414 protein-coding genes, 12 tRNA genes, 6 rRNA genes, 14 pseudogenes and 1 riboswitch (2 of these 447 running past the window's edge) are annotated in these 461,373 nt (G+C 39.4%); of the genes and pseudogenes, 207 read left to right on the top strand and 239 right to left on the bottom strand.

Going from position 1 to position 461,373, the window contains the following annotated elements; genetic code table 11:
- The 4 genes from ftsI to EGS71_RS11180 all read right to left on the bottom strand — a co-directional run.
- Positions 1-856, bottom strand: the 5' portion of a protein-coding gene (gene ftsI / locus EGS71_RS11165) for a penicillin-binding protein PBP3 (protein ID WP_000227936.1). The gene continues 977 nt to the left of window position 1, outside the view; the window shows 856 of its 1,833 coding nt (coding positions 1-856); it begins with the start codon at positions 854-856; its stop codon lies beyond the left edge, outside the window.
- Between the two features lie 11 nt (positions 857-867).
- Positions 868-1,200 (bottom strand): cell division protein FtsL, encoded by a 333-nt coding sequence (ftsL, locus tag EGS71_RS11170; RefSeq protein WP_000842465.1) that lies wholly within the window; start codon positions 1,198-1,200, stop codon positions 868-870.
- Complete coding sequence (rsmH, locus tag EGS71_RS11175) at positions 1,200-2,123, bottom strand: 16S rRNA (cytosine(1402)-N(4))-methyltransferase RsmH (RefSeq protein ID WP_000018346.1); 924 nt, start codon at positions 2,121-2,123, stop codon at positions 1,200-1,202. The genes ftsL and rsmH overlap by 1 nt, the downstream gene beginning before the upstream one ends.
- Before the next feature lie 222 nt (positions 2,124-2,345).
- Positions 2,346-3,347, bottom strand: coding sequence for a sulfate ABC transporter substrate-binding protein (locus tag EGS71_RS11180; protein WP_001981590.1), 1,002 nt, complete (start codon positions 3,345-3,347; stop codon positions 2,346-2,348).
- Positions 3,348-3,743: 396 nt separating this feature from the next.
- Here EGS71_RS11180 and EGS71_RS11185 point away from each other — a divergent pair, with 396 nt between their 5' ends.
- The 8 genes from EGS71_RS11185 to EGS71_RS11220 all read left to right on the top strand — a co-directional run bounded on the left by EGS71_RS11185 (position 3,744) and on the right by EGS71_RS11220 (position 8,770).
- Positions 3,744-4,043: a hypothetical protein gene (locus tag EGS71_RS11185; RefSeq protein WP_000690905.1), complete on the top strand. Its 300-nt coding sequence runs from the start codon at positions 3,744-3,746 to the stop codon at positions 4,041-4,043.
- A gap of 116 nt (positions 4,044-4,159) precedes the next feature.
- Entirely contained in the window at positions 4,160-5,668 is a 1,509-nt protein-coding gene (gene gltX / locus EGS71_RS11190) for a glutamate--tRNA ligase (protein WP_000868422.1), read from the top strand.
- 57 nt (positions 5,669-5,725) lie between these two features.
- Positions 5,726-5,801, top strand: a tRNA-Ala gene (locus tag EGS71_RS11195).
- A gap of 25 nt (positions 5,802-5,826) precedes the next feature.
- Positions 5,827-5,902, top strand: a tRNA-Glu gene (locus EGS71_RS11200).
- Positions 5,903-6,033: 131 nt separating this feature from the next.
- Positions 6,034-7,452, top strand: coding sequence for an amino acid permease (locus EGS71_RS11205; RefSeq protein WP_062937436.1), 1,419 nt, complete (start codon positions 6,034-6,036; stop codon positions 7,450-7,452).
- A 119-nt stretch (positions 7,453-7,571) separates the two neighbouring features.
- Positions 7,572-8,456: a hypothetical protein gene (locus tag EGS71_RS11210; RefSeq protein ID WP_004644145.1), complete on the top strand. Its 885-nt coding sequence runs from the start codon at positions 7,572-7,574 to the stop codon at positions 8,454-8,456.
- A 134-nt stretch (positions 8,457-8,590) separates the two neighbouring features.
- Positions 8,591-8,666: transfer RNA gene (locus EGS71_RS11215), tRNA-Glu, on the top strand.
- Between the two features lie 28 nt (positions 8,667-8,694).
- Positions 8,695-8,770, top strand: a tRNA-Glu gene (locus EGS71_RS11220).
- A 92-nt stretch (positions 8,771-8,862) separates the two neighbouring features.
- Here the strand turns inward: EGS71_RS11220 and EGS71_RS11225 are convergent.
- Complete coding sequence (locus EGS71_RS11225; RefSeq protein ID WP_000529525.1) at positions 8,863-9,810, bottom strand: hypothetical protein; 948 nt, start codon at positions 9,808-9,810, stop codon at positions 8,863-8,865.
- Positions 9,811-10,083: 273 nt separating this feature from the next.
- Between EGS71_RS11225 and EGS71_RS11230 the strand changes: the two genes are divergently transcribed.
- On the top strand, positions 10,084-10,422 hold the full coding sequence (locus EGS71_RS11230) for a hypothetical protein (protein ID WP_001200011.1): 339 nt from the start codon (positions 10,084-10,086) through the stop codon (positions 10,420-10,422).
- 18 nt (positions 10,423-10,440) lie between these two features.
- Here EGS71_RS11230 and EGS71_RS11235 read toward each other — a convergent pair whose 3' ends face one another.
- From EGS71_RS11235 to EGS71_RS11255, 5 genes are all read right to left on the bottom strand, one after another.
- On the bottom strand, positions 10,441-11,397 hold the full coding sequence (locus EGS71_RS11235) for a cation diffusion facilitator family transporter (RefSeq protein WP_000508761.1): 957 nt from the start codon (positions 11,395-11,397) through the stop codon (positions 10,441-10,443).
- Positions 11,398-11,529: 132 nt separating this feature from the next.
- Positions 11,530-14,688 carry an efflux RND transporter permease subunit gene (locus tag EGS71_RS11240; RefSeq protein ID WP_000353996.1) on the bottom strand — a complete coding sequence of 1,053 codons (3,159 nt, stop codon included), beginning with the start codon at positions 14,686-14,688 and terminating at the stop codon, positions 11,530-11,532.
- Positions 14,678-15,895: an efflux RND transporter periplasmic adaptor subunit gene (locus EGS71_RS11245; protein ID WP_001275651.1), complete on the bottom strand. Its 1,218-nt coding sequence runs from the start codon at positions 15,893-15,895 to the stop codon at positions 14,678-14,680. Before EGS71_RS11245 ends, EGS71_RS11240 begins: the two co-directional genes overlap by 11 nt.
- A 2-nt stretch (positions 15,896-15,897) precedes the next feature.
- Complete coding sequence (locus EGS71_RS11250) at positions 15,898-17,313, bottom strand: TolC family protein (RefSeq protein ID WP_005134585.1); 1,416 nt, start codon at positions 17,311-17,313, stop codon at positions 15,898-15,900.
- Between the two features lie 54 nt (positions 17,314-17,367).
- A complete protein-coding gene (locus EGS71_RS11255) occupies positions 17,368-17,766 on the bottom strand; it encodes a cation efflux protein, CzcI-like (RefSeq protein ID WP_001138087.1) in 399 nt (132 codons plus the stop codon).
- Positions 17,767-17,915: 149 nt separating this feature from the next.
- On the opposite strand from EGS71_RS11255, the gene EGS71_RS11260 reads away from it, so the two are divergent.
- The gene (locus EGS71_RS11260; RefSeq protein WP_000278576.1) at positions 17,916-18,608 is read left to right on the top strand and encodes a hypothetical protein; all 693 of its coding nucleotides are present in this window, start codon (positions 17,916-17,918) and stop codon (positions 18,606-18,608) included.
- A gap of 342 nt (positions 18,609-18,950) precedes the next feature.
- Positions 18,951-19,331: a tetratricopeptide repeat protein gene (locus EGS71_RS11265; protein ID WP_001056509.1), complete on the top strand. Its 381-nt coding sequence runs from the start codon at positions 18,951-18,953 to the stop codon at positions 19,329-19,331.
- A gap of 42 nt (positions 19,332-19,373) precedes the next feature.
- On the opposite strand, the gene ettA is transcribed toward EGS71_RS11265, so the two are convergent.
- The gene (gene ettA, locus EGS71_RS11270) at positions 19,374-21,035 is read right to left on the bottom strand and encodes an energy-dependent translational throttle protein EttA (RefSeq protein ID WP_000090021.1); all 1,662 of its coding nucleotides are present in this window, start codon (positions 21,033-21,035) and stop codon (positions 19,374-19,376) included.
- A gap of 297 nt (positions 21,036-21,332) precedes the next feature.
- Between ettA and EGS71_RS11275 the strand changes: the two genes are divergently transcribed.
- Both EGS71_RS11275 and EGS71_RS11280 read left to right on the top strand, forming a co-directional pair.
- On the top strand, positions 21,333-22,610 hold the full coding sequence (locus EGS71_RS11275; protein WP_000221150.1) for an O-acetylhomoserine aminocarboxypropyltransferase/cysteine synthase family protein: 1,278 nt from the start codon (positions 21,333-21,335) through the stop codon (positions 22,608-22,610).
- 273 nt (positions 22,611-22,883) lie between these two features.
- A complete protein-coding gene (locus EGS71_RS11280; protein WP_001035486.1) occupies positions 22,884-23,774 on the top strand; it encodes an SDR family NAD(P)-dependent oxidoreductase in 891 nt (296 codons plus the stop codon).
- Between the two features lie 67 nt (positions 23,775-23,841).
- On the opposite strand, the gene EGS71_RS11285 is transcribed toward EGS71_RS11280, so the two are convergent.
- Together EGS71_RS11285 and EGS71_RS11290 are read right to left on the bottom strand one after the other, a co-directional pair.
- Complete coding sequence (locus EGS71_RS11285; protein ID WP_001111074.1) at positions 23,842-26,031, bottom strand: bifunctional SulP family inorganic anion transporter/carbonic anhydrase; 2,190 nt, start codon at positions 26,029-26,031, stop codon at positions 23,842-23,844.
- Positions 26,032-26,334: 303 nt separating this feature from the next.
- Positions 26,335-28,683, bottom strand: a complete 2,349-nt coding sequence (locus EGS71_RS11290) for a Tex family protein (protein WP_000131190.1) — start codon at positions 28,681-28,683, stop codon at positions 26,335-26,337.
- Positions 28,684-29,338: 655 nt separating this feature from the next.
- Between EGS71_RS11290 and ompR the strand changes: the two genes are divergently transcribed.
- From ompR to EGS71_RS11315, 5 genes are all read left to right on the top strand, one after another.
- Entirely contained in the window at positions 29,339-30,103 is a 765-nt protein-coding gene (gene ompR / locus EGS71_RS11295) for a two-component system response regulator OmpR (protein WP_000060753.1), read from the top strand.
- 17 nt (positions 30,104-30,120) lie between these two features.
- Positions 30,121-31,578 (top strand): ATP-binding protein, encoded by a 1,458-nt coding sequence (locus tag EGS71_RS11300; RefSeq protein ID WP_000051217.1) that lies wholly within the window; start codon positions 30,121-30,123, stop codon positions 31,576-31,578.
- A gap of 27 nt (positions 31,579-31,605) precedes the next feature.
- A complete protein-coding gene (locus tag EGS71_RS11305) occupies positions 31,606-31,734 on the top strand; it encodes a hypothetical protein (RefSeq protein ID WP_085916955.1) in 129 nt (42 codons plus the stop codon).
- Between the two features lie 35 nt (positions 31,735-31,769).
- Positions 31,770-33,284: an acetyl-CoA hydrolase/transferase family protein gene (locus EGS71_RS11310; protein ID WP_000059344.1), complete on the top strand. Its 1,515-nt coding sequence runs from the start codon at positions 31,770-31,772 to the stop codon at positions 33,282-33,284.
- Positions 33,285-33,414: 130 nt separating this feature from the next.
- Positions 33,415-33,846: a GNAT family acetyltransferase gene (locus tag EGS71_RS11315; RefSeq protein ID WP_000469968.1), complete on the top strand. Its 432-nt coding sequence runs from the start codon at positions 33,415-33,417 to the stop codon at positions 33,844-33,846.
- Between the two features lie 171 nt (positions 33,847-34,017).
- Here the strand turns inward: EGS71_RS11315 and EGS71_RS11320 are convergent.
- The 3 genes from EGS71_RS11320 to EGS71_RS11330 form a co-directional block, all read right to left on the bottom strand.
- A tRNA-Phe gene (locus tag EGS71_RS11320) sits at positions 34,018-34,093 on the bottom strand.
- 127 nt (positions 34,094-34,220) lie between these two features.
- Positions 34,221-34,296, bottom strand: a tRNA-Phe gene (locus EGS71_RS11325).
- Positions 34,297-34,401: 105 nt separating this feature from the next.
- Positions 34,402-34,785, bottom strand: coding sequence for a GNAT family N-acetyltransferase (locus EGS71_RS11330; RefSeq protein ID WP_001123235.1), 384 nt, complete (start codon positions 34,783-34,785; stop codon positions 34,402-34,404).
- Between the two features lie 102 nt (positions 34,786-34,887).
- Here EGS71_RS11330 and hisB point away from each other — a divergent pair, with 102 nt between their 5' ends.
- From hisB to hisA, 5 genes are all read left to right on the top strand, one after another.
- Positions 34,888-35,481, top strand: coding sequence for an imidazoleglycerol-phosphate dehydratase HisB (hisB, locus tag EGS71_RS11335; RefSeq protein ID WP_000194096.1), 594 nt, complete (start codon positions 34,888-34,890; stop codon positions 35,479-35,481).
- Positions 35,481-36,098, top strand: a complete 618-nt coding sequence (gene hisH / locus EGS71_RS11340) for an imidazole glycerol phosphate synthase subunit HisH (protein WP_000196732.1) — start codon at positions 35,481-35,483, stop codon at positions 36,096-36,098. Before hisB ends, hisH begins: the two co-directional genes overlap by 1 nt.
- Before the next feature lie 153 nt (positions 36,099-36,251).
- A complete protein-coding gene (locus EGS71_RS11345; protein WP_001087821.1) occupies positions 36,252-36,800 on the top strand; it encodes a DUF805 domain-containing protein in 549 nt (182 codons plus the stop codon).
- An 86-nt stretch (positions 36,801-36,886) separates the two neighbouring features.
- Complete coding sequence (locus EGS71_RS11350) at positions 36,887-37,528, top strand: 3'-5' exonuclease (RefSeq protein ID WP_001287556.1); 642 nt, start codon at positions 36,887-36,889, stop codon at positions 37,526-37,528.
- A 94-nt stretch (positions 37,529-37,622) separates the two neighbouring features.
- Complete coding sequence (gene hisA, locus EGS71_RS11355) at positions 37,623-38,354, top strand: 1-(5-phosphoribosyl)-5-[(5-phosphoribosylamino)methylideneamino]imidazole-4-carboxamide isomerase (protein WP_000905538.1); 732 nt, start codon at positions 37,623-37,625, stop codon at positions 38,352-38,354.
- A gap of 57 nt (positions 38,355-38,411) precedes the next feature.
- Here the strand turns inward: hisA and EGS71_RS11360 are convergent, their stop codons facing one another.
- Both EGS71_RS11360 and EGS71_RS11365 read right to left on the bottom strand, forming a co-directional pair.
- A complete protein-coding gene (locus EGS71_RS11360; RefSeq protein WP_000670483.1) occupies positions 38,412-40,103 on the bottom strand; it encodes an ATP-binding cassette domain-containing protein in 1,692 nt (563 codons plus the stop codon).
- Between the two features lie 204 nt (positions 40,104-40,307).
- Positions 40,308-40,859 (bottom strand): helix-turn-helix domain-containing protein, encoded by a 552-nt coding sequence (locus EGS71_RS11365; RefSeq protein WP_000083600.1) that lies wholly within the window; start codon positions 40,857-40,859, stop codon positions 40,308-40,310.
- 98 nt (positions 40,860-40,957) lie between these two features.
- Between EGS71_RS11365 and EGS71_RS11370 the strand changes: the two genes are divergently transcribed.
- Entirely contained in the window at positions 40,958-41,860 is a 903-nt protein-coding gene (locus EGS71_RS11370; protein WP_000075491.1) for a DMT family transporter, read from the top strand.
- Positions 41,861-41,885: 25 nt separating this feature from the next.
- Here EGS71_RS11370 and EGS71_RS11375 read toward each other — a convergent pair whose 3' ends face one another.
- Genes EGS71_RS11375 through EGS71_RS11390 form a run of 4 tightly spaced genes read right to left on the bottom strand, consistent with a single transcriptional unit; the run spans position 41,886 to position 44,222 of the window.
- Positions 41,886-42,197 (bottom strand): antibiotic biosynthesis monooxygenase family protein, encoded by a 312-nt coding sequence (locus EGS71_RS11375; protein WP_000582727.1) that lies wholly within the window; start codon positions 42,195-42,197, stop codon positions 41,886-41,888.
- Between the two features lie 3 nt (positions 42,198-42,200).
- Positions 42,201-42,593: a DUF4870 family protein gene (locus EGS71_RS11380; RefSeq protein WP_001088854.1), complete on the bottom strand. Its 393-nt coding sequence runs from the start codon at positions 42,591-42,593 to the stop codon at positions 42,201-42,203.
- A gap of 36 nt (positions 42,594-42,629) precedes the next feature.
- Positions 42,630-43,259, bottom strand: a complete 630-nt coding sequence (locus tag EGS71_RS11385) for a DUF1294 domain-containing protein (RefSeq protein WP_001205591.1) — start codon at positions 43,257-43,259, stop codon at positions 42,630-42,632.
- A gap of 12 nt (positions 43,260-43,271) precedes the next feature.
- Positions 43,272-44,222: a homoserine kinase gene (locus EGS71_RS11390; RefSeq protein ID WP_000118175.1), complete on the bottom strand. Its 951-nt coding sequence runs from the start codon at positions 44,220-44,222 to the stop codon at positions 43,272-43,274.
- A gap of 112 nt (positions 44,223-44,334) precedes the next feature.
- Between EGS71_RS11390 and hisF the strand changes: the two genes are divergently transcribed.
- On the top strand, positions 44,335-45,093 hold the full coding sequence (hisF, locus tag EGS71_RS11395) for an imidazole glycerol phosphate synthase subunit HisF (RefSeq protein WP_000880078.1): 759 nt from the start codon (positions 44,335-44,337) through the stop codon (positions 45,091-45,093).
- Positions 45,094-45,134: 41 nt separating this feature from the next.
- Here the strand turns inward: hisF and EGS71_RS11400 are convergent, their stop codons facing one another.
- Positions 45,135-45,773 carry a hypothetical protein gene (locus EGS71_RS11400; protein ID WP_000911635.1) on the bottom strand — a complete coding sequence of 213 codons (639 nt, stop codon included), beginning with the start codon at positions 45,771-45,773 and terminating at the stop codon, positions 45,135-45,137.
- A gap of 109 nt (positions 45,774-45,882) precedes the next feature.
- Here EGS71_RS11400 and EGS71_RS11405 point away from each other — a divergent pair, with 109 nt between their 5' ends.
- Together EGS71_RS11405 and aqpZ are read left to right on the top strand one after the other, a co-directional pair.
- The gene (locus tag EGS71_RS11405) at positions 45,883-46,887 is read left to right on the top strand and encodes an AraC family transcriptional regulator (RefSeq protein WP_001135876.1); all 1,005 of its coding nucleotides are present in this window, start codon (positions 45,883-45,885) and stop codon (positions 46,885-46,887) included.
- A 132-nt stretch (positions 46,888-47,019) separates the two neighbouring features.
- A complete protein-coding gene (aqpZ, locus tag EGS71_RS11410; protein WP_002010915.1) occupies positions 47,020-47,709 on the top strand; it encodes an aquaporin Z in 690 nt (229 codons plus the stop codon).
- Positions 47,710-47,887: 178 nt separating this feature from the next.
- Here the strand turns inward: aqpZ and EGS71_RS11415 are convergent, their stop codons facing one another.
- The 3 genes from EGS71_RS11415 to EGS71_RS11425 all read right to left on the bottom strand — a co-directional run bounded on the left by EGS71_RS11415 (position 47,888) and on the right by EGS71_RS11425 (position 49,948).
- Entirely contained in the window at positions 47,888-48,130 is a 243-nt protein-coding gene (locus tag EGS71_RS11415) for a hypothetical protein (protein ID WP_000476049.1), read from the bottom strand.
- Between the two features lie 45 nt (positions 48,131-48,175).
- Positions 48,176-48,775, bottom strand: coding sequence for a LysE family translocator (locus EGS71_RS11420; RefSeq protein ID WP_000458283.1), 600 nt, complete (start codon positions 48,773-48,775; stop codon positions 48,176-48,178).
- Positions 48,776-48,868: 93 nt separating this feature from the next.
- Entirely contained in the window at positions 48,869-49,948 is a 1,080-nt protein-coding gene (locus EGS71_RS11425) for a DNA/RNA non-specific endonuclease (protein WP_000157127.1), read from the bottom strand.
- A gap of 255 nt (positions 49,949-50,203) precedes the next feature.
- On the opposite strand from EGS71_RS11425, the gene EGS71_RS11430 reads away from it, so the two are divergent.
- A complete protein-coding gene (locus EGS71_RS11430) occupies positions 50,204-50,647 on the top strand; it encodes a hypothetical protein (RefSeq protein ID WP_000581865.1) in 444 nt (147 codons plus the stop codon).
- A gap of 55 nt (positions 50,648-50,702) precedes the next feature.
- On the opposite strand, the gene EGS71_RS11435 is transcribed toward EGS71_RS11430, so the two are convergent.
- Positions 50,703-52,580 carry a potassium transporter Kup gene (locus EGS71_RS11435; protein ID WP_001181667.1) on the bottom strand — a complete coding sequence of 626 codons (1,878 nt, stop codon included), beginning with the start codon at positions 52,578-52,580 and terminating at the stop codon, positions 50,703-50,705.
- A 118-nt stretch (positions 52,581-52,698) separates the two neighbouring features.
- Between EGS71_RS11435 and EGS71_RS11440 the strand changes: the two genes are divergently transcribed.
- A tRNA-Ser gene (locus EGS71_RS11440) sits at positions 52,699-52,788 on the top strand.
- Positions 52,789-52,852: 64 nt separating this feature from the next.
- Here the strand turns inward: EGS71_RS11440 and EGS71_RS11445 are convergent.
- From EGS71_RS11445 to EGS71_RS11460, 4 genes are all read right to left on the bottom strand, one after another.
- Entirely contained in the window at positions 52,853-53,194 is a 342-nt protein-coding gene (locus EGS71_RS11445) for a DHCW motif cupin fold protein (RefSeq protein ID WP_001017481.1), read from the bottom strand.
- Between the two features lie 81 nt (positions 53,195-53,275).
- On the bottom strand, positions 53,276-53,734 hold the full coding sequence (locus EGS71_RS11450) for a hypothetical protein (RefSeq protein ID WP_000917508.1): 459 nt from the start codon (positions 53,732-53,734) through the stop codon (positions 53,276-53,278).
- Complete coding sequence (locus EGS71_RS11455; RefSeq protein ID WP_000492974.1) at positions 53,728-54,684, bottom strand: AbaSI family restriction endonuclease; 957 nt, start codon at positions 54,682-54,684, stop codon at positions 53,728-53,730. Before EGS71_RS11455 ends, EGS71_RS11450 begins: the two co-directional genes overlap by 7 nt.
- Before the next feature lie 175 nt (positions 54,685-54,859).
- Positions 54,860-55,417, bottom strand: a complete 558-nt coding sequence (locus EGS71_RS11460; RefSeq protein WP_000753359.1) for an NAD(P)H-dependent oxidoreductase — start codon at positions 55,415-55,417, stop codon at positions 54,860-54,862.
- A 116-nt stretch (positions 55,418-55,533) separates the two neighbouring features.
- Between EGS71_RS11460 and EGS71_RS11470 the strand changes: the two genes are divergently transcribed.
- Positions 55,534-55,869, top strand: coding sequence for a winged helix-turn-helix transcriptional regulator (locus EGS71_RS11470; protein ID WP_000128772.1), 336 nt, complete (start codon positions 55,534-55,536; stop codon positions 55,867-55,869).
- Between the two features lie 27 nt (positions 55,870-55,896).
- Positions 55,897-56,115: pseudogene (locus EGS71_RS11475) on the top strand (DUF6500 family protein).
- Positions 56,116-56,179: 64 nt separating this feature from the next.
- On the opposite strand, the gene EGS71_RS11480 reads toward EGS71_RS11475, so the two are convergent.
- The 3 genes from EGS71_RS11480 to EGS71_RS11490 are packed head-to-tail and all read right to left on the bottom strand — an operon-like array spanning position 56,180 to position 58,555.
- Positions 56,180-57,061, bottom strand: coding sequence for a hypothetical protein (locus tag EGS71_RS11480; protein WP_000968049.1), 882 nt, complete (start codon positions 57,059-57,061; stop codon positions 56,180-56,182).
- Positions 57,045-58,196 carry a DUF2515 family protein gene (locus EGS71_RS11485; RefSeq protein ID WP_000016867.1) on the bottom strand — a complete coding sequence of 384 codons (1,152 nt, stop codon included), beginning with the start codon at positions 58,194-58,196 and terminating at the stop codon, positions 57,045-57,047. Before EGS71_RS11485 ends, EGS71_RS11480 begins: the two co-directional genes overlap by 17 nt.
- Positions 58,193-58,555, bottom strand: a complete 363-nt coding sequence (locus EGS71_RS11490) for a hypothetical protein (RefSeq protein ID WP_000897078.1) — start codon at positions 58,553-58,555, stop codon at positions 58,193-58,195. The genes EGS71_RS11485 and EGS71_RS11490 overlap by 4 nt, the downstream gene beginning before the upstream one ends.
- 79 nt (positions 58,556-58,634) lie before the next feature.
- Here EGS71_RS11490 and EGS71_RS11495 point away from each other — a divergent pair, with 79 nt between their 5' ends.
- Positions 58,635-59,297, top strand: a complete 663-nt coding sequence (locus EGS71_RS11495; protein ID WP_000142810.1) for a hypothetical protein — start codon at positions 58,635-58,637, stop codon at positions 59,295-59,297.
- A 79-nt stretch (positions 59,298-59,376) separates the two neighbouring features.
- On the opposite strand, the gene EGS71_RS11500 is transcribed toward EGS71_RS11495, so the two are convergent.
- Positions 59,377-59,691 carry a winged helix-turn-helix transcriptional regulator gene (locus EGS71_RS11500; RefSeq protein WP_000654308.1) on the bottom strand — a complete coding sequence of 105 codons (315 nt, stop codon included), beginning with the start codon at positions 59,689-59,691 and terminating at the stop codon, positions 59,377-59,379.
- A 111-nt stretch (positions 59,692-59,802) separates the two neighbouring features.
- On the opposite strand from EGS71_RS11500, the gene EGS71_RS11505 reads away from it, so the two are divergent.
- Complete coding sequence (locus EGS71_RS11505) at positions 59,803-60,219, top strand: carboxymuconolactone decarboxylase family protein (RefSeq protein WP_000455803.1); 417 nt, start codon at positions 59,803-59,805, stop codon at positions 60,217-60,219.
- A 53-nt stretch (positions 60,220-60,272) separates the two neighbouring features.
- Here EGS71_RS11505 and EGS71_RS11510 read toward each other — a convergent pair whose 3' ends face one another.
- Positions 60,273-60,824 (bottom strand): TetR/AcrR family transcriptional regulator, encoded by a 552-nt coding sequence (locus EGS71_RS11510; protein ID WP_000792713.1) that lies wholly within the window; start codon positions 60,822-60,824, stop codon positions 60,273-60,275.
- Positions 60,825-61,952: 1,128 nt separating this feature from the next.
- Here EGS71_RS11510 and EGS71_RS11520 point away from each other — a divergent pair.
- Together EGS71_RS11520 and EGS71_RS11525 are read left to right on the top strand one after the other, a co-directional pair.
- Positions 61,953-62,855, top strand: a complete 903-nt coding sequence (locus EGS71_RS11520; protein ID WP_000447716.1) for a helix-turn-helix domain-containing protein — start codon at positions 61,953-61,955, stop codon at positions 62,853-62,855.
- A 111-nt stretch (positions 62,856-62,966) separates the two neighbouring features.
- The gene (locus EGS71_RS11525) at positions 62,967-63,968 is read left to right on the top strand and encodes an aldo/keto reductase (RefSeq protein WP_000877469.1); all 1,002 of its coding nucleotides are present in this window, start codon (positions 62,967-62,969) and stop codon (positions 63,966-63,968) included.
- Positions 63,969-64,013: 45 nt separating this feature from the next.
- Here EGS71_RS11525 and EGS71_RS11530 read toward each other — a convergent pair whose 3' ends face one another.
- Positions 64,014-64,406: a hypothetical protein gene (locus EGS71_RS11530; protein WP_000789145.1), complete on the bottom strand. Its 393-nt coding sequence runs from the start codon at positions 64,404-64,406 to the stop codon at positions 64,014-64,016.
- Positions 64,407-64,430: 24 nt separating this feature from the next.
- Complete coding sequence (locus EGS71_RS11535) at positions 64,431-65,174, bottom strand: hypothetical protein (protein WP_000597370.1); 744 nt, start codon at positions 65,172-65,174, stop codon at positions 64,431-64,433.
- A gap of 227 nt (positions 65,175-65,401) precedes the next feature.
- On the opposite strand from EGS71_RS11535, the gene EGS71_RS11540 reads away from it, so the two are divergent.
- The gene (locus EGS71_RS11540; protein WP_001061062.1) at positions 65,402-66,289 is read left to right on the top strand and encodes a DMT family transporter; all 888 of its coding nucleotides are present in this window, start codon (positions 65,402-65,404) and stop codon (positions 66,287-66,289) included.
- Here the strand turns inward: EGS71_RS11540 and sxtR are convergent.
- Positions 66,286-67,206, bottom strand: a complete 921-nt coding sequence (gene sxtR, locus EGS71_RS11545; RefSeq protein WP_000423163.1) for a multidrug efflux pump transcriptional activator SxtR — start codon at positions 67,204-67,206, stop codon at positions 66,286-66,288. The genes EGS71_RS11540 and sxtR overlap by 4 nt on opposite strands.
- Before the next feature lie 138 nt (positions 67,207-67,344).
- On the opposite strand from sxtR, the gene sxtP reads away from it, so the two are divergent.
- Both sxtP and EGS71_RS11555 read left to right on the top strand, forming a co-directional pair.
- Complete coding sequence (gene sxtP, locus EGS71_RS11550; protein WP_001089019.1) at positions 67,345-68,589, top strand: multidrug efflux MFS transporter SxtP; 1,245 nt, start codon at positions 67,345-67,347, stop codon at positions 68,587-68,589.
- A 124-nt stretch (positions 68,590-68,713) separates the two neighbouring features.
- A tRNA-Thr gene (locus EGS71_RS11555) sits at positions 68,714-68,789 on the top strand.
- A 640-nt stretch (positions 68,790-69,429) separates the two neighbouring features.
- Here the strand turns inward: EGS71_RS11555 and EGS71_RS11560 are convergent.
- The 4 genes from EGS71_RS11560 to EGS71_RS11575 all read right to left on the bottom strand — a co-directional run bounded on the left by EGS71_RS11560 (position 69,430) and on the right by EGS71_RS11575 (position 73,303).
- Positions 69,430-69,852: a GFA family protein gene (locus tag EGS71_RS11560; RefSeq protein WP_001144531.1), complete on the bottom strand. Its 423-nt coding sequence runs from the start codon at positions 69,850-69,852 to the stop codon at positions 69,430-69,432.
- A gap of 8 nt (positions 69,853-69,860) precedes the next feature.
- Positions 69,861-70,688 (bottom strand): SAM-dependent methyltransferase, encoded by an 828-nt coding sequence (locus EGS71_RS11565; protein WP_000645061.1) that lies wholly within the window; start codon positions 70,686-70,688, stop codon positions 69,861-69,863.
- Positions 70,689-70,692: 4 nt separating this feature from the next.
- Complete coding sequence (locus EGS71_RS11570; RefSeq protein ID WP_000350212.1) at positions 70,693-71,991, bottom strand: NAD(P)/FAD-dependent oxidoreductase; 1,299 nt, start codon at positions 71,989-71,991, stop codon at positions 70,693-70,695.
- Between the two features lie 439 nt (positions 71,992-72,430).
- Positions 72,431-73,303 (bottom strand): pirin family protein, encoded by an 873-nt coding sequence (locus tag EGS71_RS11575; RefSeq protein WP_000713961.1) that lies wholly within the window; start codon positions 73,301-73,303, stop codon positions 72,431-72,433.
- Between the two features lie 277 nt (positions 73,304-73,580).
- Here EGS71_RS11575 and ycaC point away from each other — a divergent pair, with 277 nt between their 5' ends.
- Together ycaC and EGS71_RS11585 are read left to right on the top strand one after the other, a co-directional pair.
- Positions 73,581-74,207, top strand: coding sequence for an isochorismate family cysteine hydrolase YcaC (gene ycaC / locus EGS71_RS11580; RefSeq protein ID WP_000046156.1), 627 nt, complete (start codon positions 73,581-73,583; stop codon positions 74,205-74,207).
- Between the two features lie 20 nt (positions 74,208-74,227).
- On the top strand, positions 74,228-75,202 hold the full coding sequence (locus EGS71_RS11585) for a LysR substrate-binding domain-containing protein (RefSeq protein ID WP_000912184.1): 975 nt from the start codon (positions 74,228-74,230) through the stop codon (positions 75,200-75,202).
- Between the two features lie 103 nt (positions 75,203-75,305).
- Here the strand turns inward: EGS71_RS11585 and EGS71_RS11590 are convergent, their stop codons facing one another.
- On the bottom strand, positions 75,306-76,754 hold the full coding sequence (locus EGS71_RS11590; protein ID WP_000615681.1) for an NAD-dependent succinate-semialdehyde dehydrogenase: 1,449 nt from the start codon (positions 76,752-76,754) through the stop codon (positions 75,306-75,308).
- The gene (gene gabT / locus EGS71_RS11595; RefSeq protein ID WP_000380899.1) at positions 76,751-78,043 is read right to left on the bottom strand and encodes a 4-aminobutyrate--2-oxoglutarate transaminase; all 1,293 of its coding nucleotides are present in this window, start codon (positions 78,041-78,043) and stop codon (positions 76,751-76,753) included. The genes EGS71_RS11590 and gabT overlap by 4 nt, the downstream gene beginning before the upstream one ends.
- Positions 78,044-78,199: 156 nt before the next feature.
- Here gabT and EGS71_RS11600 point away from each other — a divergent pair, with 156 nt between their 5' ends.
- The gene (locus EGS71_RS11600) at positions 78,200-79,699 is read left to right on the top strand and encodes a PLP-dependent aminotransferase family protein (RefSeq protein ID WP_001257162.1); all 1,500 of its coding nucleotides are present in this window, start codon (positions 78,200-78,202) and stop codon (positions 79,697-79,699) included.
- Positions 79,700-79,759: 60 nt separating this feature from the next.
- Here the strand turns inward: EGS71_RS11600 and EGS71_RS11605 are convergent, their stop codons facing one another.
- Complete coding sequence (locus EGS71_RS11605) at positions 79,760-81,202, bottom strand: amino acid permease (RefSeq protein WP_000718864.1); 1,443 nt, start codon at positions 81,200-81,202, stop codon at positions 79,760-79,762.
- 305 nt (positions 81,203-81,507) lie between these two features.
- A complete protein-coding gene (locus EGS71_RS11610) occupies positions 81,508-82,056 on the bottom strand; it encodes a helix-turn-helix domain-containing protein (RefSeq protein ID WP_000081859.1) in 549 nt (182 codons plus the stop codon).
- Positions 82,057-82,124: 68 nt separating this feature from the next.
- Between EGS71_RS11610 and EGS71_RS11615 the strand changes: the two genes are divergently transcribed.
- Both EGS71_RS11615 and EGS71_RS11620 read left to right on the top strand, forming a co-directional pair.
- On the top strand, positions 82,125-82,820 hold the full coding sequence (locus EGS71_RS11615) for an AzlC family ABC transporter permease (RefSeq protein WP_002010728.1): 696 nt from the start codon (positions 82,125-82,127) through the stop codon (positions 82,818-82,820).
- On the top strand, positions 82,817-83,140 hold the full coding sequence (locus EGS71_RS11620) for an AzlD domain-containing protein (RefSeq protein ID WP_000082712.1): 324 nt from the start codon (positions 82,817-82,819) through the stop codon (positions 83,138-83,140). The genes EGS71_RS11615 and EGS71_RS11620 overlap by 4 nt, the downstream gene beginning before the upstream one ends.
- Before the next feature lie 39 nt (positions 83,141-83,179).
- Here EGS71_RS11620 and ssb read toward each other — a convergent pair whose 3' ends face one another.
- The 3 genes from ssb to EGS71_RS11635 form a co-directional block, all read right to left on the bottom strand.
- Positions 83,180-83,761 carry a single-stranded DNA-binding protein gene (ssb, locus tag EGS71_RS11625; RefSeq protein WP_001215080.1) on the bottom strand — a complete coding sequence of 194 codons (582 nt, stop codon included), beginning with the start codon at positions 83,759-83,761 and terminating at the stop codon, positions 83,180-83,182.
- A 51-nt stretch (positions 83,762-83,812) separates the two neighbouring features.
- A complete protein-coding gene (locus tag EGS71_RS11630) occupies positions 83,813-85,177 on the bottom strand; it encodes an MFS transporter (RefSeq protein ID WP_000980460.1) in 1,365 nt (454 codons plus the stop codon).
- Between the two features lie 146 nt (positions 85,178-85,323).
- The gene (locus EGS71_RS11635) at positions 85,324-86,406 is read right to left on the bottom strand and encodes a DUF475 domain-containing protein (RefSeq protein WP_000680214.1); all 1,083 of its coding nucleotides are present in this window, start codon (positions 86,404-86,406) and stop codon (positions 85,324-85,326) included.
- A gap of 262 nt (positions 86,407-86,668) precedes the next feature.
- Between EGS71_RS11635 and tenA the strand changes: the two genes are divergently transcribed.
- The gene (tenA, locus tag EGS71_RS11640) at positions 86,669-87,343 is read left to right on the top strand and encodes a thiaminase II (RefSeq protein WP_000899418.1); all 675 of its coding nucleotides are present in this window, start codon (positions 86,669-86,671) and stop codon (positions 87,341-87,343) included.
- Between the two features lie 49 nt (positions 87,344-87,392).
- Here tenA and EGS71_RS11645 read toward each other — a convergent pair whose 3' ends face one another.
- From EGS71_RS11645 to EGS71_RS11660, 4 genes are all read right to left on the bottom strand, one after another.
- Complete coding sequence (locus tag EGS71_RS11645; RefSeq protein WP_000263331.1) at positions 87,393-87,734, bottom strand: GlpM family protein; 342 nt, start codon at positions 87,732-87,734, stop codon at positions 87,393-87,395.
- A 52-nt stretch (positions 87,735-87,786) separates the two neighbouring features.
- Positions 87,787-88,140, bottom strand: coding sequence for a DUF1304 domain-containing protein (locus tag EGS71_RS11650; protein ID WP_000580165.1), 354 nt, complete (start codon positions 88,138-88,140; stop codon positions 87,787-87,789).
- Between the two features lie 65 nt (positions 88,141-88,205).
- Positions 88,206-89,183 (bottom strand): zinc-binding dehydrogenase, encoded by a 978-nt coding sequence (locus tag EGS71_RS11655; protein ID WP_001256576.1) that lies wholly within the window; start codon positions 89,181-89,183, stop codon positions 88,206-88,208.
- 3 nt (positions 89,184-89,186) lie between these two features.
- Positions 89,187-89,789 carry a TetR/AcrR family transcriptional regulator gene (locus EGS71_RS11660; protein ID WP_000826323.1) on the bottom strand — a complete coding sequence of 201 codons (603 nt, stop codon included), beginning with the start codon at positions 89,787-89,789 and terminating at the stop codon, positions 89,187-89,189.
- A 296-nt stretch (positions 89,790-90,085) separates the two neighbouring features.
- Here EGS71_RS11660 and uvrA point away from each other — a divergent pair, with 296 nt between their 5' ends.
- Positions 90,086-92,920 (top strand): excinuclease ABC subunit UvrA, encoded by a 2,835-nt coding sequence (uvrA, locus tag EGS71_RS11665; protein WP_000083354.1) that lies wholly within the window; start codon positions 90,086-90,088, stop codon positions 92,918-92,920.
- A 33-nt stretch (positions 92,921-92,953) separates the two neighbouring features.
- Here the strand turns inward: uvrA and EGS71_RS11670 are convergent, their stop codons facing one another.
- Positions 92,954-94,660 carry a GGDEF domain-containing protein gene (locus EGS71_RS11670; protein ID WP_000016120.1) on the bottom strand — a complete coding sequence of 569 codons (1,707 nt, stop codon included), beginning with the start codon at positions 94,658-94,660 and terminating at the stop codon, positions 92,954-92,956.
- A 992-nt stretch (positions 94,661-95,652) separates the two neighbouring features.
- Here EGS71_RS11670 and omp33-36 point away from each other — a divergent pair.
- The gene (gene omp33-36, locus EGS71_RS11675; RefSeq protein ID WP_000733005.1) at positions 95,653-96,552 is read left to right on the top strand and encodes a porin Omp33-36; all 900 of its coding nucleotides are present in this window, start codon (positions 95,653-95,655) and stop codon (positions 96,550-96,552) included.
- A 58-nt stretch (positions 96,553-96,610) separates the two neighbouring features.
- Here omp33-36 and EGS71_RS11680 read toward each other — a convergent pair whose 3' ends face one another.
- The 4 genes from EGS71_RS11680 to EGS71_RS11695 form a co-directional block, all read right to left on the bottom strand.
- Positions 96,611-98,578, bottom strand: a complete 1,968-nt coding sequence (locus EGS71_RS11680; protein WP_001139474.1) for a BCCT family transporter — start codon at positions 98,576-98,578, stop codon at positions 96,611-96,613.
- Positions 98,579-98,743: 165 nt separating this feature from the next.
- Positions 98,744-99,436 (bottom strand): ion channel, encoded by a 693-nt coding sequence (locus EGS71_RS11685; RefSeq protein WP_001256565.1) that lies wholly within the window; start codon positions 99,434-99,436, stop codon positions 98,744-98,746.
- Between the two features lie 169 nt (positions 99,437-99,605).
- Positions 99,606-101,321 carry a cation acetate symporter gene (locus EGS71_RS11690; RefSeq protein WP_000871881.1) on the bottom strand — a complete coding sequence of 572 codons (1,716 nt, stop codon included), beginning with the start codon at positions 101,319-101,321 and terminating at the stop codon, positions 99,606-99,608.
- A 1-nt stretch (position 101,322) separates the two neighbouring features.
- Positions 101,323-101,655, bottom strand: a complete 333-nt coding sequence (locus tag EGS71_RS11695; RefSeq protein WP_000372818.1) for a DUF485 domain-containing protein — start codon at positions 101,653-101,655, stop codon at positions 101,323-101,325.
- Positions 101,656-101,838: 183 nt separating this feature from the next.
- On the opposite strand from EGS71_RS11695, the gene EGS71_RS11700 reads away from it, so the two are divergent.
- Complete coding sequence (locus tag EGS71_RS11700; RefSeq protein ID WP_001089744.1) at positions 101,839-105,336, top strand: PAS domain-containing hybrid sensor histidine kinase/response regulator; 3,498 nt, start codon at positions 101,839-101,841, stop codon at positions 105,334-105,336.
- A gap of 393 nt (positions 105,337-105,729) precedes the next feature.
- A complete protein-coding gene (locus EGS71_RS11705) occupies positions 105,730-106,497 on the top strand; it encodes a hypothetical protein (RefSeq protein WP_001026735.1) in 768 nt (255 codons plus the stop codon).
- Positions 106,498-106,539: 42 nt separating this feature from the next.
- On the opposite strand, the gene EGS71_RS11710 is transcribed toward EGS71_RS11705, so the two are convergent.
- On the bottom strand, positions 106,540-107,190 hold the full coding sequence (locus tag EGS71_RS11710; RefSeq protein WP_001023261.1) for a response regulator: 651 nt from the start codon (positions 107,188-107,190) through the stop codon (positions 106,540-106,542).
- 376 nt (positions 107,191-107,566) lie between these two features.
- Here EGS71_RS11710 and msuE point away from each other — a divergent pair, with 376 nt between their 5' ends.
- Together msuE and sfnG are read left to right on the top strand one after the other, a co-directional pair.
- A complete protein-coding gene (gene msuE / locus EGS71_RS11715; protein ID WP_000145860.1) occupies positions 107,567-108,304 on the top strand; it encodes an FMN reductase in 738 nt (245 codons plus the stop codon).
- A 44-nt stretch (positions 108,305-108,348) separates the two neighbouring features.
- On the top strand, positions 108,349-109,461 hold the full coding sequence (gene sfnG / locus EGS71_RS11720) for a dimethylsulfone monooxygenase SfnG (RefSeq protein WP_000192764.1): 1,113 nt from the start codon (positions 108,349-108,351) through the stop codon (positions 109,459-109,461).
- 92 nt (positions 109,462-109,553) lie between these two features.
- Here the strand turns inward: sfnG and EGS71_RS11725 are convergent, their stop codons facing one another.
- A complete protein-coding gene (locus EGS71_RS11725; RefSeq protein WP_001019411.1) occupies positions 109,554-109,967 on the bottom strand; it encodes an Lrp/AsnC family transcriptional regulator in 414 nt (137 codons plus the stop codon).
- A gap of 105 nt (positions 109,968-110,072) precedes the next feature.
- On the opposite strand from EGS71_RS11725, the gene EGS71_RS11730 reads away from it, so the two are divergent.
- Positions 110,073-110,615 (top strand): cysteine hydrolase family protein, encoded by a 543-nt coding sequence (locus tag EGS71_RS11730; protein ID WP_000806367.1) that lies wholly within the window; start codon positions 110,073-110,075, stop codon positions 110,613-110,615.
- A gap of 46 nt (positions 110,616-110,661) precedes the next feature.
- Here the strand turns inward: EGS71_RS11730 and acs are convergent, their stop codons facing one another.
- A complete protein-coding gene (gene acs, locus EGS71_RS11735) occupies positions 110,662-112,611 on the bottom strand; it encodes an acetate--CoA ligase (RefSeq protein ID WP_001002965.1) in 1,950 nt (649 codons plus the stop codon).
- Between the two features lie 294 nt (positions 112,612-112,905).
- Here acs and EGS71_RS11740 point away from each other — a divergent pair, with 294 nt between their 5' ends.
- Together EGS71_RS11740 and EGS71_RS11745 are read left to right on the top strand one after the other, a co-directional pair.
- The gene (locus EGS71_RS11740) at positions 112,906-113,481 is read left to right on the top strand and encodes a DUF805 domain-containing protein (protein ID WP_000457180.1); all 576 of its coding nucleotides are present in this window, start codon (positions 112,906-112,908) and stop codon (positions 113,479-113,481) included.
- Positions 113,482-113,593: 112 nt separating this feature from the next.
- Positions 113,594-114,574 (top strand): mechanosensitive ion channel family protein, encoded by a 981-nt coding sequence (locus tag EGS71_RS11745; RefSeq protein WP_000752853.1) that lies wholly within the window; start codon positions 113,594-113,596, stop codon positions 114,572-114,574.
- On the opposite strand, the gene EGS71_RS11750 is transcribed toward EGS71_RS11745, so the two are convergent.
- The 5 genes from EGS71_RS11750 to prfB all read right to left on the bottom strand — a co-directional run bounded on the left by EGS71_RS11750 (position 114,554) and on the right by prfB (position 119,403).
- Complete coding sequence (locus EGS71_RS11750) at positions 114,554-115,261, bottom strand: 16S rRNA (uracil(1498)-N(3))-methyltransferase (protein ID WP_001028405.1); 708 nt, start codon at positions 115,259-115,261, stop codon at positions 114,554-114,556. The two genes, EGS71_RS11745 and EGS71_RS11750, sit on opposite strands and share 21 nt — an antisense overlap.
- Positions 115,258-116,550: a 3-deoxy-D-manno-octulosonic acid transferase gene (locus tag EGS71_RS11755; protein ID WP_000224842.1), complete on the bottom strand. Its 1,293-nt coding sequence runs from the start codon at positions 116,548-116,550 to the stop codon at positions 115,258-115,260. The genes EGS71_RS11750 and EGS71_RS11755 overlap by 4 nt, the downstream gene beginning before the upstream one ends.
- Before the next feature lie 168 nt (positions 116,551-116,718).
- Complete coding sequence (locus EGS71_RS11760; RefSeq protein WP_000819048.1) at positions 116,719-117,777, bottom strand: alkene reductase; 1,059 nt, start codon at positions 117,775-117,777, stop codon at positions 116,719-116,721.
- A 28-nt stretch (positions 117,778-117,805) separates the two neighbouring features.
- Positions 117,806-118,108: an ArsR/SmtB family transcription factor gene (locus EGS71_RS11765; RefSeq protein WP_000350419.1), complete on the bottom strand. Its 303-nt coding sequence runs from the start codon at positions 118,106-118,108 to the stop codon at positions 117,806-117,808.
- Between the two features lie 199 nt (positions 118,109-118,307).
- Positions 118,308-119,403, bottom strand: a protein-coding gene (gene prfB / locus EGS71_RS11770) for a peptide chain release factor 2 (RefSeq protein ID WP_096640204.1) whose coding sequence is annotated in 2 segments (ribosomal slippage) — positions 118,308-119,330 and positions 119,332-119,403 — 1,095 coding nt in all. Because the reading frame shifts where the segments join, the coding sequence is not laid out codon by codon here.
- A gap of 209 nt (positions 119,404-119,612) precedes the next feature.
- Here prfB and EGS71_RS11775 point away from each other — a divergent pair.
- Positions 119,613-120,470, top strand: coding sequence for a putative porin (locus tag EGS71_RS11775; RefSeq protein ID WP_000748568.1), 858 nt, complete (start codon positions 119,613-119,615; stop codon positions 120,468-120,470).
- A 333-nt stretch (positions 120,471-120,803) separates the two neighbouring features.
- Complete coding sequence (locus tag EGS71_RS11780; RefSeq protein WP_000731727.1) at positions 120,804-121,571, top strand: putative porin; 768 nt, start codon at positions 120,804-120,806, stop codon at positions 121,569-121,571.
- A gap of 42 nt (positions 121,572-121,613) precedes the next feature.
- Here EGS71_RS11780 and recJ read toward each other — a convergent pair whose 3' ends face one another.
- From recJ to EGS71_RS11810, 6 genes are all read right to left on the bottom strand, one after another.
- Positions 121,614-123,314, bottom strand: coding sequence for a single-stranded-DNA-specific exonuclease RecJ (recJ, locus tag EGS71_RS11785; protein ID WP_000161621.1), 1,701 nt, complete (start codon positions 123,312-123,314; stop codon positions 121,614-121,616).
- Positions 123,315-123,971, bottom strand: a complete 657-nt coding sequence (gene pdxH / locus EGS71_RS11790; protein WP_001286113.1) for a pyridoxamine 5'-phosphate oxidase — start codon at positions 123,969-123,971, stop codon at positions 123,315-123,317.
- Between the two features lie 10 nt (positions 123,972-123,981).
- Positions 123,982-125,319 carry a phosphoglucosamine mutase gene (gene glmM, locus EGS71_RS11795; protein WP_000119867.1) on the bottom strand — a complete coding sequence of 446 codons (1,338 nt, stop codon included), beginning with the start codon at positions 125,317-125,319 and terminating at the stop codon, positions 123,982-123,984.
- 149 nt (positions 125,320-125,468) lie between these two features.
- Entirely contained in the window at positions 125,469-126,935 is a 1,467-nt protein-coding gene (guaB, locus tag EGS71_RS11800) for an IMP dehydrogenase (protein ID WP_002010791.1), read from the bottom strand.
- Positions 126,936-127,070: 135 nt separating this feature from the next.
- On the bottom strand, positions 127,071-127,436 hold the full coding sequence (locus EGS71_RS11805) for a YkgJ family cysteine cluster protein (RefSeq protein WP_000952249.1): 366 nt from the start codon (positions 127,434-127,436) through the stop codon (positions 127,071-127,073).
- A gap of 90 nt (positions 127,437-127,526) precedes the next feature.
- Complete coding sequence (locus tag EGS71_RS11810; protein ID WP_000505326.1) at positions 127,527-128,324, bottom strand: MBL fold metallo-hydrolase; 798 nt, start codon at positions 128,322-128,324, stop codon at positions 127,527-127,529.
- A gap of 227 nt (positions 128,325-128,551) precedes the next feature.
- On the opposite strand from EGS71_RS11810, the pseudogene EGS71_RS11815 reads away from it, so the two are divergent.
- Positions 128,552-130,708: pseudogene (locus EGS71_RS11815) on the top strand (TonB-dependent siderophore receptor).
- A 59-nt stretch (positions 130,709-130,767) separates the two neighbouring features.
- Here EGS71_RS11815 and EGS71_RS11820 read toward each other — a convergent pair.
- The 5 genes from EGS71_RS11820 to EGS71_RS11840 all read right to left on the bottom strand — a co-directional run bounded on the left by EGS71_RS11820 (position 130,768) and on the right by EGS71_RS11840 (position 137,658).
- A complete protein-coding gene (locus tag EGS71_RS11820) occupies positions 130,768-131,343 on the bottom strand; it encodes a TMEM165/GDT1 family protein (RefSeq protein ID WP_001154984.1) in 576 nt (191 codons plus the stop codon).
- A gap of 15 nt (positions 131,344-131,358) precedes the next feature.
- A riboswitch (yybP-ykoY riboswitch) is annotated at positions 131,359-131,555 on the bottom strand.
- 36 nt (positions 131,556-131,591) lie between these two features.
- Positions 131,592-131,864 (bottom strand): hypothetical protein, encoded by a 273-nt coding sequence (locus EGS71_RS11825; RefSeq protein WP_000900286.1) that lies wholly within the window; start codon positions 131,862-131,864, stop codon positions 131,592-131,594.
- 148 nt (positions 131,865-132,012) lie between these two features.
- Complete coding sequence (locus tag EGS71_RS11830) at positions 132,013-133,995, bottom strand: 2-oxo acid dehydrogenase subunit E2 (RefSeq protein ID WP_001166115.1); 1,983 nt, start codon at positions 133,993-133,995, stop codon at positions 132,013-132,015.
- A 2-nt stretch (positions 133,996-133,997) separates the two neighbouring features.
- Positions 133,998-136,715, bottom strand: a complete 2,718-nt coding sequence (gene aceE, locus EGS71_RS11835; RefSeq protein WP_000896428.1) for a pyruvate dehydrogenase (acetyl-transferring), homodimeric type — start codon at positions 136,713-136,715, stop codon at positions 133,998-134,000.
- Between the two features lie 250 nt (positions 136,716-136,965).
- On the bottom strand, positions 136,966-137,658 hold the full coding sequence (locus tag EGS71_RS11840; RefSeq protein ID WP_000557460.1) for a M23 family metallopeptidase: 693 nt from the start codon (positions 137,656-137,658) through the stop codon (positions 136,966-136,968).
- Between the two features lie 107 nt (positions 137,659-137,765).
- Between EGS71_RS11840 and EGS71_RS11845 the strand changes: the two genes are divergently transcribed.
- Complete coding sequence (locus tag EGS71_RS11845) at positions 137,766-138,206, top strand: DciA family protein (protein ID WP_000042455.1); 441 nt, start codon at positions 137,766-137,768, stop codon at positions 138,204-138,206.
- Between the two features lie 97 nt (positions 138,207-138,303).
- Here the strand turns inward: EGS71_RS11845 and lpxC are convergent, their stop codons facing one another.
- From lpxC to gshB, 8 genes are all read right to left on the bottom strand, one after another.
- Complete coding sequence (gene lpxC / locus EGS71_RS11850; protein ID WP_000240700.1) at positions 138,304-139,206, bottom strand: UDP-3-O-acyl-N-acetylglucosamine deacetylase; 903 nt, start codon at positions 139,204-139,206, stop codon at positions 138,304-138,306.
- A gap of 110 nt (positions 139,207-139,316) precedes the next feature.
- Positions 139,317-140,492: a cell division protein FtsZ gene (ftsZ, locus tag EGS71_RS11855; RefSeq protein ID WP_000135734.1), complete on the bottom strand. Its 1,176-nt coding sequence runs from the start codon at positions 140,490-140,492 to the stop codon at positions 139,317-139,319.
- A gap of 164 nt (positions 140,493-140,656) precedes the next feature.
- Entirely contained in the window at positions 140,657-141,919 is a 1,263-nt protein-coding gene (gene ftsA / locus EGS71_RS11860) for a cell division protein FtsA (protein WP_001287630.1), read from the bottom strand.
- 60 nt (positions 141,920-141,979) lie between these two features.
- Positions 141,980-142,834, bottom strand: coding sequence for a cell division protein FtsQ/DivIB (locus tag EGS71_RS11865; protein ID WP_000057904.1), 855 nt, complete (start codon positions 142,832-142,834; stop codon positions 141,980-141,982).
- Between the two features lie 2 nt (positions 142,835-142,836).
- A complete protein-coding gene (locus EGS71_RS11870; protein ID WP_000063661.1) occupies positions 142,837-143,763 on the bottom strand; it encodes a D-alanine--D-alanine ligase in 927 nt (308 codons plus the stop codon).
- A 37-nt stretch (positions 143,764-143,800) separates the two neighbouring features.
- Entirely contained in the window at positions 143,801-145,249 is a 1,449-nt protein-coding gene (gene murC, locus EGS71_RS11875) for a UDP-N-acetylmuramate--L-alanine ligase (RefSeq protein ID WP_000075472.1), read from the bottom strand.
- Between the two features lie 11 nt (positions 145,250-145,260).
- Positions 145,261-146,358, bottom strand: coding sequence for an undecaprenyldiphospho-muramoylpentapeptide beta-N-acetylglucosaminyltransferase (gene murG / locus EGS71_RS11880; RefSeq protein ID WP_000132438.1), 1,098 nt, complete (start codon positions 146,356-146,358; stop codon positions 145,261-145,263).
- Positions 146,359-146,595: 237 nt separating this feature from the next.
- On the bottom strand, positions 146,596-147,540 hold the full coding sequence (gene gshB / locus EGS71_RS11885; RefSeq protein WP_001265491.1) for a glutathione synthase: 945 nt from the start codon (positions 147,538-147,540) through the stop codon (positions 146,596-146,598).
- A gap of 160 nt (positions 147,541-147,700) precedes the next feature.
- On the opposite strand from gshB, the gene EGS71_RS11890 reads away from it, so the two are divergent.
- Both EGS71_RS11890 and EGS71_RS11895 read left to right on the top strand, forming a co-directional pair.
- Complete coding sequence (locus tag EGS71_RS11890) at positions 147,701-147,913, top strand: DUF1737 domain-containing protein (RefSeq protein WP_000781166.1); 213 nt, start codon at positions 147,701-147,703, stop codon at positions 147,911-147,913.
- 227 nt (positions 147,914-148,140) lie between these two features.
- A complete protein-coding gene (locus tag EGS71_RS11895; protein WP_031946345.1) occupies positions 148,141-150,330 on the top strand; it encodes a TonB-dependent receptor in 2,190 nt (729 codons plus the stop codon).
- A gap of 69 nt (positions 150,331-150,399) precedes the next feature.
- Here the strand turns inward: EGS71_RS11895 and EGS71_RS11900 are convergent, their stop codons facing one another.
- Positions 150,400-152,244 carry a N,N-dimethylformamidase beta subunit family domain-containing protein gene (locus EGS71_RS11900; protein WP_000257880.1) on the bottom strand — a complete coding sequence of 615 codons (1,845 nt, stop codon included), beginning with the start codon at positions 152,242-152,244 and terminating at the stop codon, positions 150,400-150,402.
- A 443-nt stretch (positions 152,245-152,687) separates the two neighbouring features.
- Positions 152,688-153,338 carry an orotate phosphoribosyltransferase gene (gene pyrE, locus EGS71_RS11905; protein ID WP_000211302.1) on the bottom strand — a complete coding sequence of 217 codons (651 nt, stop codon included), beginning with the start codon at positions 153,336-153,338 and terminating at the stop codon, positions 152,688-152,690.
- Between the two features lie 38 nt (positions 153,339-153,376).
- On the opposite strand from pyrE, the gene EGS71_RS11910 reads away from it, so the two are divergent.
- Together EGS71_RS11910 and EGS71_RS11915 are read left to right on the top strand one after the other, a co-directional pair.
- On the top strand, positions 153,377-154,201 hold the full coding sequence (locus tag EGS71_RS11910; protein WP_000612365.1) for an exodeoxyribonuclease III: 825 nt from the start codon (positions 153,377-153,379) through the stop codon (positions 154,199-154,201).
- A gap of 455 nt (positions 154,202-154,656) precedes the next feature.
- Complete coding sequence (locus EGS71_RS11915) at positions 154,657-155,007, top strand: arsenate reductase (RefSeq protein ID WP_000913164.1); 351 nt, start codon at positions 154,657-154,659, stop codon at positions 155,005-155,007.
- A 38-nt stretch (positions 155,008-155,045) separates the two neighbouring features.
- Here the strand turns inward: EGS71_RS11915 and EGS71_RS11920 are convergent, their stop codons facing one another.
- Positions 155,046-155,483 (bottom strand): DUF2147 domain-containing protein, encoded by a 438-nt coding sequence (locus EGS71_RS11920; RefSeq protein WP_000717017.1) that lies wholly within the window; start codon positions 155,481-155,483, stop codon positions 155,046-155,048.
- A gap of 149 nt (positions 155,484-155,632) precedes the next feature.
- On the opposite strand from EGS71_RS11920, the gene EGS71_RS11925 reads away from it, so the two are divergent.
- Together EGS71_RS11925 and EGS71_RS11930 are read left to right on the top strand one after the other, a co-directional pair.
- Positions 155,633-156,544 (top strand): alpha/beta hydrolase, encoded by a 912-nt coding sequence (locus EGS71_RS11925; RefSeq protein WP_001025103.1) that lies wholly within the window; start codon positions 155,633-155,635, stop codon positions 156,542-156,544.
- A gap of 175 nt (positions 156,545-156,719) precedes the next feature.
- Positions 156,720-157,913, top strand: a complete 1,194-nt coding sequence (locus EGS71_RS11930; RefSeq protein ID WP_000702281.1) for a GGDEF domain-containing protein — start codon at positions 156,720-156,722, stop codon at positions 157,911-157,913.
- On the opposite strand, the gene dsbD is transcribed toward EGS71_RS11930, so the two are convergent.
- The 4 genes from dsbD to EGS71_RS11950 all read right to left on the bottom strand — a co-directional run bounded on the left by dsbD (position 157,905) and on the right by EGS71_RS11950 (position 161,582).
- A complete protein-coding gene (gene dsbD, locus EGS71_RS11935) occupies positions 157,905-159,719 on the bottom strand; it encodes a protein-disulfide reductase DsbD (RefSeq protein ID WP_000733806.1) in 1,815 nt (604 codons plus the stop codon). The two genes, EGS71_RS11930 and dsbD, sit on opposite strands and share 9 nt — an antisense overlap.
- A 28-nt stretch (positions 159,720-159,747) precedes the next feature.
- Complete coding sequence (locus EGS71_RS11940; protein WP_001258753.1) at positions 159,748-160,515, bottom strand: transporter; 768 nt, start codon at positions 160,513-160,515, stop codon at positions 159,748-159,750.
- 12 nt (positions 160,516-160,527) lie between these two features.
- Positions 160,528-161,073, bottom strand: a complete 546-nt coding sequence (locus EGS71_RS11945) for an ankyrin repeat domain-containing protein (protein WP_000958427.1) — start codon at positions 161,071-161,073, stop codon at positions 160,528-160,530.
- A gap of 158 nt (positions 161,074-161,231) precedes the next feature.
- A complete protein-coding gene (locus tag EGS71_RS11950; protein WP_001019316.1) occupies positions 161,232-161,582 on the bottom strand; it encodes an HPF/RaiA family ribosome-associated protein in 351 nt (116 codons plus the stop codon).
- 252 nt (positions 161,583-161,834) lie between these two features.
- Between EGS71_RS11950 and puuE the strand changes: the two genes are divergently transcribed.
- The 4 genes from puuE to EGS71_RS11970 all read left to right on the top strand — a co-directional run bounded on the left by puuE (position 161,835) and on the right by EGS71_RS11970 (position 165,115).
- The gene (puuE, locus tag EGS71_RS11955; RefSeq protein ID WP_000004707.1) at positions 161,835-162,800 is read left to right on the top strand and encodes an allantoinase PuuE; all 966 of its coding nucleotides are present in this window, start codon (positions 161,835-161,837) and stop codon (positions 162,798-162,800) included.
- A 99-nt stretch (positions 162,801-162,899) separates the two neighbouring features.
- Entirely contained in the window at positions 162,900-163,403 is a 504-nt protein-coding gene (gene uraD, locus EGS71_RS11960) for a 2-oxo-4-hydroxy-4-carboxy-5-ureidoimidazoline decarboxylase (RefSeq protein ID WP_000477672.1), read from the top strand.
- The gene (uraH, locus tag EGS71_RS11965) at positions 163,400-163,723 is read left to right on the top strand and encodes a hydroxyisourate hydrolase (RefSeq protein WP_000626021.1); all 324 of its coding nucleotides are present in this window, start codon (positions 163,400-163,402) and stop codon (positions 163,721-163,723) included. The genes uraD and uraH overlap by 4 nt, the downstream gene beginning before the upstream one ends.
- Before the next feature lie 24 nt (positions 163,724-163,747).
- Positions 163,748-165,115, top strand: a complete 1,368-nt coding sequence (locus EGS71_RS11970; protein ID WP_001109259.1) for a nucleobase:cation symporter-2 family protein — start codon at positions 163,748-163,750, stop codon at positions 165,113-165,115.
- 46 nt (positions 165,116-165,161) lie between these two features.
- On the opposite strand, the gene EGS71_RS11975 is transcribed toward EGS71_RS11970, so the two are convergent.
- From EGS71_RS11975 to EGS71_RS11985, 3 genes are all read right to left on the bottom strand, one after another.
- On the bottom strand, positions 165,162-166,745 hold the full coding sequence (locus EGS71_RS11975) for an IS66-like element ISAba25 family transposase (RefSeq protein WP_001094424.1): 1,584 nt from the start codon (positions 166,743-166,745) through the stop codon (positions 165,162-165,164).
- A gap of 74 nt (positions 166,746-166,819) precedes the next feature.
- Positions 166,820-167,155: an IS66 family insertion sequence element accessory protein TnpB gene (gene tnpB, locus EGS71_RS11980; RefSeq protein ID WP_000619347.1), complete on the bottom strand. Its 336-nt coding sequence runs from the start codon at positions 167,153-167,155 to the stop codon at positions 166,820-166,822.
- Positions 167,152-167,535 (bottom strand): transposase, encoded by a 384-nt coding sequence (locus tag EGS71_RS11985; protein ID WP_001055589.1) that lies wholly within the window; start codon positions 167,533-167,535, stop codon positions 167,152-167,154. Before EGS71_RS11985 ends, tnpB (EGS71_RS11980) begins: the two co-directional genes overlap by 4 nt.
- A gap of 201 nt (positions 167,536-167,736) precedes the next feature.
- On the opposite strand from EGS71_RS11985, the gene EGS71_RS11990 reads away from it, so the two are divergent.
- Positions 167,737-168,462 carry an outer membrane protein OmpK gene (locus EGS71_RS11990; protein WP_001176267.1) on the top strand — a complete coding sequence of 242 codons (726 nt, stop codon included), beginning with the start codon at positions 167,737-167,739 and terminating at the stop codon, positions 168,460-168,462.
- A gap of 53 nt (positions 168,463-168,515) precedes the next feature.
- Here the strand turns inward: EGS71_RS11990 and hpxO are convergent, their stop codons facing one another.
- Positions 168,516-169,673: an FAD-dependent urate hydroxylase HpxO gene (hpxO, locus tag EGS71_RS11995; RefSeq protein WP_001103531.1), complete on the bottom strand. Its 1,158-nt coding sequence runs from the start codon at positions 169,671-169,673 to the stop codon at positions 168,516-168,518.
- A gap of 199 nt (positions 169,674-169,872) precedes the next feature.
- Here hpxO and alc point away from each other — a divergent pair, with 199 nt between their 5' ends.
- Positions 169,873-170,883 carry an allantoicase gene (gene alc / locus EGS71_RS12000; RefSeq protein WP_000212414.1) on the top strand — a complete coding sequence of 337 codons (1,011 nt, stop codon included), beginning with the start codon at positions 169,873-169,875 and terminating at the stop codon, positions 170,881-170,883.
- Positions 170,880-171,383: an ureidoglycolate lyase gene (locus EGS71_RS12005; protein ID WP_000605497.1), complete on the top strand. Its 504-nt coding sequence runs from the start codon at positions 170,880-170,882 to the stop codon at positions 171,381-171,383. The genes alc and EGS71_RS12005 overlap by 4 nt, the downstream gene beginning before the upstream one ends.
- A 103-nt stretch (positions 171,384-171,486) precedes the next feature.
- Here EGS71_RS12005 and EGS71_RS12010 read toward each other — a convergent pair whose 3' ends face one another.
- The 3 genes from EGS71_RS12010 to EGS71_RS12020 form a co-directional block, all read right to left on the bottom strand.
- Positions 171,487-172,281, bottom strand: coding sequence for an SDR family NAD(P)-dependent oxidoreductase (locus EGS71_RS12010; RefSeq protein WP_000365666.1), 795 nt, complete (start codon positions 172,279-172,281; stop codon positions 171,487-171,489).
- A 458-nt stretch (positions 172,282-172,739) separates the two neighbouring features.
- Positions 172,740-174,623 carry a DNA topoisomerase IV subunit B gene (gene parE / locus EGS71_RS12015; protein ID WP_000195974.1) on the bottom strand — a complete coding sequence of 628 codons (1,884 nt, stop codon included), beginning with the start codon at positions 174,621-174,623 and terminating at the stop codon, positions 172,740-172,742.
- A gap of 14 nt (positions 174,624-174,637) precedes the next feature.
- Positions 174,638-175,219 (bottom strand): YqiA/YcfP family alpha/beta fold hydrolase, encoded by a 582-nt coding sequence (locus EGS71_RS12020; RefSeq protein ID WP_001021720.1) that lies wholly within the window; start codon positions 175,217-175,219, stop codon positions 174,638-174,640.
- Between the two features lie 212 nt (positions 175,220-175,431).
- On the opposite strand from EGS71_RS12020, the gene EGS71_RS12025 reads away from it, so the two are divergent.
- Positions 175,432-176,775 (top strand): alpha/beta fold hydrolase, encoded by a 1,344-nt coding sequence (locus EGS71_RS12025; protein WP_001139641.1) that lies wholly within the window; start codon positions 175,432-175,434, stop codon positions 176,773-176,775.
- Between the two features lie 60 nt (positions 176,776-176,835).
- Here the strand turns inward: EGS71_RS12025 and EGS71_RS22555 are convergent, their stop codons facing one another.
- On the bottom strand, positions 176,836-177,366 hold the full coding sequence (locus EGS71_RS22555; RefSeq protein ID WP_000759830.1) for a hypothetical protein: 531 nt from the start codon (positions 177,364-177,366) through the stop codon (positions 176,836-176,838).
- A 138-nt stretch (positions 177,367-177,504) separates the two neighbouring features.
- Between EGS71_RS22555 and EGS71_RS22770 the strand changes: the two are divergent.
- Positions 177,505-178,163: pseudogene (locus EGS71_RS22770) on the top strand (haloacid dehalogenase-like hydrolase).
- 164 nt (positions 178,164-178,327) lie between these two features.
- On the opposite strand, the gene EGS71_RS12045 reads toward EGS71_RS22770, so the two are convergent.
- The 9 genes from EGS71_RS12045 to gshA form a co-directional block, all read right to left on the bottom strand.
- On the bottom strand, positions 178,328-179,056 hold the full coding sequence (locus EGS71_RS12045; protein ID WP_000285694.1) for a hypothetical protein: 729 nt from the start codon (positions 179,054-179,056) through the stop codon (positions 178,328-178,330).
- Positions 179,057-179,375: 319 nt separating this feature from the next.
- Positions 179,376-180,101, bottom strand: coding sequence for an SH3 domain-containing protein (locus tag EGS71_RS12050; protein WP_001046164.1), 726 nt, complete (start codon positions 180,099-180,101; stop codon positions 179,376-179,378).
- A gap of 104 nt (positions 180,102-180,205) precedes the next feature.
- Complete coding sequence (locus EGS71_RS12055; protein WP_001246097.1) at positions 180,206-180,946, bottom strand: lysozyme inhibitor LprI family protein; 741 nt, start codon at positions 180,944-180,946, stop codon at positions 180,206-180,208.
- 147 nt (positions 180,947-181,093) lie between these two features.
- Entirely contained in the window at positions 181,094-181,555 is a 462-nt protein-coding gene (locus tag EGS71_RS12060; protein ID WP_000875657.1) for a hypothetical protein, read from the bottom strand.
- A 260-nt stretch (positions 181,556-181,815) separates the two neighbouring features.
- Positions 181,816-182,709 carry a hypothetical protein gene (locus EGS71_RS12065; RefSeq protein WP_031946346.1) on the bottom strand — a complete coding sequence of 298 codons (894 nt, stop codon included), beginning with the start codon at positions 182,707-182,709 and terminating at the stop codon, positions 181,816-181,818.
- Between the two features lie 16 nt (positions 182,710-182,725).
- The gene (locus EGS71_RS12070; protein ID WP_001036456.1) at positions 182,726-184,966 is read right to left on the bottom strand and encodes a LysM peptidoglycan-binding domain-containing protein; all 2,241 of its coding nucleotides are present in this window, start codon (positions 184,964-184,966) and stop codon (positions 182,726-182,728) included.
- Between the two features lie 3 nt (positions 184,967-184,969).
- Positions 184,970-188,296, bottom strand: a complete 3,327-nt coding sequence (locus tag EGS71_RS12075; protein ID WP_000898354.1) for a type VI secretion system Vgr family protein — start codon at positions 188,294-188,296, stop codon at positions 184,970-184,972.
- 164 nt (positions 188,297-188,460) lie between these two features.
- On the bottom strand, positions 188,461-188,976 hold the full coding sequence (locus tag EGS71_RS12080) for a disulfide bond formation protein B (RefSeq protein WP_001240042.1): 516 nt from the start codon (positions 188,974-188,976) through the stop codon (positions 188,461-188,463).
- A 14-nt stretch (positions 188,977-188,990) separates the two neighbouring features.
- Positions 188,991-190,568 carry a glutamate--cysteine ligase gene (gene gshA, locus EGS71_RS12085; protein WP_000082281.1) on the bottom strand — a complete coding sequence of 526 codons (1,578 nt, stop codon included), beginning with the start codon at positions 190,566-190,568 and terminating at the stop codon, positions 188,991-188,993.
- A gap of 168 nt (positions 190,569-190,736) precedes the next feature.
- Between gshA and EGS71_RS12090 the strand changes: the two genes are divergently transcribed.
- The 5 genes from EGS71_RS12090 to EGS71_RS12110 all read left to right on the top strand — a co-directional run bounded on the left by EGS71_RS12090 (position 190,737) and on the right by EGS71_RS12110 (position 195,879).
- A complete protein-coding gene (locus EGS71_RS12090; RefSeq protein WP_000999587.1) occupies positions 190,737-191,276 on the top strand; it encodes a DUF924 family protein in 540 nt (179 codons plus the stop codon).
- 59 nt (positions 191,277-191,335) lie between these two features.
- The gene (locus EGS71_RS12095; protein ID WP_000876371.1) at positions 191,336-191,899 is read left to right on the top strand and encodes a CC0125/CC1285 family lipoprotein; all 564 of its coding nucleotides are present in this window, start codon (positions 191,336-191,338) and stop codon (positions 191,897-191,899) included.
- A gap of 13 nt (positions 191,900-191,912) precedes the next feature.
- Positions 191,913-193,223 carry a DUF445 domain-containing protein gene (locus tag EGS71_RS12100; protein ID WP_001055481.1) on the top strand — a complete coding sequence of 437 codons (1,311 nt, stop codon included), beginning with the start codon at positions 191,913-191,915 and terminating at the stop codon, positions 193,221-193,223.
- Between the two features lie 27 nt (positions 193,224-193,250).
- Positions 193,251-194,405, top strand: coding sequence for a pyridoxal phosphate-dependent aminotransferase (locus EGS71_RS12105; protein ID WP_002010529.1), 1,155 nt, complete (start codon positions 193,251-193,253; stop codon positions 194,403-194,405).
- A gap of 106 nt (positions 194,406-194,511) precedes the next feature.
- Entirely contained in the window at positions 194,512-195,879 is a 1,368-nt protein-coding gene (locus tag EGS71_RS12110) for an MATE family efflux transporter (protein ID WP_001135114.1), read from the top strand.
- A 55-nt stretch (positions 195,880-195,934) separates the two neighbouring features.
- Here the strand turns inward: EGS71_RS12110 and EGS71_RS12115 are convergent, their stop codons facing one another.
- Positions 195,935-196,768: an SDR family NAD(P)-dependent oxidoreductase gene (locus EGS71_RS12115; protein ID WP_000787753.1), complete on the bottom strand. Its 834-nt coding sequence runs from the start codon at positions 196,766-196,768 to the stop codon at positions 195,935-195,937.
- A 196-nt stretch (positions 196,769-196,964) separates the two neighbouring features.
- On the opposite strand from EGS71_RS12115, the gene EGS71_RS12120 reads away from it, so the two are divergent.
- The 3 genes from EGS71_RS12120 (at position 196,965) to phoR (ending at position 199,970) form a co-directional block, all read left to right on the top strand.
- Positions 196,965-197,636, top strand: coding sequence for a TetR/AcrR family transcriptional regulator (locus EGS71_RS12120; RefSeq protein WP_000224581.1), 672 nt, complete (start codon positions 196,965-196,967; stop codon positions 197,634-197,636).
- A gap of 255 nt (positions 197,637-197,891) precedes the next feature.
- The gene (gene phoB, locus EGS71_RS12125; RefSeq protein WP_000650776.1) at positions 197,892-198,602 is read left to right on the top strand and encodes a phosphate regulon transcriptional regulator PhoB; all 711 of its coding nucleotides are present in this window, start codon (positions 197,892-197,894) and stop codon (positions 198,600-198,602) included.
- A 9-nt stretch (positions 198,603-198,611) separates the two neighbouring features.
- On the top strand, positions 198,612-199,970 hold the full coding sequence (phoR, locus tag EGS71_RS12130; RefSeq protein ID WP_000273188.1) for a phosphate regulon sensor histidine kinase PhoR: 1,359 nt from the start codon (positions 198,612-198,614) through the stop codon (positions 199,968-199,970).
- 69 nt (positions 199,971-200,039) lie between these two features.
- Here the strand turns inward: phoR and EGS71_RS12135 are convergent, their stop codons facing one another.
- The 4 genes from EGS71_RS12135 to pncB form a co-directional block, all read right to left on the bottom strand.
- Positions 200,040-201,236, bottom strand: coding sequence for an alpha/beta fold hydrolase (locus EGS71_RS12135; RefSeq protein WP_000619887.1), 1,197 nt, complete (start codon positions 201,234-201,236; stop codon positions 200,040-200,042).
- 218 nt (positions 201,237-201,454) lie between these two features.
- Complete coding sequence (asd, locus tag EGS71_RS12140) at positions 201,455-202,306, bottom strand: archaetidylserine decarboxylase (protein ID WP_000011219.1); 852 nt, start codon at positions 202,304-202,306, stop codon at positions 201,455-201,457.
- Positions 202,303-203,151, bottom strand: coding sequence for a sulfurtransferase (locus EGS71_RS12145; protein WP_000174475.1), 849 nt, complete (start codon positions 203,149-203,151; stop codon positions 202,303-202,305). The genes asd and EGS71_RS12145 overlap by 4 nt, the downstream gene beginning before the upstream one ends.
- Before the next feature lie 150 nt (positions 203,152-203,301).
- Positions 203,302-204,516, bottom strand: a complete 1,215-nt coding sequence (gene pncB / locus EGS71_RS12150; protein ID WP_000074562.1) for a nicotinate phosphoribosyltransferase — start codon at positions 204,514-204,516, stop codon at positions 203,302-203,304.
- Positions 204,517-204,684: 168 nt separating this feature from the next.
- Between pncB and dtd the strand changes: the two genes are divergently transcribed.
- Entirely contained in the window at positions 204,685-205,128 is a 444-nt protein-coding gene (dtd, locus tag EGS71_RS12155; RefSeq protein WP_001202028.1) for a D-aminoacyl-tRNA deacylase, read from the top strand.
- Between the two features lie 39 nt (positions 205,129-205,167).
- Here dtd and EGS71_RS12160 read toward each other — a convergent pair whose 3' ends face one another.
- From EGS71_RS12160 to serB, 3 genes are all read right to left on the bottom strand, one after another.
- Positions 205,168-205,647 (bottom strand): hypothetical protein, encoded by a 480-nt coding sequence (locus tag EGS71_RS12160; protein ID WP_000778126.1) that lies wholly within the window; start codon positions 205,645-205,647, stop codon positions 205,168-205,170.
- Between the two features lie 253 nt (positions 205,648-205,900).
- Positions 205,901-206,236, bottom strand: coding sequence for a ciprofloxacin tolerance protein AciT (gene aciT, locus EGS71_RS12165; protein WP_000255593.1), 336 nt, complete (start codon positions 206,234-206,236; stop codon positions 205,901-205,903).
- 409 nt (positions 206,237-206,645) lie between these two features.
- Positions 206,646-207,869: a phosphoserine phosphatase SerB gene (serB, locus tag EGS71_RS12175; RefSeq protein WP_001206799.1), complete on the bottom strand. Its 1,224-nt coding sequence runs from the start codon at positions 207,867-207,869 to the stop codon at positions 206,646-206,648.
- A gap of 59 nt (positions 207,870-207,928) precedes the next feature.
- Here serB and EGS71_RS12180 point away from each other — a divergent pair, with 59 nt between their 5' ends.
- From EGS71_RS12180 to EGS71_RS12240, 13 genes are all read left to right on the top strand, one after another.
- Positions 207,929-209,236, top strand: a complete 1,308-nt coding sequence (locus tag EGS71_RS12180; RefSeq protein WP_002000748.1) for a hypothetical protein — start codon at positions 207,929-207,931, stop codon at positions 209,234-209,236.
- Between the two features lie 239 nt (positions 209,237-209,475).
- Positions 209,476-210,597: a bifunctional 3,4-dihydroxy-2-butanone-4-phosphate synthase/GTP cyclohydrolase II gene (gene ribBA, locus EGS71_RS12185; RefSeq protein WP_001131392.1), complete on the top strand. Its 1,122-nt coding sequence runs from the start codon at positions 209,476-209,478 to the stop codon at positions 210,595-210,597.
- An 11-nt stretch (positions 210,598-210,608) separates the two neighbouring features.
- Complete coding sequence (ribE, locus tag EGS71_RS12190; protein ID WP_001007829.1) at positions 210,609-211,079, top strand: 6,7-dimethyl-8-ribityllumazine synthase; 471 nt, start codon at positions 210,609-210,611, stop codon at positions 211,077-211,079.
- Between the two features lie 3 nt (positions 211,080-211,082).
- Complete coding sequence (gene nusB / locus EGS71_RS12195; protein WP_000084188.1) at positions 211,083-211,532, top strand: transcription antitermination factor NusB; 450 nt, start codon at positions 211,083-211,085, stop codon at positions 211,530-211,532.
- Between the two features lie 15 nt (positions 211,533-211,547).
- Positions 211,548-212,465, top strand: a complete 918-nt coding sequence (thiL, locus tag EGS71_RS12200) for a thiamine-phosphate kinase (RefSeq protein ID WP_000807407.1) — start codon at positions 211,548-211,550, stop codon at positions 212,463-212,465.
- Positions 212,443-212,976 carry a phosphatidylglycerophosphatase A gene (locus tag EGS71_RS12205; RefSeq protein WP_000380674.1) on the top strand — a complete coding sequence of 178 codons (534 nt, stop codon included), beginning with the start codon at positions 212,443-212,445 and terminating at the stop codon, positions 212,974-212,976. Before thiL ends, EGS71_RS12205 begins: the two co-directional genes overlap by 23 nt.
- A gap of 8 nt (positions 212,977-212,984) precedes the next feature.
- A complete protein-coding gene (gene glmU, locus EGS71_RS12210; protein ID WP_000108581.1) occupies positions 212,985-214,349 on the top strand; it encodes a bifunctional UDP-N-acetylglucosamine diphosphorylase/glucosamine-1-phosphate N-acetyltransferase GlmU in 1,365 nt (454 codons plus the stop codon).
- 12 nt (positions 214,350-214,361) lie between these two features.
- Positions 214,362-216,200, top strand: coding sequence for a glutamine--fructose-6-phosphate transaminase (isomerizing) (gene glmS / locus EGS71_RS12215; RefSeq protein ID WP_000334189.1), 1,839 nt, complete (start codon positions 214,362-214,364; stop codon positions 216,198-216,200).
- A 156-nt stretch (positions 216,201-216,356) separates the two neighbouring features.
- Entirely contained in the window at positions 216,357-217,166 is an 810-nt protein-coding gene (locus EGS71_RS12220) for a heteromeric transposase endonuclease subunit TnsA (RefSeq protein WP_000085286.1), read from the top strand.
- Positions 217,150-219,240, top strand: coding sequence for an integrase catalytic domain-containing protein (locus EGS71_RS12225; RefSeq protein WP_000269330.1), 2,091 nt, complete (start codon positions 217,150-217,152; stop codon positions 219,238-219,240). The genes EGS71_RS12220 and EGS71_RS12225 overlap by 17 nt, the downstream gene beginning before the upstream one ends.
- Positions 219,237-220,886, top strand: coding sequence for an AAA family ATPase (locus tag EGS71_RS12230; RefSeq protein WP_001061231.1), 1,650 nt, complete (start codon positions 219,237-219,239; stop codon positions 220,884-220,886). Before EGS71_RS12225 ends, EGS71_RS12230 begins: the two co-directional genes overlap by 4 nt.
- 15 nt (positions 220,887-220,901) lie before the next feature.
- Positions 220,902-222,431, top strand: a complete 1,530-nt coding sequence (locus EGS71_RS12235; protein WP_000267039.1) for a TnsD family Tn7-like transposition protein — start codon at positions 220,902-220,904, stop codon at positions 222,429-222,431.
- On the top strand, positions 222,421-224,007 hold the full coding sequence (locus EGS71_RS12240; RefSeq protein WP_000547726.1) for a Tn7-like element transposition protein TnsE: 1,587 nt from the start codon (positions 222,421-222,423) through the stop codon (positions 224,005-224,007). The genes EGS71_RS12235 and EGS71_RS12240 overlap by 11 nt, the downstream gene beginning before the upstream one ends.
- A gap of 10 nt (positions 224,008-224,017) precedes the next feature.
- Here EGS71_RS12240 and EGS71_RS22775 read toward each other — a convergent pair.
- Positions 224,018-224,261, bottom strand: a pseudogene (locus EGS71_RS22775) (transposase); the annotation flags it as partial.
- 70 nt (positions 224,262-224,331) lie between these two features.
- Here EGS71_RS22775 and EGS71_RS12245 point away from each other — a divergent pair.
- From EGS71_RS12245 to EGS71_RS12255, 3 genes are all read left to right on the top strand, one after another.
- Positions 224,332-224,715, top strand: coding sequence for a transposase (locus tag EGS71_RS12245; RefSeq protein WP_001055589.1), 384 nt, complete (start codon positions 224,332-224,334; stop codon positions 224,713-224,715).
- Complete coding sequence (gene tnpB, locus EGS71_RS12250) at positions 224,712-225,047, top strand: IS66 family insertion sequence element accessory protein TnpB (protein WP_000619347.1); 336 nt, start codon at positions 224,712-224,714, stop codon at positions 225,045-225,047. The genes EGS71_RS12245 and tnpB (EGS71_RS12250) overlap by 4 nt, the downstream gene beginning before the upstream one ends.
- Positions 225,048-225,121: 74 nt before the next feature.
- Positions 225,122-226,705 (top strand): IS66-like element ISAba25 family transposase, encoded by a 1,584-nt coding sequence (locus tag EGS71_RS12255; RefSeq protein WP_001094424.1) that lies wholly within the window; start codon positions 225,122-225,124, stop codon positions 226,703-226,705.
- A gap of 228 nt (positions 226,706-226,933) precedes the next feature.
- Here EGS71_RS12255 and EGS71_RS12260 read toward each other — a convergent pair.
- The 7 genes and pseudogenes from EGS71_RS12260 to EGS71_RS22780 form a co-directional block, all read right to left on the bottom strand.
- Positions 226,934-227,908: pseudogene (locus tag EGS71_RS12260) on the bottom strand (IS66-like element ISAba25 family transposase); the annotation flags it as partial.
- Between the two features lie 74 nt (positions 227,909-227,982).
- Positions 227,983-228,318 carry an IS66 family insertion sequence element accessory protein TnpB gene (gene tnpB, locus EGS71_RS12265; RefSeq protein WP_000619347.1) on the bottom strand — a complete coding sequence of 112 codons (336 nt, stop codon included), beginning with the start codon at positions 228,316-228,318 and terminating at the stop codon, positions 227,983-227,985.
- Positions 228,315-228,656 (bottom strand): transposase, encoded by a 342-nt coding sequence (locus EGS71_RS12270; RefSeq protein WP_079262745.1) that lies wholly within the window; start codon positions 228,654-228,656, stop codon positions 228,315-228,317. The genes tnpB (EGS71_RS12265) and EGS71_RS12270 overlap by 4 nt, the downstream gene beginning before the upstream one ends.
- A gap of 14 nt (positions 228,657-228,670) precedes the next feature.
- On the bottom strand, positions 228,671-230,254 hold the full coding sequence (locus tag EGS71_RS12275; protein WP_001094424.1) for an IS66-like element ISAba25 family transposase: 1,584 nt from the start codon (positions 230,252-230,254) through the stop codon (positions 228,671-228,673).
- 74 nt (positions 230,255-230,328) lie between these two features.
- Positions 230,329-230,664, bottom strand: a complete 336-nt coding sequence (gene tnpB / locus EGS71_RS12280; protein ID WP_000619347.1) for an IS66 family insertion sequence element accessory protein TnpB — start codon at positions 230,662-230,664, stop codon at positions 230,329-230,331.
- Positions 230,661-231,044, bottom strand: a complete 384-nt coding sequence (locus EGS71_RS12285; RefSeq protein ID WP_001055589.1) for a transposase — start codon at positions 231,042-231,044, stop codon at positions 230,661-230,663. The genes tnpB (EGS71_RS12280) and EGS71_RS12285 overlap by 4 nt, the downstream gene beginning before the upstream one ends.
- A gap of 104 nt (positions 231,045-231,148) precedes the next feature.
- Positions 231,149-231,310, bottom strand: a pseudogene (locus EGS71_RS22780) (IS982 family transposase); the annotation flags it as partial.
- A 1,004-nt stretch (positions 231,311-232,314) separates the two neighbouring features.
- Between EGS71_RS22780 and EGS71_RS12295 the strand changes: the two are divergent.
- The 5 genes and pseudogenes from EGS71_RS12295 to EGS71_RS12315 all read left to right on the top strand — a co-directional run bounded on the left by EGS71_RS12295 (position 232,315) and on the right by EGS71_RS12315 (position 238,397).
- Positions 232,315-232,590 carry a hypothetical protein gene (locus EGS71_RS12295; protein ID WP_001208741.1) on the top strand — a complete coding sequence of 92 codons (276 nt, stop codon included), beginning with the start codon at positions 232,315-232,317 and terminating at the stop codon, positions 232,588-232,590.
- A 78-nt stretch (positions 232,591-232,668) separates the two neighbouring features.
- Positions 232,669-233,817 (top strand): JmjC domain-containing protein, encoded by a 1,149-nt coding sequence (locus EGS71_RS12300; protein ID WP_000925823.1) that lies wholly within the window; start codon positions 232,669-232,671, stop codon positions 233,815-233,817.
- An 8-nt stretch (positions 233,818-233,825) separates the two neighbouring features.
- Positions 233,826-235,091, top strand: coding sequence for an HlyD family secretion protein (locus EGS71_RS12305; protein ID WP_000097730.1), 1,266 nt, complete (start codon positions 233,826-233,828; stop codon positions 235,089-235,091).
- Positions 235,092-235,094: 3 nt separating this feature from the next.
- Positions 235,095-237,212, top strand: a complete 2,118-nt coding sequence (locus EGS71_RS12310) for a peptidase domain-containing ABC transporter (protein WP_001269709.1) — start codon at positions 235,095-235,097, stop codon at positions 237,210-237,212.
- Positions 237,213-237,426: 214 nt separating this feature from the next.
- A pseudogene (locus EGS71_RS12315) lies at positions 237,427-238,397 on the top strand (IS481 family transposase).
- Between the two features lie 43 nt (positions 238,398-238,440).
- Here the strand turns inward: EGS71_RS12315 and EGS71_RS12320 are convergent.
- The 5 genes and pseudogenes from EGS71_RS12320 to EGS71_RS12340 all read right to left on the bottom strand — a co-directional run.
- Entirely contained in the window at positions 238,441-239,796 is a 1,356-nt protein-coding gene (locus tag EGS71_RS12320; protein ID WP_001056737.1) for an MATE family efflux transporter, read from the bottom strand.
- An 18-nt stretch (positions 239,797-239,814) separates the two neighbouring features.
- Positions 239,815-240,939 (bottom strand): siderophore-interacting protein, encoded by a 1,125-nt coding sequence (locus EGS71_RS12325; protein ID WP_000929986.1) that lies wholly within the window; start codon positions 240,937-240,939, stop codon positions 239,815-239,817.
- Between the two features lie 51 nt (positions 240,940-240,990).
- Positions 240,991-242,214 carry an MFS transporter gene (locus tag EGS71_RS12330; RefSeq protein ID WP_000799431.1) on the bottom strand — a complete coding sequence of 408 codons (1,224 nt, stop codon included), beginning with the start codon at positions 242,212-242,214 and terminating at the stop codon, positions 240,991-240,993.
- A gap of 45 nt (positions 242,215-242,259) precedes the next feature.
- Positions 242,260-244,485 carry a TonB-dependent receptor gene (locus tag EGS71_RS12335; RefSeq protein ID WP_001090564.1) on the bottom strand — a complete coding sequence of 742 codons (2,226 nt, stop codon included), beginning with the start codon at positions 244,483-244,485 and terminating at the stop codon, positions 242,260-242,262.
- A 154-nt stretch (positions 244,486-244,639) separates the two neighbouring features.
- A pseudogene (locus EGS71_RS12340) lies at positions 244,640-244,951 on the bottom strand (IS1 family transposase); the annotation flags it as partial.
- A 112-nt stretch (positions 244,952-245,063) separates the two neighbouring features.
- On the opposite strand from EGS71_RS12340, the gene EGS71_RS12345 reads away from it, so the two are divergent.
- Positions 245,064-245,990 carry a helix-turn-helix transcriptional regulator gene (locus tag EGS71_RS12345; protein ID WP_000029752.1) on the top strand — a complete coding sequence of 309 codons (927 nt, stop codon included), beginning with the start codon at positions 245,064-245,066 and terminating at the stop codon, positions 245,988-245,990.
- Between the two features lie 385 nt (positions 245,991-246,375).
- Here EGS71_RS12345 and EGS71_RS12350 read toward each other — a convergent pair.
- Positions 246,376-246,655: pseudogene (locus tag EGS71_RS12350) on the bottom strand (helix-turn-helix domain-containing protein); the annotation flags it as partial.
- Positions 246,656-246,706: 51 nt separating this feature from the next.
- Here EGS71_RS12350 and EGS71_RS12355 point away from each other — a divergent pair.
- The 6 genes from EGS71_RS12355 to EGS71_RS12380 all read left to right on the top strand — a co-directional run bounded on the left by EGS71_RS12355 (position 246,707) and on the right by EGS71_RS12380 (position 252,230).
- The gene (locus tag EGS71_RS12355; RefSeq protein WP_001128124.1) at positions 246,707-247,957 is read left to right on the top strand and encodes an AAA family ATPase; all 1,251 of its coding nucleotides are present in this window, start codon (positions 246,707-246,709) and stop codon (positions 247,955-247,957) included.
- Between the two features lie 403 nt (positions 247,958-248,360).
- Positions 248,361-248,828: a DUF2946 domain-containing protein gene (locus tag EGS71_RS12360; protein ID WP_002009562.1), complete on the top strand. Its 468-nt coding sequence runs from the start codon at positions 248,361-248,363 to the stop codon at positions 248,826-248,828.
- A 152-nt stretch (positions 248,829-248,980) separates the two neighbouring features.
- A complete protein-coding gene (locus tag EGS71_RS12365) occupies positions 248,981-250,414 on the top strand; it encodes a cytochrome ubiquinol oxidase subunit I (RefSeq protein WP_000172113.1) in 1,434 nt (477 codons plus the stop codon).
- Positions 250,411-251,415, top strand: coding sequence for a cytochrome d ubiquinol oxidase subunit II (gene cydB / locus EGS71_RS12370; RefSeq protein WP_000566427.1), 1,005 nt, complete (start codon positions 250,411-250,413; stop codon positions 251,413-251,415). Before EGS71_RS12365 ends, cydB begins: the two co-directional genes overlap by 4 nt.
- Before the next feature lie 143 nt (positions 251,416-251,558).
- Entirely contained in the window at positions 251,559-251,816 is a 258-nt protein-coding gene (locus EGS71_RS12375) for a helix-turn-helix domain-containing protein (RefSeq protein ID WP_000550447.1), read from the top strand.
- A 105-nt stretch (positions 251,817-251,921) separates the two neighbouring features.
- Positions 251,922-252,230 carry a NifB/NifX family molybdenum-iron cluster-binding protein gene (locus EGS71_RS12380; RefSeq protein WP_002009598.1) on the top strand — a complete coding sequence of 103 codons (309 nt, stop codon included), beginning with the start codon at positions 251,922-251,924 and terminating at the stop codon, positions 252,228-252,230.
- A 78-nt stretch (positions 252,231-252,308) separates the two neighbouring features.
- On the opposite strand, the gene EGS71_RS12385 is transcribed toward EGS71_RS12380, so the two are convergent.
- The 8 genes from EGS71_RS12385 to EGS71_RS12420 all read right to left on the bottom strand — a co-directional run bounded on the left by EGS71_RS12385 (position 252,309) and on the right by EGS71_RS12420 (position 257,206).
- Positions 252,309-253,052: an SDR family NAD(P)-dependent oxidoreductase gene (locus tag EGS71_RS12385; RefSeq protein WP_000107465.1), complete on the bottom strand. Its 744-nt coding sequence runs from the start codon at positions 253,050-253,052 to the stop codon at positions 252,309-252,311.
- Between the two features lie 65 nt (positions 253,053-253,117).
- Positions 253,118-253,738: a methyltransferase domain-containing protein gene (locus EGS71_RS12390; RefSeq protein WP_000077925.1), complete on the bottom strand. Its 621-nt coding sequence runs from the start codon at positions 253,736-253,738 to the stop codon at positions 253,118-253,120.
- A gap of 23 nt (positions 253,739-253,761) precedes the next feature.
- A complete protein-coding gene (locus EGS71_RS12395) occupies positions 253,762-254,097 on the bottom strand; it encodes a carboxymuconolactone decarboxylase family protein (protein ID WP_000875385.1) in 336 nt (111 codons plus the stop codon).
- 51 nt (positions 254,098-254,148) lie between these two features.
- Complete coding sequence (locus tag EGS71_RS12400; protein WP_000844633.1) at positions 254,149-254,544, bottom strand: rhodanese-like domain-containing protein; 396 nt, start codon at positions 254,542-254,544, stop codon at positions 254,149-254,151.
- A gap of 100 nt (positions 254,545-254,644) precedes the next feature.
- On the bottom strand, positions 254,645-255,430 hold the full coding sequence (locus EGS71_RS12405; protein WP_000269848.1) for a sulfite exporter TauE/SafE family protein: 786 nt from the start codon (positions 255,428-255,430) through the stop codon (positions 254,645-254,647).
- A 67-nt stretch (positions 255,431-255,497) separates the two neighbouring features.
- Positions 255,498-256,370, bottom strand: coding sequence for an MBL fold metallo-hydrolase (locus tag EGS71_RS12410; RefSeq protein WP_000071898.1), 873 nt, complete (start codon positions 256,368-256,370; stop codon positions 255,498-255,500).
- A gap of 2 nt (positions 256,371-256,372) precedes the next feature.
- Positions 256,373-256,789, bottom strand: coding sequence for a DUF6691 family protein (locus EGS71_RS12415; protein WP_000787781.1), 417 nt, complete (start codon positions 256,787-256,789; stop codon positions 256,373-256,375).
- Entirely contained in the window at positions 256,790-257,206 is a 417-nt protein-coding gene (locus EGS71_RS12420) for a YeeE/YedE family protein (RefSeq protein ID WP_002009552.1), read from the bottom strand.
- A 111-nt stretch (positions 257,207-257,317) separates the two neighbouring features.
- On the opposite strand from EGS71_RS12420, the gene EGS71_RS12425 reads away from it, so the two are divergent.
- Positions 257,318-257,644, top strand: coding sequence for an ArsR/SmtB family transcription factor (locus EGS71_RS12425; RefSeq protein WP_000855862.1), 327 nt, complete (start codon positions 257,318-257,320; stop codon positions 257,642-257,644).
- A 91-nt stretch (positions 257,645-257,735) separates the two neighbouring features.
- Here the strand turns inward: EGS71_RS12425 and zigA (EGS71_RS12430) are convergent, their stop codons facing one another.
- The 3 genes from zigA (EGS71_RS12430) to EGS71_RS12440 are packed head-to-tail and all read right to left on the bottom strand — an operon-like array spanning position 257,736 to position 260,131.
- A complete protein-coding gene (gene zigA, locus EGS71_RS12430; protein WP_000370506.1) occupies positions 257,736-258,968 on the bottom strand; it encodes a zinc metallochaperone GTPase ZigA in 1,233 nt (410 codons plus the stop codon).
- Positions 258,961-259,392 carry a Fur family transcriptional regulator gene (locus tag EGS71_RS12435; protein ID WP_001292492.1) on the bottom strand — a complete coding sequence of 144 codons (432 nt, stop codon included), beginning with the start codon at positions 259,390-259,392 and terminating at the stop codon, positions 258,961-258,963. The genes zigA (EGS71_RS12430) and EGS71_RS12435 overlap by 8 nt, the downstream gene beginning before the upstream one ends.
- On the bottom strand, positions 259,385-260,131 hold the full coding sequence (locus EGS71_RS12440) for a D-Ala-D-Ala carboxypeptidase family metallohydrolase (RefSeq protein WP_000680180.1): 747 nt from the start codon (positions 260,129-260,131) through the stop codon (positions 259,385-259,387). Before EGS71_RS12440 ends, EGS71_RS12435 begins: the two co-directional genes overlap by 8 nt.
- 175 nt (positions 260,132-260,306) lie before the next feature.
- Here EGS71_RS12440 and cysS point away from each other — a divergent pair, with 175 nt between their 5' ends.
- The 9 genes and pseudogenes from cysS (at position 260,307) to EGS71_RS22785 (ending at position 268,942) form a co-directional block, all read left to right on the top strand.
- Positions 260,307-261,740: a cysteine--tRNA ligase gene (cysS, locus tag EGS71_RS12445; RefSeq protein ID WP_001281837.1), complete on the top strand. Its 1,434-nt coding sequence runs from the start codon at positions 260,307-260,309 to the stop codon at positions 261,738-261,740.
- A 61-nt stretch (positions 261,741-261,801) separates the two neighbouring features.
- Entirely contained in the window at positions 261,802-262,218 is a 417-nt protein-coding gene (fur, locus tag EGS71_RS12450; protein ID WP_001018319.1) for a ferric iron uptake transcriptional regulator, read from the top strand.
- Positions 262,219-262,319: 101 nt separating this feature from the next.
- Complete coding sequence (gene folE2 / locus EGS71_RS12455) at positions 262,320-263,225, top strand: GTP cyclohydrolase FolE2 (protein ID WP_000993031.1); 906 nt, start codon at positions 262,320-262,322, stop codon at positions 263,223-263,225.
- Entirely contained in the window at positions 263,219-263,638 is a 420-nt protein-coding gene (hisI, locus tag EGS71_RS12460) for a phosphoribosyl-AMP cyclohydrolase (RefSeq protein WP_000233115.1), read from the top strand. Before folE2 ends, hisI begins: the two co-directional genes overlap by 7 nt.
- Positions 263,639-263,667: 29 nt before the next feature.
- Positions 263,668-264,228, top strand: coding sequence for a carbonate dehydratase (locus tag EGS71_RS12465; RefSeq protein WP_000619803.1), 561 nt, complete (start codon positions 263,668-263,670; stop codon positions 264,226-264,228).
- On the top strand, positions 264,218-265,573 hold the full coding sequence (locus EGS71_RS12470; protein WP_001011435.1) for a dihydroorotase: 1,356 nt from the start codon (positions 264,218-264,220) through the stop codon (positions 265,571-265,573). Before EGS71_RS12465 ends, EGS71_RS12470 begins: the two co-directional genes overlap by 11 nt.
- Before the next feature lie 36 nt (positions 265,574-265,609).
- A complete protein-coding gene (thrS, locus tag EGS71_RS12475) occupies positions 265,610-267,526 on the top strand; it encodes a threonine--tRNA ligase (protein ID WP_001025617.1) in 1,917 nt (638 codons plus the stop codon).
- Between the two features lie 6 nt (positions 267,527-267,532).
- Positions 267,533-268,477, top strand: a pseudogene (locus EGS71_RS12480) (penicillin-binding transpeptidase domain-containing protein); the annotation flags it as partial.
- A 252-nt stretch (positions 268,478-268,729) separates the two neighbouring features.
- On the top strand, positions 268,730-268,942 hold the full coding sequence (locus EGS71_RS22785) for a hypothetical protein (protein ID WP_002009568.1): 213 nt from the start codon (positions 268,730-268,732) through the stop codon (positions 268,940-268,942).
- Between the two features lie 572 nt (positions 268,943-269,514).
- On the opposite strand, the gene murI is transcribed toward EGS71_RS22785, so the two are convergent.
- From murI to hutC, 10 genes are all read right to left on the bottom strand, one after another.
- The gene (murI, locus tag EGS71_RS12490) at positions 269,515-270,315 is read right to left on the bottom strand and encodes a glutamate racemase (protein ID WP_001063716.1); all 801 of its coding nucleotides are present in this window, start codon (positions 270,313-270,315) and stop codon (positions 269,515-269,517) included.
- A gap of 23 nt (positions 270,316-270,338) precedes the next feature.
- Complete coding sequence (locus tag EGS71_RS12495; RefSeq protein WP_000414395.1) at positions 270,339-270,977, bottom strand: HAD family hydrolase; 639 nt, start codon at positions 270,975-270,977, stop codon at positions 270,339-270,341.
- 99 nt (positions 270,978-271,076) lie between these two features.
- Positions 271,077-272,903: a DUF885 domain-containing protein gene (locus EGS71_RS12500; protein WP_000797596.1), complete on the bottom strand. Its 1,827-nt coding sequence runs from the start codon at positions 272,901-272,903 to the stop codon at positions 271,077-271,079.
- Positions 272,904-273,156: 253 nt separating this feature from the next.
- Positions 273,157-274,077, bottom strand: coding sequence for a formimidoylglutamase (gene hutG / locus EGS71_RS12505; RefSeq protein WP_001016891.1), 921 nt, complete (start codon positions 274,075-274,077; stop codon positions 273,157-273,159).
- Between the two features lie 10 nt (positions 274,078-274,087).
- Complete coding sequence (gene hutI, locus EGS71_RS12510) at positions 274,088-275,293, bottom strand: imidazolonepropionase (RefSeq protein ID WP_000737794.1); 1,206 nt, start codon at positions 275,291-275,293, stop codon at positions 274,088-274,090.
- 51 nt (positions 275,294-275,344) lie between these two features.
- The gene (locus tag EGS71_RS12515; RefSeq protein WP_000081464.1) at positions 275,345-276,757 is read right to left on the bottom strand and encodes an amino acid permease; all 1,413 of its coding nucleotides are present in this window, start codon (positions 276,755-276,757) and stop codon (positions 275,345-275,347) included.
- Between the two features lie 64 nt (positions 276,758-276,821).
- Positions 276,822-278,360: a histidine ammonia-lyase gene (gene hutH, locus EGS71_RS12520; protein WP_000421600.1), complete on the bottom strand. Its 1,539-nt coding sequence runs from the start codon at positions 278,358-278,360 to the stop codon at positions 276,822-276,824.
- Between the two features lie 87 nt (positions 278,361-278,447).
- On the bottom strand, positions 278,448-280,124 hold the full coding sequence (gene hutU / locus EGS71_RS12525; protein WP_000214181.1) for a urocanate hydratase: 1,677 nt from the start codon (positions 280,122-280,124) through the stop codon (positions 278,448-278,450).
- Between the two features lie 251 nt (positions 280,125-280,375).
- Positions 280,376-280,951 (bottom strand): HutD family protein, encoded by a 576-nt coding sequence (locus EGS71_RS12530; protein WP_000593444.1) that lies wholly within the window; start codon positions 280,949-280,951, stop codon positions 280,376-280,378.
- Entirely contained in the window at positions 280,948-281,700 is a 753-nt protein-coding gene (gene hutC / locus EGS71_RS12535; protein ID WP_001138319.1) for a histidine utilization repressor, read from the bottom strand. Before hutC ends, EGS71_RS12530 begins: the two co-directional genes overlap by 4 nt.
- Positions 281,701-282,051: 351 nt before the next feature.
- On the opposite strand from hutC, the gene EGS71_RS12540 reads away from it, so the two are divergent.
- Positions 282,052-283,164: an acyltransferase family protein gene (locus EGS71_RS12540; protein WP_001246970.1), complete on the top strand. Its 1,113-nt coding sequence runs from the start codon at positions 282,052-282,054 to the stop codon at positions 283,162-283,164.
- A gap of 33 nt (positions 283,165-283,197) precedes the next feature.
- On the opposite strand, the gene zigA (EGS71_RS12545) is transcribed toward EGS71_RS12540, so the two are convergent.
- The 3 genes from zigA (EGS71_RS12545) to EGS71_RS12555 form a co-directional block, all read right to left on the bottom strand.
- The gene (gene zigA / locus EGS71_RS12545) at positions 283,198-284,463 is read right to left on the bottom strand and encodes a zinc metallochaperone GTPase ZigA (protein ID WP_000624557.1); all 1,266 of its coding nucleotides are present in this window, start codon (positions 284,461-284,463) and stop codon (positions 283,198-283,200) included.
- Between the two features lie 142 nt (positions 284,464-284,605).
- Entirely contained in the window at positions 284,606-285,289 is a 684-nt protein-coding gene (locus tag EGS71_RS12550; RefSeq protein ID WP_000833238.1) for a YcbK family protein, read from the bottom strand.
- A gap of 162 nt (positions 285,290-285,451) precedes the next feature.
- Complete coding sequence (locus EGS71_RS12555) at positions 285,452-286,840, bottom strand: amino acid permease (protein ID WP_000107090.1); 1,389 nt, start codon at positions 286,838-286,840, stop codon at positions 285,452-285,454.
- Positions 286,841-287,198: 358 nt separating this feature from the next.
- On the opposite strand from EGS71_RS12555, the gene fahA reads away from it, so the two are divergent.
- From fahA to EGS71_RS12575, 4 genes are all read left to right on the top strand, one after another.
- Positions 287,199-288,506, top strand: a complete 1,308-nt coding sequence (fahA, locus tag EGS71_RS12560; RefSeq protein WP_000435858.1) for a fumarylacetoacetase — start codon at positions 287,199-287,201, stop codon at positions 288,504-288,506.
- Positions 288,493-289,125 carry a maleylacetoacetate isomerase gene (gene maiA / locus EGS71_RS12565; RefSeq protein WP_000781243.1) on the top strand — a complete coding sequence of 211 codons (633 nt, stop codon included), beginning with the start codon at positions 288,493-288,495 and terminating at the stop codon, positions 289,123-289,125. Before fahA ends, maiA begins: the two co-directional genes overlap by 14 nt.
- Positions 289,126-289,142: 17 nt before the next feature.
- On the top strand, positions 289,143-289,691 hold the full coding sequence (locus EGS71_RS12570; RefSeq protein ID WP_000141645.1) for a VOC family protein: 549 nt from the start codon (positions 289,143-289,145) through the stop codon (positions 289,689-289,691).
- Between the two features lie 299 nt (positions 289,692-289,990).
- A complete protein-coding gene (locus tag EGS71_RS12575; protein WP_000568800.1) occupies positions 289,991-290,770 on the top strand; it encodes an IclR family transcriptional regulator in 780 nt (259 codons plus the stop codon).
- Between the two features lie 65 nt (positions 290,771-290,835).
- Here the strand turns inward: EGS71_RS12575 and hppD are convergent, their stop codons facing one another.
- Positions 290,836-291,891 (bottom strand): 4-hydroxyphenylpyruvate dioxygenase, encoded by a 1,056-nt coding sequence (gene hppD / locus EGS71_RS12580; protein WP_000353163.1) that lies wholly within the window; start codon positions 291,889-291,891, stop codon positions 290,836-290,838.
- 521 nt (positions 291,892-292,412) lie between these two features.
- On the opposite strand from hppD, the gene EGS71_RS12585 reads away from it, so the two are divergent.
- Positions 292,413-292,883 carry a DUF523 domain-containing protein gene (locus tag EGS71_RS12585; RefSeq protein WP_000924626.1) on the top strand — a complete coding sequence of 157 codons (471 nt, stop codon included), beginning with the start codon at positions 292,413-292,415 and terminating at the stop codon, positions 292,881-292,883.
- A 20-nt stretch (positions 292,884-292,903) separates the two neighbouring features.
- Here EGS71_RS12585 and EGS71_RS12590 read toward each other — a convergent pair whose 3' ends face one another.
- The 3 genes from EGS71_RS12590 to pncA all read right to left on the bottom strand — a co-directional run bounded on the left by EGS71_RS12590 (position 292,904) and on the right by pncA (position 296,063).
- Complete coding sequence (locus tag EGS71_RS12590) at positions 292,904-294,247, bottom strand: MATE family efflux transporter (protein WP_001071755.1); 1,344 nt, start codon at positions 294,245-294,247, stop codon at positions 292,904-292,906.
- A gap of 178 nt (positions 294,248-294,425) precedes the next feature.
- Positions 294,426-295,364 (bottom strand): bile acid:sodium symporter family protein, encoded by a 939-nt coding sequence (locus tag EGS71_RS12595; protein ID WP_001275071.1) that lies wholly within the window; start codon positions 295,362-295,364, stop codon positions 294,426-294,428.
- A gap of 54 nt (positions 295,365-295,418) precedes the next feature.
- The gene (gene pncA / locus EGS71_RS12600; protein ID WP_000783437.1) at positions 295,419-296,063 is read right to left on the bottom strand and encodes a bifunctional nicotinamidase/pyrazinamidase; all 645 of its coding nucleotides are present in this window, start codon (positions 296,061-296,063) and stop codon (positions 295,419-295,421) included.
- A gap of 329 nt (positions 296,064-296,392) precedes the next feature.
- Between pncA and dapA the strand changes: the two genes are divergently transcribed.
- The 5 genes from dapA (at position 296,393) to EGS71_RS12625 (ending at position 300,182) form a co-directional block, all read left to right on the top strand.
- On the top strand, positions 296,393-297,286 hold the full coding sequence (gene dapA / locus EGS71_RS12605) for a 4-hydroxy-tetrahydrodipicolinate synthase (protein WP_000193600.1): 894 nt from the start codon (positions 296,393-296,395) through the stop codon (positions 297,284-297,286).
- Positions 297,287-297,301: 15 nt separating this feature from the next.
- Positions 297,302-297,904: a hypothetical protein gene (locus tag EGS71_RS12610; protein ID WP_001177091.1), complete on the top strand. Its 603-nt coding sequence runs from the start codon at positions 297,302-297,304 to the stop codon at positions 297,902-297,904.
- Positions 297,905-297,941: 37 nt separating this feature from the next.
- Positions 297,942-298,661 carry a phosphoribosylaminoimidazolesuccinocarboxamide synthase gene (gene purC, locus EGS71_RS12615; protein WP_000917863.1) on the top strand — a complete coding sequence of 240 codons (720 nt, stop codon included), beginning with the start codon at positions 297,942-297,944 and terminating at the stop codon, positions 298,659-298,661.
- Positions 298,662-298,853: 192 nt separating this feature from the next.
- Positions 298,854-299,057 (top strand): hypothetical protein, encoded by a 204-nt coding sequence (locus EGS71_RS12620; RefSeq protein ID WP_000418559.1) that lies wholly within the window; start codon positions 298,854-298,856, stop codon positions 299,055-299,057.
- 285 nt (positions 299,058-299,342) lie between these two features.
- Entirely contained in the window at positions 299,343-300,182 is an 840-nt protein-coding gene (locus EGS71_RS12625; RefSeq protein WP_000349494.1) for a formate/nitrite transporter family protein, read from the top strand.
- A gap of 15 nt (positions 300,183-300,197) precedes the next feature.
- On the opposite strand, the gene EGS71_RS12630 is transcribed toward EGS71_RS12625, so the two are convergent.
- The 3 genes from EGS71_RS12630 to EGS71_RS12640 form a co-directional block, all read right to left on the bottom strand.
- Positions 300,198-301,463: a replication-associated recombination protein A gene (locus EGS71_RS12630; protein ID WP_001285406.1), complete on the bottom strand. Its 1,266-nt coding sequence runs from the start codon at positions 301,461-301,463 to the stop codon at positions 300,198-300,200.
- A 105-nt stretch (positions 301,464-301,568) separates the two neighbouring features.
- Entirely contained in the window at positions 301,569-302,738 is a 1,170-nt protein-coding gene (locus EGS71_RS12635; RefSeq protein WP_002009408.1) for a PQQ-dependent sugar dehydrogenase, read from the bottom strand.
- Between the two features lie 112 nt (positions 302,739-302,850).
- Positions 302,851-303,309, bottom strand: coding sequence for a YcgN family cysteine cluster protein (locus EGS71_RS12640; protein WP_000102817.1), 459 nt, complete (start codon positions 303,307-303,309; stop codon positions 302,851-302,853).
- A 194-nt stretch (positions 303,310-303,503) separates the two neighbouring features.
- Between EGS71_RS12640 and EGS71_RS12645 the strand changes: the two genes are divergently transcribed.
- The 8 genes from EGS71_RS12645 (at position 303,504) to ahr (ending at position 308,791) form a co-directional block, all read left to right on the top strand.
- The gene (locus EGS71_RS12645) at positions 303,504-303,662 is read left to right on the top strand and encodes a DUF1328 domain-containing protein (RefSeq protein WP_000490267.1); all 159 of its coding nucleotides are present in this window, start codon (positions 303,504-303,506) and stop codon (positions 303,660-303,662) included.
- Positions 303,663-303,833: 171 nt separating this feature from the next.
- Positions 303,834-304,571, top strand: a complete 738-nt coding sequence (locus EGS71_RS12650) for a dienelactone hydrolase family protein (RefSeq protein ID WP_000100767.1) — start codon at positions 303,834-303,836, stop codon at positions 304,569-304,571.
- A 185-nt stretch (positions 304,572-304,756) separates the two neighbouring features.
- The gene (locus EGS71_RS12655; protein WP_000130110.1) at positions 304,757-305,119 is read left to right on the top strand and encodes an HIT family protein; all 363 of its coding nucleotides are present in this window, start codon (positions 304,757-304,759) and stop codon (positions 305,117-305,119) included.
- Between the two features lie 140 nt (positions 305,120-305,259).
- The gene (gene mutY / locus EGS71_RS12660; protein WP_001288810.1) at positions 305,260-306,294 is read left to right on the top strand and encodes an A/G-specific adenine glycosylase; all 1,035 of its coding nucleotides are present in this window, start codon (positions 305,260-305,262) and stop codon (positions 306,292-306,294) included.
- 47 nt (positions 306,295-306,341) lie between these two features.
- Positions 306,342-306,878 (top strand): M23 family metallopeptidase, encoded by a 537-nt coding sequence (locus tag EGS71_RS12665; RefSeq protein WP_001253744.1) that lies wholly within the window; start codon positions 306,342-306,344, stop codon positions 306,876-306,878.
- A 9-nt stretch (positions 306,879-306,887) separates the two neighbouring features.
- Positions 306,888-307,133, top strand: coding sequence for a hypothetical protein (locus EGS71_RS12670; protein WP_001287365.1), 246 nt, complete (start codon positions 306,888-306,890; stop codon positions 307,131-307,133).
- A 30-nt stretch (positions 307,134-307,163) separates the two neighbouring features.
- Complete coding sequence (locus EGS71_RS12675) at positions 307,164-307,724, top strand: DNA-3-methyladenine glycosylase I (protein WP_000857029.1); 561 nt, start codon at positions 307,164-307,166, stop codon at positions 307,722-307,724.
- A 38-nt stretch (positions 307,725-307,762) separates the two neighbouring features.
- Positions 307,763-308,791 (top strand): NADPH-dependent aldehyde reductase Ahr, encoded by a 1,029-nt coding sequence (gene ahr / locus EGS71_RS12680; RefSeq protein ID WP_000069848.1) that lies wholly within the window; start codon positions 307,763-307,765, stop codon positions 308,789-308,791.
- A gap of 2 nt (positions 308,792-308,793) precedes the next feature.
- Here the strand turns inward: ahr and EGS71_RS12685 are convergent, their stop codons facing one another.
- A complete protein-coding gene (locus EGS71_RS12685; RefSeq protein WP_000143937.1) occupies positions 308,794-310,218 on the bottom strand; it encodes a PLP-dependent aminotransferase family protein in 1,425 nt (474 codons plus the stop codon).
- Positions 310,219-310,308: 90 nt separating this feature from the next.
- Between EGS71_RS12685 and EGS71_RS12695 the strand changes: the two genes are divergently transcribed.
- Complete coding sequence (locus tag EGS71_RS12695) at positions 310,309-310,683, top strand: hypothetical protein (RefSeq protein ID WP_000770098.1); 375 nt, start codon at positions 310,309-310,311, stop codon at positions 310,681-310,683.
- Here EGS71_RS12695 and EGS71_RS12700 read toward each other — a convergent pair.
- Positions 310,667-311,569, bottom strand: a complete 903-nt coding sequence (locus tag EGS71_RS12700) for a LysR family transcriptional regulator (protein WP_000843074.1) — start codon at positions 311,567-311,569, stop codon at positions 310,667-310,669. The genes EGS71_RS12695 and EGS71_RS12700 overlap by 17 nt on opposite strands.
- A gap of 120 nt (positions 311,570-311,689) precedes the next feature.
- Here EGS71_RS12700 and dkgB point away from each other — a divergent pair, with 120 nt between their 5' ends.
- Both dkgB and EGS71_RS12710 read left to right on the top strand, forming a co-directional pair.
- Positions 311,690-312,493 (top strand): 2,5-didehydrogluconate reductase DkgB, encoded by an 804-nt coding sequence (gene dkgB / locus EGS71_RS12705; protein WP_001025227.1) that lies wholly within the window; start codon positions 311,690-311,692, stop codon positions 312,491-312,493.
- Between the two features lie 4 nt (positions 312,494-312,497).
- A complete protein-coding gene (locus tag EGS71_RS12710) occupies positions 312,498-313,688 on the top strand; it encodes an MFS transporter (RefSeq protein WP_001097146.1) in 1,191 nt (396 codons plus the stop codon).
- A 40-nt stretch (positions 313,689-313,728) separates the two neighbouring features.
- Here the strand turns inward: EGS71_RS12710 and EGS71_RS12715 are convergent, their stop codons facing one another.
- Together EGS71_RS12715 and dapB are read right to left on the bottom strand one after the other, a co-directional pair.
- Positions 313,729-314,382 carry an START domain-containing protein gene (locus EGS71_RS12715; RefSeq protein ID WP_001036017.1) on the bottom strand — a complete coding sequence of 218 codons (654 nt, stop codon included), beginning with the start codon at positions 314,380-314,382 and terminating at the stop codon, positions 313,729-313,731.
- 51 nt (positions 314,383-314,433) lie between these two features.
- Positions 314,434-315,255, bottom strand: coding sequence for a 4-hydroxy-tetrahydrodipicolinate reductase (gene dapB, locus EGS71_RS12720; protein ID WP_001271389.1), 822 nt, complete (start codon positions 315,253-315,255; stop codon positions 314,434-314,436).
- Between the two features lie 184 nt (positions 315,256-315,439).
- Here dapB and EGS71_RS12725 point away from each other — a divergent pair, with 184 nt between their 5' ends.
- Positions 315,440-315,787: a hypothetical protein gene (locus EGS71_RS12725; protein WP_000555782.1), complete on the top strand. Its 348-nt coding sequence runs from the start codon at positions 315,440-315,442 to the stop codon at positions 315,785-315,787.
- 114 nt (positions 315,788-315,901) lie between these two features.
- Here the strand turns inward: EGS71_RS12725 and dnaJ are convergent, their stop codons facing one another.
- The 4 genes from dnaJ to EGS71_RS12745 all read right to left on the bottom strand — a co-directional run bounded on the left by dnaJ (position 315,902) and on the right by EGS71_RS12745 (position 321,864).
- The gene (gene dnaJ, locus EGS71_RS12730) at positions 315,902-317,014 is read right to left on the bottom strand and encodes a molecular chaperone DnaJ (RefSeq protein ID WP_001119029.1); all 1,113 of its coding nucleotides are present in this window, start codon (positions 317,012-317,014) and stop codon (positions 315,902-315,904) included.
- A 104-nt stretch (positions 317,015-317,118) separates the two neighbouring features.
- Positions 317,119-317,496, bottom strand: a complete 378-nt coding sequence (locus EGS71_RS12735; RefSeq protein ID WP_000529425.1) for a hypothetical protein — start codon at positions 317,494-317,496, stop codon at positions 317,119-317,121.
- A gap of 139 nt (positions 317,497-317,635) precedes the next feature.
- Positions 317,636-320,761, bottom strand: coding sequence for an efflux RND transporter permease subunit (locus tag EGS71_RS12740; protein ID WP_000671303.1), 3,126 nt, complete (start codon positions 320,759-320,761; stop codon positions 317,636-317,638).
- A gap of 2 nt (positions 320,762-320,763) precedes the next feature.
- Positions 320,764-321,864, bottom strand: a complete 1,101-nt coding sequence (locus EGS71_RS12745) for an efflux RND transporter periplasmic adaptor subunit (protein WP_001050646.1) — start codon at positions 321,862-321,864, stop codon at positions 320,764-320,766.
- Positions 321,865-322,013: 149 nt separating this feature from the next.
- Here EGS71_RS12745 and EGS71_RS12750 point away from each other — a divergent pair, with 149 nt between their 5' ends.
- The 4 genes from EGS71_RS12750 to EGS71_RS12765 all read left to right on the top strand — a co-directional run bounded on the left by EGS71_RS12750 (position 322,014) and on the right by EGS71_RS12765 (position 328,057).
- Positions 322,014-322,637: a TetR/AcrR family transcriptional regulator gene (locus tag EGS71_RS12750; protein WP_001195319.1), complete on the top strand. Its 624-nt coding sequence runs from the start codon at positions 322,014-322,016 to the stop codon at positions 322,635-322,637.
- Between the two features lie 170 nt (positions 322,638-322,807).
- Positions 322,808-325,492, top strand: a complete 2,685-nt coding sequence (gene ppc, locus EGS71_RS12755) for a phosphoenolpyruvate carboxylase (RefSeq protein WP_000250587.1) — start codon at positions 322,808-322,810, stop codon at positions 325,490-325,492.
- Positions 325,493-325,791: 299 nt separating this feature from the next.
- Positions 325,792-327,087, top strand: a complete 1,296-nt coding sequence (locus tag EGS71_RS12760; protein ID WP_000073451.1) for a solute carrier family 23 protein — start codon at positions 325,792-325,794, stop codon at positions 327,085-327,087.
- A gap of 79 nt (positions 327,088-327,166) precedes the next feature.
- Positions 327,167-328,057, top strand: coding sequence for a LysR family transcriptional regulator (locus EGS71_RS12765; protein ID WP_001209838.1), 891 nt, complete (start codon positions 327,167-327,169; stop codon positions 328,055-328,057).
- Positions 328,058-328,065: 8 nt separating this feature from the next.
- Here EGS71_RS12765 and EGS71_RS12770 read toward each other — a convergent pair whose 3' ends face one another.
- The 3 genes from EGS71_RS12770 to ilvD form a co-directional block, all read right to left on the bottom strand.
- Positions 328,066-328,797, bottom strand: coding sequence for a sulfite exporter TauE/SafE family protein (locus tag EGS71_RS12770; protein ID WP_000143321.1), 732 nt, complete (start codon positions 328,795-328,797; stop codon positions 328,066-328,068).
- 78 nt (positions 328,798-328,875) lie between these two features.
- Positions 328,876-330,165 carry a hypothetical protein gene (locus tag EGS71_RS12775; RefSeq protein ID WP_000055250.1) on the bottom strand — a complete coding sequence of 430 codons (1,290 nt, stop codon included), beginning with the start codon at positions 330,163-330,165 and terminating at the stop codon, positions 328,876-328,878.
- A 313-nt stretch (positions 330,166-330,478) separates the two neighbouring features.
- Positions 330,479-332,308: a dihydroxy-acid dehydratase gene (gene ilvD / locus EGS71_RS12780; protein WP_001113593.1), complete on the bottom strand. Its 1,830-nt coding sequence runs from the start codon at positions 332,306-332,308 to the stop codon at positions 330,479-330,481.
- 348 nt (positions 332,309-332,656) lie between these two features.
- Between ilvD and fmt the strand changes: the two genes are divergently transcribed.
- Both fmt and rsmB read left to right on the top strand, forming a co-directional pair.
- The gene (fmt, locus tag EGS71_RS12785; protein WP_000691199.1) at positions 332,657-333,619 is read left to right on the top strand and encodes a methionyl-tRNA formyltransferase; all 963 of its coding nucleotides are present in this window, start codon (positions 332,657-332,659) and stop codon (positions 333,617-333,619) included.
- On the top strand, positions 333,616-334,920 hold the full coding sequence (gene rsmB / locus EGS71_RS12790; RefSeq protein ID WP_000084727.1) for a 16S rRNA (cytosine(967)-C(5))-methyltransferase RsmB: 1,305 nt from the start codon (positions 333,616-333,618) through the stop codon (positions 334,918-334,920). The genes fmt and rsmB overlap by 4 nt, the downstream gene beginning before the upstream one ends.
- Before the next feature lie 42 nt (positions 334,921-334,962).
- Here rsmB and EGS71_RS12795 read toward each other — a convergent pair whose 3' ends face one another.
- The gene (locus EGS71_RS12795; RefSeq protein WP_001097630.1) at positions 334,963-335,106 is read right to left on the bottom strand and encodes a methionine/alanine import family NSS transporter small subunit; all 144 of its coding nucleotides are present in this window, start codon (positions 335,104-335,106) and stop codon (positions 334,963-334,965) included.
- Between the two features lie 12 nt (positions 335,107-335,118).
- Entirely contained in the window at positions 335,119-336,597 is a 1,479-nt protein-coding gene (locus EGS71_RS12800) for a sodium-dependent transporter (protein WP_000132725.1), read from the bottom strand.
- A gap of 628 nt (positions 336,598-337,225) precedes the next feature.
- Here EGS71_RS12800 and EGS71_RS12805 point away from each other — a divergent pair.
- The gene (locus tag EGS71_RS12805) at positions 337,226-337,918 is read left to right on the top strand and encodes a TIGR04219 family outer membrane beta-barrel protein (RefSeq protein ID WP_000698062.1); all 693 of its coding nucleotides are present in this window, start codon (positions 337,226-337,228) and stop codon (positions 337,916-337,918) included.
- Positions 337,919-337,975: 57 nt separating this feature from the next.
- On the opposite strand, the gene EGS71_RS12810 is transcribed toward EGS71_RS12805, so the two are convergent.
- The 7 genes from EGS71_RS12810 to tyrS all read right to left on the bottom strand — a co-directional run bounded on the left by EGS71_RS12810 (position 337,976) and on the right by tyrS (position 346,232).
- Complete coding sequence (locus EGS71_RS12810; RefSeq protein WP_000587887.1) at positions 337,976-338,575, bottom strand: glutathione S-transferase family protein; 600 nt, start codon at positions 338,573-338,575, stop codon at positions 337,976-337,978.
- Positions 338,576-338,715: 140 nt separating this feature from the next.
- A 5S ribosomal RNA gene (rrf, locus tag EGS71_RS12815) occupies positions 338,716-338,830 on the bottom strand.
- A gap of 184 nt (positions 338,831-339,014) precedes the next feature.
- A 23S ribosomal RNA gene (locus EGS71_RS12820) occupies positions 339,015-341,907 on the bottom strand.
- Between the two features lie 340 nt (positions 341,908-342,247).
- Positions 342,248-342,323 (bottom strand) — tRNA-Ala (locus EGS71_RS12825).
- 55 nt (positions 342,324-342,378) lie between these two features.
- Positions 342,379-342,455, bottom strand: a tRNA-Ile gene (locus EGS71_RS12830).
- A 59-nt stretch (positions 342,456-342,514) separates the two neighbouring features.
- Positions 342,515-344,051 (bottom strand): 16S ribosomal RNA (locus EGS71_RS12835).
- A 948-nt stretch (positions 344,052-344,999) separates the two neighbouring features.
- Positions 345,000-346,232: a tyrosine--tRNA ligase gene (gene tyrS / locus EGS71_RS12845; RefSeq protein ID WP_000335558.1), complete on the bottom strand. Its 1,233-nt coding sequence runs from the start codon at positions 346,230-346,232 to the stop codon at positions 345,000-345,002.
- A 61-nt stretch (positions 346,233-346,293) separates the two neighbouring features.
- Between tyrS and EGS71_RS12850 the strand changes: the two genes are divergently transcribed.
- Together EGS71_RS12850 and EGS71_RS12855 are read left to right on the top strand one after the other, a co-directional pair.
- The gene (locus tag EGS71_RS12850; protein ID WP_001274588.1) at positions 346,294-347,421 is read left to right on the top strand and encodes an anhydro-N-acetylmuramic acid kinase; all 1,128 of its coding nucleotides are present in this window, start codon (positions 346,294-346,296) and stop codon (positions 347,419-347,421) included.
- Between the two features lie 127 nt (positions 347,422-347,548).
- Positions 347,549-348,394 (top strand): alpha/beta fold hydrolase, encoded by an 846-nt coding sequence (locus tag EGS71_RS12855; RefSeq protein ID WP_000366381.1) that lies wholly within the window; start codon positions 347,549-347,551, stop codon positions 348,392-348,394.
- 54 nt (positions 348,395-348,448) lie between these two features.
- Here the strand turns inward: EGS71_RS12855 and erpA are convergent, their stop codons facing one another.
- The 4 genes from erpA to EGS71_RS12875 form a co-directional block, all read right to left on the bottom strand.
- Positions 348,449-348,784: an iron-sulfur cluster insertion protein ErpA gene (gene erpA / locus EGS71_RS12860; protein WP_000993572.1), complete on the bottom strand. Its 336-nt coding sequence runs from the start codon at positions 348,782-348,784 to the stop codon at positions 348,449-348,451.
- A 124-nt stretch (positions 348,785-348,908) separates the two neighbouring features.
- Positions 348,909-349,913 (bottom strand): putative solute-binding protein, encoded by a 1,005-nt coding sequence (locus EGS71_RS12865; RefSeq protein ID WP_001212535.1) that lies wholly within the window; start codon positions 349,911-349,913, stop codon positions 348,909-348,911.
- A gap of 342 nt (positions 349,914-350,255) precedes the next feature.
- Positions 350,256-351,263 (bottom strand): putative solute-binding protein, encoded by a 1,008-nt coding sequence (locus EGS71_RS12870; RefSeq protein WP_000724999.1) that lies wholly within the window; start codon positions 351,261-351,263, stop codon positions 350,256-350,258.
- 255 nt (positions 351,264-351,518) lie between these two features.
- Positions 351,519-352,523, bottom strand: coding sequence for a putative solute-binding protein (locus EGS71_RS12875; protein ID WP_000746543.1), 1,005 nt, complete (start codon positions 352,521-352,523; stop codon positions 351,519-351,521).
- A 252-nt stretch (positions 352,524-352,775) separates the two neighbouring features.
- Here EGS71_RS12875 and abc-f point away from each other — a divergent pair, with 252 nt between their 5' ends.
- Positions 352,776-354,707 (top strand): ribosomal protection-like ABC-F family protein, encoded by a 1,932-nt coding sequence (gene abc-f, locus EGS71_RS12880; RefSeq protein WP_000613985.1) that lies wholly within the window; start codon positions 352,776-352,778, stop codon positions 354,705-354,707.
- Between the two features lie 250 nt (positions 354,708-354,957).
- On the top strand, positions 354,958-355,515 hold the full coding sequence (locus EGS71_RS12885) for a VTT domain-containing protein (RefSeq protein WP_001009202.1): 558 nt from the start codon (positions 354,958-354,960) through the stop codon (positions 355,513-355,515).
- 85 nt (positions 355,516-355,600) lie between these two features.
- Here EGS71_RS12885 and cybC read toward each other — a convergent pair whose 3' ends face one another.
- The 5 genes from cybC to dnaA all read right to left on the bottom strand — a co-directional run bounded on the left by cybC (position 355,601) and on the right by dnaA (position 362,292).
- Positions 355,601-355,993 (bottom strand): cytochrome b562, encoded by a 393-nt coding sequence (gene cybC / locus EGS71_RS12890; protein ID WP_000987631.1) that lies wholly within the window; start codon positions 355,991-355,993, stop codon positions 355,601-355,603.
- Between the two features lie 37 nt (positions 355,994-356,030).
- Entirely contained in the window at positions 356,031-358,499 is a 2,469-nt protein-coding gene (gyrB, locus tag EGS71_RS12895) for a DNA topoisomerase (ATP-hydrolyzing) subunit B (RefSeq protein ID WP_000093726.1), read from the bottom strand.
- A gap of 52 nt (positions 358,500-358,551) precedes the next feature.
- On the bottom strand, positions 358,552-359,634 hold the full coding sequence (gene recF, locus EGS71_RS12900; RefSeq protein WP_000550807.1) for a DNA replication/repair protein RecF: 1,083 nt from the start codon (positions 359,632-359,634) through the stop codon (positions 358,552-358,554).
- Positions 359,635-359,648: 14 nt separating this feature from the next.
- Positions 359,649-360,797, bottom strand: coding sequence for a DNA polymerase III subunit beta (gene dnaN, locus EGS71_RS12905; RefSeq protein WP_001237350.1), 1,149 nt, complete (start codon positions 360,795-360,797; stop codon positions 359,649-359,651).
- A gap of 97 nt (positions 360,798-360,894) precedes the next feature.
- The gene (gene dnaA / locus EGS71_RS12910; protein WP_000964768.1) at positions 360,895-362,292 is read right to left on the bottom strand and encodes a chromosomal replication initiator protein DnaA; all 1,398 of its coding nucleotides are present in this window, start codon (positions 362,290-362,292) and stop codon (positions 360,895-360,897) included.
- A gap of 670 nt (positions 362,293-362,962) precedes the next feature.
- Here dnaA and rpmH point away from each other — a divergent pair.
- The 5 genes from rpmH to mnmE all read left to right on the top strand — a co-directional run bounded on the left by rpmH (position 362,963) and on the right by mnmE (position 367,062).
- Positions 362,963-363,097 (top strand): 50S ribosomal protein L34, encoded by a 135-nt coding sequence (gene rpmH, locus EGS71_RS12915; RefSeq protein WP_000831329.1) that lies wholly within the window; start codon positions 362,963-362,965, stop codon positions 363,095-363,097.
- A gap of 29 nt (positions 363,098-363,126) precedes the next feature.
- Entirely contained in the window at positions 363,127-363,519 is a 393-nt protein-coding gene (rnpA, locus tag EGS71_RS12920; protein ID WP_001240377.1) for a ribonuclease P protein component, read from the top strand.
- A gap of 10 nt (positions 363,520-363,529) precedes the next feature.
- A complete protein-coding gene (yidD, locus tag EGS71_RS12925; RefSeq protein WP_000251652.1) occupies positions 363,530-363,850 on the top strand; it encodes a membrane protein insertion efficiency factor YidD in 321 nt (106 codons plus the stop codon).
- Positions 363,851-363,855: 5 nt separating this feature from the next.
- Positions 363,856-365,616 carry a membrane protein insertase YidC gene (gene yidC, locus EGS71_RS12930; RefSeq protein WP_002009563.1) on the top strand — a complete coding sequence of 587 codons (1,761 nt, stop codon included), beginning with the start codon at positions 363,856-363,858 and terminating at the stop codon, positions 365,614-365,616.
- Positions 365,617-365,706: 90 nt separating this feature from the next.
- Positions 365,707-367,062, top strand: coding sequence for a tRNA uridine-5-carboxymethylaminomethyl(34) synthesis GTPase MnmE (gene mnmE, locus EGS71_RS12935; protein ID WP_000556119.1), 1,356 nt, complete (start codon positions 365,707-365,709; stop codon positions 367,060-367,062).
- Positions 367,063-367,107: 45 nt separating this feature from the next.
- Here the strand turns inward: mnmE and EGS71_RS12940 are convergent, their stop codons facing one another.
- Positions 367,108-367,371 carry a metal/formaldehyde-sensitive transcriptional repressor gene (locus EGS71_RS12940; RefSeq protein ID WP_000018128.1) on the bottom strand — a complete coding sequence of 88 codons (264 nt, stop codon included), beginning with the start codon at positions 367,369-367,371 and terminating at the stop codon, positions 367,108-367,110.
- 57 nt (positions 367,372-367,428) lie between these two features.
- On the opposite strand from EGS71_RS12940, the gene dmeF reads away from it, so the two are divergent.
- Both dmeF and EGS71_RS12950 read left to right on the top strand, forming a co-directional pair.
- The gene (gene dmeF / locus EGS71_RS12945) at positions 367,429-368,415 is read left to right on the top strand and encodes a CDF family Co(II)/Ni(II) efflux transporter DmeF (protein WP_001154510.1); all 987 of its coding nucleotides are present in this window, start codon (positions 367,429-367,431) and stop codon (positions 368,413-368,415) included.
- A gap of 95 nt (positions 368,416-368,510) precedes the next feature.
- Positions 368,511-369,209 carry a DsbC family protein gene (locus EGS71_RS12950; RefSeq protein ID WP_000592161.1) on the top strand — a complete coding sequence of 233 codons (699 nt, stop codon included), beginning with the start codon at positions 368,511-368,513 and terminating at the stop codon, positions 369,207-369,209.
- A 52-nt stretch (positions 369,210-369,261) separates the two neighbouring features.
- Here the strand turns inward: EGS71_RS12950 and EGS71_RS12955 are convergent, their stop codons facing one another.
- The 12 genes and pseudogenes from EGS71_RS12955 to EGS71_RS13005 all read right to left on the bottom strand — a co-directional run.
- Complete coding sequence (locus EGS71_RS12955; RefSeq protein ID WP_000269732.1) at positions 369,262-369,513, bottom strand: GlsB/YeaQ/YmgE family stress response membrane protein; 252 nt, start codon at positions 369,511-369,513, stop codon at positions 369,262-369,264.
- A gap of 172 nt (positions 369,514-369,685) precedes the next feature.
- Positions 369,686-370,213 (bottom strand): hypoxanthine phosphoribosyltransferase, encoded by a 528-nt coding sequence (gene hpt, locus EGS71_RS12960; protein WP_000214980.1) that lies wholly within the window; start codon positions 370,211-370,213, stop codon positions 369,686-369,688.
- A 214-nt stretch (positions 370,214-370,427) separates the two neighbouring features.
- Positions 370,428-371,753, bottom strand: a complete 1,326-nt coding sequence (gene guaD / locus EGS71_RS12965; RefSeq protein WP_000052265.1) for a guanine deaminase — start codon at positions 371,751-371,753, stop codon at positions 370,428-370,430.
- A 56-nt stretch (positions 371,754-371,809) separates the two neighbouring features.
- Positions 371,810-372,769, bottom strand: a pseudogene (locus EGS71_RS12970) (Rieske 2Fe-2S domain-containing protein); the annotation flags it as partial.
- A 31-nt stretch (positions 372,770-372,800) separates the two neighbouring features.
- Entirely contained in the window at positions 372,801-374,384 is a 1,584-nt protein-coding gene (locus tag EGS71_RS12975; RefSeq protein WP_001094424.1) for an IS66-like element ISAba25 family transposase, read from the bottom strand.
- Between the two features lie 74 nt (positions 374,385-374,458).
- Complete coding sequence (tnpB, locus tag EGS71_RS12980) at positions 374,459-374,794, bottom strand: IS66 family insertion sequence element accessory protein TnpB (RefSeq protein ID WP_000619347.1); 336 nt, start codon at positions 374,792-374,794, stop codon at positions 374,459-374,461.
- Positions 374,791-375,174, bottom strand: a complete 384-nt coding sequence (locus EGS71_RS12985) for a transposase (RefSeq protein WP_001055589.1) — start codon at positions 375,172-375,174, stop codon at positions 374,791-374,793. Before EGS71_RS12985 ends, tnpB (EGS71_RS12980) begins: the two co-directional genes overlap by 4 nt.
- 88 nt (positions 375,175-375,262) lie before the next feature.
- Positions 375,263-375,364 (bottom strand): annotated as a pseudogene (locus EGS71_RS22935) (hypothetical protein); the annotation flags it as partial.
- Between the two features lie 290 nt (positions 375,365-375,654).
- A complete protein-coding gene (locus EGS71_RS12990; protein WP_000823186.1) occupies positions 375,655-376,815 on the bottom strand; it encodes a glutathionylspermidine synthase family protein in 1,161 nt (386 codons plus the stop codon).
- A gap of 21 nt (positions 376,816-376,836) precedes the next feature.
- On the bottom strand, positions 376,837-377,202 hold the full coding sequence (locus tag EGS71_RS12995) for a hypothetical protein (protein WP_001256727.1): 366 nt from the start codon (positions 377,200-377,202) through the stop codon (positions 376,837-376,839).
- 188 nt (positions 377,203-377,390) lie between these two features.
- Positions 377,391-378,347 (bottom strand): TerC family protein, encoded by a 957-nt coding sequence (locus EGS71_RS13000; RefSeq protein ID WP_000447695.1) that lies wholly within the window; start codon positions 378,345-378,347, stop codon positions 377,391-377,393.
- Positions 378,348-378,665: 318 nt separating this feature from the next.
- Positions 378,666-378,731, bottom strand: a pseudogene (locus EGS71_RS13005) (undecaprenyl-diphosphatase); the annotation flags it as partial.
- Positions 378,732-378,844: 113 nt separating this feature from the next.
- Between EGS71_RS13005 and EGS71_RS13010 the strand changes: the two are divergent.
- On the top strand, positions 378,845-379,813 hold the full coding sequence (locus EGS71_RS13010; RefSeq protein ID WP_012308653.1) for an IS30 family transposase: 969 nt from the start codon (positions 378,845-378,847) through the stop codon (positions 379,811-379,813).
- Here the strand turns inward: EGS71_RS13010 and EGS71_RS13015 are convergent.
- On the bottom strand, positions 379,804-380,352 hold the full coding sequence (locus tag EGS71_RS13015) for an undecaprenyl-diphosphatase (protein ID WP_125275254.1): 549 nt from the start codon (positions 380,350-380,352) through the stop codon (positions 379,804-379,806). The genes EGS71_RS13010 and EGS71_RS13015 overlap by 10 nt on opposite strands.
- 135 nt (positions 380,353-380,487) lie before the next feature.
- On the opposite strand from EGS71_RS13015, the gene EGS71_RS13020 reads away from it, so the two are divergent.
- Positions 380,488-381,738 (top strand): low temperature requirement protein A, encoded by a 1,251-nt coding sequence (locus EGS71_RS13020; protein ID WP_031946329.1) that lies wholly within the window; start codon positions 380,488-380,490, stop codon positions 381,736-381,738.
- A gap of 69 nt (positions 381,739-381,807) precedes the next feature.
- Here the strand turns inward: EGS71_RS13020 and mpl are convergent, their stop codons facing one another.
- Positions 381,808-383,181, bottom strand: coding sequence for a UDP-N-acetylmuramate:L-alanyl-gamma-D-glutamyl-meso-diaminopimelate ligase (mpl, locus tag EGS71_RS13025; protein WP_000550105.1), 1,374 nt, complete (start codon positions 383,179-383,181; stop codon positions 381,808-381,810).
- Between the two features lie 241 nt (positions 383,182-383,422).
- On the opposite strand from mpl, the gene EGS71_RS13030 reads away from it, so the two are divergent.
- The 4 genes from EGS71_RS13030 to EGS71_RS13050 all read left to right on the top strand — a co-directional run bounded on the left by EGS71_RS13030 (position 383,423) and on the right by EGS71_RS13050 (position 387,590).
- The gene (locus tag EGS71_RS13030; protein WP_085943970.1) at positions 383,423-383,785 is read left to right on the top strand and encodes a DMT family protein; all 363 of its coding nucleotides are present in this window, start codon (positions 383,423-383,425) and stop codon (positions 383,783-383,785) included.
- Between the two features lie 183 nt (positions 383,786-383,968).
- Positions 383,969-384,481: a 5-(carboxyamino)imidazole ribonucleotide mutase gene (gene purE, locus EGS71_RS13040; protein WP_000994663.1), complete on the top strand. Its 513-nt coding sequence runs from the start codon at positions 383,969-383,971 to the stop codon at positions 384,479-384,481.
- A gap of 9 nt (positions 384,482-384,490) precedes the next feature.
- Positions 384,491-385,612 (top strand): 5-(carboxyamino)imidazole ribonucleotide synthase, encoded by a 1,122-nt coding sequence (locus EGS71_RS13045; protein WP_000361793.1) that lies wholly within the window; start codon positions 384,491-384,493, stop codon positions 385,610-385,612.
- A gap of 685 nt (positions 385,613-386,297) precedes the next feature.
- Positions 386,298-387,590, top strand: coding sequence for a lytic murein transglycosylase (locus tag EGS71_RS13050; protein WP_001252438.1), 1,293 nt, complete (start codon positions 386,298-386,300; stop codon positions 387,588-387,590).
- A 49-nt stretch (positions 387,591-387,639) separates the two neighbouring features.
- Here EGS71_RS13050 and EGS71_RS13055 read toward each other — a convergent pair whose 3' ends face one another.
- From EGS71_RS13055 to EGS71_RS13080, 6 genes and pseudogenes are all read right to left on the bottom strand, one after another.
- Positions 387,640-388,026, bottom strand: coding sequence for a hypothetical protein (locus tag EGS71_RS13055; protein WP_001985173.1), 387 nt, complete (start codon positions 388,024-388,026; stop codon positions 387,640-387,642).
- Between the two features lie 101 nt (positions 388,027-388,127).
- A complete protein-coding gene (locus EGS71_RS13060; protein WP_002028223.1) occupies positions 388,128-389,138 on the bottom strand; it encodes a M57 family metalloprotease in 1,011 nt (336 codons plus the stop codon).
- An 81-nt stretch (positions 389,139-389,219) separates the two neighbouring features.
- The gene (locus EGS71_RS13065; RefSeq protein ID WP_000714220.1) at positions 389,220-390,137 is read right to left on the bottom strand and encodes a matrixin family metalloprotease; all 918 of its coding nucleotides are present in this window, start codon (positions 390,135-390,137) and stop codon (positions 389,220-389,222) included.
- A gap of 331 nt (positions 390,138-390,468) precedes the next feature.
- A complete protein-coding gene (dnaK, locus tag EGS71_RS13070) occupies positions 390,469-392,409 on the bottom strand; it encodes a molecular chaperone DnaK (protein WP_001062605.1) in 1,941 nt (646 codons plus the stop codon).
- Between the two features lie 153 nt (positions 392,410-392,562).
- Positions 392,563-393,117 carry a nucleotide exchange factor GrpE gene (grpE, locus tag EGS71_RS13075; protein ID WP_001262789.1) on the bottom strand — a complete coding sequence of 185 codons (555 nt, stop codon included), beginning with the start codon at positions 393,115-393,117 and terminating at the stop codon, positions 392,563-392,565.
- Positions 393,118-393,245: 128 nt separating this feature from the next.
- Positions 393,246-394,174: pseudogene (locus EGS71_RS13080) on the bottom strand (LysR family transcriptional regulator).
- 107 nt (positions 394,175-394,281) lie between these two features.
- On the opposite strand from EGS71_RS13080, the gene EGS71_RS13085 reads away from it, so the two are divergent.
- Both EGS71_RS13085 and EGS71_RS13090 read left to right on the top strand, forming a co-directional pair.
- The gene (locus EGS71_RS13085) at positions 394,282-395,148 is read left to right on the top strand and encodes an MBL fold metallo-hydrolase (RefSeq protein ID WP_002009576.1); all 867 of its coding nucleotides are present in this window, start codon (positions 394,282-394,284) and stop codon (positions 395,146-395,148) included.
- Between the two features lie 391 nt (positions 395,149-395,539).
- Positions 395,540-395,770 (top strand): hypothetical protein, encoded by a 231-nt coding sequence (locus EGS71_RS13090; RefSeq protein WP_000733015.1) that lies wholly within the window; start codon positions 395,540-395,542, stop codon positions 395,768-395,770.
- Positions 395,771-395,943: 173 nt separating this feature from the next.
- Here EGS71_RS13090 and EGS71_RS13095 read toward each other — a convergent pair whose 3' ends face one another.
- The gene (locus EGS71_RS13095) at positions 395,944-396,270 is read right to left on the bottom strand and encodes a hypothetical protein (protein ID WP_001274775.1); all 327 of its coding nucleotides are present in this window, start codon (positions 396,268-396,270) and stop codon (positions 395,944-395,946) included.
- A gap of 210 nt (positions 396,271-396,480) precedes the next feature.
- Between EGS71_RS13095 and EGS71_RS13100 the strand changes: the two genes are divergently transcribed.
- The 8 genes from EGS71_RS13100 to EGS71_RS13135 all read left to right on the top strand — a co-directional run bounded on the left by EGS71_RS13100 (position 396,481) and on the right by EGS71_RS13135 (position 404,451).
- Complete coding sequence (locus tag EGS71_RS13100; protein WP_000123589.1) at positions 396,481-397,551, top strand: alpha/beta hydrolase; 1,071 nt, start codon at positions 396,481-396,483, stop codon at positions 397,549-397,551.
- A 143-nt stretch (positions 397,552-397,694) separates the two neighbouring features.
- Complete coding sequence (locus EGS71_RS13105; RefSeq protein WP_002009385.1) at positions 397,695-398,252, top strand: peptidylprolyl isomerase; 558 nt, start codon at positions 397,695-397,697, stop codon at positions 398,250-398,252.
- Between the two features lie 391 nt (positions 398,253-398,643).
- A 16S ribosomal RNA gene (locus EGS71_RS13110) occupies positions 398,644-400,180 on the top strand.
- Between the two features lie 59 nt (positions 400,181-400,239).
- A tRNA-Ile gene (locus EGS71_RS13115) sits at positions 400,240-400,316 on the top strand.
- 55 nt (positions 400,317-400,371) lie between these two features.
- Positions 400,372-400,447, top strand: a tRNA-Ala gene (locus EGS71_RS13120).
- 340 nt (positions 400,448-400,787) lie between these two features.
- Positions 400,788-403,679, top strand: a 23S ribosomal RNA gene (locus EGS71_RS13125).
- Between the two features lie 184 nt (positions 403,680-403,863).
- Positions 403,864-403,978, top strand: a 5S ribosomal RNA gene (gene rrf / locus EGS71_RS13130).
- Between the two features lie 122 nt (positions 403,979-404,100).
- Positions 404,101-404,451: an ankyrin repeat domain-containing protein gene (locus EGS71_RS13135; RefSeq protein WP_000353868.1), complete on the top strand. Its 351-nt coding sequence runs from the start codon at positions 404,101-404,103 to the stop codon at positions 404,449-404,451.
- 45 nt (positions 404,452-404,496) lie between these two features.
- On the opposite strand, the gene EGS71_RS13140 is transcribed toward EGS71_RS13135, so the two are convergent.
- The 5 genes from EGS71_RS13140 to ribF form a co-directional block, all read right to left on the bottom strand.
- Entirely contained in the window at positions 404,497-405,039 is a 543-nt protein-coding gene (locus EGS71_RS13140; protein WP_000964178.1) for an NADPH-dependent FMN reductase, read from the bottom strand.
- 133 nt (positions 405,040-405,172) lie between these two features.
- Positions 405,173-405,655 (bottom strand): FKBP-type peptidyl-prolyl cis-trans isomerase, encoded by a 483-nt coding sequence (locus tag EGS71_RS13145; protein WP_000136002.1) that lies wholly within the window; start codon positions 405,653-405,655, stop codon positions 405,173-405,175.
- Position 405,656: 1 nt separating this feature from the next.
- Positions 405,657-406,187 (bottom strand): signal peptidase II, encoded by a 531-nt coding sequence (gene lspA, locus EGS71_RS13150; protein ID WP_001133879.1) that lies wholly within the window; start codon positions 406,185-406,187, stop codon positions 405,657-405,659.
- Positions 406,180-409,017 (bottom strand): isoleucine--tRNA ligase, encoded by a 2,838-nt coding sequence (gene ileS / locus EGS71_RS13155; RefSeq protein ID WP_001281047.1) that lies wholly within the window; start codon positions 409,015-409,017, stop codon positions 406,180-406,182. Before ileS ends, lspA begins: the two co-directional genes overlap by 8 nt.
- A gap of 61 nt (positions 409,018-409,078) precedes the next feature.
- Positions 409,079-410,080: a bifunctional riboflavin kinase/FAD synthetase gene (gene ribF, locus EGS71_RS13160; protein ID WP_000771825.1), complete on the bottom strand. Its 1,002-nt coding sequence runs from the start codon at positions 410,078-410,080 to the stop codon at positions 409,079-409,081.
- A 208-nt stretch (positions 410,081-410,288) separates the two neighbouring features.
- Between ribF and EGS71_RS13165 the strand changes: the two genes are divergently transcribed.
- Together EGS71_RS13165 and EGS71_RS13170 are read left to right on the top strand one after the other, a co-directional pair.
- A complete protein-coding gene (locus EGS71_RS13165) occupies positions 410,289-411,422 on the top strand; it encodes a TDT family transporter (protein WP_000828377.1) in 1,134 nt (377 codons plus the stop codon).
- 80 nt (positions 411,423-411,502) lie between these two features.
- A complete protein-coding gene (locus EGS71_RS13170; protein WP_001090741.1) occupies positions 411,503-412,069 on the top strand; it encodes a 5'-nucleosidase in 567 nt (188 codons plus the stop codon).
- A gap of 34 nt (positions 412,070-412,103) precedes the next feature.
- Here EGS71_RS13170 and EGS71_RS13175 read toward each other — a convergent pair whose 3' ends face one another.
- The 12 genes from EGS71_RS13175 to ubiG form a co-directional block, all read right to left on the bottom strand.
- Positions 412,104-412,724, bottom strand: a complete 621-nt coding sequence (locus EGS71_RS13175) for a TetR/AcrR family transcriptional regulator (protein WP_001186827.1) — start codon at positions 412,722-412,724, stop codon at positions 412,104-412,106.
- 260 nt (positions 412,725-412,984) lie between these two features.
- The gene (locus EGS71_RS13180) at positions 412,985-413,785 is read right to left on the bottom strand and encodes an ABC transporter ATP-binding protein (RefSeq protein WP_000183291.1); all 801 of its coding nucleotides are present in this window, start codon (positions 413,783-413,785) and stop codon (positions 412,985-412,987) included.
- 13 nt (positions 413,786-413,798) lie between these two features.
- Positions 413,799-414,596: an aliphatic sulfonate ABC transporter permease SsuC gene (gene ssuC, locus EGS71_RS13185; protein ID WP_000031024.1), complete on the bottom strand. Its 798-nt coding sequence runs from the start codon at positions 414,594-414,596 to the stop codon at positions 413,799-413,801.
- On the bottom strand, positions 414,593-415,768 hold the full coding sequence (gene ssuD, locus EGS71_RS13190) for an FMNH2-dependent alkanesulfonate monooxygenase (RefSeq protein ID WP_000689552.1): 1,176 nt from the start codon (positions 415,766-415,768) through the stop codon (positions 414,593-414,595). Before ssuD ends, ssuC begins: the two co-directional genes overlap by 4 nt.
- 26 nt (positions 415,769-415,794) lie before the next feature.
- Entirely contained in the window at positions 415,795-416,778 is a 984-nt protein-coding gene (locus EGS71_RS13195; protein WP_001164668.1) for a sulfonate ABC transporter substrate-binding protein, read from the bottom strand.
- Positions 416,779-416,849: 71 nt separating this feature from the next.
- Positions 416,850-417,818 (bottom strand): sulfonate ABC transporter substrate-binding protein, encoded by a 969-nt coding sequence (locus EGS71_RS13200; protein WP_001173276.1) that lies wholly within the window; start codon positions 417,816-417,818, stop codon positions 416,850-416,852.
- Between the two features lie 333 nt (positions 417,819-418,151).
- On the bottom strand, positions 418,152-419,507 hold the full coding sequence (gene argA / locus EGS71_RS13205) for an amino-acid N-acetyltransferase (RefSeq protein ID WP_001142457.1): 1,356 nt from the start codon (positions 419,505-419,507) through the stop codon (positions 418,152-418,154).
- A gap of 120 nt (positions 419,508-419,627) precedes the next feature.
- Positions 419,628-419,948, bottom strand: coding sequence for an RcnB family protein (locus EGS71_RS13210; protein WP_000724539.1), 321 nt, complete (start codon positions 419,946-419,948; stop codon positions 419,628-419,630).
- Positions 419,949-420,170: 222 nt separating this feature from the next.
- Positions 420,171-420,581: an RcnB family protein gene (locus tag EGS71_RS13215; RefSeq protein WP_000732887.1), complete on the bottom strand. Its 411-nt coding sequence runs from the start codon at positions 420,579-420,581 to the stop codon at positions 420,171-420,173.
- Positions 420,582-420,798: 217 nt separating this feature from the next.
- Entirely contained in the window at positions 420,799-421,545 is a 747-nt protein-coding gene (locus EGS71_RS13220; RefSeq protein ID WP_000877608.1) for a YciK family oxidoreductase, read from the bottom strand.
- A gap of 65 nt (positions 421,546-421,610) precedes the next feature.
- Positions 421,611-422,312, bottom strand: a complete 702-nt coding sequence (locus tag EGS71_RS13225; RefSeq protein ID WP_000973871.1) for an HAD family hydrolase — start codon at positions 422,310-422,312, stop codon at positions 421,611-421,613.
- A complete protein-coding gene (gene ubiG / locus EGS71_RS13230) occupies positions 422,309-423,022 on the bottom strand; it encodes a bifunctional 2-polyprenyl-6-hydroxyphenol methylase/3-demethylubiquinol 3-O-methyltransferase UbiG (RefSeq protein WP_000080757.1) in 714 nt (237 codons plus the stop codon). Before ubiG ends, EGS71_RS13225 begins: the two co-directional genes overlap by 4 nt.
- A gap of 179 nt (positions 423,023-423,201) precedes the next feature.
- Between ubiG and EGS71_RS13235 the strand changes: the two genes are divergently transcribed.
- The gene (locus EGS71_RS13235) at positions 423,202-423,819 is read left to right on the top strand and encodes a thiol:disulfide interchange protein DsbA/DsbL (RefSeq protein ID WP_000737567.1); all 618 of its coding nucleotides are present in this window, start codon (positions 423,202-423,204) and stop codon (positions 423,817-423,819) included.
- A gap of 77 nt (positions 423,820-423,896) precedes the next feature.
- Here the strand turns inward: EGS71_RS13235 and EGS71_RS13240 are convergent, their stop codons facing one another.
- Both EGS71_RS13240 and EGS71_RS13245 read right to left on the bottom strand, forming a co-directional pair.
- Positions 423,897-424,544 (bottom strand): TetR/AcrR family transcriptional regulator, encoded by a 648-nt coding sequence (locus tag EGS71_RS13240; protein WP_001047027.1) that lies wholly within the window; start codon positions 424,542-424,544, stop codon positions 423,897-423,899.
- A 136-nt stretch (positions 424,545-424,680) separates the two neighbouring features.
- A complete protein-coding gene (locus EGS71_RS13245) occupies positions 424,681-425,319 on the bottom strand; it encodes a TetR family transcriptional regulator (protein ID WP_000027529.1) in 639 nt (212 codons plus the stop codon).
- A gap of 173 nt (positions 425,320-425,492) precedes the next feature.
- On the opposite strand from EGS71_RS13245, the gene EGS71_RS13250 reads away from it, so the two are divergent.
- From EGS71_RS13250 to EGS71_RS13270, 6 genes are all read left to right on the top strand, one after another.
- Entirely contained in the window at positions 425,493-426,518 is a 1,026-nt protein-coding gene (locus EGS71_RS13250) for a ferredoxin reductase (RefSeq protein WP_002009520.1), read from the top strand.
- A 30-nt stretch (positions 426,519-426,548) separates the two neighbouring features.
- Entirely contained in the window at positions 426,549-427,691 is a 1,143-nt protein-coding gene (locus tag EGS71_RS13255) for a fatty acid desaturase family protein (RefSeq protein ID WP_085946135.1), read from the top strand.
- A 158-nt stretch (positions 427,692-427,849) separates the two neighbouring features.
- On the top strand, positions 427,850-428,566 hold the full coding sequence (gene rph / locus EGS71_RS13260) for a ribonuclease PH (protein WP_001217232.1): 717 nt from the start codon (positions 427,850-427,852) through the stop codon (positions 428,564-428,566).
- A 133-nt stretch (positions 428,567-428,699) separates the two neighbouring features.
- Entirely contained in the window at positions 428,700-428,834 is a 135-nt protein-coding gene (locus EGS71_RS22890) for a hypothetical protein (RefSeq protein WP_254998469.1), read from the top strand.
- A 21-nt stretch (positions 428,835-428,855) separates the two neighbouring features.
- Complete coding sequence (locus EGS71_RS13265) at positions 428,856-431,024, top strand: phosphocholine-specific phospholipase C (protein WP_025464947.1); 2,169 nt, start codon at positions 428,856-428,858, stop codon at positions 431,022-431,024.
- Between the two features lie 404 nt (positions 431,025-431,428).
- Positions 431,429-431,596, top strand: coding sequence for a hypothetical protein (locus EGS71_RS13270; protein ID WP_000938939.1), 168 nt, complete (start codon positions 431,429-431,431; stop codon positions 431,594-431,596).
- On the opposite strand, the gene nadC is transcribed toward EGS71_RS13270, so the two are convergent.
- On the bottom strand, positions 431,593-432,438 hold the full coding sequence (nadC, locus tag EGS71_RS13275) for a carboxylating nicotinate-nucleotide diphosphorylase (RefSeq protein WP_000026920.1): 846 nt from the start codon (positions 432,436-432,438) through the stop codon (positions 431,593-431,595). The two genes, EGS71_RS13270 and nadC, sit on opposite strands and share 4 nt — an antisense overlap.
- A 171-nt stretch (positions 432,439-432,609) precedes the next feature.
- Between nadC and ampD the strand changes: the two genes are divergently transcribed.
- Positions 432,610-433,179, top strand: coding sequence for a 1,6-anhydro-N-acetylmuramyl-L-alanine amidase AmpD (gene ampD / locus EGS71_RS13280; RefSeq protein ID WP_000810015.1), 570 nt, complete (start codon positions 432,610-432,612; stop codon positions 433,177-433,179).
- A gap of 72 nt (positions 433,180-433,251) precedes the next feature.
- A complete protein-coding gene (gene murJ / locus EGS71_RS13285; protein ID WP_171252301.1) occupies positions 433,252-434,802 on the top strand; it encodes a murein biosynthesis integral membrane protein MurJ in 1,551 nt (516 codons plus the stop codon).
- A gap of 45 nt (positions 434,803-434,847) precedes the next feature.
- Here the strand turns inward: murJ and EGS71_RS13290 are convergent, their stop codons facing one another.
- From EGS71_RS13290 to EGS71_RS13310, 5 genes are all read right to left on the bottom strand, one after another.
- On the bottom strand, positions 434,848-435,543 hold the full coding sequence (locus EGS71_RS13290; protein ID WP_000724220.1) for an FKBP-type peptidyl-prolyl cis-trans isomerase: 696 nt from the start codon (positions 435,541-435,543) through the stop codon (positions 434,848-434,850).
- Positions 435,544-435,594: 51 nt separating this feature from the next.
- Positions 435,595-436,317, bottom strand: coding sequence for an FKBP-type peptidyl-prolyl cis-trans isomerase (locus tag EGS71_RS13295; RefSeq protein ID WP_000030395.1), 723 nt, complete (start codon positions 436,315-436,317; stop codon positions 435,595-435,597).
- A 192-nt stretch (positions 436,318-436,509) separates the two neighbouring features.
- Positions 436,510-438,690: a polysaccharide biosynthesis tyrosine autokinase gene (locus tag EGS71_RS13300; protein WP_031946073.1), complete on the bottom strand. Its 2,181-nt coding sequence runs from the start codon at positions 438,688-438,690 to the stop codon at positions 436,510-436,512.
- Between the two features lie 19 nt (positions 438,691-438,709).
- Entirely contained in the window at positions 438,710-439,138 is a 429-nt protein-coding gene (locus EGS71_RS13305) for a low molecular weight protein-tyrosine-phosphatase (RefSeq protein ID WP_002009509.1), read from the bottom strand.
- Positions 439,139-439,143: 5 nt separating this feature from the next.
- Positions 439,144-440,244 carry a polysaccharide biosynthesis/export family protein gene (locus tag EGS71_RS13310; RefSeq protein ID WP_000872582.1) on the bottom strand — a complete coding sequence of 367 codons (1,101 nt, stop codon included), beginning with the start codon at positions 440,242-440,244 and terminating at the stop codon, positions 439,144-439,146.
- A gap of 355 nt (positions 440,245-440,599) precedes the next feature.
- Here EGS71_RS13310 and tviB point away from each other — a divergent pair, with 355 nt between their 5' ends.
- The 20 genes from tviB to EGS71_RS13410 form a co-directional block, all read left to right on the top strand.
- On the top strand, positions 440,600-441,874 hold the full coding sequence (gene tviB / locus EGS71_RS13315; RefSeq protein ID WP_001165096.1) for a Vi polysaccharide biosynthesis UDP-N-acetylglucosamine C-6 dehydrogenase TviB: 1,275 nt from the start codon (positions 440,600-440,602) through the stop codon (positions 441,872-441,874).
- 13 nt (positions 441,875-441,887) lie between these two features.
- Complete coding sequence (locus EGS71_RS13320) at positions 441,888-443,084, top strand: UDP-N-acetylglucosamine 4,6-dehydratase (protein WP_002009393.1); 1,197 nt, start codon at positions 441,888-441,890, stop codon at positions 443,082-443,084.
- Entirely contained in the window at positions 443,084-444,232 is a 1,149-nt protein-coding gene (locus EGS71_RS13325; protein WP_031946074.1) for a LegC family aminotransferase, read from the top strand. Before EGS71_RS13320 ends, EGS71_RS13325 begins: the two co-directional genes overlap by 1 nt.
- Positions 444,233-444,237: 5 nt before the next feature.
- Positions 444,238-445,374: a UDP-N-acetylglucosamine 2-epimerase gene (neuC, locus tag EGS71_RS13330; protein ID WP_000717543.1), complete on the top strand. Its 1,137-nt coding sequence runs from the start codon at positions 444,238-444,240 to the stop codon at positions 445,372-445,374.
- A complete protein-coding gene (locus EGS71_RS13335; protein WP_002009517.1) occupies positions 445,364-446,458 on the top strand; it encodes an N-acetylneuraminate synthase family protein in 1,095 nt (364 codons plus the stop codon). Before neuC ends, EGS71_RS13335 begins: the two co-directional genes overlap by 11 nt.
- Positions 446,459-447,100: a sugar O-acyltransferase gene (locus EGS71_RS13340; RefSeq protein ID WP_000731732.1), complete on the top strand. Its 642-nt coding sequence runs from the start codon at positions 446,459-446,461 to the stop codon at positions 447,098-447,100.
- Positions 447,093-448,148, top strand: a complete 1,056-nt coding sequence (locus tag EGS71_RS13345) for a nucleotidyltransferase family protein (protein WP_002009447.1) — start codon at positions 447,093-447,095, stop codon at positions 448,146-448,148. The genes EGS71_RS13340 and EGS71_RS13345 overlap by 8 nt, the downstream gene beginning before the upstream one ends.
- The gene (locus EGS71_RS13350; protein WP_000566731.1) at positions 448,148-448,837 is read left to right on the top strand and encodes a cytidylyltransferase domain-containing protein; all 690 of its coding nucleotides are present in this window, start codon (positions 448,148-448,150) and stop codon (positions 448,835-448,837) included. The genes EGS71_RS13345 and EGS71_RS13350 overlap by 1 nt, the downstream gene beginning before the upstream one ends.
- An 11-nt stretch (positions 448,838-448,848) precedes the next feature.
- Complete coding sequence (locus EGS71_RS13355) at positions 448,849-449,589, top strand: SDR family oxidoreductase (protein WP_000724429.1); 741 nt, start codon at positions 448,849-448,851, stop codon at positions 449,587-449,589.
- Positions 449,590-449,591: 2 nt separating this feature from the next.
- Entirely contained in the window at positions 449,592-450,509 is a 918-nt protein-coding gene (locus EGS71_RS13360) for a Gfo/Idh/MocA family oxidoreductase (protein WP_000944970.1), read from the top strand.
- Complete coding sequence (locus EGS71_RS13365; protein ID WP_001058736.1) at positions 450,502-451,272, top strand: oxidoreductase; 771 nt, start codon at positions 450,502-450,504, stop codon at positions 451,270-451,272. The genes EGS71_RS13360 and EGS71_RS13365 overlap by 8 nt, the downstream gene beginning before the upstream one ends.
- 18 nt (positions 451,273-451,290) lie before the next feature.
- Positions 451,291-452,871 (top strand): hypothetical protein, encoded by a 1,581-nt coding sequence (locus tag EGS71_RS13370; protein ID WP_000608242.1) that lies wholly within the window; start codon positions 451,291-451,293, stop codon positions 452,869-452,871.
- Positions 452,864-454,069, top strand: coding sequence for an oligosaccharide flippase family protein (locus EGS71_RS13375; protein WP_000473103.1), 1,206 nt, complete (start codon positions 452,864-452,866; stop codon positions 454,067-454,069). Before EGS71_RS13370 ends, EGS71_RS13375 begins: the two co-directional genes overlap by 8 nt.
- Before the next feature lie 65 nt (positions 454,070-454,134).
- The gene (locus EGS71_RS13380) at positions 454,135-455,163 is read left to right on the top strand and encodes a hypothetical protein (RefSeq protein ID WP_001989427.1); all 1,029 of its coding nucleotides are present in this window, start codon (positions 454,135-454,137) and stop codon (positions 455,161-455,163) included.
- Positions 455,164-455,210: 47 nt separating this feature from the next.
- Positions 455,211-456,338, top strand: a complete 1,128-nt coding sequence (locus EGS71_RS13385) for a glycosyltransferase (RefSeq protein WP_000866090.1) — start codon at positions 455,211-455,213, stop codon at positions 456,336-456,338.
- Positions 456,331-457,365: a polysaccharide biosynthesis protein gene (locus tag EGS71_RS13390; protein WP_000471741.1), complete on the top strand. Its 1,035-nt coding sequence runs from the start codon at positions 456,331-456,333 to the stop codon at positions 457,363-457,365. Before EGS71_RS13385 ends, EGS71_RS13390 begins: the two co-directional genes overlap by 8 nt.
- A gap of 2 nt (positions 457,366-457,367) precedes the next feature.
- A complete protein-coding gene (gene wbjC, locus EGS71_RS13395) occupies positions 457,368-458,477 on the top strand; it encodes a UDP-2-acetamido-2,6-beta-L-arabino-hexul-4-ose reductase (protein ID WP_000697855.1) in 1,110 nt (369 codons plus the stop codon).
- A gap of 12 nt (positions 458,478-458,489) precedes the next feature.
- A complete protein-coding gene (gene wecB, locus EGS71_RS13400; protein ID WP_000734324.1) occupies positions 458,490-459,620 on the top strand; it encodes a non-hydrolyzing UDP-N-acetylglucosamine 2-epimerase in 1,131 nt (376 codons plus the stop codon).
- Positions 459,621-459,631: 11 nt separating this feature from the next.
- Entirely contained in the window at positions 459,632-460,825 is a 1,194-nt protein-coding gene (locus EGS71_RS13405) for a glycosyltransferase family 4 protein (protein ID WP_002009455.1), read from the top strand.
- A gap of 1 nt (position 460,826) precedes the next feature.
- Positions 460,827-461,373 carry the 5' portion of an NAD-dependent epimerase/dehydratase family protein gene (locus EGS71_RS13410; protein ID WP_002009338.1) on the top strand. It continues 410 nt past the right edge of the window, so 547 of the gene's 957 nt are visible here — the first part of the coding sequence; its start codon is at positions 460,827-460,829; its stop codon lies beyond the right edge, outside the window.

A 461,373-nucleotide genomic window follows, 5' to 3' on the forward strand; every position in this document is an offset into this window, starting at 1 on the left:
GCGCATTGTTAGCCACACCTGCAGCCGTTAATTCACGGTACATAATGTACTGCAAACGTGAGTCGATACTTAAAGTGATATTTTCACCAGGTTCACCCTCACGAATTACCTCAGAAACTTTTAAACGGTTACCACGCTTATCGCGAATAATTTTTTGCTCACCGTCTACACCTGACAGTTGCTTATTCAACTGCATTTCCAAGCCTTCGATACCTTGACCTTCACTATTGGTCAAACCAATAATTTGGGCATTTGGCTGAGGTTGCGGGTAATAACGTTTATAAGTTTTTTCTGCATACACCCCTTGGAAATTACCTTTCATAATGAGGTCAGCTTGCTGAGGAGGTACTTCTTTTTTCAAAACCAGATAGCGAGAACGCGGACGCGCATTCATCTGTTTTTTAAGATCAGCACGATCAACACCCACCACGTCGGCAAGTTCATCAAGATTTAAATTTTTATCTGGCAATTGGCGTTTTAATTTACGGTTGTTTGGATCTTGTTTTAGTTCAGCCGTAATTTGATCATATAAATGCTTGGTCTCAAAATAATCACGCGGATCAATCACAATTTTCATGATTGGACTACTAATCGCTAAAGGTACACCGTGGCGATCACTAATCACTCCACGCATAGCCTCTATACGTTCAGTACGCAAAATATTGGCATTGGCCTTATTTTGCAAAAAGTCTTTATTAATGACTTGAACATAAAATGCACGTGCAATTAATACCACAAAACACAGTAGCACTACCGCCCAGAGCAGATAAAACCGCCACATATCAAAGGCAAGACTTGGTTTTTCCGAAATAGACTGCTGTTTTTTTCGTGTTTGCTTTGTTCGCTTATCTACCATACAGCAAGGCCTTACTTATTTTGCTCTGAGGTCATCGGTAAAGAAATTACCACCGTTTCTGCAGCAGGTGGCGAAAACATTCGTAATTGTGTCACAGCACGTGTACCAATTTGAGCAGTCGCACCAAATGTTTGTTGCTCAATCAATAAACGCCCCCATTCAGCATTGAGGTCATCACGTTCACGCATATAAGAGCTTAACTCTCTATAATCATGACGGTATTCAAATACTTGAAATACCACCATCATGGCACTGATAAAAACCAATGCCACCATGACTGCATATACCACAACTTTTTTGACCACTTTATTTTCTGTGGTTTCGATTTCATCACTGCTTTTCATTACGCGCCTTTTTGTTCCAAGCGTTCAGCAACCCGAAGCCATGCACTACGTGAACGTGGATTCGCTTTTACTTCTTCTTCACTCGCACGAACCCGTGAAATTTTCTTTAATCTTCTCGTATCAACCTGCTGTTGAGGCATCCCCCAACCAGAATCTTCTGCTAGAGTTGATTCTTTTTGAATAAACTGTTTGATCAACCGATCTTCAAGCGAATGGAAGCTGATCACAGACAAACGCCCTTTTGGTTTAAGTAAGTCTACAGCTTGCGGTAAAAATACTTCAATATCATCTAGTTCTTTGTTAATAGCAATACGGATTGCCTGAAACGTACGTGTCGCCGGATGTTTATGCTTTTCCCATTTTGGATGGGCTGTTTTTACTATTTCAGCCAATTGCGCCGTAGTATCCAATTTTCCGGCCTGTTTAATTGCTCTAGCAATACGGCGACTATATCGTTCTTCACCATATTGATAAATGATATTTGCCAAATCTTCCTCTTCTACCTCAAGTAACCATTCGGCAGCAGTCAATCCTTTAGAGTTATCCATGCGCATATCTAACGGGCCATCTTGCATAAAGCTAAAGCCGCGTTCAGCCTGGTCGAGTTGAGGAGAGGACACACCTAAGTCTGCCATAATTCCATCGACACTTTGCACCCCAATTTCCTGCATTTTTTCCTTAATATCAGCAAAACTTGCATGAATAATCGTAAATCTTGGATCTTCTTGTGCTAAAGCAGCCGCAACTTCCAGAGCTTGAGGGTCTTTATCAAAAGCATATACTCGGGCGTTTTCATCGAGTTTCGACAATAACAAGCGCGTATGCCCACCTCGTCCAAAGGTTGCATCGATATACACCCCAGTTGTGCGATCTGCCAATAAGCTTTCAACGGTCTCAAAAAGTAAGACAGAAATATGCGACATAGGAGTTAAATCATAGCGTAAAAATGTAACTGCACATTATCACCTTGTTTATGGCTAACACCAAACGGCTTTTTGTAGGAAAATATTAATTTTTCATAGAGAAAACCGTTTTCTTTTCATTTTTTAAGCAAAACAAAAAAGCAAGCTCACCTTTTCAGGCTCACTTGCTTCACTATAAAAAAGTAAACTAATTTTTAAACTTCTACTCTACCAAAATTTTATCTACTGCTTTCCATCATAAATCTGATCAAAGATGGCTCCATTGGCAAAATGGGTTTTCTGAGCTTTTGCCCAACCGCCAAAAACATCATTGATCGTAAATAATTTAATTTTTGGGAATTGTGCTGCATATTTAGCAGCAACTTGAGGATTGCGAGGACGGAAATAGTGTTTAGCAGCCAACTCTTGACCTAAAGGTGAGTATAAAAAGTTGAGATAACCTTTTGCCAAAGTACGGTTACCGTCTTTGTCGACTGTTTTGTCAACAATGGCAACAGATGGTTCTGCCAAAATTGAAATTGATGGGTAAACAATTTCATATTTATCTTTATCGAGACCTTTCGTTGCCAATAGTGCTTCATTCTCCCAAGAAAGTAGAACATCTCCAATTCCACGCTCAGCAAATGTAGTAAGCGAGCCTCGCGCTCCCGAATCTAACACCTTAACGTTGTGATAAAGTTTTTTAACCAGCTCTTTGGCTTTAGCATCATTTCCACCCGGCTGCTTTAAAGCATATCCCCATGCAGAAAGATAAATCCAACGCGGCGCCCCACCCGTTTTTGGATTAGGCGTAATAATTTCGACACCAGGTTTAGTTAAATCATTCCAGTCACGAATATTTTTCGGATTGCCTTTTCTTACTAAAAACACCACTGTAGAGGTATACGGTGCAGAATTATTAGGGAATTCTTTTTGCCAGTTTGGCTGGATAAAGCCTGCTTTTACAATTTCATCAATATCATTGGCTAAGGCTAAGGTCACCACATCTGCCTCAAGACCAGTTGCTACAGCGCGAGCCTGTTTACCTGAGCCTCCATGGGATTGTTTAAAATCCACGTCCTGTCCGGTACGTTGTTTCCAGAACTTTCCAAATGCCTGATTATATTCCTGATAAAACTCTCGAGTTGGGTCATAAGAAACATTTAAAAATGTAGTCGCCGCCTGCACAGCACTTACTGCCAACCCCATATATGTAGCGACTGCAATTATTGCTATTCTTTTCATTTATAAAAACCACTTTTACTTTTAACGTCTACTATATTTTTATTTTTTTAGTTTTCAATCAAATAGTTATATAAATAAATGTTTTACTAATCACTTTAAAAGATATAGTTAACTCTAATTTTTCCTTCTCCTTTTTGAAAAGTTTTGTAATTATTCTTATAGTTTATTTATAGTCTTCACTTTATCTACACATTAATTTGTTAAATAATGAGACGTAATGGATACACATAGGCTACATTTAAAGGTACCAGCGTAAAATAAAGGTATTTTTTGTAAAAAGTGTGACATAGTTCTACTTTTTTATTAAAATTTATGTTTGAATCGTAGCGTTACCGTAATTTTACATTTGGTTAAACTCAAAAAATAGACGAAATGTACTGAGGGGATGAACAGAAAATGAAAATTCATTATGGAAAAGCTTTAAGCTTGGGTTTGGTGCTTAGTTTTGCATCGCAACTGTCTACAGCAGCTGTACTGAAAGATACACCAAGTAAAAGTCTTTCAGATAAACAGTCTTCACTTATTGAAAAAGCTTTAGATCAGCAAAAACGTAACACTATTGTACTTCCATCAACAGATGATGAGTTAAAAGTACTTAATACTATCCGTGTTACACCAACTCAAAACTTTCTTGCAGCACAGCATGAACGTTTTTCACGTTTTGTTCAGGCAATCTTCCAGCCACACACTTCTTAATATTTGAAACGACCCCTCATCGTTTCAATTTCAGCCCAGACTGTCGTTAAATAAAACGTCAGAATACTGGGCTTTTTCGTTATAATAGTTTCAATTTTTATTTTGACCCATTAACTATGAAAGTTCGTACTCGTATTGCACCTTCTCCTACCGGTTTCCCACATGTTGGTACTGCCTACATCGCCCTATTCAATATGTGTTTTGCGAAACAGCATGGCGGGGAATTCATTTTAAGAATTGAAGATACAGACCAGCTTCGCTCTACGCCAGAATCTGAAAAAATGATTTTAGACTCTCTACGCTGGTTAGGCTTAAATTGGTCTGAAGGTCCGGATGTAGGTGGTCCTCACGCTCCTTACCGCCAATCAGAGCGCATGGGAATTTATAAGCAATACGCGTTAGAACTTGTTGAAAAAGGTCATGCTTTTTATTGTTTTGCTACAGCAGAAGAACTTGACCAAATGCGTGCCGAGCAGCAAGCTCGTGGCGAAACACCAAAATACGATGGTCGTGGTTTAAAGCTGTCTCAAGAAGAAGTAGCTCGACGTCTTGAAGCGGGTGAACCTCATGTTATCCGTATGAAAGTGCCTGAAGAAGGCGTGTGTAAATTTAACGACTTACTCCGTGGGGAAGTTGAAATTCCTTGGGCACAAGTCGACATGCAAGTACTTCTTAAAACAGATGGTTTACCAACCTACCATTTAGCTAACGTTGTTGATGACCATTTAATGGAAATCACCCATGTATTACGTGGTGAAGAATGGCTTCCATCTGCGCCGAAGCATCAGTTGCTTTACCAATACTTTGGTTGGGAAATGCCAACGCTTTGCCATATGCCGTTGCTTCGTAATCCGGATAAATCGAAGTTATCTAAACGCAAAAACCCGACCTCAATTAACTACTACCGTGATATCGGCGTTCTACCAGAAGCCTTACTCAACTATTTAGGCCGTATGGGTTGGTCAATGCCGGATGAAAGAGAAGTTTTCACATTACAAGACATGATGGATAACTTTGATATTCAACGCGTATCACTAGGTGGACCAATTTTTGACGTTGAAAAACTCAATTGGTTAAATGGTCAATGGATTAAAGGGTTAACCCCAGGACAACTATTAGACCGTTTATTGACATGGAAAAGTGATCGCAGCACCTTAGAAGACATTGCTGCCGCTATTCAACCACGTATTAATTTACTTTCTGAAGCTGTAAATTGGGCTGGTTTCTACTTTAACCATATGCCACAAATTACGGCTGAAATGTTTGAAAGTAAAAAATTGACTCAAGAGCAAGTTCGTCAAAGTTTACAATTCGCAATTTGGCGTCTTGAAAGTCAGTTTACTTGGAATAACGACACAGTTAGTCAAACTTTAATGGATTTGGCAAATCAGATGGGCATTAAATTACGTGACTTCATGCCAACGTTCTTTATTGCAATTGCTGGCTCAACCAGTTCAACACCAGTTATGCAGTCGATGGTTACACTTGGCCCTGACTTAACTTTTGCTCGCTTACGTCATGCGCTAGAAATTGTGGGTGCACCGAGTAAAAAAGAGGTAAAAAACTGGGAAAAGCTTAATGAAAGTTTAAAATTGCCGAAAAATGAAGCAACTAGCGAAGCTTAATTCATTTTTTTATTGACGTGTGAGCGCATTCACCCTAATATTGCGCTCACACAAACTGGGGTCATAGCTCAGTTGGTAGAGCGCTACAATGGCATTGTAGAGGTCAGCGGTTCGATCCCGCTTGGCTCCACCAAGCTCCTTTGTGTTTGCCTCATCAAGTCCCTATCGTCTAGAGGCCTAGGACATCGCCCTTTCACGGCGGTAACCGGGGTTCGAATCCCCGTAGGGACGCCATTTTCTATTTTAAAAATTCCTTTTAAAGACTCTATCGTCACCTTCCTGTCTATTCTTTGACTGCTTCTTGATTGCACATTTGTCTATTTTATCTAAAATAGCGTCTTTCTCAAATTCTCTCAATGTGTAATATGCAGCCATCTGACAAACAACTAGATGCTCAGCATCAGAACAGTACTGCACCTTTAAAAAGAGCCATGAGTACCCGCCACCTTGTCATGTTATCGCTAGGTGGAGCAATCGGTACTGGTTTATTTTTGGGTTCAGGGGAAGTCATTTCACAAACTGGACCTATTGGCGCAATTATTGCCTATATTCTTGGGGGTGCAATTGCTTACATGGTCATGCTCTGTTTAGGCGAGCTGGCTGTACATATGCCTGTTTCGGGTTCTTTCGGCGCATACGCTCGAAAGTACATTAGTCCAAGTACAGGTTACATGATTTCATGGATGTACTGGCTAACATGGACAGCAACGCTAGGAACCGAGTTTACCGCCGCTGCTCTACTTATGCAGGAATGGTTTCCACAAATTTCAATGTGGATCTGGACACTTATTTTTGCAGTAACTATTTTCGGGTTAAATATCAGTTCAACCCGAGTATTTGCCGAGTCAGAGTTCTGGCTAGCGCTAGTTAAGGTCATTACCGTTATTGCTTTTATTGTGCTTGGATTATTAGCAATTTTTGGTTTAATTCCTTTCCACGGCGCTCAAACTGCTCCATTGTTTAGTAATTTAACCGCCCAAGGTTGGTTCCCACACGGTTTTCTTCCTATTTTCACCACTATGCTCATTGTTAATTTTGCTTTCTCTGGAACAGAGTTAATTGGTGTAGCTGCTGGCGAAACTAAAGATCCTGCTCAGAATGTCCCTAAAGCGATTAATGCTGCAATCTGGCGTCTTCTGATTTTCTTTGTGGGCACTATTATTGTAATTAGTGCATTACTTCCTTTCCAACTTGCTGGTTTAGGTGGTGACAACGTAAGTAATAGTCCTTTCGTTACCGTATTTAATTACATCGGTATTCCATATGCAGATGACATCATCCGTTTTGTTATTATTACTGCACTACTCTCAGCCGCAAACTCGGGACTATATGCAGCTTCACGTAAGATGTGGTCTTTATCGGAGCAAAAACTCCTTCCGGGTGTATTTGCAACACTTTCAAAAAGCGGGACACCTATTGTTGCTTTAGTTGTAACGATGTTCGGTGCAATTCCAGGCTTATTATCAGAGCAATTTGCTCCTGAAACCATCTTTAAAAACTTGCTAGGTGTTGCAGCTTTTACTATGGTTATTGTCTGGATGAGCATTTGTTTAAGCCAGTTCAATTTCCGTCGACAATGGTACCGTTCTGGACATTCGGTTAGCGATTTAAAATATGCAGCACCGTTATTCCCTATCGTTCCAATTTTAGGTTTTCTTTTCTGCTTTATTACATGTTTAAGTATGGCAGCAGATCCTGAAATGCGTGCTGGCTTTATAGGTTGTTTAATTTTTACTGCCTTGTGCTATCTCAGCTACTTTATTTTCTATCGAAATAAAGCTTAAGTATTTGTAATTTAAAAAGTGTAGCAAAAAGCTACACTTTTTTTTTGCTTAGAGACTGGCTTTATATAATCTACCGTTGTAGATTTAAATTTATATTAAAAAACAATTCCTTGTATACAATGAAAATTATATTTATCCATGGGATGAATCAGCAGAATTACACAGCACATCGTTTAAAAGAGCACTGGCTAAAAGTATTTAAACTGGGCTTAAAACAATTGCACTGTAGAGTTAATTTAAGAGATCTACATATACATATGCCATTTTATGGCGATTTAATGACGAAGTATCAATTATCCAATCAACTTGACCTTAATACTTTACTTCCAAAAACTTTTAATTTTCATTTACCCATCCATTTACATCATCAACCATCAACACCTAAGGAACATACTCCTTTTATACCCCATCTCCCTCTTTCACCCGATCAACCAGCGCAAAGCTTATCAGAGCGTTTATATTTAACTTCACAGTTGGTGAAAGATCGCGTTCTTAAGGAAATGGTGGTTCTTTTAAATAATTTTCCAAAATTACATGAAAGCTTAATTCAGCAATTCTTGATTGAAACTTATATGTACTTATCTAATCCTGATTTTATGTATGAGGTTCATCAAAGAATTTTAAAACAAATGCATGATGATGAAGATTGTATTGTAGTCGCCCACTCTTTGGGTTCTGTGATTGCCTATCATTTATTATCAGATCCTTCTTATCAGTTTTCAGTACAGCGCTTTATTACCTTAGCATCCCCTCTTTCTTTTCGCGTCATACAAAGCAAACTCCCCACTCCCATTGAACGTCCTAAATGTTTAAAGGGCGACTGGTATAACTTTTATTCTAAAGATGACTTTTTAACCGCCTTTCCATTAAGTGAGGCACCTTTTAATTTTAATCCTCCCATTATTAATCAAGAGATTTTTACTTTTGCCAACCAACCTCATGAAATTGTCGGCTACTTACAACATCATGCTGTGGTAAAAACAATTATTGAGCCTTTCCAATAAAAAATATCTATAAACGTATATATTTTCTACAATTTGAGTTATTTTTAAGCGCTTAACTGATTTTTTTAATATTTCTTCAGAAAACTATTTGACACTTTTATTAAATCGACCTAATATACGCCCACCTCTGAAACGTCCCTATCGTCTAGAGGCCTAGGACATCGCCCTTTCACGGCGGTAACCGGGGTTCGAATCCCCGTAGGGACGCCAATATTTTTCAGATGTATGCCTCATATAAGTCCCTATCGTCTAGAGGCCTAGGACATCGCCCTTTCACGGCGGTAACCGGGGTTCGAATCCCCGTAGGGACGCCAAATTCTAAAAAGCCACTGCATGACGACAGTGGCTTTTTTCTTATCTAGACAATAAAAAAGCTGATCATAAACCAGCTTCCCGTCACACTTATTTAATTTGCGATTCCAACTTGAACTTCCAAACGGCCTGATTGAACACGTAGCCCTTTTATTTCGAACTGATCTACCAGTTGCTGCACAAGCTCACGACTTTCTCTTAAAATATTAAGTCCCGGTAGAATACTAAAGTCGGTTAAATTTAAAAGTTTTTCTACCATCCATGAGCGGTTATTAATGAAATCAATAAAACCTGCTTGCTCAAGGTCAATGAACCACATGCGATGACCATCACGCTGAATACCCGGAATATCACGAATCAAATGATTAATCAGCGATGGAATAGGCAACATATTAATCACTTCAAAACCTACTCGACCAATACGGCGAACAGCCCAATTCGATAATGTTCCACCATGACGTATTTGCACATCCAGACTTTCATCCATTTGGCGTAAGCGCAAGAACTTTTCTTGTCCAATGCGGCATTCCAATACTCGAAAATCTAAACTTAGGCGATATAGGAAACGGTGATAGTGCCCATCGATTTCAACTTGAAACCGATCATTGCCACATTGAACTTTAATATCATCAATTTCTGAACGATCTATACGTTTACGAATTTGACTGTTTAATAGCATTTCAGGCAAATACAAATTCAAGGTACTTTTACCTAGAAAAGTACGCGCCATGATTAAGGCAACCTGTCTTGCAGTTTCACTTGTTTCAGACACCATATCTCTGACAGTCCCTGCTGCCAAATTAGTCATGCCCACCACTCCACGCTTTGTATGAGATGTCACTTGATCTAAAGCGTCTAGTGCTGCATCAGCAACTTCAGCAAGATTACGTGTAGTATCACTAGCAAACCCGACGGCGTCTTGCGCATGCTGTAATGTTTTATGCAGCAAACGGCGTGAGAATGACAGTTTTATAGGGTCAGGATTCCCTGAAACTGTTGATGTCGTTGTAGGCTTCGACTTATTGTCATCTTCTTGACCCAAGTCCCTCTCCTTTTTATATTTCTTTCACATCCTATTAATGAGCATTTCAGCTCATTTCCAGTGTTGGACACACTTGGTTTTTATCTAGATTAGCATGCTCTACAGCATTATTTTAATTTTTATGTGTACGCATAAATCATCGTTTTTTTATATACCATTGTTTCAAAAAAGTATTTTATATCGGATATTCACCTCAACTTTTTTATCAGCTACAAATTTTTTTCTTTCTTTGCATTTCCGTTAGAATAGATTCAAATTTAATGTGGAGCTGTCATGCAATATCGTTGCCCTCAATGTCAAAGTGTTAAAATTATGCCGGTGAGCCAAGGTGTTAATAGTGCTAAACCTGTTGTGCCTAAAAGCTTAGTGATTTTAGTTCCTGCCATTTTTGTACTTTTACTCTTGGTTGTTATTAGTATTTTTATGTGGATTTTTGGCAATGGTGCAGGCAGCTCTCTTCAAATTGCAACAGTAGTTGCATTTGTGGTTACTGTAGGTGCAGGTTTCATGTTCTGGCGCGATTTGCCTGATTTTAAATTGTCTATGCAAGCATTTATGCAGTCACAAAAACATTGGAAATGTCGTGACTGCAATCATGAGTGGGAAATTTAAAACTATATTCACATCAGCTTAATGCTGATGTGAATGCATCTTGTCATTATCGTTATGCTCGTGTGAAGCATGTTGAGCAATATGCTGACAGTTGATCTCAGCATCATCTTCAATTTGCAATGTCACTTCACCAATACCATGCTCATGAGAAAGCATTTCAACTGCATCTTGATAGAGCTTATTACGGTCAGCTTCAGGCGCAAATAAGTGCACGGTTAAATGGATATTTTTAGACGTAATTGCCCATACTTTGAGTTGGTGAATACTCTCCACACCATTTAATGAAAGTAAATCTGCACGTAGCTTTTCAATATCGACTTCTTCGGGTACACCTTCGAGCAAAATATTAATACTTTGTTTAAGTAAAACCCATGTTCTTGGCAACACCCAAAATCCAATCAGTACCGCAATAAGCGTGTCAATCCAGTACCAATTAGTGAAGTAAATAATAATTGCACCAATAATAACGCCAACTGAGCCTAGTGCATCACTCAATACTTCTAGATAAGCACCTTTCACATTTAAGCTGTTATTGGCACTCGACATAAGAATTTTCATTGAGATGAGGTTTATTACCAAACCAATGGTCGCCACAATGAGCATACCTACACTTTGAATTTCAGGTGGCTGCGAAAAGCGGATATAGGCTTCATATAAAATATAAATTGCCACCACAAAAAGCATAAGTGCATTAAATAAAGCGGCCAGAATTTCAAAGCGCTGATAACCGAAAGTACGTTTATTATCGGCAGGACGTTTAGAAATCTGTATGGCAACCAAAGCAATTGCTAAAGCAGCTGCATCTGTAAACATATGTGCAGCGTCAGAGAGCAATGCCAAACTTTGTGTGATTAAACCTGCAATCACCTCAACAATTAAGAATGTCGTGGTAAGCGCCAAGGCAATCGTTAATTTTTTAGCATTACCTTCAGTCACTACAGCATGACTATGATCATGACCATGATGTCCACCCATTTTGCGGACTCCTTTTTATTTATCTTTATGGTGAGTTAAAAGTAACGATGAAGACACCTTTACCTTTAACTCTTACAAACACTTTTTCGACTTAAATTTTGTAATCAAAAAAGATATCTCAAATCGATGACATTATGAATGCTCAACACTTTTCGTCTTGTCTTCATTCATCCATCGATAAATGACCGGTAATAAAACCAAAGTTAATATCGTAGATGAAATAATGCCACCAATAACCACTGTTGCCAAAGGCCGCTGAACTTCTGCACCAGTTCCCGTAGCCAAAGCCATCGGAATAAAACCAAGTGAAGCAACACAAGCCGTCATGAGTACCGGTCTTAAACGTAAGATCGCCCCATTCCAAGTGGCTGTTTGAATATCAAATTTTTCTCTAAGCTCTTTAATAAAGCTCAGCATCACCAAACCATTCAAAACAGCGACACCAGATAATGCAATAAACCCAACGCCAGCCGACATGGACAGTGGAATATCTCTTAGCCAAAGCGCAATCAGACCACCTGACAAAGCAAACGGCACGCCGCTAAAGACCAACAGACTTTCTTTAACATTATGGAATACAGCCATGAGCAGAATAAAAATCATAGCAAGCGCCAATGGAACAACAATTTTCATTCGCGCAGCAGCTGAAGCGAGATTTTCAAACTGACCTCCATATTCCAACCAATAGCCCGCTGGCAGTTGTTCTTTTGCGAGTGTTGCTCTTAACTCTTGAACAAATGACCCTAAGTCACGGCCTTCTACGTTCGCAGTAATAATGACACGGCGCTTCCCATTTTCACGTCCCACCTGATTTAGGCCTGAGGTACGTTCAACTTTAGCTACATCTTGAAGTTGGATAAGTCCACCATTTGGCAACTGAATCGGAAGTTGAGCTAAGTTTTGGATGGTACGCTGCTGGTCTTCTAGGCGAATTTCAAAATCAAATCGTCTATCGCCTTGTAAAATCTGTCCAACATTTTGTCCACCAACACTTGCAGCAACAATATCTTGAATAGCTTTGGCAGATAATCCGTATTGCGCGGCCAGAGGACGATTAATTTCTACACTCAGCACCGGTAAACCGCTAGTTTGTTCTACCTTAACCGCGGTAGCGCCTGAAATTTTTTGCACTTTCTGAGCGAGTGCCTGTGCCTGCTCATTGAGTACTTGCATATCGTCGCCAAAAATCTTGACGCCAATATCACTACGAATCCCTGAAATTAGCTCATTAAAGCGTAGCTCAATCGGTTGAGAGAACTCACTGTTATTACCCGGTAATGTCGCTAAGAAAGCTTCCATACGTGAACGTAGCTCAGCTAGCGTCTCTTTCGGGTTTGGCCATTGATCATGGGGTTTAAGTAAAATGACCGCATCAGAGATATTCGGCGGCATCACATCAGTTGCAACCTCAGCTGTTCCTGTTCGGGCAAAAACAGCTTTCACCTCTGGAAAGTTTTTCAAAATGAGCTTTTCAGTATTTTCCTGCATTCGCAGTGATTGCTCGAGACCAGTACTTGGTGAACGCATTTGCTGCAAGGCAAAGTCACCTTCACTAAGTTGCGGTGCAAATTCACTGCCCATTTGGGTAGCTAACACGCCTGTAAGCACTAAAATACTTAATGCAAAACTAACAACCACAATCTTAAGTTGATAAGCTTGATCGAGGATATCTCGGTATTTCTGCTTTAAAAGGAACATCCAACGTGTTTCTTTTTCTTTCACTTCACCCGTAACAAAAAGAGCAACTGCCGCAGGTACAAATGTCACAGAAAGAATCATGGCACCCAATAATGCCATCACCACTGTCATCGCCATTGGATGGAACATTTTGGCTTCAACACCAGATAGGGCAAAAATAGGTAAATAGACCACTAAAATAATCATTTGCCCAAAAATCAGCGGGCGACGGGCCTGTTTTGCTGCAAGGAAAACTTCTTTGAATCGTTCAGACCGTGTAAGAGGCCGATGTAGAGCATGCTGTGCTTCTGCCAGACGTCGAATACAGTTCTCTACAATAACTACCGCGCCATCCACAATAATCCCGAAATCAAGCGCTCCTAAGCTCATGAGGTTGGCACTAATGTTTTGCTCAGCCATTCCCGTCAGAGTAAACAACATCGATAATGGAATAACACAAGCCGTAATTAAAGCTGCGCGGAAATTTCCTAGAAAAATAAACAAAATCACAATAACCAGAATCGCGCCTTCTACAAGGTTCTTCTGCACCGTTGCAATTGCTTTGTTTACTAAGCTCGTCCGGTCATAAACCGTTTCGATTTCCACTCCTTTAGGTAAGGTAGATTGTATTTCCTTAATTTTGGCATCAACCGCCTGAGCAACTGTACGACTGTTTTCTCCCATCATCATCATGGCAATGCCAAGAACGGTTTCCTCACCGTTGTAAGTTGCAGCCCCTGTTCTTAAATCGTGTCCAATAGAGACATTCGCAACATCGGCCACGCGAATGGGTAACCCATTTTTGGTGCTTACAGTAATGTTTTGAATATCTTCAACACTACTTAACATGCCCGGCACACGAACGGTGAGTTGCTCTCCGTTTTCTTCGATAAAACCTGCACCGCGATTTTCATTATTTTCTTGCAGAGCAGTTTGAAATTCATTGATTGAAATCTGAAGCTGCTGCAAACGTTTTAAATCAGGTGACACAATATAGGTTTTATTGTAGCCACCAATACTGTTAATTTCGGCCACACCTTTCACACGCTGCAATTGAGGACGCACAATCCAGTCCTGAATTTCACGTAAATCCATGGCTGTATAGGCCGTGCCATCTGCTTTCTTAGCGCTTGATTTTGCTTTTATCACCCATTGGTAAATTTCACCTAAACCTGTAGAAACAGGAGACATGACTGGATCAACTGATTCAGGCAATTGCCCGTCCGCCTCTTGTAAACGCTGGTTAATCAGTTGTCTTGCCCAATAAATATCGGTTCCATCTTTAAAAATGATGGTGACTTGGGAAAGCCCATAACGTGAAATAGAGCGGGTTTGTTCCAGATTAGGAATTCCAGCCATCGCATTTTCAATAGGATAGGTAATCCGCTGTTCAACTTCTAAAGCGGTATACCCATTGGCTTGAGTATTAATCTGGACTTGGGTATTGGTAATATCTGGAACGGCATCAATAGGGAGTTTTTGATAACTCCAAATGCCAACACCAATCCACGCCAGAACAAATAGCATGACCCAAATAGCATTTTGAATAGCAAACTGAATAACTCTGTCAAACAGTCCTTCTGGCTTGGGCAGCTCAGGCTTATTAATGTCCATGCTCAGCCTCTCCTTTTTCCAATTCGGACTTCAGTAAGAAGCTGCCTTCTGCAATATAGCGTTGGCTTGGATTAATTCCTTTTACAACTTCAACCCATTGACCATCTTTAGAACGTTGGCCTAGCTGTACAGTCACAGGTTCAAACTCAAAACCTGTTTTGACTATTTTTGGTGTAAAGATAACGTCTTTACCTTCAACTTGTTGAACTGCTTGCGCTTTTACACGAGTCACTTTTTGTGTTGATCCTGCATTTAGCTCAACGTTAACCATCAAGTTTGGACGCAGCTCACTGCTATTTGCCAAAACCTTGGCACGCACTTGTAAGCGTCCAGTCTGAGCATCTGCCTCTGTTGTTAAACTTTGAACCTGAGCAGAAAATGTATTCCCAGTTTGTAAAGATTTAAATTCAATCTGTTGATTTGGCTGTACATTGATATTTGCATTGCTTGGTAAAATGAATTCCAGCCATAACTGATCAAGCTGATTAATAATAAAAAGCTGATCTGCTAACTGTACGTTTTCACCCACTACAATATCTTTATTACTCACGATACCCGCAATTGGCGCTGTTAAGGTATAACGCCCCGCTGAACCAGAACCTGCCCCGAATGCACTTAAGCGCGAGCGAGCTGCTTTAACCTGAATTTGTGCTTGCTGATAAGCGTTATAAGCTCGTTGATAATCTTGTTTCGCGGAAATTCCTTGAGACCATAAGCTACGTTCACGCTCATAGTCCTGACGTGCTAACTCAAGATTAGACTGGGCTATTTGCAAATTGGCTTGCTGATCGACTAAATCTGGCACTAATAAGCTTGCAAGTGCCTGGCCTTTTTTAACTTGTTGTCCTAGTTCAACATATACCGCTTCGACACGACCACTAAAACTTGGCGAAACATGGGCTTGGCGGTCAGTATTGACTACTAGTTTGGCTGGATAAGTCTGAAGTTGAGGAACTTCACCTAGTTCAGCTTGTTCAATTTTTAAATTTTGTTCCTGCATTTGCTGAGCAGTGAGTAGTAGTGGTTTTTCTCCCTCATCATGGTGTTCTTCACCCTCTTCTTCAGCATGCCCGTGGCCTTCCGATGGTTCCGAAGAATTAGATTTATTTTTTGAATTTAAAACGAGTAAACCAATTAATATTGCAGTAATGGCAGCAATTACTCCAACCCAAAGCCATTGAGAATTTTTCTTTAAATTTGCCGACATTATTATTCTCCTGCCTGAGTTGGGAATGTTTGAGCTTGTTGCCAAGCACGTTGATTAAGTTGCATTAAGGCATCTTTCGCCATGATCTGTTCTGGCTCTAGCCCAAGACGTAAACTTTGAATTTCAATTGAATTTTGCCAAGCCTGTTTTAATAGCTCGACTTTACGTAAGCGCACATCTTGCAACTGCATTGTGGCTTGCTGCACATCGGTAACGGCAAACTTACCCAAACGGAAACCTTGCAATGTTTTTTGTTGAACCTGGACGGCAAGAGGAACTTGCTGATCATTTAATTGCTTGAACTGAATATGTAAGCCTTTTAACTCTGACATCAGAGTTTCAATATCCACTTGATTCTGCTGTCGATAAAAGCTCTGTTGTCGTTGAGACAGCTCTTGTTTGGCCTGAGCAATCTTGATTCCGTATTGTTGACGATTAAAAAGATTTAAAGGAATTTCCACCCCTAAGCGGATTTGATTTTCCGTACGCTGCTCTGGGGAACGAGTGTTATTCACCCCCAAAGTTACCGTAGGTTGTGGTCTTGCTTTTGCCTTCAGCTGTTGAATAGTGGCTTGCTGCGCAAGAGCATCTAGTTGAAAAGAGCGCTCTAGCAAATTGTTTTGTCGATCTTGACCAGACTCTACATCCGCTGCCAATACCCACAGCTGATTAGAACTTTGAGATAGTTGGAACTGATTTGAATCACCACCCCATAAGTTGGCCAGTTGCTGTTTAGCAACTTGTAGTTTCAAATCGACCTGCTGATATAAACGCTGGTTTTCCAAGTGAGACATACGTACTCGATCTACATCAACCTGAGCAATACTCCCTGCCTGATAACGCTTTTCCGATGCAGACAAGTTCTCTTGGCTAACTGCTAACTGTTCTCCAATGAGAGACTTTTCAAGTTCAAGCAAGGCCACTTGTGACCAGAAATATTTAACTATTAACTCAAGCTCAGCCTTATAACGTTGTTCGGCCAAGTCAACCTTTGACATTTCTACTTTAGCTAAATGCTGTGCGGCCTTACGCTGCCCAAAAATATCTAAAGGCTGAGAGATGCCGATCGCGAGTTCTTTTTCTTGGTCACTCTGCAAACCTGTTTGCTCAATAGAAAGACTTGGATTTGCCCATAAGCGACTTTGTTTTAATTGCGCCTCAGCCATTTGCTGCTGTGCCTGCCAGATACCTTGTTGAGTTTGATAGCTTTGTGCTCGCGCTAATGCCTGTTCAAAACTAAAAGCTGCTTTTTGGGTATAAGAGCCCTGTTGAATATCAGAAGCAGCATTTGCCATTTGTCCCGCCAATAACATGACAATAGACAGGCTTGAGATAGTTACAACCTTTTTCAACGTTATCTTAACGTTACAACTCAATAAGTCGGGATGGCTCACCCGATTTAAAAAAATAGAAGACATGTTTTAGCCCCGCAATAAATAAAAGATGCGGTGGGCTTTTTTTGGCTACCCCACCTATAGCGGGGTTAAAACAGGAGGCGGTTTTAAGGCACTAAGATGTGGAGACTGGTAAGAATTGGACCAATGATAAATTTGTGAAAGTTCATGCACATGCAAAACAGGGGTTTGAGCTTGTTTTGCAACTTCTGTCATGACGACATGAAAACATGTCGGTAAATGATCATGATGGTCTTGTAAGTTTAAAGGTGCTTTATGAGCAGCATCTAAAGTCTCAGTATGTTCAACATGGGTATGAGAAGACGTTTGATATACATTTAAAGCTGCATGATGACCAAAATGATGTAGTGCTTTTTCTTGATTTTCATGCGCGCAAAAAACCGCTGCTATATTCCATAAACTCTGGAATATAAGCAAACAGAATAAGACGGACATGAAAATTGCAGAACGTGGCAACAGTACACCATGGCTGTTAGAAATTGCACGAAGCAACTATAGCAGGCGAGCTACATGTAATAAAATTACAAAACGTTGATTTATGGGTTCCATTCTTAACCCAGATGTTTCCTAAGTTTTTTTAAAATTAATTTTTAAGAGTAATGTTCATGTATAAAACATTGAGCACTAGCCTACTAGTAACTTGTCTTGGCTTAAGTGGATGTGCAACTTCTATTTTATCGACTGCCCTTCCGAATGAGACGATTGAGGTCCAAACAACTATTTTAAAGACAGATCAAATTATTGCACTGGGGCAAGCCATTAAAAACCAGCAAGAACAAGGCGTTGTATTTATAGGACAAGACTTTAATTATTTAATGACGGAAGGAAGTTCGGAATTTTTAAATATCATTAAAAATATTCCTGTAAATCAAAGAACTTTAATTATTCCATCTCCTCTGCTACTTGAAATGGATGACCCTACGCATTTTCATGGTGAACTCAAGTTTCAATACAATATTCCCGCTTCAAAACTTTCTGATCAACAGAAAGAAAATTTAAAAAATTTAGGGTTTAAAAATCATTTTATGGTTATGGAGAACCAAACACAGCTTTTATATCCCTACGCTATTATTCGTTTTAAAGGCCAAATTTATCAAACCAGTCCTACTTTAAAAGTTCAACAAACGATTCCAACTCCATATCCAATCGCCTTACAACAAAAAGATGAAATAACCAAGAAACATCCGTTTAAACGTGTAACGCGTATGGCGCTTTATCCTTTAGCGATGGCATTTGATATAGTGACGGTAGCTCCTTCTCTCATCTTGTCAGATTTACGAGGTGACTTTACTAAATAAGCACCCTTACTAATCTAAAAACAAAACCAGCCCTTAGACTGGTTTTGTTTAAGAAAATTTCTTTTGTTTGATATTTATAAATTTTCTCAATTTTTTTATTTTGAATAATCATTTGTTCTTAAACTTTTTAAATTCTATTTTCACGTTTGTATACCAATACTTTTATAGAAGTTTCGCTAAGCGTAAAAACACGTGTAACTTTTATGTAAGCTAAAACTTCATCATTTTTCATCCAAATGCGCTATATCAGATTTACAAAAAATAACATAAGATTTTCATATAAGGGACTAGCTTAAAAGTGTGAGTCAATTCAATCAAATTGAGGAACAAGGGGAGACTGTCATGAATATGAAAACAATCAAGCATGGGCTTAATCACTTGTTTGCCTTTGAAAACTTACCAGCCGATATGCATTCACAAGCTGAGGATGAAATTGAACAAGGCTTACGCTTTGAAGAGTTAGCCATACAAGATCATGAACGTATGCAGAATTGGTTAGATATTACCCCAAATGACCGCAATGCGATGTGGTGCTACCTCCGTGCAGCTTTAAGAGGTAATGCTGACGCTTCCTTTAAACTTGGTATTGGCTATTTAAATGGTCAATTTGGTTTAGATAAAAACTACACTGAAGCTGAAAAGTGGTTAAACAAAGCAGCAAGTCAGGGACATCCTGATGCTGAACGTTGCTTACAAGAAGCTTTTAGTAAACTTGCCTTCTAACAAAAAACCAGCCCTTAGGCTGGTTTTTAAATTTAGCAGTAATTAACCGCTAATTTTTTTGTATTTCTTGCGATGAGGCTGAGCGTCATCACCTAGCTTAGCACGGCGATAAGCTTCAAACTCGGTATAGTTACCTGTATAGAACTCTGGTTGTTCATCTTCAAATGACAAGATATGAGTCGCAATACGGTCAAGGAACCAACGGTCATGCGATACAACCATTACTGTACCCGGGAATACCAAAATTGCATCTTCAAGTGCACGTAAAGTTTCTACGTCCAAGTCGTTTGATGGTTCATCCAGTAAGATAACGTTTGCACCTTGCTGTAAAATTTTCGCAAGTTGTAAACGGTTACGCTCACCACCTGACAATTCACCTACGCGTTTTTGCTGATCTTGGCCTTTAAAGTTAAAACGACCAATATAAGCACGTGATGCAATTTCATAATCGCCCACTTTCAAGATGTCTAAACCGCCAGAAACTTCTTCCCAAACCGTTTTGTTATCATCTAAAGTGTCACGAATCTGACCAACATATGCAACTTTAACCGAATCACCAAGTGTTACAGTACCGGTGTCAGGTTTTTGCTCACCTGTCATCATACGGAATAAAGTCGTTTTACCGGCACCGTTAGGACCAACAATACCTACAATCGCTGCTGGTGGTACGGTAAATGACAAGTTTTCGTAAAGTAAACGATCACCAAATGACTTGCTGATATTTTCTACTTCAACAACCTTGTTACCTAAACGTGGACCAGGTGGAATATAGATTTCAGAGGTCTCATTACGCTGTTGGAATTCGCGTGAGTTAAGCTCTTCAAAACGCTCCATACGCGCTTTGTTTTTCTTTTGCTGACCTTTCGCATTTTGACGAACCCATTCAAGTTCTTTTTTCAATGCTTTAGCAAAAGATTCTTCTTGTTTCTGCTCTTGTTCTAAACGAGCATTTTTTTGCTCCAACCAAGAAGTATAGTTACCTTGATAAGGAATACCGTGTCCACGGTCAAGCTCCAAGATCCACTCGGCAACGTTATCTAAGAAATAACGGTCGTGCGTAATCGCCACGATTGTGCCAGGGAAATCTTTTAAGAAACGCTCTAACCAAGATACAGACTCGGCATCCAAATGGTTTGTTGGTTCGTCAAGAAGCAACATATCTGGTTTAGAGAGCAATAAACGGCAAAGTGCTACACGACGGCGTTCACCACCAGAAAGCTTAGTTACATCTGCATCCCAAGCTGGAAGGTTCAAGGCATCTGCCGCGATTTCAAGCTGGTTATTTAGGTTATGTGCATCCCAAGCATGGATAATTGATTCTAATTTTTCCTGCTCTTTCGCAAGCGCATCAAAATCAGCATCTGGGTCTGCATATTCTGCAAATACCTGATCAAGACGCTCTAAAGCATCTAAAGCTTCACGCACACCATCTTCAACGTTACCACGAACGTCTTTAGTCGGATCAAGTGGCGGTTCTTGCTCTAAATAGCCGATTTTAATTCCAGGTTGTGCACGAGCTTCACCAGAGAAATCTTTATCTACGCCAGCCATAATACGAAGCAAGGTAGACTTACCCGCACCGTTCAAACCGAGAACACCAATTTTGGCACCCGGGAAAAATGATAAAGAGATGTCTTTTAAGATTTCGCGCTTTGGCGGAACCATCTTAGACACTCGGTTCATCGTATAAATATATTGGGCCACGCAGGACTCCTCAATTGAAAAACCAATACATCGCAAGACGCGACAAAATAATCGCGCGTATTATACGATGAAAACACTAATGACTTGAAGTTATGATTTCCATCGTACGGATTTATCAAACAATTTTCTTTTTCAATAAGTTGCAAAATGTTTATGTATAAGATTTATACAACGTTTCAGCGTATATTTTTCTATCTATATTCCTAAAATTGGATAACAAACCAGAATTTCTGCAATTTTCTATATAAATTTTAAGCTAGACTCGCTCAATATTTAACTCACGAAGATGAAGTAATCATGACTTATAAAGATGAAACCTTAGCCATTCACGCAGGCTACACTCCAGAAGCAACCACTAAAGCTGTTGCAGTCCCTATCTATCAAACAACTTCGTATGCATTTGATAACACACAACACGGTGCCGACCTTTTCGATTTAAAAGTTCAAGGCAATATCTATACCCGTATTATGAATCCAACCACAGCCGTACTTGAGCAGCGCCTTGCTGCGTTAGAAGGCGGTATTGGGGCATTAGCTTTGGCATCGGGAATGGCAGCTATTACTTACGCAATTCAGACCATTACTGAAGCTGGAGATAATATTGCCTCAGTCTCAACTTTATATGGTGGAACGTACAACTTATTTGCTCATACCCTGCCAAAACAAGGCATTGAAGTTCGCTTTTTTGATTATCAAAAGCCTGAAAGCTTACGTAACTTAATTGATGATAAAACTAAACTTGTTTTTGTTGAGTCAATCGGCAATCCGCTTGGAAATATCATCGATCTAGAAGAAATTTCGAAAATCGCCCATGAATATGGCATACCTGTCGTTGTTGATAATACAGTCGCTACCCCTGCTTTATTAAAACCATTCCAATATGGCGCCGATATCGTCATACATTCTTTGACTAAATATATTGGTGGTCATGGCAATAGTATTGGTGGTGCGATTATCGATAGCGGTAAGTTTCCTTGGGGTAAATATCCGGAGCGTTTTAAAGTATTGAACACGCCAGACCCAAGCTATCATGGTGTGAACTATGTAGAGGCATTAGGTGAAGCTGCCTATATAGCAAGGGCTCGCGTTGTACCATTACGTAATACAGGCGCAGCTATTAGTCCGCTCAGTGTTTTCTTAATTTTACAGGGTCTAGAAACGCTTAATTTACGGATGGAACGCCATACTGAAAATGCACAAAGAATTGCAGAATATTTGCAAAATCATCCGAAAGTAAAATGGGTCAATTACGCAGGCTTAAAAGATCATCCACAACACCAACTTGCGCAAAAATATGTAAAAGGTAAACCTTCTGCAATTTTATCTTTTGGGGTTCAAGATGGCCGTGAAGGCGGTACTCGCTTCATTGATGCCCTCCAGCTATTTACCCGCCTTGTGAACATTGGTGATGCGAAAAGTCTGGCGTGTCACCCTGCAACCACAACTCACCGCCAACTCAACGAACAAGAACTAAAAGCTGCTGGTGTAAGTGAAGATATGGTACGTCTTTCAATTGGTATCGAGCATGTTGATGACCTCATTGCCGATTTAGAACAAGCACTTTCATCCGTATAAATTTTAAACCCATCTAACAAGCCTCTGGAATATAGAGGCTTTTTTATTTTTAAGTGATTTAACTATTAAGAATAATTAATGGATTAGGGTAATAATTTAGAGTTTTTACTCTAAATAAATTGTTAAATTTCATATATTTACACACTAGACAATTTTTAAACATCTATTAAGATAAGGCAATATTTAGGAGTTCATCAGGATGAACCAACGGTTGTAAAAATAAAAATTACATACCGGAATAAATAGCCCCTGCCCCTACTTAGGTAAAATGCTGTGAATAAAAAATTAGAAGCTCTGTTCCAGGAAAAGGTACAAGGTAAAGTCATCTTAGTGACAGGCGCCTCAAGTGGAATCGGTTTAACGATTTCCAATAAACTTGCTGATGCTGGTGCGCATGTTTTACTGGTTGCCCGTACTCAAGAAACATTAGAAGAAGTCAAAGCAGATATTGAAAGCCGTGGCGGTCAGGCATCAATTTTCCCATGTGATCTGAATGACATGGAAATGATTGATCAGGTTTCTAAAGAGATTTTAGCTTCTGTTGACCATATTGATATTTTAATTAATAACGCAGGTCGCTCTATTCGTCGTGCTGTTCATGAGTCTTATGATCGTTTCCATGACTTTGAACGTACTATGCAATTAAACTACTTTGGCGCTGTACGTTTAGTGCTCAATATTTTGCCTCACATGATTCAACGCAAAGATGGGCAAATTATCAATATTAGTTCGATTGGTGTATTAGCAAATGCAACCCGCTTCTCGGCTTATGTTGCTTCTAAAGCTGCGCTTGATGCATTTAGCCGTTGTCTATCGGCAGAAGTTCATGCACATAAAATTGCAATTACTTCAATTTACATGCCTTTAGTGCGTACACCAATGATTGCGCCAACCAAGATTTATAAATATGTACCGACTCTCTCACCTGAGCAAGCAGCCGATTTAATTGCTTATGCAATTGTGAAACGTCCAAAACGTATTGCAACTAACTTAGGCCGTTTGGCTTCTATGACCTATTCAGTGGCCCCTGGCATTAACAATATGTTTATGTCGATTGGTTTCCGTCTGTTTCCAAGTTCAGACGCCGCAAAAGGCAAAAAAGCTGAAAAACTTAACTGGGTGCAAAAAGCATATGCACGCATTTTCCCAGGTGAGCATTGGTAATTTAAAATATTCAGCGAACTTAAATAAAAAAGCGCCTCATGAAAGGCGCTTTTTTATTTGATTCTATTTACGCATCTAAAAACTCGACATGCCCTGTTTTAACATCGTAAATCGCGCCAACAATCGCTATTTCACCACGATCCAATAAGTCTTTAAGTACCGTACTGTTATTAATAATATATTGGATATTGTAGTGAACATTCATAGCTGTTACCTGATTTACGAAGGTCTTGTTTAATTCACGGGGTTGCATAATGTCATATACGCTTTCTACCGAATGCATGAGCGGACCAAGCACATATTGAATATGCGGCATCTCTTTGACATCAGAGATTTGCTTTTGCTGTAAGCGTAACTGACATGCACTAGTCACTGCACCACAGTCAGTATGGCCTAAAACTAAAATGACTTTTGAGCCTTTGGCCTGACAAGCAAACTCAAGCGAGCCTAATACCTTTTGACCTGCAATATTACCTGCAATCCTTAAACTAAATAGATCACCAATACCCACATCAAAAATCATTTCAGTTGGAGCACGTGAGTCCATACAGCCCAAAACGGCAGCAATTGGGTGCTGGCCTTCATCTGCAGTAACACGAATTTGGCGATAAATATCACGTTGCAAGCGCTCATTTTTTACGAAACGTTCATTTCCCTCTTTAAGTAAAGTAATGACTTGCTGTGGACTTAATTTACGTTGTAGATCTCTCGTACTAATGTAGATATCCAGTACTGCATCATCTACCTCTTCATAGTGCTGCTTAAATCCAATAAGCTTAAGGTCGACTTGGCGTTTAACTGCCGTCTCATTTTGATAGTCTTGAATGACTTGATAAATATCCGGATCAATCGAATCACATTGAGTGGCATCAATAATCAACTGTTGATCTTTATGAACATGTTCCAAGGCAGAAATGAGTGCGGAACGATTCAGAAAAGTCACTTGTGAAGGAAGCTCAATACGCGTCACGATTCCATGTAAATGCTTTTCTTTATAAACACGAACACCTTTATTGAAGTTGCCATATAAAATAAATGCACTACTGGTAAATAGCCCCACCAAGATTCCGGTTAATAAATCTGTCAGCAAGATTGCAACCAAGGTAATAATGAATGGTAAAAACTGTCTCCAACCTTTTTGGTAAAGCTGCTTGAATAACTTTGGATGAGTCAGTTTAAAACCAGTCACGATCAAAATTGCTGCAAGTGCAGACAAAGGAATCATGTTCATGAGTGGGACAAAAAATAGAATGGCAAGCAGTAACAACACACCGTGAATAATGGTTGAGCATTTACTACGTGCACCTGTATTGGCATTTACAGAACTACGGACAATCACTGAGGTCACTGGCATTCCGCCAATTAAACCCGACACAATATTACCTGCTCCTTGCGCCCATAACTCACGATTAGGTGGAGATGAACGCTTTTGAGGATCAAGCTTATCGGCCGCTTCTAAATTTAGTAATGTTTCTAAAGATGCCACGATCGCAAGTGTAATGGCTCCGGTATAAATTAATGGTTCAGCCAAATAGCTAAAGTCAGGAAAAACCAATACCTCTTCTGGTGCTTGTAATATATTTGGTAGTTGAATCAAATTATTACTTTGCACAGCCCATGAAGAACCGATACTTATTAAAACAAAGTTAAAAACTGCTGCGAGTACCACGGCAATTAAGGCAGAAGGCAACGCTAACTTTTTAAGTGGGCTACTGTCCCAAGCTAAAATTAAAAATAAGCTCAGCAGTCCAATCAACGCTGCCCCAACATCAAATTTTTGGATAAACGTATCCGGTGTAGCAGTCCAAACTTCTTTCCATGAAAAATCAGTCAACCCAAATAAATAAGGTAACTGTGTCACAATCAGAATGGCACCAATGGCTGCCAATAATCCTAAAATGACATTGTTTGGAATAAAGTTGGCAAAGAAACCCAACTTAAATACACCAAACAGAATTTGTAAAATTCCTGCAAATACAATACACAATAAAAAGGCGGCATAATTGCCGCCTAATTGATCGAGTTGTACAAGGATGACTGCAGTCAACCCTGCTGCTGGACCAGAAACGCTGATGTGAGAGCCACTCAGCAGGCCAACAATAATTCCACCCACTATTCCAGCAATAATGCCAGAAATAATTGGAGCACCTGAGGCTAAGGCAATACCCAAACATAAGGGTAAGGCCACGAGAAATACGACCACTCCCGAAAGGAGGTCGTTTACGTGAAATCTATTTTTCAGTTCTAAAGCCGGCATAAAAACAACCATTTATAATATAAAAAAACAATCAATTTTTAATGTAACTGCCTGAAAGTGAGGAACTTACTTCAAGGCTTTATCGATATTGTCTGACAACTGAATCGGGTTAAAGTTGAGTTATGCTATAACGTTGTATAGTTGATTGTAGATTTCACGACGTTTTTGTTGATCTTAAGATTCACCTCATCTTTATGAGCGTGATGTTTTAATAAAACATGGCACTAGCCATTTAGAAGACGATTTAAAAACAATAAAAAAAGCCTCCCGTTTAGGAGGCTTTTTTAGGTTCTCTAAAGGCTCTTATTTAGAACCCTTAATTCCTGCTTGCAATAATAATGCACCAAAACCACCAATTTTTTGCTCTTGTGGTTTTTCTTGCTTACTACGCTGCGAACGTTCAACTTGATCTTTACGCGGTTGTGGACGTTTACCTTGTGGTTTACGCTCAGACCGCTGTTCGTTATTTTGCTCACGACGCGGTGGACGCTGTGCTTTCACAGGTGCCGCACCTTCTGCACGCATACTCAAGTTCACACGGTTACGTTCAACATCAACCTGCATAACACGCACTTGTACGATTTGACCAGGTTTTACCACTTTATGCGGGTCAGAAACGAACTCATTGGCTAATTCAGAGATATGAACCAAACCATCTTGATGCACACCAATATCAACAAAGGCACCAAAATTCGTCACATTCGTCACCACACCTTCAAGCTGCATACCTTCAGTCAACTGAGCAACTTCAGTAATATCTTCACGGAATTTAGCTGTGCGGAATTCTGGACGAGGGTCACGGCCCGGTTTTTCAAGTTCTGCTAAAACGTCTTGAATGGTTGGCAAACCGAATTTGTCATCAACAAACTCTTCTGCTTTAACCTGACGAATAATTTCGGTATTACCAATAATGTCTTTTACCGTTGTCGCTTTTGCTGCAACAATTTTCTCAACAAGACCATAACTTTCAGGGTGAACAGCAGATGCATCTAATGGCTCTGAACCATTTTGGATACGTAAGAAACCAGCTGCCTGTTCAAAAGTACGTTCGCCAAGACGCGGTACATTTTTAAGTGCCTGACGTGTGTCAAAACGGCCATGCTCTTTACGGTATTCAACAATTTGCTGTGCAATTGCTTTATTTAAACCTGCAATATAAGCCAAGATTGCTGGTGAAGCAGTATTTACATCTACCCCAACAGCGTTCACACAGTCTTCTACAACTGCATCAAGTGTTTTTGCTAAACCAGTTTGATTCACATCGTGTTGATATTGACCTACGCCAATCGACTTCGGATCAATTTTAACAAGCTCAGCCAGTGGGTCTTGTAAACGGCGCGCAATAGAAACTGCCCCACGGATTGAAACATCAAGCTCTGGCAGTTCCGCCGCAGCAAGTTCACTTGCAGAGTAAACAGAGGCGCCTGCTTCACTTACGGTTACGCGAGTTAATTTAAGATCTGTATTTGCAGCCATCATTTCAGCTACAACAGCTTCTGTTTCACGGCTTGCAGTACCATTGCCAATAGCAATAAGCTCGACATTGTATTCACGACATAGACGTGCAAGTTCAGCAATTGAGCCTTCTTTATCTTCTTTAGGCGCAAATGGATAAATCGTGCTATGTGCAAGTACATCACCAGCTTCGCTTACCACAGCTAGTTTCACACCAGTACGAATACCAGGGTCAACACCCAAAGTCGTACGGCTACCAGCTGGTGCTGATAACAATAAGTGACGAAGATTTTCAGCAAACACCTGCATTGCTTCTGCTTCAGCAGCAAGACGTTTTTCTGTAAGTAATGAATGCTCGATTTGAGGACGAACTTTACCTAACCAGAATAATTTTGCAGTTTGTTTTAAGAAATCTTGACGTGTTTGTGGCTGAATCTGATCAAGGTTGTATTCAGTTTCAATACGAGCCAATGGTGCATCATCTTCGCCATCAACTTTTAAACCAAGTACGTTTTCTTGGCGGCCACGTAACATCGCCAATAAACGATGTGATGGTAATTTGTTTAGGCCTTCAGAGAATTCAAAGTAATCGCGGAACTTTTTGCCCACTTCTTTCTTCTCTTCAGATGCAACAGTACTTTTTAATACTGCTGTTTTTGCAAAAGTTGCTTTTAATTCTGTAGTAAGAGGAATGTTTTGTGCCCAGTCATCAATCAGAATATGCTGGATTGCGTCTAATTGACTTTCAACGTCCGGATAGTCTTCATGACTAAAACCAGCCAATGCTTCTGTCGGATCAATTTGTTCTGAAATAATTTTTTCGGCAATTGGTCCAAGGCCCGCTTCTTTCGCCTTGAAAGATTTGCTCGTACGTTTAGGACGGTACGGCGCATAAATTTCTTCTAAAGCATTTTTTGTTTCGGCTGCATTCACCCGCGCCAACAAGTCATCATTCAATTTATTCTGTTCTTGCAATGACTGAATGACCTTTTCACGGCGCTCATATAAATCACGTAAATACGCTAAACGAGTATCTAATTGGCGTAACTGCGTATCATCTAAACCTTGTGTTACTTCTTTACGGTAACGGGCAATGAATGGAACACTGGCACCTTCATCAATTAAGCGGATGGCAGCTTCTACTTGGTTTGGACGTACGGCAAGCTCACTTGCCAACTGCTGAACTAAGTCAGTCATCGTGTTTGATCCCACAAGGATAAAGTTTAAAAGCACTGATTATAAAGACCAAGACCATAAAATCCACACTTGTTTGCGTATTCAAAACGTTTTTTTGTATTGACTATGAATTTTTCACATTCTTATGGCCGTAAAAAAGTTTTTTCTGTGACTCATTTGGGCCTTTAAGCTAGCCTTTTACCTTTTAAAAAATATGAAATTTATAGATACTTCTTTAATTAAAGAAAATTTTTAATATAAATTATGAGAAAAAGAACATATTGATACATTGCCAGAACGATCAAAATATAGTTTTTCTTATCTTTCTAAATAAATTATTAAGTCCTCATACTTAAACTGTGAATCTATAAATTAAAAGTTAGAACTTAAAAACCGAAACTCATTTTTAAAATAATTTATTTGAAACAAATATTTATTAGAATTTAATCGATGAGAAAGAGGTAAATAGCCAAATATTTGAGTTTTTCTTTAAGGCTTTGCTAAATTATGGGCATAAGATGTTGTTTTTTGGTTTCAAGCCCCTACGAAAATTGTAATTTTGAGCAAATTGATACATAGTCTTAACAAGAACATCGGCATTATACTGAGGGCTTGTTGGCAATAAGCCTAACCGATCCAATAATATATAAATTATGACTTTAAAAGGGAGTACATCATGAGTTTAGTTGTACCTGCTGAACATCCTGAAACCGTACATAACGAAACGGATCGTGTCGAGCGCATTTTAGTGGTCGATGACGATGTGCGTTTACGTACCCTCTTGCAACGTTTTTTGGAAGATAAAGGCTTTGTTGTAAAAACTGCCCATGATGCCTCACAAATGGATCGTTTATTACAACGTGAGTTATTTTCACTTATCGTGCTCGACTTTATGTTGCCCGTTGAAGATGGTTTAAGTATTTGTCGTCGTTTACGTCAGTCAAATATTGATACTCCAATTATCATGTTAACTGCACGTGGTAGTGACTCTGACCGTATTGCTGGTCTTGAAGCCGGAGCAGATGACTATTTACCAAAACCATTTAACCCAAATGAACTTTTAGCGCGTATTCGCGCAGTATTGCGTCGTCAGGTACGTGAAGTTCCGGGTGCGCCAAGCCAACAAGTTGAAGTGGTTAGCTTCGGTCCATGGTCTCTAGATTTATCTACACGTACACTGACTCGTGAGGGTCAAATCGTTACATTGACTACAGGTGAATTTGCCGTATTAAAAGCTTTGGTACAGCATCCACGTGAACCTTTAACACGCGACAAGCTCATGAACTTGGCTCGTGGCCGTGAATGGGGTGCAATGGAACGTTCTATTGATGTTCAAGTGTCTCGTTTACGCCGCTTAATTGAAGATAACCCGGCACGTGCACGTTACATTCAAACTGTATGGGGCGTAGGCTATGTGTTTGTTCCGGATGGTGCTGAATAAGCTTGAGATAAAATAGAGTGAGTTTAGAGCCAATACCACCGCAAACCTTTACCGACTACGTTGCGTACTCAGAGCGTAAACGGACCCGATGGGAACGTTTTCTCGACAAGATTAAGCCACGTTCTGCGGCCATGCGTACCACAATTTTGGTACTGCTGGTGGTACTCTTTAGCTTATTTATGTCATTGTGGTTTTTTTGGCGAACCCTCTATTTACCTGAAATTCAGCAACATGCGCGCTATCTAGCAGTTGAACTAGAACTGGTAAATAACCCTAATATTCGTATTTTTCATCGCGATAGCGAAGTTGACGTCGACACATGGTTACGCAATCGGGTTGGCATTGAATATGTCACGAACCCCAAAGAATATCCAAGTGTCCGCGATAAAATTATTGCCGAGTTTTTTACCAACCAAGTTGAGCAAAAACTGGCAAATGAAATTGGCGCAAAAGACGTTACTGTCTATTTCCAATTTAAACCTAGCCCACGTATCTGGATTCAAACGCCAGAAATGCATGGTAACTGGGTTCGTGAACCTTTAAAAACCTATGCCAACTATAGCCCCGAGCTACTGGTAGGCTGGGTTGTGGGTGTCCCATTAGTTTCGGCCATCATTATTTTAATTTTGGTTCGACAAATGAACCGACCATTACGTCGTTTGCAAAATGCTGCCAACGAATACAGTAAGTCTGGAACTGCACCTTATTTAGATACTAACCATGGCCCTTTAGAAATTCGCCAAGTAAACCAAGCATTTAACCGTATGGTATATACGCTTGAACAAACTGAGCGTGAAAGACGAATCATGCTAGCGGGAATTTCACATGATTTAAGGACTCCCCTCACACGTATTCGTTTAACTGCAGAGATGCTACCTGATGAATTTCTACGTGAAGGTCTAGTTTATGACGTAGATGATATGGATGCGATTCTAAATCAGTTCATCTCATATATGCGCGATGGTTCAGATGAGGAATTAAAAGACACTAATATTAATATTCTTTTACAAGAATTGGTCGTTCAGTTTAAACCCCTTGATATTCGCTTTAACATGCAGGATGTTCCCATTATTCCTGCACGCAGCCTCTCTTTAAAACGACTTATTGCCAACCTCATTAATAACGCCAAGCGTTATGGTGCTGAACCGATCGAACTCAGTGCAAAGGTTGAAAATGAACATATTTTAATTACGGTTGCTGACCATGGTGAAGGCATTCCAGAAGATCAAATTGAAGAATTAATGCAGCCTTTTGTAAGAGGCAACTCGGCTAGAACGATTCAGGGAAGCGGTTTGGGTCTTGCCATTGTTAAACGTATTGTCGATATTCACCAAGGTGAAATCCAGATTCACAATCGTGAACAAGGCGGTTTAGAAGTAATTATTTCTTTACCAATTCCAAAACCCGCCCCTGAAGAAAATACAACGCACAATCCTTTAGAAAAAATCAAACAAACTTTAAGTGAGCGCTTTTAATTTGAGCAATTGAACATTTAAAGCGCTATTTTAAACCTCAAAAAAGACAATAATAATCAATATATTAAAAATCATAAAAATAAGTTATACCCGCATTTATTTAAAAAATTAGACCTTAGCCTAACACCTATGCACTTTTCATTTTTTCATAGCTAAAATCCGTTATGTTTTGACAATATTGAGGATGTCCAATGTCTTTAAGTCGTATTCGCCTAGCTTCTCTTCATGACAAGGTCATCAGTGCTGAACAAGCTGCGCAATTCATCGAAAATGGAATGACCGTTGGTATGAGTGGTTTTACTCGTGCTGGCGAAGCTAAAGCTGTTCCACAAGCACTTGTAGAGCTTGCAAAAAAGAATCCGTTAAAAATCACGTTAATTACGGGTGCTAGCTTAGGTAATGACTTAGACAAACAACTCACGGAAGCAGGTGTTTTATCTCGTCGCATGCCATTCCAAGTGGATAACACTTTACGCCGCGCAATTAATAACGGCGAAGTCATGTTTATTGACCAACACTTGTCAGAAACTGTTGAGCAAATGCGTAACCAGCAACTTAAACGTCCAGATGTTGCGGTCATTGAAGCAATTGCGATTACTGAAGATGGTGGCATTATTCCAACAACTTCTGTTGGTAACTCTGCAAGTTTTGCGATTTTTGCCGAAAAAGTAATTGTTGAAATCAACACTTCTTTAAGCGAAAGCTTTGAAGGTTTGCACGATATCTATATTCCAACTTACCGTCCAACACGTACGCCAATTCCATTAACAAAAGTGGATGAACGTATTGGTACAACAGCTATCCAAATCGATCCTTCGAAAATTGTTGGTATTGTCTTTAACGATACACATGACTCTCCATCGACAGTAACTCCACCGGATGATGAGACTCAAGGCATTGCCAATCACCTTATCGCATTCTTTGAAAAAGAAGTGGCTGAAGGTCGTTTACCGAAGAACCTTGGTCCACTCCAAGCAGGGATCGGTTCAATTGCAAACGCTGTACTAACAGGTTTAAAAGATTCTAATTTTGAAGACCTCATCATGTACTCAGAAGTACTACAAGACTGTACTTTTGAACTAATTGATGCAGGCAAAATGAAATTTGCTTCTGGTAGTTCAATTACGCTTTCAGCAAAATGTGGTGAAAAAGTTTTTGGCAATATCGAAGCTTACAAAGACAAATTAGTGCTTCGTCCACAAGAAATTTCTAATCACCCTGAGCTTGTACGTCGTTTAGGTATTATCGGTATTAATACTGCGCTTGAGTTTGATATTTACGGTAACGTGAACTCAACTCACGTGTGTGGTACTAAAATGATGAACGGTATTGGTGGTTCAGGTGATTTTGCTCGTAATGCACACTTGGCAATCTTTGTAACCAAATCAATCGCTAAAGGCGGCGATATTTCTTCTATCGTGCCAATGGTGAGCCACGTTGACCACAGTGAACACGACGTTGATATTTTAGTGACAGAGCAAGGTTTAGCAGACTTACGTGGTTTAGCACCTCGTGAACGCGCTCGCGCTATTATCGACAACTGCGTACACCCGCTTTACCGTGATGCATTAAATGACTACTTTGATCGTGCATGTGCTAAAGGCGGACATACACCTCACTTACTTCGTGAAGCATTGTCTTGGCATGCAAACTTCGAAGAAACAGGCCAAATGCTTCAACCAACACCAGTTGCAAAATCAGCTTAAGTCATACTTTTAATTCAAGCACTCCTACGGGGGTGCTTTTTTATTTGTGTAAATTATTCACAAACTACTGCTCAAGTTCGAATTTTTATTTTATCTTTTCAATACATCAAAACAAAAAGTAGAAATCCATATGTTCATTATTCGCCAATTTACAAATGCAGATCTGGATGATGTAGTCAATCTATGGGAAAGCTGTGGCCTAACTCGCCCCTGGAATAACCCTGAAACGGATATTTTCAGGAAAGTTTCGCAGCAGGATGATTTATTCCTCGTTGCTATTAAGGATGAGCAACTAATTGGTACGCTTATGGGCGGCTACGACGGCCATAGAGGCTGGATTAATTATCTGGCTGTTCATCCCCACCAACAACGCTTAGGAATAGCCACAGCGCTTGTTCAACAGCTTGAGAAGCGGCTTATGGCGCGTGGCTGTCCCAAATTACAATTATTAGTACGTAAAGATAATCTGAATGTGTTGAATTTTTACGAGCAGCTCGGCTATGACGAAGTAGAAGCGGTATGTTTAGGAAAACGTCTTATTAGTGACAACTCTCATGACTAAAGGCGCCTCTTCAAATGAAGAACCTTTAGGAAATAAAGCTAGACCTTGGGATAACTCACTTTACTTGTGGATAAAATGAGAGTTATACACAGGTGAAGTCATTCTAATCACGAATCAAATAAATAGGCATGAAAAAAGCCCCATACTTTAAGTATGGGGCTTTTTCGAATATGGTGGCGAGACCCAGGATCGAACTGGGGACACACGGATTTTCAATCCGTTGCTCTACCAACTGAGCTATCACGCCGATGGCCTGTATTAAGCCGTATCTCAGAACAATAGTCAACAATTATCCTGAGTTTTTGATTTAAATGAGTATTTTTTATACTCAAAAAAAAATCCCTGATGGGATCAGGGATTGAAAACACAAATAATGGTGGCGAGACCCAGGATCGAACTGGGGACACACGGATTTTCAATCCGTTGCTCTACCAACTGAGCTATCACGCCGAAGTGGGCGTATTAAACAATGTTTACAGGAGGACGTCAAGCAACTTCCGCATTTTTTGTAACAAGTGTTTAATTTTAAATCACAAGTGCCGTAAAAATAGGATTTTAGCTATGCAATTTACCAATATGAGCTAAGCAGCGATGAATTGCACCACAACCTGGCTCAAAAATTTTAACGCCTTTTGCTTCTTCTATACGACAAGCTTCTTCAACTAGACGCTCTGCTACTCCGCGTCCACGATTTGCAGGGTGTACAACTATATATTCAAGCACCTTGCTTTCACCTTGTCCTGAACACCAGATTGCACCTATAATTTTGGTGTTAAATTCGGCAGTGTATAGCGTGGTATACTGTTGTAAATCTTGTTCAAGTTGTTCAATCGCATCGTGCCCGTCACCAAACTCCGGACTTGTGTCATACAGTCGCTCAAGCTGATCGCGGATCTCTGAATTATCTAGAGAACTATAAGCATGTACGGTAATAGGCATTGATTAACCCTCCTGAGCAAACTATGATGCTGTCACGAATTCGTCACAGCGAAATTGTCGTTAACATCCAATCATTTTTGACGTTTTTTGAGGAACGTGTCCATGACGCAACGTATCAGTGAAGTGGTTAGAAATACCAATGAAACCAAAATTCGAGTTCGTTTAAATCTCGATGGTACTGGTCAAGGCACACTAAACACCGGAGTTCCATTTTTAGACCATATGATTGATCAAATCAAGCGACATGGCTTATTTGATATCGATATTCATTGTGATGGAGACTTAGAGATTGATGATCACCATACCGTAGAAGACTGCGGTATCACGCTTGGACAAGCTTTTGCTCAAGCTTTAGGTGATAAAAAAGGTTTACGTCGTTATGGGCATTTTTACGCGCCATTAGACGAAGCTTTATCTCGTGTGGTTGTAGATTTGTCTGGTCGTCCGGGTTTATTTATGGATATTCCATTTACTCGCGCGCGCATCGGTACCTTTGACGTAGATTTATTTTCCGAGTTTTTCCAAGGTTTCGTAAACCATGCGCTTATGACCTTACACATCGATAACTTGAAAGGTAAAAATAGCCACCATCAAATCGAGAGTGTATTTAAAGCACTAGCTCGTGCTTTACGTATGGCATGTGAAATTGATCCACGTGCTGAAAACACGATTGCATCGACAAAAGGTAGCCTCTAATGACACGTATCGCATTGCTTGATTATGGTATGGGTAATCTGCACTCAGCCGCTAAAGCACTTGAATATGTAGGTGCAACCGTCGATGTGACAAATGATCCAAAATTAATTGCACAAGCCGATAAAATTGTTTTCCCGGGTGTTGGGGCAATGCGTGACTGTATGCAAGGCATGCGTGAAGCAGGGATTGATGAAGTTGTACGTAAAGCAGCTTTTAATAAGCCTGTTCTTGCAATTTGCGTAGGAATGCAGGCACTACTACAAAGCTCAGAAGAAAACGGCGGTGTAGATGCCTTAGGTATTTTTGACGGCGTAGTAAAACACTTTCCTCAAATGGAAGGTTTAAAAGTCCCACACATGGGCTGGAATCAGGTTCACCAAATGGACCCAAGCCATCCAATGTGGAACAACATTGAACAAGATGCTCGCTTTTACTTTGTACACAGCTACTATGTTGAACCTAAAGATGAAAATCTTGTGGCTGCTACATGTGAGTATGGCGTGAACTTCTGCACAGCAATTCACAAAGATAATTTATTCGCGACTCAATTCCACCCAGAGAAAAGTCACACTGCTGGTTTGCAGTTACTGAAAAACTTTGTGGAATGGAATATTTAATTCGATTCAAAAACTAAAACAGATCAGGTCAAGATAGCCTGATCTGTTTTTTTATTTATAATAATAACCAATCATTTATAGAATGATATTTTATTCAACAAAATATCGAATATTCATACTTTTAAATAAAATCAAATGATTAGGATAAACACAATGAATTCACCTTTTGAAAATCAACCACTTCAACAAGATTCACCGTTTAAGGCAAATGGTCGTTTTGGACGACTCTCTTATGCAGCTTGGACATTCTTATTTACGCTAGTCCTTGTTACCGCCATTCTACTTATTATGTTTACTTTTGGTTTTACAAACCCTGAAGGTGCCCCAGACTTTTCTACGCCTGGCTTAATCTGTATAGCAATTCTTTATATAGTCGGTATTTATATTAACTTCGTATTTACCATCCGCCGTTTGCATGACCGCAATAATACAGGGTGGCTCTCTTTACTGATGCTAGTACCGGTCGTGAATATTGGCCTTGCCATTTATTTATTCTGTGCAAAAGGAACTGAAGGTCCTAATGATTATGGACCTAAGCGTCCAACGCCAAGCTGGGAGCGTGTTTTAGGCTGGATTTATATTGTGCTTATTCCGCTTGCATTAATTTTTGGTGTTATTGCCGTAATTATGGCTCCGACCTATGAAGGTTATGTCGAGAAAAGCGAAAGTATTGTAATTGGTAGCCCATCTCAGTCTGAATAATTTTTAAAGATGTACATAAAGCCTAGTTCTCTAGGCTTTATTCATATATAAAGTGAATAGCCCTATTCATTTGTACGCTGTTAAATATGTCTGAAGCCTCTGCCCTTCTTGATAAAACTTCTATTCAGCAGCTCCCTCCTTTTGAAAATCTTAACCATCAAAATATTGTGGTGATTGAAAATGGCGAGCAATGCAAAACTATTGAAGAAGAATTAAGGGTAGCGACCTTTTTAGGATTTGATTCTGAATCTAAACCTACTTTTCAGGTAGGCGAAGTATCAACTGGCCCACATTTGATTCAGCTGGCTACAGAACACAAAGCCTATTTATTTCATGTCAATTCATCGACTTTAAAATTTTTACAGCCCATTTTGTCTAATCCAAAACAAATTAAAGTCGGCTTTGGCCTTAAAAATGATAAGCATATTTTTCATAAAAAAGGCATAGAGCTTGAAAGCTGCGTTGACCTTGCTAAAGGTTTTAGCCACTTTGGTTTTAAACAACAAATGGGTGTACAAAAAGCCGTAGCACTATTACTTGGTCAGTATCTTGCCAAGTCGAAGAAAGTTGGAACTTCAAATTGGGCACGAAAACCGCTTACTTCACAACAAATCAGTTATGCAGCTGCTGACGCCTATGCTGCCCTATTGGTATTTCTCGAGCTTAAAAAACGAAAAGTATTACCGATACATATTTCTGAAAAAATTCAAACCGCACTTCAAGGGTAAAGTTATAAAAGTCTTTTCTAAGACTTAGCGATTGATCAATACTTTGCTAAGATGTGCACAATTTCATAAACATGATGAAGCAAGGAGCGAAAGCATGCTAATCATTCCAGCAATTGACCTGAAAGATGGTAAATGTGTGCGTTTAAAACAAGGGCGTATGGAAGACGATACCGTTTTCTCTGACGATCCGGTTGCAACTGCCCAGCATTGGGTAAATGAAGGCGCACGACGTTTGCATTTGGTCGATTTGAATGGTGCTTTCGCAGGTACGCCTATTCATAAACCTGTTGTTGAAGCAATTGCAAAAGCTCAGCCAGAATTACCAATTCAAATTGGTGGCGGTATCCGCTCATTAGAAACCATTGAACACTATTTAGAAGCTGGTGTGACGTTTGTCATTATCGGTACTAAAGCCGTTCAAGAGCCTGAATTTGTAGAAGAAGCTTGTAAACGTTTTGCAGGCCACATCATTGTTGGTATTGATGCCATGAATGGTATGGTTGCAACTGACGGTTGGGCAAACGTTACCGACGTGAAAGCAACTGATTTAGCAAAACGCTTTGCAGATGCAGGCGTGTCTAGCATTGTTTACACGGACATTGCGCGTGACGGCATGATGCAAGGTGTAAATGTTGAGCAGACTGTAAACTTGGCTCAATACTCAGGCTTACCAGTCATTGCTTCAGGTGGTGTAACCAACCTTGATGACGTTCGTAACTTAAAAGGCCAACCGGGCATTTTAGGTGCAATCACAGGCCGTGCAATTTATGAAGGTACTTTAAACCTTCGTGAAGCTCAGCTTTTGTTAGATGAAAACCGTCTTTAATTTTTTAAGATGTAAAAAAAGAGCCTGATTAGGCTCTTTTTTATTTTTTGATGATCTTTAGTTTAATAATTTTTCTAAATCAATCACCTCATCTGCAAGCTCCATTGCATAAGGTGAATGTGTAATCATAATTATGGATGGAACAACTTGCTGAATATATTCAAGTATATTTTTGGCAGTATCTACATCTAAAGCTGCTGTCGGTTCATCTAATATGATGAGTTGTGGACGAGCTAAAAGACCTCGAAGAATACAAATTCTTTGTTTTTCTCCTCCTGAAAAATTCTTATAAATTTCAGTTAGATCATCATCGAGTGTTAACTGATGCTTTTTCAAAATATGCGATAAGTTAAACTGCTCAAGCATCTGTAGTAAATAAGAGTCTTCGTAAATATATTGAGAGTTATAGACTAGATTCTCTCTTAAAGAATAAGGGAAAATTATAGGTTGCTGGGCAACATAGACCACTTCATTAAAAATATGTTTAGAAAAATTATGACTAATATCAATATTTTTATACAAAAGCTGGCCTGACTGAATCTGATATACCCCCATTAAATAATTCATCAGAGAAGTTTTACCTAGCCCTGTTTGACCAATCACGACATACGTTTTATTGGTTGATATTGTTAAATTAAAATGATCTACGTTTCTTTTTCCTAATGAAAATTTAGCATTTATAAATTGGTAGAGAATTTCCGTATCTTTAACAGTGGAGTGTGTATATTGCTCTTTATTCAAATTAAAGTACTGCCGATATTTTGCTAGAGCAACAAAATTTCCATTTAAGCGCATCAAACTTTGGGAAACCGCCAGAAACGGATTGGTGAGTTGAATAATATAGGTACTTATCAATACAAAAGAACCAGGGGTCAATTGCTTTTCAGTGGAAAGAAATACTGTAAACAACATAAACATGAGTAAGAATAAGAAGATCATGAATAATTGAGAAATCATCAATAGTCCTATTTTCTTATTCCTATCTTTGGCTGTAGTGATATACAAATTTAATGTTTCATTAAACTTTGATAATTGAAACGGTACTGCATTTTTTACTTTAATTTCATAGGAATTCGAGATCTGATGTATCAAATGGCTATTTACCTGATTATTTTTTTGATACATAGCATCAAATAGTGAACTACTTTTTTTATTTATATGAAATGAAACTAGAAAAATAATAATAGCTACCACTAAAAAGCTAATACTAAAAAGTAAACTAATGGTCGTGAATAAAACTGCGAGAATCATAACCAATTGAAAAATAATTGGCCCTACATGAAGAAGCAATGTGAGGTTAACCTCACCAAAAGCAGAACTCCCTCTTGTAAGATCACTAATTACTGCTCCTGCCTCAATTTGATCTTGTTCTTCTTTTTTAAGATTTAAATAATTTTTTAAGCCCGCAAAAATTAATGCTCCTTTGAAATCGACCATCAAATAAGCGCTAAAAATATTTTTGGTCCAGTTACACAACTCATTCGCTAACCATGCTATAGCGTAGGCAAGTACGATGAAGTATAAGAAATTAAATGGAAACTGAATATCGAGCAGAAAGTCATATTCATGTGCAGAATAATCGATAATAATTTTCAGCAAGTAAGGTAATAATGTTGTAAAAAATGCAGAAAACAGCACTAATAAAAACATAAGAAACATACTACTCTTTTGTTTCACATAGTTTTCTTTAGAAATATTCCATATAAATTTATAGTTCTGAATATCTTGCGAACTTAATAAAAACTTCATTTCTGTATCTTTTTTCTATAAATACGAGTTAAAAATAATTCCTTTACACAAGAAATATCATAACTTCCTTATTTATTTTTATTCGTGTTTTTTATTTAAAATTAGATTTACAGATTTCTAAAGCCGAACATATTTGTCATATAAGCTTCTATAAACTGTATTATTTTTAAATATCTGGTGTTTATTTAAAAATTAAATTTTTAATCAATACACCACATTACGAATAAATTTAAGTACTTGGCTACCGCTATTGATATAGGTATAAGTCACTGAACTGGCAAAAATAAAAGATGAACCAGCCGCTATGGTTTTTGAGCTGTCTGTAAATTGTATGGTCAATTCGCCTTCTAACACATAAATCAGTTCTTGCCATCCTTCAGCATCGGCTTCAGCAACATAAGACTCCCCAACAGCCAAAGACCATGTCCAAAGTTCAACTTGAGAACGGGAAGGAACTGAAGCAAGAAAAGTTGCCTTACTTTCTTCCTTTTCACCTTGCCAAGCGAGTGCATTTACTAGGGCATGTTCTTTTAGCTCAGGCGCACTCACAATTGTTCTAAAATCTACTCCCAACACTGCCGCAATCGCATCGAGTTTAGCTAAGCTAATATTGACTTGGCCTGTTTCCAGAGCAGCAATGGTACGTCTACTTACACCTGCCCGATCAGCCAAGTCCTGTTGGCTTAAACTACGCTCATCTCTTAATGAACGAATATTTGTGCCTACATGTTGTAAAACGCTACTCGACTGGCTCATAAAATAGATGAATAAAGAAAATTTGAGCAATATATTGCACAAAACAGAAGAATAGCGCAATATGTGCAGTATATTGCACAATTCCCTTTAGTTTGAGTATGTCACCAACTTATCTGAGTTCAAGCAAAGTTCCTCAACTAGCTCTCATTTTGATTACGGTCATTTGGGGTGGAACATTTCTTACTGTGCAGTACGCACTGAATTTTTCATCACCTATGTTTTTTGTCGGCTGCCGTTTTGCCGTAGCTGCCTTAACGCTATTACTTATTTCATTAAAGAGCATGAAAGGCGTTACATTAAAAGACTTGGGCGCTGGCAGTGTAATTGGCCTTGTCATTGCAGCTGGCTATGGCACGCAGACAATCGGCCTGCAAACTATTCCAAGTAGTGAGTCGGCTTTTTTAACGGCGCTTTATGTTCCGCTTGTTCCTATTTTAATGTGGCTCATATTTAGAAAAACTCCACATATCATGACTTGGGTGGGAGCAGCTCTTGCTTTTACTGGCCTTGTTTTATTGACGGGTAATGGTTTTAAGCAAATTTCTTTGAGTTTTGGACAGCTTTTAACAGTGCTCGGCGCCTTTGCGATTGCCTTAGAAATTATTTTTATTAGCTACTTTGCTGGAAAGGTAAATTTGCGTCGCGTCACCATTATTCAACTTGGTGTCGCCTCTCTACTTTCTTTTACCATTATGCCTATAGTAGGTGAACATACAATTCCAGCATTTTCATGGCCCCTAGTACTCATTGCCGTCGCATTAGGCTTAGCAAGTGCACTCATTCAATTTGTAATGAACTGGGCTCAACGTGTGGTTGACCCTTCGCGTGCTGCAATTATCTATGCAGGAGAACCTGTTTGGGCAGGCATTATTGGTCGAATTGCAGGTGAGCGTTTACCAGTTATTGCCCTTTTTGGGGGTGCTTTAGTGGTGTTAGGTGTTTTAGTCAGTGAGTTAAAAATTAAGCTGCCTATTAAGAAAAACAAAAGAGTCCGAGAATAAAAAAGAGAGCTTAACGCTCTCTTTTTTATATATCATTTTTCTTTAATAAAATAGAGGGTTCGTAGTACTCAACTGTCGGCATTGGATCATAAAATGGATGAAGCAATTTTTTCCATTCTTGATAAGCCTCCGACTTTCTAAACCCTTCTGTATGATTTTCAATTTCATCCCAGAAAATCATTAAAATATAATGATGGGGATCGGTTGTATGCTTAATCAGTTGGACCGCATTGAAACCTTCCATTAGAGAAACAATATGTTTAGCCTGCTCGAATGCCTTAAGGAATGCTTCACTTTGCCCAGACTTTATACTCAAATGCACATGTTCAATAATCATGATTTATTGATACATCGGACGGTTATCATTTAACGCAATCAAACCGCGAATGGCACGATATACAATCCAGATCCATGCTGCTGCGATCACACCCACACAGAACACAGTCGATGAGATAGCAACGCCTGCAAATAGATCGGTATTTTCACCCGTAAAGAACAAGAAAATAAACGGCAAAAAGGCAATAATATTCCAAGCCAAGTACCACCAGAATGTTCTGATTTGCCATGTAAAGTGGCTCGCAAAAATTGAACCTTGCACATCAGAGCGTTTTACATAGTTAATAATTAAAGCAATAATCGCAAGTAAGCCGCCTGTAAAAATGGCAACAATATAAAGTACATATAAAATAAGTGTTAAAGTACGATTTGGATCTTGGTCGATAGAACTATTCATTTTTATACCTCTCAAGTTTAATAAAACAATTTACTTTTATGATCCCCGCAAAACGTTTAAAGGAGAAATTAGCCACAAAATCAAAAGTAAATGAAAGAATATGGTACAAAAATAAATCTTACGAAATGGTTGTTTTTGTGTTTTATGTCTCAGTTTTTGTTGTGCCCACCACGCAGCTGGCCATCCCCCTAAGAAACTGACAATGTGCAAAGTCTGCTCAGGAACACGGCGATTGCCCAATTGCGCTGCTTCTTTATCTTGTGAATATAGCCAGTAACTCAACACATTCATCATTAAGACAAACAATAAGGTATAAGCCGGCAAAATATGAATAAAACTCATAATGCCCATTAAAACGAAATAAAACACAATCCCCATTTGCATAGCAGACCATGGGCTGGCCTGAAAAGAAGATTGTGTTTTTGCAGGTTTTAAAGCCTTACGAGTTTGAGATGCCTTTAAATAAGTGACCTGCTGAGCACGAAAACGGCCTCTTTCATCAAGGATTACCAGATATTCCAGTGCACAGCCAATAATTGGCCGAGGTCCAGGGCGTGCAAAATCTTTGATATGCAAAAAGACTCGCTCTTTTTCAGCATCATCCGGCTGAATAAAGCCATAACCCTTTTCGTCGAACCATTCGACTAAACGCCCCTGATCTCGCATCTTTATTCCCTTTTATGCTTTTACATGGCTTAAACGGTCTTGCATCATTGCTCGCATTTCTTGCGGGTCTTTTTGCAAGATGTCATCGCCGGTACGTCCTTCTTCTTTATTTTTTTGAGCAACTTGTAAACGCATTGACCAAAAACGGCAAGCCGCCATTGCCAAGAATACATCTAAACATTCAAGTTCATCTGAAGTCAGCGCACGAATTTTTTGGTATGCCTCTAAATAAGCGTCTACTTTGTCTGAGTTTAAATACGCTGCTGGATATTCGGTACAAAAATCATTAATGGTAATCGCAATATCAAACAGCAACTCATCTTGATTTAACTCATAAAAATCTAGAATACCTTGTAGTTGCTCGCCTTCAAACAAAGTATTGTCACGGAACAAATCTGAGTGAATAAAACCTGTCGGTCGATTTGAATACTTCGCTGTTTTCGCATTAAAGGCTTGATAAACCTGCTCAAGTAACGTTTGGTCATCTTGAGTCATATTTGGTTTAAGCTGCTCTGCAACACCTGTCCAGTATTGATGATCACGGCGATATTCGCGTTCAAGCGGAAAATCTTGTAAAGCTACATGTAGCTTCGCCTGTGCATCTGCAATTGCAGCAACTTGGGCTACTGTAGTTTGCATGGGATGGTGACCCATAAGACGTGGTGCAATTTGTGCAGGTTTACCCGCAATAAAGTGAACCGCTTGGCCACTGTGCTTTAATGGAACGGCAACGGGTACATCATGAGTACCTAGTTGCTCAAGCACAGGAATCAGTTCACCTGCACCTTGTGCATCTAACTCTTCAAACACGGTAAGTACATATTGTTTGCGGTTTACATCAACCAGAAAATAATTGGTGTTTTGAATACCTCCCTGAATTGGGTTCAGCTCCAACACCTCTAATCCATAAGGTGCAGCAAAGGTGCGAACTTCATCTAAACTCAACGGGGTATAAACCGACATGGAAAACCTGCAAAAAACATCTGTGAAGTTTGATAGAATACCTCTTCCCTCCATGAAGGTGTAGCGCCTGTGTAGGAACTTTCACCAACGGCGATTATTTTTGGAAAAAGCTATGCTTGCTAAACGTATTATTCCTTGCCTAGACGTTGATAACGGACGCGTAGTTAAAGGCGTTCAATTCCTCGATATTCGTGATGCGGGCGACCCTGTTGAAGTGGCACGTCGCTATAACGAACAAGGTGCAGACGAAATTACTTTCTTAGACATTACCGCTACACATCATGGACGCGATACCACTTACCGTACTGTTGAACGTATGGCCGAGACTGTATTTGTGCCTTTAACTGTCGGTGGTGGTGTACGTAAGGTTGAAGATATTCGCGCGTTATTAAATGCAGGTGCAGACAAAGTGAGTATTAACTCGGCTGCTGTGTTTAACCCTGAATTTGTTCAAGAAGCTTCTCAGCACTTTGGCGCACAATGTATTGTGGTTGCGATTGATGCCAAAAAAACTGGCGACAACAAATGGGAAATCTTTACTCATGGTGGCCGTAAACCAACTGGTATTGATGCCATTGAATGGGCTGTAAAAATGGCTGACTACGGTGCCGGTGAGCTACTCATTACCAGTATGGACGCCGACGGTACTAAAGCGGGTTACGATATTGCATTAATGCGTGCCATTAATGACCGCGTTACCATTCCAACCATTGCTTCAGGTGGTGTAGGTAACTTACAACACCTTGCAGATGGTATTTTACAAGGTGGTGCCGATGCAGTATTGGCAGCGAGTATTTTCCACTTTGGCCAATATACAATTCCAGAAGCTAAACAATATTTGGCTGAACAAGGCATCGAAATGCGCTTGTAAGTTTATTTATATTTAAAGGGGCAAGATGCCCCTTTAATTTTTTATGCAGCACCTTCTATCGCATTTACATCACTAACGAGTTTAGGCTGTTCTTTTTTCTCGACCCATTTTGCTGGAAAGATTTTTTCTACAACTTGAGAGAGTGGCCTAGCAAGCACAGTAGGTAACCGTATCCCCAAAGGGTTTTGTTCTTTTAAGTCTGCTGAAGACACCACACGTGTTCCCATCACATAGTCAAACCAAGGTTTGGTCACACACCAATTGGCATCTTGGTTAGAGTTCATATGGTGGTCGTAATGCCACGGAATTTTACGCTTTGCCCAGTTAGGCTCTAAATGTGCACGGCGATGAATATAATAATAGTTTCCTGCACTGTACCAAGCTGCAAGTGCCATACCTTTTGAAAAGGGGTAGAAAATTGCACTTGAAACGGTTGCCACCACGGCAAGTGAAATTAACTCATTTTTGGTTCGCCAGTTTCCAACGCCCTCAACATAACAATCATCATGAAACTGTTGTTTACGGACTTCACGATGGTGTGCCCAATGCGACTCCATACTTTTCGGCACTGGGCTATAGCGCGGTTGTCCGGCACGGTGTACACCATGCAAAATATATTTGTGTGCTACCCATTCAAATGCATTCGCAACTGCAATTCCGGCAATAAACCCTTTTAACATCACCTAACTCCTTTTTCTTTTTATTCAGCATATAAAATTCGTTATGCTAGGTATTGACCAGAATTTATGGTTTCATTGACAAATCACGACAAGAAAGAGGTGGTTAGGGATGCCACAACTAAAAAATTATACAGGCTCGGTATATGGAGGACTGGGGCATCTTTTAAAGGCTTATTGCGAAGCCAATGGGTTAGCTATTCCTGAACAATTAGAACAAATCCAAAATCTGGAACGCTTTGACTATGTGGTTTGGCGCGACCTATTAGAAGTTATTTATAAACTAGACCCGAAGCCGGGATTAGGGCTAGAAATTGCCAAATATGTACAACCCAAACATTTAGGCATTATTGCCTACCTTGCTCTCTCTTGCGATAACTTAGGTGAAGCCTTAATTCGTTACCATGACTTTCACCGTCTAATTTATGACGGGAGCCCATTAGTGGTTGAGCTACAAGGGAGATATGGTTCTATTCGCTGGGAAGCGACTGAGCTACACCCTACCCAGCTTACCGATGAAATCGCAATTGCCTTGGTGATTCAATTCTTACGTCTTTTTATGTCTCATGAAGATGTGCAGTTACATGAAGTACGTTTCTTAAATGCTGCCCCTAAAAATATCAGAGTTTACGAGCAGTACTTTCAATGTCCCGTTCGTTTTAGCCAGCCCCGTACAGAGTTACTTATACCCATTACCGAAATTCACAAGCCGCTTAGTAGTGCAGACCACACCTTACAGCAGCTATTAGTTCAGCAGGCTCAAGCACTTTTAGAACAGTTACCCAATTCAACCCAACTCGATCAGCGTTTACAGCATTCAATTTTGACTGGTCTGCAAAAGAATCAGTATCAAATTGAATATATTGCAGCTCAATTAGGCCTATCGGTTCGTCAACTCCAAAGGCACTTACAACAGCAGAACACCACCTTTCAGGAACGTGTTCAGCAAGTACGCTTTATGCTGGCAACCGAATATTTAAAAGACCCACATTTAAGCCTGCAAGAGATTGCGCTTTTACTTTGTTATTCAGAACAAAGTGCCTTTCAAAGAGCATTTAAGCATTGGACCAAGCAAACCCCACAACGGTGGAGAGATCAATTTTTAAACAAAGAATAACCAACCAAAACTTACAAATCTTTTCTTGATTAAAACAACACTGAAAACAAAAATTTCATATAGTCACATGCTTAATTTTTTGTGACGTATTTCACATTAATTAAAAAATAGATCAATAGATGAGTAATCACAATGAATAAATATTTTGCTGAATTCCTAGGTACGTTTTGGCTAGTCTTTGGTGGTTGCGGTAGCGCAGTTTTAGCCGCAGCTTTCCCTGAACTTGGTATTGGCTTTGCAGGTGTAGCCCTTGCCTTTGGTTTAACCGTACTCACAGGTGCTTATGCTCTAGGGCATATCTCAGGTGGACATTTCAATCCCGCGGTAAGTGTTGGCCTTTGGGTCGGTGGCCGCTTCGATGTTAAAGATTTAATTCCGTATATTGTTGCGCAAGTGGTTGGTGCGACTGCTGCTGCATTTGTTCTTTATATTATTGCTCAAGGCCAAGCAGGCTTTAGTGGTGTTGGCGGGTTTGCAACCAATGGTTTTGGTGACTTATCACAAAATAAATTTGGTTTAGGTTCTGCTTTCATTATTGAAGTGGTTCTTACTGCTTTCTTCTTAATCATTATTTTAGGGGCAACTGACCGCCGTGCACCTGCTGGCTTCGCTCCTATCGCGATTGGTTTAGGCTTAACACTCATTCACTTAATCAGTATTCCGGTTACGAACACTTCGGTAAACCCTGCACGTAGTACAGGTGTTGCGTTCTTTGCTGAAACGGCTGCGTTAAGTCAGTTGTGGTTGTTCTGGGTAGCACCGATTTTAGGGGCTGTGATTGGGGCAATTATTTATAAGGTAGTTGCTGGGGACAAAGATTAACTGCACGACCGCAAATACCGCGTTCACTCAAGTTGTAGTTGTATAGGTAATGCCTCACTTTTGAGTGAGCAAAAGTGACAAAACTCATTCGTTTCACTGACGTTACTTCCATGTAACGCAGTGAAACAGGCGGCATCCGTGCCGCCGTCGCGATAGCAAATTGAGTAAAATATATTTATTACAAAAACGGATTATTAATTTCTTGTTCAGCTAGACGTTCAATTTTCTCAGGCAATTCTTCTTTTTCCAAAGCTGCAACTACATCATTAAAAAAACTCTGCAATGCCTTTGCCTGCTCTAACCCGACTTTGTCTTTAGTGATTTGCAAATTGCCATAAATACTCACGCAATCGACATCATTTTCTAATGTTAAATCTTCAATTGAAGAAGACTCAGTACCCTTTTCAAATGGCTTAAACATAGCTGTTGTCTCGTTGTTATATCTTCACAGTGTAATACGACCAATTTAAAAAAAATCAATCAAAATTAAAAGTGCCGACAAAATTAAGAAAGCGCCCATTAGGATATTAAAATATTTCAAACGGTTGCCCTTATTCAGTACCACTGAAAATTTATCACCACAGAACCCCCAAAAGAACAAACACACGTAGCAAGTGAAAAAATAAATAACGATAAAGATCGGCAATGACTGCGGGTTTTCAATGCTAGTAAACATGGTAATGCCCGACACACAAGCCAACCATGCTTTGGGATTCAGCCATTGTAATAAGAACCCATCTTTAAAATTAGGAATAATCATTTGCTCTACAGGAACACTGGAAATAGAAATATTTGCAGCAGAAAGAATAATTTTAATCCCGATATAACAAACAAATAGCGTTCCACAAACTGCAAGAATCTTTAATACAACAGGAAACTGAGTTAATAAACTCTGAAGACCAAATGCCATAAAAATCAAAAGTAAGGTAAAGCCAATGGTGGCACCTGAAATATAGGGAAGTGATCTTTTTAAACCATGATTTAAGCTGGTCGATAAAATAACTGTATTGACCGGACCGGGTGTAATCGACATTGCAAAAGAAAAAAGAAACATCGAGGCAAACATTATTATCCTTATTCGAATAAATAGTTGAACAGACAGATCTGTCTATTCATCTTATTGTAACGATTCAGGCTTCACAACAGTGCTAGAAGCTTCTTATTTCATTATTTGCAAGAAATAGTTCACCAAGGCTTCAACCAATTGTTTCACAATGGCATCTCTAGTTTCTTCATCAATACTTGGAACTTTTGCTTCCATCGGTTCAGAAGAACCTGTTTTTTGCTTTTTAAACTGATCTTGTAACGCTTGAATTTGTTCTGCGCTTAGGTCTTGTTCGCACTGGCTTTCACCATCCCAATGCAAATAGTCGAGCTTTTGGTTAGGTTTAACTTGGCTAGCAGTTAACGGTAAGCGATAAACGTTACGTTTTTGCTGTTCTGTAAGCTGTGGAAATAAGTTAATACCAAGCTTTTCTTCTATATAACAAACACTCACTACCTTCACTTGCTGCGAGTTATTGTTAGGTGCGTAGTAAGCCCCAATAGCGCCAGTTTTTGGCATATACACCGCTTTATAAACTGCGGTAGGTACAATCACGCCCTGCCCAATCGTTTTGAGACGTTTACCCTCAAAAACAGGTCCTGTCACGACATATACATCTTGTTTTTGCTTGGTGACAATGGCACGGGTTGCTTCTTCAAGTTTACGCCAGACTTCTTGGTTATTTTTAGGCGCTTGCGGCACCATATTGCTGAGCGAGAAACTATCAGACTGTGATTCTTTATTTGGCATATCGCCATTTGGTGCCATGTGCCCACGGTCATATCCTGAACCACGGTAGTCACTTAAAAGTGCCCGATGCTTTTGAGGAACACGCGTTTCTTCATGGAAGTTATCTTCACGTTTAATTTTGACACTTAAACGTTCTGCATCTAAATGCTCGGCCGACCATAATGGTGTTTTAGAAATGCCTGAATAGAGGACATTAAAACCGTTAAAGCACAGCGGATAGCTGTCTTTTTTTAAGCTTTCTTTATTTAAAGCAGGCGGAACTTCACGATAAAACTGGTTAAGACAAGTCGAGTTAGTACTTAAAGGCGAAAACCACTGCGAAATCTTTTCACTGCCGAAAGCAATTGCAAAGCTTCCAGCTGCAATACAAGCAAGAATAATCTTGCCAAAATGCTCACTTAGAGAAAATGAATTTGTACCTTTACTACGTTTTTTACTTGCCATGTTTCTATCAATACCACTGTCCACACGCAGCTTAACAATCCTGCTTTTTTAAGTATATCGCTTATCTTTCAAATGGTTAAAACGTGGTCATCTTTTTTGTAACTCTAATCGGTTTTACGTAACAGTCTGTTGGCATTATGAGAGCCTTTGGCTATTGAATTACGCCAATTGCGTATCTTTCGTTGAAATGCACTTAGGGCTTATGACATGGTTAGCTCCACAAATTTGGATAAAAATATAATCGGAGTCCATTTAATGATCCATTCAAAGATTATTGGTATTGGCGTAATCACAGGATTGTGTAGTATGGCTGCTTTGGCTGAACCAGCAGTCCAGCCAGGTGATACTTTAGAAAGCTTATCTAAAGTAAAAGTGACTACAACCGTTAACGGCCAACCAGGTTCTATTAGCGATTTGGTCAATAGCGGACAAGTACAGCAAGTTTCTGCTGCACCAACAAGCGCAGCGCCTACCGGTGCTCCTATTCCGGCAGATGTTCCACCAGCACCTCCAGCGGGCGGTGAAATGGCTCCTCCAGCTGCACCAACTGATGCAGTGCCACCTGCACCGAATCAAGCGGCTCCAGCGCCACAAGATCCGAACACTCCACCGCCAACTGCTAACCCGAACCAATCAGCAGACCCAATGGCAAAAGATGGGGCGTTACCAGCAGATGCACCTATGACACAAGCTCAATAATCCGAGCCATAAAAAAACCAAGACATATGTCTTGGTTTTTTTATTACATCAAATTTTATATTTCGATTTGACTACCTAATTCAACAACGCGGTTAGTTGGAATTTGATAGAAATCACTGACCGGACTGGTATTACGCTGCATTGAAATAAACAGCTTTTCTCTCCACGGCGACATGCCGTCACCCACAGAGTGAACAATACGATCACGCGAAATAAAGAAGCTGATATGCATCAAGTCATATTCAAGGCCTAATTGTTCATAGGCTTGCATCAATGCTTTCGGCACATTCATTTCATCTTTAAAGCCGTAGAAAATTTTAATACGGAAGAAATGTTCAGCTAAGGTTTCTGTTGTAATACGCTCTTCAGGTGCAACAAACGGTACATCTTCAATCACTACAGTGACCAAGATATTACGCTGATGCAGTACCTTGTTGTGCTTAATATTATGCAGCATGGCATGTGGCACAACATTCGGTGTACCTGTCATAAATACAGCATCGCCCGGCACCCAGTGCACACTATTACCAATACTTTTTACAAACAAATCGAGTGACAAAGTATCGTGTTCAAGCTTAGCAAAAGTAAGCTCACGGCCACGTTTCCATGTCATTAAAATGGTCACTGCAATTGCACCAATCAGTAATGGCACCCAACCGCCCGACAAGATTTTAAGTGAAGTTGCACCGACCAATACCGACTCTAAAATAAAGAACGGAATAATCAGGAGAAGCACTTTTGGCAGGCTCCACTTCCACGCCGAGTAGATAAACACGGCAACCAAAATCGTGTCACAGAGCATGGTCAAAGTTACGGCCAAACCATATGCACTTGCCAAGTTCGAGCTGGTTTTGAAGATTAAAATTAAGATAATAATTGCGATTAAAAGTAACCAGTTTAAGAAAGGTACATAAATCTGACCTTCTTCAGACTCAGACGTATGTTTAATACTTAAACGCGGTAAATATCCCAATTGAATCGCTTGGCGCGCAAGAGAAAACACCCCAGAAATTACGGCTTGAGAAGCAATGACAGTTGCCATGGTTGCCATAATAATCATTGGGTACAAGGCCCACTGCGGCACCAGTAAATAGAACGGGTTTTCAATTGCCGCTGGGTCTCTGAGTAATAACGCGCCCTGTCCTGCGTAGTTTAAAACCAAGCATGGCAATACCACAAAGAACCACGCCAGACGAATCGGAACTGGTCCGAAATGTCCCATATCGGCATATAGCGCTTCACCACCAGTCACTGTTAACACCACAGCACCCATCACAAAAAATGTCATGATCGGATGGTGATAGATAAACTGGATCGCCCAATGCGGACTAAACATGCCTAGTACCACAGGGGTTTGGATGACACTGTGAATACCCAAGATTCCTAAAGATAAGAACCACACAAGCGTAATTGGACCAAAAAACTTACCTACAAACGCCGTACCGTGCTTTTGCACCAAAAACAGCGTGACGATAATGGCAATTGCAATAGGCATAATGAACGGGTCAAATACATCGGTTGCAATAGACAACCCTTCGACCGCAGACAATACCGAAATGGCTGGGGTAATAATACCGTCACCAAAGAACAGTGATGCCCCAATAAAGCCTATCGCAATCATGTAGATTTTTTTGTTGTCGGCAATTTTCGCTTTACGCAAATTCAACGCGAGTAAGGCCATGATGCCGCCTTCGCCATTGTTGTCTGCACGCATCACGATTGCGACATACTTGATGCTAATAATCAGCATTAAGCACCAAAAAATAATGGATAAAATTCCTAATACGTTTTCAGGCTGAATTCCCAACCCATGCGCTGCATGGAAGGACTCTTTCAAGGCATAGAGCGGACTTGTTCCGATGTCTCCAAAGACCACTCCAAGAGCTGCCAAAGCCGTGGCAGGCAAGGTCGCTTTTTTGGCCGTATTTTGCATTGTGTAATTAAACCAATATGATTTTTAGCGCAATCTTATCACCTCTATTATTTTTTTTCTGTAAAGCTCGTCTTAAATCTTGGCAGGACTCGTTTTTTTAGTTACTATCGCACGCCTTGGTGAGGTGTCCGAGTGGCTGAAGGAGCACGCCTGGAAAGTGTGTATACGTTTACGCGTATCGAGGGTTCGAATCCCTCTCTCACCGCCAGAATTCAAAAAAGACCTAATCGTTTTGATTTAGATCTTTTTTATTTAACTTAAATAAAATTAATTTAATCAACGATAAGTAACTTCGCACCATTCAGGCTAAAAGACTGGTGTGGCTCTGAATTGTCTCCGACTTGATAACTCATGCCTGAAGTTAAAGTAAATGTTCTTCCATCTTTTAATCTACTTTCTAGCTCGCCTTCTAGGCAAAATAATATATGCCCTTTTTCGCACCAATGGTCAGCTAAGTAATTTGCTGAGTACTCGACAAGTCTCACTCTAATCTTATTTGTTTCTTCACCAAAAAATTGAGTTTTCCAATAAGCTTTACCTGTTTCACCACTATATTCAGTGACTTCTATTTCTTCCCAATTTGTAATTTGAAATGGAAAAGGTGCGATATTCATAGTTTTTCCAAAGACGTATTATTGTGTTTTCAACTTATAGACAAAATTGGTTTTTGCAAACGATTTAAAAATAATTATTTATTAGCCCCCACTGCCCAGCTCAGTAACGAGCCAATTAGATTTTGGATCTTTTTTTACAACAGTTACAAACACGATATAGGTTCCCGCAGGGTTACCAGCAAGATCTGCATGTACTTTTTTTATCTTTATGGTAAGTGAAATCATTTTATAAAATTGTTGATAGTAATCAGGTCTATTTTTTGCCGAGTCGTAACGAACTTTTAGCACTTCTAGAACTTTTGAGTCTTTATAAATTTGGGGTATTTCAGCATTTCGAATATTTAAGTTCTCGCCTGACCAAACATATTTGTATGCTGTAGCTGAGTCTCCATTAGAAAGTGAATTAAAAAAGGAAATAGCAACTCGACTTGCCTGTTCTTTTTCAATGTTAGTCTTTTTCTCGTATGTCTCAAGGACTGCAAATAAACTTAATCCAGCAAGAAGTAATCCGATAGTTATAAAGATTCTAGGCTTTAGCATTTGGTTTCCTTGGGAGAATACGTTTGGACTTCACATTTCACCCGTTTCCATACCGCTCCATCTTTTAAATCCGCTTTTTGAAATTCATATAAGCCCATAAAACGGTACATAGCCCGACTACTCAAATTATCTTTAACTCTTGCAAAGACAATTCTTTTCTGTGGGCCATTTTTCCACTCTTCTAATTTTTTAAGTGTAATAGTTTCATCTGTCGACTTTTCAGTAATTGTTAAGCCATCAGGCGATATAGTATTTATCCAATCCTTATTTTCATAAAGTCTAGGAAACCAGATTAAGGTATCTTTTTCATATGGATGAAGTGCTCCACCTCTCTGATAATTTTTATAGTTATAACCAAAGCAATTACAGACATCTTTTGTTGTTTTTAATACTACATTGTCAGCTAGGCTGATGCGTCCTAAATCAATATAAGTTTGAGGGTTATATTCTGTTTCTATATTCCATTCTTTAAACTTAAACTCTTCTACCAGCTTATTCTTTGCAGTCTTTATTTCTTCTATAATTTTATCAATTTGTTGATGAATACTCTCTAAATTTTGAGGTTGACCTTCCTGATTTTTATAAACATTTACCCGAAAAATTTTATGTTCAGTAATACTAATAATATCTTCTTCTCTCATAGCGTCACTTTCTGTTTGAGAGATACTATAAAGAGGCTCATCTATTTGGTTGAGTGAATACTCCATTTTACTATTTCTTAAAAAGTGATGCCCTTCATCAACTTCAATATGAATACCAAGTTGAGGAAAATATAAATCAGTTAAAGCAATTTTCTTATTTGATAATCTAACAAACTGTTGAGTGACAAATTTTAAAGTAATGTCGTTAAGTAAATGAATAATTCGACTAACTACATATGCTTCATAACGTTTATTTTTAGTCCGACCTAATTGTCGAATGACATAATCTGTTAAATCTGAACTGAACATAACTGAATTTTTAGTAATCTATAAGTAAAGCTGTAATTTTACTCCTCTAAATTTCCATTGTCGCTTAATTGAAAAAAATAATAATTATTTAAATCATAAAGATATCTTACACTGAAACTATTTATTTGTAAGGAAAGACCCAAACCCTCACGCTTAGGCCTTTCTATCTTTAAATTTACTCAGACAAAGCTAATAACTTCTGAACATACTGAACGGCACTGTTATCTATTTCTTGGTGAGTTGGAATAGCATCATCTGGTGAAGGGTTTGTGTCTAAACCATAAAATGCATAAAGCGGTTGATAGACCGCCCCAACATATAAAGCAGTAAGTTCAAAAGAACTAAAAATCTGCTCTAACGAAAGCTTATATTCACCTTGCTCTGAATAAACTTTTTCTTGAGCACCTGCAGACACCGCCAACATAAATTTTTTATTTTTAAGCTTGTCACCTGTTGAACCATAAGCCCAACCATACGCCAAAACTTCATCAAGCCATTGTTTCAACAGTGGCGGACAGTTAAACCAATACACTGGAAATTGAAAGACTAAATTTTCGTATTCTTCTACAAGCGCTTGTTCTTTGGCAACATCAATTACGCCATCTGGGTAGGCTTGATAAATCTGGTGAACTGTAAATTGGTCGGGATATTTTTCTAACTCCTCTACCCATCTTTTATTAATTACAGACTGGTCTATGTGAGGATGTGCAACGATCACTAATGTCTTTTTCATTATAAAAACACTCTTATCGAAAAGTAGATAAATCGATTATAGAAGTGTGCTTTCCTAAATATAAGTACGGTAATTTTTGTTATATACTATACTAAAAGATAGTGTAGATTTTAAAAATGACTGACTGCCTTCCATCAAATACGCCATTAGAAGAAACAGGTTTTGGCTATACCCTTTCTTTAATTAATGGCAAATATAAGATGATCATCATGTATTGGCTGTATGGAAAAACCGTTATGCGTTTTAATGAGTTGCAGCGCTGTATTGGCAATATTTCATTTAGAACGCTGAGCAATACACTCAAAGAGTTAGAAAGAGACGAACTGATTATTCGTAAGGAATATCCTCAAATTCCACCAAAGGTTGAGTATCGTCTTTCTGAAAGAGGACAGTCTTTAATTCCTTTGCTAGATATGATGTGCCAATGGGGCGAGCGGAATATGAATTCTTAGTTTTATAGACTGAAAGTGATACTCAATATGAGACATGAATTAAGAGAAATTTTTATTAAGGGATGCGACGATAAAATTGAGAAGAAGGGAGATAATGTCGGTCTGTCTTTTTATGCTTTTTTTAAAAATAAAAATGATAACCCTGAACTACTTATGGAAGCAGCGCATTGATGGATTATGGAGCATAAGCTAGATCACTTCGAGAAGGCTGTGAAGATTAAACAATTGGTTTTGAGTGAAAGCTAAAAATAGAATTATTTAAAAGGCTTAAATTTAAGTAAATTAAGCCTTTTTTTTATTTTAAAAACTTCTATTTAACATATGACCAAACATCAGGATCTGTATATTCTTCATCGATATGATAGCCCTCAGCCTTAGCTTTTCTCTCCTCCTTTTCCCGATATTTTTTATTTTCAATTAATCTCTTTTTAAACGCTTGCTCGAATTCACTAGGTGTCATTTTATCAGAGTCAGGAATTGAGTCTCTTTCATTGTATCGAACACTCTGAAAGCTAAATCTAAGCATATATTGCTCTTCATTACGCTCATTCTTAGCTGTTCTTTTTAAACTGATATCTAAAATAATCCCATTAGCGTACAATCTATAACCCAATGATTTTGTTGGGCTGTTGTTTATTATATTTTTCCACTCCTCAAAGCTAAAAATATAACTAGGATCAATGACATCACGACTTTTCGATAGATGCTTAATATTATCTCCTTTAGCAATACGCGGAGCATCTGTAAAGAAATAGTTTTTCCAGCCAGCCTGATTAATACGTTTCATTAAAGCTACATAGCTTTGATAAACCTGCTCTGGGGTAGCAAATTCTTCTTTTGTGAGGCCAGCATCAATATCTAAAACTTGGATCCCTTCATTTTTGTCATATTGAGTTCCTAATACAGAGAAAACATGGTCAATCGATAAACTGTTAGGACCATTATCTATAGTTAATTTTCCTAAGTTAGGAGGAGAAAATTGAAGCTCTCTAAAGCTAACGCCAGCCGGATGATTATCGACATTACCATTACTATACTTTGAAAAATCTTGAATACCTTGTTCACCCATATGCAAAGTGTAGGCTTGCTGATTCATAGTCAAATTCTCATTATGTTCTGATGTTGGCTGACAAGCGGAAAGTAATAATCCAAAAATAAAGATTAGGAAATATTGTTTAAATTTTGCCATCATTACTATCTTTCCCTACTTTAAACTCTGCTTTGCTATTTCCCCATCCTGCAATAGTTTCTAATTCTTTTTCTAAAAAGTCTCTTCCTTTATCACTTTGCATTAATCGATGATACTTAGCTGCTGCAACTTTAATCCATTTCATACGACTATCATAAACTTCAACTTGTGTACCCTCTAATGGTTCGCTATAAACCGTTTCAGGCAATTGGGATAGAACCCCTGCATGACGCCCTTTATACTGTCCTTGTTTATTAGGTTTAACTGCATCGACCCCATAATCGCTAGTTAAAACAAGAGTACTATCTGGTAAACCAGTAAATCGTTGTAAAGAAGCCTGTTTCTGGACTTTCCACTCCTTCCAAACAAGTTCTTGTAAAATATTATATTGTTCTTGAACTGCAATCGCCATTAGATGATCAAAAAGATTTTTAGAGGCTGTTTTAAAATTATCATTTCGAGTTTTCCCTACTCGCTTAAAAGTGTTCTCAATATCAGGTAAATACCCAAAACCTTCTTCTATTTGGTCAGTCCATCCTAATTGTTTAATAACTGATAAGGAGTTAGACCAAGGTAAATTCTCGACTTGTTTTTTAATATGTTTAAAACCAGATACTTTTCGGGCTTTCATACAAGTTTTAAAGGAGGTTGATGAAGCACTCCATGCATAATGCCATGGGGCAATATCCATAAATAACCATAAATTGCCCTTAGCAAAAGAGTGTACAGGATCCCGAATCATAGAATTAATAACAGGAGCTGTTAAAACACCGCCTAGGGCACCAGAAATCACAGGTGCCCACTTGTATCCCCATGCAGTCAATCCATGTTTAAAAATAGCAGCTACTGTTTTAGAGGCAAATGCCCCAAGCCCCATCCAATAGTAACGCCCCTTAAATAGTTTAGTACCTGAGATTTCTTGTTCTAAATAAATTCTGGCATAAACAGAAGCAATACGCCTTGCTCTGGCCTCATACCCAGGTTCAAGTTTGTAATGATTCGCACTTTTAAGGTTAGAAACTCTTTTTATGGCCTCTTGCTGATAAATTTCCCAGAAAGTTAAGCAATCACATTGAACGGTTTTACAGCTATTTTCCGTAGTATTGGTATTACTGTCCCAATCAAGACTTCCACTCATTTAGCATCACCATTATTGTCAGCAGAATCAGCCTCGAAACTTATCCAATTTAAATCCAACTTTAAATTTTCTTCCTTTGAAGTATGAATACGCTTAGATCTACCCTTGTCATCTGCTTGAGAGATGTACTCATTTCCATCGGTAGAAATTTTATAATCTACTTTTTTCATGGGTTCACCCGAAGGTAATAACATTTGGAATTTCTCGTTATATGCCTCATAAGCGGGTAATCCTTGAATATTTACCCCGACTTCAGCCCCACCTTTAAATAGGTGCTGTCCAGCCTTTACCTCAAACTTTGCTGGAGTAATTAATGTAATACCATTTTTATTGATAATAATCTGAGAACCGCCGGCCATATACAAAACCTTATCTGGTAAAAATTTATTTGTCTTCCTATAATAGATTTCATGAAATTAACTAAATTATCTTAATATTATGACCTTTATTCTTGCTATTCAACTTGAGGATAGTATTGCGATTGCAGCAGACACACGTAGTACTATATCGTATCAGGATAATGGCTCATATTTATATCAAGACGGTGTTCAAAAGTTCTTTCCATGGGAAAACGGTATTATTACAGGAACTGGCGAATTAAACCTTATCCAAAATGTTATGCTTTCTTTCAATAATTTTACGAAACAGAATATTCATGAGCTACCAAATTTATTGAAGACATCTAAATTAATACGTGAACAAGAAATTTCACATTCACAGTTAGAAATCACAAAATTATTATATTCGACTTATAGTAAAAATGGGGCACAAATTTACTCAATTCAACCTAATAAACTAGAAGAATATGAAGTAATTAGATGTGAGAAAAATGAAATTTTGCTATGGACATTTAATCCAGATATTCGGCCTATTATTAATGCACTGACAGAATTATATTCCAGCTTAAAACCATTAAAAGTATTTAATAATATGGCTGACTGTATTTATTATTATTTAAACCAAATATCTCCTATTTTTCGTAAGCAAGCTCAACATGACTCTATGATGAGCAAAGAATTTAACTTCTTTTTTCAAACCAAAGATGAATATTTTTTTGGAGAATTTTTAAATAATAGCTCTAATACACTGAATAGAAAATAATCTTTTAAGGTAGCCTCTATTAGCCTTTCCCCATCCCACCTTTAAAATAATCAAACAACTCCTCTTACAATAAACAAAACTATCTCGATTTAAGCCATCCTCCGATTTCTTTTAATACATCAACTAGCTTTTCTAATTTTCGGCCTTCCGCAGTTAAAGAATATTCAACCTTAACAGGAACTTGTGCATAGACTTCTCTTAAAATAAAGCCTTCTTCTTCTAAGAAACGTAGCTCTAAAGTCAGCATTCTTTGAGAAATATTAGGAATTGCTCTGCGTAACTCATTAAAACGCATTGTTCTTTCTAATAAAAAAGAAATAATGAGCATGCGCCAACGACCACCTAACACCGTCATGGCTTCTTCGACTGTACAGCCTGAAATGTTATCTTTCATAGATGATTACTAAGTATAATAAATATACCTACATAACAAAAAAATGCCTAATTTACAACCTATACCTAATTATAAATAATGCTTCTATCTAACCCATCACGGATATTTACTGTGGAATATAAAGAAATTTCAAAGAAAACCATCGGGCATTTATATTCAGCTCATTCATCTATTAGATCTTCAGATTTAGACCCAAAACTGATTGCTTTAGCCGAGTTGTATGTATCTCAAATCAATGGTTGCGCGTATTGTTGTGCTTTTCATTCCAAGGAATTAAGAGACTTTGGCATAGCTCAAGAAGTTATCGACCAAATACCGGGTTATAAACATTCAAAAGCCTTTTCTGAAAAACAAAAAGTCGTTTTGGAGTTTGCATCCGCAATTACTTCTTTAAATGACCCGAAACAAATTGAAGCGACCAGAGAAAGTTTGGCTCAGCATTTTAGTGAAAAAGAGATTGTAGATTTAACGGCGAGTATTTCTTTAATGGGGGCATTAAACAGATTAAGAATTACCTTAGGCGATTAAGCCCCATACAAATTTTTAAGTTTAAAAAAGGCCTAAATCTAGGCCTTTCCCCATCAAACCCGACTTAAAAAATAATCAATCAGATGCTCCCTTTCATCAGTTTGATTTGAACTTAAAAGCTGCACCATTGCTCCATCGACCACAAACAAAAACATATGCGCATCTTCAACTGTAGCGGCAGATTTTACAGTTAAAAGTAGTTTATGAATTTCCTGAATAAGCCAGTTTCGGTAATCAATAACCACTTTATAAGCCGACGGATAATGTTTTTCTATTTCAAAAATTGCTTTAAAAGGCAAACGATAAAGCCCGTCTGAGTCAGCATGTAAAAAGAAAATTCTCTTAAGTTTATCGAACACCATCAGTTCACGATACGAATAGATCGTGGAAAATACCTCTTCTTTTAAAGCGTCTGTTTGAAAAGTTAAGCTCATCTGGATGAGCCTTTCTTTTGAATGGAAGTAGTTGTAAAAGGTTGCTTTGGGAATTTGGGAGTCGGCAATAATTCGGTCTACCCCTACCTTATGAAACCCGTATTGGTTAAATAAATCTTTTGCCGTGTGGAGCACTCGCAATGCTCTAAATGAAGCTTCTAAATTTTTCATGTATATCGCTTAAAATAATTTTTTGTTGTAAATAAAAGAGATAGAAATGCCGTCGCTCTTAAATTGAGCGTTAAATACAGGCATGCAAAAACCGCACAAAAATGGTGTGCTCGCCTATCTCGGGTTTTATTGTTGCTATGATTTTTTAGTCGTAATGACCTATGGCTTAAAACCTAAAGTCGGTTAAACCGTTTTAAAGACCAGTTGGGTATAGAGTCAAAGATTTTGGCGAAGGTTGCCAATGAAAGAGTTGAAATAGTACGCATGTGCGGACTCCTTGTGTGTAAAGGAGTTCTACCTGATCACTGTCAAATGATGGTGGTAGAACGAGAGAAGGTTGACAGACTGACACACAAGAATCAGCACGCACAAGGCGTCCCTCCCTCGCCCTACCGCTACGAAGGGGGACGAACGAGTTCGCCACCAAAAAGAGAACTTTTTGATGTCTTGTGTGTTATATCGATCTGTCAAAATCGACTGGCAATGTGGCCAGCAGGCAAAGGATAATCCGCGTGTTTTTGGGTGTCAATGTAAGGTTGAATAGAAATTGGTTAAATAATTATTTTTGTTTATTCAATTAGATATTTAAGCTAAAAAGACCTTTAATTTAAATTTAACGATATCATCATAATAGTAAAATTGGTGGCAGAACGAAAAGAGGTTAGCAGACTGGCCATACAGAACCAGCACACTCGAAAGTGTCCTCTTATCACTCTACCGTAGAATGGTGACAGAACGAAAAGGGGTTAGCAGATGGTACACAAAGGAAAACCCAATACACCCGAAGGTGTCACCCTTTTCGCTCTATCGTAAAATGATGGCAAAACGAAAAGGGGTTAGCAGGCTGGGTACAGTACCAGCACACCCGAAAGTGTCCCCTTTTCGTTCTACCGCAGAATCGGTTGCAGACAAAGAATAATTATCAAATTTTTAAGTGTCAATATTCATATATTATTAATTTATAAAATATTTTTATTTCTATTGGCTCATTTTTCTCATTGTTAATTTATTATTCATTTTCAAACCTGTTTAAATGAACAGATTGATCACGCTATAAATAAAAGCTACAGTAAATAAAGTTTGAATTTTATAACTTTAAATAAATTGATAATGCATGCAGGCAAAGACATGGAAACCATACATGATTTTTATCGCCGCTTTTCTTTAACCAGAGATAGCGATTACTCGGTTCCATCGACGTCGTTTGGACATTTTAACGTGTTCCAACGCGATGCTTGCTCGTTCCTCACACCTTATAGCCGCCGCGATTATTATAAAATTTCACTGGTTTTAGGCACAGGTGAACTTCACTATGCTAACCGCTGGATACGAGTCGACCGCCCTGCTTTGCTGTTTTCAAACCCGATGGTGCCCTACGCATGGGAAATTAATTCGCCTGAACAGGCAGGCTGGTTTTGTCTATTTACCGAAGAGTTTGTAAACCAAGAATCGCGACAAAGCTTTTTAAAAGACTCTCCGCTGTTTAAAGTCGACGGCGACCCGCTGTATTTTTTAAACGACCAACAAGTTGAAGAAATTTCATTTATTTTCAAAAAGATGATGAATGAAATAAACTCAGACTACATTCATAAATACAACGTTTTAAGAAATTATTTGCACCTGATTGTGCATGAAGCCATGAAAATGCAACCGACCCAACAGTTTGAAAAACATAGTAATGCTTCGGTACGCATTTGCCATTTGTTCTTTGAATTATTAGAGCGCCAGTTCCCCATCGACTCGCCACATTTTCAGCTTAAACTCAAAACTGCAAATGACTTTGCCTATGGCTTGTCAGTGCATGTGAACCATTTAAACCGAGCTGTAAAAGAAGCCACAGGTAAAACTACGTCTGAACATATTAGCTCGCGCATTACGCAAGAAGCCAAAGCGCTGCTACAACACACCAGTTGGAATATTTCCGAAATTGCCTATAGCTTAGGCTTTGAATATTCAGCGTATTTCACCAATTTCTTTAAGAAAAATACGGGCTTTTCGCCTAAAAAATTCCGCGAAGACTGTGTGGCCTAAAAACAGATTGTTTGAATTTTATAATTATTGGTTTGAATGTTATACGTCAGTTTGAGCCAAAGCATTTTATATTTTTTCTACTCAAGTGATTTTGCAAAAAGAGTGTGAAAAATGAAATATAGAACTTTAGGACAAACGGGCGAAAAAGTATCAGCACTTGGTTTAGGTTGCATGGGAATGAGCTTTGCCTATGGTGCCTCAGACGACACACAAAGCATTGCAACTTTAGAAAAAGCCTTGGACCTCGGCATTAACTTTTGGGACACTGCCGACATGTACGGCAACGGCGCAAACGAAGTGTTGCTCTCAAAAGTTTTAGAAAAACACCGTGACAAAGTGTTCTTGGCGACCAAATTTGGCTTCCGCTATAAAGAAGATAACCTCAACCCGAAAAATTCTTTAGAGTCTTATATCGACGGCTCACCTGAGTGGATTAAAGTCGCGGTCGAAAACAGCTTAAGACGCTTAAATACAGACGTGATTGATTTGTATTATGCACACCGCATAGACCCAAATGTTCCGGTTGAAGATACCATTGGCGCAATGGCGGACTTGGTCAAACAAGGTAAAGTTCGTTATTTAGGACTCAGTGAAGCTTCGGCTGAAACCATTCGTAAAGCACATGCGATTCACCCGATTGCAGCGGTTCAACATGAATATTCGCTACTTACCCGTGAGTTTGAGCAAACCCATTTGCAAACCATTCGTGAGTTAGGTATTAGCCTTGTGCCATATTCTCCGTTATCGCGTGGTTTAATCACCAATACGCTTGATGTAAATAACTTAGACGAAAATGATTTCCGTCACCAGTTACCACGTTATCAGGGCGATAACTGGAAAAATAACCAAAGCTTGGCACAAGCATTTAGCGAGTTTGCTCAAAGCAAAAATGCGACAGCGGCTCAACTGGCTTTGGCTTGGATTTTGGCGCAAGGTGACGACATTATTCCAATTCCGGGTACGCGTAAAATCGAGCGACTTGTGGAAAATGCGGGTGCTGTAGACCTTCATTTAACACCAGCAGATTTGGCAGAAATTGAAGCGATTATTGCGAGATACCCAAACATGGGCGCACGCTATAACGCTCAGCAACTTGCTGCGGTCAACCACTAAAATATGAGTTATTAAAAAGTCCGACTCAGTGTCGGACTTTTTAGTTTAGTCTTTGCTATATGTGCCTTGCTGGCGTCCACCTTCCCAGATCGCATCTAAGGATTTATCCGAAATCGTTAGGCTTTCAGGGAAAATACTTAAATCCTTTTTAAATTTAGCCTCTGGTTTTAAGCCAATACAGTCTCCATTTTTCCACCATGTGCCTTCGGCATATTGGTCTAAAGCACCCACAGCAAGCATCCATTGAAACTTGCCATCTGGCTGAAGTAAAAGTTCTGAACCGACTTCCATTACACCATGTAAATAATAGTGCCCACTCCACGCCTCATCGGCCTTTTGGAATTTCACTTCCTTACAGGTACTAGTCGGCTCTGCATAAATGTGAGCAGAAAAAATAACCGTTGAAACAAGCAGTAAAGGTGCAAATATATTTTTCATTATTGTGTTCCTATATGTTTAATCTTATTTTCCAGACTCAACTTTTAAATACGTTCCATCGGCATAAACGTTATGTCCAAAGCCACACCCCGACTCACCTTCGCTTTGTTTAACCTGAATATAATTTCCTAATTTCGCATTGGTTCTAAAATCGAGCTGAATACGGCAGTCTTGATCTTTATAAATGGTTTGCTTGGCATTGGCCGGCATTTTGGTGTCAAACTCACCCATATTTGGGCCATAAATTAAGCTTCGTAAGCCCATATATAAACCAGCATAGCTAATTGCATATTGGCCCTGTTTACGACTTACCGTGATGTGATCCCACTCACCAAAACCTGAGTAACGGACGTACTCACCCGACAAATCATTTGATGCTTTAGGTTGAGGCAACTGCTTAAGGTTAAATTGACTAGACTTTGATTTTTCATCAAGCATAAACCATGCTCTTGCCCAAAGTGGCTGACCCAATTTGGCATAGGCTAAGCCCACGTTATTGTTGGCAACTTCAATATCACGGTCGGTAAATTTAACTGTGGTTTCATCTGCATTAGCCTTACAAAAAGCAGTCCAAGAGGCTTGGTTCTGGAAATTTTCGAGCGCTTTTTTATATTGTTTTTGATCGTAGAATTTCTTACCTAAGCTCGCGTATTGCTTCACTTTATTACAGCCTTGTTGTAATTCTTGTTCATAAGAAAACTCTGCATGGGTCACCGCCAAAGCCGAAAGTGTAAGAACCGCGCAACCTGAAATAATCGATTTAATCATTTTTAAAATTCTTTAATAATTAACTAATTATATAATATGAGCTGGCGCTATAAATCACAATTATTTGAAACAAAAGTCTATTAGAAGAGTTTAGGTTTTTATAAAAATAGTTAAATCCATACAGAATAATTTTTGAAAATATTCAACCTTAACTGATTATTTTAATTGAATATTCAACCAAAAAATAATGTAGACTGCATGCGTAAAAATTAGGAAGAATTATAAGAGTGAATAATTTAATTATTGGAACCCTATTTGCACTGTGTGCAGCGGCTTTAAATGCATCTATTGGTGTAATTAGTAAATTACTCATGCACAGTGGTTTAAACCCGCAAGACATTGCCTTTTTAAAAACCATTATCGCCTTTTTCTTTTTAAGTATGTTTTTATTTAAAGTGCCTGTTAGCCAAAAGATTGCATTTATTAGCAGCACACCAAGTAAACTCAGCGTTTTTGCTCAAATTGCTATATGTGCTTTTTTAGGAATTTTCTCGCTATTCTTTTTCGAGACTATTGCCTATAACCACGGTGCTGCGGCCAATGTCGTGGTGGTACTCATGGCTTCGGCTGCCATCTCTGCCCTATTTTTTGGGAGGTTCATTTTAAAAGAAAGCATCTACATTCATTCGCTTATTGGAACATTATTGGCGGTTGCTGGGATTAGCATTATTTCGTGGAAAGGTGAAAATAGTCTTTTAATGCTGATTAATGCTTCTATTGCCGGTACGGGTTATGGCCTATTTTCGGTTTTAGTGAAAAAGTTCAAATTAAACGGCGGCCTGTTTTTGACTAAATACTTACTGCTGTTTGGTAGTGTTTATCTTGCAGTTCCGTTTTTAGTAAATTTACATGCTATACACTTTAATATCGACATTGTCTTAGGTTTGATTGGTTTAGCCGTTCTACCAACCATACTCGGCTTTTTCTGTACCACTAAAGCGTTGTCTTATATGAGTGCCGCAAAGGTACAAGTGACCGAGCTTTCAGAACCTATTTTTGCAGCGCTCATGGCTTGGGTTTTCATTCATGAACAGCCGACTTTATCGTTTTTATATGGTGCAATCTTCATTATTTCAGGCATCTTTTTAATGAACAGAGCGCCGAAATCAAACTAGCTGATTTCATTTATTTCGTTGGCGTGGTGACAAGCCACTTGCACCACACTGGCAAAGTTAATCGCCATCTGTGAAGGGGCATGTTTCTTATAAGCAAGCCCTAAACCCACCGTAGGTACAGGCGCTTTCAAAGAGCGATAAGCCACACCTTGTATTTGCAATTGTTTGGTCGACTCGGGAACCAAAGACACCCCTAAGTTTGCAGATACCAACGATAAAATTGACACAATTTGCGGGGCATTTTGTCCAATTTTCGGTTCAAAGCCACGCTCATGGCAGGCTTGTTTAATCGCATCAAAAAGCCCTGCACTCACTGAAGGTGGCGAGACAATAAAATCAAGTTCTCGCAGCGCAGTTAAATCAATTTCCTGTGATACATCGTCGAGTTGAAAAGACTCTGAAGGTAAAGCAGCAATGAGCGGCTCAGCCAATAATTCTTGAAGAATGAGGCTATCCGGCATATTGCGTGGCGAGCGAATAATTGCGACATCTAAACGGTCTTCAAGCAATAAATCGATGAGCAGTAAGGTATTGGCTTCTTCAAGCTTTAAATTTACTTTCGGGTATTGCTGCTGGAAATAGCGAACACATTTAGGAATTAAAGGATTCAACATTGAAGTACCTGTAAAGCCTAACCTTAATTGACCCACTTCGCCATTTGCCACTTGCTTAACAAGGTTTGCTGCATCTTCTACACGCTGCTGCACTGGCTGAATGGCATTTAAAAAGGCAAGCCCCGCTTCGGTCAGCTCCACCCCATGAGGCGAACGAATAAATAAATCTGCACCGAGCTCTTCTTCTAAGTCTCGTATTTGCATACTTAAGGGCGGCTGGCTCATGTTTAAGCGCTGCGCAGCTTTGGTAAAGTTTTTTTCTTCTGCTACTGCCAAAAAGTAGCGTATATGCCTGAGTTCCATTGTTATATATAAAACATATCGTGTCCCATTATTAAATATATTAGAAAAATAGCTTCTAAATTGCTAATTTTAATTTATCGAATTTTCTCGATGCAGCATGCCTTTAGGCACTGCTCTTTTTTCTGTCATGGTCATGATATGAACTCTTCATCTACACCCAGTACCTTAAACACTGAGGCAACGTCTGTTCTTTCCCGTGAGTGGATTCACAAAGGGACTAAAGCTTATAAACATGCAGGATTTGCTTTATTCCTCGTAGGTTTTGCCAGCTTCTCTCTAATTTATTGTGTACAGCCACTCTTACCTGCATTTAGCCAAAGCTTTCAGATTAGTCCTGCGAGTAGCTCTTTGGCACTGTCATTAACGACTGCCTTTTTAGCCATTTCGATTGTGCTATCGAGTGCCTTTTCACAAGCGATTGGCCGTCGCGGTGTGATTTTTACATCAATGCTGTGTGCAGCAATTTTAAATATTGTCTCGATGTTTACACCGAACTGGCACAGTTTACTGATGGCGCGTGCGTTAGAAGGTTTATTACTCGGTGGCGTACCCGCAGTGACTATGGCTTGGATTGCCGAAGAAATTGCACCTGAACACCTCGGTAAAACTATGGGTTTATATATTGCAGGTACAGCCTTTGGTGGCATGATGGGCCGTGTCGGTATGGGTATTTTGGTTGAATATTTTTCATGGCGCGCCGCCTTAGGCCTACTTGGAGCAATCTGTTTTATTTGCTCAATTGCATTTTTAAAATTACTTCCCGCATCGCGTAATTTTGTGCAGAAAAAAGGGCTGAATTTAGGCTTTCACATGCAAATGTGGCGTGCTCATTTAAGCAATACTAAATTATTACGCCTATTTGCCATTGGTTTCTTGCTCACCAGTGTTTTTGTCACCCTGTTTAACTATGCGACCTTCCGCTTAAGCGGCGCACCTTATTCACTCAGCCAGACACAAATTAGCCTTATTTTCTTGTCGTATAGCTTTGGTATGGTGTCTTCATCGTTGGCAGGTAGCTTAGCCGATCGCTTCGGTAAAAAAACCATGATGATGAGTGGCTTTGCCTTGATGATCGTGGGTAGTCTCATGACCCTGCTCAGCTCTCTTTTCGGCATTATCATTGGCATCGCATTTATTACCACAGGCTTCTTTATTACCCACTCACTTACGAGTAGTTCTGTGGGTGCTGAAAGCAAACAAGCTAAAGCTCATGCCAGTTCGCTTTACTTGCTGTTTTACTATATGGGTTCAAGTATTGTCGGCTCGGCGGGCGGTTGGTTCTGGTTACACGGTGGCTGGAGTGCGATTGTCGGCTTAACCGTGTTCTTGTCTTTAATTGGAATATTTTTAGCGATTTATACATCACATGCCAAAGCGCATTAATGTAGTAAAACCTTAACTTTTTTAGGCTAAACCCGATGAGCATTTAAAAATCATATGAAAAAATTTAAATGCTCATTTTTTGGCTTGTATTTTTTTTAAGAAACTGTAAAATTCACTCCACATCGCCGGCATAGCTCAGTTGGTAGAGCAACTGACTTGTAATCAGTAGGTCCACAGTTCGAATCCGTGTGCCGGCACCATCATTAAACCTCATGAATATTTGATTTATGGGGTTTTTTGTTGTCTGTAGGTTTTGGAATAGACCTTTTGACTGTGCCGCCTTAGGTGGTAAAGAAATTCGTTAATAAGAAATGAAAAAAGCCCAACATCCTGTTGGGCTTTTTTCGTATTTCGTTACTAGGCATACATCCTGTAATACCTCACGTCCTGGTGCTTAAACTTATTATTGTTGTTTTACGTTTTGGAACTTCCTGTTCCTGATGAGTTCATCATAGGCAATTCATGAGGTCATAGAAAGACGACAATTTCCTGAATGGATGTAGGAAAAAGCGTACATGGTTCTTTTAAATTTAAAACTTGATTTATCTATCATGGAAATAAAAATATGAATTTATAAGAAGTTATGTTCTTCAATTAAATAAGAAAACGATATAATGAGTTTATTACTTTATTTCTAAAATAAATTTAAAAACAACAAGGAACGAGATGTCTAATCTACCTTTAAACCTTTTTCAATCTTTAGTGATCATCCTTGCATGCCTTATTATCCTTGTAAGTAAAATGCCTCAGCTAAAATTTAGAAAAACCATATTATTTTTAGCTCTTGGCAGTCTTACTTTAATCTGTGCTTTGGCAATATTTGGCTTCTTTAATTAAGCCTTATTTCTTGCTCTTCTCTATCATTTTTTCAAAGTGTTTAAGGTTTGGATTCAGCATGTCCCAAGCATAGGTCTGACTCACAAAAACCTCCGCTTTAGGATGATAGAGACTTGGGTCATCCAAAGTGCCTGCGCGTATTGAAATCATTTCAGGAACAAGTTCAGGTAAGCCAAAAAGTTGAGAACCACAAGTCGGGCAAAAGGCTCTTTTAATGGGACGACCAGAAGAACCTAATGTCTCAAAATATTTTAGTTCGCCACTTATTTTCAATTCAGATTGATGAAAAAAAGCGATTGGAGCATAGGCCGAACCTGTTGCCTTTTGGCAATCTCGACAATGGCAATTAAAACTATAACGTGGCTCTGCATCGCTTTGATAGCTCACAGCTCCACATAAACATGATCCTTGATATTTAACTGGCATGGCTCACCCTATTTTTTTATTGCTGTTATTTGAATATAACGTACATACCCATTTTGATAGAGTTGTTGGCATAACTTTGCAGTCATTAGGATTTTAAAATTTGCCAACCCTCTGTTATGGCTTTGTGCTTGTTGATTTTGAATATACTGTGAAAAACCTAATAATACCTGTTCTGATAAATCTTCGATTTTAATATCTGTAAAACCTTGTTGTTCCAAGGTAGTTCTCAGTATCTCTTCCGTGAGTAAGGCATCCCAAGTGACATCGGCTGCTTTAAGTAAGTAACGATGCTTTTGTTCTTGTAGCATGGTCATGTTGTGACATGAGTCGGCACGCATCAAGTAATGAAAACCTAATCGTCCTTTTGAATTTAAAATGGGAGTAACCGAATCCAGCAATGAATTTAAATGACTGTGATAAGCCGCATCGATACAGAGCACCACATCGAAGCGTTGTTTAAATTCAAATTGTTTTAAATTTAAAAATGAACCACAGAAAATCTGACTTATTTCAGGAATAAATTTTTGAATTTTATTAACACATGAGGCTTGTAGTTCAACAGCACTGAGGCTTTTGGGGTGATAGTGCTGTAACCAGTGCAATAAACTTGCACCCTGCCCACAACCTAAATCTAAGAGATGATCTTTTGAATTTAAATTGACAGCTTGTGCCAAATGATCAGCCAATTGGCGACAAGCTTCACGGTAGGTTTGGGTATTTTTCCAAAAACCCAAGTTTGTCCAAGCAAGCTCTTCACTATCCCCCAAACTTGATGCATCAATTGCATATTTATGAGGGATAAATCGAGAAAGAGCTGCTCGAACTTTTGCTTTCACAATTTTAGTAACCGAGTTCAGGGGCAACTTCGACCTTAGGCTTTAATCCCACGAATGGTAAAGGTGCACCTAAAATTTCAGCAATATGCATCGCAGAAGTCACTGCTGACTCTAAAATTGGCAAACCATCACATGACCATGAACCACAGTAGAATACTTTACGGTTTGGTTCTAAGTGACGTTGTTGTAGCTCTTTGTTTAAAGCAATGGTTTGAGAGTCTACAACTGCACGCGTTAAGGTCACTTTTGAAATGACTTTTTTAGGGTCAATATCAACTACTGGACGCCAAGTTTGGAATACAGGATTTTTACCTACCAGTGATGGCTCAACGGCATTCATCCAAACTGTAAACTGCTGACGAGTAAACTTACGGTCCATCATATAGCTCAGCACTGACCAGTCTTTACGGCGTGGTGGCATTACTGTTGCATCTGTATGAATAACCAAGTCGCCTTGTTCAAAGCGGAACTGTTTAAGCAGATTCATATCTTCTGCAAACTGTTCAGGGTTTAAGAACTCTTCAAGTTTAGAAGTTGGTGTCGCCACAATAACGCGGTCAAATGTACCTTGGTCACCTTTTTCATTTTCGACCAGTACTTTTTCACCTTGTAGCTCAACTTTTTTAATTGCCGAACCGCTATGGATATCAATGCCTTTAATTAAGCTGTCTACAAATGCAGGTGTACCGCCTTTCATACGCAACAACATGTCACCATCAGTTAAATGACGCAAAAACTCAAGAAGGTTTTTCGCAGGCCAATCACCAATTGTTTTTGGGTTACATGTACAAATCGTATAAAGCACCGGCATAACTACACCATGCCAGAATACTTCTTCAATATCGTTCTGATTAATAAATTCAGCGAGAGTAATATCTTGATTTTTAGATTTAAAGAACTGGTGAATCGCAGTTTTTAATTGCAGCATCCCTTTTACCAGACGCCAGCCATATTGCTGGATACCTTTACGGTTATTGATAATTGGGAAATTACCAATACGGCTACGAGATGTGGTTAACCATGTTTCAGTACGATCTTCAAATAACCAGCTACAAGACATATAGGTACGAACCGGAAAGGTTTTAATGCCTAAGTGTGCAGCAAGGCTGAGTGTATTTTTCCATAGATGCGGGTTCATAACACGCAATGGTGCATCAATAATCCCACCATCGAACTCAATGCTATGACTGTCCATTCCCCGGCCAGGAAGTGCTTCAAATATCGTGATTGTATGTCCTGCATCTTTCAGAATTCTTGCTGCTGCAAGTCCTGCCATTCCACTGCCAATAATTGCGATATCCAAAATGATGTCCCATTTTTCGAGAATTTTTTTGATTATCACTCATACCCTAAAAAAACACCGTATTAAAAACTACCAGATTTTTATTTTTTGCATCAATTTATATAGAAAAATTTTAAAAGATAAGCCCAAAAGTTTTTCATAAAATTTTACAAAAGAGGATGACTGTATAAAAATCTATATTTTTTAAAAATTTAAAAAAATTCTTTTAAATAAAATAAGATAATTTAACTGTATTTATATCATTCGTTTTACAAGTATCTTTTTTTGCGGTATCATGGTGGCATAATAATGAGAACTAAATCACACAAAACAATGCCGACACAATAATGATATCCATCATAAAAACAGAAACTTTACAGCGAAAAAGCCCGCTATTCACACTTGATAGCGGGCTTTTTATTACTTTGCTTTTAAAGATCATTAAGCACAGCTTAGCAATTTATCCTTCTTGCATGATTGAACCGAATTTTCCACGATTAAAATCGTTAATCGCTTCCATAATCTCGGCTTTGGTATTCATGACAAATGGACCATAACCTTCGATTGGCTCATTCAGTGGTTGGCCAGTCAACACCAAGAATTTAGTGTCTTCTTCAGCATTTAAGCTAAACTCAACGCCCTCACGAGATAAAATCGCAACAGTTTTGCCTTCAAGACGGTTTGTATCATTAACCACAACCGCACCCTCTAGCACAACAACAAGGGTAGTATGCCCTTCAGGTACATACAGGGTATGTTTTTGGCCTTTTACCAATTTACCGTCCCATACATTTAATGGACTAAATGTACTTGCTGCACCTTTTGCATCTGCATATTCACCTGCGATCACACGCAAATGACTACCGTGCTCGTCTAGTGCGATGTCCGGAATATCTTTAGCTTCAATGGCTTGATATTTTCCAGGGGTCATTTTTGAATGCGAAGGTAAATTTACCCACAATTGCACCATTTCAAAAAGACCGCCATGCTCTGCAAATTCAGGAGAATGGAACTCTTCATGTAACACCCCTGCACCCGCAGTCATCCATTGCACGTCACCGGTTTTAATGGTTCCGCCACCACCACTTGAGTCTTTATGAGTCACTTCACCTTGATAGGCAATAGTAACTGTTTCAAAGCCACGGTGAGGATGTGAACCTACACCTTGTTGTTCGGTGGTTGGTGAGAAGTTATAAGGCGCTGCATAATCCAGTAACAAAAATGGGCTTAGGGTTTGGCCTAAACGGTCATAAGAGAACAGGTTATATACAGGGAAACCATCACCAACCCAATGCATGTGGTTATTTTGATATGCACCAAGAAATTTCTTCATCTGATCTCTCCTATATATGTAGGATTTTCTTGAACTGAGATTGATTTTACGCCTCAATAATTGCAGTTTATAGATCAGGATTAGCAACACATTATTGCATTTATGAGACAATCATAAATTTTGATGTTTTGTTTAAGAGATCGTCCTATTTTTAAAATTCTTAATCCTATTTTTTAGACTTAATTACGACAACAAACTCATCTAGCATGATTTTAGGCACTGATGACCTACTCAATAATTTTTGATTATTCAATTTGATAACATGAGGACATAAAAAATGGCTCAAGATTATGTACGCTTAGACAAGGATAATGCTGCGGTTCTTTTAGTTGACCATCAAGCAGGTTTACTTTCTTTAGTTCGAGATATCGATCCGGATAAATTTAAAAACAACGTACTTGCTGTTGCAAATGCAGCAAAATACTTCAATCTTCCAACAATTTTAACAACCAGTTTTGAAACTGGTCCAAACGGTCCTTTAGTTCCTGAGTTAAAAGAAATTCACCCAGATGCACCTTTTATTCCACGTCCAGGCCAAATCAATGCGTGGGACAATGAAGATTTCGTAAAAGCGGTTAAAGCAACTGGTAAAAAACAACTGATTATTGCAGGTGTTGTAACTGAAGTTTGTGTGGCTTTCCCTGCACTATCTGCTTTGGCAGAAGGCTTTGAAGTTTTCGTAATTACTGATGCTTCTGGTACTTTCAACGAATTAACACGTGATGCAGCTTGGGACCGTATGTCTAAAGCAGGTGCTCAGCTGATGACTTGGTTCGGTATGGCGTGTGAGTTACACCGTGACTGGCGTAATGATATTGAAGGTTTGGGTACATTGTTCTCAAATCATATCCCTGACTACCGTAACCTGATTTCAAGTTACAATCACAACACTAGCCAAAAATAAGTTCTATTGCCAAGATTAGGGTGCTTAAGCATTCTAATCTTGAATTTAAATGGGTTGAACGGACATTGATAAGTTCTTTTGATGATTTTTATTATTTCTATTTGGTCGTAAAACACGGCGGCTTTAGTGCGGCCAGTGAAGCCGAAAATATTAGTAAATCCAAGCTCAGCCGACGTATTATTGACCTTGAAAATAAATTTAATGTCAGCCTGATTCAAAGAACAACCCGCCATTTTAAAGTGACCGAGTTAGGTCAAGAGTTTTACGAGGAATGCTGCAAAGTCATTGCTCAAGTTGAATGTGCAGAGAACGTGTTATTAAAGCAAAAAAGTGAGCCTCAAGGTTTGGTAAAAGTAAGCTGCCCACCTTTAATGATGCATTTTCAAATTAGAAAAATTTTAAATCAGTTTTTAAAAACCTACCCTAAAGTTGAAATATCTCTTGAGCTAACGAGCCGTCGAGTAGATATCTTGCATGATGACATCGATCTTGCAATTCGAACCAATTTTGAACCGAATGAAGATTCAAATTTAATTGTTCGTGATGTGATTAAAACCGATCACTGTCTGGTGGCTTCGCCTGAATTACTGCAAGGTCGCACCATTAAGCATTATTCCGAATTACAGGACTTTCCAAGTATTAGCTTAGGCACACAAAAGCAAAATTATATTTGGCATTTATGCAATATACGTAATGGTGAATCGGTTGATGTTCCTTATCAACCACGAATTAAAAGTAATGACTTAGCTGGCGTTTACTATGCCGTGATGGACGGTTTAGGTATTGCAGATCTTCCTTTTTTAACCGTTGAATCGGAAATTCGTAAAGGAACACTGGTCCATATACTTCCTGACTGGAAGTCGAATATTGGCATGCTACAACTGGTTTATGTGTCTAGAAAAGGTCAACGTCTGGTGGTCGAAAAACTCATTGAAACCCTCATTGATGAGCTTCGTCGTTTACCCGAAAGCCATGAAGGATATTTGCCGACTTAAATAAAAAACCGGTCATGAATGGGCATGACCGGTTTTTTGTGAAACATCACATGCAGTATAACTGCATGTTTTCGTTCAGAACAAAGCGAACTCGCTTTATCCCTTACTCAGATAAGTCTACGCAGAGGTATTTCATTTCGACATATTCTTCGATGCCGAATTTTGAACCTTCACGACCTAGACCTGATTGTTTTACGCCACCAAACGGAGCAACTTCGTTTGAAATCGCGCCTGTGTTAATGCCGACCATACCGTACTCAAGTGCCTCACCTACTCGCCATTGACGAGCTGTGCTTTGAGTAAACAAATAAGCAGCTAAACCGAACTCGGTATCGTTCGCCATTGCCACTGCTTCATCTTCAGTTTTAAAGCGGAACAATGGGGCAAGCGGACCAAAAGTTTCTTCTTTAGACACTTTCATGTCTTGCGTTACGCCAGTTAACACAGTCGGTTCAAAGAATGTACCGCCAAGTGCTGAACGCTGACCACCAATACGAACAGTTGCACCTTTCTCAGTAGCATCAGCAATATGAGACTGCACTTTAGCAATCGCATCTTCATCAATTAAAGGCCCTTGAGTTGAACCTTCTTGACGGCCATCGCCAACTTTAAGCTTAGACACAGCTTCAACCAAACGCTCTGCCAATGCATCATAAATGCCATCTTGAACATAAATACGGTTAGCGCAGACACAGGTTTGACCGCTGTTACGATATTTACTTGCCATGATGCCCTGAACCGCTTGTTCAAGGTTGGCATCATCAAATACCAATACAGGCGCGTTACCACCCAGCTCAAGCGAAAGCTTTTTAATGGTTGGCGCACATTGTTGCATCAAGATACGACCAACTTGGGTTGAACCTGTGAAGCTTAACTTACGAACAATATCGCTTTCGCATAGGGTTTTACCGACTTCAACCGCATCACCACTAATGTTAATTAAAACATCGGCTGGTAAGCCTGCCTGTAAAGCCAATACTTCAAGTGCATAAGCAGTTAACGGTGTTTGTTCTGCCGGTTTAACCAACATTGAACAACCTGCAGCAATGGCTGGACCTGCTTTACGCGTGATCATGGCAGCCGGGAAGTTCCACGGCGTAATTGCAGCTGTAACACCAATCGCTTGTTTAATCACGAGCAGACGTTGGTTTGGCAACGTAGGTGTTAAGACTTCACCATCAATACGACGCGCTTGCTCGGCAAACCAGCGAATGAATGATGCTGCATAACCAATTTCACCACGTGCTTCTGCCAATGGTTTACCTTGTTCAGCCGTTAAAATCTGTGCCAGATTTTCTTTGTGCTCTAGCATGAGGTTGTACCATGCCAATAACACATCAGCACGCGCCAAGGCAGTTTGCTTTTTCCAAGCAGCTTGCGCTTTTGCCGAACGGTTAATTGCGGCTTCAACCCCTGCACGGTCATAGGTTTTCACCCATGCCAAAGTTTCACCCGTAGCAGCATCATTCACCTCGATATAGTCATTTGATGCAGGTGCTTCTAATGAAATATCAGGATGTTTTAATAAATACTGCAAATTATTTTGAATCATGCAGATTGCTCCATTGCTTTTGCACTACCTGCTTTTAGTGTCGCAAAACCTTGTTTCAAGATATCAAGACCTTGACGGAACTGCTCAGCAGGAATGGTTAATGGATATAAGAAACGAATTACATTACCGTATTTACCACAAGTAAGAAGTAACAACCCGTTTTCCATTGCATAGTTTTGTACAACTTTTGCTTGTTCAGCAGTCTCAAGTTCTACTGCAACCATTGAACCCAATGCACGAATATCAGTGACCACGTCACCTGTTGCTTGCTGAATATCTTTAAGCGTAGCAACTAACTCAGCGCCTAATTCATTTGCACGGTCGCATAGGTTTTCTTCTTCAATCGCGTCAATCACGGCATGCGCAGCTGCAACTGCAATCGGGCTACCTGCATAAGTACCGCCTAGACCACCCGGGTTTGGTGCATCCATCACTTCTGCACGGCCCACAACACCCGAAATAGGGAAACCGCCGCCCAAGCTTTTCGCCATCGTGATGAGGTCTGCTTTAGTTTCATAATGGTTCATCGCAAATAACTTACCAGTACGAGCAAAACCAGATTGCACTTCATCAGCGACAAGTAAAATACCGTGCTTATCACAAATTGCACGTAAACGTTTTAAGAACTCGGCTGGCACCACATTGAAACCGCCTTCACCTTGTACTGGCTCAAGTACAATTGCTGCTACGTCATGTGGCGCAATATCTTCACTGAAAATATCTTCAACGCTTTCAATTGCCGCATCTACTGAAATACCTTTTGCAGGTACAGGGTAACGTGCGTGGAACACACCCGCTGGCATTACACCGAAATCACGTTTGTAAGGCGCAGTTTTACCTGTCATTGCCATGGTCATAAATGAACGGCCGTGGAAACCGTTACCAAACGTGATAATGCCGTGACGACCTGTGTAACAACGAGCAATCTTCACTGCATTTTCAACTGCTTCTGCACCTGTTGTGAAAAAAGCTGCCTTCGCAGGACCAGCAATTGGCGCGCGTTCATTAATACGTTCAGCTAAAGCCACATAGCTTTCATATGGCGTAACTTGATAAGCAGTGTGAGTAAATTTAGTAAGTTGTTCAGTCACCGCTGCAATGACTTTAGGGTGGCGATGGCCTGTATTTAAAACCGCAATACCACCAGCGAAATCGATAAATTGGTTGCCTTCCTTGTCCCAAATCGTGGCATTTTCAGCTTTTTCCGCATACCACTGACACATCACGCCTACACCACGTGGAGTTGCTTGCTGTTTACGTGCGTTAAGTGCAGAATGTTGAGTATCCATTTGATTCCCTCATATTTTCATCATCAGTTGCAGCTTAGTTTTTTTGCATCCTGTGCTTAATTTTCAGGGTGCTTTACAACGACTGCCTATGCATGTAATTTCGCTCGTCTGATGGCAACTGACGAGAGCCACTTTTTAACTGTAGGAGAGAGCCAATTGCGTAGTTTACTTGGAGATCATTTGCTGCAACGACTCCAACAGGACACTGAAGGGAAACTACATCAACGCCTTTTCCGTTGCCTGCGTGGTGCCATTATTGATGGAGTCATCCAGCCCAAGACTCGTCTACCTGCATCACGCGATTTAGCCAGTGAAATTCATGTTTCGAGAAATACCGTTCTTAGTGCCTACGAACAACTACAGGCCGAAGGCTATTTAGAAGCACGGACAGGACATGGCACATGGGTTGCCGAAAAGTTACCAGAGAGTTTTTTAAATACACAAAACAAGAAAAAAGTAGTTTCTAGCCCAAATATTCAAAGTTCTTACGCCCTCTCACAGCGTGGCTCAAACTTATTGGGCTATGCCGCAGCCTCGCCACATCAATGGGGAGCCTTTGTTCCGGGAGCACCCGATGTTACCGAGTTTCCACATCATATTTTTAGTCGTATTCAAGCACGCTTAAGCCGCGAACCGGACATTAACCGTCTAATTTATAGCAATGCAGGTGGATGCATAGAGCTTCGAAGTGCGTTGGCAGATTACTTACGTGTTGCGCGTTCAGTCCAGTGCGATGCGGACCAGATTATTATTACCGAAGGCATTCATCAAGCCATTGATTTAGTCTCACGTGCACTGAGTGATATGGGAGATAAAGTCTGGATTGAAGATCCCGCTTATTGGGGAATGCGTAATACGTTACGGATTAATGGCCTCGATATTCAGCCCATGCCTGTCGATGCTGAAGGCATTATTCCCGAAGAAAATCCGGCAGTACCGCCTAAACTCATTTTTGTCACACCATCACATCAATATCCGCTTGGCTCACATTTAAGCCTTGATCGTCGCAGACAATTGATTCAGATTGCACGTCAGCACAATAGCTGGATTGTAGAAGATGACTATGACAGTGAGTTCCGTTTCTCGGGCCAGCCTTATCCATCTTTGCAAGGCTTAGAAAATAACGCACCTGTTTTATATATGGGCACGTTTAGTAAAACTATTTATCCATCTTTAAGAATTGGCTATTTGGTCGTCCCTAAGCCGTTATTTTCACCGCTACGTATTGTTGCGGCCGAACTTTATCGTGGTGGGCACTTGCTTGAGCAAAAAGCCCTCGCTGAATTTATTCGTGAAGGCCATTATGAAGCGCATATTCGCCGTATGCGTCTGCTCTATGGTAAACGCCGTGATTACTTGGTGAGCTTAATTCAACGCTATCTTGGCCCCGAATTTATTCATGAATATGACGAAGCGGCAGGGTTACATCTGGTTTTAAAACTACCGAACTCTTGCGATGATGTCGCGATTGCAGCCACAGCGCTTGAACGTGGCGTCAAGGTTCGTCCACTGTCTCAGTACTACATGCAGTCGCATGCACATGCAGAGCGCGGACTGCTGATGGGCTTTGCCTGTGTAAATGAAAAAGATATGGTGATGGCTTTTGGCGTCTTGCTTCAATGCTTACGTGAAGCAGGTGTACCCACACTGAATTGATCTTTTTATCTGAGCAAAATAAAAAAGAGCCTCATTGTGAGGCTCTTTTGGTTTAAAAATTTAAACTAACTTTTCTTCATGGCTATGAGTTAAATGGGTTGCGCGACGATCTTTACCCCAACCTAGCTTTTCAGACAACAATCCGAAGAACACAATAATGCCGAACAATGCTGTGGTGTAAATCACTTCTTTAAAATAAGTACCTTCAATCAACATGGTAAGAATTGCACCAATAATTGCAAAGATCACCACATAGGTTAGGTAAGGGAACATCCACATTTTAAAGTCAATCTTCACGCCTTCAGCTTCTAATTTTTTACGCATACGAAGCTGAGAATAAGCAATGGTCAGGTACACATATAGTGTTGCTGCACCTGTTGTTAGCATGAAGAAGTCATAAACATTCATACTCTCTGTTGCAGTTAAAATTACCGCAATTACAGAGAAGAAGCATGACACAATTACACCCACCCAAGGACTGCTTTTACTGTTTACAGAACCAAAACTTTTTGGTGCATCACCACGTTTAGACAACGAGAATAACATCCGTGAACACGTGTAAAGCGCTGAGTTAAAGCAACTACATACCGATGTTAGAACTACAAAATTTACGATATGGCGCGCGCCCGGAATACCAAGTGCAGACAGAGTTACACTATAAGTACCCCAAGTCGAATCTTTTAAAAGTTCATTGTTGTGAGGAATAAGACATACCGCAACGAACATTGAACCAACGTAGAATAAAATAATACGCCAAACCACCGAGTTTGATGCCTTACGAATTTCTTTAGATGGATTTGCAGACTCTGCCGCTGCTACAGTAACAATTTCAGCGCCAATATAGGCGAACATCACCCCAAGCAAGGCGGTAATCACTGATGAACCACCATTTGGCATAAAGCCTTGAGAGGTTAAGTTACTTATACCAGATGCAGCTGGATTGCCCCAAGGCCATAAATGCATGATGGCTAAACTACCAATCACAAGGAAAACAACAATCGCGATGACTTTGATGAGCGCAAACCAGAACTCGAATTCACCATAGTTTTTGACGTTTTGTAAATTGACAACAACCAGTGCGACAATGACGACGGTCATATAAACCCAGATCGGAATAAACGGGAACCAGTTGTTTAAAATTTTTCCTGCTACATAAGCTTCCCAGCCCATGAGCATCGCCAGCGTACACCAGTACAACCAACCAATTGAAAACCCTGCCCAACGGCCAATCGCACGGTCTGCATAAGTTGAAAAAGAGCCACTGTCGGGATTTAAAACGGCCATCTCACCTAACATACGCATGATGAACCAAACGAGTAGACCACCTAAAGCATAAGTTAGAAAAACTACAGGGCCGGTGTTGTAGATAATACTGCCTGAGCCAACAAAGAGAGAGCCACCAATAACCCCTGCAATCGAGATCATGGTTAAGTGGCGTGATTTAAGTCCATGTTTTAAACTTTGGGAGTGATTGGCTTCAGAACCATTTTGATGAGCTGCCATATCATTTTCCTTAATATATGGAGGATATCGGCTAGTCTCGGAAATCCTCCGAAGCCAAAAAATATCCCCTAAAAATTTAGCCGTTCTGCCCAATTCCTAAAACAGAAAATTCACTGAGCTTATCCGGCGCTTCCGTATGCATACTTCCAATGGCTTTAATTTGTCGTTTCGGCACTCAAGAAACGAGAGCCATTTTTGTAATAAAAGAGAGAGCCAATTGCAAAATTTATACGCAAAATTGGCCCTTTTTATAGAAGATGCTGGTAAATGGCTCTTTGTTTTTATTTTAATCAGATTGAAATTCTTTAGTTTTGTTCAGAGATTAACAACGCTTTTGTGCCTGTTTCCAAAGCTCTAAATATATGTTTTTGATCGGCGGGATAACAAATATAGTCTCCAACACCCAGCTCAACCGCTTCATCAATTAAACCCACCAAAGCTCGCCCTTCAACCACAATAATATGTTCTACCGAACCAACTGGATGTGGTTCTGAAAGCCGATCTTCGCCCGGTTCAACAATCAATAAATAAACATCTCGGCGCGCATGGGGTGGACAGGTCGCCAACAAAATTGCTTTGTAATTAGCAATCTCCGAACTCACCGTTGGCCCATCGCCACAGCGAATGACTTGCACTTGATTGCTCGGTTCTTCCATCAAACGCGCAAATGGAATATTGAGTGCAACACAAAGTGCCCACAAGGTTTCAATACTTGGATTACCTTGCCCTGCCTCTAATTGAGAAAGTGTAGATTTGGCAACACCTGCACGGCGCGCAACCTCTGCCAATGAAAGCCCTGCTCTTTGGCGTTCACGCGTTAAACCTTTGGCAATAATTTCGATTGGCTGAGACATTCATTCTATCCGTTCTATAAAAAAAACGATCGTTCGTTTTGACAAAACAATCAGACTTATTCATTATAATGGAAAATCGTTCGTTATATCATGACATGACTACATACGCTCTTATTAGAAAACTTAGTAAAGATACTACTCGCTCGATTTTCTTTGTGTGTCTAGCAACCAGTGTTGTTGGTATGTCCTTAGGTTCACTCGCCGCAAGTTATGGCTTAGCACTCTGGATCCCACTTTGTCTGTCCATATTTGTGCTCGCGGGAACTGCCGAATTTATTTTTATTGGATTCTTGGCGGTAGGTGGTAGCCCGATTGCAGCTGCAATTGCAGGACTACTCGTCAATTTAAGACATCTGCCTTTTGGCATAGCGGTCAATGAACTGATTCGAGGCAAATTCTCTCAATATTTTGGGTCTCATATCATGAACGATGAAAGCGTTTTGTTTGGTATGGCACAGCCTGATTTCGAAACCAAAAAGGCTGCTTACTGGCTATGTGGTATAGGCATCATGCTCAGTTGGCCGCTCGGTGTCACTGCAGGTTATTTTATTGGGAGTGCTATTCCAGACCCTAAAACATTTGGCTTAGATGCGATTTTCCCAGCTATTTTAATTGCTCTTACTTTTTCTGCTTTAAAGAATAAGGTGACTCGAAAAGCTGCATTTGCCGGATCAACTTTAGCGTTGATAACCACACCCTTTTTAGCCGCAGGACTTCCAATCCTGATTTCACTTTTTGGCTTGATATGGGGTAGAAAAAAATGAGTCAACAGTTATTGATTATTGTAGGGATAGCTCTACTCGCACTGGGTACGTACAGTATCCGTTTTGCTGGTTTCCACTTAGGTGCCAAGTTTTCATTTTCTGAAAAATACCAAGTTTTACTCTCAAACGGCGCCACCGTTTTGCTCTGTGCCATTGCTGTGACCACTACATTTTTTGAAGGTCACCATTTCGCAGGTTTCGCACGTATATTTGGGGTGGGTTTGGCACTTTTCTTAGTTTGGAAAAAAGCACCGCTTTTATTGGTGATTTGTCTGGCAGCGGCTGGCACAGCACTGGTACGTTTACTTGGAATTGAATAATAAAAAAGGCGAGATAAACTCGCCTTTTTGAAACTTTAATTAGAACGGTAAGTCGTCGTCTAAATCAGCTGGTGCAGATGCTGGTTGTTGTGGTGCTTTAGGGGCAAAACCACCACCTTGTGGGCTATTGCCACCATTACCGAAACCGCCTTGGCCACCATAACCACCATTGTTTTGGCCGTAGCCACCACCTTGGTTGTTATTTTGATAGCCGCCACCTTGTTGAGGCGCGTTAAAACGTGGTTGGTTAAAATCATTACCGCCAGCAAAACCTTGTTCACCTTGTTGACGAGCATCTAACATTTGCATCTGGTCGCCACGAATTTCTGTAGTGTAACGTTCTTGACCGTTTTGGTCTGTCCACTGACGTGTACGTAATGAACCTTCGATATAAACCTTAGAACCTTTACGTAAAAACTGCTGAGCAATTTCCCCTAAACGGTTATGCAAAACAATACGGTGCCATTCTGTTTGTTCTTTACGTTCACCTGTATTTTTATCGGTCCAAACTTCACTTGTTGCGATAGAAAACTGGGTCAACGAGCCCCCATTTGGAAAAGTTTTTGTTTCAGGATCACGACCCAAAGTACCAACCAAAATAACCTTATTTACACCACGCATTAGCTGTCTTCATCCTATACATTTCTATGTTTTACTTTATAAGAGTTATGCTTAAATGGCTACCTCTTTACCGAACAACTGCGTTAAATCACGTCGCGAAGCGTCATCAAGAGACTGTTTATCGACTTTAATATAAGCAACTTGCTGGTCAGGCATCACCACAACTTCTTCGATACCACGAATTGCCAATAGTTGTGTGGTCCACTCATTCACCTGTTGCACTTGCGGCAATGGCAGCACAATAGATGACAAATACCGCGGCTGAGCTAAACCAAAACTAATTAGCAGCCATATTATAGCAATCCCTGCTAAGACACTCCATCCAATCGCAGTATTATGTAACATCAATAATTGACCACCTAGTGTGCCACCAAAAAAAGCACCTAAGAACTGGCTACTGGCATTTACCCCCATAGCGGTGGCTTTCGACTGGATTGGAGCGGATTTTGACAGCCAAGAAGGTAATAAAGCTTCCATCACATTAAATGCAATAAAGAAAATACCTAAGCCAGCGAGTAATACATATTTTGATTGATAACCAAATATAAGAAGAAGCAAACCTGCAATAATGCCTGTAATGGCTGTTAAGAAAATGCCGCGCATTTTGCGATATTTTTCAGCGATGATAATGCTAGGAAATGCAAAAAACAGACTAATAACCAAGAGTGGCAAATACACCAAACCGTGGCTCGCCAAAGGAATATGCGCAAACTCAATAAGCTGTGACGGCACATAAATAAACATGGCAGTCAGCAATAAATGCAATGCAAAAACCGAAACGTGTAAACGGTTTAAATCACCCATTTGAATGACTTGCTTAAGCTGTGCCATGTAGCCTTGCTGATAATTACGATGGTGACGAGTAACTTTAGGCACCAGCAATAACATCGCAATCGCAATCAAACCCATGATGGTTGTCACAAAGAACAAACCAGAAATACCTACAAGGCTTGTGAGCCAAGGTCCAAGACTAAAAGCGACTACAAAAGATAGACCAATACTCATGCCCATGGCAGCCATGGCTTTAGTACGCTGCTCTTCACGCGTCACATCGGCTAAAAGCGCCATGACTACTGCCGAAACTGCACCCGCCCCAGCGATAGCACGGCCAATAATCACGCCATAAATAGTGTCAGATAGTCCGGCAATTGCACCGCCAATAGCAAAAAGCAATAGACCAAAGACCACAAGCGGTTTACGGCTAAAACGATCAGCAAGTAAGCTAAATGGAATTTGTAAAATGGCCTGACTTAAACCATAAATACCTACAGCCAAACCAATGAGTGCTGGAGTCGCATATTGATATGACTGCCCAACTACAGAAAAGACAGGAATAATCATGAACAAGCCCAACATGCGTAGCGCAAAAATACTACTTAAGGCAAAAGTTGAGCGACGTTCTAAAGCATTCATCATATCAATACACGTTATAAAACTAAGTAAATTATAAGCCGATTCGTTTCTAAAAATACGGGACACCTTATTTAAAATAACGATTTGGGCTTAAAAAAATAAAGAGGCGTTTAGCCTCTTTAGTTTATCGAAGTTTGCTGAAAATTAGCTTAAGGCGACTGTTGCTCGCGCTTCGAATATTGAATTGAAGCGATAACCGCCCAAACAATGAACGCTACACCAATTAAACCTGTAACAACTTCCGGTACATGCACACCTGTACCACTTGCAATCATAATGAATGCTAAAGCACCGATCGCATAATGCGCACCATGTTCCAAGAACACATAGGCATCTAACGTACCTTTTTCTACAAGATAAACTGTCATTGAACGGACGAAAATAGCACCAATTGCAAGACCGAGCATAATCACGACAACGTCGCTAGTAATGGCAAATGCACCAATTACACCATCAAAACTAAATGATGCATCTAACACTTCAAGATATAAGAAACCACCTAAACCGGCTTTTACAACACCAGAAGCGGCGCCTGTTCCATCTTGTAATACAGCATTACCATTTTCATCAATTTCAGGCTCACCACCTAACAAATGACTGAGCACTTCAACGCCAATGTAAACCACAATGCCCCAAATACCGGCCATAGTTACAGCTAAACGTTGATGGTCATCGACATAACCTGCCATCACAATTAAGGCAATCAAAGCAAGAAATACAGACATTGCCGGTACGCTTGCCAAGCTTGCAAGTTTAGATTCAAGCCATCTAAACCAATGCGTTTCTTTTTCGTCATCAAAGAAGAAGTTTAAGAAAACCAATAATAGGAATGTTCCACCAAAAGCCGAAATTTCAGCGTGATGTGCCATTAAACGTTCAGAATAGGTTTTCGGATCATTAAGTGCCATTTTGGCTACTTCAACCACCCCCATATCAGCAGTCACTGCAACAATCACGACTGGGAAAATCAGACGCATACCAAAAACGGCGATTAAAATACCTACCGTTAAAAAGATCATTTTCCAGAACGGGTCCCAATTACGGAGAACCGATGCATTCACAACCGCATTGTCAAAAGATAAAGAAACTTCCATCACAGCTAAAATCGCGGTAATGGTTAAAGCTTTAAGCATGGTTGACACGCCCGCTTCAGGTCCATGGGTAAAGCCCCAGTAAGCGGATAGTGCTAAACACACCACCGTAAAAAATATCGAAAATCGGAAATGCTTCATGGATCAGACCTATACCAAGAACTAAATTTAATCTTTCTTAAAACCGCGGCTATTATATCGATAATTAACCACAAAACGATGTTGTTTTGTGCCGTTATTCACTTTACTTTATCTCTCTGTTTAATAAAGAAATTTATAATATTTCATTAACTTATTAATCGTATTAAATATTTTCTTGCGATATATCTATCATTATTATTTTTGTATTTTAAAATTGATTTAAAATCGGGTTTAGCTATCTTATTTTAAATGGAATGTTTTTATGCTTTTTTCTCAAGAACTCTGGCAACGTAATTTAAATTTATATCAAAAAATTCTCGACCTGCCTTTTAATCAGGAACTTGCTAACGGTACTTTAGATAAAGAAGCTTTTTGTCATTATGTTATTCAAGATGCTCAATATTTAGTGGCCTATGGCCGTGTGTTGGCTGTTGCAGCAGCTAAAGCTTTTGATGCTGACGATATTATGCAGTTTTCAGATGCAGCGAAAATCGCAATTGTGGTCGAGCGCAGTTTGCATGACGACTTTATGAAAAATTTTGGGGTAACTAAAGAAGAATTTAAAAATACCCCATTGACCTTGGCAGGCCATCATTACACTTCATTTTTGACGGCAACTGCTTGGTCTGAAAGCTACCCTGTTGTACTTGCGGCTCTATTACCTTGCTTCTGGATTTATGCCGAAGTCGGTAAAGACATTGTGAGTAAGTCTGTCCCGAACAATCCTTATCAGGCATGGATTGATACCTACGCAGGTGAAGAATTCCATACCGCCGTTCGTAATGTGATTGCCACAGTAGACAAGGTTGCCGCACGTTGTGATGCAGATACTTTGGAGAAAATGCATGCAGCCTATACCATGGGTGCAAAACTTGAATGGTTATTTTGGGATAGTGCCTACCATCAAAGACAATGGTTAGGTTTAGATCAGATCTAAATTAAGATGAGCTCTGACCATTTACTTCGTTAAATGGTCAGTCTTTAATTTAACTTTGAAACAATTGCCAGCCGTAAATCAAACCTGCCGCAGCCACAACCCAGCATAGTGTTGCGGCTCCAAGACAAGACCACATCGACATACGCGTTGCCAGCACATAAACAACAACTAAATAAATGGCATAAGGAATAAGTGACCATAGACCAAACAAAGCAGTTTTTTGTAATGCTTCGGCTCCTTTTTGCTGATAGACAATCACATGAGCAATTAAAGCGAAGGTTGGAAAAAGCGGGACTAAACCTGCAATATAAAATGCCTTACTTTTCGATAAAATCGAAATAATGAGGACAACCCCAGCCCCCAACATACACTTTAAAAATAACGCCCACATGCGCTGATCCTATCTGGTCATTTCCATTTCAAAACGCTGTATTTTGCGCTTTTTAAAGAAAATTAACAGCGACTAAAGCAATCAATGCCGGAACCGCCTGAATATAAATAATCTTTTTACTGGCAGTTAGACCACCATAAATACCAGCAATCAGTACACAGCCTAAAAAGAAGTTGGCAATTGATGTTGCAAATGGCGCATCAGCCAATAAAGACCAAAATAAACCTGCTGCTAAAAAGCCATTATAAAGACCTTGGTTCTGTGCCATGACTTTGGTGAGTTTTGCTTTTTCTGCATTATTTCCAAAGGCTTTCATGCCATAAGGTTTGTCCCACAAAAACATCTCTAACACTAAAATATAGACATGTAATATTGCGATAAGCGCAATCAATATTTGTCCGATCATACAATTTTCCTTTTTATTTTAAAGATATGAAAAAAGATCAGTCTCTCGACTGATCTTTTAGTGTTTTACGGCTTTAATAATACTTTGCCTTGACGAGCGCCTTGCGTTGCTCTTTGAGCGGCAGTTTTAATCTCATCAAAACTAAATACACCTTCTACAGGCAAGATTAATTTTTTCTGAGTCGCTAATGTTAGCAGCTCAACGATCAGTTCCTTTTTACGAGCTGCTGGCATTTCTTTATTAACCACACTCGCCCAGAAACCTTTTACTGTCGCTTGTTTGAAAATTAGATCACCCGATGAAATCTGCATGGTTTCGCCAGTCATACTACCGAACGAAACGAGCAGGCTATTTTCACTGAGTAAATTCAGCATTTCACCACTTGCACTTCCACCAATCGAGTCCACACCGGCAATTAGAGGTTGGTCACCGTGAATCTGTTTAACTTGCTCTTTCCAGTTCGGCTGATCAGTTGCCACAACATGTTGAATGCCTAATGCTTGCATCTCGGCAATTGCATCACTACGGCGAACCAGATTAATCACAGGTAAACCACGTGCCTGCGCAATCATGGCAACTGTTTTACCGACTGCACCATTCGCCGTGTTTTGAATGAGCCATTGACCCGGTTGAACGTTAACAAAGTCGAGTAGCATGAGTGCACTAATTGGCATACCAATCAGCTGCGCTGCTGTTTCATCATCAATTTCATTATTGAGTGGAATAATACCTTGAGCAGGCGCAATAAAGTATTCAGCCCAACTGCCATGCACAGCCGCAACGGCAATACGTTGCCCTACCTGTACATGTTCAACACCTTCACCTAACGCATCTACAATACCAACTGCCTCACTGCCACCAATCGCAGGTAAGGTTGGTTTATAGCCATAACTACCGCGTACTGTCCATACATCATGATTATGGATCGGAGACATGATGGTTTTAATACGCACTTCGCCTGCTTTTGGTTCAGGCTTTGGCATATCCGCCTGCTCTAAAACGTCTACAGGTTCGCCAAAATTACGATGGATAATACTTCGCATGCTTTATTCCTCTATCGGTTTTAAGAGTTGTTGGGTGGTTTCTAAGGCTAGATGTAGATGTGCTTTGTCTTGCGACAATTTTGTGAGTAAAGCAGCGCCTAACCATAACTGATACATGACTTGCGCAGTTTTCAAAGGTTCAATATGTTTTGGAATTGATCCTTCTTGTTGCCCTTCTTTGAGTAGTAAAGCCAAACGTTGGGTTAGTTTGTGCACACCGTCATTGAGAATTTGGCGCATATCTTCTGACAAGTCCGAAACTTCGGCTGCCAATTTCACAATCAAGCAGTTTTCAGCCCAACTACCGTTTACCGGATCATCAATCCACGCCTGCCATAAAGCCATTAAACGGGCATGGGCACTTTGCTCACTGTGCTGCCAAAGCTGTTCCATACGGACTTTATAATTGGCCATGTATTGCTCGAGCAACGCACAGCCAAACGCCTCTTTTGAAGCAAAGTAGTGATAGAACGAACCTTTAGGTACGTCACAAGCCTTTAAAATTTCTTGCAAACCAACACCGACAAAACCTTTATGTAGCACCAGTTCAAAACTGGTATCTAAAATGTGTTGTCGTGTGGTTTCGCTTTTATTTAATCGTTTCATGCATTCATCATAAACAACTATTAGACCAGTCGTCTATTAAAATTATGTTGCTGGTTAAAATTTGCTTAGAGTAGAAATGTAGAATGAGGAATGTTAAAAATACAACCTGCTTAATTAAACAAATTTTGTCGTTTGTCGTTTAACCGTCACAATTTGTCGCTTTAAATCATTTTATACCACTTGAACAATTTTAAATCGTTATCATATATAGGGTCTGTTGTTTATAACCAGTCACACCTCCCTGCGGCTGATCACTCAACACCTAAATTTTCATCAATACACAATTGAGATGTTTTATGAGCCAAAGTCATATCCGTATTCGAGGCGCACGCACCCATAACTTAAAAAATGTGTCACTCGATATTCCACGCGACAAATTTGTGGTAATTACGGGGCTATCAGGTTCAGGAAAATCTTCTCTTGCCTTTGATACCTTGTATGCCGAAGGGCAGCGCCGTTATGTCGAATCACTTTCGGCATATGCCCGCCAGTTCTTATCGCAAATGGAAAAACCTGAAGTTGACTCGATTGAAGGTTTATCACCAGCGATTGCCATTGAGCAAAAGTCTACTAGCCATAACCCACGTTCAACGGTTGGTACGATTACCGAAATTTACGACTATTTGCGTCTGCTTTATGCACGTGTCGGTACGCCTTATTGCCCTGAACACGACTTACCTATGGTTGCGCAAACTGTTTCTGAAATGGTCGATGCGGTAAAGAACCTTGAGGAAGGCACTGCACTCATGTTGCTTGCCCCTGTTGTTCGTGAGCGTAAAGGTGAATACAGCAACTTGTTCGAACAACTACAAGGTCAAGGTTTTGTTCGTGCGCGTGTTGATGGCGAAATCATTGATATTGATACACCACCAGAACTCGACAAAAAGAAAAAACATACCATTGAAGTCGTTGTTGACCGCTTTAAAGTACGTGATGACTTAGGCAACCGTATTGCTGAATCATTTGAAACTGCACTGCGTTTAGGTGGTGATATTGCCGTTTTATCATGGATGAATGGCGAACACCCAGATCGCGTTTTTTCTGCAAAACACTCATGCCCTGAATGTGATCGCGCAGTCGCAGAGCTTGAGCCACGTTTATTTTCATTTAACAACCCGTTCGGTGCGTGCCCTGTCTGTGATGGCTTAGGTACACGTAGCCATTTTAGCCCTGAAAAACTCATTCCTAATCCTGAGTTGGCAATTAGTGAAGGTGCTATTCGTGGTTGGGATCGTCAACGTCCTTATTACTATTCAATGCTGCAAAAAGTTGCCGACCATTTCGGTTTTCAACTTGATACACCTTGGAATCAGTTAGATAAAGACACGCAAAAGAAATTCTTACAAGGTACTGGCAAAGAAAAAATCGATTTAAGTTATATCGATGAACGCGGCCGTAAACATACTCGCGTACAACCGTTTGAGGGAATCTTGCCTCACCTTGAGCGCCGTTATCGTGAAACTGAAAGTAACTATGTACGAGACGATTTAGCACAATATTTGTCTAATGCAGCTTGTGATGCATGTGGTGGTTCACGTCTCAATGAAATTTCACGTCATGTTCGTGTAAAAGATAAAACCATTGCCGACATTACCCGCATGTCGATTGGAGATGCTGAAAGTTACTATCAAGGTATAAACCTTGAAGGTGCCAAAGGTGAAATTGCAGATAAAATCTTTAAAGAGATTCGTGAGCGTTTACATTTCTTGGTGAGTGTTGGCCTGAACTATTTAAGTCTGGCTCGTTCTGCCGAAACACTATCGGGTGGTGAAGCCCAGCGTATCCGTCTAGCTTCGCAAATTGGTGCAGGTTTGATGGGTGTCATGTACGTCCTTGATGAACCATCAATTGGTCTCCATCAACGTGATAATGACCGTTTATTACAAACGCTAATTCGCTTACGTGACTTAGGTAATACGGTATTAGTCGTTGAACATGATGAAGATGCAATCCGTGCAGCTGACCATATTATTGATATCGGCCCTGGTGCTGGCGTGCATGGTGGCGTTGTCATTGCTGAAGGTACGTATGATGATCTGGCTAAACATGCTGATTCTCTTACAGGACAATACCTTTCTGGCAAACTCAAAATTGAAGTGCCAAAAAAACGTACTCAATCACCAAGACCAGATGAATTTATCAAACTTTCAGGTGCAGCGGGTCATAACTTAAAAAATGTCGATTTAACCATCCCACTTGGCATTATGACTTGTGTCACGGGTGTTTCAGGTTCAGGTAAATCAACACTGATTAACCGTACGTTACTCCCATTGGCTGCAACACAGCTCAACGGTGCAACGACTTTAACAGCTGAAAAATTTGACTCGATTGATGGTCTACAACATCTGGATAAAGTCGTTGATATTGACCAAAGCCCAATTGGCCGTACACCGCGCTCTAATCCAGCGACTTATACGGGTCTATTTACGCCAATTCGTGAATTATTTGCTCAAACACCAGAAGCGAAAGCGCGTGGTTATAGTGCGGGTCGTTTCTCGTTTAACGTAAAAGGCGGACGCTGCGAAGCGTGTGAAGGCGACGGTATGATTAAAGTCGCAATGCACTTCTTACCAGACATGTATGTACCTTGCGATGCATGTCATGGCAAACGTTATAACCGTGAAACACTTGAAGTCGGTTATAAAGGCAAAAATATTTCTGATGTTTTAGAAATGACGGTTGAAGATGCTGCTGAGTTCTTTAGTGCTATTCCAGTTATTCACCGTCGTTTAGAAACCTTAACTCAGGTAGGTCTAGGCTATATTCGTTTAGGTCAGGCGGCTACTACTTTATCTGGTGGTGAAGCACAGCGTGTCAAACTGGCTCGTGAGTTAGCGAAACGTGATACGGGTAAAACGCTTTATATCTTGGATGAACCAACAACAGGTCTGCATTTCCATGATATTGCCAAGTTACTCGATATTTTGCATGAGCTACGCAACAAAGGTAATACCATTGTGGTAATTGAACATAACCTTGATGTCATTAAAACAGCAGACTGGGTGGTCGACTTAGGCCCTGAAGGTGGTTCGGGCGGTGGTATGATCATTGCCGAAGGAACACCTGAACAAGTAGCCGAGGTTGAGATTTCCCATACTGGTCGCTTCTTGAAACCGATGTTGAAACAATAAAACAAAAAGCCGGAATTTATTTTCCGGCTTTTTTTATCCCTCTACTACATTCCGTCCCCGAGCTTTAGCTCTTAAGAGTGAACGATCAGCGTTCTCTAATAACTCCATCCAGCTTGTCGCTCCAATCGCAAACCCAATACTAACCGATACATGCAATTTTTCTTGTGTACCAGATAGATTAATTTCCTCTAAAGAAATCGCAATACGAATTTTTTCGGCCAAGAGACGTGCATCTAAAAACTGCACCTGTTCTAACAAAATTAAAAACTCATCACCACCATAACGAACAATTAAATCAGAAGCCCTTACATTTGCTTTTAATTGATCTGCGATACGCCGAATCACTTGGTCACCCACAATATGACCATATTGATCATTCACGTGTTTAAAGCGATCAATATCAATAATCATCAAACATGTTTGAGAAAATTTTTGAGGGTAACTCTCAACAATTTTTAAATACTCAGATAAAGCCAAACGATTGGATACACCCGTTAATGGATCTGTATTGGCAATATTTTTAAGCTGGAATTCAAAAGCATCTCGCTGCTTGAGCATCCTTTGTAAACGATCAATAGCTTCGAACAACGAAATAAATTCGCCTTTTTTAGGTTTCAACTCATCTATTGGATAATCTGTGCTATGAGATAAATCAAGAATTAAGGTACGGGCCTGAATAAGAGGCTCAAATACCCTTCTCTTTGCATAAATTAGTGTAAGTAAAGCAGCTGCTAAGGATATGCTTGAAATGAGCAAAGTAAGGAAAAACTTCTTTTTTGCCAAATAGTTTTCTTGAGATGCAATTAAGAGGCTTTTATTAAGTAAAAACTTTTGCAAATCAATAACCGTGGTAAATTTATCAACGATTTGGTCTGTCAGTTCTGTTCCATTTAAATGATAGGCTTGGTGCTTTTGGCTTTCATCTAAAAGCTGACCCACAATAGGTACGCCTTTATCTAAAAATTCAGTTTTAACCCTTGAGTAAAGGCGATGATATTCCGGAGTTTTAGCTTGCTCTGACTGTAGTGTGTCTACAAGTGCCCATAAGTAGCGTGCTTGCTGCTGAGTCTGCAAAGACCGCGCCCGATTATCATTAGGTATGGTTTCTTTAAAAGTCACAGGCGCAATAACATTAGATGCGGTACGACCAGCTTGATCTCGCATATCGGTCAACACCACAATCAAAGTAAAGTAATTGTTAATTTGGCTATCTTTACTTTTTAACTGTAGCATCAAATTTTGTAAAACTTCTCGGCAGCTATCCCAAGCTCCAAACATAGCCAAAATTGCATTATCGAATTGTATAGAGCTTCTCGCTTGTTCAGGAGTTACAACATAATAGTCAACTACAGCACGCGCCTGTTTTAAATCATCTCTAAATTTAGTATCTAAAGTATTTGCTAAATCGGTATAACCTTCTTCTTTTAAAATATGAATAGTTTCATTAAGTTGGCGATCAACAGAAAGGCGATATTCTTTTAAGTTTTTTTGATTTTTTGAAAAATCGGCAGCGTTACTCGACATTAATTTATTTGCGGGCGCACGTTCTTTAGAGACTTTATTTGCAACTTCAGCAATTGATCTTAAGCTTTTAATTTCAACCAAAGCTTGTTTAGTTTTTAAATATTCTTGATAACTGCTCACAATAAGCGGAACCGCCATAAACAGTAAGGACAAAATAATGACCAACATGAAGAAAAACAGTCGATTACTGATATGTTCTGAACGTAATCCTGACATTTCTAGCTGGTACTCCGTAAATGTCCTACCATGATCACTACTATAGAATGAAGTAATTAATCCGCATCCTAGCACTTTACTGAACAGAAGTTCAGCAACAAAGTTCGATTAACGCAATATACGCTTTCATCTTTTCTATTTCTTAAAAATTTGATCGAAAGAGCAAATGATGGCTATAGCAAAACTCCATTTTACAGATGATGTAAATTTCGCAATCCTATAATTAGCTTCTTTTTCCTCTTGGATGTTTCTCCCAGCATCCTAAACCCAGCCCTCAGCTGGGTTCTTTTTTATACACACTCAATAGAAGAAATTTCATGTATTTTTTTTAATAAATATTAATGTTTTCTTATAGATAAAAAAAAGCTCAACCTTGGGGAAAGCTGAGCTCGTAAAGTCTGATGTGATAACACATCGTATCTTGGAAAGCACTTCCAACTCTAAAAATGTTAGATAGTGAACTTTGCAATTGAATTGTGTGACTTATCTCTAATTTTGTAAAGTTGATTAAATTGATCAGAATTAATTTTTTAATCGTTTTTTTAGTTTAAAAACATATTTTCTTTGCTTTATTCAATTATATAATAATTCAAAATAGATAGATTATTTAGATGAACTTATCAAAATAGTGTTAACTATTACTCAAAATACAGCAAAATTGAAAAAAGAATAATGTTTGAGTGGCTATTTATTAAACAATTCGACAAATAAATTAACGTTAAAACCGATTAATAAAATCGCTTTTTTCAATTGTAAATGTAATTATTTTTAAACTATTTAGTGTCAATTCCCTATGAAACTTAAGGTTTAGACTCTTGTTAATGTTCATTTTTTTAGCAGGTTGACATAATACACTTCAATTGTTGTTTTTTTAACCATTTTTAACATAAGTGTCAAATTTCCTTAACATTACGTTTCATCTATTATTGACTTCATAAATTGTTACAATACAATGACCCCAGCTTTATCTCTTGTTAATGCTGGAAATGATTATGAAAAAACTTGGTTTAGCCACTGCTGTATTATTAGCCATGACCGGTGCTCATGCTTATCAATTTGAAGTTCAAGGTCAATCTGAATATGTTGACACAACTGCAAATGATAAAAACTTCACTGGTGACGTTGCTGGTACATTCTATTTGAAAAATGTTGATACAGCTAAGGGTCCTTTAGCTGAAGCAGCTTTCTTAAACCAAGCTTCTAGCGTGTCTTTAGGTTATAGCTATCAACAATATGACCAAAACAACGTAAACTACCACATTGGTACATACGGTGTTAAAGGTGAGGCATACGTTCCAACTCCTTACCTTCCTGTATATGCTAGCGCAACTTACAACCACACTGATGTTGATGGTAAAAACAACTTCTCTAAAGATGACAACGGTGACCGTTATGCATTAGAAGTTGGTGCTATGTTGTTACCTAACTTCTTAATGACTGTTGGTTATACAAGTGTTGCTAACCAATTCGCTTTAGATAACTTCGGTATCATCGGTAACGGTATCTACTCTGCTGTTAACCAAACTGCTGCTATCCAAAACGACCAAGATGCTGTTACAGCACGTGCTAAATATGTTGGTCCAATCGATGGAACTAACATGGCAATCGGTTTTGAAGCTGCTGGTGCATTCGGTCAAGAAAACCAATACGGTTTAAAAACTGACCTTTACTTGACTCCTAAGTTAAGTGTTGGCGCTACTTTCGTGGGTAACGATGGCGAAGCTGACATCAAAGGTAATGACCTTGGTGAATTCCGCCAAGCTTGGGGTGGTAACGTAAACTACTTCATCACTCCTGCTTTAGCAGTTGGTGCATCTTACATGAAAGCTGACGTTAAAAAGTCTAGCTACGATACACAAACTATCGGCTTAAATGCTAAATTCCGTTTCTAATTTAATTTAGAAATTGAATTAAAAAAAAGGACTCAATTGAGTCCTTTTTTTATGGCTATTAACTGCGTACGATATTTAAGAAATGTAAATGACGTTCGTACTGATCAATAATATCCTGAATCAAATCTTCCTGAGTCCAGTCCATTACATCATAGTTTTGTCCGCCTTCTCTCAAAAATACCTCAGCTTGAAAATATTGACCGTCTTCTGCTTCTGTACGACCAATTAAAAAACTTGGAGGTACTGTTTCACGTGAAACAACTTTATAAATAAAATTAATTTCATGATGATGATCGACTCGAAGCTGCATACCATCTTCCACTTCACTAATCGAAACCTCAAGATGACGGCGTCTAAACTCATGCTGAATATTTTCAAAAGCACGTGAAACCTGCTTTTCAATATATTGCTTCACCTCTTCTTCACTATGAGGATAATGCATGATTAAACCAAGGCGCTGCTGCCAGCTTCTAGGGTTATGAATGGCGCGTGGTGTAATGCGAGCCTCTTGAATTGCTATCATTTTAGTGACGTCAAGATGCAAGGCTTTTATTAGGCCCCAACTCATTAACAGCATGACTACGGTAAAAGGCAACGCACTCATAATGATTGAAGACTGAAGCGCCGCAAGACCGCCCACCAAGAGTAAAATAATAGCCAGCACCGCCATAAGCACTGTCCAGAACATACGCTGCCAAGTAGGTGAATTTTCTGTTTTTGCTGTTAAGTAGTCAGTAACCAATGCCCCTGAGTCAGCAGAAGTTACAAAGAATAAAACCACCAAAATAGTCGCCAGAATATTCATGACACCTGACCATGGCAAGTGTCCTAAAAACTCAAATAGAGCAACTGACGAGTCTTGCTGAACAGCCTGAATCAAAGTGGTTTGATGTTCATGGATAATGCTAAATAATGCAGCATTTCCTAAAAAGCCCATCCAGATAATGGTAAAGCCTGTTGGAATGAGGAGTACCCCGACAATAAATTCTCGAATGGTACGACCACGTGAAACCCTTGCGATAAACATACCTACAAATGGCGACCAAGAAATCCACCAAGCCCAATATAAAATCGTCCATCCCCCAATCCATCCATTCGGCTGATAAGCATATAAATTGAATGTCATGGTAAAAAGGTTAGAGATATACTGCCCAGTGTTTTGAATAGTGGTCTGAAGTAAATAAATACTAGGGCCAGCGATAAAAACGAATACTAATAATATTAAAGCTAATACTAAGTTTAGCTCTGATAAACGTTTGACCCCTTTATCTAGTCCTAAGAACACAGATAATGAAGCGAGAATACTCACAAAAATAATGAGTAAAACCTGAGTAGTGGTGCTTTGCTCAATACCAAATAAATAATGTAAACCAGAGTTAATTTGGGTAACACCAAATCCGAGAGAAGTCGCTACACCAAAGACTGTACCAATGGTCGCAAATATATCGATGCTGTCGCCCCACGGTCCATAAATCTTTTTACCAATCAGTGGATACAGTGCTGAACGGGTTTTTAGCGGTAAATTATGCCGATAAGCAAAATAAGCTAATGCTAAACCGACCACGGCGTAAATTGCCCATGCATGTAAGCCCCAGTGGAAAAAGGTTACACGTAAAGCTTGTTGTGCTGCCTCAATTGTCTGTGGCTCACCACTTGGTGGGTTGACATAGTGCATGACAGGTTCAGCCACACCAAAGAACATTAAGCCAATACCCATACCCGCAGTAAACAACATGGCAAACCATGATCCGTTACTATATTCGGGCTGGCTATGGTCAGGGCCTAATTTAATACGTCCAATCGCAGAACAGGCAATATAAATGAGTAGGATAAGAAAGAAGGCAACCGATAAGACATAGAACCAACTAAAAGAATCAGTGATCCACTGCTTTAACTGTTGCGTGAGAAGTTCAAAAGAACTCGGAGCGATCACAACAACTGCTAAGAACAAAGCAATAATAATGACCGTACCCAAAAAGACATTGGGATTAACATTTGCGAACCAACTCGCTTGTTTGGAAGGCATAAATCCTCCATGTTATTTTAATGAAAATGACAGGCTTAAAGCCAATAAAGACATTCAGGAATGAACAAAGTTATATCTTTCAATAGAGAAAGCCGATAATACTTTAAATAAACTTAAATAATATTGCAGTTACAAAGGTGTAAATAAATTAAAACACCTCCTTCTTTATTTATCAGAATTCTTTTTAGGCGTGTGCTTGATATATTGTAAAGCGATTAAACGCGTAACTATTAGGGCCAAATACATCACACCACAAAACATCTGTAACATCGCTAAAACACGTGCTGGTGGACTAAGGGGCATTAAGTCAGACAGTCCCGTAGCGGACTGCAAACTAAAGCTTAAAAACAGTAAATCTAACCAAGTTTGTAAGTGATGGATGTGGTTTGGATTTTGAAAGCTATTAGGAATGAGTAACTGACAAATGTTATATAAAAATGCAAATCCCCAAGCCAGCAAGGTAAAAACTGCGGCAGCTGCAAACAACTCATCGCGGGTTAAATATCGGTCGGCAAACATATAGCGAAATAAACCATAAGCAGCCGAAAAGTAAGCTAAGGCTTCACAGCTATGGGCAAAAATCTGGATGGTTAAATTACTATAGCCTAATAAAATAAAGACCGAAGCTATAATTGCCCCACTGACAAATGCGAGACCGAGAAAAGTGAACATGGGTGTTTGGCGAATAACTTTAGCAATAATGAGTAATGCAAGTACCCCTAGCGCCCAAGTTAAGGTCCTGTAAGCCTCATTATCAAAAGTCAGCATAGCCAGAATAAGTAAAATGAATTGCACCAACAGCAGCCATGCAGAAGGCAACAATCGAAAGCTCGACCAGAATTCAATGATAGATCGCATTTAATTATTTTCCATTTTTTCATTATGTTTTGGATTATAGAAAATCATACTGTACAAAAAATAGGATAAACAAGTTGTTCTTTATTAAGGAGCTTCTTTCAATACACTTTATGAGATAAATAAAAAAAGCCCCGTAGGGCTTTTTTGAGATGTTCAAGTGGTTGTGATTTTAGTGGTCTGATGCACCAGAAGCACCAATACCTGTCATTGAACGAACATATTGAGCATCGAAAGAAGCGCGTTCTTTTTTCGCACGTGCTGAGCTGTCAGTTACCGAGAAGAACCAGCAGCAAAGGAACGACAAAGGCATTGCAAATAATGCAGGACCATTGAACGGGTTAATTGGGGTGTCAGAGATTTTTAAAGTATCTACCCATACTGCTTTAGACAGAATAATGAGTACAACCGCTGTTACAAGACCAACTACACCACCAATGACCGCACCACGAGTTGTTAAACCTTTCCAGAACATTGAAAGAACAAGAATTGGGAAGTTTGCACAACACGCTACAGAGAATGCTAAACCTACCATGAATGCTACGTTTTGCTTTTCAAACAAAATACCTAAAATCATGGCAAAGATTGCTAAACCAAGCGTCGCGATTTTTGACATGCGAAGCTCAGAAGCTGGCGTGGTTTGACCTTTTTTAAATACGTTAGCGTATAAATCGTGTGAGATCGCAGATGCACCTGAAAGCGTTAAACCAGCAACAACAGCAAGAATCGTTGCGAACGCTACTGCTGAAATGAAGCCCATGAATAAGTCACCGCCTAAAGCGTCACTTAAATGCACGGCTGCCATATTGTTACCACCAACAAGCTCAAGTTTGCCGGTCATTGCCATTTTCGCAACATCAAGGAATTGCGGGTTGTTTGATACGAAAAGGATCGCACCGAAACCAATAATAAAAGTTAAAAGATAGAAGTAACCAATAAAACCTGTTGCAACGACAACCGATTTACGCGCTTCTTTTGCGTCTTTTACCGTGAAGAAACGCATAAGAATGTGTGGAAGACCTGCTGTACCAAACATGAGTGCCAAGCCAAGAGATAAGGCATCAATCGGGTTTGCGGCAAGTTTACCTGGTCCCATAATTTTTGCAGCATCTTCAAAGCTTACATCATGAACTTTACTGAACACTTCAATTGATTGGGTGAACATGTTACTAAAGCTGAAACCAACCGCTTTCATCACCATAAAGGCCATGAACGTTGCACCACTTAATAACATCACTGCTTTAATGATTTGTACCCATGTGGTTGCTAGCATGCCGCCGAAAATAACGTATGCCATCATGAGCAAGCCGACAATCACAACTGCAATGTTATAGTTCAAACCAAATAATAGTTTGATGAGCTGACCTGCCCCTACCATTTGTGCAATCAAATAGAATGCGACTACAACAAGCGAGCTGAAAGCAGCTAAAGTACGAACTGGTTTTTCTTCAAGACGGAATGACACTACGTCTGAAAGGTTATATTTACCAAGGTTACGTAAGCGTTCTGCCACCAAGAATAAAACGATTGGCCAACCGACCATGAACCCGAGTGAATAGAGCAAGCCGTCAAAACCTGAGCTAAACACCATTGCAGAAATACCAAGAAATGACGCTGCTGACATATAGTCACCCGCAATCGCCAAACCGTTTTGGAAACCACTGATCCCACCACCAGCAGTATAGAAGTCTTGCGCCGATTGAGTTTGTTTAGCCGCCCATTTGGTAATAAACAAGGTAAAGCCAACAAAGATGATAAACATGATAATGGCATGCCAGTTGGTGGCTTGCTGTTCTGCTTCACCTAAGTCCGGGCTTGCCATAGCAACAGTTGAATATAGCGATGCTGCTGCCAATAAGACTTTCGCTTTGAATGAATTCCATTTCATATTAGTGTAGTCCTTTCTCATGCGTGATGGCTTCAACTTCCTTCAACGCTTCTTCACTCAATTGGTCAAGGGTATTATTTGCGATATAGGAATACACACCACAAAGTAGGAAAGATAAAACAATAATTCCTAAACCTAGCGGGATCCCCCATGTCGTTACACCACCACTAAAGGAACTCATCAAAAATTCTTTGTTGTAGCCCACAAGTAGCATAAAGCCCACATAAAGCACTAACATGATGATTGTGAGCGTCCAGCTTAATGCACTTTTTTTCTTGACCATTTTTTGAAACTTTGGATTACGTAGAATCTGTTCTACTTGGCTTTGATCCATAACCAAACTCCTTACATAGTGCCCAACCTTGGTCACTTTTTTTTAATGTATTTTTTCATTATTAAAGTTAGCAAGATTCCAGCTCAGTCGTAACTTAGACTTTGGTCGTTAAAATTTAATCAATTTATAGCTTTGTTTCGGCTTGGGTTATGATAGGCATAAGGTTTCACTTATGTAGGTCATATGAACAGCTGGCTGATTATTGGGGTGCTCACTCTTTATATTGCGCTTTTATTTGTCTGTGCTTTTTTTGGTGAGAAGCATGCCAGTCGTCTTAGCACGCGTGGCCGTATGTTTTTATTTAGCTTAACTTTAGGTGTCTATTGTTCCTCTTGGACATTCTATGGGGCAACTGGGGCTGCCGTACGTGAAGGCGTTATCTTCTTACCTATTTATTTAGGTCCACTGTTATTTGTCTGGTTTGGTTATGACATCTGGCGGCGTCTAGGTCGAGTTCGTCAGCATCATGCGATTTCGTCAATCGCTGACTTTGTCGCGGCACGCTATGGTAAAAGTGGTGTACTCGCATCGTTGGTCACTATTCTTGCCGTTATTGCGATTATCCCCTACCTCGCGTTACAGCTGCGTGCGATTGCTTTAAGTACCTCGGTCATTATGGAGCAAAGCTCGCATATTCATACGACGACTAACAGCGTGTTATTGCTCACCAGTGTGCTTGCAATTTTAGCCATGATTTTTGGTACAAGGCAGATTGCAAACACGGAGCAACACGGCGGCCTCATGCTTGCGGTTGCATTTGAATCATTTGTGAAGTTATTTGCCTTACTTTGTGTCGCTTTATTTTTTATTTTTGAATCACCGGCCAACCTGAGCCAAATGACCTCTGATGTAAACCAGACTTTTCAGGAAGTTCAGCTTTTTGGTGTACCCGAAACTTTCTGGATTCAAACATTATTGGCGGGCTTAGCCATTATTTGCTTACCACGTCAGTTCCACGTGGCGGTGGTCGAGCTACGCGATGAGAAGCATATTCGCGGTGCTCGTAAATGGTTCGCGGTTTATCTCATTTTAACTATTCTTGCCATTATTCCGATTGCAAGCTGGGCTTTACATGCCGCACCGAAGTTTCTGACCGTGCCTGATGTAGCTGTGTTGTCATTGCCTTTAAGTTATAACCAAGAGTGGCTGGCATTACTGGCCTTTTTAGGCGGATTCTCTGCCTCAACAGGCATGTTACTGGTGTCATCAGTAGCATTGTCTATTATGCTCAGTAACGACTTGATTATGCCTGCTCTATGGCGATTTAAATTGCTGTCACGTCACGATAAGCATTTACCTAAAGTTCTTAAATTTAGCCGCCGTATCAGTATTGTTGCGGTGATGCTACTTGGCTTTTTATTCTTCCATTTCTTTAATGACATTAACCAACTTTCAGTTTTCGGCTTATTGGCCTTTAGTGCTGTAGCACAGTTTGCACCTGCACTGATTGGTGGTTTGTATTGGCGTGGCGGAAGCCGTCAAGGCGTCTATGCAGGACTTATTATTGGATTTTTAATGTGGAGTTATACATTACTATTTCCAACTATTTTGCGTAGCTTGCCTGAAGCCTATCAGGAAACTGCTCAAAGTATTTTACTTTTCGGTCCTTTCGGCATTAATGCCCTACGCCCGGAATCTTTATTTGGTTTTGAGTCATTTGCACCTTTAACTCATGGTGTTATTTGGTCACTCGGTTTAAATATTGTTTTATATATCTGGATTTCAAAAATTTATCGGCCAAGCGTCGCTGAGCAAATTCAGGCAGAAAGCTTCTTTTATTATGAAACAAAGCCTTTACCATCACCGCACACCTCTACTGATTTAACCTATCTTCCTCATGATGCGGCCCGCTTAAAAGTGGGTGATTTATTTGCCCTAGCCAAAAGAATTACGGGTGAGCAACCCACTACGCAAGCGTTCGAAAATTTTTGTGAGCAAAATCACCTCACCCTCAACCCAAATAGTATTGCCAATGGCATGTGGTGGCGTTTTACCGAGCAATATCTGGCCGGTATTATCGGTGCCGCTTCTGCACGTACGTTGCTCACAACAGCAATGATTAATAACGGTCTCGCTTTAGGGCAAGTGGCTAATATTTTAGACCAAGCATCGCAGTGGCAACGTTTTAATCAGAACCTTCTTATGACCATGATTGACCACATGACCCAAGGGGTAAGCGTGGTTGATAAAAATATGTGTTTGGTCGCATGGAACAATCAATATTTAAAACTGTTTGGTTACCCAAAAGACCTCGTTTATGTGGGCTGCCCAATTGCCGACCTCATTCGTTATAACGCCGAACGCGGTGAATGTGGTCCCGGTTCAGTTGAAGAACATGTGCGTAAACGCCTTCACTGGATGAAAGTGGGAAGTGCTCACGAATTTGAACGTATTCGTAAAGATGGCCGTGTAATTCAAATGCGAGGAAATCCGATTGCAGGTGGAGGCTTTGTAACGACATTTGCCGATATTACGGCCTTCCGTGCGAACGAAGCCGTGCTTGAAGCCCGCGTAAAAGATAGAACACAACAGCTTGCCGATGCCTTAACTGAACAACAGCTTGCACGTGAACAAGCTGATATGGCCAATATGTCAAAAAGTCGATTTATTGCCGCGGCAAGTCACGATCTATTACAGCCTATGCATGCTGCTCGTCTGTTTAGTACCGTTCTTGAGCAAAGTATTTCGACCGAAGAAGACCGCCAGACCCTACAACAGCTTGACCGAGCACTCTATGGAGCAGAAAGTATGCTCTCTGCCCTACTCGATATTGCACGTTTGGAAGGCGGCACCATACAACCAAAGAGACAACCTTATCCGTTGCATGATTTGCTCAGTGATCTTGAGTTGCAGTTTAAATCGATCGCTGCTCAGCGAAATATCTCACTGAAAGTCCACGATGTGTCTTTCTGGATCGATACCGACCCGCAGTGGATTCGTCGTATTATTCAGAACTTTGTCAGTAATGCTTTGCGTTATACCGCTAAAGGTCGAGTGGTGGTGGGTGTACTCCGCTCTGCGCAGCAGTCTGGACATATTCGAATTGGGGTTTGGGATACTGGACCAGGTATTGCCGAAGAACAACGAATTAAGCTATTCCAAGAGTTTGAGCGCTGCGGGCATTTATCACCTTGGGGTGAACAAGGTTTAGGGCTAGGACTTGCCATCGTACAACGTATGACAGGTTTGCTAAATTACCCTGTTCATGTTTACTCAGAGTTGGGCAAAGGCTCATGCTTTATGATTGAAGTACCTATTGTCGAGCCACCAAAAGTTGCAACACCAGCTGTACAAGCCGTACCTTTAAAAACTAAAGCTTACCGTATTTTGTGCCTAGACAATGATGAAACTATTCTTGAAGGAATGAGTAGTTTATTAGGAAGATGGGGTTATCAAGTTTTCAAAGCGACTGAACCTGAACAGGCGCTAGAAATTATTCAAAAAGAGAATATTCAGGTTTGGCTCATTGACCAGCACTTAAACCACAATCAACTTGGCGTTGATTTTATTACTCAAAATCGTCAAGAAGATGTTCCTGTTGCCTTAATTACAGCGGACTCGCACCCAGAGTTACCGCAGCAATTAAAAGAACTGAATATTGTTTTACTCAAAAAGCCATTAAAACCTGCTTCATTAAGAGCATGGTTATCTGGGCTTAAAATTGCCAGCACGACAGACTAATCATTTATCGCTCCCCAACCTTTGATAAGTTTGGGGAGCGGTTCTTGGCAAAAATGTTTGACTGAATTTAAGCCAATAGGCAGAACTGCTCAAAAAGTCTACTTTTACCCGGTAAATCATTGACCAAAATTTCCAATACCTTTTTTTCTATGGCAAAGCCCACCTTTTTTGTAAGTGAACACTTGTATACTTAGTTACAATTTAGTAAATCATTGTTTTTATATAAAATTATTTACAAAAAATCACCTTATACGACTTTAGTCGTATTCTACTTGCATTCTTCATGACACATAAATATTTAAAACGAATTTTTAAATTGTATAACGAATTATCAAATCGATTTCCAATCTATATAGCTTCACTGCTCTAGAATGAATGCAAAGGATAACTGCCATGAATATTTCTGATAACACCCCCCAAGGGCAACTCTCGTCTCAACAATTTTATCGTCAATACAGTGCCAATGCCTTACTTCCTGAGTTAGATTGGCAAAGTATTTTTCCGCATAGCAAGCTTAGCGAAGCACATATCAAAGCACTCAATACTATTTATCAGTGTGCTGTACCTCTCGCCCTTAATGTATTTCATGATCTAAATTTTGATGTATTTGCGCCTGCTGCTTATCATCCGCAAGGCTTGGGTTTATTCGACAAGTTAGCGCAACAAGAAGAGAACTTCTTAAAAGTTCTTACTGCTGAAAGTGAAAACCTTGACCATGAAACACGCCATCAAATCTGGAGTATGCTTCTACGCGGTGGTGCTGTTCTGGTTTTCAAGGCTTGGCTTGGTCATGTCAAACTTGGAGAAAACCAGTTAGATATGACTCAATTCGATGAGCTTTCTGACTTGCTGTTTATTAAGACACCTCCACATCAACTTGCTGAACGTTTGCATGTAGATGAAAAAGCAAAACTTGACCATATCTTCTTAATGTATGGCAATGATATTTTCCTTGATCGGTTCAATAGCCTAGAAACCGCAGCTCTCTTTGTTGATTTAGGTGTTTATGATGCGGCTTTCTTAAGCTTGCGTGATGACCGCGTGGCTGAATATTTAAAAAGCAAAGGCTATGTGACCCAAGAACAAATTGATGATTTGCAATGTGCGCTTAACCCACTGTACTGCGACAGCCTAACACCTAAGCAAGATTGCCTTGCCTAAGTGGAACATATAAAAAAGACCTCAATTGAGGTCTTTTTTATTTTAGATTTTTTTATCTTCAATATTTAATGCACTAATTGCCAATACAGCCTGTGTACGATTTTGTACGCCTAGTTTTCTAAAAATAGCCGTTACATGCGCTTTAATGGTAGCCTCTGAAACATCGAGTTCATAAGCAATTTGTTTATTTAATAAACCTTCTGCAACCATCATCAAAACTCGGAATTGCTGAGGCGTTAACGACTGAATACGTTCAGCCAAAGCAGTTTCATCTGCCGCTCTCGGGTCAAGATTAATATTCGATGGCAAGTTTGGCGGCAACCAGATTTCCCCATCTAACACTTGACGGATTGCTTCGCCAATATGACTTGGATGAGCCGATTTAGGAATATAACCCATTGCACCATGCGCAATTGCACGTTGAATAATTGACGCTTCTTCGTGTGCAGAAACCACAATAATAGGAATAGATGGATATTGTGCTCTTACATAGACCAGAGCCGAAAAGCCTGAAGCACCCGGTAAGTTTAAATCGAGTAATACCAGATCAGGTTCTGCCCCATTTTCCAAACGCTCATAAAACTCATCAACCGAAGCTGTTTCATGAATTTGTGCCTGCGGCAGGCTATAACGTACTGCTTGAATCAAAGCATGACGAAACAAAGGATGATCATCAACGATTAAAATATTCATAAGCGATTAAAGTAATCTTGAGCATAAGTATGGCCTATTGTAACCCTACTATTTAGATGAAAGATATGCTCATCTTATCCATTTTTATGCAAAATGTTGTTAAATACAGACCTTTGCTTCGATTTTCAGATGTTTTTTACCTTTTAATCAAAATTAATCTGTTTTTTATATAAGCTTTATTTTTATTCTAAAAAATATATCATCAATAATTATATAAAGTAAAAACAGTTATTTAACTCGCTATTAAATAATAAAAATCAACTATTCGGGTTTTATATTTAAAACTGATAAGGTTGACCAATTTCGTTATTTTACAGTTCGCCAGCATTGTTGATTAATAAGTCCAATCTTCTTTTTTAGGCTTAGGAACCAAATCATGACTGGTATCACATCATCAAAACCCTTAAATATTGTTGCTGTTTCTGGTGGTTTGAATACGCCATCTAAAACCGAAAGTCTGGTTCAGGCCATTCTTGATGAGTTATCTGAAGCAATTGATATTAAAGTTCACTTTATTAAATTGAGTGAAATCGGGCCCTTATTAGGCGGCGCATTTTATCGCAACCAGCTTCCACAGCGCGTACAAGATGACCTTGCAGCGGTTGAAGCAGCAGATGCCTTAATTGTTGGTACGCCTGTTTACCGTGCTTCTTTTACAGGCCTTTTCAAACACTTTTTTGACTTCGTTGAACAAACTGCATTAGTAGATGTACCTGTACTTTTAGCTGCATCAGGTGGTAGTGATCGTCATGCATTAGTACTAGAGCATCAGCTTCGCCCATTGTTTAGCTTCTTTCAGGCACAAACTTTACCAATTGGCGTATACGCAACAGATCGCGACTTTACTCCTGAATATACGGTGAAAAGTGAACAGTTATCTGACCGTATTACGCTAGCCGTAGCGCGTGCATTGCCAATTTTAGAATGGGCACCAGCGAAAGGTAAACGTGCTGAAGTGGTTAAACCTAAATCTCAGCAAGCGAATCAAGAGCTCGGTATTAACAAGCAAATTGAGCAAGAAGAAGTATTGCCTTCAGCAGCTGTACCAAATCTCGATGCAGCAGAATCTCGTTTGCATCATAAGTCCGGTAAATCATTAACGCATGTTGCCTAAGCGCAATATAGCTAAATAAAAATAACGAATGGGGAGAGAGCACCATGACGCAATTACAACAACCAATTAAATTTGCTTATTGGGTACCAAATGTAAGCGGTGGCCTTGTCGTAAGTAACATCGAACAGCGTACAGACTGGAGTTATGACTACAATGTTCGACTTGCACAGGCAGCCGAAAACAATGGTTTTGAATATGCGCTCACCCAAATTCGTTTTACGGCAGGGTACGGGGCAGAAAACCAGCATGAATCCGTGAGTTTCAGTCATGCATTACTTGCAAAAACTGAGAAACTTAAAGTGATTGCGGCTATTCTGCCCGGCCCTTGGAAACCGGCACTTGCAGCTAAACAGTTGGCTACGATTGATTATCTAACTCAAGGTCGTATTGCCATTAATGTGGTAAGTGGCTGGTTCAGAGGTGAGTTTGATGCTATTGGCGAAGAATGGCCTGAGCATGATGAGCGTTATGTTCGCTCTGAAGAGTTTATTCGCACGCTAAAAGGAATCTGGACCACAGATAACTATAGTTTCGATGGTAAGTATTACCAATTCCAGAACTACACACTTAAGCCAAAACCTCTGCAAAAACCACATATTGAAGTCTTTCAAGGTGGGAGTTCACGTGCCGCACGTGACATGGCCTCTCGTGTGTCTGACTGGTATTTTACCAACGGTAATACTGTCGAAGAAATTCAAAAACAGGTCGAAGATATCCGAGCCAAAGCAAAAGCCAATAACCATCAAGTTAAAATTGGAGTGAACGCTTTCATTATTGCTCGAGATACCGAAGAAGAAGCAAAAGCGGTACTTCAAGAAATTATTGATAAAGCCAACACTGAAGCAGTAAATGCGTTTGGCGATGCAACTCGCGAAGCGGGTGCTGCTTCACCAGAACAAGAAGGCAACTGGGCAAAATCAACTTTTGAAGATTTAGTTCAATATAACGATGGCTTTAAAACCAATTTAATTGGTACACCTCAGCAAATTGCGGAGCGGATTGTGGCGCTTAAAAATGTAGGTGTCGATTTGGTTCTTTCCGGTTTCTTACACTTTATTGAAGAGGTGGAATATTTCGGAGAAAAAGTTCTGCCGCTCGTTCGTCAGTTAGAACTTCAACAGGAAAAGGAGGTAGAAATCCAAGCTAAATCAGCCTAAAAAACTCCAGTTAAACAGCGCAAGATAATAAAAACAACAAATTAAAATAAAGTTTTATTGGCTCCAAGACTCGGCTTGGAGCTTTTATTTTTTTAAGATTTCTCAACTTCTCGAACAACAGTTTCAACTGAATAGCGGCACCATTTTGAAAGAACCTCAATAAATTCATTTAATGCTGCAGGTTCAAAATGACTAACAATCATATAACAGGCATTCCCCATAACCTTAAAGCATTCATCAATCTGTTCGTATTGCTTGACCAAATTTTCAATTTCTTCAAAAGCGCGTTGTTCATTTAAATGCAAATGAATAAATTGTTTATGTAGGTATTGCACAGCAATGGTGTAGTTTTTGATAACACCTGCATCCATCAACTGGGCTATTCGAGCACCTACAGCCTGCCCCGTCCGATGGACACGCTGACCAATTTCTTTATTTGTTAAACGGGAATCTTGCTTGAGTAATGCAATAATTTTTAGATCAATCGGGTCTAATTCAATATTCATTTTTCATGGCGAAAGAAAACTGGCGATAATGCTTTCATAGGACTATAGCCGATTTTGCGAGCAGAGAATAACCTTGTTTTATCTTATACCAACAAGAGTATTCTCATGAAACAAGCACTATTAGTTATCGATGTACAAAATGATTATTTTAAAAATGGCAAAATGGAATTGGTTGGACCAGATCAAGCGCTCGATAAAATAAAACAGCTCGAGCAATATTTTAATGAAAAAGATTTACCAATTATTTATGTGCAACATATTAACCCGCCACAAGCCAGCTTCTTTCAAGAAAATACTGAAGGTGTGTTACTTCATCCAGAACTCAGTGCTGGCAGTGATTCATTAATCGTGACAAAGTATTATCCAAACAGTTTTTTAGAAACCAATTTAGAAGAACTTTTAAAAGCACATCAAATTGAACAACTCGTGATCACAGGCATGATGACACATATTTGTATTGATTCTGGCACACGTGCAGCCAAAGAGTTAGGTTATCAACCCATCTTAATTGGAGATGCCACTGCGACCCGTGATTTAAACCATAACGGAAAAACTGTTAAAGCCGAAGATGTACAAACTGCTTTTTTAGCTGCTCTTGGTATGTTTGCAAGCGTACAAAATACTGCTGACTTTCTAGCAAAATCTTAAACAGGCTTAATAAAAAAGCCCCTATCGGGGCTTTTTTATTAAAACGTTATTTTTGTCTATCGGGATAAACTGTTGCAATCAGTTGATCCACCACTGCCGGTTCAGCTAGGGTTGAGGTATCGCCCAAACTATCCAGTTCATTCGCTGCAATTTTTCTTAAAATACGGCGCATGATTTTACCCGAACGGGTTTTAGGTAATGCAGGTGCCCAGTGCAGTGCATCTGGTGAAGCCACTGGTCCAAGTACTTTACGTACCCAGCTAATTAACTCTTTTCGCAGTTCTTCCGACTCTGGAACCCCCGCCTGCAAGGTCACAAAAGTACAAATACCCTGCCCTTTAATATCATGCGGCATACCTACAACAGCAGCCTCTGCCACCGATTCATGCGATACAAGAGCACTTTCAATTTCAGCCGTACCTAGACGGTGACCTGAAACGTTTAAGACATCGTCAACACGTCCCGTGATCCAGTAATAGCCATCTTCATCACGGCGGGCGCCATCACCTGTAAAATAAGTATTTTTAAAGGTCGAGAAGTAAGCTTCAATAAAGCGATCTGGGTCACCCCAAATGGTACGCATCTGGCCCGGCCATGAATCTTTAATCACAAGGTTACCTTCGGCAGCGCCTTCTAGCTCATTACCTTCACCATCGACAATCGCTGGTTGAATACCAAATAAAGGACGCGTTGCCGAACCGGGTTTTAAAGCTGTTGCCCCCGGTAATGGAGCAATCAAAATACCACCTGTTTCGGTTTGCCACCATGTATCAACAATTGGACAGCGGCCTTCACCAACAACGTTGTAATACCAGTTCCAAGCCTCTGGGTTAATAGGTTCACCCACTGAACCTAACAAACGCAAGCTACTGCGGTTACTTTCACGTACATACGAATCACCCTCTCGCATCATGGCACGAATCGCGGTTGGCGCTGTATATAAAATAGAGACTTTATGTTTATCGACCACATGACCAAGACGTGCCCATGTTGGATACTGAGGCACACCTTCGAACATTAAGGTCGTCGTACCATTTGCTAGTGGTCCATAGATTAGATAACTATGGCCTGTAATCCAGCCGACATCAGCGGTACACCAGTACACATCATCTTGTTTTAAATCAAAAACTTCTTTAAAGGTACTCGCCACATACACCAGATAACCACCTGTCGTATGCAACACTCCTTTAGGTTTACCCGTCGAGCCAGAGGTATAAAGAATAAATAAAGGGTCTTCGGCCTTCATTGGTTCTGGAGGACAGTTTGCATCCACCTCCATAATAATAAGGTGATACCACAAATCACGACCCGGCTTCATCTCGATTGGGTTTGCATTACGGTAAACCACAATCACATTTTCAACGCATTCTGTGCCCGGCAATGCTAGAGCCAAATCAACATTTTCTTTAAGTGGTAACAACTTACCGGCACGTAGGCTTGAGTCAGCCGTAATCACAAGTTTAGCTTGGCTATCTTCAATACGACTTGCCAACGAGTCTGGTGAGAAACCACCAAATACCACGCAGTGCACCGCACCAATACGGGCACAGGCTAACATGGCAATTGCAGCCTCCGTCACCATTGGCATATACAGCACAACGCGGTCACCTTTACCAATTCCATATTTCTTTAAAACGTTGGCGAAACGGCAGACTTCGTCGTGTAATTCTTTATAAGAAACGATTTTATGACGAGAAGGATGGTCACCTTCCCAAATAATTGCAGGTTTGTGAGGGTGTTCTTTAAGATGCCTGTCCAAGCAGTTTGCTGATACGTTCAACTCACCATCAGCAAACCATTCAATCTTGAAATTGTCTTTGTCAAAACTGGTATTTTTAACTTGGGTAAATGGCTTTATCCAATCGACAATTTTAGCTTGCTCTGCCCAGAATTCATCTGGGTTCTCGATAGAGTGTTGATAACGTTTAAAGTAGTCTGCTTCAACAGTACGAGCTGTTTTTTTAAATTCCTCTGGTACTGGATAGATCTCATTCATACGCAACTTCCTTGATCTTGTGCATCCCATCTCGAGACTGTGGCTATTATTTTACTGGATCTTATTTGTTTGCCTTTTCAGTATGATGACTCTTTCAAAGCCTAGACAATGCGACTTTGGTCATATATTAATCACTTACTCAAGCATACGAAATTATGAACATTTTTATAAAATTAAGTTGATTTAAAACATTTGTCTATAGCTTTTACTTTTATAATTTTTTTAAGTTTTGATGGTTTTGACCATCAACAAAGTTTATTTTAGCTTTTAGAAGCAGTGCAGGAATAAAATAAGATGTTTGCCGAAACTCCCTCTTCACGTCCACCTCAACTCCCGTTTAAAGACAGCCCTTTTTCAATTCATGGCCGCTTTAACCGAATGAGTTATTTAGGTGGATATAGCCTGATTTATTTAGTCACAATCGTGGGCTATTTTATTCTGGCTTCGTTTCTTGGAAGTTTTCAGCTTTCAAGTGATCTATTTAATTTTGAATTTTACAGCTCTCTCTCCGGTATAAGTGCTTTAATGGTCTGGGCTTTCTGGCTATTTCTGGTCTATCTCAACATTATTCTAGTCGTTCGACGCCTACATGATTTAAATAAAAGTGGCTGGATGGGACTACTGTTATTTATTCCAGTCGTTCAGTTCTTTTTTATGCTTTATTTACTGCTTGCTTCTGGTACAGCGGGCACTAATCAATATGGTCCTGTTCGGCCTTCAACGTTTATAGAAAAACTGATGGCTTGGCTTATTTTAATCGCTATTTTAATTAGCCTTATTTCTACAGCAGGCTTTTTTTACTACTTCTCTGGTACCGATACTATTCAAACCCCGACACAAATCTTACAAAAAGGAACGGAATACTTTTAATTAAAAAACACTTTATTATTTAGATGAACTCATTATAGTAGGCGCACATTTTATCTCCTACTATGATGGAAGCTGAAAAGGCTTTCTGAATTTATTCAATTAGAGACTTGTCGTGGCTGATGAACAAAAATCCTTAACGGATGTTGCAAAAAATACAGGCGAACTTTTGCAAGAAGCAGGTACTAAAACCACTCAAACAGTTTTAGCGCATACCGAGAAATACCATGATGCCTATACCACTATCGACAAAATCGTAGATAGTTTTTGGGAACGTGTACCTTATATCTGCATTGCAATTGTTGTTTTTCTTATTTTTTGGCTACTGACCAAATTATTTAAGTTCTTTGTTCGTAAGACTTTAGAAAATCGCTCTTATACTCGTCAAAATCTAGTTTTAGTTTTAAACCGTGTCGGTAGTACAGCGATTTTATTCTTCGGTTTCTTAATAGCTCTCGTCATTATGATTCCGGGGTTCACACCAGGCCAGCTTATGAGTGCGCTAGGTATTGGTTCGGTCGCCATTGGTTTTGCATTTAAAGATATATTCCAAAACCTGCTTTCAGGTATTTTGATTTTATTGAGCGAGCCATTCCGTATTGGCGATTCAATTGTGGTGAATTCACTTGAAGGAACTGTAGAAGACATCCAGATCCGTGCAACCTTCCTACGCTCACCGGATGGTCGCCGTATTGTTATTCCAAATGCAACGGTTTATACAAGTGCCTTAACTGTCAATACTGCTTATCAACAGCGACGCTGTGAGTTCGTAGTCGGAATTGGGTATGATGATGATGAGCAAAAAGCAAAACAGATTATTTTAGATATTCTCAACAATGACCGAAATGTACTGAGTCAGCCTGCATTTTCGGTTAATGTCACAGCTTTAGCAGATTTCTCGGTTAACCTGACTGTACGCTGGTGGGTTGATACCACTGAAACTGATATTTCTTCATCTATTAGTAATATTCAAGCTCAAGTAAAACAAGCTTTCAATGAAAATGATATTGATATTCCTTACCCAATTCAGGAATTAAAAATGGTATCTAATCCACCAGCTTTAAACCCTGAAACATCAGCTAAACAAACGACCTAAAATATAAGAAATAGACGTTTCGGTTCTTAAAATACGGTTGCCTAAGCTCATAGCTTGGCAGCCGTTTTTTATGAGCAAATCTACTTCGTAAGGAATAAATCCCCCTTCCGGCCCGACCACTACACTACAAGCATGGCTAATATTAATTGGCATACGCTGCTCAGCATAAGGATGAGCCACATAGGCAGGTGTTTCCTGCGTAATTAAGCTTGGCAAGACGTCTTCAACAAAAGGTTTAAAACGTTTATAAAGTTGAATTTCAGGAACAATTGTATCGCCTGCTTGCTCAAGTCCCAGCGTAACGTAGTTGTCTATTTGCTGTAAAAAAGGAGTTTGCCAATAGCTTTTATCAACACGATAACTATGAATCAGGCTTATCTTCTCAACACCTAAAGTCACACTGTCCATAATTAGACGGCGTAAAACTTTAGGTCTTGGTAAAGCTACAATTAAATGAACCGGAAGTTTTGCTGGTAGTAGTTCTTCACGAATAGGCTGTATACGGACTTCGTACTCATTCATCGAAACAATTTCAGTGATATAACGGGCGCCGTTGCGAATACCAACTTTTAGGTTCTGGCCGACTGTAATATCAAGATGTTCACGCAAATGCTGTAATTGACGTTTTGAATGGATAGACCATGTATCCGATTGAACATCTTCAGGCTCTAGTAAAACAATATTCATGATTTTTCGGCCAGATAGCGATTAATCACCCCGATATGTTTTTGTAAGGAACCTTGATTACGTTGCAACACTTTATGCGCCTGTACCACTAACTGTTCAGTCGCCTCAGGTTCTGCCAGACATGCTAACCAGATATCAATGACCTGCTGCGCATCTTGAGCGATAAGCACAGCATTTTCATCAATGAACTCATCGACAATCGTTTGAAAGTTAAAATAACGCGGTCCAACCACAGTAGGTACATTTAAAACCATAGGTTCTAAAATATTATGCCCCCCACCTGGCTCATTTAAAGAACCGCCTACAAAACACACCTGACTTAAGGCATACCATAACCAGAGCTCACCCATACTGTCAGCGAGATAAACTTGCGTGCTGGCATGAATACTTTGGCCCATACTTCTACGATGCGTAATTAAATTTAAATTTTGGCAAATTTCAAATACTTCATCGAAACGCTCAGGATGACGAGGCACCACAATACACACCAACTCACGATCTGAATTTAAATAAGGGGCGAGCGCTTCCAAAATTTGTTGTTCTTCGGGTGCATGTGTACTGGCAATCGTCACAACCTGCCGATTTTCCAGATACCACTGCTGATGCAATTGGGCTGCTTGTTTAATAAAAGCCTCTGGTGCATGAATATCAAATTTAATATTACCAACGACCTGACTTTTGTGTTCGTCTAAACCAAGCTCAACATAACGCTGACGAGTTGCACTATCTTGCGCTAACACCCAGTCCAGCTGTTTTAACATACCTGCGGTTAAACCCGAGACTTTGCCATACCCCTTTGCAGATTTCTCTGACAACCGAGCATTAAGCAGCAAACAAGGTACATGCTGTAACTTGGCTTGATCGATTAAATTTGGCCAGAGTTCAGTTTCAACCAGTGCTAAAAGCTTTGGCTGATATAACTCAAAAAATTTTTTTAAAAGAGGCTTCTGGTCTACAGGCAAATAAACGGCTTGAAATAAATCTAAATATGGTTCTTTTAGAAAAAGTGACTTGGCACGAGCCTGACCTGTTTTCGTGGTATTGGTCACTAAGACTGGCTGCCCAAGTTTTAGGTAATATTCAATTAAGGGCTGTGCAGCATTGGTTTCCCCGACTGAAACAGCATGAAACCAGATCGCTTTTACATTCTTCGGTGCTTCAAACGGCCCAAATCTTTCCAGACATTCCTGCTGATATAATTCTAGACTTTCTGCACGTCTTTTTATCCGCCAACGATAAAACGGTTTTAATAAATGAAGTGCGGTGTTGTACCAAAATGGGGTCGCCAAGCGGTTTGCCTCAAATAGTCAAAATTCAAAAACTGCGGAAAATATAACATAGATAAAAAAAATGGCAGAGTTTCGATACCTAAACTCTACCATATACAAGAAAAGTCATTTACTGAACTCACAAAAGAGCAAGTTCAGCATATAGTAAATTTAAATAATATTATGAACTTATGAAGCTTCTAAAGCCGGATAGTCTGTATATCCTTCAGCGCCTTTAGCATATAAAGTCGTTGGTTGAAGTTCATTTAATGGTAAGCCTTGTTCTAAACGCTGTAATAGATCTGGGTTAGCGATATATGCTTTACCAAAAGATACAGCATCTGCTTGACCTTCACGCAAGATACGTTTTGCTGACTCTGGTGTCAGATTTTCATTGGCAATCCATACACCATTAAATTTTTTACGCAATTGCGGGCTAATACTATCAGCTGCTTCATATTCACGAGAGAAAATGAAAGCCACATTACGTTGGCTGAGTTGTTCAACCACATAACCAAACGTCGCTAGCGGGTTTTCATCACCCATATCATGCGAGTCGCCACGCGGTGCAATATGCACACCTACTCGGCCAGCGCCCCACACTTCAATAAAGGCATCAACTACCTCTAATAACAAGCGAGCGCGGTTTTCAACCGGACCACCATACTCATCATCACGCTGGTTAGTATTACTTTGAAGGAACTGGTCAATTAAATAACCATTTGCTGCATGTAGCTCAACGCCATCAAAACCTGCTGCTTTAGCCAATTCAGCTGAATGCTTATATTGAGCAACAATTTCCTGAATTTCTTCAATTGAAAGCGCACGTGGCGTTACATATGGACGTTTAGGGCGTAATAAACTTACTTCACCCGCAGGTTGAATCGCACTCGGTGCAACAGGAATATCACCATCTAAAAGCTCTGGATGTGAAATACGACCCACATGCCACAGTTGAACTACAATTTTTGAACCTTGAGCATGAACTGCTTCAATAATCTTATTCCATGCTTGTGCTTGCTCTTGTGACCATAGTCCCGGAGTATCTGCATAACCTACGGTTTTTGAACCAATCACTGTTGCTTCAGTGAGAATGAGACCAGCATTTGCACGTTGCTGATAATATTCCACCATTAAATCGTTTGGAACACGGCTTTCGCCACTACGCGCACGTGTTAATGGGGCCATTACCAGTCGATTTTTAATTTCAAAATCACCAACTGTTAAGGGAGTATTGAGTTCAGCCATGATCGCCTCGACTTACACTTTATTTGTTTTAAAGTGTTTGTTTTAAATGTTCGATATATTGCTGAATCAAAGCTTCGTTACGTGAAAAATAAGACCATTGTCCATATTTTTGGACCTGAATGAGACCCGCCTGCTGTAATACAGACAAATGATTGGACATCGTAGACTGAGCTACTTTACCCAAACGTTCAATATGACCTGCGCAAACCCCTTTTTCAAAACTACCACCACACTCTTCTACCGGTAAATAATGCTCCGGTTCTTTTAACCATTGCAGAATCTGCCGACGCAGAGGATTGGCTAGGGCTTTGCTAATTGCATCAATATCCATAGGCTCAACACGTCTTGTAAACGAACAAAGCTTTGTTCAGCATTTCGAAAACATAATATCGTATTTTGACGATATTCATATCTATTTTTTTCGATATTCATATCGTATTTTTCCGATTAACTTCCGAACACTGAACTGCTTTGCCGTTTTAATCGCTAAAAATTTAAGAGTTATAGAGAATTAAAAGTTCAAAAGACTCTTATAACCCCTGTTTTAAACTCGCTTCAATAAAACGATCAAGGTCACCATCAAGAACCGCACCAGTATTTGAATTTTCAACACCCGTACGTAAATCCTTGATTCGAGAGTCATCAAGTACATAAGAACGAATTTGGCTACCCCAACCAATATCAGACTTCGAGTCTTCAAGTGCTTGAGCGGCTTCATTACGTTTTTGCATTTCTAATTCATACAATTTTGCACGTAACTGTTTCCATGCATGATCACGGTTCGCATGCTGTGAACGCTGGTTCTGACATGCCACTACAATACCAGTCGGAATATGCGTCAAACGTACTGCCGAATCGGTTTTGTTAATGTGCTGACCACCTGCACCAGATGCACGGTAAGTATCAGTACGAACATCTGAAGGATTAATATCAATTTCGATATTGTCATCAACTTCTGGAGAAATAAATACCGCAGAGAAAGAAGTATGACGACGGTTACCACTGTCAAATGGTGATTTACGTACTAAACGGTGTACACCAGATTCTGTACGTAACCAACCATACGCATATTCACCTTCAACACGAATCGTAGCAGATTTGATACCTGCGACGTCACCGTCAGAGACTTCCATAAGTTCTGCTTTAAAACCATGACGTTCAATCCAGCGCATATACATACGTAATAGCATTGAAGCCCAATCTTGTGCTTCTGTACCACCTGAACCCGCCTGAATCTCGACATAGCAAGGATTCGGGTCCATTGGATTGCTAAACATACGGCGGAATTCAAGTTTTGCTAATTCTTCTTCAGCAGTACTCAGTTCAGACTGAACATCTTCAAGCAAGCTTTCATCATCAGCTTCTACAGCCAAATCCAACATTGCTTTTGCATCTTCAAGCTGTGTAGATAAGCCATCTAATACATTAATAACGTTTTCTAGTTCGCCCTTTTCTTTCGCCATTGCCTGAGCACGGTTTTGATCATTCCAGATCGCAGGGTCTTCTAACTCACGTAAAACTTCTTCTAAACGTTCTTTTTTTAGATCGTAGTCAAAGATACCCCCGTAGTGTTTGGCTACGATCAGTTAAGTCTTTCAATTGGTTTAGATAAGGATTAATTTCCACGCGAGTGTTCCCATAAAAGCAGATAAACAGTCGAATATTTTATCATAGCTTGCCACACTCAAACAAAAGGACTCAAAGATATTGATTTTTATTATCGTATCAATAAAAAATAAAGATAATATTATTGATGTTTTCATTAAAAATGCAGTAAAATTAAAAACTTAAGTCTTAATAATTTAATAACATATATTACTTTAGAGTTTTTACCCATGAAAAAATCAAAATTTTTGTTTGCAATATTCACAGCTGTATCTGCTTTCAATGCAAATGCCTATCAAACTGAAGTTGGTACTATGTATGAATTTACAGATATGGATGGGGGAGAAGTTAATAGCTTTGGAATTAATGGCAAATATTATTTTAATCCAGTTGAAACCAAAAATTATCCTTTAGCTGAAGCAGCATTTTTAAATAAAGCCTCCAATATTGGTGCTGGTTATACGTATAGTAAAGTAGAAGATGATCAAGACTATGCAAAACTTGAATATAATTCTGTAGGAATAGTTGGAGAATATTTTGTCCCAAATACTCCACTCTACTTATCTGGAGCATTTAACAGAACAAAAAGAGAAGTTACTGTAGATGATCTTGGATCAGTCAATGATAACGGTAATGGTTATGCTGTAGAAGTCGGTTTTCTACCAACAGATGGCTTATTATTGGCTGCTGGCGTAACTGATTTATCTGAAAGTTTTGATCCAGTACAAGCATCTAAATATGGCTTTATTACTTCTTTCGCAAATGCTACGACCGTAACTGGTGAGGATGATGATACAGCTGTAACTCTACGCGCTAAGTACATTACTCAAATTTCTGGCTTTTATACTAATTTTGAAGGACAAACTTATATTGGTGATGAAACGACTTATCGTTTGGGCGCAGATCTCTATCTTGATCCTACTTTAAGTATTGGAGCATCTTTCGCAGATTCAACGGCAGAAGATTCAGATACGATCTTTAGTCTTCGCGCACAAAAATTCTTTACACCTCAAGTAGCAGTAGGCCTAACTTATACAACTGTTGATGATGCTAACTCTTTTGGTATTAACGGAACATTCCGCTTCTAATCTATAAGTATTTAATATGAATATATAAATGCTCAAGGAAATTTTTCTTGGGCGTTTTTCATCTCATTTTAAGCTTAACTCGTAACATCCCCATACAAAATTGGGTACTTTTCCAGCATTTTTAAGTTTCTACACAAAATATCCTCATTTTTAATAAAATAAAACATTGTTTTTTTATTATTTAAAATCAATATATTAAATTAAATTTAGTTACATAAAAAGCACATGGTTACAGTCCAGTTACTTGTACAAGATTGACGGTGAATGATTTTGCTCTAGACTGAAAGTTGTAACAAAACATTTATAAAATCGTTTTTAGAGGGGAGAGATTCCATGAAAAAACTAGCAATTGCATCAGCTCTTTTATCTGCTCTTGCAGTAAGTGGCGCAGCAAACGCTTACCAAGCTGAAGTTGGTGGTTCTTACAATTATCTTGATCCAGATAACGGCAGCAGCGTAAGCAAATTCGGTGTTGATGGGACTTATTATTTCAACCCTGTTCAAACACGTAATGCACCGCTTGCAGAAGCAGCATTCTTAAACCGTGCAAGTAACGTTAACGCACATGTTAACTATGGCGATAACAGCGGCACAAAAGACACTCAATATGGCGTAGGCGTTGAGTACTTCGTTCCTAACTCTGACTTTTACCTTAGCGGTGATGTAGGCAGAAACGAACGTGAAATCGACAACACTAATATCGACAGTAAAGTGACTACTTATGCTGCAGAAGTAGGTTATTTACCAGCTCCTGGTTTATTACTTGCTCTAGGTGTTAAAGGTTACGACGAGAAAGACGGTAAAGACGGTGCAGATCCTACCGTTCGTGCTAAGTATGTAACCCAAGTTGGTCAACATGACGTAAACCTTGAAGCTTATGGTGCGTTTGGTGACCTTGACGAATATAAAGTTCGTGGTGACTACTACATCGATAAAACTTTAAGTTTAGGTGTGGACTACTACAACAACGACTTAACTGATAAAGATGAGTTTGGTATCAATGCTAAAAAATTCTTAAATCAGCAAGTAAGTGTTGAAGGTCGTGTTGGATTCGGTGATAACGACAACACTTATGGTATTCGTGCAGCATACCGCTTCTAATCTAACCTAGATTAAAAAAATCCGCTCAATTGAGCGGATTTTTTATTGATTTAAATGCACAATGCGTAGCTGTAAGCTCACATTACCATTAAAGACATTACGGTCTATTTCATAAACCAAATGCACATGGTCACGCATCGGATCAAACTCGAAGCGACCTGCCACATTAAAAGCAATAGCATCGAAACTATATTGGTCTATCGCTAATCTAAGCTTTAAATGTGTCTCTTTGAGCCAACGAAAATCGATAACTTTAAAATGTCCTTCAAATTGAGGCAGTGGAAATTTTTGTCCCCACGGGCCTAATTGCTCAATCCAGTTTAAGGTATCTAATTGCAAAGCAGAGACAGGTAGCTCACCATCGGTCCATAATGTCGCTTGAAAGATTGATTCATCCATAGCAGCTACACAATCATTAAATACGGTTTTAAAAGCTTCAAAGTTTTCTTTACGAATCGTTAAGCCTGCCGCTGCCGCATGTCCACCAAAATGACTCACCAGCTCAGGATGTTGTTCGGCAACTTGTTCAATGGTATCTCGAATATGCACCCCATCAATGGAACGTGCTGAGCCTTTAATATGAATACCATCTTCATCTGGGGCAAACACAATCGTTGGACGATGAAACTGTTCTTTTAAGCGTCCCGCGACAATCCCGATTACACCTTGGTGCCAGTTTTCTTCAAACAAAACAAGCGCCGTGGGAATATCTTGTTGTGAGAGTTGTAAACTGTCTAAAGCAGATAAAGCTTGTTGCTTCATCTCCCCTTCAATTTGACGGCGATCGATATTTAACTGATTTAATTGCTGAGCAATGGGGTATGCAGTTTCCATCGTGTCAGCTAATAAACACTCGATCCCAATACGCATACTCTCCATACGCCCAGCAGCATTAATGCGCGGTCCGAGCACAAAACCTAAATCTTGGGCACGTATTGAAGTAGCTTCTCGACCAGCGATATCGAGTAAGGCTAAGATTCCCACTCGACACTGATGTTGCTGAATGCGTTTTACACCTGCATCGACCAAAATACGGTTGTTATAATCTAGGACAGCAACATCAGCATAAGTTCCTAAAGCGACCAAATCTAAATATTGAGTCACTTTACTTGTGCTTTTACCTTGTCTATTGCGTAGGCTCGCCAAATTGGCAAGTACATAAAAAGCAACACCAACACCTGCCAATGCTTTACTTGGAAACTCACAGCCTAATTGGTTTGGGTTTACCACCGCCTCAGCAGGTGGGGTTTCTTTAGTCGTTAAGTGATGATCAGTAATAATCACTTGCATGCCTAGGGCATGTGCTGCATCAACACCAGCATGACTAGAAATACCATTATCTACCGTAATTAATAGATCGGGTTGATAGGTGTGATGAGCAAGCTCAGCAATGGCAGGAGTAAGTCCATAGCCATATTTAAAACGATCCGGTACCAAATAGTCGACTTGTGCTCCCATATCGCGAAGCACGAGCATCATTAAAGCAGTGCTGGTTGCGCCATCAGCGTCATAGTCCCCCACAATAACTATTTTTTTCTGCTCATCGATGGCTTGATCCATTAATGCTACAGCAGCGTCCAACCCTTTGAGTTCAGGAGCCAATAAATTCTTAAGCTTTAACTCTAGTTCTTGCTCGGATTGTACGCCCCGTCTTGCCAAAATTTCGGCAATAAACGGAGGCACGCCCTGAAACTGTTCAGGGCGTGTCAATAAAGGTCTTTGTTTAATTTGTATTTTTGTCATTTAAGGCATCAGTCGGTGCAACGTCCATTGACCGTCGATTTTTTCATAACTCAAGCGGTCATGTAAACGATTTGGTCGCCCTTGCCAGAATTCATAATAATCCGGCTGTAGACGGTATCCACCCCAGAACTCCGGCTTATCGAGTACTTCGTGGCTTTGAACTTGTTGTTGCAAGTCTTGAAAACGCTGTTGTAACAATTCGCGACTTTCAATTTTGCCACTTTGAGGAGTACTGATATGAGCTGCAATCTGGCTATCACGTGGACGTTTATGATAGTAGTCTGTAGATTCCTGTTCAGGAATTTTTACAACATGCCCACCTACTCGTACCTGACGCTCTAGACTTGGCCAATAAAATAACAATTCAGCATATGGATTTTCTGCCAAATCTATACCTTTTTGACTGTCATAGTTGGTATAGAAATCATAACCTGCTTCTGTCGCACCGCGTAACAACACAGTTCTGACATGCGGACGACCACTAGCACTCGCAGTTGCTAATGACATTGCATACGGTTCATGCAAGTTAGCTGCTAAAGCATGATTAAACCAACCTAGAAATTGCTCGTGGGGATTGCTAGCAACTTGAGTCTCGTACAACTCACCTTGTTCATAGCTTAAGCGCAATTCACTTAAGTCTTTAATGACATCACTCATGCCATACACCTTATGCGACTTGTGCCTGTGAACGAACTGCATTTGCTAAATGTTCAGCTAAAGTTTTCACTTCTTGCTCGTTATCACCTTCAACCATGACACGAATGACTGGCTCAGTTCCAGACTTACGAATTAAAATACGTCCACGTCCTTTGAGCTGCTCTTCAGCTTTATTGAACTCAGCAACTAATGCAGGAATAGAATATGGATCAAGCATTTGTTCCAAACGTACATTTACAAGAACTTGTGGGTACAGTTTAAAGCCGTTAACCAATTCGTGCAGCGCTTTGTTCTGCTCAACCATCACGGTTAACACTTGTAATGCTGCAATAATCGCATCACCGGTTGTGCTCTTGTCTAAAGTCAGAATATGACCAGAAGGCTCACCACCTGTTACCCATCCGTTTTCTTCTAGGGCTTGTAACACATAACGGTCACCGACTTTTGCACGGACAAAGCCAACATTTGCTTTTTCAAGTGCCACTTCAAGTGCCATGTTACTCATTACCGTACCAACAACACCTGCTGGCTTGTTTTTTGCCTGAGTCGCTAAAATATATAAGATGTGGTCACCGTCAATTAAGTTACCGAACTTATCAACCATCACTACACGGTCAGCATCACCATCAAAGGCAATACCTAAGTCAGCCCCATGTTCCACAACCGCTTTTTGTAAGTTCTCTGGATGAGTTGAACCACAGTTTTCATTAATATTTAAACCATCTGGCTCATTGTATAAAGCGACAACTTTAGCGCCGAGTTCACGGAAAACCGAAGGGCCAACGCTGTAAGCAGCGCCGTGAGCACAATCCACAACAATTTTTAAATTATTTAAATCAAAATGATATGGGAATGTAGATTTACAAAATTCGATATAACGACCATTTGCATCGGTCACACGAACACTTTTACCTAAGTTTGCAGTGTCTTCGATAAATAAATCTTTTTCTAATTCTTTATTAATTTCTTCCTGCAATGAATCTGGTAATTTTTTACCTTCACTTGAGAAGAACTTAATCCCGTTATCAAAATATGGGTTATGTGATGCAGAAATAACAATCCCTGCATGTGCATGTAAGGCACGGGTAAGATGTGCAATTGCCGGTGTCGGTAATGGTCCAAGTAAGTGAACATATACACCAGCAGCATTTAATCCCGCCTGCAAAGCAGACTCTAAAATATAACCGGATAAACGAGTATCTTTTCCTAATACAACAAGTGGTTTATTTTTCGGACTCGTTCGTTTTAATACCTTCCCTGCAGCAAAACCGAGTTTTAAAGCAAACTCTGGCGTAATCGGCATTTGCCCAAATTTTCCACGAATACCATCCGTTCCAAAATAACTCATAGCTTATCTCATTTTTACGCCACTTCAGCCGTGGCTCATTTCATATATGGCTATTCCGCCATATCTCTTTTCATCGGATTTACTTTACACCAAAAACAAAAAGCCGTCAGTGTACTGACGGCTTTCTTGATTGTTTTGGTTACCAAAATCTAACCAACACGATAGTTCGGAGCTTCTTTAGTAATCGTTACATCATGAACATGTGACTCAGACATGCCTGCTGAAGTAATTTTCACAAATTTCGCATTTTGGCGAAGATCTTCAATCACAGCTGAACCTGTATAACCCATCGATGAACGTAAACCACCCATCATTTGATGAACGATGTTACCCATTGGGCCTTTATATGGAACGCGGCCTTCGATTCCTTCTGGTACTAACTTCTCAGCACCCGCTTTTGAATCTTGGAAATAACGGTCAGCAGAACCAGTTGCTCCCGCCATTGCACCTAATGAACCCATACCACGATATGCTTTGTAGTAACGACCTTGGAAAAACTCAACTTCGCCCGGCGCTTCTTCAGTACCTGCAAGTAATGAACCAACCATGATCGTACTTGCACCCGCACCGATCGCTTTTGCCATATCGCCAGAGAAGCGGATACCGCCATCTGCAATTAAAGGAATTTGATCTTTTAGTGCACTAGCAACGCTGTCAATTGCAGAAATTTGTGGCATACCGATACCAGCCACAATACGTGTTGTACAGATAGAACCAGGACCAATACCCACTTTTACAGCATCTACACCTGCATCTAATAATGCTAATGCAGCATCACCAGTTGCAATGTTGCCACCAATCACTTGTACTTGAGGGAAGTTTTGTTTCACCCAACGTACACGTTCAATTACACCAGCAGAGTGGCCATGTGCTGTATCAACAACAATGACGTCAACACCAGCTTCAACCAATGCTTCCACACGACTTGGTGTATCAGCACCTGTACCTACCGCAGCACCAACACGTAAACGACCAAGATCATCTTTACAACTGTTTGGATAACTCTCAGCTTTGCGGAAGTCAGTCACTGTAATTAAGCCTTTAAGTTCGTTGCTCTCGCCAACGACCAAGACTTTTTCAATACGGTGTTTTTGCAATAATGCTTGAATATTTTCTTTAGACTCGCCTTCACGTACGGTGACTAAACGATCTTGGCCTGTCATGATGTTGCTAACAGGTTGTTCTAAATTGGTTTCAAAACGCGTATCACGGCCTGTCACAATACCAACAACCTTGCCGTCTTTAACAACAGGTACACCACTAATGTTATTAGCAGAGGTAATTGCAATCAGTTCACGTACTGTAGTTTCAGGGCTTACAGTGATAGGGTCTTTCACCATACCCGCTTCGAATTTTTTCACACGGCGTACTTCTGCAGCTTGAGCAGCAATATCCATGTTTTTGTGCAAAATCCCGATACCGCCATTTTGCGCCATTGCAATCGCCATACGTGACTCAGTCACTGTATCCATTGCAGCTGAAACTAATGGGATATTTAAATAAATGCCGCGAGTTAAACGTGTCTTTAGAGAGACATCTTTTGGGAGAACAGTAGAGTAGGCAGGAAGTAATAAGACATCATCGAAGGTTAGCGCTTCTTGAACGATGGTCAGCATAACAATCTCACTGGTAAATTCCGTGAGCTATTATAAACAAATTTCGATGCAATTTTCATATTATCTTTGCCTTTTTCAGCAATAGATATTCGCCTACTCTAAATATTTCCCACTTATTATTGTGTTAGCTTATATTTAACTCACCTGATCATAGTCGTGATCATTCTCTGAATCTGCCGGGCTAACTTGAATAAGAGGAATAAGCTGGTGCGCTAAACGAGCTTTATTACACTGCTCATCCGCAATCTGCACTTCTCTACAGGTAGAACTACGCACCGCATAGATGGAACAACCCACCTCTTTACCAATTTCACCCGTCAAAGCCTGACATCGGGGCTCAGGCTGATTAGTTCCACGCATACATGAATAGACAGGTGTCAAAGGTTCAACTAGATGTTCTTCCATTAACTCGGCCTCAGCCCAGTAAAATGAAACCCGAAAATGTGCACAACATGCCCCACAGCGTAGGCATTCATCTGGAGTCGCAACTTGAGATAACATTTTTATTCAAATTCTCGTCATCAAAAATTTTCTGCGACGCGAAATCCTAAAAAAATTTCAAATTGGACTCAATATGTCGAATATTATTTTTTATGTTGGACAGCTAAAAATTTGTTCTGTCATTAAATCTACACCGCATGGCAATGTTTCAATCCAGTCTAAAAACTGATTAATCATCTCTTTACCAATAAATGGACTACCGTGCTGAGGGACAATCATTTCAATATCCATCTGACGGACCATGTTGACCCATAAGCGAATGACTTTATTTGAACACATATAACGTTGATGAAAAGCTTTCATTTTCATCACGTGGCTATCAAAATCTTTTAGAGGCTGACTTGCATCATCTACAATAGATGCTCCCATATCGCCCGAAAATAAAATTTTAGCAACGGGATCATAAAACTGAAAATTACCCACCGAATGTAGAAAATGCGCTGGAATGATTACAAGTTTCGATTCACCTAATTGAATCACTTGACCACGATCAGGCAGCTCAATCAAACGGTCTTCCCAATTCCCTTTCATACGCTCACTCATAAATGATGAATTTAAGTGAGGTAAAAACCGTGCCCATAATCTTGAGGCCACCACTTTAGCATCGGTATAAACCAACCAGCGGGGCATTGAGGTGATAATGTCTGGATCCTGATGCGAAGCCATCACATAATCAAGATTTTTAAGGCGCGTATATTTATTAAGTTCCATTGTCAGCGGAACATAGGTCAAATCACCACCCGGGTCGATCACGGCAGCACGCTCATGATCAATAATTAAAAATTGATTGGCTTGTATGCCTTCCCCTTTGACCAAACTGGTAAAACTAATACATTTGTGTACGCCATTATCAAATAATATCTGTGATGTTGTTTTTTCAAACCCCATAAAATTCCCCAAAAAAACTTTAAATATTAGATATTTTTATTTCCATAATAAAATAATGGGATTCAATAACTCATGCAATGAATTACTCTATTTTTCTCATAATATTTTAAAATTGATTTTGCTTTTCTTATTTTATAAATGAATCATAATGTTATTTAAAATTAAACTGCAATAAATTAAAATAATTCTCATTATCAAATTTACTTTTTGTGCTGTTTAGGCCTCCCATGACTCAACGCTTTGCTTTTTCAACTTCAAAAACTTTGTTAGCAGTTGCTATTTTTACTTCAATGACAACAAGTCATGCTGAAGAACCGGCAGAACAGCAAAATTCAACCAATGTGTTACCCACTATTTCTATTCAAGCACAAAAAGAAAACCCCACTTCTTATGTCGCAACAAAAGCAAATTCAGCTTTAAAATCAGATGCACCTCTATTTAAAACTGCTCAATCAGTTTCTGTCGTCACCCGCGAACAACTTGACCAAAAACAAGCAAGAACTTTAGCAGATGCACTTGAAGGTGTTGCAGGCGTAGAAGCTGGGAAACTTGGTCGCCGCGGTTGGGATGATTTCATTATCCGTGGGTAAACTTCTTCTGATTCGGTGTATGTCGATGGTTTAAGGGTAGGCCAAAATACTTATGTTGCCACCGAACTATCTGGTATGGATCAGGTACAAATTTTAAAAGGTCCTGCTTCTATTAATTTCGGTTTAGTTGCTCCGGGTGGTATGGTCAATTTAGTGACTAAAAGACCGGAAGCAGAAAGCTTTGCACGTGCTAGCATGACTTATGGTAGTTACAGCCTTAAAGAAGGAACATTCGATTTAAACTACAGCCCAAACAATAGCGAAAAAGGTGCTTTCCGTTTAAATGGACGTATCTCTGATCAAGATGATCCAACCGATTATGTTTATTTTAAAAATTTTTATATCTCGCCTTCTTATAATTTTGACCTCGGTGATAACACTGACCTCTCTGTAATCGCAAGCTATCAACACCGCGAATATATTCGTCAGCAAGGTTTACCTGTAATTGGTACATTAAAAGACAACCCTAATGGATCTATAGATCGTAGTTTATATATTGGCGATCCTAATTTCGGTAAATATGAGGCAGATGTTTATCGCACTGGTTATACGTTTAAACATACTTTTGATAATGGCTGGAACTTTAACCAGAATTTTGCCGTACAAAAAACCGAAATGGATGGCAAAGCAGTCTTTGCTCGTACAGGTAGTAACTTTTGGGCAAAAGATAAACAAGGTGAAATTGATTACACGACTATCAGCCGTAGAAATAACAGCCGACACCAAGTTATTGATAACTTAAGCTTCGCCATCGATAACCGTTTAAATAAACAGTTTGATCTATATGGCATGCAGCACGACATTAATATTGGAGTCGATGCTTTTCAGGAAAAAAGTGATTACACCAATGATAAATATGATATTGGTGATTTAAATATCTATAACCCTGTCTATGGTCAGAACGTGACATTGAAGCAAAATGTACGTGATATCAACCGTCTCAAATATCTGGGGCTTTATTTACGCGACCGTATTCAGCTTAATGATCAATTACTTTTAAGCTTATCAGGACGTCAAGATTGGGCACAAACCCAAACTACAAGTTTAGTAACTGGCAATGCGAGTAAACAATCAGATAATGCATTTACGGGCAGTGCTTCTGTCATGTATACCCTCAATGACATTGTGGCACCTTATGTGAGCTACGCTACTTCATTTACCCCAAATAGTGGTACTGATGTAAATAGCAACCCATTTAAGCCAGAAAAAGGAAAACAGGTTGAGGTCGGGATGAAATTACAAAGTCCCGATCAACGAATTCAAGGTGCTATCGCTTGGTATGATCTAAAACGTCAGAATGTTTTGGTTACTGATACTGCGAATAGTGGCTATAAAGTACAACGTGGTGAACAGTTAACTCGCGGTATTGAAACTGAACTTAGTGCAGAAATTTTAGAAGGATTAAAATTAACGGCTGCATATACCTACACAATTGATGCAGAAATTAGTAAAGATGCAAATGCAAGCAATGTAGGGAAAGCGCTCGACAATATTCCTGAACACGCTTATAGCTTGTCAGCTCGTTACAAATTTGATCCATCATCAAAACTTGGTTGGTATGTAGGTGGTGGTTTCCGAGGTGAAACTTATAAAACCGTTGATGGTTTAGATGTGCATGTTCCGGGCTATACAGTATTTGATACCGAAGCGGGTTATGATGCTGAGCGTTGGGGTGCCCAACTTGCGATTCGTAATTTATTTGATAAAGATTACTATACAGGTGCTCTCAACGAAAATTTGGTAACTCTAGGCAATCCACGCCAAATTAACTTTACTGTGAAATTTAACTATTAAAATTACCTATAAAAAAACGCACTCCATTCGAGTGCGTTTTTTTCGCAGCTTAAAATGCGTTAGAAGAAATAATGCTGTACGAGCGTAGAAACACCTACAATGAAGAAAATAGCGGCGCCAATTTTATGAATGAGCGCAATAGACAAACGTTCAGCCAATTTGTTGCCAATAAATACAGCTGGTGCGTTGGCAATCATCATTCCTAAAGTTGTGCCTAACATTACCCAGAAAATGCTGTCATAACGTGCAGCTAAAGCGACTGTTGCAATTTGGGTCTTATCGCCAATTTCCGCCAAGAAAAATAAAATAAAGGTTGCGCCAAAAACGCCAAACTTTTGCCATTTATTAATACTCGCTGTTTCATCATCAAGCTCATCCGGAATAAGCATCCAGAACGCCATACCAATGAAACCAACTGCAAGTACCCAGACTAAGATTTCAGGGCTTAAAACCGTTGTAATCCACTGCCCAAGCACAGCAGAAATACCATGGTTAATTAAAGTTGCTAAAAGAATCGCGATTAAAATAGGGATTGGCTTACGAAAACGAGCAGATAATAAAAGTGCCAACAATTGAGTTTTATCGCCCATTTCAGCGAGGGCAACAATCGAAGTAGAAATCAGAAATTCTTGCATGTCGGTTCTCTGGCTAGCATAAATGCCTATGACCTACCCCTCCTGCTAGCCAAATATCATAAAATGATTGCAGAGTGGTAAATCAAAGGTCTTGCCAACTCAGGAACGATGAGACGTTTAAGCTATGATGACCATGTTCTGTTGAACAATTATGTTGACCATCACCTATTCACATTTGCTGTGAATAGCGGCTACTCCCCAATGAAGTATGGGCTTATTATATTCGACTAAATCTATTTTTCAAATATTCAGGCAAAAAATTTTACCCATGTCCATACGAATAAACGGGCTATTCCTAACAGCACTGCAAGACAAGCACTTATACTGATAAAACCAATATGGCTGCTACTTGTTCCAGTTTGATATTCAAGGGGTAAAATCAGAGTAGCGACAAACACTTCAATCCCCATGACAACATAAGTCATCCACTCCCAAGGGAAGTGCAAAATACTGACCCATATTCCCATCAATAAAAATACAACCAACAACAAGGGCAACATAATTTTCAGAAAACCCAACATTTACTATTTCTCCTTTACGTAATAACGAGAAATGTCTCCTCACTCTCGATAAGTCCTGCTTAATCTGTAGATTAACCTAAAATTAAGTCAAATAGACATTAAAACAAAACCCCGCCGAAGCGAGGTTTTAGTATGTTCTTTCAAAGCATTAGATTAATAAAGTACGAATATCTTTAAGAAGTTTCGTAAGTTTATTTGTAAAGCGCGCTGCATCCGCACCATTAATTACACGGTGATCATAAGACAATGACAACGGCAACATTAAGCGTGGATCAAAGTCTTTACCATTCCATACAGGCTGCATCGTTGCAGGTGAAATACCCAAAATTGCAACTTGTGGCCAGTTAACTAGTGGCGTAAATGCTGTACCGCCAATTGAGCCCAAGCTTGTGATCGTGAAGTTAGCACCTTGTAAATCTTTCGGCGTTAATTTCTTATCACGCGCTTTTTTACTCAACTCACCTAATTCAACAGCAATTTGCTTAATTGATTTTTGGTCAGGATTACGTAGTACAGGCACGGTCAAACCATCTGGAGTTGCAACCGCAATACCCATATGGATTTCATTACGGAGCAATACAGATTTCTGATCATCTGCTAAGTGACCCGCAAAATAAGGCTCTTCTTTCAACAAGTGTGCTACTGCTTTTGCAATAAATGCCAAAATTGTTAGGCTCACACCTTGTTTCTTAAAGCCGTCTTTCAGCTCACCACGCCAAGCTTCTAGCTCAGTAATATCCGCAAGGTCAAACTGAGTTACTTGTGGAATGTAGTTGTTTAAAGACAACTGCGGTACAGAAACTTGCTGTAAACGCGTCATTGGTTTCACTTCACCGCCACCAAAAGCAGTAAAGTCAGGTAATGACGGCAATCCAGCCGGAGCAGCAGTAGCTTGAGCCACTGGTGCAGCTTGCGGCGCAGTTAAACGGCTCTTCACATAAGCAAAGATATCTTCTTTAACAACACGGCCATGCTCACCAGAAGTTTTAACTTGTGACAAGATCACACCAAGTTCACGAGCCAGCTTACGAACAGCAGGACCAGCATACACTTTAGCGTTTTCTGCTTCTTGCTCTTTCGTTAACTTATCAGTACCAGATGCAGGTGCCGCAGGTGCAGACTGAGTTGCAACAGGAGCGGCTGTTTTAGGTGCTGCTGCCTGTGGAGCTGGGGCTGCTTCTGCTTTTGCCGCTGGTGCAGCAGCAGGTGCTTGGCCTTCAGCTTCAATTGTTGCAAGCAATACACCTTGTGAAACTTGTTGGCCTGCTTGCAAGTGAATTGCTTTTACAACACCCGCAACGGTACTTGGGACTTCCACAGTTGCTTTATCTGACTCAACAACAACAAGGCTTTGGTCTACATCAACTTTATCACCAACTTGAACCAAGATTTCAGCAACAACAGCTTTATCTACACCCAAATCAGGAACATTGATATCAACTGAACCAGTCTGAGCTGGAGCCGCTGCCACAGTTTCTTGCTTTGCAGCAACCGGTTCTGCTACCGCAGCTGGAGCTGGTGTAGTAGCAGGAGCTTCTGCTTGCGCATTAGATGCAGCTGCTGTTTTCACTTGAATAAGAACAACACCTTCTTTAACAGTATCGCCTTCTTTCACTTGAATACTTTCTACAGTACCAGCAACGCTACTTGGAACTTCCACAGTTGCTTTATCTGACTCTACAACAACAATACTTTGTTCAACATCGATCTGGTCACCCACTTTAACGAGGATTTCACCAACCAATGCTTTTTCAACGCCAATGTCAGGTACAGTCACTTCAACAGTAGAAGTTGATGTAGAGGCAGCAGGTTGAGCTGAAGCTTGAGTTTGCTGTGCAGGTGCTGGAGCAGCTGGTTTTTCAGCCGCAGGAGCTGGTGTTGGTTCCGGAGCTGCTTGTGCCGCACCTTCTGCTTCGATCTCAATCAAAGCAACACCTTCAGTCACATCATCACCTTGATTAATCAAGATGCTTTTTACGACACCTGCTGAAGTGCTAGGCACTTCAACAGTTGCTTTATCAGACTCAAGCACAACGATACTGTCGTCAACTTCAACACGGTCGCCAACTTTTACTAAAATTTCAGCGACGTTTGCTTTATCTACACCAATATCAGGGGTCTTAATTTGCATGCTTAGTTCCCCTCACCTGTTTGCGTTTCATTGTATTCAGCAACTGGCTGAACTTCCGGATGTGCTTGTGGAGCCCATGCAACCGGACGGTCAGTATCTAACTCAAAGTTAGAAATTGCATCTTTCACTAAACGTGCGTCTACTTCACCTTCGTCAGCTAATTTTTTCAAAGTAGCAACAACAATGTGTGCAGCATCAACACCAAAGAAACTACGTAAGTTCGCGCGTGTATCTGAACGGCCGTAACCATCTGTACCTAATGCAACAAATGGGCGACCATCTGGAAGATACGCACGGATTTGTTCGCTATAAGCACGCATATGGTCGGTAGCAGAAACTACGATACCTTCCGTACCACGTAATTGTTTAGATACCCATGATTCTTTAACTTCTTCAGCAAGTGGGTGTAGGCGGTTGTATTCTTCACATGCCATACCATCACGTGCTAACTCATTGAAGCTTGTTACACTCCAAACGTTTGAATGGATTTGGTATTCATCACGTAAGATTTTCGCAGCTTTAATCACTTCGCGAAGGATTACACCTGAACCAAGTAACTGGACAGTTGCTTTTTCATCTTTCTCGAATAAATACATACCACGTTTAATGCCTTCTTCAACGCCCTCTGGCATTTCAGGATGCTCGTAGTTCTCATTCATTACTGTTAAGTAATAGAACACACGCTCTTGGTTCACATACATGCGTTGTAAGCCATCATGTACGATTACCGCTAACTCATAACCAAAACATGGGTCATAAGACACGCAGTTTGGAATCGTGTTTGCCAAGATGTGCGAATGACCGTCTTGGTGCTGTAAACCTTCACCGTTCAATGTCGTACGGCCTGCAGTCGCGCCTAACAAGAAACCTTGAGCTTGTGCGTCACCCGCAGCCCATGCAATATCACCAATACGTTGGAAACCAAACATTGAGTAATACATGTACATTGGAATCATTGGCAAGTTATTAGTTGAATAACTTGTCGCTAACGCAGCCCATGCACTCATCGCACCTGCTTCGTTGATCCCTTCTTGTAACATGTGACCGTCTTTTGCTTCACGGTAATGCATTAACTGTTCTTGGTCTTCTGGCGTGTATTTTTGGCCGTGAGCAGCATAAATACCAAGCTGACGGAACATACCTTCTAAACCAAAAGTACGTGCTTCATCTGGAACGATTGGCACTACGCGGTCTTTAATCGCTTTTTCTTTAAGTAAAGCAGCAATTAAACGAACCATCACCATAGTAGTTGATTGCTCTTTGCCACCCGAACCTTTCAACACTGCATCAAATACAGATAATTCAGGAATCGCTAAAGATTCACTCTCACGACGACGTGCAGGCAGGTATCCACCTAAAGCTTCACGACGTGCTTTCATATATTTCATTTCTGGAGAGTTTTCACTTGGGCGATAGAATGGAAGCTCTTCTAATTGCTCATCTGAAAATGGAAGATTGAAACGGTCACGTACATATCTTAAAGAGTCAATTTGCATCTTTTTGATTTGGTGAGTTTTGTTTACCGCTTCAATTTCTTCAGACAAACCATAACCTTTAATGGTTTTCGCCAAGATCACTGTTGGTTGGCCTTTCGCTTTCATCGCTTCTGCATATGCAGCAAAAACCTTGTAAGGGTCATGACCACCACGGTTAAGATTATCGATATCTTCATCGCTTAAATCTTTTACAAGTTCCGCAGCTTCAGGGTACTTACCAAAGAATTTTTCGCGTGTATATGCGCCGCCTTTTACCTGATAGCGCTGATAGTCGCCATCAACAGCTTCTTCCATACGTGCTTTTAATGCGCCACTTGTGTCTTTAGCTAGTAATGGATCCCAATGACGACCCCATACTACTTTAATGACACGCCAGCCTGCGCCACGGAAGATTGATTCAAGTTCTTGAATAATTTTACCGTTACCACGTACAGGACCATCTAGACGCTGTAAGTTACAGTTAACTACCCAAATTAAGTTATCAAGCTTCTCACGACCAGCTAGTGAGATCGCACCTAAGCTTTCTGGCTCATCCATCTCGCCATCGCCGAGATATGCCCAAACTTTACGATCTTCTTCTTTGATCAAGCCACGGTTCATCAAATATTTTTGAATGTGCGCTTGATAAATCGACATGATTGGACCAAGACCCATTGATACAGTTGGGAATTGCCAATAGTCAGGCATTAAATATGGATGTGGATAGCTTGGTAAACCGTTACCGCCAACTTCACGGCGGAAGTTACTTAACTGTTCTTCAGTTAAACGTCCTTCAAGGAATGAACGTGCATAAATACCAGGAGCACAGTGTCCTTGGTAATAAATCATATCTCCGCCAAAGTTATCACTGTTAGCGCGGAAGAAATGGTTAAAACCTACGTCATATAATGTTGCACTTGATGCGAAGCTCGCCAAGTGACCACCTAAATCATCACCTGTTTTATTCGCGCGAAGTACCATTGCTAAGGCATTCCAACGAATCAATGCACGAATACGGCGTTCCATATCTTGGTCGCCTGGCATTGCAGGTTGCTCTTCAACAGAAATTGTATTTAAGTAAGGTGTATTGAGACGTTGAATTGGAACATGCTTAGCAATTGCTTGTTGGTAAAGTTTTTCCAACAAGAATGCTGCTCGCTCAGTTCCCATGTGTTGTAAAACTGAATCGAATGCATCTTGCCATTCTTGGGTTTCTTGTGCGTCGGAGTCACCGTAAAACGCCATAATTCACCTGTTCCTTGTTCTCTAATCTACTTTGTATTTTTACCACGTTTTACCCCTTTCAAGTTATTGCCACGGGTGAATGTGGGGGGGGCCTATTATTTTCTGAATGAATAGTCATTGACCGAGCAGTAAACAAAATAACAAAAAAACGCCAATAAAGGCGTTTTTTTATACAATCATTACGTTAAAAAAGGTTTAAGTTAATTTCAAATTCATAAATTTAATAACCTTGACCTTGGAGGCAATGCAATTAAGGCAACATTGCTAAGTAAGTTGATGGATTCTTACGTTGACCATCTTTAACTACTTCGTAATGTAAATGTGGACCAGTACAGCGGCCTGTACAACCAACATTAGCAATATGGTCACCAGCAGAAACCTGATCACCTACTCGAACCATTAAGCGTGAAGCATGCGCGTAACGTGTTAAATAACCATTACCATGGTTAATTTCAACATATTGGCCATAACCTGTGCCCCAGCCTGATTTAGTCACAATACCCGGGCCAGTCGCATAGATTGGCGTACCACTTGGTGCAGCCATATCTAAACCACCGTGATGCTCTGCACGACCACCCATGGTACGACCACCAAAGTTAGAAGAAACACGTACTGTATCAGGAAGAGGATGAGAAACTAACCAAGAATAAGGATTTGAAGAAGAGGTTTTAAATGAGTTTTTAGCTGTCGTAGTGCCGTATTTCTTTGCCAGTGAATCATTGTTGAGTTCAACTGTTTTCTCACGTAAAGTCACTGAAACTTTTGCACTCGCCGGAAGATCTAAATCATCAGGATGAGTATATGAGCCTTGAGATAGTGTTTTTGATAACTGTTCCAATCGATCTGAATCAGTAGATTGGTTAATATTTTGATAATCTGCAAAAGCAACCGATGCTGCCGAAGCGGCAAGTGAAAACGCTAATAAAATACGACGCGTGTGCATAAAAACCTCTTGAAACTGTTCTTACTCAAGTTCCTTATGATCTCTTCCTTGATATCGGTTGAAATGAACGCTTAAGATTAGGACAAGAAACCATTTGAGAATGATCAATGTCTAAACCCGATAACGTTTTTCAACAAACCGGAAAACACATAAAAACCGGAAACCTTACGTTTCTAACAACGCAAGTCGCGCAATGGCAAAGACTTACGAAAATAATCCAACCCTTATTGCCCCAACCGGAACAATGGCAAGTCGTGTGTTATCAAAATGGCTCTTTAATTATTACTGGTGAAAATCAGGCAATGATTAGTCAACTCAGCTATTTACAGAGCCAATATGTATCTAAATTATCTCAACTTGAAGGATTAAAAGACCTACAAAGAATTCAAGTTCGCTTAAGAAATAAAACTATTCCTGTAACGACCTCATCTGAGCCTTCTAAATCCATCCCCCCGGAAACACAAGAAATGTTACGTAGTGCTGCCGACTTCGTGAGCGACCCTAAGCTTAGCCAAGCTTTACTACGTTTGGCAAGCAATAAAAAATGATGAGCTTTCTATTTCTTAATTAGAATTGTTCTTAATATGTGATAAAAATCACACTTATTAATGTTACATTATAACATAGCCAAATAAAGACAATGACTTATGTCACACTCACGTATGGAATTGGACAGTCTTTCTCGTCATCAAATGTTACAATTTCATAATTACTCGGATCGCTTTGAACATTGCGTAATAGCTGATTATTTAAGGCATGTCCTGATTTATAGCCATCAAACTTGGCAATAATTTGATGACCAAGTAAATACAAATCACCAACTGCATCTAAAATTTTGTGACGAACAAACTCATCGGCAAATCGTAAACCTTCTTCGTTAACCACACCCGTATCATCTACGCCAATTGCATTATCTAGACTTGCTCCTAAAGCTAAATTATTTGCTTTGAGGTAATCCAAGTCTTTCATAAAACCAAAAGTTCGTGCCTCACTGACTTCATACACAAACGTTTCAGTAGAAAAATCGATGGTTGCAGACTGATATTCTTTGGCAAATGCAGGATGATCAAAATCAATCGTAAAGTTAAGCTGAAAGCCATTATGCGGGCTGAATATTGCTTTTTTATCATCAATTAAAGCCTCAACTGGCTTTAATATTTTTATAAATTTCTTAGGAGCATCTTGTTCACGCAAGCCACCTTGCATGAGCAAATAAATAAATGGACCAGCACTACCATCCATAATTGGAACTTCGGATGCGGACACTTCCACAATTAAGTTATCGATTCCTAAACCAGCAATCGCACTCATCACATGTTCGATTGTCCCGACTTTAATATCGCCAGTGACAAGATTTGAACACATAAATGCTTCTTGAATCAGCAATGCATTAGCAGGAATATCGACAGGTGGATCCAAATCGATACGGCGAAATACAATACCTCCATCCACGGTATGTGGAATGAAATTGATCATCACTTTTTGACCGCTATGAAGACCTATTCCACTCGCTTTTACCACACGATTGAGAGTACGCTGTTTCACCATGCTTTGTAACTTCTTTTTTAAAACCGCTATACGTTAGCATATTTAGTCATTGATCAAAAATAAAAAAAGGCAGTGTTTATACACTGCCTTTCAATAGATTGTACGCTAAATTACTTACGTTGCTGATTTTTCAAGTAATCTTGAATACTCATTGGCGAAGAACGCGGTGTTGAACTTGGCGCATTATTCACGTCATTTTCAGCATTTTGGCGTTTATTAATTGCAGGAACGTCATCTTCATCTACAGATTGTGCAGATTGAGTTGATGTATGGCTAACTGTATTACGCTTTCTTGGCTCTGCATCAGCTGCATTACGTGTTAAACCAGTTGCAATCACAGTTACGCGTAATTCATCACGTGCGTCTGGGTCAAATACTGTACCGTAGAAGATTTCACCTTCATCGAGGTCAACAATCTGGTTAACAACGTCAGTAATGATTTCTGTTTCACGCAATGTGATGTCATCGCCACCAGTAATGTTAATTAACACGCCTTTCGCATTAATAATATTCACATTATCAAGTAATGGGCTACGGATAGCTTGTTCAGCTGCTTGACGCGCACGGTCTTCACCACGGCCCAAACCAGCACCCATCATTGCGTAACCACGAGTACTCATTGCAGTTTTCAAGTCCGCGAAGTCAAGGTTAATATGACCACGGTTAACTACAAGGTCAAAAATACTGCGTACAGCGTTTAACAATACGTCATCTGCCTTTTTATAGGCATCTTTCATTGAAATATCACCATAAACGCTTAATAAACGTTGGTTAGGAATAATAATCAATGAATCAACATGAGCTTCCAGCGCTTCAATACCACGCTCAGCAGACTTTTGACGACGACGGCCTTCAAAGTTAAATGGAGTTGTTACAACACCAACAGTCAAAATCCCCATTTCTTTAGCAACTTCGGCAACAACCGGAGCTGCACCAGTACCTGTACCACCACCCATACCAGCGGTTACAAACACCATGTCAGTCCCTTCAAGGTGCTGACGAATAATTTCACGGCTTTCTTCTGCTGCTACCTGGCCTACTTCAGGGTTAGCACCTGCACCTAGACCGCGTGTACTTTGCTCACCTAACTGAATTTTGAAAGGGGCATTCATACAGTCAAGTGCTTGTTTATCTGTATTAGCACAAACGAATTTAACACCCTGAATATCAGACTGTACCATGTGCTGAACGGCATTACCGCCACCGCCACCTACACCAAATACAGTGAAACGGGCTTGACCGTTGCCATCGTTTAGTTCATCTTCTATAAATTCAAATGAGGCCATGACCTTTAGGGTTCCTAATACATTATGGCAGTCACTTCAGCCCGTATACTGCCTTGATTTTCAAAAATAACTAATTTTAAGAATGCTGTGCAATACCAACCTTGTCAAGTACAGTGGTTTTCTCTTACAACTTCCTAACAATTCTACCAATAAATACATACATCCTAAAAAATGGCTTTAAGTTTGCTATTAAAAGCATTCCAGCCATTCACCATTCGTTCCCATACCGAACGGTCATTTCCCTCTTCAGGCTCCTCAACAGCTTCTTGTAATTCACTTTGGCTAAACATAAGTAAACCAGCTGCTGTTGCATACATTGAGCGGCGTAATGCAGCTTGATGCTGATCATCAGCATACACCTGTAATGGCGGATTACCTAGATGGGCAGACACACCTAACATACGACGCGCCAAACTTACCATACCTTCAATCTGGCAAGCATCACCAGTCAATACAACACCATGATATAGACCATGGATTGCACCGCTTTGTTCGAGTTCTTCGCGAATCTGGCTGAAAATCTCTTCATAACGAGCAATAATAATTTCCGCTAACTCAATTCGGCTAATCGTTTGCGGACCATCAATACCCTGTACTTGAATCATATGGTCAGGCTTAACAGCACTTAGATCAACGCAGCCATGCAGAATCTTAATACGTTCAGCTTCTTCAGTGGTTGTTTGTAACACGGCAGCAATATCACGTGTCACATGCTCACCACCACGCTGTAAGGTGCGTGCTAAAGCCAAACGGCCATCTAAATAAACTGCCAGATTGGTAATACCTGCACCAATATCGACAAGACAGACACCATATTCTTTTTCATCTTTAAGCAAACTTGCCTCAGCCGTAGCCAAGCAAGAAACCACCATTTTCTCAACTCCAATGTTCGCGCCTTTCATCGCACGATCAAGGTTTTGCATAGTGGCAATCGGCATCATCATAAGCTGATAATGACCAGTCATGCTGTGAGCGGTCATATTGATTGGGTTTTGAACCCATTCAGATGAGTCGCCTAATTCAAATCCTAATGGGACCGCACTCGCTAGATAATAGTCAGAAGTCACATGGCTTGCTTTTGCCAACTCTAATGCACGTACAACTTCATTGGTTGTAATCACATGTGCCGGGTTAGCAACAGGTGTGCGTCCAGAAGCATAGAAACTTTGTAGCTCGGTACTCGGAATAGATACCCACGCACTATGAATGCGACATTCGGCCATATTTTCCGCTTCAGCAACAGCGTTTTTAATCGCAGCAATGACTTTATCGAGACTTACAATTTTTCCTTTGTTCATGCCTCGATTGCGAGCAGTTGCCATACCGATAACCTGAATGTTATCCGGCGCATGAATTTTTCCAATCAAAACTGAAACTTTATGCGTCCCAATGTCAATCGCAACAACTGAGGGAACAGCTTCACTCATCACTCATACCATTTCTTTGTTGTCTAATACCAGGCAAATTGCCTATTTTAAAGCCACGTATTATGGCTTTGCTTTTGTACCACCTGCAATGCTTGTGTCATCACTCGTTACAACAAACTGACCATTCACGATTTTAGGTGGGGTTGCATTCTTCCATTGAATAGATAATCCATTACGATATCGCAAATCAATGGCTGAGATTTTCGTCCACACAGGTTTTAGGTCAGATTGTGCCAAATGACTTAAACGTTGCAATTTATTCATTGTTTGATCTTGGTCAACAATAATTCGTAAACCAGAGTCAAACTGCATAAACCAAGTCATTCGCTCTGTTAGATATAACTCTTTTAAACGCAAATTAACAGGATGGAATAACTGATTAATTTCATTATAGCGTCGCATCATCATTTTAGACTGACTTACCGGCCCGTGTAGTAACGGAAGCTCAGGATGAAGTCTCGGCTCTGCTTCACTAAATACATCGCCACCATCGCTCAATAAGCGACCTGTTCCCCAACGGGCGATAGCATGTCGAGGCATAACACGAACGCGAATACCATTGGGCCAAGCACGAGATACGACGACTCGGTCTACCCATGAAATTTCTAATGCTTTATCACGAATCTGCTCTAAATCAGATGTAAAGTAGTTATCTTTTACAATCGGCTGCACATATCGCATCACTTGCTGAGTCTCAACTGGAGTTGTTGAACCTACAACTTCAAGTTTTGCAACAGTTGCATCAGTAATAACTTTATATAGTCCGTAAATTCCGACCGCCAAGACTAAAAAGGCAATAACCAGCAACACCCATCCGCCGGCATTGGCAAGTTTTTGCTTGCGCGTAGGCGGTTTTTCATGAATGGAGGTAATTGCCGCACGTTTACGGCGCATGGATGCCGGAAGTTGTGCCATATTTAAGCCGTACCTTCCAATGTTTGCTCAAGAATTGCAACACACAATTCATCAAAGCTATAACCTACTGCTTTAGCAGCCTTTGGTACAAGCGAATGACTGGTCATGCCTGGCACAGTATTTACTTCTAAAAGCCAGAAGTTACCTTGCTCATCCTGCATTGCATCAATACGTCCCCAGCCTTCTGCACCTACGGCCTGGAAAGCGCGTAAACATAGAGCTTGTAGTTTTTTCTCTTCAGTTTCGCTAAGACCACAAGGAATGCCATACTCAACATCATTACGTTGATATTTTGCTTCGTAGTCATAGAAAGCAACATCTGCTGGTGGCTGCAAACGAATAACTGGTAAAGGCTGACCATTTAAGAATGAAATCGTAAATTCGCGTCCTGTAATCCATTTTTCTGCCATAACTACAGCATCATGCTGAGTTGCCTTTTCAATTGCTGCCGCAAAATCTTCAGCTTTCTCAACTTTACTCATGCCTACACTTGAACCTTCATGTACAGGCTTGATAATGACAGGCAGCCCCAATTCAGCAATCACTGAATCCAAGTCAGTTTCTTTAGTAATAATGCGATACGGTGCGGTTGGTAAATCACTACCTTGCCAGATTTGCTTGGTTTTGACTTTATCCATACCAATGGCAGAACCTTGTACACCCGTTCCTGTATAAGGGATGTTCAACCACTCAAGCACACCTTGGATTTGACCGTCTTCGCCACCACGACCATGCAATACAATAAATGCACGGTCATAGTTTACAAGTTCAGTCACGCTACGGTCTTGCGGATCAAATGCCTCAGCCTGAACACCTGAACGTAACAAAGCGTCCAAAACTGCCTGACCACTATCTAAAGACACAGCACGCTCAGCCGATTTCCCACCAAGTAACACGGCAACTTTGCCGAATTTTGTAGCATTTGACACGTTTAAATCCTTAACCCGATAATTCAATACTTTTTGTTTATTTCACATACAAATGGTGCTGTGCAAGTTCTACTGAAATTGCTCCCACGTTACCTGCACCTTGCGTTAATAACAAGTCATTTGGTTGTAACACATTTTGCATGATGTTTTGCAAATTACCTTCAACCGGATCAATCAAAATCGGTTCAACCTGACCACGCAAGCGAATACTACGCGCCAAAGTACGGCTATCTGCGCCAACAATTGGTTTTTCCCCAGCCGGATAAACTTCTAGTAATAATAATTGGTCGACTTGAGATAAAACCTCAATAAAGTCATCAAAACAATCACGTGTACGAGAGTAACGGTGTGGTTGGAAAAGCATAACTAAACGACGATCAGGATGGCTCTGACGAGCAGCTTTAATCGTAGCTTCCACTTCTTTAGGATGGTGTCCATAGTCATCGACTAATTTTACATTCCCTTCACCAAGTTCAAATTCACCTTGTACTTGGAAGCGACGTCCAACACCACTAAAACCTTTTAATGCACGGCTAATTGCTTCATCTGAAACGCCTTCATCAGTTGCAACACCAATTGCAGCCAAAGCATTTAAAACGTTATGTAAACCCGGTTGATTAATAGTTAGACGTAACGGCTCACGTCCTTTACGTAATACCGTAAAGTGCGAACGCATACCATCTTGCTCTACATCGATAGCACGGATGTCATTATCTTCATTAAAACCATAAGTAATAACCGGACGGCCTACACGTGGCAAAATCTCGCGGATGTTCGCATCATCGCCACAAACCACAGCCAAGCCGTAGAATGGTAAGTTATGAAGGAACTGTACGAAGGTATCTTTTAATTTATCGAAACTGCCTTCATAGGTATCCATATGGTCAGCATCGATATTGGTTACAATCGCTGCCATTGGCTGTAAATAAAGGAAAGATGCGTCCGATTCGTCAGCTTCAGCAACAATAAAGCGGCTTTCACCAAGCGCTGCATTTACGCCTGTACTGTTAAGTAAGCCGCCAATAACATAAGTTGGGTCGAGGTTTTCTTCCGCTAACATTGTTGTTAATAAACTGGTGGTTGTAGTTTTACCATGTGTACCTGCCACAGCAATACCATGACGGTAACGCATAAGTTCACCGAGCATTTCTGCACGACGTACAATCGGAATACGTTGTTCAATGGCAGCTTTAACTTCCGGATTTTCCGGGTCAATTGCTGTTGACACGACAAGCACATTTGCATTTTTAATATTTTCTGCTTCGTGTCCGATATAGACCTTAATGCCATTTTCTTCTAATTGTTGTGTGGTTTTTGATGCCTTAATATCTGAACCGGAAATTTTATATCCTTGGTTAGCTAACACCTCAGCAATACCACACATACCTGCACCGCCAATTCCCACAAAATGAATGTGTTTGATACGGCGCATTTCAGGCACTTTAATCAGTTTTTTTGCTTGGTTCGCAGCTGTTGTTGGAGACATAGTAAATCCGATTACATTTTTTGGATAAGATCAACCACATGCTGAGTTGCATTTGGTTGGGCATGTTGACGCGCTTTCACTGCCATTTCTGTAAGTAATTGGCGATTCATCAGCGTAGTAAACAATTGATTTAAAACTTCTGGTGTCATAGTCGATTGCTGGCAAATTTTTGCAGCACCGACATCGGCCAGAAATTTGGCATTTGCAGTTTGGTGGTCATCCACCGCAATAGGAAGCGGTACAAAAACTGCTGCAACACCAGCTGTTGCTACTTCTGTCACAGTTAAAGCACCAGCACGGCAAATAATCAGGTCTGCTTCGCTATAAGCTTTCGCCATATCTTCAATAAACGGCAAAACCTGTACGGTCAAATTTGCTGGTGCGTCTGCGTACAAAGCTTGAGTTGCTTCAACCTGTTGCTGACCACATTGATGGAAAATATTCAGTGGAACTTCAAGTTGTTTTAATGTCGGAGGTAAGCGTTCATTCAGTGCTTTTGCACCTAAAGAGCCGCCCACAATTAAAATATTTAACGGCTTACCCGCTTGCTCGCGTTCATCATAGCGCCACTTTGGACTTAAGATATCAGTGATTTCACGACGTACCGGATTGCCGGTTGTCACTACTTTTTCGCTAGCAGGAAATGTATTTGGAAACGCTTCACATACCACTTTAGCAACACGGGATAACTGTGCATTGGTAAATCCTGCAACCGCATTTTGCTCATGGATGAGAACAGGAATACCTAATAAACGCGCTGCTAGCCCACCCGGGCCTGCCACATATCCCCCAAAGCCTGCAACAGCATCCACTTTAAGCTGTCTCATATAGCGCATTGCACTAAAAGTTGCTTTTAAAATTTTAAAAGGTGCAGCAAGTTTACGGATCACTCCGTTTCCACGCACACCTTGAATATCAATTTGATAAATTGGAATATTTTGATCTTTTAATAAACGATTTTCCATACCTGTTGGCGTGGCTAACCATGAAACTTGACAACCTTGTTGTTGAAGTTGTTTGGCTACGGCGAGGGCTGGAAAAACATGTCCACCAGTACCGGCAGCCATCATCATGACATGTTTAGGTTTGCTTTGCTGTGAATCGGTCACGGTCTAATTCTTCAACTCAAAAAACAATGGAAATTGTCATCTATTTTTGTAGCCGTTTATTTTAATCCTAAAGCTTCATTAACGAAAAGCGAATTTCACTCGTTTATAACAGAAAGATGTGCTTTTTTGAAAATATGCCTACAAAGCGCTAGCGTATTTCATATTGTGATTTTATTAATTCATATATTTTCGGGTGATTTCCAATAATAAGCTTAGAAAACCACCCGAACTAGACCATTATGCTGGACGACCGGCTTCTAATACATCAAATAGGTCATCGGCAATTGATGTACCAAATTGCGCATCAATTTCACGAATACAGGTTGGACTTGTCACATTAATTTCAGTGACATAATTACCAATTACATCAAGACCTACAAATACCAAACCTTTTTCACGTAAGAAAGGACCAACTTTAGCAGCAATGAGTTTGTCATTTTCTGTGAGTGGACGCGCTTGACCTAAGCCCCCAGCTGCCAAATTCCCGCGCACTTCACCATTTTGCGGAATACGTGCCAGACAGTAAGGAATAGGCTCACCATTTACCATTAAAATTCGTTTATCCCCTTCTACAATTTCAGGAATATAACGCTGAGCCATAATTGGGCGAGTGCCTAATTCTGTAAGCATTTCTAAGGTAGAACCAATATTTACACCGTCTTGGTATAAACGGAAAATACCCATACCACCCATACCATCAAGTGGCTTAACGATCACATCACCGTGCTCGGTAATAAATTCGCGAATCAAGCTCTGCTGCGATGTTACTAGTGTCGGCACCTGTAATTCAGGAAATTGCGTAGCAAACAATTTTTCATTGCAATCACGTAGTGATTGGGGCTTATTAATAATCCATGAACCTTCACGCTCAGCTTGTTCAAGCACGTAAGTTGTGTAGACAAAGTTCATGTCAAAAGGCGGGTCTTTACGCATGAGGACAACATCATAAGCCGCTATTGATTCTTTTTTCTTTTCGCCTAACTCATAATAATGGTTGTAATCTTCGAAAACTTTTAACGGAGAGATGAGACCGTAAGCCTTACCTTGATCGATATATAAATCTTGTTGTAATGCATAACCTAACTCATGTCCACGACGGCTCGCCGCCCACAACATTGCCATGGTTGAATCCTTTTTCAGATTTACGGTTTCAATCGGATCCATGACGACAAGTACACGCATGCTCAAGCTCTTCTTAAAATTTAAATTAGCATGAGTATAGCTGAGATTTTTCACTCGTTTTTCTTAATTTTAGTAAAACCTTATCGGTTATTTCTTTATCTTGAATTAAGGTAAATTCAGTTAAACTATGATCATAAAATATTATTTTTAAAGGCTAAAGATGAAACTTTATCGCTATTTAACTGGACCTGATGACTCTGCTTTTTGTGCACGAGTGACTAAAGCACTTAATCATGGTTGGGAGCTCTATGAAGCACCTACCATGACTTTTAATGGCTCTCAAGTTATTGTAGGCCAAGCGATTTGCAAAACAATTGATGAAAATTATGATCCAGAAATGGATATTTTAGATGTTCTCAAAAATAATGCGTGATTTTAGAGGGGCATTTTTATCAATAAAAAGCCCCTCTAAAACCTAATTAACAAGAAAAACTAATGAGTCAACCCAACAAGTCCTTTAATTTGCTAATTAACTTCCTAAAAATCAGTTAATAAAAAATAAATATGCCATTTTTTAAGTTAATAGTTCTTTTAGTCTAAATAATTAAATGATTATAATTATCATTTATACTTTTATTTTTGTTAATTGATTTTATTTTTATGTTAAGAATTTCTATATCATCTCCCCAAATTAAGGGTTCATTCCCGCTCAGCTTACTCAGTTTAATGATTTTAAATATTCAAGGTGCTAACGCCGAGGAATTGATTGACTCCTCATCAAAAGCCGCAGCCACCATGCCAACTATAAGAATCGAGGCCATGAGTGAGCTCGACCCGATTAAAAGCTATATCGATTATGACAAAGCCAATGTCACTCGTAATGGTTTAGATAAAAAAGATATCCCTCAAACCGTTGATACCATTGATGTTCAGAAATATAAAATTTATGGATCGAATGATTTAAGCGTCATGCTGCAAGGTACACCAGGTGTATCAACCAGTTACGATATGCGTGGTGATGGGATCACGATTCGTGGTTTTGGTGCTGATACAGGTGATATTTACCGTGATGGCATACGTGAAAGCGGGCAAGTACGCCGCAGTACAGCCAATATCGAACGTATAGAAATTTTAAAAGGCCCCGCTTCGGTTTTATATGGCCGTAGTGCTGGCGGCGGGGTTGTGAATATGGTGAGTAAATTCGCCAATTTTGACTCTAAAAGTTCAGTTGGCGCATATGCGGGTTCATACGATAACTACGGAACAACCGCTGACATCAACCAAGTACTTAATGACAATTTAGCAGTGCGTTTGACTGGAGAATATGGCGAGGCAGGCAGCTTCCGCTCTGGTATTGAAAATAAGATTGAGATGTTTTCTCCAAGCTTTACCTATAAGAATGACGATGGAAAGCTGACTTGGACCACACAATATACCTATGACAAATTAAATCGTGTACCTGACCGTGGGCCAACACGTGACAACTTGCCTGCGGGAACTTCAATTAAAATGGGATTTGCCCAAGACGGCGATTATGTTGATGATATTTTGCAAGTCGTTCATACCGATGTGAATTATGAATATGCGCCTGATTGGAACTTCCACTGGGCAGCAAGCTACCGACAAGCAGAACAGAACTTTGACCACTTTTACTTTGGAAATTATTGTGGTTTAAATGGAAAAAACTCAAAGAATGAGGCTTGTACAAAAAAAGGTTACATCGATCAAATTTACTACTGGCAACAAACCAGCAACAAGACCACAACCAATACATTTGATATTAAAGGAAAGTTCAAGACAGGCCAGCTTGAACACCAAATTATGGTCGGTACAGACTGGACTTATGAACAACGAGAACCACGTCTAGCCAATAAAACTCAAAATGGATCGGCCATTTATGGTTACGTTAATCCAATCACTGGTGAACGAGAGTACAGTCGTGGCAATGGCCCATTAAAGATTAGTCAGCATAACTATAATGAAGGCACAACTTACGGCGTATTTATTCAAGATTTAATTGGTCTAAATGACCAACTTAAACTTATGATGGGACTCCGCTACGATTACTTCGATTTTTCAACCACTAACAAAATTAAGAATGAACATCGTAATGTAAAAGACAGTACTTTTAGCCCAAATGTTGGCTTGGTATGGCAACCAGTTCCTGAACATAGCTTTTATACGTCTTACTCTAAAAGCTTCGCACCATTTGGTGGACAAATGGGTGTCAACCATGTTACTGGAAGTACCGATGTCGCGAAAATGGATAAAGAGCCTCAATATAACGAGCAATATGAAGTTGGGGTAAAAAGTGAATGGTTCGATAATCGTTTAAATACTCAATTTTCTGTCTTTGATATTCGTAAAAATAATATTCGTTATAAACCGAATCCTGACAGTGAACCAGAGGTATGGGCAACTGCTGGTCAACATCAATCTCGTGGTCTCGAATTTAGTTTTATTGGCCGTGTACTTGATAATGTCTTTGTTCGCGGTGGGTATGGCTATACCGATGCCAAAGTTAAAGAAGACAAGCAAAATCCTGAACGTGAAGGCAATTATTTAGCCAACACATCTAAGAACACAGGTAATTTATTTGTTCGTTATTTACCAACCGAGCAGTGGTATACCGAAGTGGGCGTGACCTATGTGGGTTCTTATTATCCAAATATTAATAATCAAGTAAAAATGGAAGGCTTCAATCGTGTCGATGCAGCAATTGGCTACAGTGCCGACCCTTGGAATGTCACACTTGCGGTAAATAACCTAACCAATAAAGAGTACTGGCGTTCGGACAGCATGCCAGGCACACCACGTAATGTGTTATTGCGTTTGAATTATCAATTTTAAGTAAGTATTAAAAAGGCATACCTATTTTAGAGGTATGCCTTTTTATTAGATAGTATACATTTTAGAATCTTAAGGCTGACGGAGTCCATAAAGGTCAATTTTCCAAAGAAGATTTTGGGTTGTAGCAACAAAGAGGATTGATTCAACTACTGCCAGACCAGCAGAATAGTTACAGTGATGGATATAGGCCCATGCACTACTTTCACAAATAAAGTCATTGTTTGAACGTAACAAGCGATTATCTGTAGTTGAAGCGAAGAGAATATCTCCATAAGCAGCCATTGCATTAACAGTAGCATCCTGCGTGAATGTCGTCATTGCTACCCATGACGGAGTTGTTCTCGTTGCTGGCGCCCTCCATAATGCTCCCAGACTATCAACTGCATAAAGCATTCCGCCCGTAGCAGCTAACGCCTTGGTTCCACCAGTCGGGCCAGTCCCCATTGAAGCCCAAGGCTGCCCCCCCTCTGAAGCAGGCTTCCACCAAAGTTGATTATCGGATGTAACACAATAAAGTGTATCTCCAAGAGCTGTCATTGCAACGACATTATACGCATGACTAACATCACGCCAAGCTACATCTGCACCAATAGGGTACCGCTGTAAAAGTCTATTTTGTGTTGTTGCCATGAAAATTTTGCCTTGCAATGCGGTGAGCGCACAGCAATCATTTGCATATCCAATATTCTCCCAATCCCATGTTATACGCTGTTTAAGACGGGAAAATACATTACGTGTGATAGTAGTCACAACGGCATCACTACCCAAAACATATATCCAGTCCGTTGTTGCAGCATTAAAAACTGTACCGTTATGAGAAAATATACCCATTGTCGCGCGCCCTGGTTTACCAGTCCATGAACCAAGCTCTGCTGAGGCAAGCACAGTCATAGTCAGTGGTGTATTTTCATCTCCAGTAACACGTGGGTAACCCTCCTCCTCATCTACATAAGCTGCAGCATCAGTCTCATAGGTCATAAAAGCTGATGTTGTAGTTGTGGATAAAACTCCGTTGAACACCCAATGTTCTGGAAACCGGATTGTATATGCTGTCGCTGTTCCACCATAAGCACCTTCAGTGAAACCAGTCCCAAGAAATGAATTCTGGGGTCGGTTCAATGGTGGCTCTGCCCATGCTACAGTCGTATCATAAGCATTTTGATTCGGGTCACTACCAGCAAATTTATAAAAAACAACCATGCGGTTCCCTTGTTCTAACCTTACAGCTCGGTAGCATGTGTTACCAGAAAGTATGATCAGGTTACCACCGTTAGCAATAAACTGCTCCGTTTGGTCTCGCATTGCTCTTGTCCAGTACTCATCATGTCCTGCAATGATCAAACACTCATAGTTCGTGAGTAGATTTGAAATACTATGGAGGTCCACACTTGAGCAATATTCAATTGCTATTCCTTCAGTTTCAAGCCAGTGAATGAGAATAGACTCAGGCCCATTACTTGCTGGTGTACCACCAGATCGATTAAATGAAACTTTATTCGCACGAGCTCCTCCCACACTATTAAAATCATATAAACTTTTGCCACCTGCCGCATTATAGGCGGTCGGTGTCAGAAAAGAGACTTGTAAAAGCACCTTAGAAACGGCCGCCGGAATGACTGGCCGAATCACAAAAGTAAGCACATCTTGAGACATATAGGCAAGTCTGTATAACCCAGAAGGCCAATTTGAAGGGATATTAAATGTTGTTGAAACTGGCCAACCAAATCCTTCCCATGGGTTGGTAGTCGGAAGTGATCGGGTAAAAAGAGTTGTAGTAATTGTTGATGATACTGAGGTTGTTCCTATACGCTCTATGGTTAAATTCATTACCCCAGGTACATCAGTACTGAGATAAAAACTGATTGAACTTCCAGGTAAGACGGAAGTTGCTGATGAATATCCAAAAACTGCCATGTTTCCACCTCTTATCCTTATGAAATGAAAAACTGGAAAATTTCTTACATCTTTTAACGCTTTTATCTATAAATGAGCTCATTTCTAGCATTCGTCAAGATCAATAACTTAGGTAAAATTTTTAAAATTAAAAATTATTAAATTTATTATTCATCAGCAATTTAATATATTTTATCAAAAAGAAAAAAATATAGTTTCTAAAGAGTATTTTAAGTTTTAAATATAATTATTGATTTCACATGAATTTTAAAATAAAAACAAAACCAAAAATAAAAATAAAAAATATTATTTAGTAAAAAAATCAAAGTATTATTTAGTAATTTATAATATTTACAATAAGAAAGAATATTTTATATAATTTTTAACTCTATTTTTTATATATCCTTTAAGAAAAATTAATAATGAAAAAGGAAGCTTTGTGCTTCCTTTTAAATTGTTAAAAATTAAATTCCGTACTTTTCACGATACGCTCGCATATCGGCTAAAGCTTCTTTTTCGTCTTTTCCATCTAAATAATCCATTAAATCTTTCATGGTAATCAGTGCGTGCACAGGGATTTCTAATTCTTTTTGAACTTCTTGAATTGCAGAAAGTTCACCTTGCCCACGTTCTTGACGATCTAGCGCAACCAACACACCCGCAATAGTTGCACCGGCATTTTTCAAAATCGTTACCACTTCGCGAATCGCTGTGCCTGCGGTAATCACGTCATCAATGATCCAGACTTTTTTACCTTCAACTGCAGCACCGACTAAAACACCGCCTTCACCATGATCTTTTGCTTCTTTACGGTTAAAGCCCCATGGCACGCTCTTGTTATGTGTTTGCGATAAAGCAACAGCAGTCGCAGCTACAAATGGAATACCTTTGTAAGCTGGTCCAAAAATCACATCAACATTTTCACATTGTGTTAATTTATCGGCATAGCCTTGTGCTAAAAGAGATAAAGCTTCACCATCGTTGAGTAGGCCTGCATTAAAAAAATAAGGACTCACGCGTCCAGATTTTAAAGTAAACTCACCAAATTTAAGCACACCGCGTGATAATGCGAGTTCGATAAATGCTTGCGGGTGAAATGACACAGGCGTTGTCATGAGGTGCTCCAAATTCACAATTGAGGTTAAATTTTCGCATGATACCAAAGGATCAGTATCCAAGTGATGTAAAAATTCTTCGAGTCGTTTCCATTAACGTAAATGGCTTACGTTCTTCAGTGACGAAAGGCTTACTTGAATGGTTAGAACAATCAGATGCCGATGTCGTATGCATGCAGGAAAGCCGCATTACCCATGAACAATGGACTGAGAAATTTAGACCCGAGGGATGGCATACCCATCTCTTTCCAGCAGAGCGTGCAGGCTACGCAGGTACTGCAATTTATAGCCGCTTACCCTTTGTCTCTATTAAAGATGGTTTAGGGTTTGAATTGGCCGATAGTCAAGGCCGCTTCATTTCTGCCGAATTCGATTTAGGTTTGTCACATCCCGTACATATTGCATCATTATACTTACCTTCAGGCTCAAGTGGTGAAGAAGCGCAAGCACGTAAAGATTTATTTTTAGGTGAATACGCCAAAATCTTGAAACAATGGCGTGATGAGAATAAGTCCATCATTATTTGTGGCGATTACAACATCGTTCATAAACGAATTGATATTAAAAACTGGTCTGGCAACCAAAAGTCGTCTGGCTGTTTACCACATGAGCGTGCTTGGCTTGACCACATTTATGATGAACTTGGCTATGTAGACACCTTCCGTGTTGTAAGAACAGAAGCGGAATTGTATTCATGGTGGTCAAATCGCGGACAAGCGCGTGCGAAAAATGTAGGTTGGCGTATTGACTACCACGCATGTTCACCAGACTGGAAAGCGCGCACTGTAAATGCATGGGTCTATAAAGATCAATGGTTTAGTGACCATGCTCCAGTTATTATCGACTATAAAATTCAAGAATAAGTGAACACATGTTCACTTACATTGTCGTTTTTGCTTACAACACATGTCGCTTTTGAGTATTTTTCTTACACATGTTTAACGGCATTATAGCCCCACGGCACAGGGAAGCAGTCAGGATGACGCAAAAGGATAGGACGCCGTAGGAAGATAAAATAAACTTAAGATAAGTTTATTTGCAAGGATGTGACAATGGACGTTGAAATGAGACCCGCATGATCAGGATGATTAAATGCGGGTTTTCTCTTTTCTATCTCTTATTTTTTGCGCTACGTTCTTTTAGTTTTTAATTTATTCTTATTAAGCTCATTATTACCTTGTCTTATGACAATAACATGACATTCTTTATTGTTTTAATCATTATTTTTCATTTGTTTTAAAAGTATCTGTATAAAGTAGTGCTCAAATGCATTTTGGGTTAGGCTGTATGTTCTTTCTTTTTGACATGGTCCGATAAAATGTTAAAAATTTATGGTATTAAAAACTGTAACTCGATGAAAAAAGCATTTGATGCTTTACAAGCAAAAGGTTTGAGCTACGAATTTCACGATTATAAAAAACAAGGGATCGATGCTGATACCCTAAAAATCTGGCTAAAAGAAATTGGACAAGATACGGTGCTCAACAAGAAAGGTACTACGTGGAAAAAACTATCTGAAGAAGAACAAACGCGTGCTTTAAGCAGTGAAGATCATCTTATTGAGGCGCTAATTGCTCAGCCAAGCTTAATTAAGCGACCAGTTCTACAAACCCCTAAAGGGTTTCTGGTAGGCTTTGACGAAACGGCCTATCAAAACTTAAGCGCATAAAAAAACGAGCCCACTGGCTCGTTTTTTTATTTAAGCTTTTAGTTCGCACGAATCCAAGTTTGGTTACGGCCCAATGCTGAAACGCCAATATAACCACGTAATTTAAGTTTCTTACCGCCCTCAGCCAACTCACCTTTTAATTTGTAAGTTTTGCCAGATTTCGGGTCTAAAATTGTACCGTTTTCATAACTGTTACCACCTACATTTTTTAGATTATGTACAATGGTCACACCTTTAAGCGGTTTGTTTTTATACGGACCTTCACATTTTGTACAAACGTTTTCTTCACCTGGTGTCAAAATGTTTTGAATGGTTGCAGTTAAGGTTCCATCCTTCTGTTCCGTAAACTTTACTACGGCTTTGGGCTTATTGGTTTGGTCATCAATCGTTTTCCATACCGTTCCGTTTAGTGGGTCAGCCGCATTGGCAAATGCAGCCATACCAACAAGTCCTAAAGCTAAAGCAATCTTTTTCATTTTTGTAATATCCTTGGGTCTTCCAAGACTTCAGTATTCAAAACTCGCAACGATATTGCAATTTTTGAATGTGACTGTTTCGTGTAACCTTGTAACCTTGAAAAATAAAATTTATAGGGAAACAAGTAATTAACATAAGCGGATACTATATGAATATACCTAATGTTTTAAAATATTATTTCACAGAAACATTTCTTAAAACAGCAATTCGCAAACCAAGTCAGTTGAATTTACCTCCAACTGCTCTGCGCCCTATGCTTGAACAACTTTGCCGAGCATTTCCAAAACAAAAAAATGTAACCGTTCGACCAATCCGACTTGCTGGCATTAAGGGTGAAGAAATTAAAGCTCAAGATTCAGCGACCCAGCTTATTTTTCATATTCACGGCGGCGCCTTTTTTTTAGGAAATTTAAAAACACATCATGCGTTCATGACAGATTTGGCTGCTCGTACCCAAATGCAGATTATTCATGTGGACTATCCACTTGCACCGGAGCATCCATATCCTGAGGCGACTGAGGCCTTATATGATGTCTATCAATCATTATTAGTTCAAGGTATCCAACCTAAAGATATTATTTTATCTGGTGACTCTTGTGGAGCTAATTTGGCTTTGGCACTTTGCTTACGTTTAAAAGAACAACCCGAACTTATGCCAAGTGGCCTGATTTTAATGTCACCTTTTCTAGATTTAACCCTAACCAGTGAGTCTTTAAGATTTAACCAAAAACATGATGCCTTGCTTTCTCTTGAAGCTCTTCAGATCGGTATTCAACATTATATTGGCAATCATATTGCGGCAGATGACCCGCGTGTTTCACCTATTTTCGATAACTTAGAAGGTTTACCGCCAACATTAGTTCAGGTCGGTTCAAAAGAAATTTTATTAGACGATGCCAAACGTTTTAGAGAGAAAGCTGAAGAAGCAGGTGTCAAAGTACATTTTAAACTTTACACAGGCATGTGGCATAACTTCCAAATGTTTAATGCTTGGTTCGAAGAAGCAAAACAGGCGATGGCGGATATTGCTGAGTTTGCTCATGAACTTGATAAGACGTAATCAAAATGAAGAAGTGACAAATTTAAAATTTGTCACTTCTTCATATTTTTCACAATCCAAATCATGAGGTTTAATTTATGAATCATGGTATGTTTAGGTTATGAATCCTTCAAACTCTCCCTCTTTAGGATGATCTGACGAAGAGACATCTCTATTTAGGAGTTCCTTTATTATTATGAAAATTCGTTTAATCACTCGTCCTATAAATAAAATAAAACAGGTGATTCTCGATTTCATCCACCACAATCACATTATTAACTGGACCCCATTACAAAAAAGCGCACTAATGCTTACCCTCGCCTGCGCAATGAATTTCAGTTGGATTTTATGGAAAGGCTATATTTTAATTACTCCTAGTATTTGGCAATGGGCAAATCTATCTTTAGTTGAATCACAAATCTGGCTGAATTTACTGACCTTATTTTTATTAGCTGTACTCATTATTCCTTGTTATCGCTACAAAGACCAAGCTTGGGCGCAAAAAATTGTGCCTTTAATTAGTGTACAAGCCTTTATGCTGATGTTGTGCCACGATGGATATTTAATTGGTAGTATCAGCCCTGCCACAATGGTGGGTTACGTAGGCACTATTGGCGTAGGTTTGGTTTTATTTGAAAGAAAAATTGTTTATAGCGCTTTTATACCTGCAACTATTATTCTAGCGGTATGTACATATTTAAGTATGACGGGAGTTATTTCATATGCTCCCCTATTTAATTTTACAGCGATGCGTCATGCCCAAACCAATCCATTTTGGCTAGGAAGTATGCTGTTTTTTATTATGCCTATTTTAGTGGCGTGTTTTATTTTATTTGAAATATTGCTGACCCAATGGCGTCAACGAGAAACCTATATTCAACGTTTAAGCCAAATCGACCCGTTAACTAATGTCTTAAATAGACGAAGCTTAAACACTCATCTTGAAGCACTTCATGAGCAACAATTTGATTATGCCGTGATCCTTCTTGATATCGATCATTTTAAAAAAATTAATGATATATACGGACATCACCAAGGTGATCAGGTTTTGATTGAAATTGCTCGGTGTCTTTCTGAAAACTTACGTAATGAAGATATTATTGGACGTTTTGGTGGAGAAGAATTTATTTTATTACTTCCTCATACCGATATTATTCAAGCAGAAAAAATTGCTGAACGTTGCCGGCAAGCTTTACAAGAATTGACTATCTTCAATAATCAAAATATCCAAATTCATGTAAGTGCCAGCTTTGGCATCAGCAGTTCTGCTTTTGCAAATGACCCCTATCTTGTGATTAGACAAGCCGATCAAGCCCTCTATGCGGTAAAGGCCTCTGGGCGTAATCAAGTACGCACTTTTCACCAACTACCTCAGATCAAATCAATTTGAATCTTTAGCTTTTGATAAGCTTCCCAGCTGTTGTAAAAGCTCTTGCTGACTAAATGCGCCTGTTAAACGTAAAGAACGAATTTCTTGCTGTTGCTTGTTTAAAAAGAGATATGTAGGAGGCCCAAGAATATTCCATTGTTTGAGCAATGCTTCATGTGACTGGTCATAATGGCTCAAGTCAAGCTTAATAAGATAGTAAGGTGCAAGAGCCGTCTGAACCTCAGATGCTTTTAAAATACGATGTTCAATAGGCTGACAAGCCACGCACCAATCAGCATAGACATCAACAACAATAGCCCGATCAGCAGGAGCTGCTGCTAAAATCTTTTGAAAGTCTGCTGCCGTGGTCGCCACATGCCACTCAGCCATATGCTCAGAATTTTGTAAGCTACGATTTTGAATATGTTGATACTGGTTATAAACCACAAATGGCGTTACCAATAAAAGTAGGAGCGCATAAAGCCACTGTAACTGTCCTTTTTTCCAAAAGAACTGATACAGCGCATAGATAATAAAAGCCAACCCAAGTACAAAACTAAGTGCTTGCATCCCCCAATCTGGTAATAAAGGACGGATGAAATAAAGGCTTAACCCCAACATCAGAAAAGCAAAAATTACTTTAATCTGATGCATCCAGTCGCCCGCTTTAGGTAAGAACTTTGCACCTAAAACACTCGCGATGAGTAAAGGGATTCCCATGCCAAAACCGAGACAGAATAAAAGCAAAGCACCTTGCCATTGGTTCTGGGTTTGAGAAATAAATAATAAAGTTCCAGCCAAAGGCGCAGTCATGCATGGGCCAACCAAGAGCGCAGAAACCACCCCCATAACGCCTGCGCCAACTAAAGTACCACCTTGTTGCATGGACTGAATACGATCAAGGCGATTTAACCAAGTTTGCGGTAACCGAAGCTCAAAAAGCCCAAACAGATTTAGCGCAAAAACCACAAACAACAAACTAAACGCAATAAGAGTAGCAGGCTGTTGTAGCCAGCGTTGGAAATTTAAACCCGCTGAAGAAGCAATCAAGCCTAGACCTGCATAGACCAATGCCATACTACACACAAAAGTAAGTGCAATCGTCCAAGCTTTTAAACCTTTGTGATCTCGGATAATTAATGAAGTTAAAATCGGCAGCATTGGTAAAGAACATGGCGTAAATGCAAGCAGCATGCCTAAACCTAAAAATAATAAAACACCATACCAAAGCGAGTGTTCAATTAACTTAGCTGACCAAACCTGATCTTGGGCAATCTCTGGAGCAGCTCCTTCAGCTTGAGTAGCTGAACTCTGATTTTCTAAAGACTCCGTAGAGCTTGATGCTTGGGTATTTGCCAAATCTAATAAGCGTTTTGTTGCTGCACCAGCCTGATTTTGCAGACCGACCAGACCATCTGCGTCAGTTTGAAACTCAATAGTTTGTGGAGGATAACAAATACGGTCTTTGGCACAGCCTTGCCAAGTTACAGTGTAGTGCTCTGAAGGCTTGGTTTTAATCTGGAAGTTGACTTGATGGTAATAAACTTGGCTTTGGCCATAGTTCTCATCATATTGAGAAACTGCTTTAGGCAAATTTAAAGTTAAAGACTGATTGCCCTGTTGTACGGTAAATTTATGCTGATATAAATAATAATTCGGCTGAATCTGCCACGATAACTTTGCGGTATGCGATTGTGGCGATTCAACCGAAAATGAAAAAGCCTGTTCGGGTGACAATAACTTATCTTCTGCAAAGACAAACTGACTCAATACAAAAGTAGCGGCTACTAGAAAATAAATAATTGCCTGAGAAATAAGCTTTTTCATCAATAATAATGAGTTCAAGTTAGTCTGATCAGAATAAGAATGCCATGCCTAAGCCACCTTTGTAGCTCTTATCTTGACCTTCTAAGTCCACACCAATATTTGCATCAAGTTGAGTGCGGTTATTTACTGCGTAAACTAAACCTGTTCCTAAACCATATTGGTAGTCTTGGCTTTCAGCTTTACGATAAACAAATTCAGAATATCCTGAAAGTTTGCCCGCAATCTTATAATTGATGGTTGGAATTGCAGTCACTGCCCAGTTACTGTTTTGTACTTCATAACGCATGGTAATAGAAGTATCCAACAAATCATTATATTTATAAGCTACTGCTGAACTTAAACTATATATATCGTCATGGGCAGTAAACTCATCATTACCTGTTGCGATAACAGCTTCAGCCAATACAGCCATTGTTAAATTTTCATCATTTAAATCAATCGCTTTTTTTAAGCCGATGCTTACATCGCCAAAACCTGAGTTATCCGTTTTTTTACCAGCACGTTTAGTTTGAGTCCATGCCGGACCTTGCCAGCCTAATTGCAATTCCAAACCATCAGCTAAACCTGTACGGAATAACATCTCCTCATTTACAGTAACTGTTTTTTCTTTAACGCCATCAACAGTTGTCTCTGTATAGGTTGCACTTGGTAAACCTTGTTCCCATGCTAATTTACCAACTGGCGTAATGCCTGTTCCAAAGCCTGAACCCGGACGATCAAACGAGAACTCTGCGGCAAAAGTACTTCCTGCAGCAATAGCGGTCAGAGCAAAAGTTAAAATTTGAAATGTTCTCATTCTATTATCCAATCAAGTAGTTAATTCTTTTGACATTTTTGCTCCATGACGGCGCAATAACTCTAGTGTTTCACGCTCTTCTTGAAGCGCTTCTGACCAATCTATTTCATCAAAATCACAATCAAAGAACAACTGACTGATTGAAGATAAAATGGTGAGTCCTTCTTCATCACGTGTGTTTGGATCAACTTTTTCATCTAGCAAGCGCTGAACTGCTGGTGCACATGCCGAACTTGCTGCATCCCATAGTGGGCCATAAAACTCTTCTGCATCCCAAAGATGAACATTTGCCTTTGCCTGAATGAGGGCTTCAAGAATATCGAGATAAACTTGCAGGGCTTGCTGTTTTTCTTCTTGTGATAATGGAGTCCCCGCTTCATACGCTTCAGAGACGTCTTCCCACCATTTAAAAATTCCATCACAAATAATGGACACTGGCGGTCCTTGTTCCGGATCAATGAAATTCGGATCAAGACCCTCAGCAAGTAATTTTTGTACTTGCGCGAGTTCTAATTCTTCTATGGCTTTAATTAAAGCCTGCTGTTGGGTGGTTAACATGACCATCTCTCAAAAATATATTAGCGCTATTATGCCTAATCTCTACTGAAGATTTTAGAGGTCAACGCTATTGCATTGCAAACCTAAAGTTGTGAAGAGTTTTTATTGGTCTTTTTACATCTTCATAAAAAAAGCCCCGAAGGGCTTTTTAGTGTTTTTTAAACTTCATCATCAATGAATTCTGGTTGACCACCTCTCGGGTGTTCTTTTTTCTCAAAGGTATGTTCAAGGCTACGTTTTAGCTTTTCAATCGCGCCATGAATTGAAGCGTCAATATTTCCTGCTTTATGGTGCACTGCAACTGGTTTTAAGCCAGAAGGACGTGCTTCGATCATACAGTGGATATCTTTGTCTCCACCTTTGTCCCCATTTTCATCACTAAAATGAACCGAGAAATGTGTAATACGTTCGCTATGACGTTGGAATTCTTGAGTAAGTTCTGCACGTACATAAGTAATTAAACGTTCACTATTATGGATGTTTTTATCTGTGCGGATTTCAATATTCATAAATACCATCCTCTCTTTCTTACTGTGGATCTTTTCTATGCAAAACTTTTTTATGTTGGCATGTTTTAAGCATGCATGAACTGACTTCAATTGTACATTTTGATGGTGTAATGGTTTGTTATCTCCTGACTTAAACGTACTGCTTTTAATTTATTTTGAAGATCTTCATACCTTCAATATCAGTCCATCTATAAAAATATGCAAGCTGATTTTTTAAATTTTTATGAAAAATTGAACAAAAGGAGAGCAATTGTGTCCGAATCTTATCTATCTGGAGCAGAACTTATTGAGCAGATTCAAAAGTCTCCTTATTCACGTGATTTAATCGGTTATCACGGACAGCCTCCAGAGGTGAAATGGCCTAATAATGCTAAGGTTGCCGTGCAATTTGTGCTGAATTATGAAGAAGGTGGCGAAAAACATATTGAACACGGTGACGAAGGTTCAGAGCAGTTTTTATCCGAGATTATTGGCGCTGCAAGTTACCCAGCCAAACATATGTCGATGGACTCTATGTACGAATATGGTTCACGTGCTGGTTTTTGGCGCATTCATAATGAGTTTCAACGGCGCAAGCTCCCCATGACCATTTTTGGAGTAGCAATGGCGCTTGTTCGCAACCCTTATATTGTAGAGGCAATTAAACAGGCCGATTACGATGTGGTTTCTCATGGCTATCGCTGGCTTCATTATCAAGAGACTGATCTTGAAGTCGAAAAACAGCATATGGAACAAGCCTTATCTGTTTTAGAAAACTTGTTTGGAAATAAAACTATAGGTTGGTACACCGGGCGTGATAGCCCCAATACGCGTCAGTTGCTTGCAGAGTTCCCGCAAATACAATACGACTCTGATTATTATGGTGATGACCTGCCTTTTTGGACCACACTTACCGATACGGCGGGTGCATCACGACCTCATCTGATTATTCCTTATACTTTGGAATGTAACGATATGAAGTTCTGCTCACCAGGTGGATTTAATAGCTCAGAACAGTTTTTTCAATATTTAAAAGATAGTTTTGATGTGTTGTATGCCGAGGGAGAAACTGCACCAAAAATGATGTCTATTGGAATGCACTGCCGTATTTTAGGGCGTCCGGGTCGTTTTAAAGCATTACAAAGATTCCTAGACTATATTGAAATGCATGATCGTGTTTGGGTATGTCGCCGTCAGGATATTGCAGAATATTGGTTTAAAAATCACATAAATCAATAATTGATTTTTAATTTTCCAAATTCTTAAGCAAATATCAAATCACTCTTGGCACTGTTATTGCTAAAACTCTATATCACGACAACGAGTTTAGGAATAACAGTGTTTTTAGCCGAGTTTAATCAAGCCCCACCCGACCAACTCAAGACTCTGTTAAACAACTGCGTCCATATTCCTGTATGGGCCGAAAAAATTATTTCAGAACGTCCCTACTCATCAACATCAGTACTTTTAGGGTATGCAGAACAATTAAGCCACACATGGTCATGGCAAGAGATTCAGGCCGCATTAGCCACCCATCCAAAAATTGGTGAAAGACAAGCAAAAAAGCAGCTCAATGCAAAAGAGCAAAATTTTTCAGCCCAAGAACAAGCTGGCATTTCCTTAGATGAACAAACACAACAAGCCCTGCTGCAAGGTAATATCGAGTATGAGCAGAAGTTTGGTTTTATTTTTCTAATTAAAGCCGCAGGCCTCAGTAGCGACGAGATTTTAAAAAAACTCCATCAACGTCTTCAAAACAACTTAGCTATAGAAAAAGTCATTGTACATGAGCAACTCGCTGCAATTGCTCTATTACGTTTATCTCAGGAAGTACCAGCATGATCAGCACTCATATTTTAGATACGAATTTAGGTAAACCGGCTGCACAGGTCGAAGTGAAGTTGTTTCATGCAGTCACTCATGAACTGATAGCGACTGCAATTACCAACCAAGATGGGCGAGTGATTAATTTTGGAATAAAAAACTTAGGTAAAGGTGCTTATCAACTTGAATTTGAAGTTGCCCCTTATTTTTCATCACAGCAAATCAAAACTTTTTTCCCCCGTGTTTGTATTCAATTTTTCATAGAAGACACCAATCAGCATTACCACATTCCATTACTCATTAGTCCATTTGCTTACTCCACTTATCGCGGCAGCTAACTCAAATATAAATAGGAGAAAAATATGAATTATCAGCAAAAGAATGCGATTTCTCCAGAGCATGAATATTTAGGAATTTCCAAAAGTTTTGCTTACGGCTTACAGCATGTACTCACCATGTATGGGGGTATTGTAGCCCCGCCACTGATTATTGGAACGGCAGCTGGCTTAAGCGCAGCACAAGTCGGAATGCTCATTGCAGCAGCCTTATTTGTAGGCGGGTTGGCAACTCTCATACAAACCATCGGAACCAAATATCTAGGGGCAAAATTACCTCTGGTGCAAGGTGTGTCTTTTGCTGGTGTGGCAACCATGGTTGCTATTATCACTACAGGCGGTGGTTTACCTGCTGTCTACGGCGCGGTTATTGCCGCATCTTTAATTGGACTATGCCTTGCACCTTACTTTTCAAAAATTATTCGTTTTTTTCCACCTGTTGTGACGGGATGTGTCATCACGATTATTGGGTTATCTCTGTTACCCGTTGCGATTCGCTGGATGATGGGTGGCAACAACAAAGCACCTGATTGGGGTAGCGTCGAGAATATCTCTTTAGCTTTGCTGACCTTAGGCATTGTGATTATTCTAAATATGCTGCCACAAGCAAGTATTCGCCGTTTATCAATTTTGTTGGCTATTGTTGCTGGTACTACCCTTGCCTACTTTATGGGTTTTGGAGATTTTAGTCAGGTGAGCTCAGGCGCATGGCTGCAATTTCCACACTTATTTGCATTTGGTTTACCAACTTTCGAGCTAAGTGCAATTTTATCGATGCTAATCGTTACTTTGGTGATTATGACGGAAACCACAGCCGATATTATTGCTGTCGGAGACATTGTAGGAACCCAAGTCGATTCAAAACGCATCGCCAATGGTGTACGTGCAGATATGTTTTCAAGCGCTATTGCTCCTATCTTTGGTTCATTCATGCAAAGTGCTTTTGCCCAAAATGTTGGACTGGTGGCAATTACAGGCATCAAAAGCCGCTTTGTCGTGGCAGCAGGCGGAGTCATTCTGATTATTTTAGGTCTATTACCTGTTATGGGCCGCCTTATTGCGGCAATTCCTATGCCAGTACTTGGTGGTGCGGGTTTGGTCTTATTTGGGTCGGTTGCAGCAAGTGGAATTCGCACTTTGGCAAAAATTGATTATAACGATCAGAAAAATTTGATTATTGTGGCAACTGCTTTATCAGCTGGGATGATTCCAATTATTAACCATGAATTTTATGCTCATTTCCCAGTTTGGGTACAAACTTTGTTCCATTCGGGTATTAGTTCGACTTGTATCTTTTCTATCTTATTGAATTTGTTATTTAATCACTTACCTTCATTTCGCAGCTCGCGTACCCCGCATTTGAGCCAAACAATAAACACACGAAATACACATTAATGAGTTAGTTTTTTAGTAAGCGTCCGCTGAATCCCATACCTATTTTTTAATTCGATTTAGGTTTCCAGCAGTGCGGCAGTAACTCTTCAATCTGGGTCACTTTATGTGTCGGTAACCTTTTCAGCACATCACTTAAATAGGCATACGGATCCAGCCCATTCAGCTTTGCTGACTGGATTAAAGTCATGATGTTTGCCGCTCGCTGACCACTGCGCAGCGAACCTGCAAACAGCCAGTTCTTGCGCCCCAACGCCCAGGGACGCATCTGATTCTCTACCCAATTGTTGCATATCGGTAGATTGCCATCATCCAGATAGCGGCTTAAGGCTGGCCAACGCTTCAGAGTGTAATTGATGGCCTTGGCGGTGGGAGAACTCGATGGCACTGTCAGATGATGTTGGTTGAGCCATTCATATAGTTGTTGCATCACTGGTTGACTATGCTGTTGTCGGTATTCGCGGCGGTCTTCCGCTGTACCATCGGTCTTTTTCCTGAGTTCTGCTTCTATCGCATACAGTTTCTGAATCAGCACCAATGCCTGTTCAGCGACCTGACTTTTCCCGGTCACATGCAGTTCATGGAATTTACGACGTGCATGGGCCATGCAGCCGACCTCTATGACCTGGCCTGATTTAAAGCGTGCTTTATAACCACTGTAATCATCACAGACTAGATTGCCCTGCCAGCCTTTCAAGAACTCTGCAGCATGCTGGCCTGAACGACTATCCTGAAAGTCATAGATCACCGCCTGAACTGGATTGTACTGTGTGGTGGCATAGGCCCAGACATAACCTTTCTTCGGTTTTTTCTCATTCTCACCCATCCGCATGATGGTGACCGGTGTTTCATCTGCATGCAGCACCCGCTGTTGCAGCACCACCTCTTTTAAGGCATTGGCCAGAGGTTCCAGTTCTACACCGCAGCGACCTATCCAGTCAGATAAAGTTGATCTAGAAAGTTCGATTCCCGCCCGCTGATAGATCAGACGTTGACGGTACAGCGGCAAATGATCGGCATACTTCGATACCAGCACATGGCTGAGCAATTCAGGTGAAGCAATGCCTTTATCAATCACATAGGCGGGCATCGCTTGCTGAGTCAGAGTGTCACACTGATCACAGACCCATTTACCACGCACATGCTGTTCCTTATAGAACTGTGCCGGTCTGAAATGCAGTTTCTCACTGACATCTTCGCCGATACGACGGAGTTGGCATCCACAAGTGCATTGGGTTGATGCAGGTTCATGCTCAATACGGATGGTGTGTAGATGATCTGGCAGTGGTCGACGTTTAGGTTTATTGGTTTTGGCTTTCTGTGTCGCTGCATCGGTTTTATCTGCATTTAATCGTTCTAATTCCAGATCAACAGCAGCAATATCTTCTTCAACCGCTTCATCCCATAGGTGGATTTGTTTTGCCGTTAAGTGTTCATTCTTTTGGGCGAATTTGTGCTTTTTAAACAGCGCCAGTTCATGCTCGTATTTTTGATTGAGAATAGAAAGATGTTGAACTTTGGCATCCAATTGTTGGTTTGATTGTGCTAGAGACTGATGCTGCATCGCCAACTGTCTGGTGAATTCCAGCAGTTGTTCATGGGTCAGTTGGCTTAAGTCAGGCAGCGTATTCATGACCGCAGTATGCCTGAGGTCATGAAGAGAATGAAATAGAACGTTTGGAGGATGGCAGAATGGTCGAGCTTGGTTTAGAGCATATTCACCACTTGCTGCAATCCAATTCTCTGCCAGGGCAAACCTTGGATTAATGCCTGTAACTGTTCCGGGCTGAGGGCCACGGTTTCACCTTGGTGAACTTGAGCCCAGTGAAATTTACCCTGTTCCAAACGCCGGGCACACAGCCAGATGCCCAGTCCATCATGTACCAACACTTTCATACGATGACCACGTTTATTACAGAACAGGTAGGCGCAATGCGGTTTGATGTAGCCAAAGGCTCTCACCACCTGAGCCATGACAGTATCCATTCCTGCTCGCATATCCATGGGCTGGGTAGAGAGCCAAATTTCATTGATACGGATCATGTTGCCAGTGCCTTGAGTAATTCTGCCAAGGCAGGTATTTCTGATGTCTGCCATTTTAGCTGAATATCATTATTCGTATGAGGCACGGTGATACACAACGTGATCCTCTCATCAATAGGTTGGCTGATTGCAGCAGTGTAAGGCAAAGCAATAAATGCTGGATTCACATGAGTAGGATCCTGCACGGCACCCTCATGATGGCTGAAGATCCTGATCCAACGACTGACAAGGTTGGCATTAATACTATGTTGCAGTGCGACCGAAGCGATCGAGGTATTAGGATTTTTACAGGCATTGACAATACTGAGTTTGAATTCTTTGCTGTATGTTCTGCGTTTTTTAGCAACAGGAGGTGTTGCTGAATATATATCCATGTTCATGGATTAAGTCCCCACTTGTTTTTAGGTGGGAACTAAATTAAGGCTTATAGGACCGCTTGGTAAGGCTGTGTTAGCCGGATGCTTACGTTTTTTAGCGCCCCACTTCGGTGGGCTTTTTTTTAACCGTTGATCAAATTTGGCTTCATTTTTGCTTAAGACCCTGTATCCTTAGCGTGCTTTATTTGGGGGGAGATCATTTAAATGCAATTAAAGCAACTTGCGGCGACTTGTGCCTTGTTATCTGCAACTGCCATGGTTCAGGCAAAACCAATCTGGCAAGATTTTAGCGTGACTGGACTTTATGGTGAAAACTATGAAGTTGTAGATGACAAAGAAACTACGATTACTTTGGAATATGCAGCAAAAATTAAATATGCTGATGTATTTTTCTTTATGGACCGCATGCGTGGCGAAAATGACCATAAGAGTACTTATTTTGAGTTATCACCACGTTTAAGCTTAGGCGAAGTGTCTGGCAAAAAACTGGCGTACGGCCCAATTAAAGATGTACTCATTAGTACCACTTGGGAAAGTAATAGCGAAAACGGCAATAACTTTGACAACTTCTTGTATGGTTTTGCAGTTGATTTAGATATCCCATATTTCCAATATGCGAATTTAAACTTCTACCGTGCGAATAATGAGAACACTGACGACGATTATCAAATGACGTTCGTTTATGGAATTCCATTTAAAATCGCATCTGAAGATTTCTTGGTAGATGGTTTCCTAGACTGGTCAACCGCTGAAGATGACCATGCGAGTGAGTTGAACTGGACCACTCAATGGAAATGGAATGTAGGTAAACACATTTCTCCTGATACACGTCTATACCTCGGTATTGAGCACTCTGTGTGGAATAACAAATTTGGTATTAAAGGTGCCGACGAAAATAACGTCAGTGCATTGGTTAAATACCACTTCTAAAATTTTTATTTAGAAGATAAAACAGCAAGGAAAACTCCTTGCTGTTTTTGTTTTTAATCGAGTGGATTACCCACAATATTACTAATAATTCCCTGCATAATATGTCCGCCTTGTTCACGGCGTAGTTCCGCATACCATGCCTGCGTGACCGTTTCATCTTTCATATGCGTTACGTCACAGCGTTTGCGCGCACGAAGCACCAACTCATTGGCACGTTCATTGCGCTTGTTTTGATAACGTCGCAAAGCATCCTCTAGCCCCAAAGTATTAATTTGCAGAGAACGCGCTAAATAAATCGCATCCTCCATCGCTTGGCAACCGCCTTGTCCAATATCAGGTGTCGTACTGTGCGCAGCATCACCCAAAATCACCACGCGACCTTTATAAAATTGAGTGAATGGTTCAATATCATGTATTTCTACCCGATTGGTCTTTTGCGGGTCTAAGCGTTCAATAAGCTGCTGTACTGGTTGACACCAATCAGCAAAATATTGTTTTAAAAGTTTTTTATATTCATCTCGATTATTATCCAACCCTGCTGGTAAAGGCACATCTAAAAAGAAATAGAACTTTCCATCTGCAACTGGCATTAGGGAGGCACGTTTACCTTCGCCCACATAAGTCGTCCATTGCTCGGCTGGCGCTAAATCTTCAGATATTTCAACTAGGCCATTCCAGTTCACATATCCCGCATAACGGCGCTGCACTTGCTGACCGAGCACATAAGTCCGTGTCATTGAATGCGTACCATCTGCCCCTATGAGTAAATCAGCCTGTGTTGAGCTACCATCAGCAAAATGAACTTCGACAAAATCAGTTTTATCTTCAAGGCTGACCATTTTTTTGCCTAAATAAATCTGATCTCGACCAAACTCATCCATTAACATATTTTGTAAATCGGCACGTGCAACCGGATAAGGGCGTTGTCCTACTTCTTCAATTAATGGTCGTAAACTGAATTGTGTCATCACATCTCCAGTTAAACCATCTACATAGGCCAAGTCATCCATTTGTCCACCAAGTTTGGCGATTTTGTCAGTTAATCCCAGATAGTTCAGACATTTCACCCCATTCGACCACAGCGAAATTGCCGCGCCGACCGGAAGAATCTTTTCAGTTTGCTCAAAAATACGAACTTGGTGACCAAATTTCTTTAATGCAATGCCTGTGGTTAGACCTCCCATTCCCGCACCAATAATCACCACATTCATAACACGCTCCTATAGATATTCACCTATAGGGTGCTTATGCTAAAAACATGCCATCGTTCAAAATTTATTTAGCTTTTCCACAAAACTGGCATGCACCATGCTTATATATTTATGTATAAAACTCATCTCAACACGCTCAGTGTGAGTGCAGTTTTAAATGAAAAATCATGTTTTTAACAAGAAATACGGATACTCCATTATGGCAACATTGCACGCTCCAGCTTTTGAACTTCCTGAAATTCTGAATACTAAAACAAATTTGGCAGATGCCCGAATTGGTGCACAAGTGATTGAGTGTTCAGATGATTTCTTTGCAGAAGCAAAGCGTATGCTGCAATTTGAAGCACCTATTTTTGTTGAAGATAAATTTGATGATTATGGCAAATGGATGGACGGTTGGGAGACCCGCCGTAAACGTCATGCAGGCTATGACTGGTGTATTGTGAAACTAGGTGTGAGTGGAAAAATCAGTGCACTTGATATCGACACCACGTTTTTTACAGGAAATTATCCTGCATCTGCCTCATTAGAGGCATGTTATGCACCAAATGATGACCTTACTGGGGCAAAGTGGCAGAGTATTTTAGAAAATACCGAGCTAGGGCCGAGTCAACATCATATTTTTATGGTCAATAATGATGCAATTTTCACGCATATACGCCTCAATATTTTCCCAGATGGTGGTGTTGCCCGTTTACGCGTTTATGGTGACGTTCATATTCAGGTGACCGACCACGAGCAGACTCTCGATTTATTGGCCTTAGAAAATGGCGGTCGTGTAATTGCTTATAGCGATGCGCACTTTGGACATCCACGTAATTTGATTAACCCAGGCCGTGGCGTCAACATGGGCGATGGGTGGGAAACCAAACGCCGCCGTGCACCAGGTTATGACTGGTGTATTCTTGCATTGGGTAAAAGCGGAAAAATTGAAAAAATTGAAATTGATACGGCGCATTTTAAAGGTAACTTTCCTGCTGAAGTTTCTATTCAGGCTGTCTACCTTGAAAATGCAACCGATGCACAGCTGATTCCACAAAGTATGTTTTGGTCTTACTTACTTGAAGCCCAACCTATGCAAATGGACCATATTCATGAATATATGAATGAAATTTTACAGCATGAAAAAGCCTCGCATATCCGTATTAATATGATTCCGGATGGTGGTATTAGCCGTGTCCGTTTATGGGGAAAAATTGCCAAGTCATGATCATGAAGAATATTCAAATTCAGCCTTTAACCATTGAGAACTTTCAGCCCTTCGGAGAAGTCATTTGTTGTGACGGGCATGATTTTTTTCATATTAATGATGCACACACCGAACGCTACCATGCGCTCGTCGAAACTGAAATTGAAGGCGAAGCAAAGGCAGGAATTAGTATTTTCCGAAATATTAAGGCCAGTGTGTTACCTATGGAAATTTCAATGCTAGAGCGCCATCCGAAAGGCTCTCAAGCATTCATTCCATTACAGCAACAAAAATTTTTAATTATTGTGGCCCCTGCTTTAGACGAAAATACTCCTGATATTTCAAAACTATGTGCTTTTGTTTCGGATGGTAAGCAAAGTATCAATTATCGGGCAGGTACTTGGCATCATCCTTTGCTTACCTTTGAAGCGCCGAGTGATTTTGCAGTAGTGGATCAAATTGGAGGCGGTGCAAATTGCGATATTTTTCAATTTCCCCATCCGATAAAAATTACTGTCTAAATTAAAATAGACAAATCTGTCTATTTTAATTTAGTGATCAAAATGCCAATGGCCGCGTAAGAACAGAGTCGTGCGCTTCAAACGCCAACCTAAGCTTTGAGTATTACAGAATGGAACGGAAGGTTCCGCCTTCAACACGAACTGCTGCGCCATTAGATGCTGATCCCAAGGGACTTGCTAACAACGCAACCATAGATGCGATTTCATCAGCTTCAATCATTCTTGCAATCAATGAGCTTGGACGATATGTCTCAAAAAAATGTGCTTCAATCTGCTGATCTGTCATGTCGGGACGAGTAGCAGTTTGACGTAAATAGTCCATAATACCTTCGGAACGTGTGGCAGAAGGAAGTACGCTGTTCACCGTCACTCCTGTGCCTTTTGTTAACTCGGCCATTCCACGTGATACAGCCAATAGAGCAGATTTACTTACGCCATAATGCACCATATCTGGTGGAGTGAATGCTCCTACCTCACTCGACATAAAAATCACTCTTCCCCAATTATTTTCTAACATTTTTGGAAAGTAGTGACGAGATAAGCGTACACCTGACATAACATTCACATTAAGCATATGCCACCAGTCTTCGTCTGTAATCTCAGTAAATGGTTTAGCTTCATAATATCCCAAGTTATTTACTAAAATATCAGTGTAAGGGTGTTGTGAAATTAATGTCTCAACTCCCTCTGATGTACTAAGATCAGCTAAAAAACCACATACTTTGCCCAAGGGAGCATTTGCTTCTATCTCGGCTACCGCCGCCGCCAATTTGTCTTGGGTCCGGCCCGTAATGATGACATCAGTTCCTTCTTTAGCCAGAGTTTTCGCAATTGCTAGACCGATGCCTGCTGTTGCCGCAGTTACAATAGCTGTTTTACCTTTCAGTTGGAGATCCATAGCTTTTTCCTTTTCATATTTAAAGATGGTGTGCAGACGCTTTAATCATTCTTTGGCTATACCAGATCTAGCCAAGTTCGGATCAAGGGCCTATTAGCGATGAGTCACCACATGAGATGTAAAGAGAGCTAAAGTATTACTAAATTCCCTTTCATCCTGTTCCAATACGTTTTGCAAATTAATTACATAAATTCATGGAAAAACTGAGATGACTAAAACACCATAACGATGATTTATATGAAGTGTATGGTTAGCAGCAGAGGGGATAAACAACCGCCAAAGGAAAACATTTGTTCTTTAAAGAACAGAATAAGACAGCTTTTTTAGAAGTATGGCTATCAAAAGATAAAGGATTGCCTAAAATTAAGAAAATTACTCATAAATTAGTTATTTTCAATAAAGTATATGAGTTGTCAGGTGCAGGATAATTTTATAAAAAATTATCCTGCACACTTTAATTAAACAGTGATATCAGCTAAGTTACCCTTTTGCTCAAGCCACTGCTTACGGTCTGCTGCACGTTTTTTCGCAAGGAGTTTGTCGAGTAAACCTGCTGTTAAATGTGCATCATCTAGATCGAGTTGCACCAAACGACGGGTGTTCGGATCCATTGTTGTTTCACGTAGTTGAATTGCGTTCATCTCACCCAACCCTTTGAATCGGGTAATTTGCGGGTTCTTATTGCCTTTAACATTTTTCAAAATGGTTTCAAGCTCTTCATCATCTAGCGCGTAATGGACATCTTTACCAATGTCGATACGGAACAATGGTGGCATTGCTACATACAAATGCCCTTCTTCAACCAATGCTGGAAAATGTTTAACGAATAAAGCGCAAAGCAAAGTCGCAATGTGTAAACCATCCGAGTCGGCATCGGCCAAAATACAGATTTTGCCGTAACGTAATTCAGATAAATCATCACTACCTGGGTCTACACCAATTGCAATCGCAATGTCGTGAACTTCCTGAGAAGCAAGTACTTCATCTGAAGAAACTTCCCATGTATTTAAGATTTTTCCACGAATTGGCATGATGGCCTGAAAGTTCTTATCACGCGCCTGCTTGGCACTACCGCCCGCAGAGTCACCCTCAACAATAAAGAGTTCACTTTCTTCACGCGTTTGGCCCACGCAGTCCGCCAGCTTACCCGGTAAAGCCGGGCCAGAAACAATCTTTTTACGCTCAACTTTTTTCGCAGCTTTTAAACGGCGCCCTGCTTTAGAAATTGCCATTTCAGCAAGTTGCATGGCAATTTCAGCATGCTGGTTGAGCCAGAGCGCAAACGCATCTTTAGCAATATTTAAAACAATATTGGCAGCTTCACGACTCGAAAGACGCTCTTTGGTTTGACCAGAGAACTGGGGTTCTTGGAACTTAAGCGATAAAATATAGTTCACGCCATCCCAAACATCTTCAGCCGAAAGTTTAAGATTACGTGGTAATAAATTACGTAACTCACAGAATTCACGTAGCGCTTCGGTCACTCCCGAACGCAAACCGTTCACATGAGTACCACCTTGTGCAGTTGGAATCAGGTTGACATAACTTTCTTGAACCTGTTCGCCACCCTCTACATTCCAGCAAATCGCAAATTCACATGCCGCACGGTCTGCTTGCCCACTGCTTACAAATGCAGGGTTTGGTAGAATTTCACGGTCTTGCAATTCATCCATCAAATAATCGACAAGGCCATTTTCAAATTGCCATTCGATTTTTTCATCGTTAATTTGATCGATATAAGTGATTTTTAAACCAGCAGCTAAAACAGCTTTGGCTTTTAAATTATGTTTAAGTGCTTTTAAAGCAAATTTTGGGCTATCAAAATATTTAGCTTCAGGCCAGAAACGTACCGTAGTTCCTGTCGCACGTTTAGGTGCTTTACCTTCTAACACCGCTAAAGGTGCAACAGGTTCGCCTTGCTCAAAGGCCATCTGGTATAAATTACCCTGACGCTGAACTTCTACCTCAACACGTGTAGATAAAGCGTTTACAACCGAAATCCCCACACCATGTAAACCACCTGAAAACTGATAGTTATCAGTACTAAACTTACCACCAGCATGCAACTTGGTTAAAATGATTTCGATACCACTTTGGCCATATTCAGGGTGAATATCGACTGGCATACCACGGCCATTATCTTCAACTGACAATGAACCATCTTTATAAACCGTGACACAGATTTTGTCGGCATGACCGGCTAAGGCTTCATCGACAGCATTATCAATAACTTCTTGGGCTAAATGGTTAGGACGAGAAGTATCGGTATACATCCCCGGACGACGACGAACAGGGTCTAAACCGGAAAGAACTTCAAGCGATTGAGCCGTATATTGTGTCACGTTGTACGTTTTCCTTATTTGATGGTGTGCGCAAAGAATTCGATCACTAAGGGTAATTTTTCTTCAAAATCTTCCATGGCATGATTGCCATGAGCATCCGTCAAAATCAATGAGGATGGTGTTGCAGCACTATAATAGCGTTGTGCTTGACGATAATCCAAAATTTCGTCGCCTTGTTGCAACAAGACGAGTATTTTGTCAGCATTTTCAGGCTGTTTCAGTTCCAGTTGTTCTAACTGTCGTAACTGAACATGATCAATTGACCATTGATCGTTCACCTTATAAGGCATGCTTTCAACTTGAAATAACTCATCAAACAGCTTCCATGGTTGCATAGCAGGGTTAATCAGTACAGCCGGAATATTATATTTCGCGACAAAATATGTCGCAAAAAAACCACCAAGACTACTGCCGACTAAAGCCACCTCTTGTAAAGACTCAATCAGCTCTGAAACCTGTGCTACTACCTGTTCCGGAGATCTATTTAAATCTGGCAAATGCACATTTATGTCCAATTCGCTACAATACTGCTTAAGGCTGAGCCCTTTAATTGAAGAAGAGCTACTATTAAAGCCATGGAGGTAGATAATATTCATATATTTTTCCCTCTAAATTGAGAATAAACTCACATTTTTGTTCTCAGTTTGTATATAAAAACACTATTGTCAGACAAGAAAAACCACTCAACTTACCATTCATCAGTATTTTAAAAACATGTGTTATTTAAACTACTAAGATGGAAACGTTAGCTGCCGTTCATAAAAAGTACAGCTTAAAACGTCGGTTATAACGTAAATGGGGAAAAGATATGCCGAGCTTAACACCGTTACATGAAACTTATTGTAAATGGGATCGTACGCCACCTAGTCAGGCCGACGTACTAGAAGGTTTAGCTCAACTGTTCAGTACCAGCTTAAATGGTGTACATGAATTAATACAAGTCATTAATATTGAAGTATTAAAAAATGCTTTTGGTATTAGTGCCCAAAATGCTAAAAATTTCCAAAAACGGCCCTCTGTCCAAAAGGTATATCAGTTTTCTTATGGTGCCTTACAAAAATATGGTAGTTGTTTTTTAGCACCAGGGTTACGTCGCATTATTGAAAAATTTCCAACTCTTCATGAGAAGCCATTAACACCAACCCTTCATTTTTTAGTAGGAGTGTTAAATGGTATTTTCGGAGACTATCTACTTAAACAGCACAGTCCCCTCGCCTTGCCAATGGTTCTATACGACCACTACGGTGCAATCCAACAAGGCGAACTTGCAGGCCGTATTGTAATTTTGGTTCATGGTTTGTGCATGAACCATCTTACTTGGTCAAATGCACATTATGGCGGGATTGGTGAGCGTCTGTTAGCACAGCGTGATCATAACACGATGCTGTATTTAAATTACAATACAGGCCGCCGTATTTCAGCCAATGGCCGCAGTTTCTCAAATTTATTAGAAGATTTAGTACAGCGTAATCCAAGAATTACCAGCATTGATTTAATTGGTCATAGTATGGGTGGACTGGTTTCCCGTAGCGCACTGTTTTACGGTAAACAAAATATGTACCAATGGATTCATATGGTCGAAAACCTCGTCTGTATTGGATCTCCCCACCACGGTGCAGTGCTTGAGCGTTTTGGATTTGCGCTACAAGATCGGCTAGGCGCTTTTCCATTTGTTGGTCTAATTGGTCAGCTGGTTAACATCCGTAGTAATGGGATTTTAGACTTACGCCATGGTAGTGTTCGAGATGATGACTGGGAATACATGGATGCCCGTATTGGTATGATGGATGACAACCGTGCTCCGGCTCCTCTACCTTCCCATATCAATACCTTTTTAGTGGCAGGAACACTCGAGTTTGAAAAGGTGCGTAATAAAGCGCTTACCGTGATTGGCGATTACTTAGTGAGTGTAAAAAGCGCACTGGGCGAACATCCTAATCCACGTTTTCAGCTTAAAGTTCCAGATTCACATAAAGCGGTGTTTTATGGCTTAAATCACTTTGAAATTCAGTATCACTCAAGTGTTGCCGAACAGATTACTCGCTGGTTATATCCTCATGTGAATGATTATGTGCAAGACGGTATTCAAACCCATATTATTGATATGCCGAACTATACACTCGAAGATTTAGAAGGAATTGTAGAGACGTAAAAAAAGCCCAACTTATGTTGGGTTTTTTTAAATTTTATATTTTTCAAGGTCATAAACCCATCAATAATTTTTATCTAACCATTTTTTAATTTCAGATATAGTTTTATATTTATAATAGACTTTCCCTTCTGCAATTCCTTCAAAACCCTCTGCATTACTACCTAATATATTTGTTATATTTTTCAGATTTAATATCTTATTTTCACTAATTTGATATAGCTTAACTTGATAAACCTTCCCTTCTATTTGTGGAGTACAACAGTAATATGCTGAATTAATAGTAATCAATATTGGAGGTTTCCTTTTAGTTGATTTATAGATACCGACAGCTAAAAGTTTAGGACTTTCTTTAGCTGCAAAATCAGAGTAATCACCAACAAATATTTTCTTCTCTTGATCTCCAAAATAACCTTTAAGATATGAATCTTCTGAAGACTCACATATATAATTATAAAATTTATAATCATTTTTCTTAAATATATTTAATTTTACTTGTTGGTCAATCTTACATTGATCCTTTGCAAATAAATTCTGAGAATATAATATTAGAGATGATATGAAAAACATAATAATAGTAAAATATTTTTTCATTAAATTAGCTTATAAATAATAAGATCAAACAACTATAACAAAATTATAATAAAATATTTTATAAATTTATAAAGTAAATATTAAAATGTTTCTTTTAAAAACTAATTCTTATCACTATTACTAAATTTAGAGAAATATATGAAGGAAATCGTTGTTTTTGACTTGGATGGGACATTACTTTCGGGTGATTCTACAAAGGCATGGTTAACAGATAAATTGAAATCTAATCTTCTCAGATTTATCGCTTGCATTCATTGTTACGCCAGTTGCTTTACCTCTTATGAAATTTAAGAAGTATAAATCTAGAGGTGCTTCATTATATTTATGGATTGCAACGTATGGTGTGAATGAAGAAGAATTAGAATACAGTTTTAAAATTTTTTTCCAATAATATCAAAGATATTACTTCTGATTCATTATATTGGTTTGAGCAAGGTATAACTGAAGTTAAAGATCATTTAGCACATGGAAGGATTGTGTTTATTGCCACGGCTGCACCAGAAAAGTTAGCGAATGTTTTACTCGAGTCTATCAATCTAGATGTACAAATTATTGGTACTCCTTTGCAAAAGAAACTAGGAGGATGGACAAGTGGGATACATTGTAGGTCTGAAGAAAAAGTAAGAAGATTGAATAAACTTGATATCAAACAACCTTGGTTCGCGACATACAGTGATGATATTGAAGATGACTTGCCTATTTTGATGGGTGCCAAACTCTCCTACTTAATTAATGGAGATAATAATAAGATTAAACATATAAAAATCAAAAATTTAAAACTATTAAATTGGGTTTAAAAGTTATGATATGAGTATTGTTTATATAAGCTTTCTAACGACTAAATGAAGATAGTATAGGCACTTTTAGTAATAAAAGTGCCTATAAAAGTGATCTTTACCGGTTAATTTGACTCTTAATTAAATATAATTACACGTTTAAAAATTAAGCAAAAACTAAAGCTCTATTTTATTTGATAAATTTGCATAAAACCTTCATTGCATTCTAAAGTTGAACCTTTTAAATTCTCACATTTAATTTTATTATCTTTTGTTAATCTAAATTTAAAACCATCATTAACTTTATAGCCTGATTTAAATTCTTTTGACATCACTCCCCAGACAGCAGGATTGTTTTTAACATATATAGAATTTATAGCATAAATATTTAAAGAATCATTCATAGTAATTTTCTTTATATAGTTTTGATCAAGAAAATTATAATCATATTGACCTTTTCTATTTGGTAAAACACTTGTATTTATTAATTTAACAACAGCAATTTCTTTTGCCTTTTTATTAAAAATATAAAATTTCTTTATGATATAAAAATCACCTCTTAATACATTTTCTGTATATTCCACAAAACCAATAAAATTATTATCTGAAAAATATAGTGAAATAATATATTTATTCAAACCATATATTTTATTATTATACAAAGTATATAAACTATTCCCTTCCTTCAGAAGAATACTATAAGAATGAGTATCTTTATCACTAGAATTCAAATAATTTTCTTTAGCTAGAATTTCATAATCTTTATCTATTCTTACAGATTGGCCAAGTTTATTAATACTTTTATACCCTTGAGAAATAAAACTATTTGAATCATCATATAAAATAATATTTTTTGCCTGCGAAAGGTTTGGTATTAATAAAGCTAATATTAAAAACAATTTAATTCTATACATCTAATACACTCAATTTATTAACATAACATTATTGAATTTAAATCAATTATTTATTTATGCTTATAGTTACGAACTCATATAAGGCAATGTTTTTTATTTTAAAGTATTCTTAAATTCAGCACCATTCAATTTTTCTAAAAAAATACTTGTTAGTTGTTTACCCATGTACATGATTATGTGCAAGAACGTATTCAAACTCATAATTAATGAATGGAACTATACACTCAAAGATTTGGAAGGGATTCTAGAGGTGTAAAAAAGCCCAACTTTTGTTGGGCTTTTTTAATTAATTAGCTTTTGTAGAAGAAAGAAAATATTTTTAAATTTCAACCTTCCAAGCTTTATTGGCAATTACTTTTCCATTTTTTATATTTAAAACAATATTGTAAGCTGCTGCACCACCATTATTAAAAGTATTTAAAATATAAATATTATTATTTAAATAATATATTTTAAAATCACCAAGCTCGTTCTTGTCACCATCTATACCATTTTTAGGAAAAAAGTATTGCTCTATATCTTTTTTACCAATTTCTATTTTCTTATCTTTATTCTTAATTATGATTTTATCAAGTTGTAAAAAATCATTATTAGGTAAAGTACCATCAGTACCAAAGAATGGTTTATTATTAAAATACTTATATTCACCTTTAAAATTTTTATAAAGTTTAGGATCTAAAATAGCTTTTTTTGCATACACTTCTACTATTATGTTTTTATCATTATAAACAGCTTTTTCTCTAGAATATTGAGATAGCTTAATAGAAGTGTAACCACTAAAATTATTTATTCTATTTTTATAGATAAATCCAGTTACACCATTGCTTGCATTAACTAAACAAAAATTATTTGTCCCTTCATCCATCACACAAGAAACAATTTCATTATTATTTAATTTGGTCGTAACTTTAGAATTTAAACTTGAATTTCCTCGTACATTAACGTACCCATCCTTATCTTGAATAAAACCAAAGACAGCATATGAAGATACTATAGGACCAATCATGAAAGCGGTAAAAACTATAAATTTAAGATATTTATTCATTTAAGCTAAGCTCATTATTTACTTTGAATGATCTCTTTTATAATAATATCATCTTTCAAAATGATATTATTATAAAATATAATCAAAATTTTAAAAATTCATGGTTATTCTTTATCATCATAACAATCATTTTTCTTGTTTTTTATATTCACATCAGTTGTATAATTAATTGCAAAATTTAAATTTATTAAATCTTCTTTTCTAAAGATTTTCGGAACTATATTCCAAACATTTTTACCGTTAGTAACGAATGCCAAATTAAATTCCGGAACTTTATTATTATTCGTATCAATTTGATATTCCATAGAAAATTCGTCTTTTTTCTTACCAACAATATTATATATACGTGGCTCCTTTAACCCTTGATCACAAGCTTGATATATATAAATTTTGTTTTTTAAAATGTTAATTGTACTTTCACTACAATAACATCTACCTGTTTCTAACTCTTTCACAATACCATTTGTGTATTTAAATGGTTTTATTAGGTTTCCCTCTAAACTTTCAAGGTCCAAATATGACTTTTTCAAATCTTTTATTTTAGAATTATTAAAATCACTTAAACATTTATAGTTTTCACTACTTGCTTCTTTCCCATTAAATTTACATTTTAAATTTCTATCTTTTAACCAACAACGTTGAGTATCTACCAGATACTTAACTTCATTCTTATTATCACTGATATAGCTTTTTATATCTGAATATATACTATTCAGATCATGCTCATTATTACTATATATTGTTTTCTCGTCTAACCGTTGTGGTTTATAATCTGCAGCATTTGAATAGATACTCAAACTAGAGACTAATAAAATATTAGAAAACTTAGTGAAACTATTTCTCACTATATGTACCTTCAATAAAAATCAAAATTCAGACAAGTTTCTATTTTATAAAAAATTTACAACAACATCACAAATATATTAAAGTTTCTTGTTTTACCCAACCATAATTTATATATTGCACTAGTATACACTAAATAGAAATAAATATTATTGCTGCAAAATCTTAATCAAATTACTATTATTATCGTATTTTATATTCTTAATAAGCTTACATTTTCCTTTATTTTCTATCAAAAAATCAATAAACTCACCATGTGTAGGAGTATTAAATTTAACAGTAACAATATTATCTGTAGCTTGTAGTATACTAAATTTACCTATATCATCTTGTGCATTACTTAAAATATTAAAATCTATATTGCATACACCATTTAAATTACTTCTACAAGCATAATCTTTTACTAACATATTTGTTAATTGATTAGAAAAAAACCTAGAAATAGTTTTTCTATCAGCACTCTCAATAATTTTATTTCCATCCACAGGATAGTTTTTATATAAGTTTGTGATTAAACTTTTTGAGTCTTCAAAACATTTCTCATCGTTACTTGCATTTGTAACACTAAAGAAAAAGGATAGAAAAATAAATGTAAATAATTTATATTTCATAAATTATACCTAAGCTGATATCTTATTTTACAAGAAAAATTATAAAAAACATCGCAACATTTTTTATTTACATTTTTTGAAACTAATAGGAGAAATATTTACTCTTTGAATATCTTCCTTGTGAAAAATACTTTGATATTTATGTAACAATAAAAAATATTACTAATATTCTCAAAATTTTCATTAAAAATTTCTATCTGTACCCCAAATCTATTGGGGTACAATCAAAGTATATATTAGTCTAATTTTTAAGACCATTCTTATCTTAAATTTTTCTTTAAAATTTTACTATTTTTATCTCTATAACTTATTACGCCTGAACTATCAATTGAGTAGTAATCTCCTATTTTTTCCACTTTTAAATCAGGTTTTATTTTTTTTAAATAAAATTCAGAACTAGAACTTTCATCTGTATCAATATATTTTTCAGCAATAGCATAAAAGCTATCTTTGAATTGAGGTAGGAATCTAAATGTATTTACATTTAACGAATCCACTTTTGTGTCATTAAGTACATTTATAAAATCAGGAGATATTTTTTCTAATTCAGAGAAAGAGTAAGCCCGATTATTAGAATTTTCAAGTTGCGTGCATTTCTTAGCTGAGTTCTTCTCCCTACATTTAGAGAAAAAATCTGAGGAAATTGGTAAATTGAGTTTTTTTATCACATTATTAGAATTATTTATATCCTTATCTAATTCAACTCTAGATTTAAAATCAAAACTTCCATTATTATATGTATAACAAGTTTTTACTGCTCTATAAGAGTTTTGATATTGATTAAAGTTACCATTTAAACAAAATGAATTACTATCAGATGAGAATTCTATAGGTTTAATATTTGACATTACACTTAATGAAGCTGGGAATGTGAAAACCTTAAGCTTTTCTAAATCAATAACTGCAAAATATAAATAGTTTTTTTCTTTAAAATTCATTAAAAACTTGTTTTTATCAAAATTTGATACTTTGTTTTTTAAAATATTATTATAATCTTTTAATCTTTCTTTGGAACAAAAATCTACCTCATCATAATCAATTGAGCAGTCCTTGACATCTATTTTATTGATACCCTTAGCTATAGATGTATTACTTGAGCATCCTAAAATTGATAAAACTATAAGCATAGTTGAGCTAACAGACGTATTTTTCATTTTTCCACCACTTAATCTATTTACCATCTTTATGAAATCTATGAATTTTCTCTAAAATTTCTAAAACCATTTTAGTCGACTCTGGAGAAGAAGAATTTTGTCCAGGTTTTTCATAATAAGATTTATTTCCATCGGATATCTTCCCATTTTTTAAAGGAAGGCCTTTTGGTACTGCTACTGATGCCCATTCTTGAGCAGCATCATATTGGGCATCTCTTAAACTACCGATACCCTTTCTCACAAATTGAGAAAGTTTTGTTCGTTTACTAATTAGAAATTCTCGAAATACCTGTTCTTGCATATTTGCATCATATACTTCACTTCCAGTAAAATATCCCTGTTTAATCCCTTCCTGAAGAGTATAGTAGGTCGTCTGATATTTACCTGTTGCAAATAGACGATTTTTATCATTACCATCTTTTGCTTCTGCATTATCAATAATTTGCTGAATTCTTTTGCTTGTTACGGTGCCTTTTCCAGGGTTTTTAAATGAATAGCCAACTTTATCACCTTTAACATTTTTTGTTCCAGTATTATAAGATTCATAATTACCTTCACCATGAGAGATAACACTCCCCAACTGCCTAATCAGATCCTCTAAAGAACTATCATTTAGATTAGGATTTTTATTTGGGGAAACAACTATTCCGGAACATCCTAATATTTTATTAGCTTTCTCATCAGCTTTAAATAAATTTATTAGATAATCTCCATTTAACCCATCTTTACTAGTGCTAAATAACTTGTCAATTTTATATTTTTTATTAAATTCACGAACATCTAAATGAACCCATGTTTTTGCACCGTCTGAGATACGTTCTAAACCAAATTTATCTGGTGACCATCCTAGACTAGTATTTAAATACTTACCAAACCATTTTATTCTTACTTGATTCTCAAGTTCGCTCATACTAACCACTTGATTATTCTTATTATGAACTACAATATCTAAAGCACACCCCATATGATTAGTCGTTGGACGTCTATTTTTCCAATTATTATCGATACAACGATATCCTGAAGAAATTTTTACAATTTTATATCCTGCTGAGTTAGGCATTTTTTTAAAATAAAATAGCATTGCTTTAAGTGCCCAGATCAAACTTCTATGCATGCCATTATATTCTTTCGCATCTCGATAGACCTCAACGTATTGTCTCGTAGTTTTGTTATACATCTCAAATCTGAAATTACCACTTCTGCTACGACCAAAACCCGAACATTCCCCACAAGGGCATTTCATTGATTCAAAGTAAGAAGCTATTCCATATTCATCTCTGAATCTATCTAAGGCAGCTAAAACAGAACCACAAATCTTTCCAGTGTCTGGAACTCCCATATAATCCCGTTGGAATTGTTTAATACATGTTGCAGTTAGTTCTGTAAATTCATCTGTTGGTAATGCTCCACCAAAACCTGCTAAGCGAATATTAACTTCTCTGATTAACTCACTTTTACCACTGGAAATACATTGAGGATTGGTTTTACAAATATTTGTAGTATTTGCTTTAGGAGTACCTCCATCTTGACTACGATCATCAACAGTCAAAATTTTAGAAACTGAACTTGCAGCTTCATTCAATGCTTTTTTAGTATCTTCATAAAGTTGATGTGCTTTTTCTGGAAGCCCATTTTCTTGTTTTGTTTGAGAAGCAGGATTAGCTGGCCTTTTTGCTGCTGGAGCTGGGGTAGTTTTTGCACTACTAGCAGTAGGTTTATTTGTAGATTGAGCTGAGTGCTTGTGCTTAGGTTTGTCTTGGTGTGAATGATTTCCAGAAGCAGGAATATGAACTGGTAATTTAATGACTTGACCAACACTGATCTTATTGGGATCGTCTATTTTATTTAAACGTTCCAGTGCTCGAACAGTCGTATGATTTTTTTGTGCTATTTCAAAAAGCGTATCACCCTTTTTAACAATATGCGTTTTTCTTTTATATTGCCCATTATTACCTTGATTTGTTAATGTTTTTAAATCCAAAAGGACTTTAGGACTTGTAATTTTTACGACCATTCGGTCTTTAGACATTACAAAACTTTGTACTTTAACCATTGAACCCTTAAACATACTTTTAATATATACATCTAAAGTAGTTCCTTTATCTTGGCTGATTTCAACAATACATCCAGATGAGTTTGTTGGCCCCGCAGCAATAACTTTTCCAGTTCTCTGATTTTTTACTACATATTGTGCTTTTGAAATTGGGCTGCCAAATAAATCTAAAATTTGTATTGTAACTAATGATTTTTTATTCATTTTTCAGCCCCTATCTTCAGTATTATTATCGATTTCAGAGTTACTACCATTTATGCTCTGATCTTCTAAAAAATCATCTGCATCAAAGCTATCAATTAATAGTCCCCATTCATCATCAGAACCAATTAAAACTTGAACATTTGTTGGATCAGCACTACTGATTTTTCCTGTACGCCCATGCTCATCTACAGCCCCTGAAGTAAATGAATTTGTCTCTGGCATGAACGCTTTATAGCTAAGTTTGCTAAAATCACTTTCCCAAAATAGATCATAAATATCTAAACGGTTACTAAAAGTTGGGGTATTCGGCAACTCAGGAACCTCATAAGAAACCTTGGCCCCACCCGTAAACAAATGCTGCCCAGCTTTACTTTCAAACTTACCACCTGTTGTTGAAAATACGCCATTGGCATTAATTTTGAGCTGTGACCCACCTGCGGTTAATACAATTTCTTTTGGACTCGTAAGCTCGATTTTTTCTTCGGTAGAAATGAGCTTAATGACCTTCTTCGCAATTGCTTCAATAGCATCATCTTGTGCTTGTAGTTCGAGCTTTCCTTTTGCTGCATAAGCACGCAAACCTTTTTGAGCAGCAAACAAACTAATTTTGTCTTGTGCATGCCCAATGATATTTTTCTGTGCGCTTAAATTAATTGAACCGCTGGCACTTTCGGCAATATCTTGCGAAGCTTGTAGAATAATATTTTCAGGCGTCGTCAAAGCAATACCATTTGGTGATGCTAACAACATAAGGGCTTGTCTGAAGATCTTACCTTGCTCTTGCTGTTTAGTATCGGAACTGCTTTCTAAACCTTGGGTATAACCCTCCATAAAGCCTTGTAAAGAACTCAATGCTTTAGAAGGTGATACTTCCAATTTACTGCCTTTACTAAAAGTTCCGCACGTACTCATCAAATCAAAGTCTTTAGTCTCGACATTTGCTAAGACTCTCCCGACCTCTTGAATACTTTCAAATGGATTTTTATGAATTCGGTCTTTAATACTTGCGAGTTTTCCTTTAACAATATCAGGGCCATGTTCTTCAACGTTTTCGATGAATGCTTTTAAATTTTCTACCGCATCTTTGGCATCGCTAAAGAAAGAATTAAATTCATCTACAACGCCTTTTGCGTTTCCTCCTAGTGCACCGATGTCTTGAATAAAGCCACCGCAGTCTTTTAGGGCATGGATAGGATCGTTATTAATTCCTTCTTTGAATAGGTTTACCGTACTATTTAATGCCTGACCTGTGGTTTTTAACTCAAGCGACTGGATGAATTTGGGTAAGCGATTAATCACGTTCAAAGCATCAGTTTGTTGCTTGGCTGCAACTTCACTGAGCATTTTCATGCTTTCATAGCCTTGTGAAAGTAAGGATTGTGCTTGTGCGGCCTCTAAATGATCTGCAATCGCTTGCTCTTGTGCATAGGTACTAATGAGCATGCCTTTACCCGCCCGCACAGCTCCCCAAGCGTCTGTTCTAAGCTCAAAGCCTTCACCACGGCCTTGGCTTGTCGCTTGTTCTTTAGGATGGCTTAAATTACCTAAATTCAACTGTGTTGCGGCATGACTACTTTGTAGTTGGGTACTGATCTGCCCAGTTGTGTCATCAAAGCGTAATTGATTAAACCCGCTGCCATTAACCTCCTGACTGCGTATGCCACTTAGCTTTTTAGTATCAGGAAGCTGCCCTTTTACATCGAATTTAGTTGGCGAACGCTGTGCTTCATGGATTCGGCCCGTCACAAATGGACGGTCGATATTGCCATCAAAGAAGTCAATGACCACCACTTCACCAATACGTGGTAAGAAACGTGCACCATAACCTTCTCCTGCCCAAGGAGTCAGTACATCCACCCAAGCCGAGTCGGTATCATTGTCATTACTACCTGCGCCACCATCATGGCCATGATCATCACTACGAGTAAATAGAAAACGTACTTTAATGCGTCCCCATTCATCGACATGAATAGTTTCTCCCTCAGGTCCCACGACTTTCGCTCTTTGTGGGTAAGCAATTGGTCGATGCTGTTCCGGATTGTATTCAGGTGCCGTTTTGATTTGACGGCGTATTAACGTCAGCTCATTACTTTGACGTTCGATATCATCGTAACCATGTTGATCCCAACGACTTTGGGTTAATAACTGGCTAACTTGCTGATGTAAATCTTTAGGTAAATTATTTTGGTTATAGAAATTTTTGGCAATGATTAGGAACTCTTGATCTGCTCCTTCATGCTGATCAATTTCAGGGTGTTCGCGTAGATTAAACCAATAGCCGACTTGGGTATCGCGCACACTACTGTAGGCTTTAAAGTATTTGGCCCGACTCGCATGCATGTCAGTGAAGTGCTGATTTAATTTTTCTAATTGGCTACTGCTTGAAGCGGTTGCCTGATCTTCTCCTTTTAAATCTTGCATCCAGGCGGGGCTTACGTGCCATGCTTGCTCAAGACTTAAAGTAGCCGAATCAAAGTTATCTGAGTGTGTATGGGTAGTAACAACTGAACCATTACCCTCTTCTTGCGCTAACGCATCGGGCTGCCAACGCTGTACATGTACGGCAGTCGGTTGCAGACTTCGCACTGCAACAAAGCCTGTAATACTATCTTGATATTCGGTTGCGCTACTTCTGTGATAGCGAATACTACGACGCGCTAAAGCTTGGTATTGGTTATTGTCATCAATTAATTTTAGTTTTTGAGCTTGTATTGGTGCAGTAAAATGAGGGACAAAAAGCTCTGATTCATCAATGAGCCAACTAACCCCCTCACTTCGCCACAAACGTGTGAGAAAGTCATAGTCAGACTCATTGTGCTGCATAGTGAACGGACGAATATCATAGTTTTGACTTAACCCACCCAAATCAAGACTTAAACTCGCAGCAAACAGTGGACTTTTTTCTTGCCATTCTTTAAATAGAACTTCGGTAATTTCTACGATACTTTTATTCATAAAAACACGACTATTACGGCGTTTGTGCCATAAATTTGTCGCATCTTCTATAGTCAGCTTATAAAGCGTTAAAGCGCCATCACTTTGTCCATAACTGGCCTCAGTCACAATACCTGTAGTTCGGAACAATTGCCCCGAATCAGTGACCTGATCAACAGCGACTTGAACACCAATAAATTGCTTCAATGCAATTTGGGCATTGGTTGAAAGGCAGATCAATTCTGCCATTAGGCCACCATTTAGCTGATGTTGGCCTTCTACACGTTGTAAGAATACTTGAGGATTGAGTAGTTCATTAGAAAATTGTACGTGGATAGCACGTTTCTGAGCATTTAGCCCTATTTTTTCCAAGACACTAAATATATTAAAAAGCATTTTTTTATAATCATAAGGATATATAAACGGCTGCACTTTATAAAAAACAGAACTATCTGTCTACAAAATTATGCGTTATTTCTATCAATTTTTTTATATTTTCACTTATTCGAAAGTTATAAAAAAAGCCCAACTTAAGTTGAGCTTTTTTAATTACTTTAAACTTACTTTTTAGCCGTCTTAAACACTGGATAAAAACGGAATAACTGCCATAAACAAACCAATAACAGTAAAAGGAAATAGGCCAATGACCAAACTGGTAAAGACTGACCTAAAAAAGTCCAGTCAATTGCCGCACACTCACCTGAGCCAGAAAGTACTTCTTGTAAAACGGTTTTCATTGGTAAAGCATCAATGAGGTAATTTAAACCCGGACCACAGCTTGGCACTTGATCTGGTGGTAAATGCTGTAGCCAAACATGTCGGCCCGCCACCCCCACTGACCATAAAATTGCAATACCTGCCAAAAATGCATAAAAGCGTTTAATCGTATTGGAAACCGGGTTATGCAAAAACGCAATAAGAGCCACAAAACCCATTGCCATTAAGCCAACACGTTGAAAAATACAGAGCGGACATGGCTCCAACCCTTTTACATGTTCTAAATACAACGCAAAAGACATGCCGACAATGCTTGCCAGAACAAGCAGTCCACTCACCAAACGGTAACTTAATCGCATGTAAAACCTCGTTTTTATCTATATTGTTCAAGATATTGATCAAAACTGATCTGACTATCTTGCTCAAGTTGTTCTTGCTGCTGTAAAGATTGCACAGCCAATTGTTCAAAATATTGCAAAGTCTCTGCACTAATCTCATGCTTTTCATAAGTTTCAGCATGTAACTGTGCCATATGACTACCAAAGCTCCAGGTTCCACCATGCTTTAATGTGTCATCAATCACATGAGCAGATAATGTTTCATCTACTTCATCAATACGTTCTTGCATCACAGCCAAAGCCGAGCTGTATAGATCTGTGGCATAGGTCTGATCGAGTAAGCGAGCACAATCCTGCATTTTAGAAATATGCTGACGTGCCCAATCTTCAATATGGTAAGACCCGTTTAAATCAGTAATGGTTGCGTTTGGTGCTCGGCCACGGTTAACCACTTCTGTCTGGTTTTTCTCAATCAAATCTTGCTCAGGGCATAACAGTTCAGGACTATCGCTTAATAAACAATAAAGCGCTAATGCCTCAAGGAAACCTGCTGTTGTTTCATTGACGCCAATTGCCGAATATGGATTTACATCCACTGCACGAAGTTCAACATAACCCACTCCTCGATTTTTCAAGGCCTGAGATGGTGTTTCACCCGCTTGAGGAACTTGTTTTGGACGCACGAGACTGTAATATTCATTCTCGATTTGTAAAACATGATCATTAATTTGCAATGGTTCACCAGAGGCATCATTTAACCCTAAACGGCTAAATGGCGGATATGGAGAATGTACTGCTTTTTGTAAACCATCCAAATAACCAGTTAAGTTGTTATAGTGAATGCCTAAACTTTTTTGTGCCGAGTTTTGGTAGCCTAAACGTCCCATACGCAGAGCTGTAGCATACGGTAAATAATATGACCCTTTGATTAAAGGCAACAAATGATGTTCATGACCCGTCAGAAAACAACGGCAAACCGATGGACTCGCACCCACCAAAAACATAACCAGTGGCGTTAAACGAATAAAGTTACGAATCAGACCAAAATAGCGATGACTACGATAATCTTGCAGACTAAGTGCTTTTAATTTTTCGTCAGTTTCATGTGCCTGCAAGGCAGAAAAAAGAGAATCAGGGAAAGATAAATTATAGTGTACGCCCGAAATCGTCTGCATACGGCGACCATAACGAATACCTAAACCACGGCGATAAAGCGTCTTGAAACGGCCAATATTAGAAGTGCCATATTGAGCTAGACGAATACGTTCTTCATTGTCATCTAGCATACATGGCATAGACAACGGCCAGAGTTTTTCACCATTTTCTAAATGACGGTGCACAACCGCATGAATATCGGTGAGCTCATGCAAGGCATCACCAATGGTTGGCTGTGGTGAAGTAATAAACTCCATCAACGCTTCAGAATAATCTGTGGTGATTTTCGGATGTGTTAAGGCTGAACCTAATGCCTTTGGATGTAACTCTTGTGATAAGAACCCATTACTTTGCATACGTAGGCTTTCACGTTCTATTCCACGTAACATGCCTTGTAGTAGCGACGAATCCACCCAAGCAGGAATAACTGATTGAGATGGTGTAGTGGGTTGACTCATGCATTTGCTCGCTTATAAAAGATCACTATATACAAAATCGTGACATGATACGGCTATTGATATGATCACATCATTTCAGTTTGGCAATTTTTATCACAATCTTGTTATTTAAGACACGAAAGAATTGTGATTTTATTGAAGAATAATTGCTAAAGAGTTGTCAATATCATGAACGATCAAGACATTTTAAACTTCTGGTTTTCACCTGAACACCGTTCACTCTGGTTTGCAAAAAGTGAGGATTTTGACGCAAAAATTCGTGATCAATTTGCAGACGTTCATCGACAGGCAACTCGAGCAGAACTTTGGTCTTGGCGGAAAACACCAGAAGGTCGTCTTGCAGAGATTATTGTGCTAGATCAGTTTTCTCGCAACATTTATCGTGATCAACCCGAATCTTTTGCTTATGACGGCCTTGCTTTAGCCTTGTCACAAGAAGCAATTAGCTTGCAACTCGATGCACAACTTAACCCAGAACAGCGCTCGTTTTTGTACATGCCATTTATGCATAGTGAATCAAAGTTGATTCATGAGTTTGCTTTAAAATTATTTCAACGCCTCGGCAATGAAATTAATTTAAGCTTTGAGAAAAAACATAAAGTGATTATAGATCGCTTTGGACGTTATCCTCATCGCAATGCCATCCTTGGACGTGTCTCAACACCAGAGGAAACCGAATTTTTATTAGAACCGAACAGTAGTTTTTAAGACTTCTCTATTTTTAATGCTGACGCATCCATTCTTTTATGCTCAGCTGGGAGTTCACCATGAAATATCTCTCTCTTTGTTTAGCTTTAGGCACTGCCATAACTTTAAGTGCTTGTTCAACTGTACCCAGCAAACCAAAAACTTTCGATCAGCTTGGCCAGTTTTCGGCCTATCCCTTAAATGCTCAAACGTTTCGAATCAGCTTTCAGGCTGATCCAAACATGAGCTATGGAGCAGCCGAAGAAATCACTTTGGTGAAATCAGCACAGACTACAGTACAAAAAGGTTTCCGCTTTTTTAAAGTGCTGAACGACCCAAGTAATCAAAGCCAAAAGCCACCGCGTCAAGCTGTAGTTTACCCATCTGCACCAAGCTTTTACCCGTATGGTTACTACCGCCGCTATCCGGGTTTCTGGCATGATCCGTTCTATGATTTCCCACAAGTGGTCAATATCGACCCTGTTCAAGTGTCGTATACTATTGAATGTTATCGGGATCAAAAGCAGGCTCCTCAAGATGCCTTTGATGCAACGTTAATTCTCAAATCTATCGGACAAAAATATGGTTTAAGCCCGACAGGAGAATTGTTGCCGCCACCTGAGCCGCCAGTAAAACAAAAATGAATAGGATGACCGTATGAATATGGCAGAAGAAGTACACCATGCACCCAATCTGAAGCGCAGCAAATATTTCGCTACGATGGCACTTATTATTGTGGTGGTGCTGTGGATTGGGTTATTGATCGCCAATCGCTTTCTGCCAGAGTACACAGACTTAATTCATATTTTAATGCTAGGTGCGGAAGCTGGTGTAGTGGGTGGACTAGCAGATTGGTATGCGATTACCGTTCTGTTTCGAAACCCATTTGGTAAGCTTCCTATCCCTAAGTTTTTACGTGATCATACCGAAATTATTCCACGTAATAAGGCACGTATTGCTGAATCAATGGGTCGATTTGTGCAGGAAAACTTCCTGTCGCCTCAGGTGGTCGAACGAAGCCTAGAAAAAACCGATTTAAGTCTTGCCATTGGCCAATGGCTTGCCAGTCCACAAAACAATACGCAAGTGGTACAACTCATTCAGCAAACTGTACCTAAAGTTTTTGAATTTGTTAGCCAAGAACAAATTGCCAATTTCGTGCAAAACAACAGTGTGCAATGGGTGCGTAACACTCAAGTCAATAAACTTGCGAGTGAAATGCTGCGTGCAGTATTGGAAAATGACTTCCACCAAGATGTACTGCAACGTGGCCTCGATATCGCGCATGAGTGGGTGGTACAAAATCCAGATAAAACTCGCGAATTGACAAGAAAAATGTTTAAAGCGCTGGGTGTCTGGTCTCTTGCAAAAGGTGCAAGCTGGATCGGTATTGATGTTCAGCAGCGCACCATTGATTCACTGGTTGAAAAAGTAGAATCAATGCTGGCTGACCATGAACACCCATGGCGACAGGAAATTGAAACTATTGCCCACTCGCTCATGCTGGAGTTGGCAAACCCTGAGAGTATTGCCAGCCAACGTCTAAATAGTGGCAAAGATGCGTTGCTAGATAGTCCTCAAGTACTAAATTTCATTAGTGGTGCTGTCACTATTTTATGTGATGCCATTAAAGAAGATTTAATGAAAGAAGACTCTGGTATTGCAATGAACCTCAGAGCTGCCATTCAGCAGTTGGGTGAAAACCTTGTCCAAAATGTAAAAGTACGTGAAGTTCTCAACAAAGAAATGACAGGACTTGCGATGAACTTTACGGACCAATATAGCCATAAAATCATACGCTATGTGAGTGAGCGCATTCATGAGTGGGACTCACGTGAAATGATTGGAAAAATTGAAAACGAAGTCGGTGGCGACCTACACATGATTCGTGTGAATGGCGTTGTAGTAGGTGCATTTATCGGCTTAACTCTAGGTGTAATACGAGCAGCGATTGAATCAATTTTATAACGTTAATAATTTCTTTAAGAGAACAATATGCTACAGCTTCAGTCCAAATTTCCCGCACAAGGGGTGACTATTTTTAGTACGATGACGGCAATGGCACAGCGCTTGGGTGCACTTAACCTTTCACAGGGTTTCCCGGATTTTCCTGCACCCCCTGCTTTGCTCGAAGCCCTATCTCAGGCAACTTTGGCTGGACACAATCAGTATCCACCTGGTGATGGCATTCTCGCACTGCGTGAACAGCTCGCTTTACAATTTCAACAGCGTGACCAACTTCAACGTGATCCTGTAACTCAAATCACGATTACGCCGGGTGCAACCATAGCAATTTTCTGTGCCATACAAGCCTGCATCAACACAGGTGATGAAGTCATTATTTTTGACCCGAGTTATGACAGCTATGGACCTTCTGTCGAGTTAGCAGGTGGTAAAGCAGTACATATTGCCTTGCAAGCACCTGACTTTAAGGTGAACTGGCAACAAGTTAAAGATCGAATTAACGATAAAACCCGTATGATTGTGGTAAATACTCCCCACAATCCAACAGGTACAATCTGGTCCAAACAAGACTGGTTAGAACTGATCGCACTAATTCAGGATAAAAATATTGTAGTTCTATCTGATGAAGTCTACGAACACTTAGTTTTTGATGGTCAACAGCACTTTAGCGCATTGCATTTCCCTGAGCTTAGAGAACGTAGTTTTGTGATTGGTTCTTTTGGAAAAACCTTCCATGTCACAGGCTGGAAAACCGGTTACTGCGTTGCTTCACCTGATTTAATGCGTTTGTTCCGCCAGATTTATCAATATGTTAATTTCTGTGGCACAACACCTTGTCAGATTGCGCTTGCACAATATATGCAGCAACACCCAGAACATATTCAGGAACTTTCACAGTTTTATCAGACTAAACGAGACCGATTTAATCAGGCGATTCACAATAGCCGTTTTTTGCTTAAACCATCGCAAGGAACTTATTTCCAAAACCTTGATTACAGCCAGATTAGACCTGACTTAAACGATGTGGAAATGTGCCAGTTTCTTGCCGAGCAACATAAGATTGTGGCTATTCCTGTTTCGGTGTTTTACCAACAAGCCCCAGAGTCTTTACGCCTAATACGGTTCTGCTTTGCAAAAAATGATGAAACACTGCAAAAAGCAGGAGAAATTCTGAATCAATGTTAATAAATTTAGTCACTTAGCATAGTAAAAATACTACAAGAAATTCCACACAACTATGCTAAGTTGAATATCCGACCCGCTCATCAAAGAGATGGGCGATGGAGAATACATGCCACCAAGACAGTCTTTAATTCATCAGCAAAATCTTTGGAAAACATTTTTTGTTTTCTTATTGCCCCTGATTGCAACCAATATCTTGCAAAACCTGTCCGGTACCATTAACACCATCTTTGTTGGACAAATGATGGGGGTCGATGCGATTGCTGCCGTCTCGGTTTTTTTCCCCATTTTGTTTTTACTGCTTGCGTTTATTATCGGCATTTCAACGGGTACTACTGTTTTAGTGGGGCAGGCATGGGGCGCGCAGAATATTGAAAAAGTTCAAAGTGTGGTGGGCTCTACTCTGTTTATGACCATCATTGGCGGTATCATTACCGCAATCATTGGTGTGTTTTTTGCCCATGATATTTTAGAACTTTTAGGTACGGATCCGAAGGTGATGCACCTCTCTTTGCCTTATGTGCAATGGATGTTGGCAGGTAGTCCTCTTCTCTTTGTTTATATTATCTATACCTCAATTTTACGCGGTGTAGGAGACAGTACTACTCCTTTACTTGCACTGGCTTTAACCAGTGTGATTGGTTTGGTCATTACCCCGATATTGCTTAAAGGTTATTTTGGTTTACCCGCTTTAGGAATTATTGCTCCGGCAATTGCGACCATTACTGGCTATGTAGCTATTCTCATTTTTCTTGCAATTTATCTAAACAAGAAAAAGCATCCACTTCGGCCGAACCGTCAGCTTTTGCAACATATTCGTCATAATTCGGAATTAAGTAAAATCATTTTACGCCTAGGTGTTCCAACCGGTATTCAAATGATTACCACTTCAATGGCCGGTTTAGTCATTGTGGGTTTAGTGAACCGTTTCGGAGCTCATGCCACAGCTGCGTATGGTGCCGTGAATCAGGTACTCAACTATATTCAATTTCCAGCGATTTCGATCTCTATCGCGGCCTCAATCTTTGCAGCACAAGCGATTGGTGCAGGTAAGTCGGACCTACTTGCACGTGTTACACGCACCGCTTTAGGTATGAACTTTTTGTTTACAGGTGCCTTAATTGCACTCGGCTATCTATTTTCAAAATATTTGATGGCTTTATTCATCACAGATCCAACTGTGGTGGTGTTAGGGCAACAGCTTTTATTTATTGTACTTTGGGCAATTTTATTCTTTGGTGCAGGTGCCATTTTTGCATCAATTATGCGTGCCAGTGGGACTGTAACCGTACCGATGCTGATTAACATCTCTGCCATTTTATTTATTGAAATGCCATGTGCTTACTGGTTTAGTTCGATGTGGGGACTTAAAGGCATTTGGGTCGCCTATGCCTTGGCATTTGTCAGTTTATGTATTATTCAAGGCTTGTATTATCAATTTATCTGGAAGAAAAAGAAGATCAAAGTTCTTATTTAGAATGCATTAAACCTTATAAAAAAGCCATCAATTGATGGCTTTTTTCTTTTAAACCTTATTTCATCCATTTGGTTACAATGGTTGAAGCACGTTGATATCCCGTTGGGAATAAACGCTGGAATGCATCCAGAATTTTTGCATCGCTACCGATGAGTAAACGGCGTTTATTTTTCAAAACTGCATCCAAAATTTGACGAGCTGCTTCCTCTGGTGGGGTACGCAATAACTTGTCAAAGTTTTGAATCGATTTAGTTGGGTCCATACCCAAGCTACTCAAGCTATCACTCATTTTTGCAGCTTTAGCGATATTAGTACGAATACCACCCGGATGTACACATAGCGAACTTACGCCGCATTTTTCAATATCTAATTCTTGACGCAATGACTCAGTAAAACCGCGTACCGCAAATTTAGTTGCATTATAGCCAGACTGGGTTGGCTGAGCCGTTAAACCAAATAAGCTGGAAATATTAATAATATGGCCATCTTGTGTTTGCTTAATGAACGGTAAGAATTCTTTAGTACCGTAAACCACGCCCCAGAAGTTAATTCCCACAATCCACTCTAAATCTTCGTAAGTCGCGCCTTCTACAGTTGAGCCTAAAGCTACACCAGCATTGTTAAAAATCAGGTTAACACAGCCATGATCTTGAACAGTTTCCTGTGCCCACTGCTTTACTGCCTCGCGGTCAGAAACGTCTAACTTCTTGGTTGTTACAGTAATGTTACTGTACGGTTTTAATAGCTCAACAGTTTTCTCTAAGCCCTTTTCATTAATGTCACTTAATGAAAGATGGCAGCCCTGCTTTGCCAGAAGAATTGCTAATTGTTGCCCAATGCCAGAACCCGCACCCGTAATTGCAGCGACTTTGTTTTTAAAATTTTTCATTGTCCATCCTTTGTTTTTCGATTTGCACAACTGGTTCATTGCATGTGCAATTTAGACTCTTTCAATATAATTTTGACAATACACATTGTCAATATAGTACACTGTAATTTCAGATAGATTGGCACAATTCTGCTGACGGCTTTATCATAGGGCTCATATTTGCCGAAAAACCGATAAATTAGGAAACCATTTATTTATGGCGACAAACGACTCAACCAGTAAAAAGAAAACAAAAACTGTGAGTAAAGAACGTCAGTTCAAAGGGTTATCTCTGTCTGAGCGCAAAGAGGCACGCCGCGAAAAACTCATTGAAGCCGGTATTGCAACTTATGGAACCCTTGGCTTTTTTTCCGTGACGGTAAAAGATGTCTGCCAAGAAGCAAAACTCACCGAACGTTATTTTTATGAATCATTTAAAAAGAGTGAAGATTTATTCCAGACTATCTTTTTAAAAATGATTGAAGAATTACAGCAAAACTTGATGCAAGCCGTCATTAAAGCGGCTCCAGACCCTGAGCAAATGGTCGATGCTGGTTTACGTGCTCTACTGAGTACTTTAAAAGACGACCCTCGTTTGGCTCGTATTGTGTATGTCGATGCAATTTTGGTCCAAGAATTACATAATCAAGCCACCATTCAGGAAACTCTCGCCCAGTTTGATCGTATGATTCAAGCTTTTGTGATGCTAACCATGCCGCAAATCCAGCATAACGAAAATGAACTCTCATTAATCGCTACTGGTTTAAATGGATACGTGACGCAAATTGCCGTTCGATGGGTGATGGGCGGGTTTAAGCAGTCTCTAGAGCAAGTTTTAGCGGCCTGCCGTATCGTTTTTTTAGCTTTGCTCGCGAAAGTTTCAAAATAATATTAAAGTTTTTTGACACTGTTTTTATTTTAAAAACCTCGTTTGAGATAAGCTTGTAACACACTGAATGGTTTTAAGAAAATTTATACCGCCCTGTCATCATTTGGTCATGTGCTTGCCGTATTTTTGTCACAAATTATTGCTAAATTCGATTTTATAGACTTTTCTGCAATGAAATTGTCATAATTAATCTTTGTAATAAGCCTGTCATAACTACAAAACGGTTCACCGTTAAAATCTACAAGGTATTACGCTGTGAAAGATGACTATATTTTAATTGTCGATGATGAGCTTCCTATCCGCGAAATGATCCATACCTCTTTGGACATGGCAGGCTTTCAGTGTTTACAGGCAGAAGATGCCAAACAGGCTCATCAAATTATCGTCGACCAACGTCCGGCGCTTATCTTGCTCGATTGGATGTTACCCGGGGGCGTAAGTGGGGTCGACTTATGTCGCCGTTTAAAACGTGATGAAAATCTAGCAGAAATTCCTGTCATTATGTTGACCGCTCGCGGTGAAGAAGACCACAAAGTACAAGGTCTAGATGCTGGTGCAGATGACTATATGACCAAACCATTTTCAACACGTGAACTGGTTTCTCGTATTAAAGCTGTTTTACGCCGTGCAAATGCATTAAGCGGTGAAAAAACAATTGATGCCAATGGTTTAATTCTTGATCCTGTAAGCCAACGCGTAAGCTTTGGTAACAGTATTTTAGATATGGGACCAACAGAATACCGTCTGCTTGCATTTTTTATGACCCATCCGGAACGTGCCTATACACGTGCCCAGTTGCTCGATCAAGTGTGGGGCGGTAATGTATACATCGAAGACCGTACTATCGATGTGCATATCCGTCGTTTGCGTAAAGTCTTAGAACCTTTTGGTGTAGATCGATTTGTTCAGACTGTACGTGGTACAGGTTATCGTTTCTCAACACGTGCAGATTTAGCCGCAGGTTAACCAAAATTTATGTATGAACCCTACCCCGTCCCCGAACAGGTACGTGAACAAAAGCTTTCCCGCTACAGTAGTTTATGGACGTTTGCTAAACAAGATTTACGACTTTTATTATTTTTCCTGATTATTGCAGGTTTAGTCGGTTTAGGAATTGGGTATTTCTGGAGCTGTATTTTTATTGCCTTTGTGGTGTTTTTTACACTTCAGTTGCGTTCTTTATATTTGGTCAATGACTGGATTGCCAATAATCCATACGATGTCCCTCCGAACCTCAACGGAATTTGGGGGGCATTATTATTTAACGTTTATCGTGCCCAGCGCCAAGAACGTATTGTTCAAGCGGAAATGGTAGGACTTATTGACCGCGCTCAATCTTCATTAGTTGCACTTGCCGAAGCGGTAGTCTTGATTGATGATCAACATCAAATTGAATGGTGGAACCCAGCCGCAGAGCGTTTACTAGGAATTAGTCCACTTGACCGTGGTCGTAACTTATTAACCATTTTGCGCCAGCCAACTTTTATTGAATATTTTAACAATATTGATCAGGCACCTGATGGGATTAAGCTGCATTCCAATTTTGATGATGACCGTTATGTGCAGGTCAAACTCACACGGTTCGGTGGAGAAAGTCGCTTACTCGTAGCTTACGACGTAACGCGTATGCACAACCTTGAGCAAATGCGTAAAGACTTCGTCGATAATATTTCGCATGAACTTCGTACGCCCTTAACTGTACTCAGTGGCTATATCGAAACATTTACCGACCAAGAAGATATTAACCCGCGCTGGAAACGTGCATTTGATCAGATGCAATCTCAAACCAAACGTATGAATGCGTTGGTTAATGATTTACTACTGTTATCAAATTTAGAAAATAATAAGAAAATCGCAAAAAATCAGATTATTGAAATGCCGAGCTTAATGAATCAATTATTTGATGATGCTCAGGCCTACAATGCCGATTATGGGCATACACTCAATTTACATATTGATAGCCACTGTGACCTCATCGGTTCAGACATGGAAATTGCCAGCGCATTTAGTAATTTAATTACTAATGCCATTAAGTACACACCAAAAGGCGGAACCATTACCATTGGCTGGCACGATGACGGTGAGCATGCTTACTTTAGCGTACAAGATACCGGTATCGGCATTAACCCTAAACATTTACCACGTCTGACTGAACGCTTCTACCGTGTAGACAGCGACCGTAGTCGTCAAACTGGTGGAACAGGTTTAGGCTTGGCGATTGTAAAACACGTACTCATGCAACACGGCGCCTATTTAGACGTGCAATCTAAAGAAAATGAAGGATCAACCTTTACCGCAGTGTTTCCAAAAGAAAGACTCTATAACATGACTTAAAATCATCTTTCTTCAAATATAAAAAGCCGACTTATGAAAAGTCGGCTTTTTTGTAGCATTTAAACCTATTTATTTAAAATTTGAACAATAAGATTTCGCCTGTTTTTTCTCTATTGCATTTAAAAAGTCAGTGGCAAAAGTATTACTCTGACGTAGTGCATCGCGATGATCTCCACCATCAATCGTTTGATAAATTGTTGGTTTTTTTAATTTACATAGCTGTTGGTAATAAGCATATGTTCCTCTAGGGTCAACTAAATGATCTTTAGAACCCTGAACAATCATTAACGGTACAGTCGGCACCATATTTTCAATAGACTGCTGTTTTAAATAAGACAAAAGAGGTTTTAAATCTGCATTAGGTCGAAATATGCTAGAAGGAGATTTCTTCAAATCAGATTGAAGTTCAGATAAACAGCGGCTACGTGCTTGAGTCAGCACTGTGTTCATTTCTGCACTGACTAAGTTTTCAGGAACAATGCTTGGTTCTGCTGCTTGCGCTCCCAATAACACAATTGGGAAAAATGCTGCCACACTTGGTTCTGGGTTTGGATTACTCTGCACATATTCTGCAATGCCTTCATATTGATAGCCGCCTGGCGCAAGAGCAATCGCTCCTTTTAGATCGAGTTCAGGAGCATCTTTTTGACCATAAGCCGCCACGGTAATAGCAGCAGCACCGCCTTGGCTATGTCCCATCACCAACCACTGTTGATTAAAATCTTTTGGCTTAAGCATATGTAACGCCCGCACTGCATCTACTACTGTATGCAGTTGGCTCTTTGCATTCATATAGGGATGTGCGCCTAAAGTGCCCAGACCTTGATAATCAGGTGCGACTACTGCATAGCCTCGTGCAAGCCAACCATCTAACGCTTTTGAAGCAACTTCCTGATATGAATGAACTGGTCCACTGGCATAATCACCCGAAGGTGCACAAGTATCGGCTACTCCTGTCGTACCATGCGCCCAAGCCAGTATCGGCCAGCCATTTTTTGGTGGTGTTCCTTTCGGTAATAAAATAAATGCTGAGGCAACGATAGGCTCGCCATTCACACCTCGACTACGATAATTTACTAATAAGCGCTGATTTGCATGAGGAAATAAATCCGTCACATCTTGTTGCGCTATAGAAAGTATTGAGCCCGGTTTTTCACTCACAATTTGCTTACTCAAATCTGTAATTGGAGCAGCCATAGCAGAACCAGATATCAAACAAATACTGCTAAATAAAATTTTTAATAAAGAATTACTTTTTCTAATCAAGGGATTACTCCTCTATTTTCTAATCATCATTTCAAATTAGTTTTATAAAAAAATATGCCCCCTATTGCATATAAAGAACCTAACAAGAGGCAAATGAAAGAACTCACATATCAAAATAGAGGACTATTCTCACTAAATCTAGACTTTAAGCATAGAAATGCCAATTCATAGAAAATAAAAAAGAGAGCAAATGCTCTCTTTTTAAATCTATTGATGGGTTAAAGCGTATGGCCCATACGTTCGCCCATAACAACAACGGACTCGGCTTTAAAACGCTTTTCCCACTCGATTTTATCTTTTTCAAATAAAATAATTGCGGTAGAACCTAAATAAAAACGGCCAAGCTCAGCACCTTTCTCTAACTTCAACTCATGATGCTGTAATTCGATACGACCCGATGGTTTTACTTTACCTGTTGCCACAGTTTCAATACCTGCCACAATCATAGCGCCGACCAAAACAACGGCCATACGACCAAGCTCAGTATCAAATAAACATACCATACGCTCATTACGGGCAAATAATCCCGGTACATTTTCAGCAGTCACCTGATTTACTGAAAATAACTCACCTGGTACATATAACGTTTCAGTTAATGTGCCTGAAAATGGCATATGAACACGGTGATAATCACGTGGAGAAAGATAAACCGTTGCAAACTCACCTTCTTGGAAAGGCTGAGCAAGTTGTGGATCGCCAATTAACTTTTCTACAGAGAAACTTTGGCCTTTTGCTTGAAATACTTCGCCCGCAGTGATTTTACCAATTTGAGAAATCGCGCCATCCGCTGGTGAAACAATACTATCCGGATTTTCATCAACTAAACGTACGCCATCTTTCAAGGCACGGGTAAAGAAATCATTAAAAGATTTATATTTCAGTGCATTGCCTTGTTCAGCAATCGATAAATCAATGCCATACTTGGTTTTAAATGCATGAATAACAGCAGCTTTTAAAATTGGATTTTCACTTGCAGCAACTTTGCCCACTACACGACTTAACTGATGCTGAGGAACAAGATTTTGTGCCTTAATAAATAATTCTTTTTTTAAGCGAGATGTAAAACTCAAGACGGCGATTCTCCAGTAATGATAGGACTATCGAGGCGATTGCCCCATTCACTCCACGCACCATCATAGGCTTTTGCTTCCCAACCTAAAAGTCTAGCCAGAATATAAGCCAAACCAGAACGGTGATGTGACTGGCAGTATACGACTACAGGTTGCTTTAAATCGAACCCAAGTTGTTCAAGACGCTGCCGCGTGCGTTCAAGCGGATGCAATTTTAGATGATTTTGACGATTAAGTGCAGTACTCCATTCAAAATGGAGGGCATTTGGAATGTGACCGCCGCGTCGCGCTGCTAAACGGACGCCACTATATTCATCACTGGTTCTGCAATCCCACAATTGCACACTTTCTTGCTCAACTTGTTTGCGTAGTTCTTCATAGTTCACTCGGAACTGAGCAGCATGTGATAAATCGATCTGAATTAAGTTATCAACTCGAGGTAATTCTTCAACCTCGGCTGTGGTGGGTAAACCTGCACCAAGCCATGCATGAATTCCGCCATTAATTAAACTTGTACGTGTAAAACCTAAGCAATGCAAATTCCAGATTAAACGCCCTGCCCATGCTCCACCTTCATCATCATAGACCACCACATGGTGATTTGGTGAAATATTCAATTTTTCAATAAGCGCTTGTAAACCTGCTTCATCCGGTAAAACACCTGTTGCTTCTTCATGTTGAGCAACTAACCATTTAGGCTGTAAGTGAATAGCATGCGGAACATGGAGTTGCTCATAAACTGATGCACGGCTCAAATCTACAATACGGATATATTCATTGCCTAAATAAGGCACTAACTCTTCTGCTTCTATTAATAAATCGAGTTTAAAATCAGGGAGTGTCATCGTCATGGTTACTTTTTATACCAGCTTAATTTCATCTTAGCATAAGCTTATATCTATCAAACTCTGATTTTCTGCTACCGTTTAGCAGAAAATCAGATATAAACATTCACAAGCGTTAAGTAGCTGCCAAACTGTCAGACTACATTGTGATTAAACAGCTTCATCAAGTTCTTCAATTTGGAAAACCTGACGTAAATAAGCCAAGAACGTATCGTTATCAGTCATGGTTTTGCCAGGGCTATCCGAAATTTTGGCAACCGACTGACCATTACACTCAACCAGTTTCAATACAATATTGAGCGGTGTTTGGCCCATGTCATTGGTCAAATTAGTACCAATACCGAAACTCACCTGAAAACGGTCTTTGAAATATTGATGTAGCTCCCAAGCCTTTGGCAAATTAAGGCCATCACTAAAGGTCAACATTTTGGTTTTAGTGTCAATTTTTAATTTACGGTAGTGCGCATAAGCCTTATCACCCCATTCATATGGGTCACCACTGTCATGACGTAAGCCATCAAATAGTTTGGCAAAATACAGGTCAAAATCTCTTAAGAAAGCGTCCATACCAACAACGTCGGTCAAAGCAATTCCTAAGTCTCCACGGTACTCCTGTACCCATGTTTCTAAAGCAGCTTTTTGAAAATCACGTAAACGGACATCAAGCGCCTGAAACGCCTGCAAGAATTCATGTGCCATGGTTCCAATTGGCGTGATACTTAATTCTTTAGCCAGCAAAACATTACTCGTTCCACGGAATACATTTGGCACAGTTTTATGAAATGCAGCAACTACATGTTTTTGCCATTCAAAACTATACCGACGGCGTGTACCAAAATCAGAAACTAAAAATGGAGGATCATTCGGCTGTTGAGATTTTTCGTACTGCTGAATCAATTCAAGCTTTGCTTGTAAACGTCGTTCGCCTTCCGCCCAAACTTCGTCTGTTTTAATGCGGCTAAAATATAATTCATTTACAATTGCTAAAACAAAAATCTCAAACATCATGGCCTGAACCATTGGCCCTTCAATCCGAATATCTAGTCGACCTTCATTATCAATACTGGCCTGAATAAAACGTCGTTTAAGTTGGAATAATTCTAAATAATCGACAAAGTCGCTTTTAATAAAGCGTAATTTTCTTAAATATTGTAATTCGTCTTCTTTATATTTGAGATTACATAAATGGTCGAGTTGCTCGTTTAAGTCATCCAAAATATCCACTAATGGATAAACAGTATCTTCTAAATTTCTGCAACGAAAATGGTAGACACTATGTGTTTGCGGGAATTTATGCAAAACCACTTGTAGCATCGTAAATTTGTACAAGTCTGTATCAAGTAAAGAATGGATAATTGGAGACATAGTCAATGATTATTCGCTTGCTTCTTAGCATTAAAGCATATTTTTATAGATGAATTATGAGCTTTTATACCATTGTTGCAACTCCATGAAATTTCCTTTTAAAAATCATTTAAATTAATTTCTGCTAAACTGCATCAATTCAAATAATTGCAGAAACTCTCTCTAACAATGCGCGCTTTAATACAACGAGTTCTTGAAGCTAAAGTGGTGGTAGACGGTGAAACGACCGGTGAAATCCAGAATGGCTTATTGGTTTTTTTAGGAATTGGCCGAGACGATACTTTAGCCATAGGTCAGAAGCTTATCGATAAGATTTTGAAATATCGTATTTTTGATGATGAGCAAGGCAAAATGGGCTGGAATGTATCTCAAGCAAATGGCGGAGTCCTGCTTGTCTCTCAGTTCACGCTCATGGCACAAACCCAAAAAGGCTTACGTCCAGACTTTGGTCCAGCCATGCCACCGAGCGACGCAAAAGCACTATATGAACAGTTGGTAGAATATACTCGTTCACAGTTTGAAAATGTTCAAACAGGTATTTTTGCTGCGGACATGAAAGTTCATTTGATTAATGATGGACCAGTCACTTTCAATCTGGAAGTTGAAGCATAGATATAAAAAAACTCCCAATCGGGAGTTTTTTGTTAGATCTTAACGACCAGTTTTTTCTTTAATAAAAGCACGTGCTTGACGTACTTTATCTTTTACTGGTTTTGGTAATTTTGGTGGAATCAATTTAGCTGCTTGGTTAAACCAAACGAGCAAGCTGAAATCACCTTCCATTTTAATGCTGCCGTCTTGCATACCCGTCATAAATGCTGTTGGGTCACCTTTGAGTAAAGTTTTTACGCCTTGTTCGCTATCTGCAAACTGCAAAATAAAGTCAGCTTTTTCAGGTGATCCAGCAACTGTATCGATGTGACCATGATTAATAATAATTTGGCGAGCCACACCTAAATCAGTACCAATTTGAATGCGGAATGCGCGGTCATGCACTAGCTCAATAAACTTAGGACTTGTACGTGCCAACTGTTTCATACGCAGCGCCAAACCTGCTACCAATAAATCTAACGGGTCTGTACTGACATCAACAAGTGGTAACTTGACTACAGGTATAGAAGAAAGTTTCATGAACATTCACGCCTATTGTATTTTTATGAAAACCTTGGGGCAAAACTCAGCAAGGACTCACCATTGCCTGTTTCGTGCATCGACTGATGATATTCTAATTGGCAACGCAATCTATATATGAAACGTCAACAGACCAGTCTATCGTAGCATAACTGGCTATTTTTTAATAAATGCTTTGTATAATAAAAATCATGTTTTCGTAAATAAAAAAGGCATGCTGTGCATACCTTTTTACCGTTAGATAACAATTGAATTATCGGCTCGAACATTGCTGCTGATCATCTTCATATACTGGCGTGTGTTCTATATATTGGCGATTTGCCAAAGCCTTCTGTGCCTGTTTATCCTCACGTAATAAAACAAATGTAACCATTACCATCGCTAGACTTAGTGCAGTTAAATAACTATATGTGACTGGCATTTCAAAAGTGACTTGAACTCCAAAACGGACCACTTCCAATAGCCCCCAAAAAAACATCCCTGCAAGCATAAAACCAAGCCAACGACGGTAAGGAGAAAAGAACACAGCAACAAGCGCGACAGCAATTAAGCTGAGTCCGGCGATAGCGGCAAAATTCGCTGTTACCATAGAAACCTCCGTCTTAATGAAAACGTCTAAAAACATTCGGTCTGAACACCAGACCTCATTCCAAAAACAACTTTAATTCATGATTTGTGTTGAAGCTTAGAAAGCATTATGGATGTTTTTTTTTAGAAAAAAAGACCTGTTATTTGTCGATGCGACATACTTTGTCGCAACATTCTTTTGTCATTACATTTTTGTAAATTTAAAAAAGTTCTACTTCCTATATGGCATCAATTCTGGCGTGTCATTACAAAAAACTATGCTGTTTTTTTGCCTCAAAATAAGTTTTTTTCAGTTTTTTTTATTGCCTTTTTTCTGTGCATAATTTTGTCATAACTTGCTTGTTTTTATGACTATTCTGCATAAAAAAAGCGCTACTCTTGAGCAGCGCTTAATGATTGTTCACTATTATTTAAGCACGGCTTAAATCTTTGTCATGCATACCGAGTAAATACAGTACTCCATCCAAACCAACGCTTGAAATCGCCTGATTTGCATTTTGACGCACCAGTGGTTTAGCACGATATGCCACGCCAAGTCCTGCAATCGCAAGCATCGGTAAATCATTTGCGCCATCGCCAACAGCCATCGCTTGCTCTAGTGAAATACCGAGTTTGTTCGCCAGCTCACGCAGCAACTCTGCTTTACGAGCACCATCAACAATTACACCTTTTACTTCACCAGTCACAACGCCATCTTGTACATCTAAAACGTTAGCGTGAACTTCATCAATGCCTAATTTAGCTTGTAAATATTCAGCAAAATATTGGAAGCCACCAGATAAAATTGCCGTTTTATATCCAAGTGCTTTTAAAGTCGAAATGAGGCGCTCGGCGCCTTCAGTGATCGTCAATCGCTCTGCAATTTTAGGTAAAACTGATGCATCAAGACCTTTGAGTAAAGCGACCCGCGCACGGAAACTTTGCTGGAAGTCCAACTCACCTTGCATCGCTCTTTCAGTGATTTCAGCAACTTGCTCACCCACCCCTGCTTCAAGCGCCAATTCATCAATCACTTCTTGTTCAATTAAAGTTGAATCCATATCGAAGCAGACTAAACGGCGGTTACGTCGATAAGCGTTATCTTCCTGAACAGCCACATCAATATTTAATTCGCTTGAAAGAAGCAAACAAGCTGCACGCATAGCTTGAGCATCTAAAGTCGGACCACTGCTTAAACCAAACTGTACACAAGCACGGCGAGGCAATGTGCTATCTTTTTCAAGGTCTACACGGCCAGATAAACGAGTTACCGTTTCAATGTTAAAGCCTTGGCTAGACACAATTTGTGTAACGGCTTGTAAATGTGCAGCAGTGAGTTCCGGTGCTAAAGCCGTGACGATATAACGAGTTCGTCCACCTTCGCTGACCCATTGATCGTATTCTGCGCCCGAGATAGGTTTAAAGCGCACTGTTAAGCCAATATCATGTGCTAAAATCAAAATCTCTTTCATTGCCAACGCGGTCGCGGTTTCATTTTCAGAGGCGACCACAATGCCCAATGTCAGTTGATTATGAATAACAGCCTGACCTACATCCAGTATTTGCAATGAATGTACGGATAGTACTTGCATTAATCGGGTAAACTGGTTTGGTTGGTCCGGTCCTAAAAAGGATATAAGAATGATTTCTCGCATGAATTGACTCTAGTCTGAGTGACAACTATTGTAAGAATCATAATCGAATTTCAATATAATTGCCTTGGAAGTTTAACTTGATTGCGCCTAGACAAGGGCTATTTGCTAGCCTACTGATCATTAGTTTTGCATTGCATACCTTTTTATTGGTGATTGCAACGACACACCAGCTCAATGAAAACCGTGCGAGTCAAGGTCAGCTCATGACCAGTCAACTCGTTGCAGATAGCTTATCTGAGCTTGAACCTGCCAATACGGTCTCTTTAGCTCTGATTGCCAATCGCTATGCGACCAATCCAAGTGTGGCATCTATCCGTATTCTTGACGCCAATAAACAAGTTTTGGCAACAAGCGGCATGTCAAAAACTCGCCAAGGTGAAATTTTTGTTCGTGATGCGCTTCAAAACGAGAAAAAAGTCGGTTCTATTGAAATCACACTAATTCAACCAAGTATTGGGGAAATTCTTCGTACCCAATGGCTTGCGATTTTAGCCTCACTGTTTTTACATGTTTTATTATGGCTGGCTTACCGCGCCATTGCTCGCCCAACGCGTAGCGAATACTTAGCCCGTATTAACGAAGAAAACCGTTTAAAACATGAAATTCAAGAGTTAACTCAAGCTCTCGCGCTTGAAAAACAAAATACAGTGACCTTGGTTGCTCAAGCTCAGCAGCAAGCTAAAGCTAAACCAATTGTTCGCTCGCAACCAGAAAAAAGCTTAGAGTCTACAGACCAAAATACCTTGGCACTTAATATTCAATTTTATGATCCTAAACAGTTATTAAGTAGTGTTAACCAGTCTGTTTCTGTACCGTACTTTAAACTTTGTCAGCTCTTTTTAAATAAGAGTATTGAGCTATGTACAAAGCATTATCATTTGAAAGCGACTGATATTGATGTTGTAGACGAGTTTCATGCAGAGGGCGCAACACTTGCCATTTCGACTTCACATCCACACGCTGTAGAATGTCTACTTATGGTAGGTACGGTTTTCCAATTGCTTTCAGACGTTTTATATAAGCGTTACCGTGAAGATAAACGCTTTGCACTACAAACTCGCAGTGCCGTGTGTAATGCCGTAGAAGCAATGCAAATTGATGCCAAAGAAGCTGCTCAACGTTTAGCGCAACATCTTCATGCGAAAGAATCTGCACTCTACCTTGATAATGAACAGCTTAAAGCAATTCAAGACAGCTATCAGCTTGTTGCAATGCCTAACCCAAGTAATGTCATGACTCGTCATGCATTTATGATCAATGGTATGAATGCTGAATGTGCAGAGCTTGCACAAAATATTCGAACTGAAATTTTGATGGGTAAAAAATCAATTCCTCAAAATGACAGCCCGAGTAGTGCAGCATCTTAAAAATTTATTGTGCGCATTTAAACCTAGCCATCCGGCTAGGTTTTTTTATCTAAATTTATGGTATTTATTTTAAATAATTTTATTTCCTTATGATTTATTTATCTAAATAAATCCGGTTCTATGATGTTGAGTCGTAAATTTGGATAAATCAGAATCATAGGCAAAATTCTATAAACAGCGTAAACTATGCGAAATTTATTCAATAGAAATTGTCTTACGACAAAAAAAGGTGAAAGCGAATGCCGCTGAGTCGTGTTGAAGAACTTGTCGCCGATATTCGTGCAGGCAAAATGGTCATCTTAATGGATGACGAAGACCGTGAAAATGAAGGTGACCTTGTCATCGCAGCAACGCATGTACGCCCTGAAGATATTAACTTCATGATTACACATGCACGCGGTTTAGTTTGCTTAACTTTAAGCCGTGAACGTTGTAAACAATTAAACCTCCCGCTGATGGTTGACCAGAACGGTGCCCAGCATGGTACTAACTTTACGTTATCTATCGAAGCAGCTGAAGGTATTACCACAGGTATTTCGGCAGCAGAACGTGCTCACACGATTCAAGCTGCTGTGGCAGCACATGCCAAACCAACCGATATTGTACAACCGGGCCATATTTTCCCACTCATGGCACAGCCAGGTGGTGTATTACACCGTGCAGGTCATACCGAAGCAGGTTGTGATTTAGCACGACTGGCAGGTCTTGAGCCTGCATCTGTCATTTGTGAAATCATCAAAGAAGATGGCACAATGGCACGCCGCGCAGATTTAGAAATTTTTGCTGAGAAGCATGGCTTAAAAATTGGTACAATTGCCGACCTAATCCACTACCGTATGACCAATGAGCAAACTGTAGAACGTTTGGATCAAAGAACGATTCAAACAGAATATGGTTCATTTGAGCTCTATCGCTATCGTGAGATAGGTAACCCTGACATTCACTTGGCTTTAGTCAAAGGTGAGCCAAAAGAAGGTGTTACAACGGTACGTGTACATGGTTTTAGTCCTGTTCGCGATTTGCTTAAGCTAAATAAAGCTGACGGTGAACCGGCTTGGAATCTAGACCGTGCGCTACAAACGATTGCAGCAAGTGACCGCGGCGTTTTAGTCTGGATCGGACAAGATCATTTGCAAGACTTGGGACCAGCGTTGGATGATTTAACTAAGCCAAAACCGGTGAAATCCAATGCAGCACTTTCACATCAATATCAAACTATTGGTGTTGGTGCTCAAATTTTGCGTGATTTAGGTGTTGAAAAAATGAAGCTTCTGAGCTCACCATTGCGTTTCAATGCCTTATCTGGCTTTAATTTAGAAGTAGTGGAATATGTCACTGCTGATCAAATCACAACGAAATAATCGAGGTTGCTATGGCAATTCGCCGTATTGAAGGTTTATTACATCTCGCAAGCGAAGGTCGTTATGCGATTTTAGTGGGTCGTTTCAACAGTTTTGTTGTTGAACACTTATTAGAAGGCGCGATCGACACGTTAAAACGTCATGGCGTAAATGAAGATAACATTACTGTTATTCACGCTCCAGGCGCATGGGAACTACCGATCGTTGCTAAAAAATTAGCTACATCAAACCAGTTTGATGCCATCATTGCACTCGGTGCAGTCATTCGTGGTAGCACACCTCACTTTGACTTTGTTGCTGGTGAATGTGCGAAAGGTTTAGGTGTAGTTGCGTTAGAAAGCAGCTTGCCTGTTATCAATGGTGTATTAACTACTGACAGCATCGAGCAAGCAATCGAACGCTCAGGTACAAAAGCAGGAAACAAAGGTAGCGAAGCTGCTTTAACTGCAATTGAAATGGTTAATTTATTAAAGGCAATTTAAAGCATGTCTCAAACACTGCAAGCCGCTTATGCAGCAAAACGTAAAGCACGTCGTTTTGCTGTACAAGGTATTTATGAGTGGCAAATGAGTCACAACCCTGTACATGAAATTGAAGCGCGTACACGTGCTGAAAATGCAATGCACAAGGTAGACTTGAACTATTATCACGAACTACTTACTCAAGTTATCGCTCAGCACGAAGACCTTGATGCGTTACTTATTCCGGTACTTGACCGTGAAATTGACGCGCTAGATGGTGTAGAGCTCGCAACTTTGCGTTTAGGTGCTTACGAGTTACGTGATCATCTAGAAATTCCATATCGTGTGGTACTTGATGAAGCAATCGAACTTGCGAAGCATTTTGGCGGAGCAGACAGTCATAAATACATCAATGGTGTATTAGACCGTTTAAGTTCGACACTGCGTAGCGCAGAAAAACAACAAGCAAAATAATAGGCTTGATGTTCTATGGCTGAGTTCTCAATTATTGATCAATACTTTAATCGTCAGTCACATCCTGACGTTGCGCTTGGTATTGGTGATGACTCAGCCTTAATTACTCCCCCTCCAAATCAACAACTGGTCATCTGTGCCGATACACTTGTTGCTGGACGTCACTTCCCTCTTGAAACCTCGCCCCATGCGATTGGCTGGAAAAGTGTTGCCGTAAATCTGTCTGATATTGCTGCAATGGGCGCCAAACCACATAGTATTTTACTTGCGATCAGCTTGCCTCAAGTTGACCATGAATGGCTTGAAGGATTTAGTCAGGGAATCTATGACTGTTGTAATCAATTTGGAGTTGCCTTAATTGGCGGAGATACCACTCAAGGTCCACACCTCACCATTACCGTCACGGCCATGGGCTGGATTGAAACAGGAAAAGCTGTATTACGTTCAGGTGCTAAGGTCGGTGATTATGTTTGTGTAAGTGGGCAAATTGGTGATGCTGCTTATGGGCTTCAGCATTTAGGACATTCCCTACAACAAAGACTGGACTATCCGACGCCACGTTGTAAGCTTGGAGAAGAGCTAAAAGGGCTCGCCTCTAGCATGATCGATGTGTCAGATGGTTTAGCTCAAGATTTAGGACATATTTTAAAAGCATCCACGGTTGGAGCACGACTCATCCTAGAAAAATTACCTGTCGATCCTGTACTGCAACAACTAGAAGAACGACAACGTTGGCAATATGCCTTGGCAGGTGGTGATGACTACGAATTATGTTTTACAATAACACCGCAAAATTATGAAAAACTTTTGCAAAAACAACTAGACGTTAAGATTACAATGATCGGACAGATCGTTGAGCAAACAAAACTAACTTTTGAGCATTTGGGTTCAGATTACCCATTGCAAATTCATGGATACCAACACTTTGCATAAACCGCCGATTCATTTTAAAGACATGTCTTGGTTCAACCGCTGCATCGTTTTCTGTGGGGTTGGTTTTGGATCTGGTCTTGCTCCTAAAGCACCTGGTACTTTTGGCTCTGCTTTTGCCTTACTTTTTGTTCCCATCTGGTTATCTCTCGGATTTACTTTAAGTTTAATCGCTATTCTCATCATGTCAGTGGTGGGTATTTATATTTGCGGTCAAACTGCAAAAATCCTTGATGTTCATGATGATGGACGAATTGTTTGGGATGAATTTGCAGGACAATCAATTACTCTTCTGCCTTTAATATTTTTTAATATAATGTCGTTACAATGGGCACTAATTGGTTTTTGCTTATTCCGCCTGTTTGATGTTTGGAAACCTTGGCCAATCCGTGTTGCTGACCAGAAAGTTGCTGGTGGCTTCGGAATTATGCTAGACGACATCATTGCAGGGCTTTGGGCGGCACTCTGTATCATCATATTTATTACTTTCTGGGGCGTAACGCCATTTAAGTAGGTTTACTCATGTCAACTACCGTCATTATCCTTGCTGCAGGCAAAGGAACGCGAATGCGTTCACAACTACCTAAAGTATTGCAACCTTTAGCTGGACGCCCGCTACTAGGACATGTTATTAAAACAGCAAAACAACTATTAGCAGAAAATATCATTACCATTTATGGACATGGCGGCGATCACGTAAAAAAGACTTTCGCACAAGAAAACATTCAATGGGTTGAACAAGCAGAACAGTTAGGGACTGGTCATGCTGTACAAATGACTTTACCGGTACTTCCTAAAGACGGCATTTCATTAATTTTATACGGTGATGTTCCTTTAGTCCGTCAAACAACGCTTGAACAGCTGATTGAAGCATCAAATAAAACCGGTATTGGTATGATTACTTTACATGTCGATAACCCAACAGGTTATGGCCGTATTGTCCGCCAAGACGGTAAAATCCAAGCGATTGTTGAACATAAAGACGCAACCGAAGCTCAGCGTCAAATTCAAGAAATCAACACAGGTATTTACTGTGTCAGCAATGCAAAACTGCATGAGTGGTTGCCTAAGCTTTCAAATGAAAATGCACAAGGCGAATACTATTTAACTGATATCGTTGCGATGGCTGTTGCTGATGGTCTAGAAATCGCCTCAATTCAACCAGAACTCGCATTTGAAGTTGAAGGTGTAAATGACCGCCTGCAACTTGCAGCACTTGAGCGTGAATTTCAGAAGCAACAAGCAAAAGAACTTATGCAGCAAGGCGTAACTTTTGCTGATCCTGCACGTTTTGATTTACGTGGTACAGTAAAAGTTGGTCATGATGTCCGTATTGATGTGAATGTCATTATTGAAGGCGACTGTGAACTCGGTGACTTTGTCGAAATCGGTGCTGGCTGTATCTTAAAAAATACAACCATTGCAGCGGGCACTAAAGTCCAAGCATACAGCGTTTTTGATGGAGCAGTTGTTGGGGAAAATACCCAAATTGGTCCTTTCGCACGCTTACGTCCAGGTGCTAAATTGGCAAACGAAGTACATATCGGCAACTTTGTTGAAGTCAAAAATACAACGATCGGTCTAGGCAGTAAAGCTAACCATTTCACCTATTTAGGTGATGCCGAGATCGGTGCTGAATCAAATATTGGGGCAGGTACAATCACCTGCAATTATGATGGTGCAAATAAACACAAAACCACTATTGGCGATGCAGTTTTTATCGGTTCTAATAGCTCGCTGGTTGCGCCTGTGACTATTGGTAATGGAGCAACAGTCGGTGCGGGTTCTGTGATTACGAAAGATGTGGCTGAACAAAGTCTCTCCTTTGAGCGTGCTCAACAAATTTCTAAAGCAAATTATCAACGTCCCCAAAAGCTTAAAAAATAAGAGGATTGAAGTATGTGTGGTATCGTCGGAGGCGTTGCAGAACGTTGTGTAACCGAGATTTTAATTGAAGGTTTAAAACGTCTTGAATATCGTGGTTATGATTCGGCAGGCGTTGCTTTACTCAATAACCAGCAAATTTTACGTGAGCGCCGTGTTGGTAAAGTTGCCAATCTTGCAGACGCTGTTTCAGAACACCAGCTTACTGGAGCAATCGGTATTGCTCATACCCGTTGGGCAACACACGGTAAACCGACCGAAAATAATGCTCACCCGCACATGTCAGGCAAGGTAGCAGTCGTTCACAACGGTATTATCGAGAACTATCAAGAGCTTAAAGATGACCTTCAAGCTTTAGGATATGTATTTACTTCTCAAACAGATACTGAAGTGGTAGCCCATTTAGTTGCAGAAGCTCTAAAAAATACTGATAGTTTACTTGAAGCAGTAGAATCTGTAGTTCCTCAGCTTAAAGGTGCCTATGCGTTAGGTATTATTCACAGCGATTACCCAGATGAACTCATTACTGTACGTGAAGGTTCACCACTTGTAATTGGTGTGGGTATTGGCGAGAACTTTATCAGTTCAGACCAATTGGCCCTTTTACCAGTAACGAACCGTTTTATTTACTTAGAAGAAGGCGATATTGCTCGTCTTACTCGTACTTCAATTGAAGTATTTGTAAAAGGTGAACGTGTTGAACGTCCAGTTAAAGAACTTGATGCAACTGTAAGCAGCGCTTCAAAAGGTGAATATAAACACTACATGCTCAAAGAAATTTATGAGCAGCCTGAAGCAATCAAACAAACAATTTCTCAAGCACTTGATGGCAACAATTTACGTGATGATTTCTTGAAAGATGCTGATGCAGATTTCAGTAAACTTCAAAGTGTTCAAATTATTGCGTGTGGTACAAGTTATCACTCAGGAATGATCGCTAAATATTGGTTTGAACAGCTAATTGGTGTGCCATGCCAAGTTGAGATTGCGAGTGAATTCCGTTATCGCTCACCAGTGATTGTGGAAAATACACTTTACATCTGTATTTCTCAATCAGGCGAAACAGCGGATACCTTAGCTGCACTACGTGAAACTCAAAAACGTGCTAAAGCAAATAATATCGATATTCAGACTTTAACGATCTGTAACGTCGCAACTTCTTCAATGGTACGTGAAACTGATCACCACTTATTGACCCTTGCTGGGCCTGAAATTGGTGTTGCATCAACAAAAGCGTTCACGACTCAGCTTGCTGCATTAATGTTGTTAATCTTGAAAATTGGTCAAGTGAAACAACGTATTAGCAATGTGATGATTGAAGAGCTTGCTCGTGAATTGTGGCACAGCCCGAAAGTCATTCTTGATACGCTTAAGCAAGATGCTGAAATTTTACGTTTATCAGAATTGTTCGTTGAAAAACAACACTGTTTATTCTTAGGCCGAGGCACACACTATCCAATCGCTTTGGAGGGTGCATTAAAGCTTAAAGAAATTTCATATATTCACGCAGAAGGTTATGCGGCTGGTGAGTTAAAACATGGCCCATTGGCACTTGTTGATACTGAAATGCCAATCGTGATTCTTGCGCCAAATGACGAAATGCTTGATAAGCTTAAGTCGAATATGGAAGAAGTTCAGGCGCGTGGCGGTGAGTTATTCGTTTTTGCTGATGAAAATAGCGGTGTAGTCGAAAAAGATCGTCAACACGTTGTACAAATTCCAGCAGTAAACGAATGGCTTGCACCAATCATTTATAGCGTACCAGTTCAGTTGTTGTCTTATCACGTTGCTGTATTACGTGGTACAGACGTTGACCAGCCACGTAACTTGGCGAAGTCAGTAACTGTAGAGTAATTCAAAAAAGATCATTATTAAGGCTGTGCTTAGACAATATAGTTTTAAACTAAACATTAAAGTTCTAAACTGTAACAATATAGTTCTAAACTAGACATTAAAGTTGTAAACCTGATAAACCCAGCTATACTGATTAAAAAGTGGCTGGGTTTTTCTATGAGTAGAGCACCGAGATTTTTCACACAAGAACAAATTAGCAAAAGAATAACAAGTGGCCATGGACAAGGTATGGGAAAAGATTACCAACCATGGCTGACTATTCAGGATGTACCTTCTCATGGGGTATCTCATCGTATTTACTCTCATAAAACGCAGAGAGTTCATCATTTACTTTCAAATTTGGAACTGTACGTTTTTTTGATTTTAGATTGGTCTAGCTCTGTTCAGGATATACGGGAACAATTCCCTTTGAATCTAGATGACACAAAAGAAATCTGTTTAGAGCATGGTTTGAGACATCCAAGCATACAAGGCTCAGATCAAGTCATGAGTTCCGATTTTCTGATTGATACGAATAATAAGAACAAGCCTCAATTTGTAATTCAGGTAAAGCCTTTAAAAGAGCTATTAAAAGAAAGGACTATTGAAAAACTCGAAATTGAACGTCGATACTGGGCACTCAAAGAAATTCCGTGGAGTATTGTGACTGAACAAAATATTCCTACAACTGCCCGAAAAAATCTCGAATGGTTAAGCCCCTTTGTTACAGAACATATAGATCCTGATATCTGGGACAAACTACATTTAATTTCTTATTATTTTTCAAAGAAACCAAGTGTTTCCATCATTAAACTTTGTAAAGAGGTTGATGTTCAGGAAGGAACTACAGCTGGAACAACCCTACAATATCTAAGAATACTCATAGCAAATCGTTTGATCAAATTTGATATCCAACAACCATTCCAAAAGTTAAAAGGTTCTGACCTAGAATTTGATTTAGAGGTATCTTATGTGGCGAACCAATGAAGTCGTTAAATTTGATGAAAGCCACTACCGGATTTTATTCTTTCAATCTGGAGAAATCATATGGATTAATATGGAGGAAACCAAAGGTGTTCCCTCTTTAGTTCTTGAAGAGCAACTTTCACAATGGATTGATGAAAAACGTTTATTTAGAAGTTCAGACCCTTTTGAGTATCTAAAGTCTATAGAACCACCCATAAATTCAGTCGCTTTTGAAAAACGTGCTCAGGCTTATCAAATTATTGAACCAATTATATATGACAAAGGCTGTTTTAATGAGGAAATTAGAGCTAAACGGGTTCGTTTAGTAGAACAAAAAAATATCGCAACTAAAGCTACAATATACAAATATCTCCGCCGCTATTGGCAAAGAGGTCAAATTCCAAATGCTTTACTACCAGATTATAGAAATGCTGGAGCACCAGGCAAGCCAAGAACCTTGGCAGGCACTAAAAAATCAGGAGCAAAGCGTAAATTTGGCGATGGGACTGGTATTAAAGTCACGCCAGAAATAGAAAGGCTCTTTCGGTTAATAGCTGAGTCTGAATTATTAAATGATAAAAAAATTAATATCACATCTGCTCATCGAAAATTTGAAGAACTTTTTGTCCAACATTACCCACATATAAAACAGGCAGATATTCCGACACGTAGACAGTTTGACTATTTCTACAAACGTGAATACCAACTTCCACAAAGAATAGAGGCTAGGACACCTGTATTAAGTTTCCAAAAAGATATACGACCATTAAGCGGGACTGCTACAGCAAATACGCTTGGGCCTGGTAGTCGTTATGAAATTGATGCAACTATTGCTGATATTTATTTAGTTGCTGATGATGACCGAAGTAAGATTTTAGGTCGTCCCACACTTTATGTCGTGGTTGATGTTTTTAGTAGAATGGTGGTTGGTTTCTATATTGGCTTTCACAACCCATCATATGTTGTTGCTATGCAAGCTATTGTAAATGCTTGCAGTGATAAAGTTGATCTATGCAAGATGTTTGGGATTGATATTCAACCAGAACAATGGCCAACGATAGGTTTGCCTGATGCCATTCTTGCTGACCGTGGCGAAATGATGAGCCATCAAGTCGAACGTTTAATCTATGGTTATAATGTTCGTATTGAAAATGCACCTGCTTATCGAGGGGATGCTAAAGGAATTGTTGAGCGCTACTTTGGAACGTTACAGGCAGAATTCAAACCCTATGCCCCTGGCGTAGTAAAAGGAAACCGTATTAAAAAACATGGCGAAAGTGATTACCGCCTTGAGGCAGCTCTGCCCATTACAGCATTTACCAAGATGATCATAAAGACAATACTTTATCGTAATCAGCATCATGTATTGGATACTTATGACAGAGAGGCCGATTTCCCTCCAGATTTACCTTCTATCCCATTACATATATGGAATTGGGGTATTCAAAACCGCACAGGTCATCTTCGCATCGTAGAACCAACACCTTTTCGGATCATGATACTACCTCGTAAGAAAGTTTCCATTTCTACTTCTGGCGTCAATTTATGGGGACTGTATTACATTGGATCAGAGATACTTAGAGAGGGTTGGCTACATCGTAGTAAAGAAGTCTCTCGCCCACAGGATCTTCAAGCTGCCTATGATCCAAGTAATGTAGATAAGATATATTTATTTCCGAAACATGATAGTACGATCTATTGGGAATGCTCTTTATCAACTAAAAGTCGTCAATTTTCGGGTAAATCATTTTGGCAAGTCTGGGAAATACAAGATCAAGAAAAAAATCTACATGCAATTGGAAAAGATAATAGCAAAGCTGCTCGTAGAGAGCTGGATCAATTTATTCGTGACACCATTGCTGACGCAAAAAAAATGGCGACCAACTCTGGTGTGTCAAATCGTCAGCGTTTATCTGAAATTAAATCAAATAAAAAATCTGCTCGTGAAAATGAAAAATTATCAGATAATTACTCGAAGACTGATAAACACCCTAAAGATAAAGGAACGATTATTTCATTTAAGCCAAAGCAAGATGAATCAAGTTATCCACAATTCGTTCCAGGTTTTTTTGATGACGAGGATGACCAATCATGAATAATCTAATAACAGATGCTGAGTATCATGACACTGGTGTGCATGCTTACAAAGGTAATCCTTTCATCGAAGCTTTACCTCCCATTCAAGAGCCTTTTGAAGATACAAAAATTCTCATCTCTAAAGTAACACCTACCCTTGACGATCTAAAGCAAAAAAGAGTTATTCGTGCTCATAATATTCATCAGATCACTGGCTCATTTTTCCAACCTTTAGCAATGCATATGCTATTGAGTGAGCGTATTTCTCTCATGATTCGTGGAGGATATGTCGGTCGGAATCCAAACACAGGAAAATTGCAACAACATCTACAAAATGGCTATGAACGTTTGCAAAAAGGTGACTTGGATGCAAAACGCTTTGATGGAGCTGAATCAACTGCCCATAGCATGGCTATCATTGGGTGTTCAGGTAGTGGTAAAACAACATCCTTACGAAGAATACTAAACACATATCCTCAAGTCATTTTTCACCCAACATTAAATCGTCATCAGATCGTCTACTTAAAAATAGATTGCTCTCACGATGGTTCACTTAAAGAGCTTTGTCTCAATTTTTTTCGAGCAATTGATAAAGTCATCGGCTCAAATTATGAGAAAAAGTATGGTATGAAAAGACATGGCGTAGAAACCATGCTTGCTCTCATGGCTCAAACAGCCAATATGTTTGCGTTAGGCCTCTTAGTCATTGACGAAATTCAACATTTAAGTCGAGCAAAGTCTGGTGGTTCAGAGAAAATGCTCAACTTTTTTGTCACGATGAGCAATACCATTGGAATTCCTGTACTTTTTGTTGGGACGCCTAAAGCAAGAGACATCTTTGATCTTGATCTACGTTCCAGTCGACGTGCAGCTGGTCTAGGTTCTATCTTTTGGAACCCAATTTCACAATACCTACCTGATCAGAAGAGTCAAAACCCTGAGTGGATAGCATTTACCAATACACTTTGGAAATTGCAGTACTTGCAGAAAAGAGACCCTATTTTAAGTGATGAGATTCGAGACACTTGGTTTGATTTGAGTCAAGGTATTCTCGATATTGTAGTGAAACTTTTTATTTTGGCTCAATTACGTGCCCTCGCAACGGGAGCAGAAAAGATTACCGTAGAGCTGCTGAAACGTGTTTATGAGGATGAACTAAAACTTGTCCATCCTATGCTTAGTGCATTACGTTCAGGTATACCTGAACGAATCGCTCAATTCTCAGATCTTGCTGTACCCGATATGGACAAGAAAATCATCCATCTTATTCAGAAAATCTCTGCATCTACTGTTGAGTCCGAAGAAGACCGAGCCTTAAAACAGTTGAGTAATGATGATCAGCGACGTATCTATTTAATGCTAAAAGATGAATTTCCATCAGACTCCATCATCTTTGCTATTCAAAAAATTGTAGAGTTAAAACCCCAAATATCTAGACAACAGCTCTTGGCTTCTATTATTCAGGCAATGGAGACAGATAATACAACTTCTCAAGTTACAGTAACCAAAAAGAAAAACCAACGGATCGGCTTAAAGCAATGGAATGAACTGGAGGATACCGATCTTCGTCATATTTTTTCGATGAACTCAACTAGCCCAGAAAGTATCTATACCCAATTAAACCATCACGGTTTAATTCTACAAATGTCAGACCTGTTGTCATAGTATGGGGTAAGAATCATGTGGAATTTTCCAACACCGCTTCCCGATGAACTAATTTACAGCACCGTCGCTCGTGCTGGATTACACCATGGTATTCAAAGTCCCAAACAGCTACTTGATGAGGTTTTTCAAGATCGGAAAGTCGTTGCTACAGTAGACTTACCTAGCCACTTAAATGCTATTGTACATTTATTACAGCGAACTGATCGTTTTGGTTTAATAGACCTGATTTACAAACATACCATGTTTGGCTTATATGCACCCTTTGTTCAGGAATCCCATCGACTAAAAGCAATCACTTTAATGACTGAGCAGGCATCTGGTTCTGTTCATCTTATGTTTGGTCTAAATGCTTCCAGAGTCCCCAACAAAAATAAGTTTCATTACTGCCCAATCTGCATACAACAGCAACGAGAAACGTATGGAGAATATTTCTGGAACAGGGCTTGGTTTGTACCTAACCTTCCAATATGCCTGAAACATAATTGTTCACTTCTGTCTCAAGATTATATTCAACAACAGCATCGACACCTTTTCTTACCGTTGTTGCCAAACCAAACTCAGGACCTACCTGAACCCTACTTTAAGGAAGACTTTATCTTAGGACAAATGTCCGTAGAGTTATTACAACTTGATCCTCAGCCATCCCCAAGCCATGAACAATGGACTAAGTTTTATCTAGAAATTGCTGATGCAAAGAATTGCCGTAGGGGCAGTCAGGTTCGCCATGAACAAACTTATGAGCAAGTGATTAACAAATTTAAATATGTATATCTCAACTCTAAGAATTTAGGGATTAATCCTGATCAAGATACTTCATGGCTCAAAACTATTTTTAGAAAGCATCGCAAAGCCTTTAGTTTTTTAGAACATTGTATTGTCTGGTCTTCATTTATACCTGAAATGACACCTAAAGACATTCTGCAATATGTCAGCTCTATTTCAGCAAACCAATATTTTGTAAAACGACCTACTTCTACGGACAATATTCCCCCTGTAAAAATAGAGGAGATGAGACAGAAATGGCAAGATATCGTGCTACTTCATGGTGTAACGTCTGGTCGTAAAATTAAATCAGGCCAAGCAACTTATATATGGCTATATAGAAATGATCAAAATTGGCTCCTAACCTTTAATTCAAAACATTTGTCAAAACCCCAAGTCCGAAAAAATAAAGTAAATTGGCCTATACGTGATTTTTCAATAACCAAAGAATTATTCAAAATTTTCTATCGTTCAAATGATGACTTAGCTTGTCCAAGAATGTCAAAAAGTTGGTTTCTCAATCAATTATCCAAAGGAAATTCCATTTCCAAAAATTTGCACCAACTGCCTTTAAGCTCCAAATTTCTTTCAACTTATTCTGAAGATACAATAGCTTATCAAATACGGAGAATTACCCATGCCATGATCAGGCTTGGGTATACAGAGTCCAGTACTAAAGATAGATGGCGGATATTGCGACTTGCAGGATTAAGTAAAGAAAGAATTACTCAAGAAGCCCAAATTTTCCTAAATATGATTTGTGAGAAGATTTATGCATATTAAAAGCCTCCCTTTAGATACATTAATTACAGGTATAGGACGACTATTTAAATATGAAAATAAACCATGGTTTATTAATTTGTGGGGAGAATCCGAAGAAACTAAAAAGGGATATTACACCTCTTTTTCCCATATGCATTTATTGACTAAACGTCGAATTATCAACTCTACCAAAAATGAGCATCGAAAGTCTGGATTTCACCTAAAATTTACATGCCCCCCTCCAGCAGAATGGATATCTTTTGCTCAATCTAAATCACAATTTCACTTTTTTGGGTTTGATGCTTTGGCAACGTTTTCAAATGAAGCTCAAACTGTTAAAAACATTCATATTGAATTGCCACAGCTTGAATTGGCAAGAGCTTTCTTCTTCCAAAATGCTTACCTAACTCGATCAGCACTAGAGTTAAATGTACTGGCAGAAGATTTTGATATTCAGAGCAGGGCTGATCATTACCTGATTAATATTCTTCCCTCATGTGAAGGCTCCCTAGCACTAACTCATTTCAATAAACCTGGATTTCGTCGATTTCTTGCATATTTACTCCTAAATGAAAATATAAGAGCCTCATATGAAAGCATCGCTCAACAGTGTCAGGCCTTTGAAAGAATTAATAATACACAAAGAACATGGAACTTTAGTTTCACCCCTCCCAATTTAACAGACGTAAATATTGAAGCATACGGTTATTACGACAAGCTAACCAATACATTCAAAATTAATGAAATTATTGGCTTTTCTGGGCTCTACACCCATATTGATAAGCCTGTTTATTTTCATCATGATAAATTTTCTGGAGCATCAAAAAAATCGGGTAATACCAGTACCATACCACCAAAGCCGAATCATGCGGAACCCAAACTGAATGATGAAGAGGAAGCGACACCCAGCAATAAGCCCACAATTATAGATAGCCCAACTACTTTACTTGATTTTGATGATCCATTTGAAACTAAGAAAGTCGCAGATAAAACTGGTTCAAAAAATGCTGTTATCGTGGATGATGCTCAAGAGTATATTGATGAATTAATCGGTGATGTGAATGCTAATGAACCAGGAATTGGCGGTACAGTTAAAGCAGGTGATTTTGAAGGTGCAAAGGATCAAACTGATGATGCCCATTTATACCTAGACCGCTTCTCCGCTTTTATGCAGATGCTTTATAAACTCGAGGAGAAGTATGGAATACAATATTCATTGACTTTAAAGGTTCTACCTGAAGTAGCAGGATTTACCAAACATCTAAAGTCCGATAATAATCCTCGTTGTATCGCTGAAGTACATTTTCTTCATCGAGGCCAACATTTCATTTTGCTGGAAGTTGACACATCCGATAATACGACTCGCCTTTCAACGCAATTATTAACGATAAAAGATATGAATTGCTGGGAAGAAGATTACGAAAAACTTCGTAAGTTTGTGGTTCAAAAAACACTTAACTGGCCACATAGCTTCATCAAAAAAATAGCAATTCAACAGGTCAGATTTAATCACCCACGTATTGATGATGGACAAAAAGTTGCCATTGAGGATTTAGAGGGATGGGCTACTCGTATTTATAACGGTCTGACGCGATAAATTTCACCATATAAAATTTCCAGCTTACAAAGCTCAAGTATTATGCACAACCTGTACAAACACAGTTGTATATCATTATGAAAAAGCATTAGGAAAGCCTTTTAGCCCATCTACCACAGGTAAAAGATATCTTGCATCCTTCGTTTTTAAGTACAGTCATGACTGGTAGCCAGAATTTTGGCGCCTTCTGTTGTCTGTGCAATCCACATCCTCAACAATTCTTTTTGCCCATCCATATGTAAGCATCCGGCTAACACAGCCTTACCAAGCGGTCCTATAAGCCTTAATTTAGTTCCCACCTAAAAACAAGTGGGGACTTAATCCATGAACATGGATATATATTCAGCAACACCTCCTGTTGCTAAAAAACGCAGAACATACAGCAAAGAATTCAAACTCAGTATTGTCAATGCCTGTAAAAATCCTAATACCTCGATCGCTTCGGTCGCACTGCAACATAGTATTAATGCCAACCTTGTCAGTCGTTGGATCAGGATCTTCAGCCATCATGAGGGTGCCGTGCAGGATCCTACTCATGTGAATCCAGCATTTATTGCTTTGCCTTACACTGCTGCAATCAGCCAACCTATTGATGAGAGGATCACGTTGTGTATCACCGTGCCTCATACGAATAATGATATTCAGCTAAAATGGCAGACATCAGAAATACCTGCCTTGGCAGAATTACTCAAGGCACTGGCAACATGATCCGTATCAATGAAATTTGGCTCTCTACCCAGCCCATGGATATGCGAGCAGGAATGGATACTGTCATGGCTCAGGTGGTGAGAGCCTTTGGCTACATCAAACCGCATTGCGCCTACCTGTTCTGTAATAAACGTGGTCATCGTATGAAAGTGTTGGTACATGATGGACTGGGCATCTGGCTGTGTGCCCGGCGTTTGGAACAGGGTAAATTTCACTGGGCTCAAGTTCACCAAGGTGAAACCGTGGCCCTCAGCCCGGAACAGTTACAGGCATTAATCCAAGGTTTGCCCTGGCAGAGAATTGGATTGCAGCAAGTGGTGAATATGCTCTAAACCAAGCTCGACCATTCTGCCATCCTCCAAACGTTCTATTTCATTCTCTTCATGACCTCAGGCATACTGCGGTCATGAATACGCTGCCTGACTTAAGCCAACTGACCCATGAACAACTGCTGGAATTCACCAGACAGTTGGCGATGCAGCATCAGTCTCTAGCACAATCAAACCAACAATTGGATGCCAAAGTTCAACATCTTTCTATTCTCAATCAAAAATACGAGCATGAACTGGCGCTGTTTAAAAAGCACAAATTCGCCCAAAAGAATGAACACTTAACGGCAAAACAAATCCACCTATGGGATGAAGCGGTTGAAGAAGATATTGCTGCTGTTGATCTGGAATTAGAACGATTAAATGCAGATAAAACCGATGCAGCGACACAGAAAGCCAAAACCAATAAACCTAAACGTCGACCACTGCCAGATCATCTACACACCATCCGTATTGAGCATGAACCTGCATCAACCCAATGCACTTGTGGATGCCAACTCCGTCGTATCGGCGAAGATGTCAGTGAGAAACTGCATTTCAGACCGGCACAGTTCTATAAGGAACAGCATGTGCGTGGTAAATGGGTCTGTGATCAGTGTGACACTCTGACTCAGCAAGCGATGCCCGCCTATGTGATTGATAAAGGCATTGCTTCACCTGAATTGCTCAGCCATGTGCTGGTATCGAAGTATGCCGATCATTTGCCGCTGTACCGTCAACGTCTGATCTATCAGCGGGCGGGAATCGAACTTTCTAGATCAACTTTATCTGACTGGATAGGTCGCTGCGGTGTAGAACTGGAACCTCTGGCCAATGCCTTAAAAGAGGTGGTGCTGCAACAGCGGGTGCTGCATGCAGATGAAACACCGGTCACCATCATGCGGATGGGTGAGAATGAGAAAAAACCGAAGAAAGGTTATGTCTGGGCCTATGCCACCACACAGTACAATCCAGTTCAGGCGGTGATCTATGACTTTCAGGATAGTCGTTCAGGCCAGCATGCTGCAGAGTTCTTGAAAGGCTGGCAGGGCAATCTAGTCTGTGATGATTACAGTGGTTATAAAGCACGCTTTAAATCAGGCCAGGTCATAGAGGTCGGCTGCATGGCCCATGCACGTCGTAAATTCCATGAACTGCATGTGACCGGGAAAAGTCAGGTCGCTGAACAGGCATTGGTGCTGATTCAGAAACTGTATGCGATAGAAGCAGAACTCAGGAAAAAGACCGATGGTACAGCGGAAGACCGCCGCGAATACCGACAACAGCATAGTCAACCAGTGATGCAACAACTATATGAATGGCTCAACCAACATCATCTGACAGTGCCATCGAGTTCTCCCACCGCCAAGGCCATCAATTACACTCTGAAGCGTTGGCCAGCCTTAAGCCGCTATCTGGATGATGGCAATCTACCGATATGCAACAATTGGGTAGAGAATCAGATGCGTCCCTGGGCGTTGGGGCGCAAGAACTGGCTGTTTGCAGGTTCGCTGCGCAGTGGTCAGCGAGCGGCAAACATCATGACTTTAATCCAGTCAGCAAAGCTGAATGGGCTGGATCCGTATGCCTATTTAAGTGATGTGCTGAAAAGGTTACCGACACATAAAGTGACCCAGATTGAAGAGTTACTGCCGCACTGCTGGAAACCTAAATCGAATTAAAAAATAGGTATGGGATTCAGCGGACGCTTACATCCATATTAATGCCTAAAGCAAGATATACAGACTTATTGACAACATTTGAAGGCTGACTTTGACAACAATGCAATCGAGATAAATTCAGAATAAAGGCTGTCTGCTCCGACCTTATACCCGAGTTGTAATTTAAATTTGAGTTGCTTAGGAGAACTCTATTTTTAAAGGCTTTATGCAACAAAGCCCTATTTAACCGTAATCATCACAGACTAGATTGCCCTGCCAGCCTTTCAAGAACTCTGCAGCATGCTGGCCTGAACGACTATCCTGAAAGTCATAGATCACCGCCTGAACTGGATTGTACTGTGTGGTGGCATAGGCCCAGACATAACCTTTCTTCGGTTTTTTCTCATTCTCACCCATCCGCATGATGGTGACCGGTGTTTCATCTGCATGCAGCACCCGCTGTTGCAGCACCACCTCTTTTAAGGCATTGGCCAGAGGTTCCAGTTCTACACCGCAGCGACCTATCCAGTCAGATAAAGTTGATCTAGAAAGTTCGATTCCCGCCCGCTGATAGATCAGACGTTGACGGTACAGCGGCAAATGATCGGCATACTTCGATACCAGCACATGGCTGAGCAATTCAGGTGAAGCAATGCCTTTATCAATCACATAGGCGGGCATCGCTTGCTGAGTCAGAGTGTCACACTGATCACAGACCCATTTACCACGCACATGCTGTTCCTTATAGAACTGTGCCGGTCTGAAATGCAGTTTCTCACTGACATCTTCGCCGATACGACGGAGTTGGCATCCACAAGTGCATTGGGTTGATGCAGGTTCATGCTCAATACGGATGGTGTGTAGATGATCTGGCAGTGGTCGACGTTTAGGTTTATTGGTTTTGGCTTTCTGTGTCGCTGCATCGGTTTTATCTGCATTTAATCGTTCTAATTCCAGATCAACAGCAGCAATATCTTCTTCAACCGCTTCATCCCATAGGTGGATTTGTTTTGCCGTTAAGTGTTCATTCTTTTGGGCGAATTTGTGCTTTTTAAACAGCGCCAGTTCATGCTCGTATTTTTGATTGAGAATAGAAAGATGTTGAACTTTGGCATCCAATTGTTGGTTTGATTGTGCTAGAGACTGATGCTGCATCGCCAACTGTCTGGTGAATTCCAGCAGTTGTTCATGGGTCAGTTGGCTTAAGTCAGGCAGCGTATTCATGACCGCAGTATGCCTGAGGTCATGAAGAGAATGAAATAGAACGTTTGGAGGATGGCAGAATGGTCGAGCTTGGTTTAGAGCATATTCACCACTTGCTGCAATCCAATTCTCTGCCAGGGCAAACCTTGGATTAATGCCTGTAACTGTTCCGGGCTGAGGGCCACGGTTTCACCTTGGTGAACTTGAGCCCAGTGAAATTTACCCTGTTCCAAACGCCGGGCACACAGCCAGATGCCCAGTCCATCATGTACCAACACTTTCATACGATGACCACGTTTATTACAGAACAGGTAGGCGCAATGCGGTTTGATGTAGCCAAAGGCTCTCACCACCTGAGCCATGACAGTATCCATTCCTGCTCGCATATCCATGGGCTGGGTAGAGAGCCAAATTTCATTGATACGGATCATGTTGCCAGTGCCTTGAGTAATTCTGCCAAGGCAGGTATTTCTGATGTCTGCCATTTTAGCTGAATATCATTATTCGTATGAGGCACGGTGATACACAACGTGATCCTCTCATCAATAGGTTGGCTGATTGCAGCAGTGTAAGGCAAAGCAATAAATGCTGGATTCACATGAGTAGGATCCTGCACGGCACCCTCATGATGGCTGAAGATCCTGATCCAACGACTGACAAGGTTGGCATTAATACTATGTTGCAGTGCGACCGAAGCGATCGAGGTATTAGGATTTTTACAGGCATTGACAATACTGAGTTTGAATTCTTTGGTAAGCGTCCGCTGAATCCCATACCTATTTTTTAATTCGATTTAGGTTTCCAGCAGTGCGGCAGTAACTCTTCAATCTGGGTCACTTTATGTGTCGGTAACCTTTTCAGCACATCACTTAAATAGGCATACGGATCCAGCCCATTCAGCTTTGCTGACTGGATTAAAGTCATGATGTTTGCCGCTCGCTGACCACTGCGCAGCGAACCTGCAAACAGCCAGTTCTTGCGCCCCAACGCCCAGGGACGCATCTGATTCTCTACCCAATTGTTGCATATCGGTAGATTGCCATCATCCAGATAGCGGCTTAAGGCTGGCCAACGCTTCAGAGTGTAATTGATGGCCTTGGCGGTGGGAGAACTCGATGGCACTGTCAGATGATGTTGGTTGAGCCATTCATATAGTTGTTGCATCACTGGTTGACTATGCTGTTGTCGGTATTCGCGGCGGTCTTCCGCTGTACCATCGGTCTTTTTCCTGAGTTCTGCTTCTATCGCATACAGTTTCTGAATCAGCACCAATGCCTGTTCAGCGACCTGACTTTTCCCGGTCACATGCAGTTCATGGAATTTACGACGTGCATGGGCCATGCAGCCGACCTCTATGACCTGGCCTGATTTAAAGCGTGCTTTATAACCACTGTAATCATCACAGACTAGATTGCCCTGCCAGCCTTTCAAGAACTCTGCAGCATGCTGGCCTGAACGACTATCCTGAAAGTCATAGATCACCGCCTGAACTGGATTGTACTGTGTGGTGGCATAGGCCCAGACATAACCTTTCTTCGGTTTTTTCTCATTCTCACCCATCCGCATGATGGTGACCGGTGTTTCATCTGCATGCAGCACCCGCTGTTGCAGCACCACCTCTTTTAAGGCATTGGCCAGAGGTTCCAGTTCTACACCGCAGCGACCTATCCAGTCAGATAAAGTTGATCTAGAAAGTTCGATTCCCGCCCGCTGATAGATCAGACGTTGACGGTACAGCGGCAAATGATCGGCATACTTCGATACCAGCACATGGCTGAGCAATTCAGGTGAAGCAATGCCTTTATCAATCACATAGGCGGGCATCGCTTGCTGAGTCAGAGTGTCACACTGATCACAGACCCATTTACCACGCACATGCTGTTCCTTATAGAACTGTGCCGGTCTGAAATGCAGTTTCTCACTGACATCTTCGCCGATACGACGGAGTTGGCATCCACAAGTGCATTGGGTTGATGCAGGTTCATGCTCAATACGGATGGTGTGTAGATGATCTGGCAGTGGTCGACGTTTAGGTTTATTGGTTTTGGCTTTCTGTGTCGCTGCATCGGTTTTATCTGCATTTAATCGTTCTAATTCCAGATCAACAGCAGCAATATCTTCTTCAACCGCTTCATCCCATAGGTGGATTTGTTTTGCCGTTAAGTGTTCATTCTTTTGGGCGAATTTGTGCTTTTTAAACAGCGCCAGTTCATGCTCGTATTTTTGATTGAGAATAGAAAGATGTTGAACTTTGGCATCCAATTGTTGGTTTGATTGTGCTAGAGACTGATGCTGCATCGCCAACTGTCTGGTGAATTCCAGCAGTTGTTCATGGGTCAGTTGGCTTAAGTCAGGCAGCGTATTCATGACCGCAGTATGCCTGAGGTCATGAAGAGAATGAAATAGAACGTTTGGAGGATGGCAGAATGGTCGAGCTTGGTTTAGAGCATATTCACCACTTGCTGCAATCCAATTCTCTGCCAGGGCAAACCTTGGATTAATGCCTGTAACTGTTCCGGGCTGAGGGCCACGGTTTCACCTTGGTGAACTTGAGCCCAGTGAAATTTACCCTGTTCCAAACGCCGGGCACACAGCCAGATGCCCAGTCCATCATGTACCAACACTTTCATACGATGACCACGTTTATTACAGAACAGGTAGGCGCAATGCGGTTTGATGTAGCCAAAGGCTCTCACCACCTGAGCCATGACAGTATCCATTCCTGCTCGCATATCCATGGGCTGGGTAGAGAGCCAAATTTCATTGATACGGATCATGTTGCCAGTGCCTTGAGTAATTCTGCCAAGGCAGGTATTTCTGATGTCTGCCATTTTAGCTGAATATCATTATTCGTATGAGGCACGGTGATACACAACGTGATCCTCTCATCAATAGGTTGGCTGATTGCAGCAGTGTAAGGCAAAGCAATAAATGCTGGATTCACATGAGTAGGATCCTGCACGGCACCCTCATGATGGCTGAAGATCCTGATCCAACGACTGACAAGGTTGGCATTAATACTATGTTGCAGTGCGACCGAAGCGATCGAGGTATTAGGATTTTTACAGGCATTGACAATACTGAGTTTGAATTCTTTGCTGTATGTTCTGCGTTTTTTAGCAACAGGAGGTGTTGCTGAATATATATCCATGTTCATGGATTAAGTCCCCACTTGTTTTTAGGTGGGAACTAAATTAAGGCTTATAGGACCGCTTGGTAAGGCTGTGTTAGCCGGATGCTTACATTTAACCCAAGTCCTGCTTAAGCCGATGATTCCATAATTCGAATTGTTGGCTTATTTTGATATGTCAGTTGATATACGCACAAGGATGGAAATACACCTGCTAGAAAACCCAAAATACTTCGATGCGTACTGCTCACTTAATACTATTTTTCTTTCAATAAACCAATCAATGTTTTAAGTAGGCTATTGACATCACCATTAATATAAATAATAATCGTTATCATCTTTAAAATCATTATCCAAAAGGGTGGACTTCAAAACTTGCAGTTTTTATAGCAAATTAGAGTCTGATAAGTTTTTGATACACAAACTTATCACAATTAATGAATTATATTTTTATAACTTATTAAGAAATTATAATGCATGAATTGACACTAGAAAGGGGCTTATGTTCAAGAAATTTCTCAAATGGTTTGCAACTATGTTTATGATTTTTATGACAATATCATATTCAATAGTTATAAGTAAAATTGGGTTAAACCCAACAAAAAATATTTTTTCAATGACTTTTTTTACAACATGTTAATAATTTGTACCCCATCTTTTGTTGTAGCTATTTCATTAACACGTTGGGAATTAAAAAATAATTTTTAATCTAGTAAGGTTTTTATACATGAGAGAGTTATCAATATCTGAATTCGATTTAGTAGCAGGTGCTTTAAAAATGCAAATCAATGTAAAAATGCTGAAAAATTTTTCATGTTTATGATCCTATCTTTAGGATAATCCTCATCGTAATTCAGTACTTAGTTATTTAATAAGAAAATAGATTACTCTTAACTTGATTAATTCCAAATATTGTTTTTACAATCATTTATTAAAAGGGTTAAATTATGAAAAACAAAGAAAGGTTGACATTCAACTACAATTGATAAACAATTATTTAATTATATATAAATTGGTGATAAAGTTGAATATTCTATTTAGTAAGTTTATGACTTTTTTTATTATATTATTTGGTCTCTTGTTTTTTATCAGCTTATTTGTTTTTTTAAAGAATTTCATTATTCATGATTATAGTTTTTCTGAAAATTTAAAATCATTTAATAAGTTAGTTTTATTTGGCATTGTATTATTATTCGGAATAAATTACGAAAAAATAGTTTCATACTTAGAGATAAAATGGAATTAAATTTGTTTTTATTAAGTAAAGTCTAATTTTTTTAACCTGTTAGGTGATTATATGCGTGAGTTAAGCATAATTGAATTGGATATGGTTTCTGGTTCTGCAAATAGTGCTGCTGGAGCTGCTTTAGATGGTGCTAGCAGTGGTACAACAGTTGGGGGAGCTATAGGTGCATTTGCAGGAGGAGCACTTGTTGGTGGTGCTAGAGGAATTGCTGGTGGTGGTGCTATTGGGGCAGCAGCTGGAGCAGTTATTGGAGGCGCAATCGGTGTATATGACTATTATCAAGGAAAAGATGGTAATGACTACTGTGAAGATGGTGGTAATTACTAATAATACAAGATTTAATTTTTTCTAAATTCACTTAATTGGCTGAGATAATCAGCCAATTTTATTTATAGCTGGGTTGTTATGCTGCTAAATTTTTCTCTTGATAAAGATACTTTTAAAAACGATTTTTTATACCAAAAACCTTTTCTATTTAAAAATGCAATAGATTCGACTAAGTTTTCTTGGAAAGATATTAATGAACTTTACAGCCGTGGTGATATTTCACATCGTGACTTTAAGATAATGAATGGCTATGAAGTCCCTAAAAAAGAATATGTAGAATCATATGATAATTTGGGGGTTATAGAATATCGCTGTATTTCTTCTGTACTTTATGAGTATCTTAGGAATGGGGCAACTTTAGTTCGTAATAGAATTAAAAATGAACCATTCGTTGATCAGATTAGTAAGCAAATTGGTAGTTTTTCAGAAGCTCGAACACTTACAGGTGGTTATGCAGCATTTAGTTCAAAATCATCCTATAAAAGTCATTGGGATACTAGAGATGTTTATGCTGTTCAATTATTGGGACGGAAACGTTGGATATTAAGAAAGCCTAATTTTGAATTTCCTTTATATATGCAACAAACAAAGAATTTTACAGATATAAAAGAACCAGAAGAAATCTACATGGATGTAATTTTAGAAGCTGGAGATATCTTATATATACCCCGTGGTTGGTGGCATGATCCATTACCTTTAGATGAAGAAACCTTTCATTTAGCCGTTGCAACATTTGCTCCAACAGGATTTGAGTATATGCGCTGGTTGCAGAATACCATGCCAAATATTTTAGACTGCCGCAAGAACTTTACTAATTTTCAAAGTGATGCAGAGATAATCAACAGTATTAGTCAGCAAGTTGCTGAAATTATCAGAGATAAAGGCTGTTATCAAAGTTTTATGATGCACCATCTTGCAGAGCAATCAGTATCCTCCATGTTATCACTAGATGTATTGGGTAATGGTAAAGTAAGTCAATTGGATAACAACCAAAAGCTATATTTGAATGCCAACTTATTGCATTACTTTGATGAAGGCTTTGTGATTATAAATGGTAATAAAGTTAATGTTGATGATATTAGCTTAAGTTTAATTCAATACTTATTTGAGAATTCCTATTCAAGTGTAAAAGATATCTTGGATCAATTTAATGAGCATTCTCCAGAAAAAATTAATAAGTTGCTATTTCAGTTATCAATTGAAAATGTGATTGAGCTGGTAATGTAAAGTTATAAATGAGCTCTAATTTATTTCGAAAAGAAGCCCTAGATGCCAAACAGGCTAAATGGACGGGAACTATCATTCTATCCCGCCCGTTTAGTTTTACCTTTTTAACAATTTGTGCTTTATGTATTGCTTTAGTGATTATCGCTTTTGCAGTATGCGGGAGCTATACTAAACGTAGCACAGTCCAAGGGCAACTCATTCCACAATCAGGACTGATACAAGTTTATACAACGCAATCAGGTACGATTCTTAAAAAGAATGTATACGAAGGACAAAGTGTTAAAAAAGGCGATATTCTTTTTACAATTTCAACAGCAAGTTATGGTGAACAAGGTAGTATTGCCAATGCTTTAGCTAAGCAAACTCAATTAAAAGAGCAATCCATACGAAATGAAATCACTCGAATGCGCTTTATTCATCAAGATGAGAAACGAACAATCAATAACCAGATTGGTTTGCTAAAAGGGACTTTGGTTAAGGTTGAAAATTTAATCACTAATCAGCAGGAACGTATCAATCTAGCTAAAAAAAATCAACTGCGGTATGGCAATATACTTCATGAAAATGCAATTTCTCATGAAGAGTTTGAAGCAAAAAAAATAGATTATCTGGATCAGTTGGCTCAATATGAGTCATTACAACGTGAAAAAGTATCATTAGAAAAACAGCTAACGGAACAGCAAATTAGCTTGTCAGGATTAGAAAATAGACAAAATAACCAAATTGAGCAGTTGGAGCGGTTGTTATCGAGTAATACACAAGAATTAATCGAAATGCAATCTAGACAGCATATTGCCATACAGGCGAACTTATCAGGCGTTATAGGTACGATTAATGCCGAAGTTGGACAGTTTGTTGATTTATCTAAGCCTTTATTGACGGTTCTTCCCGAAAATACACCATTGATTGCACAGCTTTATGTACCTAGTCGTGCCATTGGTTTTGTTAAAGAGGGGGATCAAGTTTTACTACGTTATCAAGCATACCCCTATCAAAAATTTGGCCATGCAAAAGCACAGGTTTTATCTGTAGCAAAAACTGCATTAGCAAGTCAGGATTTACAAACAATCGGAATTATTTCACCACAAGAACAGCTGAATAATGAACCTGTGTATTTGGTCAGAGCAAAACTCGATAAACAGCTGGTGAAGGCTTATGGCAAGGATATGCCTTTACAGGTGGGAATGACTCTTGAAGGCGATATCATGCATGAAAAGCGTAAATTGTATGAGTGGGTTTTAGAACCATTATTTAGTATTACAGGAAAACTATAGTCCATGCGTTATCTTGATCGTTTATCTTTAGGTCTTGGTCGAAAAGTTCCTGTAATATTACAAATAGAATCCTCAGAATGTGGTCTAGCTTGCCTCGCAATGATTGCTGGCTATTATGGTTATGAGTCAGATCTTTTAACTCTGAGACAGAAGCACCCAATATCTCAAAAGGGAGCAACGCTTACAACCTTGGTTAAAATAGCCAACAAGTTGCATCTTACCACTCGTCCCCTAAAACTCGAACTTGATGAATTAAATAAATTAAGATTACCATGTATTTTACATTGGGATTTAAATCACTTTGTTGTTCTTAAAAATGTATCAGCAACAAAAATAACGATTGTTGATCCAGCATTTGGGGAAAGAGCATTCAGCTATGATCAGGCTTCATCACATTTTACAGGCATCGCTTTAGAGTTATGGCCTGATTCTAATTTTGAAGAAAAAACAGATAAAACAAGTATTCGTATTTTTAAATTATTTGGTGAAATTAGAGGCTTATGGAAATCTTTAGGGCAAATTCTTATTCTTGCTTTAGTCCTAGAAGTCTTTTCCCTAGTAAGCCCATTCTTTATGCAGTGGGTAATTGACCATGCAATTGTTTCAGCTGATCTAAATTTGCTCACGACCTTAGCAATCGGTTTTGGCCTGTTAATGATATTGAGTAGCCTAATTAGCTTGTTGCAAGCATGGGTGGTCATGCATATGGCAACTACATTGAATGTACAATGGAAAGCCAATATTTTTCATCATCTGGTTAACTTACCAACTAATTTTTTTCAGAAACGGCATCTTGGCGATATTATTTCTAGATTTGGCTCGATTGATGCAATTCAAAAAACGCTGACAACGTCATTTATTACAGCCATTTTAGATGGCCTAATGACAATTTTCACATTAATTTTGATGTTCGTATATAGTGCAAAATTGGCATGGATCGCTGTGATCACCATGCTGTTATATGTAGTCATTCGTTGGATTTGGTATTACCCTTTAAGACGAGCGACAGAAGATCAAATTGTCCATGCTGCAAAACAAAATACTCATTTTATGGAAACCATGCGTGGCATAAAAACTATCAAACAGTTTGAAAAACAGGACTATCGACAAGCAACGTGGTTAAGCTTATTTGTAGACCAAATTAATGCGGGATTGACGACACAAAAACTTAACCTCATGTTTGGGTTTGTCAATACATTACTGTTTGGATTGCAGAATATTATCATTGTATGGTTGGGCGCAACTCTAGTCATTGAAGGTGAGTTTACCGTTGGTATATTAATGGCCTTTCTTGCCTATAAAAATCAGTTTGGTGGACGAGTGAGTTCTTTGATTGATAAGTATGTTGAAGTCAAAATGCTTAGTCTACATGGTGAACGTTTAGCGGACATCGTTATTACTGATCAAGAAAAAACCGATAGCTATTCATTCGTTCCAGAATTATCAGAACAACAAAAAACAGGAATTGATGTTAAATCTCTCAGATTCAGGTATTCAGAAGATGAATCTTGGATCATTCATGGCATTAACTTTAATATTCTAGAAGGACAATCTGTAGCAATTGTAGGTCCTACTGGTTGTGGTAAAACTACACTAATGAATTTGCTTTTAGGTAATTTAACACCAGAGCATGGTGAAATCAAAATTGGCGGGCAAAGTATAAAAAATATTGGTTCTAATAAACTCAGAAATTTTATCGCCTATGTTGCCCAAGATGATGTGTTGTTTGCAGGTTCCATCCTAGAAAATATTAGTTTTTTTGATGATGGTGTGCAGCAAGAATGGGCTGAACAATGTGCAAAAATGGCATCTGTACACGATGAAATAATGGCGATGCCGATGGGTTATCAAACACTAGTAGGCGATATGGGCAATATTCTGTCTGGAGGACAGAAGCAAAGAATATTATTGGCAAGAGCATTGTATAGAAAACCTAAGATCTTATTTTTGGATGAGGCAACGAGTCATTTGGATATTATAAAAGAAAAAGAGATCAACAATATGATTAAGTCACTCAATATCACCCGAATCATTATTGCTCATCGTCCAGAGACGATTTCATCTGTGGATCGTATTATTGCTTTAAATAATGGTCAAATTGTGAGTGATCAAATGCTTTAGTCTTTTTAATAACTTAGATTAGCATTTGAAGTACAACACCATGTTGTTGCCCCATACCCAAGTTACTTTTTAAGTTTGGTGGTCTGGAAGAAATTCAACCTTTGAATGTTTATGTGACAAAGTCTCATTCAGATTAAAAAAGCAGATGCTTTCACATCTGCTATAGTGCTAACGTGTGTGATTCATAGACATCATTTCAATATAATGGGTGTCTATGAACAGAGAAATTCAACAAAGACTCGTATGGGTTAAATTATTTGAAGAGACCAATGATGCTGGCCTAGTTTGTCGGAGATGTGGCATTTCTAGACCAACGTTACGCAAGTGGTGGAAACGATATTCTGAACAAGGTATTGATGGATTAAGTAGTCAGAGTAAACGTCCCTTAAAATCACCAAATACTAAAATCAATGCTGAGCTAGAAGCTTTAATATTAGAAATGCGCTCGGCTAGAAATCTTGGTGCTCGACGTTTGCAAACAGAATTGATGAGGCTACACGGAGTCTCGTTGTCCTTAGCGACTATCCATAAAGTACTATCCACCCATCAAGTCAAACCGATTAAAAAATTCCGTCGTAAAGTAGATTTCATTCGTTATGAACGCCCATTACCAGGCGATAGAATTCAAATGGATACCTGTAAATTGGGTCCTGGAATATATCAATACACATCTATCGATGACTGCACACGATATCGCGTTTTAAGGATATATAAACGCCGAACAGCAGCGAATACTCTCGACTTTTTAGACTGCGTAATTGAAGAAATGCCTTTTCCCATACAGCGAATCAGACCGATCGAGGGCGAGAATTCTTTGCTGAAAAAGTACAGAAAAAATTGATGCAGCATGGAATCAAATTTAGGCCAAATAAACCAGGTTCACCTCATTTGAATGGCAAGGTAGAGCGTTCTCAAAAGACTGATAAATCTGAGTTCTACGCTACTGTCGATATTAATTCTGAAGATATCCAAGACAAGCTAGCCGAATGGCAGCATTACTATAACTGGATGAGACCACATTCAGCTTTGAAAGGTAAAACACCGATGGAAAGGTACTTTGAATTATGTGAAGAAACCCCTTTCTCTGATGAGGTCCAGAAGCAATACAACCCATCAAATGAACGGATTCAACACGCCAATTACAAGATGGATTTAGAGATCGCTAAATTGAAACGATCTCTATGAATCACACAGCTAACGACCAATCTTTTTTGTTTTAACAACTGAATCAGGTTGAAATGGTCTCACTAACTGGTAATTCACCCTTCTTTAAATAGCGATAACTTTGAATCACTAATAATATTGCTGCCAAACTGATTCCACATGTCAGCACCAGCCAGATTGCGTCTACATTGGCACGTTCCTGAAACCATCCACGAACCCCCATTAAATAACTCAATGGAATAATCACCAGCCAATAACAAAACAGAATCACAAAGAGTGGTTGCATAAACTGCTGCAAACCACGAAGCACACCAGATGCCACTGCTTGGATTGCATCAAAAATCAGGAAAACTGCTACAAAAGACATTAAGCCAGCGGCAATGTTTAATACTTCAGCATCTTTACTAAATAAGCCTGTCAATGGCTCTGCAAATGCAACTAATAGTCCTGCAATCACAACACCATAAATCAAGGTAATCACTGCTACAGCAGCGCTAGTGGCAAGCTTAGATTGATGATCATACGTTGCAGAAAAATACGCCACGCGAATAGTGGTTGCACTACTGATGGCAATCGGAGTCATGATGATTAACATCGCAATATTAATCACAATCTGATGTGCAGCAATGGCCTTTGCTCCAAGTTGTGACGCAAAAAATGCTAATGTTGCCAAAGCTAGAATTTGTAGAACTAAAGTGATACCTATCGGTAGACCTTGCTTTAACAATTGCAAGCTTTGTTGAATATTGACCTTTGCCTTGTTTGTTTTAAGTTCTGGAACAGCTTTTGCCACCAATTGATACATACAAAAGCAGGCAATATAGGCACTGATCGCAGTAGCAAGTCCTGTTCCTGCACCCCCCATTCCAGAAATAAAACCAAGGCCATTGACCAATGCCACACAAAGCGAAGCATCACAAATTAACAAGATGAGATATGTCAACATAATCGGTTTCAGCAAACTATGACCTTCACTGATAAATCTAAATAAAGTCATATACACTAGTCCAGGCACACCAAAAGCCACAAAATGCAAATACTGTTTGGCAATACTTGCCACTTGTGGGGTTTCAATGAACCAAGGACATAAAAGTGCCAACAGCTGAATCAATGCAAAGCCAAAAATTGACAATAAAAATGCTATTTTTTTACCTTGTTGTATGAGCGTCGCGATCTCAGCTTTGTGAGCTTGTTGCACGGCTGAAATTTTTGGAACCAATACATACAGAATACCTGTAAATAATATAAAAACAGGCGTCCACATATTGCTGCCCAGTCCAATACCAGCTAAATCAATATAATGGTAACGCCCCGCTACTATGGTATTGATCACACCCAAGGATGCCTGACAAATCTGAATTAAAATTAAGGGCAACGCCAGCTTTAATATCGGCAAGCTAATATCTTTGAGCATATTCATATATTTTCCATCTTGCCTTTAATGTGCCTTGCTTAAACGCCAATAGCCTTTAATATGGTTATTTTTTCCCGTCAGTTTGCGTTCATTACGGAAATAATGTCGAATCTGTTTTGCTGCGTTATTTTCTAAAGCACCCCATACCTGATCGAGTTGATCGAATGTTTTTAACAGCTCAACAGTTTGACTGCCCTGCTCATGCACAGCTCCAGTAATTTTTTGAAGGTTGGTATTTTCAGGAAAGCTAAAATCATCAAAATAAGCGAAATCTACAGCATCAGCACTGAGTAAAATCACAATCGGTGGAATTGGGTTTTTCCAAAAATCTAAGATACCTGCCAATGCTGGAAAAGCGGTTTCATCCGCAATCAGTACCGCTTGCCCCTCATGCAAATGCTCGTGCTTATCATCGGTTTCGGTACGGCTGGAAATTAAGGATCCTGTATTGAGTTGTTGTACCCACTGGCTTCCTGGACTAGCCCCATGGGTAAACACATCGACATAGCCGAAATGTAAATCTTCCCCATTTGAGCCATGCGCAAACGCTTTTCTTAAGGTATAAAGACGCACATCTTTATTCATGCTTTCCATCAATTTTTGGCGTTTAGGCGCAGATAAATGCTTCATCAGCCATAAGAAACCACGATCGAACAGATTCTTTAAGGTGTCACTTTTATTCGAAGTACTCTGCTGTACCACAGGTACTTTTTCTACGACTTTTAAAATAAAGCCATAGGCATAACCAGCATAATAATTTGGTAAAGGTATTTGGCTTTTAATGGTGAGACGAGTGATATTTGGAGTGACTTGCGACTTCGCCACCACTTCAAAAAACTGTTTGGCATTGTTGCTAAATTCAATTTTTTGTTTGGCAAATGAGTTATACGCTAAATAGAGAATTTGCTCTTCTAAATCACCTTTTAACTCAAAGTGAATAAACAAATCTTGTTTAATCGATGAAGATGGAACTTGTGTATTGAGCAAAATACCTTCTTCATAAATGTCAGCAATGACAGCATCATGTATGTCATTATTTTTGCCATAGGTCTGCGCAATAATCAGCAGTTCTTTACGATGATCCTGATTCACATGATCCATAATATCAAGTTTACGATCTTGATCTTTAATTGTGGTGAAATGTGCCATGATGCCGCCTAAATCCTAAATAAAAATATAAAATGGGATAAATCTTGAGCATTAATGTGCTAAATGTTCTGCATCAGCAGGCAATATTTTCCATGCCAATATTGCAACAGCTAAAGCACAGAAAAAGGTCAACATCACCACAGCCGTATAACCGATACGTTGTGCCAATGCGAGACCCAATGCTGAATAGGCGAAGCCCATAAAGACTACTAAGCTGAGTTGTAAACTAAAGAATGTCGCCTTTGCTGGCATACTGGAAGCACGATCCATAATCATGGTAGATAACGTAGCCATCACTCCGGGGTTGGCAATGAAATAACCAAATATCGCCAAATAAACTAAAGGTTTTGAGGTATAGCCAAGCGTCAGTGGAATAAATAGCAACAAGGTTAAACCTTGTATAATCGTGAGAGTAATCAATGCCTTATTACGCTGTAATCGATTGATCAATAGCGTTGCTAAAAAAGCAGAAAAAACACCCACGATTGAGCCAAAGATTTTGATGGCAAAACCAATGTCCACCAATGACCATTTCGCATCTACCAGCATCGGATTTAAAATGCCAAAAACAGCCGTAAAGCCGATAGGATAAATAAACAACAATAAAAACCAGCGTCGGTATTTATAAATAAAAACTTTGAGCTGTTGGCCTAAACTTTTAAATTGAGCAGTGATCGTACGATGTGGATTAGCATAGATATCTTCTGGCTCACGGTAAAACAGCAACTGAATACACGTAATGGCGGTCAATACGGCAAGCACTGTCAAAGCCCCTTTCCATTGCAACCACGGATAAAGGATTAACAGCAAACCACCGCCAATAATATTGCCCAATAAATTGCTGGCATATTGAATGCTATTGGCAAACTGACGTTCAGACGCCTGAAAAATCTTACTGGCCAAACCATCAATTGCGACATCTTGTATGCTCATAAACAAAGTATAGACAATGAACAAAATCAACACGATGGAAAATTGACGTTGAATATCGAGCCAGCCACAAATCACGAGTAAAATCATCATGCAGAATTGAGCAAAAATAAGCCAGCTTCGATATTGCCCTTGAAAAAATAATCTAAAGCTATCAACAAATGGTGCATACAAAATTTTACCGAGCATCGGAATCGCAATTAAATTCAGCATAGCCAATTGATCTAATGCAATACCACTTTGTCTTAAAATGGCAAAAGCAGCTGACATAATAAATGCCACACCAATGTATTGCGTAGTGTAAGTGCTGATCAATAAAACCCATGGCTTCGATGTGTTCTTCATATTGCGATATACCCATACCCTTTTTGCTGTTGTGTAGATTTCAGATTAAAAATCAATTTGCATTGATAATTTATAACTACGTGGATCACCACCTACACCCACATAGCCATTCCAAACCCCTGCCCAATGTTTTTTATCAAATACATTGTCGACACCACCACGGAACACCACGTTATGCTTGGCGATATTGGTGGCATAACGTCCGCCTAAATCGAGCACAAACCAATCTGGAATTTTTTGCGTATTGGTATCATTGGCATATAAGCTACCTGTATAGGTGGTATTGGCAGTTAAAGTTAAACCTTCAACAGGTTGAACATCCCATTCCAGCCCAAGATTGGATTGCCAATGTGGAATGCCTTTGACATCATTGCCATCCATTAAACCACCAGCTGTTTTTTTCCATTCAGCTTCGAGATAGGACACACCACCCAATAGACGTATGTCTTTAACAATTTCACCCGCAGTGGTCCATTCAATACCGCGGTTACGTTGTTCACTTTCGCTATAATTGCGATTGGCATCTTGCGCTAAATCATTTTTAGTAATTTGGTAGATACTGAGGGTATTTTTAAATTTACCCATATCCCATTTTGTGCCGACTTCATATTGTTTCGATTTATACGGTTTAAAGGTTTTTTCAGCGACTAATGGATTGCTTGGATCAGTAATGGTGCCCCCTTGCGATAAACCTTCAATGTAGTTTGCATACAGTGATAATGTGTTGTCCCAAGGTTTAACCACGAAGCCGACCATTGGCGTTACAGCACTTTCATCATAGTATGGGCTACTTGGCAGGCCTGTTAAAATACTATAACTTTGCGATTTTACATTTTGATGCCGCACCCCTAAGGTCAACTGATACTTGTCATCTAATATAGACAGCGTATCGGCAAAGGCAAAGCTGGTCAGCGTAGTGTCTAGTGTTTTAGGCGTATACGTTGGAGGTGAAGCAATCAGTGCGGGTCGTGTTGGTCGGTAGATATTTGATGCCCAAGGTGTCCCCATCACCAAGCCCATATGCGTATCTTGATCAAGTGAATTGGCACTAATCACGACATTATGTTTGATTGCCCCTGTATTAAACTTACCTCGGACCCCTAATTCCCCTGCATCAACATTGGTGTTGTTGGCATTCATACGCGATACAGCCATATAGTCGCCATTGGGTTGTGCTGCATTGCCTAAAGCATTATTGGCAATCACACCCACACCATTTTGGCGTTTCGTCCCCGCAGAGGCAAAGGCTGTCCATTCAGGCGCAAAATCATATTCAACATGTGCAATCGCACCACGTGTTTTGGTATGCGAATACGACCCAGGTTGATGATTTAATTTTGAATCTGGCGCTTTAGGTACAACTGATGTTGCAAATGACACCATCAGCGGTTGTCCACCATCGAGTTTTTCATTGATGTCATATAAGTCTAAGCTGGCACGGAATTTTTCACCCTTATAATCGAATGCCGCCGAACCCAAATAACGGTTTTCTTCTTGCCCATCTAGTGCTGTATCACCTAAAGACTTAAGCGCATTAACACGAACACCAAACTGATCATGTTGACCAAACCGACGCCCAACATCGATATGCGCACCAAAAGTCGAATCTGATTTATAGCTAGTGGTCAACCGCGTGATGTCTTCAGAGGTTGCACGTTTTGGAACAACGTTAATCACACCGCCGACTGCCCCACCAATTGACATACCATTTAATAAAGCACTGGTGCCTTTAAATACATCCACACGCTCTAAAAATTCGGTAGGAACACGGTTATGAGGTAATAAACCAAATAGACCATTCCATGCTAATTCATGACTTTGTGTATATAAACCACGAATATTAAAATACTCACCAATACCACCTCTAGAGAAAACACTACGAACAGAAGGCTCACTTCTTAAGGCATCTGCCACTGAAGTCGCTTGTTGGTCTTCAATATACTTTGAGGTATAACTGGTGATACTGAATGGAATATCCATATCATCTTTATTACCCAGTATTCCAACCTGACTAGTTTTACTAATTTGTGCTGCTGATAAAGTTTCGTCTTGATTGGCTGATACCACAATGGTCGGCAATATGTTTGGCGATTGTTCTTCAGGGGCTTTCGATGTACGAGCTACAGCTAACTGATTTTCTTCTTGATTCGAAGCGTTCGTATTTTGAGGATTTATTGTATTGAAACCATCCCCAGCCAATACATACTGTGAAGACAACAAAGCTAAACTTAAAAATAAAACTGATCTTTTTAATTGATATGCTGTATTCATTGTGCACCTTGGAGAGAAAGGATCTATATAAAGTGCAAGAATGTTATCAAGAATCATTCTCAGATGATAAAATAATCCGAAATTAATTAATAAAATCAGGAATATATTTGATTTATATAATAAATTTGGTGGTGTTTCAAAAAGTATGCTGACATTAAATGAAGCCATTATTGATGTAAAAAAAGGTTAAGTTGAAAGCTTTAAAATGGTTTTCAATCTTTTTTGAAAAATTACAACTCCTTCTAAAACCGCGCCTAATGTGATGCCTTATCTTGCAATTATTACCTTCAATACCTACAGTAAAAAATTTTCCAATACTTTGCTTGCAGTTTTTAAAAGCAGTTATGAAACTGTCCCAATGATCACTTGCAATTCGGGTGTAGTGAATACCTAATTGTTTAAGCTTTGTCTTCAATCGTTGAACTGTAGCTAAGTCTCTTTTACCCCAAACACAAGCAAATAGCTTAACGATTTACTCATTGATAAAAACTGGGCATTCATAGCAACAGCATGCTATTGACTTGACTAATGATTAAAATAAAAATGATTCTCATTAATTTTTAATATGGACTCTCACGATGTCTATTTATATTGATTCACACAAGGCTGTGCTGAAGCAGGTAGGTAATCTATTTGTAAATATGCACTCGCCCCTACCCAATCACCATCTCAATCAATTTAATTCTTCAGATGGGGATGGTTATAGTGAAATCTATGATTTTGGAAAACTCTGTGTAGGTAAAGGTAAATATTGGGTTGATCGGCCATTAAAGATGAGTGCTGAGTCGCCAAGCAATGCTTTTGGAATCACCATGTTATTGTCAGGGACACATCATATTAAGAATCACCGTAGTAATCATGAATACCAGATTCGCTCACCTATGATTATCCTAAGAAAAGGAAGCCTAGGTTTACAGACTATCTATCTTCAAGAACACAAAAAAATGGCTTTAATTACATTAGATTTTAATGAAACTTTTCTAGAAATTATGCAAACTAGTTTTCAGCATCATGATTTGGCAAAATTTTTCTTAGCGGATCCCAATCCTGCACTTAAAACCATCAATATTCCGAATAAAAATGTACTTCATCAGGCACATTATTTATTAAATCTTCCTCCTGCACAGTCATCTATTGATTTATTGCATTTAGAAGGGGCAGCTTTAGAGCTGATGAGTCTGTTATTGGATCAACATAGCAAGTCAAATCAAATTCCTGCCCCTATTCATAAGAGTATTATGATTTTAGAGTCAGAATTTGAACAAAAAATCACAATTCGAACTTTAGCTAAGCGTGTCGGTATAAACGAATGTGATTTAAAACGCCTATTTAAAGAATATACAGGAAAAACAATTGGTCATTATTTACTGGAAACTCGCATGAAACATGCTCAAATATTATTGAAAGATGGTGTTTCAGTTGAAAATGTAGCTAATCAGGTTGGTTACAGTAGCGTACAATATTTTAAGCAAATTTTTGAACAGCATTTTGGTTATAGTTGCTAATTATGTTTCCATATTTAGCCGAGTACTTTTATGTATACACTTTATAGCGCTTAGGTTTTTACCCGATTAAATACACATTAGATATTTTTTAAATGTCTTTCATTTAATTTTTACTTGAAAATACAATCCATGATTCTATCGTTTTTCGCTTTACTAATTTTTAAAGGCTAAATAGATGATAACAATAGGAATAATAAAATTGATCAGAAAAAGGGGAATTTCTTCCACAAAGTCATACCCTAAACTTATACTGTGATACATATTCCAACTGACTAAGCATACCCAAAGTGGCAGAAAAATCGGTAATCGCCCCTAAAAACAATAGTATCTAAAACCCAAAAAATAAAGTAAATTACTAAAAAAATAAATGCTTTTGGTGGTAATCCTCCCTCAAGATCCTGATCTTTCCTGGATATCCCAACCCTAAAATTTCCTGGTAGAGCACAACAGCAGGAATCCATTCAGGATGAGCTGCGTTTACCCGTTGGAGTAAATAGGGTTTATATGGGTCAAGGATACTTATTCTAGGCTGTATACGCTGATACTGAGGTGTGGTGTTTACGTACGGTATTTCTGGACACCCCTAGTTCACGACTAATGGCTTTAATAGATTTACCTTGTTGATGAAGTATTTGGATTGTCACTGCTTGCTCCAAAGTTAACATGTTGAGCAGTCCAAAATGACCGCTATATTAACCAAGGGGGTCAGTTTTTAAATGCCATTAGGGGGTCATTTTTACACTGCCGCTAACATTAGAACTCTTTCAGCCTATCCTCAAGTTATTTATCACCCTGATCTAAATATTGAGCAAGTCGTTTACCTAAAAATTGATTGTTCGCATAATGGTTCCTTAAAAGAAATTTGCTTAAATTTCTTCCGAGCATTAGATCAAGTCCTTGATACTCAATATGAGAAGCAATATGGGCTAAAACGCTACAACATTCAGGCATTACTCACTAAAATGTCACAACTAGCGAATGCTCATGCATTAGGGCTATTGGTCATTGATGAGATCCAGCATTTGAGTCGCTCAAAATCTGGTGGTCCTCAAGAGATGTTAAATTTCTTTGTCACAATGGTAAATACTATTGGTGTACCTATCATGTTAATTGGTACACCTAAAGCCAGAGAATTTTTTGAGGCTGACTTTCGCTCAGCACGTAGAGGAGCTGGTTTTGGCGCTATATTCTGGGAGCCATTACAAGAATACATTGATAATCAGCTTAACCCTGAATGGATAGCTTTTACAGATAAGCTTTGGAAACAGCAATTACTTAACCAAAGAGATGAGTTCCTATCAGATAATATTCGACATATTTGGTATGACTTGAGCCAAGGCATTATTGATATTGTAGTGAAGTTATTTGTTCTTGCCCAATTAAGAGCTATTGCAACAAATAAGGAACGAATTACATCTAAGCTGCTGCAACAAATTTATAATGAAGAATTGAAACCTGTACACCCCATGCTAGATGCTTTACGATCAGGAAATATTGAGAAAATTTCACGCTATTCTGATTTAGTTATCCCTGATATGGATCGTAAAATTTTTGATCTTCAACAAAAAATCAAAAGTATACCTGTTGATAAATCATCAGAAGATTTTTTTAGACAATTGGTTACTGAGGATGAGCGTCGTATTTATACTATGTTCAAAGATGAATATAAGCCCCAACACCTGATCGAATGTATCAAGACTGCATATCAAGAGCAGCCGACAGCTTCACGCCAACAGATTATTCCAATTATTTTTAACTTATTATCTGCTGATAGCTATTCATCAAGTGATATTGTTAAATTAATACCCCAAAAATCAGAATACTTAAAGCCTAATCAATGGGATACATTGTCCCAAGATGATTTACGCTTTATTCATTCTCAATTGCTCACAGAAAAAGATTTACATAAATCACTTTTAGAAAAAAATTTGATTTTAGAGATAGAGAAAGTTTTATTAAAGACTTGATAATTACTGGACGCTATTTTAAATATCCGATAAAATCGTCTTGTGCCTCTAAAAGACTTTTAAATTAAGTAAAGATTGGTGAATTTATTGACGTGCACACAAAACCTCATCTTCCTTAATAGGTAAGTTAATAAATTTCACTACAATGTAGGGAAAATATTCTCGCCTACTTTACTTTATAAATTTTAATCATTATTTTTTAAAAGCAAAATTAATCATGCACGATTTCAATCTGAATTAATTCAGATTGAAATCAATTATTTTTATTTTTACTTTATCCTAAAAATTATTACGCTGGATTAAATCAAAACTATTAAATTAATATCGCTTATACTTTTAATAAATAGTAAATCTGCTACAATCTAACCATCTTACTTGGATAATTGAGACAATCTAAGTGATCATGGTTTTAGGAAGATTGCTCGCATTCTCAGCAATCTTGTTACAGATTGCTGTTTTTATACAGCCTTTACTTCCAGAGAAATATCAAATTTCTCCTGTCTGTGAAACTATTGTCCATGCACTTCAATTAGATACTTCTCACCATGAGCATAGCTCAGATCATTTTACGCATAATCACTCTCATCAAGAGTTGGATTTTGTTAATCATGATACTGAAAAGCTTAATCATGCACATCTTGAACAAAAAACTTCATCTAGCCATCATCACGATGCAAATCATCAATGTCAGTACTGTGTTGTTTACGCACATGTCGTTCCACTACCAGACATGGGTGTTAAAGAAGTAGTCGTGATAATTCAAGTTCGGTTATTAGCTTTTAAAGAAGCTTTCTTTCATATCTTCTTTCTTTTAAAGCAATTATTTCTGATCCCTCAAGGTCGAGCACCTCCTGTCTCTTTTGCTGTCTAAATTTATTGGCAATTCCTTATTGTTTTGAAATTTAATTAGTTGAAGAGACTAATCGCTATGTTATTACTTTTAAAAAATGCACGTATCTGTGTAGGCACACTCATATCAGAGCATATGCAATCTAGAGCATGCTTTGGATGTGGAGAGTTGCTATGACCTTAGGTTTTACGGCACTTGAGTTAGCACGTATTCAGTTTGCATTCACGGTGTCATTTCATATTATTTTCCCTGCGATTTCTATTGGGCTTGCAAGCTTTCTTGCAGTTTTAGAATGGCGATGGCTTAGAACAAACGACTCTATTTATCATGATTTATTCAAATTCTGGGTGAAAATATTTGCATTATCATTCGGTATGGGTGTCGTTTCTGGTGTCGTGATGAGTTATCAGTTTGGTACAAACTGGAGTGAATTTTCTCGATTTGCAGGAGGCGTTACAGGCCCGTTACTGAGCTACGAAGTTCTAAGTGCTTTCTTCTTAGAAGCAGGATTTTTAGGCATTATGCTTTTTGGATGGGGGCGTGTCGGTAAAAAAGCACACTTTTTTGCCACACTGATGGTCGCCATCGGTACATGTATTTCAATGTTCTGGATTTTGTCTTCAAACAGTTGGATGCAGACACCACAAGGCTTCACGATTGAAAATGGGGTTGTTGTACCTCAAGATTGGTTTGCTATTGTTTTTAACCCATCCTTTATCTATCGCTTATTCCATATGGCACTTGCAGCCTTTTTAGTAGCTGCTCTTCTTGTTGCTGCTACTGCTGCGTGGCACTTGCTCAAAGGCCGTAGAGATGCATTAGTCAAAACATCATTTTCAATGGCGCTTTGGTTAATCCTTATTTTAGCCCCCCTCCAAGTTTTTATTGGTGATGCCCATGGTTTAAATACCCTAAAACATCAACCAGCTAAACTTGCTGCTATGGAAGGCCATTGGGAAACGAACCATGATCATGGGATGCCCTTATATTTATTTGGTATTCCTGATATGCAAGAAGAACGCACGAAATATGCGATTGCAATTCCACATTTAGGAAGCCTAATTTTGACCCATTCCATGAATGGGACGGTGAAAGGATTAAAAGATTTTGCACCTGAAGATCGTCCAAATTCAACAATCGTATTTTGGAGTTTCCGTATTATGGTTGGGCTAGGCATGCTTATGCTCTTCCTTGCAGTCACGGCCCTATGGCTCAGAAAAACAGGCAACCTCTATGAGAGTAAGTGGTTTCATCGCTTTGCAATCCTAATGGGTCCTTCAGGCTTCATCGCGTTACTCGCAGGTTGGTTCACCACAGAAGTAGGACGTCAGCCATGGATTATCTATGGCGTTATGAGGACAAAAGATGCGCTTTCTCCAGTCTCAGCAGAACAGGTGGGATTAACCCTCATTATTTTTGTGATCGTGTATTTTATTGTCTTTGGTGTGGGCATTTATTACATGCTCAAACTCATGCATAAAGGACCTGAGTTTTTACATAACCCACCAGAAGAAATCGGAGGCGTTGGCCATTTTAAAACACCAATGCGCCCCCTGAGTGCTATTGATGAAAAAATTGATGATCAGGATCAAGGAGCATCTTTATGATTGATTTATCTTTAATCTGGATTGTCATTATTGCAGTTGGTGTTTTTATTTACGTGCTACTTGATGGCTTTGATTTAGGTATCGGGATTTTATTCCCCTTTATTAAAAATCAGCAAGAGCGTGATGTGATGATGAACACCGTTGCTCCCGTTTGGGATGGTAATGAAACATGGATGGTTCTAGGTGGCGCTGGTCTTTTTGCGGCTTTCCCTATTGTCTATTCAGCGGTTCTGTCAGCCTTATATTTACCTATCATATTGATGGTAATAGCTTTGATTTTTAGAGGCGTAGCTTTTGAGTTTCGTTTCAAAGCCAATCGAACAAAGTACATTTGGGATAATGCATTCATTTGGGGCTCTATTGTTGCCAGTTTCTTACAAGGGGTGATCTTAGGAGCTTATATTCAGGGTATTGATATTGTTGATAATCGCTACGCTGGTGGTGGCTTTGATTGGTTAACACCCTTTTCATTATTTACAGGTTTGGGTGTTGTAGTCGTTTATGCAGCATTGGGATGTGGTTGGCTCATCATGAAGACTGATGACCTACTACAAAAGCATATGTATAAATTAATGCCCAAGCTTTTGATTGGCTTATTGGTTATTTTCATTGCTGTCAGCATCTATACGCCTATCGCACATCCACAAATTGCTGAGCGCTGGTTCAATCCCACTCAATTGATTTATTTTAGCCCAGTCCCTTTGCTTGTTCTAGTTTGTACCGTTTTAGCGGTACGCTCATGTATTCAGCAAAACCAAGCTATGCCCTTTTTATATACCTTAGGACTCGTATTTCTGGCTTACACAGGATTCTGTATCAGTATTTTTCCTTACATTATCCCGCCCTCAATTACCATTTGGGATGCTGCCGCACCTGCCAATAGCCAGCTATTTGCACTGATTGGCGCACTGATCTTAATTCCAATCATACTTGTCTATACCGCCCTATCATACTGGGTATTCAGAGATAAAGTTCGTGTTGGGGATGAAGGTTATCATTAAAGGAATTTCTAATGAAATTATCTAAATTCCAATGGTTTATCTTGTTATGGCTAGTCGGTTTCTTAAGTTTATTGGTGATTGCCATGAGTTTTAGATTCTTACTTCAACTTGCTTATTAGGTCCTTAGAAAGAAGAGGATATTTATGCATCTACTTCAACAGCACCATGTGAATTTCAATCATGATTTCCCTTATATCGTTAATTTAACATTAGCTCAGGAAATCATTATGGCACGTAAAAAAATGAATATCTCTCAACAACAGTTAGCATCTAAACTTGGCATATCCCCAAGAACGCTAGAAAGTTGGGAAAGAGGTGTTCGGCATCCTTCAAGTTCGGCGCAAGCTTTAATAAAATTGTTTATAAAGTCACCTCAGTTTGTATTGGAAAATCTTGCTTGAAAACAATTAGCTAGATTTGTGAATAGCTTTTATTAGTAACTTATAAATCATTATGAACCGATACATGACCATAAAAAGTGGTCGTATCGGTTTGGAGAAATATTTATGGTAATTGTTATTACATCACAAAACCGGCGTCATATTACTCCCCATGCGGGAAAATGTCGGAAATTTTGGAAATATGAATTAAAAGATGGAGAAGTGACTGACAAACAACTTATCGAAGTTGAAAAGGAGCAATCCTTTTCCCAGTCTGGTGAAGTACTCGAAAAACTGCTGCCTATGGATATATTCGTAACTACGGGAATGGGCGATCGATTACGAGAAAAACTCAGAAATATTGGTGTTCATGTCATGGTAACAGCAGAAATTGAACCAGAACAATTTATCTGCAGTTTAATTTCAACCAAATAAAAGTCTTGATAGAAGCTCTAATTTATCATGAACAAAATAAGAAAACCCTGCATCTGCAGGGTTTTCTTATTTCATTTATTATTGTGAAGTATAAGAACCATCAACTGTATATTGACTGCCGGTCACAAATGAAGCTTCATCAGATAATAGAAAAGCCACTACTTGAGCAACTTCTTCTGGTTTACCCAATCGACCAACTGGATGAAGTTTCACTAATTCTGATTCCTCAAATTCTCCAATTAATGGGGTTTGGATATAACCTGGGTGAACAGAATTTATGCGTATACCTTGATCAGCATACTCCAATGATGCAGTCTTTGTCAGACCAGTCACACCATGCTTCGCTGCAACATATCCTGAAATATTTTTAGTCCCAACTAAACCTAAGATAGATGCGGTATTAACAATCGCACCACCACCAGATTTAAGCATTGCTGGAATCTGATAATGTAGCCCATAAAAAACAGCGTTCAAATTAATATCTATCACTCGACGCCAACCCTCTATACTTAACTCAGCAATCGGATTAACTTCACCTAAGATACCCGCATTATTAAATGCTAAATGCAAAGCTCCAAAGCTTTCCACAGCAAAGTCAACTGCTTGTTTCATTTCCTCTGGACGAGATGTATCCGTTTTATTCGCAACAGCATGACCGCCCGCAGCCATAATTTCAGCTACAACTTTCTCAGCCGCATCAAGATTGATATCTGAAACAACAACTTTTGCCCCTTGCTTAGCAAGAAGCAACGCCGTGCTTCGCCCAATACCCGAACCTGCACCTGTAACTAAAGCCACTTTATTATTAAAGCGTGTTGACATCTTAGACCTCTCTTCTTTATGAAATGAGCATATGAGCCATGCTCGTGCTTGAATCGTCTTACGTCCTATTTCTGCACTTGGATTGCAAATTGAATTACATGACATTTTCCGTTATGTAATTTACCTTCATAGCGCTCCTGCTCTCCGACATAAAAATGATGGAGATGATCATTTTTAAATACCGACAGAATCAGCATTGGGTCGTATAAATAGTTGGTATCTTTGGGGCCACCAGTTCGATAATGGATTTGCTCTTTAGAATAAAGCTCTCCAATAAACCAACCATTGTCTGTCAATGATTGGCGAATCCCAGTGAGTACCTTAAATTGTGTATTTTCATCAAAATGCCCATACGCACACATCACATTTTGATAACGTTCTCTTGGCCACTCGACATCACTGAGATCAATATTTCTAAGTGTAAAATCAAATCCAGCATCTTGAGCTTTTGCAGACAAATGTTGCAAGGCAACTTTTGAGTAATCCCATATTTCTGCCGAAAATGAATCATTTTGCCGTCTTGCTTTATCCGCTAAATAAAGGATATTCCGCCCTTCACCCTCTGCGATAGCAAGGGTTTTTCCCACAATTGGAATTTGATCTGCTATCTGTTGAATAAAATGATTGGGCGAAATGCCATATAGATCCTGTGTTTGCGAATAAAGACTATCCCAATGCTGACTCATATCGCTTTCCAATGATCGAAAAATTAGGCTGTGAATTCTTTAAATGCTTCCAATGCATTCGCTGCATACATCAATGAAGGCCCACCTCCCATATAAACTGCAACGCCAAGCACTTCTTCCAATTCTTGTAATGTTATCCCCATTTTGACTAGGGTTCTGACATGAAAGCCTATACATCCATCACATCGTGCTGCAACACCAATTGCTAAAGCAATCATTTCCTTAGTTTTAGGATCAACAACACCTTCACGCATTGCAACTTGTGACAATTGATTAAAACTCTTCATTAAATCAGGAGAATCCTGCACTAATGTCTTCAAGTTTCCTGAAATGTTTTGGGTTAATTCTTTGTATTTCATAACTCTCTCACTTAAATATCGGTGAATTTGAACTAGACTTTAAACAACAATTTATTTCTCTACTGGATAACCATGTTCTACCCATGCTTGAAAACCTCCTTGAACAGATTTAACCTGAGTAAAACCCATATTCTGCAAAGTATCTGTAGCTAGAGCTGATCGCCCGCCCGTTCCACAAATCAAATAAATAGGCTGATCTTTCAAATGCTCAAGTGCCTGAACAGTATCGCAATGGTGACTGGCAAACGGATGCTGATGTATACGCATTTCTAAAACACCACGTGGATAGTTCACAGCACGATCAATAAAAGCTGCTTGAAATTCTTCGGGTTCGCGGACATCAATGAGAATTGTTTTATGGTTTTTCATGGCTTCAAGTAAGTCTGTGACAGTCACTTCCTGAATTCGGCTTTTTGCCATTGAAATTAATTGATCTGCTGTTTTCATTACTCTTTACCTCTTCCGATCTATAAAAATCTAGTCTCTGATTACGTCTTCATATCTTTAAAATGCTGTTTTAAAATTTATCTTCAGCCTATTGCTTGAACTAAGCCATAGTAACTGTAAAAATTAAATAAAACGCTACGCCTATGACTGTCACAGCAAAAACCTTTTGGATTTGACTATTCTTAACTAAAGGCATCAAACTTCGACCAATCAACATCCCTAACACGCAAGCTAAAACGAAAGTCAGCGTAACTGAGACAGGGTATTGAAAACCATCTAAAATATGAGCAGAAATACTAACGCCACCAATCAGAAAAATAATCATGAGTGAGGTAGCTACAATGCTACGCATATCCAAGTCTGTAAATTTACTGAGTGCGGGTACAATCACGAACCCACCCCCAACTCCAAGCAAACCAGTTAATAAACCTGCGACTATACCTATACCACCAAGGGCCAAAGCCGTCTTTACGTTCCAAATCAAACGCCCTGTCATCTGATTTACTTTACACAGCGCACCTGTATGATGATCATTCACTTTTTTAAAGAAAATCCGATAGGCAACAAATAGCATGACTAAACTAAATGCTAACGTAAGCCATGTCGGAGAAATAACCCCTCCCAGATATACACCATAACGTGCTGAAGGAATGCTGATCAGTGCAATCCATAGTGCAGCACGATACCGTACGATGTGCTTGGACAAACCTTCAAATGTTCCAACCAGCGCTGATAAGGTCACTGCAAGCAAACCTACTGGAGCAGCTTGTGCGACTGTCCACCCTTGACTTGCCATCAGTGCAGGTACTGCCAAAATCCCACCACCTGCACCAGTTAAACCGAGTAAACAACCGATGGCCAAGCCTTCAAGTATTAGCGTCCACATAGCCACTATCCCCTCTTTACCAGAACAACTAAACAAAAGATAAAATTTGTTTAATCTTAAAATTTGCCTACTTGAAGTAATTAAGTGGAAGTTTTAGATAAGAAACACCATTATCTTCTGGCTCAGGAAACTGTCCTGCTTTCATGTTGATCTGTATCGAAGGTAAAATCAGTTCTGGCATGCTTAAAAGCGCATCACGCTTATTACGCATTTCAACAAATTCAGCTTTGGTTGTGCCTTCGTGAACATGAATGTTGTGTTTTTTTTGCGTCTGAATATCCGTTTTACACATGTAAGTATCACGTTTTTCTGGCAAATAATCATGGCAGAGAAATACTCGTGTTTTTTCAGGTAATTGATACAAACTTTGTATGGAATCGAAAAGGGTTGATGCACTTCCTTTTGGAAAATCGCAACGCGCTGTTCCATAATCTGGCATAAACAAGGTATCACCAACAAACACAGCATCACCGATAACATAACTCAAGCAGGCAGGCGTATGTCCAGGTGTAGGAATGTTATATGCCTCAATGGAACCAATCTGGAATTTCTCATAATCCTCAAACAAGTGGTCAAACATCTGCTGAGTATTCCATTGCTTGATATCCAGATGATAGATCGCTGCGAAAGTCTTCTGAACCATCGCTATTTTATGGCTCATGGCAATCTTTCCGCCAAGTGTAGCTTTGAGATACTGCGCCGCAGTTAAATGATCGGCATGGACATGGGTTTCCAAAATCCACTCAACTGTTAAGCCTTGCTCTTTGACATAAGCAATAATCTTATCGGCATGTATGGTCGATGTACTGGCAGATGCAGCATCATAATCCAGCACACTGTCAATAATTGCACATGCTTTCGTTGAAGGATCACTCACCACATAACTAAAAGTATGGGTATCTTCATGAAAAAAATCTTTTACAACAGGTGAATTTGACATGATTAAGCTCCTGTCCACTTACGATGAAGCAAGATGCCTGCAAACATTGAGACAATAAAATACAGAACCTGATAATGCCCAAGACCAATCAAGGTAAAACTGGGTGCAGGACATATCCCAGCAATCCCCCAACCAATACCAAATAAAAGGCTGCCCGAGATCAATTTAAAATCAATTTTATGATTGCTAGGTAACTCAATTGGTTCATTAAATACGGTTTTAGGTGCCTGACTGCGTACCACCTTTTGAAAAGGAATAATTGCAATCATAATCGCCCCAATCATTACAAAAGCTAGGCTTGCATCCCAATCACCAAACAAATCTAAGAAGTTTAGAACTTTTTCTGGATTGGACATCCCTGAAAGCATCAAACCTATAGAAAATAAACCGCCGAAAATGAAAGCAAGAAAATTCTTCATTTAGAAAGCTCCTGTGACATGGCGAATCATATAAACCGTAACAAATCCAGCGAACATAAAACTCATGGTGGCTAGAATAGAACGTTTAGATAAGCGGCTGATTCCACAAATGCCATGACCACTGGTACAGCCTGAACCTAGGCGTGTCCCAAAACCCACCAATAGCCCAGCAATGATCATCATCAACGGACTGGCATTCAATTCAATTTCTGGCTGAACAAATCGCCCATAAATGAAAGGTATAATGATCAAACCTGACATAAACCAAATAGCAGGTGTCTTAAATATCATTTGAGGGTTTAGAATTTGTGCAACTAATCCACTAATTCCGGCAATACGACCATGTACATATAGGTAGCCAACTACAGCTGCACCTAGCAATAATCCACCCATAAAGGAAATCAAATAGTCATACATACAATTCAAATCACGCCAAACAATATACTTATTAATATTATATAATTAAATAATATACAAGTATTACTTTATTTTTTTGTATAATAATAAGATGATTTTTAGGATACGCTTATGAAAACCAATGAATTAAAAATGAAAATAGATCTTTCAAAAGTCGACCTTGTCACTGATTGTCTAAAAGTCTTATCGAATCCTGATCGTCTTAAAATTTTATGTGTCTTAATTGATGGTGAGCTGAATGTTCAACAAATTGAAAAAACCGCTCAGGTATACCAACCAACATTGTCCCAACAACTAACGATACTCAGAAAAAGTAAAATGGTATCGACACGCCGCGAAGGCAAACAAATCTTTTATCAATTTAGTGATATGAGAATATTACAAATCATGCAGACCCTATACGGCTTATATTGTATGAATGACATAGACTCGGACTAGAAATGTTAACTCCCTAAAAATATTTCACATTTGGAATAACAGACTCTTCTGCTAACTTTTCAAGCAAAAAAGTCTGTTACTTTTTTTCAAATCAATTATCTGAAGATTGCTCTAAGTTCTCCCACTCAGGAAATGGATTAACCATAAGTTTCCACTGCTCAGGTCCTCCTGCCATTTCCTCATCCGTCAGTAAACATTGGTCAAACTGTTGGATTAAACTCTGTTCATCCATATCCATTCCAATCATTACAATTTCCTGTCGTGCATCCCCAGTACGCTCATCCCAATTTCTGATGATTTCATCACGGCTTTGCTGATCCTCTGGCCAATGCTCGTCAGGAACCGTTGCCCACCAATAGCCGGCAACACCATGTCTAGCCATTGCACCCGCTTGTGACCAAGAAGCAGCAAACTCTGGGTTTGAAGCCAACCAAAAATAGCCTTTCGAACGAACCACACCTTTCCATTCGGAATTGATGAAATCATAAAAGCGTTGTGGATGAAATGGACGTCTTGCGCGATACACAAAACTTTTAATTCCGTACTCTTCGGTTTCAGGTGTATGTTCCCCACGCAATTCCTTCAGCCATCCTGGGGCTTGAGAGGCTTCATTAAAATCAAAAAGCCCTGTATTTAAAACTTTATCTAAATTGACTTTACCAAATTCAGAAATTTCAATTTTTGCTCGTGGATTAAGTTTATTTAGAATTGCAAATAAACGTTGTTTATCATCCTCATTGATCAGATCTACTTTATTTAAGATGATGACATCACAAAACTCAATTTGATCAATCAACAGGTCAACCACAGTACGCTCATCTTGTTCACCCAACGACTCTCCGCGTTGTTGCAAACTATCATACGAGCTGTAATCTTTTAAAAAATTAAAGGCATCTACAACAGTCACCATGGTATCAAGTCGTGCAAACTCATTCAGTGACACACCATTTTCATCTTCAAAAGTAAAAGTTTCGGCTACGGGCAATGGCTCAGAAATTCCCGTTGACTCAATGACTAATTGATCAAAACGATACTCTTGAGCAAGGCGACGAACTTCTACCAGTAAATCTTCCCGCAAAGTACAGCAGATACAACCATTACTCATTTCTACCAGTTTTTCATCAGTACGGGAAAGTTCTGCGCCACCATCTCGTACTAAAGCAGCATCAATATTTACCTCCGACATATCATTAACAATGACCGCGATACGACGACCTTCGCGGTTATTTAAAATATGATTGAGTAACGTCGTCTTACCTGCACCGAGGAATCCCGACAGCACAGTTACAGGTAATTTGGCTGGAGTGGCTAAAGAATTATCCATTGGCTTTCTCACTTATCTTAATAAAAGGCTTGTTACGTTTGGAAAAACATAAAGCACATTGACCTAATAGCTCTAAACAATGATGTTTAGGGCTAAAATCCTGATGAACAAGTGACTGTTCAATCACTTGAGTAAACTGAGGTGAATCAAGAATTTGAACTGTCTGACACTCTGTACAAATTGTGACGAGTAAGTAATTTTGTTTATTTTTCAATTCATACGCTAAATATTTATTCAATGTATCAAGTCTAAGTATTAAGCCATAGCCTGACAGTTTTTTTAAAATACGATAAATTTGTACTGGAGATTGCAAGCCATAAGGTTTTACCTTTTCTAATAAAGCATAAGCACTTATTGCTTTCTGCTCATTTCGCAAAATTGTTAATACCCTTTGCTGTATCGCACTAAGTTTTAATTCACTCATCTACATTTCCTTTATCATTTCGATTAGATAAAAGCTGGGTGATACAGGGAGATGAGGTACTTCTATGATCCGGTCCCCATGTGCGATATCCAGCACTATCAATATGAATTTGACCAGAAGCATAGACTCCTAGTCCCATATTCAAGCGATCACCATTTTTGACCCAAAATTGACACAAATTTGTTTTTGTTTGCTGAATCGTTGTAAGTTCTTCTGATATTGGCTGTTCTGGACCAATCCTAAAATCGAGTGCAGCATTAAAAACATGTCTGGAAGAATCTGCTCCTTTCGCACAACGATTTAAGGCAGAGTTACGGTAAACAGAAGTGACTGTAAAATCATCAATCACATTGTCATTAATTAATTCCTTCAAAATATTTAAAGTCGGTACGATATTGTTCCAAATTTCTTGCGGTGGAATTTCATATTCAGATGCATGGCAGTTTTGCCAATCTCGCGCTGTTTGAAATAGTTCAAATTCAGGCACTACATTCTGCAAGTCTTGATTTTTTAAAAAAGATTGATAACGATGAACTTGATTTTTATTAAAAGGTTGAGATAACCAGTTCTGATAAGAAGCAGGTGTAATTTTCTGAAGTGTTGGACGAGACTGCACAGATTTATGTTTGAATGTGTCATCTTCTTCCGAAGAGTAGGGTTGCGAAACCAAATGCCGTATTGGTTTTTGACTACATGCGATAAGACAAAAAAGTACCCCGAAAATTAAAAAATGTTTCATTACTTATTTATACCCTAATATCACAGCTCTCAATCTTATTGAGATTGCCTCAGTATTTGTTATGTTATAACATAACAAATATATTTAAAAGCTGTTCTTCTTAATTTAAGTAGGCGGAATGAGATTTTATTTAATAATTTTTTGCAATTTATAGAGGGTTAATAAGGAAAAAATAATGTCTGATTTGTATGTTTATAACGCTGAAACTCGCTCAAAAGAGCACTTTGAGCCCATCGTAGCAAACGAGATCAAGCTCTATGTCTGTGGAATCACCGTTTATGACTACTGTCATATTGGACATGCCAGAACCATGATTGCATTTGATTTGATTGTGCGTTTTTTAAGATCACAGGGCTGGAAAGTAAAATACATTCGTAATATTACGGATATCGATGACAAGATTATTCATAAAGCACAAGACAACCATGAATCCATCGGCGAATTGACGGATCGCTTTATTCAGGCAATGCATGAAGATTTTCAGACATTAGGCTGCCTTTCTCCAGATGCCGAGCCTAAAGCAACCGATTCAATTCAGGATATCCAACGAATCATTCAAACCTTAATCGAGAAAAAATACGCCTACCAAATAGCAAATGGTGATATTTATTTTTCCATTGAAAGCTATCCTGACTATGGGCGATTATCTGGTCGAAAATTAGCAGATATGCAAGCAGGCGCTAGCCAACGTGTCAGTTTAGAAACAGAAAAACATCATCCTTTTGATTTTGTACTCTGGAAAGCTTCAAAACCCAATGAACCTTTTTGGCAATCGCCTTGGGGAAATGGGCGACCAGGTTGGCATATTGAATGTTCGGCAATGTCAATGTGTCATCTTGGCAACCATTTCGATATTCATGGCGGTGGGGGTGACTTAATTTTCCCACATCATGAAAATGAAATTGCGCAGAGTGAAGCTGCAACTGGAGAAAAATATGTAAATTACTGGTTGCATACAGGCTTCATCAATGTCAATGGAGAAAAAATGTCGAAATCATTAGGTAATTTTCTCACCATCCGCGATGCATTCAAGTCTTATCATCCTGAAGTCATTCGCTTATTAATGATGAGTTCTCATTATCGGAGTCCTATTGATTTCTCTGATCATATTTTAAAAGATACACAAAAAGTATTGTCTCGATTCTATCAAGCAATTTACCACGCACAACCCTTTATCGCATCAAAAGATGATGCTATTAAAACAGAACTAAATAGTAATCCTTTTATACAAAAATTTAATCAAGCCATGAACGATGACTTTAACACCCCTGAAGCACTCGTCATTTGTTTTGACTTATTAAAGCAGCTGAACATAGCCTTAAAAGAAGAGAGCCCAGAAAAAGTTATTAAAAATTATCAGTTACTTCTTTGGATCGGCAATATTCTAAATATTTTTCAGTATGATCCTGAGAAAATATTAAAGCACTCAGCTAGTGAACAAGATTCACCCCTTTCTGAGCAGGAAATCCAAGAAGCGATTCTGGCAAGAAATACAGCACGAAGCAATAAACAATATGCTTTAGCAGATCAAATTCGACAGAAATTGCTTCAAAGTGGCATCCTTTTAGAAGATACCCAGACACAAACAATTTGGAGACTCAATCAATAATGAATGATGTTTACTTATTAAGATTCATCCTTCCTACCTTTATCAAATACGGATTACACATATGGCAATTAGCAATCAAGACCTGAGAAAAGCAGGACTAAAAGTCACTCTTCCGCGAATAAAAATTTTAGAAATATTGGAAAACTCAATTCCTCACCACCTGAGTGCCGAGGATATTTATAAAAAACTATTGGAGCAAGATGAGGATGTTGGACTAGCAACGGTCTATAGAGTCTTAACTCAATTTGAAATGGCGGGTATTATTCAACGCCATAACTTTGATCACAATCATGCTGTATTTGAGATAAAGCAAAATACCTCGCACGATCATCTTGTCTGTCAAGAAACAAACCAAATCATTGAGTTTAAAAATGAGGAAATTGAAAAATTGCTTCTAGATATTGCAACAAAGCATGATTTTCAACTCACAGGACATTCTCTGATCTTATTTGGATATTCTAGAAATTCAACCAAGTAAAATAAAAATCGACTATTTATCAGTTCTTATCACAAGCATACTAGAAATAACACCTATTAAGTGTTATGTTATAACATAACACTTAAAACTTACTTTCAATTATGAATGCCTTGCAGCTCCCAGATGTCTCATCTGAACCTTTTCTGAATATGCATGCCTATAGTCTCGATTGGGTCGGAATGGAGAATATCGCCTTACCTATTCACATTCAAAATACACTGTGCGCAAGTAAAGTGAATGCCTATGTCAGCTTAGATGATCCTCAGGCTAAAGGTATTCATATGTCTAGACTGTATACTCGACTGTTGGAACTCCATGCCCTACCTGACCTAACTTTAAGTAAAATTTATCAAACGCTTCAAGATTTTTTAGCGAGCCATACTGAGCTCTCTCAACAAGCCCGCCTTGATATTCAAGCGGAGTTTAATTTAGAACAACCTGCTTTAGTCAGCGCACTATCGGGCTGGAAAAGTTATCCATTTAGCTTATCCTGTAAGTTAAGTGAGCATACTTTTGAAGCAGAATTAGCAATAGAAATCACCTATTCCTCAACCTGTCCTTGTTCTGCTGCTTTAGCACGTGACCTCATTCAAAAAAGCTTTCAAGATGCCATTGATACAAAAAAAATAAATCCACAAAACACCGATGAAGTTATGGCGTGGTTAGGTACAACAGATGCGATTGTAGCAACTCCACACAGCCAAAGAAGTTTTGCTCAGCTACGTTTTAAATTAGACCCTTGTTTACAATCCATTCCAATTCGGCAATTCATTTCACATGCAGAACAAGCCTTGACAACACCTGTTCAGACAGCTGTCAAACGCGTAGATGAGCAAGCATTCGCATTAGCAAATGGTCAAAATTTAATGTTCTGTGAAGATGCTTTACGCCGCTTATACCACGCATTTGTCAACTACTCAGGTATTTCAGGATTTAACTTCAAAGTCATCCATGCTGAAAGTTTACATGCTCACGATGCAGTCGCTCAGGGATCATGGCAATGGTAGGTTCAACAGTTTTTCTAGACATTGAACAAGGAAAGATGGGGCAATGTTATGAACTGAAAAGCATTATTGATGCTATTCCCTGGAACAAGGATGGACTAATCACTGCCATTGCCCAAGATGGACAAAGTAAAGATGTCTTAATGCTTGCTTGGATTAACCGTGATGCACTACTTGAAACCCTAAATACAAGACAGGTTTGCTATTGGTCTCGCTCGCGGAAGTGCTTATGGCGAAAAGGCGAAAGTTCAGGACATCGTCAAAAACTCATTGAAGCCAGACTTGATTGTGACGGTGACAGCATCCTTTTTTTGGTCGAGCAAACTGGACCAGCCTGCCACACTAATCGCCCCAATTGTTTTTATCTTGGATTAAACACACAACACGCCACAATTTTAACTCAGCCCATTATTTAGCTAATTTATATAACATTGAAGACATTACCATGATTCGTAAAAATCCAACTGGTCATCTCCCTGTCATTGACCAATCCGCTTATATTGATCAGACCGCAATTATTTGTGGAAAAGTCATTATTGAAGCGAACGTATTTGTCGGTCCTTATGCGGTGATCCGTGCAGATGAAGTGGATGAAAATGGCGACATGCAACCCATCATCATTGGTGAAAATTCAAATATTCAAGATGGTGTTGTCATTCATTCAAAAGCAGGTGCACAAGTCACGATTGGAAAAAACTCATCCATCGCCCATCGTTCGATTATTCATGGTCCATGTGTGGTTGGTAACCGCGTATTTGTCGGCTTTAACAGTGTCTTATTCAACTGTAAAGTCGGTGATCATAGTGCCATCCGTCATAATGCAGTTGTCGATGGTCGCGATTTACCTGAATCATTTTATGTCCCTGCGATGAGCTATATCAATGCCCGAACCGACTTAAGCCTATACCCACCGATCGATATTTCTATCAGTGAATTTTCTGAAAGTGTGGTGAGCACTAATATTGAGTTAGTACAAGGTTATAAGGCATTACAAAATGAATTTTAGACAACTCCCAAATCTCATCATACGTAATGCGAATATAGTTAATGAGGGGCAGCAACAAATCGGTGATGTCCTTATTCAGCAAGGCCGTATTCGTAAAATACAATCTAATATAACGGGTATCCACAATGCCAAGAGCATCGAGGCTGATGGCGCATGGTTACTCCCAGGCATGATTGATGATCAAGTCCACTTCCGCGACCCAGGCTCACCACAAAAAGGGAGTTTTACCTCAGAATCTTTGGCAGCTGCGATAGGTGGAATTACCAGCTTTATGGATATGCCGAATACCAATCCTGCTACATTGGACTTAACTGCACTACACGATAAAAAAGCAATTGCAGCTCAACATAGCATAGCCAATTATGCATTTCACTTTGGGGTAAGTGCACAAAATTTAGATATTGTTGAAGCGCTTGATCCTAAATTGGTTAGCGGCGTGAAAGTTTTTATGGGAGCATCAACGGGTAATATGTTGGTTGATGATCCAAAAATTTTAGAGCGCCTATTTGCGAATGTACCCACTATTTTATTAACACATTGCGAATCCACGCCCCGGATCAAACAGCTGGAAGAGTTTTATCGTGATAAATATGGCGAAGATATTCCAGCAAACTTACATCCTAAAATTAGGGATAAACAAGCCTGTTTTGAAAGCTCTCGATTAGCCGTATCACTCGCTGAGGAATTTGGTACACAGCTACATGTGTTGCATCTGACGACAGCAAAAGAGCTTTGCTTATTTAAAAATTTACCATTAGATAAAAAGCATATTACTGCTGAAGTATGTATACATCACTTAACTTTTGATGAGTCTGATTATGCAGATTTAGGACATTTAATTAAATGTAATCCAGCAATAAAAACTGCCAGTGACAAGCATACCCTCATTGATGCTGTCGCCAATAGTGAGCGTTTAGATATTATTGGCACAGACCATGCGCCGCATACTTGGCAAGAAAAACAGCAAACTTATTTTAATGCCCCTTCAGGGTTACCGATAGTTCAGCATGCCTTACCCGCATTATTAGAATTAGTGGCAGATCAAAAGCTATCAATTGAAACGCTGGTAAGAAAAACTTCTCATCAAGTTGCCGATTTATTCCGTATTAAAGATCGAGGCTATATCCGCGAAGGCTATTGGGCTGATTTAGTCCTCATCCGCGAAAATCAGAAAAAACAATCAGTAGCTGAACAGACTAATTTTATGCGTTGCGGCTGGACACCCTTCCAAGAGAAAACGTTCCGCTATCTGGTGGATACAACCATCATTTCTGGTCAACTCGCATGGCACCAACAGCAACCTTATCTTAACTGTCAGGGTCAAGCCTTAGAAATTGACCGCTAATCTGCAATAACCCAACCTGTATTTAGACGACTCTACATGAATATCCAGCTTAATTTCCTTGGTTCAGCACAGCATCTTCAACTTGAGCAACCAATGTCGATTTTTGAAACCTTGTCCCGTTTCAAAATTCAAGGCTATAAAAAAGCTTTTCTCGCCAAAATTGATGCTCATTTCGTTGATGTGCATCATGTCATCCAACATGACTGTCACATCGAACTTTTCAGTCTGAACGATGACAATAATTTAAATCTACTACGACACTCCTATGCTTATTTATTAGCACAGGCTGTCCATCAGTTATACTCTGCTGCTCAACCTGTAGAATATCAAATTACCAATCAAGGTATTTATTATGATTTCGCCGATACGCCGCATTTTAATCAGGATGATTTACAACAAATTGAACTGAAAATGCATGAGTGGGTACAACAACATTTAGATATTCGCACTGAAAAGATTACAGCCGATCAAGCAGCTAATTTTTTTAAACAGCAAGATTTGGATTTTAAGTATCAATACTTAAAAAATACGAGTAACTCAAGCGACTTATTTTTCCATCAAAATAATGATTTCTCAGACGTTTACTTATATCCACTTGTTCCAAATACTGAATTTTTAGAATATTTTAAAGTGACTCATGTTTCTGGTGCATATTGGCAAGGCGACGCTACACAACCGATGTTACAGCGGATTTATGTCACATGTTGGGCTGACCAAAAACAATTAAAAAAACATTTAAAGCAAGTTGAAGAAGCCGCAAAACGAGATCATCGCAAATTAGCACAACAACTTGATTTACTACATTTTGATGATAAAGCACCAGGTGCCGTGTTCTGGCACGCGAAAGGATGGAAATTATTTCAGTTATTATCAGATTATTTACACCAGCAACAAGATGATGCGGGTTATATCGAAGTTAATACTCCCGATGTCATGGATCGTGAACTTTGGGAAATTTCGGGACACTGGCAAAACTATCAGCAGCATATGTTTACCACCGTCACTGAAGATCAGCGAAGTTATGCACTTAAGCCTATGAGTTGTCCTGGCGCAGTTTGTCTATATGCACATGAATTAAGAAGTTATCGTGACTTACCATTACGTATGGCGGAATTTGGTAAAGTTCATCGCTATGAGCCATCTGGATCTTTACATGGATTAATGCGTGTTCGTCATTTTACCCAAGATGATGCCCATATTTTTTGTACTAACAGCCAGCTTTTATCTGAATGTAAAAATACAATTGCCCTCATTTATAAAATTTATGAGCAATTTGGCTTTAATGAAGTTTCGCTTAAATTATCGACAAGGCCTGATCATCGTGTCGGCACGGAAGAAATTTGGGATTTCTTAGAAAATACACTAAAACAATCTCTCGAACAGCTTAATATTCCTTATACATTAAATATCGGTGAAGGTGCATTTTATGGCCCTAAACTTGAATTTACCTTAAAAGATGCCATCGGTCGTGAATGGCAATGCGGAACAATTCAGGTTGATTTAAATTTACCAGAACGTTTTGATATTCATTACATTGATGAAAATAATGAAAAACAACGGCCTGTGATGTTGCACCGTGCTTTATTTGGATCTCTTGAGCGCTTTATTGGTATTTTGATCGAGCATTATATGGGGCACTTCCCATTTTGGCTTGCACCTGTCCAAATCGCAATTTTACCGATTACAGATGTACAACATGATTACGCCAAACAAGTCCAAGAATCACTTAAACAGAATGGTTTTAGGGCAACATTAGATTTAAGTCAATCAAAATTGAACTATAAAATCCGTGAAAATACGCTACAAAAAATACCTTATCTGATCATTGTTGGGGAGCAAGAAATGCAACAATCATCTGTTCGAATACGTGCGCAAAATGGTCAGGATTTTGGGAATCTCCTGACTACAGATCTGCATGATTTTTTTACGAATCAAGCACATTTTGTGAATTGATTGCTTATGTGGCATCAAACACATAATCAGGTTAAAAATTTACGGCAGGAAAAGAAGATTTTTAACCTGAGAACCTATTTTGCAATGGCTCTAGTGGGAATTTGTTTTGCTGTCTTGATCATTAGATATCGTTATTTGCAACTCTATCAGCATCAACATTTTCAAACTATTTCAGAATCTAACAGAATTCGTTTACAGTCAATTCCACCTGCGAGAGGAAATATTTACGATCGTAATGGAATATTACTCGCCCATAATTATCCTATTTTTTCAATTACTGTAAATAAAGCTCAATATCCAAAAATAAACAATTTAATCAATATGTTACAACCAATATTAAATTTATCAGCAGAAGATATTGGACAAGTTCAAAAACGTTTTAAAGATGCACGAAAAACTGACCAAGTCATCATTAAATTCCATCTTACTGATGAAGATATTGCACGATTTAGTGAAGTTAAATATCAATTTCCTGATGTTGAAATTGCAACCCAAATGACACGAATTTATCCTTATGATGATTTATTTGCTCATTTAATTGGCTATGTGGGACGAATTAATGATAAAGAGCTAAAAGTTATTGATAAAGATAAATATGCAGGTACAAACCTGATTGGTAAAATCGGTATAGAAAAATTTTACGAACAACTTCTACATGGGCAAAAGGGTCATGAATCTGTTGAAGTCAATGTACATGGGACAGTTTTAAAACATTTAGAACATCAACCTGCAATTCGTGGCAATGATCTCTATCTTTCACTTGACTTTCATTTACAGAAGTTTGCATCGGAACAACTTGCACAGAAACGTGGAGCGATTATCGCCTTAGATCCTCGTAATGGTGAAGTGCTGGCAATGGTATCTAGCCCAAGTTTTAATCCGAATTTATTTGTGACGGGTATTAGCCATAAAGATTATCACAATCTCAATGAGAATCTTGATATCCCCTTGTGATAATGTATATTCTCTTCTTGAGACCAATCTTACTATCCTTATTGTATGCCAAAGGGTGATGTGGGCTGCACAATGAAAATGGCGAGCTATAAGGTTAGCATTTATGCAAAACTTAGTTTTTCCATCAGGATTATCTGTCCAAAGAGCAAAAAAACGCGCTAAAGAACTTGTTAAAAGTAAGCAAAAAACCAAAATGATGCACTTGATGCAATTTCTTTAAAAGAAGTGAATAAGCCATGGGCTCTAGCAATGGCTCAGCTTAAACAAAATTCAGACTCATCAAATTATTTAATCACACGTATTGATATTGCAAGAGTCTTAGAGCAAGAACCTTTATTAACAGCTAATGGCTTTGGTCATGCTGATACTTACCATGAATCTTTTTATAAAAGACACACTTTTCATGATTCAAAAGCAGAATATATTCAGCATTTTCATGCAAGCCAAGCCAAGAAATATTAAGAAACTCAATTGATGAATGCCAACGGTGCTGTATGTACTTACAACATTTAAAAAAGTTAAAGTCCGTCCGTTATAATTTGGGGAGTTACGGGTTAAAACATAGTGTCGAAAGATATCATCGTAAGTTAAATCAATTCAATGATGCGTATGTATCTAATGGTGCATTAATTTGTGCTGCGATTCATATGGGTTTTTCGATCATGCGAAAAGATCATTTAAGCCCTAATGTTTGGATTTTCGCTAGTGTACAATCAGACATAATAGTATGGGAAAGGCTGCTTGAAGAACAAAAGTCTTTCCTTAGTTTCACACAACAGAGACTTTTTGAGAAAGTGAGCAAGAATACTGATCAGATCAGTATTCTTTAGTTTAGAACTATATTGTTAAATTACAAATTAGAGTCTCAGACTCAGTTTAAGACTTTAATGTTAATCCAGCAATCTCAATTAACGTTAAATTATTGATTATGAATGAAGGCTAGTTTAGAACTATATTGTTCAAACACAAAGGCATCACCTGCTTTAATAACTGATTTATTAAGCCCGATATGCATTAATTGCCTATTGGGCTTTTTATAGCTCTACAGCTTTTACAGACAATTTCTCAGATAACAAAGAAAAAGTAACGTCCGCAACTTCCAACGGGTCTGAACTGGTCCAAATAATATGATTCCCCTCATTTGGACTTTCAGAACTTAAATGATATTGATTGAGCTGCCGTATTAATTGCGCTGTCACAGCTTCCGAAGGCTCAATAATTTGAATATCACGGCCTACAATTTCCTGAATCGTATCTGAGACAAATGGATAGTGTGTGCATCCTAAAATAATCGTATCGACTTTTTGCTCGACCAACGGCGCCAAAATATTTTTTAAATAATCTTTAACTTCCGCGGTATGTGCTTTGCCCGTTTCGATTTTTTCAGCTAAGCCAATACAAGGCACTAAAGACACTTTAATATCTTGCGCATACGTTTCAATTAAACTTTTTAAATTTTTACCCTTTACCGTGGTGGCAGTTGCCAAAACCGCAATATGCTTACTTTGAGTGATTGCTACTGCCGGTTTTACGGCGGGTTCTATTGCAATAAGTGGCACATTAATTTGCGCTCTAATCGTTTCAATCGCTACAGCCGTCATGGTGTTACAAGCAATTACGATCGCTTTGCATTTGCCCTGAGCAACTAAGTTTGAAATTAAATGCGTGGTTCGTGAAACAATCCAGTCGCTTTCTTTGTCTCCATACGGGACATATTTCGAGTCAGCGAAATAGATAATGTCTTCATTCGGAAGGGCCTGCCGAATATGCTTAAAAAGAGACAACCCACCTAAACCAGAATCAATCATTCCAATCGGGTTGTTATTGTTATTCATGGTTTGTCCTGCATTTCATATATTCAGAAAAATTTTTTCATGGTTGCCAAGTCGTTGAGCACGACTTTGGGCTGAATGGTTTTTAATTTTTCAGCCGATGTATAACCCCAACCTACCGCAGCAAAATCAATGCCTGCCTTATGTGCAGCTTCGCCATCCGTGGTTTGGTCGCCGACATAAATTGCTTGGTTTTTACTTACATCCAAAATGTTGAGAACACGCTTAATTCGCTTCGCTTTGCCAAATATAGACGAGCCACCATCAATATGACTAAAAAGCTCACAGAGTTCTTTACCCAGTACATTTTGACAGTTTTCTTTAGAGTTTGAAGTAATAATTGCGAGCGTATATCCCTGCTTATGCAGTTCAATTAAGTGGTCCCGCATGCCTTCGAACAGATGAATTTCTTCATCTCTTTCTTTCATTAACCGAATGAAGTCTTTGGCAATCCAAGGCAGTTTCCACCTAGAAACATTCATCTCTTTCATAATTTCTCTAGGCGTAAGTTGTTTGTAGTACTCGACTTCGTGAAGGCTTACCGATTTAAACTTATACTTTGCAGAAAGTTGATTTAAAACGCTTAGAAAAAAATGAAAGGAGTCGACTAAAGTGCCATCTAAATCAAAAATAATAGCCTGATATTCTTTTAGGTTTTTTTCCATTTCTAGTTTCGAAAATATATTTTTTATTATTATATTCTGTTTTCTATTGGTTTTTAAATCAGGCCCAACAAGGACCCGACCTAAATTTCGATTTTTGTTTTAAGCTGCCGCTTTTTGTTCCTTAATCCAATTTTTAATACGGGCATCGAGTATATTTAGAGGCAGTGTTCCTGCATTTAAAACCATGTCATGGAAGGCTTTGATATCAAAACGGTCTCCAAGCTCCTGTTTTGCGAGCTCCCGTAGCTCTAAAATTTTGAGTTGGCCCATTTTGTATGCCAATGCTTGTGCAGGAATAGCAATATAGCGATCTGCCTCTGCCTGAATATCTGGTTCATCTAAAGCTGAGTGTTCACGCATAAAATCAATCATTTGCTGACGGGTCCATTTTTTATAATGTACGCCAGTGTCCACCACTAAACGACAAGCACGGAACAACTCACTCGATAGTCTTCCATAGTCTGAAAGCGGGTCTTTATAGAAACCAACGTCTTTACCCAATTGCTCTGCGTAAAGTGCCCATCCTTCAATATAAGCGGTATGGTTGGGTTGCTTTCGGAACATCGGCAAATTTGGCAAGTTTTGGGCAATATCAATCTGCATATGGTGGCCGGGAATTGCCTCATGATAAGCAGTCGCTTCCATTGATATTTTGGAACGTTCAGAGAAGTCGCCAGTATTTACATATACTTGTCCGGGGCGTGAACCATCAGGTGTGCCTTGGTGATACTCCGCACCTGCCGCTTCTTTTTCTCGATATTGCTCTACAGGTAAAACTTCCACTTTATTTTTGGGTAATAAGCCAAACAGCTTCGGCAACTCTGGTTGCATTTGGGCAATATACCCGCGATAAATCTCTAAAATTTCTTCACGAGATTTTGGAAAAACAGCGGGATTTGTTTTTAAAGATTGTTGGAAACTTTTTAAATCATTAAAACCTTGTGCTTTAGCAATTTTCAGCATTTCCGCTTCTATACGAGCAACTTCTTTTAACCCGAGCTGATGAATAGTTTCAGGGCTTTCCGACGTGGTTGTATTGTTTTCTACATAAAAACGATAGAGCTCGTCACCGTTTGGCAAACTCCATATACCCTCGTGCTGTCGTCCATAGGGTAAGTAATCTTTTTGAATAAACGTCCCGAGTTTTTGATAAGCAGGGCGAACATTCTGATCTATGGCCTGTAGTATTTCACGGCTTAAACGCTCTTGTTCTGCTTTTGAAATATTGCTTGGAAATTGCTTTAATGGAGAAGCAAAAACACTGTCTGCCCCTGCGGGCGTCGCAATGCTATCAATCTGCTTTGCCACCTTTTCAAGTAAATATTTCGGTGGTATCAAGCCATCTTTTTGTCCTTGTTTCGCTAACTGAATACCTTGATCAAGAATAAGAGGAATTTGTTTTAAACGAGCAGTATAGTCTTGATATTGCTTAACATTATCAAATGTAATCGAACTAATAAATCCCGGAAATTGTAAATGTAGTCCCCACATTTGATTAAAAGGCATCTCATACAATTTCAAATCATAATTTTTAAGTGTTTCTTTCAACTGATAAATCATTAAATCTTTATTTAATTGATCAGTTGCTGAAAATCCTGTGCTATCAATTGCTTCGAAACGTTTTAAAAAATTTTGCGTAGTTTTTTTATCTTTCTCAATCTGAGTTTTTGAAATCTCGGTCCATCGATCGTTATAGCGTAAGTCTCCTAAAACGGTTGCAGTTTCAGGACTATTTTTCAAAGTATATTCCCACTGTTCCTGTAAAAGTTGGTTTAAAACTTTCACCCGAACAGAGACATCACTCTTTTGTTTAGATTGTGATTTTTCGATGGTATTTGTATTTATTTCGGGGGTTGCAGCATCAGAAGAATGAGACATCCAAAATAAAACACTGATACAAGCAAAATGTAAGGTCCTGTTTTTCATTTAATTATCCAAACATATTTAACGAAGTTTAAAATAAAGACAAAACAAATTACGTGCCAAGCAGCATATAAAATAGTGTAAAAATCGAGTATTTTTTAACTCAATGATTTTATAAATTAATTTTCTTTTTAATTAAATTAATTATAGTTGCTATCTATATTCCGTATCTGACTTTAATTTACCAGAAAGTCAAAAAAAAGCGCACATGAGCGATCTCAGTGCACTTTTTCATTTCTACATTAAAAATTGTTTCTCAAGAAAACAAATATTGATAAACAATATACGCAGCCAGTTTTGCTGTTCGATTGTCCAAATCAAATTTTGGATTGCACTCGGCAATATCTAAAAGATTGATTTTGCCAGTCTCTTGAATATGCTTAAAAATCGCTTCAAAAGTGGCTAAATCAATTCCTTTGACAGCGGGTGCACTGACTCCCGGTGCAACCGCAGCCGTGAATACATCTAAATCAATCGTAACGTACAAATAGTCTACTTTTTCAATAAAAGCATCAACCGCTGCAAGCACGTTGTTTAGGTTAAAAATATTAACCTCATGATCACGTAAATATGAACAATTCAGCGCATCGGCAGTATCAAACAAAATTTTAGTATTGGCATGGTTGGCAACCCCAATACATAAATAATTAAATTGTTTTTGATGCTGTTCTGAAAGTCGAGCTGCCTGTAAAAAAGGTGTTCCAGAGGTGGCATGCTCTGCTTCACGCAAATCAAAATGGGCATCGAAATTAATAATGCCGATTTTTTTATCTGGTGCGTAGGCTTGTACATATTGGAACAGACCGCTAAAGCTGCCAAATGCAACTTCATGTCCACCGCCCAATACAACAGGTTTTAAGCCATGTTCTAGGCTATTTGCGACTTGTTCAGCTAATTCGCTTTGTGCTTGCTCTAAATTGCCATATTCACAGGTCACCGTCCCTAAATCGACAATACTGACTGGGCGATGAATCGGTAAATTAGCAAGTTGGGTACGAATCGCATCTGGTGCATCGGCAGCACCAACTCGGCCTTTATTACGTTTCACGCCTTCATCAGAGCTAAAACCAATCAGGGCAAATTCAGCATGTTGGGTGGTATTCACAATATGGTGAATACGTTGATGTGCCTCACCCTCGCCATCATGTCGGCCTTGCCATTTAAATGTGTGATTCATGTGACACCGTTTAAAAAATAACTTCTTGTCCATGCTGAACGACTCGCTTAGGCAAATCTCCGCCCAGCCAGTAAACAATTTCAGATGGATGCTCAATATCCCAAGCGACAAAGTCAGCGACTTTACCCTGCTCCAAACTACCGTGTGTTTGCTCTAAACCGAGCGCTTGTGCAGCATGAATAGTGACACCTGCTAATGCTTGCTCAGGTGTCAGACGGAATAGCGTACTACCCATGTTCAGCATTAAACGCAAAGAAAGTGCCGGAGATGTGCCGGGGTTTAAATCGCTCGATAGCGCAATACGCACGCCATGCTTAATCAGACTTTCAATCGGTGGGTATTGGGTTTCACGCAATAAATAAAAGGCACCCGGTAATAACACTGCAATTGTGCCTGACGCTGCCATTGCTTTGACGTCATCTTCAGTCATGTATTCTAAATGGTCGGCCGACAAAGCATGATAACGTGCTGCCAAGCTTGAACCACCTAACGATGAAAGCTGCTCAGCATGCAGTTTGACGGGTAAGTTTAAAGATTGTGCTGTTTTAAACACACGTTCAACTTGAGCAGGTGAAAATGCTAAATGCTCACAGAACGCATCAACTGCATCGACTAAGCCTTCAGCATGCAGTTTAGGCAGCATTTCTGTACAGATATGCTCGATATAAGCGTCGCTTTGGTCTTTGTACTCTGGCGGTAAAGCATGTGCAGCTAAACACGTACTTTTTACCGTCATCGGTAATTTTTCACCAATTTGACGGATCACACGCAGCATTTTGCGCTCGTTTTCGTAGTTGAGTCCGTAGCCAGACTTAATTTCAATGGTGGTTACACCGTCTTGTTGCATGCAGCGAATACGCTTAAGGGCTGAGTTCAGTAATTGTTCTTCGCTGGCTTCTCGGGTTGCGCGTACTGTACTAGCAATACCGCCACCACTTGCAGCAATTTCAGCATAACTCACGCCCTGTAAGCGCTTTTCAAACTCAACACTACGGTTACCACCAAATACGCTATGCGTATGACAGTCGATGAACCCCGGGGTTACCCAAGCGCCATTTAAGTCAACTGTTTCGGAATAAGTGTCGGCAGGAAGTTGTTGTTGTTTTCCAATCCAGTGGATGAGATGCCCTTCTGTGACAATTGCAGCATCTTCAATGTAGGAATATTGCCCATTTTGCATGGTGGCAATATGGCAGTTTTGCCAAAGTTTTTTCATTAGCCTATCCTCGAAACTGCCCAACAGTAAAACTATTGGGCAGCTGATTTGTTAGCTTTCCATTTCTATGTTTTGCTGGACAGGCTCACTTTCCTTTCCCAAGCTTTGCTCTGGTTTTACCCAAATACGATAAGCAATAGTTAAGAGAGCAAGCCAAGTGATTCCTACATAAATTGCAGGACGCGAGTCTGGGAAGTAGCCCATCATCACTAAAATGAACACCATAAAACCGATTGCAAAAGCAGGGGCATATGGCCAGCCAAATACAGGGAAATCAAGTGCCTTAATTTCAGCAGTAGATAATTTACGGCGCATCGCGACTTGCGAAAGCAAGATCATGAGCCATACCCAAACAGTTGCAAACGTTGCGATTGATGCAATGATGACAAACACATTTTCAGGAATCAGGTAGTTCAGCACGACACCAATTAACAGCACGCCAGCCATAACCACAACAGTCATCCAAGGCACGCCATTACGCGATAATTTTTGGAAGATTCGAGGTGCCTGACCACGATTTGCCATACCGTACAACATACGGCCTGCACCAAACACATCACTGTTAATTGCCGAAATTGCAGCAGTTACCACCACAATATTTAAAATATTTGCAGCAGATTTAATGCCTAAGTTTTCAAAAATTTGTACAAACGGACTGCCTTGGCTACCAATCTGGTTCCATGGGAAAATCGACATGAGTACAAAGATGGTTAGTACATAGAAAAGTAAAATACGTACCGGAACAGCATTAATTGCTTTCGGTAAAGTGGTTTTCGGGTCTTGTGATTCACCTGCTGTAATACCAATAATTTCGATACCACCGAAAGCAAATACCACTACAGATAAACATGCAACCAAGCCTGCAATGCCATGTGGCATAAAGCCTTCATAGATCCATAAGTTTTGAATCCCCGGCACTACACTGCTATGGTCAGCATGGAAGCCATAGAACATCAAACCTAAGCCACCTAAAATCATGGCAACAATGGCACTCACCTTGACAATTGAGAGCCAAAATTCGAGTTCACCAAAGACTTTCACATGAATGAGGTTAATTGCGCCCAAGAACATGATGAGAGACAAAATCCAGATCCACCGTGGGACATCGGGATACCAGAACCCCATATAAATACCAAACGCAGTGACATCGGCAATTGCAACAATCACCATCTCAAAAACATAAGTCCAGCCTGTCGTAAAGCCGGCCAAAGGACCAATGTATTGAGAAGCATAGTGGCTAAATGAGCCAGAGACAGGGTTATGGACTGCCATTTCACCCAGTGCGCGCATCACAATATAAATTGCAATCCCTGCAACGATGTACGCAAGTAATACTGAAGGCCCTGCCATTTTAATAGCAGTTGCCGAACCATAGAAAAGCCCAGTTCCAATTGCTGAGCCCAATGCCAAGAAACGAATGTGGCGGGTGTTTAAGCCCCGCTGTAGTGTGGAGTTTTGTGACATTATAATCTCCAATCCTTGAGGAAATTTAGTTGGATTCGGCCACTCCATGTGACCGTTTTATCAATCACACTTCAGATAAACTAGGGAGTAGTTTTGGAATGAGTAACTCGTTTAGGCAACCACTCGCAAGCAATTCACTAGCCTGTTCGATATCAGGAGCAAAGAAACGGTCTTCACTGTAGTAAGGAACTTGGTCGCGCAAGATTTTACGAGCTTGTTCAAGTTTAGGCGAGCTTTTTAAACCTTCACGGAAGTCTAGACCCTGACAAGCGCCTAACCATTCAACAGCTAAAATGCCGCGGACGTTATCAGCCATATACCAAAGACGTTTACCAGCATTTGGAGCCATCGATACGTGATCTTCTTGGTTGGCTGAAGTCGGTAAGCTATCCACACTTGCAGGATGTGCAAGCGCCTTGTTGTCACTTGCAAGAGCAGCGGCGGTTACCTGAGCAATCATAAAGCCCGAGTTAACACCACCATTTGCTACCAAGAACGGTGGAAGCTGTGACATATGACGGTCCATCATCATCGAAATACGACGTTCAGACAGTGAACCAATTTCTGCAATTGCCAATGCTAAATTGTCGGCCGCCATTGCAACAGGTTCTGCATGGAAGTTACCACCAGAAATCACGTCACCTTGTTCAGCAAACACAAGCGGGTTATCAGATACAGCATTTGCTTCAATTTCTAATACTTCAGCAGCCTGACGGATTTGAGTTAAACATGCACCCATCACCTGTGGTTGGCAACGTAAAGAATATGGGTCTTGAACTTTGCCACATTCTTCATGTGAACGAGAGATTTCACTCGAATCAGTCAATAAATCGCGATAAGCCGCAGCCACATCAATTTGACCACGTTGGCCGCGTACTTCGTGAATACGCGCATCGAAAGGTGCACGTGAACCAAGCATTGCTTCAACACTTAAGCCACCACAAACTGTCGCGGCAGCAAATAAATCTTCTGCTTCAAATAAGCCGCGTAAAGCATAAGCCGTCGAAACCTGCGTACCATTTAAAAGTGCCAAACCTTCTTTAGCCGCTAAAGAAATTGGTTCCAAACCTGCAATTTTTAAAGCTTCAACTGCTGGTAACCATTCACCTTTATAACGTGCCTTACTTTCACCAAGTAAAACTAAAGACATGTGTGCAAGTGGTGCCAAGTCACCAGAAGCCCCTACTGAACCTTTAAGTGGAATATGTGGGTAAACTTCAGCATTAATTAAGGCCAACAAAGCATCAATGACTTTACGACGAATACCGGAGAAACCACGTGCCAAGCTATTTGCTTTCAATAGAATAATTAAACGAACCATTGCATCATCAAGTGCTTCGCCTACACCTGCGGCATGCGAAAGAACTAATGAACGCTGTAATTTTTCTAAATCTTCAGGCGCAATTTTAGTTGAAGCAAGTAAGCCAAAACCTGTATTAATACCGTAAGCTGTACGTCCTTCATTTACAATTTGCTCTACACAAGCCACGCTTGCATTAATTGCAGATGAAGCACTTTCATCTAGTTTAACTTTAATTGGGTTGAGATAAGCTTGACGTAAATCGGCTAAGGTCAGTTTTCCCGGTTGGATCAGTAATTCCATGTTGGCTTCCTAATTTTTTGCACTATATTCTGCTGAGACGGTGCTTTTCACAATTGCAAAAAGCACCGCCAGTTCTTCCATGTATTTTTATTGCGTGATCATTGGCAAGTGTAGGCCTTGCTCTTTGGCACAGTTAATCGCAATTTCATAACCTGCATCGGCATGACGCATAACACCTGTTGCAGGGTCATTGGTTAGTACGCGAGCAATACGTGCAGCAGCTTCATCTGTACCATCACACACAATCACAACGCCTGAGTGTTGAGAGAAGCCCATACCTACACCGCCACCATGATGTAGAGACACCCAAGTTGCGCCGCCTGCTGTATTTAACAATGCATTTAATAAAGGCCAGTCTGATACTGCATCTGATCCGTCTTGCATTGCTTCAGTTTCACGGTTAGGACTTGCAACCGAACCTGAGTCTAAGTGGTCACGACCAATCACGATCGGTGCAGACAATTCACCGCTACGAACCATTTCGTTAAATGCCAAACCAAGTTTTGCACGTAAGCCCAAACCTACCCAGCAAATACGCGCTGGTAAGCCTTGGAAACTAATACGTTCACGAGCCATGTCTAACCAGTGATGTAAATGCTCATCATCAGGAATTAACTCTTTAACTTTGGCATCTGTTTTATAAATATCTTCCGGGTCTCCAGAAAGCGCTGCCCAACGGAATGGACCAATACCACGGCAGAACAATGGACGGATGTATGCAGGTACGAAGCCCGGGAAATCAAAAGCGTTTGCTACGCCTTCTTCTTTCGCCATTTGACGGATGTTATTGCCATAGTCAAATGTTGGAACACCCATTTTTTGGAAATCAAGCATGGCTTGTACGTGTTTCGCCATCGACTGTTTCGCAGCTTTTACAACAGCTTCTGGTTCTTTTTTCGCGCGTTCACGGTATTCATCCCAAGTCCAGCCTACTGGTAAGTAGCCATTAAGTGGATCGTGTGCACTTGTTTGGTCAGTCACCATGTCTGGACGTACACCACGGCGTACAAGCTCAGGTAAAATTTCAGCAGCATTACCATGGAGTGCGATTGAAATTGCTTTACCTTCTTTTGTATAGCGATCAATACGTGCTAAAGCGTCGTCTAAATCAGTTGCTTGTTCGTCTACATAACGGGTACGTAAACGGAAATCGATACTTGCTTGTTGGCATTCAATGTTTAAAGAACATGCACCTGCAAGTGTTGCAGCTAAAGGCTGAGCACCACCCATACCGCCTAAACCAGCAGTAAGAACCCAACGACCTTTTAAATCACCATTGTAATGTTGGCGACCTGCTTCAACGAAAGTTTCATAAGTACCTTGTACAATACCTTGGCTACCAATGTAGATCCACGAACCCGCTGTCATTTGACCGTACATTGCCAAAGCTTTAGCGTCTAATTCGTTAAAGTGTTCCCAGTTTGCCCAGTGCGGTACAAGGTTTGAGTTTGCAATTAAAACGCGTGGCGCATCTTTATGAGTTTTAAATACACCTACTGGTTTGCCTGATTGAACTAATAAAGTTTCGTCAGTTTCAAGATTTTTTAGCGTATCTACAATTTTGTCGAAACATTCCCAGTTTCGTGCTGCACGGCCAATACCACCGTATACCACCAATTCTTTCGGGTTTTCTGCAACGTCCGGATCAAGGTTATTCATCAACATACGCAATGGGGCTTCAGTTAACCAACTCTTAGCCGTTAATTCAGTGCCGCGTGGTGCACGAATTTCTACATCACGAAATTTTGTTGTCGTTGTTGTCACAGTCGGACTCCTTCCTTTGAGCTTACATCAGCAGAACATCACTTGTTTCTGCATTTGTATAGTAATGTATTAACTTGTATATACATCCATATACTACACAAATATTTTTCGGCGTGAAGAGGCTTGCTCGTATTTTTTTAAAGAAATTGAATAAGCTTATGAATTAAATTAATTTATTTTTATAGTTGACATAAAAAAAGCACATATCTTCTAACAAGACATGTGCTTTTTAATCAGTAAACTATATCTTTTTAACGTTGAATTAACTCAATGATATAGCAACTTTTGAGCTGTTTTTTTGGAAAATTGATTGATGTGACACCAGATTTTTTCTCAATTTTTAGCGTCTCATGAGCAGCAAGCTGAACAAAATCATCATCAACGTTCACTTCCGTTTCACCACCCTGATTAAAAATAAAAATCAGGTCTGCCGAGCTTATAAATGCCTGCTCCGCTGCCTCATTCAACCACTGAAAACGGGCATGAAACTTTGCAGGATCATAAATTAAATTTAAATCCCGAATTGCACCGTCTACCAGTCCACTTTGGACCTGACTTTCACCATGAAAAGCAAAAATATCGCCCTGTTTCAGCTTTTTGGCAGGAAGGTTATCGACATGCAGTACCATGCCCTGCCCATCGAGTACGCTAATAATGCGTTGCTTATTGGGAAATAACGAAAATGGCCCAGAAGTTGTTACATCTGCCATCGAAATGCGCCACTCAAAGTCGGCTTCACCTTGGCTTCGAGCAATTTCTAAAGTAAAGCCTGCACCATTTTTCCAAAGCATTTTTGTATATTGATCGGCCCTGATCAATTTAATCATGGATTAAATTTCCCTTCGAGATAATAGCGACTGCCCGGATAAATCAATCGTGCACTTGAAATGAGTTGTTTGTTTGACCATGTGCGACGGCGGATGAGTAAACACGGTTCAGCTTTAGTAATCTTTAACCACTTACACTCTTGAGGTGATGCTAAAACGGCCTCAACAATGTGTTCACCTTCTGTCACGGGTGCTTTTGCCATGAGGTAAGCATTTGGGGTAATAGTTTTAAAATCTTGTTCTAAATAATCTGGAATCAGTGCTGCATCAACTAAACGATCTTCGACCTGAACAGGCACATCATTTTCATAATGCACAATAATCGAGTGAAATAATTTTTGCCCTTCGCGAGTCTGCATTAACACGCTTTGCTCTGCATTTGCATAAATTTGTTCTAAGACTAAAACTTCAGCATGGTGCTTATGGTTTCGTGCAATAATCTCATCGGCAATATTGTTAATTTGGAAAAGTGCAGTTCGGCCTTGCCCTTCAGCAACGAAAGAACCAACACCCTGAATTCGAACAAGTAAGCCTTCTGTTGTTAACTCGCGTAGCGCACGGTTTACCGTCATACGGCTACAGCCGAGTTGATTAACGAGTTCACTTTCCGAAGGAATTTTTTTATTTACAGCCCAAGAGCCTTCATAAATCTTTTGTGAAATCAGCTGTTTTACGCGCTGATATAAAGGAACTGGACTATCAGCTTCAATCGAAAGCTCAGTATGTTCTTGTTTTGATGTTCTGGGCATAACAAATACTCAAAAAGGCAGCAGGCAAAAAGGTATTTTAGTTGACATGCTATGTATATACAACCACATACAACATGTTAATTTATGAATTAAATATATTTTAAAAAGTTTAAAAAATAAACATAGCTCGACAAGAGCTAATTTAAAGTTTTATGTAGAGAAATTCAAATATATAAAGGCTTTATCAACATTTATTTAATAGTTATTTTTGCTAAGTCAGTGCCCCATCCCAGAAAACAAAAATATCATTTTTCTGGTTTACGAAATGATGCTTAAATTTTTTATTTAAAATAACTGATCGATAGTATTCTTCTGCCACACAGTATATTAATAAAACTGGAAGCACATCGAATGCGTAATTATAAAATAGATATTCTTCGAGGAATTTCTATCCTTTTGGTTCTTTTACATCATTTTAATATTCCCTATAACCTTAAAGATACATGGTTAGGTTTTGATTTCTTAGGTGAAGCATTTAGCACAGTCATCGCAAGAAACGGAAATTATGGCGTCACCATGTTTTTTGTGATTTCGGGTTTTTTAATTACCCATCACACTTTAAAACGAGACAAACAATTTTCTGCAATTAACCTCAAGCATTTTTATATCAGACGAGCAGCACGTATTTTACCGTGTCTGGTATTACTCATTTTAGGTGTAAGCATACTTGGTTCATTTGACTTAAAACCCTTTATGAACCAAGCACCCAATGGCATTGAGGTCTCTTATCCTTTAACCATATTTGCAGCCTTAACCTTCTGGATGAATATCCTGATTATTAAATTTGGTTGGGTAAACTACGCTTTAGGCGTGTTGTGGTCGCTCTCTGTAGAAGAAGTTTTTTACTTTGTTTTTCCATTATTATGTCTACTTACGCGTAGTAATAAGGTCTTTGTTGCTGTACTTGTTGGTGTAATTTTATATGGGCCTTATTTTAGGTCTCTCCATTTTGGAGAAGAAAGCGGCGCTTATTTATATCATTATTTTTCAAGTTTTGATGGTATAGCGGTGGGCTGTTTAACGGCAATTTTTTCTCATAAATATCAGCCAAACTGGACCTATAAAAAACCTCTTTCATGGCTAATTATTTTGAGTATGACCGCTCTATATTTATATGCGCCCATTAAAGAAGTCAGTACATGGGGTATTAGCTTATTTGCTCTTGCCACAGGTTTACTCATTCTGTGTTTCCAACATCCTTCCGAAACACAAGCACATAGTCTATTTACCAAAGTAATGGTCTGGTTGGGGCAAAGGAGTTATGAAACTTATTTGTTTCATCTGGTTGTGCTGGGCCTTATGAAGGTTGCTTTTATTCCAGCCCAAACCGACTCTAGCATTAAAATTATGCTTTTAATTGGCTATCTGATTCTAACTTTCATCATTAGCGCAGCAATTGAAAAATATTATTCCACACCACTTAACAGCTACATTCGAAAGGTTTTTATTAAAGATAAATCATAAAAAATAAGCCCCTTGAAAATAGGGGCTTTTTTATTAAGCGATCAACATCGTTTCATCATCTTGCTTAAAAGGATTAGACCAGCTCTGCCAAACTTGCGGACCTAAAGCCATTTCTTCATCGCTTAACAAGCAGCTATCTAAGCGTTGTATTAAAGCTTGCTCATCCATTTGCATACCAATTAAAACCAGCTCCTGACGCGCATCACCTGTGCGGGCATCCCAGTTTTTCTTAATTTCTTCAATACTGGCTAGGTCACTCGGCCAGTCTTCTTCTGCAACGGCTGCCCACCAATAACCAGCTAAACCGTGTCGAGCCATTGCTCCCGCTTGTGACCATGAGTAAGCCAATGTCGGTTCGGCAGCCAACCAGAAAAAGCCTTTGGAACGCACGACTCCCGGCCATTCAGCCTGTACCAAATCATAAAAACGCTCTGGATGGAAAGGTCGGCGGGCACGATAAACAAAGCTACTTATTCCATATTCTTCAGTTTCAGGTGTATGCTCACCGCGTAACTCTTTTAACCAGCCCGGTGCTTGCGCGGCTTCATCAAAATCAAATAACTGTGTATTTAAGATTTTATCTAAAGCGACCTTTCCAAATTGAGCAATTTCAATTCGGGCACGCGGATTTAACGTTTTTAAAATGGCGATAAGCTGGTCTTGCTGAGCCTGATCAATCAAATCAATTTTATTCAGTACAATCACATCACAAAACTCAATCTGATCGATAAGAAGGTCAACCACAGTTCTCTCATCTTGCTCGCCTAATGATTCGCCGCGTTGTTGTAGGGTGTCAACTGAGCTGTAATCTTTAAGAAAGTTAAAAGCATCGACTACCGTAACCATAGTGTCGAGTCGAGCAAACTCATTGAGTGAGTTTCCATCTTCATCTTCAAAGGTAAAGGTTTCTGCCACAGGTAAAGGTTCTGAAATGCCTGTTGACTCAATCACCAATTGGTCAAAGCGTCCTTCATTGGCTAAACGTCTCACCTCAACCAATAAATCTTCTCGTAACGTACAACAGATACAGCCGTTACTCATTTCAACCAGTTTTTCATCTGTTCTTGAAAGCTCTGCCCCACCTTCGCGTACTAATGCCGCATCAATATTCACCTCAGACATATCATTAACAATCACGGCAATACGGCGGCCTTCGCGATTATTTAAAATATGGTTGAGTAATGTGGTCTTTCCTGCACCCAAAAAGCCCGATAAAACAGTGACGGGAAGCTTGGCAAATGAGTTGGCGATTGCAGTGTGCATGGCTTGATCTCTTTGAATAATATTTAAACTGATCATGGCTGGCCATTTAAATATGGCCAGATCACAGGCGTAATGTATTTCTAAACCACAATAATGTTATGTTATAACATAACTATTGATCAAGTTTTTATTCCAGTTTTATCTAAGCCAAATCACTTAGTCTTTGAAAAAGTTGCTTTTATAGTCCCTGACAAATTGAGGTTCTATAGTGATGGTCTGGCCCCCATGCTCTAAAACCTTGACTATCAATATGGATTTGTCCTGAAGCATAAACACCCAGTCCCATATTAAACGCTTGGCCTTTAGTCGCCCAGAACTGACAAAGCTTGGTTTTAGTTTGTTGAATATTGAACTGGTCTAAGTCGCTAGGCTGTTCTGGCCCAATTCTAAAATCAAGTGCTGCATTAAAGACATGTCGAGAAGCATCAGCACCACCTGCACAGCGGTTTAAAGCTAAAGCTCGATAGACCGAAGTCACTTCAAAATCGTTAATTACGCCATCATCAACCAATGCCTTTAATATATTGAGCGTCGGAACAATGTTGGACCAAACCTCGCGTGGTGGCACTGCGTAAGGCTCAACTCCACATTTTTGCCAGTCTCGGGCTGAACGTAATAACTCGTGGTCTGGAACTAAATCGGCAAGTCCTTTTTGCTTAAGAAATTGCTTATAAGCTTGTACAGACTGTCTGTGATCTGAAGTTGCAATCCAAACGATATAATCTTCAGGCTGTTGTTTGATTTTAACCCCAGTTTTAGATGGTTGAGGCAAAGAGGGAGAGCGATGAGTAATCGTCGGCTGGGGTGTTTGAGTACTACAAGCCGCCAAAGATAATACGAGTAAACCTAAATAACGCTTCATAAATATATTCTATCTTCCCTAAACATCTGGAAGCCTTTAATCACTTAATTTCAGAAATGTTATAATATAACAATTATTAAATCCTTTAATTTCTGTTGTAAATTTTAAAAAATAAAAAAGGACGTATTTATACGTCCTCTTTAGCTTCTATCTAAGACCTAATTACATATCGGCTTCTAAAGCATGTACAGGCTGCTCAGCTTTTAATTTACGGCGTTTAAATTGATAAGCCACCATCAAACACAGAATCCATCCTGGAATCATCATAACTGCCACACGCATGTCTGGCGTTAAAGACATCACAACTAAAATTCCAAGCATGAATGCCATGCAAAGATAGTTGCTAAATGGATACATGAAGCTTGGGAATTTAGTCGTTTGACCTTGGCGTTGCATAAATTTACGGAATTTTAAATGTGTCCATGAAATCACAACCCAGTTAATCACAATCGCTGCTACGACAAGCATCATGAGTAAACCGAATGCTTTTTCAGGGAATATATAATTGAGTAAAACACACAATACCGTCACAAATGCAGAGACTAGAACCGCATTGGTTGGAATACCTCGTTTATTAATACGGGCAAGAGCTTTCGGGGCATTACCTTGTTGGGCAAGACCTAAAAGCATACGGCTGCTGCAATAGCTGGTTCCGTTATAGACGGAAACTGCAGCTGTCAAAATAACGAAATTTAATAATGTCGCAACACCTTGGCTATCTAAAGAAGCAAAGACCATCACAAAAGGACTGCCACCTTCTGCCATTTGATTCCACGGAAATAATGAGAATAAAACAAAAAGTGTCGCAATATAGAAAATCAAAATACGATAGATAATCTGGTTTACAGCTTTAGGTAAAGTTTTGTCTGGATCACGCGCTTCAGCAGCAGTAATACCGAAAAGCTCAATACCGCCAAAAGCAAAAATAATCACAGCCATAGCCATAACCAAGCCTTCAATACCAAATGGGAAGAAACCACCTAATGCCCAAAGGTTAGAAATACTGGCCTGAGGCCCTGCTGTGCCGGTTGCAAGTAAATATGAACCGAAACCGATCATGGCTAAAATTGCTAAAATTTTGACAATGGAAAACCAAAATTCCATTTCGCCAAAAAACTTAACATGCAGTAAATTGATACCATTAATGAGAATAAAGAACGTTAGAGCAGATGCCCACGTTGGGATTTGCGGCCACCAATATTGAATATAAAGACCAATTGCACTTAACTCTGCCATACACACAAGTACATTGAGTACCCAGTAATTCCATCCTGACATGAAGCCTGCAAAAGGTCCCCAATATTTGTAAGCGAAGTGGCTAAAAGACCCACTTACAGGTTCTTCTACGACCATTTCACCGAGCTGGCGCATCATTAAAAAAGCAATAAATCCTGCAATCGCATAACCCAAGATTACCGATGGACCTGCCAATTTAATCGATTGTGATATACCAAGAAACAGCCCTGTACCAATCGCTCCACCCAACGCAATCAGCTGGATGTGACGATTACTCAAACCATGTTTCAGGTTTCCTTGCTCTTGTGTTGACATATGATTATTCTCATCCTTGTCACGTAATTTTTTTCCAATAAATTACGTATATCATAAATTGATCGGATTTTCATAGAGATTGATGAAAAAATAATTGCGTTACTTTTCTCACAACCGCGCATGAAAACAGAAAATGCAAGAAATAACAATTATTATGCAATGTGTAATTAAATTATGTATTGCGTAATTTTATGAATTCAGTATTATAAGAACCATGAAGTAATTGGTTGTTCTCGGTCTCTATCAAACTCATAAGTAAAAAGATGATCTAAATAACGGTTAAAACTTATTGAGTAGCTCAGTCCCTAGACCGAACTTTTATTTGTATAAGACGCGAGATGAAGACAAGGAAGCGAAAATGGAACAAAAACTAAACTCTTTTATTGAAGTTTCACCTCAATCTGATTTCACTATTCATAATTTGCCTTATGGTATTTTTAGTAGAACAGCCGAAGGCGAGCGTCAGGTCGGTGTAGCTATCGGTGATTGGGTCATTGATCTCGCTGCTCTTGAAAAGCATGGTCTTTTAAAACTTTCAGATCAAGACACATACTTTAACCAGCCTACACTGAATAAATTTATTGAATCGGGCAAAGCCAATTGGTCTAAAGTTCGTAAAACGCTACAGTCTCTTCTTTCAGTTGATAATTTAACGCTTCAAGAAAATGAAGCATTGCGCCAAGAAGTTTTGGTTAAGCAAGACAGTGTTACTTTGCATTTACCACTTCAAGTATCTGGTTATACCGATTTCTATTCTTCTAAAGAACATGCAACCAATGTAGGCTGTATGTTCCGCGACCCTAAAAATGCCTTACTTCCAAACTGGACTGAATTGCCTGTTGGTTACAATGGTCGTGCTAGCTCTGTTGTAGTCAGTGGCACTCAAGTCGTGCGTCCATCTGGACAAATTAAACTTCCAAATGAAGAGCGTCCAGTTTTCTCAGCTACGCGTAAACTCGATTTCGAACTTGAGACTGCATTTATTGTGGGGAAACCAACTCAATTAGGTCAACCAATCGCCATTGAAGATGCATGGGATCATATTTTTGGCATGGTTCTGCTAAACGACTGGTCAGCACGTGATATCCAACAATGGGAATATGTTCCACTTGGCCCTTTTAACGCTAAAACATTTGCAAGTTCGATTTCTCCTTGGGTCGTCACACTTGAAGCTCTTGAGCCATTTAAAGTTGAAGGTCCGAAACAAGAACCGAAGCCACTTGCTTATTTACAAGAAAATATCGCCAATACTTACGATATTAATTTAAGTGTTGAAATCCAAAGCCCGAAATCAGCACAACCTGATGTGATCTGCCGTACTAATTTTAAATATATGTATTGGTCTATGGCTCAGCAGCTAACTCACCACACCATTGGAGGCTGTAACGTTCAGGTTGGTGATTTAATGGGTTCAGGTACTATCTCAGGTTCTACACCAGATTCGTATGGTAGCTTGCTTGAGTTGACTTGGAACACCACTAAGCCTCTAACACTTGCGAATGGTGAAACTCGTGGTTTCTTGCAAGACGGCGACACACTCATCATGAAAGGCCACTGTGAGAAAAATGGTATTCGCATTGGTTTTGGTGAAGTCCGAAATACGGTACTTCCTGCATTAACTTTTGATTTTGCAGAAACTTCGGAGCCTAATTATGAAGCTGTATAGTTACTTTCGTAGCTCTGCAGCTTACAGAGTACGGATTGGTCTCAACCTTAAAAGTCTCGCTTATGAAACTGTACCCGTTCATTTAGTTAAAAATGAGCAGCAAAGCGAAGACTATTTAAAGTTAAATCGCAGTGCCTTAGTACCAACTTTAGTGGACGGCGATTTAACCCTGTCACAGTCATTAAGTATTTTGGAATATCTGAATGAACAATATCCTGAAACCAAATTACTTCCAAATGATGTGAAAGAGAGAGCCAAAATCCGTGCTTTTGCACAGGCGATTGCCTGTGATATTCACCCGTTAAATAACTTACGCGTGCTGAAATATTTAAAAAATGATTTAAATGTTTCGGACGAACAAAAAAATTACTGGTATCAGCACTGGATTCTTGAAGGCTTTCAAACACTCGAACAGCAACTTCAAGATTCAAATGGACAATTTTGCTTTGGACAACACGCAACCATTGCCGACTGCTGCCTAATTCCACAGGTTTACAACGCGAAACGCTTCAAGATTGATTTGTCGGCGTTTCCAAAAATTGAATCAATTTATCAACATTGTTTGTCTATCCCAGCCTTCTATAACGCGGCGCCAGAACAACAACCAGATTGGGAATAGTAAAAAGGAGTTTCAACATGACATTTGCCATTAAAAAAATACATCACGTTGCATATCGTTGTAAGGATGCGAAAGAAACTGTTGAGTGGTATAAAAAAATGCTCAATATGGATTTCATTTTAGCTTTTGCTGAAGACCATGTGCCATCAACTAAAGCCTTTGACCCTTACATGCATCTATTCTTAGATGCAGGTCAAGGCAACGTTTTAGCATTTTTTGAATTGCCAACCCAACCAGAAATGGGCCGTGATGAAAATACGCCTCAATGGGTGCAACATATTGCCTTTGAAGTTGAAGATTTAAATGCCCTTTTAGCTGCCAAAAAACATTTGGAAGATAACGGTGTTAAAGTGTTAGGTATTACTAACCATGGTATCTTCCACTCAATTTATTTCTTTGACCCAAATGGACATCGTTTAGAACTGACTTATAACGATGCACATGCTGAAGAAAAAATTGCAAAAATTACTGAAGAAATGAAAACTGAAATGTTAGAGGAATGGAGCAAAACCAAACGCGCTCCACACCATACTCATTTCTTGCATGAAGAAGAATTAGGCGCGTAATTCTTTCAAAGCAATCGTTTTAAAAGTCGGCATTGATGGGAATAGTTTGAATGAACTGTTCTATATCAATGCCGATTTATATTGTTTAAATCTACTAAACCTCTATCAATTTACGCTATAAATGTAAGATGAAGGTGTTTGTAAAAATTGTGGATTATTAAACATGTGAATTTCGCTAATAGAAAAAGGTGATTTCTATTTTTCTATAGGCTCAGGCATGATGTAAAACGCAACAATGCCAATTTATGTTCTGAACAAAACTGTTTAACTGTTGAAGTAAATCGATTAAGGGTATTTAAATGATTGAAGAAAAAATATCTGGGGGGGTTCAATCACTTGAAGTTGGCTTATCCGTACTAAATGCCCTTTTAGAGCACAATCAACCCATTATTCTCAAAGACTTATCTAGTAAGCTTGAGATGCATCCTGCCAAAGTACACCGCTACTTGGTGAGCCTAATTCGCATGGATTACGCCAAACAACTTGAAGATGGCCAATATGCCTTAGGTGATCAAGCATGGCGTTTAGGCTTAAACTGCATTCAGCACAGCGATACTTTACAGTTAGTACAACATTTAATTTACGACTTACAAAGCAAAATTGGCTGTGGTATTCAAATTAGTAAGTGGTCACCCAAAGGCCCTGTCGTGGTTCAATCGATTGAATCTAACCACCCAATTTCGATTGTGACCAAAGTCGGCTCAATTATGCCTTTAGTCAATTCTGCTGCAGGACGTTTATTTGCTTCTTACCTTCCTGAGCATTTTGTTCGTCCTTTATTAGAAACTGAGTGGCAAAAACATCAGGAACTTGGGCTAAACATTGCGCCACATAACTGGGAAGAATTTTTAGAACTTAAAGAGACGATCCGCCAACAACAAATGTCTGCGGCGAAAGGTGATTTACTTACCGGTATTAACGCAGTAGGCCTGCCAGTATTTAACTCAAACCAAGGGATTGAGTTTTGTATTGTGGCGCTTGATAGCGAAATGTTTTTACCTGTTGACCCACAAAGTAAAATTATTGAAACACTTAAAAATGAGATTAATTCAATTAATCAATATATTAAAAGCCGCTAATCAATAGCCATAAAAAAACCAAGAGCAATGCTCTTGGTTTTTTTAGATTAGAGACAAAGCAAAACTTATTTTGCTTCGAGCACACCACGGCGAATCTGGTCACGTTCAATCGATTCAAACAATGCCTTGAAGTTACCTTCACCGAAACCGTCGTCATCTTTACGTTGAATAAATTCGAAGAAGACTGGCCCAATCATATTTTCAGAGAAGATTTGTAATAAAAGCTTCTTCTGGCCATCTTTAGTACTGCCGTCTAATAAAATACCGCGTTGTTTTAACTCTTCAGTTGGTTCACCATGTTCAGGTAAACGCTCTTCAAGCATTTCATAATACGTATTTGGCGGTGGTGTCATAAACTTAAGACCAAGGCCTTTTAACTTATCCCAAGTCGAAATTAAGTCATCACAAATAAACGCGATATGCTGAATACCTTCGCCATTAAAATCAGCTAAGAATTCTGCAATTTGGCCGTTACCCTTGTCTGAGTCTTCATTTAAAGGAATACGAATCATGCCATCTGGTGCAGTTAATGCTTTAGAGGTTAAACCTGTATATTCACCTTTAATGTCGAAATAACGAATTTCCTGGAAGTTGAAAATCTTCTCGTAGAAGTTTGCCCAATATTCCATACGTCCTTTGTAGACGTTATGAGTTAAGTGGTCGATTTCTTTTAAACCCGCACCTTCAGGGTTACGCTGCGCATCATCAAAGAAAACAAAGTCATTTTCATAAATATCGCGGTCAACTAAGAAGATTGGCATACCACCAATACCTTTAATTGCCGGAATGTTAAGCTCCATTGGCCCAACTTTTGAGTACATTGGTTCTGCACCAAGTTCAACCGCCTTTTTAAAAGCTTTTGCTGCATCACGAGTTTTGAATCCCATCGCACAAGCAGATGGACCATGCTCATTAAAAAAGAATGAAGCATAAGATTCTGGCTGATAATTCAGGATAATATTGATATTTCCTTGACGCCATAAGTACGCTTTTTTCGATTTATGCTTGGCTACTTTTGAAAAGCCGATTGTTTCAAAAATTGGATCTAATTCATTTTCTTTTGAAACAAACTCAATAAATGCAAAACCGCATAATTCTAATGGGTTCTCTAAAATATCCATCTAGTTTCCCTCTGGTAATTACCTGATCCGTTTACTTCTCATGCTGATCTGGTCAGCTCCTTTCTCTATAGAATACGCATTTGCTGGGAGTATGTTTGAACCGTCAAAATGCCTTAGCCCAACGCATCCTATGAGAAAAAAACCAATAACTAAAACGAAGATTGAGTGAGCGCAAAGCCGATGATTAATTTCCTTTCTATACGGTGTTTGTTTTCCATACACACTGTCCTTTCTTATCTAAAAGTACGATTGAGATTTTTCAATAAACCTTTAAAAATCGTCTTTTCCTAAAGTTATTCCTAGATTTATGGAGGCCAACATCCTTGTTGGACCTCCAATGGCCATTTACCTTAAAACAGATGCTACTAAAAACAATTAAATTATGCAATACATAATTTAATTATGAATTGTGTAATTTATTAATCAAATTACTCTGTTTGCTTGTGCTTGTTTTAGATTTCATATTTTTAAATCATTGGGTACACTCACATGGCTTTTAAAGTTCTAAGGGCGGAAAAATCATGCTTTTAATCAGTGCCTGTTTAATTGGAGAGCCTGTACGCTACGATGGACGCTCTTGCTCACACACTACACTTAAGCAGCTATTTTTAAATAAAAAAGCGCATGCACTTTGTCCAGAGTTATTAGGTGGTTTTACTACTCCAAGGTTACCCGCAGAAATTGTGGGAGGAACAGGACAAGATGTACTTGATGGCAAGGCAAAAATCCTAGATTCATCTGGTTTAGATGTGACTGAGCTATATTTAAAAGGCGCCTATCGTACTTTAGACATTGCACGGCAAATACAAGCAACCTGTGTTGTTTTAAAAGAAAACAGTCCGTCTTGCGGTAGTCAAAAAATTTATAACGGTACTTTCCAAGGCGAGAAGATTACGGGTGTTGGGATTACCACAGCACTGTTACAGCGCCATGGTTTTGAAGTGATTTCTGAAAATGAGATTGAAGAATGGTTAACAGCACACCCTCTTTAAGGTTGTGTTGATCTACCTAATCAAAAACCTCTTAATTGCTTTCTAAAACGAAAACAGAAGGCACTCAATACACAAGCTACTAAATAGCTTATGGCTGCCATACTCCAGAAACCATAAATTCCCATTGCAGATATAGAGTGACTTCCCCAGTGCAGCCCCTTATAAGCCATCCACCAACCACCGCCCAATCCGAAACATAGCACCACGACTAAAAAAATCAGCATGGGTAAAATCGACACATCCCAACAACGCAACAAAGAGGTTAGTAATGTCATTAAGCCATCGAGAAAATGAGACATGCAGACAATCAAGAGCAGTGATGCAGCCAAAATCTGTACAGCCAAATCATCTGAATAGAACGTGACAATTAAGCCCCTCTCCACCCATAAACACAAGGATAAACTGCCACTCACTGCCATAATGACCCATATACTTTGTCTGGCAATTTTGTCTGCTTCTTTCATGTTGCCGCTGCCCATAGTTCTTGACACCAAAATGCTATAAGCCGAGGCAATTGATGAAGGAAAAATAAACATGAAACCGCCAGTGCTCGCGACAATTTGATGGGCTGCAGACACCACACTCCCGAAAGGCAAAATCAGAATAGCAACTGAACAAAATGCAATAACGTCCATCAATGCCATGATCGCTGTGGGTATCCCTATTTTTAAAATCATACGCAGACTTTGCCAGCTATCTTCAACTGACCGTTCTGGATGTTCAATAAAGATGTACTTTTTCTCTAGAAAAAACAGGTAATAAACGGTCAATATAAACCACCGTACAATGATAGTGGCTAACAACGCCCCTATCGCCCCGAGTGGCGGAATTGAAAATAAAGCGACACCATAAATCAGAAGATAAGACAAAATAATTTTAAGAATGAAGAAAAGACTATCTGATAATAAAACCTTATAAGCATTTTCAGTGACCTGAGACAAAGCTGTAAATAAGCGCATCAGTAAATGGGCAGGTAAAATAAATACCAAAGCCCAAATACAGTTTTTAGTAATTAAAACGACATGTTCAGATGCACCAAATAATTTTGGTAGATCACGGAACAAGTAAAGCAAGGCAATACTTACCAATGCCGAACCTAACATCAGCCAAACGCCTTGGATAAAAATTTGACGAATACGTGGTATGTCATGGCAACCATAAGCTTCCGAGAGCTTAAGCATCACACCTTGCAGTATCCCCATTCCAATGACATAAACCACTGTATATAAAGATAAGGTCACCGATAAGGCGGCAACATGGTCATTACTAAAATGCCCTACATAAGCAATATCAATCAATCCACTTAAAACTACAATTAAATTGCTAGAGAGCATGGGAATAAATAATTTAAAAATCTGGTTCATCAAAAAAATGCCTTATTTTTTTCTTTGCGATTTATGTCGATATTCACGTTATTTTTAGTGCATCAATTCGAAGCAAAAGACATACCAGTTTTAAATTCAGCTCAAATAAAAAGTGCTTTAAATAAAAAGACCAAACTATCTGTTTGGCCTTCTTTTGTCATGTATGTTGTTTATACAGTTATTCTTGTTTGTGTTTACTTGCCCAATAAGTCGCAAGTGCAGGACCCGAAATATTATGCCAAAGGCTGAAAATAGCACTTGGTACCGCTGTAATCGGGGAAGCCGCAAAATGCACTGCTGCAAGCGCCACGCCTAAGCCTGAGTTTTGCATTCCTACTTCTACCGCAATTGCTTTACTGTCCGCATAAGGCAATTTAAAGAAACGCGCTGCGGCAAAACCTAATAAATATCCAAGCCCATTATGCAATATCACTACCGCCAAAATGAGCAAACCCGACTGTAAAATAGCTGCTTTACTGCCACCAATAATGGCTGCCACAATCGCTACAATTGCAATCACTGAAACTAATGGCATGACTTGAATATAGGATTCAACCTGACGTTTAAGCCAAGTTCGCAAAATCAGCCCAATCACAATCGGAAGTAGTACAACCTGCAAAATCGAAATAAACATCGAAGCCGCGTCAATCTTTAGCCATTGGCTAGCAAGTAGATAGAAAATTGCAGGTGTTAACACAGGAGCCAAGAGTGTTGATACCGAGGTACAGGCGACCGATAAAGCCACATTGCCTTTGGCCATATAGGTAATGACATTTGAAGCTGTTCCTCCTGGGCAACAACCGACTAAAATAACGCCGACCGCAATTTCAGGAGGTAAATTAAATAATTTACATAAAATAAATGCCAAGCCCGGCATCACCACAAACTGCGCGACAACCCCAATTAACACAGCTTTAGGGCTTTGTAGTACCCCTTTAAAATCATCAACGGTCATGGTCATTCCCATGCCAAGCATAATAATGCCCAAAATCCATGGGATGTACGCTTTGAGCCAAACAAAAAATTCAGGTTGCCATAGCGCCAGAGCTGCAAAAATAATTACCCATAGGGCAAACGTCTTTTGAACAAACTGAGTAAAACGGAGTAATGCAGACATACTGTTCATCCATACCAAATCGCAATTAAAGTCCAAGCATCAAAATCAGTATCTCTAGCATTCATTCAACAGATCAGTCGATTGAATACGGATAACACCTTGTTGCTGCATAGTTTGCCACGCTTGTTCTAATGAACCATTAAGATCAATACCTTTGCACGCATCTTCAATTACTAAAGTTTTAAAGCCTTGCTTAACCGCATCTAAAGCAGTCCATGCGACACAAAAGTCTGTAGCAATTCCAACCACATAGACCGTATCAATACCACGTTCTTTTAAATATCCCGTTAAACCTGTCATTGTGGTGTGGTCAGCTTCCATAAAAGCCGAGTAACTATCAATATGAGCATGAAAACCTTTTCGGATAATCAGTTGAGCTGTCGGGATATTTAAATCCGGATGAAATTCGGCATCATGAGTGCCTTGTATACAATGCTTAGGCCAAAGCACCTGTGATCCATAATCCAGTTCAATCGTTTCAAATGGCTGCTTGCCCGGATGGTTGGCTGCAAAAGAAATATGATTATCCGGATGCCAGTCTTGAGTGAGGACTACATTTTCAAAACAACCTGCCAATTGGTTAATGGTTGGAATAATCGTATCGGCGTCGGCAACTGCTAGGTTTCCACCAGGGGTAAAACCATTTTGCACGTCAACTACGACTAAAGCCGAATTTTGTGGTTGTTTATTCATTTTCATGCCATCTTAAGACCCATTCGGGAAAAATATGCATTTTATCTTGCCATAAAAAAGACCGTGTTAAGTAGAGGTTGGAAGAATTGCACTATATTCTCATTTTTACTGTCTTTTACTTGAAATGATCAAATTGGCATTCTATGTTTTGCTCAAGTTTACATAGGGTTTATCAGTCAAGCATATTGTTCTTATGCGTCTGATCAGTCATAATTTGCATAATTGTCATTCAACAATCTGTTATTGTTAGAACTGGACAATCAAAATACTGCAACCATCCCACATTTTGTTTTTCTTACCTCAGATTCGGATGGATAAATAGGATATTTTTTAAAATGACTCAGCAAGCACAGACCATTCAAGGCTCAATCGTCGCAATCGTCACTCCCATGTTGAAAGATGGCGGTGTAGATTGGAAGAGTCTTGAGAAGCTGGTTGAGTGGCACATAGAACAAGGTACAAACAGTATTGTAGCCGTCGGTACAACCGGCGAAGCCTCAACATTGAGCATGGAAGAGCACACACAGGTTATTAAAGAAATTATTCGTGTAGCCAACAAACGTATTCCAATTATTGCCGGTACTGGTGCAAACTCAACCCGTGAAGCAATCGAATTAACTAAAGCTGCCAAAGACCTTGGCGCAGATGCAGCTTTACTTGTAACCCCATACTATAACAAGCCGACTCAAGAAGGCCTTTACCAACACTATAAAGCGATTGCTGAAGCTGTTGAATTACCGCTTATTCTTTACAACGTACCTGGTCGTACAGGTGTAGATTTGTCAAACGATACAGCTGTTCGTTTAGCGGAAATTCCAAATATTGTCGGCATTAAAGATGCAACAGGTGACGTACCACGCGGTAAAGCTTTAATTGATGCTTTAAACGGCAAGATGGCTGTGTACTCAGGTGACGATGAAACTGCATGGGAACTTATGCTTCTTGGCGCAGACGGTAATATCTCGGTTACTGCAAACATTGCACCTAAAGCAATGAGCGAAGTATGTGCGGTTGCAATTGCAAAAGATGAGCAACAAGCAAAGACGCTTAACAATAAGATTGCAAATTTACACAATATTCTATTTTGCGAATCAAACCCAATTCCTGTGAAATGGGCACTACATGAGATGGGACTGATTGATACTGGTATTCGTTTACCACTCACTCCTCTCGCTGAGCAATATCGCGAACCTCTCCGCAATGCCCTAAAAGATGCGGGAATTATTTAATAAGAGCAATTTATGATGCAATTACGTCTTGGTTTAGTCCTTGCAGTTTCAGCCTTAAGTTTAGCTGGCTGTGGTCGCTTCGCACTCAATAATCACTCTTTAGATTATAAAAATGCAAAGCAACTCGCCCCACTTGAGTACCCTGCCGATGCAACTGTACGACCAGCGACACCTTTGTATCCTGCACCAACAGTAGACCAGCTTGCTATCGATCACGCACCGAAGTTTGAAAACAAGCGTGGCAATCGTTTTGCATTGCCACGTCCTGAACCACTTCAAACTGATACGACAGCAGATGCATCTGCTCAAACAGGTAGTGCGCTTGGTCGCCCTCAACTTGTGACAGATGGTAATAAAAATCCACTGTTAAAAATTGATGGAAGTACTGCCGAGATTTGGCAATACACCAAAGCTACGTTAAGCACGTTAAATTACAACGTCATCGCTCAAGGTAACAATCAAGCGACGATTAAAGTAAATGACAATACATATGTGCTTAAGCTCACAGGTGTTGGCTCTAGTCATAGCCTTGCTCTATTTAATCCAGATAACACTTTTGCCAGCCCTGATGTTGCCGCAGAAGTGTTAAACCAGATTTACCAAAATTGGCCAGCCTAGTCGTTTACTAGGCATTTTTTTTAAAAAAGGTTCCCTCATGTTAAAACAAACCTTGCTCTATACTGGTAAAGCAAAATCTGTATATGAAACAGACAATGCCGACCATCTGATTTTAGTCTTTCGTGATGATGCCTCTGCGTTCAATGGCGAAAAAATCGAACAACTAGATCGTAAAGGCAAGGTGAACAACCGTTTTAACGCCTTCATCATGGAAAAACTTGCTGAAGCGGGTATCGAAACGCATTTTGAAAAATTGCTTTCTCCAACTGAAGTTCTTGTTAAAAAACTTCAAATGATTCCTGTTGAATGTGTAATCCGTAACTATGCAGCAGGTTCTCTATGCCGTCGTTTAGGTGTAGAAGAAGGTAAAGAGTTAACTCCTCCTACATTTGAATTGTTCTACAAAGATGATGGCCTAGGCGATCCAATGGTTAACGAATCTCAAGCGATTGCTTTAGGTTGGGCAACTGCTGAACAGTTAGAACAAATGAAAGTGTTAACTTATAAAGTAAATGATGTATTAAAAGCATTATTTGCTGAAGGCAACATGATTTTGGTGGACTTCAAACTTGAATTTGGTGTTTTCCATGATCGTATCGTACTTGGTGACGAATTCTCTCCAGACGGTTGCCGTTTATGGGACAAAGATACTAAGAAAAAACTCGACAAAGACCGTTTCCGTCAAGGCTTAGGCGGTGTTGTTGAAGCTTATGAAGAAGTTGCTGCTCGTTTAGGCGTAGATTTATCTGACATCTAATCAGCTCAACTTTATAAAAAACCGAGCATTTCAGCTCGGTTTTTTTATTTTCAGCACCCTAGAATTTAGGAAAAGTAGACAGATTTGTATATTTAATTAAATTATGACTTGCACAATCTCAAAACAAGGCACTAAAATCAAAAAAAATATAAATTGCATCACAATAATTAAATTTTTAAATAGGATGAGTCTATGGAACTATTTAAGCCTGAAAAGAGATTAATGAATCATCCAATCCATTTTGGTGAAAATCCATTAGTAATTTTATCTAATTTTAGCCACTCTGCCTTAAAGCAAGGATGGAGCCAAGCTGAAATCGAAACTGTCATTTCTGAAGCTTCCCAAGGCGACTATATGAAACTCATACGTACCTTGAGAGCATATACCTTGTTTTAATTATTGTTGCCATTTTCATGACTACAAGCGCCTAGCTTCAACTTTACACTTTTTATAGCAGGCTGATTGAGTTTGCTATCTTTTCTTATACTTAACTTTTCTCTCAGGTCTGGTCGATTCTTTTCTTCATGCATTATTGTTCTAGTTCGCTTACCCCCAGAGTGTTCAATTTATAAAAAAACACATAAAGCTGGTAGGAATCTTCTAGATTTATCCTGAGCACTGCCTTAACAATAAATAAAAAACGATAAATATAAATTATTTATTCAGTGAGGAGTAAACCTGATGGACCATGAACTAGAAGAAGAGAAAGTCGATCAAACCCTAAGCTGGCGTGAAAAAATGGCAGTTGAAGAACACGAGAAACTGTCGCCCCGTTTAGTGTATGAAATTATCCGCCGTGATGGTGCCGAAGAGTTAGATCGCCCAACAGCCGCGCTCATCTTTTCAGGCATTGCAGCAGGTCTAGTCATCAGTTTTTCATTTGTATTTAAAGCGATTATTGCTTCTTATATCCCAACTGATGCCATCTGGACCGATTTAATTACCAATTTCGGTTATACCATTGGATTCCTGATCGCTATTTTAGGACACATGCAGCTCTTTACCGAAAATACCATTACTACAGTTGTGCCCCTATTTAAGCCCTTTACCTTAGACAAATTACGAGCTGTAGGCCGTCTATGGGGAATCGTGATTCTATGCAATATTATTGGAACAGCTTTGGCGAGTTTATTCTTCCTGACCACCGACCTGTTTACTCCAAACATTGATAAAGCACTAGATGAGCTCGCACATCATGTTGCGTCTTTTTCCGCCACCCAAAATCTGCTTAAAGGGGTTATGTCTGGTCTTTTAATTGCTGCATTGGTCTGGATGCTACCTTCCGTCAGCAATAAATTCCTAGTCATCTTTTTCATGACTTATCTAATAGGACTAGGCGACTTTACCCATGTGGTCGTTGGCTCTACCGAAATGTCCTATCTGGTCTGGCAAGGAGAAGCTTCTCTTGGTGAATATCTGTTTAATTTCCTGATTCCAACCACCATTGGCAATATTATTGGTGGTACAGGCGTGTTTACCCTGCTGATTTATGGTCAGGTGACTGAAGAATTGGAACAATAGCAGGAAACAATAAAACTATTGTTCCTGCTGCCATCTGCGTTGTTGTAGGCGTTCACCTTCAACTTCACGCTTGTTTCTCGCCGACTCATAGAGTTTGGTTCCCTTTAACTCAGGTGGCAAGTAGTCTTGCAACACAAAGTGCTCTGGGTAGTCATGAGGATAGAGATAATTAATTCCATAACCTTGCTGTTTCATCAGTTTGGTTGGCGCATTTCTCAAGTGTAAAGGTACTGGTAAATTTGCCGTTTTCTCAGCAAGTTCTAAGGCCTTATTAATTGCGAGGTAAGTACTATTACTTTTTGCACTGGTCGCTAAATAAACTGCTGTTTGGCCCAAAATAATTCGAGCCTCAGGCATTCCCACCGCCTGTACAGAACGGAAACATTCACCTGCAAGCAATAGTGCATTTGGATTCGAGTTTCCAATGTCTTCTGAAGCGGCAATCAACATACGTCTTGCAATAAAAACCGGATCTTCCCCGCCTTTAAGCATCCGCGCCATCCAGTACAAAGCCGCATCCGGATCACTACCACGAATCGATTTGATAAAGGCAGAAACGAGGTCGTAATGCTGTTCACCCGATTTGTCATAACGCGCAATATTTTGCTGAGCGACTTTTACTACAACTGCATTATTAATCGTATTTTCAACTTCGGGCTCAAAAGTACTTGCAATTAAGTCAAGTAAATTGAGTGCTTTACGGGCATCACCTGCTGCAAACTGTAAAAGAGCATCATACTCTTCAATATGAATATAACGTTCTTTTAAAAATTTATCGTTTTGGAGTGCATTGTTAAGTAGCGTCTGAATTGCTTCACTGTCTAAACTGTTTAAGGTATAGACCTGACAGCGTGATAAAAGTGCACTATTGACTTCAAAAGACGGGTTTTCAGTGGTGGCGCCAATTAAGGTAATTTTACCTTTTTCTACGGCACCTAATAATGCATCTTGCTGTGATTTATTAAAGCGATGGATTTCGTCAATAAAAACTACAGGTGTCAGTAAGTCACCACTTTCTGCAATCACTTCACGTAATTCTTTTACGCCCGTATTTAGCGCAGATAAGCTCACAAATGGACGATCTATTGCCTGAGCTAAAAGCAAAGCAATTGTCGTTTTACCGACGCCTGGCGGCCCCCAAAAAATAATAGAAGGCAAATGTCCCTGATCAATCATTTGACGTAAGGGCGCATGTTCACCTAACAAATGATCTTGCCCAATAATTTCAGACAAGTCTCTCGGGCGCAGGCGTTCAGGAAGTGGAATATGGGTGTCTGACATCTCAAATAGCTTTATCGTCTTTTCACTATAGTCTATTGTGTCTCACAGAAATCTACAATTTGAATCTATGAGACACATCCTTTATTTACAGGGTATTTCCTAGCATTAAGAGGGTTTCTTACTCAGCTTGAGTAAACGAGCATTGGGGCCATCTTCAATTACCCAAATTGAACCGTCTTGTGCTTCATGTAACCCACGAATACGTTGCTTCATCTCTAATCTTTGTACTTCTTTTACGGGCTTATGCTCTAAATCTACAACAACAATTGCTTCTGAAGATAACCCGCCAATTAAAGCTTTATTTTGCCATGCAGGAAATTGTTGTCCGCGATAAATAATTAAGCTCGACGGTGAGATTACAGGAGTCCAGTCAATTTCTGGCGCTTTAAACTCTGGGCGCGTGTGATGATCTGGAATAGGCTGCCCTGAATAATGATCTCCATTTGAAACAATCGGATAACCATAGTTTTCGCCTTTGGTAATAATATTAAGCTCATCACCACCTTTAGGCCCCATCTCAACCACCCATAGCTGTCCTTTACGGTCAAAGGCCATTCCTAATGGGTTACGATGTCCAAGTGACCATATTTCAGCAGTGACACCGCCTTGCTCATAAAAAGGGTTACCTAAGGCTGCTGAACCGTCATCATTTAAACGCAAGATTTTGCCCAAGTTGCTTTTCATATTTTGGGCAGGGTCAAACTTTTGACGCTCGCCTGAACTGACCCAAAGCTTACCATCTGCACCAAAAAGCATGCGATGCCCATAATGGCCTTGTCCTGAGACTTTAGGTACTTGCTGCCAAATCTGCTTTATATCGGTGAGTTTTGGCTGATTAGGATTAGATAAATCTAGTTTCGCACGTGAAATCACTGCACCAGACCCACCTTGCCCTTTGGCTGCATAACTAAGATATATCCAGTGGTTTTTGGCAAAGTCCGGGTGCAAGGCTACATCACCTAAACCGCCCTGCCCACCATAACTTACGGCTGGAATACCTTGGACATTCAACATCTGTTTATTTTGTGGATTAAAAATTTTTAGCTTACCTTGCCGTTCAGTCACCAATAACCGCTGATCAGGCAAACTGGTGATCGCCCAAGGCTCATTAAAATGTGCGACTGCCTCGACCTGATAAGTTTGTTTGGCAGCACTGGTCTGCTCTGTTTTTGCAGTTGTATTTTGTTCAGGATTTTTTGAATTAGTATTATTAGAGCCACAGGCCATTAACAAGAAGAAACTACTACATAATAAGGGGGCTGCTAATCGTCTCATCATTTTTATCTCCTTTTGCTTTTATTTTTATATAACGGAGATGATTAAAAAATTTACGATAAAAATGTTACTTTATTATACGCTGTAATTAAAAATGCTCATCGGGAGCGTATTAACGCACCCAACGCACCACATAATCTTCGATATCATCTTCATGTACATCAGTTTCAGGAATACAACGCCCTGCTACCGACTTTTTCGCTTTCACTACGCTTTGTCTGGAACCCGTATTTAAATAGTGCCAAGAAGGTAAATTTTTGCCTTCATTCAAACGTTTATAGGCACAGCTCGATGGCAGCCAGTGTATGGTTTTTAAGGTTTCCGGTGTTAGTTGTAAACAGTCGGGTACTTGCTGCTGACGGTTTGGGTAGTCAGAACAACGTCCAGTATTGCAATCAAGTAACTTGCACGCCACTTTGGTGTACGCAACTTCATGTGTATCTTCATCTTCTAGCTTGACCAAACAGCACAATCCGCATCCATCACACAGTGCCTCCCACTCAGCCTGAGTCAGTTGCTCTAGCGTATAATTTTTCCAAAACAATGGACGAAGTGAGGTCTCGGTAGACATAAGATTTTAACGGCTATATAGATCAAGCAAAATCAGATTATAGCATTGAAGTACGCTGGTCTTAAGAAAAGAAGCCGTATTTTTGGCATCACAAAATGATTGTTTAATATACATTTCAACCACATAAACGACACATTTCGTGCAAAAAACACGCTATATAGTAAAAAGACAATGAAAAATAAGGAGGACAGCATATGTTCCGTTGGGCAATAATTTTTGCAGTGATTGCACTCATTGCCAGTCTATTAGGGTTTGGTGGTGTTGCAGGGTTATCTAAAGACTTTGCCGTGATTTTATTAGTGATAGCTGTAATTCTCGCTGTTATTGGTTTTATTTCGCGAGGCCGAACTTAATTTAATCATGACCATATCAAAAAGAAGGAACTCGTTCCTTCTTTTTTTATTGCATAAATATTTCTATGCTTTTCTTTTGATGTAGTTTTTTACATAGTTATTTATATGGCTTTTATTTTTTATGCTTTAATCAAGCGTATTTAAATCGAATTTAATTTCAGGATTAATGTCATGAGTACAGCAATTAAAACCCGTGAAATTCAATATACTGCACCAGATGGTAGCCATTTAATTGGTTACTTTGCGGCTCCAGAAAGTGAAACACCTGTACCAGGTGTCATTATTGGTCCTGAGTGGTGGGGTCGTAACGAATACACTGAACAACGTGCGCGTGAACTTGCTGAACACGGTTATGCTGCACTTGCAATTGACATGTATGGCGATAAAAAAGTAACAACGACTGCAGCTCAAGCTTATGAATGGATGATGCAGACATTTGAAGATCTAGACACTGTGACTGATCGTGCCAACGCAGGGCTTCAGACTTTGGCTGCTCAACCGGAAGTAAATAGTGAAAAACTTGCAGCGGTAGGTTTTTGCTATGGTGGCAAAGTGGTACTCGATCTAGCTCGCTCAGGTGCTCCCCTCAAAGCAACTGCGACATTTCATGGTACATTAGCTCCTAAGGCTCCTGCTCAAAAAGGCAACATTCAAGGTGAGGTATTGGTTCTACATGGTGAACTAGACAGCATGGTCACCTTAGAAGATGTTGCTAATTTTGAAAAAGAGATGCAAGCTGCTGAGGTTAAACATGAGGTAGTGGTTTTAAAAGATGCTAAACATGGCTTTAGTAACCCGCTTGCAGATGAAAGAGCTAAAGCGAATGGTGTAGACCTTGGCTACAACAGCGAAGCGGAAAAACAAGGCCTTGCTAAAATGTACGCTTTATTAGAACGTACTTTAAAATAAAAGAAGCAAATTTGGAGCAAATGGCATTTTTCGCATTTGCTCCCTTAAATGTTTATGACTTTGCAATATTTTTACTGTATTTTTTAAACCATACTTCAATAAATATACTCCCGTTGAGCTAGAGCAAAGCCTAGTCTTATTTCCCGCACTCGGGGTTTAATGGAATAACATGAGAGGATACAACAATGACTGACAAGAAATGTCCGTATTGCGATTTTGATGAATATGACATCATTGATAAGAATGAATTTGCTGTAATTTTGCCAGACCCAAATCCGTTGTCTAAAGGTCACTGTGTAGTGACTCCACTACGCCATGTCAGCTCGTTTTTTGATATTACGTCTAAAGAGCACCAAGGCTTACTGACACTTCTTGAAATTGCCCGTCATGAAACCCAGCTTCGCCATCAGCCAGACGGTTTCCATATTGGCTTTAATGATGGTGAAGTGTTTGGACAGACTTCTGACCATTTCCACATTCATGTCATTCCATATTACAAAAATCAACCGTTGAAACTTGATCAACGTTGGGGTGTACAAAAGGATTAATCCTTTTTACCCATAGAACAGGGACTACATTTTTGATGTAGGCCCTGTTTTCATATGTCCATTTTCTTCGTTTGCTTTAAACAAAATTTCACCTAAATTTCAGCTATAATTTAGCCCTTACTTTTCTTCTATAGCTGTTCATGTCTGAATTTTCTTTTTCTGATGCCCTCTTAAACTGGTTCGATCAACATGGTCGGCATGATTTGCCTTGGCAAGTCGCAGATGATCCATACAAAGTTTGGGTTTCTGAAATTATGTTACAGCAAACTCAGGTAAAAACAGTTCTGCAATATTTTGACCGCTTTATGGAGCGCTTCCCAACTGTAGAAGCTTTAGGCTATGCAACTTGGGATGAAGTCGCCCCTTATTGGGCAGGTCTTGGCTATTACGCTCGTGCCCGCAATTTGCATAAAGCTGCCCGCCTTGTAGCACAGCAAGGCAAATTTCCTGAAACCCTAGAAGAATGGATTGCACTACCGGGCATTGGTCGCTCGACCGCAGGTGCACTCATGTCTTTAGGTTTACGTCAGTATGGCGTGATTATGGATGGCAACGTGAAACGCGTTTTAGCTCGCTTCTTTGCCATTGAAGATGACTTAAGCAAACCACAGCACGAACGTGAAATGTGGAAACTGGCTGAAGAGCTTTGTCCCACCCAACGCAATCATGACTACACTCAAGCAATTATGGACTTGGGTGCGACCATCTGTACGCCTAAAAAACCTCTTTGTTTATATTGCCCAATGCAAGCTCATTGTCAGGCTTACCAGCAAGGTTTAGAACAAGAATTACCTTTTAAAAAACCGAAAAAAACACCGCCTGTTAAAACGGCAGATGTTCTTATTATTCAGTGCGAAGATGAATGGTTCTGGCAACAACGCCAAGCTCATGGTCTATGGGGCGGTTTATTTTGTTTACCTATTTTAGAAAATGAACATGAACGCTTGAAATTAAGTCAGCAATTTAAGCTACAACCTCAACCACAAACTTTTCAGATCAGTCATAGCTTTACTCACTTCACATGGTTACTTAATGCTCATGTGTTCCACGTGGAACCTGATCAAAAAGAACATCTGGCGATTGAACTTGAAGGCCAATGGCTGAGTCCAGAACAAGCTATTGCTAAAGGTGTTCCAACTGCTATGAAAAAATTGATCTCGACAAGCCGTTCATGACATAGTGAGCAAAATAATTTTGATATGGCTGTGACAGGGAGTATTTTGTGCGACGTTTAGTTTCCCATCTCTCACTTGGTTTTCTCATTATTCTATTGGCAGCCTGTGCCAGTGCGCCTAAAAAACCTGCCCCGCTTTCACCAGCCCAAGTTAGCAAACTCAAGAGTATGCAGCTTCCAAGTCGGCTTCCTGTTCCGGTAAAAGGTGTCGATCGAGATGAGCTAAAAGACACATGGGGAGCTGCTCGGAGTCAGGGCCGTAGCCACGAAGGAATTGATATTTTGGCTCCACGTGGAACCAAAGTGTACAGTGCAACTGAAGGGCTCATTGCCGATCTTCGTAATAACAACTTGGGTGGCAAAGTGATCTGGATTTTAGGCCCGGCAGGAACATGGCATTATTATGCTCATCTTGATGGACATAAACGTGGCTTAAACGTAGGCGACTATGTCAAAAAGGGTGACCTCATTGGTTATGTCGGCAACACGGGCAATGCACGTTATACTTCACCTCATCTTCATTATGGTCTTTACTTAGATGGTAAAGGTCGTGGTGCTGTTAATCCTTATTCATATTTACGCTAGGAACATTTTATGTCGGAAGCGCTGATCAATCGCTTAGTAGAGTTTGCCGAGTCTGGCAACCAGCAAAAGATCATTTTAAATGGCAATAGCTATCAAGGCTGGATCATGGAAATCAGTGATGATGCCCTACTGATCAGTACCGGTTTTTCAGATAAAGTTGGCAAAGACTTTTGGCTAAAGTTTGAAGACTTAACTCAAGCTGAACTGTATTATTGGGATACTCGCCCAAATGAATGGGTACCATTCAAACTCTAAAATACCAAGATAAATATAAGGAGCATCATCATGAAAACTCAACGCTGCAGATGGTGTTCCGATGATCCACTCTATATTGCTTACCATGATGAAGAATGGGGCAAACCAGAACACGACGAAGCCCGATTATTTGAAATGCTCTGTCTTGAAGGACAACAAGCAGGTCTATCTTGGATTACCGTACTAAAAAAAAGAGAAAGCTACCGCCAGCACTTTTTTAATCATCCTATTGCTGACATTGCCGCATTTACGGATGACTTTTTAGAAACAAAACTATCCGATGCAGGCTTAATTCGTCACTTAGGCAAACTCAAAGCCATTCGCGATAATGCGATTGCTTGGCAAGCCCTTAAAGCCCAAGTTGGTGATGTTTCTAAATGGCTTTGGCAGTTTGTAGATGCAGCGCCACAAAACAATGATGTTGCAGATTATCGTAAGGCCCCTGCTCAAACTGAGCTCAGCCTAAAACTTTCCAAAACGCTCAAAAAAAATGGTTTCAAATTTGTTGGTCCAACCACCTGCTATGCTTTTATGCAGGCAGTGGGTATGGTCAATGACCATGAAAACGATTGTCAATTTAAAGCTTCCTAACCCACCAGAACGGTTCAAATCCGCTTAAGGAGTTTCCGATGAGCAATAATACGATTCAGGCTTATGCTGCAATGCAGGCAGGTGAAAAACTGGTCCCATACCAATTTGATGCAGGTGAATTACAACCGCATCAGGTTGAGGTAAAAGTTGAATACTGTGGTTTGTGTCATTCTGATATTTCTGTTTTAAATAATGAATGGCGCTCAACCGTGTACCCTGTAGTTGCAGGCCATGAAATTACTGGACGAATTGTTGCTTTAGGCTCAGAAGCCAAAGGACTACAAATTGGGCAACGTGTCGGTATTGGCTGGACCGCCGAAAGTTGCCAAGCCTGTGATGAGTGTATTGGCGGTCAGCAAGTTCTTTGTACGGGCGAAAATGTAGCAACAATCGTGGGACATGCGGGTGGCTTTGCCGATAAGGTTCGTGCAGGCTGGCAATGGGCCATTCCCCTTCCCGAAGATTTAGACCCAGAAAGTGCAGGCCCTTTACTTTGCGGCGGAATTACCGTTTTTGACCCATTACTCAAACACAAAATACAGGCAACACATCACGTGGGTGTGATTGGTATTGGTGGTTTGGGTCATATCGCCATTAAGCTCCTTAAAGCGTGGGGCTGTGAAATTACGGCGTTTAGTTCTAACCCAGATAAAACCGAAGAACTCAAAGCAATGGGAGCCGACCATGTGGTCAATAGCCGCGATACAGAAGCGGTAAAAGCTCAAAAGGGTAAATTTGATTTATTGCTGAGTACCGTGAATGTGACTTTAAATTGGCGTGCTTTCATTTCTACACTAGCACCAAACGGTTCTTTGCACTTCTTAGGGCTCACACTAGAACCTGTTCCTGTTTCTGTAGGTTCTCTCATTGATGGTGCCAAATCAGTAACTGGTTCACCTACAGGTTCACCTGCCGCTCTACGCCAACTTTTAAAGTTTGCCGCACGCAAAAAAATTGCGCCTCAAATTGAGCTATTTCCAATGTCACAGCTCAATGAAGCAATTGAACGTCTACACTCAGGTCAAGCACGCTACCGCATTGTGCTTAAAGCAGACTTTGCAGAATAAAACTAACTCACTGTTTGCATCTGTTGTCGCGACCAATCTGCCAAGCTCATAATTGCTTGGCGGACATCTGCAGTTAACTCATGGCCTGCGTTTAAACGAATGAAATGTCGATAGCGTTCATCCTCACCAAAAACATGGCCCGGTACTACAGTAATTCCCTGAGCTTGGGCAGTGTAATAGAGCGCTAAACTATCTACACTCTTAGGTAACTGTATCCATAATGCATATCCGCCTTCGGGCTGGCTCAATGCAATTGGTATACCTTCAAAGGCTTTTAAAATACAGCTACGGTATTCTTCGACTTGTCGCATCAAGTTGGGTCTTAACTGCTCTAAATGCTCTCGATAACCACGACTATAAATAAAATCAGCTAGACCTAACTGCAAGGGTGTATTCACGCCAATATTACTTACCAGCAGTTCAAGCTTTAAATATTCTAACTTTGTCGTTAAACAAAACCATCCTACTCGATACGCACTCGACAAAGACTTCGACACTGAACCACACCAAATCACATAACCTTCGCGATCCCAATATCGAATGGGTAATGGTCGCTCGCTACTGTAGCCACATTCACCAAAAATATCGTCTTCAATAATAAAACACTGATATTTTGCAGCTAATTCAGCAATCTTCTGTTTCTCTGCATTGCTAAAGCAATATCCCAAAGGATTTTGATAATTGGCTGTCATTAAGCAAACCTTCGCCAAACCTTGCTGCATTAAAGATTCTAAGCGCTCAAGATCAATGCCACGATGATCTGCCGGAATCTCAACAATTTGTCGTTTTAAACTTGCTAATAACTGTAAATGACCATTATAGGTGGGTGTAGGAATAAGAATACTATCGCCCACTTCAGTGAGCTTCTGAATCACTAAAGACAAAGCCGGCATACAGCCATTGGTAATAAAAATATCTTCTGGTGCGATATAAATACCATCTTCACGCCAATGATCGGATAGCGCTTTTCTTAATTGTTCATGACCTTGTTTATTACAATAAAGAAAATCTTGAGGCTGACAATTTTTTAAAGCACGTTGAATAGAACGACGTAAACCTTCTACAGGAATAAAGTGCGGCGTTAACTGAATCGATCCCAAAGGTACAAGATGACTTTGTAAGGCAGCTTCCTGAATTTGGTTATGCAACTCCAGATTTGAGACATGCCGAGGCAAAGATAAGAAATCCGGACTATCCGGAATAGGGCTGGATGGGGTACGAGCAACTACAAAATAACCTGACTTCGGCTTTACATAAATGAGTCCCCTCGCCTCAAGTAATTCATAGCAACTTTTTGCTGTACTTAAACTAATACCTTGTTGACGGGCAAAATCTCGTAAGGAAATGAGCTTTTGATGAGGTTTAAGTTCATCTTGATAAATACGATGTGCTAATTGATTGGCAAGAACCTGATATTGAAAAGTCATTCTGTGCTGCTTTTTTAAAAATTTCTGTATCTGTACTGGTTTATAGAACACCTTTAGGCTATGGAAATCAACTCGGAGAGTAGCAAACCAATGAAATTAAAAGTTATATTGTTATTTACTATTGTTTTAGCAGGTTGCCAACCACAACCAAAAAATGAACAGCACAGACACACGGTTTGCCAAAGTTTGATTGAAGGTTATTTAAAAATGACCAACCAGCAAGACTACAAAATGGAGCAACGCACTAATGACGAGACCAGTGCGATTTCTCATTATGAATATAAACGTAATAGCTCAAATGAAGTTGTTATGGTGAATTCAGTCTATTCCAAATTATATTTTAGCTGCCAAGAACAGCAAAAAAGCTATTTTCTGTCTCAACATTCGGCACAAGGACAAACGACACCTATTTTAGAAGTTCATATTCCAACTGATAGTTATACAACCTTTAGAGAGCGTTTTTAAAACCATCTTTTAACTGTTCTGCCAAAAACTCAATGAATAAACGGATTCGTTTTGGTAGATGCTCTTGTTGATAATACACAGCATGGATGCTTTGATATTGATGCTCAATTTTATCTTCAAATAATGCAATCAATCGCCCTTCTTCCATATCTTTCCAAATTTCAAATTCAGATAGTCGCGCAATGCCGTGTCCTCTAATCGTCAGTTGGCGTACGGTCTCCCCACTCGATGCTTTAATTTTTGATTGCGCAAAAAAATATTCATCGCCAACTTTAATTGGCCAGCTATTGATATAAGTAGGTCTAGTAAAGCCAATCAAATCATGGTGTTCAAGTTCTTCAGGTTGTGTTGGCGTTCCCTTAAGAGCTAGATAGTCAGGACTTGCCACAATATATAAACGGCTCTTACATACCAATTTGGCGTGCAGACTAGAGTCATTAAGTTCCCCAAATCGAAATGCGACATCGGTTTTATGCTGAAGTAAGTCAATCACCTGATCATTGCTATTTAATTCGATTTCAATATCGGGGTAACACTCACGGAATTTATGCATTAATGGTGCAATCACGTGCAAAACAAACGGTGTGGCAGAATCAACCCGAATAAGACCGGCAGTACCCTGATCAGACTTTTGTAGTTCTTCTTCGGCCGCATTCAGCTCATTTAAAATTTTACGGGCCTTTATAAGAAATTGTTGCCCTTCTTGAGTCAGTTTCAATTTACGCGTTGTTCGCTCTAGCAAAGTCACATCTAACTTTGCTTCCAAACGGGTTAAAGATCGGCTCACCCCTGAAGGTGTTTGCTTTAAATGTTCTGCTGCTGCCACAAATGAACCTGTATCAACAATTGTGATAAAGGCAACAAGTTCTTCAATTGTTGATTTCATGGTTTATTCTATTATTGACTAAACATCAAAGATATTTTGCTTATTCATCTATTTTTTCGCAACAATAAAAAAAGCAAAATGCACCTCAAGTTAAACAATTATTTAATTTCAGGTGAATACATGAATATCCCACGTTTTGGTCTAGGAACTTTCCGCCTTAAAGAACAAGCTGTGATTGATTCTGTTAAAAATGCGTTAGATGTCGGTTATCGTGCAATTGATACTGCTCAAATCTATGAAAATGAAGCAGCAATTGGTCAAGCGATTGCTGAAAGTGGCGTATCACGTCAGGACTTGTTTTTAACTACAAAAATCTGGGTAGATAATTTTGCTCAAGAGAAGTTTATTCCAAGCTTAAAAGAGAGCTTACAAAAGCTTCGTACTGACCATGTCGATTTAACTTTGATTCACTGGCCAGCACCAGATTTAGGCGTTTCAATTCCTGAAATCATGCAGCTTTTACTTGAAGCAAAACAACAAGGCTTAACCAAACAAATTGGTATTTCAAACTTCAATATTGCACTTACCCAACAAGCAATTGACACAATTGGTGTAGAGCATATTGCAACGAACCAGATTGAGCTGAGTCCTTATCTTCAAAACCATAAACTTGTGAATTTCTTACAAGAGAAGAATATTGATGTCACTTCATACATGACGCTTGCATACGGCAAAGTGCTTCAAGACCCTGTTTTAGCGGAGATTGCAGCAGCTCATAAAGCAACGACAGCGCAAATTGCATTAGCATGGGCATTGCAGCGTGGTTTTGCAGTCATTCCATCTTCGACTAAACGTGAAAACCTGATTAGTAATTTAAAAGCACAGGATATCGAGTTAACTGCGGCTGAAATGCAAATGATTGCCGAACTCGACCGTAACAGTCGTGAAGTTAGCCCAGAGCCATGGGCACCAGTTTGGGACTAAACTCATGAACACTCAATCAAATACGGCGTTCTCGTTATTGGCATTGGCAATTGGTGCCTTTGCTATTGGCACCACGGAATTTTCTCCAATGGGGTTACTTCCGAACATCGCTAATGATTTAGGGATTTCAATTCCAACAGCCGGTATGTTAATTACAGGCTATGCACTTGGCGTAATGCTAGGTGCACCGTTTATGACCCTGTGGTTTGGTGGTTTTGCACGACGTAATGCGCTTATTTTTTTGATGGCGATCTTTACGGTCGGTAACCTGATTGCAGCGTTTTCACCAAATTATATGAGCTTATTAGGTGCACGTCTCATTACAAGCCTGAACCACGGTGCCTTTTTCGGAATTGGTTCTGTTGTGGCAGCGAGTATTGTACCAGCGCATAAACAGGCTAGTGCAGTGGCAACCATGTTTATGGGCTTAACCATTGCCAATATTGGTGGTGTGCCTTTAGCAACATGGGTTGGGCAAAACATTGGCTGGCGTATGTCTTTCCTTGCGATTTCCGTGCTCGGCATCATTACTATGCTCGCTTTGTGGAAAGCATTACCGCAAGGTATGGTTGCCCAAAAACCAAACGTGAAGGCGGAATTAAAAGTATTAACGCGTACCCCTGTGGTCCTTGCATTACTCACTACCGTACTCGGTGCAGGTGCAATGTTTACGCTCTACACCTATATTGCGCCAAGTTTGACTGAGTTTACCCATGCTTCACCGACCTTCATTACGTTCATGTTGGTGTTGATTGGTGTCGGTTTCTCGATTGGTAACCATTTAGGCGGCCGTTTTGCAGACTTGTCCATCAACAAAACTCTGATTGGTTTCTTGGTACTGTTGATTGTGATGATGGTGACTTTCCCAATTCTTGCTCAAAGCCAGATTGGAGCAGCCATTGCGTTGGTGATATGGGGTGCAGCAACCTTTGCTTTAGTACCGCCATTACAAATGCGTGTCATGTCAGTCGCTCATGAAGCTCCAGGGCTTGCCTCTTCAGTAAATATCGGTGCGTTTAACTTAGGTAATGCAGTAGGCGCTGCTGCAGGTGCATTAGTACTCGATTTAGGTTGGGGTTATAGTGCAGTATCTTTTGCGGGTGCCTTACTGGCGGGATTAGGTTTGTTATTAGTTTTATTCCAAATCAAACGAGAAAGCAGCCCCGCTCAAACCTTACAACAATGTTCAGATTGATAAAAAAAGCGCCTGAGATCAGGCGCTTTTTTTAGCTTATTTATTTTAAAATTTCCGGCAACTTAGGTTGCTCATAAATCGGGTTCATTACTTCCCGTTTCATTTTAAGCAGCATCTGATAAGGTTGCTGTTGAACAAACATATTGACGAAGCTTAAAGGAATTGCACCCGCTGGATCAGCATAGCCACTAGTGGTGACTTTAACTTTATTATTGGCAAGTTTCTGGAATGTCCAATCCCCTTCATAGCGTGTTAGGCGCACGACATCGGGTTGTATCGGATAGTTACTATTAACTGCCGTATTTTTAATAGTAATTAGGCCATTGGCTGCTTTACTCATTTTTCCTTTAACCACTACATCGCGGTCTTTTAGCGGAAAAGGAAAATCTAACACCATATATAAAGTAAATTCGCCTTTCTTTTCATCCTGAGAAAGCATTTGGACCTTGCCCATATAAGGCACCCATTGAGCTGCACGATCTACATCTAAAATCACTGCCACAGCACGTTCAAGGGGTACATCAAAGGTTGTTTCCGCTTTATATTGAAAGACTGGGTTATCTGCTTTTTGATAGGTCCACACTTTAATATGATTACGGTCTAGGCTGAGTTTAGCCTTGTCTGTAGAGGCAGCCCCTGTATAGAGGCTGCTTAAGCAAAGAAGAGTGGTCAAAGCAATTTGTTTTTTATTCATGTTCTGCTCTATCTTGTTTTTCTCGCCACATATGGGAAGTGTACAGATGGTTTACACCTGTACGTCGTTCAACCCTAAAACATCTTTCATGTCATATTTACGCGCTTCACGGCCCACAACCCATGCAGCAGCTCGTACTGCACCGGCGGCAAAGTTCATACGGTTAGTGGCTTTGTGAGTGACTTCAACACGCTCACCCTCACCAATAAACATGACCGTATGTTCCCCTACAATATCGCCACCACGGATGGTTTCAAAACCAATAGTTTGACGATCACGTGGACCGGTATGCCCTTCACGACCATAAACAGCAACTTCTTTTAAGTTACGGCCTAACGTATCCGCAATTGCTTCACCCATCATTAATGCAGTACCAGATGGTGCATCTACTTTATGACGGTGGTGAGCCTCAATCACTTCAATATCTACTGTATCGCCAAATACTTTTGCTGCAAGCTCAAGTAACTTGATTGATACATTTACGCCAACAGAGTAGTTCGCAGCATATACAACAGGTGTATGCGTTGCTGCTTCATCCAATTCAGCCTTTTGCTCATCAGACATCCCTGTAGTGCCAATCACCATAGCCACGCCAGCTTCACGACATAGCTTTAAATGCTGGGCGGTTGCAGCTGGTGCAGTAAAATCAATGATTACATCGCAATCTTTAAGTACATCAGCCAAGCTTCCTGAAACCTTCACTCCCACTGAACCAATTCCTGCAAGTTCACCAGCATCTGTGCCGACCAAACTACTTTCTGGACGCTCTACTGCCGCAGCCAATTGATAGCCTGCTTGTTGAACTGCCTGAATAAGTGTACGACCCATACGGCCGCCTGCACCCAAAATACCAATGCGTGGAGCTGCTGACATAATCCTTCCCAATCTTCTGTTTTACGTAATTGGCTTACTATATCAAAACTCTTTGCCCACAATAAAAAGTAAAAAATATTTTTTAAAGGTAACCGGAATTTAATCTGTTTTCACAAAAGTTAAAGAATTGATCTGCACACTACTGAGCCACGAATGAAAAAAAGATGACTATAAGGAGTTCAGCATGCATTCGAAAGTTATTGGCCTAATCGCCATTATGGGGATAATAAGTTCAGTGGCATTTGCAGAACCTGCAATCCAGCCAGGAGAAACATTAGAGAGCTTATCTAAAGCACGTATTACAACAAACGTAAATACTGCAGCAACGCCTACAGCGCAAACAAGCGATGCTAACGCTGAGGTTAAAGTTGAAGATATTGATCCAATCATTGAAGAAAAAACTGAAGAAGCCCTAAAAGCAGCTGTACAACCTGCTCCTCAAGCTACTGTCGAAGCTATAGTGGCTCCAGTTGCATCAAGTGAACTCAACGTAAGTGTTGATGATATTGATGTCGCTCATCCTACAGAATAATTACTAGTCATTTTCTTTTAAGCAGAATAAAAATAATAAGATGAATCAGCGCAATAAAAAGGCGGATATTTTATCAATATCCGCCTTCTTTTTAATTTCTGATCTAATCAATCATTAATCGAATAAGCGATCAAAGAAAGATTTTTTCTTTGGTGAAGAAGCACTGTCTTCACCATCGAAAGATGCTTGTAATTCTTTAAGTAATTCACGTTGACGAGAGGTTAGGTTAACCGGTGTTTCTACCACGATACGGCAAAGTAAATCACCCACCATACTGCTACGTACAGGGCGCACACCTTTACCACGTAAACGGAATAATTTACCTGTTTGAGTTCCCTCAGGAATCTTCAAGCTAACTCGGCCTTCCAAAGTTGGGATTTCAATTTCTTTACCAAGTGCAGCATCAGCAATGCTTACTGGTACGTCCATATATAAATCGGCACCATCACGTTGGAAAATTTCGTGTTCACGAACAACCACTTCAACGTATAAGTCACCAGCTTGACCATCACGAATAGCCTCGCCTTTACCACTTAAACGAACGCGGTCACCATTATCCACACCCGCTGGAATCGTCACTTCTAATGTTTGCTGACGATCTGCTACACCTGAACCATGACATGCATGGCATGGGTTTTTAATAATTTTGCCTTGGCCACGACATGTGCCACAAGTTTGTTGTACAGAGAAGAAACCTTGCTGCATACGCACTTGTCCTGAACCGTGACAAGTTTTACAAGTTTCTACATCTTTTGGATTTTTAGAGCCTTTACCATCACACACATCACATGGTGCTGGAGCAGTAAAGGTAATTGTTTTTTTAACCCCTTTTACAGCTTCCTCAAGGGTAAGTTCCATTACATAGCGTAAATCTGAACCGCGACGTTGGCGTTGCTGACGTCCGCCGCCACCAAACGCTCCACCAAAGATATCACCGAACTGGCTAAAAATATCTTCTGCACTGAAACCGCCAAAGCCACCACCAGCGCCACCAAAGCCGCCTTCAAACGCATTATGTCCCATACGGTCATACATGCTGCGTTTTTCGCTGTCCGATAAAATCTCATAAGCTTCAGAAGCTTCTTTAAATTTTTCTTCAGCCTCGGCATTGTCAGGGTTTCTGTCAGGATGATATTTCATCGCCAATTTACGATAGGCTTTTTTGATCTCATCATCACTTGCGGTTTTTGAAACGCCTAAAACCTCATAATAATCACGTTTAGCCATGTTTGGCGGTGCTCCTCACGGAAATTTTATCAATACTCTATTGCCGACTAAATGGGGGGCTTTAGCCGAATTTACAAGGGGAAAACTTTCAAAAAACAGATATATTAAAAAACTGCCTTATTTTTTAAATATTTAGACAAGCCTTTTAACCATGCATTTAATAAAAATAACCAAGCAATAGCACTAAAAACTACACCAGCAACTGTTGAAGCCGTTACCCAAAGGTTGCTATCCCATGCAAAAAAGAAGAGAGGAATAAACCAGACCACAGCAAAAACTGACATGAGGAGGAATAGAATACCATTGCGCATAATCCATAGCGCATGAGCATGAATCCAAACTTCCGCATCATCCACAACAGCTACTTTACGAGCGACCAGATAAGCAAAGGCCGCAAAAATAACCGTAAACAATGCAAGAAACATGAACGCATAAGAAATTACAATATAACGGCGATGCTGTTCGATATGGTCTTGCCCCATCTGTATTTCACCTCAATTCACTGCATTATGCCTATTTTTTATGCAGCGAAATAATCCTGTATTTTTTGTGTAAAGACAGGTGCTACTATATTGGACTTTTCAATATTTCGCACCTTTATTCACAAAAAATTTATGTATTTTATGCTGTTTTTTTCACCTTAAACCACGCTGCATACAATGCAGGTAAGAAAAATAATGTCAGCAAGGTAGCAACAATGAGTCCGCCCATAATCGCAACAGCCATTGGACCGAAGAAAATACTCCGCGAAAGAGGGATCATGGCGAGTACTGCTGCCAATGCCGTGAGAATGATCGGACGGAAACGGCGTACTGTTGCATCAATAATTGCTTCCCACGTTGGATGCCCTGCCTGTCTGTCTTGTTCAATCTGATCAATCAGAATGAGTGAGTTACGCATAATCATGCCGGATAAGGCAATGGTTCCTAGCATGGCAACAAAACCAAATGGTTTATTAAACAAAAGTAAGAATAAAACAACGCCAATTAAGCCTAATGGTGCAGTCAAAAATACAATTGTTGCCCGAGACAAACTCTTCAGCTGAATCATGAGTAATGTCATGACCACTGCCAAAAAGAGTGGCATACCAGCATTGACCGAACTTTGTCCGCGTGCCGACTCTTCCACTGTTCCCCCCACTTCAATGAGGTAGCCACTTGGCAGCTCAGCGCGTAACTTGTCCATTGATTCAGCTAACTCTCCAACAACGGTAGCTGGCTGTAAATTGGTACGAATATCTGCACGAACAGTAATTGTCGGTAACCGATTACGGTGCCAAATCAGACCATCTTCAAATTTGTATTCAATTTTCGCAATCTGGGCTAAAGGTACAGTTGTTCCATTCGCTGTTGGTACTGCAAGGCTCGCCAGTGAAGCTACTTCAACGCGCTCAGCTTTATCACCACGTAATCGGATTTCGATCAGCTCACGCTTTTCACGATACTGTTCAATTGCACTACCTGTAATTGAGGCGTTCAGGAAATTCGCCAAATCCACACTAGACACACCCATTTGTCGCGCACGGTCTTGATCAATTTGAATGGAAATAATCTTGCTTGGCTCGCCCCAATCCAAATGCACATTGGTGGTATTCGGGTTTTCACTAATTACCCTAGCAACCTGTTGTGCTTCTTTACGTACCAGATTTAAATCTTCACCTGACACGCGATATTGCAATGGATAACCAACAGGTGGGCCATTTTCGAGTAATGACACACGAGTACGGACTTGTGGGAGTAACTGCTTAATTTGGGTTTCTAAAGAACGGCGAATTTCATCACGATCATCAAGCGATGATGCCAAAACAACAAACTGCGCAAAGCTGGCTTGCGGTAATTGCTGGTCTAGAGGTAAATAAAAACGTGGTGAACCTGTACCGACATAGGCTACATAATTATCAATCCCTTTTTGTTTAGACAGGAATTGTTCAACCTTTTTCACCGCTTGCTCTGTAGCGGTTAACGATGCGCCTTCTTCGAGTTTTAAATCGACTAAAATTTCAGCGCGGTTTGAAGGTGGGAAAAACTGCTGTGGCACCATCTTAAACATGAGTACAGACAGCACAAAAATTCCCACCGTTGTTGCAATCACGGTTTTACGGTAGGTCACACAAAACTCGACCATTTTCCGAAAACGTAAATAGAAACTAGATTGATAAGGATCGTAATGGTGGTCCTGTGAAATGGCCACAGTTTGCGGTTGCGGTTTTTTAGTTATTCTTGCCCATAAACGAACATACCAAGGTGCTTGATGACCTGTCTTGGTAAAATCAGGTAGTAGTTTTTCACCCAAATAAGGTACAAATAAAACTGCGGCAACCCACGACACCAATAAAGCAATCGTCACGACCTGAAAGATAGAGCGTGTGTATTCACCTGTACTGGACTGAGCCGTAGCAATAGGTAAAAAGCCTGCGGCGGTAATTAATGTCCCCGTCAACATCGGAAATGCTGTTGTTTTCCATGCAAATCCGGCGGCCTTAATTCGGCTATACCCCTGCTCCATCTTAATGGCCATCATCTCGACCGCAATAATGGCATCATCTACAAGCAAACCCAAAGCTAGAATTAGGGCACCAAGCGAAATCTTGTGTAGACCGACATCAAATAAATTCATGCCAGCAAAAGTCATTGCTAAGACCAAAGGAATGGAAAAAGCGACGACTAAACCCGTCCGGAAACCTAATGAGAAAAAGCTCACTAACAAGACAATAATGACTGCTTCAGCAAGTACTTTGACAAACTCATGGATACTACGTTGTACCGCTACTGGTTGGTCAGATACTTTTTGTAGTTTCATACCTAGAGGTAATGTTTTTTGCAGTTGGGCAAATTCAGTTTCCAGATTTTTACCTAAGGCAATAATATCGCCGCCTTTACGCATAGATACGGCAATACCAATACCATTGTCACCCATAAAACGCATACGCGGCTGAGCAGGTTGGCTAAAACCACGGTAGACATCAGCAACGTCACCAAGCTGAATGGTTTTATCGCCTACCAGTAAAGGCATTTTTTTAATGTCCTCTACGCTTTGTAATTGGCCACTTACTCGAATTTGAATACGATCCGTTCCAGTTTCAAAAAAGCCTGCACTTGCCATGCTATTTTGCTTTTGCAGGGCTTCTTGTATGGCAGAAACAGGAATACCGAGCTGAACCGCTTTAGTGTTTGAAATTTCAATCCAGATTTTCTGATCTTGTAGCCCGATCAGCTCAACTTTGCCTACATCTTTGACTCTCTGTAGCTGTAATTGCAAACGATCGGCATATTCTTTCAAAAGCGCGTAGTCAAAGTCTTTGCCTGTCAGTACATAAATATTACCGAAAGTATCGCCAAATTCATCATTAAAAAATGGACCTTGCACACCACTTGGGAGTTCATGGCGAATGTCATTGACCTTCTTCCGAACGTTGTACCAAACATCAGGAATTTGCGCAGAAGTGAGAGAATCTTTAGCAACAAAAGTTACCATCGACTCGCCTGGACGGGAATACGCCATAATCTTGTCATACTGACCTGTGGTCATCAGTTCCTTTTCGATACGGTCCGTAACTAAAGTAGAAACTTCTTTGGCTGTTGCCCCTGGCCAGTAGGTTTGTACGACCATGACTTTAAAGGTAAATGGCGGATCTTCACTTTGTGAGAGTTTTGAATAAGAAATTGCACCAATAATGCCGAGCAAGAGCATGAAATAAAGGACAATACCTTTATTGTTCAGTGCCCATTCAGAGAGATTAAATTTCATGGTTATTTGGCTCCCTGAATTTTCACTGCACGATTTTCACGATCAATGGGGTGAATCTTCTGTTTATCGCGCAGCAAGTGCACACCACCAATCACAACCCAATCATTTGGTGTTAAACCCGATAATACCGGCACGCTATCTCTGCCATAAGCACCAATCGTTACAGGCACTTTACGTAAGGTCTGATTCGCATTCACCACCCATACATAAGGTTGGTTATCTGTTGCAGATACACTCGAAAGTGGCACACTCATGACATTAGTTTGAGTCGAACTAAAAAATACGCGTGCACTTTGTCCAAGCTGAATAGCAGACTGACCTTCTTTGAGTGCTACCTTAACTGTGAACGTACGGGACTGGTCAGCAGCTGGAGAAACTTCGCGTACATATCCGGCAAATCGTTCGTTCGGTTTAGACCACAAAGTTATCCATGCCGCTTGGCCAACTTTAATCTCGCTAACTGCTTGTTCCGGTACGCCGATGACCACTTCACGCTCTCCATCAATTGCCAGTTGATAAGCCGCTTGCCCTGCTGCAACCACCTGTCCAATTTCAATATTACGTGCTGTAATCACCCCGTTTTTATTAGAAACAAGTTGGTTATAACCAGTCTGGTTGGCAGAAACTTCATAATTAGAACGAGCTTGTTGTAATGCTGCCTGAGCCGCATCATATTGATTTTTTACCGTATCGTATTGCGAACGGCTCACGGCATTTATGGGTAATAATTGTTGAAAACGTTTAAGCTCATCTGAGGCTGTTTTTGCTGCTGCCTGTGCATTGTCTAGCTGAGCTTTAGCAGCATTTAATTGTAGCTGTGCATCTGCCACATCGAGTTTTGCTAATACTTGCCCAACTCTAACTCGGTCGCCTACATCGACATAGCGAGCCGTAACTTGTCCACCCACCCGAAATGCCAAGGCAGTTTGTTGTCGAGCCTGTACATCTCCAGCATAGCTTTTTTGTTCGTGAAGTGTGGTTGAAGGCTGGGTCACCATCACATAGGGTATTTCTTCTGTTTTGGGAGCCTCTTTACTACACCCCGTTAATGTGACCATGCAAACAATCATCATACTCATGATGAGAGGTTTTAACAGATTCATATCTTATCGCTCTTATTCAAACTGGTTTTTTAAGGCACAATATATTTGCATCATAGTTTGTTTGTTTTTTAATTAATATACCCATTGGTACATTAATTAAAGAAAAACTTATAAGTATTTATTTTTATATAGTTTTATTAGAGGGTTTCGTGCAAACAGTTAATCAAAGTGGTCGCCCCAAAGATCTGGAAAAGCGTGCTCGTATCTTACAGGCCGCTAAAGCTATTTTTTTAAAGTCCGGTTATCACGGTACCAGCATGAACCTGATTGCACAGGAAGCGGGCGTTACTAAACTCACGGTTTATAATCACTTTCAAGACAAAGCAAACCTGTTTATCTGTGCCATTACAGAAACTTGTGAAGAGACTCTAGGCACTAAACCATTTGAATTAGATGCATCGGCAGACTTTTATCAAACACTTTATATGGTGTGTTCACGTGCCTTGCAGATTATTTATTCCCCCGAAGCACTTAAACTCGAGCATGTATTATTTGAACTTGCAGCAGAGCAAAGTCCACTCGCCCTACAGTTTTTTGACGCATCCCATACCCGTCTGCAAAATCAGTTAGTTGAGTTTTTTCAAAAAGCTGCTCAATTAGGTTTTATTCAGGCCGATGATCCGCTATATCAAACAGAGCTGCTTTTGACCTTATTGCTTGGTGTACGCCATCACAAGGTTCTACTTAGAATTATTCCTGTACCGAATGCTCAAGAGATAGATCGGTTTATTCGGGATGCTATTGATTTATTTCTACTCAGATATCGGCATTAAACCAAAGTCCGATTGCCAAAATTTGCAACGGGTGCATGCCGACTTTTAAAGCGTTATAAGCGATTTAAATGTTATTTTTTAAGCAAAAATTCACATTTTCTTACGCTCAAAGCTTGGAATGTTCGTTAATCGCGCTATATTCGAAAAGAATAAGAACAGGAGAAAATAGCATGGTTCAGCAAATCGATGCGCCACTGCGTGAGGATGTCCGCTTACTTGGCAATTTATTAGGTGAAACCCTAAAACAGCATGCAGGACAAGAACTGTTTAATCAGATCGAGCAAATCCGTGCTCTTGCCAAAGGTGCACGTGATGGTCAAGCTGAAGCCGAAAAGCAATTAGAACAATTATTTTTAGAATTGCCCGATGAAGAGCTATTGCCTCTTACCCGCGCTTTTTCTCACTTCCTCAATTTTGCCAATATTGCTGAGCAATATCATGTGGTACGTAGCCGCAGACAGGCAGAGTTTGATCCGGATGCAAACTCCCCGAATCCCCTTGTTCACTTATTTAAAAAGTTTAAAGATAAAAATATTTCGACAGAAAAACTGTTCCAGCAAATTTGTGATCTTAAGATTGAATTGGTACTTACGGCGCATCCAACAGAAGTGAGTCGTCGTACCCTGATTCAAAAATATGACGATATCAATGCTTGTCTATCACAACTTGATCAGCAAAAACTTACTCCGCGTGAACGACAAAATGCTCTTGCCAATTTAAAACAACAAATTAGTTCGGCTTGGCAAACAGATGAAATCAGGCAGCACCGCCCGACCCCGGTAGATGAAGCAAAATGGGGGTTTGCCACAATTGAGCAAACGCTTTGGAATGCTGTTCCTAAATTTATCCGTGAGCTAAATGAACTGGTTCAAGACAATTGCCAACAAAACTTACCACTTCATATTGCTCCGGTACGTTTTGCATCTTGGATGGGTGGAGACCGTGATGGTAACCCGAACGTTACTCATCAAATTACCCAAGAAGTATTGTGGTTATCACGCTGGCAAGCTGCCGACCTCTATCTAAGAGATATCGAAAACTTACGTTGGGAACTATCAATTCAGTCTTGTTCCGAAGAAATGGTTCAAGCCATTGGTAGTCCACACCCAGAACCTTATCGTGAGTATTTACGTGCAACACGAGAGCGTTTAAAAGCAACTCGTCATTGGTTAGCTCAGCGCCTACAAGGCTTAGAAGCTGATGACAGCAATGTCATTAAAAGCAAAGATGAACTGTTACAACCATTATTGCTGTGCTATCGCTCTCTAATTGACAGTAATCTACCTGAAATCGCGAATGGTCAACTACTCGACTTTATCTACCGTGTGAACTGTTTTGGTATTGAACTACTTAAGCTCGATATTCGCCAAGAGTCAGGTCGTCATCGCCAAGCCATTTCAGCCATTACTGAGTATTTAGGTTTAGGTAATTTTGAGTCATGGACTGAGCAAGCGCGCCAAAACTTTCTCATTCAAGAATTACAAAGTAAACGCCCACTTTTACCGAAATATATTAATGAACCTGAAGGGAGTTTGATTGGTCACCCAGATGTACAAGAAGTATTTGCAACCATGCGTACTTTGGCAGACCAACCACCTGAGTCTTTAGGGGCTTATATTATTTCTATGGCTGAATATCCAAGTGATGTTTTAGCTGTATTGTTATTGCAAAAAGAAGCCGGTATTCAGCATCCTTTACGTGTAGTGCCTTTATTTGAGACTTTAAAAGACTTAGATGGCGCAGCAACTACCATGAATACGTTGTTTAATATGCATTGGTATAAGCAGCATATTCAAGGTAAACACGAAGTCATGATCGGCTATTCGGACTCAGCAAAAGATGCTGGTTTCATGTCTGCCAACTGGGCTCAATACCGTGCTCAAGAAGAGCTGACTGCAATTGCTCGTAAACACGGCGTACAGTTGACCCTATTCCACGGTCGTGGCGGCTCAATTAGCCGTGGTGGTGCTCCAACCCAACAGGCACTATTCTCACAGCCACCGGGCTCAATCTCTGGTGCAATTCGTGTGACAGAACAAGGTGAAATGATCCGCTTCAAATTCGGTCTAGAAGGTATTGCCATGCAAAACCTTGAAATCTATACCGCAGCAACGCTTGAAGCGACATTATTACCACCACCAGAGCCTAAGGCTGAGTGGCGTGAACTTATGAACCGTATGACAGAGCATTCTGTGAAGGTTTATCGTCAAACAGTGCGTGAAAACCCGCATTTTGTGAAATATTTACGGACTGTCACTCCTGAGCTTGAATTACAAATGTTGCCGCTAGGTTCACGTCCGGCAAAACGTAAAGTAAGTGGAGGCATCGAGTCTTTACGTGCCATTCCATGGGTGTTTGCTTGGACACAAATCCGTTTGATGTTACCTGCATGGTTAGGTACAGGTGCGGCGATTAATGAAGTGATTGCCGATCAGCAAAAAGCAACGCTTGATGAAATGCTTCAGCAATGGCCTTATTTCCAGACACTTATTGATATGCTGGAAATGGTATTGTCTAAAGCCGATGCCAATATTGCACTCTACTACGAGTCTCATTTGACTGAAGATGAAGATTTAAAAGTGCTTGGCAATCAGTTACGCCAACGTCTAAAAGATGCTGTGGAAACCTTGCTTGCGTTAAAAGATGAATCAAAACTATTAAGCGACAATGAAGTTTTGGATCAGTCTATGCAAGTTCGTAAACCGTATTTACTGCCTTTGCATCTTTTACAAGCTGAACTCATGAAACGCCGCCGTGATTATCTTGCTGAACGTCAGGCAGAGCATACCCCTGTTGACCATGCACTTATGGTAAGTATTGCCGGAATTGCTGCTGGTTTACGTAATACAGGCTAAGCTCATTTTACTAACTACTTTCTTAAAGCAGTGCATCTCGGATGTGCTGCTTTTTACTTGCAAAATTCCTTGTTTTTCTCAAATTTTCCTCGATTTTTCATTTTTTAGAATATTTTTTAAAAATCATAAAATTAATTTTTATCAGAAAAAAATACCTAATTCCTTATATTTAGAATTTATAAAATTATACCGATCGTTAAAAAATAATTACTTTTCACTTTCATATTCAATACAAGAGATTAAATGCTTTTACAAGAAAGAGTATCATTGCACCAATTAAAGAATAATGAGCTTATTTTATGTCCAACTGGTTTCCCAAATGGCAGCCTTACCAAGGTGATGTTGACCATCGACCGGTCTCTACCAATGAATATCTCCCTCCAGTTCAAAGTGCTATTTTAGGTATCCAACATGCCTTTGCCATGTTTGGAGCGACTGTTTTAGCACCTTTACTCATGGGCTTTAACCCTAACCTTGCTATTTTAATGTCAGGTATCTGTACCATCCTGTTCTTCTTAATTACAGGTGGTCGTGTTCCTAGTTATTTAGGATCGAGTTTTGCCTTTATTGGTGTTGTTGCAGCAGCCACGGGGCATATCACAGGTTCAGGGGCCAATCCAAATCTTTCTATTGCGTTGGGCGGGATCGTAGCGTGCGGTATCTTTTATGCACTCATCGGTTTTATTGTCATGCTCACGGGTACACGCTGGATTGAAAAACTTATGCCGCCTGTGGTGACTGGCGCAATAGTGATGATTATTGGTCTCAACCTTGCCCCTGTTACCATTAAAGGCGTTGCAGGCCAACCTTTTGAAATGTGGATGGCCTTAATTACTGTACTTTGTATGGGCAGTATCGCAGTTTTTACACGAGGCTTATTGCAGCGTCTACTTCTATTGGTAGGTTTGATCTTGGCTTATGTAATCTATGCGATTGCGACAAATGGTCTAGGTTTAGGTAAACCGATCGATTTTAGCCAGATCTCACAAGCTTCGTGGTTCGGTATTCCAAACTTTTCACATCCTACTTTTGATACTAAGGCTATTTTAATTATTGCACCGGTTGCACTGATTTTAGTAGCAGAAAACTTAGGCCATATCAAAGCAGTAGGTGCAATGACTGGAGAAAACCTAACTCCACAATTAGGCAAAGCCTTTGTCGCTGATGGTTTAGCTACGACACTTTCTGGTAGTGTTGGTGCGCCAGGGATGACGACTTATGGTGAAAACATTGGTGTGATGGCAGTCACTCGTGTGTACTCAACCATTGTATTTGTGATTGCAGGCATCTTTGCTATTTTCTTAGGTCTATCACCAAAATTTGGCGCTGTCATTAGTACCATTCCAAGTGCAGTCCTTACAGGTGCATCTATTGTGGTATTTGGCTTAATTACCATTGCCGGTGCAAAAATCTGGATTGAAAACAAAGTCGATTTTTCTAACAATAAAAATCTGATTGTGGCTTCAGTAACCATTATTTTGGGTGCTGGAAACTTTGAATTATTGTTCGGTAATTTCAATTTAGGTGGTATTGGTACAGCAACGTTTGCAGCCATTATTTTAAACTGGCTGTTTAGTTTAAAAGATAAAACCTAAATTCTAAAAGGCAGCGCAAGCTGCCTTTTTTCATTCCGATTTAGTATGATGAATTTTTGCATTTCAATACGTTCCTATCATGCGTTTTGATTTTTTTGATTTACAGCTGGTTCTTCATATTGTCTCGACTGGTAGCCTCACCAAAGGCGCTGACCGCTCTGCGATTTCACTTCAGGCAGCGAGTGAACGTATAAAAAAACTTGAACAGTATTTTGAAACCCCATTATTTATTCGCCAAACCACAGGTGTAGAACTCACTACAGCTGGACATGCATTTGTAGAGCATGCTCGTCAGCTTTTAGCTCAAAAAGATCAACTCGAACACGAAATGCAGCGGTTCAGACAGCCGACAACAGAAGCATTAACACTTTGGTGTAACTCATCTGCTCAAAGTGAATATCTACCTACGTTATTACCGCAATATTTGGTGCTTCATCCAGAAATGAATATCGATTTGCATGAAGCAGAAAGTTCAGAAATTGTAGATGCATTAACCCAAGGGATTGCAAGTCTTGGCCTAGTCTCGAGTTTTTTCAATACCCGACATTTACAAACTAAAGAGTTTGCAAGCGACCCATTAGTACTTATTTGCCCTGTGACACATGAGTTAGCCCACTACAAAGAGCTAAATTTAGTAGATGCTTTAAGCTATGGTTTTATTGGACTCAAATCACATCACTCTTTACAACAGTCCATTGAAACCCAAGCCAAATTATTAGGTTTTAACATCCAGTATCGGTTGCGCTTACCTAACTTTGGCGCGATTGCCGAGGTAGTCGCTAAATGTGTAGGAATTGCGATTATGCCTGCCCGTGCTGCACAGCGCCTACAATCAGACTATGATTTCCATTCAATTCAACTGCTAGGCGCATGGGCAAACCGTAAACTACTTTTGGCCACACAAAGTTTCAATCAGTTGCCTAGTAGTTACCAACAGTTTGCAGACTTTTTATTGCAGCATCGTCCTTAAAAATTAACTTAATGCAAAATCATATAAAGTCCTAATGACATCAAGCCTATAAAAAAGATACGGCGAAAAATCTGCTCATTCAGTCGATAGCGGATTTTTTTACCGATCCACATTCCAATGAGCGCAGCTAACAACGCAGCGAAAGATAAACGATAGTCCAGTGTTATCCCTGACATCGGGTTATGGTGTAAAAACACAGCAAGGCAAATGGTAGAGACCGTAAACGTTAATCCTAAAGCCTGTACCAACTCATCACGTTTTAAATGCAAAGACTGCAAATACGGCACAATAGGAATAATAATAACGCCTGTTGCTACAGTCACTGCCCCGCCGATATATCCAATAATGGGTGATAACCAGCGCTCATGCTTCCCTAAATGCGGAAGTTTCTTCACACATAGACCATAAAGCCCATATAAGGCTAACATGCAACCTAATAAAATTTCACTACTTTGACCATGACTTTGACTTAAGGTAGGTAGAAAACTCCATATTGAGCCCACCACAATACCTGCGAGCAACGTCCAGAAACGGCGAATAAAAGCCCAGACATGTCCTTCGGCAAAAAGCTGCCAGACGTTGGTGACCATTGAAGGAACAATTAAAAGAGATGCAGCCTGAAAAGGGCTCATTGCGATGGTGAGTAAGCCCATTGATACCGCAGGCAAGCCTAAGCCGATCATGCCTTTAATCATGCCCGCAAAGGCAAACACCATCATAATAATTGCTAGAAATGTCACTGTTTATCTCCGATTCCCTACAAGGTTATGCTACGGAAAAAACAGGCTTTGCCCTATTCTTGTTTTTAGGAGTAGGCCTCAATTAGAAGTTGAGGCCGTTTTATATTTTTCTTCTAAAACATTGCTAAAAATACTTTCAATCATCCAAACCCGATACAGGCTATTAAATACATAGCTTTGCCCATCGATACGCAACTCTAAAACCGGCAAATCAGGTTGATGCTTGTCTTGGCAAAGTGCATCATTTTGCGCTAAAACCGACTGTATATCCTGTTCAGTTAACTGCTCAATACCCAGTTGCTGCTGTAACTGTTGGAAATGCTTCTGGAAAGATAGATCTTTTCCTTTCGTCCAAACAGCCTGCAAAATAGTGAAAATTGTATCAAGTTGCTGATTTTCCGGCACACTATAGAAAAGCTTTGCCATCCCAAGCGTACTTTCTTCTGTAGGTCGGCAAAAAGGTGTAAAAGCAACCTCGGTACGTTTAGACACACGTGTTGCCAAACTCCAGTCAAACCAGTCTCGGCCCCGATAACTCAAAGGATAAACTTTTAGCTGAATATCATAATAGTCTGCGAGCTCTTCTTTAATATAGGCAAGCAATAACCAGCTCATCGGGTCTTCTAAAGCGATAAATACATCAAGTTCAGGATGCAAAGCCTGAATTTCATTTAACGCCTCAGCATCATTAATCAAATGTTCACGCCATTCGATATGATTAATTAAAAATATCGGATTACCTGTCAGTAACTTTTGTTGTTTTAAACGACGGGTTAAACGTAATAAATCATCTACTGCATGATATTTACGCCCACCAAACTCAAAGTATGCCGCTCGAACAGGTTCATCCGTAAAAATACGTTCTGGAAAATGCTGAGGAACCTGATGCTTGACTGCCATGGCATGTAGAGTACGCAATTTTCCATATTGCTGTTGCCAAAGCATGTGAAAGATATCTTCAAGTAAATGTAAGAAGTTCTGACCTTGTAGTGGGGTTCTTTTTAATATGACAGCGGCTTGTTTTAAAGATTCTGGACTTGGGATTTCTGGAAACTCATCAAAAGCAAACCGGTGCTGATTTGCTAAAATTTTGGCATCATTTAAACAATAATGCTGCCACTCCTCATGCGTCATGCTATTTGGAGGTTCAGAAGCCGTATGGGAAATAATAATTTTTAAAGGTTTAAGTTCATCACTTAAAATTTCATCTAGCTGAGACAATTGCTGAACAGCCAGATAGCTATACACATCATCAAGTCGTAAATAAATACTTAAACCATTTTCCGTGGGTAACACCGCTTGACGAGAAGGCTTTTGGTAAAACCAGCTCGATCGGATAGGGTCAAACCAACGGCGTAGCAGTGACATGAGTAGTGCCTCTAAAAATAAATCCTAAGCGAGATCAAAAGTTATTTTGATCATAGTGCAAGGTGAAACAGTAGTCGAGATGGAAAAATGACTATCTGAGTTCGCGCAGAAAATATGTCATGTTATTTCGCGAGTTTCTGCGTAGGTGAAGATTTTATCACCATTTTATGGCAAACCCATAGAATGATCTGAAACCACCTTTTTCTACAAGCGGATTTTTTTTACCAGACATAAAAAATGCACCCTTAACATGATAACAATTCATCGTGTTAATGGGTGCATGTTTCCTACTCAATTATTAAAATTGAATATTTTATAGAACGCGTACAGCTCCTTTTGCTGCACTTGTGGTATGCATTGCATAAACTTTTAACGCTTTTGATACCTTACGTTTACGTTCTTCCTTCGGATGCCAACCTTTCGCTTCTTGAACTGTACGACGGTGCGCTAAAGTCGCATCATCAATATTCAAGTGAATGGTACGGTTTGGAATATCAATTTCGATGGTATCGCCATCTTCAACCAAACCAATCGCACCGCCTTCAGCAGCTTCTGGCGAAACGTGACCAATTGAAAGACCTGATGAACCACCAGAGAAACGGCCATCTGTAACTAACGCACAGTCTTTTCCTAAACCTTTCGATTTAAGATAGCTGGTTGGGTAAAGCATTTCTTGCATGCCCGGACCACCACGTGGACCTTCGTAGCGAATAACAACCACATCACCAGCTTTAATTTCATTGCCTAAAATTGCTTCTACCGCTGCATCTTGGCTCTCAAAAACGCGTGCTGAACCTGTGAATTTTAAAATAGATTCGTCAACGCCCGCAGTTTTTACAATACATCCATCAAGCGCAATGTTGCCGTAAAGAACAGCTAAACCACCATCTTTAGAGAATGCATGTTCTGCATTACGAATCACGCCCTTTTCACGGTCGCCATCTAAAGTTGAGTAGTAACGGTTTTGTGAGAATGCAACTTGAGTTGGAACACCACCCGGAGATGAACGGTAGAACTCATATACATCTGGATCTTCAGTACGGATAATATCCCACTTATCTAACGCATCTTTTAATGTTTTCTCATGTACAGTTGGTACAGATACATCAAGTAGATTCGCACGATCAAGCTCGCCTAAAATGGCCATGATACCGCCTGCACGATGTACATCTTCCATATGTACGTCTTGTTTTGCTGGTGCTACTTTTGAAAGCACTGGTACTCGACGTGACAATTCATCAATATCGTCCATCGTAAAGTCAACTTCAGCTTCATTTGCCGCAGCTAACAAGTGAAGAACTGTATTGGTTGAACCACCCATGGCAATATCAAGTGTCATCGCATTTTTAAAGGCAGCTTTAGTGGCAATTGAACGAGGCAAAATACTTGCATCATTTTGCTCATAGTAGCGTTTGGCCAATTCAACAATAAGCTGACCTGCTTTTAAGAATAATTTTTTACGATTTGCATGCGTTGCAACGATAGAACCATTGCCCGGTAACGATAAACCTAGCGCTTCTGTTAAACAGTTCATTGAGTTCGCAGTAAACATACCTGAACACGAACCACAGGTTGGACATGCTGAACGTTCAAATTCTGCAACTTCTTCGTCTGTGTAGCTGTCATCAGCTGCAACAACCATAGCATCTACAAGGTCAATTGCTTTTTCATCACCGCGGAATTTAACCTTACCTGCTTCCATTGGTCCGCCAGACACAAACACCACAGGAATATTTAGGCGCATCGCAGCCATCAACATTCCCGGAGTAATTTTGTCACAGTTCGAAATACACACCATCGCATCGGCGCAATGTGCATTCACCATATATTCAACTGAGTCCGCAATTAAATCACGTGATGGTAATGAATAAAGCATGCCATCATGCCCCATTGCGATACCGTCATCCACCGCGATTGTATTGAACTCTTTAGCAACACCACCTGCTGCCTGAATTTCTGCCGCGACAAGCTGTCCTAAATCTTTCAGATGGACGTGGCCCGGAACAAATTGGGTAAATGAATTGACCACTGCAATAATCGGTTTGCCGAAATCTTCATCTTTCATTCCTGTTGCACGCCATAAGCCACGTGCGCCAGCCATATTTCTTCCGTGTGTCGATGTTTTTGAACGATAGTCAGGCATTTGTGTTTCCAACAAGTTGTGCTTGAGTGAAATGACTTCCACTCTGGCTGAATGATACTGATATAGCGTTAGATCAGTCGGAATATTGACTCATCATCATAATTTGATCATTCTCCATTCTATAGAAGCAAATAATATTGGGAAAGCCAAGAACGATAATACTCAGTCAATATTTAGCAAAACTTACATGAATAATTTTTTATTTTTTTATAACCTTTTTTTATCAATAAAAGTTTTTGAATAATTTTTTGTTCACTATTTATGGCTTTAGCTCTCCTTTGTACCTCGATTTAGGGCTTCAATCGTTTTTCACGTATACTAGCGTTAAACTTTTTTTGGATTGCATTTGTGAAAATTATTTTTGCTGGCACCCCCGAATTTGCTGCAACAGCATTGGCGGCTCTACTAAAAACTTCCCATGAAATTATCGCGGTTTATACTCAACCAGACCGTAAAGCAGGTCGTGGACAAAAACTAACACCGTCTCCTGTAAAACAGCTTGCGCTGGAACATAATATTCCTGTTTATCAACCGCTTCACTTCAAAGCTTCAACTGAAGAAGGCCTGGCAGCTCAACAAGAACTTGCTGCTTTAGGCGCTGATGTCATGGTAGTTGCAGCATATGGCTTAATTCTTCCACAAGCTGTGCTCGATACACCTAAATATGGTTGTTTAAATATTCACGGCTCATTATTACCACGCTGGCGCGGTGCAGCACCGATTCAGCGTGCAATTGCAACAGGTGACGATGAAACTGGTATCACCATCATGCAAATGGCGGCGGGTTTAGATACAGGCGATATGATGTATAAAACCTATTGCCCAATCACTTCCGAAGATACATCAGCGACGTTGCATGACAAACTTGCAGCTCAAGGTGCAACAGCAATTTGTGCGGTACTTGAGTCAGAAGAAACTCTGCAAAAATATTTAGCAGAACGTGAAGTTCAAGACGAAAGCTTAACAGTCTATGCGCATAAACTCGTGAAATCAGAAGCTCGTATTGATTGGTCTATGAATGCAGTTCAAGTTGACCGCAATATCCGGGCATTCAACCCATGGCCTGTTGCCTTTATTCAACTTGATGAAAATAATGCGCTGCGTGTTTGGAATTCAACAATTTCTAATCAAAACAAAGCAGATGCTCAAGCTGGTGAAATTATTGCAATCGATAAACAGGGTGTACATGTCGCTTGCGGTGAAAATACATTTATTTGTTTAACGAGTGTGCAGTGGCCGGGTGGTAAAGCATTAAATACTCAACAAATTGCACAAACTCAAAAACTTCACGTAGGACAGATTCTGCCATGAGTCAGGTTACTTCAAATTCATCACGTTTTAACCTGCGCGCTCAAGTCGTCCAGACCTTGCTAAAAGTTCAGCAAGGTCAATCGCTCGCTAGTATTTTAAATACACAGCTGAATCAAGTAGCAGAGCGTGATCGTGCACTATTTCATGAACTTGTTTTAGGTACATTGCGCCAATGGTTCGCACTTAAGTCAATTAGCCTGCCTTTACTCAGCAAACCTTTAAACAATGAGACTGTAGAAACCTGCCTATACGTTGGCCTTTATCAAGTTTTATGCACGCGTATTGCAGCGCACGCTGCCATCTCGGAAACAGTCGATGCAACTAAACAACTTGGTTTCCCTGCACTCAGTGGTATTGTTAATGCAATTTTGCGTCGAGCAACTCGTGAAACTGATGACTTTCAGCAAGGTTTACAGCAAGCACATGGCTTACCAAGTTGGCTTTTTAAACGGTTAAAAAAGGATTGGGGAGAACAAACAGAAGCTCTCTGCCAATCGTTAAAGCAAGCCGCGCCTTTAACTTTACGGGTGAACCAGCGTCATATTGGTCGAGATGCTTATTTAGCAAAACTACAAAGTTTAGACATTCAGGCACGTGCGTGTTTGTTTTCCGAAGCTGGTATTGTCCTTGAGCAATCTGTACAAATCACTCAGTTACCGGGTTTTGAACAAGGCTGGTTCTCTGTACAAGATGAACATGCACAGCTATGTTCCACCTTGTTGCCTGATTTAAACAATAAAACGGTTATTGACGCTTGTGCGGCCCCTGGTGGTAAAACGGCTCATTTGCTTGAAAAGTTTAAACCAGCACAGCTCATCGCCATTGATCAGGACCCCAGTCGTTTAGTCCGCGTGACTGAAAACTTAAATCGCTTAGCACTCGATCAAAGTCATACGGAAATTTTGGCAGCCGATGCAACCAAGTGGACTCCTGTTCAACCTGTAGATTGTATCGTACTTGATGCTCCTTGTTCTGCGACAGGTGTGATTCGACGTCATCCTGACATACGCCTATTGCGCCAATCTAGTGACATAGCCCAAACCATTGAGCTACAAAAGCAGATCTTAGAGCACATGTGGCAGCAACTCAAAGTTGGCGGTACATTGCTTTATATCACCTGCTCAATTTTAAAATCTGAAAACGAACAGCAGATGACTAACTTCTTCACAGAACATGCTGATGCAAAAGAAGTGAAAATCGAGGCAGATTGGGGAATTGAACAAGTTCATGGCAGACAACTGTTGCCAGAAGCACAATCTGGTGATGGATTTTATTATTGTAAAATTCAAAAAATTGCATAAAAAAAGCAGGCGTTATGCCTGCTTTTTGACTAGATCAGAATATCAAAGTGTATGCTGATCTTTTACTTCTTCTAAAACTTCATCTAACTCTTCAGGATGCTTTGTTAAATGTAAGATGGATAATGCTAATCCACCCCATACAAATACCATCGAAATTATTAACATCACGATTGCCGAAGTATTCATTATTTTATCCTCCTAGCGATCTTTCATTTTACTTAACACGATAGCAACGACTGCACAGAAAATCACACTGCCCCAGCCGAAGACACCTTGTAAGCTCATACTATAAGTATCATAGCCATTTTTGATCAAATTAAAAACAGTCATACAGAGTGTTGTTAATAAGATTAAAGAGGTAATGACTGTTAAAGTGAAGTCCCAGCCTTTACCCAATTGAATGGTTGAGATACGGTTTACATGGTCGCGAAGCTCTTTAAGTGCTGAACGTTTAAACCAAGCTACGCTAATAATTGATAATAAAGCCCCACCAATAATCCCAATGTTATTAATAAAGTGATCAACAATATCAACGAGCTTAATTGCGTTTACACTTGAGAATAAAATAATTGAAACCAGTGCACTACCACCACCAATAATCGTTACCGCTTTCTTACGTCCCCACTTTAACTTATCTTGCATTGCTGCAATAGGCACTTCCAAAATACTGACCATTGAAGAAATACCAGCAACAAATAATGAAGAGAAGAATAAAAGACCGAATAGATCAGCACCAGAACCTAAACTTGAAATAATTTTAGGGAAAGCAATAAATGCGAGTCCGATACCGCCACTCACAACATCCTTAACTTCAGTACCTGCGGCATGTGCCATAAAGCCAAGCGCTGCGAAGATACCAATACCCGCTAAAATCTCTGTTGATGCATTTGCAAAACCAACGATTAAACCAGAACCAGTTAAATTCGTTTTTGGTTTTAAATAGGATGCATAGGTGACCATGATCCCGAAACCAACTGAGAGTGAAAAGAAAGTATGGCCATAGGCAGCTAACCAAACTTTATAATCCATCATTGCAGACCAGTTCGGTGTAAAGAATGCATTTAAACCTTGTACCGCACCTGGTAAACGTAACGATTGAATAACTAAAATAGTGAAGAGAATGAATAATAAAGGCATGAAAATCTTATTCGATAATTCCACACCTTTTTTCACACCACCATAAAGAATGATGAGAGTAAGTGCCCAAATCCCAACAATCGGCCAGAATAAATGACCTACAAACTGTAGATCAAAGCCGGTTGCTTTTGTGGTCTGCAAATAGGTATTAAAGAAGAAACCTTCCGGATCACTTCCCCACATTTGGCCAATAGAGAAGTAAACATAGCTACCAGCCCATGTAAGTACGCTTGCATAGTACAAACCAATGATGATACAGACACAAACCTGCCACCACCCTAATGTTTCACCACCTTTAAATAAGGCACGATATGCCTTAGGAGGTGAACCAGTACTACGATGGCCTACCGCATAATCTAAAAATAATAACGGTAAACCAGCAGTAATGAGTGCTAATAGATAGGGAATAAGAAACGCACCACCGCCATTTTCATACGCAACGTACGGAAAGCGCCAAATATTACCTAAGCCTACAGCCGAACCAACGGCTGCAATAATAAAACCAGATCGTGACGTCCAGTTTTCACGAGTATCTGTCATAGAACACCTAATGTTAAAAGATTACTTATTTTTACTGCTATTGTTGATTGTTATTCCGCATGCAAAAAAAGAACCAAAAAATACTTTTGTGTTTGTAGAAAATAAAATGCACCTTTTGAGTATTTTTATTCCCTTAACAAACAAGCAAAAATAGAAAATTCTTCCTTAAAGATTTTTGTCCATTTTTTGCCCCTATATAGCTGAACAATACCTGTTTTTATTTCTTTTTACTGTAATTTCCGTCTGAAAATTTACGTTTTTTTAGAGATTCTTATCTAGATTGGTTATTTTTTAGCTAATATTCCTGTTTTAAAGCATATTATTACCTTCTTATATTCAATGATATTTTCTACCATTAAAATTTCATTCCCATCCATAAAGTAGATATATCAACTAATTTATAGATGAGTAAAATATCAAAGTATTATCGATCCCTTACACAAAATTTATACTAAAACCTCTAAAACTCAACTCATTATAAGCAATTAATTTTTATACAAAAATTAATTAAATAAAAGAATGTTAAAAATTGAAGATATAGAAGCTTTATATTCACCATTTTTCATCAATGCATAACTGCAAAGATATCTATATCATGCGTTCAAAGATTTTCTTTTTAGGATTGATGATGAAAATATTAAAACTGTCTTTTTTAGCACTCGGGATGGGACTTAGCGGATTCGCACAAGCAGATTTTATAGGCGTAAAAGGAGACGTTGGCTACTGGTTTTATGACGGCAAAGCTAATATGTCTTCACAATCTCCTGAAGATCAAGATCTAGACCGAAAAGGTAGTGCTCAACTTTCATTAGCTTTTGAGCACCCAATCCCGTTTATTCCAAATGCAAAAATTCGTTATGTTAATTTAGATACTCAAACTAAATCAGAAACTTTGGGTCAAGCTAACTATAACGTTGATTTAGATCATAGTGATTTTATTCTCTACTATGAGTTACTAGATAATATTGTCAGTGTAGATGCAGGTCTTGGTGCAACTGTACTAAATGGAGATATTACTGCCTATACTGGTAAACGTGTAGATATTGATAAGACATATCCGATTGCTTATTTATCAGGTGAAGTAAAACTTCCATTTACAGGGTTAAGCGCTAAAGGTGAAGCAACATATACAAACTTTGATGATGCAAAAATTACAGATGCGTTAGTGGAAGCAAAGTATAAGTTTGCCGATAATTTATTAATCGATTTAGGCTTAACAGCTGGTTATCGTATCCTCAATATCGATTTAGATGATTACGATAACAATGATCTTAAATTTGAATTTAAAGGACCTTATGTAGGCTTAGAAGCACATTTCTAAATTAAAACAGAATTTTGAGCTTCCCCATATAAAAAAGAACTCTATAAGAGTTCTTTTTTATTCAACCATACTCACATATTTTGGACATTTTTGAATTCGTTGACACCATTCTTGAATATTTGGGTATAACTTTAAATCGAAGCCGCCTTCCTCAGCTACATGCGTGTATGCATATAAAGCAATATCAGCAATTGTAAATTTATTTCCAACAAGATAGTCGTGCTCTACTAAAGCTTTATTCATAATAGATAACGCTTTATGGCCTTTTGGTTGTAATTTATGATATTCCTCTATTCTTTCTGGCGGTAAACCTAGATATTTATTAATAAAACGAGCAACTGCAATAAACGGTTCATGGCTATATTGTTCAAAGAACATCCATTGGTACATTTTTGCCTTCATATAAGGATCTGCAGGAATCAATTCCGTTCCCTCAGCCAAGTAGCCTAGAATAGCGTTAGACTCACTTAGAACCCGTCCATCATCTAAAACTAAGACAGGTATTTTCCCATTAGGATTTAAAGATAGAAACTCTGCTGTTTGAGTATCTTTATTTAAAATATCAACATGAATCCATCTATGATTTATATTTAATAGGGATAGTAACAGTTTGATTTTATAACAATTACCTGAATCTACATCACCATAGATTATCATAGGTACTTACCCCCTTATTCTGCATATTTAAATATATAATTTTCTTATTGTTTATAACACAACACTTCCATAATATTTTGATTTACCGGCTATAAAAAAACACCCCAACCTCTTTTGAGATTGGGGTGTTTAGAATAATGAGCTGGCGATGACTTACTCTCACATGGGTAATCCCACACTACCATCAGCGCTAAGAGGTTTCACTTCTGAGTTCGGGAAGGGATCAGGTGGTTCACTCTTGCTATGGTCGCCAGCACAACTGTTTATGGATACTTGCCTGGGTCTTATTTAATGCCGAAGCGTTTTCCAAATCTGTAACAGACTGGGCTGATTGAATCTTACTTTATCTGTTCATTTTAGCTAGAGGTATAACTAAATCAAGTTGTCTTGCATATTTAAGAATCGATTGATGCTTCATATACAACTGCTTGGGTGTTGTATAGTCAAGCCTCACGAGCAATTAGTATTGGTCAGCTTCACATATCACTATGCTTCCACATCCAACCTATCAACGTCCTAGTCTCGAACGGCTCTTTAGAGGACATAAAGTCCTAGGGAAATCTTATCTTGAGGTAGGCTTCCCGCTTAGATGCTTTCAGCGGTTATCCCTTCCGAACATAGCTACCCGGCGATGCGACTGGCGTCACAACCGGTACACCAGAGGTTCGTCCACTCTGGTCCTCTCGTACTAGGAGCAGATCCTCTCAAATTTCCAGCGCCCACGGTAGATAGGGACCGAACTGTCTCACGACGTTCTAAACCCAGCTCGCGTACCTCTTTAAATGGCGAACAGCCATACCCTTGGGACCTGCTTCAGCCCCAGGATGAGATGAGCCGACATCGAGGTGCCAAACACCGCCGTCGATATGAACTCTTGGGCGGTATCAGCCTGTTATCCCCAGAGTACCTTTTATCCGTTGAGCGATGGCCCTTCCATACAGAACCACCGGATCACTAAGACCTACTTTCGTACCTGCTCGACTTGTGGGTCTCGCAGTTAAGCGCGCTTTTGCCTTTATACTCTACGCGTGATTTCCGACCACGCTGAGCGCACCTTCGTACTCCTCCGTTACTCTTTAGGAGGAGACCGCCCCAGTCAAACTACCCACCAGACACGGTCCTCGTCCCGGATCACGGGACAGAGTTAGAACCTCAACATTACCAGGGTGGTATTTCAAGGACGGCTCCACTGGAACTAGCGTTCCAGCTTCAAAGCCTCCCACCTATCCTACACAAGTAAGGTCAAAGTTCAGTGTCAAGCTGCAGTAAAGGTTCACGGGGTCTTTCCGTCTAGCCGCGGGTACACTGCATCTTCACAGCGATTTCGATTTCACTGAGCCTCTGCTGGAGACAGCGCCGCCATCATTATGCCATTCGTGCAGGTCGGAACTTACCCGACAAGGAATTTCGCTACCTTAGGACCGTTATAGTTACGGCCGCCGTTTACTGGGGCTTCGATCAAGAGCTTCGCTTACGCTAACCCCATCAATTAACCTTCCAGCACCGGGCAGGCATCACACCCTATACGTCCACTTTCGTGTTTGCAGAGTGCTATGTTTTTAATAAACAGTTGCAGCGGCCTGGTTTCTGCGGCTGTCGTCAGCTCAGGAAGCGAGTTCCATCACCAACAACAGCGTACCTTCTCCCGAAGTTACGGTACCATTTTGCCTAGTTCCTTCAGCAGAGTTCTCTCAAGCGCCTTGGTCTACTCGACCTGACCACCTGTGTCGGTTTCGGGTACGATTCCTGTGTAACTGAAGCTTAGAGACTTTTCCTGGAAGCATGGCATCAACCACTTCGCTGTACAAGTACAGCTTGCTATCAGATCTCAGCATAGAGTACCCCGGATTTGCCTAAGATACATGCCTACTTCCTTTCACCTGGACAACCAACGCCAGGCTGATTTAGCCTTCTCCGTCCTCTCATCGCATTACACAGAAGTAATGGAATATTAACCATTTTCCCATCGACTACGCCTTTCGGCCTCGCCTTAGGGGTCGACTCACCCAGCCCCGATTAACGTTGGACTGGAACCCTTGGTCTTTCGGCGAACGGGTTTTTCACCCGTTTTGTCGTTACTCACGTCAGCATTCGCACTTCTGATACCTCCAGCATGCTTCTCAACACACCTTCATCGGCTTACAGAACGCTCCCCTACCACGTATACAAAGTATACATCCGCAGCTTCGGCACATAGTTTTAGCCCCGTTACATCTTCCGCGCAGGCCGACTCGACTAGTGAGCTATTACGCTTTCTTTAAAGGGTGGCTGCTTCTAAGCCAACCTCCTAGCTGTCTATGCCTTCCCACATCGTTTCCCACTTAACTATGATTTTGGGGCCTTAGCTGGCGGTCTGGATTGTTTTCCTCTTGACTACGGACGTTAGCACCCGCAGTCTGTCTCCCGGATAGTACTCATAGGTATTCGGAGTTTGCATCGGTTTGGTAAGTCGGGATGACCCCCTAGCCGAAACAGTGCTCTACCCCCTATGGTATTCGTCCGAGGCGCTACCTAAATAGCTTTCGGGGAGAACCAGCTATCACCAGGCTTGATTAGCCTTTCACCCCTATCCACAAGTCATCCCCTGGCTTTTCAACGACAGTGGGTTCGGTCCTCCAGTTAGTGTTACCCAACCTTCAACCTGCTCATGGATAGATCGCCTGGTTTCGGGTCTATACCCAGCAACTAAACGCCCTATTAAGACTCGATTTCTCTACGGCTCCCCTATACGGTTAACCTCGCTACTGAATATAAGTCGCTGACCCATTATACAAAAGGTACGCAGTCACACCACGAAGGTGCTCCCACTGCTTGTATGCATGCGGTTTCAGGATCTATTTCACTCCCCTCACAGGGGTTCTTTTCGCCTTTCCCTCACGGTACTGGTTCACTATCGGTCAGTCAGGAGTATTTAGCCTTGGAGGATGGTCCCCCCATATTCAGACAAGGTTTCACGTGCCTCGCCCTACTCGTCATCATTATGTGTGCCCTTTCGTGTACGGGAATATCACCCTCTACGTTCGCACTTCCCAGAGCGTTCCACTAAAACACACATAACTTAATGGGCTGATCCCCGTTCGCTCGCCGCTACTGAGGGAATCTCAATTGATTTCTTTTCCTAAGGGTACTGAGATGTTTCACTTCCCCTCGTTCGCCTTGCAACACTATGTATTCATGTTGCAATACCTACCTTAAAGTAGGTGGGTTCCCCCATTCAGACATCTCCGGATCAAAGGATATTTGCCGCCTCCCCGGAGCTTTTCGCAGGCTATCACGTCTTTCATCGCCTCTGACTGCCAAGGCATCCACCACATGCACTTAATTACTTGACTATACAACCCCAAACAGTCGATGTTACCTACAAGTTAGTAACTTCAACATTTCAGTTTAGAGCACTGTGCACTTAAGCACCGTACAGCTTCAATCTAAATTCACATACCAAAACGCTTGATTCAGTTAATTTGCTAGTTCTCAATTCATCTAGATTAATCGCTTAACCTAAACTCTTGAGTGAACAATTTATTTCAGACTCAATTTTGCCAATCTGTTAATGAGTTAATGTGTCTTCGTCAGATCACACTAATTACCGTGATAATGAAATCACAGAAGTTAATAAACCAAGATCTTAATCTTTATTTACTAATTTCTGTAATCCGAACTTATCTTAAGTTCTGGTGGAGACTAGGAGAGTCGAACTCCTGACCTCCTGCGTGCAAAGCAGGCGCTCTACCAACTAAGCTAAGTCCCCAGCTTACATCATCAATCATGTATCTTTTATCTATAACTTCAACCAGTCAAAGTCATGGTGGGTCTGACAAGACTTGAACTTGTGACCCCACGCTTATCAAGCGTGTGCTCTAACCAACTGAGCTACAGACCCTCAGATACATCTATGAAGAACAACTTGTTGTGGATTCTTACCAATCGTCAATCTTTCGTTAAGGAGGTGATCCAGCCGCAGGTTCCCCTACGGCTACCTTGTTACGACTTCACCCCAGTCATCGGCCACACCGTGGTAACCGCCCTCTTTGCAGTTAGGCTAGCTACTTCTGGTGCAACAAACTCCCATGGTGTGACGGGCGGTGTGTACAAGGCCCGGGAACGTATTCACCGCGGCATTCTGATCCGCGATTACTAGCGATTCCGACTTCATGGAGTCGAGTTGCAGACTCCAATCCGGACTACGATCGGCTTTTTGAGATTAGCATCACATCGCTGTGTAGCAACCCTTTGTACCGACCATTGTAGCACGTGTGTAGCCCTGGCCGTAAGGGCCATGATGACTTGACGTCGTCCCCGCCTTCCTCCAGTTTGTCACTGGCAGTATCCTTAAAGTTCCCATCCGAAATGCTGGCAAGTAAGGAAAAGGGTTGCGCTCGTTGCGGGACTTAACCCAACATCTCACGACACGAGCTGACGACAGCCATGCAGCACCTGTATCTAGATTCCCGAAGGCACCAATCCATCTCTGGAAAGTTTCTAGTATGTCAAGGCCAGGTAAGGTTCTTCGCGTTGCATCGAATTAAACCACATGCTCCACCGCTTGTGCGGGCCCCCGTCAATTCATTTGAGTTTTAGTCTTGCGACCGTACTCCCCAGGCGGTCTACTTATCGCGTTAGCTGCGCCACTAAAGCCTCAAAGGCCCCAACGGCTAGTAGACATCGTTTACGGCATGGACTACCAGGGTATCTAATCCTGTTTGCTCCCCATGCTTTCGTACCTCAGCGTCAGTATTAGGCCAGATGGCTGCCTTCGCCATCGGTATTCCTCCAGATCTCTACGCATTTCACCGCTACACCTGGAATTCTACCATCCTCTCCCATACTCTAGCTCACCAGTATCGAATGCAATTCCCAAGTTAAGCTCGGGGATTTCACATCCGACTTAATAAGCCGCCTACGCACGCTTTACGCCCAGTAAATCCGATTAACGCTCGCACCCTCTGTATTACCGCGGCTGCTGGCACAGAGTTAGCCGGTGCTTATTCTGCGAGTAACGTCCACTATCTCTAGGTATTAACTAAAGTAGCCTCCTCCTCGCTTAAAGTGCTTTACAACCATAAGGCCTTCTTCACACACGCGGCATGGCTGGATCAGGGTTCCCCCCATTGTCCAATATTCCCCACTGCTGCCTCCCGTAGGAGTCTGGGCCGTGTCTCAGTCCCAGTGTGGCGGATCATCCTCTCAGACCCGCTACAGATCGTCGCCTTGGTAGGCCTTTACCCCACCAACTAGCTAATCCGACTTAGGCTCATCTATTAGCGCAAGGTCCGAAGATCCCCTGCTTTCTCCCGTAGGACGTATGCGGTATTAGCATCCCTTTCGAGATGTTGTCCCCCACTAATAGGCAGATTCCTAAGCATTACTCACCCGTCCGCCGCTAGGTCCGGTAGCAAGCTACCTTCCCCCGCTCGACTTGCATGTGTTAAGCCTGCCGCCAGCGTTCAATCTGAGCCATGATCAAACTCTTCAGTTAAAATCATTTTGTACCTTATTTATAGACAAGGTACCAATTCTGGCTCATCAATTACTGACTTAAATTTCGCTCAAATAAACTTCGAGTAATTTAAACCAATCAATCAATGAAAATTATTTCGATTAATCAATCAGTAAAAATCCACACAAGTTGTTCTTCAATTCTCTTAATGATCTTCTTACTGGTTCGTCACCAGCAAGCTAGGTCGGCTATATTACTCTTAATCTCTTAAAAGTCAACAGGTAATTTCGATATTTTTAAAACTTAGTCTCTAAACCAACTTACCATCAAACTCATCGCTTAAAGCAACCAATCTAATCACAAGTAACTGTTTTTCAACAAGTTTCTATCTGCATCACCGCCGATGGATGTGCATTATAGACCATCTCATTCCCTTTGCAAGGGGTATTTATCCCTTTTTCATTTGAGTGCCGTTTTTTTCTACTATTTTGCGAAAAAAGTGATATATATGGCTTTTTTTTAGGCATTTTTGCTATTTTTTATTTGTTTTTATCTTTAGCTATATAATCATTTTGGAGTTAGGGAGTTTTTTATATAGTTTTTATTCCTCTATAAGCTTTTTTATTCCAAAGAATCCAAAGAATCCAAAGAATCCAAAGAATCCAAAGAATCCAAAGAATCCAAAGAATCCAAAGAATCCAAAGAATCCAAAGAATCCAAAGAATCCAAAGAATCCAAAGAATCCAAAGAATCCAAAGAATCCAAAGAATCCAAAGAATCCAAAGAATCCAAAGAATCCAAAGAATCCAAAGAATCCAAAGAAATATTAGAGCAAATACTCTACCCTACTTTATATTTATTTTTATTTTTTAATTTATTTTATTCTTAATAATACTTAGATGGTTCCACGTGGAACGCTTAATTGGTTTTATAGTTCTGAAATAAAAAAAGCAGGATTACTCCTGCTTTTCTATCACTACATAACTTTTAGTCAGTGAAAGTTACACGTGCAATTGCTTTTTTCCCAGACTGAATAATAAAAGTCCCGTTTTCTTTTACAGAGAAACTTGCATCTACTACATTCCAGTCTACTTTTACTGCACCGCGTGCAACAGCATCTTTTGCAGCTGCTGCATTTGGATTTAATCCTGCTACGCGAAGAATCGTGGCAATAAAGATTTCACCACCAAACTCACCACGTGAAATAGTTACTTCAGGAGTATCTGCCGGCACTTCACCTTCTGTAATACGGTTACCAGCACTCTTATGAGCATTAGCAGCTGCTTCAGCATCATGGAAGCGTTCAACCAACTCGAGTGCAAGAATACGTTTTACTTCTTGTGGATTACGACCAGCCGCGATTTCATCTAATAAAGCTTTGATCTCATCTAGAGATTTAAAACTTAATAAATCGAAATAACGTTCGATTAAAGAGTCAGGCATTGATAATACTTTTTGGTACATTGCACCTGGCGCATCAAAAACACCAATATAGTTACCTAAAGATTTAGACATTTTATTTACGCCATCTAAACCTTCTAGAATTGGTACGGTGATACACACTTGTGATTCTTGGCCATAACGGCTTTGTAACGTACGGCCCATAAGTAAGTTAAAGGTTTGGTCTGTACCACCTAACTCAACGTCTGCTTCAAGTGCGATAGAGTCATAGCCTTGAACTAAAGGATATAAGAACTCATGAATCGCAATTGGCTGATGGTTGTTATAACGCTTAGTGAAGTCATCACGCTCTAACATACGTGATACTGTTTGCTGGCTTGCCAACTGAATAAGATCCGCAGCAGACTTTTGATTAAACCACTCTGAGTTAAAACGTACTTTTGTTTTATTCGGATCTAAAATTTTGAAAACTTGTTCTTGATAAGTTTTAGCGTTAGCTTCAACTTGTTCGCGTGATAACGGCGGACGAGTTGCACTTTTCCCCGTTGGGTCACCAATCATCGCTGTGTAGTCACCAATCAAGAAAGTAACTTCATGACCCAAATCTTGAAACGTTTTTAGTTTGTTAATAAGAACCGTATGCCCTAAATGTAAATCTGGTGCCGTAGGGTCAAAACCAGCTTTAATTTTAAGAGGACGATTCTCTTTAAGCTTTTTCAGTAAATCTTCTTCTGAAATAATTTCGTGCGTGCCTCGTTGGATGAGGGCAAGCTGTTCTTCGGCGGGCAAGAAATTTGACATCACAAAACCTAAACACATCAGTTATTCAATTTGTGCGATATACTAACATTTTTTCAGCGTCTTGCAGGGGAAGTTGCATATGAGCGCAATCTATATCGGCGTAATGACTGGCACTAGTATGGATGGTGTGGATATTGTTGCGGCTTCATTTGAGCCACTACAGCTTCATGCCACACTTACAGTTCCATTCGAACCCGAGTTACGTGATGAGCTTATGGCATTAACTTTACCCGATGACAATGAAATTGACCGCATGGGTAAAGCTGATGTTGCTCTAGCCAAAATGATTGGTCACGGGATTAATTCTCTTATTGAAAAGCACCAATTAGATCGTAGTCAAATTAAAGCGATTGGGTCGCATGGACAAACCATTCGTCATCGTCCAGAGCATGGTTTTACGCTACAAATTGGCGATCCAAACATTATTACTGAGATCACTCAAATTCCGGTTGTTTCAGATTTCCGTCGTAGAGATATGGCAGCAGGTGGTCAAGGCGCTCCATTAGTGCCTGCATTTCATCAGGCATTATTTCAACATCCAAGTATTCATCGGGTGATTTTGAATTTAGGCGGTATTGCCAATGTAAGTATGCTGCCAGCTAACAATCCGGACGGCGTTTTTGGTTTTGATACGGGACCTGCGAATATTTTGATGGATGCATGGTGTCATCGCCATACAGGCCATCCATACGATGAAAATGGCGATTGGGCGGCTTACGGTCATCCTATTCGTTCGTTACTCGACCGTCTTTATGCTCATGAGTATTTTTCTAAAGAGCCACCTAAAAGTACGGGACGTGAAGATTTCAATATTGATTGGCTAGATGATCAGTTAATCGATTGGCGTAATGATTTAACTTACGATGAGTTAGAAGATACACCTGAAAATATCCAAGCCACCTTATTAAAACTTACTGTACGTGCCATTCAAAAAGCGATCTATCGTTCTAATATGGAAACAGGTGAAGTTTATGTATGTGGAGGTGGAGCTTATAACTCTTATTTATTAGAACAATTACGTTGGCGCTTACGTAAGCACAATTGGTCAGTTCAAACCACTGATGTTTTAGGACTCTCCCCTACTTGGGTTGAGGCTACAGCATTTGCATGGTTAGCAATGCGTTTTGTGGACGGTTTAAGTGGTAATTTACCTGCGGTAACAGGAGCTTCAGATTTTAGAATCTTAGGCACGATCACGGCGGTATAAAGCTACTTATTCGATTTAATTAGATAGATTCGACCTCATAACACATTTCCTGACCCGAAATGCTGTTATTAAATTGGTCATAAAAATTCATGATAAATGCCAACAAAAATAAGTAAGGCATGTTGTTATGGATCTGACCAAACGTATTCATCAATACACACGTGGGGCTTGGGCATTCAATGTCATTGATTCAGGCCCTATAGATGGCCCTCTCGTGGTTTTATTGCATGGCTTTCCAGAAACTGCCCATAGTTGGGAGCAGACTTCGGAATTATTGCATGAGCATCAATTTAGAACATTTGCGATCCATCAACGTGGTTATAGTCTAAATGCTAGACCACAAAGCCGCTTTCATTACGCTTTAAGTGAACTAACTGAAGATGTCGCAGTTTTTATTAAGGGACTTGGTCAACCAGTTTATTTAATTGGGCACGATTGGGGTTCTGTAATTGCGTCTAGTGTAGCTATGAAGTATCCGCAGTATATTCAACATCTCACTTTAGTTTCCGTACCCCATCAAGCTGCTTTTTTAAAAGCCTGCTTAAGTAGCAATCAACTACTAAAATCTTATTATTTTGCAGTTTTTCAGCTTCCTATTTTGCCCGAACTTTTATTTAAGAAAATGCCTAAAGTAGCAAGAAAATTTCTTAAATCATCTGGCATGACCGAACAGCAAATTGAAATATTCGAAACTGAATTTATAAAAGAAAATAGGCTAACTACGGCATTAAACTGGTATCGTGGCTTTTTTTGGGAAAAGCCTGAAAATCTTTTTAAAGCAATAGACGTTCCCACTCTTTTTATTTGGGGTAAGCATGATATTGCAGTAACAGAAAAAAGTGCCATGTTAAATTCAGGTTATTTTAAAAATAATTATAAGGCTATTTTTATGGATGCCTCTCATTGGATTCCTTATCAAAATGCACCTGAACTCGTACAGTGCTTTTTAGAATCTATACATGATCAAGCATAATCTTATAAATAAAAAACCTCTCTATAATGAGAGGTTTTTTATTTAAAATTCTTTTTAAATTGAGAATGAAGAACCACAACCACAGGTTGTTGTCGCATTCGGGTTCTGCACAATAAAGCGTGAACCTTCAAGGCCTTCAACATAATCAACCACTGAGCCAACTAAATATTGATAGCTGAGTGAGTCAACCAGCATCTTTACATCGCCATTTACAAATTCAGCATCATCTTCATTTACGCTTTCGGCGAAATTGAAGCCGTATGAAAACCCTGAACACCCGCCTCCGGTTACATATACACGTAACATGAGATCGTCATTCCCTTCACTATCACGGAGTTGGCGTACCTTATTGGCAGCATTATCTGTCAAAACTAGAGCTTGGGCATTCATGATGATTGTTCCTCGGATTTTGCTGTGCCTTTCAAAATAAAAAAGACCCTATATTGAGTATAGCATAATCAATATAGGGTCTGTCTTCGAAGTTTAAAGCGAATCTTGAGTATTTTTATCAAGATTATTTGTAATTCTCATCTTGTAAGCCACATTCAAAGTTTTTCGCGTCTTGCTTACAACGGAATTGCCATAATAGTTTCATCATCCGTTTATCATAAACACCGCGTTTTGTAAGATTAATTCGTGATTCACGCATGAGCTTTTGATAACCCGGTTTATCGGCAGCTGGTACTTCCATCCAATATTTTTGCGGAATATCCGCTTTCATTTTACCCAAGATAGTAAAAGCACGCGGTAACTGACCAGCCACCCACTCTCTAGATTTCTGACCAAAACCAGCTGGGAATTTGTCTGGACGAATAATAATATTTCCGGTCACCTGTAAAATTGGATAGTTTACAATTGCCCCTTTTGTACCTAAGCCTTTTTGTAACTCTAAAGGTTTAAAAGCTGCTGCTGGCGCACCAATAATATCGACCTGATGATTGTTAAATTTGGCCCCGAAATTAGTTACATCTGCACTCACAGCCTGCGCACCCACCTGCTGAACCATGATTTTTTGTGCTTCATCGTAGTCTAATACGGCGATTTTTTTACCCGCAGCTTTCGCTACGGTATTAATACTACGGTCGTTTACTAAAAGGTAAGCATCTCCTACCGGAATAACACCTACTACCTCATAGCGGCCATTGACCATATATTTACTAAAGGTTTGGCTTGCTAAACCTTGCATGACTTTAACAGCAAGTTTGAGATCTGGAATCGCGCCAATTGCATCTAATGATCCCGTAAATGAGTTGAATTGACGTCCACGCATGCCTGATACACTAATACCATCACATTTGCCCGCTTTAAAATCTTCAGCAATCACTGCTTCATTCTGGTTTACTTTTAGTTCGATATCAGCTCCCCAGTTTTTCGCTGCAAGCTGATAGTCCTTCATGAGTGCATAGACATCGCCATTTTTACCAACAAAATCAAAAACACATATGGTTTGTTTGGCCTCGGCTGCAAATGAAATTGTTGTGAGTCCCATCGCAAGTAAAAGCGTTTTGGAAAATCGCATATTCTTTTCCTTTCCTTGTAAATTTTTTGTTTTTGGCATCAAGAAATTTCACGCTGGTTGGCATGATTCTCATGAGATACGCTTCATCTAAGATTCACATTTTAGATATTGTTATGATCAATTCTGTTTATCCGAGCTCAATAAAAAATAACGAGTTAAATTCCCTTAGCTCTTTTAATGACTCACTTCCTTGTTCTATTTTCTAATATCTTCATATATCCAGATGAAGTTTTATCCTCAATTTAGATTAGCGTCTTTTTAATGAATCACAATGGCTGAATTGACAGCCTTTAGAAAGCAAAAAAGCCTAGAATAAATCTAGGCTTTTAAGTTCAACATGAATTATTCACCAGGCATTGAACATTCAAAGTTAGCTTTGTCTACAGAACAACGTGCTTTTTTCAATACAGACATCATACCTGCATCGTAAATACCGCGTTTAGTTAAATCCATACGGCCATCACGTAACATTTTTTGATATTTCAGTTTGTCTTCAGCACTTAGGTTCATTTTGTATTTACCTGGAATTTGTGCTTCTAAACGGTTAATCATTGCAAAGCTTTTTGGTAATTGTTTTACGAACCAATCACGAGACTTTTGACCAAAGCCTGCTGGGAATTTATCAGCACGCAATACTAAATCAGCCGTTACATGTAATACCGGGAAGTTCCACATTACACCGTTTGCGCCCAAACCTTTATTCAATTCTAATGGTTTGTATGCATAAGCAGGCGCACCTACCATATCTACCTGACCATTATTAAATTTAGCAGCAAAGTTTGAAATATCAGAAAGAACTGCCTGAGCACCTACGCGCTGCACCATAATTTTTTGTGCATCGTCATAACCTAATACGGCGAATTTTTTACCAGCAGCTTTTTCAACTGAGTTGATGTTTTTATCACGTACGAAAATGAACGCTGAACCTAACGGAGAGATACCAGCAACTTCGTATTTTTTACCGCCAAGGTTAGTTGTCATTTTTGCAGCATTACGTGCATCTAATACATAAGTAATAGCACGTTGAGCAATTTGGTTATTAGGAACGCCGCCAAGTGAGTCGATTGATCCGGCAAATTTGTTATATTGGCGAGCGCGCATAGCTGTCATTGCTACGGCATCACATTTACCAGCTTTAAAATCATTATCTGCAACAGCCTCGTCCTGACGAGGAACTAAGTTAATTTCAGTACCCCAGCCTTTTGCAGCTAGAGCCCATTCTTCCATCATTTTATATGAGTCGCCTGCTTTTCCTAAGAGGTCGAATACACACACGGTACTCGCTGCTTGCGCTGAAGCAGAAAAACCAACAACAGAAGCGGCAGCCATAGCAAGTACGATTTTTTTCATTTTCTTCATCCTTCCACGGAACAGATTTTTTGTTTGAAGTTTCCTTTCAAACACAGATATTAATCATGTTTTTTAGAAAAAAATAGAGCTTTTACTCAAATATTTTTATCTCATTGAACCATTGTTTGTTCGATTTAAATTATTTATTAAAATGAAAAATCGCTAATTTTCCGTAAGTTATTTTTTATATTCACAATTTTCATACCCATATTCAGCTTTGAAATATCTGTAGGGTTTTTGTGATTAAAAAACAAACTACTCTCCAGTAAGCGTACATTCAAAATTTGTCCGTTCAATGGTGCATCGTGCGCGCTTGAGTACACTCATCATTGTCGCGTCATATACACCTTGTTTTGTTAAGCCAAGGCGACCTCCACGTAATATTTTCTGATATTTCAATTTATCTTCGGCTGAAAAATTTAATTTAATTTTAGGAGGAATCCCGGTTTCTAACCGTTTTACCATTGCGAAGTTCTGTGGCAACTGTTTAATAAACCATTCACGAGACTTCATTCCAAAATTGGCCGGAAACTTATCACTTCTTGCAATTAAATCCCCTGTGACGTTCACCACAGGAAAAGTAAACATGGCTCCATTTGCTCCAATTCCCTTACCAATTTCTAACGGTTTATAAGCATAAGCAGGTGCAGCAATTGCCTCGACTTGGCCACTATTAAACTTTTTCACAAAATCGGTAATCTCAGAAGGAATAGGCTGGGCACCTACACTTTCAACCATAATTTTCTGGGCTGCGTCATATTGCAAAATAGCAAACTTAGTCCCACGTACTTTCTCAATTGAGTTGAGGTTTCTATCTCTTACAAATAAGTATGCTAGTCCAATCTGGACAATTCCAACCACCTCATAGTTTGTTCCATTTTGTGTGGTTAGCATGCGATGTTTATTACGTTGATCTAAAACGTAACTAATTGCCTTTTGAGCAATAGCATTACTTGTCACGCCCCCAATCGCATCAATCGAGCCTGCAAATTTATTGTAGTTTCGTGCTCGCATTGAAGTCATATAAGCTGCATCGCATTTACCCTCACGCAGCCTACGATCTACTAGAGCTTCATCTTGAAATGGAATTAATGTAATGTCCGCTTGCCAACTTTTTGCCGCAAGAGCCCATTCTTCCATCATTTTGTAGGATTCACCTGATTTACCCAATAAATCGAATACACATACGTTTTGCCCCGCGTGTGTTGTCCCCATAGCACAGCAAATGACTGCACTTACTATCCCCAATCTTTTTTTCATTTGACTTTCCTTAGTCTGGTTTTATTAGTAGCTCATTTATCAACCAAGTTTTAAATTGTTTTTATTTTAGCCATATTTTTCTAAATGTGGCCTATCTTGCTCAAAATTTAGATATTTTCAGACGAATAGCTTTAATCGGAATCAGTGAAACCATGCAATCTCAGTATTTATAAACTAAAACTCCGAAAGTTTTGTCTTCATGATCAGTTCTCTTTAAAATACAGCATCCCTAACTCACCTCGATAAGACAAGATGATTCAATTTGACCAAGTTTCTTTACGCCGCGGTGGACGTGTTCTATTTCAAAAAGCGTCTATGCAATTACACCCAGGTTGGAAGATTGGTCTGACTGGGGTCAATGGTGCAGGTAAATCAACACTATTTGCGGCATTACTCGGTAGCTTAGGAGCAGATGAAGGCTCGCTTACTCGTCCTTCTGTATGGACTGTGGCCCATATGGCGCAAGAAGTTAAAGCCCTAGACATGCCTGCTATCGACTTTGTCCTTTCTGGTGATGAAGAATATTGGGATATTCAAAATAAACTTGCTCAACCAGAACAATTAACAGACTCGGATTTAGCTAAATTACATGGCCGTTTTGATGAAATTCATGGTTATTCTGCGCCATCTAAAGCAGCTCAGCTGATGGCTGGCTTAGGGTTTCTAGAACATCAATTACGTTTAAACGTTGCTAGTTTTTCTGGTGGATGGCGTATGCGTCTGAATTTGGCGCGTACATTGATGAGTCGTTCTGACTTACTCTTATTGGATGAGCCAACTAACCACTTAGACCTAGACGCAATTTTATGGTTAGAAGATTGGCTCAAAGCTTATGAGGGCACCCTCATTTTAATATCGCATGACCGAGATTTCTTAGATGCAATTACAGACCATATTCTTCATATTGAGAATCAGGAACTTACTCTTTACACGGGTAACTACTCCACATTTGAGACCACTCGAAGTGAACGTTTAGCACAACAACAACAAGCTTTTGAAAAACAGCAAGAAGCCCGTGCTCATTTACAAAAGTTCATTGATCGCTTTAAGGCTAAAGCCACTAAAGCTCGTCAGGCACAAAGTCGTATTAAGCAACTTGAACGCATGCAGCAACTTGCACCTGCTCATGTAGATACACCGTTTACTTTTAGTTTCCGTGAACCTACCAAAATGAGTTCACCGTTGCTGACCCTAGAAAATGCCAGCATAGGTTATGGCGATAAAAAAATTGCTGAAAAAATTAAACTTCAAATTACGCCAAACTCGCGTATTGGTCTGCTTGGTATGAATGGTGCGGGTAAATCAACATTGATTAAAAGCTTGGTGGGCGATTTACCATTACTGGCAGGTGAACGTAAAGCTTCCGAGCTACTTAACATTGGTTACTTTGCACAGCACCAAATGGACGCTTTAGATGGTCAAGCCAGCCCAATGCTTCAACTCGCTCGGATAGCCGATAAACAAATTAGTGAAGCAACATTACGTTCTTTTTTAGGTAGTTTTGGCTTTAGTGGCGAACGCATGGATACTCCATGTGAAAGCTTCTCTGGGGGTGAGCGCGCTCGTTTGGCCTTAGCACTCATTGTATGGCAGCGCCCAAATGTTTTAATTCTGGATGAACCAACGAACCACTTAGACCTTGATATGCGTCATGCGCTTAGTATGGCCTTACAAGATTTTGAGGGTGCAGTTGTTCTGGTTTCTCACGAACGTCAACTTATTGCAAGTGTATGTGATGAGCTTCTTTTAGTACACGGTGGCAAATGTACCGAGTTTGAAGGTGATTTGCAGGATTATGCTAAATGGCTACGTGAAGCACGCCAGCAACAAATCAATGCTCAGACTGCTGTAGCACAAAATAATTCATCTTCTGCCGCTCCAGCTCCCGCTAAAGTCGATAAAGAGGCACAGCGTAAAGAAGCAGCTCGCCGTCGTGAACAAACTCGACCAATCCGTAAAAATATTGAAAAGGTTGAATCTCAAATTGAAAAGCTTCAGCCACGTCTTGCTGAAATCGAAGAAGCTTTAGCAGATACTTCACTATATGAAGCTAATCGTAAGGACGATTTGCTTAAACTAATGAATGAGCAAACTGAACTCAAAGCTAAGCTTGAACAATATGAAGAGCAACTCTTAGAACTCATGATGGAACTTGAGGAAATGGAAGCCTCATTTGAAAACTAAATATCTTGGCCAGTACTCGTATATTTAAGTATCTGTACTGGCTTTTATTTTTATTAGCTTATAAAAATATGAACGATCTCTAATAAAGTTTCATTCAGCTGTTAAATTTTTGAGATAGATTCAAATTTGATAACATATAAAACTTAAGCTACATCTTAAGGGTTGCCATACACAGATAATTTAACTAAATTCTGTAACTTCGTTTTTACCCTTCTTGAGTAGGTATTTAATTCGGGATCAGACAAACTGAATGAATTTTATTGATTTTATTACTAATTTTGAACAATTTTTACCTATTTTGATTCAGGAGTATGGTGCATGGGTTTATGCCATACTCTTTTTGATTATTTTTTCTGAAACCGCTTTTGTGTTTATGTTCTTTTTACCTGGAGATAGCTTACTTTTAACTGTAGGTGCACTGTGCTCGGTGGTTGAACTGATGCATCTTGGTTATATGATTACTCTGCTCACCGTTGCAGCAACATTAGGCTATATCGTCAATTATTCTATTGGCCGCCATTTTGGAAACCGTATTTTTGAAGCAAAATCACGTTTTATTAAAAAAGAATATTTGAATAAAACGAACCGCTATTTCTTGCAACATGGCGGTAAAACTATTCTTTTAGCACGTTTTATTCCTTTCGCACGTTCTTTTGCACCCCTCGCTGCCGGCTCAAGCAATATGAGCTATGGAAAATTTTTGATTTACAATGTGGCAGGAGCTATTTTGTGGATCTGCATCCTTTTAACGGCTGGCTACCTATTTGGCCATGCACTCATTCAAGTTACAGATTTTGTTGAAAATTAATAAGTTTGGTTAAATAAATTTATATAGCTAAAAATAAAGGGAATGAATTAATCATTCCCTTTATTTGATTTAGATCAAAGTAACTTTATCTAAACTTTTTGTGGTTTTCATTACGAATATTTACCAGATTAATTGCTTCAGCTTTGGCTTGGTCCAATTGTCCCTTATCAACAAAAACCGTAACCCGATCAATTTCAGCAACCAACTGATCTAAACCCGCTTGGTACTCTTTTACCTGTACATTTTCAGGGGGTAAACCTTCCAACTTATGAGGTAAAGATAATTTTGAAGATAATGCTGCCTGACGCATAATCACAAGCTGCTGTTTAGCGTTATCGATATCTTTTGCTTCAGCAAAGGCTTTAGTGCTCTTCGCTAAAGTTTTCATGTCGGCTTCCAAGTCTGCTGCAAATGCAGAATGACTCACTAAAGCCGCACATGAAATCAGCATACTTGCTAGAATTTTTTGACTCATCATCTTCTCTCCCTAGACTGATTTAGAATCTTGCTATCAATTAAGCATCAATATCCGCATTTAATGCATTTTCTTCAATAAAGGCACGACGTGGTTCAACATCATCGCCCATTAAGCATGAGAACATGCGATCAGCTTCAATTGCATCATCAATAGTCACCTGTAACATATTACGGTTTTCAGGGTCCATTGTGGTTTCCCAAAGCTGCTCAGCATTCATCTCGCCCAGTCCTTTATAGCGCTGGATCATCATTCCACGGCGTGAATCTTGCAGAATGTGCTGCCATACCTGATGGAAATTAGCGACTTGAATACGACGATCACCTTTTTGTAAGTATGCGCCATCTTCAATTAACTTGAACCAACTCTTCGAGTTCTTCAATAAACGAGCATATTCCGCAGAATTCAATAAACCTGCGTCAAGTAAGTAAGCATGTGGCAAGTTATGAACATATACAGTTACACGCGGCCAATAATGCGCAGATTTCTCGCCTTGAGCATTCTCACGTTCAAATGTTTCAAGCGTAATTTCCGGACGTAAGCTAGGTTGCAACTTCTCTACAGCTTCACGTACTTGATCTGCCCATTGTTGTACATAAGCTTGATCATGGTTCTGATCTGCTTTAAATGCGTCAACTTCGAGTAATGCATCCAGTAAGCTTGCTGGATAACGTAACGTTAAGCGTTGTAAGCTCTTTTGTGAAACTTGATAGTCTTGAATTACTTTTGCCAGCGCTTCACCTGTAATTGCAGGCGCATCAGCACTAATATGTAAAGCAAGCTCATCAATCGCATTTGAAATCAAGTAAGTTTCTAATGCGTCGTTATCTTTAATATATTGCTCTTGCTTACCTTTTTTGAGCTTATACAAAGGTGGCTGTGCAATATAAATATGACCACGTTCCACCAACTCCGGCATTTGACGGAAGAAGAATGTTAATAACAATGTACGGATGTGCGAACCATCGACATCGGCATCGGTCATAATAATAATTTTATGATAACGGAGCTTGTCAGGGTTATATTCTTCACGGCCAATACCACAGCCAAGTGCGGTAATTAATGTACCCACTTCCTGACTAGAGATCATTTTGTCAAAGCGCGCACGCTCAACGTTCAGGATCTTACCTTTTAAAGGTAGAATAGCCTGCATTTTACGGTTACGGCCTTGTTTGGCACTACCACCCGCAGAGTCACCCTCGACAAGATACAATTCAGAAAGCGCTGGGTCTTTTTCCTGACAGTCAGCCAATTTACCAGGCAAACCTGCAATATCTAATGCACTCTTACGGCGTGTCATTTCACGTGCTTTACGTGCAGCATCACGTGCGCGTGCAGCATCAATAATCTTGCCTGCAATTGATTTTGCAGCTTGTGGATTCTCAAGTAAGTAAGCAGAGAACTCTTTGTTCATTGCTTGCTCTACCGCTGGTTTTACCTCACTTGATACCAATTTTTCTTTTGTCTGAGACGAGAATTTCGGATCAGGAACCTTAACGGAAATGATAGCTGTTAAACCTTCACGCGCATCATCACCAGTCACATTCACTTTTTCTTTCTTGAGAATATTTTCATTTTCAAGATACTGGTTTAAGCCACGTGTTAAAGCTGCGCGGAAACCTGCTAAGTGCGTACCACCATCTTTTTGTGGAATGTTGTTTGTGAAACAGCGAACATTTTCTTGGTAACTATCGTTCCATTGCAATGCAACTTCTACAGCAATGCCGTTGTCAGCATCGGCTGTGAAATGGAAGATTTCGTTGAGATGGTTTTTACCTTCGTTGATGTATTTTACAAACTCAGATAAACCGCCTTCATAGTCATACACATGCTCAAGGTTAATACGTTCATCACGTAAAACGATACGTACACCAGCATTCAAGAAAGAAAGCTCACGTAAACGGCGTGCTAGAATTTCAACATTAAAAATGGTTTGACTGAATGTTTCTGCACTTGGCCAAAAACGTACAGTTGTTCCGGTATTATCCGTTTCACCAATCACACGCAATGGATATTGCGGATCGCCATGATGATATTCTTGCTCATGGATTTGACCAGCACGGTAAATTGTTAGATGCAATTTACTTGAAAGTGCGTTAACAACCGAAACACCTACGCCGTGTAAGCCACCTGAAACTTTATAGCTATTATCGTCAAACTTACCGCCTGCATGCAGAATCGTTAAAATTACTTCTGCAGCAGAAACCCCTTCTTCAGGGTGAATATCGGTCGGAATACCGCGGCCATTATCTGAAACACTGACCGATTCATCCTCGTGAATCGTGACAATAATTTCATCGCAGTGGCCAGCTAAAGCTTCGTCGATTGCATTATCGACAACCTCAAACACCATATGGTGTAAACCGGTACCGTCGTCTGTATCCCCAATATACATACCCGGACGTTTACGAACTGCATCTAATCCACGTAATACTTTAATACTAGAGGAATCATAAGCCTTTTCATTGGTTTGTTCTGTTTGAGAGGCTGATTGAGACTCTGAACTCATGGTTTCTCCCTAGCAAATATAGGTTTATTCAAAGATGGGTAACATCAAAAAATTATGGTGCAGCAAGACTAACTTGACCGGATTCAACACTGAATAATTGATATGAAATAGACAGATCATGTAAATGTTTTTTTACCGATGCATGATCTAAAGTTGTCATAAAAACCTGGCTACCAAGTTGGCTTAATCGTTCAATTAAACGTTGTTGTGCGGTTAAGTCTAATTCTGCTGTCAGATCATCTAATAATACCACAGTTTCCTTATTACTCGCATGCAACATTGCAATTTGTGACAGTTTTAAGGCAATAATCAAGAGTTTTTTCTGACCTCTTGATAAAACATCATCAGCATGTCCAAATGGCGTTTTTAAGCGCAAATCTGCCCGATGCGGACCATACTCGGTATAACGTCTCTCGATGTCTTTTTGATGCTGATTCAACAAGTCTTGCATAAGCCCCTGCTCTGTATGAAAACCTGGGCTATATTCCAGTTCAATCTCCAAATCAGGGAGTAATTGGCTTAAGTCATTTTGGAAATAAACATTCCATTGCTCGACAATACTTAAACGCTGTGAGTGCAAAATCTCGCCATAATCACTCAACATTTTGTTCCACGGTTCTAAATCAGCTAATGAAAGATTACGCCGTGTTTTGAGTAAGGTATTACGCTGCTTTAGCGCACGAGAGTAATATTGCCACGCAAAATAAAATTCAGGTTCCACGTGGAACATAAGCCAATCTAAAAGTTGTCTTCTTGGCTTGGCACCATGATCAATAATATCCGTACTTTGTGGATCAATATGCTGTAAAGGAAGTAACTTTGCGAGCTGACCTTGAGTCGCAACGGTATCGCCATTCACTTTCATGAGTTGCTCACCAGAAGCGAGTTTCTGCATACCAATTTTTTCAGTCGCTGACTGAGCAAATACAATCGCGTCGTCAGCTTCATATTGAATATAATTTTTGGGTATATGTGTACGGAATGAGCGACCTGTTGCAAGCAAATGGATCGCTTCTAAAATTGATGTTTTACCCGAACCGTTTGCGCCATAAAAGACATTAAACGGTTGCAACCCATGGAGTGCAACCGTTTTTAAATTACGCACACGTTCAATATTTAAGCGCGTAAGATGCATATAGTTAAACCAGATTAAACACGCATCGGCATAACTACATAGGTCTGGTCAGGATGAGCCGGATCTTGAACCAATACAGACTGATTCGCCTCAGTCATGCTCATATTTACATCATCACCATCTAATACACCCAACACATCGAGTAGGTATTGAGCATTAAATGACATTTCTAATGGGGCACTTTGATATTGGATCGCTAAATCTTCAATTGCTTCATCTTGTTCAGGGTTATTTGCACGAAGCTGTAAAGAATCCTGATTGAAGTTTAGGAAAACACCACGCAATTTTTCATTACTTAAAATTGCTACACGTTGTAATGATTGTTTAAATACGTCATGACCAATCAAAACATGTTTATCACCACCACGTGGAATAACACGGCGATAATCAGGGAATTTCCCATCAATTAATTTAGTTGTAAAACGAACCGTAATATCACCTTGTTCTTTATCACGGCTTGGCGTATTAATCGTTACATTTAATAATTCACGGCCAATAAGCAAAGTGAGCTGTTCATCTTCAATGCTGAGTAAACGTTGCAATTCGCCCACAGCTTTACGAGGCACAATCGCTTGTACCAACTGAGATGAAGTAGAGGAAGCCAAAATTTCACAAAGTGCTAAACGGTGACCATCAGTTGTTACTGCACGCAATTGATTTTCATCAATTTCTAATAAAGTACCAGTGAGGTAAAAACGTACATCTTGTACAGCCATTGCAAAAGCAGTTTTTTCAAATAAACGCTTTAATTCACGTTGAGTCACCTGTACTTGCGTACCCTGGCTATTCTCAGTGGTTAACAATGGATAATCTTCAGCCGGTAGTGTACCTAGCACAAAACGGCTATTACCAGATTTTAAAATACATCTTTGATCTTCAGTAATTTGTAAATCAATCAATGCAGCTGTAGGCAAAGATTTACAAATTTCCATCAATTTACGAGCAGGAACAGTTGTCTCGCCTGCCTCAAGGCACGCCCCTTCTGATAAAGCGGTGCTCGCTACGAGTTCAACTTCTAAATCGGAACCCGTAATAGTGAGCGCTTGAGCATTAGTCTGAATTTTGACGTTTGAAAGAATATTCAAGGTATGACGACGTTCTACCGCACCGACCACATGCGATAAAACATTGAGTAAACTTTCTTTAGCGATTTTCAAACGCACGATTCATTCCTCTAGCAACTTGGAGCAAACATTTCATTTTTTAGCTGTGTACTATGCTGCACTTACGTAGACTTTGCAACAACGTCTTATTATTTCATTAACTTTGAAGCAAACGTAATAAGTTCTTATAATCTTCATCAAAGATTGGGTCTTCTTCCCGTAAACTGACGACTTTTTCACAAGCATGCATCACTGTACTGTGATCACGCCCACCAAAAGCCATTCCAATTTCAGGAAAACTATCTCCCGTTAATTCACGGGCAAGCCCCATCGCCAACTGACGTGGTCGAGCATAAATTCGGGTACGCTTTGGACCTACCAGCTCTTTTAATGGAATTCGGAAATATTCACTCACTACACGCTGGATATTTTCTACACTAATTGTACGAGCACGGATCGCTAAAACATCTTTTAAAGATTCCCGTACGACATCAAGGTCAATTGGAGCACCTTTAAAACGTGAAATTGCGACAACTTTATTCAGTGCGCCCTCAAGTTCACGTACGTTCGCCACGACTTGTTGGGCAATAAACAACGCACAGTTTCTAGGTAAATCAACGCCACTATTTTCAGCTTTTTTAAGCAGAATTTCGATTCGAGTTTCAATATCAGGTGGTTCAACACCTACTGATAGCCCCCAGGAAAAACGAGAAACCAAACGAGGATCAAGTTCTGTTAATTCTTTAGGATATCGATCTGACGTTAAAATAATTTGTTTGGATTCATCAAGTAAGGCATTAAATGTATAGAAGAATTCAACGAGGCTTGCTTCTTTTCCTGCCAAAAGATGAATATCATCTACTAATAACAAGTCTAAAGAACGGCAATTTTTCTTAAACTCTTCTACCTTTCCTTTTTGTAATGAGCTCACAAAATCTTGTACAAAACTTTCTGAAGTCATATACATGACTCTTGCATTCGGCTTCGCTTGCAGTAAGGCATTACCAACTGCTTGCATTAAGTGAGTCTTACCAAGACCTGTCGGGCCATATAAAAACAAAGGGTTATGTTGAGAAGCACCTAACTGTGTTAATACTTTTCTACAGGTTTCTGCTGCCATTTGGTTAGAACGGCCTTCAACAAATAGTGAAAAAGTAAATTGTGGATTTAATAGTTTCTTTTTTGAACTCTTAGAACTAACCGCAGTATTAGCAACAGGTTCCGGTTCTCTTTTAACCTTAGCAGGTTGAGGTATAGGGGCAGTTTGTAAAGCTGCTGTAGTTGTTGCAGGCTGTTCACTAGAGGACAAAATACTACCAGGACGAGAATCTACCAAGATTTCAACCTGACGCACCCGCCCTTCTGACAATTGTTCAGCCAATATAGAAATTAACTCTAAATGATTCTCTTGAATATAACGCGTCCAATAAGGATTAGGAGCATAGAGACGTAGTATCCCCTCTACTTCTTCAGCTACTAAAGGGCGAATCCACATCGCAAAGACGTTATCAGAGAGCTCTTGTCGCAAGCGAGTTAAGCAGTCTGTCCAAAGCATGTGTATCCCCTATGTCTGCGTTTTAAATTCAAATCATTTAAAGATTAACCCTTCCTGATGAGAAGGGGTCGCCATTCTACCCAAGTTATCCACATCTGTCATGACGATTTCGTTTGATTTTGCCTAAAAAGAAATCTCTTGTGAATAAATTTAAATTCAAAATCAATTGTGAATAACTTTTTGTACATCCTGTGGATAAATTATCACATAAACTTATCCACAATCCATAAAGACAATAAAAACAGAGTTATCAACAGTTCAAATATATGTTTTTTAAATTTAAAACTGTGAAATCCACAAGAAAAGTCCACACTAATAAGAATAAATTTAAATTTTAAAATTTAAATTTATTTAATAGGGCTGATCCAAATTGTGGATAACTAAAAAATATGAATTTAAATTCAAATATACCAAATCAAAACCAACTTCACATCAAGGTTTGTTGATAAGTATGTAAATAAGAAGTGTATATCTTAAAAGTCTTAATAAAAATAAACAATTACTTTGTGCATAACTTTTAAATAAGAAAAATAGGCTAAATATAAAGAGAAGATAAAAAGTTAAAAATTTGACTTAAATACAAAACTTTCACGGTTTTTCATTGACAGCGTAAACATTGCACAATAAAATCGCGGACCTTTATAGAAAGATCATTTTTGGGAGTTTCGATATGAAACGTACTTTCCAACCATCTGAATTAAAGCGTAAGCGCGTTCATGGTTTCCGTGCTCGTATGGCAACTAAAGCTGGTCGTCAAGTATTAGCTCGTCGTCGTGCAAAAGGTCGTCATAGCTTAACTGTTTAATACTGTTACGCTGACCAGACTTGGGTGTGATGGCACTTTACAGTTTTAGCACAGATCTTCGTATACGCTGTGCTGCAGATTATAAAAGTGTATTTGATGGTGCGCTTTTTAAAGTGCATCAACCCCATTTTTTATTTCTTGCAAAATTAACCGAACAGCCTAACAGCCGTTTGGGTATTGTTGTTGCTAAGAAAAAAGTGCGTCGTGCGCATGAAAGAAATCGAATAAAACGTCTTGCTCGTGAGAGCTTTCGTCTACATCAGCCGAAATTTGGGTCAGACATAGATGTTGTTGTGATGCCTAAAGTTGGTATAGAAACGATTACGAATGCTGAGCTATATCAACAATTAGATTTTGCTTGGCAAAAATTACAACGCTTAGCGAAAAAACATTCTAAAGTTGTCCCAACCTCGCAGAATTAAGAGATGACCAATGGTTCGTATTTTGCGTTGGTTCATTCGACTGTATCAAATTGCGATTAGTCCGCTTCTTGGACCCCGTTGTCGTTATATCCCAACTTGTTCCCAATATGCGCTAGAAGCATTACAAACTCATGGTGCAATCAAAGGCGTTTGGTTATCTTCTAAACGTATTTGTCGTTGTCATCCGTGGGGAGGCTCTGGATACGATCCGGTACCGCCTAAAGCAATTCGTTTTATTTCGTTTCATCAAATAGATTCTCAAACGCATCATGTTGCTGTACCCTTTCGTGATCGTTTAATGAAGCAAAATCTCTCTAACCATTTGGGGTAATAGATATGCAACAATGGGCCAGGTTTGCAATTCTCGGGGCCATGTTTGTCACCGCATATTTGCTCATTTTGGCTTGGCAAAAAGATTATGGAAATGCTGCAACTGCACCGCAACAACAAGCGGCGGCTGTAAGTTCACATGAAGTATCTGCTGATTTGCCAAATGCTAAAACTGCAACAGTGGCTTCCGATGTGCCACAAGCAAATATTGCGCAGTCACAAACCACAGATGCAACTGCACCTGTGAATCAACAGCTTATTTCAGTACAAACTGACCTTTATCATCTTTGGATCAATCCAAAAGGTGGTGATATTGTTCGTATTGAATTACTCTCTCACGACAAGAGCAAAGACAGTAATCAACCATTTGTTATGCTTGAAAATGATGCCAAGCGTACTTATGTTGCTCAGTCTGGCTTAATTGGTTTGAATGGACCAGATAGCAGTCGTGGTGGTCGCCCATTATATGCTGTTGAAAAAACATCATATACTTTAGCTGATGCTAAAGGGGTACAAGATCAAAGTGGACATTCTGAGAAAGTTTTAACAGTTCCTATGGTGTTTAAGACACCAGAAGGCGTTGAAATTATTAAAACTTTTACATTTACTCAAGGTCAATATCCAATTGTTGTCAAACATCAAGTTGTTAACCGTAGCCAACAAAACTGGCAAGGTCAGATGTTTGGACAGTTGAAACGTGATAATTCGGAAGATCCAGGTAAGTCTTCTCAGGGTATTTTCACTTTAGGTACGTTCTTAGGTGGTGCATGGGGTACTCCAGATGCTCACTACAACAAACTTAAGTTTGCGAATTTCTCTGAAGAAAAACTCAATACCGAAGCTAAAGGCGGTTGGGTTGCAATGGTTCAGCACTACTTTGTAAGTGCTTGGATTCCAGGAAACCTTAAACTGACTCAAGCAAATGGTCAGCCTTATGTCGCTAAACTTGAATCTCGTCAGTCTGCGGATCATATGAATATTATTGGCTTTACTTCGCCAGTAATTAATGTTCCGGCGGGTACTTCGATGGAAGTCGATGCGAAGCTTTATTCAGGTCCAAAAGTACAATCTGAATTAAAAGATTTAGCGGTAGGTTTAAACCAGACTGTTGACTATGGTTGGTTATGGCCAATTGCGAAGTTATTGTTCCTAGGTCTTCAATTCTTCCATAGCATTGTAGGCAACTGGGGATGGTCAATCATCTTACTTACTATTATGGTGAAGATGATTTTATGGCCTTTATCTTCAAAAAGTTATCGTTCTATGGCGAAAATGCGTGTGATTGCACCAGAAATGCAACGCATGAAAGAAGAATTCGGTGAAGACCGTATGCGCTTCTCGCAAGAAATGATGGCGCTTTACAAACGTGAACAAGTTAACCCGCTTTCTGGTTGTTTACCGTTATTGCTACAAATGCCAATTTTCCTTGCTTTGTACTGGGTACTCATGGAAAGTGTGGAATTACGTCATGCACCGTGGTTAGGCTGGATTCAAGACTTGTCTGCGATGGACCCATGGTTCATCTTGCCATTAATTATGGGTGCGGCAATGTTTGCTCAGCAAATGTTGAACCCGCAACCAGCTGATCCAATGCAGGCGAAAGTATTCCGCATTATGCCGATTATGTTTACGGTATTTATGTTGTTCTTCCCTGCGGGTCTTGTGTTGTACTGGATTGTGAACAACAGTATTACAATCTTACAGCAATGGTTTATTAACAAGAGCGTTGAGAAAAGTCGTATCAGTAAAGCTGAATCGGCATCTTAATCCTTGAACTTTTGCTGAATCAATCCGCTTAAGATGGTAATCTTAGGCGGATTTTTCTTTGGCTGTATTTTAGGTTTTTAGGTGAATAATATGCATAGTCAAACCACAATTGCCGCAATTGCAACGCCACCAGGGCGTGGTGGAGTGGGCGTGATTCGCTTATCGGGACCTAAGGCCTATGATATTGCTCAAAAACTGACGCAAAAAAACTTACCTGAAGCTCGGATGGCGGGTTTCCGTAAGTTTTATGATGCTGATGGAAGTATTATGGATGAAGGCATTGTCTTGTGCTTTCCAAATCCACATTCTTTTACCGGTGAAGATGTTGTAGAACTGCAAGGCCACGGTGGCCCTGTCATTCAAAATGCCTTACTTGGCCGTTTATTTGAGCTTGGGGCAATTGCTGCAAAAGCTGGGGAATTCTCCATGCGAGCTTTTGAAAATGGCAAAATGGACTTGGTACAAGCTGAAGCAATTGCAGATTTGATTGATGCGACCTCTCAAGCTGCGGCTCGTTCGGCAGTCCGTTCTTTACAAGGCGCTTTTTCAACAAAAATTAATACAGTTTTAGAAAAACTGATTCATTTACGTTTGCACGTAGAAGCTGCGATTGATTTTCCAGAAGAAGAAATTGATTTTTTGGCTGATGGCAAAATTTTAGCTTTACTTGAAGACGTTCAGCAGTCTGTACATGCTGTTCAAACCTCTGCACGACAAGGGCAATTACTCCGTGAAGGTCTACAGGTTGTTATTGCGGGTAAACCAAATGCAGGTAAGTCGAGCTTGTTGAATGCACTTGCTGGTGTTGAGCGTGCAATTGTGACTGATATTGCTGGTACAACTCGTGATGTTTTACATGAAAAAATTAGCTTAAATGGTTTACCAATCACCTTAACGGATACTGCGGGTCTTCGTGAAACGGGAGATGTAGTCGAGAAAGAAGGCATTCGTCGTGCAATCAAAGAAATTGAGCAGGCCGATTTGTTGTTATTAGTCTACGATTTAAATCAAGGCGATGACCCCTTAAAACTGGCTCAAGAATACTTTGCTGAACATATTGAACCGCGTCGTCTCATGTTAATTGGCAATAAATGTGATTTAACTGGTCAATCTGCCGAAATAAGCGATTATCAAGGGTTCCGTCATATCACAGTTTCAGCAAAACAAGAGATGGGCGTACAAGGCCTCGTAGATGCGATTATAGCACATGCAGGATTTCACCCTGAGGAAGATACATTTATTGCGAGAACACGTCATTTAGACGCAATGAAGCGCACTCAGCTCTATTTGGCAGAGGCACGTGAGCAACTTGTTGTATTTAACGCAGGTGAACTCGTTGCCGAATCACTACGTCTTGCTCAAAATGCTTTAGGTGAAATTACGGGTGACTTTAGTGCCGATGACCTATTAGGCAAAATCTTTGGTTCGTTCTGTATCGGAAAATAATAAAAAACTGGATGATGTAGAGTGCTATGTCATCCAGTACTTTTCTCAGCCGTATCTTTTTAAAACTTTTAAAAATTCATCTAGCTCATTTTGATCGACTTCTGCGCCTTTAAGTACGTGATGATGTAAGTGCTGTTCCATTAATTCACTCATCAAACCGTTTATTGCACCTTTTATGGCTGCAACTTGCTGCAAAATATCTATACATGAAGATTCTGGTTGTTCTATCGCATTTTCAATGCTGTTGATTTGCCCTTTTAGTCGTTTTACACGATTAACAATTTTTTTATCCTGACCAATGTGACTCATCTGTTTTCTCTTGTACAATTTAATATACTGGTAGGGAGTATATTGGGTTTAAATTTTATGCAGGATTATAGTGTATCACGTCATCATCAACATCAGTTTGATGAAGGAAATCCACTTGCACAAAAACGTATTTTGATTGCAACCATTTTAACGGCGTCCATGATGGTACTGGAAGTATTTGGTGGATGGTTCTTCAATTCAATGGCACTACTGGCCGACGGTTGGCATATGAGTTCACATATGTTGGCCCTTGGTTTAGCCTACTTTGCCTATCGTGCAGCCCGCCATTATTCCAATGATCACCGTTTTAGCTTTGGAACTTGGAAAATTGAGATTTTAGCTGGCTATAGCAGCGCAATTTTGCTGATGGTTGTGGCTATTTTTATGGCGTTTCAGTCAATTCAACGTTTATTTAACCCAGTTGAAATTTTTTATAATGAAGCGATTCCAATTGCAATTTTAGGTTTAGTTATTAACTTGATTTGCGCATGGTTACTTCATGATGATGGTCACCATCACCATCACCATCACCATCACCATCACCATCACCATCACCATCATGAGCATAGCCATGGGCATCATCAGCATGATTTAAACCAAAAAGCTGCGTTTTTACATGTGGTTGCAGATGCAGTGACTTCTGTTTTTGCAATTGTAGCGCTTTTCGCAGGTAAATATTTTGGATGGGATTTTTTAGATGCACTTTTAGGAATTTTAGGTGCTATTTTAGTTGCAAAGTGGTCTTTTGGCTTAATGAAAGAGACAGGAAAAACTCTTCTAGATGCTGAAATGGACCATCCTGTAGTTGATGAAATTCGGGAAGTAATAGCTGAATTTCCGAAACATGCGGAAATTACAGATATTCATGTCTGGAAAGTCGCAAAAGGTAAATTTTCTTGTATTTTGGCACTTGAAACTGATGATATCTCTTTAAATGCAGACCAGATTCGTGATGCTTTATCGATTCATGATGAAATTGTGCATATTTCAGTAGAAATTAATACCTTAAAACCTGTTTATGTTCCACGTGAAACATTGGCGTAACTGAGTAGAAGTTTGGTTATAACTCGGTAATCAGTTCTGTTTTCACTAACGGAACTGATTAAAATGTTCTCCTCTCCTGCCTCCGAGTCGGTTTTATGATTAAAAAATTAGGAATATTGGCGTTATTTAGTTTAACTACAAGTTTGAGTTTCGCTAATGTAGATACTGTTCGGGAAAATATTAAAAAACAATATCCTAATTTGAAAATTAGTAATATTCAGAAAACCGAAATGCCTGGACTATATAGTGCTAATCTGGACCAGCAAATTATTTATCTTGGTGAAGATGGGCAGCACATGTTTGTAGGCTCTATGATTCGGTTAAAAGACCAAAAGAACTTAACTAAAGATCTGGTTTTAGGACAGAACTCAATTGATTGGAAACAGTTGCCTTTAAAAGATGCTATTAAAACAGTCAAAGGTAATGGCCAGCATGTTTTAGCAGTATTTTCTGATCCAAACTGCCCTTATTGTAAACAGCTTGAGCCTGAACTCGACAAGCTGAAAGATGTGACTATTTACACGTTCATCTATCCTTTAAAACCTCAGTCTATTGTGGTTTCTAGACAAGTTTGGTGTGCACCGAATCAATCATATTCATGGAAAAAATTAATTGAGCAAGGTGTTAAACCAACGGTTGCGAGCTGTACAAACCCGATTGACCGTAACTTGGAATTAGGGAAAAAATTAGGTTTTAATGGCACGCCTACTCTCATTTTTGCTAACGGATTTAAACTCGTCGGAGCGCGCTCTGCTGAAGAAATTCAGGCAGTTTGGAAAGAGTTAGGTTTATAAAATGACTTAAAAAAAGCACCTTTCGGTGCTTTTTTTAAATTAAATTTACTACTTAGCTTTTTCGTGCAATTAGGTTATAGATAAAGAGAATAATGACGGCACCAATGACAGAAGCAATAAAGCCCGCCGCTGAATTTTCTCCATAAAGACCAAGTAAGCGACCGCCATAAGTGGCTAGAAGTGAACCAGCAATACCAATTAAAGTAGTAACAATAAAACCTGCTTTATCATCACCTGGGTGTAAAGCACGAGCGATTAAGCCAGCGAAGAAACCAACCACAATAGCAACAATAAGTGACCACATATTTGTTCTCCAGTTGTTTTTTTGATGAAGTTAATGATTTTGCTTCATATTCTATCGTGCGGTAGAGTGATCTATTTTGTCTGTAGCAGATTGCGACTTTTTGTGTCTTTTTTGTTCAAAGCTCAGCCTTTATATAAAAAAATAGCACCTTGCGGTGCCATTTTTATAAAATTTATAGGCCAATCTCACCAATAAATGGTAAGTGACGATATTTCTGGTCGTAGTCTAAGCCATAACCAACAATAAATTTATCTTCAACTTCAAAACCTAAAAATTTAACTTCTAAATCAATTTCACGGCGAGATGGTTTACTCACTAATGTGCATAATTGAATTGAATTTGGTTCGCGAGTCTGCAACATTTCCACGACTTTGCTTAAGGTGTTGCCTGAGTCAATAATATCTTCAACCACAAGCACGTCTTTACCACGAATTTCACCATCAAGATCTTTTAAGATTTTAACGTCTCGACTTGAAGTGGTACCGCCGCCATAGCTAGACACTGTCATAAAGTCGAGTTCATGTGGTTTGGTAATCGTACGGCATAAGTCTGCCATGAAAATAACAGAACCACGAAGTAGACCAATCAGAACCAATTCTTTGTCACTATTTGCATAGTGAGAATTGATTTGCTCGCCGAGCTCTTTGACTTTTGCTTGAATTTCTTCGGTTGAAATCATGATGCTCATTGCAACAGTCATGGCAGATTCCTACAAGATATAAAAGAAAAAATAAAAAAGGTGTTGACCAGCAACACCTCGAAAATCTGAGTTAATGGTAAAATTTTAAAGCAAAATGACGTTTCATGCACCCTTTGATGGCTGTGAAATTTTATCATTTTGCGGAATATGTCGATCACGCTTTAACGCAATAGCACATATTCCAAATAATAACAAAAACTTAACAATGCCTTTTTTATTTGGCTGTTTCTTTTTGATAAGCACGGTTTCCATAAATATAAGTCGCCTCAATATTACGGTCATCACCTAAAGTGAATAATGCAAACAGTGAATCTTCAACAGACTTAGATTTAGACTGGCGAAGTTCCTGTAATGCTGTTGGCTTTAAGTTTAGTACCACAAAGTCTGCTTCTTTACCGACGTTGAAGTTACCTAACTGATCCTGCAAATCGAGTGCTTTTGCTCCGCCTAGGGTTGCATGATAAAGCGCTTCGTAAGCTGAGAGTTTATCACCTTGTAATTGCTGAACCTTATAAGCCTCGTTAACAGTTTGCAGTAAGCTAAACGATGTGCCAGCCCCAATATCTGTCCCTAAGCCTACTTTCACTTGTTTTTCCCAAGTTTTTTTCAATGGAAATAAACCACTGCCTAAGAACAGGTTTGAAGTTGGGCAAAATGCGATAGCCGATTGTGTATCATGCATACATTGCCATTCTTCATCTTCTAAGTGAACGCAATGCGCAAACACAGAACGCTTACCAGTCAGGCCATAATGTTGATAAACATCTAAATAGCCCGCTTGTTCCGGAAATAAAGATTTCACCCAAGCAATTTCATCTTTGTTTTCACTTAAATGCGTATGGACATACACATCCGGAAATTCTTGTTTTAACTGCCCTGCTCTTTCTAATTGCTCAGGTGTAGAAGTCGGCGCAAATCGTGGCGTAATCGCATACAGAGCACGGCCCTTACCATGCCATTTTTCAATGAGTGCTTTAGTGTCGCTGTAAGCCGTTTCTGGCGTGTCACACAGCGCTTCCGGAGCATTACGGTCCATAAGTACCTTGCCGGCAATTAAACGCATCTGAACGCGCTCTGCGGCTTCAAATAAGGCATCAACAGACTCGGGATGAACTGTACAGAAAACGAGGGCCGTGGTTGTACCGTGTTTTAAGAGTTCCTGAACAAAGAACTGGGCAATTTCGCTTGCATATGTTTTGTCTTGAAACTGGATTTCAGTTGGGAAAGTATAAGTATTAAGCCAGCTTAAAAGTTGTTCGCCGTAAGCTCCCACCATTTCGGTTTGCGGAAAGTGAATATGGGTATCAATAAAGCCGGGTACAATCAATTGTTCTGGATAATGTTGAACCTCAACCCCAGCAGGTAGATGCGCCTGAGCGTCTTCCCATGCACCAAACCATTTGATTTTTCCATGTTCACTAATCAATACACCATCTTCTAAATAACGCACTTGATTAGGAATATCAGTTGGCTCAGAGACGGTTTGGTGGATATCTAAAAAACGACCACGCACAACGGTGGTATTTGCGATCAATGACATGGAAAGCCTTTATATTTTCACTTTTTTCGATTGATTGTACCCCAGTTAGCCAATATTTAAACGGTATAACGTTTACTTAGTCCCCATTCAGCCAAAATCCGTCGATAAGTCGTTGATGAACGGTCTGCTTCAAAATGTGCTTCCATCATTAGATCGAGCGGTAGTTCTTCTGGTTTTTGTGATTCGACCATATCTTGGTCTTCAGCAAAAATTTGCGCATTAAATGCATATACTTTTTCTAAATCACCTGTTTGGTCAAAGTTACGTGTGAGTGGAACAAATAAACGGGTTTTATTACTTGAGATAGGACAACAGGCATTTAAAATTTTTAAGATCCCACTTTCTGGAAAATCGACAGTAAGCACGGCAGAAAATGGCGGATAAACCTCAAAAGTACGCTTCCACAAAAAGCCTTCTGGTTCGAGATGTTTTAGTTCATGCGGATAATTATTGACATTGCTGATATAGACCGTTTTTAAGCCATAGTTGGTACGTTCAGTGTGATATTTAGGGACGACAGGGTTATCACGATTCGCAAAGGCGTTGTGATGCACCCATGCAAAATGAGCGACATCAATAAACCCTTCAAGCTGACGACCACTAGAACCACCAATATCTACAAAAGGTGGCAAAATCGCTTGATGTTCTGCATCATCCCAAGTATCTAATACAGGAATATTGGCTTTATCAATATCACGACCATGAATACTGGTCCAAATGAGGCCGTATCTTTGCACAACCGGAAATTTGGTTAGAGAAAAACGATCAGAAATTTTAGTCAGTTCGGGCTGAGCTGGTATTTGGGTACATTTCCCTTCGGTGTTATAGCGTAGACCGTGATAAGGACAAACAATCTCCTCACCATCCACCCAACCTTTGGTTAAAGGCACGCCACGATGTGGGCAAATGTCTCGGACCAGATGAATTTCACCACTTTCTGTCTTGTAGAGTGCCATATTGACGTCTAGTAGTGTGACTCTTTGAGGCGCATTAGAGACATCTTGAATACGTGCGACGTAAGCGTCCGCTGAATCCCATACCTATTTTTTAATTCGATTTAGGTTTCCAGCAGTGCGGCAGTAACTCTTCAATCTGGGTCACTTTATGTGTCGGTAACCTTTTCAGCACATCACTTAAATAGGCATACGGATCCAGCCCATTCAGCTTTGCTGACTGGATTAAAGTCATGATGTTTGCCGCTCGCTGACCACTGCGCAGCGAACCTGCAAACAGCCAGTTCTTGCGCCCCAACGCCCAGGGACGCATCTGATTCTCTACCCAATTGTTGCATATCGGTAGATTGCCATCATCCAGATAGCGGCTTAAGGCTGGCCAACGCTTCAGAGTGTAATTGATGGCCTTGGCGGTGGGAGAACTCGATGGCACTGTCAGATGATGTTGGTTGAGCCATTCATATAGTTGTTGCATCACTGGTTGACTATGCTGTTGTCGGTATTCGCGGCGGTCTTCCGCTGTACCATCGGTCTTTTTCCTGAGTTCTGCTTCTATCGCATACAGTTTCTGAATCAGCACCAATGCCTGTTCAGCGACCTGACTTTTCCCGGTCACATGCAGTTCATGGAATTTACGACGTGCATGGGCCATGCAGCCGACCTCTATGACCTGGCCTGATTTAAAGCGTGCTTTATAACCACTGTAATCATCACAGACTAGATTGCCCTGCCAGCCTTTCAAGAACTCTGCAGCATGCTGGCCTGAACGACTATCCTGAAAGTCATAGATCACCGCCTGAACTGGATTGTACTGTGTGGTGGCATAGGCCCAGACATAACCTTTCTTCGGTTTTTTCTCATTCTCACCCATCCGCATGATGGTGACCGGTGTTTCATCTGCATGCAGCACCCGCTGTTGCAGCACCACCTCTTTTAAGGCATTGGCCAGAGGTTCCAGTTCTACACCGCAGCGACCTATCCAGTCAGATAAAGTTGATCTAGAAAGTTCGATTCCCGCCCGCTGATAGATCAGACGTTGACGGTACAGCGGCAAATGATCGGCATACTTCGATACCAGCACATGGCTGAGCAATTCAGGTGAAGCAATGCCTTTATCAATCACATAGGCGGGCATCGCTTGCTGAGTCAGAGTGTCACACTGATCACAGACCCATTTACCACGCACATGCTGTTCCTTATAGAACTGTGCCGGTCTGAAATGCAGTTTCTCACTGACATCTTCGCCGATACGACGGAGTTGGCATCCACAAGTGCATTGGGTTGATGCAGGTTCATGCTCAATACGGATGGTGTGTAGATGATCTGGCAGTGGTCGACGTTTAGGTTTATTGGTTTTGGCTTTCTGTGTCGCTGCATCGGTTTTATCTGCATTTAATCGTTCTAATTCCAGATCAACAGCAGCAATATCTTCTTCAACCGCTTCATCCCATAGGTGGATTTGTTTTGCCGTTAAGTGTTCATTCTTTTGGGCGAATTTGTGCTTTTTAAACAGCGCCAGTTCATGCTCGTATTTTTGATTGAGAATAGAAAGATGTTGAACTTTGGCATCCAATTGTTGGTTTGATTGTGCTAGAGACTGATGCTGCATCGCCAACTGTCTGGTGAATTCCAGCAGTTGTTCATGGGTCAGTTGGCTTAAGTCAGGCAGCGTATTCATGACCGCAGTATGCCTGAGGTCATGAAGAGAATGAAATAGAACGTTTGGAGGATGGCAGAATGGTCGAGCTTGGTTTAGAGCATATTCACCACTTGCTGCAATCCAATTCTCTGCCAGGGCAAACCTTGGATTAATGCCTGTAACTGTTCCGGGCTGAGGGCCACGGTTTCACCTTGGTGAACTTGAGCCCAGTGAAATTTACCCTGTTCCAAACGCCGGGCACACAGCCAGATGCCCAGTCCATCATGTACCAACACTTTCATACGATGACCACGTTTATTACAGAACAGGTAGGCGCAATGCGGTTTGATGTAGCCAAAGGCTCTCACCACCTGAGCCATGACAGTATCCATTCCTGCTCGCATATCCATGGGCTGGGTAGAGAGCCAAATTTCATTGATACGGATCATGTTGCCAGTGCCTTGAGTAATTCTGCCAAGGCAGGTATTTCTGATGTCTGCCATTTTAGCTGAATATCATTATTCGTATGAGGCACGGTGATACACAACGTGATCCTCTCATCAATAGGTTGGCTGATTGCAGCAGTGTAAGGCAAAGCAATAAATGCTGGATTCACATGAGTAGGATCCTGCACGGCACCCTCATGATGGCTGAAGATCCTGATCCAACGACTGACAAGGTTGGCATTAATACTATGTTGCAGTGCGACCGAAGCGATCGAGGTATTAGGATTTTTACAGGCATTGACAATACTGAGTTTGAATTCTTTGCTGTATGTTCTGCGTTTTTTAGCAACAGGAGGTGTTGCTGAATATATATCCATGTTCATGGATTAAGTCCCCACTTGTTTTTAGGTGGGAACTAAATTAAGGCTTATAGGACCGCTTGGTAAGGCTGTGTTAGCCGGATGCTTACCGTGCGACGGGATACCAGTGAGTAGATAGAATTTCCCAATCTTTTGCTTCAAAACTGCTGTTACACGGCATGGCAAGGGGAGTTAAAGTTGGAATCGCATTCATGGCATCACTCCTTAAAAAAATCAGGGCTCTCGCGAGCCCTTAAAATCTAGGCTTTTTTCTTTTTAGGAGATGCAAAGAGCTTGCCAATATTGAATTTTAATAAAGTAAACCAGAATAAAAAATTTAAAATACATAGAGTTAAATCATTATATTTTTGAATTTTTGTTCTAATTTAGCTTTAAAAGCGAACATTGATTCTTCGCTATATATTTAAAATGCACTGATTGACTGCGTCGGAGGCACAATAAAAAAGTACCTAAACAGTGCTTTTTTAAATCTCTATTCGCTTATTACTCGACAAAATAATGTGCTGCAAAGTGGGCATCATTACCAATGATGTCATAACAATCTTCACGAATAGACATGCCTGTACATTGATGTCCAACCATCCATAAACCAAGAGTAGGTAGTTGTCCTGAAAATAATGGGGTGTCTACCCATTTCTGTACGACATAACCATATTTGTCATAGTCATCAAAATAAAAGCTACCAGAAGCCGCGCCTTGGTCATGGCCGTCTTGTAAAACCCGAATATTGGCCCCTTCCCTTGCCAAAATCGGCTTTTTCACCCATTTGCCAGACAAACTTTGTTGCGGGTCATAGGTATGGGTTTCGACCAATAATGGATGATTGGGATAACACTTCCAAAGCTCAACCAAAATCGCTTTATTTGAAAGTAACATTTTCCAGCAAGGTTCAATCCACTGTGTTTGTGGGTGGATATATTGAGAAAATGCTTCTTCCCAGATCCATTCCCATGGATAAAGTTTAAATATGTTCTGAATGGGCTGATTATGGAGATCAACAAAATCTTGCCCGTTCCAACCTATGTTCTCCATAGAAAGCTCGGAAACTTGTAGATGAGCTTGGTAAGCGGTATCCATCAAATACTCGAGATTGCCCCAGTCTTCCCTTCCAGCTTCCTGACAGGCAGCAAAATGCACATGGCTACCACGCGGTAAAATTGTCTTCCAGCGTTTAATCAGTTCTTCATGAATGCTATTGAATTGGTCTCGGTTTGCAATGCCCGAGACTTGTTCTATCCACAGCCACTGCGCGACAGAAGCTTCAAGTAAGCCAGTCGGTGTGTCGGCGTTATATTCCAGCATTTTGATATTTCGCCCATCGTAAGCGAAATCAAAGCGGCCATACAGCATGGGAGCATTTTGTTTCCATGAGTGTTCAATATGGCTTATGGCTGTTTCAGGAATTTGAAAATAAGCTGGGTAATCCCCGCGTTGAATGAGATCTCCTACTACCGATAAACACATCTGATGTAGTTCATTTGCCGCATCTTCAAGTTGTTCAATCTGTTTAAGAGTAAACTCATACGCAACCCCTTCAGACCAGTAAATTGAGCCATCGAGAGAAGGTAAATTAAAATAATCAAAACCAATATTTTGATGTTCCACTTGCCAGTCTGGACGTGGAGTAAATATTTTTCTTTTCATATTAAGTGAATGCCTGAGGATTTAGCCGCCGAAAGAGAAACCGCTACGACCAAACCCCCCACGTATTGGGGATGAGGAAGACGCGCTTTTCGCCGTACTTGAGATAATGGGGCGACCTACACTCAAATTGCTGTAAGGATGTAAGGTATTTCCGTGATAAGAAACTTCCCGATTATTTTGATAATACGCAGGCCCTAAATAGCGGCTTCCAACATAGCTAGAACCATGTCCACTGGAGCTATTTTCTTGTTTACATGTTTCATTATTCCAGTCGCGAGCACAGTCATATTGGTTGTTATATACGTCTTGTACCAAAGGACCATCATTATGGCTACATGCCGTGAGTAATAACGGGACAACGACAAGATTAATTTTTTTAGAACGCATGAGACTCCACACATTTTAATAAATATATTCGGCATAAAATACCGATTAGCTGTTATCTATTATGTTTCTGATTAGGAAAGATAAATTTTAGGTTGGCATATGATATTAACCTGTTTTTTTAAAGTACAGTCTCTTTTGAAGATTTAGATAACAAGGCATCTTACATGTAGATGCCTTGTTGTGATGAATTAGGACTGCAATTGCTTTTTGTTGTGTCGTAAAGAGAGGTAAGCAGTGATTGCTAACACTATGACGATAAAGCTTAATGAGATCCAGATTGGCATGTGGAATACATCAAGCAACAACATTTTTGCACCAATGAACAATAAGATGATGCCTAAGCCGTATGGTAAGTAATGCAATTTAGTCGCAGCGCCAGCAAGTAAAAAGAACATTGCGCGTAAACCTAAAATTGCCATTAAGTTCGCCGTTAAAACAATAAACGGGTCGCTAGTTACCGCGAAAATAGCAGGAATAGAATCTACGGCGAAAATCACGTCTGAAGCTTCAACCAAAATCAAAACTAGAAATAACGGCGTTGCCCATAATAAACCGTTTTGGCGTACAAAAAATTTGTCACCTTCAAGCTGCGGTGTAATACGCATATGGTTACGTAACCATTTTAAAAGCTTGATATCTTCAATGTTGGTTTCTTCTTCTTGGCCTTTTAAGAACTTAAAGCCTGTATATACCAAGAACGCGCCGAAGATATAAAGTACCCAAGAAAACTCTTGAACGAACCATGCACCAATAAAAATAAAGAGGGTACGCAGTATGATTGCGCCTAATACGCCGTAGAGCAAAATTTTACGTTGTAGCGCAGCCGGTATAGCAAACGCTGCGAAAATCATTAACCAGACGAAAACGTTGTCAATTGCGAGGGACTTTTCGAGTAAGTAACCTGCAAAGTATTCCATGGTTTTTTGGTTTGCTAAGGTCACCCCAACTGTTTGTTGTAGGTAAAGCCATAAACCACCACCAAATAAAGCTGCAACGCTTACCCACGCCACGCTCCAGTAAGCAGCTTGCTTAATTGAAACATCTTGACCTTGTTTTTGCTTAAAGCCCAAGAAGTCAATCAGAAGCATCACAATGACTATGCCAAAGAATGCTACGTACAGCCATAAATTGCCGATTGTTTCCATAAATCCTCCATACATCTGGCAATTGGGCATAAAAAAACCTCGACCAGTTGCCAGATGAATTAAACATCTGTATCAACATGATCAAGGTCTTGCCTACACCATGAATTTCACGATGCTCAGATACCGACTTTTTAATAAAAGTGTATTGACGATATCTGACACATAACATTGCTGTTATGTTTGGAGGAGGCTACTCCCCTTGTCAAACTAAATTCTGTTTTGGATAAAACATATCCAAGTCCACATAGAATGGCAGATTTTTTTGTATTACGCAACTGAACTTCATGTGGTGGTTTTACTACATAAAAGCTCTAGAGGTTATTTAATCAAACCACGGTCTAAAAGCGGTTTGCATATAATCTGGTAAAGGTGAATAAAGAATGCTGGGCAGAGTAAAACTTGAAGTGCGACATAAACCACCTAATTAATTTAAAGGGTTTATGGAGTATATAAAATTGTCATACCATCATCTTAACTTTGAAGATCGTACTGCATTAATGCTTGAGTCAAGAAAAGAAGGCTTTTCAGCCAGAAAATTTGCTGAACTTATTAAAAGACATCCTAGTACGATCTATCGTGAGCTTAAAAGAAATAGCATCAATGACGTTTATCAAGCTCAATATGCTTCTGATAACACTTTTGCTAGACGTAGACGTGGTCACAGAAAACTCAAAATCGATTCAATCCTCTGGAAATTTATTGTTGAAGCGATCCGTTGTTTATGGTCTCCTCAGCAAATAGCAAAGCGTTTAAAGACATTTCCTGATTTGGATCAAACAATGAATGTAAGCCATACAACGATTTATTCAACGATACGAGCATTACCCAAGGGTGAGTTGAAAAAAGACTTATTATCCTGTCTACGTCATGAAAATAAAAAGCGAAAAGCTAACGGTGAACCTAAAAAAGATTCTATATTACAGGATATTAAAACTATTCATGAGCGCCCAGCCGAAGTTCAAGAAAGAAAAATACCGGGTCATTGGGAAGCTGATTTAATTAAAGGTAAAGACAATAAAAGTTCGATAGCAACACTTATTGAACGAAATACACGGCTCTGTATCTTGGCAACATTACCTGATGCAAAGGCAGAATCAGTGCGCAAGGCTTTAACTGAAGCTCTGAAATATTTACCTGCAGAACTGCGTAAAACGTTGACCTATGACCGTGGACGTGAGATGTCAGAACATAAAATACTCGAAGAAGATTTAGGCATAGATGTATATTTCTGTGACCCACATTCACCCTGGCAAAAAGGCACATGCGAAAATATGAATGGTTTAATTAGGCAATATTTACCTAAAGGGATTGATTTAAATCAGGCAGATCAGCATTATTTAAATCAAGTTGCCATGTCACTGAATACTCGTCCTAGAAAGGCGTTAGATTGGCTTACACCATTAGAGAAATTTGCTCAGCTTGTTGATTATCATATGGCTTTTGAAACTGTCGCACCTCATGTTTGAATTCGCCCTGTTAAAGGCGTACCATAAACATTCCAGAAGTAATAACCGGCTGTGTTGACTAGTAACGCGACAATAAAAGCACCCAACATATCTAAAGGGAAATGCACACCTAAATAAATACGTGACCACGCCACCACAAATGACAAAAATAAAAGAATAATTCCAATTATTTTGCGCTGAGCAAACAAATAAGACAGGGCAATGGTGCTAAAAATTAGCATATGATTACTTGGAAAAGACGCTGTTGGCGCATGTTCAATAAAGGTGGTGCCCACACCCATTACAAACGGTCTTGGGTGATGGTAAAACAGAGAAATAACGTAACCGACTAAAAGCGATACACAGGTTAGAAAGACAGATTTAATGACCCTATTTTTTAAATCTTGATCGCCATAAAACCATAAAAATGTAAGTATGAATAAAAGAATATAGAGGAGATCATTAGCAAAAAAGATAGCAAGACGAATGATAAATTGACTCGCATCCTGAGCCCCATTAATGACATGGAATAAGCTAAGGTTGAGTGTTTCTAAAGACATTCATATTCCAAACAAGAACAAAAACGTGAGCTATGATAAAGAATTAAGCTTAAGGTCTTGATAAAGAATTGTCACAAAAATGAAATATAGTTTATTTGTGAGTAAATAATAGACAGTAAGGCTAGATAATTTTTAATGCGTGTTCGGGACGTTAATATTAAAGTGTTAACGTGTTGGCACTTTATTCGAGAACGTTATTTTATGACTACTCAAGAAAAACAGAAAAAATTAAGTTTGAGGCCCCTATCTCCAAGAGATCCAGAACAGCCGCATAGAGCAGCAACTCCCCTCGAATTATTATTCGATTTAATTTTTGTAGTCGCGATTGCAACAGCTGGTCAGCAGCTACATCATGCAATTATTGAAAATCATCTATGGCATGCATTACCAAGTTACCTGATGGTATTTTTTGCGCTGTGGTGGGCATGGATGAATTTTTCATGGTTTGCTTCGGCTTACGATAATGACGATGCATTGTATCGGTGTCTTACCTTTGTACAGATTGTAGGATCATTGGTCATGGCCGCAGGTATTCCTGATGTGTTTCATAGTCAGGATTTTGACATCATTATTGTCGGCTATGTGATTATGCGTTTGGCTTTAGTCACCCAGTGGCTAAGAGCCGCAAAACATGACCCTGAACGGCGAATTACGGCGTATCGTTATGCCGTAGGTATCGTATTGGTACAAATTGGTTGGCTTGTTGCTAACTTTGCTCATGCTCTTTCAATTCCTTTATTTTTACTTCTGGTTGTGGTCGAGTTATTTGTTCCTATCTATGCAGAAAAATATTCTCCTACGCCGTGGCATCCTCATCATATTGTAGAGCGCTATGCCCTTCTTACTATTATCGTTTTAGGGGAATCCATCGTAGGTAGCTTTAATGCCATTCGTGATGCGCTTGCGGCTCAATCTATTAATATTCCGGCTGTTTTTTTAATGATTGGCGGATTAATGTTGATGTTTGCAATGTGGTGGGCTTACTTTGACCGTAGTGAACAGCATCATCATGTTAAAGGTGTACGTCCGTTTGTTTGGGGATATGGCCATTATTTTGTTTTTGTGAGTATTGCTGCCGTAGGTGCTGCCCTTGCTGCTGCTGTGGATATCACCACCCACCATGCCCATATTTCTGATTTATACATGGGTGTAATTGTCGCGGTGAGTGTGGTGCTTTATACCAGCTGCATATGGATACTTTACGAGTTTCAATGCTTATCTGGAATTACTAAATGGTTTTATCCTATTACTGCACTCATTATTTTATGTATTCCGTTTATTTGTAATAACGTGGGATATAGCGTGTTTGCGATGGGTATTGTCTATACGTTACGTTTATTCATCTCGAATAAATTTATGGAAAATATAGAGCCAAAACAGGTTTAAAAATAATTAAGCTAAAAAAACGGGTTTCAATTTGAAACCCGTTTTTTATTGAGTCATCTAGAGCGCAAGTTAAGCAGCTTTTGCTTTTAATGCGCTCATAAGTTTTTGATGTAAGCCACCAAAACCACCATTAGACATAATTACAACGGCATCACCCTCACCTGCTTCATTGACAATACGTTCAATAATTTCATCAAGTGAACGGCTGACTTGGGCATGGTTAGTCGCAGCTTCAATCACAGGTTGTAAATCCCAATCTAGGCCTTCTGGCTGATACCAAATCACTTCGTCTGCTAAACGAGCAGAATGTGCTAAGCCATCTTTATGGCTACCCATGCGCATGGTATTTGAACGTGGCTCAATAATGGCCCATAAACGACGTTCGCCTAAACGTTTACGTGCGCCATCTAAAGTCGTGTCGATTGCTGTTGGATGGTGAGCGAAGTCATCATAAACCTCAATACCATTGATCGTGCCGAGTAACTCCATACGGCGTTTTACACCGCCAAAGTTAGACAAAGCTTCACATGCCTTTTCAAGCGAAACGCCTACATGCTGAGCGGCTGCAATCGTTGCCAATGCATTCGCTACGCTATGCTGCCCTGTCATGCTCCATTTCACTTCGCCAACAACATTGCCATTTTCGAGTACTTTAAAATGGCTGCCATCAATTGAAATTAATTCAGCAGACAAAGCCGCTTTTTCATTTGCTTCTAAACTTGTACGAATCACTGGTGTCCAGCAGCCCATTTCAAGTACTTCATCAATATGAGTTTCGGTAATTGGCGCAATAATACGGCCTTCACTTGGAATAGTACGAACCAGATGATGGAATTGCTTTTGAATCGCTGCTAGGTCATCAAAAATATCGGCATGGTCAAATTCAAGGTTATTTAAAATCGCCGTTTTTGGATGATAATGAACAAACTTAGAACGTTTATCGAAGAAAGCTGAGTCATATTCGTCGGCTTCAACCACAAAGTATTTGCCACCGCCTAAACGAGCGCTTTCACTAAAACCAAGTGGAACACCGCCAATTAAAAAGCCCGGGTTTAAACCCGCCTGATCAAGTACCCAAGCGAGCATGGTTGTCGTAGTTGTTTTCCCGTGAGTACCCGCCACACCAAGCACATGTTTACCTTGTAAAACGTGATCAGCAAGGAACTGTGGACCAGAAATATATGGCAGACCTTCATTTAACATGTATTCGACGGCATCTATACCACGTTTCATGGCATTACCGACAATAACCAAGTCCGGATGAGGCTGTAAATGGCTACGGTCATAGCCTTGCATGAGTTCAATACCTGCATTTTCTAACTGGGTAGACATTGGCGGGTAAACGTTTGAATCGGAACCTGTTACCTTATGTCCTAAATCACGAGCTAAAAGTGCTAAAGAGCCCATAAAAGTGCCACAAATACCCAAGATATGCAGATGCATTGCTCGCCTTCTCCACTGCTTTTGTACACAGTACGAATATGAATTACTGTGTGTTCATTATTGATAAATTTGCCAGCAACGATAGCAAGGCTCAACTGGAAAAGATAGTCAAAATTCGTTGTTGTTCTATGTGTTTGAGGCGTTCATAAAAGTACAGCTTTATTTTTTAGATTTAAGCTGAATTACAGTTTTATCTTTTATAATATTTTCGATCCATATTAATACTTACATCATCGTGATGATGAAGGATGTGCCTTTGAGCCCAACGGTTTTAGCTTTCGTTCTGTTAATTATTTCTAACTGTTTTATGACACTTGCATGGTATGGGCATCTTAAGTTTTTGCACCACGCACCATTCTGGCAAGCGATTTTATTCGGTTGGGCTATTGCCCTGCTCGAATATAGTTTTATGATTCCGGCAACTCGACTCTTGAGTGACCAAGGTTGGACTTTGGGTGAAATGAAAATTACCCAAGAAGTTGTCACGCTTATTGTATTTGTTCCATTTATGGTGTTGCTATTTAAGCAGCCGTTCAAGCTAGACTATGTTTGGGCTATGTTATGCCTGTTTGGTTGTGTCTATTTTGTATTTAGAAGCCAGTAAAATTATCTGAAATTGGGTTTTCAGACAGATCGTTGTTAAATCCATCGGAATCATGCTTTTTCCACATAAACTTGGGCTTTGGGGTGAGTGAAAAAACAGCTATAATATTGGCCTCATCTTTTTCTCTCATGCTTGGCTTGGTACAAGTCGAGTTTTTACCATTTTTACGCTTTGGAAATGCCAATGAACGCGGTCGCAACAGATACCCAACCTTTAGTCGGAATTATCATGGGTTCCCAGTCCGATTGGGCAACGCTTGAACATACTGCCAATATGCTTAAACAACTTGGTGTCCCATTTGAAGCGGAAGTGGTATCTGCTCACCGTACTCCGGACCGTTTGTTTGAATATGCAGAAACTGCGCGTGATCGTGGTATTCAAGTGATTATTGCAGGCGCTGGTGGAGCTGCGCATTTACCAGGTATGTGTGCGGCAAAAACTGATTTACCTGTGTTGGGTGTACCAGTTAAATCATCAATTTTAAATGGCGTAGATTCATTACTTTCAATTGTACAAATGCCAGCAGGTATCGCTGTAGGTACTTTGGCAATTGGTCCGGCTGGTGCGACCAATGCTGCGATTATGGCTGCTCAAATCTTAGGTTTAACTCGTCCTGAAATCGCAAAAAATGTTGCAGATTTCCGTGCTGCACAAACTGATAAAGTTGCAAGCAACAATATTCCGGGACAGGTTTAAGAGGCTGAAATGGATAAAACTATCGGTATTTTTGGTGGTGGGCAATTGGGCCGTATGATGGCGCAAGCAGCTTTACCATTAAATATTCAATGTACTTTTTTTGAAGCAAATACAGATTGTCCAGCAGGTGTTTTAGGCCAAGTTTTTTCTAGTCAAGATGAACAAGGTTTAAAGCAGTTTATTGAAAGCGCTGATGTTTTCAGTCTTGAGTTTGAAAATACACCTGTTGCAGATGTAGATGTGTTAACACAAACTAAAACACTGCACCCTCCCCGTATTGCTTTAGCAACTGCGCAAAATCGTTTGTCAGAAAAAGCTTTGTTTGATGAACTTGAGATTCCTGTTGCGCCATATCGTGCTGTAGATAGCCTAGAAAGCTTGAAAAAAGCTGTTGCTGAGCTTGGTTTGCCGATTGTACTTAAGACTGCAACTGGCGGATATGACGGTAAAGGTCAGTTTGTACTTCGTTCAGAAGACCAAATTGATACAGCTTGGGCAGAGCTTGGTCCTGCAAAAAGCTTAGTGGCTGAAAGCTTTGTGAAATTTTCTCGCGAAGTTTCGATTATTGCAGTACGTGGTCAAAATGGTGAAGTGAAGACTTGGCCATTGGCTGAAAACCATCATCACAATGGTATTTTATCGCATTCAATTGTTCCTGCACCGAATAGTGAAGCTTTGCAACCCGTTGCTCAAGACTACATTACGCGTTTGTTAAATCATCTCAACTATGTAGGTGTGCTAACTCTCGAGCTATTTGTGACAGAACAAGGCTTGTGTGCAAATGAGATGGCACCACGTGTGCATAACTCAGGTCACTGGTCAATTGAAGGTGCCGTATGTTCACAGTTTGAAAACCATATTCGAGCTGTTGCAGGACTACCATTGGGGTCAACAGACGTTGTTCGACCAACGGTTATGATCAATATTATTGGTCAGCATCCTAAAACTGAAGATGTTTTGGCACTAAATGGCGCTCATCTGCACCTTTATAACAAATCGGAACGTGCTGGCCGTAAATTAGGCCACATTACGTTAATGCCTGTGGATAGTAATGAATTGACGAATTTATGCCGTCAGTTAGCGAAAATTTTGCCAGAACCACTCGCTTTAACAGATGATATGATCATTTAAATAAGTTAAATTTTCTAAAAAGCGATCCGAAGATCGCTTTTTTTGTCTTTTAAATTTAAAAAATATTAAAATCCTGTTATTTGCTCACTGTGGATAACTTTTGTTGAGCTTTTGAATTTAAATATAGGTCCTAATTTTGAATTTAAAAATGAATAAGTTGTTTTGAGAGTTTTTGAATTTAAAATAAGTTATCCCCAATACTTAAAGTTTGAATTTAAATCTGGTACTCCAGCTTGTGTTTGTTTTGAATTTAAAAAGATGTATGTCGTCTGAATGATATTTTGAATTCAAAACTGCACCTGACTTTTAAATTTAAAACGTATATTCATGAGTAGCCAAGGGTTTGTACTTCACAAGAGTTATGAAAAGCATAAGGAATATAGTGTGTGAGGCAGTTTAGATGTGTGGTTTTATGAGTTATCCACAAGTGGATTGGGTTTGGATTTTTAAATTTAAAATGAAGTTTTTGAATTTAAATTAGAGGGCAGATTTTGAATTTAAAAATTAATTAATCTTGTGAGGAAAGTTTTAAATTCAAAAATAGAGGGGAAATTTGAATTTAAAACTCCGAAAATGAATTTAAAGAAGTAATTATGAATTCAAATTTACGATTTCTCTCTGAAAAATTTGAGTCCATAATGATATGGTACTTACAAATTTAAATTTAAAATTGAACTAGGATAATATGCGACGTTTTTCTTGTATTGTTGGGTCTGTATTTTTGGCGATGACCCAGGCTCAAGCAGAGCTGGTAATTAATGGTTCTACAATATCTAGTAATGCGACTGTTCCAGTAACGAATAGTGATACTTATACGCCTAATAATAATTTCCAGAGCTGTTTGGCAAATTTACGTTCACAGGCTATTGCTGCTGGTGTTTCAGGTAGCACTTATGATCGCTATACGCAAAATTTAACACCAGATTACTCGGTGATTGATAAGTTAAATTACCAACCAGAGTTTTCAACACCGATTTGGGATTATTTGTCTGGTCTGGTAGATGAAGAACGTGTTGCACTTGGAAAACAAAAACTGGCACAACACCGTGATGTTTTAAATCGTGCTTCTCAAGTGTATGGTGTGCCTGCTGAAACCATTGTAGCAGTATGGGGCGTTGAAAGTAATTTTGGTGATATCTCTGGAAAATATCCTTTATTACAAGCACTTGGAACTTTAAGTTGTGAAGGGCGCCGGCAAAGTTATTTCCGTACCGAGTTTTTTGCCACAATGCGTATTTTACAGCGTGGTGACTTAACTGAAGATCAACTTAAAGGTTCATGGGCAGGAGCATTTGGTCATACTCAATTTATGCCATCAACTTATGAACGCTTAGCGGTTGATTTTGATGGAGATGGCCGACGCGATTTAGTATCGAGTACTGCAGATGCATTGGCATCAACGGCTAATTTCTTGAATAAAGCAGGTTGGCAGACGGGTATGCCTTGGGGCTTTGAAGTTCAAATTCCAGCAGGCATGTCAATTGATGGAGAAGGACGACGCTCGAAAAAACCATTAAGCAGTTGGAGTGCGCGAGGAGTAACACGGATTGATGGTTCGCCACTAATACAAGGTCCTTTGTCTGGTAGTACGCCAGCCGGTTTAATGGCTCCAGCAGGACCAAGTGGACCAATATTTTTAGTATTTAAGAATTTTGATGCTATTTATAGTTATAACGCTGCGGAAAGTTACGGGCTGGCAATTGCACATTTGTCTGATCGCTTAAGAGGAGCAGGTCCATTTGTTAGCTCTTGGCCAACTGATGATCCTGGTACTTCACGTGCAGAGCGTCGTGAAATTCAGCAATTTTTGATTAATCGTGGTTATGATATTGGTGCTGTTGATGGATTGATTGGCGATAAAACCCGTGTTGCTATTCGTCAGGAGCAAACCCGTTTAGGTTTAAATCCAACAGGACGGGCAGGGCAACAAATTTTACGTGCATTCCGCCAAGAACAAGCACGAAAAATGATGCAATAAAATATTAAATAAAAAAGGTCTGCATATGCAGACCTTTTTTATTGAACAGCTAAACTATAGATTGATCTAGCTTAACTGCTTCCAATATATCAAAAATAACTGAGGTAACATCTTGGCTTAAATCACGGTCATTAAAGATTTCATAAGCAGTAATTGTGACATCTGTATCACTTGGTAGCTGCTTTTGTTCTTCTTCAATTAGGTGCTCGATAGGCAATAATGTCTGCTTAACTTCCAGATGTAAAATATCTTTATATTCAATATTTTCATCTTCAAGCTCAATTTCTTGCTCATTGAAGTAAGGTAATAAAATAGAATGAAGGTAAGGTTTAAGTTCAATAATATCAAATAGTTCGATATCTCGAGTTTGCTCAATCGTACTAATGTGATCATTTACTTCAATCAGGATATGATAATAACTCATCTTGATCTCCATTCTATTTTAGACGGCTCTTACAACCACAATAACATGACTTTGACATGAATTTCGATGTATCTATTTATAAAATAGATACATCGTATGAGTTCAGTATCTAATTATTGAGGTAAAGCGCTTAATAGATCACGATCAGCATCAGTTAAAATATTACTTTTTTTATCGCTATCTTTTCGAACTGAGTACATTAAAGCGCCCGGTTGATCACTATGTTTTAAGCCAAGTGCATGGCCTAATTCATGAGCAATTGTTAAACGTAAATCATCAATAGAACTATATTCATAGATCATGATTTGTTTACCGTTATAAATACCTTTCTTAAATACATCAGCTTGGGCATTTTGCTTAAACTGATTTAATGATTGATTGAATTCATCATTAATCTGGTTAAAGTGAGTAACCTTTTTATTTAAGTCTGCAGCTTGCTGATTATAAGCAGCAATATCTTTCTTTAAAGCAACTGTCTGTTTCTGTAAATCTTTCTGAGTTTTCGAAAGTGATTTTGCAGTGTATTCAGGTGCTAATTTTCCTTCCTTAAACTGCATCATCTGTTGATCAAAATTCTTCAATTTCTCATTTAAGATCTGTTTTTTATTTTCAAGATCCGATTGAGTTTGACTTAAATTTTGCTTCAACTGTTTAATTTGTTGTTGCTCATCAATTACACGTTGTTGGTCTTGTTTGAACTGAGAAGCGATTTTTTGACGCTCTGCTGAACGATTTTGGCTGTCATCGTATACAAGACGAATTTCTAACTTTGCATTTGGGTCATAAGTAAAGTAATTTTTACCTGTACCTTCTTTCCAAATATCAGCAGCTTGCTGTGTAATCTGGATCAATTGCTCTTGACTTAAACCAAAACGAGGGTCAACTTCAGCAATTTTATATGTCAAATGTTGAACATTTTTTTGCTGAACTTGGGTGTGTAGGGGAGTCGCAAGATTAGCATTAGCCTGAAAATTAGAAAAAGCAAAGGCCATGCCTAATAACAAAGAAGTTAAACGCATAATCAAAGGGGGGAGATTTGAAAAAAAACGTATTATAAGAATATAAAATGAAAAATCAATCAAAAAATATACAATTTCGATAAAATAATGAGATCTGCGTCTCATTATTTTTTACCAAATGCCAAATTATTTTTTAGTAAAAATTGAATAGTTTTTATTTTATTTAGTTTATTTAATCAGTTAATTTTAATGATTTTCGTCATTTGAACCATATAATGTAGCCAATAGATCTAAATCTGAATTTGTTAATTTGAAGTTATGAATATCCTGCTCTCTTAAAAGAGGGTACATCAAAGATTTAGGATCATCGGTGTGTTTTAAACCTAATGCATGTCCAAACTCATGAGCAAGTGTTAGGCGCAGATCATCGAATGAAGTAAAGCCATAAATCTGAATTTGGTTTTGACTAAACAAGCCTTTATGAAAAGTCTTTGAGCCAGAAGTCGTGCTCAAATTAAATTGCTCAATAGATTGATTAAGCAAGCTTTGTTGTTGATTTATTTGCTTAATTTGTCTATTAAGCACTTCTATTTTATTGCTATGTTGAGAAAACTTTGTTTGTAATTCTAACGAAAGCTGGCTTAACTCAGCTTGGCGTTTGTTTAAACTGCTTTGAGTAAATTGCCTATAGTTTCCTTGATTAAAAAGAGATACATCTTTTTGATATAGTTCGAATTTATACTTGAGATTCTCTTTTTCTTTATTCAAAAGAGAGGTTTCCTGATCAATTTGTTGTTTAAATAAAAGAATAGCTTTATTTTTCTCTCTCCATTCTTCCTGCTGCTTTAATAGCTCATTTATACTATTTTTTCTTTCATTTTGAGTAGCTTGTTGATTGTCCAATACTAAATTAATAGTAAGCTCTGCTTGAGAATCATAAATAAAATAGGTTTTCCCAGTTTCTTTTTGCCAAATTTCAGCTGCTTCTTTACCAATTTGAATAAATTGTTCTTTCGTTAATTCAAAACGTGGATCTATATAATCAATCCTATATTTTAAAGGCTGATTAAAAGAAATATTTGATAAATTGCTTTGAGCAAAAGCAGCTACCTGTAAGCTTATACTGAAGTATAAACTTATTCCCCACCATAGAAATTTTTTCATGGCAAAAATAAAAATATAAATAAATTCTTATTGTTAGGATGTAATCCTTATTCGTCAAAGTGATAAAAATGACCAGAGATAGCGATTGTTTTGTGATCTTGCTAAAGAAAGAGAATAAATAAATACATATGTTTGGCATTAATAGAAAAATTAATGGATTTCATAACAGTGATTTTAATTTTTTAAAATATCTATAAATAATAAATAGTTAATTTTTATGATTGACTATTTTTCCCATTAAGTTCATGAAAAATATATAAAAATATTATTGTTATTTTTTGTAAATAATAAAAAAACCGCGCCTTCGCGCGGTCTTTTTTAAAGAGACAAATTATTTTTTGTCATCTTTTACTTCAGTGAACTCAGCATCTACAACGCCATCGTCTGCTTTTTGTTGACCAGCATCACCACCTTGGAATGCATTTGGGTCGAAACCTTCAGCACCGCCAGCTTGTTGCGCTTGTTCATAAGCACGTTGAGTGATCGGCATTAAGATGTTTTGTAAAGCTTCAGTTTTCGCTTTGATTGCTTCAACATCATTTTCTTTTGTTGCTGCTTCAAGTTCAGAAACTGCTGTATTTACCGCTGTTTTTTCATCTTCAGTTACTTTGTCACCAAGATCTTTAACAGCTTTGTTTGAGCTTGAAATTAATGCATCAGCTTCGTTACGAGCTTTTGCAAGTTCTTCAAACTTACGGTCTTCTTCAGCATTTGCTTCTGCATCTTTAATCATCGCTTCGATTTCAGCATCAGATAAACCTGAGTTTGCCTTAATCTGGATCGATTGCTCTTTACCAGTGCTCTTGTCTTTTGCAGACACTTTCAAGATACCGTCAGCGTTAATATCGAAAGATACTTCAATTTGTGGCACACCACGTGGAGCAGGTGGGATGTCACCTAACTGGAAGTTACCCAACAATTTGTTTTGTTGAGCCATCTTACGTTCACCTTGGTAAACTGAAATATCTACCGCTGGTTGGTTATCAGCAGCAGTAGAGAACACTTGTGATTTCTTCGCAGGAATCGTCGTGTTTTTCTCAATGATTGGTGTTAATACACCACCCATTGTTTCAATACCTAAAGTTAATGGTGTTACGTCAAGAAGCAATACGTCGTTCTTGTCACCAGACAATACAGCACCTTGAATTGCAGCACCGATTGCAACTGCTTCGTCAGGGTTCACGTCTTTACGTGGCTCTCTACCGAAGAATTCTTGTACTTTTTGTTGTACAAGTGGCATACGAGACTGACCACCAACTAAGATGACGTCAGAGATGTCAGAAGTCGAAAGACCAGCATCTTTAAGAGCAATCTTACAAGGTTCGATAGTACGAGCAACTAAATCAGCAACTAAACCTTCAAGTTTTGCACGAGTTACGTTGATCACTAAGTGTTTAGGACCAGTCGCATCAGCAGTGATGTATGGAAGGTTGATTTCAGTTGCATTCGAAGAAGAAAGCTCGATTTTTGCTTTTTCAGCAGCTTCTTTCAAACGTTGTAACGCAAGTGGATCGTTTTTCAAGTTTACGTTTTGTTCTTTCTTGAATTCTTCAACCAAGTATTCAATTAACGCGTTATCGAAGTCTTCACCACCAAGGAAAGTATCACCGTTAGTTGATAACACTTCAATTTGTTGGTCGCCATCAAGATCCGCGATTTCAATGATAGATACGTCGAATGTACCACCACCTAAGTCGTAAACTGCAACTTTACGGTCGCCTTCTTTTTTGTCCATACCGAACGCAAGTGCAGCAGCAGTTGGTTCGTTAATGATACGTTTAACATCTAAACCAGCGATTTTACCCGCATCTTTAGTTGCTTGACGTTGAGCATCGTTAAAGTAAGCAGGAACGGTAATTACCGCTTCAGTTACTGTTTCACCTAAATAATCTTCTGCAGTTTTTTTCATCTTTTTCAAGATTTCAGCAGAGATCTGTTGAGGTGCTAGTTTTTTATCGTTTACTTCAACCCAAGCATCACCGTTGTCTGCTTTGATGATTTTATAAGGTACAAGACCGATGTCTTTTTGTACTGCTTGATCTTCATAACGACGACCAATTAAACGCTTGATCGCGAATAATGTATTTTTAGGGTTTGTTACTGCCTGACGCTTAGCGCTTTGGCCCACTAAGATCTCACCATCTTTATACGCAATGATCGATGGAGTTGTACGTGCGCCTTCTGCGTTTTCGATTACTTTTACTTTATCGCCTTCAAGTACAGCAACACATGAGTTGGTAGTACCTAAGTCAATACCAATAATTTTTGCCATTTGGTGTGTTCCTCTAAAATTCTGTTGCAATGTTTTTGCTTGTTATTCGATATGAGAGTCAATCGGTTTTTTTCAAGCATTTTTATGAAAAAAAATCAAAAAACTCTCAAATTCTTGGCCTTTTAGCAAAGAGATGCTTTGCTTTTGCTCATTTTATTGACCAACCATAACCATAGCAGGGCGCAATAAGCGGCCATTTAAGGTATAGCCTTTTTGTAAAACGGTACCGATTTCATTTGCTTTTGCATTTGGATCAATGCCAACAGCTTGGTGTAAATCTGCGTTGAAACCATTTTGAGTATCAGCTTCTACAACGCCAAATTTCTCAAGAGTCGTTAAAAGTGACTTTAAGGTTAACTTAACACCTTCAAGTACAGGCGTTTCTTCATCGCCAGCTGCCTGAATTGCGCGTTCTAAATTGTCGACAGAGTCCAACAATTCTTTTGCAAATTTCTCAAGCACAGTCTCTTTATGCTTCTCAGACTCACGCTGAATACGCTCTACACTTTTTTGTGCTTCGTAAACTGCATTGGCAGTACGAGCTTTTTCAAGCTTAAGATTTTCTTCTAGTTTAGTGATTTGCGCTTGTAAAGATTCAACGGTAACGTCGTTTGCTTGCTCTACACCTTCAGCCTGAGTTTGCTCGTTAGATTGCTCAACTTGCTCATTTTGAATGTCTTGAGCTTGCTCGTTTTGCTCATTAGCCATTGATGATCTCCGTTTAAATGGGTTTTTAAACATGTACAGTCCTTTTTGGCATCAGTATTTACTGTGTAAAACCTGAACTGCCATGCATATGCTGTAATTCATTAATAGGGATGAAGTATGGGCATTGCCTAAAAATTCAAGCGTACACGGCAATTTAAAGCTTTTAATTTTGCGGTTTTAAGTAAAAATCTAAATTTTCGATCATAAAAGCTATAAATTCTTGAGTGATTCGGGGTAAATGTTGTCTAGAAGCATACACGACCGACAAACTTAACTCGGGGGCCGTAAAATTTTTAAATAAAGCTTTTAAGCGTTTTTCTTTTAAATCTTTCTCAACTAATAATGTAGGCAACATTGCGACTCCCTGTGCATGTAAGCACATATCGTAAAGTGCATTCACATCATTACTTTTAAAAGTGACATTTAGAGGATAGTTCTGAGGTTGTTGCTCATTATCAAAAAGTGTCCAGAATTGATGCTGGCTATGATGTGCAATACATTCATGTTGAATGAGTTGACGAGGATGGAGTAGGGGACTGTGCTGTTTTAAATAATCAGGATGAGCACAGAAAACGGATTCGATTTGACAAACTGGCCGTGCAATTAAACCATCTGCGACTTTTTGAGTAATGCGTAGTGCCAAGTCCACTTGTGCATCTATAAGATCCATCGTGCTTTCAGTCAGGTACACATCAAACTGAATATGAGGATGCTGTCTCTTAAATTGCCGAATACATTCCGCAACCCCAAGTTCAAATAGAAATAATCCGCATGTAAAACGGATTGTACCGTTGTGTTGTTCAGGCGCTGCGAGTTCTTGCAAAAGTTGTTGCTGCTGTAAAATATTTTCGCAGTAGAGCAGAGCTTTTTCACCTGCGGGTGTAAGAGATATTTTTCGGGTATTTCTCTGAAATAGTCGAGTTGAGAACGTATGTTCAAGGTGCTCAAGATAACGCGAAACCATTGCACGAGAATAATTAAGATGCTCTGCGGCTTTAGTTAAATTACCGTGTTGTGCAATAGAAACAAAGACCTGAATGGCTTTTAAAGTATCCATATGTCTAGCTATTATTACAATATATGCAACAGTTTATCTTAAATTAGTGCGTTTATCTTACATAAATTGCAATTTAAAGTGTTCTTCATGAAACAGGAGAATACCTAATGAGATTATTTAAATTATCCGCTTCCGCACTTGCTACTGCTACGGCATTAACTATGGCTCAGTCAGCTTTTGCTCAAGATCTGAAAATTCAGAGTTTTCTGGCTAAACCAGAGCACTTTGGTGTCACCTCAACCTTAATAGAAGGCGACAAAGAAGTTTTACTGGTTAATGCACAATTCTCAAAATCTGAAGCATTACGTATTGCTGCAAATATTCTCGATAGCGGTAAAACATTAAAAACTATTTTCGTAAGCTATGGCGACCCGGATTATTATTTCGGCTTAGATATATTTAAACAGTATTTCCCGAATGTACAGATCATTGCTACGCCGGAAACAGTAAAGCATATTCAGGATACTCAAGCGCTTAAAGTTAAATATTGGGGGCCACAAATGGGTGCAAATGCACCTAGCCAAATTATTGTGCCTCAAGCTTACACTGCTAAAACTTTAAAACTTGAGAATGAATCAATCGAGATTAAAGGTAAAAAAGAGCTTACTTATTTATGGGTTCCTTCTGCAAAAGCAGTTGTGGGTGGTATTCCGGTATCTTCAGGTATTCATTTATGGATGGCAGATACACCTAAAACCAAAGATCGTGTGGAAGTCATTCAATCTTTAGAAAGCATCAAAGCACTGCAACCTAAAATTGTTGTACCTGCTCATATGGTTGAGGGAGCTCCACAAGGTCTAGATGCCGTTAACTTTTCGATTAACTATTTAAATAGTTATGAAAAAGCAGCTAAAGCAACTAAAAATGCTACTGAGCTGAGCAAGCTCATGCAGAAGCAATACCCAACGCTTCAAAGTGTTGATAGCTTAGAGCTCGGCGCTAAAGTGGTAAAAGGTGAAATGCAGTGGCCATAATCTAGCGTTTAAGCCATATTAACTTTCAAGAAAGCCGTGACAATTCACGGCTTTCTTACAGAAAAATCAATTTTAAAAGTCAAAAAGCTCTGTAACAATCTACGCAACTTGTATTGCGTTTCTATAAAGGGAAATATTTTGAATATATCTGTCAAATAGAGAAAAAATAAAAAATTGATAAAATTAAACAAGTGCTTATCTATAGTTTCATTTATAAAATAATATAGTTGATTTAAGAAAGTGATTTTAATAAAAAATTGCAGAATTTGTACCGCTATTACTACAAAAGACAACCAATGATACGCACGTTGAGAAAAAAAATTGTGAATTATAGGCAGCGCGAAGATGAACTTTGCATTTAAATGTTTGTCGTAATGAAAGGAAAGCTATCATGAAAAAATTAGGTCTTATCTCTGTAGTACTTGCTGGTGTTGCATTTACAGCTGTTGGTTGTGCATCAGAAGCTGGTTTAAACGCTTCTGGTTCTGCTCAAACAAGTGCTAGCCCATCTGGCGTACAAGCTGGTGTTGGTGTAGATGCAGGTGTTTCTGGTCAAGCTCAACCAGGTCAAGTTGATGCTGGCGCTTCTGGTTCAGTTTCAGGTTCTGCAACTGCTCAGTAATTTGCTGCTAAAAATAAGAGATATGAGTTTATAGAACGTATATGTTCAAGATGCCGATACATATATGAAATGAGCTGCTACTCATTTTTCTATAAATTAGAGAGAATTTATATTCCTCAAAAAAGCCCCAAGAGACTTATTGCTTTGGGGCTTTTTATATAGAAGTAGTATGTTTAGTCATCATGACGATAATCTCTATGATCATGATCTCGGTCTTCTAAGCGTTTCTTCTCCCATTCACGGTGTCGTTTTTCCCATTCACGACGATCCTTTTGCTGTTCACGAATATCTTTGCGTTGTTGTTCATATAATCTTTTACGCTCTTCCCAACGTTTGCGTTCCCACTCATTATATCGACGTCCATCGTTACGGTCATAACGATCATCATCATGATCATGGTAACCATAACCACCGCGATAATAAGGATCATCTGTATAAGCAACACAGCCTACAGTTAAAAGACTGGTTGCTAACAAAGTAACAACTAGTTTTGCTGACATAGCAGTACCTCTTTTTGTCTGTTAACAATAATTGGCAAAAAAGTCCTGTTTTAAACGACAGATTTGTTAATGACATTTGCTATAAATCAGATTAGCGTAGATTGGTTTTTACCTTTGTATCTTGATTGCATGAGTTGTATGCGAATATAGTCAAACAACAAAGAATTCTGTAGAAAATATGAAGGATAAGAGGGATTCAAGGAGACAGGCATGACAGCATTTAATCAAAAAATTCAAACATTGCTAGATAAGGGGCAAGGTCCTGCTGCTCGAGCACTTGATAGGTTACCTCGACTAGCTCAAGAGTCTCTCGCTAAAATTTTAGGATACTCTTATCAATATCCAGATCTCGATTCATTTACGAAATGCATGATGGCTGTGCAAATTAAACAGGGGAGAGTGGGATTTATTGGTTCAGACCCAATTGAATCAAGAAGAGCATTCGATGCACAAATGCAGGCCATACGCCAAAAACCAACTGATATTGAGTTAGTAGAAGATATTCGCTTACCCCTACAAAGCGGGACTATCTTTGCTAGACATTATCATCCTGCCCCTAACAAAAAATTGCCATTGATCGTGTTCTATCATGGAGGTGGTTTTGTTGTAGGTGGTTTAGATACTCATGATGAGGTTTGTCGCTTATTAGCAAAATATGCAAAAGTACAGGTGCTCAGTATCGACTACCCTTTAGCACCTGAAGTTTCACCACAACATTTAATTCAATCGTGTGAAGATGCATTAGCTTGGGTTTATCAAAACCGCAGACAATTAAAAATATTAAAAAGTAGAATTGCTGTCGCAGGGGATAGTGCTGGCGGAAATATTAGTACTGTTGTAGCGCAAAGATCAGTAAATAAAGCTTATGCTCCGCAGGCACAATTATTGATTTATCCTACAGTCGACTTCAAAAGTAGACATCCTTCATTTTATGCTTATAACGAAGGGTTAGTCTTAACAAATACTGATATTGACTATGTCACACAGTATTATGCAACTCATCATAATGTAGAACTTGATGATCCAATAATTTCACCTACCTATGGCAATCTAAAGAAAAACCCACCCGCTTTTGTGATTACAGCGGGGCATGATGTCTTACATGATGAAGCTAAAATATATAGTCATAAGTTAAGACAAAATGGTGTGAAAATGCATTATGAAGAATTTCCGGATCAGACCCATGGCTTTATTAACCTGACTCCGATTTCTAGAAAAGCAAAACGTTATACGATCGAAATTAGTAAAAACTTTAGAAAGTTTTGGGATAAAAATAGTTAAGTAAGCTGATTAATCCATGTTTCACGTGGAACGTGGATTAATATAAAAGCTATATAAAGCTATTAATAAATACTCACTAGAATTGTTTGCCGTAGGCGATTAGATTTAACGGTTAATTATTTATAAAGTTGTTGTAGGGCAATATGAAAAAATTACTGATGTTGTTGTGTTTAGGAGTAAGTAGTCACTCAGTGTGGGCGAATACCTTAGTTGAGATGCAAACAAATTTAGGCAACATCGAAATAGAGTTATACGATGATAAAGCACCAATGAGTGTGAATAACTTTAAAGGTTATATAAAATCTGGTTTTTATAAAGAGACCATCTTTCACCGTGTCATTCCAGGATTTATGGCTCAAGGTGGCGGAATGACTGCGAACATGCAGGAAAAGACAACACGAGCACCTATTAAAAACGAAGCAGGAAATGGTATTGCAAATACACGGGGTACTTTGGCGATGGCCCGTACTTCAAATCCTGATTCAGCAACTAGCCAGTTTTTTATAAACGTTGCAGACAATAACTTTCTTAACCGTTCACCAGGAAATCCTGGATATGCCGTTTTTGGTAAAGTGGTCAAAGGAATGGATGTAGTTGACCGTATTGTTCAGGCTCCTACATCAAACTATGGCATGCATCAAAACGTACCAAAACAGCCTATAAAGATAGTAGATATAAAAATCAAAAATTTTCAAAAATAAATTAACTATATAAATCAGTTATTTAATTATTTTTAAAATTTTATTTGGCTGAAAAAGAACCGGTCGAGCGCGCATATTTATAAAAGTGCTTGCGTACCGGTTTTTTTCCCCTATAATGCACTCATCCCGACGCGATACACGAGAATATCTTAGCTTACAGGGTTAAGATGAAGGTTTTGTATTGCGTTGAATTCTGTCTCTGATGAGGAGCAGAAAAATCATTAAGAGAATTGAAGAACAACTTGTGTGGATTTTTACTGATTGATTAATCGAAATAATTTTCATTGATTGATTGGTTTAAATTACTCGAAGTTTATTTGAGCGAAATTTAAGTCAGTAATTGATGAGCCAGAATTGGTACCTTGTCTTTAAATAAGGTACAAAATGATTTTAACTGAAGAGTTTGATCATGGCTCAGATTGAACGCTGGCGGCAGGCTTAACACATGCAAGTCGAGCGGGGGAAGGTAGCTTGCTACTGGACCTAGCGGCGGACGGGTGAGTAATGCTTAGGAATCTGCCTATTAGTGGGGGACAACATCTCGAAAGGGATGCTAATACCGCATACGTCCTACGGGAGAAAGCAGGGGATCTTCGGACCTTGCGCTAATAGATGAGCCTAAGTCGGATTAGCTAGTTGGTGGGGTAAAGGCCTACCAAGGCGACGATCTGTAGCGGGTCTGAGAGGATGATCCGCCACACTGGGACTGAGACACGGCCCAGACTCCTACGGGAGGCAGCAGTGGGGAATATTGGACAATGGGGGGAACCCTGATCCAGCCATGCCGCGTGTGTGAAGAAGGCCTTATGGTTGTAAAGCACTTTAAGCGAGGAGGAGGCTACTTTAGTTAATACCTAGAGATAGTGGACGTTACTCGCAGAATAAGCACCGGCTAACTCTGTGCCAGCAGCCGCGGTAATACAGAGGGTGCGAGCGTTAATCGGATTTACTGGGCGTAAAGCGTGCGTAGGCGGCTTATTAAGTCGGATGTGAAATCCCCGAGCTTAACTTGGGAATTGCATTCGATACTGGTGAGCTAGAGTATGGGAGAGGATGGTAGAATTCCAGGTGTAGCGGTGAAATGCGTAGAGATCTGGAGGAATACCGATGGCGAAGGCAGCCATCTGGCCTAATACTGACGCTGAGGTACGAAAGCATGGGGAGCAAACAGGATTAGATACCCTGGTAGTCCATGCCGTAAACGATGTCTACTAGCCGTTGGGGCCTTTGAGGCTTTAGTGGCGCAGCTAACGCGATAAGTAGACCGCCTGGGGAGTACGGTCGCAAGACTAAAACTCAAATGAATTGACGGGGGCCCGCACAAGCGGTGGAGCATGTGGTTTAATTCGATGCAACGCGAAGAACCTTACCTGGCCTTGACATACTAGAAACTTTCCAGAGATGGATTGGTGCCTTCGGGAATCTAGATACAGGTGCTGCATGGCTGTCGTCAGCTCGTGTCGTGAGATGTTGGGTTAAGTCCCGCAACGAGCGCAACCCTTTTCCTTACTTGCCAGCATTTCGGATGGGAACTTTAAGGATACTGCCAGTGACAAACTGGAGGAAGGCGGGGACGACGTCAAGTCATCATGGCCCTTACGGCCAGGGCTACACACGTGCTACAATGGTCGGTACAAAGGGTTGCTACACAGCGATGTGATGCTAATCTCAAAAAGCCGATCGTAGTCCGGATTGGAGTCTGCAACTCGACTCCATGAAGTCGGAATCGCTAGTAATCGCGGATCAGAATGCCGCGGTGAATACGTTCCCGGGCCTTGTACACACCGCCCGTCACACCATGGGAGTTTGTTGCACCAGAAGTAGCTAGCCTAACTGCAAAGAGGGCGGTTACCACGGTGTGGCCGATGACTGGGGTGAAGTCGTAACAAGGTAGCCGTAGGGGAACCTGCGGCTGGATCACCTCCTTAACGAAAGATTGACGATTGGTAAGAATCCACAACAAGTTGTTCTTCATAGATGTATCTGAGGGTCTGTAGCTCAGTTGGTTAGAGCACACGCTTGATAAGCGTGGGGTCACAAGTTCAAGTCTTGTCAGACCCACCATGACTTTGACTGGTTGAAGTTATAGATAATAGATACATGATTGATGATGTAAGCTGGGGACTTAGCTTAGTTGGTAGAGCGCCTGCTTTGCACGCAGGAGGTCAGGAGTTCGACTCTCCTAGTCTCCACCAGAACTTAAGATAAGTTCGGATTACAGAAATTAGTAAATAAAGATTGAGATCTTGGTTTATTAACTTCTGTGATTTCATTATCACGGTAATTAGTGTGATCTGACGAAGACACATTAACTCATTAACAGATTGGCAAAATTGAGTCTGAAATAAATTGTTCACTCAAGAGTTTAGGTTAAGCAATTAATCTAGATGAATTGAGAACTAGCAAATTAACTGAATCAAGCGTTTTGGTATGTGAATTTAGATTGAAGCTGTACGGTGCTTAAGTGCACAGTGCTCTAAACTGAAATGTTGAAGTTGCTAACTTGTAGGTAACATCGACTGTTTGGGGTTGTATAGTCAAGTAATTAAGTGCATGTGGTGGATGCCTTGGCAGTCAGAGGCGATGAAAGACGTGATAGCCTGCGAAAAGCTCCGGGGAGGCGGCAAATATCCTTTGATCCGGAGATGTCTGAATGGGGGAACCCACCTACTTTAAGGTAGGTATTGCAACATGAATACATAGTGTTGCAAGGCGAACGAGGGGAAGTGAAACATCTCAGTACCCTTAGGAAAAGAAATCAATTGAGATTCCCTCAGTAGCGGCGAGCGAACGGGGATCAGCCCATTAAGTTATGTGTGTTTTAGTGGAACGCTCTGGGAAGTGCGAACGTAGAGGGTGATATTCCCGTACACGAAAGGGCACACATAATGATGACGAGTAGGGCGAGGCACGTGAAACCTTGTCTGAATATGGGGGACCATCCTCCAAGGCTAAATACTCCTGACTGACCGATAGTGAACCAGTACCGTGAGGGAAAGGCGAAAAGAACCCCTGTGAGGGGAGTGAAATAGATCCTGAAACCGCATGCATACAAGCAGTGGGAGCACCTTCGTGGTGTGACTGCGTACCTTTTGTATAATGGGTCAGCGACTTATATTCAGTAGCGAGGTTAACCGTATAGGGGAGCCGTAGAGAAATCGAGTCTTAATAGGGCGTTTAGTTGCTGGGTATAGACCCGAAACCAGGCGATCTATCCATGAGCAGGTTGAAGGTTGGGTAACACTAACTGGAGGACCGAACCCACTGTCGTTGAAAAGCCAGGGGATGACTTGTGGATAGGGGTGAAAGGCTAATCAAGCCTGGTGATAGCTGGTTCTCCCCGAAAGCTATTTAGGTAGCGCCTCGGACGAATACCATAGGGGGTAGAGCACTGTTTCGGCTAGGGGGTCATCCCGACTTACCAAACCGATGCAAACTCCGAATACCTATGAGTACTATCCGGGAGACAGACTGCGGGTGCTAACGTCCGTAGTCAAGAGGAAAACAATCCAGACCGCCAGCTAAGGCCCCAAAATCATAGTTAAGTGGGAAACGATGTGGGAAGGCATAGACAGCTAGGAGGTTGGCTTAGAAGCAGCCACCCTTTAAAGAAAGCGTAATAGCTCACTAGTCGAGTCGGCCTGCGCGGAAGATGTAACGGGGCTAAAACTATGTGCCGAAGCTGCGGATGTATACTTTGTATACGTGGTAGGGGAGCGTTCTGTAAGCCGATGAAGGTGTGTTGAGAAGCATGCTGGAGGTATCAGAAGTGCGAATGCTGACGTGAGTAACGACAAAACGGGTGAAAAACCCGTTCGCCGAAAGACCAAGGGTTCCAGTCCAACGTTAATCGGGGCTGGGTGAGTCGACCCCTAAGGCGAGGCCGAAAGGCGTAGTCGATGGGAAAATGGTTAATATTCCATTACTTCTGTGTAATGCGATGAGAGGACGGAGAAGGCTAAATCAGCCTGGCGTTGGTTGTCCAGGTGAAAGGAAGTAGGCATGTATCTTAGGCAAATCCGGGGTACTCTATGCTGAGATCTGATAGCAAGCTGTACTTGTACAGCGAAGTGGTTGATGCCATGCTTCCAGGAAAAGTCTCTAAGCTTCAGTTACACAGGAATCGTACCCGAAACCGACACAGGTGGTCAGGTCGAGTAGACCAAGGCGCTTGAGAGAACTCTGCTGAAGGAACTAGGCAAAATGGTACCGTAACTTCGGGAGAAGGTACGCTGTTGTTGGTGATGGAACTCGCTTCCTGAGCTGACGACAGCCGCAGAAACCAGGCCGCTGCAACTGTTTATTAAAAACATAGCACTCTGCAAACACGAAAGTGGACGTATAGGGTGTGATGCCTGCCCGGTGCTGGAAGGTTAATTGATGGGGTTAGCGTAAGCGAAGCTCTTGATCGAAGCCCCAGTAAACGGCGGCCGTAACTATAACGGTCCTAAGGTAGCGAAATTCCTTGTCGGGTAAGTTCCGACCTGCACGAATGGCATAATGATGGCGGCGCTGTCTCCAGCAGAGGCTCAGTGAAATCGAAATCGCTGTGAAGATGCAGTGTACCCGCGGCTAGACGGAAAGACCCCGTGAACCTTTACTGCAGCTTGACACTGAACTTTGACCTTACTTGTGTAGGATAGGTGGGAGGCTTTGAAGCTGGAACGCTAGTTCCAGTGGAGCCGTCCTTGAAATACCACCCTGGTAATGTTGAGGTTCTAACTCTGTCCCGTGATCCGGGACGAGGACCGTGTCTGGTGGGTAGTTTGACTGGGGCGGTCTCCTCCTAAAGAGTAACGGAGGAGTACGAAGGTGCGCTCAGCGTGGTCGGAAATCACGCGTAGAGTATAAAGGCAAAAGCGCGCTTAACTGCGAGACCCACAAGTCGAGCAGGTACGAAAGTAGGTCTTAGTGATCCGGTGGTTCTGTATGGAAGGGCCATCGCTCAACGGATAAAAGGTACTCTGGGGATAACAGGCTGATACCGCCCAAGAGTTCATATCGACGGCGGTGTTTGGCACCTCGATGTCGGCTCATCTCATCCTGGGGCTGAAGCAGGTCCCAAGGGTATGGCTGTTCGCCATTTAAAGAGGTACGCGAGCTGGGTTTAGAACGTCGTGAGACAGTTCGGTCCCTATCTACCGTGGGCGCTGGAAATTTGAGAGGATCTGCTCCTAGTACGAGAGGACCAGAGTGGACGAACCTCTGGTGTACCGGTTGTGACGCCAGTCGCATCGCCGGGTAGCTATGTTCGGAAGGGATAACCGCTGAAAGCATCTAAGCGGGAAGCCTACCTCAAGATAAGATTTCCCTAGGACTTTATGTCCTCTAAAGAGCCGTTCGAGACTAGGACGTTGATAGGTTGGATGTGGAAGCATAGTGATATGTGAAGCTGACCAATACTAATTGCTCGTGAGGCTTGACTATACAACACCCAAGCAGTTGTATATGAAGCATCAATCGATTCTTAAATATGCAAGACAACTTGATTTAGTTATACCTCTAGCTAAAATGAACAGATAAAGTAAGATTCAATCAGCCCAGTCTGTTACAGATTTGGAAAACGCTTCGGCATTAAATAAGACCCAGGCAAGTATCCATAAACAGTTGTGCTGGCGACCATAGCAAGAGTGAACCACCTGATCCCTTCCCGAACTCAGAAGTGAAACCTCTTAGCGCTGATGGTAGTGTGGGATTACCCATGTGAGAGTAAGTCATCGCCAGCTCATTATTCTAAACACCCCAATCTCAAAAGAGGTTGGGGTGTTTTTTTATAGCAAGAATTCAATCAATAGAGAATTGTTTAAATATAGAACTACAAATCATTTTTGGATGTTTATTCGGTTCTATGGATATAATGAGGAAGTTTTTTATTTTTGGTGTCCCCGTGAAAATTAATTCTTTCTCTCCCATACCTGAAGATGATGAAGAACTCTCTCTTCCAGAACTGATTTATTGGGCATCTTTAGGTGATCTAGAGCAAGTAAAACAATTATTAATAGATAGAGAAGATCCTAATCAGACTGATGATGAAGGGTATACTGCTCTACAAGCAGCGGCTGAGAATGATCATTTAGAGATAGTGAAGCTATTAGTTGAAAAAGGGGCGCATGTCACTTATAAAAGCGAATATACAGCACTACAGCTTGCAGAAATGGCGGGTAATACTGACATAGTGAATTATTTAAAAAGTTTATAAAATTAAAAAGCCCCTTTTATTTAAAAAGGAGGCTTTTTGTTAAATTTAAGACAAATGATATTTCTGTAGTTTCTCAACAATTGATTGAAGTCCTTTTACTTCAAATTCATTGGCTTCAAACTTTTCATCTTTATTGCGTTTGAAGATATCTCGTATTTCGATCACAGCATTTGGGTCAACAATACTTAAACTTGAAGTGACTTGGCGTATTTGGCTAATAGAACGAGAACCATTTGTTGAGCCATAACCTATAAATGCGGCTGGTTTGCCGCTCCATTCCTTACCGACATAGTCCAGTGCATTTTTTAAAGCTGGGCTGTAACCGTGGTTGTATTCTGGGCTAATAAAGATAAATGCATCAGCTTGGGCAATTTTATCAGCCCATTCTTGTTGTTTAGGTTGATCATAAATACCTGTAGCAGGTGGGTGAGAACCTGAAAATAAGGGTAGATTCCATTCTTTTAAATCAATTACTTCTGTTTGAAAATCTTTTAGATTAAATGAGGGTATTGTTGTTTCTAACCAATTGGCAATTTTAATAGCTGTGCGCCCTTCGCGAACACTTCCGACGATAATATAGACCAGCATATGTTTTTCCTAAGGATTTTTATCTTTATAACTTAATTCATTATATAGGTGCGTGAGAATATAGAATTTGTAAGGATTCTTATGTCATCAATAAAAGTTAAATAATAAAAAAGCCCTCAATCGAGGGCTTTTTTTACATGATCTTAATGCCTTGCTGACCAGCTGGAGTCACTTTAAATATTTCTACTTCAAAAGTAATATTTTTGCCGGCTAGAGGATGGTTGAAATCAATTTCAGTAATATCATCATTTACTGACTTCACAACCCCAAATAAAGTTGCTTTTGCTTTATCTTCAAACTCGATCATATGACCAGGAATAGGTCGTTGTTCGAATTTAACCGTATCAAAAGTTTGTATATTTTCAGGATTCCATGGACCAAAAGCATCTTCTGGTGGTAGATGTACTGTACGTCGATCGCCTGCACGTAAGCCAAGAAGCGCTTTCTCAAAACCTGGTAACAAGTTACCGTCACCAATAGTCAAGCTAACAGGCTCTTCACGGCTTCGTGTATTGTCAATTTCTACGCCATTTTCAATAGCAACAGAGAAGTGTAGGTCAACTTTAGAACCGTCAGTAATACGAATTTCTTCATTAGGTTGAATAATTTCGGTCATATTATGCATCCGAATTTTTAGGTCTTTGCTTCTCAAGGAAGAATGTATCGATGAGTAGCAAAATGGTACCTAGAGTAATGGCACTGTCCGCAATATTAAAAGCTGGAAAGTGATGATTTTGGTAATAAACATGAATAAAATCGACCACATACCCTAAAGTAATACGGTCAATTAGATTACCAAGGGCTCCACCTAAAATTAAAGCGATAGCTACAGGTAGCACCACCATTTTTTTAGGCATACGTAGCAACCAAAATACAAAAAGTATTGAAACTAAGCCTGCCAAAGATGTGAAGAAATAGCGTTGCCATCCTCCAGCATCAGATAAAAAGCTAAAAGCTGCACCATAATTATGTAATAGTGTCCAGTTTAAAAATGGAAGTACAGGTACAGGATCTGCGTAGTTCAGATGTGTACTTGCAATCCATTTTGTCCATTGATCCAACACAATGGCAAGGACAGAAAGTCCAAGCCAAATGAGGTTGTGAGGATAAAACTGGAATAAGCCTTTTTTAGCTTGTGAATTAGGCATATTTTCTCACTTCGCCACGACCAGTGACGTTCACAATACAACGACCACATAAACCAGGATGATCGGCATGTGTATTTACATCCGGAAGGACATGCCAGCAACGTGCACATTTTTCACCTTCAGCTGCAGATACTTGTACACGTAAGCCTTCCATTTCAGTTGCTTCACCTTGTTCAGCAAATGGATGTACTACTACTTGTGAAGTAATAAGAACAAAACGGAGTTCATCAGCCAGTTGGTTTAAAACTGTTTGTAATGATTCATTTGCCCAAAGTTCAACTTTGGCTGAAAGATTACTACCGACAAGTTTAGCGTTACGAGCTGCTTCAATCTGTTTATTTACTGCAGATTTTACGCTAATCAATGTTTGCCAGTCTGCTTCAGAAAGCAAGTTTGCTTTTGATGAAACAGGTAAGTCATACCATTCAGCTGTAAATACATACTTCTCAGTTTGTTCAGGGATAAGTGGCCAAGCTTCTTGAGCTGTGAAGCTAAGAATAGGGCTCATCCAGCGAACAAATGCTTGTACGATATGGTAAAGCGCTGTTTGTGCGGAACGACGTGCTTGTGAGTCAGCCTTAGTGGTGTATTGACGGTCTTTGATGATGTCTAGATAGAAACCACCTAAGTCATTAATACAGAAGCTTGTTAATGCACTACACACGACATGGAAGTTCATTTCTTCATAGGCCGCGATAATGGTCTGTTGTACTTCATTAGCACGTTGCAAGATGTATTGATCAAGAGCAATAAGATCATCTACTGCCAGAGCATCAGTACTTGGTTTGAAACCATTTAAGTTTGCAAGTAAGAAGCGTAGCGTATTACGAATACGACGGTAGCTATCACTTACACGGCTAAAGATTTCTTTCGATGCTGCAATTTCATAGCGATAGTCGCTAGATGCTACATATAAACGTAAACCATCGGCACCAAGTTGTTTGATGATTTCTTCAAGCGGAATATAGTTGCCTAGAGATTTTGATAATTTACGGCCATTCTCATCCACTGTAAAACCATGTGTTAACAAGGCTTTGTATGGTGCGCGGTTATGAATTGCCATAGACGTTAATAAAGAAGATTGGAACCAGCCACGGTGTTGGTCTGAACCTTCTAAATATAAGTCAGCAGGGCTTTCTAATTCTTCACGTTGCTCAAGTACAGCGTAATGCGTTGTACCAGAGTCAAACCATACATCAAGCGTATCGCGAACAGCATTGTACTGTTCAGCATCTTCACCAATGAAGTCTTTCGCATCACGGTTAAACCATGCATCAATACCTTCTTTCTCGATAAGTTTGGCAACTTCTTCGATGAGCTCAGGCGTACGAGGGTGCAATTCGTTCGTATCTTTATGAACGAAGAAAGGAATTGGTACACCCCAAGTACGTTGACGTGAGATACACCAGTCCGGACGGCCTTCGATCATTGATTCAATACGGTTTTTACCCCAGTTCGGTACAAACTCGATATCGTTTTCAATGGCATTAAGCGCACCGTCACGTAAACCTTTTTGATCCATGCTGATAAACCATTGTGGTGTAGCACGGAAAATAATCGGAGTCTTATGACGCCAGCAGTGTGGGTAGCTGTGTTTAATCGGTTGATGAGCCCATAAGCGACCTACAGCACCTAAAGCTTCAATAATCTTTGGATTGGCTTTATAGATGTGCTCACCAGCAAAGATTGGTGCGGTTGGTAAGTAAACACCGTTACCACCCACTGGGTTTTCAACTTTAAGGTTGTATTGAAGACCTACTTTATAGTCATCTGCACCGTGGCCAGGAGCAGTGTGTACAGCACCTGTACCGCTTGTTGCGATAACGTGCTCACCTAAAATAACCGGAACTTGACGATCAGTAAGTAAAGGATGTTGTAGGGTAAGGTTTTCAAGAGCTGAACCAGTAAAGTCAGCTAAAACAACTGGGTTTTCAAGCTTGTAACGCTCAATTGCAGAAGCAACTAAGTCTTTAGCAAGAATAAAGTTTTGCTTACCACGTTCAGTAGTCACTTGTACCAATTGATATTCAATTTCGGCATGCAATGCAACTGCTTGGTTCGCTGGTAACGTCCAAGGTGTAGTGGTCCAGATCACGATATCCGTTGGATCTTGAACATCTACATTTACACGAGCGCTTAAGTCTTTTAAATCTACAACGCCAAAACCAACGTCAATTGCGTCTGATTTTTTATCTTCGTATTCAACTTCAGCTTCAGCAAGTGCTGAGCCACAGTCCATACACCAGTTCACTGGCTTTAAGCCCGGCTGGATATGGCCATTTTTTTGGATTAAACCTAAAGCACGAACGATATCGGCTTCTTGTTTGTAGTTCATGGTGAGATAAGGATTATCCCAGTCCCCTAAAATACCAAGACGTTTAAAGTCAGTACGCTGTAAATCAATTTGCTTTAGCGCATATTCACGGCAGTGTTTACGGAAAGTGGCTGCATCAACTTTTTCACCGACTTTACCTACTTTTTCTTCAACTTTTAGTTCGATTGGCAAACCGTGACAGTCCCAACCTGGTACATATGGCGCATCGAAACCTGTCAAAGTACGGCTTTTTACGATGATGTCCTTAAGTACTTTGTTAACCGCATGGCCCAAGTGAATTGTACCGTTCGCATATGGAGGGCCATCATGCAGAATATATTTTTTCTTGCCAATACGCGATGCACGAATCTGCTGATAAATGTTGTCGGTATACCACTCTTCTAACCATTTCACTTCACGTACTGCCAAATTTGCTTTCATTGCAAATTGAGTATCCGGCAGGTTTAGCGTGGCTTTGTAGTCCACTGCATTTTCAGTAGTTTGCTTATCGCTCATGCAAGTTGTCTTCCAGTTTAATCAGCTTGGGAGCCGACATGTTTTACAATCAAAATTCGAATTAAAAAGGAAATTGTGTCGTGTCGTTACGATATTGTCGTAATTGCTGCACGTCATTATCAATTCCTGCCTTAAGTGCTTCAAGCGAAGGGTAGTTCAATTCACCATGAAGATAGTGAAGAAAAGTCACCCGCATAAATAAGCCATACAGATTAGCAGAAACATCAGGGAAATGTACTTCTAATCTCCACTCTGGATGTTCTTGCTGAATGGCTGGACGTGTACCGACATGACCTGCACCATAGAGGCTGTTTTCATGATATCCGGCAATTCCGGGCTTTTCAGGATTATCCTGAAGCACTTTTTGAGTTAGCGAAGTTGTTTCGCAAATGACTTCAACGCCATAAATACCATTTAAACAAGGCTTATGGCGGTTGAGACGAACATTAATCGTTGGGAAATCTAAAGTTCGTCCAATTTGGTCGCCATATTGAACACGACCGGTAATACTGTACGGACGGCCTAATAATTTAGCTGCTAAAGCGAGATTACCCACTTGAAGCACTTGGCGAATACGAGTTGAACTGACGCGTTCACCTTCGAGTTCAATCGTATGTAAATTTGTGACTTGAAAGCCGTAATTCTTTAAAAATTCGCTATTGCCTTGTCGGTCTTTGCCGAAATGAAAGTCATCTCCTAAAACCAAAGCTTGAGCATTTAATTTGTCTTTTAATAAATCTGCAAACTCAGAAGCACTCATGCTACGGAAATGCTGGTCAAACTTGGCAACCGCAATGTAATCCACCCCAAGTTCAGCTAGATATTCAACTTTTTCCCGTAATGAATTAATACGAGGTGGGGCATCGTAGCCTTTAAAGAACTCAAGCGGTTGGGGCTCAAAAATCATGACCAATGTTTTTAAGCCTTGTGCTGCAGCAATTTTTTTGAGTTGAGCAATCATCGCTTGGTGACCTAAATGGACACCATCAAAATTACCAATAGTTACCGCTGTTTGTGGTAACTGGAAATTGGGCGATAACGCATTAAGACGAAGCAGTTTCATGAACTTAAAATATGGCTATTTTTGCAAGGGCTATATATTGCCATAATCTCACAGATTCGTCTTGTTGTTGTGTTTTTACTCAGGTATTTTTCAATACGAATATTTTTTATATCTAAAAAAATGATGAATTAAATAAAAATAAATCAATTTTTCTTATTATTAATTTATCCTACTATAGCCTCATCCACTCTTTGATTAGAGACTTAAGATGAAAAGACCCTTTTACCAATTAAATCAAAGTAAAGATGTTATACGGCATTTTACCCCAAATTGGTTTACAGCAACTATGGGTACTGGCGTGGTCAGTATGATTTTAATTCAGCTTCCATTTGCCAAATCATTTTTATTTATGCTGGCTACGCTGTTATGGCAATTTAATATTGTTCTATTTAGTGTTTTTTCAGTTCTCTATTTATTGCGGTGGTTACTCTTCCCGCATGAAGCGAAGCAAATATTTAATCATCCAAATATGAGCTTGTTTTTAGGTGCTATACCGATGGGGCTTGCAACCATACTAAATGGCTTTTTAAGCTTCGGAATCGGACTTTACGGCGAAGTGGCAGTTCATATCGCCCAAGCTTTGTGGTACATCGACGTTTTTTTAGCACTAGCAATTGCATGGATCGTACCATTTTGCATGTTTAGCCGTCAGAATCATCAGCTACATACCATGACTGCAATTTGGTTGTTACCTGTAGTTGCTTGTGAAGTCGCAGCAAGTTCTGCGGGCATGTTGGTTGCACATTTACCAACAGATGTGCATAGCTTTCATTTATTGTTAGCGGGTTACGTACTTTGGGGAATCTCTGTTTTACCTGCATTTGCCATTTTAACGATTTTAATGTTGCGTATGGCTTTGCATCAGTTACCAGAAAAAGAAGTCGCGATTTCTAGCTGGCTTTCTTTAGGCCCGATTGGGACAGGTGCTTTAGGCCTATTGTTGCTAGGTGAGCAGGCACAAAGAGTATTTGTAAATGTTGGCTTTCCTGAGTTGGCCCATGTATTTCAAGCCTTGGGCGTTGTGGGTAGTCTGGTACTTTTAGGCTTTGGGTTATGGTGGCTTGGCCTTGCGATTTTAACAACACTTCGTCATGCAAAGACAGGTATTCCATTTAACTTGGGTTGGTGGGGCTTAACCTTCCCATTTGGTGTGTTTATTTTGGCTTTATTTAATTTAGGTCATCAGATTGAAGTTGTATTTTTACAATACGTCGCTGTGGCATTCAGTATTTTATTATTAGTGATGTGGAGCGGGGTAATGAAGAAAACCTTAGCCGGAGCATACAGTGGCAAGCTATTCTTCTCTCCATGTTTGGTGGCTTTACAACAAAGAATGCAGTAAAGGTGAAAAGGTGCAAAAAGCTTTTGCACCTGATTTATACTTACTTTCTAATTTTGTTAATTCTGATTTGAGCTTTTTGAATGAACACAGATACCGCTTTAATTATGGCACTTCCCAACGAGTCTAAAGGTTTATTCGAGCAAGCAGGTATCGAAGTCCATTACAGTGGTATTGGTAAGATCAACGCTGCTTTTAAAGCGTTTGAAGTTATTCAAAAAACAGACTGTAAAACTTTAATTAACTTAGGTACAGCAGGAAGTTCATCTTTTAATCGGCACGATTTAGTAGAAATAAAAACTTTTGTACAACGCGATATGGACGTTTCACCTTTAGGATTTGAAGTTGGGGTAACGCCGTTAGATGACCACTTGGCGGCTGAAATTCATCTCCAAACGCATTTTGCGGATTTACCAAAAGGAATTTGTGGGACAGGGGACTCATTTGAAACGGGTCAGCCGAAGGTCGCTTGTGATGTAGTCGATATGGAAGGTTATGCGTTAGCAAAAGTTTGCCACAAGTTAGGTGTACGTTTAATTTCGGTGAAATATATTACTGATGGAGCAGATGATACGGCTCATTTGGATTGGGAAGAAAACTTATTATTGGGTGCACAAAAGCTTTTAGCACTTTATCAAAATCATTTCTAAAAAAAGATCGGCAAATTTGCCGATCTTTTTTATTTTAGCGAGGTAATACACCGTAGAGCATCATATGTACCGTATGCTCAATCGAACGCTGGAACATACTGCGGTTACGAAGCGTTTTCCCGGTTACCATTTCCATTTGAGTTGCAAAATCGGCATAATTTTGCGTAAGACCCCAAATATTGAGAATTAAAAGTTCCGGGTCGATATCCGGTGAAATTTTTCCTTGCTCTTGCCAAGTTTGAATGACCTTAGCTTTGCGCTTAAATAGCTTTTTCAAGGGCCCTTTCAGTATAGGCAAAATATGCGGTGCCCCTTGAATAATTTCTAAAGCAAATAGTCGCGAAGCTTTTGGTTGGCTACGAGAAAGTTCGATTTTTTGAATTAAATAATGAGACAAGGCTTCGGCTGGTTCTAACTCAGCTTCTAAGGTTTGTAAGGGAGCTAGCCATTTTTGTAAAACTGTGGTCAGCACTTCCACATATAAAGACTCTTTATTTTCATAGTAATAGAAAATATTCGACTTATGCATGTCAGCGAGTTGGGCAATTTCATCCAGACTTGCGCCACTGAACCCATATAGTGAAAACACATCAAGGGCGGCAGCAAGAAGCTGATTGCGCTTTTGGGTACTCTTCTTTTGTTCCATTTGCTGCATAAATTAAAAAGATAGTGTTCCCATTGTAAGGTAAATCGTTTGATTTGTGCACAGGTGTCTCACTTTTTTAGTGAAAAAACGGATAGTTATTTGAGCAATAGATATACTATTGTGCAAAAAATAGAGAGATTCACTAGTTTATTGTTATTCTTAAAAATATTTTTTAATCTTCGCCCTAAAAAAGAGCAATAAATCATCAGTTTTATTGCTCGTTAATTGGGCATTTTTCGGTTGAATGGTTCTCATTACTCATCTCAACCTTAAGTGGCTAAAACGGCATCGAGTACTTGTTGTTCAAGCTGAGCAAAAGTAATGCTCTTTTTCCGTGGACGCGGCAAATTAACTTGAAAACTTTGAGCAATCTGACCTTTATCTAACAATATAATGCGGTCAGCCAGTTGCACTGCTTCACTTACATCGTGTGTAACTAAAATGGCAGTAAAACCTTGCTCTTTCCATAAACGTTCAATCAAGCTTTGCATCTCAAGACGAGTTAACGCGTCTAATGCACCCAAAGGTTCATCTAACAATAAAATACGGGGAGTATGAGATAACGCACGGGCTAGGGCGGTACGTTGTCGTTGTCCACCAGAGAGCTGTGAAGGCCATTGTCCCGCTTTTTCTTTTAAACCTACTTTTTCTAATAATTCTTCTGCCAAAGCATGTTGCGATTTTGGTAGCCCAAGTTGAACGTTCTGAAGAATATTTCTCCAAGGAAGTAACCGTGGGTCTTGAAACATAACCCGTATGTCATCGTTAGTAACACCTTCACGCAAATGTCGGGCAGATTTAAATTTTATTTCTCCAAAACTGGCTTTTTCAAGTTGGGCAATTAAGCGCAATAAAGTACTTTTACCGCAGCCACTACGACCAACAATAGCTAAAAATTCACCCGGTTGAATATGAAGGTTAAGATCTTCAAGAACTTTAACTTCACCATAAAACTTATAAAGCTGTTCAATCAGAATCTCTGCGCCTACCACAGGTTCTTGTGACTCTGAATGGTTTTCTGGAATGAGCTCTACGTCATTCTGATTAATATTTAAATTCAGATTTGTCATATTTTAGGCTCCTTTATTTTTGATAACCAGCATGCCAGCGTAGTAAATAACGTTCCAAAAGTTGCGCTAGAACATCGGCTAATTTGCCTAATAGGGCATAAAGAAGAATACCGACCAGAACCACATCAGTTTGCAAAAACTCTCGTGCATTCATAGTCATATAGCCAATACCTGCTTGTGCTGAAATAGTCTCAGCTACAATGAGCAGCACCCAAACCAGACCTAAAGCAAAACGTAAACCAACTAAAATCGAGGGCATCGCACCTGGTAGAATAATTTCTTTGTAAAGCTGCCAACGTGAAAGACCATAGCTTTTACCCATCTCAATTAATTGTGGATCGACTGAACGGATACCGTGATAGGTGTTGATATAAATAGGGAAGAAGACTCCGACCGCCACCAAAAATAATTTGGCTGTTTCATCAATACCGAACCACAAGATAACCAGTGGAATAAGTGCTAATGCTGGGATGTTACGAATCATTTGCAAGGTTGTATCGAGCAGGGTAGAGGCGAAACGCGAAGACCCATTGAGCAGACCTAATAGCAAACCTAAACCACCACCAATAAATAGTCCGAGTAAGGCCCGTCCTGTACTGACTTTAACGTGCTGCCAAAGCTCGCCGCTAATGAGTAGATGCCAAAAAGCAGAAACGACAGCCGTAGGAGCCGGCAGAATACGATTTTCTAAAAGGCCTGAACTCGATGCAATTTGCCAGACAACCAATAGAACAATCGGGAAAATCCAAGGCAGCAGACGCTGCCCGACTTGCTTCGTTCCACGTGAAACAATATTTATATCTTTGCTCATGCAGGCTCCTTGACGGAACTATTTTGTTTCTTCTCGTCTGGAACATAGTTGTTGGCAATGATTTCACCGAATGGACCGGTTAAGTTTGGTTGAGCAAGTTTAGCTCGGGTCTCGATTGGTAATAATGGGAATACTAACTCTGCAAAACGGATTGACTCTTCAAGGTGTGGATAGCCTGAGAAAATAAAGGTATCGATACCTAAATCCGCATATTCTTGAATACGTGCAGCAACGGTTTCAGGATCGCCGACAAGTGCTGTACCTGCACCACCGCGGACTAGACCGATACCTGCCCAAAGATTTGGGGATACTTCAAGTTTGTCTCGATTACCGCCGTGTAGAGCCGCCATACGTTGCTGACCCACGGAGTCCATTTGTGCAAATTTTTTCTGTGCTGCAGCAATAGTTGCATCATCCAGATATTGGATAAGCTCGTTAGCTGCTGCCCATGCTTGTTCATTGGTTTCACGAACAATGACATGCAAACGAATGCCATAAGTTAATTTACGGCCCTTAGCCTCAGCTTTGGCACGAACATGTTCGATCTTTTCTTTTACGGCTGCTGGTGGTTCACCCCAAGTTAGGTAGGTGTCGACTTGCTCAGCCGCGAGTTCAACAGCGACATCTGAAGAACCACCGAACCAAAGAGGTGGATAAGGCTTTTGTACAGGTGGGTAAAGTAGTTTTGCATCATCTACTTGTAAGCGTTCACCGTGGAATGTAAAAGCTTCACCCGTATGTGAGCGTGTCAAAATTTCACGCCAGATTTTTACGTATTCATTGGCTGTTTGATAACGCGTTGAGTGATCTTCATATAAACCATCACCACGTAGTTCTGCTTCATCACCACCAGTCACTAAGTTGAGTAGAACACGACCATTCGACAAGCGGTCAAATGTTGCAGCCATACGAGCTGCCAACGCTGGTGTTGTTACCCCCGGACGTAACGCAACTAAAAACTTAAGGTGTTGAGTTGCATCGATTAGGCTTGCCGCCGTAATCCATGGGTCTTCACATGAACGGCCCGTTGGAATAAGTACACCTTCGTAACCCAAGTTATCTACTGCCACAGCAATTTGCTTCATATAGGCATGGTCAACCTGACGAGCGCCTTTACTTGTACCTAAATAGCGACTATCACCGTGGGTAGGAATAAACCAGAAAATTTTCATGTGCATTACCTATATATCTATTGAAGTTACTTGGCACCCCAAACAGCTTGTTTAATGCTGATTGGTTTAGGGATGATGCCTTGTTGAGTAAAGATGTCTGCAAGCTGCTGTTGTTCAGCAATGACTTTGCTGTTAAGTGGAGCTGCCGATGATGGGCGTGGACGGCGTTTAATAAATAAGTCACTGGTCGCAGGTTTTAAGCCTGTACTTTGGCCAATCGCACTTGCCGTTTCGACTTGATGGCTTTGGACCCATTTGTCAGCTTGATTGATCTGCTTGATGAGTCCTGGAACAGCTTTTGGATATTGCTTAACAAAATTTGGAGCGGCTAAGTAAAAGGTATAGTTCGGGCTTAGACCTTTACCAGATGCAAGAACACGAGCTTGGTCTTCTAATTGTGCTGAAGCGTAGTACGGATCCCATATTGCCCATGCATCAACAGCTCCTTTTTGGAATGCAGCGCGGGCATCGGCAGGTGTGAGCCAAATTGGCGTAATGTCGCTCCATTTTAAGCCTGCTTTACGTACGGCCTGTACAAGTAGGTAATGTGAGCTAGAACCTTTCTGTAGCGCAATACGTTTACCTTTTAGGTCCTTAAGCTGTTTTAGTTGTGAGTTTTTGGGAACTAAAATTGCTGAGGCCAATGGTTTGGCTGCTTCATAAGCAATGTAATATAAAGGCTTGCCAGCGGCTTGAGCGTAGACCGGGGGCGTGTCTCCAGTAACGCCAACATCGAGTGAGCCAACAGCTAAGGCTTCTAAAATTTGAGGGCCAGCGGGGAACTCATTCCAAGTGATTTTGGCATTTGGAAATTCTTGTTCAAATAGTTTTTGCTGTTTGGCAATCGCGAAGTTAATCGAACTTTTTTGAAAACCAATACGAAGTTCTTTCACTGTTGGGTCAATTGCCCAAGCAGGTGCTGCGATTGTGAAACCTAATACAGCGACCGCGCTAAAGCGCTTAACTAACTGAGTCCACTGACTCTTATTAAATAATGACTGATGTTGCATATTGATATCCTTGTTCCCTTAACACAAGGCACAGCATTTATATCGTTATTTAAGCTGTGCCCAAGCTGGGTTTATTTCAGTTTTAAAATGGCTTCTTGAATGGTGAGCTTGTTGGGAATGAGCTTTTGCGCGTAGAAGGCATCAGCTACATATTGTTGTTCTTGAGCTACCTTGTCAGATATTGGCTGAACTCCAAAACCCATACGTGAAATGGAGGTTTTGAGTACATCGAACTCAAGTGCCGTAGGTTTTTCGAGTAGCTTGGCAGCCTCATCTTGGTGTGTGCTGACCCATTGGGTTGTCTGGTTTAGCGTTTGTACAACCGTGTTCAGAACTTTTGGATTATTTTCTGCAAATTTACGATCAGCTAAGTAGAACTGATGATTGCTTACCAAGTTTTCACCTGTTGCCAGAACGCGGGCCTGAATTTGATGTTCAGCTGCTGCAAAGAACGGATCCCAAATCACCCATGCGTCGACAGCTCCTTTTTCAAAGGCTGCACGCGCATCTGATGGTGGTAAATAAACAGGTTGAATATCACTTAAGCTCAAGTGATTTGCTTCTAAGACTTTTAATAAAAGGTAGTGAACATTCGAACCTTTATTCAGTGCGACACGTTTTCCTTTTAAGTCTTTAATAGACTGGATTGGAGAATCTTTTTGTACCAATAACGCTTCTGCTTTTGGTGCAGCAGGTTGATTTGCAACATAAACTAAATTTGGATTGGCTGCTTGAGCAAAAATAGGTGGTGCTTCACCTGCTTCGCCTAACGAAACACTTCCTACATTTAGGCCTTCAAGTAATTGAGGTCCTGCAGGAAACTCGACCCATTTCACTTGTACGCCTTGATCTTTGAGCGCTTTTTCCAAGTCACCACGTGCTTTTAGAATAGGAAGGATGCCATATTTCTGATAGCCGATATTTAAAGTTGTTGTGGTGTGCTCCTCTTTTTTGGCACAACCACCTAGCATCATCACTCCCGCAAGGCTGGCAGCAATGACTGAATATTTTGCCCATGAAGTGGAATTAAAAAGTGCCATGTGGTTTCGTGCTCCCCGAAAGAGAAAAAGAAAAATAATTGGATGAGCAGATACCCTAAAGGGATTTTTATTTCGTAAAAAATAAATATTCAGTCTTTATTTATGCAAAAAAAAGCTAAAAACTTTCGGCGATAAACTTATGCAAAAAAATGATTTATTGAACAGAATAATATTTATAAAAAGATATTTAAGTATATGTAAATAAAATAAAAATTATTAAAATAGCAAAATTTAAAGATTTAAAAAAAGTACAACCATACATTAATTACCTTTATAGTTGTACTTTTTAGACTAAGCTTATCTGAAATAAGAATATCTTAAAAAATGCATAGTCTAGGGAAGCAATTTTTTAAAGACTAAAGAATTTCTTTGATAGTTATAAAGTGCCTGACGGGCATTTGGTAAGTCATCCACACTCACCTGATGGAAACCGTGCTCTAAGAACCAGTGCGCGGTACGGGTGGTTAAAACGAACAATTGACGAATGCCTTGTTGTTTGGCCTTTTCTTCGAGAAATTGCAGAATTTGGCTGCCACGGTTCGATTTACGATAACTTGGGTGTACTGCCACACAAGCAATTTCTGCTGAACGTGTTTCATTAAACTCAGTCGGAATTGGATAAAGGGCAGCGCAGGCCAAAATCATACCGTCTCGTTCAATGACAGCGAACTGGTTAATTTCTTGTTCTAAACGCTCACGTGAGCGATACACCAAAATGCCTTCTTCTTCTAATGGGCGTAAAAGGTTCATTAATCCGCCGACATCTTGAATATGCGCCATACGAACTTCTTCATAATGCGCATCGGTAATCATGGTACCCACACCATCACGCGTAAAGAGTTCTTCAATAAGTGCACCATCATAAGAATAAGAAATTAGATGGACACGATGTACACCCGATAAAGATGCTTTTTTTGCTTCTTGCAAATGTAGGGTTAGGGTTGGGTGTGTGGTTTGGTATTGTTGAATATAGTAATCAAGCTGGTGTGGGCTTAATTCACGCAGTAATTGCCCATCTTCGTTAGGTAAACCTTGTTGCTCACCTAAAAAGATTAATTTATCTGCCTTTAAATAAGTCGCAGTTTTGGTTGCAACTTCTTCAGCTCTTAAATTAAATACTTCACCTGTGGTTGAATAGCCCGTTGGGCCAAGTAAAACAATATTATTGTTATCAAGATGACGTTCAATCGCGTCAGTATCTATTGAACGAACTTCGCCTGTAAGCTGAAAATCCATTCCTTCACGAATACCATAAGGTTTAGCGGTTACAAAATTACCTGATACGACATCTATTCGAGCGCCATACATTGGAGAGTTGGCTAAGCCCATAGATAACAATGCTTCGATTTCTAACCGAATAGATCCTACAGCACTCATAACACAGCTTAAAGATTCGCGTGTAGTAATACGGCAGTTATCATAAAAAGGGGTTTCAATCCCTTTTTCTTTAAGGTTGTGATTAATTTGTGGACGTGCGCCATGCACTAAGATTAAGCGAATGCCAAGAGAATGTAATAAGGCAATATCGTGAATAATATGTTCGAAATTAGGATCGCGGACTGCTTCACCGCCAAACATTAAAACAAAAGTTTTATCACGATGCGCATTGATGTAGGGTGCTGAATGTCGGAACCAATGTACATAATGCTGGGTATTATTATGTGATTTCTCTAAAGACTTAGTTGGCATACCGATCTCGAATCAACAGCAAAAAGATATAAAGAGGATTCTAAACAAAAAAGATTAAAGCCGCATGTTTTAGATAAAAAAACACCCAAATTAGCTTTGGGTGTTAGATGTTTTATGAACTTAACGAATTACTTTAATAATTTTATGGCTTTGCTCATTTACGAGTACATAATTTCCGTTCACCTTATACCATTTTTGATAACGTCCTGGCTTAGTCAATTTCTGGTGTGAGCGGTAGTCAATGACATAACGTGGATGTTGGTATTGATGCGGTACGACTTGGCCTGCACGCCAGATATTCGCATGGTCATCTTTATGGATAACTTTAACTGTTTTTGTCTCATATCCTTGGTGGTGATAATGGTCGTGAGGCGCAGCCATTGCTGTTGTTGCGATTAAACCACTCATTGAAAGAACAATTGCTGTTGTTATCTTTTTCATCGTAAACCTCGAATGATCTATTAAATTTCGATAATTGAAGATTAGTGAAAAATTACAGATAAATCGTGAAGGCGAAGAATAATAAATGTGAAAATTTTCTATGAAATAAGAAGAAATTTAGAAGATTTAAATTTTTATATCATATTGATATAAAAATAAAAAAAGGATAAAGCCGATCAGCTTCATCCTTTCCTACTAAGCGATAGTGAGGAGCTATCTATCTTAGAAACCGCGAATACTCACAATACTGTTAGAGTCCGTGTCGACTAAAATATAGTCATTGTTAATTTTGTACCACTGCTGGTTACGATCGGGTTTAGGTAAGTTATTGTCTTTATAGTCGACTTTATAACCATTACCACGATAGTGCTGTGGCATCACATAACCTGGCTGCCAACGATGTTGTTTCAGACGCTCAAAGCCACGTTCCTCACGCATACGGCGTTCATCGCGAACACGATCACCATTATCGTCACGGTCAAATTTATGCCCACGATCATTCCATTCACCACGAGGTCCGCCTTTAGGACCTTTCGGGCCATGTCCTCGGTCAAAAGGAGGATCAGCAAAGCTTGCCATACTGGTGGTCAGTACAGTGATGCAAAGGGCTAAGATGGTGAACAACTTTTTCATGATGCATCCTCGTTTACATCTGATGTCTCTCATGTTGAATACTGTACGCGCAAAATGCAGAGAAACTGTGAAGATCATTTAATGCTTCAATTAAAATTACGGATAAATCCAGCGTTTTTCTCAATAATAAAAAAGGCTTGTATATATCTTTTCAGGTATAACCAAGCCAGATGTGATGATCGGCTATAAATTATTTTAGCTTTTCATCTGTAATTATTTAATCCTGTGCATCAATACTTTGTCCATTGAGCGTTAAGCTATCTTCACCCATTAAATAAAGATAAGCCGGCATGATGGACTCCGGTGTTGGTAATGTTTTCGGATCTTCTTCAGGATAAGCTTTAGCACGCATGGCAGTACGTGTAGCCCCTGGGTTAATACAATTAAAGCGAATATTTGGATAAGTATGCTCAGCCGCAAAAATCTTGCTCACCGCTTCAATCGCGACTTTCGAGACAGAATACGCACCCCAGAGCGCGCGTGCCTCACGGCCTACACCTGAGCTGGTAAATACGACAGAAGCGTTTTCTGACTTTTGTAATAGCGGTAATAAAGCTTGGGTTAAAGCAAAAGGTGCACGTAAATTGACTGCCATCACATCATCCCATACTTCTGCTGGATAATGTGCAAGTTCTACCCGCTCACCCAAAATACCCGCATTGTGCAAAATGCCATCCAGACGACCAAATTGTTTTTCTAGTGTACTTACTAAAAAGTCATAATCGCGATCGGAAGCACTCGAAAGCTGGAGGGGTAAAATAGCAGGTTGAGGTGCGCCTAAACCTTCAATTTCATCATAAATTACTTCAAGTTTATTTAAGGTTCTACCATGCAAGACGACAGTTGCACCATGTAAAGCATAACTGAGAGCCGCAGCTCGCCCAATTCCATCACCAGCACCAGTGATTAAAATAATTCGATCTTTGAGTAGATCCGGACGAGGTTGATATTCTGAATATTTCATTGGTAAACCTCCTTCTTTTTATATTGATATAAGTAACCGTTAAAAAAACTTATAAAACTCTTGTGTTAACTTATCATACGCTGATTTTCCTGTAGAGCAGGAAGCTTTTGACGTAACAACTCGTGTAATTCTGTCACCGTATTTACAATCGAATCGGCTTGCCAAGCGTTTAAATCATCCCGATGTTCGATAGGTAAATAGCCATAAGCTGCCAAGATGGTATACATATCAGCATTGCGACCAGCATCGATATCACGTGGGTGATCCCCCACATAGATGATCTCATTTGCCGGGATATTTAACTGCTTTGCAGCCAAATACATTGGTTCCGGGTCTGGCTTGGTTTTAGAAACATCTTCAGGACATACCAAAACCGCACAGCGTTCTGTCAGGTTTAACTTTTCTAGAAGAGATTCACTTAAACCACGTGGTTTATTGGTGACAATACCCCACGGAATTTGCTGAGCTTCTAACTCTTCTAAAAGTGGATACATCCCTTCAAACAGGTCAGTATCGACAACTATATTATTACCATACAAATCTAAAAAATTTTGTCGATGTGCCAAGAAAATTGGATTGGTCACATCCAGCTCTGGGTAGACCAATTTGACCATGGCACGGGCACCTTCAGACACTTGTGTACGAATAAGATCGGCTTCTACAACAGGGCGTCTTGCATCACGGCACATTTGTTGAATAATACGAATAAAGTCGGCAGCCGTATCGATGAGAGTGCCGTCTAAATCAAATAAAACAGCTTTCATCATGCACCTGTCTTTATTGTGTGAACCATATAGTTAACATCAACATTTGGTGCTAACCAATAACGCTTCGTAATTGGGTTGTAGTGTAAGCCCGTCATTTCTTTTAACGTTAAGCCTGCATTACGAATGTCATGTGCCATTTCAGATGGGCGAATAAACTTGTGATAATCATGCGTACCTTTTGGCAGCATGCGCAGCACATATTCAGCACCAATAATGGCGAATAAATAAGATTTCGGGTTACGGTTGATGGTCGAGAAGAACACATGGCCACCTGGTTTAACCAAAGTCTGACATGCTTTCACAATGGATGCCGGGTCTGGAACGTGTTCCATCATTTCCATGCAAGTGACCACATCATATTGGCCTGCTTGTTCTTGTGCCAATTCTTCAACTGGAATTTGACGATATTCAATATTTTGAACATTTTCTTGTTGAGCATGCAAACGGCCTACAGCTAAAGGCGCTTCACCCATATCAATGCCCAGTACATCTGCTCCACGACGTGCCATGCTTTCAGCCAAAATCCCGCCGCCACAGCCGACATCAAGTACTTTTTTACCAGCAAGGCCACCTGCACGTTCATCAATCCAGTTTAAGCGTAAAGGATTGATTTGATGAAGTGGGCGAAATTCAGAATGTTGATCCCACCATTTGGCAGCAAGTGCTTCAAATTTTGCGATTTCTTGTAAATCAACATTCAATTGCGACATGGTGTCACCTCTAAACTTGGGTTATCTTTTTGATGTAGTTCGCCGTTAGTGTAGCGATTATTGGGAAAAAAGCGATAAACCCAATAAAAAACTTCACAGAAGCAAAACGAATTTAGCATATTTGTTTTATATTTAGGGCATAAGCTAATGCATAACAACTTAGAGGAAAAGCTGTAACAATGAAAAAATTGGTTTTGGGTGGTTTGAGTGCAGCAATTATGGCCGTATCGGGTAGTGCAATGGCAGCAGATTTTGTTGCTGGTAAAGACTACACCGTAATCGCCAATCCAGGCAAAGTGGAAGTACCGGGGAAAATCGAAGTTCGTGAGTTCTTTTGGTATGGCTGTCCGCACTGTTTTAAACTTGAACCACATATGCAAACGTGGTTAAAACAAATTCCTAGTGATGTACGTTTTGTGCGTACGCCAGCAGCCATGAACAAAGTATGGGAACAAGGGGCACGTACTTACTATACATCTGAGGCATTAGGTGTACGTAAGCGCACGCATTTACCATTATTCCATGCAATTCAGGTGAATGGTCAGCAGATCTTTGACCAGGCTTCTGCGGCTAAATTCTTTACTCGTTACGGTGTGCCTGAACAAAAATTTAATAGCACTTACAACTCATTTGCTGTAACTGCAAAAGTTGCCGAGTCAAATAAACTTGCTCAACAGTACCAATTAACAGGTGTTCCTGCTGTAGTGGTAAATGGTAAATATGTTGTACAGGGTGAAGATGGTAAAGTTACCCAAGTCCTTAATTACTTAATTGAAAAAGAACGTAAGGCAAAATAAAAGTTTATTGCTTTAAAAAGGGCTTCTTATGAAGCCCTTTTTTATAAAATTTATTTCATAATCACGAAATAATTCAATTAATTTTGAGAATTCTCGTCTTCTATCTGAAAATTTAGCGCATCAAAATTGGTGGTTTGGGTAGGTAGTGATAAGGCTTGGTTAATATATAAATTAATTAATTTTTGGCGAGAACCAATCGAGCGCTGATAATAAGTTGAGTTTAAAAGCAACGATGCACCGTAAGTGAGTGACCAGATATAAGATAAATAGTCACGAATCGACATATCATAATTTAATGATTTTAAATAACTTTCTGTAATGTCTTTAATCGCTAGAATACGTTGTTGACGAACTTCATAAAGCTCTTCAAAAAGATGCTTCAACTTAGACTCTGTCATCGTCAGATTTTCTTCAAGTTGATGCAATAAAATCGTTTTTCCCGGTGTGAGTAAATGGTGGAGCATGTATCGTGGTGCATATTCTTTAAAATCAGTATTATATTTTTGAGAAATTTCTAAAATTTGTTTTTCATTTTGAATAATCAATTCAAGCAGAAGTTCATTTTTACTTCTAAAGTGCTTATAAAGCGTACCTTTTGCAATATCTAGCTCGGCCACTAATTCATCTAGAGTAATTTCCTGATTGTTTTCTAGTAACAATTTTTCTGCAACGCTTAGAATTTTTTCTTTGCGCATCAAAAACTGTGTATGACGATCAAGATTCATAGGTATTCCCACACCAGTTTGGCCTAACGAATAGTTTACTTCCTGTAAAAAGAAAAAGACTTTTCTCGAAATTTTCGCCTTTTTCTTTCACTCTTTACGTATTAACACATAACCTGTTTTTTGTCATTTGCCAGTTTTACCGTTCCCAGTTAGCAATGCCTCTAAACAGTAAGCGAACTTGTGTAGACGCATTTTCAATAAATGCAGTCTGTTGTTGTTTAAGTTGCTCACCTTGATATTGTTTGGCGAGGTTGAGCCACGTCATTGCCCATGTAAATGACATATTGGTCAAAATGGTAGATAAGACATTTAAGTCTTGAGGGTTTTGAATATGTTTAAAATTTTCGAGTTTAGTCAGATCTGTTGTGAGATCTTCAATCAAAAATTCAATTTCTCTAGCAATGGCTGCACGGACCGTTTCTGAACCACCCCAACGTTCAGCAATCATAAATTGCCACTGTTTAGGGCTATGGTTCACTGCCTGTACAAATAGCTCAATACTGGTTTGGGTTTTTGCAGACTTGTGCTGTAAATAACTCTGGCCGAGTTGATGTAAAACGCTTTTTAAATGTAGGGCAACTTGGTCAACCAACTCTTTCCCGAGTTCATCCATGTCTTGAAAATGACGATAGAACGCTGTTGGCACTAAACCCACTTCACGTGCAACTTCACGCAAACTGATACTACTGAACGAACGCCCAGACGTGCTCAGATGCAAGGCTGCATCGAGAAGTGCCTGACGACTTTGCTGTTTTCGTTCATCCCGTATCGACATTAAAAAAACCTATTTAAACCGTGAGCCAAAGTCTAACAAAAAAGAGCAAACTTTCATAAAAAAAATAGTGAACAAGTGTTGACTGAGTGAACACTTATAAATATAGTGTACATATATTCACTATACGAACATGTGTTCACTCAAATAAATAGCCAGAAACAAAAGAGGAACGTATGAACGCAACACTTAACTACCAACCACATTGGGTTCGAGAAGATTTCGTTGATTTTGTTTTGCAGAAAATTAACGCGACTTGGGCTTGGAAAAGGGTACTTGCAGAAGTTACCGCTGTTCAGCCGCTTCATACCGATATGGTACTGATCAAGCTTAAACCAAATCGTAATTTTAATTTCGATCAAGTTCGAGCGGGACAAAGCATTCTATTGACGTTGCTTATCGATGGCGTTTACCAACAACGTAGCTATTCGATTATTGAAGTAACCACTCAAGGTGAAATCGCTTTAGGTATTAAAGTACAAGGCTTAGTGTCTCGTGCAGCTCAACTATTACATGTAGGCGAGTGTGTTGAGATTTCACAGCCTCAAGGTGATTTTACTTTGCATCAAGGTCAGCGGCCTGCAATTTTAATTGCCTCAGGAAGTGGTATTACTGCAATTTATTCACTCTTGCAGCAAGCTTTAAAACAGCAGCTTGAACAAATCCATGTCATTTATTTTAATCGTGCAGAAATTTTTCATGCCGAATTAAAAGCTTTGGCAGAACAGCATCCACAGCTTCAATATCATTTTTTTAATACCACCGAGCAAAAACAACATTTAACGGAAAGCTTACTACAAAAGCTGGTTCCAGATTTTGCGCAGACTGCGACCTATATATGTGGGCACCACGGCATGATGCAGCAGGCGAATGAAATTTATGCGCAAAAAGGTGCTCAGTCTCAGCTTCACCAAGAATATTTCCAACCACTTCAAGTGACTGGTACACATGCAGCACAGCCTGTTATTTTCCGCCGTGCTCAACACGAGTTTTTAGCTGAAACGAATTTACTTAGCAGTGCAGAGCAAGCTGGTTTACGCCCACAATATGGTTGCCGTATGGGTGTCTGCAATAAATGCAGCTGTACCAAGGTAAGCGGAGTTACTCAAAACCTGTTAACAGGTGAAATTGAAGACCAACCGAACCGTCCAATTAAACTATGCGTGAGCCAGGCATTAAGCCCCGTCACGATTGATCTATAAAAAGAATTAAAGAGGATTAACCCTATGAATATGGCATTAGAATTTTCTACCGTTTCTAAATCTGCTCATTTAACCCCTGAGCAGATTGAAGAATTTGGCCGTCGTGTTGAACAGATTCGTCAAGATGTTATGCAAAGTCTTGGTGAGCAAGATGCAAAATATATCTACAAAGTCCGTAACTTCGTTCGCTATACCGAAATCGCATCACGTGGCATGTTGATGTTTGGTGGCTGGATTCCTCCTGTCTGGTTATTGGGTACAGGTTTACTGGGTATTTCTAAAATTGTAGAAAACATGGAACTTGGTCATAACGTTATGCACGGTCAGTTTGACTGGCTAAATGAACCAAGTCTGAATGGTAATACCTATGATTGGGATACCATTGCCTCTGGTGATGACTGGCGTGAAACACACAACTATGTACACCACACCTATACCAATATTGTCGGTAAAGACCATGATGTCGGATATGGTATTTTGCGAGTAAGCGATCAACAGAAGTGGGAACCTCGTCACCTATTTAATATTCCTTTGGCTCTACAGTTAATGTTTTTCTTTGAATGGTATGTAGGTGTACAAAATCTACATCTTGAAGATGCATTAGTTTATAAAACCAAAAGCTGGAAACAGGTGTGGAAAGATGCGGCTAAGGTCCGTAAAAAAGCAACGCGCCAAGTTTTAAAAGATTATGTGTTTTTCCCTGTGATCTCTGGTCCTATGTTTTTACCGGTTTTTGCAGGCAATGTAGTTGCTAATATTATTCGTAACTTGTGGTCATCTGCTGTGATTTTTAATGGTCACTTTACTGAAGATGCAGAAACGTTTGAGCCGGATAATACCGACACTGAAACTAAGGCAGAGTGGTATTTACGTCAGATTCGTGGTTCAAGTAATTTTAGTGGTACAGAATGGCTTCATTTTATGAGTGGTAATTTAAGCCATCAAATCGAACACCATTTATTCCCAGATATGCCTGCCAACCGCTATAAAGAAGTAGCACCGAAAATTAAGGCACTCTGTGCAGAATACGGCATTAACTACAATGAAGCTAATTTCATGCGTCAGTTCTGGAGTGTATGGGTGCGTTTAGCAAAATGCTCATTACCAAACCACACCACTGCAAAAGTGATGCAGACATTAGAAAAATTAAAAGCAAAATTCAAATTTGCCTAATAGATAGACCAATAAATAGCTCCTAAAAAGGGGCTATTTTTATTTTTAAGTTATGAAAAGTGCAGACTTACATTTGAAAGTAGGGAATAAACTCAACCTGTCAAAATCCTTTGCTATACTATGCCCAAGTTTGTATTTAAGAGAATTTAGGAAGGATTATGCGTATTGACCAACGTGCATTAGACCAATTACGTGAAGTGAAAATTACACGAAACTACACCCGTTATGCTGAAGGTTCTGTGCTGGTCGAATTTGGTCACACCAAAGTCCTTTGTACTGCAAGCATTGATAACTCAGTGCCACGCTTTTTAAAAGGCCAAGGTCAAGGCTGGGTAACAGCAGAATATGGCATGTTACCGCGCTCAACACACTCACGTTGTGATCGTGAAGCTGCTCGTGGCAAACAAACTGGTCGTACTCAAGAAATCCAACGTCTGATTGGCCGTAGCCTACGTGCGATGGTTGATTTGAAAAAGCTTGGTGAAAACACGATTACCATCGACTGCGATGTAATTCAGGCTGATGGTGGTACACGTACTGCTTCAATCACTGGTGCTGCTGTAGCATTGGTTGATGCGATGAATGTTTTACTTGCACAGAAAAAAATTAAGCAAGATCCGCTTAAAGGCTTAGTTGCTGCAATTTCTGTAGGTATGTATCAAGATGAAGTATTGCTTGATCTTTGCTATGAAGAAGACTCGAACTGTCAAACTGACTTAAATGTCGTGATGACACAAGCAGGTGAGTTTATTGAAATTCAAGGTACAGCTGAAGATAAACCGTTTACCCGTGCTCAGAGCAATGCCATGTTAGAAATGGCTGAAAAAGGAATTGCCGAGCTCATTAAAAAGCAACAAGAAGCTTTAGGCTGGTAAGTTTAAGTTTTCTAAAAAACGCATCTTCGGATGCGTTTTTTTATGCCTTCATCAAATCGACATAAAAACATCACTTGCCTGTCACCTTTTCGCTTTATTAGTAGTTCGCATTTAAACCGTTTGGGAAAAACCAATGCGAAAACTTTCAATTTTATTAATTGCATCTTTAGCACTCATGCTCAGTGCTTGTAACGATGATAACGACTCAGATAATTCATCGCCAACAACACCGCCTACCAGTAATTGTAAAATGCACTGTGCACCATAATAAGAACTCAGGATAGAACTAATGAATCGTCGCGAATTTCTTTTAAATTCTACAAAAACAATGTTTGGGACCGCTGCTTTGGCGAGTTTCCCGCTGAGTATTCAAAAAGCGTTAGCAATTGACGCCAAAGTTGAAAGTGGAACTATTCAAGATGTTAAACACATTGTGATTTTGACTCAGGAAAACCGTTCATTTGATAATTATTTTGGAACACTCAAAGGTGTACGTGGTTTCGGTGACCGTTTTACCATTCCTATGACAGAAGGCCGAAAGGTTTGGGAACAATATGATGCTAATAAAAAGAAAGTATTGCCATACCATTTAGATAGCCGCTTAGGAAATGCTCAGCGTGTTTCGGGTACACCTCACTCATGGTCTGATGGACAAGCAGCTTGGGACAACGGTCGTATGAGTGATTGGGTGGCATATAAAAAACCGCAGTCGATGGGCTATTACAAAAAGCAAGAGGTTGAATATCAATTTGCTTTAGCGAATGCTTTTACGATTTGTGATGCTTACCACTGTGCCATGCATGCAGGAACTAACCCGAACCGTAAATTTATCTGGACGGGAACCAATGGACCTACAGGCGCAGGTGTTGCCAGTGTGGTCAACGAATTTGATGGAATTGGACCATCGACAGAAGGTTATGAATGGACGACATATCCTGAGCGTTTACAGCAGGCTGGCGTGACATGGAAAGTTTATCAAAACATGCCAGATAACTTTACCGATAACCCGTTAGCTGGTTTCAAACAGTATCGCCGTGCAAATGAGCAATCTGGTCAACCTGTCAGTAACGACACACTAACGTGTCCAGCATATGATGAAAAGATTGATGCGACTCAACCACTTTACAAAGGTATTGCCAATACCATGCCAGACGGTGGTTTTCTAGGAACTTTTAAAGCTGATATTGCGCAGGGTAAATTACCGCAAGTGAGTTGGTTAGTTGCTCCTGCAACTTACAGTGAACATCCAGGGCCATCTAGTCCTGTACAAGGCGCTTGGTATATTCAGGAAGTATTAAATGCATTAACTGAAAACCCTCAAGTGTGGAGCCAAACCGTTTTATTGGTGAACTTCGATGAAAATGACGGTTTCTTTGACCATGTTCCTTCACCAAGTGCACCTTCTAAAGATATAAACGGTGTTGTATATGGAAAAACCACTTTAACGGACCAACAAGTGTCTTATGAGTACTTTAACCATCCAGCAGTAGCGACTTCAAAATCTCAACCTAAGCCAGATGGTCGAGTGTATGGTCCGGGTGTACGCGTTCCAATGTATGTGATTTCGCCGTGGAGCCGTGGAGGATGGGTAAATTCTCAAGTCTTTGATCATACTTCTATTTTACAATTCTTAGAAAAACGTTTTGGTGTGCAAGAACCTAACATTAGCCCATACCGCCGTGCTGTATGTGGTGATTTAACAACGGCATTTAATTTTAAAACACCGAATCTTTTGCCTGTTGCTGAACTAGATGGGAAGAAAACCAAAGCCGAAGCCGATGCGATTCGTGTCGCTCAAGCTTTATTGCCCCAAGTTCCTGTTCCGAGCCAGCAACAATTTCCTCAGCAGGAAATGGGAATTCGACCATCGCGTGCTTTACCTTATATTTTGCACACCAGTGCCAAAGTCGATGCCACTCAAAAAACGGTTAAACTGATGTTCTCCAATACGGGTAAACAGGCAGCCGTTTTCCATGTCTATAACCGATTAGATCTTACGGCAATTCCACGCCGTTATATGGTTGAGGCGGGCAAACAGCTTGATGACGTGTGGAATACTATCAATGGACAGTATGATTTATGGGTACTTGGACCAAATGGTTTTCACCGTGCGTTTAAAGGTAATTTAAGTCAAGCTAATCAGACTCAAGCATTACCGGAAATTAGAGTATGTGTGGAAGAGTGTGATGCGAATTTATATTTAAAAGTGCGTCATGATGGTAATAAGTCAGTCAAGCTCACTGTCAAGGCAAATGCTTATCTGCCAAACAAGACATGGGCGATAGAAACCGATAGTTCTGAAAAAGAACTGGTTTGGGATATGTCTGAATTTGGTGGTTGGTATGATTTTACGGTGACATTAGCGGAAGATGCGACGTTTAGTCGCCGTTTTGCAGGACGTATAGAAACTCAAGAAGATTCAATTTCTGATCCATATATGGGATATTTAGAGTCTTAAGTTGCTGTAATGCATGAATATTAAGCTGAAGTCTTAGTTAATAATTATTTTAAATTAGTTAGCACGACGGAGTCTTATCGTTTATTCATCCAGTGGAAGTAGCTAATTCGTTACTTTGGTTTCGCCCAAAGTAACCAAATGCATTTGTCATCTACAAAACCTGTTCTCTTTCTGCATATATCTGATTTATTGCAAAAACAATATATTTATAGATTTTGGGCAGGTTGTAGATGACATCTCACACAATCTAATGTTGGGAAATATAAATGAAGAGAGGCAATAACTTGTCGTATAGATGAATAATAAAAATAAAGGCTTACCTTTTGTAACAGAATCTCCTAAGCCTGGTCATATTTATCTTTTACCTTGAAACCCTGAATTTTTTAAAGTAATGGGGAAAATTTATGCTACAAGGTTTTATTGTATTATTAGCAGTAGTTACTTTTGTTTTAATGGCTGCCGATCCACGGGATAGTGGGGCACAAGCGACTCAGTCAGCATGGCAAAAAACACAAGCGGCAGACATGACCAAGTCGCAAAAAAATACCAATAATGATGCTGATTTTATTTAGGCATTAAAACGCATTGATAAATCAACGGCTTTGACATCTTTAGTCAACACGCCCATAGAAATATAGTCGACACCAGTAGTCGCTACTTCGCGTAAGTTTTCAATAGTGATATTGCCCGAAGCTTCGAGTTTACAGCGACCTGCCACGTGTTTTACAGCATCAATCATTTGTTGTTGGCTAAAGTTGTCGAGCATGACAATGTCTGCACCTGCTTCAAGCGCTTGGTTTAGCTCATCCCAAGTTTCAACTTCGACTTCAACAGGTTTACCCGGCGCAATTTGATGTGCTTTTGCAATCGCTTGGGCAATACCGCCCGCTGCCATAATATGATTTTCTTTAATTAAGAATGCATCAAATAAACCGAGGCGGTGATTTTGTCCGCCGCCGACGGTTACGGCATATTTTTGTGCAATACGTAAGCCCGGTAAAGTTTTACGTGTATCGAGAAGTTTGGTATTTAAACCTTCAAGATGCTGAACATATTCAGCAGTTTTTGTTGCAACAGCTGATAATGTTTGAATAAAGTTTAAAGCAGGGCGCTCTACAGTCAGTAAGCTACGTGCAGAACCAGCAAGCTTTAAAAAGGCTTCATTTGCAGCAACACGGTCACCTTCATGTTTTAACCAAGTCACCTGTACAGTGTTGTCATACGCTGAGATGAGCGCATTCACCCAAGGCTGTCCAGCTAAAACCATATCTTCACGGCTGATGATAGTTGCGGTAGCCTGTTCATCTTCAGGTGTGAGCATGGCGGTAATGTCACCGTCCCCAATATCTTCTTGTAATGCTTGTTGAATATTGATTTGAATTGACTGTTCAAGCAAAGACTGAGGTATGCTCATACGGTTTCCATTTTGTCGATGACCCTAAAACTTGCGATATATTAGCACCGTCGACTTTAAAAATAAGCTGTTTTATCAGATTAATCGCGATAAACAATCATACTGACTACTCTGAAAAGCAATTAACTGTTTTAAACTAAAACAATTGGCAAGCAATTTATTGGCATCTCAATGAAGCAAATCACACCGTATGAAGTTATAAATGGACAATTAAAAGGGGCGAGACAAGTACCTTCTCCAAATTTTAACCAGCGTCCTGCTGGTACCGAAATACAAATGATTGTGGTTCATAATATTAGCTTGCCGCCTTCTCAGTTTGGGGGAGGCTATATTGAACAGTTTTTCCAGAATAAATTAGATTGGTCCGTTCATCCCTATTTTCAGACTATTGAAGGTATGCAAGTCTCTACACACCTGTTAATTTTACGAACAGGTGAAGTCCTACAGTTTGTTAACTTTAATGATCGTGCATGGCATGCAGGGCGTTCAAGCTACTTAGCCAAAGTTGAATGTAATGATTATTCAATTGGTATTGAGCTTGAAGGAAGTGATGATTTACCTTTTGAAGACGTACAATATGAAGTGCTAACTGACGTTGTTACTGCTATTCGTCAGGCCTATCCTGAAATTAAAAACCATATTGCAGGGCATTCAGACATTGCACCGGGCCGAAAAACCGATCCGGGACCTTATTTTAAATGGCAGCACTTTAGGCAGTTATTAGCACAGAAAAAAACTTGAGTTCATTCATCATTTCACAACGAAAAGATTTTCTAGTTTCATTACAATAGCGACTTTCGAATATAGCTGTAGGTGAGTACGATGGCATTATGGCGATCGACTTTTATTGTCAGTGCGATGACGATGTTGTCACGAGTATTGGGCTTAGTACGAGATGTCGTATTGCTCAACGTGTTTGGTGCGGGTAAAGATTTCGATACCTTCGTTGTGGCTTTTCGTATTCCCAACTTCTTTCGACGGTTGTTTGCCGAAGGGGCTTTTTCACAGGCTTTTATTCCGGTATTGACCGAATATAAAACAGGTCGTGTGCATGCAGAAGTTCAAATCCTGATTAGTCGAGTATTTGGCTGTTTGCTGACAGTCATGACTTTACTGACTTTTGTGGCTATGGTTTTAGCTCCAGTAATTATCTATATGTATGCGCCGGGCTTCCATAATGACCCTGAAAAGTTTGATTTAGCGGTCAGTATGTTCCGTCTGACCATTCCCTATTTAATGTTTATGTCGCTTACGGCTTTTGCCAGTAGCATCTTAAACAGTTATGGCTCGTTTGCCTCGCCAGCTTTTTCGCCTGTTTTACTGAACGTAGCAATGATTGCAGGGGCTTGGTGGCTTACACCGTATATGGCTGAGCCAATCAAAGCTTTAGGTTGGTCGGTTGTGGCGGCTGGTATTTTACAGTTAGCTATACAAATTCCTGAGTTATGGCGTAAAAACTTACTGATCCCACCGAAAGTTGATTTTAAACATGAAGGTGTAGAACGAATTTTAAAATTAATGCTTCCAGCATTATTTGGTGTATCTGTGACTCAGATTAACCTATTGCTAAATACGATTTGGGCATCTTTCATGCAAGATGGTTCAGTGTCTTGGCTCTACAGTGCCGAACGTATGACTGAGTTACCTTTAGGATTAATCGGTGTTGCGATTGGTACAGTGATTTTACCCTCACTGTCAGCACGTCATGCTGAACAAGACCAAGCGAAGTTTCGCAGTATGATCGATTGGGCAGCAAAAGTGATTGTGTTGGTTGGTTTGCCAGCAAGTATTGCTTTATTTATGCTTTCTACACCGATTATTCAGGCATTGTTCCAACGTGGTGAGTTTGATTTACGCGATACACAAATGACAGCACTTGCATTGCAATGTATGAGTGCAGGCGTAATTTCCTTTATGTTAATTAAAGTATTTGCACCAGGTTTCTATGCGCAGCAAGATACCAAAACACCGGTCCGTGTGGGTTTAATGTCTGTTGCAGCTAATGCGATTTTAAACGTTGTATTTATTGGATTTTTTAAACTAATCAATTGGCATGCAGAGCATATGGCGCTTGCATTAGCCTCTTCTGGTTCAGCTTTAGTAAATGCAGGTTTGCTCTATTTTTATCTACATAAGCGTAATATTTTCCGATTTGGTGCACATTGGAAAAAACTGGCACTTCAATATGGTTTGGCTAACCTTGCGATGATTGCAGCGCTTTGGTTTGGGTTAAATTGGTATAACGGAGAACTCTCTCAATGGATTCGTGTTGCAGAGGTGGTAGGTTTATGCGTTGTAGGTGTGATCGCTTACTTAATTGGCTTATTACTAACAGGCTTTAGACCGAGAGATTTAAAACACTAAAATAAAAAAGCGATCAATTTAGATCGCTTTTTTTATCTTCGAAAATTATTTTGGCAAAACTTGTAGCAACTCAATATCAAAAATTAAAGTACTATTTGGACCGATACTATCCCCAGCACCAACTTCACCATAAGCAAGTTTTGCTGGAATGAAGAAACGGGTTTTACCGCCTTCTTTCATAGTTTGTAAGCCTTCGGTCCATCCGGCGATCACTTGATTTAACTGGAAATCAACAGGGTGATTACGTGCAATTGAGCTATCAAATACAGTTCCGTCGAGTAAACGTCCTTCATAGTTTACTTTTACACGAGAGGTGGCTTTAGGTGTTTTACCAGTGCCTTCTTTTAATACCTGATATTGCAGACCTGATTTAGTCGTAATCACACCAGATTTTTTAGCATTTTCTGCCAGAAAAGCTGCACCAGCCTGAGCGTTTTGTTGACCTTGTTTTTGAAATTCGACTAGCTGTTTAGCTTCTAATGTTTTTTTATAATCATTAATTGCTTTCGCCATTTCTTCATCAGTTAGGCGTGCTGTCTTATTTTGAGCACCTTCTTGTAAACCTTGGTAAAAAATATCAAGATTTAAATCTGTTAACGCATCAGTATTATTACGGCCCATTAAATAACCATAACTATAACTAAATTGATCTTTTGCCGGGCTTTTATTTGTTATCGGTGCAGCAGCAAAAACAGATAAGCTCATCGTTGACGCTGCAATAACCAAACTGATTTTTTTCATGTCTTTTTCCAAAAAAAAACAGGAGAGTATAACGACTCTCCTGGATTGTTATTATTTCACTGAAATGAGTTCTACATCAAAAATCAGTGTACTGTTTGCTGGAATTCCAGGAAGCTCTTGTGGGCCATATGCAAGATTTGATGGTATGAAGAAAGTCGCTTTTCCACCTTCTTTCATGAGTTGAAGACCTTCAGTCCAACCTGGAATGACCTGATTAAGCGGGAATTCTACTGGTTGACCACGCTTATAAGAACTATCGAAAACCTGTCCATTAATTAAGCGGCCTTCATAATGTACTTTAACAATAGACTGAGCAGTTGGCTGTTTACCAGTACCTTCTTTAGTAATGATATATTGCAAACCTGATGCAGTGGTTTTTACGCCAGCTTTCGTTTTGTTTTCTGCAAGGAACTGTGCATCTGCAGAGTCAGCAGCCGTACCTGCTTGCTCAGGTTTGTCTTGATGCTGCATTTTTTGTTGTAACTCTTTTTCATAAGCAGCAACGGCAGCTTTTAAATCTTCTTGAGTATAAGCACTAGGCTGCTTATTACGCGCATCATGGATCCCTTGAACAAATGCTTTGGTATCCAGCTCAGGAGGGGTTTGTTGAGCAACTTCATACCCAAGAACATAACTGATTTTTTGAATTGGAGAAGCATTTTTGTCTGCTTTACGTCCGACTTCTGTGGTCGGATGTTGAGTTGCATAATATACAGGTACAAGTGCAGCACCGCCTAAAACTACAGCGACAGCAATGGGTAAGGCTTTACTCATAAAAGGTTCCAAAAATAATCATTTGAGTCTAAAAGGCTGCTTCGATCTTAGCATGCTTCGACTTAAGCATAGAATGTTTAACAAAAAAAACGAGTGGTTTTTTATATATTTTAGTTAGTTTTAATGTGGCAAAACTTAAAAAGCAAATAAAAAAAACCGGATCATTTGATCCGGTTTTATGAAGAGTTTTAATTAGTCTTCTTTTTGGGCCTTATAGGCATAAGCATAGTTATAACCATAACCACCGCCACTAGAGCGTTGAATATCGTTAAGGATGAAGCCGTTGACTTTAACACCAGCTTGTTCAAAACGGTTAATGGTTAATTCAAGCTCTTTCATATGTGACTTAGCATAACGAGCAACAATTAAGTTCACACCTGTATATTGCGAAATAATAATACCATCGGTTACCGCAAGTACAGGAGGAGTATCAATAATGATGTGGTCATATTGGGCCTGAAACTTCTCTAGTAAGTCTTTGAACTGTATAGAACTTAACATTTCTGAAGGATTTATTGGACTCTTACCGCGAGTGATTACATCAAGATTTGTAACTTGTGTTTTATGTAATACTTGTGACAGATCAGCTTGTCCGCTTAATAATTCTGATAGACCCGGCTTCACATCAACATCAAAGTATTTGTGCATATAACCACGGCGCATATCAGCATCAATCAGTAATACACGTTTGTTACTTTGGGCAAAAATAGTTGCTAGGTTAGTTGAAATAAATGATTTACCAACTTCAGGAGATGGGCCTGCAATCATAATGATATTATTTTTTGCATTTGCTAATGCAAAGTGAATAGCTGTACGGATACTACGTAAGCTTTCAATCGCTATATCATCACTATTTTTAACCGCAAGAATAGGAATACTCTTTTTCTTTTTCAAAATACTCATACGAGTTTCTTGAATAGGAGAGCGAGGTACAGTTGCATAAACCGGTAAATCTAGTTCATTTTCAATTTGACTAGAATCTTTCACACCACTACGTAACATATTGCGTAGCAGAGCAATTAAAGCTCCAATAAAACCACCAACAAAAAGTGATAAAACTAGAACGAGCAGTTTCTTCGGTTTAATTGGCTCTACGGGTTCAACAGCAGTATCAACAATACGCACGTTTCCAATTTCACCAGCTTTGGCAATACGAAGCTGTTGGTATGAGTTTAAAAGGGCTGTATAGAGTTGGGTTTTGACTTCAACTTCACGATAAAGCTGTAAATATTGACGCTGTACGTCAGGTAATTGTTTTAAGGTGCTATTGAGTTCGCCAATTTGTTTATTAATCGCAGCGAGCTGACCATTTATTTCGCGCATTGCCGGATGCTCAGCGGTATATTTTGCTGCCATTTCCGCTTGTTTTTGCTCAAGCTCTGCCTTTTTAGTCTCTAATGTAATACTTTGAGTTAAATACAACTCAGATTCTTTATTCACATCAACTGTATTATATTGTTGACGGAATTTATTAAATTGACGTTCTGCATCATCAAGTTGTTTTTTAAGGTCAGGCAGCTGTTCATCTAAAAACTTTAAAGTTTGAGCTGATTCAGCCGAGCGACGCTCAATATTTTGGGCACTATAAGTCGCTAAAATAGCATTTAAAACTTTAGTGATATGTTCTTTATCTTGCCCTTGATAGTTAAGACCTAAAACTCCTGTAAGCTTACCGCGTTCTGCTACAGCATAGTTTGCACTAAGTGCATTTACGGCAGCTGGTAAAGATAAATTGGTAATATTATAGGTCGCGTCAAATTGATCTTTAGTAAAGATGGCAATTTTCCATAAACCATGAGGGCCTGCAACATGGTTCGCTTGGTTTAATGGAACAGTTAAGATAACTTCTTCGGTTTCAGGGTTAGTTAAACGTAAAGACTGCTTATCAAAATCAAGAAATAAATTTTTATCTAAGTAATAAGCTGGTATATCAAACTGATGGATATCAAAACTTTTTAATCCATCCTTAAAAATAACAGATTTCTTAGTATATTCAGTTTTATATTCTGGATTACTCAATAAACGATGAGTAAATGTATTTTCGGTACTAGAAACTTGTATGTTGAGATGTAAGTCTTTAATGACTGAACCTAAAACTAAACGAGATTTTAAAATCTCAATTTCTGCTTGAGCTGGTGATTTTTGCTCAATCATTTGTGATAAGTCACCTAAAAGCGCAGCAGAAGCCCCTTTACTGTCTTCAACTTGAACCAGTGCATCCACTGAATAAGTATCAGGGGTTACCCGTAAGTACAATAGAGCACATACTAGGCTTAAAATAACGCATAGAGCGATAAGCTTCCACTGTGCAATCAGTGAAAAAAACAATTCTTTTAAATCGATTGTATCTTCGGTATTAGTATTTTGGTTCATAAGCTTAAAAATCTAGGCGTTAAATATAAGGTTTCCAGTCAGCCACACATTGTTGAATGAGTTGGCAAGTTTCATCAAATACAGCTTGATCATGTTGATACGGATCGGGCACATTTTTATTTTGCCAATGCCCTAAACGATAGGTTTTTCCTTTCGCGAAAGGCCAGGTTTGTTCAATATGTTTTTGCTGATTTTGGCTCATCACTAAAATCAGATCAGCTTTTTTGATGTGCTCAGCACTGAGTTTTCGGGCAATATGAGGCTGCATATCAATGCCTAGACGCTGCATACAAAGTCTAGCTTTTTCATCAGCTTGATGGCCAGTGAGTCCTGAAATACCAGCTGACTCAATATTTAATTGTGGATATTGCTGTTTTAGCAAATATTCTGCCATAGGGCTACGGCAGATATTTCCTATACAGACCACTAAAATATTTTTAAATTGCATAAATATCATTGTCCCAAACGGTCTATGTTATATAGCGCACTTGAGAAAGGAATAATCTGGTTGACGACACGCTGCCAGCGGGTTAAACCGGTTGCATCTACATAGACAATATCATTACTACGTAATTTAAACTGATTTGCTAAACCGAAATCGCCAAGGCTCATTAAATTTAAGTGGTATAGTTCAGTCGTACGGTCATTAGGATTGGTACGTAAAACATAAATACGACTAGCACTAGCAGATAGAGGATTTAGACCTAAACTCTCACCTAGAGCATCACTTAAAGTCATCCCTTGGTCACGCATCGGTAACGCTTGGTTTTTACCAGACTCACCCATAACATAAACTTTCTGGTTTTCACGAGTGCTAACGTAAATAGTATCATTTGGTTGAACTAGCAATTTATGTAGCGAATAACCAGCTTTTTCTAATTCGATTGTATTTAAATTATAGGTAATTCCATTACGAATAAGTTGAATATAAGTATTATCACCTTTATCTGTCACTCCACCAGCTAGGCCGAGAGCAGTATATACACTTACAGGTTGATCACTTAAGTAAAACTGTCCACCTTTTAGCACACTACCTTGTACTGAAAAACGCTGTCCTTCATAAGAAAGAACTCGAACAATAACATCAGGATTTTTTAAAAACCGAGCCAGTTGGCTATGTAATTCACGGTTAACTTGGGCAAGTGTTTTACCAGAGGCCTTATATCTTCCAACTAAAGGAAATTGAATATATCCACTTTGGTCAATTGGGTAGCCATTTGCTTGAATAGATTGTTCATTACTAATGCTGTTTACAGGAGGTGTAATTTCAGGATAGGCCCATAGTTGAATAGAAAGCACATCACCAGGACTTAAACGATATATGGATTGTTGAGTTTTAAAAAGAGTTGCATAGTCACGTTGATAGTCGACCTGTGCAGGCTGAATTGCCGGTAATGTTTCTTGAGAAATTTTTACTACATTAACTGTTGTTCCGAGGTCAGTTTTATAAACGCCTTCATTTGGGATATCGTAAGTTTGTAAGCCGGAAGTGACTGCACAACTAGCAGCACTTAAACTTAAGGCAAGAACAGAGAAAAACTGGCAATACTTCACACGCAACCCTTTGTGTATTTATCTTTAATTGATATTGTCTACTGCATAGTGACAAGTGTCTATTAAACGCAGGATGCACAGATTCTAGCTTAAAAGAAATGAAAAAACACTGAAAAATCGCAAGGCTTTGTATGTTTAGTATATCTAGGTCGGGCTTTTAATCAGTAGTCACGGTGTAGAAATATTAAAAATGTATAGTTTTGACTAAATTGGAAAAGATTACTTATAGATGTTGTAAACACATTTATACAATTGACGTACGGTGCTAAAAGAAAATCTGATATAGTACGCTGCACTGTTAGTGCCAAAAGCATGATTTATTAGATATAAACTCTAAGGAAAAAGGCTCGTTTATATGCAAATTGCCAAATTAAAAATAGCAATTATTGGGTTGGGCTATGTTGGCTTGCCGTTGGCAGTTGAATTTGGAAAAAAAGTACCAGTTGTCGGCTTTGATATTTATCAAAAACGTATAGATGAGCTTAAGAATGGTCAAGATCATACCTTAGAAGTTTCACCTGAAGAGTTAAAGCAAGCTGTTCACCTCAACTATACTGCTCATTTAAATGATTTACAGGACTCTAATTTTTTTATAGTCACTGTACCTACACCAATTGATGATTTTAAACAGCCTGATTTAACTCCTTTAATTAAAGCATCGACAAGTATTGGTCAAGTGCTTAAAAAAGGAGACGTGGTGGTATATGAATCTACCGTATATCCAGGTGCGACAGAAGAGGTATGTATTCCTGTTTTGGAAAAAGTATCTGGGTTAAAGTTTAATCAAGATTTCTTTGCTGGTTATAGTCCAGAGCGCATTAATCCTGGTGACAAACAGCACCGTGTAACTAATATTTTAAAAATTACATCGGGTTCAACACCTGAGGTGGCTGATTATATTGATGAAGTTTATAATTTAATTATTGAGGCGGGCACTCATAAGGCGCCGAATATAAAAGTCGCAGAAGCAGCGAAAGTAATTGAAAACACTCAGCGTGACGTCAATATCGCTCTGATTAATGAATTGGCACTTATTTTTAATAAATTAGATATTGATACCGAAGATGTACTTAAAGCAGCTGGAACAAAGTGGAACTTTTTACCATTTCGTCCAGGCTTGGTAGGTGGGCATTGTATAGGTGTGGATCCTTATTATCTTACTCATAAAGCCCAATCTATCGGCTTGCATCCTGAAATTATTTTAGCAGCTCGCCGTTTAAATGATCGTATGGGTGAGCATGTAGCAACTCAGCTCATTAAAGAGATGGTTAAGCAACGTATTCAGGTGGTTGGTGCTCGTATTTTAGTTATGGGACTTAGTTTTAAAGAAAACTGTCCTGATATTCGTAATACAAAAATTGTCGACTTTATCAAGGCCTTGAAAGAATATGATTTAGATTTAGATATCTATGACCCGTGGGTAGATGATACAGAAGTACAACACGAATATGGTTTAGCGCCAATTAAAGAATTACAACAAGGCTTGTATGATGCGATCGTCATAGCGGTAGCACATAATCAGTTTAAGTCCATGAGTGTGGAAGAGTTTCATGCTTTAGGTAAAGAGAAGCATGTTCTTTATGATTTGAAATATGTTTTGGATAAAGAAAGTTCAAATATTAGACTTTGATTAGGGTTTTATAATGTCTACAGATATTCAATTAAATTTAATTGGCAGAACACAAGAGCTTTTTGTTGAAGATATTCAACATTGGAATAATAAGTTAATCGAAATTGTTTCCTCATCAAAATTTTTAGTTTTGGGTGGGGCTGGATCTATTGGACAAGCGGTCGTTAAAGAAATTTTTAAACGCAATCCCCAAAAGCTTCATGTTGTTGATATTTCTGAGAATAACCTAACAGAAGTTGTTCGTGATATTCGTAGCTCTTTTGGCTATATTGATGGCGATTTCCAAACATTCGCATTAGATATTGGTTCAGCTGAATATGATGCATATATCGAGAATGATGGAGATTTTGACTATGTACTTAATCTTTCTGCATTAAAGCATGTGCGTAGTGAAAAAGATCCCTTTACATTGATGCGCATGATTCATGTCAATATCTTAAATACTGAAAAAACAATTCAACAGTCTATTGCAAAAGGTGTAAAAAAATACTTCTGTGTCTCTACAGATAAGGCAGCTAATCCAGTCAATATGATGGGTGGTTCTAAACGTATTATGGAAATGTTCTTAATGCGCCAAAGCCAATATATTGATATTTCAACTGCTCGTTTTGCTAATGTTGCTTTTTCTGATGGTTCTTTATTGCATGGTTTTAACCAGCGGATTCAGAAAAACCAACCAATTGCAGCTCCAAATGATATTCGCCGTTATTTTGTTACTCCAAAAGAGTCAGGTGAGTTATGTCTCATGTCTTGTTTACTAGGTGAGAATAGAGATATTTTCTTCCCTAAACTTAGTGAGCATTTACACCTCATTACTTTTGCTGATATTGCAGTCAAATATCTTAATAACCTTGGATATGAGCCGTATTTATGTGAGTCTGAAGATGAAGCTCGTAGCCTAATCCAAACCTTACCAAAGCAAGGTAAGTGGCCTTGTTTGTTTACTGGTAGTACAACAACAGGTGAGAAAGATTTTGAAGAGTTCTTTACAGATAATGAAACTTTAGATATGCAACGGTTTAATAATTTAGGTGTTATTAAAAACGAGCTAAATATTGAAGAAGATAAGTTACAAGTATTTGAAGAAAAAATTAACTCTATGCTTCTAAGTAAACATTGGAACAAAGAAGAAATCGTCGATTTATTTAATTATATGATGCCTAACTTTGGCCATAAAGAAACAGGGCTATATTTAGATGGGAAAATGTAATGGATACTTCTAAATTTAATCAAATTGTACGTGATATCTATCAGACCAATAATTTTATTCCATTACATGAGCCTCGTTTTCTAGGTAACGAAAAAAAATATGTACTAGATACGATTGATAGCACTTTCGTCTCTAGTGTCGGTGCTTATGTAAATGAATTTGAATCTAAGATTCAACACTTTACAGGCTGTGCTAAAGCTATTGCGACTGTTAATGGTACAGCGGCATTACATATTGCACTTTTATTGGCTGGTGTAAAGCGCGACGATATTGTAATTACGCAAGCGCTAACTTTTGTCGCGACATGTAATGCTTTGTCTTATATCGGTGCAGAGCCCTTATTTATTGATGTTTCATTGAAAACAATGGGTTTATGCCCAAAAGCATTAGATACTTATTTGCAAGAAAACGCTTTTCTTGATGATCAAGGTGTATGTACACATAAAGCCACTAATAAACGTATTTCTGCAATCGTACCAATGCATACATTTGGCCATCCAGTTGAAATTGATGAGCTTCAAGAAGTTGTCACAAAGTGGAATATTGCATTAGTTGAAGACGCTGCGGAGAGTTTGGGTTCTTACTACAAAGGTAAACATACTGGAATTTTTGGTTTAGTTTCAGCACTTAGTTTTAATGGAAATAAAGTCATTACAACGGGTGGTGGTGGTATGGTTTTATGTCAGGATGAAGAACTTGGTGTAAGAGCTAAGCATATTACGACAACTGCAAAAATACCGCATCCATATGAGTTTTACCATGATGAAAATGGTTTTAACTACCGCTTACCGAATTTGAATGCTGCTTTAGGTTGCGCGCAAATGGAAAGCTTAGAAGGTTTCCTGAGTAAAAAACGTGATTTAGCCCATCAATATCAAAATTTCTTTAAAGATACTGATATTTCATTCTTTATAGAACCTGAAAATTGCCAATCTAACTATTGGTTAAATGCAATTATTTGCAAAGATAAAACTCAAAGAGATTTGATTCTGGATGAAACCAATTCAAATAAGGTTATGACTCGTCCTATCTGGACTTTAATGACCAGATTACCAATGTATGAAAATGCATTACAAGGTGATTTAACTAACTCATTGTGGCTAGAAGAGAGAGTTGTAAATATTCCAAGTTCGGTTCCTCTGGAGTAATGAGAATGAAGAAAATAGCTGTTTTTACAGGAACTCGAGCTGAATATGGTTTGCTGTATTGGTTGATGCGAGATATTCAGCAGGATCCAGAGCTAGAATTACAAATTTTGGCAACAGCTATGCACTATTCACCAGAGCATGGCGAAACATGGAAAACAATTGTAAAAGATGGTTTTGAAATTACCGAATCGGTAGAAATGCTTTTGTCATCCGATACATCATCAGCTGTAGTAAAATCAATGGGTGTAGGCCTGCTTGGATTTGCAGATGCACTTAAGCGTATGCAACCAGATGTATTAGTTGTTTTGGGTGATCGTTTTGAAGCATTAGCGGTAACGCAAGCTGCCTTAATCATGCATGTACCTGTTGCTCACTTACATGGTGGCGAGATTACCGAAGGTGCATATGATGAATCAATTCGTCATGCAATTACTAAAATGTCTAATATTCACTTCGCTGCAGCAGAAGAATATAAAAAGCGGATTATTCAGTTAGGTGAACAGCCAGAAAGAGTTTTTAATGTAGGAGCACTTGGTTTAGACCATATCCAACGGACTACATTTAAAAGTATTTCAGAGTTGAGCGAGTTATATGACTTTGATTTTTCAAAGCCATATTTCCTAATCACTTACCATCCTGAAACAAACTTATTAGAAGAAAATGTTGCTCCGTTATTTGATGCGCTTAAGCAGATTAACGACGTCAACTTTATCTTTAGTTATCCTAATGCAGATAACGGTAATACTAATATTGTTAAGGCAATGTTAGATTTAAAAGCCCAGTTGCCAGATCGCGTGTTACTTGTAAAGAGTTTTGGTATCCAGAACTATTTAAGTGTTTTAAAAAATGCTTTAGCAATGGTAGGTAACTCTTCAAGTGGTTTATCTGAGGCACCGGCATTACAGGTTCCGACGGTAAATATTGGCGATCGGCAAAAAGGTCGTCTACGTTGCGAATCTATCCTTGATGTCCGATTAGACGAAAATGAAATCGTAGAAGCATTGCAAAAGGCAATAAATTTTCCAAAGGATCAATTGAGTCAGGTAGTTCCACCTTTAGGTTTAGGAAATACCTCTCAAAAAATAATTGAAGTTATTAAAACGACAGATTTTAAGAAGAAGGCGCCATTTTATGATCTTTAATCAAGATGAAATTTATGTTATTGCAGAGATTGGTGTAAATCATAATGGTTCTGTAGATTTAGCAAAAGAGCTTATTTTAAAAGCCAAAGATTGTGGTGCAAACGCAGTAAAGTTTCAGACATTTAAAGCAGATAGCCTATTGTCTGATCAAACTGAAATGGCTGCGTATCAAAAAGAAAATACAGGTTCTAGTCAAAGTCAGTTAGAGCTTGTGAAAAGTTTAGAATTGACTTATGAGCAAACAGAAGAAATCAAGAAATTTTGTGATGAGCATCAAATTACTTTTATTTCAACGCCGTTTGATTCTGATAGTTTGAAGTTCTTGGTGAATGAGATCGATGTACCTTACTTGAAAGTATCATCTGCTGATATTTCAAATTTACCGTTTCTCTATGAAATTGCATGTTCAAAAAAGCATGTCATTTTATCTACAGGAACAGCTAGCCTAGGTGATATTGAACAAGCCTTATCAGTATTTGCTTTTGTTATCGATAAGGGAACGGAAGTTCGACCATCTCAGCAGTTATTTAGAGAAGCTTATTCTAAAATTTCAGTACGTAAACAGTTGAAAGAACAGGTTTCTATCTTACACTGTGTAACTCAATATCCAGCATTATTTGAAGAAAGTAATCTTAAAGCCATTTCAACTTTAAAAAATGTATTTGATTTGGCAACCGGGTTTTCTGATCATACGCTTGATGAATACGCGGCGGTTATTGGTGTAAGTCTTGGTGCTCGCATTTTCGAGAAGCATATTACATTAGATAAAACGATGGCTGGCCCAGACCATGCAGCATCAATGGAACCAGATGAATTTAAACATTATATCGAAATTTTGCATAAAACATATGCAGCTTTGGGCGATGGTATTAAATTTATGCTAGAGCAAGAGAGCGATAACTATTATCTAGTACGTCGTAGCATTGTGGCTAAAACAGATATTGCGGAAGGGGAGCTTTTAACCTCTGACAATGTCACAACAAAACGAGCAGGTCGCGTTTGTTTAGAACCAAATAAGTATTGGGATGTTGTTGGTACAAAAGCAAAACGTAGCTTTAAAAAGAACGATTTTATTGAAATTTAAATGAAAAAACTGGCAATTTTTGGTTCAGGTGGCTTTGCAAAAGAGCTAGTAGATTTAGCAATAGATCAAGGCTACCGCCATATATTTTTTTTAGAAAGAAATGCCAAAGATGGCGACACCTTACTTGGTTTCCCCATTTTGCCAGAATCAGCAATATCGACATTAACGGATACGGTATATGCGATAGGTGTTGCTGATCCAAAGATTCGTAAAAGAATATATGAAGCTTATCCCGATTTACCTTATCCCAATTTGATTCATTCTCAATCATCACTTGGGTATGGTATTCGAGAGCTGTTAGAACATAGTAGAGGTGTGGTAATTGCGGCTGGAGCGAGAATTACAAATTCATGTCGTTTTGGTCATTTTATTATAGTAAGTTTTAACAGCACAATTGGGCACGACTGTATTCTAGAAAACTACGTTTCTGTCATGCCAGGTGTTAATGTGTCTGGTTGTATTCATTTGAAGCAAGGCACTTACATTGGAACAAATGCTGCTATTTTGCCGGGCAAAAGTCCAGAGCAATTGAAATATTTAGGTGAAAACTCCGTTATAGGCTCGGGTGCTGTGGTTGTGAAACATACGGAACCGAATAAGGTCTATATTGGATCACCTGCTAAGGAATTAAGTCGTGACTAGAGATGTTAATAATATAATTTTGCATAAAAATGATTCAATTTTGAAAGCATTAGAGCTACTTGATTTATATGCTTTAAGAATTGTTTTGGTTGTAGATGATAACAATCAGTTAATCGGTAGTATTACAGATGGTGATATCCGTAGAGGTCTTTTAAAAGGGCAAGATTTACATGCATCTGTTGATACAATTATGCATACCAACCCATATAGCATTGAGGAAGGTAGCTTAGATAATCGTCAGATTTTTGAGATCATGCGTGAAAAAAGCTATCTGGCATTACCAATAATTAAAAATAATCAACTCGTTAATATTATTACGCTTGATGATTTGATTCGTAAAAAGCGCAAAGAAAATCCAGTTTTTATTATGGCTGGAGGTTTTGGTACGCGTTTACGCCCACTTACAGATACATGCCCGAAACCGATGTTACCTGTTGGGGGTAAGCCTTTACTAGAAACCATTATTTCAAGCTTTAAAAATCAAGGTTTTTACAAATTTTATATTTCTACCCACTATTTACCAGAAGTGATTAATGAGCATTTTGGTAATGGCGAGAAGTTTGACGTACAGATTCAATATGTACATGAAACTGATCCACTTGGTACAGGCGGTGCATTGAGTTTATTGCCAGCATCAGATATTAAATTGCCATTCATTGTGATTAATGGTGATGTATTAACAAATATGAATTTTGAAAAGTTATTGGATTTTCATGAAAAGCGCGAAGCTATTGCTACGATGTGCGTGCGAGAGTTCCAATATCAAATTCCTTATGGCGTAGTTAACTCTGAAGATAATGTAATACAAAGCATGACTGAAAAACCAAGTTATTATTTTAATATTAATACTGGTATTTATGTAATTTCCCCTAAAATATTGCAACAAGTTGAAGCAAAATTTATCGGGATGCCAACAATTTTGGAGCAACAAATGGCTAAATTTGAGAAAGTAGTAAGTTATCCATTACATGAGTATTGGTTAGATATAGGTCAGATTGAAGATTATCATAAAGCACAACAAGATATTAAGGTTATAGGGTTAATTTGATGATAGACAATAAAAGAGTAATAGCAGTTATTCCAGCGAGAGCTGGTAGTAAGTCTATCAAAGATAAAAATATTAAATTACTTGGTGGTAAACCTTTAATAGCATGGCCTATAGATACTGCTAAAAAATCTAAATACATAGATAGAATTCTAGTATCAACTGATGGTCAGAAAATAAAAGAAATTGCAGAGAGCTATGATGCTGAAGTTTACTTAAGACCAGAAAGTTTAGCACAAGATAATTCTTTATTAATTGATACTTTAAGATACATGATTAAAGAGTTAAAAAGAGAGGGGGAAAGTGCAAAATATTTAATTGTATTAGAACCAACTTGTCCTCTAAGAAGTGTAGAAGATGTTGATAATGTAATTGAAAAATTAATAGAAAATGATTCAGCTGCTACATTTATGGAGGCTGAATTAAATCCTCATAGAGCATGGAAAATAGAAGATAGTCATGTCTGTCCATTTATAGAAGGGGCAATTCCATGGCTGCCGAGACAGAAATTACCGAAAGCATATCAACTGAATGGTGCAGTATATGGATTCAATATTGATAAATTACCAGATACAGGTATTTCCGTATTATTTGGTAATATAGCTGCAGTAAAAATGCCGAGAGAAAGATCGATTGATATTGACTTTAATATTGATTTTATAATAGCAGAAGAATTGTTGATTAAATCTTAAGGTGAGTTTCTATGAAAAAGATAACTAAGCAAAATATTTTAATTACAGGTGCTAGTAGTGGTGTTGGTAAAATGTTAGTAAAAGAACTTAAATCAGTATTTAATATAGTTACTATTTCAAGAAGAGTTGAAAATATAATAAAAGATAATCCTGAGGTAATGGCATATAGTTGTGATGTTTCTAATAAAGTAGAACTGTTAGAAACTTTAGATTTAATTAATAGAAAAGTTGGTCATTGCTCTTATATTATTAATTGTGCTGGTGTATTAGATGCTGGTTTTTTAGATAATAATAAAATAAAAAATTTAGAATATTCAATTAATGTGAATGCTATTGCACCAATAATGATTATTAATAATTTTTTAGAAAAAATGAAAGAGAATAATTTTGGAAGAATAATTAATTTAACTTCGGGAGCTCCATTAAACTGTTATCCTGGCTTTTCACTTTACAGTACATCAAAAGCAGCTCTTAATAGTCTAACAACAACTTTGGCTAGAGAGGTTGAAAATTATAATATATCAATTAATTTGATGAGTCCAGGGCCGGTTAAAAGTGAAATGAGTCCAGATGCTTTAATAGATGCTATAGTTTGTTTGCCTACAATCAAATATTTATTAGATGGAAATGGTAAAAATCAGCATCAATTTTTCTATTGGTTAGGCTATAAGGTTCCACTCTTTCCTGATTTAGATGGTATTAACTGGTTAGAAGGTATTGGTAATGAAAAAATAGAAAAAGTGGTATTTTAAAAATGTTAAGACTTGGAATTATTGGATATAGTCCGAAGAATGGTCATCCCTATTCATTCTCATCTATTTTAAATGGATATAATCGAGAGGCCTATCTGAAAACTGAATGGTTAGGAATACTTAATTATTTAGAAAAACGTGAGCAAGATGAAATTGCTTCTTTAGATGCTAGAGTTACTCATATATGGACTCAATCACTGGATTTAAGTAAACAAATTGCGCGGTGTAGTAAAATTGATCATGTGGTTTCCAATTATCAGGATATGATTGGTTATATTGATGGGGTTATTATAGCTAGAGATGATTATGAGATTCATAAAGAAATTGCACAGTGTTTTTTAGAGGAAAATATACCAGTTTTAATTGATAAGCCATTAACTTTAAGTAAGGAAGAGTTGCAATGGTATAAGCCTTTCTATGATAAAGGATTAATTATGTCATGTTCAGGTTTTCGTTATTGCAGAGAGTTAGATGATGTGAGAGAAAACCTAGAAAAATTTGGTGATATTAAATTAATTAGAGCAGCAGTAATAAACGATTGGGAAAAATATGGTATTCATATGCTTGATGCAACTCTAGGTATTTTAGATATAGATATAATAGATATTAATTGTATTAAGCATAATAGTTATGATTCATATTTTTTATATTGTAGTGATAACCTGACAGTACAAATAGATACATTAGGCTCAAATATATTAGCATTTTCCTATGAAATATTTGGCACTAAAAAATGTGAAAAATTTGAAATTAGAGATAACTTTACATCTTTTAAGAGAATGTTAGGTTGTTTTATAGATCAAATTAAAACTAAAGAACCTGCAATAAGTTGGGATAATATGAGTAAGTCAATTTCAACCTTAATCACTGGCGTTAATGCTAGAAATACAGCCTCTAGAATAAAGGTGATTTATGAATAATTTTTTGAATAACAAAAAAATTCTTATTGTAGGAGCTGGTGGATTGTTAGGTATACATCTAGTTGCTTCAATGTTAAAGCAAGGTGCAAAAGTAATCGCCGCTGATTTATGTGTAGACTTAATGCGGGAGCGATTAAATACGCTTGGTGTAGATTTAAATAATGAAAATTTATCAATTATTTATTTAGATGTAACAAGTGAATCCAGTGTAAAGTCATTTTTTTCAACAGATCTTAAAATTGATGGAGCTGTTAATACAACATATCCACGTAATAAGACATATGGTTCACATTTTTTTGATGTGACCCTTGAAAGCTTTAATGAGAACTTATCACTACATTTAGGTAGTATGTTTTTGTTCACTCAGCAATGTGCAAAATATTTTACACAATACCAGACTCCTTTTTCGCTTGTAAATATTTCATCTATTTATGGTGTAGTTGCTCCAAAATTTGATATTTATAACAACACTAAAATGACAATGCCTGTTGAGTATGCTGCAATTAAATCGGCAACACTCCATTTAAACAAATACATAGTTGCTTATGTCAACGATAGTCGGTTCCGTATTAATTGTGTAAGTCCAGGCGGTATCTTTGATCATCAACCTGAACCATTTTTAGAAGCATATAAGAGCCATACCCATGGAGCTGGTATGTTGGATGTTAAAGAAATCTTGGGTTCAGTTTTATTCTTGCTTTCTGAACAATCAAGATATGTAACAGGTCAAAATATTATTGTAGATGATGGCTTTAGTCTCTAACGTTTAAGGATCAACGCAATGATTAATATTTTAAAGACTATTGTAAATTATGTTAAGCCATATAAATCTAATCAAATAGAAAATGAGTTCACTGAACTCAACTATCAATATTGGAAAAAAGAAGACTCTTCTATTACCGAAAATAGTTATTGCCTAATAGAGGGCCAGATTACCTGTCCAGCAAGTATTATGGATAAAGCACGAATAGGTAAAGCGGTTCAAGAAGTTACTGGAGCAAAACCGGTAGTTTTTTTAAGAGGTTTTTACGAAGAAAGTAATGATGTAGCTCATATTTATAAGTCTTTTAATATAAATGATTTTTATATGTGGTGGAAAGGATACCTCAATCCTTTAGTCTTTATTCCTGCCTTATTCGCAACATTAAAAACAGTTGTTTTATATAAAGATGGAAGTAAATTAGCTAATCTTACGCATAAGGGTGTCGAGATAGGTGAGCTTATCTATGATACTCTTATTAGATTTAAGCCAAATACATATACTATTAATCAAATCAAATTTACGCATTATAGATTAATTTTTAGAGCATTCTTGACCTTTTATAATAATGAATACTTGATTAGGAAATATAAACCAAAGTATTTAGTTACGAGTCATAATGTATATGCTGAATTTGGAATGTTGCCTAGACAATTAAAAAAAGTAAGTAATACAAATGTGATTTTCTTAAAAGATATTTATGCATATAAATGCTACAACTCATCTGTAAATATAAAAGAACATTTTCTTAAGCCCTCGATAGAACTTTTTAACCAAAAACTATCATCACCTGAATACTTGGAAGAAGCTAAAGCGTATGTTGAAAATAGATTTAATGGAAACATTGATCAAATAGATGTTAAAAATGCATTTTTAAATAAAAAAACTTATAACTTAGATGAGTTAAAAGAGATATTTCCGAAAGTAGATAAGAACAAAAAAAATATTGTGGTAATGTCTCATGCTTTTTCAGACGCGCCACATGTCGGAGAAGGTTTATTGTTTAAAGATTACTACGATTTTTTAGTTAAGACTCTTATACATTTGAATAAAAATAAAGAAGTTAATGTATTTGTCAAAGCTCACCCTAGTTCATATATGTGGAATGAAAAGGGAGCAGTAGAAGAGCTTTTAGAAAATTATCAATTAGGTAATATCTATATTTTACCGAATAATTTAAATACAAATTCAATTGTCAATTTTGCGGATTATATTGTTACTGCAAAAGGCACAGCTGGTCTAGAGTTTAGTTGTCTTGGTATACCGGCAGTAACTGCTGGTAAGGGTTATTATTATGGATTTGGTATTGCTAAGGAACCAGATACTGTAGAAGAATACTACAGTATGTTAGATAATATTACCAAAATTGATAGGCTAAATAGTGAAACAATAAATAGAGCATTAGTATTGCTTTATATGGTTGCACAAAGTAGACGTCATTCTAAGATTTTACCTAGAAGCCATATTATGCCAGGTGAGATTTATTCAGAGGTTTATTTAGATAAATATAAAGAAATTATTGAAAACTTTAAAAATGGTGAAGCGATGAAGGATAGCTTCTATGAAGAAATTAAAAACGATGTAGTAAATAGCAATGTTTAAAAAAGGGCTAATATATATAGTACTGAATTATACGATTCAGTTTTTAAATATTATATTTAACTTGTTGCTGATGAAGTATTTAAGCTCTTATCAGCTTGGAAGTTTGGCACTTGCTAAAACTTGGCAGCAGTTTGTAGATTATTCACATCTAGGTGCTAGATTTTCACTTGATCGCTATATTCCTACTGCTGAAGAAGAGGAAAAGAAATATTTAGTTGCAACAGTTTTATTTACTACATTTATTGGCTCATTATTTATTCTTTTGGCGGCAGTTATATTAAATGATGCTGATATTATAGTATCAGTACTTACAGCTAGTGGTATTTTTATTGCAGTAGGAAATATTATAAAAGCCTACTATCGTGCTACAAATAGTTTAACAAAAATGTTAAATCTGGTTTTTTATAATCAACTACTTCCTCTATTAATTTCTATAGTTTTATATTTTTATACTCTAGATTTTAATATTTATCTTGTGTCTTTAATTTTATCTTATCTATTTTTTAGTCTTATTTTGTTTTATCAAGAAAGAGAGCTTTTTAATTTTATTCAATATAAGAGAATTAAGAAAGTTATTAAAGAAATAGCTTTACCATCTTTTTTGTTATTTATAAATTCACTAATGATTTTTCTATATTTAGTTATGGATCGATTTTTTATTGACTATTCAAATGGCAGAGAGGAACTAGGGCACTATAGTATTATTTTATTTGCTTTCACTGCCTTAATGATTATACCAGCAACAGTTGCTGAGCTCTTATTTGTAAAAATTATCAAACAAAGCTGTGAAGCTGGTAAGCGTTTTTTTTGGAGAGAAACGTTCATTACGCTTGGTATTACAATAGTGGGTGTCATTGCAGCCAATTTTTGCATGGATTATTTTGTTAAGAAGTTTACTAATTATGGCTTTTTAACTGAACAAATGCATATAGCAACCTTGGCAGTTATTCCCTTTGCACTTACAGCGATTTACTATCATGTAATGAATGGACTGGATTTAAGAAGAGAAATTGTTCTAGTAAACCTAAGTGTATGTATCATCTTGGCTTTATATTATATATACCCTTTGTTTTTTAATCAAAGCTATGGTTTAGACTATTATTTATATGCAAAAGTAGCAACTGGTTGGTTAGTTTTTCTGGGATATCTTTTCTTTATTTTGTTTAGTAAAGATACAGTTTTGAAAGAAACTGCTTAAGAGGGGAAGTAGTAATTGAAATTGTATATTTATAGAAAATATTTTCGGCAAGAAGGTAAGAGCGAATGAAGATAAGATTTAATGTGGTGGCAATATCTTTATATATGCTTCCAGCTTTAATTTACCTATACCTTACAAATTTGTCTAAGATAACTTTTTACGAGCCATCTTTATTTGCTATACAAGTTTCTTTATTTTTTACTGTAATGGGTTTTTTCTTTGGTACAATCTTATCAAGAAGATTGAGTTTTAAATTTTTTGATTTTCCTCCTAAATTATATCTTTTTATTATAAAATTATTATTATCTTTTGCTATTGTTAGTATTTCTATCCAACTTTTGAAGCATGGTATACCTCTTCTAAATAATAATTTAAGGGCAGATATTCAACAAGGATATCTATGGAATGTTTTTACTTTATGTTCAATGTTGTCCTTATTTTTTAGTAGTTATGTTTATTTTGTTTTGAATGTAAAATTTGACTTTCATATTAAAGGACTAATTTTACTATTACTGATATTAACAATTTTAACAGGTTGGAAAAGTACACTTCTAAACTATATTTTTATTTTTTCTAGTTTTTTTGTTTTATATAAAAAAAATAAATTGTCAATTTTATTGAAAGCTTTTTTTGCTTTCTTAGTAATATTCTTTGGTATTAATGCTATTAGATCTGGTGTTTATAGTGTTAGTTTTGAGGAGTTTTTTAGTTATTTTTTCTATGGTTTTGAAAATTTTGTTCGTATTGCACCAGTTTATACATCAGAATGTTTGCATTCGGTCCCTTTATTAAATTCTGAATGTCAGTTTACTTATGATAATGATTCATTAGTAAACCCTACATTTAATGTTTATACTGCTCTTATGCCAATTTATGCAGATGGTGGTTCTATCTTAGTTGGTTTTATGTTTTTTGTATTTGCTTTTATTTTGGGTCTAATTAAAGATTATAAAAATAGTTTTTTTATAACTTTTTTATTTTATTTAGCACATTATTTTTTCATGATGGCACATAATGGATATGTTTTTAACTCTGGTAGCTTTGCTATTTTGCTAGTCTTATTATTTATTTTTGATTTTATTCGAATTAGATAGTTCTATTGTTAAGTAGTATTTATTAGAGATATTTAAGGTATTTGATTATGAAAGTGTTAATTAATGCTGCTAATTTGCATAGTGGTGGTGGAGTACAGGTGGCTAGCTCGTTTATTAATGAGTTGCCATTTGTCTCAAATAATATCATTAAATACTTTGATATTATTGTTTCATCTGAAGTGGATAAGAATATTAGTCAGACTACAAAAAGTTTTTTTAAAAATTATAAAGTCCATAATATATTTGGATTAAAAAACTATAAACATAATATGGGCTTATTTGATAATTATGATCTTGTTTTTACAATCTTTGGTCCATGTTATCATTCAATTAAGGGGATAAATTTAGTTGGGTTTGCTCAGCCTTGGATTATTTATCCGAATAATGAGTGTTATAATATGCTATCAAGTGTAGAAAAATTAAAGTTCAAACTAAAATTTTTCTTACAGAAGAATTTCTTCAAAAAGTCGGATTACTGTGTTGTAGAATTAGAACATGTTAAGCAACGTCTAACTAAACTAAATATTTTTAAAGATAATCAGGTAGACGTTGTTTATAATACTGTTTCAAATATTTACTTTTCTCCTGAAAAATGGGAAAAAATAAAATTTGAATCATCTGAAAAAATTAAAATTGGTTTAATTAGCCGTGATTACTTTCATAAAAATACTAATATATTACCTAAAGTAAAAGAGACTTTGAAAAATAAATATAAAAAAGAAGTTGATTTTTATGTAACTTTCAATGAAGAGGAGTGGCTTAACAAATCTTCTTATTTTCAGGAAAATATTATTAATGTTGGTCCATTGAAGGTTAATGAATGTCCAAATTTTTATGAAAAAATGGATGCAATTATATTCCCTAGTCTTTTAGAGTGTTTCTCCGCAACACCTTTAGAAGCAATGATCATGAAAAAACCTTTATTTGCTTCTGATAGAGGGTTTATTAAAGATGTGTGTTTAGACTTTGCATTTTATTTTGAACCGACTGATCCAGAATCTGCTGCAGCTGTAATTAATGGTTTTATCGAAAATAAAAATATTAATGAGTTAGATATTAAATTAACAGCTGCACAAACCCATGCTAAAAATTTTTCCAGTGCACGACAACGTGCAGTTAAATATACACAGATTATTGAGAATTGTTTAAATAAGGAAGAGAATTCACATGTTTAAAGATAAAATTTTATTAATCACTGGTGGTACAGGATCGTTTGGTAATGCTGTTCTAAAGCGTTTTTTAGAAACAGATATTAAAGAAATCCGTATCTTTAGCCGTGATGAAAAAAAGCAAGATGATATGCGTAAAAAATATCATTCATCTAAGCTTAAATTTTATATTGGTGATGTGCGTGACTACAATAGCGTTTTAAATGCTACTCGTGGCGTAGATTATATTTACCATGCAGCTGCTTTAAAGCAAGTCCCTTCTTGTGAATTCCATCCGATGGAAGCGGTAAAAACCAATGTAATTGGAACAGAAAATGTACTTGAAGCAGCTATCCAGAATCGTGTTAAACGCGTTGTATGTTTAAGTACAGATAAAGCAGTTTACCCAATTAATGCAATGGGTATTTCTAAGGCAATGATGGAAAAAGTAATCGTTGCTAAATCAAGAAATTTAGAAAATTTAGATATTGTTATTAGCTGTACCCGATACGGTAATGTGATGGCATCACGTGGTTCAGTAATTCCTTTATTTGTTGATCAAATGCGTAAAGGTAAACCATTAACTATTACTGATCCTAACATGACTCGCTTCATGATGACACTTGAGGATGCGGTAGATTTAGTCCTTTATGCCTTTGAACATGGTGAAAATGGAGATATTTTTGTACAAAAAGCTCCTGCCGCAACAATTGAAGTCCTAGCTCAAGCATTAAAAGAACTACTGAATCAGAAAGATTATCCTATTACGATTATGGGTACTCGCCATGGCGAAAAAGCTTATGAAGCTTTACTAAGCCGTGAAGAAATGGCGGTTGCTATTGATCAAGGTGACTATTTCCGTGTCCCAGCAGATCAACGCGATCTTAACTATGAAAAATATGTAGAAAATGGTGACCTAAAGATTACAGAATTTGATGATTATAACTCGCATAATACCGAGCGATTAGATGTTGAAGGAATGAAGAAACTATTACTTAAGTTAGAGTTTGTAAGGGCTTTAACTAAAGGTCAATATGTGGATCCAGAGGCTTAAATATGAAGATCTTAATAACAGGTTCAAATGGCTTTATAGCAAAGAACTTGATTCAATTTTTATCAGAAAAACCTGAAGTTGAGATTCTAAAAGCTCATCGTGCAACAACAGATCAAGAGTTTGAGCAAGTAGTTTTAGCAGCAGACTGGATTGTGCATTTAGCTGGTGTGAATCGCCCTCTAAATGAAGAAGAATTTGCTGAAGGCAATACCACTTTAACGGAAAAGATCGCTCAAATTTTGCAGCAAGCAAATAAGAAAACGCCTGTTATTTTATCGTCTTCTATTCAGGTTGAACGTGATAATCCTTATGGTAAAAGTAAGTTAGGTGGTGAGCAGGCACTGGTAGCTCTTAATCAAGCACAAGGTAATCCAGTTTATATTTGTCGTTTAGCCAACGTTTTTGGTAAGTGGTCACGCCCTAACTATAATTCAGCTGTTGCGACTTTTTGCTATAACGTTGCAAATGATTTACCGCTACAAATTCATGATGAAAATGCAGTGATTCGTCTTGTTTATGTCGATGATGTAGTTGAGACATTCTGGAATATTATCAATGGACAACAGGTTGAACAAATTTTCCAAGTCGAACCTGAATATCAAATTACAGTAGGTGATTTGGCTAAAGTTTTAAATGGTTTTAAAGCATCAAGAGATACACTTATTACCGATCGTGTGGGAACAGGTCTTACTCGTGCACTTTATTCAACATACTTAAGTTTTTTTAAACCCGAGCAATTTGATTATAGTGTTCCAAAATATGGTGATGCCCGCGGCGTATTTGTTGAAATGCTGAAAACTCCAGATGCAGGACAGTTTTCTTATTTTACTGCTCATCCAGGCATTACTCGTGGTGGTCATTATCATCATACAAAAACTGAAAAGTTTCTTGTTATTAAGGGTAAGGCCCTATTTAAGTTTAAGCATGTCGTGACAGGTGAATTTTATGAGCTTGAAACGCAAGGTAATGAACCAAGAATTGTAGAAACAGTGCCTGGTTGGACACATGATATTACTAACATCGGTGATGATGAGATGATAGTGATGCTGTGGGCAAATGAAATTTTTGATCGTAATAAGCCAGATACTTATACGATGCCAATAACAAATTAAGAGTATAGATTTGTGAAAAAGTTAAAATTAATGACAGTGGTGGGCACACGTCCAGAAATTATCCGTTTGTCTCGCGTAATGGCTGCGTGTGATGAATATTTTGATCATGTTATTGTTCATACTGGTCAAAACTATGACTATGAATTAAATGAAATTTTCTTTACTGATTTGGGTATCCGTAAACCTGACCATTTCTTAAATGCAGCTGGTGCTACAGGTGCAGAAACGATTGGTAATGTCATTATTGCAGTGGATAAAATTTTAGATGAGGTAAAGCCTGAAGCTTTACTTGTTTTAGGTGATACTAACAGCTGTATGGCAGTATTACCTGCAAAACGCCGCAAGATTCCAACTTTCCACATGGAAGCTGGAAACCGTTGTTTTGATATGCGCGTTCCTGAAGAAATTAACCGCCGAATTGTTGATCATACTGCTGATATTAATTTAACGTACAGTACGATTGCCCGTGATTATTTATTAGCGGAAGGGTTACCAGCTGATTTAGTAATCAAATCGGGTAGTCCAATGTTTGAAGTACTTCATCATTACAAAGCAAAAATTGAAGCCTCAGATGTTCTTGAACGTTTAAATTTAAAAGAGCATGAATATTTTATTGTGAGTGCTCATCGTGAAGAAAATATTAACTCAGATCAGAACTTCTTAGATTTGGTAGAGATGTTAAATGCAGTTGCAGAGAAATATAAATATCCAGTGATTGTATCGACACATCCACGTACGCGTAAGCGTATTGAAGAGTTAAATGTTGAATTTCATCCTTTAATTCAATTACTAAAACCACTTGGTTTTAGTGACTACAACAAATTACAGCTTTCAGCAAAAGCTGCTTTGTCTGATAGCGGAACAATTAACGAGGAATCATCAATTTTAAACTTCCCGGCACTTAACTTACGTCAAGCACATGAGCGTCCAGAAGGAATGGAAGAAGCTGCTGTAATGATGGTAGGTTTAAAAGCGGAACGTATTTTACAAGGTTTAGCAATTTTAGAAGGTCAGACTAGAGGTGAAGATCGTCTTTTACGTCTAGTTGAAGACTATAGCATGCCAAACGTAAGTGAAAAAGTTGTGCGTATCATTATGAGCTACACAGATTATGTAAATCGAGTGATTTGGAAGCAATTTTAAGGTTATAAACTGTGAAAAAAGTATTGGTTGTTTCAGAGTTTATTGATCCTGATCAAAATTCTACAGGATACTTTTGGTATAAGATTATACAGAAACTTGCTCAATCCGATGGGGTTGAGCAGTTATCTGTTATAGCACCTTATTCAGGAGATCGTGGGGAAATACAGAAAAAGTTCTGTAGCAATATTGGCTTCTTATTATTTTTACATGCTTCTTATGATAAAAATAATTTATTTAAGCGATTGCTTGGTCAATTACAACAAACTTTTGGTTTTTTTAAGATTTTGTTAAAAAACTTAGCTAAGGATAAGGTTGTTGTTTCTGGAACAAACCCACTTTTTCTCCTAGTTTTATTAGCTTTTTTAAGGGTATTCATTCCATTTAAATGGTATTTGCTCGTTCATGATGTTTTTCCTGAGAATTTAGTTCCTGCAGGAATTTTAAAGAAAAATTCTGTCTTATTTAAAATAATGAATTTTATTTTTAATCGTATCTATTCTAGAGCCGATCATCTGATCGTGATTGGCCGTGATATGAAAAACTTAATGAGACAAAAAACGGGTAGCGATAATATTACAGTGATTCCGAACTGGGTAGATTTCACTGAAATAGAGGTTAGAGAGAAACAACAGTCTTCAATTATTAGCTCACTTGGCTGGAACGAAAATATAGTTTTCCAATTTTTTGGAAATATGGGACGTGTCCAAGGCATCTCTAATTTATTAGCTGCAATAAACTTAATTAATAATCCATCTGCCAAATTTTTATTTATTGGCGGTGGAAATGATGCTCAATTGGTAAAAGAGTTTACTGAAGACGAGAACAATAAAAATAAAGTTGCTTATATTGGAGAGTTAGCTGCCCAACAGCGAAGTTTAGGTTTGAGCTCATGTGATATTGCTATCGTAACTTTAGCAGAAGGCATGCTTGGCCTCGGTGTTCCTAGTAAGGCCTATTTTACTATGGCTGCTGATAGACCAATTTTAGCTATTATGGAAGAAGATGCAGAAGTGGCTAATATGGTTAAAGAACATAATATTGGCTGGATCTGTGAGCCAAATGATCCAGTTAGATTAGCATCATTAATTGATGAAATTTGCAAAACTAAGTTGAACAAAGTGTCTAATTCACCACGTCAAATTTTACAAGATCATTATCATCAGGATAAGTTGCTGCAAAGTTTTGCTGACATTGTGGAATCGTAATATGAAAAATATTTTAGTTACAGGTTCATCTGGCTTTGTTGGTAAGTCTTTGATCCGTTCACTCATTCTGAGTAATAAATATCAAAAGATATACGCTTTAAATAGACGGAAATCGCATATTCTACCTGAAAAGGTGGAGCAGTTAGTCGCGACTTCTGAATCTGTTTTTTCGACACCTATTCCTAATGATATTGATGTAATCATACATTTAGCAGGAAGAGCACATATATTAAATGATAATGTGCAAAACCCTTTAGAACAGTTTAGAGCGGTAAATGTGGAGGGTACATTACAACTCGCTCGACAAGCCTTAGAAAATAATGTTCAGCGGTTTATTTTTATTAGTTCAATTGGTGTAAATGGAGCCGTAACAAATAAAAAAGCTTTTGATGAATTAGATCCACCACAACCTCATGCCGATTATGCAATTTCTAAGCTGGAAGCGGAGCAAGCATTAAAAGAATTATTTGAGAATACAAATACTGAGCTTGTCATAATTAGGCCGCCATTAGTATATGCTGCTGATGCTCCTGGCAACTTTGCTCGAT

This window comes from Acinetobacter sp. FDAARGOS_559 (assembly GCF_003940475.1).
GTDB lineage: Bacteria > Pseudomonadota > Gammaproteobacteria > Pseudomonadales > Moraxellaceae > Acinetobacter > Acinetobacter baumannii.

What these genes read in the sequence shown, in the direction of transcription:
- ftsL (WP_000842465.1), bottom strand. Translation starts at nt 1,200, where the DNA reads ATGAAAAGCAGTGATGAAATCGAAACCACAGAAAATAAAGTGGTCAAA.
- rsmH (WP_000018346.1), bottom strand. Translation starts at nt 2,123, where the DNA reads ATGTCGCATATTTCTGTCTTACTTTTTGAGACCGTTGAAAGCTTATTG.
- EGS71_RS11180 (WP_001981590.1), bottom strand. Translation starts at nt 3,347, where the DNA reads ATGAAAAGAATAGCAATAATTGCAGTCGCTACATATATGGGGTTGGCA.
- EGS71_RS11185 (WP_000690905.1), top strand. Translation starts at nt 3,744, where the DNA reads ATGAAAATTCATTATGGAAAAGCTTTAAGCTTGGGTTTGGTGCTTAGT.
- gltX (WP_000868422.1), top strand. Translation starts at nt 4,160, where the DNA reads ATGAAAGTTCGTACTCGTATTGCACCTTCTCCTACCGGTTTCCCACAT.
- EGS71_RS11205 (WP_062937436.1), top strand. Translation starts at nt 6,034, where the DNA reads ATGCAGCCATCTGACAAACAACTAGATGCTCAGCATCAGAACAGTACT.
- EGS71_RS11210 (WP_004644145.1), top strand. Translation starts at nt 7,572, where the DNA reads ATGAAAATTATATTTATCCATGGGATGAATCAGCAGAATTACACAGCA.
- EGS71_RS11230 (WP_001200011.1), top strand. Translation starts at nt 10,084, where the DNA reads ATGCAATATCGTTGCCCTCAATGTCAAAGTGTTAAAATTATGCCGGTG.
- EGS71_RS11235 (WP_000508761.1), bottom strand. Translation starts at nt 11,397, where the DNA reads ATGGGTGGACATCATGGTCATGATCATAGTCATGCTGTAGTGACTGAA.
- EGS71_RS11240 (WP_000353996.1), bottom strand. Translation starts at nt 14,688, where the DNA reads ATGGACATTAATAAGCCTGAGCTGCCCAAGCCAGAAGGACTGTTTGAC.
- EGS71_RS11245 (WP_001275651.1), bottom strand. Translation starts at nt 15,895, where the DNA reads ATGTCGGCAAATTTAAAGAAAAATTCTCAATGGCTTTGGGTTGGAGTA.
- EGS71_RS11250 (WP_005134585.1), bottom strand. Translation starts at nt 17,313, where the DNA reads ATGTCTTCTATTTTTTTAAATCGGGTGAGCCATCCCGACTTATTGAGT.
- EGS71_RS11260 (WP_000278576.1), top strand. Translation starts at nt 17,916, where the DNA reads ATGTATAAAACATTGAGCACTAGCCTACTAGTAACTTGTCTTGGCTTA.
- EGS71_RS11265 (WP_001056509.1), top strand. Translation starts at nt 18,951, where the DNA reads ATGAATATGAAAACAATCAAGCATGGGCTTAATCACTTGTTTGCCTTT.
- EGS71_RS11275 (WP_000221150.1), top strand. Translation starts at nt 21,333, where the DNA reads ATGACTTATAAAGATGAAACCTTAGCCATTCACGCAGGCTACACTCCA.
- EGS71_RS11285 (WP_001111074.1), bottom strand. Translation starts at nt 26,031, where the DNA reads ATGCCGGCTTTAGAACTGAAAAATAGATTTCACGTAAACGACCTCCTT.
- EGS71_RS11290 (WP_000131190.1), bottom strand. Translation starts at nt 28,683, where the DNA reads ATGACTGACTTAGTTCAGCAGTTGGCAAGTGAGCTTGCCGTACGTCCA.
- ompR (WP_000060753.1), top strand. Translation starts at nt 29,339, where the DNA reads ATGAGTTTAGTTGTACCTGCTGAACATCCTGAAACCGTACATAACGAA.
- EGS71_RS11310 (WP_000059344.1), top strand. Translation starts at nt 31,770, where the DNA reads ATGTCTTTAAGTCGTATTCGCCTAGCTTCTCTTCATGACAAGGTCATC.
- EGS71_RS11315 (WP_000469968.1), top strand. Translation starts at nt 33,415, where the DNA reads ATGTTCATTATTCGCCAATTTACAAATGCAGATCTGGATGATGTAGTC.
- EGS71_RS11330 (WP_001123235.1), bottom strand. Translation starts at nt 34,785, where the DNA reads ATGCCTATTACCGTACATGCTTATAGTTCTCTAGATAATTCAGAGATC.
- hisB (WP_000194096.1), top strand. Translation starts at nt 34,888, where the DNA reads ATGACGCAACGTATCAGTGAAGTGGTTAGAAATACCAATGAAACCAAA.
- hisH (WP_000196732.1), top strand. Translation starts at nt 35,481, where the DNA reads ATGACACGTATCGCATTGCTTGATTATGGTATGGGTAATCTGCACTCA.
- EGS71_RS11345 (WP_001087821.1), top strand. Translation starts at nt 36,252, where the DNA reads ATGAATTCACCTTTTGAAAATCAACCACTTCAACAAGATTCACCGTTT.
- EGS71_RS11350 (WP_001287556.1), top strand. Translation starts at nt 36,887, where the DNA reads ATGTCTGAAGCCTCTGCCCTTCTTGATAAAACTTCTATTCAGCAGCTC.
- hisA (WP_000905538.1), top strand. Translation starts at nt 37,623, where the DNA reads ATGCTAATCATTCCAGCAATTGACCTGAAAGATGGTAAATGTGTGCGT.
- EGS71_RS11360 (WP_000670483.1), bottom strand. Translation starts at nt 40,103, where the DNA reads ATGAAGTTTTTATTAAGTTCGCAAGATATTCAGAACTATAAATTTATA.
- EGS71_RS11365 (WP_000083600.1), bottom strand. Translation starts at nt 40,859, where the DNA reads ATGAGCCAGTCGAGTAGCGTTTTACAACATGTAGGCACAAATATTCGT.
- EGS71_RS11370 (WP_000075491.1), top strand. Translation starts at nt 40,958, where the DNA reads ATGTCACCAACTTATCTGAGTTCAAGCAAAGTTCCTCAACTAGCTCTC.
- EGS71_RS11375 (WP_000582727.1), bottom strand. Translation starts at nt 42,197, where the DNA reads ATGATTATTGAACATGTGCATTTGAGTATAAAGTCTGGGCAAAGTGAA.
- EGS71_RS11380 (WP_001088854.1), bottom strand. Translation starts at nt 42,593, where the DNA reads ATGAATAGTTCTATCGACCAAGATCCAAATCGTACTTTAACACTTATT.
- EGS71_RS11385 (WP_001205591.1), bottom strand. Translation starts at nt 43,259, where the DNA reads ATGCGAGATCAGGGGCGTTTAGTCGAATGGTTCGACGAAAAGGGTTAT.
- EGS71_RS11390 (WP_000118175.1), bottom strand. Translation starts at nt 44,222, where the DNA reads ATGTCGGTTTATACCCCGTTGAGTTTAGATGAAGTTCGCACCTTTGCT.
- hisF (WP_000880078.1), top strand. Translation starts at nt 44,335, where the DNA reads ATGCTTGCTAAACGTATTATTCCTTGCCTAGACGTTGATAACGGACGC.
- EGS71_RS11400 (WP_000911635.1), bottom strand. Translation starts at nt 45,773, where the DNA reads ATGTTAAAAGGGTTTATTGCCGGAATTGCAGTTGCGAATGCATTTGAA.
- EGS71_RS11405 (WP_001135876.1), top strand. Translation starts at nt 45,883, where the DNA reads ATGCCACAACTAAAAAATTATACAGGCTCGGTATATGGAGGACTGGGG.
- aqpZ (WP_002010915.1), top strand. Translation starts at nt 47,020, where the DNA reads ATGAATAAATATTTTGCTGAATTCCTAGGTACGTTTTGGCTAGTCTTT.
- EGS71_RS11415 (WP_000476049.1), bottom strand. Translation starts at nt 48,130, where the DNA reads ATGTTTAAGCCATTTGAAAAGGGTACTGAGTCTTCTTCAATTGAAGAT.
- EGS71_RS11420 (WP_000458283.1), bottom strand. Translation starts at nt 48,775, where the DNA reads ATGTTTGCCTCGATGTTTCTTTTTTCTTTTGCAATGTCGATTACACCC.
- EGS71_RS11425 (WP_000157127.1), bottom strand. Translation starts at nt 49,948, where the DNA reads ATGGCAAGTAAAAAACGTAGTAAAGGTACAAATTCATTTTCTCTAAGT.
- EGS71_RS11430 (WP_000581865.1), top strand. Translation starts at nt 50,204, where the DNA reads ATGATCCATTCAAAGATTATTGGTATTGGCGTAATCACAGGATTGTGT.
- EGS71_RS11435 (WP_001181667.1), bottom strand. Translation starts at nt 52,580, where the DNA reads ATGCAAAATACGGCCAAAAAAGCGACCTTGCCTGCCACGGCTTTGGCA.
- EGS71_RS11445 (WP_001017481.1), bottom strand. Translation starts at nt 53,194, where the DNA reads ATGAATATCGCACCTTTTCCATTTCAAATTACAAATTGGGAAGAAATA.
- EGS71_RS11450 (WP_000917508.1), bottom strand. Translation starts at nt 53,734, where the DNA reads ATGCTAAAGCCTAGAATCTTTATAACTATCGGATTACTTCTTGCTGGA.
- EGS71_RS11455 (WP_000492974.1), bottom strand. Translation starts at nt 54,684, where the DNA reads ATGTTCAGTTCAGATTTAACAGATTATGTCATTCGACAATTAGGTCGG.
- EGS71_RS11460 (WP_000753359.1), bottom strand. Translation starts at nt 55,417, where the DNA reads ATGAAAAAGACATTAGTGATCGTTGCACATCCTCACATAGACCAGTCT.
- EGS71_RS11470 (WP_000128772.1), top strand. Translation starts at nt 55,534, where the DNA reads ATGACTGACTGCCTTCCATCAAATACGCCATTAGAAGAAACAGGTTTT.
- EGS71_RS11480 (WP_000968049.1), bottom strand. Translation starts at nt 57,061, where the DNA reads ATGATGGCAAAATTTAAACAATATTTCCTAATCTTTATTTTTGGATTA.
- EGS71_RS11485 (WP_000016867.1), bottom strand. Translation starts at nt 58,196, where the DNA reads ATGAGTGGAAGTCTTGATTGGGACAGTAATACCAATACTACGGAAAAT.
- EGS71_RS11490 (WP_000897078.1), bottom strand. Translation starts at nt 58,555, where the DNA reads ATGGCCGGCGGTTCTCAGATTATTATCAATAAAAATGGTATTACATTA.
- EGS71_RS11495 (WP_000142810.1), top strand. Translation starts at nt 58,635, where the DNA reads ATGACCTTTATTCTTGCTATTCAACTTGAGGATAGTATTGCGATTGCA.
- EGS71_RS11500 (WP_000654308.1), bottom strand. Translation starts at nt 59,691, where the DNA reads ATGAAAGATAACATTTCAGGCTGTACAGTCGAAGAAGCCATGACGGTG.
- EGS71_RS11510 (WP_000792713.1), bottom strand. Translation starts at nt 60,824, where the DNA reads ATGAAAAATTTAGAAGCTTCATTTAGAGCATTGCGAGTGCTCCACACG.
- EGS71_RS11520 (WP_000447716.1), top strand. Translation starts at nt 61,953, where the DNA reads ATGGAAACCATACATGATTTTTATCGCCGCTTTTCTTTAACCAGAGAT.
- EGS71_RS11525 (WP_000877469.1), top strand. Translation starts at nt 62,967, where the DNA reads ATGAAATATAGAACTTTAGGACAAACGGGCGAAAAAGTATCAGCACTT.
- EGS71_RS11530 (WP_000789145.1), bottom strand. Translation starts at nt 64,406, where the DNA reads ATGAAAAATATATTTGCACCTTTACTGCTTGTTTCAACGGTTATTTTT.
- EGS71_RS11535 (WP_000597370.1), bottom strand. Translation starts at nt 65,174, where the DNA reads ATGATTAAATCGATTATTTCAGGTTGCGCGGTTCTTACACTTTCGGCT.
- sxtR (WP_000423163.1), bottom strand. Translation starts at nt 67,206, where the DNA reads ATGGAACTCAGGCATATACGCTACTTTTTGGCAGTAGCAGAAGAAAAA.
- sxtP (WP_001089019.1), top strand. Translation starts at nt 67,345, where the DNA reads ATGAACTCTTCATCTACACCCAGTACCTTAAACACTGAGGCAACGTCT.
- EGS71_RS11560 (WP_001144531.1), bottom strand. Translation starts at nt 69,852, where the DNA reads ATGCCAGTTAAATATCAAGGATCATGTTTATGTGGAGCTGTGAGCTAT.
- EGS71_RS11575 (WP_000713961.1), bottom strand. Translation starts at nt 73,303, where the DNA reads ATGAAGAAATTTCTTGGTGCATATCAAAATAACCACATGCATTGGGTT.
- ycaC (WP_000046156.1), top strand. Translation starts at nt 73,581, where the DNA reads ATGGCTCAAGATTATGTACGCTTAGACAAGGATAATGCTGCGGTTCTT.
- EGS71_RS11590 (WP_000615681.1), bottom strand. Translation starts at nt 76,754, where the DNA reads ATGATTCAAAATAATTTGCAGTATTTATTAAAACATCCTGATATTTCA.
- gabT (WP_000380899.1), bottom strand. Translation starts at nt 78,043, where the DNA reads ATGGATACTCAACATTCTGCACTTAACGCACGTAAACAGCAAGCAACT.
- EGS71_RS11605 (WP_000718864.1), bottom strand. Translation starts at nt 81,202, where the DNA reads ATGGCAGCTCATCAAAATGGTTCTGAAGCCAATCACTCCCAAAGTTTA.
- EGS71_RS11610 (WP_000081859.1), bottom strand. Translation starts at nt 82,056, where the DNA reads ATGTCTCAGCCAATCGAAATTATTGCCAAAGGTTTAACGCGTGAACGC.
- EGS71_RS11615 (WP_002010728.1), top strand. Translation starts at nt 82,125, where the DNA reads ATGGAAAATCGTTCGTTATATCATGACATGACTACATACGCTCTTATT.
- EGS71_RS11620 (WP_000082712.1), top strand. Translation starts at nt 82,817, where the DNA reads ATGAGTCAACAGTTATTGATTATTGTAGGGATAGCTCTACTCGCACTG.
- ssb (WP_001215080.1), bottom strand. Translation starts at nt 83,761, where the DNA reads ATGCGTGGTGTAAATAAGGTTATTTTGGTTGGTACTTTGGGTCGTGAT.
- EGS71_RS11630 (WP_000980460.1), bottom strand. Translation starts at nt 85,177, where the DNA reads ATGATGAATGCTTTAGAACGTCGCTCAACTTTTGCCTTAAGTAGTATT.
- EGS71_RS11635 (WP_000680214.1), bottom strand. Translation starts at nt 86,406, where the DNA reads ATGAAGCATTTCCGATTTTCGATATTTTTTACGGTGGTGTGTTTAGCA.
- tenA (WP_000899418.1), top strand. Translation starts at nt 86,669, where the DNA reads ATGCTTTTTTCTCAAGAACTCTGGCAACGTAATTTAAATTTATATCAA.
- EGS71_RS11645 (WP_000263331.1), bottom strand. Translation starts at nt 87,734, where the DNA reads ATGTGGGCGTTATTTTTAAAGTGTATGTTGGGGGCTGGGGTTGTCCTC.
- EGS71_RS11650 (WP_000580165.1), bottom strand. Translation starts at nt 88,140, where the DNA reads ATGATCGGACAAATATTGATTGCGCTTATCGCAATATTACATGTCTAT.
- EGS71_RS11655 (WP_001256576.1), bottom strand. Translation starts at nt 89,183, where the DNA reads ATGCGAAGTATTATCCATCGTAATTTTGGCGAACCTGTAGACGTTTTA.
- EGS71_RS11660 (WP_000826323.1), bottom strand. Translation starts at nt 89,789, where the DNA reads ATGAAACGATTAAATAAAAGCGAAACCACACGACAACACATTTTAGAT.
- uvrA (WP_000083354.1), top strand. Translation starts at nt 90,086, where the DNA reads ATGAGCCAAAGTCATATCCGTATTCGAGGCGCACGCACCCATAACTTA.
- EGS71_RS11670 (WP_000016120.1), bottom strand. Translation starts at nt 94,660, where the DNA reads ATGTCAGGATTACGTTCAGAACATATCAGTAATCGACTGTTTTTCTTC.
- omp33-36 (WP_000733005.1), top strand. Translation starts at nt 95,653, where the DNA reads ATGAAAAAACTTGGTTTAGCCACTGCTGTATTATTAGCCATGACCGGT.
- EGS71_RS11680 (WP_001139474.1), bottom strand. Translation starts at nt 98,578, where the DNA reads ATGCCTTCCAAACAAGCGAGTTGGTTCGCAAATGTTAATCCCAATGTC.
- EGS71_RS11685 (WP_001256565.1), bottom strand. Translation starts at nt 99,436, where the DNA reads ATGCGATCTATCATTGAATTCTGGTCGAGCTTTCGATTGTTGCCTTCT.
- EGS71_RS11690 (WP_000871881.1), bottom strand. Translation starts at nt 101,321, where the DNA reads ATGAAATGGAATTCATTCAAAGCGAAAGTCTTATTGGCAGCAGCATCG.
- EGS71_RS11695 (WP_000372818.1), bottom strand. Translation starts at nt 101,655, where the DNA reads ATGGATCAAAGCCAAGTAGAACAGATTCTACGTAATCCAAAGTTTCAA.
- EGS71_RS11700 (WP_001089744.1), top strand. Translation starts at nt 101,839, where the DNA reads ATGAACAGCTGGCTGATTATTGGGGTGCTCACTCTTTATATTGCGCTT.
- EGS71_RS11705 (WP_001026735.1), top strand. Translation starts at nt 105,730, where the DNA reads ATGAATATTTCTGATAACACCCCCCAAGGGCAACTCTCGTCTCAACAA.
- EGS71_RS11710 (WP_001023261.1), bottom strand. Translation starts at nt 107,190, where the DNA reads ATGAATATTTTAATCGTTGATGATCATCCTTTGTTTCGTCATGCTTTG.
- msuE (WP_000145860.1), top strand. Translation starts at nt 107,567, where the DNA reads ATGACTGGTATCACATCATCAAAACCCTTAAATATTGTTGCTGTTTCT.
- sfnG (WP_000192764.1), top strand. Translation starts at nt 108,349, where the DNA reads ATGACGCAATTACAACAACCAATTAAATTTGCTTATTGGGTACCAAAT.
- EGS71_RS11725 (WP_001019411.1), bottom strand. Translation starts at nt 109,967, where the DNA reads ATGAATATTGAATTAGACCCGATTGATCTAAAAATTATTGCATTACTC.
- EGS71_RS11730 (WP_000806367.1), top strand. Translation starts at nt 110,073, where the DNA reads ATGAAACAAGCACTATTAGTTATCGATGTACAAAATGATTATTTTAAA.
- acs (WP_001002965.1), bottom strand. Translation starts at nt 112,611, where the DNA reads ATGAATGAGATCTATCCAGTACCAGAGGAATTTAAAAAAACAGCTCGT.
- EGS71_RS11740 (WP_000457180.1), top strand. Translation starts at nt 112,906, where the DNA reads ATGTTTGCCGAAACTCCCTCTTCACGTCCACCTCAACTCCCGTTTAAA.
- EGS71_RS11750 (WP_001028405.1), bottom strand. Translation starts at nt 115,261, where the DNA reads ATGAATATTGTTTTACTAGAGCCTGAAGATGTTCAATCGGATACATGG.
- EGS71_RS11760 (WP_000819048.1), bottom strand. Translation starts at nt 117,777, where the DNA reads ATGGCTGAACTCAATACTCCCTTAACAGTTGGTGATTTTGAAATTAAA.
- EGS71_RS11765 (WP_000350419.1), bottom strand. Translation starts at nt 118,108, where the DNA reads ATGGATATTGATGCAATTAGCAAAGCCCTAGCCAATCCTCTGCGTCGG.
- EGS71_RS11775 (WP_000748568.1), top strand. Translation starts at nt 119,613, where the DNA reads ATGAAAAAATCAAAATTTTTGTTTGCAATATTCACAGCTGTATCTGCT.
- EGS71_RS11780 (WP_000731727.1), top strand. Translation starts at nt 120,804, where the DNA reads ATGAAAAAACTAGCAATTGCATCAGCTCTTTTATCTGCTCTTGCAGTA.
- recJ (WP_000161621.1), bottom strand. Translation starts at nt 123,314, where the DNA reads ATGACAAAAATACAAATTAAACAAAGACCTTTATTGACACGCCCTGAA.
- pdxH (WP_001286113.1), bottom strand. Translation starts at nt 123,971, where the DNA reads ATGAGTGATGTCATTAAAGACTTAAGTGAATTGCGCTTAAGCTATGAA.
- glmM (WP_000119867.1), bottom strand. Translation starts at nt 125,319, where the DNA reads ATGAGTTATTTTGGAACGGATGGTATTCGTGGAAAATTTGGGCAAATG.
- guaB (WP_002010791.1), bottom strand. Translation starts at nt 126,935, where the DNA reads ATGCTGACCATCGTTCAAGAAGCGCTAACCTTCGATGATGTCTTATTA.
- EGS71_RS11805 (WP_000952249.1), bottom strand. Translation starts at nt 127,436, where the DNA reads ATGTTATCTCAAGTTGCGACTCCAGATGAATGCCTACGCTGTGGGGCA.
- EGS71_RS11810 (WP_000505326.1), bottom strand. Translation starts at nt 128,324, where the DNA reads ATGGGGTTTGAAAAAACAACATCACAGATATTATTTGATAATGGCGTA.
- EGS71_RS11820 (WP_001154984.1), bottom strand. Translation starts at nt 131,343, where the DNA reads ATGCAAGAATTTCTGATTTCTACTTCGATTGTTGCCCTCGCTGAAATG.
- EGS71_RS11825 (WP_000900286.1), bottom strand. Translation starts at nt 131,864, where the DNA reads ATGTTGGGTTTTCTGAAAATTATGTTGCCCTTGTTGTTGGTTGTATTT.
- EGS71_RS11830 (WP_001166115.1), bottom strand. Translation starts at nt 133,995, where the DNA reads ATGCAAATTAAGACCCCTGATATTGGTGTAGATAAAGCAAACGTCGCT.
- aceE (WP_000896428.1), bottom strand. Translation starts at nt 136,715, where the DNA reads ATGGCGTTTTACGGTGACTCCGACGCACAAGAAACCCAAGAATGGCAA.
- EGS71_RS11840 (WP_000557460.1), bottom strand. Translation starts at nt 137,658, where the DNA reads ATGCACACGCGTCGTATTTTATTAGCGTTTTCACTTGCCGCTTCGGCA.
- EGS71_RS11845 (WP_000042455.1), top strand. Translation starts at nt 137,766, where the DNA reads ATGTCTAAACCCGATAACGTTTTTCAACAAACCGGAAAACACATAAAA.
- lpxC (WP_000240700.1), bottom strand. Translation starts at nt 139,206, where the DNA reads ATGGTGAAACAGCGTACTCTCAATCGTGTGGTAAAAGCGAGTGGAATA.
- ftsZ (WP_000135734.1), bottom strand. Translation starts at nt 140,492, where the DNA reads ATGGCCTCATTTGAATTTATAGAAGATGAACTAAACGATGGCAACGGT.
- ftsA (WP_001287630.1), bottom strand. Translation starts at nt 141,919, where the DNA reads ATGAGTGAAGCTGTTCCCTCAGTTGTTGCGATTGACATTGGGACGCAT.
- EGS71_RS11865 (WP_000057904.1), bottom strand. Translation starts at nt 142,834, where the DNA reads ATGGCACAACTTCCGGCATCCATGCGCCGTAAACGTGCGGCAATTACC.
- murC (WP_000075472.1), bottom strand. Translation starts at nt 145,249, where the DNA reads ATGTCTCCAACAACAGCTGCGAACCAAGCAAAAAAACTGATTAAAGTG.
- gshB (WP_001265491.1), bottom strand. Translation starts at nt 147,540, where the DNA reads ATGCGTGTACTTGTCGTCATGGATCCGATTGAAACCGTAAATCTGAAA.
- EGS71_RS11890 (WP_000781166.1), top strand. Translation starts at nt 147,701, where the DNA reads ATGAAACTTTATCGCTATTTAACTGGACCTGATGACTCTGCTTTTTGT.
- EGS71_RS11895 (WP_031946345.1), top strand. Translation starts at nt 148,141, where the DNA reads ATGTTAAGAATTTCTATATCATCTCCCCAAATTAAGGGTTCATTCCCG.
- EGS71_RS11900 (WP_000257880.1), bottom strand. Translation starts at nt 152,244, where the DNA reads ATGGCAGTTTTTGGATATTCATCAGCAACTTCCGTCTTACCTGGAAGT.
- pyrE (WP_000211302.1), bottom strand. Translation starts at nt 153,338, where the DNA reads ATGACAACGCCTGTGTCATTTCACCCGCAAGCATTTATCGAACTCGCA.
- EGS71_RS11910 (WP_000612365.1), top strand. Translation starts at nt 153,377, where the DNA reads ATGATACCAAAGGATCAGTATCCAAGTGATGTAAAAATTCTTCGAGTC.
- EGS71_RS11915 (WP_000913164.1), top strand. Translation starts at nt 154,657, where the DNA reads ATGTTAAAAATTTATGGTATTAAAAACTGTAACTCGATGAAAAAAGCA.
- EGS71_RS11920 (WP_000717017.1), bottom strand. Translation starts at nt 155,483, where the DNA reads ATGAAAAAGATTGCTTTAGCTTTAGGACTTGTTGGTATGGCTGCATTT.
- EGS71_RS11925 (WP_001025103.1), top strand. Translation starts at nt 155,633, where the DNA reads ATGAATATACCTAATGTTTTAAAATATTATTTCACAGAAACATTTCTT.
- EGS71_RS11930 (WP_000702281.1), top strand. Translation starts at nt 156,720, where the DNA reads ATGAAAATTCGTTTAATCACTCGTCCTATAAATAAAATAAAACAGGTG.
- dsbD (WP_000733806.1), bottom strand. Translation starts at nt 159,719, where the DNA reads ATGAAAAAGCTTATTTCTCAGGCAATTATTTATTTTCTAGTAGCCGCT.
- EGS71_RS11940 (WP_001258753.1), bottom strand. Translation starts at nt 160,515, where the DNA reads ATGAGAACATTTCAAATTTTAACTTTTGCTCTGACCGCTATTGCTGCA.
- EGS71_RS11945 (WP_000958427.1), bottom strand. Translation starts at nt 161,073, where the DNA reads ATGTTAACCACCCAACAGCAGGCTTTAATTAAAGCCATAGAAGAATTA.
- EGS71_RS11950 (WP_001019316.1), bottom strand. Translation starts at nt 161,582, where the DNA reads ATGAATATTGAAATCCGCACAGATAAAAACATCCATAATAGTGAACGT.
- uraH (WP_000626021.1), top strand. Translation starts at nt 163,400, where the DNA reads ATGATCAGCACTCATATTTTAGATACGAATTTAGGTAAACCGGCTGCA.
- EGS71_RS11970 (WP_001109259.1), top strand. Translation starts at nt 163,748, where the DNA reads ATGAATTATCAGCAAAAGAATGCGATTTCTCCAGAGCATGAATATTTA.
- EGS71_RS11975 (WP_001094424.1), bottom strand. Translation starts at nt 166,745, where the DNA reads ATGAATACGCTGCCTGACTTAAGCCAACTGACCCATGAACAACTGCTG.
- tnpB (WP_000619347.1), bottom strand. Translation starts at nt 167,155, where the DNA reads ATGATCCGTATCAATGAAATTTGGCTCTCTACCCAGCCCATGGATATG.
- EGS71_RS11985 (WP_001055589.1), bottom strand. Translation starts at nt 167,535, where the DNA reads ATGAACATGGATATATATTCAGCAACACCTCCTGTTGCTAAAAAACGC.
- EGS71_RS11990 (WP_001176267.1), top strand. Translation starts at nt 167,737, where the DNA reads ATGCAATTAAAGCAACTTGCGGCGACTTGTGCCTTGTTATCTGCAACT.
- hpxO (WP_001103531.1), bottom strand. Translation starts at nt 169,673, where the DNA reads ATGAATGTGGTGATTATTGGTGCGGGAATGGGAGGTCTAACCACAGGC.
- alc (WP_000212414.1), top strand. Translation starts at nt 169,873, where the DNA reads ATGGCAACATTGCACGCTCCAGCTTTTGAACTTCCTGAAATTCTGAAT.
- EGS71_RS12005 (WP_000605497.1), top strand. Translation starts at nt 170,880, where the DNA reads ATGATCATGAAGAATATTCAAATTCAGCCTTTAACCATTGAGAACTTT.
- EGS71_RS12010 (WP_000365666.1), bottom strand. Translation starts at nt 172,281, where the DNA reads ATGGATCTCCAACTGAAAGGTAAAACAGCTATTGTAACTGCGGCAACA.
- EGS71_RS12020 (WP_001021720.1), bottom strand. Translation starts at nt 175,219, where the DNA reads ATGAATATTATCTACCTCCATGGCTTTAATAGTAGCTCTTCTTCAATT.
- EGS71_RS12025 (WP_001139641.1), top strand. Translation starts at nt 175,432, where the DNA reads ATGCCGAGCTTAACACCGTTACATGAAACTTATTGTAAATGGGATCGT.
- EGS71_RS22555 (WP_000759830.1), bottom strand. Translation starts at nt 177,366, where the DNA reads ATGAAAAAATATTTTACTATTATTATGTTTTTCATATCATCTCTAATA.
- EGS71_RS12045 (WP_000285694.1), bottom strand. Translation starts at nt 179,056, where the DNA reads ATGTATAGAATTAAATTGTTTTTAATATTAGCTTTATTAATACCAAAC.
- EGS71_RS12050 (WP_001046164.1), bottom strand. Translation starts at nt 180,101, where the DNA reads ATGAATAAATATCTTAAATTTATAGTTTTTACCGCTTTCATGATTGGT.
- EGS71_RS12060 (WP_000875657.1), bottom strand. Translation starts at nt 181,555, where the DNA reads ATGAAATATAAATTATTTACATTTATTTTTCTATCCTTTTTCTTTAGT.
- EGS71_RS12065 (WP_031946346.1), bottom strand. Translation starts at nt 182,709, where the DNA reads ATGAAAAATACGTCTGTTAGCTCAACTATGCTTATAGTTTTATCAATT.
- EGS71_RS12070 (WP_001036456.1), bottom strand. Translation starts at nt 184,966, where the DNA reads ATGAATAAAAAATCATTAGTTACAATACAAATTTTAGATTTATTTGGC.
- EGS71_RS12075 (WP_000898354.1), bottom strand. Translation starts at nt 188,296, where the DNA reads ATGCTTTTTAATATATTTAGTGTCTTGGAAAAAATAGGGCTAAATGCT.
- EGS71_RS12080 (WP_001240042.1), bottom strand. Translation starts at nt 188,976, where the DNA reads ATGCGATTAAGTTACCGTTTGGTGAGTGGACTGCTTGTTCTGGCAAGC.
- gshA (WP_000082281.1), bottom strand. Translation starts at nt 190,568, where the DNA reads ATGAGTCAACCCACTACACCATCTCAATCAGTTATTCCTGCTTGGGTG.
- EGS71_RS12090 (WP_000999587.1), top strand. Translation starts at nt 190,737, where the DNA reads ATGAACGATCAAGACATTTTAAACTTCTGGTTTTCACCTGAACACCGT.
- EGS71_RS12095 (WP_000876371.1), top strand. Translation starts at nt 191,336, where the DNA reads ATGAAATATCTCTCTCTTTGTTTAGCTTTAGGCACTGCCATAACTTTA.
- EGS71_RS12100 (WP_001055481.1), top strand. Translation starts at nt 191,913, where the DNA reads ATGAATATGGCAGAAGAAGTACACCATGCACCCAATCTGAAGCGCAGC.
- EGS71_RS12105 (WP_002010529.1), top strand. Translation starts at nt 193,251, where the DNA reads ATGCTACAGCTTCAGTCCAAATTTCCCGCACAAGGGGTGACTATTTTT.
- EGS71_RS12110 (WP_001135114.1), top strand. Translation starts at nt 194,512, where the DNA reads ATGCCACCAAGACAGTCTTTAATTCATCAGCAAAATCTTTGGAAAACA.
- EGS71_RS12115 (WP_000787753.1), bottom strand. Translation starts at nt 196,768, where the DNA reads ATGAAAAATTTTAAAAACAAAGTCGCTGCAATTACGGGTGCGGGTTCT.
- EGS71_RS12120 (WP_000224581.1), top strand. Translation starts at nt 196,965, where the DNA reads ATGGCGACAAACGACTCAACCAGTAAAAAGAAAACAAAAACTGTGAGT.
- phoR (WP_000273188.1), top strand. Translation starts at nt 198,612, where the DNA reads ATGTATGAACCCTACCCCGTCCCCGAACAGGTACGTGAACAAAAGCTT.
- EGS71_RS12145 (WP_000174475.1), bottom strand. Translation starts at nt 203,151, where the DNA reads ATGACACTCCCTGATTTTAAACTCGATTTATTAATAGAAGCAGAAGAG.
- pncB (WP_000074562.1), bottom strand. Translation starts at nt 204,516, where the DNA reads ATGTCTCCAATTATCCATTCTTTACTTGATACAGACTTGTACAAATTT.
- dtd (WP_001202028.1), top strand. Translation starts at nt 204,685, where the DNA reads ATGCGCGCTTTAATACAACGAGTTCTTGAAGCTAAAGTGGTGGTAGAC.
- EGS71_RS12160 (WP_000778126.1), bottom strand. Translation starts at nt 205,647, where the DNA reads ATGAAACTTTCTTCTATACCTGTAGTCAAGTTACCACTTGTTGATGTC.
- aciT (WP_000255593.1), bottom strand. Translation starts at nt 206,236, where the DNA reads ATGGTAACAGCGAATTTTGCCGCTATCGCCGGACTCAGCTTAATTGCT.
- serB (WP_001206799.1), bottom strand. Translation starts at nt 207,869, where the DNA reads ATGCGAGAAATCATTCTTATATCCTTTTTAGGACCGGACCAACCAAAC.
- ribBA (WP_001131392.1), top strand. Translation starts at nt 209,476, where the DNA reads ATGCCGCTGAGTCGTGTTGAAGAACTTGTCGCCGATATTCGTGCAGGC.
- ribE (WP_001007829.1), top strand. Translation starts at nt 210,609, where the DNA reads ATGGCAATTCGCCGTATTGAAGGTTTATTACATCTCGCAAGCGAAGGT.
- nusB (WP_000084188.1), top strand. Translation starts at nt 211,083, where the DNA reads ATGTCTCAAACACTGCAAGCCGCTTATGCAGCAAAACGTAAAGCACGT.
- thiL (WP_000807407.1), top strand. Translation starts at nt 211,548, where the DNA reads ATGGCTGAGTTCTCAATTATTGATCAATACTTTAATCGTCAGTCACAT.
- EGS71_RS12205 (WP_000380674.1), top strand. Translation starts at nt 212,443, where the DNA reads ATGGATACCAACACTTTGCATAAACCGCCGATTCATTTTAAAGACATG.
- glmU (WP_000108581.1), top strand. Translation starts at nt 212,985, where the DNA reads ATGTCAACTACCGTCATTATCCTTGCTGCAGGCAAAGGAACGCGAATG.
- glmS (WP_000334189.1), top strand. Translation starts at nt 214,362, where the DNA reads ATGTGTGGTATCGTCGGAGGCGTTGCAGAACGTTGTGTAACCGAGATT.
- EGS71_RS12220 (WP_000085286.1), top strand. Translation starts at nt 216,357, where the DNA reads ATGAGTAGAGCACCGAGATTTTTCACACAAGAACAAATTAGCAAAAGA.
- EGS71_RS12225 (WP_000269330.1), top strand. Translation starts at nt 217,150, where the DNA reads ATGTGGCGAACCAATGAAGTCGTTAAATTTGATGAAAGCCACTACCGG.
- EGS71_RS12230 (WP_001061231.1), top strand. Translation starts at nt 219,237, where the DNA reads ATGAATAATCTAATAACAGATGCTGAGTATCATGACACTGGTGTGCAT.
- EGS71_RS12235 (WP_000267039.1), top strand. Translation starts at nt 220,902, where the DNA reads ATGTGGAATTTTCCAACACCGCTTCCCGATGAACTAATTTACAGCACC.
- EGS71_RS12240 (WP_000547726.1), top strand. Translation starts at nt 222,421, where the DNA reads ATGCATATTAAAAGCCTCCCTTTAGATACATTAATTACAGGTATAGGA.
- EGS71_RS12245 (WP_001055589.1), top strand. Translation starts at nt 224,332, where the DNA reads ATGAACATGGATATATATTCAGCAACACCTCCTGTTGCTAAAAAACGC.
- tnpB (WP_000619347.1), top strand. Translation starts at nt 224,712, where the DNA reads ATGATCCGTATCAATGAAATTTGGCTCTCTACCCAGCCCATGGATATG.
- EGS71_RS12255 (WP_001094424.1), top strand. Translation starts at nt 225,122, where the DNA reads ATGAATACGCTGCCTGACTTAAGCCAACTGACCCATGAACAACTGCTG.
- tnpB (WP_000619347.1), bottom strand. Translation starts at nt 228,318, where the DNA reads ATGATCCGTATCAATGAAATTTGGCTCTCTACCCAGCCCATGGATATG.
- EGS71_RS12275 (WP_001094424.1), bottom strand. Translation starts at nt 230,254, where the DNA reads ATGAATACGCTGCCTGACTTAAGCCAACTGACCCATGAACAACTGCTG.
- tnpB (WP_000619347.1), bottom strand. Translation starts at nt 230,664, where the DNA reads ATGATCCGTATCAATGAAATTTGGCTCTCTACCCAGCCCATGGATATG.
- EGS71_RS12285 (WP_001055589.1), bottom strand. Translation starts at nt 231,044, where the DNA reads ATGAACATGGATATATATTCAGCAACACCTCCTGTTGCTAAAAAACGC.
- EGS71_RS12295 (WP_001208741.1), top strand. Translation starts at nt 232,315, where the DNA reads ATGCGTGAGTTAAGCATAATTGAATTGGATATGGTTTCTGGTTCTGCA.
- EGS71_RS12300 (WP_000925823.1), top strand. Translation starts at nt 232,669, where the DNA reads ATGCTGCTAAATTTTTCTCTTGATAAAGATACTTTTAAAAACGATTTT.
- EGS71_RS12305 (WP_000097730.1), top strand. Translation starts at nt 233,826, where the DNA reads ATGAGCTCTAATTTATTTCGAAAAGAAGCCCTAGATGCCAAACAGGCT.
- EGS71_RS12310 (WP_001269709.1), top strand. Translation starts at nt 235,095, where the DNA reads ATGCGTTATCTTGATCGTTTATCTTTAGGTCTTGGTCGAAAAGTTCCT.
- EGS71_RS12320 (WP_001056737.1), bottom strand. Translation starts at nt 239,796, where the DNA reads ATGAATATGCTCAAAGATATTAGCTTGCCGATATTAAAGCTGGCGTTG.
- EGS71_RS12325 (WP_000929986.1), bottom strand. Translation starts at nt 240,939, where the DNA reads ATGGCACATTTCACCACAATTAAAGATCAAGATCGTAAACTTGATATT.
- EGS71_RS12330 (WP_000799431.1), bottom strand. Translation starts at nt 242,214, where the DNA reads ATGAAGAACACATCGAAGCCATGGGTTTTATTGATCAGCACTTACACT.
- EGS71_RS12335 (WP_001090564.1), bottom strand. Translation starts at nt 244,485, where the DNA reads ATGAATACAGCATATCAATTAAAAAGATCAGTTTTATTTTTAAGTTTA.
- EGS71_RS12345 (WP_000029752.1), top strand. Translation starts at nt 245,064, where the DNA reads ATGTCTATTTATATTGATTCACACAAGGCTGTGCTGAAGCAGGTAGGT.
- EGS71_RS12355 (WP_001128124.1), top strand. Translation starts at nt 246,707, where the DNA reads ATGCCATTAGGGGGTCATTTTTACACTGCCGCTAACATTAGAACTCTT.
- EGS71_RS12360 (WP_002009562.1), top strand. Translation starts at nt 248,361, where the DNA reads ATGGTTTTAGGAAGATTGCTCGCATTCTCAGCAATCTTGTTACAGATT.
- EGS71_RS12365 (WP_000172113.1), top strand. Translation starts at nt 248,981, where the DNA reads ATGACCTTAGGTTTTACGGCACTTGAGTTAGCACGTATTCAGTTTGCA.
- cydB (WP_000566427.1), top strand. Translation starts at nt 250,411, where the DNA reads ATGATTGATTTATCTTTAATCTGGATTGTCATTATTGCAGTTGGTGTT.
- EGS71_RS12375 (WP_000550447.1), top strand. Translation starts at nt 251,559, where the DNA reads ATGCATCTACTTCAACAGCACCATGTGAATTTCAATCATGATTTCCCT.
- EGS71_RS12380 (WP_002009598.1), top strand. Translation starts at nt 251,922, where the DNA reads ATGGTAATTGTTATTACATCACAAAACCGGCGTCATATTACTCCCCAT.
- EGS71_RS12385 (WP_000107465.1), bottom strand. Translation starts at nt 253,052, where the DNA reads ATGTCAACACGCTTTAATAATAAAGTGGCTTTAGTTACAGGTGCAGGT.
- EGS71_RS12390 (WP_000077925.1), bottom strand. Translation starts at nt 253,738, where the DNA reads ATGAGTCAGCATTGGGATAGTCTTTATTCGCAAACACAGGATCTATAT.
- EGS71_RS12395 (WP_000875385.1), bottom strand. Translation starts at nt 254,097, where the DNA reads ATGAAATACAAAGAATTAACCCAAAACATTTCAGGAAACTTGAAGACA.
- EGS71_RS12400 (WP_000844633.1), bottom strand. Translation starts at nt 254,544, where the DNA reads ATGAAAACAGCAGATCAATTAATTTCAATGGCAAAAAGCCGAATTCAG.
- EGS71_RS12405 (WP_000269848.1), bottom strand. Translation starts at nt 255,430, where the DNA reads ATGTGGACGCTAATACTTGAAGGCTTGGCCATCGGTTGTTTACTCGGT.
- EGS71_RS12410 (WP_000071898.1), bottom strand. Translation starts at nt 256,370, where the DNA reads ATGTCAAATTCACCTGTTGTAAAAGATTTTTTTCATGAAGATACCCAT.
- EGS71_RS12415 (WP_000787781.1), bottom strand. Translation starts at nt 256,789, where the DNA reads ATGAAGAATTTTCTTGCTTTCATTTTCGGCGGTTTATTTTCTATAGGT.
- EGS71_RS12420 (WP_002009552.1), bottom strand. Translation starts at nt 257,206, where the DNA reads ATGTATGACTATTTGATTTCCTTTATGGGTGGATTATTGCTAGGTGCA.
- EGS71_RS12425 (WP_000855862.1), top strand. Translation starts at nt 257,318, where the DNA reads ATGAAAACCAATGAATTAAAAATGAAAATAGATCTTTCAAAAGTCGAC.
- zigA (WP_000370506.1), bottom strand. Translation starts at nt 258,968, where the DNA reads ATGGATAATTCTTTAGCCACTCCAGCCAAATTACCTGTAACTGTGCTG.
- EGS71_RS12435 (WP_001292492.1), bottom strand. Translation starts at nt 259,392, where the DNA reads ATGAGTGAATTAAAACTTAGTGCGATACAGCAAAGGGTATTAACAATT.
- EGS71_RS12440 (WP_000680180.1), bottom strand. Translation starts at nt 260,131, where the DNA reads ATGAAACATTTTTTAATTTTCGGGGTACTTTTTTGTCTTATCGCATGT.
- cysS (WP_001281837.1), top strand. Translation starts at nt 260,307, where the DNA reads ATGTCTGATTTGTATGTTTATAACGCTGAAACTCGCTCAAAAGAGCAC.
- fur (WP_001018319.1), top strand. Translation starts at nt 261,802, where the DNA reads ATGGCAATTAGCAATCAAGACCTGAGAAAAGCAGGACTAAAAGTCACT.
- folE2 (WP_000993031.1), top strand. Translation starts at nt 262,320, where the DNA reads ATGAATGCCTTGCAGCTCCCAGATGTCTCATCTGAACCTTTTCTGAAT.
- hisI (WP_000233115.1), top strand. Translation starts at nt 263,219, where the DNA reads ATGGTAGGTTCAACAGTTTTTCTAGACATTGAACAAGGAAAGATGGGG.
- EGS71_RS12465 (WP_000619803.1), top strand. Translation starts at nt 263,668, where the DNA reads ATGATTCGTAAAAATCCAACTGGTCATCTCCCTGTCATTGACCAATCC.
- EGS71_RS12470 (WP_001011435.1), top strand. Translation starts at nt 264,218, where the DNA reads ATGAATTTTAGACAACTCCCAAATCTCATCATACGTAATGCGAATATA.
- thrS (WP_001025617.1), top strand. Translation starts at nt 265,610, where the DNA reads ATGAATATCCAGCTTAATTTCCTTGGTTCAGCACAGCATCTTCAACTT.
- EGS71_RS22785 (WP_002009568.1), top strand. Translation starts at nt 268,730, where the DNA reads ATGGCTCAGCTTAAACAAAATTCAGACTCATCAAATTATTTAATCACA.
- murI (WP_001063716.1), bottom strand. Translation starts at nt 270,315, where the DNA reads ATGAATAACAATAACAACCCGATTGGAATGATTGATTCTGGTTTAGGT.
- EGS71_RS12495 (WP_000414395.1), bottom strand. Translation starts at nt 270,977, where the DNA reads ATGGAAAAAAACCTAAAAGAATATCAGGCTATTATTTTTGATTTAGAT.
- EGS71_RS12500 (WP_000797596.1), bottom strand. Translation starts at nt 272,903, where the DNA reads ATGAAAAACAGGACCTTACATTTTGCTTGTATCAGTGTTTTATTTTGG.
- hutG (WP_001016891.1), bottom strand. Translation starts at nt 274,077, where the DNA reads ATGAATCACACATTTAAATGGCAAGGCCGACATGATGGCGAGGGTGAG.
- hutI (WP_000737794.1), bottom strand. Translation starts at nt 275,293, where the DNA reads ATGAAAAAACTTTGGCAAAACTGCCATATTGCCACCATGCAAAATGGG.
- EGS71_RS12515 (WP_000081464.1), bottom strand. Translation starts at nt 276,757, where the DNA reads ATGTCACAAAACTCCACACTACAGCGGGGCTTAAACACCCGCCACATT.
- hutH (WP_000421600.1), bottom strand. Translation starts at nt 278,360, where the DNA reads ATGGAATTACTGATCCAACCGGGAAAACTGACCTTAGCCGATTTACGT.
- EGS71_RS12530 (WP_000593444.1), bottom strand. Translation starts at nt 280,951, where the DNA reads ATGATTAAATTGATCAGGGCCGATCAATATACAAAAATGCTTTGGAAA.
- hutC (WP_001138319.1), bottom strand. Translation starts at nt 281,700, where the DNA reads ATGCCCAGAACATCAAAACAAGAACATACTGAGCTTTCGATTGAAGCT.
- EGS71_RS12540 (WP_001246970.1), top strand. Translation starts at nt 282,052, where the DNA reads ATGCGTAATTATAAAATAGATATTCTTCGAGGAATTTCTATCCTTTTG.
- zigA (WP_000624557.1), bottom strand. Translation starts at nt 284,463, where the DNA reads ATGATCAGTTTAAATATTATTCAAAGAGATCAAGCCATGCACACTGCA.
- EGS71_RS12550 (WP_000833238.1), bottom strand. Translation starts at nt 285,289, where the DNA reads ATGAAGCGTTATTTAGGTTTACTCGTATTATCTTTGGCGGCTTGTAGT.
- EGS71_RS12555 (WP_000107090.1), bottom strand. Translation starts at nt 286,840, where the DNA reads ATGTCAACACAAGAGCAAGGAAACCTGAAACATGGTTTGAGTAATCGT.
- fahA (WP_000435858.1), top strand. Translation starts at nt 287,199, where the DNA reads ATGGAACAAAAACTAAACTCTTTTATTGAAGTTTCACCTCAATCTGAT.
- maiA (WP_000781243.1), top strand. Translation starts at nt 288,493, where the DNA reads ATGAAGCTGTATAGTTACTTTCGTAGCTCTGCAGCTTACAGAGTACGG.
- EGS71_RS12570 (WP_000141645.1), top strand. Translation starts at nt 289,143, where the DNA reads ATGACATTTGCCATTAAAAAAATACATCACGTTGCATATCGTTGTAAG.
- EGS71_RS12575 (WP_000568800.1), top strand. Translation starts at nt 289,991, where the DNA reads ATGATTGAAGAAAAAATATCTGGGGGGGTTCAATCACTTGAAGTTGGC.
- hppD (WP_000353163.1), bottom strand. Translation starts at nt 291,891, where the DNA reads ATGGATATTTTAGAGAACCCATTAGAATTATGCGGTTTTGCATTTATT.
- EGS71_RS12585 (WP_000924626.1), top strand. Translation starts at nt 292,413, where the DNA reads ATGCTTTTAATCAGTGCCTGTTTAATTGGAGAGCCTGTACGCTACGAT.
- EGS71_RS12590 (WP_001071755.1), bottom strand. Translation starts at nt 294,247, where the DNA reads ATGAACCAGATTTTTAAATTATTTATTCCCATGCTCTCTAGCAATTTA.
- EGS71_RS12595 (WP_001275071.1), bottom strand. Translation starts at nt 295,364, where the DNA reads ATGTCTGCATTACTCCGTTTTACTCAGTTTGTTCAAAAGACGTTTGCC.
- pncA (WP_000783437.1), bottom strand. Translation starts at nt 296,063, where the DNA reads ATGAAAATGAATAAACAACCACAAAATTCGGCTTTAGTCGTAGTTGAC.
- dapA (WP_000193600.1), top strand. Translation starts at nt 296,393, where the DNA reads ATGACTCAGCAAGCACAGACCATTCAAGGCTCAATCGTCGCAATCGTC.
- EGS71_RS12610 (WP_001177091.1), top strand. Translation starts at nt 297,302, where the DNA reads ATGCAATTACGTCTTGGTTTAGTCCTTGCAGTTTCAGCCTTAAGTTTA.
- purC (WP_000917863.1), top strand. Translation starts at nt 297,942, where the DNA reads ATGTTAAAACAAACCTTGCTCTATACTGGTAAAGCAAAATCTGTATAT.
- EGS71_RS12620 (WP_000418559.1), top strand. Translation starts at nt 298,854, where the DNA reads ATGGAACTATTTAAGCCTGAAAAGAGATTAATGAATCATCCAATCCAT.
- EGS71_RS12625 (WP_000349494.1), top strand. Translation starts at nt 299,343, where the DNA reads ATGGACCATGAACTAGAAGAAGAGAAAGTCGATCAAACCCTAAGCTGG.
- EGS71_RS12630 (WP_001285406.1), bottom strand. Translation starts at nt 301,463, where the DNA reads ATGTCAGACACCCATATTCCACTTCCTGAACGCCTGCGCCCGAGAGAC.
- EGS71_RS12635 (WP_002009408.1), bottom strand. Translation starts at nt 302,738, where the DNA reads ATGAGACGATTAGCAGCCCCCTTATTATGTAGTAGTTTCTTCTTGTTA.
- EGS71_RS12640 (WP_000102817.1), bottom strand. Translation starts at nt 303,309, where the DNA reads ATGTCTACCGAGACCTCACTTCGTCCATTGTTTTGGAAAAATTATACG.
- EGS71_RS12645 (WP_000490267.1), top strand. Translation starts at nt 303,504, where the DNA reads ATGTTCCGTTGGGCAATAATTTTTGCAGTGATTGCACTCATTGCCAGT.
- EGS71_RS12650 (WP_000100767.1), top strand. Translation starts at nt 303,834, where the DNA reads ATGAGTACAGCAATTAAAACCCGTGAAATTCAATATACTGCACCAGAT.
- EGS71_RS12655 (WP_000130110.1), top strand. Translation starts at nt 304,757, where the DNA reads ATGACTGACAAGAAATGTCCGTATTGCGATTTTGATGAATATGACATC.
- mutY (WP_001288810.1), top strand. Translation starts at nt 305,260, where the DNA reads ATGTCTGAATTTTCTTTTTCTGATGCCCTCTTAAACTGGTTCGATCAA.
- EGS71_RS12670 (WP_001287365.1), top strand. Translation starts at nt 306,888, where the DNA reads ATGTCGGAAGCGCTGATCAATCGCTTAGTAGAGTTTGCCGAGTCTGGC.
- EGS71_RS12675 (WP_000857029.1), top strand. Translation starts at nt 307,164, where the DNA reads ATGAAAACTCAACGCTGCAGATGGTGTTCCGATGATCCACTCTATATT.
- ahr (WP_000069848.1), top strand. Translation starts at nt 307,763, where the DNA reads ATGAGCAATAATACGATTCAGGCTTATGCTGCAATGCAGGCAGGTGAA.
- EGS71_RS12685 (WP_000143937.1), bottom strand. Translation starts at nt 310,218, where the DNA reads ATGACTTTTCAATATCAGGTTCTTGCCAATCAATTAGCACATCGTATT.
- EGS71_RS12695 (WP_000770098.1), top strand. Translation starts at nt 310,309, where the DNA reads ATGAAATTAAAAGTTATATTGTTATTTACTATTGTTTTAGCAGGTTGC.
- EGS71_RS12700 (WP_000843074.1), bottom strand. Translation starts at nt 311,569, where the DNA reads ATGAAATCAACAATTGAAGAACTTGTTGCCTTTATCACAATTGTTGAT.
- dkgB (WP_001025227.1), top strand. Translation starts at nt 311,690, where the DNA reads ATGAATATCCCACGTTTTGGTCTAGGAACTTTCCGCCTTAAAGAACAA.
- EGS71_RS12710 (WP_001097146.1), top strand. Translation starts at nt 312,498, where the DNA reads ATGAACACTCAATCAAATACGGCGTTCTCGTTATTGGCATTGGCAATT.
- EGS71_RS12715 (WP_001036017.1), bottom strand. Translation starts at nt 314,382, where the DNA reads ATGAATAAAAAACAAATTGCTTTGACCACTCTTCTTTGCTTAAGCAGC.
- dapB (WP_001271389.1), bottom strand. Translation starts at nt 315,255, where the DNA reads ATGTCAGCAGCTCCACGCATTGGTATTTTGGGTGCAGGCGGCCGTATG.
- EGS71_RS12725 (WP_000555782.1), top strand. Translation starts at nt 315,440, where the DNA reads ATGCATTCGAAAGTTATTGGCCTAATCGCCATTATGGGGATAATAAGT.
- dnaJ (WP_001119029.1), bottom strand. Translation starts at nt 317,014, where the DNA reads ATGGCTAAACGTGATTATTATGAGGTTTTAGGCGTTTCAAAAACCGCA.
- EGS71_RS12735 (WP_000529425.1), bottom strand. Translation starts at nt 317,496, where the DNA reads ATGGGGCAAGACCATATCGAACAGCATCGCCGTTATATTGTAATTTCT.
- EGS71_RS12740 (WP_000671303.1), bottom strand. Translation starts at nt 320,761, where the DNA reads ATGAAATTTAATCTCTCTGAATGGGCACTGAACAATAAAGGTATTGTC.
- EGS71_RS12745 (WP_001050646.1), bottom strand. Translation starts at nt 321,864, where the DNA reads ATGAATCTGTTAAAACCTCTCATCATGAGTATGATGATTGTTTGCATG.
- ppc (WP_000250587.1), top strand. Translation starts at nt 322,808, where the DNA reads ATGGTTCAGCAAATCGATGCGCCACTGCGTGAGGATGTCCGCTTACTT.
- EGS71_RS12760 (WP_000073451.1), top strand. Translation starts at nt 325,792, where the DNA reads ATGTCCAACTGGTTTCCCAAATGGCAGCCTTACCAAGGTGATGTTGAC.
- EGS71_RS12765 (WP_001209838.1), top strand. Translation starts at nt 327,167, where the DNA reads ATGCGTTTTGATTTTTTTGATTTACAGCTGGTTCTTCATATTGTCTCG.
- EGS71_RS12775 (WP_000055250.1), bottom strand. Translation starts at nt 330,165, where the DNA reads ATGTCACTGCTACGCCGTTGGTTTGACCCTATCCGATCGAGCTGGTTT.
- ilvD (WP_001113593.1), bottom strand. Translation starts at nt 332,308, where the DNA reads ATGCCTGACTATCGTTCAAAAACATCGACACACGGAAGAAATATGGCT.
- rsmB (WP_000084727.1), top strand. Translation starts at nt 333,616, where the DNA reads ATGAGTCAGGTTACTTCAAATTCATCACGTTTTAACCTGCGCGCTCAA.
- EGS71_RS12795 (WP_001097630.1), bottom strand. Translation starts at nt 335,106, where the DNA reads ATGAATACTTCGGCAATCGTGATGTTAATAATTTCGATGGTATTTGTA.
- EGS71_RS12800 (WP_000132725.1), bottom strand. Translation starts at nt 336,597, where the DNA reads ATGACAGATACTCGTGAAAACTGGACGTCACGATCTGGTTTTATTATT.
- EGS71_RS12805 (WP_000698062.1), top strand. Translation starts at nt 337,226, where the DNA reads ATGAAAATATTAAAACTGTCTTTTTTAGCACTCGGGATGGGACTTAGC.
- EGS71_RS12810 (WP_000587887.1), bottom strand. Translation starts at nt 338,575, where the DNA reads ATGATAATCTATGGTGATGTAGATTCAGGTAATTGTTATAAAATCAAA.
- tyrS (WP_000335558.1), bottom strand. Translation starts at nt 346,232, where the DNA reads ATGTGTTTAGGTTTTGTGATGTCAAATTTCTTGCCCGCCGAAGAACAG.
- EGS71_RS12850 (WP_001274588.1), top strand. Translation starts at nt 346,294, where the DNA reads ATGAGCGCAATCTATATCGGCGTAATGACTGGCACTAGTATGGATGGT.
- EGS71_RS12855 (WP_000366381.1), top strand. Translation starts at nt 347,549, where the DNA reads ATGGATCTGACCAAACGTATTCATCAATACACACGTGGGGCTTGGGCA.
- erpA (WP_000993572.1), bottom strand. Translation starts at nt 348,784, where the DNA reads ATGAATGCCCAAGCTCTAGTTTTGACAGATAATGCTGCCAATAAGGTA.
- EGS71_RS12865 (WP_001212535.1), bottom strand. Translation starts at nt 349,913, where the DNA reads ATGCGATTTTCCAAAACGCTTTTACTTGCGATGGGACTCACAACAATT.
- EGS71_RS12870 (WP_000724999.1), bottom strand. Translation starts at nt 351,263, where the DNA reads ATGAAAAAAATCGTACTTGCTATGGCTGCCGCTTCTGTTGTTGGTTTT.
- EGS71_RS12875 (WP_000746543.1), bottom strand. Translation starts at nt 352,523, where the DNA reads ATGAAAAAAAGATTGGGGATAGTAAGTGCAGTCATTTGCTGTGCTATG.
- abc-f (WP_000613985.1), top strand. Translation starts at nt 352,776, where the DNA reads ATGATTCAATTTGACCAAGTTTCTTTACGCCGCGGTGGACGTGTTCTA.
- EGS71_RS12885 (WP_001009202.1), top strand. Translation starts at nt 354,958, where the DNA reads ATGAATTTTATTGATTTTATTACTAATTTTGAACAATTTTTACCTATT.
- cybC (WP_000987631.1), bottom strand. Translation starts at nt 355,993, where the DNA reads ATGATGAGTCAAAAAATTCTAGCAAGTATGCTGATTTCATGTGCGGCT.
- gyrB (WP_000093726.1), bottom strand. Translation starts at nt 358,499, where the DNA reads ATGAGTTCAGAGTCTCAATCAGCCTCTCAAACAGAACAAACCAATGAA.
- recF (WP_000550807.1), bottom strand. Translation starts at nt 359,634, where the DNA reads ATGCATCTTACGCGCTTAAATATTGAACGTGTGCGTAATTTAAAAACG.
- dnaA (WP_000964768.1), bottom strand. Translation starts at nt 362,292, where the DNA reads ATGCTTTGGACAGACTGCTTAACTCGCTTGCGACAAGAGCTCTCTGAT.
- rpmH (WP_000831329.1), top strand. Translation starts at nt 362,963, where the DNA reads ATGAAACGTACTTTCCAACCATCTGAATTAAAGCGTAAGCGCGTTCAT.
- rnpA (WP_001240377.1), top strand. Translation starts at nt 363,127, where the DNA reads ATGGCACTTTACAGTTTTAGCACAGATCTTCGTATACGCTGTGCTGCA.
- yidD (WP_000251652.1), top strand. Translation starts at nt 363,530, where the DNA reads ATGGTTCGTATTTTGCGTTGGTTCATTCGACTGTATCAAATTGCGATT.
- yidC (WP_002009563.1), top strand. Translation starts at nt 363,856, where the DNA reads ATGCAACAATGGGCCAGGTTTGCAATTCTCGGGGCCATGTTTGTCACC.
- mnmE (WP_000556119.1), top strand. Translation starts at nt 365,707, where the DNA reads ATGCATAGTCAAACCACAATTGCCGCAATTGCAACGCCACCAGGGCGT.
- EGS71_RS12940 (WP_000018128.1), bottom strand. Translation starts at nt 367,371, where the DNA reads ATGAGTCACATTGGTCAGGATAAAAAAATTGTTAATCGTGTAAAACGA.
- dmeF (WP_001154510.1), top strand. Translation starts at nt 367,429, where the DNA reads ATGCAGGATTATAGTGTATCACGTCATCATCAACATCAGTTTGATGAA.
- EGS71_RS12950 (WP_000592161.1), top strand. Translation starts at nt 368,511, where the DNA reads ATGATTAAAAAATTAGGAATATTGGCGTTATTTAGTTTAACTACAAGT.
- EGS71_RS12955 (WP_000269732.1), bottom strand. Translation starts at nt 369,513, where the DNA reads ATGTGGTCACTTATTGTTGCTATTGTGGTTGGTTTCTTCGCTGGCTTA.
- hpt (WP_000214980.1), bottom strand. Translation starts at nt 370,213, where the DNA reads ATGACTGTTGCAATGAGCATCATGATTTCAACCGAAGAAATTCAAGCA.
- guaD (WP_000052265.1), bottom strand. Translation starts at nt 371,753, where the DNA reads ATGTCATTGATCGCAAATACCACCGTTGTGCGTGGTCGTTTTTTAGAT.
- EGS71_RS12975 (WP_001094424.1), bottom strand. Translation starts at nt 374,384, where the DNA reads ATGAATACGCTGCCTGACTTAAGCCAACTGACCCATGAACAACTGCTG.
- tnpB (WP_000619347.1), bottom strand. Translation starts at nt 374,794, where the DNA reads ATGATCCGTATCAATGAAATTTGGCTCTCTACCCAGCCCATGGATATG.
- EGS71_RS12985 (WP_001055589.1), bottom strand. Translation starts at nt 375,174, where the DNA reads ATGAACATGGATATATATTCAGCAACACCTCCTGTTGCTAAAAAACGC.
- EGS71_RS12990 (WP_000823186.1), bottom strand. Translation starts at nt 376,815, where the DNA reads ATGAAAAGAAAAATATTTACTCCACGTCCAGACTGGCAAGTGGAACAT.
- EGS71_RS12995 (WP_001256727.1), bottom strand. Translation starts at nt 377,202, where the DNA reads ATGCGTTCTAAAAAAATTAATCTTGTCGTTGTCCCGTTATTACTCACG.
- EGS71_RS13000 (WP_000447695.1), bottom strand. Translation starts at nt 378,347, where the DNA reads ATGGAAACAATCGGCAATTTATGGCTGTACGTAGCATTCTTTGGCATA.
- EGS71_RS13010 (WP_012308653.1), top strand. Translation starts at nt 378,845, where the DNA reads ATGCTTGAGTCAAGAAAAGAAGGCTTTTCAGCCAGAAAATTTGCTGAA.
- EGS71_RS13015 (WP_125275254.1), bottom strand. Translation starts at nt 380,352, where the DNA reads ATGTCTTTAGAAACACTCAACCTTAGCTTATTCCATGTCATTAATGGG.
- EGS71_RS13020 (WP_031946329.1), top strand. Translation starts at nt 380,488, where the DNA reads ATGCGTGTTCGGGACGTTAATATTAAAGTGTTAACGTGTTGGCACTTT.
- mpl (WP_000550105.1), bottom strand. Translation starts at nt 383,181, where the DNA reads ATGCATCTGCATATCTTGGGTATTTGTGGCACTTTTATGGGCTCTTTA.
- EGS71_RS13030 (WP_085943970.1), top strand. Translation starts at nt 383,423, where the DNA reads ATGAAGGATGTGCCTTTGAGCCCAACGGTTTTAGCTTTCGTTCTGTTA.
- purE (WP_000994663.1), top strand. Translation starts at nt 383,969, where the DNA reads ATGAACGCGGTCGCAACAGATACCCAACCTTTAGTCGGAATTATCATG.
- EGS71_RS13045 (WP_000361793.1), top strand. Translation starts at nt 384,491, where the DNA reads ATGGATAAAACTATCGGTATTTTTGGTGGTGGGCAATTGGGCCGTATG.
- EGS71_RS13050 (WP_001252438.1), top strand. Translation starts at nt 386,298, where the DNA reads ATGCGACGTTTTTCTTGTATTGTTGGGTCTGTATTTTTGGCGATGACC.
- EGS71_RS13055 (WP_001985173.1), bottom strand. Translation starts at nt 388,026, where the DNA reads ATGGAGATCAAGATGAGTTATTATCATATCCTGATTGAAGTAAATGAT.
- EGS71_RS13060 (WP_002028223.1), bottom strand. Translation starts at nt 389,138, where the DNA reads ATGAGACGCAGATCTCATTATTTTATCGAAATTGTATATTTTTTGATT.
- EGS71_RS13065 (WP_000714220.1), bottom strand. Translation starts at nt 390,137, where the DNA reads ATGAAAAAATTTCTATGGTGGGGAATAAGTTTATACTTCAGTATAAGC.
- dnaK (WP_001062605.1), bottom strand. Translation starts at nt 392,409, where the DNA reads ATGGCAAAAATTATTGGTATTGACTTAGGTACTACCAACTCATGTGTT.
- grpE (WP_001262789.1), bottom strand. Translation starts at nt 393,117, where the DNA reads ATGGCTAATGAGCAAAACGAGCAAGCTCAAGACATTCAAAATGAGCAA.
- EGS71_RS13085 (WP_002009576.1), top strand. Translation starts at nt 394,282, where the DNA reads ATGAGATTATTTAAATTATCCGCTTCCGCACTTGCTACTGCTACGGCA.
- EGS71_RS13090 (WP_000733015.1), top strand. Translation starts at nt 395,540, where the DNA reads ATGAAAAAATTAGGTCTTATCTCTGTAGTACTTGCTGGTGTTGCATTT.
- EGS71_RS13095 (WP_001274775.1), bottom strand. Translation starts at nt 396,270, where the DNA reads ATGTCAGCAAAACTAGTTGTTACTTTGTTAGCAACCAGTCTTTTAACT.
- EGS71_RS13100 (WP_000123589.1), top strand. Translation starts at nt 396,481, where the DNA reads ATGACAGCATTTAATCAAAAAATTCAAACATTGCTAGATAAGGGGCAA.
- EGS71_RS13105 (WP_002009385.1), top strand. Translation starts at nt 397,695, where the DNA reads ATGAAAAAATTACTGATGTTGTTGTGTTTAGGAGTAAGTAGTCACTCA.
- EGS71_RS13135 (WP_000353868.1), top strand. Translation starts at nt 404,101, where the DNA reads ATGGATATAATGAGGAAGTTTTTTATTTTTGGTGTCCCCGTGAAAATT.
- EGS71_RS13140 (WP_000964178.1), bottom strand. Translation starts at nt 405,039, where the DNA reads ATGCTGGTCTATATTATCGTCGGAAGTGTTCGCGAAGGGCGCACAGCT.
- EGS71_RS13145 (WP_000136002.1), bottom strand. Translation starts at nt 405,655, where the DNA reads ATGACCGAAATTATTCAACCTAATGAAGAAATTCGTATTACTGACGGT.
- lspA (WP_001133879.1), bottom strand. Translation starts at nt 406,187, where the DNA reads ATGCCTAATTCACAAGCTAAAAAAGGCTTATTCCAGTTTTATCCTCAC.
- ileS (WP_001281047.1), bottom strand. Translation starts at nt 409,017, where the DNA reads ATGAGCGATAAGCAAACTACTGAAAATGCAGTGGACTACAAAGCCACG.
- ribF (WP_000771825.1), bottom strand. Translation starts at nt 410,080, where the DNA reads ATGAAACTGCTTCGTCTTAATGCGTTATCGCCCAATTTCCAGTTACCA.
- EGS71_RS13165 (WP_000828377.1), top strand. Translation starts at nt 410,289, where the DNA reads ATGAAAAGACCCTTTTACCAATTAAATCAAAGTAAAGATGTTATACGG.
- EGS71_RS13170 (WP_001090741.1), top strand. Translation starts at nt 411,503, where the DNA reads ATGAACACAGATACCGCTTTAATTATGGCACTTCCCAACGAGTCTAAA.
- EGS71_RS13175 (WP_001186827.1), bottom strand. Translation starts at nt 412,724, where the DNA reads ATGCAGCAAATGGAACAAAAGAAGAGTACCCAAAAGCGCAATCAGCTT.
- EGS71_RS13180 (WP_000183291.1), bottom strand. Translation starts at nt 413,785, where the DNA reads ATGACAAATCTGAATTTAAATATTAATCAGAATGACGTAGAGCTCATT.
- ssuC (WP_000031024.1), bottom strand. Translation starts at nt 414,596, where the DNA reads ATGAGCAAAGATATAAATATTGTTTCACGTGGAACGAAGCAAGTCGGG.
- ssuD (WP_000689552.1), bottom strand. Translation starts at nt 415,768, where the DNA reads ATGAAAATTTTCTGGTTTATTCCTACCCACGGTGATAGTCGCTATTTA.
- EGS71_RS13195 (WP_001164668.1), bottom strand. Translation starts at nt 416,778, where the DNA reads ATGCAACATCAGTCATTATTTAATAAGAGTCAGTGGACTCAGTTAGTT.
- EGS71_RS13200 (WP_001173276.1), bottom strand. Translation starts at nt 417,818, where the DNA reads ATGGCACTTTTTAATTCCACTTCATGGGCAAAATATTCAGTCATTGCT.
- argA (WP_001142457.1), bottom strand. Translation starts at nt 419,507, where the DNA reads ATGCCAACTAAGTCTTTAGAGAAATCACATAATAATACCCAGCATTAT.
- EGS71_RS13210 (WP_000724539.1), bottom strand. Translation starts at nt 419,948, where the DNA reads ATGAAAAAGATAACAACAGCAATTGTTCTTTCAATGAGTGGTTTAATC.
- EGS71_RS13215 (WP_000732887.1), bottom strand. Translation starts at nt 420,581, where the DNA reads ATGAAAAAGTTGTTCACCATCTTAGCCCTTTGCATCACTGTACTGACC.
- EGS71_RS13220 (WP_000877608.1), bottom strand. Translation starts at nt 421,545, where the DNA reads ATGAAATATTCAGAATATCAACCTCGTCCGGATCTACTCAAAGATCGA.
- EGS71_RS13225 (WP_000973871.1), bottom strand. Translation starts at nt 422,312, where the DNA reads ATGATGAAAGCTGTTTTATTTGATTTAGACGGCACTCTCATCGATACG.
- ubiG (WP_000080757.1), bottom strand. Translation starts at nt 423,022, where the DNA reads ATGTCGCAATTGAATGTTGATTTACAAGAAATCGCAAAATTTGAAGCA.
- EGS71_RS13235 (WP_000737567.1), top strand. Translation starts at nt 423,202, where the DNA reads ATGAAAAAATTGGTTTTGGGTGGTTTGAGTGCAGCAATTATGGCCGTA.
- EGS71_RS13240 (WP_001047027.1), bottom strand. Translation starts at nt 424,544, where the DNA reads ATGAATCTTGATCGTCATACACAGTTTTTGATGCGCAAAGAAAAAATT.
- EGS71_RS13245 (WP_000027529.1), bottom strand. Translation starts at nt 425,319, where the DNA reads ATGTCGATACGGGATGAACGAAAACAGCAAAGTCGTCAGGCACTTCTC.
- EGS71_RS13250 (WP_002009520.1), top strand. Translation starts at nt 425,493, where the DNA reads ATGAACGCAACACTTAACTACCAACCACATTGGGTTCGAGAAGATTTC.
- EGS71_RS13255 (WP_085946135.1), top strand. Translation starts at nt 426,549, where the DNA reads ATGGCATTAGAATTTTCTACCGTTTCTAAATCTGCTCATTTAACCCCT.
- rph (WP_001217232.1), top strand. Translation starts at nt 427,850, where the DNA reads ATGCGTATTGACCAACGTGCATTAGACCAATTACGTGAAGTGAAAATT.
- EGS71_RS22890 (WP_254998469.1), top strand. Translation starts at nt 428,700, where the DNA reads ATGCGAAAACTTTCAATTTTATTAATTGCATCTTTAGCACTCATGCTC.
- EGS71_RS13265 (WP_025464947.1), top strand. Translation starts at nt 428,856, where the DNA reads ATGAATCGTCGCGAATTTCTTTTAAATTCTACAAAAACAATGTTTGGG.
- EGS71_RS13270 (WP_000938939.1), top strand. Translation starts at nt 431,429, where the DNA reads ATGCTACAAGGTTTTATTGTATTATTAGCAGTAGTTACTTTTGTTTTA.
- nadC (WP_000026920.1), bottom strand. Translation starts at nt 432,438, where the DNA reads ATGAGCATACCTCAGTCTTTGCTTGAACAGTCAATTCAAATCAATATT.
- ampD (WP_000810015.1), top strand. Translation starts at nt 432,610, where the DNA reads ATGAAGCAAATCACACCGTATGAAGTTATAAATGGACAATTAAAAGGG.
- EGS71_RS13290 (WP_000724220.1), bottom strand. Translation starts at nt 435,543, where the DNA reads ATGAAAAAAATCAGTTTGGTTATTGCAGCGTCAACGATGAGCTTATCT.
- EGS71_RS13295 (WP_000030395.1), bottom strand. Translation starts at nt 436,317, where the DNA reads ATGAGTAAAGCCTTACCCATTGCTGTCGCTGTAGTTTTAGGCGGTGCT.
- EGS71_RS13300 (WP_031946073.1), bottom strand. Translation starts at nt 438,690, where the DNA reads ATGAACCAAAATACTAATACCGAAGATACAATCGATTTAAAAGAATTG.
- EGS71_RS13305 (WP_002009509.1), bottom strand. Translation starts at nt 439,138, where the DNA reads ATGCAATTTAAAAATATTTTAGTGGTCTGTATAGGAAATATCTGCCGT.
- tviB (WP_001165096.1), top strand. Translation starts at nt 440,600, where the DNA reads ATGCAAATTGCCAAATTAAAAATAGCAATTATTGGGTTGGGCTATGTT.
- EGS71_RS13320 (WP_002009393.1), top strand. Translation starts at nt 441,888, where the DNA reads ATGTCTACAGATATTCAATTAAATTTAATTGGCAGAACACAAGAGCTT.
- EGS71_RS13325 (WP_031946074.1), top strand. Translation starts at nt 443,084, where the DNA reads ATGGATACTTCTAAATTTAATCAAATTGTACGTGATATCTATCAGACC.
- neuC (WP_000717543.1), top strand. Translation starts at nt 444,238, where the DNA reads ATGAAGAAAATAGCTGTTTTTACAGGAACTCGAGCTGAATATGGTTTG.
- EGS71_RS13335 (WP_002009517.1), top strand. Translation starts at nt 445,364, where the DNA reads ATGATCTTTAATCAAGATGAAATTTATGTTATTGCAGAGATTGGTGTA.
- EGS71_RS13340 (WP_000731732.1), top strand. Translation starts at nt 446,459, where the DNA reads ATGAAAAAACTGGCAATTTTTGGTTCAGGTGGCTTTGCAAAAGAGCTA.
- EGS71_RS13350 (WP_000566731.1), top strand. Translation starts at nt 448,148, where the DNA reads ATGATAGACAATAAAAGAGTAATAGCAGTTATTCCAGCGAGAGCTGGT.
- EGS71_RS13355 (WP_000724429.1), top strand. Translation starts at nt 448,849, where the DNA reads ATGAAAAAGATAACTAAGCAAAATATTTTAATTACAGGTGCTAGTAGT.
- EGS71_RS13360 (WP_000944970.1), top strand. Translation starts at nt 449,592, where the DNA reads ATGTTAAGACTTGGAATTATTGGATATAGTCCGAAGAATGGTCATCCC.
- EGS71_RS13365 (WP_001058736.1), top strand. Translation starts at nt 450,502, where the DNA reads ATGAATAATTTTTTGAATAACAAAAAAATTCTTATTGTAGGAGCTGGT.
- EGS71_RS13370 (WP_000608242.1), top strand. Translation starts at nt 451,291, where the DNA reads ATGATTAATATTTTAAAGACTATTGTAAATTATGTTAAGCCATATAAA.
- EGS71_RS13375 (WP_000473103.1), top strand. Translation starts at nt 452,864, where the DNA reads ATGTTTAAAAAAGGGCTAATATATATAGTACTGAATTATACGATTCAG.
- EGS71_RS13380 (WP_001989427.1), top strand. Translation starts at nt 454,135, where the DNA reads ATGAAGATAAGATTTAATGTGGTGGCAATATCTTTATATATGCTTCCA.
- EGS71_RS13385 (WP_000866090.1), top strand. Translation starts at nt 455,211, where the DNA reads ATGAAAGTGTTAATTAATGCTGCTAATTTGCATAGTGGTGGTGGAGTA.
- EGS71_RS13390 (WP_000471741.1), top strand. Translation starts at nt 456,331, where the DNA reads ATGTTTAAAGATAAAATTTTATTAATCACTGGTGGTACAGGATCGTTT.
- wbjC (WP_000697855.1), top strand. Translation starts at nt 457,368, where the DNA reads ATGAAGATCTTAATAACAGGTTCAAATGGCTTTATAGCAAAGAACTTG.